The sequence below is a fragment of the Pseudomonas sp. LBUM1676 genome (genome assembly GCF_059695605.1).
Genome location: NZ_CP166777.1, coordinates 2697590 through 3158962, shown reverse-complemented (window position 1 = coordinate 3158962; position 461373 = coordinate 2697590). Strand labels below are relative to the sequence as shown.

The 461373-nt window shown below is 60.7% G+C and carries 402 protein-coding genes and 9 pseudogenes (2 of these 411 only partly in view); 228 read left to right on the top strand and 183 right to left on the bottom strand.

What is annotated here, in order from left to right; translation table 11 throughout:
• On the top strand, positions 1 to 66 hold the 3' portion of the coding sequence (locus tag ACA041_RS14730; RefSeq protein WP_497441779.1) for an autotransporter domain-containing protein. Its footprint begins 1002 nt before the window's first position; 66 of the gene's 1068 nt are visible here — the last part of the coding sequence; its start codon lies beyond the left edge, outside the window; its stop codon occupies positions 64 to 66.
• A 162-nt stretch (positions 67 to 228) separates the two neighbouring features.
• Here ACA041_RS14730 and glgB read toward each other — a convergent pair whose 3' ends face one another.
• The 3 genes from glgB to ACA041_RS14715 form a co-directional block, all read right to left on the bottom strand.
• The gene (gene glgB / locus ACA041_RS14725) at positions 229 to 2460 is read right to left on the bottom strand and encodes a 1,4-alpha-glucan branching protein GlgB (protein WP_497441778.1); all 2232 of its coding nucleotides are present in this window, start codon (positions 2458 to 2460) and stop codon (positions 229 to 231) included.
• Between the two features lie 2 nt (positions 2461 to 2462).
• Complete coding sequence (gene treS / locus ACA041_RS14720; protein WP_497441777.1) at positions 2463 to 5804, bottom strand: maltose alpha-D-glucosyltransferase; 3342 nt, start codon at positions 5802 to 5804, stop codon at positions 2463 to 2465.
• A gap of 229 nt (positions 5805 to 6033) precedes the next feature.
• On the bottom strand, positions 6034 to 8034 hold the full coding sequence (locus ACA041_RS14715) for an alpha-1,4-glucan--maltose-1-phosphate maltosyltransferase (protein ID WP_497441776.1): 2001 nt from the start codon (positions 8032 to 8034) through the stop codon (positions 6034 to 6036).
• A gap of 218 nt (positions 8035 to 8252) precedes the next feature.
• Between ACA041_RS14715 and ACA041_RS14710 the strand changes: the two genes are divergently transcribed.
• Positions 8253 to 8420, top strand: a complete 168-nt coding sequence (locus ACA041_RS14710) for a hypothetical protein (protein ID WP_497441775.1) — start codon at positions 8253 to 8255, stop codon at positions 8418 to 8420.
• A gap of 54 nt (positions 8421 to 8474) precedes the next feature.
• Here the strand turns inward: ACA041_RS14710 and ACA041_RS14705 are convergent, their stop codons facing one another.
• Positions 8475 to 8984, bottom strand: a complete 510-nt coding sequence (locus ACA041_RS14705) for an MgtC/SapB family protein (RefSeq protein WP_497441774.1) — start codon at positions 8982 to 8984, stop codon at positions 8475 to 8477.
• Positions 8985 to 9113: 129 nt separating this feature from the next.
• On the opposite strand from ACA041_RS14705, the gene ACA041_RS14700 reads away from it, so the two are divergent.
• From ACA041_RS14700 to mapR, 3 genes are all read left to right on the top strand, one after another.
• Complete coding sequence (locus ACA041_RS14700; protein ID WP_497441773.1) at positions 9114 to 9347, top strand: DUF3203 family protein; 234 nt, start codon at positions 9114 to 9116, stop codon at positions 9345 to 9347.
• Positions 9348 to 9542: 195 nt separating this feature from the next.
• Positions 9543 to 10973, top strand: a complete 1431-nt coding sequence (ccoG, locus tag ACA041_RS14695) for a cytochrome c oxidase accessory protein CcoG (protein ID WP_497441772.1) — start codon at positions 9543 to 9545, stop codon at positions 10971 to 10973.
• Between the two features lie 151 nt (positions 10974 to 11124).
• Positions 11125 to 12534, top strand: a complete 1410-nt coding sequence (gene mapR / locus ACA041_RS14690) for a GntR family transcriptional regulator MpaR (RefSeq protein ID WP_497441771.1) — start codon at positions 11125 to 11127, stop codon at positions 12532 to 12534.
• Between the two features lie 134 nt (positions 12535 to 12668).
• On the opposite strand, the gene ACA041_RS14685 is transcribed toward mapR, so the two are convergent.
• The 7 genes from ACA041_RS14685 to tpx form a co-directional block, all read right to left on the bottom strand.
• The gene (locus ACA041_RS14685) at positions 12669 to 13415 is read right to left on the bottom strand and encodes an SDR family oxidoreductase (protein ID WP_497441770.1); all 747 of its coding nucleotides are present in this window, start codon (positions 13413 to 13415) and stop codon (positions 12669 to 12671) included.
• 242 nt (positions 13416 to 13657) lie between these two features.
• A complete protein-coding gene (locus tag ACA041_RS14680; protein ID WP_497441769.1) occupies positions 13658 to 15739 on the bottom strand; it encodes a putative bifunctional diguanylate cyclase/phosphodiesterase in 2082 nt (693 codons plus the stop codon).
• Between the two features lie 143 nt (positions 15740 to 15882).
• Positions 15883 to 17364: an efflux transporter outer membrane subunit gene (locus ACA041_RS14675; protein ID WP_497441768.1), complete on the bottom strand. Its 1482-nt coding sequence runs from the start codon at positions 17362 to 17364 to the stop codon at positions 15883 to 15885.
• Positions 17361 to 20468, bottom strand: a complete 3108-nt coding sequence (locus ACA041_RS14670; RefSeq protein WP_497441767.1) for an efflux RND transporter permease subunit — start codon at positions 20466 to 20468, stop codon at positions 17361 to 17363. The genes ACA041_RS14675 and ACA041_RS14670 overlap by 4 nt, the downstream gene beginning before the upstream one ends.
• A complete protein-coding gene (locus ACA041_RS14665; protein WP_497441766.1) occupies positions 20465 to 23569 on the bottom strand; it encodes an MdtB/MuxB family multidrug efflux RND transporter permease subunit in 3105 nt (1034 codons plus the stop codon). The genes ACA041_RS14670 and ACA041_RS14665 overlap by 4 nt, the downstream gene beginning before the upstream one ends.
• Positions 23566 to 24882: an MdtA/MuxA family multidrug efflux RND transporter periplasmic adaptor subunit gene (locus tag ACA041_RS14660; protein WP_497441765.1), complete on the bottom strand. Its 1317-nt coding sequence runs from the start codon at positions 24880 to 24882 to the stop codon at positions 23566 to 23568. Before ACA041_RS14660 ends, ACA041_RS14665 begins: the two co-directional genes overlap by 4 nt.
• Positions 24883 to 25060: 178 nt before the next feature.
• Positions 25061 to 25561: a thiol peroxidase gene (tpx, locus tag ACA041_RS14655; RefSeq protein WP_497441764.1), complete on the bottom strand. Its 501-nt coding sequence runs from the start codon at positions 25559 to 25561 to the stop codon at positions 25061 to 25063.
• 256 nt (positions 25562 to 25817) lie between these two features.
• Here tpx and ACA041_RS14650 point away from each other — a divergent pair, with 256 nt between their 5' ends.
• The 3 genes from ACA041_RS14650 (at position 25818) to ACA041_RS14640 (ending at position 27434) form a co-directional block, all read left to right on the top strand.
• Positions 25818 to 26243: a YciI family protein gene (locus tag ACA041_RS14650; protein WP_497441763.1), complete on the top strand. Its 426-nt coding sequence runs from the start codon at positions 25818 to 25820 to the stop codon at positions 26241 to 26243.
• A gap of 221 nt (positions 26244 to 26464) precedes the next feature.
• Entirely contained in the window at positions 26465 to 27256 is a 792-nt protein-coding gene (locus tag ACA041_RS14645; protein ID WP_497441762.1) for a hypothetical protein, read from the top strand.
• Positions 27257 to 27266: 10 nt separating this feature from the next.
• A complete protein-coding gene (locus ACA041_RS14640; RefSeq protein ID WP_497442218.1) occupies positions 27267 to 27434 on the top strand; it encodes a hypothetical protein in 168 nt (55 codons plus the stop codon).
• A 178-nt stretch (positions 27435 to 27612) separates the two neighbouring features.
• Here ACA041_RS14640 and ACA041_RS14635 read toward each other — a convergent pair whose 3' ends face one another.
• The 3 genes from ACA041_RS14635 to nirA all read right to left on the bottom strand — a co-directional run bounded on the left by ACA041_RS14635 (position 27613) and on the right by nirA (position 30696).
• Entirely contained in the window at positions 27613 to 28284 is a 672-nt protein-coding gene (locus ACA041_RS14635; RefSeq protein WP_497441761.1) for a DUF3313 domain-containing protein, read from the bottom strand.
• A gap of 262 nt (positions 28285 to 28546) precedes the next feature.
• On the bottom strand, positions 28547 to 29026 hold the full coding sequence (locus ACA041_RS14630; protein WP_497441760.1) for a DUF934 domain-containing protein: 480 nt from the start codon (positions 29024 to 29026) through the stop codon (positions 28547 to 28549).
• Entirely contained in the window at positions 29023 to 30696 is a 1674-nt protein-coding gene (nirA, locus tag ACA041_RS14625; RefSeq protein WP_497441759.1) for a nitrite reductase NirA, read from the bottom strand. Before nirA ends, ACA041_RS14630 begins: the two co-directional genes overlap by 4 nt.
• Positions 30697 to 30961: 265 nt before the next feature.
• On the opposite strand from nirA, the gene ccoN reads away from it, so the two are divergent.
• Positions 30962 to 32389 (top strand): cytochrome-c oxidase, cbb3-type subunit I, encoded by a 1428-nt coding sequence (gene ccoN / locus ACA041_RS14620; protein ID WP_497441758.1) that lies wholly within the window; start codon positions 30962 to 30964, stop codon positions 32387 to 32389.
• An 8-nt stretch (positions 32390 to 32397) separates the two neighbouring features.
• The gene (locus ACA041_RS14615) at positions 32398 to 32619 is read left to right on the top strand and encodes a cbb3-type cytochrome c oxidase subunit 3 (protein ID WP_497441757.1); all 222 of its coding nucleotides are present in this window, start codon (positions 32398 to 32400) and stop codon (positions 32617 to 32619) included.
• A 133-nt stretch (positions 32620 to 32752) separates the two neighbouring features.
• On the opposite strand, the gene ACA041_RS14610 is transcribed toward ACA041_RS14615, so the two are convergent.
• From ACA041_RS14610 to ACA041_RS14595, 4 genes are all read right to left on the bottom strand, one after another.
• Positions 32753 to 33247 carry a hypothetical protein gene (locus tag ACA041_RS14610; protein ID WP_497441756.1) on the bottom strand — a complete coding sequence of 165 codons (495 nt, stop codon included), beginning with the start codon at positions 33245 to 33247 and terminating at the stop codon, positions 32753 to 32755.
• A gap of 165 nt (positions 33248 to 33412) precedes the next feature.
• Positions 33413 to 33934: a GNAT family N-acetyltransferase gene (locus ACA041_RS14605; protein WP_497441755.1), complete on the bottom strand. Its 522-nt coding sequence runs from the start codon at positions 33932 to 33934 to the stop codon at positions 33413 to 33415.
• Positions 33935 to 34131: 197 nt separating this feature from the next.
• Positions 34132 to 35112 (bottom strand): LysR substrate-binding domain-containing protein, encoded by a 981-nt coding sequence (locus ACA041_RS14600; RefSeq protein WP_497441754.1) that lies wholly within the window; start codon positions 35110 to 35112, stop codon positions 34132 to 34134.
• Between the two features lie 75 nt (positions 35113 to 35187).
• The gene (locus tag ACA041_RS14595) at positions 35188 to 35628 is read right to left on the bottom strand and encodes a carboxymuconolactone decarboxylase family protein (protein WP_497441753.1); all 441 of its coding nucleotides are present in this window, start codon (positions 35626 to 35628) and stop codon (positions 35188 to 35190) included.
• A 205-nt stretch (positions 35629 to 35833) separates the two neighbouring features.
• On the opposite strand from ACA041_RS14595, the gene pdxR (ACA041_RS14590) reads away from it, so the two are divergent.
• From pdxR (ACA041_RS14590) to ACA041_RS14575, 4 genes are all read left to right on the top strand, one after another.
• Positions 35834 to 37267: a MocR-like pyridoxine biosynthesis transcription factor PdxR gene (gene pdxR, locus ACA041_RS14590; RefSeq protein ID WP_497441752.1), complete on the top strand. Its 1434-nt coding sequence runs from the start codon at positions 35834 to 35836 to the stop codon at positions 37265 to 37267.
• A 123-nt stretch (positions 37268 to 37390) separates the two neighbouring features.
• Complete coding sequence (locus tag ACA041_RS14585) at positions 37391 to 37684, top strand: antibiotic biosynthesis monooxygenase family protein (RefSeq protein ID WP_497441751.1); 294 nt, start codon at positions 37391 to 37393, stop codon at positions 37682 to 37684.
• A 193-nt stretch (positions 37685 to 37877) separates the two neighbouring features.
• Positions 37878 to 38297, top strand: coding sequence for a cupin domain-containing protein (locus tag ACA041_RS14580; RefSeq protein WP_497441750.1), 420 nt, complete (start codon positions 37878 to 37880; stop codon positions 38295 to 38297).
• Between the two features lie 228 nt (positions 38298 to 38525).
• Positions 38526 to 39236, top strand: a complete 711-nt coding sequence (locus tag ACA041_RS14575; protein ID WP_497441749.1) for an ATPase — start codon at positions 38526 to 38528, stop codon at positions 39234 to 39236.
• 172 nt (positions 39237 to 39408) lie between these two features.
• Here the strand turns inward: ACA041_RS14575 and ACA041_RS14570 are convergent, their stop codons facing one another.
• The gene (locus tag ACA041_RS14570; RefSeq protein ID WP_497441748.1) at positions 39409 to 44310 is read right to left on the bottom strand and encodes an NAD-glutamate dehydrogenase; all 4902 of its coding nucleotides are present in this window, start codon (positions 44308 to 44310) and stop codon (positions 39409 to 39411) included.
• 502 nt (positions 44311 to 44812) lie between these two features.
• Between ACA041_RS14570 and ACA041_RS14565 the strand changes: the two genes are divergently transcribed.
• The 10 genes from ACA041_RS14565 (at position 44813) to ACA041_RS14520 (ending at position 57934) form a co-directional block, all read left to right on the top strand.
• Positions 44813 to 45166, top strand: a complete 354-nt coding sequence (locus ACA041_RS14565) for a hypothetical protein (RefSeq protein WP_497441747.1) — start codon at positions 44813 to 44815, stop codon at positions 45164 to 45166.
• A 285-nt stretch (positions 45167 to 45451) separates the two neighbouring features.
• Positions 45452 to 46411, top strand: coding sequence for an AAA family ATPase (locus ACA041_RS14560; RefSeq protein ID WP_008150800.1), 960 nt, complete (start codon positions 45452 to 45454; stop codon positions 46409 to 46411).
• A 5-nt stretch (positions 46412 to 46416) separates the two neighbouring features.
• Complete coding sequence (locus ACA041_RS14555) at positions 46417 to 47361, top strand: DUF58 domain-containing protein (protein ID WP_497441746.1); 945 nt, start codon at positions 46417 to 46419, stop codon at positions 47359 to 47361.
• Complete coding sequence (locus ACA041_RS14550) at positions 47358 to 47849, top strand: DUF4381 domain-containing protein (protein ID WP_497441745.1); 492 nt, start codon at positions 47358 to 47360, stop codon at positions 47847 to 47849. The genes ACA041_RS14555 and ACA041_RS14550 overlap by 4 nt, the downstream gene beginning before the upstream one ends.
• Positions 47842 to 48921 (top strand): vWA domain-containing protein, encoded by a 1080-nt coding sequence (locus ACA041_RS14545; protein WP_497441744.1) that lies wholly within the window; start codon positions 47842 to 47844, stop codon positions 48919 to 48921. The genes ACA041_RS14550 and ACA041_RS14545 overlap by 8 nt, the downstream gene beginning before the upstream one ends.
• Positions 48918 to 50660, top strand: a complete 1743-nt coding sequence (locus ACA041_RS14540; RefSeq protein ID WP_497441743.1) for a VWA domain-containing protein — start codon at positions 48918 to 48920, stop codon at positions 50658 to 50660. Before ACA041_RS14545 ends, ACA041_RS14540 begins: the two co-directional genes overlap by 4 nt.
• Positions 50657 to 52309 (top strand): BatD family protein, encoded by a 1653-nt coding sequence (locus tag ACA041_RS14535; RefSeq protein WP_497441742.1) that lies wholly within the window; start codon positions 50657 to 50659, stop codon positions 52307 to 52309. Before ACA041_RS14540 ends, ACA041_RS14535 begins: the two co-directional genes overlap by 4 nt.
• A gap of 149 nt (positions 52310 to 52458) precedes the next feature.
• Entirely contained in the window at positions 52459 to 53703 is a 1245-nt protein-coding gene (locus ACA041_RS14530; protein ID WP_497441741.1) for an exonuclease SbcCD subunit D C-terminal domain-containing protein, read from the top strand.
• Positions 53700 to 57341 (top strand): SbcC/MukB-like Walker B domain-containing protein, encoded by a 3642-nt coding sequence (locus ACA041_RS14525; protein ID WP_497441740.1) that lies wholly within the window; start codon positions 53700 to 53702, stop codon positions 57339 to 57341. Before ACA041_RS14530 ends, ACA041_RS14525 begins: the two co-directional genes overlap by 4 nt.
• On the top strand, positions 57338 to 57934 hold the full coding sequence (locus ACA041_RS14520; RefSeq protein WP_497441739.1) for a glutathione S-transferase: 597 nt from the start codon (positions 57338 to 57340) through the stop codon (positions 57932 to 57934). The genes ACA041_RS14525 and ACA041_RS14520 overlap by 4 nt, the downstream gene beginning before the upstream one ends.
• 95 nt (positions 57935 to 58029) lie before the next feature.
• Here the strand turns inward: ACA041_RS14520 and ACA041_RS14515 are convergent, their stop codons facing one another.
• From ACA041_RS14515 to ACA041_RS14480, 8 genes are all read right to left on the bottom strand, one after another.
• On the bottom strand, positions 58030 to 58287 hold the full coding sequence (locus ACA041_RS14515; protein WP_497441738.1) for a hypothetical protein: 258 nt from the start codon (positions 58285 to 58287) through the stop codon (positions 58030 to 58032).
• Entirely contained in the window at positions 58284 to 58496 is a 213-nt protein-coding gene (locus tag ACA041_RS14510) for a hypothetical protein (RefSeq protein WP_497441737.1), read from the bottom strand. The genes ACA041_RS14515 and ACA041_RS14510 overlap by 4 nt, the downstream gene beginning before the upstream one ends.
• Positions 58497 to 58822: 326 nt before the next feature.
• The gene (locus ACA041_RS14505; protein WP_367371740.1) at positions 58823 to 59002 is read right to left on the bottom strand and encodes a hypothetical protein; all 180 of its coding nucleotides are present in this window, start codon (positions 59000 to 59002) and stop codon (positions 58823 to 58825) included.
• A 155-nt stretch (positions 59003 to 59157) separates the two neighbouring features.
• Complete coding sequence (locus ACA041_RS14500) at positions 59158 to 60327, bottom strand: lactonase family protein (protein ID WP_497441736.1); 1170 nt, start codon at positions 60325 to 60327, stop codon at positions 59158 to 59160.
• Positions 60320 to 60616 carry a DUF5629 family protein gene (locus ACA041_RS14495; RefSeq protein ID WP_497441735.1) on the bottom strand — a complete coding sequence of 99 codons (297 nt, stop codon included), beginning with the start codon at positions 60614 to 60616 and terminating at the stop codon, positions 60320 to 60322. Before ACA041_RS14495 ends, ACA041_RS14500 begins: the two co-directional genes overlap by 8 nt.
• Before the next feature lie 248 nt (positions 60617 to 60864).
• Positions 60865 to 62445: an aldehyde dehydrogenase (NADP(+)) gene (locus ACA041_RS14490; protein WP_497441734.1), complete on the bottom strand. Its 1581-nt coding sequence runs from the start codon at positions 62443 to 62445 to the stop codon at positions 60865 to 60867.
• Positions 62446 to 62455: 10 nt separating this feature from the next.
• Positions 62456 to 63448, bottom strand: coding sequence for an AraD1 family protein (gene araD1, locus ACA041_RS14485; protein ID WP_497441733.1), 993 nt, complete (start codon positions 63446 to 63448; stop codon positions 62456 to 62458).
• Positions 63449 to 63599: 151 nt separating this feature from the next.
• Entirely contained in the window at positions 63600 to 64922 is a 1323-nt protein-coding gene (locus tag ACA041_RS14480; RefSeq protein WP_497441732.1) for an MFS transporter, read from the bottom strand.
• 194 nt (positions 64923 to 65116) lie between these two features.
• Between ACA041_RS14480 and ACA041_RS14475 the strand changes: the two genes are divergently transcribed.
• Positions 65117 to 66853, top strand: coding sequence for an IlvD/Edd family dehydratase (locus ACA041_RS14475; protein ID WP_497441731.1), 1737 nt, complete (start codon positions 65117 to 65119; stop codon positions 66851 to 66853).
• A gap of 217 nt (positions 66854 to 67070) precedes the next feature.
• The gene (locus tag ACA041_RS14470; protein ID WP_497441730.1) at positions 67071 to 67790 is read left to right on the top strand and encodes a FadR/GntR family transcriptional regulator; all 720 of its coding nucleotides are present in this window, start codon (positions 67071 to 67073) and stop codon (positions 67788 to 67790) included.
• A 115-nt stretch (positions 67791 to 67905) separates the two neighbouring features.
• Here ACA041_RS14470 and ACA041_RS14465 read toward each other — a convergent pair whose 3' ends face one another.
• The 8 genes from ACA041_RS14465 to ACA041_RS14430 all read right to left on the bottom strand — a co-directional run bounded on the left by ACA041_RS14465 (position 67906) and on the right by ACA041_RS14430 (position 78384).
• Positions 67906 to 70290 (bottom strand): efflux RND transporter permease subunit, encoded by a 2385-nt coding sequence (locus ACA041_RS14465; RefSeq protein ID WP_497441729.1) that lies wholly within the window; start codon positions 70288 to 70290, stop codon positions 67906 to 67908.
• A gap of 28 nt (positions 70291 to 70318) precedes the next feature.
• A complete protein-coding gene (locus ACA041_RS14460; protein ID WP_497441728.1) occupies positions 70319 to 71392 on the bottom strand; it encodes a WD40/YVTN/BNR-like repeat-containing protein in 1074 nt (357 codons plus the stop codon).
• A 477-nt stretch (positions 71393 to 71869) separates the two neighbouring features.
• Positions 71870 to 74527 carry an aminopeptidase N gene (gene pepN / locus ACA041_RS14455; protein WP_497441727.1) on the bottom strand — a complete coding sequence of 886 codons (2658 nt, stop codon included), beginning with the start codon at positions 74525 to 74527 and terminating at the stop codon, positions 71870 to 71872.
• 10 nt (positions 74528 to 74537) lie between these two features.
• Complete coding sequence (locus ACA041_RS14450; protein WP_497441726.1) at positions 74538 to 75368, bottom strand: DUF2797 domain-containing protein; 831 nt, start codon at positions 75366 to 75368, stop codon at positions 74538 to 74540.
• A complete protein-coding gene (locus ACA041_RS14445; RefSeq protein WP_497441725.1) occupies positions 75365 to 75625 on the bottom strand; it encodes a YeaC family protein in 261 nt (86 codons plus the stop codon). Before ACA041_RS14445 ends, ACA041_RS14450 begins: the two co-directional genes overlap by 4 nt.
• Positions 75626 to 75656: 31 nt before the next feature.
• Positions 75657 to 76526, bottom strand: a complete 870-nt coding sequence (locus ACA041_RS14440) for a rhomboid family intramembrane serine protease (RefSeq protein WP_497441724.1) — start codon at positions 76524 to 76526, stop codon at positions 75657 to 75659.
• Positions 76523 to 77497, bottom strand: a complete 975-nt coding sequence (locus ACA041_RS14435) for a metallophosphoesterase (RefSeq protein WP_497442081.1) — start codon at positions 77495 to 77497, stop codon at positions 76523 to 76525. The genes ACA041_RS14440 and ACA041_RS14435 overlap by 4 nt, the downstream gene beginning before the upstream one ends.
• A complete protein-coding gene (locus tag ACA041_RS14430; RefSeq protein ID WP_497441723.1) occupies positions 77494 to 78384 on the bottom strand; it encodes an NAD(+) kinase in 891 nt (296 codons plus the stop codon). Before ACA041_RS14430 ends, ACA041_RS14435 begins: the two co-directional genes overlap by 4 nt.
• Positions 78385 to 78492: 108 nt before the next feature.
• On the opposite strand from ACA041_RS14430, the gene ACA041_RS14425 reads away from it, so the two are divergent.
• On the top strand, positions 78493 to 79443 hold the full coding sequence (locus ACA041_RS14425) for a DUF1853 family protein (RefSeq protein ID WP_497441722.1): 951 nt from the start codon (positions 78493 to 78495) through the stop codon (positions 79441 to 79443).
• A 104-nt stretch (positions 79444 to 79547) separates the two neighbouring features.
• On the opposite strand, the gene ACA041_RS14420 is transcribed toward ACA041_RS14425, so the two are convergent.
• A complete protein-coding gene (locus ACA041_RS14420; protein WP_497441721.1) occupies positions 79548 to 80831 on the bottom strand; it encodes an arsenic transporter in 1284 nt (427 codons plus the stop codon).
• A gap of 136 nt (positions 80832 to 80967) precedes the next feature.
• Complete coding sequence (locus ACA041_RS14415; RefSeq protein ID WP_497441720.1) at positions 80968 to 81528, bottom strand: NADPH-dependent FMN reductase; 561 nt, start codon at positions 81526 to 81528, stop codon at positions 80968 to 80970.
• Positions 81529 to 81703: 175 nt separating this feature from the next.
• Between ACA041_RS14415 and ACA041_RS14410 the strand changes: the two genes are divergently transcribed.
• Positions 81704 to 81964: a hypothetical protein gene (locus ACA041_RS14410; RefSeq protein ID WP_497441719.1), complete on the top strand. Its 261-nt coding sequence runs from the start codon at positions 81704 to 81706 to the stop codon at positions 81962 to 81964.
• A gap of 88 nt (positions 81965 to 82052) precedes the next feature.
• Entirely contained in the window at positions 82053 to 82946 is an 894-nt protein-coding gene (locus tag ACA041_RS14405; protein ID WP_497441718.1) for a LysR family transcriptional regulator, read from the top strand.
• Here ACA041_RS14405 and ACA041_RS14400 read toward each other — a convergent pair.
• The 5 genes from ACA041_RS14400 to ACA041_RS14380 form a co-directional block, all read right to left on the bottom strand.
• Positions 82912 to 83526 carry a GNAT family N-acetyltransferase gene (locus tag ACA041_RS14400; RefSeq protein ID WP_497441717.1) on the bottom strand — a complete coding sequence of 205 codons (615 nt, stop codon included), beginning with the start codon at positions 83524 to 83526 and terminating at the stop codon, positions 82912 to 82914. The two genes, ACA041_RS14405 and ACA041_RS14400, sit on opposite strands and share 35 nt — an antisense overlap.
• 14 nt (positions 83527 to 83540) lie before the next feature.
• Positions 83541 to 85796, bottom strand: coding sequence for an Orn/Lys/Arg family decarboxylase (locus ACA041_RS14395; RefSeq protein WP_497441716.1), 2256 nt, complete (start codon positions 85794 to 85796; stop codon positions 83541 to 83543).
• Positions 85797 to 85931: 135 nt separating this feature from the next.
• Positions 85932 to 86690, bottom strand: coding sequence for a DNA polymerase III subunit epsilon (dnaQ, locus tag ACA041_RS14390; protein WP_497441715.1), 759 nt, complete (start codon positions 86688 to 86690; stop codon positions 85932 to 85934).
• A 231-nt stretch (positions 86691 to 86921) separates the two neighbouring features.
• Positions 86922 to 87374 carry a ribonuclease HI gene (rnhA, locus tag ACA041_RS14385; protein ID WP_497441714.1) on the bottom strand — a complete coding sequence of 151 codons (453 nt, stop codon included), beginning with the start codon at positions 87372 to 87374 and terminating at the stop codon, positions 86922 to 86924.
• 92 nt (positions 87375 to 87466) lie between these two features.
• Positions 87467 to 88225 carry a class I SAM-dependent methyltransferase gene (locus tag ACA041_RS14380; RefSeq protein ID WP_497441713.1) on the bottom strand — a complete coding sequence of 253 codons (759 nt, stop codon included), beginning with the start codon at positions 88223 to 88225 and terminating at the stop codon, positions 87467 to 87469.
• A 66-nt stretch (positions 88226 to 88291) separates the two neighbouring features.
• Between ACA041_RS14380 and gloB the strand changes: the two genes are divergently transcribed.
• From gloB to fabI, 8 genes are all read left to right on the top strand, one after another.
• Positions 88292 to 89059, top strand: a complete 768-nt coding sequence (gene gloB, locus ACA041_RS14375) for a hydroxyacylglutathione hydrolase (protein ID WP_497441712.1) — start codon at positions 88292 to 88294, stop codon at positions 89057 to 89059.
• Between the two features lie 99 nt (positions 89060 to 89158).
• Positions 89159 to 90589 (top strand): transglycosylase SLT domain-containing protein, encoded by a 1431-nt coding sequence (locus ACA041_RS14370; RefSeq protein ID WP_497441711.1) that lies wholly within the window; start codon positions 89159 to 89161, stop codon positions 90587 to 90589.
• A gap of 160 nt (positions 90590 to 90749) precedes the next feature.
• Complete coding sequence (locus ACA041_RS14365; RefSeq protein WP_497441710.1) at positions 90750 to 92582, top strand: extracellular solute-binding protein; 1833 nt, start codon at positions 90750 to 90752, stop codon at positions 92580 to 92582.
• Positions 92579 to 94420, top strand: a complete 1842-nt coding sequence (locus ACA041_RS14360) for an extracellular solute-binding protein (RefSeq protein WP_497441709.1) — start codon at positions 92579 to 92581, stop codon at positions 94418 to 94420. The genes ACA041_RS14365 and ACA041_RS14360 overlap by 4 nt, the downstream gene beginning before the upstream one ends.
• A 4-nt stretch (positions 94421 to 94424) precedes the next feature.
• On the top strand, positions 94425 to 95498 hold the full coding sequence (locus ACA041_RS14355) for a microcin C ABC transporter permease YejB (protein ID WP_064677970.1): 1074 nt from the start codon (positions 94425 to 94427) through the stop codon (positions 95496 to 95498).
• A gap of 1 nt (position 95499) precedes the next feature.
• Positions 95500 to 96519, top strand: a complete 1020-nt coding sequence (locus ACA041_RS14350; protein ID WP_150817216.1) for an ABC transporter permease — start codon at positions 95500 to 95502, stop codon at positions 96517 to 96519.
• 1 nt (position 96520) lies between these two features.
• Complete coding sequence (locus ACA041_RS14345) at positions 96521 to 98131, top strand: ABC transporter ATP-binding protein (RefSeq protein ID WP_497441708.1); 1611 nt, start codon at positions 96521 to 96523, stop codon at positions 98129 to 98131.
• Positions 98132 to 98152: 21 nt separating this feature from the next.
• A complete protein-coding gene (gene fabI, locus ACA041_RS14340; protein ID WP_008152082.1) occupies positions 98153 to 98947 on the top strand; it encodes an enoyl-ACP reductase FabI in 795 nt (264 codons plus the stop codon).
• Between the two features lie 134 nt (positions 98948 to 99081).
• Here fabI and ACA041_RS14335 read toward each other — a convergent pair whose 3' ends face one another.
• Together ACA041_RS14335 and ACA041_RS14330 are read right to left on the bottom strand one after the other, a co-directional pair.
• On the bottom strand, positions 99082 to 99663 hold the full coding sequence (locus ACA041_RS14335; protein WP_497441707.1) for a GGDEF domain-containing protein: 582 nt from the start codon (positions 99661 to 99663) through the stop codon (positions 99082 to 99084).
• Between the two features lie 197 nt (positions 99664 to 99860).
• Positions 99861 to 100706 (bottom strand): oxidoreductase, encoded by an 846-nt coding sequence (locus ACA041_RS14330; protein WP_497441706.1) that lies wholly within the window; start codon positions 100704 to 100706, stop codon positions 99861 to 99863.
• A 114-nt stretch (positions 100707 to 100820) separates the two neighbouring features.
• On the opposite strand from ACA041_RS14330, the gene ACA041_RS14325 reads away from it, so the two are divergent.
• The 3 genes from ACA041_RS14325 to ACA041_RS14315 all read left to right on the top strand — a co-directional run bounded on the left by ACA041_RS14325 (position 100821) and on the right by ACA041_RS14315 (position 103293).
• Positions 100821 to 101741, top strand: a complete 921-nt coding sequence (locus ACA041_RS14325; RefSeq protein ID WP_497441705.1) for a LysR family transcriptional regulator — start codon at positions 100821 to 100823, stop codon at positions 101739 to 101741.
• Positions 101742 to 101920: 179 nt separating this feature from the next.
• Positions 101921 to 102424: a VOC family protein gene (locus ACA041_RS14320; protein ID WP_497441704.1), complete on the top strand. Its 504-nt coding sequence runs from the start codon at positions 101921 to 101923 to the stop codon at positions 102422 to 102424.
• A 35-nt stretch (positions 102425 to 102459) separates the two neighbouring features.
• Entirely contained in the window at positions 102460 to 103293 is an 834-nt protein-coding gene (locus ACA041_RS14315) for a helix-turn-helix transcriptional regulator (RefSeq protein WP_497441703.1), read from the top strand.
• Here ACA041_RS14315 and ACA041_RS14310 read toward each other — a convergent pair.
• Positions 103290 to 103877 carry a LysE family translocator gene (locus tag ACA041_RS14310; protein WP_497441702.1) on the bottom strand — a complete coding sequence of 196 codons (588 nt, stop codon included), beginning with the start codon at positions 103875 to 103877 and terminating at the stop codon, positions 103290 to 103292. The two genes, ACA041_RS14315 and ACA041_RS14310, sit on opposite strands and share 4 nt — an antisense overlap.
• A 168-nt stretch (positions 103878 to 104045) precedes the next feature.
• On the opposite strand from ACA041_RS14310, the gene ACA041_RS14305 reads away from it, so the two are divergent.
• The 4 genes from ACA041_RS14305 to ACA041_RS14290 all read left to right on the top strand — a co-directional run bounded on the left by ACA041_RS14305 (position 104046) and on the right by ACA041_RS14290 (position 107171).
• On the top strand, positions 104046 to 104666 hold the full coding sequence (locus ACA041_RS14305) for a LysE family translocator (RefSeq protein ID WP_497441701.1): 621 nt from the start codon (positions 104046 to 104048) through the stop codon (positions 104664 to 104666).
• 103 nt (positions 104667 to 104769) lie between these two features.
• Positions 104770 to 105852, top strand: a complete 1083-nt coding sequence (locus ACA041_RS14300) for a bifunctional transcriptional activator/DNA repair enzyme AdaA (RefSeq protein WP_497442080.1) — start codon at positions 104770 to 104772, stop codon at positions 105850 to 105852.
• Positions 105853 to 105900: 48 nt separating this feature from the next.
• Positions 105901 to 106518, top strand: coding sequence for a DNA-3-methyladenine glycosylase family protein (locus ACA041_RS14295; RefSeq protein ID WP_497442079.1), 618 nt, complete (start codon positions 105901 to 105903; stop codon positions 106516 to 106518).
• 164 nt (positions 106519 to 106682) lie between these two features.
• Complete coding sequence (locus ACA041_RS14290) at positions 106683 to 107171, top strand: GFA family protein (RefSeq protein ID WP_497441700.1); 489 nt, start codon at positions 106683 to 106685, stop codon at positions 107169 to 107171.
• Positions 107172 to 107225: 54 nt separating this feature from the next.
• On the opposite strand, the gene ACA041_RS14285 is transcribed toward ACA041_RS14290, so the two are convergent.
• Positions 107226 to 107843, bottom strand: coding sequence for a MiaE family protein (locus ACA041_RS14285; protein WP_497441699.1), 618 nt, complete (start codon positions 107841 to 107843; stop codon positions 107226 to 107228).
• Positions 107844 to 108003: 160 nt separating this feature from the next.
• On the opposite strand from ACA041_RS14285, the gene uspL reads away from it, so the two are divergent.
• The gene (gene uspL, locus ACA041_RS14280) at positions 108004 to 108867 is read left to right on the top strand and encodes a universal stress protein UspL (RefSeq protein WP_497441698.1); all 864 of its coding nucleotides are present in this window, start codon (positions 108004 to 108006) and stop codon (positions 108865 to 108867) included.
• Positions 108868 to 108970: 103 nt separating this feature from the next.
• On the opposite strand, the gene ACA041_RS14275 is transcribed toward uspL, so the two are convergent.
• Positions 108971 to 109441, bottom strand: a complete 471-nt coding sequence (locus tag ACA041_RS14275) for a DUF1289 domain-containing protein (RefSeq protein WP_497441697.1) — start codon at positions 109439 to 109441, stop codon at positions 108971 to 108973.
• A gap of 443 nt (positions 109442 to 109884) precedes the next feature.
• On the opposite strand from ACA041_RS14275, the gene acnB reads away from it, so the two are divergent.
• Positions 109885 to 112485, top strand: a complete 2601-nt coding sequence (gene acnB, locus ACA041_RS14270) for a bifunctional aconitate hydratase 2/2-methylisocitrate dehydratase (protein ID WP_497442078.1) — start codon at positions 109885 to 109887, stop codon at positions 112483 to 112485.
• Positions 112486 to 112626: 141 nt separating this feature from the next.
• On the opposite strand, the gene ACA041_RS14265 is transcribed toward acnB, so the two are convergent.
• Both ACA041_RS14265 and ACA041_RS14260 read right to left on the bottom strand, forming a co-directional pair.
• Positions 112627 to 114033, bottom strand: coding sequence for an NAD(P)/FAD-dependent oxidoreductase (locus ACA041_RS14265; protein ID WP_497441696.1), 1407 nt, complete (start codon positions 114031 to 114033; stop codon positions 112627 to 112629).
• 51 nt (positions 114034 to 114084) lie between these two features.
• Positions 114085 to 114900, bottom strand: a complete 816-nt coding sequence (locus tag ACA041_RS14260; RefSeq protein WP_497441695.1) for an AraC family transcriptional regulator — start codon at positions 114898 to 114900, stop codon at positions 114085 to 114087.
• 260 nt (positions 114901 to 115160) lie between these two features.
• On the opposite strand from ACA041_RS14260, the gene ACA041_RS14255 reads away from it, so the two are divergent.
• Entirely contained in the window at positions 115161 to 115436 is a 276-nt protein-coding gene (locus ACA041_RS14255) for a DUF1652 domain-containing protein (protein ID WP_128873417.1), read from the top strand.
• An 88-nt stretch (positions 115437 to 115524) separates the two neighbouring features.
• Here ACA041_RS14255 and ACA041_RS14250 read toward each other — a convergent pair whose 3' ends face one another.
• On the bottom strand, positions 115525 to 117999 hold the full coding sequence (locus tag ACA041_RS14250; protein WP_497441694.1) for a UvrD-helicase domain-containing protein: 2475 nt from the start codon (positions 117997 to 117999) through the stop codon (positions 115525 to 115527).
• A gap of 236 nt (positions 118000 to 118235) precedes the next feature.
• Here ACA041_RS14250 and ACA041_RS14245 point away from each other — a divergent pair, with 236 nt between their 5' ends.
• On the top strand, positions 118236 to 118931 hold the full coding sequence (locus ACA041_RS14245; protein ID WP_497441693.1) for a pirin family protein: 696 nt from the start codon (positions 118236 to 118238) through the stop codon (positions 118929 to 118931).
• A 170-nt stretch (positions 118932 to 119101) separates the two neighbouring features.
• Here ACA041_RS14245 and pgm read toward each other — a convergent pair whose 3' ends face one another.
• The 4 genes from pgm to ACA041_RS14225 form a co-directional block, all read right to left on the bottom strand.
• Positions 119102 to 120748: a phosphoglucomutase (alpha-D-glucose-1,6-bisphosphate-dependent) gene (gene pgm, locus ACA041_RS14240; protein ID WP_497441692.1), complete on the bottom strand. Its 1647-nt coding sequence runs from the start codon at positions 120746 to 120748 to the stop codon at positions 119102 to 119104.
• A gap of 131 nt (positions 120749 to 120879) precedes the next feature.
• On the bottom strand, positions 120880 to 122277 hold the full coding sequence (locus ACA041_RS14235) for an aminotransferase-like domain-containing protein (RefSeq protein WP_497441691.1): 1398 nt from the start codon (positions 122275 to 122277) through the stop codon (positions 120880 to 120882).
• The gene (locus ACA041_RS14230) at positions 122274 to 123725 is read right to left on the bottom strand and encodes a hypothetical protein (protein ID WP_497441690.1); all 1452 of its coding nucleotides are present in this window, start codon (positions 123723 to 123725) and stop codon (positions 122274 to 122276) included. Before ACA041_RS14230 ends, ACA041_RS14235 begins: the two co-directional genes overlap by 4 nt.
• A 567-nt stretch (positions 123726 to 124292) precedes the next feature.
• Positions 124293 to 125315, bottom strand: a complete 1023-nt coding sequence (locus ACA041_RS14225; protein WP_497441689.1) for a zinc-dependent alcohol dehydrogenase family protein — start codon at positions 125313 to 125315, stop codon at positions 124293 to 124295.
• 266 nt (positions 125316 to 125581) lie between these two features.
• Here ACA041_RS14225 and ACA041_RS14220 point away from each other — a divergent pair, with 266 nt between their 5' ends.
• The gene (locus tag ACA041_RS14220) at positions 125582 to 126496 is read left to right on the top strand and encodes a LysR family transcriptional regulator (RefSeq protein WP_497441688.1); all 915 of its coding nucleotides are present in this window, start codon (positions 125582 to 125584) and stop codon (positions 126494 to 126496) included.
• Between the two features lie 8 nt (positions 126497 to 126504).
• A pseudogene (locus ACA041_RS14215) lies at positions 126505 to 126893 on the top strand (integrase arm-type DNA-binding domain-containing protein); the annotation flags it as partial.
• 142 nt (positions 126894 to 127035) lie between these two features.
• Here the strand turns inward: ACA041_RS14215 and ACA041_RS14210 are convergent.
• The 3 genes and pseudogenes from ACA041_RS14210 to ACA041_RS14200 all read right to left on the bottom strand — a co-directional run bounded on the left by ACA041_RS14210 (position 127036) and on the right by ACA041_RS14200 (position 129113).
• Positions 127036 to 128343: an OprD family porin gene (locus tag ACA041_RS14210; RefSeq protein ID WP_497441687.1), complete on the bottom strand. Its 1308-nt coding sequence runs from the start codon at positions 128341 to 128343 to the stop codon at positions 127036 to 127038.
• Between the two features lie 118 nt (positions 128344 to 128461).
• A pseudogene (locus ACA041_RS14205) lies at positions 128462 to 128647 on the bottom strand (hypothetical protein); the annotation flags it as partial.
• Between the two features lie 283 nt (positions 128648 to 128930).
• Positions 128931 to 129113: a hypothetical protein gene (locus ACA041_RS14200; protein ID WP_497441686.1), complete on the bottom strand. Its 183-nt coding sequence runs from the start codon at positions 129111 to 129113 to the stop codon at positions 128931 to 128933.
• Positions 129114 to 129549: 436 nt separating this feature from the next.
• Between ACA041_RS14200 and ACA041_RS14195 the strand changes: the two genes are divergently transcribed.
• The 4 genes from ACA041_RS14195 (at position 129550) to ACA041_RS14180 (ending at position 135925) form a co-directional block, all read left to right on the top strand.
• Entirely contained in the window at positions 129550 to 129792 is a 243-nt protein-coding gene (locus tag ACA041_RS14195) for a hypothetical protein (RefSeq protein WP_497441685.1), read from the top strand.
• Between the two features lie 266 nt (positions 129793 to 130058).
• Positions 130059 to 131312, top strand: a complete 1254-nt coding sequence (gene mexE / locus ACA041_RS14190; RefSeq protein WP_497441684.1) for a multidrug efflux RND transporter periplasmic adaptor subunit MexE — start codon at positions 130059 to 130061, stop codon at positions 131310 to 131312.
• A 12-nt stretch (positions 131313 to 131324) separates the two neighbouring features.
• Complete coding sequence (locus ACA041_RS14185; RefSeq protein ID WP_497441683.1) at positions 131325 to 134507, top strand: efflux RND transporter permease subunit; 3183 nt, start codon at positions 131325 to 131327, stop codon at positions 134505 to 134507.
• Positions 134504 to 135925, top strand: coding sequence for an efflux transporter outer membrane subunit (locus ACA041_RS14180; protein WP_497441682.1), 1422 nt, complete (start codon positions 134504 to 134506; stop codon positions 135923 to 135925). Before ACA041_RS14185 ends, ACA041_RS14180 begins: the two co-directional genes overlap by 4 nt.
• A gap of 122 nt (positions 135926 to 136047) precedes the next feature.
• Here ACA041_RS14180 and ACA041_RS14175 read toward each other — a convergent pair whose 3' ends face one another.
• Genes ACA041_RS14175 through ACA041_RS14165 form a run of 3 tightly spaced genes read right to left on the bottom strand, consistent with a single transcriptional unit; the run spans position 136048 to position 139343 of the window.
• Positions 136048 to 137013, bottom strand: a complete 966-nt coding sequence (locus ACA041_RS14175) for an HlyD family secretion protein (RefSeq protein ID WP_497441681.1) — start codon at positions 137011 to 137013, stop codon at positions 136048 to 136050.
• Positions 137014 to 137017: 4 nt separating this feature from the next.
• A complete protein-coding gene (locus ACA041_RS14170; RefSeq protein WP_219094092.1) occupies positions 137018 to 137218 on the bottom strand; it encodes a DUF1656 domain-containing protein in 201 nt (66 codons plus the stop codon).
• The gene (locus ACA041_RS14165; protein WP_497441680.1) at positions 137208 to 139343 is read right to left on the bottom strand and encodes an FUSC family protein; all 2136 of its coding nucleotides are present in this window, start codon (positions 139341 to 139343) and stop codon (positions 137208 to 137210) included. Before ACA041_RS14165 ends, ACA041_RS14170 begins: the two co-directional genes overlap by 11 nt.
• A 160-nt stretch (positions 139344 to 139503) precedes the next feature.
• Here ACA041_RS14165 and ACA041_RS14160 point away from each other — a divergent pair, with 160 nt between their 5' ends.
• The 3 genes from ACA041_RS14160 to ACA041_RS14150 all read left to right on the top strand — a co-directional run bounded on the left by ACA041_RS14160 (position 139504) and on the right by ACA041_RS14150 (position 144000).
• Positions 139504 to 140559, top strand: a complete 1056-nt coding sequence (locus tag ACA041_RS14160) for a tetratricopeptide repeat protein (protein ID WP_497441679.1) — start codon at positions 139504 to 139506, stop codon at positions 140557 to 140559.
• 271 nt (positions 140560 to 140830) lie between these two features.
• Positions 140831 to 142333 carry an ATPase domain-containing protein gene (locus tag ACA041_RS14155; RefSeq protein ID WP_497441678.1) on the top strand — a complete coding sequence of 501 codons (1503 nt, stop codon included), beginning with the start codon at positions 140831 to 140833 and terminating at the stop codon, positions 142331 to 142333.
• Entirely contained in the window at positions 142330 to 144000 is a 1671-nt protein-coding gene (locus ACA041_RS14150) for a response regulator (protein ID WP_497441677.1), read from the top strand. The genes ACA041_RS14155 and ACA041_RS14150 overlap by 4 nt, the downstream gene beginning before the upstream one ends.
• A gap of 99 nt (positions 144001 to 144099) precedes the next feature.
• Here ACA041_RS14150 and ACA041_RS14145 read toward each other — a convergent pair whose 3' ends face one another.
• The 5 genes from ACA041_RS14145 to ACA041_RS14125 all read right to left on the bottom strand — a co-directional run bounded on the left by ACA041_RS14145 (position 144100) and on the right by ACA041_RS14125 (position 150626).
• A complete protein-coding gene (locus ACA041_RS14145; RefSeq protein WP_497441676.1) occupies positions 144100 to 144477 on the bottom strand; it encodes a response regulator in 378 nt (125 codons plus the stop codon).
• Between the two features lie 77 nt (positions 144478 to 144554).
• Positions 144555 to 145736, bottom strand: coding sequence for a hybrid sensor histidine kinase/response regulator (locus ACA041_RS14140; RefSeq protein ID WP_497441675.1), 1182 nt, complete (start codon positions 145734 to 145736; stop codon positions 144555 to 144557).
• Complete coding sequence (locus ACA041_RS14135; RefSeq protein WP_497441674.1) at positions 145730 to 146323, bottom strand: chemotaxis protein CheB; 594 nt, start codon at positions 146321 to 146323, stop codon at positions 145730 to 145732. The genes ACA041_RS14140 and ACA041_RS14135 overlap by 7 nt, the downstream gene beginning before the upstream one ends.
• Complete coding sequence (locus tag ACA041_RS14130; RefSeq protein WP_497441673.1) at positions 146320 to 147135, bottom strand: CheR family methyltransferase; 816 nt, start codon at positions 147133 to 147135, stop codon at positions 146320 to 146322. The genes ACA041_RS14135 and ACA041_RS14130 overlap by 4 nt, the downstream gene beginning before the upstream one ends.
• On the bottom strand, positions 147135 to 150626 hold the full coding sequence (locus ACA041_RS14125) for a response regulator (protein WP_497441672.1): 3492 nt from the start codon (positions 150624 to 150626) through the stop codon (positions 147135 to 147137). The genes ACA041_RS14130 and ACA041_RS14125 overlap by 1 nt, the downstream gene beginning before the upstream one ends.
• A 260-nt stretch (positions 150627 to 150886) precedes the next feature.
• On the opposite strand from ACA041_RS14125, the gene ACA041_RS14120 reads away from it, so the two are divergent.
• The 10 genes from ACA041_RS14120 to ACA041_RS14075 all read left to right on the top strand — a co-directional run bounded on the left by ACA041_RS14120 (position 150887) and on the right by ACA041_RS14075 (position 162109).
• Positions 150887 to 151252 (top strand): response regulator, encoded by a 366-nt coding sequence (locus ACA041_RS14120; protein ID WP_497441671.1) that lies wholly within the window; start codon positions 150887 to 150889, stop codon positions 151250 to 151252.
• Between the two features lie 89 nt (positions 151253 to 151341).
• Positions 151342 to 152637, top strand: coding sequence for a glycosyltransferase (locus ACA041_RS14115; protein ID WP_497441670.1), 1296 nt, complete (start codon positions 151342 to 151344; stop codon positions 152635 to 152637).
• 110 nt (positions 152638 to 152747) lie between these two features.
• The gene (locus ACA041_RS14110) at positions 152748 to 153653 is read left to right on the top strand and encodes a helix-turn-helix domain-containing protein (protein ID WP_497441669.1); all 906 of its coding nucleotides are present in this window, start codon (positions 152748 to 152750) and stop codon (positions 153651 to 153653) included.
• A gap of 329 nt (positions 153654 to 153982) precedes the next feature.
• On the top strand, positions 153983 to 155299 hold the full coding sequence (locus ACA041_RS14105; protein WP_497441668.1) for an ABC transporter substrate-binding protein: 1317 nt from the start codon (positions 153983 to 153985) through the stop codon (positions 155297 to 155299).
• Positions 155300 to 155457: 158 nt separating this feature from the next.
• Positions 155458 to 156384, top strand: coding sequence for a carbohydrate ABC transporter permease (locus tag ACA041_RS14100; RefSeq protein ID WP_497441667.1), 927 nt, complete (start codon positions 155458 to 155460; stop codon positions 156382 to 156384).
• A 10-nt stretch (positions 156385 to 156394) separates the two neighbouring features.
• On the top strand, positions 156395 to 157225 hold the full coding sequence (locus ACA041_RS14095; RefSeq protein ID WP_497441192.1) for a carbohydrate ABC transporter permease: 831 nt from the start codon (positions 156395 to 156397) through the stop codon (positions 157223 to 157225).
• A gap of 161 nt (positions 157226 to 157386) precedes the next feature.
• On the top strand, positions 157387 to 158490 hold the full coding sequence (locus ACA041_RS14090) for an ABC transporter ATP-binding protein (RefSeq protein WP_497441666.1): 1104 nt from the start codon (positions 157387 to 157389) through the stop codon (positions 158488 to 158490).
• A gap of 16 nt (positions 158491 to 158506) precedes the next feature.
• The gene (locus ACA041_RS14085; protein WP_497441665.1) at positions 158507 to 159979 is read left to right on the top strand and encodes a mannitol dehydrogenase family protein; all 1473 of its coding nucleotides are present in this window, start codon (positions 158507 to 158509) and stop codon (positions 159977 to 159979) included.
• 158 nt (positions 159980 to 160137) lie between these two features.
• A complete protein-coding gene (gene xylB / locus ACA041_RS14080; RefSeq protein ID WP_497441664.1) occupies positions 160138 to 161634 on the top strand; it encodes a xylulokinase in 1497 nt (498 codons plus the stop codon).
• 208 nt (positions 161635 to 161842) lie between these two features.
• Positions 161843 to 162109: a DUF2790 domain-containing protein gene (locus ACA041_RS14075; RefSeq protein ID WP_497441663.1), complete on the top strand. Its 267-nt coding sequence runs from the start codon at positions 161843 to 161845 to the stop codon at positions 162107 to 162109.
• A gap of 299 nt (positions 162110 to 162408) precedes the next feature.
• Here the strand turns inward: ACA041_RS14075 and ACA041_RS14070 are convergent, their stop codons facing one another.
• From ACA041_RS14070 to ACA041_RS14060, 3 genes are all read right to left on the bottom strand, one after another.
• The gene (locus ACA041_RS14070) at positions 162409 to 162678 is read right to left on the bottom strand and encodes a DUF1652 domain-containing protein (protein ID WP_497441662.1); all 270 of its coding nucleotides are present in this window, start codon (positions 162676 to 162678) and stop codon (positions 162409 to 162411) included.
• A 422-nt stretch (positions 162679 to 163100) separates the two neighbouring features.
• Complete coding sequence (locus tag ACA041_RS14065; protein WP_497441661.1) at positions 163101 to 164252, bottom strand: PQQ-dependent sugar dehydrogenase; 1152 nt, start codon at positions 164250 to 164252, stop codon at positions 163101 to 163103.
• Between the two features lie 51 nt (positions 164253 to 164303).
• Positions 164304 to 164657, bottom strand: coding sequence for a hypothetical protein (locus ACA041_RS14060; RefSeq protein ID WP_497441660.1), 354 nt, complete (start codon positions 164655 to 164657; stop codon positions 164304 to 164306).
• Positions 164658 to 164860: 203 nt separating this feature from the next.
• Between ACA041_RS14060 and ku the strand changes: the two genes are divergently transcribed.
• On the top strand, positions 164861 to 165745 hold the full coding sequence (gene ku / locus ACA041_RS14055) for a non-homologous end joining protein Ku (protein WP_497441659.1): 885 nt from the start codon (positions 164861 to 164863) through the stop codon (positions 165743 to 165745).
• 176 nt (positions 165746 to 165921) lie between these two features.
• Here the strand turns inward: ku and lpxO are convergent, their stop codons facing one another.
• Complete coding sequence (gene lpxO, locus ACA041_RS14050; RefSeq protein WP_497441658.1) at positions 165922 to 166821, bottom strand: lipid A hydroxylase LpxO; 900 nt, start codon at positions 166819 to 166821, stop codon at positions 165922 to 165924.
• Positions 166822 to 167310: 489 nt separating this feature from the next.
• Here lpxO and ACA041_RS14045 point away from each other — a divergent pair, with 489 nt between their 5' ends.
• Positions 167311 to 168900, top strand: a complete 1590-nt coding sequence (locus ACA041_RS14045) for an ABC-F family ATPase (protein WP_497441657.1) — start codon at positions 167311 to 167313, stop codon at positions 168898 to 168900.
• A gap of 261 nt (positions 168901 to 169161) precedes the next feature.
• Positions 169162 to 170349: an MFS transporter gene (locus tag ACA041_RS14040; protein ID WP_497441656.1), complete on the top strand. Its 1188-nt coding sequence runs from the start codon at positions 169162 to 169164 to the stop codon at positions 170347 to 170349.
• A 126-nt stretch (positions 170350 to 170475) separates the two neighbouring features.
• On the opposite strand, the gene ACA041_RS14035 is transcribed toward ACA041_RS14040, so the two are convergent.
• The 4 genes from ACA041_RS14035 to ACA041_RS14020 all read right to left on the bottom strand — a co-directional run bounded on the left by ACA041_RS14035 (position 170476) and on the right by ACA041_RS14020 (position 175126).
• Positions 170476 to 171513 carry an alpha/beta hydrolase family protein gene (locus ACA041_RS14035; RefSeq protein WP_497441655.1) on the bottom strand — a complete coding sequence of 346 codons (1038 nt, stop codon included), beginning with the start codon at positions 171511 to 171513 and terminating at the stop codon, positions 170476 to 170478.
• 166 nt (positions 171514 to 171679) lie between these two features.
• A complete protein-coding gene (locus tag ACA041_RS14030; protein ID WP_497441654.1) occupies positions 171680 to 172291 on the bottom strand; it encodes an FMN-dependent NADH-azoreductase in 612 nt (203 codons plus the stop codon).
• 228 nt (positions 172292 to 172519) lie between these two features.
• Positions 172520 to 173428 (bottom strand): carbohydrate kinase family protein, encoded by a 909-nt coding sequence (locus tag ACA041_RS14025; RefSeq protein WP_497442077.1) that lies wholly within the window; start codon positions 173426 to 173428, stop codon positions 172520 to 172522.
• Positions 173429 to 173560: 132 nt separating this feature from the next.
• A complete protein-coding gene (locus tag ACA041_RS14020; protein ID WP_497441653.1) occupies positions 173561 to 175126 on the bottom strand; it encodes a carbohydrate porin in 1566 nt (521 codons plus the stop codon).
• Positions 175127 to 175295: 169 nt separating this feature from the next.
• On the opposite strand from ACA041_RS14020, the gene ACA041_RS14015 reads away from it, so the two are divergent.
• The 8 genes from ACA041_RS14015 (at position 175296) to ACA041_RS13980 (ending at position 183533) form a co-directional block, all read left to right on the top strand.
• Positions 175296 to 176570: an ABC transporter substrate-binding protein gene (locus tag ACA041_RS14015; protein ID WP_497441652.1), complete on the top strand. Its 1275-nt coding sequence runs from the start codon at positions 175296 to 175298 to the stop codon at positions 176568 to 176570.
• Between the two features lie 21 nt (positions 176571 to 176591).
• Positions 176592 to 177554, top strand: a complete 963-nt coding sequence (locus ACA041_RS14010) for a carbohydrate ABC transporter permease (RefSeq protein WP_497441651.1) — start codon at positions 176592 to 176594, stop codon at positions 177552 to 177554.
• On the top strand, positions 177551 to 178393 hold the full coding sequence (locus ACA041_RS14005; protein ID WP_497441650.1) for a carbohydrate ABC transporter permease: 843 nt from the start codon (positions 177551 to 177553) through the stop codon (positions 178391 to 178393). Before ACA041_RS14010 ends, ACA041_RS14005 begins: the two co-directional genes overlap by 4 nt.
• 27 nt (positions 178394 to 178420) lie before the next feature.
• Entirely contained in the window at positions 178421 to 179566 is a 1146-nt protein-coding gene (locus tag ACA041_RS14000; protein WP_497441649.1) for an ABC transporter ATP-binding protein, read from the top strand.
• Positions 179563 to 181065, top strand: a complete 1503-nt coding sequence (locus tag ACA041_RS13995) for a glycoside hydrolase family 32 protein (RefSeq protein ID WP_497441648.1) — start codon at positions 179563 to 179565, stop codon at positions 181063 to 181065. Before ACA041_RS14000 ends, ACA041_RS13995 begins: the two co-directional genes overlap by 4 nt.
• Positions 181066 to 181140: 75 nt before the next feature.
• Complete coding sequence (locus ACA041_RS13990; RefSeq protein WP_497441647.1) at positions 181141 to 182133, top strand: LacI family DNA-binding transcriptional regulator; 993 nt, start codon at positions 181141 to 181143, stop codon at positions 182131 to 182133.
• Between the two features lie 114 nt (positions 182134 to 182247).
• Complete coding sequence (locus ACA041_RS13985; protein ID WP_497441646.1) at positions 182248 to 183177, top strand: LysR substrate-binding domain-containing protein; 930 nt, start codon at positions 182248 to 182250, stop codon at positions 183175 to 183177.
• On the top strand, positions 183174 to 183533 hold the full coding sequence (locus ACA041_RS13980) for an MmcQ/YjbR family DNA-binding protein (protein WP_497441645.1): 360 nt from the start codon (positions 183174 to 183176) through the stop codon (positions 183531 to 183533). The genes ACA041_RS13985 and ACA041_RS13980 overlap by 4 nt, the downstream gene beginning before the upstream one ends.
• Here the strand turns inward: ACA041_RS13980 and ACA041_RS13975 are convergent.
• Positions 183530 to 183958: a DUF1294 domain-containing protein gene (locus ACA041_RS13975; RefSeq protein WP_497441644.1), complete on the bottom strand. Its 429-nt coding sequence runs from the start codon at positions 183956 to 183958 to the stop codon at positions 183530 to 183532. The genes ACA041_RS13980 and ACA041_RS13975 overlap by 4 nt on opposite strands.
• Positions 183955 to 184785: an undecaprenyl-diphosphate phosphatase gene (locus ACA041_RS13970; protein ID WP_497441643.1), complete on the bottom strand. Its 831-nt coding sequence runs from the start codon at positions 184783 to 184785 to the stop codon at positions 183955 to 183957. The genes ACA041_RS13975 and ACA041_RS13970 overlap by 4 nt, the downstream gene beginning before the upstream one ends.
• A gap of 293 nt (positions 184786 to 185078) precedes the next feature.
• On the opposite strand from ACA041_RS13970, the gene ACA041_RS13965 reads away from it, so the two are divergent.
• The 9 genes from ACA041_RS13965 (at position 185079) to fapF (ending at position 193409) form a co-directional block, all read left to right on the top strand.
• Positions 185079 to 186713, top strand: coding sequence for a methyl-accepting chemotaxis protein (locus tag ACA041_RS13965; RefSeq protein WP_497441642.1), 1635 nt, complete (start codon positions 185079 to 185081; stop codon positions 186711 to 186713).
• A gap of 235 nt (positions 186714 to 186948) precedes the next feature.
• Positions 186949 to 187512, top strand: coding sequence for a nicotinamide riboside transporter PnuC (pnuC, locus tag ACA041_RS13960; RefSeq protein ID WP_497441641.1), 564 nt, complete (start codon positions 186949 to 186951; stop codon positions 187510 to 187512).
• Positions 187509 to 188033, top strand: coding sequence for an AAA family ATPase (locus ACA041_RS13955; protein ID WP_497442076.1), 525 nt, complete (start codon positions 187509 to 187511; stop codon positions 188031 to 188033). Before pnuC ends, ACA041_RS13955 begins: the two co-directional genes overlap by 4 nt.
• A gap of 354 nt (positions 188034 to 188387) precedes the next feature.
• Positions 188388 to 188840, top strand: a complete 453-nt coding sequence (gene fapA / locus ACA041_RS13950) for a functional amyloid chaperone FapA (RefSeq protein WP_497441640.1) — start codon at positions 188388 to 188390, stop codon at positions 188838 to 188840.
• A gap of 1 nt (position 188841) precedes the next feature.
• On the top strand, positions 188842 to 189420 hold the full coding sequence (gene fapB, locus ACA041_RS13945; protein WP_497441639.1) for a fibril amyloid subunit FapB: 579 nt from the start codon (positions 188842 to 188844) through the stop codon (positions 189418 to 189420).
• A gap of 63 nt (positions 189421 to 189483) precedes the next feature.
• The gene (gene fapC / locus ACA041_RS13940; RefSeq protein ID WP_497441638.1) at positions 189484 to 190524 is read left to right on the top strand and encodes an amyloid-like fimbrin subunit FapC; all 1041 of its coding nucleotides are present in this window, start codon (positions 189484 to 189486) and stop codon (positions 190522 to 190524) included.
• A 63-nt stretch (positions 190525 to 190587) separates the two neighbouring features.
• Entirely contained in the window at positions 190588 to 191268 is a 681-nt protein-coding gene (gene fapD / locus ACA041_RS13935; RefSeq protein ID WP_497441637.1) for a fibril amyloid maturation endopeptidase FapD, read from the top strand.
• A gap of 43 nt (positions 191269 to 191311) precedes the next feature.
• Positions 191312 to 192055 carry a fibril amyloid subunit FapE gene (gene fapE / locus ACA041_RS13930; protein ID WP_497441636.1) on the top strand — a complete coding sequence of 248 codons (744 nt, stop codon included), beginning with the start codon at positions 191312 to 191314 and terminating at the stop codon, positions 192053 to 192055.
• Positions 192056 to 192101: 46 nt separating this feature from the next.
• Entirely contained in the window at positions 192102 to 193409 is a 1308-nt protein-coding gene (gene fapF, locus ACA041_RS13925) for a fibril amyloid transporter FapF (protein WP_497441635.1), read from the top strand.
• Positions 193410 to 193670: 261 nt separating this feature from the next.
• On the opposite strand, the gene ACA041_RS13920 is transcribed toward fapF, so the two are convergent.
• Complete coding sequence (locus ACA041_RS13920; RefSeq protein WP_497441634.1) at positions 193671 to 194996, bottom strand: sigma-54 dependent transcriptional regulator; 1326 nt, start codon at positions 194994 to 194996, stop codon at positions 193671 to 193673.
• Between the two features lie 343 nt (positions 194997 to 195339).
• On the opposite strand from ACA041_RS13920, the gene ACA041_RS13915 reads away from it, so the two are divergent.
• The 3 genes from ACA041_RS13915 to nhaB all read left to right on the top strand — a co-directional run bounded on the left by ACA041_RS13915 (position 195340) and on the right by nhaB (position 198761).
• Positions 195340 to 195606 (top strand): hypothetical protein, encoded by a 267-nt coding sequence (locus ACA041_RS13915; RefSeq protein ID WP_497441633.1) that lies wholly within the window; start codon positions 195340 to 195342, stop codon positions 195604 to 195606.
• A 284-nt stretch (positions 195607 to 195890) separates the two neighbouring features.
• Positions 195891 to 197180: a hypothetical protein gene (locus tag ACA041_RS13910; protein ID WP_497441632.1), complete on the top strand. Its 1290-nt coding sequence runs from the start codon at positions 195891 to 195893 to the stop codon at positions 197178 to 197180.
• Between the two features lie 78 nt (positions 197181 to 197258).
• Complete coding sequence (nhaB, locus tag ACA041_RS13905; protein WP_497441631.1) at positions 197259 to 198761, top strand: sodium/proton antiporter NhaB; 1503 nt, start codon at positions 197259 to 197261, stop codon at positions 198759 to 198761.
• A 114-nt stretch (positions 198762 to 198875) separates the two neighbouring features.
• Here the strand turns inward: nhaB and ACA041_RS13900 are convergent, their stop codons facing one another.
• The 3 genes from ACA041_RS13900 to gnd are packed head-to-tail and all read right to left on the bottom strand — an operon-like array spanning position 198876 to position 202194.
• Complete coding sequence (locus tag ACA041_RS13900) at positions 198876 to 199697, bottom strand: HAD family hydrolase (protein WP_497441630.1); 822 nt, start codon at positions 199695 to 199697, stop codon at positions 198876 to 198878.
• Positions 199694 to 201217, bottom strand: coding sequence for a glucose-6-phosphate dehydrogenase (zwf, locus tag ACA041_RS13895; protein ID WP_497441629.1), 1524 nt, complete (start codon positions 201215 to 201217; stop codon positions 199694 to 199696). Before zwf ends, ACA041_RS13900 begins: the two co-directional genes overlap by 4 nt.
• Positions 201214 to 202194, bottom strand: coding sequence for a phosphogluconate dehydrogenase (NAD(+)-dependent, decarboxylating) (gnd, locus tag ACA041_RS13890; protein WP_497441628.1), 981 nt, complete (start codon positions 202192 to 202194; stop codon positions 201214 to 201216). The genes zwf and gnd overlap by 4 nt, the downstream gene beginning before the upstream one ends.
• Before the next feature lie 270 nt (positions 202195 to 202464).
• Between gnd and ACA041_RS13885 the strand changes: the two genes are divergently transcribed.
• The 4 genes from ACA041_RS13885 (at position 202465) to ACA041_RS13870 (ending at position 207329) form a co-directional block, all read left to right on the top strand.
• A complete protein-coding gene (locus ACA041_RS13885) occupies positions 202465 to 202647 on the top strand; it encodes a DUF6026 family protein (RefSeq protein ID WP_497441627.1) in 183 nt (60 codons plus the stop codon).
• 197 nt (positions 202648 to 202844) lie between these two features.
• Positions 202845 to 204590 (top strand): phosphoethanolamine transferase CptA, encoded by a 1746-nt coding sequence (locus ACA041_RS13880; protein WP_497441626.1) that lies wholly within the window; start codon positions 202845 to 202847, stop codon positions 204588 to 204590.
• A 196-nt stretch (positions 204591 to 204786) separates the two neighbouring features.
• Positions 204787 to 207024 (top strand): TonB-dependent siderophore receptor, encoded by a 2238-nt coding sequence (locus tag ACA041_RS13875; protein ID WP_497441625.1) that lies wholly within the window; start codon positions 204787 to 204789, stop codon positions 207022 to 207024.
• Between the two features lie 101 nt (positions 207025 to 207125).
• Positions 207126 to 207329 (top strand): hypothetical protein, encoded by a 204-nt coding sequence (locus ACA041_RS13870; protein ID WP_497441624.1) that lies wholly within the window; start codon positions 207126 to 207128, stop codon positions 207327 to 207329.
• 184 nt (positions 207330 to 207513) lie between these two features.
• Here the strand turns inward: ACA041_RS13870 and ACA041_RS13865 are convergent, their stop codons facing one another.
• Both ACA041_RS13865 and zapE read right to left on the bottom strand, forming a co-directional pair.
• A complete protein-coding gene (locus ACA041_RS13865) occupies positions 207514 to 208095 on the bottom strand; it encodes a DinB family protein (protein WP_497441623.1) in 582 nt (193 codons plus the stop codon).
• Positions 208096 to 208111: 16 nt separating this feature from the next.
• Complete coding sequence (gene zapE / locus ACA041_RS13860) at positions 208112 to 209230, bottom strand: cell division protein ZapE (protein ID WP_497442075.1); 1119 nt, start codon at positions 209228 to 209230, stop codon at positions 208112 to 208114.
• Positions 209231 to 209389: 159 nt separating this feature from the next.
• Here zapE and ACA041_RS13855 point away from each other — a divergent pair, with 159 nt between their 5' ends.
• Complete coding sequence (locus ACA041_RS13855; RefSeq protein ID WP_497441622.1) at positions 209390 to 210442, top strand: aldo/keto reductase; 1053 nt, start codon at positions 209390 to 209392, stop codon at positions 210440 to 210442.
• A gap of 129 nt (positions 210443 to 210571) precedes the next feature.
• On the opposite strand, the gene speB is transcribed toward ACA041_RS13855, so the two are convergent.
• Both speB and ACA041_RS13845 read right to left on the bottom strand, forming a co-directional pair.
• Entirely contained in the window at positions 210572 to 211531 is a 960-nt protein-coding gene (speB, locus tag ACA041_RS13850) for an agmatinase (protein WP_497441621.1), read from the bottom strand.
• An 11-nt stretch (positions 211532 to 211542) separates the two neighbouring features.
• Positions 211543 to 212637 (bottom strand): polyamine ABC transporter substrate-binding protein, encoded by a 1095-nt coding sequence (locus tag ACA041_RS13845; protein WP_497441620.1) that lies wholly within the window; start codon positions 212635 to 212637, stop codon positions 211543 to 211545.
• A 101-nt stretch (positions 212638 to 212738) separates the two neighbouring features.
• Here ACA041_RS13845 and ACA041_RS13840 point away from each other — a divergent pair, with 101 nt between their 5' ends.
• The 4 genes from ACA041_RS13840 (at position 212739) to ACA041_RS13825 (ending at position 216389) form a co-directional block, all read left to right on the top strand.
• Complete coding sequence (locus ACA041_RS13840; protein ID WP_497441619.1) at positions 212739 to 213632, top strand: LysR family transcriptional regulator; 894 nt, start codon at positions 212739 to 212741, stop codon at positions 213630 to 213632.
• Between the two features lie 115 nt (positions 213633 to 213747).
• Positions 213748 to 215196, top strand: a complete 1449-nt coding sequence (locus ACA041_RS13835; RefSeq protein ID WP_497441618.1) for a nucleobase:cation symporter-2 family protein — start codon at positions 213748 to 213750, stop codon at positions 215194 to 215196.
• Between the two features lie 125 nt (positions 215197 to 215321).
• Positions 215322 to 215795 (top strand): LEA/WHy family protein, encoded by a 474-nt coding sequence (locus ACA041_RS13830; RefSeq protein WP_497441617.1) that lies wholly within the window; start codon positions 215322 to 215324, stop codon positions 215793 to 215795.
• 51 nt (positions 215796 to 215846) lie between these two features.
• Complete coding sequence (locus ACA041_RS13825; protein WP_497441616.1) at positions 215847 to 216389, top strand: GNAT family N-acetyltransferase; 543 nt, start codon at positions 215847 to 215849, stop codon at positions 216387 to 216389.
• A 116-nt stretch (positions 216390 to 216505) separates the two neighbouring features.
• Here ACA041_RS13825 and ACA041_RS13820 read toward each other — a convergent pair whose 3' ends face one another.
• Positions 216506 to 217429, bottom strand: coding sequence for a carbon-nitrogen hydrolase family protein (locus ACA041_RS13820; protein WP_497441615.1), 924 nt, complete (start codon positions 217427 to 217429; stop codon positions 216506 to 216508).
• Between the two features lie 85 nt (positions 217430 to 217514).
• Between ACA041_RS13820 and ACA041_RS13815 the strand changes: the two genes are divergently transcribed.
• On the top strand, positions 217515 to 218432 hold the full coding sequence (locus ACA041_RS13815; protein WP_497441614.1) for a LysR family transcriptional regulator: 918 nt from the start codon (positions 217515 to 217517) through the stop codon (positions 218430 to 218432).
• A 28-nt stretch (positions 218433 to 218460) separates the two neighbouring features.
• Here the strand turns inward: ACA041_RS13815 and ACA041_RS13810 are convergent, their stop codons facing one another.
• Positions 218461 to 218712, bottom strand: coding sequence for a hypothetical protein (locus tag ACA041_RS13810; RefSeq protein ID WP_150748514.1), 252 nt, complete (start codon positions 218710 to 218712; stop codon positions 218461 to 218463).
• Positions 218713 to 218877: 165 nt separating this feature from the next.
• Here ACA041_RS13810 and ACA041_RS13805 point away from each other — a divergent pair, with 165 nt between their 5' ends.
• Positions 218878 to 219195 carry an ElaB/YgaM/YqjD family protein gene (locus tag ACA041_RS13805; RefSeq protein ID WP_497441613.1) on the top strand — a complete coding sequence of 106 codons (318 nt, stop codon included), beginning with the start codon at positions 218878 to 218880 and terminating at the stop codon, positions 219193 to 219195.
• 120 nt (positions 219196 to 219315) lie between these two features.
• Here the strand turns inward: ACA041_RS13805 and ACA041_RS13800 are convergent, their stop codons facing one another.
• A complete protein-coding gene (locus tag ACA041_RS13800) occupies positions 219316 to 220356 on the bottom strand; it encodes an Ldh family oxidoreductase (protein WP_497441612.1) in 1041 nt (346 codons plus the stop codon).
• Between the two features lie 236 nt (positions 220357 to 220592).
• Between ACA041_RS13800 and ACA041_RS13795 the strand changes: the two genes are divergently transcribed.
• Both ACA041_RS13795 and ACA041_RS13790 read left to right on the top strand, forming a co-directional pair.
• On the top strand, positions 220593 to 225419 hold the full coding sequence (locus tag ACA041_RS13795) for a dermonecrotic toxin domain-containing protein (RefSeq protein ID WP_497441611.1): 4827 nt from the start codon (positions 220593 to 220595) through the stop codon (positions 225417 to 225419).
• A gap of 171 nt (positions 225420 to 225590) precedes the next feature.
• Positions 225591 to 226592 carry a FecR family protein gene (locus ACA041_RS13790; protein ID WP_497441610.1) on the top strand — a complete coding sequence of 334 codons (1002 nt, stop codon included), beginning with the start codon at positions 225591 to 225593 and terminating at the stop codon, positions 226590 to 226592.
• 55 nt (positions 226593 to 226647) lie between these two features.
• Here ACA041_RS13790 and pvdQ read toward each other — a convergent pair whose 3' ends face one another.
• Positions 226648 to 228993 carry a bifunctional acylase PvdQ gene (pvdQ, locus tag ACA041_RS13785; protein WP_497441609.1) on the bottom strand — a complete coding sequence of 782 codons (2346 nt, stop codon included), beginning with the start codon at positions 228991 to 228993 and terminating at the stop codon, positions 226648 to 226650.
• A gap of 251 nt (positions 228994 to 229244) precedes the next feature.
• On the opposite strand from pvdQ, the gene ACA041_RS13780 reads away from it, so the two are divergent.
• Entirely contained in the window at positions 229245 to 229616 is a 372-nt protein-coding gene (locus ACA041_RS13780; protein ID WP_497441608.1) for a fe2+ zn2+ uptake regulation protein, read from the top strand.
• A 19-nt stretch (positions 229617 to 229635) separates the two neighbouring features.
• On the opposite strand, the gene ACA041_RS13775 is transcribed toward ACA041_RS13780, so the two are convergent.
• Positions 229636 to 229824 carry a hypothetical protein gene (locus ACA041_RS13775; RefSeq protein WP_064677543.1) on the bottom strand — a complete coding sequence of 63 codons (189 nt, stop codon included), beginning with the start codon at positions 229822 to 229824 and terminating at the stop codon, positions 229636 to 229638.
• Between the two features lie 262 nt (positions 229825 to 230086).
• Here ACA041_RS13775 and ACA041_RS13770 point away from each other — a divergent pair, with 262 nt between their 5' ends.
• The 8 genes and pseudogenes from ACA041_RS13770 to ACA041_RS13735 all read left to right on the top strand — a co-directional run bounded on the left by ACA041_RS13770 (position 230087) and on the right by ACA041_RS13735 (position 235359).
• Entirely contained in the window at positions 230087 to 230533 is a 447-nt protein-coding gene (locus tag ACA041_RS13770; RefSeq protein ID WP_497441607.1) for a DUF411 domain-containing protein, read from the top strand.
• Positions 230533 to 230967, top strand: a complete 435-nt coding sequence (locus ACA041_RS13765; RefSeq protein WP_497441606.1) for a YqaA family protein — start codon at positions 230533 to 230535, stop codon at positions 230965 to 230967. Before ACA041_RS13770 ends, ACA041_RS13765 begins: the two co-directional genes overlap by 1 nt.
• Positions 230968 to 231052: 85 nt before the next feature.
• A complete protein-coding gene (locus tag ACA041_RS13760; RefSeq protein ID WP_497441605.1) occupies positions 231053 to 232078 on the top strand; it encodes an alpha/beta fold hydrolase in 1026 nt (341 codons plus the stop codon).
• Positions 232079 to 232091: 13 nt separating this feature from the next.
• Positions 232092 to 233045 (top strand): D-2-hydroxyacid dehydrogenase family protein, encoded by a 954-nt coding sequence (locus ACA041_RS13755; RefSeq protein WP_497441604.1) that lies wholly within the window; start codon positions 232092 to 232094, stop codon positions 233043 to 233045.
• Positions 233009 to 233482: pseudogene (locus ACA041_RS13750) on the top strand (cytochrome b). Before ACA041_RS13755 ends, ACA041_RS13750 begins: the two are co-directional and overlap by 37 nt.
• Before the next feature lie 27 nt (positions 233483 to 233509).
• Positions 233510 to 234043, top strand: coding sequence for a tetratricopeptide repeat protein (locus tag ACA041_RS13745; protein ID WP_497441603.1), 534 nt, complete (start codon positions 233510 to 233512; stop codon positions 234041 to 234043).
• Positions 234044 to 234097: 54 nt separating this feature from the next.
• The gene (locus ACA041_RS13740; RefSeq protein WP_497441602.1) at positions 234098 to 234595 is read left to right on the top strand and encodes an RNA polymerase sigma factor; all 498 of its coding nucleotides are present in this window, start codon (positions 234098 to 234100) and stop codon (positions 234593 to 234595) included.
• Positions 234592 to 235359, top strand: a complete 768-nt coding sequence (locus ACA041_RS13735) for an anti-sigma factor (RefSeq protein WP_497441601.1) — start codon at positions 234592 to 234594, stop codon at positions 235357 to 235359. Before ACA041_RS13740 ends, ACA041_RS13735 begins: the two co-directional genes overlap by 4 nt.
• A gap of 12 nt (positions 235360 to 235371) precedes the next feature.
• On the opposite strand, the gene ACA041_RS13730 is transcribed toward ACA041_RS13735, so the two are convergent.
• On the bottom strand, positions 235372 to 235686 hold the full coding sequence (locus tag ACA041_RS13730) for a hypothetical protein (protein WP_497441600.1): 315 nt from the start codon (positions 235684 to 235686) through the stop codon (positions 235372 to 235374).
• Positions 235687 to 236146: 460 nt separating this feature from the next.
• Here ACA041_RS13730 and ACA041_RS13725 point away from each other — a divergent pair, with 460 nt between their 5' ends.
• Both ACA041_RS13725 and ACA041_RS13720 read left to right on the top strand, forming a co-directional pair.
• The gene (locus ACA041_RS13725) at positions 236147 to 236431 is read left to right on the top strand and encodes a DUF3077 domain-containing protein (RefSeq protein ID WP_497441599.1); all 285 of its coding nucleotides are present in this window, start codon (positions 236147 to 236149) and stop codon (positions 236429 to 236431) included.
• Positions 236428 to 236556: a hypothetical protein gene (locus ACA041_RS13720; protein WP_497441598.1), complete on the top strand. Its 129-nt coding sequence runs from the start codon at positions 236428 to 236430 to the stop codon at positions 236554 to 236556. The genes ACA041_RS13725 and ACA041_RS13720 overlap by 4 nt, the downstream gene beginning before the upstream one ends.
• A 186-nt stretch (positions 236557 to 236742) precedes the next feature.
• Here ACA041_RS13720 and ACA041_RS13715 read toward each other — a convergent pair whose 3' ends face one another.
• Complete coding sequence (locus ACA041_RS13715) at positions 236743 to 237219, bottom strand: MEKHLA domain-containing protein (RefSeq protein WP_497441597.1); 477 nt, start codon at positions 237217 to 237219, stop codon at positions 236743 to 236745.
• 202 nt (positions 237220 to 237421) lie between these two features.
• Here ACA041_RS13715 and ACA041_RS13710 point away from each other — a divergent pair, with 202 nt between their 5' ends.
• A complete protein-coding gene (locus ACA041_RS13710; protein ID WP_497441596.1) occupies positions 237422 to 238453 on the top strand; it encodes a D-cysteine desulfhydrase family protein in 1032 nt (343 codons plus the stop codon).
• A gap of 3 nt (positions 238454 to 238456) precedes the next feature.
• Here the strand turns inward: ACA041_RS13710 and ACA041_RS13705 are convergent, their stop codons facing one another.
• Complete coding sequence (locus ACA041_RS13705; protein ID WP_497441595.1) at positions 238457 to 238795, bottom strand: FKBP-type peptidyl-prolyl cis-trans isomerase; 339 nt, start codon at positions 238793 to 238795, stop codon at positions 238457 to 238459.
• 146 nt (positions 238796 to 238941) lie between these two features.
• On the opposite strand from ACA041_RS13705, the gene ACA041_RS13700 reads away from it, so the two are divergent.
• The 4 genes from ACA041_RS13700 to ACA041_RS13685 all read left to right on the top strand — a co-directional run bounded on the left by ACA041_RS13700 (position 238942) and on the right by ACA041_RS13685 (position 243725).
• Positions 238942 to 240006: a M4 family metallopeptidase gene (locus ACA041_RS13700; protein WP_497441594.1), complete on the top strand. Its 1065-nt coding sequence runs from the start codon at positions 238942 to 238944 to the stop codon at positions 240004 to 240006.
• Entirely contained in the window at positions 240003 to 240326 is a 324-nt protein-coding gene (locus ACA041_RS13695) for a protealysin inhibitor emfourin (RefSeq protein ID WP_497441593.1), read from the top strand. The genes ACA041_RS13700 and ACA041_RS13695 overlap by 4 nt, the downstream gene beginning before the upstream one ends.
• Positions 240327 to 240681: 355 nt before the next feature.
• Positions 240682 to 242490, top strand: a complete 1809-nt coding sequence (locus ACA041_RS13690; RefSeq protein WP_497441592.1) for a monovalent cation:proton antiporter-2 (CPA2) family protein — start codon at positions 240682 to 240684, stop codon at positions 242488 to 242490.
• Positions 242491 to 242624: 134 nt separating this feature from the next.
• Positions 242625 to 243725, top strand: a complete 1101-nt coding sequence (locus tag ACA041_RS13685) for a DNA alkylation repair protein (RefSeq protein ID WP_497441591.1) — start codon at positions 242625 to 242627, stop codon at positions 243723 to 243725.
• Positions 243726 to 243742: 17 nt separating this feature from the next.
• On the opposite strand, the gene ACA041_RS13680 is transcribed toward ACA041_RS13685, so the two are convergent.
• Complete coding sequence (locus ACA041_RS13680; protein ID WP_497441590.1) at positions 243743 to 244639, bottom strand: LysR family transcriptional regulator; 897 nt, start codon at positions 244637 to 244639, stop codon at positions 243743 to 243745.
• A 132-nt stretch (positions 244640 to 244771) separates the two neighbouring features.
• Here ACA041_RS13680 and ACA041_RS13675 point away from each other — a divergent pair, with 132 nt between their 5' ends.
• The 3 genes from ACA041_RS13675 to lldD all read left to right on the top strand — a co-directional run bounded on the left by ACA041_RS13675 (position 244772) and on the right by lldD (position 249511).
• On the top strand, positions 244772 to 246418 hold the full coding sequence (locus ACA041_RS13675; protein WP_497441589.1) for a GMC family oxidoreductase: 1647 nt from the start codon (positions 244772 to 244774) through the stop codon (positions 246416 to 246418).
• Between the two features lie 211 nt (positions 246419 to 246629).
• The gene (locus ACA041_RS13670; RefSeq protein WP_497441588.1) at positions 246630 to 248252 is read left to right on the top strand and encodes an MFS transporter; all 1623 of its coding nucleotides are present in this window, start codon (positions 246630 to 246632) and stop codon (positions 248250 to 248252) included.
• Between the two features lie 101 nt (positions 248253 to 248353).
• Positions 248354 to 249511, top strand: coding sequence for an FMN-dependent L-lactate dehydrogenase LldD (lldD, locus tag ACA041_RS13665; protein WP_497441587.1), 1158 nt, complete (start codon positions 248354 to 248356; stop codon positions 249509 to 249511).
• Between the two features lie 105 nt (positions 249512 to 249616).
• Here the strand turns inward: lldD and ACA041_RS13660 are convergent, their stop codons facing one another.
• Entirely contained in the window at positions 249617 to 249985 is a 369-nt protein-coding gene (locus ACA041_RS13660) for a DUF427 domain-containing protein (RefSeq protein ID WP_497441586.1), read from the bottom strand.
• A gap of 345 nt (positions 249986 to 250330) precedes the next feature.
• On the opposite strand from ACA041_RS13660, the gene ACA041_RS13655 reads away from it, so the two are divergent.
• Positions 250331 to 252280, top strand: a complete 1950-nt coding sequence (locus tag ACA041_RS13655; protein WP_497441585.1) for a DNA topoisomerase III — start codon at positions 250331 to 250333, stop codon at positions 252278 to 252280.
• 27 nt (positions 252281 to 252307) lie between these two features.
• Here the strand turns inward: ACA041_RS13655 and ACA041_RS13650 are convergent, their stop codons facing one another.
• The 18 genes from ACA041_RS13650 to ACA041_RS13565 all read right to left on the bottom strand — a co-directional run bounded on the left by ACA041_RS13650 (position 252308) and on the right by ACA041_RS13565 (position 269221).
• On the bottom strand, positions 252308 to 252655 hold the full coding sequence (locus tag ACA041_RS13650) for a Rieske (2Fe-2S) protein (RefSeq protein ID WP_497441584.1): 348 nt from the start codon (positions 252653 to 252655) through the stop codon (positions 252308 to 252310).
• A gap of 5 nt (positions 252656 to 252660) precedes the next feature.
• Positions 252661 to 252972 (bottom strand): YciI family protein, encoded by a 312-nt coding sequence (locus ACA041_RS13645; RefSeq protein WP_497441583.1) that lies wholly within the window; start codon positions 252970 to 252972, stop codon positions 252661 to 252663.
• 3 nt (positions 252973 to 252975) lie between these two features.
• Positions 252976 to 253848 carry an intradiol ring-cleavage dioxygenase gene (locus tag ACA041_RS13640; protein ID WP_497441582.1) on the bottom strand — a complete coding sequence of 291 codons (873 nt, stop codon included), beginning with the start codon at positions 253846 to 253848 and terminating at the stop codon, positions 252976 to 252978.
• A 77-nt stretch (positions 253849 to 253925) separates the two neighbouring features.
• Positions 253926 to 254993: a maleylacetate reductase gene (locus tag ACA041_RS13635; RefSeq protein ID WP_497441581.1), complete on the bottom strand. Its 1068-nt coding sequence runs from the start codon at positions 254991 to 254993 to the stop codon at positions 253926 to 253928.
• Positions 254994 to 255001: 8 nt separating this feature from the next.
• On the bottom strand, positions 255002 to 256465 hold the full coding sequence (locus ACA041_RS13630; RefSeq protein WP_497441580.1) for an aldehyde dehydrogenase family protein: 1464 nt from the start codon (positions 256463 to 256465) through the stop codon (positions 255002 to 255004).
• A gap of 90 nt (positions 256466 to 256555) precedes the next feature.
• Positions 256556 to 257575 (bottom strand): hydroxyquinol 1,2-dioxygenase, encoded by a 1020-nt coding sequence (locus ACA041_RS13625; protein WP_497441579.1) that lies wholly within the window; start codon positions 257573 to 257575, stop codon positions 256556 to 256558.
• Positions 257576 to 257619: 44 nt separating this feature from the next.
• The gene (locus ACA041_RS13620) at positions 257620 to 258114 is read right to left on the bottom strand and encodes a cupin domain-containing protein (RefSeq protein ID WP_497441578.1); all 495 of its coding nucleotides are present in this window, start codon (positions 258112 to 258114) and stop codon (positions 257620 to 257622) included.
• Positions 258115 to 258241: 127 nt separating this feature from the next.
• The gene (locus ACA041_RS13615; RefSeq protein ID WP_497441577.1) at positions 258242 to 259171 is read right to left on the bottom strand and encodes a LysR family transcriptional regulator; all 930 of its coding nucleotides are present in this window, start codon (positions 259169 to 259171) and stop codon (positions 258242 to 258244) included.
• Between the two features lie 116 nt (positions 259172 to 259287).
• On the bottom strand, positions 259288 to 259749 hold the full coding sequence (locus ACA041_RS13610; protein ID WP_497441576.1) for a nuclear transport factor 2 family protein: 462 nt from the start codon (positions 259747 to 259749) through the stop codon (positions 259288 to 259290).
• 35 nt (positions 259750 to 259784) lie between these two features.
• A complete protein-coding gene (locus tag ACA041_RS13605) occupies positions 259785 to 260171 on the bottom strand; it encodes a c-type cytochrome (protein WP_497441575.1) in 387 nt (128 codons plus the stop codon).
• A gap of 61 nt (positions 260172 to 260232) precedes the next feature.
• Entirely contained in the window at positions 260233 to 261960 is a 1728-nt protein-coding gene (locus ACA041_RS13600) for an FAD-dependent oxidoreductase (RefSeq protein WP_497441574.1), read from the bottom strand.
• 66 nt (positions 261961 to 262026) lie between these two features.
• Positions 262027 to 262944 carry a transporter gene (locus tag ACA041_RS13595; protein WP_497441573.1) on the bottom strand — a complete coding sequence of 306 codons (918 nt, stop codon included), beginning with the start codon at positions 262942 to 262944 and terminating at the stop codon, positions 262027 to 262029.
• 149 nt (positions 262945 to 263093) lie between these two features.
• The gene (locus ACA041_RS13590) at positions 263094 to 264128 is read right to left on the bottom strand and encodes a branched-chain amino acid ABC transporter permease (protein WP_497441572.1); all 1035 of its coding nucleotides are present in this window, start codon (positions 264126 to 264128) and stop codon (positions 263094 to 263096) included.
• Positions 264128 to 264991, bottom strand: coding sequence for a branched-chain amino acid ABC transporter permease (locus ACA041_RS13585; RefSeq protein WP_497441571.1), 864 nt, complete (start codon positions 264989 to 264991; stop codon positions 264128 to 264130). The genes ACA041_RS13590 and ACA041_RS13585 overlap by 1 nt, the downstream gene beginning before the upstream one ends.
• Before the next feature lie 2 nt (positions 264992 to 264993).
• The gene (locus ACA041_RS13580) at positions 264994 to 265686 is read right to left on the bottom strand and encodes an ABC transporter ATP-binding protein (RefSeq protein WP_497442074.1); all 693 of its coding nucleotides are present in this window, start codon (positions 265684 to 265686) and stop codon (positions 264994 to 264996) included.
• A gap of 21 nt (positions 265687 to 265707) precedes the next feature.
• Positions 265708 to 266433 (bottom strand): ABC transporter ATP-binding protein, encoded by a 726-nt coding sequence (locus ACA041_RS13575; RefSeq protein ID WP_497441570.1) that lies wholly within the window; start codon positions 266431 to 266433, stop codon positions 265708 to 265710.
• 26 nt (positions 266434 to 266459) lie between these two features.
• A complete protein-coding gene (locus ACA041_RS13570; RefSeq protein WP_497441569.1) occupies positions 266460 to 267770 on the bottom strand; it encodes an ABC transporter substrate-binding protein in 1311 nt (436 codons plus the stop codon).
• 104 nt (positions 267771 to 267874) lie between these two features.
• On the bottom strand, positions 267875 to 269221 hold the full coding sequence (locus ACA041_RS13565; protein ID WP_497441568.1) for an outer membrane beta-barrel protein: 1347 nt from the start codon (positions 269219 to 269221) through the stop codon (positions 267875 to 267877).
• Between the two features lie 283 nt (positions 269222 to 269504).
• Here ACA041_RS13565 and ACA041_RS13560 point away from each other — a divergent pair, with 283 nt between their 5' ends.
• From ACA041_RS13560 to ACA041_RS13545, 4 genes are all read left to right on the top strand, one after another.
• The gene (locus tag ACA041_RS13560) at positions 269505 to 270008 is read left to right on the top strand and encodes a GNAT family N-acetyltransferase (RefSeq protein ID WP_497441567.1); all 504 of its coding nucleotides are present in this window, start codon (positions 269505 to 269507) and stop codon (positions 270006 to 270008) included.
• 56 nt (positions 270009 to 270064) lie between these two features.
• The gene (locus tag ACA041_RS13555; protein ID WP_497441566.1) at positions 270065 to 270307 is read left to right on the top strand and encodes a hypothetical protein; all 243 of its coding nucleotides are present in this window, start codon (positions 270065 to 270067) and stop codon (positions 270305 to 270307) included.
• Between the two features lie 222 nt (positions 270308 to 270529).
• Positions 270530 to 270859, top strand: coding sequence for a hypothetical protein (locus tag ACA041_RS13550; RefSeq protein ID WP_042932832.1), 330 nt, complete (start codon positions 270530 to 270532; stop codon positions 270857 to 270859).
• A 142-nt stretch (positions 270860 to 271001) separates the two neighbouring features.
• Positions 271002 to 271304, top strand: a complete 303-nt coding sequence (locus ACA041_RS13545; protein ID WP_497441565.1) for a hypothetical protein — start codon at positions 271002 to 271004, stop codon at positions 271302 to 271304.
• Here the strand turns inward: ACA041_RS13545 and cynR are convergent.
• Entirely contained in the window at positions 271290 to 272195 is a 906-nt protein-coding gene (cynR, locus tag ACA041_RS13540; RefSeq protein WP_497441564.1) for a transcriptional regulator CynR, read from the bottom strand. The two genes, ACA041_RS13545 and cynR, sit on opposite strands and share 15 nt — an antisense overlap.
• A 122-nt stretch (positions 272196 to 272317) precedes the next feature.
• Between cynR and cynS the strand changes: the two genes are divergently transcribed.
• Both cynS and ACA041_RS13530 read left to right on the top strand, forming a co-directional pair.
• Entirely contained in the window at positions 272318 to 272785 is a 468-nt protein-coding gene (cynS, locus tag ACA041_RS13535; RefSeq protein ID WP_497441563.1) for a cyanase, read from the top strand.
• A gap of 60 nt (positions 272786 to 272845) precedes the next feature.
• The gene (locus ACA041_RS13530; protein WP_497441562.1) at positions 272846 to 273505 is read left to right on the top strand and encodes a carbonic anhydrase; all 660 of its coding nucleotides are present in this window, start codon (positions 272846 to 272848) and stop codon (positions 273503 to 273505) included.
• A gap of 49 nt (positions 273506 to 273554) precedes the next feature.
• On the opposite strand, the gene ACA041_RS13525 is transcribed toward ACA041_RS13530, so the two are convergent.
• Together ACA041_RS13525 and ACA041_RS13520 are read right to left on the bottom strand one after the other, a co-directional pair.
• Positions 273555 to 273905: a BON domain-containing protein gene (locus ACA041_RS13525; protein WP_497441561.1), complete on the bottom strand. Its 351-nt coding sequence runs from the start codon at positions 273903 to 273905 to the stop codon at positions 273555 to 273557.
• A 171-nt stretch (positions 273906 to 274076) separates the two neighbouring features.
• The gene (locus tag ACA041_RS13520; protein WP_497441560.1) at positions 274077 to 275579 is read right to left on the bottom strand and encodes an aldehyde dehydrogenase family protein; all 1503 of its coding nucleotides are present in this window, start codon (positions 275577 to 275579) and stop codon (positions 274077 to 274079) included.
• 263 nt (positions 275580 to 275842) lie between these two features.
• On the opposite strand from ACA041_RS13520, the gene ACA041_RS13515 reads away from it, so the two are divergent.
• From ACA041_RS13515 to ACA041_RS13505, 3 genes are read left to right on the top strand one after another with little or no spacing between them, the layout of a single operon-like run.
• Positions 275843 to 276046, top strand: coding sequence for an HvfA family oxazolone/thioamide-modified RiPP metallophore (locus ACA041_RS13515; protein WP_497441559.1), 204 nt, complete (start codon positions 275843 to 275845; stop codon positions 276044 to 276046).
• 57 nt (positions 276047 to 276103) lie between these two features.
• Positions 276104 to 276619, top strand: a complete 516-nt coding sequence (locus ACA041_RS13510) for an HvfX family Cu-binding RiPP maturation protein (RefSeq protein ID WP_497441558.1) — start codon at positions 276104 to 276106, stop codon at positions 276617 to 276619.
• A 55-nt stretch (positions 276620 to 276674) separates the two neighbouring features.
• Entirely contained in the window at positions 276675 to 277373 is a 699-nt protein-coding gene (locus ACA041_RS13505) for a dienelactone hydrolase family protein (protein ID WP_497441557.1), read from the top strand.
• A 138-nt stretch (positions 277374 to 277511) separates the two neighbouring features.
• Here ACA041_RS13505 and ACA041_RS13500 read toward each other — a convergent pair whose 3' ends face one another.
• Entirely contained in the window at positions 277512 to 278480 is a 969-nt protein-coding gene (locus ACA041_RS13500) for a nitrilase-related carbon-nitrogen hydrolase (protein ID WP_497441556.1), read from the bottom strand.
• Positions 278481 to 278659: 179 nt separating this feature from the next.
• Positions 278660 to 279592, bottom strand: coding sequence for a GlxA family transcriptional regulator (locus tag ACA041_RS13495; RefSeq protein WP_497441555.1), 933 nt, complete (start codon positions 279590 to 279592; stop codon positions 278660 to 278662).
• Between the two features lie 124 nt (positions 279593 to 279716).
• On the opposite strand from ACA041_RS13495, the gene ACA041_RS13490 reads away from it, so the two are divergent.
• Entirely contained in the window at positions 279717 to 283199 is a 3483-nt protein-coding gene (locus ACA041_RS13490; protein WP_497441554.1) for a hypothetical protein, read from the top strand.
• Here the strand turns inward: ACA041_RS13490 and ACA041_RS13485 are convergent.
• Complete coding sequence (locus ACA041_RS13485; RefSeq protein WP_497441553.1) at positions 283196 to 283396, bottom strand: YbdD/YjiX family protein; 201 nt, start codon at positions 283394 to 283396, stop codon at positions 283196 to 283198. The genes ACA041_RS13490 and ACA041_RS13485 overlap by 4 nt on opposite strands.
• 154 nt (positions 283397 to 283550) lie before the next feature.
• Between ACA041_RS13485 and ACA041_RS13480 the strand changes: the two genes are divergently transcribed.
• Both ACA041_RS13480 and ahr read left to right on the top strand, forming a co-directional pair.
• Positions 283551 to 284036: an adenosine-specific kinase gene (locus ACA041_RS13480; RefSeq protein WP_497441552.1), complete on the top strand. Its 486-nt coding sequence runs from the start codon at positions 283551 to 283553 to the stop codon at positions 284034 to 284036.
• Between the two features lie 110 nt (positions 284037 to 284146).
• Positions 284147 to 285178, top strand: a complete 1032-nt coding sequence (gene ahr / locus ACA041_RS13475; RefSeq protein ID WP_497441551.1) for an NADPH-dependent aldehyde reductase Ahr — start codon at positions 284147 to 284149, stop codon at positions 285176 to 285178.
• 28 nt (positions 285179 to 285206) lie between these two features.
• Here the strand turns inward: ahr and ACA041_RS13470 are convergent, their stop codons facing one another.
• Entirely contained in the window at positions 285207 to 285827 is a 621-nt protein-coding gene (locus ACA041_RS13470; RefSeq protein WP_497442073.1) for a cell wall hydrolase, read from the bottom strand.
• A 141-nt stretch (positions 285828 to 285968) separates the two neighbouring features.
• Here ACA041_RS13470 and ACA041_RS13465 point away from each other — a divergent pair, with 141 nt between their 5' ends.
• The 9 genes and pseudogenes from ACA041_RS13465 to ACA041_RS13425 all read left to right on the top strand — a co-directional run bounded on the left by ACA041_RS13465 (position 285969) and on the right by ACA041_RS13425 (position 294489).
• A complete protein-coding gene (locus ACA041_RS13465; RefSeq protein ID WP_497441550.1) occupies positions 285969 to 286820 on the top strand; it encodes a CAP domain-containing protein in 852 nt (283 codons plus the stop codon).
• Positions 286821 to 286951: 131 nt separating this feature from the next.
• Positions 286952 to 287044 (top strand): annotated as a pseudogene (locus ACA041_RS13460) (bestrophin family protein); the annotation flags it as partial.
• 482 nt (positions 287045 to 287526) lie between these two features.
• The gene (locus ACA041_RS13455) at positions 287527 to 289974 is read left to right on the top strand and encodes a hypothetical protein (RefSeq protein ID WP_497441549.1); all 2448 of its coding nucleotides are present in this window, start codon (positions 287527 to 287529) and stop codon (positions 289972 to 289974) included.
• Positions 289958 to 290269, top strand: a pseudogene (locus tag ACA041_RS13450) (cation:dicarboxylate symporter family transporter); the annotation flags it as partial. The gene ACA041_RS13455 and the pseudogene ACA041_RS13450, both read left to right, overlap by 17 nt.
• Before the next feature lie 155 nt (positions 290270 to 290424).
• Complete coding sequence (gene napE, locus ACA041_RS13445; protein ID WP_064677494.1) at positions 290425 to 290592, top strand: periplasmic nitrate reductase, NapE protein; 168 nt, start codon at positions 290425 to 290427, stop codon at positions 290590 to 290592.
• A gap of 32 nt (positions 290593 to 290624) precedes the next feature.
• A complete protein-coding gene (locus tag ACA041_RS13440) occupies positions 290625 to 290885 on the top strand; it encodes a chaperone NapD (protein ID WP_497441548.1) in 261 nt (86 codons plus the stop codon).
• Positions 290882 to 293386 carry a nitrate reductase catalytic subunit NapA gene (gene napA / locus ACA041_RS13435; RefSeq protein ID WP_497441547.1) on the top strand — a complete coding sequence of 835 codons (2505 nt, stop codon included), beginning with the start codon at positions 290882 to 290884 and terminating at the stop codon, positions 293384 to 293386. Before ACA041_RS13440 ends, napA begins: the two co-directional genes overlap by 4 nt.
• An 11-nt stretch (positions 293387 to 293397) precedes the next feature.
• Entirely contained in the window at positions 293398 to 293883 is a 486-nt protein-coding gene (locus tag ACA041_RS13430) for a nitrate reductase cytochrome c-type subunit (RefSeq protein WP_497441546.1), read from the top strand.
• 9 nt (positions 293884 to 293892) lie between these two features.
• Positions 293893 to 294489, top strand: coding sequence for a cytochrome c3 family protein (locus tag ACA041_RS13425; protein WP_497441545.1), 597 nt, complete (start codon positions 293893 to 293895; stop codon positions 294487 to 294489).
• Between the two features lie 136 nt (positions 294490 to 294625).
• Here ACA041_RS13425 and ydiJ read toward each other — a convergent pair.
• Positions 294626 to 297660, bottom strand: a pseudogene (ydiJ, locus tag ACA041_RS13420) (D-2-hydroxyglutarate dehydrogenase YdiJ).
• A 158-nt stretch (positions 297661 to 297818) separates the two neighbouring features.
• On the opposite strand from ydiJ, the gene ACA041_RS13415 reads away from it, so the two are divergent.
• The gene (locus ACA041_RS13415; protein ID WP_497441544.1) at positions 297819 to 298703 is read left to right on the top strand and encodes a LysR substrate-binding domain-containing protein; all 885 of its coding nucleotides are present in this window, start codon (positions 297819 to 297821) and stop codon (positions 298701 to 298703) included.
• 19 nt (positions 298704 to 298722) lie between these two features.
• Here ACA041_RS13415 and ACA041_RS13410 read toward each other — a convergent pair whose 3' ends face one another.
• Genes ACA041_RS13410 through ACA041_RS13395 form a run of 4 tightly spaced genes read right to left on the bottom strand, consistent with a single transcriptional unit; the run spans position 298723 to position 302710 of the window.
• Positions 298723 to 299811 (bottom strand): ABC transporter ATP-binding protein, encoded by a 1089-nt coding sequence (locus tag ACA041_RS13410; RefSeq protein WP_497441543.1) that lies wholly within the window; start codon positions 299809 to 299811, stop codon positions 298723 to 298725.
• Between the two features lie 36 nt (positions 299812 to 299847).
• Entirely contained in the window at positions 299848 to 300645 is a 798-nt protein-coding gene (locus tag ACA041_RS13405; protein WP_497441542.1) for an ABC transporter permease, read from the bottom strand.
• Positions 300642 to 301559: an ABC transporter permease gene (locus tag ACA041_RS13400; RefSeq protein ID WP_497441541.1), complete on the bottom strand. Its 918-nt coding sequence runs from the start codon at positions 301557 to 301559 to the stop codon at positions 300642 to 300644. The genes ACA041_RS13405 and ACA041_RS13400 overlap by 4 nt, the downstream gene beginning before the upstream one ends.
• Before the next feature lie 23 nt (positions 301560 to 301582).
• Entirely contained in the window at positions 301583 to 302710 is a 1128-nt protein-coding gene (locus tag ACA041_RS13395; protein ID WP_497441540.1) for an extracellular solute-binding protein, read from the bottom strand.
• 368 nt (positions 302711 to 303078) lie between these two features.
• On the opposite strand from ACA041_RS13395, the gene ACA041_RS13390 reads away from it, so the two are divergent.
• From ACA041_RS13390 to cahR, 3 genes are all read left to right on the top strand, one after another.
• A complete protein-coding gene (locus ACA041_RS13390; protein WP_497441539.1) occupies positions 303079 to 303861 on the top strand; it encodes a creatininase in 783 nt (260 codons plus the stop codon).
• A 77-nt stretch (positions 303862 to 303938) separates the two neighbouring features.
• Positions 303939 to 305318, top strand: coding sequence for a GABA permease (gabP, locus tag ACA041_RS13385; RefSeq protein WP_497441538.1), 1380 nt, complete (start codon positions 303939 to 303941; stop codon positions 305316 to 305318).
• 296 nt (positions 305319 to 305614) lie between these two features.
• Positions 305615 to 306631 (top strand): transcriptional regulator CahA, encoded by a 1017-nt coding sequence (gene cahR / locus ACA041_RS13380; protein WP_497441537.1) that lies wholly within the window; start codon positions 305615 to 305617, stop codon positions 306629 to 306631.
• Between the two features lie 216 nt (positions 306632 to 306847).
• Here the strand turns inward: cahR and ACA041_RS13375 are convergent, their stop codons facing one another.
• The 3 genes from ACA041_RS13375 to ACA041_RS13365 all read right to left on the bottom strand — a co-directional run bounded on the left by ACA041_RS13375 (position 306848) and on the right by ACA041_RS13365 (position 311016).
• A complete protein-coding gene (locus tag ACA041_RS13375) occupies positions 306848 to 308188 on the bottom strand; it encodes an MFS transporter (RefSeq protein WP_497441536.1) in 1341 nt (446 codons plus the stop codon).
• Positions 308189 to 308536: 348 nt separating this feature from the next.
• On the bottom strand, positions 308537 to 309748 hold the full coding sequence (creA, locus tag ACA041_RS13370) for a creatinase (protein ID WP_497441535.1): 1212 nt from the start codon (positions 309746 to 309748) through the stop codon (positions 308537 to 308539).
• Between the two features lie 251 nt (positions 309749 to 309999).
• Positions 310000 to 311016 (bottom strand): GlxA family transcriptional regulator, encoded by a 1017-nt coding sequence (locus ACA041_RS13365; protein WP_497441534.1) that lies wholly within the window; start codon positions 311014 to 311016, stop codon positions 310000 to 310002.
• Positions 311017 to 311216: 200 nt separating this feature from the next.
• On the opposite strand from ACA041_RS13365, the gene ACA041_RS13360 reads away from it, so the two are divergent.
• Positions 311217 to 311498, top strand: a complete 282-nt coding sequence (locus tag ACA041_RS13360) for a hypothetical protein (protein WP_497441533.1) — start codon at positions 311217 to 311219, stop codon at positions 311496 to 311498.
• Positions 311499 to 311508: 10 nt separating this feature from the next.
• On the opposite strand, the gene ACA041_RS13355 is transcribed toward ACA041_RS13360, so the two are convergent.
• The 7 genes and pseudogenes from ACA041_RS13355 to ACA041_RS13325 form a co-directional block, all read right to left on the bottom strand.
• Positions 311509 to 311931: an HD domain-containing protein gene (locus tag ACA041_RS13355; RefSeq protein WP_339502850.1), complete on the bottom strand. Its 423-nt coding sequence runs from the start codon at positions 311929 to 311931 to the stop codon at positions 311509 to 311511.
• A gap of 74 nt (positions 311932 to 312005) precedes the next feature.
• The gene (locus ACA041_RS13350) at positions 312006 to 312677 is read right to left on the bottom strand and encodes a DUF2268 domain-containing putative Zn-dependent protease (RefSeq protein WP_497441532.1); all 672 of its coding nucleotides are present in this window, start codon (positions 312675 to 312677) and stop codon (positions 312006 to 312008) included.
• A 545-nt stretch (positions 312678 to 313222) separates the two neighbouring features.
• Positions 313223 to 313658 (bottom strand): annotated as a pseudogene (locus ACA041_RS13345) (hypothetical protein); the annotation flags it as partial.
• 307 nt (positions 313659 to 313965) lie between these two features.
• On the bottom strand, positions 313966 to 314340 hold the full coding sequence (locus tag ACA041_RS13340) for a hypothetical protein (RefSeq protein WP_497441531.1): 375 nt from the start codon (positions 314338 to 314340) through the stop codon (positions 313966 to 313968).
• Between the two features lie 523 nt (positions 314341 to 314863).
• Positions 314864 to 316083, bottom strand: a protein-coding gene (locus tag ACA041_RS13335) for an IS3 family transposase (RefSeq protein WP_497434342.1) whose coding sequence is annotated in 2 segments (ribosomal slippage) — positions 314864 to 315738 and positions 315738 to 316083 — 1221 coding nt in all. Because the reading frame shifts where the segments join, the coding sequence is not laid out codon by codon here.
• Between the two features lie 23 nt (positions 316084 to 316106).
• Positions 316107 to 316646 (bottom strand): hypothetical protein, encoded by a 540-nt coding sequence (locus ACA041_RS13330; protein WP_497441530.1) that lies wholly within the window; start codon positions 316644 to 316646, stop codon positions 316107 to 316109.
• A gap of 7 nt (positions 316647 to 316653) precedes the next feature.
• Positions 316654 to 317142: an Hcp family type VI secretion system effector gene (locus tag ACA041_RS13325; RefSeq protein WP_497441529.1), complete on the bottom strand. Its 489-nt coding sequence runs from the start codon at positions 317140 to 317142 to the stop codon at positions 316654 to 316656.
• A gap of 230 nt (positions 317143 to 317372) precedes the next feature.
• Between ACA041_RS13325 and ACA041_RS13320 the strand changes: the two genes are divergently transcribed.
• On the top strand, positions 317373 to 317591 hold the full coding sequence (locus ACA041_RS13320) for a PLD nuclease N-terminal domain-containing protein (protein ID WP_497441528.1): 219 nt from the start codon (positions 317373 to 317375) through the stop codon (positions 317589 to 317591).
• 218 nt (positions 317592 to 317809) lie between these two features.
• Here ACA041_RS13320 and ACA041_RS13315 read toward each other — a convergent pair whose 3' ends face one another.
• Complete coding sequence (locus ACA041_RS13315; protein WP_497441527.1) at positions 317810 to 318970, bottom strand: PDDEXK-like family protein; 1161 nt, start codon at positions 318968 to 318970, stop codon at positions 317810 to 317812.
• Between the two features lie 691 nt (positions 318971 to 319661).
• On the opposite strand from ACA041_RS13315, the gene ACA041_RS13310 reads away from it, so the two are divergent.
• The 3 genes from ACA041_RS13310 (at position 319662) to ACA041_RS13300 (ending at position 321235) form a co-directional block, all read left to right on the top strand.
• Positions 319662 to 319955 (top strand): fructose-bisphosphate aldolase, encoded by a 294-nt coding sequence (locus ACA041_RS13310; protein WP_497441526.1) that lies wholly within the window; start codon positions 319662 to 319664, stop codon positions 319953 to 319955.
• A 196-nt stretch (positions 319956 to 320151) separates the two neighbouring features.
• Positions 320152 to 320514 carry a hypothetical protein gene (locus tag ACA041_RS13305; RefSeq protein WP_497441525.1) on the top strand — a complete coding sequence of 121 codons (363 nt, stop codon included), beginning with the start codon at positions 320152 to 320154 and terminating at the stop codon, positions 320512 to 320514.
• 7 nt (positions 320515 to 320521) lie between these two features.
• On the top strand, positions 320522 to 321235 hold the full coding sequence (locus ACA041_RS13300; protein WP_497442072.1) for an ATPase: 714 nt from the start codon (positions 320522 to 320524) through the stop codon (positions 321233 to 321235).
• Between the two features lie 191 nt (positions 321236 to 321426).
• Here the strand turns inward: ACA041_RS13300 and ACA041_RS13295 are convergent, their stop codons facing one another.
• The 5 genes from ACA041_RS13295 to ACA041_RS13275 form a co-directional block, all read right to left on the bottom strand.
• Positions 321427 to 326190, bottom strand: coding sequence for a DUF3320 domain-containing protein (locus ACA041_RS13295; RefSeq protein ID WP_497441524.1), 4764 nt, complete (start codon positions 326188 to 326190; stop codon positions 321427 to 321429).
• Between the two features lie 105 nt (positions 326191 to 326295).
• Positions 326296 to 326844, bottom strand: a complete 549-nt coding sequence (locus ACA041_RS13290; RefSeq protein WP_028623608.1) for a cupin domain-containing protein — start codon at positions 326842 to 326844, stop codon at positions 326296 to 326298.
• Between the two features lie 380 nt (positions 326845 to 327224).
• Positions 327225 to 328508 (bottom strand): NAD(P)/FAD-dependent oxidoreductase, encoded by a 1284-nt coding sequence (locus ACA041_RS13285; protein ID WP_497442071.1) that lies wholly within the window; start codon positions 328506 to 328508, stop codon positions 327225 to 327227.
• Between the two features lie 67 nt (positions 328509 to 328575).
• Positions 328576 to 330066, bottom strand: coding sequence for an aldehyde dehydrogenase (locus ACA041_RS13280; RefSeq protein WP_497441523.1), 1491 nt, complete (start codon positions 330064 to 330066; stop codon positions 328576 to 328578).
• A 216-nt stretch (positions 330067 to 330282) separates the two neighbouring features.
• Entirely contained in the window at positions 330283 to 331659 is a 1377-nt protein-coding gene (locus ACA041_RS13275; protein ID WP_497441522.1) for a glutamine synthetase family protein, read from the bottom strand.
• A gap of 280 nt (positions 331660 to 331939) precedes the next feature.
• Between ACA041_RS13275 and ACA041_RS13270 the strand changes: the two genes are divergently transcribed.
• The 5 genes from ACA041_RS13270 (at position 331940) to ACA041_RS13250 (ending at position 337239) form a co-directional block, all read left to right on the top strand.
• Positions 331940 to 332701, top strand: coding sequence for a gamma-glutamyl-gamma-aminobutyrate hydrolase family protein (locus tag ACA041_RS13270; RefSeq protein ID WP_497441521.1), 762 nt, complete (start codon positions 331940 to 331942; stop codon positions 332699 to 332701).
• A gap of 368 nt (positions 332702 to 333069) precedes the next feature.
• Positions 333070 to 334212 (top strand): polyamine ABC transporter ATP-binding protein, encoded by a 1143-nt coding sequence (gene potA / locus ACA041_RS13265; protein WP_497441520.1) that lies wholly within the window; start codon positions 333070 to 333072, stop codon positions 334210 to 334212.
• A gap of 29 nt (positions 334213 to 334241) precedes the next feature.
• Positions 334242 to 335123 carry an ABC transporter permease subunit gene (locus ACA041_RS13260; protein ID WP_497442070.1) on the top strand — a complete coding sequence of 294 codons (882 nt, stop codon included), beginning with the start codon at positions 334242 to 334244 and terminating at the stop codon, positions 335121 to 335123.
• Entirely contained in the window at positions 335120 to 336004 is an 885-nt protein-coding gene (locus ACA041_RS13255) for an ABC transporter permease subunit (RefSeq protein ID WP_497441519.1), read from the top strand. Before ACA041_RS13260 ends, ACA041_RS13255 begins: the two co-directional genes overlap by 4 nt.
• Before the next feature lie 137 nt (positions 336005 to 336141).
• The gene (locus tag ACA041_RS13250) at positions 336142 to 337239 is read left to right on the top strand and encodes a polyamine ABC transporter substrate-binding protein (RefSeq protein ID WP_497441518.1); all 1098 of its coding nucleotides are present in this window, start codon (positions 336142 to 336144) and stop codon (positions 337237 to 337239) included.
• A gap of 191 nt (positions 337240 to 337430) precedes the next feature.
• Here the strand turns inward: ACA041_RS13250 and thpR are convergent, their stop codons facing one another.
• Positions 337431 to 337970 carry an RNA 2',3'-cyclic phosphodiesterase gene (gene thpR / locus ACA041_RS13245; RefSeq protein ID WP_497441517.1) on the bottom strand — a complete coding sequence of 180 codons (540 nt, stop codon included), beginning with the start codon at positions 337968 to 337970 and terminating at the stop codon, positions 337431 to 337433.
• A gap of 60 nt (positions 337971 to 338030) precedes the next feature.
• Between thpR and ACA041_RS13240 the strand changes: the two genes are divergently transcribed.
• Entirely contained in the window at positions 338031 to 338225 is a 195-nt protein-coding gene (locus tag ACA041_RS13240) for a hypothetical protein (RefSeq protein WP_497441516.1), read from the top strand.
• Between the two features lie 14 nt (positions 338226 to 338239).
• Here the strand turns inward: ACA041_RS13240 and ACA041_RS13235 are convergent, their stop codons facing one another.
• Positions 338240 to 338593 (bottom strand): DUF1428 domain-containing protein, encoded by a 354-nt coding sequence (locus tag ACA041_RS13235; protein WP_497441515.1) that lies wholly within the window; start codon positions 338591 to 338593, stop codon positions 338240 to 338242.
• Positions 338594 to 338608: 15 nt separating this feature from the next.
• The gene (locus ACA041_RS13230; RefSeq protein WP_497441514.1) at positions 338609 to 339673 is read right to left on the bottom strand and encodes a hypothetical protein; all 1065 of its coding nucleotides are present in this window, start codon (positions 339671 to 339673) and stop codon (positions 338609 to 338611) included.
• A 443-nt stretch (positions 339674 to 340116) separates the two neighbouring features.
• Here ACA041_RS13230 and ACA041_RS13225 point away from each other — a divergent pair, with 443 nt between their 5' ends.
• Positions 340117 to 340368, top strand: a complete 252-nt coding sequence (locus tag ACA041_RS13225; RefSeq protein WP_497441513.1) for a hypothetical protein — start codon at positions 340117 to 340119, stop codon at positions 340366 to 340368.
• Here ACA041_RS13225 and ACA041_RS13220 read toward each other — a convergent pair.
• The 6 genes from ACA041_RS13220 to ACA041_RS13195 all read right to left on the bottom strand — a co-directional run bounded on the left by ACA041_RS13220 (position 340365) and on the right by ACA041_RS13195 (position 349810).
• The gene (locus tag ACA041_RS13220) at positions 340365 to 343565 is read right to left on the bottom strand and encodes a glycogen debranching N-terminal domain-containing protein (protein ID WP_497441512.1); all 3201 of its coding nucleotides are present in this window, start codon (positions 343563 to 343565) and stop codon (positions 340365 to 340367) included. The two genes, ACA041_RS13225 and ACA041_RS13220, sit on opposite strands and share 4 nt — an antisense overlap.
• Before the next feature lie 190 nt (positions 343566 to 343755).
• Complete coding sequence (locus ACA041_RS13215) at positions 343756 to 344868, bottom strand: HlyD family secretion protein (protein WP_497441511.1); 1113 nt, start codon at positions 344866 to 344868, stop codon at positions 343756 to 343758.
• 6 nt (positions 344869 to 344874) lie between these two features.
• Entirely contained in the window at positions 344875 to 345723 is an 849-nt protein-coding gene (locus tag ACA041_RS13210; RefSeq protein ID WP_497441510.1) for a hypothetical protein, read from the bottom strand.
• Between the two features lies 1 nt (position 345724).
• Complete coding sequence (locus tag ACA041_RS13205) at positions 345725 to 347053, bottom strand: glycosyltransferase family 2 protein (RefSeq protein ID WP_497441509.1); 1329 nt, start codon at positions 347051 to 347053, stop codon at positions 345725 to 345727.
• Positions 347050 to 348396, bottom strand: a complete 1347-nt coding sequence (locus ACA041_RS13200) for a TackOD1 domain-containing metal-binding protein (protein WP_497441508.1) — start codon at positions 348394 to 348396, stop codon at positions 347050 to 347052. Before ACA041_RS13200 ends, ACA041_RS13205 begins: the two co-directional genes overlap by 4 nt.
• Before the next feature lie 508 nt (positions 348397 to 348904).
• On the bottom strand, positions 348905 to 349810 hold the full coding sequence (locus ACA041_RS13195) for a LysR family transcriptional regulator (protein ID WP_497441507.1): 906 nt from the start codon (positions 349808 to 349810) through the stop codon (positions 348905 to 348907).
• A gap of 126 nt (positions 349811 to 349936) precedes the next feature.
• On the opposite strand from ACA041_RS13195, the gene ACA041_RS13190 reads away from it, so the two are divergent.
• A complete protein-coding gene (locus ACA041_RS13190) occupies positions 349937 to 351352 on the top strand; it encodes an MFS transporter (protein ID WP_497441506.1) in 1416 nt (471 codons plus the stop codon).
• 91 nt (positions 351353 to 351443) lie between these two features.
• On the opposite strand, the gene ACA041_RS13185 is transcribed toward ACA041_RS13190, so the two are convergent.
• Positions 351444 to 351761: a carboxymuconolactone decarboxylase family protein gene (locus ACA041_RS13185; RefSeq protein WP_497441505.1), complete on the bottom strand. Its 318-nt coding sequence runs from the start codon at positions 351759 to 351761 to the stop codon at positions 351444 to 351446.
• 195 nt (positions 351762 to 351956) lie between these two features.
• Between ACA041_RS13185 and ACA041_RS13180 the strand changes: the two genes are divergently transcribed.
• From ACA041_RS13180 to ACA041_RS13165, 4 genes are all read left to right on the top strand, one after another.
• The gene (locus ACA041_RS13180) at positions 351957 to 353330 is read left to right on the top strand and encodes a glutamine synthetase family protein (RefSeq protein ID WP_497441504.1); all 1374 of its coding nucleotides are present in this window, start codon (positions 351957 to 351959) and stop codon (positions 353328 to 353330) included.
• 7 nt (positions 353331 to 353337) lie between these two features.
• Positions 353338 to 354729: an aldehyde dehydrogenase family protein gene (locus ACA041_RS13175; protein WP_497441503.1), complete on the top strand. Its 1392-nt coding sequence runs from the start codon at positions 353338 to 353340 to the stop codon at positions 354727 to 354729.
• 17 nt (positions 354730 to 354746) lie between these two features.
• A complete protein-coding gene (locus ACA041_RS13170) occupies positions 354747 to 355907 on the top strand; it encodes an iron-containing alcohol dehydrogenase (RefSeq protein ID WP_497441502.1) in 1161 nt (386 codons plus the stop codon).
• Between the two features lie 154 nt (positions 355908 to 356061).
• Complete coding sequence (locus ACA041_RS13165; protein ID WP_497441501.1) at positions 356062 to 357627, top strand: amino acid permease; 1566 nt, start codon at positions 356062 to 356064, stop codon at positions 357625 to 357627.
• A 151-nt stretch (positions 357628 to 357778) separates the two neighbouring features.
• Here the strand turns inward: ACA041_RS13165 and ACA041_RS13160 are convergent, their stop codons facing one another.
• Complete coding sequence (locus ACA041_RS13160; protein WP_497441500.1) at positions 357779 to 358015, bottom strand: hypothetical protein; 237 nt, start codon at positions 358013 to 358015, stop codon at positions 357779 to 357781.
• Positions 358016 to 358184: 169 nt separating this feature from the next.
• Here ACA041_RS13160 and ACA041_RS13155 point away from each other — a divergent pair, with 169 nt between their 5' ends.
• Positions 358185 to 359948 carry an L-lactate permease gene (locus ACA041_RS13155; protein ID WP_497441499.1) on the top strand — a complete coding sequence of 588 codons (1764 nt, stop codon included), beginning with the start codon at positions 358185 to 358187 and terminating at the stop codon, positions 359946 to 359948.
• A 240-nt stretch (positions 359949 to 360188) separates the two neighbouring features.
• Here ACA041_RS13155 and ACA041_RS13150 read toward each other — a convergent pair whose 3' ends face one another.
• Positions 360189 to 360740: an OprD family outer membrane porin gene (locus ACA041_RS13150; protein WP_497441498.1), complete on the bottom strand. Its 552-nt coding sequence runs from the start codon at positions 360738 to 360740 to the stop codon at positions 360189 to 360191.
• Positions 360740 to 361507, bottom strand: a complete 768-nt coding sequence (gene glcC, locus ACA041_RS13145) for a transcriptional regulator GlcC (protein WP_497441497.1) — start codon at positions 361505 to 361507, stop codon at positions 360740 to 360742. Before glcC ends, ACA041_RS13150 begins: the two co-directional genes overlap by 1 nt.
• A 234-nt stretch (positions 361508 to 361741) precedes the next feature.
• Here glcC and glcD point away from each other — a divergent pair, with 234 nt between their 5' ends.
• The 6 genes from glcD to yghX all read left to right on the top strand — a co-directional run bounded on the left by glcD (position 361742) and on the right by yghX (position 369493).
• The gene (gene glcD, locus ACA041_RS13140; RefSeq protein ID WP_497441496.1) at positions 361742 to 363241 is read left to right on the top strand and encodes a glycolate oxidase subunit GlcD; all 1500 of its coding nucleotides are present in this window, start codon (positions 361742 to 361744) and stop codon (positions 363239 to 363241) included.
• Complete coding sequence (glcE, locus tag ACA041_RS13135; RefSeq protein WP_497441495.1) at positions 363241 to 364305, top strand: glycolate oxidase subunit GlcE; 1065 nt, start codon at positions 363241 to 363243, stop codon at positions 364303 to 364305. Before glcD ends, glcE begins: the two co-directional genes overlap by 1 nt.
• Before the next feature lie 3 nt (positions 364306 to 364308).
• A complete protein-coding gene (gene glcF / locus ACA041_RS13130; protein WP_497441494.1) occupies positions 364309 to 365526 on the top strand; it encodes a glycolate oxidase subunit GlcF in 1218 nt (405 codons plus the stop codon).
• Positions 365527 to 365548: 22 nt separating this feature from the next.
• Entirely contained in the window at positions 365549 to 365950 is a 402-nt protein-coding gene (locus ACA041_RS13125) for a heme-binding protein (RefSeq protein WP_064678201.1), read from the top strand.
• Positions 365951 to 365999: 49 nt separating this feature from the next.
• Positions 366000 to 368174, top strand: a complete 2175-nt coding sequence (locus tag ACA041_RS13120) for a malate synthase G (protein WP_497441493.1) — start codon at positions 366000 to 366002, stop codon at positions 368172 to 368174.
• Between the two features lie 425 nt (positions 368175 to 368599).
• Positions 368600 to 369493: a YghX family hydrolase gene (gene yghX / locus ACA041_RS13115; protein WP_497441492.1), complete on the top strand. Its 894-nt coding sequence runs from the start codon at positions 368600 to 368602 to the stop codon at positions 369491 to 369493.
• 11 nt (positions 369494 to 369504) lie between these two features.
• Here yghX and ACA041_RS13110 read toward each other — a convergent pair whose 3' ends face one another.
• Entirely contained in the window at positions 369505 to 370662 is a 1158-nt protein-coding gene (locus tag ACA041_RS13110; RefSeq protein ID WP_497441491.1) for a carboxylate-amine ligase, read from the bottom strand.
• A 34-nt stretch (positions 370663 to 370696) separates the two neighbouring features.
• Complete coding sequence (locus tag ACA041_RS13105) at positions 370697 to 370945, bottom strand: hypothetical protein (RefSeq protein WP_497441490.1); 249 nt, start codon at positions 370943 to 370945, stop codon at positions 370697 to 370699.
• 167 nt (positions 370946 to 371112) lie between these two features.
• Between ACA041_RS13105 and ACA041_RS13100 the strand changes: the two genes are divergently transcribed.
• The 4 genes from ACA041_RS13100 to ACA041_RS13085 all read left to right on the top strand — a co-directional run bounded on the left by ACA041_RS13100 (position 371113) and on the right by ACA041_RS13085 (position 375620).
• Positions 371113 to 371352 (top strand): hypothetical protein, encoded by a 240-nt coding sequence (locus ACA041_RS13100; RefSeq protein WP_497441489.1) that lies wholly within the window; start codon positions 371113 to 371115, stop codon positions 371350 to 371352.
• A 252-nt stretch (positions 371353 to 371604) separates the two neighbouring features.
• Positions 371605 to 372111: a sigma-70 family RNA polymerase sigma factor gene (locus tag ACA041_RS13095; protein WP_497441488.1), complete on the top strand. Its 507-nt coding sequence runs from the start codon at positions 371605 to 371607 to the stop codon at positions 372109 to 372111.
• A complete protein-coding gene (locus tag ACA041_RS13090; RefSeq protein WP_497441487.1) occupies positions 372108 to 373076 on the top strand; it encodes a FecR domain-containing protein in 969 nt (322 codons plus the stop codon). The genes ACA041_RS13095 and ACA041_RS13090 overlap by 4 nt, the downstream gene beginning before the upstream one ends.
• A 102-nt stretch (positions 373077 to 373178) precedes the next feature.
• Positions 373179 to 375620 carry a TonB-dependent siderophore receptor gene (locus ACA041_RS13085; RefSeq protein ID WP_497441486.1) on the top strand — a complete coding sequence of 814 codons (2442 nt, stop codon included), beginning with the start codon at positions 373179 to 373181 and terminating at the stop codon, positions 375618 to 375620.
• A 153-nt stretch (positions 375621 to 375773) separates the two neighbouring features.
• Here ACA041_RS13085 and ACA041_RS13080 read toward each other — a convergent pair whose 3' ends face one another.
• Both ACA041_RS13080 and ACA041_RS13075 read right to left on the bottom strand, forming a co-directional pair.
• On the bottom strand, positions 375774 to 376874 hold the full coding sequence (locus tag ACA041_RS13080) for a polyamine ABC transporter substrate-binding protein (protein ID WP_497441485.1): 1101 nt from the start codon (positions 376872 to 376874) through the stop codon (positions 375774 to 375776).
• A 222-nt stretch (positions 376875 to 377096) separates the two neighbouring features.
• Positions 377097 to 377231: pseudogene (locus ACA041_RS13075) on the bottom strand (DUF1801 domain-containing protein); the annotation flags it as partial.
• A 261-nt stretch (positions 377232 to 377492) separates the two neighbouring features.
• Between ACA041_RS13075 and ACA041_RS13070 the strand changes: the two are divergent.
• From ACA041_RS13070 to ACA041_RS13040, 7 genes are all read left to right on the top strand, one after another.
• Positions 377493 to 378869, top strand: a complete 1377-nt coding sequence (locus ACA041_RS13070) for a pyridoxal-phosphate dependent enzyme (protein WP_497441484.1) — start codon at positions 377493 to 377495, stop codon at positions 378867 to 378869.
• Positions 378866 to 380044: a cystathionine gamma-synthase gene (locus ACA041_RS13065; RefSeq protein WP_497441483.1), complete on the top strand. Its 1179-nt coding sequence runs from the start codon at positions 378866 to 378868 to the stop codon at positions 380042 to 380044. The genes ACA041_RS13070 and ACA041_RS13065 overlap by 4 nt, the downstream gene beginning before the upstream one ends.
• Before the next feature lie 188 nt (positions 380045 to 380232).
• Entirely contained in the window at positions 380233 to 381234 is a 1002-nt protein-coding gene (locus tag ACA041_RS13060; protein WP_497441482.1) for a TerC family protein, read from the top strand.
• Between the two features lie 250 nt (positions 381235 to 381484).
• Positions 381485 to 382783, top strand: a complete 1299-nt coding sequence (locus tag ACA041_RS13055) for a sialidase family protein (protein ID WP_497442069.1) — start codon at positions 381485 to 381487, stop codon at positions 382781 to 382783.
• Positions 382780 to 383373, top strand: coding sequence for a hypothetical protein (locus tag ACA041_RS13050; RefSeq protein ID WP_497441481.1), 594 nt, complete (start codon positions 382780 to 382782; stop codon positions 383371 to 383373). The genes ACA041_RS13055 and ACA041_RS13050 overlap by 4 nt, the downstream gene beginning before the upstream one ends.
• A gap of 48 nt (positions 383374 to 383421) precedes the next feature.
• Complete coding sequence (locus ACA041_RS13045; protein WP_497441480.1) at positions 383422 to 385458, top strand: LTA synthase family protein; 2037 nt, start codon at positions 383422 to 383424, stop codon at positions 385456 to 385458.
• A 159-nt stretch (positions 385459 to 385617) separates the two neighbouring features.
• Positions 385618 to 386889 carry an epoxide hydrolase family protein gene (locus ACA041_RS13040; RefSeq protein WP_497441479.1) on the top strand — a complete coding sequence of 424 codons (1272 nt, stop codon included), beginning with the start codon at positions 385618 to 385620 and terminating at the stop codon, positions 386887 to 386889.
• Positions 386890 to 386945: 56 nt separating this feature from the next.
• Here ACA041_RS13040 and ACA041_RS13035 read toward each other — a convergent pair whose 3' ends face one another.
• From ACA041_RS13035 to ACA041_RS13010, 6 genes are all read right to left on the bottom strand, one after another.
• Positions 386946 to 387155 (bottom strand): hypothetical protein, encoded by a 210-nt coding sequence (locus ACA041_RS13035; protein ID WP_497441478.1) that lies wholly within the window; start codon positions 387153 to 387155, stop codon positions 386946 to 386948.
• Between the two features lie 137 nt (positions 387156 to 387292).
• Positions 387293 to 388339 carry an NAD(P)H-dependent flavin oxidoreductase gene (locus ACA041_RS13030; RefSeq protein ID WP_497441477.1) on the bottom strand — a complete coding sequence of 349 codons (1047 nt, stop codon included), beginning with the start codon at positions 388337 to 388339 and terminating at the stop codon, positions 387293 to 387295.
• Between the two features lie 52 nt (positions 388340 to 388391).
• A complete protein-coding gene (locus ACA041_RS13025; protein ID WP_497441476.1) occupies positions 388392 to 388781 on the bottom strand; it encodes a tautomerase family protein in 390 nt (129 codons plus the stop codon).
• A 127-nt stretch (positions 388782 to 388908) separates the two neighbouring features.
• The gene (locus ACA041_RS13020) at positions 388909 to 390426 is read right to left on the bottom strand and encodes a CoA-acylating methylmalonate-semialdehyde dehydrogenase (protein WP_497441475.1); all 1518 of its coding nucleotides are present in this window, start codon (positions 390424 to 390426) and stop codon (positions 388909 to 388911) included.
• A 717-nt stretch (positions 390427 to 391143) separates the two neighbouring features.
• Positions 391144 to 392052 carry a hypothetical protein gene (locus ACA041_RS13015; RefSeq protein WP_497441474.1) on the bottom strand — a complete coding sequence of 303 codons (909 nt, stop codon included), beginning with the start codon at positions 392050 to 392052 and terminating at the stop codon, positions 391144 to 391146.
• 53 nt (positions 392053 to 392105) lie between these two features.
• A complete protein-coding gene (locus tag ACA041_RS13010) occupies positions 392106 to 392621 on the bottom strand; it encodes an Hcp family type VI secretion system effector (protein WP_497441473.1) in 516 nt (171 codons plus the stop codon).
• A 723-nt stretch (positions 392622 to 393344) separates the two neighbouring features.
• Between ACA041_RS13010 and ACA041_RS13005 the strand changes: the two genes are divergently transcribed.
• Entirely contained in the window at positions 393345 to 393704 is a 360-nt protein-coding gene (locus tag ACA041_RS13005) for a DUF6124 family protein (protein ID WP_497441472.1), read from the top strand.
• A gap of 340 nt (positions 393705 to 394044) precedes the next feature.
• On the opposite strand, the gene ACA041_RS13000 is transcribed toward ACA041_RS13005, so the two are convergent.
• Positions 394045 to 394779, bottom strand: coding sequence for an MOSC domain-containing protein (locus tag ACA041_RS13000; protein ID WP_497441471.1), 735 nt, complete (start codon positions 394777 to 394779; stop codon positions 394045 to 394047).
• Between the two features lie 115 nt (positions 394780 to 394894).
• On the opposite strand from ACA041_RS13000, the gene ACA041_RS12995 reads away from it, so the two are divergent.
• Positions 394895 to 395782 (top strand): LysR family transcriptional regulator, encoded by an 888-nt coding sequence (locus ACA041_RS12995; RefSeq protein ID WP_497441470.1) that lies wholly within the window; start codon positions 394895 to 394897, stop codon positions 395780 to 395782.
• Positions 395783 to 396005: 223 nt separating this feature from the next.
• Here ACA041_RS12995 and ACA041_RS12990 read toward each other — a convergent pair whose 3' ends face one another.
• The 4 genes from ACA041_RS12990 to ACA041_RS12975 are packed head-to-tail and all read right to left on the bottom strand — an operon-like array spanning position 396006 to position 399609.
• Complete coding sequence (locus ACA041_RS12990) at positions 396006 to 397010, bottom strand: NAD(P)H-dependent flavin oxidoreductase (RefSeq protein WP_497441469.1); 1005 nt, start codon at positions 397008 to 397010, stop codon at positions 396006 to 396008.
• Between the two features lie 3 nt (positions 397011 to 397013).
• Complete coding sequence (locus tag ACA041_RS12985) at positions 397014 to 397568, bottom strand: cytochrome b (protein WP_497441468.1); 555 nt, start codon at positions 397566 to 397568, stop codon at positions 397014 to 397016.
• 56 nt (positions 397569 to 397624) lie between these two features.
• Complete coding sequence (gene actP / locus ACA041_RS12980) at positions 397625 to 399298, bottom strand: cation/acetate symporter ActP (protein ID WP_497441467.1); 1674 nt, start codon at positions 399296 to 399298, stop codon at positions 397625 to 397627.
• Entirely contained in the window at positions 399295 to 399609 is a 315-nt protein-coding gene (locus tag ACA041_RS12975; protein ID WP_497441466.1) for a DUF485 domain-containing protein, read from the bottom strand. Before ACA041_RS12975 ends, actP begins: the two co-directional genes overlap by 4 nt.
• Positions 399610 to 399882: 273 nt before the next feature.
• Here ACA041_RS12975 and ACA041_RS12970 point away from each other — a divergent pair, with 273 nt between their 5' ends.
• Positions 399883 to 400782, top strand: a complete 900-nt coding sequence (locus tag ACA041_RS12970; RefSeq protein WP_497441465.1) for a LysR substrate-binding domain-containing protein — start codon at positions 399883 to 399885, stop codon at positions 400780 to 400782.
• Here the strand turns inward: ACA041_RS12970 and ACA041_RS12965 are convergent.
• The 3 genes from ACA041_RS12965 to ACA041_RS12955 all read right to left on the bottom strand — a co-directional run bounded on the left by ACA041_RS12965 (position 400777) and on the right by ACA041_RS12955 (position 403884).
• Positions 400777 to 402012: an MFS transporter gene (locus ACA041_RS12965; protein ID WP_497442068.1), complete on the bottom strand. Its 1236-nt coding sequence runs from the start codon at positions 402010 to 402012 to the stop codon at positions 400777 to 400779. The two genes, ACA041_RS12970 and ACA041_RS12965, sit on opposite strands and share 6 nt — an antisense overlap.
• A 16-nt stretch (positions 402013 to 402028) precedes the next feature.
• Positions 402029 to 403237: a YbfB/YjiJ family MFS transporter gene (locus ACA041_RS12960; protein ID WP_497441464.1), complete on the bottom strand. Its 1209-nt coding sequence runs from the start codon at positions 403235 to 403237 to the stop codon at positions 402029 to 402031.
• A gap of 131 nt (positions 403238 to 403368) precedes the next feature.
• Positions 403369 to 403884 (bottom strand): winged helix-turn-helix transcriptional regulator, encoded by a 516-nt coding sequence (locus ACA041_RS12955; protein ID WP_497441463.1) that lies wholly within the window; start codon positions 403882 to 403884, stop codon positions 403369 to 403371.
• A gap of 96 nt (positions 403885 to 403980) precedes the next feature.
• Here ACA041_RS12955 and ACA041_RS12950 point away from each other — a divergent pair, with 96 nt between their 5' ends.
• From ACA041_RS12950 to abaF, 17 genes are all read left to right on the top strand, one after another.
• Positions 403981 to 404604: a cysteine hydrolase family protein gene (locus ACA041_RS12950; RefSeq protein ID WP_497441462.1), complete on the top strand. Its 624-nt coding sequence runs from the start codon at positions 403981 to 403983 to the stop codon at positions 404602 to 404604.
• A 10-nt stretch (positions 404605 to 404614) separates the two neighbouring features.
• Positions 404615 to 406183 (top strand): aldehyde dehydrogenase (NADP(+)), encoded by a 1569-nt coding sequence (locus tag ACA041_RS12945; protein ID WP_497441461.1) that lies wholly within the window; start codon positions 404615 to 404617, stop codon positions 406181 to 406183.
• A 149-nt stretch (positions 406184 to 406332) separates the two neighbouring features.
• Positions 406333 to 407826: a M15 family metallopeptidase gene (locus ACA041_RS12940; protein ID WP_497441460.1), complete on the top strand. Its 1494-nt coding sequence runs from the start codon at positions 406333 to 406335 to the stop codon at positions 407824 to 407826.
• Between the two features lie 72 nt (positions 407827 to 407898).
• Entirely contained in the window at positions 407899 to 408570 is a 672-nt protein-coding gene (locus ACA041_RS12935) for a GntR family transcriptional regulator (protein WP_497441459.1), read from the top strand.
• Between the two features lie 114 nt (positions 408571 to 408684).
• The gene (locus ACA041_RS12930; protein ID WP_497441458.1) at positions 408685 to 409617 is read left to right on the top strand and encodes a 4-hydroxyproline epimerase; all 933 of its coding nucleotides are present in this window, start codon (positions 408685 to 408687) and stop codon (positions 409615 to 409617) included.
• On the top strand, positions 409614 to 410729 hold the full coding sequence (locus tag ACA041_RS12925; protein ID WP_497441457.1) for an NAD(P)/FAD-dependent oxidoreductase: 1116 nt from the start codon (positions 409614 to 409616) through the stop codon (positions 410727 to 410729). Before ACA041_RS12930 ends, ACA041_RS12925 begins: the two co-directional genes overlap by 4 nt.
• Complete coding sequence (locus ACA041_RS12920; protein WP_497441456.1) at positions 410722 to 410958, top strand: (2Fe-2S)-binding protein; 237 nt, start codon at positions 410722 to 410724, stop codon at positions 410956 to 410958. Before ACA041_RS12925 ends, ACA041_RS12920 begins: the two co-directional genes overlap by 8 nt.
• Complete coding sequence (locus ACA041_RS12915; RefSeq protein WP_497441455.1) at positions 410955 to 412211, top strand: FAD-dependent oxidoreductase; 1257 nt, start codon at positions 410955 to 410957, stop codon at positions 412209 to 412211. Before ACA041_RS12920 ends, ACA041_RS12915 begins: the two co-directional genes overlap by 4 nt.
• Positions 412212 to 412285: 74 nt before the next feature.
• On the top strand, positions 412286 to 413035 hold the full coding sequence (locus ACA041_RS12910) for an AraC family transcriptional regulator (protein ID WP_497442067.1): 750 nt from the start codon (positions 412286 to 412288) through the stop codon (positions 413033 to 413035).
• 236 nt (positions 413036 to 413271) lie between these two features.
• Entirely contained in the window at positions 413272 to 414090 is an 819-nt protein-coding gene (locus ACA041_RS12905; RefSeq protein ID WP_497441454.1) for an ABC transporter substrate-binding protein, read from the top strand.
• A 10-nt stretch (positions 414091 to 414100) separates the two neighbouring features.
• On the top strand, positions 414101 to 415879 hold the full coding sequence (lhpI, locus tag ACA041_RS12900) for a cis-3-hydroxy-L-proline dehydratase (RefSeq protein ID WP_497441453.1): 1779 nt from the start codon (positions 414101 to 414103) through the stop codon (positions 415877 to 415879).
• Positions 415872 to 416537 carry an amino acid ABC transporter permease gene (locus ACA041_RS12895; protein ID WP_497441452.1) on the top strand — a complete coding sequence of 222 codons (666 nt, stop codon included), beginning with the start codon at positions 415872 to 415874 and terminating at the stop codon, positions 416535 to 416537. The genes lhpI and ACA041_RS12895 overlap by 8 nt, the downstream gene beginning before the upstream one ends.
• Positions 416538 to 416547: 10 nt before the next feature.
• Positions 416548 to 417198 carry an amino acid ABC transporter permease gene (locus ACA041_RS12890; RefSeq protein ID WP_497441451.1) on the top strand — a complete coding sequence of 217 codons (651 nt, stop codon included), beginning with the start codon at positions 416548 to 416550 and terminating at the stop codon, positions 417196 to 417198.
• Positions 417191 to 417913: an amino acid ABC transporter ATP-binding protein gene (locus ACA041_RS12885; protein ID WP_497441450.1), complete on the top strand. Its 723-nt coding sequence runs from the start codon at positions 417191 to 417193 to the stop codon at positions 417911 to 417913. The genes ACA041_RS12890 and ACA041_RS12885 overlap by 8 nt, the downstream gene beginning before the upstream one ends.
• 134 nt (positions 417914 to 418047) lie before the next feature.
• Positions 418048 to 419076, top strand: a complete 1029-nt coding sequence (locus ACA041_RS12880) for a trans-3-hydroxy-L-proline dehydratase (RefSeq protein WP_497441449.1) — start codon at positions 418048 to 418050, stop codon at positions 419074 to 419076.
• 114 nt (positions 419077 to 419190) lie between these two features.
• Positions 419191 to 420108 (top strand): dihydrodipicolinate synthase family protein, encoded by a 918-nt coding sequence (locus ACA041_RS12875; RefSeq protein WP_497441448.1) that lies wholly within the window; start codon positions 419191 to 419193, stop codon positions 420106 to 420108.
• A 71-nt stretch (positions 420109 to 420179) separates the two neighbouring features.
• Entirely contained in the window at positions 420180 to 421577 is a 1398-nt protein-coding gene (gene abaF / locus ACA041_RS12870; protein WP_497441447.1) for a fosfomycin efflux MFS transporter AbaF, read from the top strand.
• A 250-nt stretch (positions 421578 to 421827) separates the two neighbouring features.
• On the opposite strand, the gene ACA041_RS12865 is transcribed toward abaF, so the two are convergent.
• Positions 421828 to 422835, bottom strand: coding sequence for an Ldh family oxidoreductase (locus ACA041_RS12865; protein WP_497441446.1), 1008 nt, complete (start codon positions 422833 to 422835; stop codon positions 421828 to 421830).
• Here ACA041_RS12865 and ACA041_RS12860 point away from each other — a divergent pair.
• The 3 genes from ACA041_RS12860 (at position 422834) to ACA041_RS12850 (ending at position 424070) form a co-directional block, all read left to right on the top strand.
• Entirely contained in the window at positions 422834 to 422992 is a 159-nt protein-coding gene (locus tag ACA041_RS12860; RefSeq protein ID WP_497441445.1) for a hypothetical protein, read from the top strand. The genes ACA041_RS12865 and ACA041_RS12860 overlap by 2 nt on opposite strands.
• A gap of 90 nt (positions 422993 to 423082) precedes the next feature.
• Positions 423083 to 423520, top strand: a complete 438-nt coding sequence (locus ACA041_RS12855; RefSeq protein ID WP_497441444.1) for an Ohr family peroxiredoxin — start codon at positions 423083 to 423085, stop codon at positions 423518 to 423520.
• A 109-nt stretch (positions 423521 to 423629) separates the two neighbouring features.
• A complete protein-coding gene (locus ACA041_RS12850; RefSeq protein ID WP_497441443.1) occupies positions 423630 to 424070 on the top strand; it encodes an Ohr family peroxiredoxin in 441 nt (146 codons plus the stop codon).
• Between the two features lie 51 nt (positions 424071 to 424121).
• Here ACA041_RS12850 and ACA041_RS12845 read toward each other — a convergent pair whose 3' ends face one another.
• Complete coding sequence (locus ACA041_RS12845; protein ID WP_497441442.1) at positions 424122 to 425066, bottom strand: aldo/keto reductase; 945 nt, start codon at positions 425064 to 425066, stop codon at positions 424122 to 424124.
• Positions 425053 to 426339 carry an NTP/NDP exchange transporter gene (locus tag ACA041_RS12840; RefSeq protein WP_497441441.1) on the bottom strand — a complete coding sequence of 429 codons (1287 nt, stop codon included), beginning with the start codon at positions 426337 to 426339 and terminating at the stop codon, positions 425053 to 425055. The genes ACA041_RS12845 and ACA041_RS12840 overlap by 14 nt, the downstream gene beginning before the upstream one ends.
• A gap of 85 nt (positions 426340 to 426424) precedes the next feature.
• On the opposite strand from ACA041_RS12840, the gene ACA041_RS12835 reads away from it, so the two are divergent.
• The 8 genes from ACA041_RS12835 to ACA041_RS12800 all read left to right on the top strand — a co-directional run bounded on the left by ACA041_RS12835 (position 426425) and on the right by ACA041_RS12800 (position 438366).
• Complete coding sequence (locus tag ACA041_RS12835) at positions 426425 to 427213, top strand: alpha/beta hydrolase (RefSeq protein WP_497441440.1); 789 nt, start codon at positions 426425 to 426427, stop codon at positions 427211 to 427213.
• Between the two features lie 534 nt (positions 427214 to 427747).
• A complete protein-coding gene (wecB, locus tag ACA041_RS12830) occupies positions 427748 to 428953 on the top strand; it encodes a non-hydrolyzing UDP-N-acetylglucosamine 2-epimerase (protein WP_497442066.1) in 1206 nt (401 codons plus the stop codon).
• 39 nt (positions 428954 to 428992) lie between these two features.
• On the top strand, positions 428993 to 431206 hold the full coding sequence (locus ACA041_RS12825) for a hypothetical protein (RefSeq protein WP_497441439.1): 2214 nt from the start codon (positions 428993 to 428995) through the stop codon (positions 431204 to 431206).
• 12 nt (positions 431207 to 431218) lie between these two features.
• Positions 431219 to 433333: a glycosyl transferase family protein gene (locus ACA041_RS12820; RefSeq protein ID WP_497441438.1), complete on the top strand. Its 2115-nt coding sequence runs from the start codon at positions 431219 to 431221 to the stop codon at positions 433331 to 433333.
• Positions 433330 to 435873, top strand: a complete 2544-nt coding sequence (locus ACA041_RS12815) for an NfrA family protein (protein ID WP_497441437.1) — start codon at positions 433330 to 433332, stop codon at positions 435871 to 435873. Before ACA041_RS12820 ends, ACA041_RS12815 begins: the two co-directional genes overlap by 4 nt.
• A gap of 8 nt (positions 435874 to 435881) precedes the next feature.
• The gene (locus ACA041_RS12810) at positions 435882 to 436535 is read left to right on the top strand and encodes an alginate O-acetyltransferase AlgF (protein ID WP_497441436.1); all 654 of its coding nucleotides are present in this window, start codon (positions 435882 to 435884) and stop codon (positions 436533 to 436535) included.
• The gene (locus tag ACA041_RS12805) at positions 436532 to 437506 is read left to right on the top strand and encodes an alginate O-acetyltransferase AlgX-related protein (RefSeq protein WP_497441435.1); all 975 of its coding nucleotides are present in this window, start codon (positions 436532 to 436534) and stop codon (positions 437504 to 437506) included. Before ACA041_RS12810 ends, ACA041_RS12805 begins: the two co-directional genes overlap by 4 nt.
• Positions 437503 to 438366 carry an alpha-amylase family protein gene (locus ACA041_RS12800; RefSeq protein ID WP_497441434.1) on the top strand — a complete coding sequence of 288 codons (864 nt, stop codon included), beginning with the start codon at positions 437503 to 437505 and terminating at the stop codon, positions 438364 to 438366. The genes ACA041_RS12805 and ACA041_RS12800 overlap by 4 nt, the downstream gene beginning before the upstream one ends.
• Before the next feature lie 9 nt (positions 438367 to 438375).
• On the opposite strand, the gene ACA041_RS12795 is transcribed toward ACA041_RS12800, so the two are convergent.
• Together ACA041_RS12795 and ACA041_RS12790 are read right to left on the bottom strand one after the other, a co-directional pair.
• Positions 438376 to 438696 (bottom strand): DMT family transporter, encoded by a 321-nt coding sequence (locus ACA041_RS12795; protein WP_497441433.1) that lies wholly within the window; start codon positions 438694 to 438696, stop codon positions 438376 to 438378.
• 95 nt (positions 438697 to 438791) lie between these two features.
• Positions 438792 to 439247, bottom strand: a complete 456-nt coding sequence (locus ACA041_RS12790) for a carboxymuconolactone decarboxylase family protein (protein WP_497441432.1) — start codon at positions 439245 to 439247, stop codon at positions 438792 to 438794.
• A gap of 215 nt (positions 439248 to 439462) precedes the next feature.
• On the opposite strand from ACA041_RS12790, the gene ACA041_RS12785 reads away from it, so the two are divergent.
• Entirely contained in the window at positions 439463 to 440071 is a 609-nt protein-coding gene (locus tag ACA041_RS12785; protein WP_497441431.1) for an FMN-dependent NADH-azoreductase, read from the top strand.
• 16 nt (positions 440072 to 440087) lie between these two features.
• Positions 440088 to 440927, top strand: a complete 840-nt coding sequence (locus ACA041_RS12780) for an alpha/beta fold hydrolase (RefSeq protein ID WP_497441430.1) — start codon at positions 440088 to 440090, stop codon at positions 440925 to 440927.
• Positions 440928 to 440958: 31 nt separating this feature from the next.
• Here the strand turns inward: ACA041_RS12780 and ACA041_RS12775 are convergent, their stop codons facing one another.
• On the bottom strand, positions 440959 to 442152 hold the full coding sequence (locus ACA041_RS12775; RefSeq protein WP_497441429.1) for a patatin-like phospholipase family protein: 1194 nt from the start codon (positions 442150 to 442152) through the stop codon (positions 440959 to 440961).
• A 229-nt stretch (positions 442153 to 442381) separates the two neighbouring features.
• Here ACA041_RS12775 and pdxR (ACA041_RS12770) point away from each other — a divergent pair, with 229 nt between their 5' ends.
• Positions 442382 to 443800 carry a MocR-like pyridoxine biosynthesis transcription factor PdxR gene (gene pdxR / locus ACA041_RS12770; RefSeq protein WP_497442065.1) on the top strand — a complete coding sequence of 473 codons (1419 nt, stop codon included), beginning with the start codon at positions 442382 to 442384 and terminating at the stop codon, positions 443798 to 443800.
• Positions 443801 to 443901: 101 nt separating this feature from the next.
• Positions 443902 to 444507 (top strand): LOG family protein, encoded by a 606-nt coding sequence (locus tag ACA041_RS12765; RefSeq protein ID WP_497441428.1) that lies wholly within the window; start codon positions 443902 to 443904, stop codon positions 444505 to 444507.
• Positions 444508 to 444653: 146 nt separating this feature from the next.
• On the opposite strand, the gene ACA041_RS12760 is transcribed toward ACA041_RS12765, so the two are convergent.
• The 3 genes from ACA041_RS12760 to ACA041_RS12750 form a co-directional block, all read right to left on the bottom strand.
• Positions 444654 to 445088: a cupin domain-containing protein gene (locus tag ACA041_RS12760; protein WP_497441427.1), complete on the bottom strand. Its 435-nt coding sequence runs from the start codon at positions 445086 to 445088 to the stop codon at positions 444654 to 444656.
• 242 nt (positions 445089 to 445330) lie between these two features.
• The gene (locus ACA041_RS12755; RefSeq protein ID WP_497441426.1) at positions 445331 to 445747 is read right to left on the bottom strand and encodes an organic hydroperoxide resistance protein; all 417 of its coding nucleotides are present in this window, start codon (positions 445745 to 445747) and stop codon (positions 445331 to 445333) included.
• Between the two features lie 454 nt (positions 445748 to 446201).
• Entirely contained in the window at positions 446202 to 446573 is a 372-nt protein-coding gene (locus ACA041_RS12750; RefSeq protein ID WP_497441425.1) for a hypothetical protein, read from the bottom strand.
• Between the two features lie 195 nt (positions 446574 to 446768).
• Between ACA041_RS12750 and ACA041_RS12745 the strand changes: the two are divergent.
• A pseudogene (locus tag ACA041_RS12745) lies at positions 446769 to 447011 on the top strand (hypothetical protein); the annotation flags it as partial.
• A 227-nt stretch (positions 447012 to 447238) separates the two neighbouring features.
• Entirely contained in the window at positions 447239 to 447547 is a 309-nt protein-coding gene (locus ACA041_RS12740; RefSeq protein ID WP_497441424.1) for a DUF7693 family protein, read from the top strand.
• A 54-nt stretch (positions 447548 to 447601) separates the two neighbouring features.
• Here ACA041_RS12740 and ACA041_RS12735 read toward each other — a convergent pair whose 3' ends face one another.
• Complete coding sequence (locus ACA041_RS12735; RefSeq protein ID WP_497441423.1) at positions 447602 to 448642, bottom strand: GGDEF domain-containing protein; 1041 nt, start codon at positions 448640 to 448642, stop codon at positions 447602 to 447604.
• A 72-nt stretch (positions 448643 to 448714) separates the two neighbouring features.
• Positions 448715 to 449617, bottom strand: coding sequence for a LysR family transcriptional regulator (locus ACA041_RS12730; protein ID WP_497441422.1), 903 nt, complete (start codon positions 449615 to 449617; stop codon positions 448715 to 448717).
• Between the two features lie 91 nt (positions 449618 to 449708).
• Between ACA041_RS12730 and ACA041_RS12725 the strand changes: the two genes are divergently transcribed.
• The 6 genes from ACA041_RS12725 (at position 449709) to ACA041_RS12700 (ending at position 456689) form a co-directional block, all read left to right on the top strand.
• Positions 449709 to 451151 carry an aldehyde dehydrogenase family protein gene (locus ACA041_RS12725; RefSeq protein ID WP_497441421.1) on the top strand — a complete coding sequence of 481 codons (1443 nt, stop codon included), beginning with the start codon at positions 449709 to 449711 and terminating at the stop codon, positions 451149 to 451151.
• 13 nt (positions 451152 to 451164) lie between these two features.
• Positions 451165 to 452151 carry a dipeptidase gene (locus ACA041_RS12720; RefSeq protein ID WP_497441420.1) on the top strand — a complete coding sequence of 329 codons (987 nt, stop codon included), beginning with the start codon at positions 451165 to 451167 and terminating at the stop codon, positions 452149 to 452151.
• A gap of 106 nt (positions 452152 to 452257) precedes the next feature.
• Positions 452258 to 453811, top strand: a complete 1554-nt coding sequence (locus ACA041_RS12715; protein ID WP_497441419.1) for a BCCT family transporter — start codon at positions 452258 to 452260, stop codon at positions 453809 to 453811.
• A 26-nt stretch (positions 453812 to 453837) separates the two neighbouring features.
• On the top strand, positions 453838 to 455556 hold the full coding sequence (locus tag ACA041_RS12710) for a hypothetical protein (RefSeq protein WP_497442064.1): 1719 nt from the start codon (positions 453838 to 453840) through the stop codon (positions 455554 to 455556).
• 1 nt (position 455557) lies between these two features.
• Complete coding sequence (locus ACA041_RS12705; RefSeq protein ID WP_497441418.1) at positions 455558 to 456283, top strand: DUF3726 domain-containing protein; 726 nt, start codon at positions 455558 to 455560, stop codon at positions 456281 to 456283.
• Between the two features lie 31 nt (positions 456284 to 456314).
• On the top strand, positions 456315 to 456689 hold the full coding sequence (locus tag ACA041_RS12700; RefSeq protein WP_497441417.1) for a RidA family protein: 375 nt from the start codon (positions 456315 to 456317) through the stop codon (positions 456687 to 456689).
• Between the two features lie 17 nt (positions 456690 to 456706).
• Here ACA041_RS12700 and ACA041_RS12695 read toward each other — a convergent pair whose 3' ends face one another.
• Together ACA041_RS12695 and ACA041_RS12690 are read right to left on the bottom strand one after the other, a co-directional pair.
• The gene (locus tag ACA041_RS12695) at positions 456707 to 457339 is read right to left on the bottom strand and encodes a Vgb family protein (RefSeq protein ID WP_497441416.1); all 633 of its coding nucleotides are present in this window, start codon (positions 457337 to 457339) and stop codon (positions 456707 to 456709) included.
• 34 nt (positions 457340 to 457373) lie between these two features.
• Entirely contained in the window at positions 457374 to 458594 is a 1221-nt protein-coding gene (locus ACA041_RS12690; RefSeq protein ID WP_497441415.1) for a helix-turn-helix domain-containing protein, read from the bottom strand.
• Positions 458595 to 459045: 451 nt separating this feature from the next.
• Here ACA041_RS12690 and ACA041_RS12685 point away from each other — a divergent pair, with 451 nt between their 5' ends.
• Positions 459046 to 460005, top strand: coding sequence for an EamA family transporter (locus ACA041_RS12685; RefSeq protein ID WP_497441414.1), 960 nt, complete (start codon positions 459046 to 459048; stop codon positions 460003 to 460005).
• Between the two features lie 451 nt (positions 460006 to 460456).
• Positions 460457 to 461373, top strand: the start of a protein-coding gene (katG, locus tag ACA041_RS12680; protein ID WP_497441413.1) for a catalase/peroxidase HPI. 1351 nt of this gene lie beyond the right edge of the window; only the first 917 of its 2268 coding nucleotides appear in the window; the start codon lies at positions 460457 to 460459; its stop codon lies off the right edge, out of view.

Below are 461373 nucleotides of genomic sequence, written 5' to 3'. Positions count from 1 at the left end.
AGTGATGTGGATGACAATGATCTGAACGGGTTGATCGGGAGTCTGGGGGTGCGGATGCGGTGGTGAGTGTTTGACCCGAGGGAATGCAGTGTTTGAGCTGACGCCTTCGTCGGAACGCCGCCCGGAGCAAGCCCGCTCCCACATTGGTTTTGTGTACGACATCAATCCAATGTGAGAGCGGGCTTGCTCCGGGCGGCGTTCCGACGAAGGGCGCGACGCGGTGTTAGATCAACCCTCCGGCCGCAACATCAGCACCGCCAACGGTGGCAAGTTCAGCACCAGCGACAATGCCTGCCCATGGCTTGGCTCTTCGTCGGTAAACGCCCCGCCGCTATTGCCATAGTTGGAGCCGGCATAAGTCGCCGCATCGCTGTTGATCACCTCGGTCCAGCGCCCGGCAAACGGCACACCGATGCGATAAGCCTCGCGCGGCACCGGCGTGAAGTTGGCCACCACCAGCACCGGCCGCCCGTCCTTGCTCCAGCGCATGAAAGCGTAGACGCTGTTGACCGCGTCATCCCCGATCAACCACTGGAAGCCTTGCGGTGCATCGTCCTGGTCATGCAGCGCCGGCTCCTCGCGATACAGCCGATTGAGATCGCCGACCAGTTTCTGCACGCCCTTGTGTTCCGAGTACTGCAGCAGGTACCAATCCAGCTGCTGGTCGTGGTTCCACTCGCGCCACTGGCCGAACTCGCAGCCCATGAACAGCAGCTTCTTGCCCGGATGCGCCCACATGAAACTCAGGTACGCCCGCAGGTTGGCGAATTTCTGCCAGCGGTCACCGGGCATCTTGTCGATCAGCGAATGCTTGCCATGCACTACCTCATCGTGGGAGATCGGCAGGATGAAGCGTTCGGACCAGGCATACACCAGGCCGAAACTCAGTTCGTTGTGGTGATGGGCGCGGTACACCGGGTCCTGCTGGATGTAATGCAGCGAATCGTGCATCCAGCCCATGTTCCATTTGTAGTCGAAACCCAGTCCGCCCTGTTGGGTGGTCTGGCTGACACCGGGCCACGCTGTGGATTCTTCGGCGATCACCAGGGCACCGGGGGCTTCGAGGTCGACCACATCATTGAGATGACGCAGGAAGTCGATGGCTTCGAGATTTTCCCGGCCGCCATGGCGGTTAGGTACCCACTCGCCAGCCTTGCGCGAGTAATCGCGATACAGCATCGAAGCCACGGCATCGACCCGCAGGCCATCGACGTGGAAATGCTTGAGCCAGTGCAGCGCCGAAGCCAGCATGTAGCCGTGCACTTCGGTGCGGCCCAGGTTGTAGATCAGCGTGTCCCAATCCTGGTGGAACCCTTCCTGCGGGTTGCCGTATTCGTACAGCGCGGTGCCGTCGAACTGCGCCAGGCCGTGGGTATCGGTCGGGAAATGCGCTGGCACCCAGTCCAGGATCACGCCGATCTCCGCCTGGTGACAGGCATTGACGAACGCGGCGAAATCTTCCGGCGAGCCGTATCGGGCGCTCGGGGCGAACTGCGACAGCAGTTGATAACCCCATGAGCCACCGAACGGATGCTCCATGATCGGCATCAGTTCGATATGCGTGAAGCCCAGTTCCTTCACATACGGAATCAGGCGCTCGGCCAATTCGTGCCAGGTGTATTGGCGGGCGACTTCGCCCAGATCATCCAGCTCGCACTGCCAGGAACCGACGTGTAGTTCGTAGATCGACAGCGGCGCACTCGGCCGATGACGGTCGCCACGCGATTGCATCCAGTCGTGATCCTGCCAGTCGACATTCAGCGGTGAAGCGACTTTTGAGGCGGTGTCCGGAGGCAGCGAGGTGGCCAGGGCCATCGGGTCGGCCTTGAGCGGCAGAATGCCTTGGCTGCCAAGGATTTCGTATTTGTAGGCCTCCCCCGCTTGCATGCGCGGGATGAAGACTTCCCAGACGCCGGTGGGATGACGCAGACGCATCGGATGCCGGCGACCGTCCCAGTTGTTGAAGTCACCGACCACCGACACCCGCTTGGCATTCGGTGCCCACACGGCGAAGCGCACGCCGTCGACGCCGTCGACGGTTTTCAGTTGCGCCCCCAGGCAAGCGCTGAGGTCGCGGTGGTTACCCTCGGCGAACAGGTACAAGTCCATCTCGCCGAGCAACGGGCCAAAGCTGTAAGGGTCTTCGGACAGTTGTTCGCCGCCGGCCCAACGGGTTCGCAGCAGGTACGGTTGCGCCCGATCGAAGTGCCCGACAAACAACCCGGGCGTCTGAGTGGCCTCGAGGTTGCCGAGTTCCTCCCCGGAGTCCTTGGCCACTACCTGCACGCTCAAGGCGTCCGGCAGATAGGCCCGAATGAATTGCCCACCGGCGCCATCGCCGTGGGGGCCGAGAATTGCAAAGGGGTCATGATGCTCGGCACGTACCAGAGCATCGATATCCCGTGCCTTGGGCAACAGCGCTTCTTTAGCGTGACCCTGTTCCCTGTTCGAGAAACTCATGACTACTCTCCATCAAAATCGGAAAAGGGTTTAAGCCCACTCAATAGCCCATACAAACCGTGCAACGGCACGGGCAACCATGTGGGGCGATTTTCAGCCTCATACGCCACCTCATAAGCCGCCTTCTCCAGACCGAACAACGCCAGCGCGGCGTCCTCGCCTTCCGGATCTTGCCATGCATGAGCAAGACTAGCTGCCGCCAGCCGATAAGCGTCGACAAATGCTTGTCGCGCTTCATTTAAATAGCGCTCGGCGACGCGCTGGCGAGCGGCTTGGGCCACCTCGGTGTTGTCGACGTTATGCACGTTGATCGTCATCGCCGCAGCGTAGTCGAAAGAACGCAACACTCCGCTGACGTCTTTATAGGGGCTGTGCTTGCCACGACGTTCGTGCAGCGGCCGCGCCGGCTCGCCTTCGAAGTCGATCAGGTACGCGTCCCCCTTGATCACCAGCACTTGCCCAAGATGCAAGTCACCGTGAACGCGGATCCGCAAGCCACCGACGGCCTTTTTGCCCAATTCCTGGACGTGGCTGAGAATGGCTTTTTGGTTGTCCAGTAAGCGGCTGACCAGGGTTTTGTCCGCCGAGTTCAGTTCGCCTTGATGCTGCTTGAGCAACTTCAGGGCGTTTTCCAGTTGCGCCGCCACATCCTTGGCCGACGCCAGCGCCTCCTTCTGGGTGGTGACTTGCGGCGCAAAGTCCGGATTGTCGGTCGGTGCCGCCAGCACCTTGTGCATTTCCCCCAGACGCTGGCCGAGCATGCCTGCGAAGTCCCTCAGCTCGCCGAGGGCGTTGTAATGCTGCTCCTGCTCGGACATGGCGTCGGCCAGTTCATCGCGCAACGCCCGTTCCAGGTTGTTCTGCGTCCATTCCCAGGCATCGCCCTGATTGCTCAGGTAACCCTGGGCGATCATCAACAGATTGTCTTCGCCCGCCGAATCGCGGCGAATCACCGCGCCCAGCAGTGGCGAAATATTGGCGAAACCGGCTTCGGTCAGGTACGCGCTCATTTCCAGTTCCGGGTGCACACCCGAGGCGACTTTGCGGATCAGCTTGAGCACCATGCTGCTGCCGACCACCACCGAGCTGTTGGACTGCTCGGCGGACAGGTAGCGCACCTCCGGCTCAGCCGTGAGGCCCAGCTTGGCCAATTCGTCGGTGGCTTCGAAACGGATCTCGCCGCCATCCGAAGGCAGCAGGGTGTTGTTCTGCATGCCCTGCAACACCGCCCGGATGAAGTTTTCCAGCGCGAACGCATCAGTGATCAAACCGACCTGAGGTCCACGTCGTACCCGGGACAGTGCCAGTTGCTGCGGCAACGCGGGCCCGACATGATCATCGGCAATGAAGCCGAACGGCAATTGGTAACGGCTGGTCTGTCCGCCACTGGTGACTTCGATTTCACTCAGCAGCACGGGATGCTGCGCATCACCGAAGCGTACACCGTAAGCCAGGTGGACCTTCTCGATGGCCGCATCCTTGCCCGCGAACCAGCGGCGGTTTTGCAACCAGTTTGGCAAAATGCCCTGCTCCAGCGTGCCACGGGACGGCGCTTCGAGCAGTTCTTCCAGGCGTTTCTTCAACACCAGCGTCGTGAAGTCCGGGAGGCTTTGCGCCGGTTCTACGTGCCAGCTGGGCATTTGATTCTCCGCTGCGAGTCCGAACCAATAAAAACCGTAAGGCGCCAGGGTCAGCAGGAAATTCAACTGACCGATCGGCGGGAAGGCGTTACCACCAAGCATCTCCACCGGCACCATGCCGGCGTAGGCGGACAGGTCCAGTTCAGCCGCTTGTGCACTGCGCGATACGTTGGCGACACACAGGATGATTTCGTACTTGCCATCGGGCCCGGTGTATTCACGGGTGTACGCCAGAATCCGGCGGTTGCTCGGCGAGAGCATTTTCAGCGTGCCGCGACCGAAGGCCTTGGATTGCTTGCGCACGGCGAGCATGCGCCGCGTCCAGTTCAGCAGCGAATGCGGGTCACCGGCCTGGGTTTCCACATTGACCGACAGGTAACCGTACAGCGGGTCCATGATCGGCGGCAGCACCAGGCTCGCCGGATCGGCCCGGGAGAAACCGCCGTTACGGTCGATGGACCACTGCATCGGCGTGCGCACGCCGTCGCGGTCGCCGAGGTAGATGTTGTCACCCATGCCGATTTCATCGCCGTAATACAGGGTCGGCGTGCCAGGCATCGACAACAGCAGACTGTTGAGCAATTCGACACGGCGGCGGTCGCGCTCCATCAATGGCGCCAGGCGGCGGCGGATGCCCAGGTTGATCCGAGCCCGACGGTCGGCCGCGTAGTAATTCCACAGGTAATCGCGTTCCTTGTCAGTGACCATTTCCAGCGTCAGTTCATCGTGGTTGCGCAGGAAAATCGCCCACTGGCAGTTGGCCGGAATTTCCGGGGTCTGACGCAGGATGTCGGTGATCGGGAACCGGTCTTCCTGGGCCAGCGCCATGTACATGCGCGGCATCAGCGGGAAGTGGAACGCCATGTGGCACTCATCGCCATTCAAGCCCTTGGCGTCGGTGTCGCCGAAGTACAGCTGGGTGTCTTCGGGCCATTGGTTGGCCTCGGCCAGCAGCATGCGGTCCGGGTAGTTGGCGTCGATTTCGGCACGGATCTGCTTGAGGACGTCGTGGGTCTCGGGCAGGTTTTCGTTGTTGGTGCCGTCACGTTCGATCAGGTACGGAATCGCATCCAGGCGCAAACCATCGATACCCATGTCGAGCCAGTAACGCATGACCGACAGCACGGCCTTCATGACTTGCGGATTATCGAAGTTCAGATCCGGCTGGTGAGAGTAGAACCGGTGCCAGAAGTACTGGCCGGCCACGGGATCCCAGGTCCAGTTGGACTTCTCGGTGTCGAGAAAAATGATGCGGGTGCCGTCGTACTTATGATCGTCATCGGACCAGACGTAGAAATCCCGCGCCGCCGAACCTTTCTTCGCCTTGCGCGCACGCTGGAACCAGGCGTGCTGATCCGAGGTGTGGTTGATGACCAGCTCGGTAATGACCCGCAGGCCACGCTTGTGCGCTTCTGCAATGAACCGCTTGGCATCGGCCATGGTGCCGTAATCGGAATGCACGCCACGGTATTCGGCAATGTCGTAGCCGTCGTCGCGCCGTGGTGAGGGATAGAAGGGCAACAGCCAGATGGTATTGACGCCCAGATCGGCAATGTAATCGAGTTTGGCGATAAGCCCGGGAAAGTCGCCGATACCGTCATTGTTGGAGTCGAAAAACGATTTGACGTGAACCTGGTAGATCACTGCATCCTTGTACCACAGCGGATCCTTGATAAAGGTGGCAGCCTTGGGTTTCTTCGCCATTTGAAACTCCTGTTGAATACAAAATAACCACTGAGCCGGGCGCCAATCCGAGGAGTGGTCGTTGCCTGTGGCGAGGGAGCTTGCTCCCGTCGGCCGATCCGCGCCCGGGCGAAGCAGTCGTAGAATCTGTCAATCGGGTGCAGCTGAAGAAAACAGGGCCGCTGCGCGCCTCAGCGGGAGCAAGCTCCCTCGCCACAAAAGCTCGTCTCCCTCTGAAGCGCAGTGCACCTCAAACAGTGGTCGTGAATCGCCAGATCCCGAACGGCAGATGCGCCGGGTCGATGCGCATGAACTGGTACTTGCCGTGCCAGGTCCAGCGATGGCCGCTCATCAGGTCTTCGCCCTGGCTGCTGGCGTCGTCGGGCAAGCCCATTTCCCACAGCGGCAGTTCGAAATTCGCTTCCTGGACGTTATGCGGATCAAGGCTCACCGCCACCAGAATGAAATTGCTGCCGTCGGCACTGCGTTTGCCGAAATACAGAATGTTGTCATTCCAGGCGTTGTAGACCTTCAGCCCCAGATGCGTTTGCAACGCCGGGTTCTGCCGGCGAATCCGGTTGAGCTGGGCGATCTCGGCAATGATGTTGCCCGGCGCATTGAAATCCCGTGGACGGATTTCATATTTCTCGGAGTTGAGGTATTCCTCCTTGCCCGGCACCGGTGCCGACTCACAGAGCTCGAACCCCGAATACATGCCCCACAGCCCCGAACCCATGGTCGCCAGCGCCGCACGGATCAGAAAACCGGCGCGTCCGGACTCATGCAGGAACGCCGGGTTGATGTCCGGGGTATTGACGAAGAAATTCGGGCGGTAGCACTCGCGCCATGGCGATTCGTTGAGTTCGGTGAAATAGGCCGCCAGTTCAGCCTTGGTATTACGCCAGGTGAAATAGGTGTAGCTCTGGGTGTAACCGACCTTGCCCAGGCGCGCCATCATCGCCGGGGTGGTAAAGGCTTCGGCGAGGAAGATCACTTCCGGGTGCAACGCCCGCACATCGGCGATCAGCCATTGCCAGAACGGCAATGGTTTGGTGTGAGGGTTGTCGACGCGAAAGATCTTCACGCCCTCCTCGACCCAGCCGACCACGATGTCGCGCAATTCGACCCACAGGCTGGGAATCGCATCGGTGGCATAGAAGTCAACGTTGACGATGTCCTGGTATTTCTTCGGCGGGTTTTCAGCGTATTTGATCGTGCCGTCCGGCCGCCAGTTGAACCAGCCCGGGTGCTGTTCAAGCCACGGGTGGTCCTGGGAACACTGGATGGCGAAGTCCAAGGCAATTTCCAGCCCATGATCAGCCGCTGCCGCCACCAGCCGGCGGAAGTCTTCGCGGGTGCCCAGTTCCGAATGAATAGCCTCATGCCCGCCCTCTTCGCTGCCGATGGCATAAGGGCTGCCCGGATCATTCGGCCCGGCGGTAAGGGAATTGTTCGGCCCCTTGCGGTAACTGCGACCGATCGGGTGGATCGGCGGGAAGTACAGCACGTCGAAGCCCATGTCCTGAATCATCGGCAGCCGCGAATGCACATCATTGAAGGTGCCGTGGCGGGCCGGGTCATCGGTGATCGAGCGTGGAAACAATTCATACCAGCTGGCGAATTGCGCCAGTTGGCGCTCGACGTCCAGTGGATACTCGGGACTGAGGCTCAGGTAGGCGCGGTGATCGGCCTGGGCCATCAACTCGGCACTGCGCTGGTGCATGAACAGTGCGACCTGCTCGATTTCGAGCAGCCCGGACAACGCATGGTGCAGCGCCGCCAGGTCTTCGCTCAACTGGCCTTCCGAGCGCTCCGCCGCTTGCTGGACCTGATTGCGCCCTTCCTGCAATTCAAGGCTGATGGGCACGCCCGCCAGATGCTTTTTCTCAAGCTCATAGCGGAAACTGGCGAACTGATCGATCCAGGCTTCGATGCAAAACACATAACGGCCCTGCTCCACCACGTGGAACTGGCCCTGCCAGCCATTATTGCCCAGGCTGACCATGACCTCGCTCTGCCAGATCTCCTCGCCATCGGCACGCCAGCGCACCCGCACGGCCAGTTGATCGTGGCCATCGGCAAATACTTTGCTGGTCACCACCACGTCCTGCCCCGCCACGGCTTTGACGGCAAACTGCCCGCCATCGAGGGTCGGCATGGTGTTTTCGATCGCGATGCGCGGCAGCAGTAGCGCCTGCGACAGCGGCATATGCGGGTTGTAGTTGAGCTCTGTCGGTTTTTCGGCAGTCATCGAGCATCTCTCCTTTACGCCCCATGGACGCTCTTGTGCTGGGTCGCCATTCGCGCAAGGCCGTCGGCCCCGGAATGAACTCGCTTAGGTTCCGAGCGACGGGCGCGGGTAAAAGTTCACGGGGATTTGCCTGAGTCTTCGGGGGAATCAATTCCTGCGTGCGACGGTCAACCTACTTAAGCACGTCCTACGCCATGTGCCACAAGGAGGCTTCAAAGATGGTTATTCCCGTCCCGGCCAAAACACCCGATCCGAACATCGATAACCCGACCATTCCGCCCACCGAGCCGCAACCGGTGCCTGAGCAGGAGCCACCGGGCACCACCCCGCCGCCGCGGGAAGACCCACCGGAGACGATGCCGCCGGTGATTGTCACGCCCGAGTAAAAGCCCGGCGCATTGATCGTTCCCACGCGAGTGGCGAGGGAACGATCTGCTGCGCTAGGGCTTATCCTCGTCACCGTTTTTATCAAGCAGGTTCACGATCTTCGGCATCACACCCAGGATTATCAAGGCCAGCAAGGTACTGAGCACCGCCGTCGCCTCGCGCCCCATCCCGGCTGAAACCCCGATGGCCGCGGTCATCCACAAGCCGGCGGCGGTGGTCAGGCCCCTGACGTGGCCTTCCTCGCCCTCCTGGTTTTTCAAGATGGTCCCGGCGCCAAGAAAGCCGATCCCGGCGATGACGCCCTGCACCACCCGGCTCATGGCGTCGGCCTGGGAGCCGGACATCTGCGGCACCAGCACAAACAGCGCCGCCCCCAGCGCCACCAGCATGTGGGTGCGCACCCCGGCGGCCTTGCCTTTCTGTTCGCGCTCGAAACCGAGAATCCCCCCCAACAGCGCAGCCATCAGCAGGCGCACGGTGATGCGGGTCAGCTGCGACGCATCCGTGATGTCGGCAAACTCTGCTTGCAGGGTCACCCAAACCTCATGCCACCAGGCGTTCATGCGCAGTCCTTGTAGTGATTGAGTTGCTCGATAGTGGATGGACCGCGGCGACCATTAATCGGTTGCACAGAACGATGTCCGCCCAAAACGTCCTAACAGTTTAGAACCCGCCAAAAAAGGACACCCGACATGACGGTACGCATCGAAAACCAGACCTGCTTCTTTACTACCGAGAACGGCGAAGAAATTCGTCTGTGTCCCGACGTCACCATCATTACTGACCCTGAGAAGGCCATGTCGGCGGTGGACATCAATGGTCAGCACATCTACATCACCGAAGCAGAAGCTGATGCATTGACCGTAGCAGGTGCCGTGGACGGACGTAGGCATTTGAAGGCCACTGACAGTGATTCGGTGATTTGACTGACCCGTATCAACAACAGCGTCCGGCGCCTGATATAGGCGCCAGCATCGCGCTGCGACAGGTGCTTCAACTTGTCGCAGTCCGGGGCTTGCAGCCCATCTGATCCGCTTTTTATTGCAATAGCTGAGTCTGTTATGCAAAAAGATCGGCGCTCATAGTGCTCACGCCTGATGGAGGCTGATGAGCGAAAGACCATGAGCGATAGAATCCCCGTCCGAACCCTGGAAAGCGTCCCGCCAGTACAAAGCTACGAGCCTTCGCGTCCAAAGACGAAGGCCAGGTCCAGCGACAACCTGATCCACACCCGCAGTTTCACCGGCCTGTTTCGCACGTTGCGCATGAGCGGCGCAGGGTTTCTGTTTCTGCTGTTCTTCGGCACCGTATGGTTGAACTGGGGTGGTCGCCAGGCCGTGCTCTGGGACCTTTCCGAAAGCAAGTTCCACATCTTCGGCGCGACCTTCTGGCCGCAGGATTTCATTTTGCTGTCGGCACTGCTGATCATCGCCGCCTTCGGTCTGTTTGCGATCACGGTGTTCGCCGGCAGAGTCTGGTGCGGTTACACCTGCCCCCAGAGCTCCTGGACCTGGATCTTCATGTGGTGCGAGAAGATCACCGAGGGCGAACGCAACCAGCGGATCAAGTTGCAGGCAGCACCCTGGGGCATGAACAAGCTACTGCGGCGCTCGGCCAAACACGGCTTGTGGCTGGCCATCAGCCTGCTGACCGGCCTGACCTTCGTCGGTTATTTCACGCCAATCCGGCCGCTGGCCGAAGAGTTGCTGACCTGGCAAATGGGCGGCGTCAGCCTGTTCTGGGTGTTGTTTTTCACCGGCGCCACTTACATCAACGCCGGCTGGCTGCGTGAAGCGGTGTGCATGCACATGTGCCCCTATGCGCGATTCCAGAGCGTGATGTTCGACAAGGACACCCTGACCATTTCCTACGACGTCGCCCGTGGCGAAAACCGTGGCCCGCGCAAACGTGAGGTAGCTCCGGCACAAGTCGGCCTCGGTGACTGCATCGACTGCCAGCTCTGCGTGCAGGTCTGCCCGACCGGGATCGACATCCGCGATGGTTTGCAAATGGAATGCATCGGATGTGCGGCGTGTATCGATGCCTGCGATTCGATCATGGACAAAATGGGCTATGCCCGAGGGCTGATCAGCTATACCTCGGAGCATGAGTTGCAGGGCGGCAAGACCCGGCTGCTGCGACCACGACTGATCGGTTACACCTCGGTGCTGCTGGTGATGATCGGCGCCCTCGCCCTGGCGTTGGTGGAGCGGCCGATGGTCTCGCTGGACGTGAGCAAGGACCGCGGCCTGTTCCGCGAGAACAGTCAGGGGCAGATTGAAAACATCTATAGCCTGAAGGTCATCAACAAGACCCAGCAACGTCAGGACTACCGCTTGACCCTGGTCGATGGCGAGGGCTTCCAGCTGCAAGGCAAGACCGCGCTGAGCCTGGCACCCGGCGAGATTGTCGATGTGCCGGTGTCGGTAGCGATGACCAGCGAACGTCCGGGCAGCGGCTCGCAGAGCATCAGTTTCAAGATTGTCGACAGTGATGAACCTGAAATATATAGCGTGGCCAAGAGCCGGTTTGTTGCGCCGATGAACCGGTGATCCCTTAGACTGCGGTGTTCTGTGGCGAGGGAGATTGCTCCCGCTGGGGTGCGAAGCGCCCCTGAAATTTTACGACTGCTGCGCAGCCGAGCGGGAGCAAGCTCCCTCGCCACAACAGCGTATCTCCTGAATACTTCAATCCAGGCACCCGATGAAACGCTACGAAAAATTCGCCGACGACATCGCTGAACTGATCCGCTCCGGCGTCCTCGGCCCCGGCCAGCGCGTCCCTTCGGTCCGTTACGCCAGCCAGACCTACGGCGTCAGCCCGTCCACGGTGTTCCAGGCCTATTACCTGCTCGAACGCCGCGGGCTGATCCGCGCCCGGCCGCGATCCGGCTACTTCGTCAATGCCCATGCACCGAGTCCGTTTTCCGAACCGGTGATCAGCAGCCAGGTCAGCGAATCCACCGAAGTCGACGTCAGCGAACTGGTGTTCTCGGTGCTCGACTCGATCAAGGACCCGAACACCGTGCCCTTCGGTTCGGCCTTCCCCAGCCCCGCCCTGTTCCCGTTGCAGCGCCTGTCGCGGTCCCTGGCCAGTGCCGCCCGGGACATGGACCCGCGCATGGTGGTCACCGACATGTCGCCGGGCAACCCGCAACTGCGTCGACAAATCGCCCTGCGCTACATGGTCGGCGGCCTGATGCTGCCCATGGAAGAGCTGCTGATCACCAACGGCGCGCTGGAGGCCTTGAACCTGTGCCTGCAAGCCGTCACCGAGCCCGGTGATCTGGTGGCTATCGAAGCGCCGGCGTTCTACGCCTGCCTGCAAGTGCTCGAACGCCTGAAGCTCAAGGCCGTGGAAATCCCCGTGCACCCGCGCGACGGCGTCGACCTTGGCGTATTGGCGCAAACCCTGGAGCGCCACCCGATCAAGGCTTGCTGGTGCATGACCAGTTTCCAGAATCCCATGGGCGCGACCATGCCCGAAGCCAAGAAACGCGAACTGGTGGAGCTGTTGCGCAGCCATCAGGTGCCGCTGATCGAGGACGACGTCTACGCCGAGCTCTATTTCGGCCAGCAAGCGCCAAAACCGGCCAAGGCTTTCGACACTGAAGGGCTGGTCATGCATTGCGGTTCCTTCGCCAAGAGCCTGGCCCCTGGCTACCGCATCGGCTGGGTCGCCGCCGGGCGCTACGCGCAGAAGATCGAACGGCTGAAACTCATGACCTCGCTCTGCGCTTCGATGCCGGCCCAGGCAGCCATTGCCGATTACCTGCAACACGGTGGCTATGACCGGCATCTGCGCAAATTGCGATATGCGCTGGAAGAACAGCAGAGCGCGATGCTCGCGGCCATCGCTCGCTATTTCCCGGCGCAAACCCGGGTCAGCCAGCCGGCCGGCGGCTACTTTTTGTGGCTGGAACTGCCGCCGCAGATGGATTCGTTGAAATTGTTCCAGATGGCATTGGCACAGGGGATCAGCATCGCGCCGGGACCGATCTTCTCACCGACCCAGCGCTTCAGGAATTGTATACGGTTGAATTATGGGAGCCCGTGGGATGAGGCTGCGGAAAAGGCGATGGAGACCTTGGGCAGGATTGTCAGGTCATTCTGAAAGCTTGATGTCGGTTGAACTGTCGTCTTCGCCGGCAAGCCGGTCTCGCTCCCACAGGGGTATGTGGTCAACTGTGGGAGCGAGACCGGCTTGCCGGCGAAGGGCGTCGGATCAGACCACGCTAATCTGAAACCTTAACGCCCACCTCCAAGATCGACAAAAGTCCCGGTCGCATACGACGCCTTATCCGACAACAGCCACACGATCGCCTCCGCCACTTCATCCGGCCGGCCGCCCCGCGCCATGGGGATCGCCGATTCCAGCTTGCTGACCCGGTCCGGATCGCCGCTCAGCGCATGGAAGTCGGTGTAGATGAATCCCGGGCGTACGGCGTTGACACGTATCCCCTCGCCCGCCACTTCCTTGGACAGGCCGATGGTAAAGCTGTCCAGCGCACCTTTGGACGCCGCGTAGTCCACGTACTCGTTGGGTGATCCCAGGCGCGAGGCGACCGAGGACACATTGACGATGCTGCCGCCCTGTCCGCCATGTTTGGGCGACATGCGCAGCAGCGCGTGCTTGGCGCAGAGGATCGGCGCCAGGACGTTGGTCTTGAGGGTTTTGAGGATGCGGAATTCGGACATTTCCTCGACCCGGGACTTTTGCCCTACCGTGCCGGCGTTGTTCACCAGCGCCGTGACCCTGCCCAGTTCGCTGTCCACCCGATGAAACAGGGCGATCACTTCGTCTTCGATGCTGACGTCGGCGCGTACCGCAATGGCTTGTGCACCGAGGGCACGGACTTGCTCCAGCACCGTTTGCGCAGCTTCTTCGTCGGCCTGATAGTTGATGCAGATCCGATAGCCCTGTCCGGCGGCCAACAAGGCAGTGGCGGCGCCTATGCCGCGGCTGCCGCCGGTGATGACGATGACTTTATCCATGCTGGCTTTCCCCCGTTTCACGCGTTAGCAGTCGGAGCCAAGAATAACCGCCATTCCCGGTTTCTGCATGAAATCCGAGGTGTGACCTGTGGCGAGGGAGCTTGCTCCCGCTGGAGTGCGAAGCGCTCCCATACTCAACCACAGCGGTCTGTCGGCAAGCCTGGCTAACGTGCTACGACTGCTTCGCAGCCGAACGGGAGCGAGCTCCCTCGCCACAAAAAGCTCCCTAACCTCAGAAGGCGTCAACCGGCGGCCAGTTGTTCCCCACGCAGAATATCCGCCATGAAGCGCTCCGCCGGCAGCGGATGGCCAAGCAGATAGCCTTGCAACGAGTCGCAGCCGAGTTTCGTCAGGAAGTCCTGTTGCACGCCGGTTTCCACGCCTTCGGCAACGATGCGCAAACCCAGCGCCTGGCCGAGGGCGACGATGGCCGAAACAATGGCGGCGTCGTCGCTGTCATGTTCCAGATCGCGGACAAACCCGCGGTCGATCTTCAGCTCATTGGCCGGCAGGCGCTTGAGGTACATCAAGCTCGAATAACCGGTGCCAAAGTCATCGATGGATAAATCGACGCCCATTTCCGACAATTGCTGAAGCACCGCCATGCTCACATCGGCGTCGTACATGGCCGTGGTTTCGGTGATTTCCAGGGTCAGGCTGTTGGCCGGCAACTGGTGCATGGCCAGGGCTCTGGCAACGCTCTGCACCAGCCCGACGTGGCAGAACTGCAAGGCCGACAGATTCACCGCGATGCGCCAGTCGGTGTAACCGAGCAGATACCACTCGCGCATTTGCCGGCAGGCTTCGTTGAGCACCCACTCGCCGATCGGAATGATCAGCCCGGTCTTCTCCGCCAGGTCGATGAATTTGTCCGGCGCCAACATGCCCTGGGTCGGGTGCTCCCAGCGCAGCAACGCTTCGGCGCCGATCGGGCGGCCATGGGCGGCATCGAACTTGGGCTGGTAATAGAGGCTGAACTGTTGTTGTTCCAGTGCATTGCGCAAGTCTTGCAACAGCTGCAGCTGCTTGCGCGCATTGCTGTTCATCGAGGCATCGAAGAAGCTGTAGCCGTTTTTGCCGGTGCCCTTGGCGTGGTACATCGCCGCGTCGGCGTTCATCAGCAACTCCTCGGCGGTCTTGCCATTGCCCGGATAGACGGCGATACCGACACTCGCGGAGATCTGCAGGTCATGGTCGGCAACCCGGAACGCGCGCGCAATCAATCCGACCTGGCGCGCCGCCAGGTTCAACACGTCATTCTCCTCGTTCAACTGGACCAGCAGCACGAACTCGTCACCACCGATCCGTGCCAGGGTGTCCTGGCTACGCAAATCCTCGCGCAACCGCAGGCCGACCGCTCGCAGCAACTGGTCGCCCATGTGATGGCCGAAGGCATCGTTGACCGGTTTGAAACCGTCCAGATCGATGAACATCAACGCAAAACACCCGCCCTGTTCCTGCACCCTCGACATCGCCTGATCAATGCGGTCAGCCAGCAATACCCGATTCGGCAGGCCGGTCAGGGTGTCATGCAGGGCCAACTGGGTCAGCTCGCGATTGGCTTCGGTCAGCGAGTGCGCAAGGCTGGCGGTGCGTGCCTCCATGCGGGCATCAAGCACCGACGTCAGCAAGGCAATGGTCAATATCGCCAGGGTGGTGATCAACACCAGATTGTCCAGGCCCTTGCCGTTCAGACCGTCGATCGCCGCGCCACAGAAACTGCCGTCGGCGAAGCGCGCCGCGGCCATGCCGGTGTAGTGCATGCCGACGATGGCGATCCCCATGATGACCGCCGCACCCCCACGGATCAGGATGACATAGGGGCTGTGCTGGCGCAGGCGGAAGGCGATCCATAACGCGACGCCGGACGCGCCGACCGCAATGAGCAGCGATGCGCCGAACAGCGTCGGGTCGTAATCGATGCCCGGCTGCATGCGCATGGCAGCCATGCCGGTGTAATGCATGGCACTGATCCCGGCGCCCATGACCAGCGCACCGAATGCCAGTTGCCAGCCAGGTAACCGCGCCTGACTGACCAGCCACAAGGCAAAGCCGCAGGACAGGATGCCGATCAGCAGCGACAGCAAGGTGAGTGTCACGTCGTAACCGAGATCGATGGGCAGCTTGAACGCGAGCATGCCGATAAAGTGCATCGACCATACGCCGATGCCCATGGCAAAGGCGCCGCCGGCGGTCCATAAATGTACGGCGCGACCTTTGGCGGTAGCGATGCGCTCGGTGAGGTCGAGCGCGGTGTAGGACGCGAGAATCGCTACACAGAGCGAGATGATAACCAGCGTGGGGGAATAGCTACCGATGAGCATGGGACTTCTCGCGACCGCCCCGTCGTATTGCTTCCATTCTCGAGGGGGCAAATCCGGCGATTGTACTGATTGCGCAACAGAACGCACTGACAAAATTAGCAAAAGGCCATCAAGCCGATGAAACGCTTGTTTGATTGCTTGCGCTACTCTTTCTCGCTCACCTGCAACGCCCCATCCCACCCGCCACCCAGCGCCGCAATCAACTGCACGCTGGCAATCAATCGACTCTGCATCAAGTCCAGCATGTTGCGTTCATTATTCAGCGTCGTAGCCTGGACCACCACTACATCCAGATACGCAATCAATCCGGCCTTGTATTGATTCTGGATCAGACGCAGTGACTCACGTGCTGCATCCAGTGCCTGTTGGCGCACGACAGATTCATTTTCCAGGACCTTGAGTTGCACCAGGTAGTTTTCCACTTCCCGGAAACCATCCAGCACCGTCTGGCGGTAGTTGGCCACGGTTTCGTCGTACGCGGCCTCACTGCGATCGACTTCCGCCGAGCGCTGGCCGCCGTCGAACAAGGTCATCGCCAGTTGCGGCCCGACCGACCAGAAGCGGTTAGGCACGCTGATCCAGTTGTTGGAGGTGCTGCTGCTGTAACCACCGTTCAAGCTCAGTGTCAGGTCCGGGTAATACGCGGCCTTGGCCACGCCGATGTTGGCATTGGCCGCCATCACCGAGCGTTCGGCGGAAGCAATGTCCGGACGGCGCTCGAGCAATTGCGACGGCAAGTTCAACGGCACGTCAGGCAATAGCGGTATGTCTGGGGTTTCCGCCAGGCTGAACTCGGCCGGTGGCAGCCCGATCAATACGGCAATGGCGTTCTCGAACTGGGCACGCTGCCAGATCAGGTCGATCATCTCGGCTTCGGTACTCTTGAGCTGAGTGGTGGCTTGCGCCACCGCGTCCTTGCCGGAAACACCGGCGCGGTATTGGTTTTCGGTCATCTTCAGCGAGCGCTGATACGCCTCGACCGTCGCTTGCAGCAAACGTCTCTGCTCATCGATCACCCGCAATTGCAGATAGTTCTGCACCAGTTCCGACTGCTGGCTCAGGCGCATCGCCGCCAGATCGGCAAAACTTGCCTCGGCGTTGGCGGTGTCGGCCTCCAGGCCCCGGCGCAATTTGCCCCAGACATCGGCTTCCCAACTGACCCCGGCCTGGGCGGTATAGGTGTCGCGAATGCCGCTGGAAGAGCTGGTCAGGCTCGAACTGCTGCTGCCGGTACCCTGGCTCGAGCGGTTCTTGCCGACTGTCAGGTCCACGGTGGGGAAAAACGCCCCACGGGCAGTGCGCACCAGGGCCTGGGCCTGACGGTATTGGGCCTCGGACTGCGCAACCGTCTGGTTGGCGCTGTTGAGTTTTTCGATCAGGCCATTGAGCTGCCGATCGCCATACAACTCCCACCAGGCACCCCGCGCCAGGGCATCACTCGGATTGGCCTGACGCCAGCCGGCCGCTTCCTTGTATTGCACCGGCGCCGCGGCTGCCGGGCGCTGGTAATCCGGGCCGATGGCGCAGGCACTGAGCAGCGCCACGCACAGCGACAGGCTGAGTAATCGCGAACCGCGGGCCGTGACCATGGGTGCAACCAGATTGAAAAGCGAGCGGTCAGTCATAGCGGAGTTTCCAGAGCAGCATCGGTACGCACCCCACGCCAGTGATTGAAGCGATGGCGCAGTTTGTCGAGATAGAGGTAAACCACCGGGGTGGTGTAAAGGGTCAGCACCTGGCTGAAGATCAGCCCGCCGATGATGGTCAGGCCCAGGGGCTGACGCATTTCCGCACCTTCGGCGCGACTCAGCAGCAACGGCAACGCACCGAGGATAGCCGCCAGCGTGGTCATCAGGATCGGTCGCAAACGTTGCAGGCAGGCGCTGCGGATGGATTCCAGCGGTTCCAGGCCCTGATGCCGTTCCAGCTGCAAGGCCAGATCGATCATCAGGATGGCGTTTTTCTTCACCACGCCGATCAACAGGAACAGGCCCAGCAACGAAATCAGGCTGAACTCACCGCCCAGCGCGTAGATGGACAGCAGTGCGCCCACCCCGGCCGACGGCAAGGTCGACAGAATGGTCAGCGGATGGATGTAGCTTTCATACAGCACCCCCAGCACCAGGTACACCGCCACCAGCGCACCGAGAATCATCCACGGCTGGCTCTTCTGGGTGGCGGCGAACGCATCGGCGGTGCCGGACATCTTCGCGATCACGCCTTCGGGCAAACCAACCTTGGCAATCGCCCGCTCGATGGCGGCCGTGCCCTGCTCCACCGTCACGCCTTCGGCCATGTCGAAGGAAATGCTCTCGGAGGCGAACTGGCCTTCGTGGCTGACCCGATCGTCTTCCAGGCTGTTCTCATAATGGGCGATGGTCGACAACGGAATCCGCGCACCGTCGGCGGTGATTACCTGGACTTGCTTGAGGGTGATCGGATCCTGGGCGTATTTCGGGTTGACCTCCATCACCACTTGATACTGGTTGAGGCTGTCGTAAATCGTCGAAATCTGCCGCTGGCTGTAGGCGTTGTTGAGCACCGAGGTGACCATGTTCATGTCCACGCCCAGGCGTTTGGCCTGATCGCGATCGACAATCAGCGTGACTTGCTGGGCGCCACGGCCTTCACGGGCGTCAATGGCCGTCAGCTCCGGCAACGCCTTGAGCGCTGTCACCACTTTCGGGTACCACTCGCGCAGCGCACCCAGATCGCCGCTTTGCAGGATGTAGGAATACTGCGAGGTGGTCTGTTCACGACCGCCACCGAATTGCAGGTCCTGGTCGGCCATCAGCATCAGTTGCGCGCCGGCGACCTTGGGCATTTCCTTGCGCAAACGTTCAATGACTTTCTGCGCCGACAGGTTACGTTCCTTGATCGGTTTCAGGCGCACCAGCATGAAGGCGTTGTTGGTGCCGTTGGTGCCGCCGATGAAGCCGGCAACGCTTTCCACCGCCGGATCCTTGAGCACTTCACGCCGGAAAATTTCCATTTTCGGCTGCATCACGCTGAACGACAGCCCATCGTCGCCGCGCACGAAACCGATCAGCTGGCCGGTATCTTGCTGAGGCATAAATGTTTTTGGAACAACGACATACAGCGCAATGTTAACGCCAACTGTAACGAATAGACTGAGCAAGGTAAGAAAACGGTGGCGCAACACCCAATCGAGGCTGGTGGCATATTTGCCGACCATCCATGCATTGGCCCGCTGACTCCAGCGCTGCAGACGGTTCTCCTGACCCGGTGTGTGCGGCTTGAGCCATCGGGCGCAAAGCATTGGCGTCAGCGTCAGCGAGACCACCAGCGACACCACGATGGACGCCGCCAGGGTGATGGAAAACTCGCGGAACAGGCTTTCGACTATCCCGCCCATGAACAGGATCGACAGGAACACCGCCACCAGCGAGACGTTCATCGACAGCAGGGTGAAACCGACTTCCTGGGCCCCAAGGTACGCCGCCTTCATTGGCGGCACGCCTTTGTCGATGTGCCGGGAGATGTTTTCCAGCACCACGATGGCATCGTCCACCACCAACCCGGTGGCCAGGATCAGCGCCATCAGCGACAGGTTGTTCAGCGAGAATCCGTAGAGGTACATCACCGCGAACGTACCGACCAGCGACACCGGCACCGCCAGGGTCGGGATCAACGAAGCGCGGAAGTTACCGAGAAACAGGAACACCACCAGGATCACCAGCGCCACGGCGATCAGCAGGGTCATTTCCGCTTCGTGCAGTGTTGCCTTGATCACCGGCGAGCGGTCCATGGCCAGGTTCAACTTGACGCTTGCCGGCAACACGGCTTGCAAGGCCGGGAGCTGGGCCTTGATCTCGTTGACCGTCTCGATGATGTTGGCCCCGGCCTGGCGGTTGATCACCAGCAATACCGCCGCGTCGTCGTTGAAGAAACCACTGTTGTAGCGGTCCTCGACGCCGTCGCTGACCTTGGCCACATCCTTCAGGCGCAGGGCCGCGCCATCCGCGTAATGGATGATCAGCGACTCGTAATCCTTGGCTTTTTCAAGTTGATCGTTGGCCTGCACCTGCCACAACCGCTGGCCGTCTTCGACCGAACCCTTGGGGCGGCGCACGTTGGCATTGGCGATGGTGTTGCGCACGTCGTCCAGGGCCACGCCGTACTGGTTGAGCGCCTGGGGTTCGAGTTCGATGCGCACCGCAGGCAAGGAGCTGCCGCCGATCTGTACTTCGCCGACACCCTGCACCTGGGACAGGCTCTGGGACAGGATCGTCGAGGCCAGGTCGTAGAGCTGGCCTTTTTCCAGCACGTCAGAGGTCAATGACAGCACCATGATCGGTGCCTGGGACGGATTGACCTTCTTGTAGGTCGGCATACTGCGCATCCCGCTGGGCAGCAGGTTGCGCGAGGCGTTGATCGCCGCCTGCACTTCCCGCGCCGCGCCGTTGATGTCGCGGTCCAGGTCGAATTGCAGGATCACCCGGGTCGAGCCCTGGCTGGAACGGCTGCTCATGGTGTTCACACCGGCAATCGCACCAAAGGAGCGCTCCAGCGGCGTGGCCACGGTCGACGCCATCACCTCCGGGCTCGCGCCCGGCAGGCTGGCCTGGACCACGATCACCGGGAAGTCCATTTGCGGCAGCGGTGACACGGGCAACAGGCCGAAGCTCACGCCGCCCAGCAGCATGATCGCCAGGCTCAGCAGCATGGTGGCCACCGGGCGCTTGATGAAAGGTCCGGAGAGATTCATGGCTGCTCGACCACTTCCACGGACTCTGCTTTGCGGCCCCAGCGACGACCGAGACGGTCGAAGTACAGGTAAATCACCGGGGTGGTGAAGAGCGTCAATACCTGACTCACCAGCAAACCGCCGACCATCACCAGCCCCAGGGGCTGGCGCAACTCGGCGCCGGAACCAGTGGCCAGCATCAACGGCACCGCGCCGAACAAGGCGGCCAGGGTGGTCATCAGGATCGGCCGGAAGCGCAACAGCGCCGCCTGATAGATTGCCGTCTCCGGGTCCAGGCCCTGATTGCGTTCAGCGTCGAGGGCGAAGTCGATCATCATGATCGCGTTCTTTTTCACGATACCGATCAGCAGGATGATGCCGATGATCGCGATCATCCCCAGGTCGTTGCCGCTCAACAACAACGCCAGCAAGGCGCCAACCGCCGCCGAGGGCAAGGTCGAGAGGATGGTGATCGGGTGGATGTAGCTCTCGTACAGCACGCCCAGCACGATGTACATGGTCACCACCGCCGCCAGGATCAGCAGCAAGGTGCTCGACAACGAGGCCTGGAAGGCTTCGGCCGCGCCCTGGAACTGGGTCTGCACGCCGATCGGCATGCCGATGTCCTGCTGCACCTGCTCGATGATCTCCACTGCATGCCCCAGAGCCACGCCGGGGGCCAGGTTGAACGACATCATCACCGCCGGGAACTGGCCGATGTGGGTGATCGCCAACTGCGCCTGACGCTCTTCCATGCGCGCCAGGCTGGACAGGCGCACTTGACCGCCATCGGTGGTCTTGACGTGAATCTGATTCAGCGCGTCCGGGCCGATTTTCTCGCCGGACTGTGATTGCAGGACCACGCGGTACTGGCTGGCCTGGGTGTAAATGGTAGAAATCTGTCGCTGGCCAAAGGCGTCGTACAGCGCGTCGGTGATGTTCGACACGGAAACGCCGACCCGCGATGCCGCATCACGATCGATCACCAGATAGACCTGCAAGCCCTTGTCCTGCAAGTCGCTGGCGACGTCGGTCAACTCCGGCCGTTGGCCCAGCGCTTCCACCAGGCGGCCACTCCACAGGCTCAACAACTCCGAATCCGGTGAAGACATGCTGAATTGGTACTGGGTGCGACTGACCCGGTCTTCAATGGTCAGGTCCTGCACCGGCTGCATGAACAGGCGGATGCCGATCAGTTTGTCCAGTTCGGGTTGCAACCGGGCAATCACTTCGGTCGCGCTCAGGTCACGGTTGCCGTGGGACTTGAGGTTGATCAGCAGTCGGCCGCTATTGAGCGTCGAGTTGTCACCGTCCACGCCGATGTAGGACGACAGGCTCTCGACCGCCGGATCGGCAAGGATCACCTTGGCCAGTTCCTGCTGGCGCTCGCTCATTGCCGCAAAGGAGATCGACTGCGGCGCTTCGGAGATACCCTGGATAACCCCGGTGTCCTGCACCGGGAAGAAGCCCTTGGGCACCACCATGTACAGGAATACGGTCAGTGCCAGGGTGCCGATGGCCACCAGCAGCGTCAGCGGTTGATGCTTGAGAACCCACTTTAACTTGCGCCCGTAAGCCGCGATCATCCAATCAATTGTTGCGCCGCTGGCCCTGTAGAATCGGCCTTGTTCTTCCTCCTTGGGTTCACGCTTGAGCAGCCGCGCGCACATCATCGGCGTCAGGGTCAGGGACACCACCAGGGAAATCAGGATGGCCACCGCCAGGGTGATCGCAAACTCGCGGAACAGGCGCCCCACCACGTCTGCCATGAACAGCAGCGGAATCAGCACCGCGATCAGCGACAGGGTCAGGGAAATCAGGGTGAAACCAATCTGTTTGGCGCCCTTGAGCGCCGCATTCATCGGGCTGTCGCCCTCCTCGATGTAGCGGGAAATGTTCTCCAGCATCACGATCGCATCGTCCACCACGAAACCGGTGGCGATGGTCAGGGCCATCAGGGTCAGGTTATTGACCGAGAAGCCGGCCAGGTACATCACGCCGAAGGTACCGATCAGCGACAGCGGCACGGCCACCGACGGAATGATTGTGGCGCTGGCGCGGCGCAGGAACAGGAAGGTCACCATCACCACCAGGGCGATGGCGATCAGCAATTCGTGCTGCACGTCGGTGACGGAAGCGCGGATGGTCTGGGTGCGGTCGGTGAGCACCACCACATCGAGACCGGCCGGCAGGTTGTCGGTGATGCTTGGCAGCAAGGCCTTGATCCGGTCGACCACTTCGATCACGTTGGCGCCAGGCTGACGCTGGATGTTCAGCAACACCGCCTGGTTTTCATTGGCCCATGCCGCCAGCCGTTCATTCTCGGCGCCATCGACGATCTCTGCCACGTCCTTGAGCCGCAACGGCGCGCCGTTGGCGTAGGCCAGGATCAGGTTGGCGTAATCCTTGGGCGAGGTCAGTTGATCGTTGGCATCGAGCATCGAGACCCGGGTCGGGCCGTCGAAGTTGCCCTTGGGCTGGTTGACGTTGGAGGCACCGATCAACGTGCGCACGTCAGACAGGTTCAGGCCGTTGGCCGCCAGGGCCTCGGGGTTGACCTTGATCCGCACGGCCTGGCGCTGGCCGCCAGCGATGCTGACCATGCCGACCCCGCTGATCTGGGCGATTTTCTGCGCCATGCGGGTGTCGACCAGATCATTGAGCTTGGGCAACAACATGGTCTTGGAGGTGATGGCCAGGGTCAGCACCGGGGTGTCCGCCGGGTTGACCTTGTTGTACACCGGCGGCGCGGGCAGGTCCGTGGGCAGCAGATTGGTCGCGGCGTTGATCGCCGCCTGCACCTGTTGCTCGGCCACGTCCATGTTGATGTCGAGGCTGAAACGCAGGGTCAGCACCGAAGCGCCGCCGGAACTGGTCGAGGCCATCTGGGTCAGGCCCGGCATTTGCCCGAACTGACGCTCCAGGGGCGCGGTCACGGCGCTGGTCATCACGTCCGGGCTGGCGCCGGGGTACAGCGTCATGACGCGGATGGTCGGGTAATCGACCTGGGGCAAGGCCGACACCGGCAGCAGCCGATAAGCGATCACGCCGGCCAGGATAATCGCCAGCATGCTCAGGGTCGTGGCGACCGGGCGAAGGATGAACAGCCGCGAGATGTTCATGCGCCGCCCTTTTTCGCCTTGTCGCTGACGGTCGCGTCAGGCGCGGTGGCGGCGGACTTGCCTTGCAGATGTTCGGTCGGGGTGGTCGGTACATCCTTGCTGTCGTTGACCACTTCCACTTCGCTGCCTTCTTTGAGGCGGTCGGTGCCTTCCAGGACCACCCGGTCTCCGGCAGCCAGGCCCTCGGTGATCACGGTGTTGTCGCCGTCACTGGCGCCGACTTTCAACTGGCGGATCGTGACCTTCTTGTCGCCGTCCATCGCGTAAACAAAGGTGCCGTTGGTGCCGAACTGAATCGCCGCCGAGGGTGCGAGCACGACGTCCTTGAGCGTGTCGGCCAACAGGTGGACGTTGACGAACTGGTTGGGGAACAACGCCTGATCACGGTTCTCGTAGCGCGCCTTGAATTTCAGGGTGCCGGTGGTGACGTCGATCTGGTTGTCCAGGCTCTGCAACACGCCAGTGGCCTGCAGCTTGGTGTCGCCGCGGTCCCAGGCTTCGGCGGGCAGCTTGGCGCCGGTGCGATAGCGGGCCAGCACGATGTCCAGGTTGTTTTCCGGCAAGGTGAAGGCCACGCTGATCGGTTGGGTCTGGGTGATGATCGCCAGCGCCGTGGTGTCGTTGGCGGCAACCAGGTTGCCGACGTCCAGCTGGCGCAGGCCCACGCGACCGGTAATCGGCGCGCGAATCCGGGTGAATTCCAGATTGAGCCTGGCGTCGTTGACGGCGGCCTGGTTGGTCTTGACCGTGCCCTGATACTGCCCCACCAACGCTTCGGCGGTGTCCAGGGTCTGCTTGGCGATACTGTCTTCGCGATACAGGCCGCGGTAGCGTTCGACATCGACCTGGGCGTTCTTCAGCTGCGCCTGATTCTGCAGCAGGGTGCCTTCGGCCTGCAGCAAGGCGTTCTGGTAAGGGCGCGGATCGATCTCGGCCAGTAAATCGCCCGCCTTGACCATCTGCCCTTCCTCGAAGGCAATCTTGATCAGTTCGCCACCCACGCGGCTGCGAACATTAATGGTGTTCAGCGCCGTCACGGTACCGAGGGCCTTGTAATACAGCGGGAAGTCGCCCTTCACCGCCGACGCCACCCGCACCGGTACCGGCCCGGCCGCCCCGCCAAAGCCCGGACGCATTCCCCCGGACCGACCGGTGTGCCCGGCCACGGCTTTTTGCCCCGCGCCTTCTTTTGGCGCAGCCCCGCCGGGCCAGAATTTCCAGCACAGGACGGCGATGACCAACAGCACAAGCAGGCCGAACAGCCAGCGACGGGAACTACGGGAAGCGGAGGATTGCATTGAATGATCAACCATTGGGCGCGTGGGCTTCTTCTACGGGAGGCTGAACGATAAGCACTGGAGGGGTTTTAGCAAAGCGCCTTTACCGGCAATTTACCTTTGGCTTACGTAACAGGAGGTTTGTCTAAGACACTGAAGCACAAATGAAAACGGCCTGGACAGGGCCAGGCCGTTAACAATTGTAAACGTTTGCTTATTTCAGAACGGCAAGTGCCGCATCGTAGTTAGGTTCCTGAGCGATTTCCTTGACCAGTTCGCTGTGCAGGACGTTGTCGTTTTCGTCCAGCACCACGACGGCACGGGCAGCCAGGCCTTTGAGCGGGCCATCGGCAATCGCCACGCCGTAGTTCTCGATGAACTCGGCACCGCGCAGGGTCGACAGGTTCTGCACGTTGTCCAGGCCTTCGGCACCACAGAAACGGGCCTGGGCGAACGGCAGGTCAGCCGAGATGCACAGCACCACGGTGTTGGCGAGGTCGCTGGCCTGGGCGTTGAACTTGCGAACCGAGGTAGCGCAGGTCGGGGTGTCGACGCTTGGGAAGATGTTCAGCACTTTGCGCTTGCCGGCGAAGTTCGCCAGGGTCACGTCAGACAGATTACCGGCCACCAGGGAAAAGGCTGGTGCCTTGGAACCGGCTTGTGGCAGTTGACCGTTGACTTGCACCGGGTTGCCTTTAAGAGTGACTTGAGCCATGAACGGAGTCCTTCTGATCGTTGATGTGGAGATTTTTGACGAGGCCGAAGTTAACCACGAAACGGGCTGACGACCTATGGTCAGATACAAATCGTGATATGTCGCGCAAAAGCCGATAAAAAACCCCGCGTTTCATCTGCTCCCACCATCCCCGGGGTATCAGAAATTTTCAGCGATGTTTCGTCAGCAGCGTTGTCGATTCAGGTAAGGGTCATTCGACTAGAGGTGAATCACCCAACCCAGCGGAGACAAAACCATGCGATTCATGATTTTTGTGAAAGCCAGCCCGGATTCCGAAGCCGGCATTCTGCCCAGCGAAGAACTGATGACCGCGATGGGCAACTTCAACGAGGAACTGGTCAAGGCCGGCATCCTTGTCGATTGCGACGGCCTGCAACCCAGCAGCAAGGGCGCCCGAGTGCGTTTCTCGGGGGACCAGCGCACGGTGATCGACGGTCCGTTCGCGGAAACCAGGGAGTTGGTCGCCGGCTACTGGCTATGGGAGGTGGAGACGAAAGAGGAAGCGATCGAGTGGGTCAAGCGCTGCCCCAACCCGATGCCGGGCACCGACGCCGAGATCGAGATTCGCCCGGTGTACGAGGTGCAGGATCTGGGTGCCGAGTTCACACCGCAACTGCGCGAGCAGGAAGATCGACTGCGTGAGCAGATGAAGAAGCGTTAAGTATCGCAGGACTGCCCGGTATGCAGCCGATGCTCATGCCGGGTGAACTGGGTACTGGAAAATTTCTACTCCCCGAACCCTAGCCCCCCTTTCACTGGCGAACCCGCAACCAGCTGCTAAGTTCAACAGACGCGTCTACAGGCCTGACAGGAAAGAGATTTCGCAGTAACGGCCGTCAAATTTTAACTCGTCCGCTGAGCCACCAGGGAATCGGGGGAATCATGTCGAAACATCCAGGCGCGAGCGCCCTGCTGTTGGCGGCTTCACTGGCGTCAGCCTTTTGTGCACACGCCGACAACGCCGACACCGCCAATAAAAGCAACAACCCGCTGAACCTCGCGCAGGGTATGAACCTGCAGGACTATTACACCCCGAGATACTACGACTCCAATATCCATACCCACGACCTGCAGGTGCGCGGCACGCTGCCGATTGTGCCCAACGATTTCATAGGGGTCCCGCAACTGCTGCGCGCCAGTGCGCCGATCAGCACTCGGCCCGATCCCAATGGCGGCTACAGCACGGGTGAAGGTGATCTGAACCTGATCGATATTTTCCTGCTCAAGACCGATGGTGTGCAGCTGGGCATCGGCCCGCAGATCACCGCCCCCATCGCCGACCAGGACGAACTCGGTACCGGTAAATGGCAGGCCGGCCTGGCCGCCATCGCGATCGATTCGTCGCCCCGGGGTTTGCTCGGTGCAATGGTGCAATACCAGAATTCGTTTGCCGGCGACGGCGATCGCGAGCATGTTGAATCGGCGACCCTGCAACCCTTCTTCATTCACAACCTGGACAGAGGGTGGTACCTGCGCTCCACCGCGACCTGGACGTTCGACCTGAAGCACGACACTTATTACATCCCTGTCGGGTTCGGCGCCGGCAAGGTGTGGAAGTCCGCCAGCAATATTCTTAACGTGTTCGTCGAACCGCAGTGGACCGTGGAGCGCAAGGGCGTTGGCCTGCCGCAATTCACGCTGTTCGCCGGGCTCAATGTCACCTTTGGCCAATGAGGACTTTGATATGAACCATTTAATTCGCGCAGCGGGCTTCAGCCTGATGACCATGTTCGTCAGTTGTGGCGTCGGTGCCCGGGACCTGGATAAACCGATCGGAATAGAGTTTTATCGGGCGAGTCTGCACGCCTGTGACGGTGACCGGGATGCCTGGTCAGGAATATCCGCGAGGTGATGCGCGGGGATGGAGGGAATCCGTATATCCGGTGGTTGTCGGGGAGTGAATATGGCTGCCGGTGGAACCGCATTCGCGAGCAGGCTCGCTCCCACATTTGATCTGCGGTGTACACAGATCCACTGGGGGAGCGAGCCTGCTCGCGAAGAGGCCCTCAGCCCCAGCACATCATTGAAACCTACTTGGACTTGAGCTTCAGATACGACTGATGCAAATCCGAAGCCCAACCATCGACCACCCCTTTCACATCATCGGCCTTCATCACCTGGGACTCGTTTTCCAGCGGTTTGCCGGTGCCTTTGCGCACCACCTGGGCCACAACCTTGTTGTTGCCGCCATCGAGAAACACCGCTTCAGTGGCCAGGTCGGTTTCCTGGTCGCGAATGCCGCTGGCCGTGCTTACCGCCGCCGCCACCAGAACAATCGGAAGCACTTCATAAGGCTGCAGACCTTTGGTCTTGCTGCTCACGGCAGTGATCGCCGCTCGTAACACAAGCACACCGGGGCCCGGACCTGCCGCCAGAGGCAAGGATCTGCCAACTTCACGCTTGAGCGCCTGATCGTAGTAACTGGTGATGCCGTTGAGGGTGGACTGCGGAATCTTCGCGGTCGGTTGAGGTTTGGGATAGAGCTGGGTCGGTTCGATGTAAATGCTGGAATATTTGTTGATATCGAGGTTGGGATCCACCCAGCGCATCACCGTGGCACCCGAGGGCGACTTGGCTTCCTTGAGCTGGCTGTAGTCCTTGAGAAACCCCGAATATTGGTCCGGGTCAACTACTTTACTGGAGCAGCCCACTACTCCGATCGAGGCAATGCACAGAGTGCTCATCATTAACGCAAGCTTCATGCTGTAACTCCTGTAAGCAGGTCGACAACGGGACGAACAAAGGTGTTACAGGTATAGCTAATACAATGCATTTTGCTTTGAAAATCGCAATATTCATCTATCCCGCGCGTCCAGATCACAGCCGAATTCATGCCGGATCACTGCACCTGGTGCAGGATCGCAGCATTCCTCGCAGCGAATGAACACATTCATTCGAATTCCAATGATATCGCTAGGCTATCGCCGTCCTTCCCCAGAATGCACCGTCGTCGTCGACAATCGACTACCGCCGCCTGAACAACGGCCGCGGTTCAATCACCGAGCGACCATACAACACACTCATCCCCGCCAATCCCTTGAGCGCATCTTCAGCGGACTTGTCTTCACGCACCGCAAAACTGTCAAACCCGCATTGCCGCATATGGCTGAGCTGATCGCGCAATACATCGCCAATTGCGCGTAACTCCCCCGTCCAGCCCAATCGCGTGCGCAGCAGGTACGCCTGGCTGTAGCCACGACCGTCACGGAAACTCGGAAAGTCCAGGGCAATCAACGGCAGTTGTGCCAACCACGGCTTGAGGCTTTCCACTTCATCGTCCGGCCCCAGCCACACGCCGTGGTGTTGTGGATCAGCTAGCCAACAGGCCAGCGGCACAATCAACGGACCCGCGGGCCAGCCAGCCTCGAGATCGCTGACCAGGGCCCACGGATCGTCGCCATCGATCCGCGCCACGCCCTCCTTCAGTCTTAGCAGATTGTTCATGCCGACATCTCCAGCAGCTTGGGATAAACCGCTTCCTTGTAGGGCTCCAGGCCGATGCGCTGCAAGGTGTCGACGAACAGTTCTTCGCTCTCGCGGTAACGCACGAAGGTGGCGACGATCCGCTCGATCACGTCCGGCACTTGGGCGACGCTGAAGGACGGGCCGATGACTTTACCCAACGCGCTGTGCTTGCCCTGTGCGCCACCGAGGGTGATCTGGTACCACTCGTTGCCGTTCTTATCGACCCCGAGAATGCCGATATTGCCGATGTGGTGGTGGCCGCAGGCGTTCATGCAGCCGGAGATGTTGAGGCTGATGTCACCCATGTCGTGCAGATAGTCGAGGTCTTCGAAACGGCCCTGGATCGCCTGGGCGATGGGGATGGACTTGGCGTTGGCCAGCGCGCAGAAATCACCGCCGGGGCAGGCGATGATGTCGGTCAGCAGACCGATATTGGCGCTGCCCAGCCCCTGCTCGCAGGCCAGTTGCCAGAGCGCGAACAGCTTCGACTTCGGGACATCCGGCAGGACGATGTTCTGTTCATGGGCAATGCGGATTTCACCAAAACCGAATTGCTCGGACCAGGCGGCGACCGCGTCCATCTGTTCACCGGTGACGTCACCCGGCGGCGAAGCGCTGCCCGGTTTGGTCGACAGCACCACGCTGGCGTAGCCCGGCACCTTGTGCGGCTGGACGTTGCGCGCCACCCAACGGGCGAAGAGCGGGTTCTCGGCCAGGCGGGTGCCGAAGTCGAGATCAGTATCGGACAGTGAACGGTAATCGGGTGCCACAAAGGCACTGGCGACGCGCTCGTATTCGACCTCGGTCAATTGCGCCGGACCGTCCTTGAGGTACTGCCACTCCTCCTCCACTTCCCTGGCAAAGGCTTCGATGCCCAGTGCCTTGACCAGAATCTTGATCCGCGCCTTGTACTTGTTGTCGCGCCGTCCGTGGCGGTTGTAGACCCGCAACACCGCTTCGACATACGACAGCAAATGCTGCCACGGCAAGCCTTCGCGAATCTGCAGGCCGAGGATCGGCGTACGTCCCAAACCACCGCCGACGATCACCCGCAGCAGCATTTGCCCGTCAGCACCGGGATAAAGGTAGAGGCCGATGTCATGCATCATGATCGCCGCGCGGTCCTGCTCCGCCGAGCAGATGGCGATCTTGAACTTGCGTGGCAGGAACAGGAATTCCGGATTGATGGTCGACCATTGCCGCAGGATTTCCGCCAGCGGCCGCGGGTCGATCAACTCGTCGGCAGCGACCCCGGCGAAGGCTTCGGTGGTGATGTTGCGCACACAGTTGCCCGAAGTCTGGATCGCGTGCATCTGCACCTGTGCCAGGCGTTCCAGGATGTCCGGGACCTGGGCCAGTTCGATCCAGTTGAATTGCATGTTCTGCCGGGTGGTGAAATGGCCATAACCGCGATCGTAGTCCCGGGCAATGCTGGCCAGCGTGCGCATCTGTTGCGCGCTCAAGGTGCCATAGGGAATCGCCACGCGCAGCATATAGGCGTGCTTTTGCATATAAAGGCCGTTCTGCAGGCGCAACGGCAGAAATTCCTCTTCGCTCAACTCGCCGGCCATGAAGCGTTCGACCTGATCGCGAAACTGCGCGACCCGCTCGAAGACCAGCGCCCGGTCATAGTCGTCGTACTGATACATGTGGCTACCTCATCAGGATTGATCGGGCTCTGCGGCTCGTTTTCGAGGTAGTGACTATGGACCTGCGGCGCAGCGCGTTACAGACTCACCTGAATGCTAAAAAACCGTATCAGCACGCGGCAGATAGCAGCGGACTGGCCCCCGTATCTGATCCGTATAAATGATTTTTTCCTGAGCCTGTTTTGTTTCCTCCACGGTTTCTACAGTGCATGACCTGCCAGACCGGGTGGCCTGGCACTACTTTGCAACCGTGGAAGCATTGACCATGAGTACAGCAACAATCAGACAGGCCTATAACTACAAGGTCGTGCGCCAATTCGTCGTGGCGACCATTGTCTGGGGCGTCGTGGGGATGGCGATGGGCGTGTGGATCGCCTCGCAGCTGGTGTGGCCCGAGATGAATCTCGACCTGCCATGGACCACCTTCGGCCGCTTGCGCCCGCTGCACACCAGTCTGGTGATTTTCGGCTTCGCCGGCAGCGCGCAATTTGCCGCCAGTTACTACGCGGTGCAACGCACCTGCCAGGTACGACTCTATTCGGACAGGCTCGCCGCCTTCACCTTTTGGGGCTGGCAGTCGGTGATCGTGGTGATGTTGGTCACGTTACCGCTGGGCTACACGACCACCAAGGAATACGCCGAGATCGAGTTCTCCGGCGCGGTGTGGATGACCGTTGTGTGGGTCGCTTACGCGATCGTGTTCTTCACCACTGTGGTACAGCGCAAGACCAGACATATCTATGTCGGCAACTGGTTCTTCGGTGCGTTCATCGTGGTGATCGCGATGCTGCACGTGGTCAATCACCTGGCGATTCCGGTGGACTGGTTCAAGTCCTACCCGGTGTACTCCGGGGCCACCGACGCCATGGTCCAGTGGTGGTACGGCCACAACGCCGTGGGTTTCTTTTTGACCACGGGCTTTCTCGGGATGATGTATTACTTCGTGCCGAAACAGGTCGGGCGGCCGGTGTATTCCTATCGGTTGTCGATCGTGCATTTCTGGGCGCTGATCACCCTGTACATCTGGGCCGGCCCGCACCATTTGCACTACACCGCATTGCCGGACTGGGCGCAGTCGCTGGGCATGGCAATGTCGCTGATCCTGCTGGCACCGAGTTGGGGCGGGATGATCAACGGCATGATGACGTTGTCCGGGGCCTGGCATAAGTTGCGCACCGATCCGATTTTGCGCTTCCTGGTGCTGTCCCTGGCGTTCTATGGCATGTCGACCTTCGAAGGGCCGATGATGGCGATTAAGACCGTCAACGCCCTCTCGCACTACACCGACTGGACCATCGGCCACGTCCACGCCGGCGCCCTCGGCTGGGTGGCGATGATCACCTTCGGCTCGCTGTACCACATGATCCCGAAAGTCTTCGGCCGCGAGCAGATGTTCAGCACCCCATTGATCAACCTGCACTTCTGGCTGGCGACCATCGGCACCGTGCTCTACATCGCCTCGATGTGGGTCAACGGCATCACCCAGGGCCTGATGTGGCGCGCGATCAACGACGACGGCACGCTGACCTACTCCTTCGTCGAAGCCCTGCAGGCCAGCCATCCGGGGTTTGTCGTGCGCTTTGCCGGCGGCGTTTTCTTTCTCAGCGGGATGTTGCTGATGGCCTACAACACCTGGCGCACGGTGCGGGTGGCGGATGTGGCGATGGCCGAGCGTGAAGCGCAAATTGCCTGAGGTTTGAGATGATCGAGGTTTTGCTGAATACAGTGGGTGTGGTGGCGCTTTGGCTGGCGGTTGAATACTGCCTGAAGCACCAGACGGCGCAGAGCCTGGAGGATGCGAGCCTGATTCCGTTTGCCGATGACCCGGAGGTGGCGCGGCGGGTGGAGTTGGCGACCGGGAAGAGGGTGAAGGCCGTGGCGCCGCATGAGATAAAACCGGGCTGGGGCAACCTCGACCTCTGATGCGCCACCCATCCAACCTGTAGGAGCGAAGCTTGCTCGCGAAAGCGGTGGGTCAGGCAACATCAATATTGAATGTGCCACCGCCTTCGCGAGCAGGCTCGCTCCCACAGGGATAGGGTGTCAGGCCAGAGGTTCAGCCGCGTTCGCGGGGAATCAGGCTCTGCAGCTGCTGCGCCAGAAAGTTCGCATCGAAGGCAAAGGTGTCCGGATCTTTCAGGCCATTGGTCTTGCGCCACTGCCAGCTGTTCGAGGGCGGCAGGCACACCAGGGAAATGCTGCCATACCGCGCGGCGGTCAAGCCCATCACTGCCAACGAAATCTGTCCGCCGGTGCCCATCACATCCGGCACGAACTCCACCGGTTTGCCGGCAATCACGATGCTCAGCTTTTCCGTCTTGAAGGTCGAGGTCTCGAGCGGAACGCTCGGGCCCGAGGCAACATAGGCCTCACGGCCCACTTCCAGCAGGTTCGGCGCCTTGACCGGTTCCAGCCACTGCTGAATCTGATCGAACAGCTCCCCAATGCGCGTCGCCCACACGGTCGATTGCGACTCAAACAGTTGTTTCTTGTGCGCTTCGCTTTCTGCGTAGTGGCGAAGCATCTCACCCAGTTGCTGTACGTCGTCCATCGCGGTGTTCCTTTGGTTGAAGCAGTACTGCGGACATTGAGCATGGCAGATGCGCGCCGGCGACGTACGAATAAAAGCGTGAGCGGTAGTGGCGGCGGCGTGGCGTGCTCGACACCACCGAGCTGCATGCGCAGGCGGCGGTGGCGTTTGCTTTAGGGGAGTGATTCAGCTGGCCTTGGGCGGGCAACGCAGGCGCGCCATGCTCAAGGTATCGACCCAGACGCCGTCACGCACGGCGTAGTCGCGAAACAGACCTTCGGTTTCGAAGCCGAATTTGCTATACAGCCCGATGGCGGCTTCGTTGTCGGCGTACACCGAAAGCTCGAGCCTGTGCAGGTTCATCCAGTTGTCGGCGGTATCCAGCGCCGCCGCCAGCAACGTCGAGCCGACGCCTTTGCCTTGCCATGCCACCGCAACACACATGCTAAGGTTGTCGGCATGGCTGCGCCGGATCCGCGAATACTGCTCCAGACCGATGTTGCCGATGACCATTCCCTGATGCAGCGCCACCAGCTGCAAATGTCGTTCGTTGCCCGGATCCAGGCTTTTGCGCCAGACTTCGGTGGACTGAAACGGCATTTGCAGCACCTGCCGGGTAATGGCCGGGTCGTTGTAGAGCGCGGTGATGCCGTCGATGTGGGATTCGTTGAAGCGTTCGAGGGTGATGACAGCGTCATTGGCGCTCATGGGTGATTCATCCTTGATACAGACATGGCCGTCTACTCTATAACGCATTCTTGCGGTATGGCGAGACCCATGCAGGAGCAAGCTTGCTCCGGGCGGCGTTCCGAAGATGGACGTCAACGATAACGCACGGCATCTGACAGCACGCGCCGCCCCTGCGTTTTTCGCGAGCAAGCTCGCTCCTACAGCTTCAAGCGCGTTCAGCCTTCGAACCACTCCCGCCGCTCTTCGAAGGTGTTGTGAATTAACTCGACGATCATCCGCACGCCCGCCTCGTCCCGGGAATCGGCGTTGACCGCCATCCACACCTGGCGCTGCATCGGCTGGCTGAACACCCCCGGCAACGCCACCAACCCGCGGTCGAACCGGCTCATATAGTGCGGCAGCAGGCCAATGCACGCGCTGCAACGGATCATCTCCAGCATCAGTTCATGGGAATGCAACTGCACCACCCCCGCCAGACGCTGATCGACCACGTCGTTCCATGGCCGGAAACTCTCGACCTGACGATCGTGCTGCCATTGCACCAGCATGAAATCGGCCAGATCATCGAGGCTTTCCGGGCGAGCCGCAACCCGCGAATAGCGTTTGGCAATGTGCGGCAGGTAGTCCAGGCGTGCCAGCCTGCGGGGTTCGCTGGTGGCAAAACTCGGGCCAGGCAGCGGCGACTCGGTGCCGGCCAGCCACACCACCACATCGGCGCTGATGGCTTGCAGGGACAGTTCGCTGTCCAGGGAGATGATATCCAGGCGCACACTGGCGTTGCGTCGCAACAGCGAGACCAGGTCGCGACCGAGTATGTCGTGCAGGATGGTTTCGCTGACAGCCAGGCGTATCAACGGCTGCTCAATCACTGGCAACTCGCGTTCATGGGCCAGTGCGATCAACTGCGCCTGCAGCTGCAACCCGTCACGGCTGAGGGTAAAACCATTGTCGCCGGGGGTGAACAGCGAACACTGCAGTTGCGTTTCAAGCTGCGCCAATTGCTTGCGCAGCCGGGTCGCCTTGATGTTGAGGCTGCGGGCCGCCTGCATGAAACAGCCGCACCGCGCACTGACCCGGAACGACTGCGCCAGCTCCGGATCGATTGCCGCCGCCAGGGTGCGCCAGGACGCGGATTTTTCTACCGGCGCGCGATACCCGGCACTACTTTGACGGCCAGAAGTTTCCATAAATGCCATCAATGACTCCTTGTCGATCCGTTTCTCATGCCTCTCATCCTGAGCACCCTTCATGAATCTGGTGTGACAGTTGGCTCAGTCGCTGGGGGTTTGGCGAAAGCTCACCGCCAGCCGGTTCCAGCTGTTGATGGTGGTTACGGCGATGGTCAAATCAACCATTTCGCTTTCGCTGAACTGCTCCCGGGCCTGGGCGTAGACGTCGTCCGGCACATGGCTTTCGGAGAGCAAGGTCACCGCTTCGGTCCAGGCCAGCGCCGCGCGCTCGCGGGCGTTGAAAAAGCCGCTGTCGCGCCAGACCACGATCGAGTACAGCCGGCGGTCAGTCTCGCCGAGGCGCCGGGCATCCACCGAGTGCATATCGGTACAGAAGGCGCAGCCATTGAGTTGCGAGGCGCGGATCTTGATCAGGTGCAGCAAGGCCGGCTCGATGCTGAGGTTGCTGGTCAAGGCCTCCATGGCAATCATGGCTTTCATCGCCTTGGGTGAGGCGCTGTAGTAATCCAGGCGGGTGTTCATGGCGTGTCTCGTGGATCGATGGATTCACTTCACGTTAGGCGTTGATGCGCAGACGTTACAGAGCCAATTCTACGAAATACCCGTGGACCAGTCGGGCACCAGACCAATCGGAGGTTTTTCGCCTGCGCAACTTCTGCGCAGCCACTCATGCGGGTAATCTGGCGCGACGCACACGCGCCTCAACCGCCCCAGGAGCCTCGCCGGTATGGAACTTCATGTTGTCATCAACGGCCGCAAGGACCTGGCGGGCCAGTTGTACCAGCAACTGCGCAGCGCCATCGAATCCGGCCGCCTGGCAGCCGGGACGCAGCTTCCGCCCAGCCGGTTACTGGCCGAACAGCTGGGCATCTCGCGCAAGACCATTTCCGACACCTATGCCCAGCTGACCTATGAAAACTTCCTGACGGGGGTGATCGGCAAAGGCACCTACGTCAACGCCCGGGCCGCGAAAATCACCCGTAAACAGAGCCATTCAGAGCTAGCCAGTTTTGAGGTCATCGAGACCTGGCGCAACCTGCCAGTATTTTTGCGCCACCCGACCCTGGAAGGTTCGTTACGCTACGACTTCATCGGCGGCGCCACCAGCAAGGGCCAGTTTCCCCAGGATGACTGGCGGCGCTGCACTTCCCACGCCTTGCGCCAGATCGCCGGCTCAAAAGGTCTCTACAGCCTGCCCGAAGGCCTGCCGGCGTTGCGCAATGCGATTGCCCGGCACATCGCGTTTTCCCGCGGGGTCAACTGCCACGATGAGGACGTGGTGGTGTGCAACGGTGCGCAACAGGCGCTGGACCTGATTTCCCGGGTGTTGACCCGCCCGGGCAGCCTGGTGGCCATGGAAGACCCCGGGTACCCACCGGCGCGCTTGTTGTTCGGCACCCACGGTGCCACCGTGGTCGGGGTGCCGGTGGATGGCGAAGGCATACAGGTCGACAAAATCCCCGATGGCACCCGGATGATCTACGTCACCCCGTCCCACCAGTTTCCCCTGGGCATGCCCATGAGCCAGGAGCGTCGGGTGGCGCTACTGGAGCGGGCCTACGCCCTGGGCGCGATCATCATCGAGGACGATTACGACAGCGAATTCCGCTACGAAGGCCGGCCCACCGACTCCTTGCAGAGCATGGATGAGCGCGGGATCGTCGCTTATGTCGGCACCTTCTCCAAAACCCTGCTGCCGGAGTTGCGGCTGGGTTATGCGATCCTGCCGCCGGCCATTCTCGAAGCGGTGATCCGCGCCAAGCAACTCACCGACCTGCACACCTCCACCCTGCCCCAATGGGCGCTGGCCAAATTCATTGCCGAGGGTTGCCTGCTCAAGCACATTCGGCGCTGCCATACGATCTACGCCGGGCGCCGGGAACGGATCCTCGCGCGCGTGGCCGGTGACCTCGCCCCCTGGCTTGAGCCGGTGCCGACCACGGCCGGGTTCCACATGGTGGTTATATGCAAAGTGCCTATGGATATTCCATTGGTGATCGAACTGGCCAAGAAGGTCGAAGTCGGTCTTTACGCCATCGACAGCTTTTTCTACCAGCAGGCGCCACGGGCCGGGTTCTTCCTGGGTTTTGGCGCCATCGAAACCCTGGACATCGACATCGCCCTGGACCGGCTGCGGGACATCTTGCAACAAGTCGCCTGACGCATTGGTCTGGGTTTTTATCCGGTGATTGGCTATTGGTGGTCCGAAGGGCCAGGCCTATCCTGAATGGGCGTTATCTCTCAATGAGCAGGATTCGTCCGGCCTGATTCAGGAGTGTGAGTAATGTCTTACGAAGTGATCAATACCGTAAAGGTACAGGCTGCGGCCGGCCGCTCGGAAGAACTGGGCAGGCAACTGCAGAAAATTGTCGAAACCCTGCGTGAACTGCCGGGCTGCGACACCTATATGGTCGACCGCTGCCCCGAGGACGACACCCGCTGGACGGTCAGCGCCCGCTGGCAATCGGAAGCCGCCATGCAGATGCATTTCACCTGCCCTGAAGTACAAGGCTTTATCGGCCTGATCGACAGCCGCCTGGCCAACGCCGTCGACTTCAACAGTTTCCCTATCGTTTAAAGAGTTAGATCGCAGTCTTCGACCACTCCTACAGGGCAATGGGTACCCCTGCAGGAGCGGCCGGAGGCTGCGGTCTTTGGGTTTTTATTACAGGCTGATTGGTCCCCTCGCCTTCCCGAAAATTGGCTGTTTGATTGCCCCGACCAGCAAATTACTGTGGTCCCTGACGACTAACCACCGCAGGTGATAAACCATGAAAGCTTTGCGTTTCTGTGCAACCTCCCTCGCCGCCCTGGCGCTGACCCTATCAACCTCGGCATTCGCCCATGAATCCACAGACCCGTCGGAAAAAGTGACGGTGCTGCAGGACCAGATGCTGAAAAATGTGCCGGGCAAAAAGGCGATGATGATCGAGGTCGATTACAAGCCCGGTCAATCCTCCATCGCCCACAAACATGAGGGCACGGCCATGGCCTACGTGCTTTCCGGAGCCGTCACTTCCCAGGTAAAGGGTGAAAAGACAATCACCTACAAGACCGGCGAATACTGGTACGAGCCTGCTGGATCGGAACACCTGGTATCGAAAAATGCCAGCGCTACCGAGCCCGCCAAGTTGTTGGTGTTCATGGTGTTGTCGCCGGACGAAAAAGTATTGATCCCATTGAAAAACTGATAGCTGTTACCGCAACTATAAATAAACAGGCGTGAATAGCGATTTCGCGCCTGTTTATTTCCTACAGTAATTAACCACCCACTTTTAAACCAAACTAAACTATTGGCCACCCGACAAGTGCAGTTATTGGCTATTTCATTCAACAAGGACAGGTTTAGTCTGGAATCACCGCCGCCTCGCTCCGGCCAATCACACTTCCAACTTACGTTGTTTCACTGGAGAAACACCATGAAACTTGCGCTTGTCAGTACCTTGACGATCACGGCTGTCCTGACCGGCTGTTCAATACCTACGGCACCCACCGCCGTTTCGTCCCTTGACGGCCTCTTTGCGCAGCCGGTCGGGCGCAGCAGCGCCACCCATGTCGCCAGCGGTAGGGACGTTTCCCTGGGTATCGTCTACAGCCGCAACACCCAGGCCAACCGTGCCTACCTGCAGGACTACCAGGCCAACGCCGGCACCGGTTTTGGCCAGAGCTTGCTGTTGCAATCGATCCATGATGCCTATGTCGCCACCTCAAAACCCGACCTGGCGGTGGACTGGGTCAAGGCCTCCTTGCAACGTCAGTTCGGATCGGTGACGGTGTATCCGGAAATGCACAGCCTCAGGGCGGCGAAACCCGATGTTGTCGCCGTTGTCGATACCCGCAGCCAGTTGATGACGTCGCGCAGTTCCGACATCGAGGCGGATGTCCGTGCGATGTTCTATGACTCGAACTTCAACTACATCGGCACAGCACAAGGGTATGACGCCAAGGCGCTTAGTCCGCTGTGGGCGGACTATAAGCGCAGTGAAGAGATAGTTGCGGACATTAACGAACAACAGAATGTGCAAGTGCGGGCGCTGCAGAAGTTTGACCAGTCGCTCAGTAATTTATTGACTGGGCCGACAGATAAAGTGTCGATGATTGATAATAAAACGGGCGGGAAGTTGTATTGAGGCAAATGGCCCCTTCGCTGGCAAGCCAGCTCCTACAGGGGTTTGCGTCGACCGACATAAACTCCTGTAGGAGCTGGCTTGCCAGCGAAGAGGCCCGCCCAGACACCAAAAACCTCGAACAAAAAAAAGCCCCGCATCTCTCGATGCGGGGCTTTTTCATTCAACGCCTGATTCAGGCAGCCGGTTCCAGCACCTTGCTGACCGGAGCAGCGGCAGGCACTACCGCTTGCCCGCTCAACGCCAGGTCCAGCAGTTCACGGTTGGCGACCGCGTACATGGCGTAGTCCGTGCCGCTGGCGGCACGCAGTTCCACCAGCATGGCGCGCCAGCGCTCGATCATGCCTTCGTGCTGCTCCATCCACAGCTCCAGACGTGTTTCCACGTCCTGGGAGCCGTCGCCCTGCTGCAGGACCGAGATGGTGATCGCACGTTGTTGCCAGTCGACGTCATCACGGAATGCTTCACGGGCCAGGGCCTGCCAGTTGTTTTCAACCGGCAGGGCACTGATCTGTTGCAGGTACCAGGTGATGTCCAGCGCGCTGCCCACGGCAAAGTACGCCTTGGCCACGTCTGCGGCATTCTGCCCGGTCACATCCGATGCTTCGATGATCGGCAGCAAGGTGTACAGGTGAGTGGTGCCTGCAACCATGCGCGCCAGCAACTCAGGGACGCCAGCCGCGACGTAAGCCTGGTAGCGGCTCTGCCAACCTTCGCGGGTCGGACCTTCCAGCAGTTCGTCGAGCTTGAGACCCAGCGCCGCCAGATGTGGACCGAAGTGCGCGACGTCACGGGCAGCGTTCTGCTCGTTGCGACGGCTGCGCAGGAACCAGCGCGTAGCGCGACGGCCCAGGCGCATCAGTTCATCCATCAGCTCCAGTTGCACGTCAGCGGAAACCTGATAGTCCAGGGCTTCGATCTGGCGGAACCAGTGCGGGAGATGGAAGATGTCCCGCACGATCACGTACGCCCCGGCCACATTCGCCGGGCTCATGCCGGTCGACTCTTTGAGTCGTTGCACGAAGGTGATGCCCATGTGGTTCACCAGATCGTTGGCGATCTGGGTGCTGACGATTTCACGCTTCAGACGGTGGCGGCGCATGGCGGCGGAGAACTTGCTCACCAGGCTTGGCGGGAAAGCGGTTTCCATGTCGCGGGTCAGGTAGTCGTCGTCCGGCACCTGGGAGTTGAGCAGCGCTTCCTTGAGGTCGATCTTGCTGTAGGAGATCAGCACCGAGAGCTCGGCGCGGGTCAGGCCGTGGCCATCGGCGATGCGCTCGTTGATCGCCTCTTCGGCCGGCAGGAACTCGATGGCGCGATCCAGCTTGCCACGGCTTTCCAGATCGTTCATCAGGCGCTTGTATTCGGCAATCCGCACGTAGGCACGCCGGGCCGCCAGGGACAACGCCTGAGTCTGCTTGTAGTTGTTGCCAAGCACCAGGTTACCGACTTCGTCGGTCATGCTGCCCAGCAACTGGTTACGTTGCTTCTCGGTCATGTCGCCGGCATGAACCACTTCGTTCAGCAGGATCTTGATGTTCACTTCGTGGTCGGAGCAGTCCACGCCACCGGCGTTGTCGATGAAGTCGGTGTTGGAACCGCCGCCATTGAGACCGAACTCCACACGACCCAGCTGGGTCATGCCGAGGTTACCGCCCTCGCCCACGACTTTGCAGCGCAGTTCGTTGCCGTTCACGCGCAGTGCATCGTTGGCCTTGTCGCCGACATCGGCGTGGCTTTCGCTGCTGGCCTTGACGTAGGTACCGATGCCGCCGTTCCACAACAGGTCTACCGGTGCCTTGAGCAAGGCATTGAGCAGTTCGGTCGGGGTCAGCTTGTCGGCCTGGATGTCGAAGCGTTCTTTCATCTGCGGGGAAATCGCGATGCTTTTCGCGCTACGGGAGAAGATCCCGCCGCCTTCGGACATGATGCTGGTGTCGTAGTCCGACCAGGCCGAACGCGGCAGGTCGAACAGGCGCTGACGCTCGGCGAAGCTGTTGGCAGGCTCCGGGTTCGGGTCGATGAAGATATGCAGGTGGTTGAATGCGGCGACCAGTTGCAGCTTGTCGGACATCAACAGGCCATTACCGAACACGTCACCGGCCATGTCGCCGACGCCGACCACTGTGATGCTGTCTTCCTGGACATTGATGCCGCGTTCGCGGAAGTGGCGCTGTACGCCGACCCACGCGCCCTTGGCGGTGATGCCCATTTTCTTGTGGTCGTAACCGGCCGAACCACCGGAGGCAAACGCGTCACCCAGCCAGAAGCCGTAGTCGATGGCGATACCGTTGGCGATGTCGGAGAAGGTCGCAGTGCCCTTGTCCGCGGCGACGACCAGGTACGGGTCATCGTCGTCATGGCGCACGACGTTGACCGGCGGCACCAGCGCGCCGTCTTTCAGGTTGTCGGTAATGTCCAGCAAGCCCGAAATGAAGATGCGGTAGCAGGCGATGCCCTCGGCCGCGATCTCGTCACGGCTGCCGCCCAGTGGCAGGCGACGCGGCAGGAAGCCGCCCTTGGCACCCACCGGCACGATGACCGAGTTTTTCACTTGCTGGGCTTTTACCAGGCCCAGGACTTCGGTGCGGTAGTCTTCTTCACGGTCGGACCAGCGCAGGCCGCCACGAGCGACGTTGCCGAAGCGCAGGTGTACGCCTTCGACACGCGGCGAGTAAACGAAGATTTCGAACTTCGGCACCGGCTTGGGCAGTTCCGGAATCTGGTGCGGGTTGAACTTGAAGCTGAAATACGACTTGTTCTGACCACGGGCATCGGTCTGGTAGAAGTTGGTCCGCAGGGTGGCCTTGATCAGGTCCAGGTAGCGCCGCAGGATCCGGTCTTCGTTCAGCACCTGGACGTCGTCCAGAGCGGTCAGGATCGCGTGTTCCAGGCGTTGCTGCTTGTCTTCCAGGTCGTCGCTGGTGAGCTTGCGCGCCAGGTAGAAACGGGTCTTGAACAACCGGGTCAACTCGCGAGCGATGTCGGTGTGGTTGGTCAGGGTGCTGGCGATGTAGCCCAGGTCGAAGCCCAGACGGATCTGCTTCATGTAACGTGCGTAGGCACGCAGCAGCGCAACGTCGCGCCACGGCAGGCCGGCGGTCAGTACCAGGCGGTTGAAGGCATCGTTCTCGGCATCGCCACGCACAATGTGCACGAACGCATCTTGCAGCGTGTCGTTGAGCTGCTGGATATCGAGTTCCAGGCCTTCGGCAGCGGTGAAGGCGAAATCGTGAATCCAGAACTCGCGGCCACTGTTATGACGCAGGCGATACGGAAACTCGCCCAGCACGCGCAGGCCGAGGTTTTCCAGGATCGGCAAGACGTCGGACAACGCCAGCGGCGTATCGGCGTGATACAGCTTGCAGTGCAGCATGCGCTGACCGGACACCTGGGCCAGGGGCTGATAGAAGCTCATCACCAGCGGGTTTTTTTCGCTCAGGCTCAGCAGGTGCTGCATGTCGACCACGGCCGAGTGCGCGGCAAAACGCTCGCGGTAACCGGCCGGGAAGCCTTTCGGGAAGTCGGCCAGCACGTTGGTGCCACTGGCTTCACCGAAGCTTTCAATCGTCAGGCTGGCGTAGTCGTCCTGCCAGCTGCGGCAGGCTTGCACCACTTCTTTTTCCAGCAGGACCGGGTCGATGTCCAGGCGGTTCTTCGGATCGACCCGCAGAATCAGCTGCACACGGGCCAGAACGGACTCGGAGAAGAAGGTCCAGAACTCGCAATCGGAGGCTTTCAGGCGATCCATCAGCACTTGCTGGATCTTCTGCCGCACTTCGGTGGAGTAGATATCACGCGGCACGTAGGCCAGGCAGTAGCAGAAGCGGCCGTACGGGTCTTTACGCAGGAAGACGCGGATCTTGTTGCGTTCCTGGATCTGCACGATCGACATCACGGTGCTGAACAGCTCGTCGACCGGGGTCTGGAACAGGTCGTCGCGGGGCAGCACTTCCACCACCTGCGCCAGTTCCTTGCCCAGGTGAGCCTTGGCCTGGAAGCCGGAACGACGTTCGATTTCCTCGACCTTGCGGCGGATGTACGGGATGACCCGCACGCTCTCGCCATACACCGAGGAGGTGTACAGGCCCATGAAACGGCATTCCTTGATGACCTTGCCGTCGGCATCGATTTCACGGATCGACACATAGTCCGGGTAAGCCGGACGGTGCACACGGCTTGGGTGCGCGGCCTTGGCGAACGACAACAGGGTCGGTTCGCGCAGGTAGTTCACGGCGTAGTCTTCGATGCGCAGGTCATCGTAGGTCAGGCCGGTGCGCAGCAGTTTGGTCAGGCCGAGGAAGGAATTCTGGTCGTAGACGATGTGGCCGCCGTCGGCTTCATCGCGAACCACGAACTCTTCGTAGCCGAGGAAGGTGAAGTGGTTGCCCACCAGCCATTCCAGGAAGCTTTTGATTTCGGCTTTTTCTTCTGGATCAACCTTGAACTGGCTGTTGTCCAGGCCGGTCAGGATTTCCTGGACCTTGGCTTTCATCGGTTCGAAATCGGCGACCGCGACGCGGACTTCACCGAGAACCTGCTCCAGCTCTTTGCTCAGCACATTCAATTCGGCCGAGTTGGCGCAGCGGTCGATTTCCAGGTACATCAGGGATTCTTGCAGGATCCCTTCGCCCTGGGTGCCCTTGGGCAGGACTTCCAGCAACTCGCCCTTGCTGCCGCGACGCACGCTCAGCACAGTGGTTTGCAAGGTGTGGATGCTGTAGCCGCGGCGGTTCAGCTCGGTACGCACCGAGTCGACCAAAAACGGCAGGTCATGGTGCAGCACTTCGACCGCGGTGTGGGTCGACTGCCAGCCGTGGCGTTCGTAATCAGGGTTGTAGACGCGCACTTGCGGCTGCGCGTGATCGAAGCGCTCAAGCAGGCGCCACGCGGAAAGGGTGCAGCCGGCGAGGTCGGACAACCGACGCTGGGTCAGCTCGTCCAGGGAAATGATGCCGAAGAATTGTTCAGCGAACAGCGCCACTTGTGGCAGTGCCTGTTCACTGATGTGCTGCGCCAGTGCCGCTTGCAGTTGGTGCTGGAAGTCGGCTTTGCTGGCTGCGGTGAAGAACGCCATCTGTGGTACTCCGCTTGGGCTTGTTATTGATGGAAGCGTCGCGTGCAACACCCCTTTCGGGGTGATCCGTCACCCTGCTCCTGATTCTCGGGCAGAGGAAACAGGGGGACAGGTGGGTGAAGCTGGACGAGACACTCAGGTCACATTCACCTTCCATGAATGGGCATCTGCAAAAACGACTCTGCGATCAACTGCACAATGTCTTTACAGGTATCCATTCGATGCGCAGCTTAACCAGTGCGGCAAGGCCCGTGCTTGCGGCGCTGCGACATATTCGGTCATCGGTACGCAGTGCATGGCCGATGCCTCGAACAACACTAGCAGGCGCACAGGAAACCGGGCGTTATATGCCCGGATTTACGGCGCTCGCGTACTAAAAATGACCAGCAACACTCCAGATGACCACGACACAGACTCTGACACTCAGCCGAGCAGAAATTCCCGCGGGCTGGCAGAATTGGTTTTTTTGCGTTCACAACGCTCGCCGAGCCAGGATTATCCCATGCAAATGACCACCCCCCTCTTGATCGTCAACCCGTGCGACGACGAAGAAGACAACATGGCCATGCTCTGCTGCCATAGCGAACAGGGCGAAATGTTCCTGATGACCCGCTACCCGGACGAGGACGAACTGGAAATCACTCTGGATGGCGAGCCTTCGACCCTGGATGGGGTGAAAGTCACCTTGAGCCCTACCCGCCTGCTGATCGAAATCGCGGCAGCGGATGCCGATGCGTTGAATGGGGATGATTCGCTGGAGATCATCCACAGCACCGATGCGGGGGATTTGGCGGAGGTGGAAGAAACCTTGCAGAACATTCTTAAAGGCACCGGCACATATATTAGCGACCTCTGATTTCAGGCGCCTGTGCCGGCCTCATCGCGAGCAAGCTCGCTCCCACAAGTGACCGCGAACTTTCAGAAACATGCGGTCCACTGTGGGAGCGAGCTTGCTCGCGATGAGGCCCGAAAGAACACCTCCAGCCATGGAACCTCACAAATCTCCAACATTTCCCCCAACCATTTCCCACACTTTGCGCAAATGCCGTTAGTCGCCACCCCCCGCGATGCTTTAAAGTAACGCCCCCAGCCCTGGCGTTAGCGGAACGTCTGCGGTCACCCTTTCCAGGAACAGTCATCGATGGAACATCGTGAAGCGCTGCTAGCGCTGCGAACCTTTCTTTCAACGCAGATTCTCGGCCAGGAAAAACTCATCGAGCGCTTGCTCATCGCCTTGCTTGCCGACGGCCACATGCTGGTCGAAGGCGCCCCCGGCCTGGCCAAGACCAAGGCCATCAAAGAACTCGCCGAAGGCATCGAAGCCCAGTTCCACCGTATCCAGTTCACCCCCGACCTGCTGCCGGCCGACATCACCGGCACGGAAATCTATCGCCCGGAAACCGGCAGTTTCGTGTTCCAGCAGGGCCCGATCTTCCACAACCTGGTGCTGGCGGACGAAATCAACCGTGCCCCGGCCAAGGTCCAGTCGGCGCTGCTCGAAGCCATGGGCGAGCGTCAGGTCAGTGTCGGGCGCAGCACCTATGAACTGTCGCCGTTGTTCCTGGTGATGGCCACGCAAAATCCGATCGAACAGGAAGGCACCTACCCGCTGCCCGAAGCCCAGCTCGACCGGTTCCTGATGCACGTGAAGATCGGCTTTCCGGACGCCGCCGTCGAACGCCGCATCCTGCAACAGGCCCGTGGCGAAGCCCTCAATGGCGAAACCAAACCCGAACGCCGTGTCAGCCAGCAGGCGATCTTTGCCGCACGCAAGGAGATTCTCGGCCTGTACATGGCCGATGCCGTGGAGGAATATCTGGTGCAACTGGTCATGGCCACGCGCACGCCCGCCAAGTTCGACCCGGAGATGGCCGAATGGATCGCCTACGGCGCCAGCCCCCGCGGTTCGATTGCCCTGGACCGTTGCGCCCGGGCACACGCCTGGCTGGCCGGTCGTGACTTCGTCAGCCCCGAAGACATTCAAGCGGTGTTGTTCGACGTACTGCGTCACCGCATCATTCTCTCCTTTGAAGCCGAAGCCGCCGGTATCGATCAGGACCGGGTGGTCCAGCGGATTCTCGACGTCGTAGCCGTCGCTTGACCCCGATGAACGCCATCCTGCCGCCCGAGCCGGGCATCCGCGTCAGCCTCGCCGAACTGATCGAGATGCGCCATCGCGTGCGTGAAGTGCAATTGTTCTCCACCCCGAGCCAGCGCAGCCCGCTGATCGGCCTGCACCACTCGAAACTGCGTGGGCGTGGCGTGGATTTCGATCAGGTGCGGGTCTATCAGGCCGGCGACGACGTGCGCAGCATCGACTGGCGCGTCACCGCCCGCACTCAGGAACCGCACACCAAGCTGTTCCACGAAGAACGCGAACGGCCGATTTTCATCATGGTCGAGCAGAGCCGTCGGTTGTTCTTCAGCTCGGGGCTGATGTTCAAATCGGTGCTGGCCGCCCAGGCGGCGAGCCTCATCGGCTGGGCCGCGCTGGGTCACAACGACCGGGTCGGCGGCCTGGTGTTCGGCGACAACGAGCACTACGAGATCAAGCCACGGCGCAGCAAGCAGAGCCTGCTGCAGTTGCTCAACCGCCTGGTGCGGGTCAATCAGTCCTTGCACACCGAAAGCGAGACGGACCGCGACGCCTTCAACATCGCCCTGCGCCGTGCCAGGGAAGTCCTGCGTCCCGGCAGCCTGGTGATCGTGATCTGCGACGAACGCGCCCTGACCGAGGGGGCCGAACAACAACTCAGCCTGCTGTCGCGCCATTGCGACCTGTTGCTGCTGCCGGTGTCCGACCCGCTTGATCATGCCCTGCCCGCCGCCGGGCTGTTGCGCTTTGCCGAGCGCGGTGCACAGCTGGAACTCGACACCCTCAATTTCGACCTGCGCCAGGCTTACCGCGCCCAGGCCGAGGCGCGCATTGCCCGTTGGGAACTGCTGGCGCAAAAACTGCGGGTGTTGCTGATGCCGTTAAGCACACAGAGCGAGATGGTCGAGCAACTGCGCGAATACCTGAACCCGGAACGTCCGGGGAAAAGCCGATGAGCAACCTGGAACAACTGCAACCACTGATTTCGCCGCCACCGATCGAATTCTGGCCACCGGCGCCGGGTTGGTGGCTCCTGCTGTTATTGCTGCCGCTGCTCGGTTTTGGCCTGTGGCAGTTGCGCCGGTTACTGCCCAAACGCCCCGTCGTGCGCGCCGAACAGCCGCTGGACCCGGTGCGCGTCGCGGCCCTGGCCGAACTGGCGCAGATGCCCAAGCCCTACGACGGCGCGCCGGCCGGTGCCTGGTTGCAGCAGCTCAATGGGTTGCTCAAGCGCCTGTGCCGCAACCATTACCCCTACAGCCAGAGCCACACCCTCAACGGGCGCAAATGGCTGGCCTTCCTCGACAACCGTTGCCCGGCCGCAGGACTGACCCGCTGGATGGTGCTGGTCGAAGGGGCCTACAAACCCGAATGCAAGCTTGACGACAAGGCCATCGCCGGCCTGACTCAAGCGGTCGAGACCTGGATTCGCAAGCATGTTTGAGTTCGCCTGGCCGTGGATCTTCGCCCTGCTGCCGCTGCCCTGGCTGCTGCGCATCGTGCTGCCGGTGGCGGACAGTGGCGAACCGGCACTCAAGGTCAGTTTCCTCAGCGACCTCGAAGGCCTCGCCCGGCGCCGCGCACGCGCCAACCTGCCGGCCTGGCGCCAACAAGCTCCATTCATCCTGCTGTGGTTGTTGCTACTGATCGCCGCGGCGCGCCCGCAATGGCTCGGCGAACCGCTGCCGATTGCCGCCAGCGGCCGGGATCTGCTGGTGGCGGTGGACGTCTCCGGATCGATGGATTTCCCCGACATGCGTTGGCAGGACGACGAGGTCAGCCGCCTGGCATTGGTCCAGCATCTGCTTGGCGACTTCCTCGAGCATCGTGAAGGCGATCGGGTCGGCCTGATCCTGTTTGGCAGTCGGGCTTACCTGCAGGCGCCGCTGACGTTTGACCGACGCACCGTTCGGGTCTGGCTCGACGAAGCGCGAATCGGTATCGCTGGCAAGAACACGGCAATAGGCGATGCCGTTGGCCTGGCAATCAAGCGGCTGCGCATGCGCCCGGCGCAAAGTCGCGTGCTGATCCTGGTCACCGACGGCGCCAACAACGGCGGCGAGATCGATCCGCTGACAGCCGCGCGGCTGGCGGCCACAGAGGGGGTAAAAATCTACCCCATCGGCATCGGTGCCGATCCGGAGGAAAGCGGCACCCTGGGCTTTCTCGGCGTAAACCCGAGCCTGGACCTCGACGAGCCGACCTTGACGGCCATTGCCGAAGCGACAGGCGGCCAGTATTTCCGCGCCCGCGACGGCAAGGAACTGCAAGCGATCAAGGACATTCTCGATAAACTCGAGCCGGTGACCCAGCAACCCACCCAGGCGCGTCCGGCCCAGGCCTTGTATCACTGGCCACTGGCACTGGCGTTATGGCTGAGCATGTTGTTGGTCATCCATGAGCGCTGGCCGGACAACCCCTTGCAGCGCCTGTTTACCAAGGATCTGTTTTTGCAGACGCAACTGCCCGAATGGCGTCAGCGGCTCAAACGGCTGCGCCTGCGGAGGCGCCGATGAGCGCGCTCTGGCCCTACTGGTTCCGCCCCTGGTGGCTGCTGCTGTTGCCGGTACTCGGCTGGCTGTTGTGGCAACTCTGGCACCGCCAGAAACGTGCCGGGCGCTGGCAGATGATTCTGCCGCCGGCCTTTCATGCGGCATTGCTCAGTGGTGGCAGCGGTCGCGACAGTAAATTGCCGTGGGTCGCCCTGGGTCTGGCGTGGGTGCTGACTATTCTCGCGCTGCTGGGACCGAGTTGGGACCGTGTCGAGCAAGCCAGTCAAAAACCGGCCGACCCGCTGGTGGTGATACTGGAACTGACCCCGGAAATGCTCGCCACCGATATTACGCCCAACCGCCTGGAACACGCCCGGCGCAAGTTGTTCGACTTGCTGCAATACCGCAGCGACGCCCAGACTGCCATTGTCGTCTACGCGGGCAGCGCTCACACCTTGGTGCCGCTGACGGATGACCTGTCCACCAGCCGCAATCTGCTAGACGCGCTCAAGCCGTCGCTGATGCCCCAGGCCGGCCACCGCGCCGATCTGGCGGTGACCAAGGCCCTTGCCTTGCTGAATCAGGGTGCCCTCGGCGAGGGTCGGATCCTGTTCATCGGCTCGACCCTGACCGAAGAGGAACGCCAGGGGATTCGTCAGGCGCTGGATGGCCAGTCGACGCAGTTCCTGATGCTCGGTATCGGCACCGCCGAAGGCGCGCCGATCACGCAAGAGGACGGCAGCTTTCTCAAGGACGATCAGGGCGCGATTCTGGTGCCGCATCTGGACGAACCCAGCCTGAAAGCCTTTGCCAATGCACTGGACGGCCGCTACCGCCACGCGCGCCTGGACGATGGCGATCTGCGGGCATTAGGCCTGCTCGACGGCCCGCGCACACTGCGTAACGACGGCCAGACCGTGCGCCTCGATACCTGGGCCGACCAGGGTTACTGGCTATTACTGCCACTCTTGCTGCTGGCGGCCTGCGCCGGGCGCCGCGGCTGGCTGTTCTGCCTGCCGCTGCTGTTGCTGATGCCGCAGTCGAGCCATGCCTTCGAATTCGAAGACCTGTGGCTGCGGCCCGATCAGCAGGGTGTGCGGCTGCTCAAGCAAAAGCGCCCGGCGCAGGCCGCCGAGCGTTTCGCCGACCCGCAATGGCAAGGTGTGGCGCTCTATGAGGCCGGCGACTACAGTGGCGCCGCTCAGCGGTTCGCTGCGGGCAACGACGCTCACGCCCACTACAATCGAGGCAACGCCCTGGCCAGGAGCGGTGAGCTGGAAGCGGCGCTGGATGCCTACGAACAGGCGCTGGAACGTCAGCCTGATTTGCGCCCGGCACTGACCAACAAGGCGCTGGTGGAAGATTTGCTCAAGCAGAAAAACACCGCGCAGCCTCTGGAGCCGGACCAAGACCCGGGCGAGGAAAAACAGGCCGACAAGCAAGAACCGCCGCCCGGCGCTGCCACTCAGTCGCCGGGCAACGGTGAACCGCAGACCGAAACCGGGCAGAGCACTGCCGCGGACTCCGAGCAGCCATCCACCGCGCCGCCGAAACCGGGGGCCAACGAAGTCCCCGGCAGTGAGCTGGGGGATGAACAACACACCACGCCGCCCTTGCGCCCGGCCAATGCCAGCATCGATGGCGAACAGCGCCAGGCACTGGAGCAATGGCTGCGCAAGATCCCGGATGACCCGGGTGAATTGCTCAGGCGCAAATTCTGGTACGAACAGCAACAACATCAGGATCAGGGAAAAACTCGATGACCCGCTTCACCCTCTCCAGGTTCGCCCTGCTGCCCGCCCTGATGCTCTGCACCCTTCAGGCCCAGGCGGCGGAGCTGGTCGCCAGTGTCGATCGCAGTCGCCTGAACTCCGGCGAGACCGTCGAGCTGACCCTGGAATCCACTGATGTCACGCAGTTCGGCAAGCCCGACCTGACGCCGCTGGAGCCACTGTTCGAGGTGCGCGGCACCCGTCAGGTCAACCAGTTGAACACCCTGAACGGCGACAACCGGGCGACCACCCGCTGGATAATCACCCTGTTGCCACGGCAGAACGGTAGCGTGGAAATTCCGTTGCTGCACCTGGGGGATGCGCAGAGCCAGCCGATCACCCTGCAAGTGCTCGAGAGTGAAACCCAGGACAGCAGCAACAAACTGGCCCCGGTGTTCATCGACGCCAGCCTCGATCAAGACAGCGTGTACGTCCAGGCCCAGGCGATCCTGACCCTGCGCATCTACCATTCGGTGTCGCTGTACGATGACAGCAGCCTGCCACCCTTGCAGATCGCCGATGTACGCATCGAGCAACTGGGCGAGTCGCGCACCTACGAAAAAGACATCAATGGCCTGCGTCACGGCGTGATCGAAATGCGCTATGCGATCTACCCGCAACACAGTGGGGAATTGATCATTCCGGCGCAGATCTTCAATGCCGCCCTGGTGGACGCCAAGCCGCCCCAGGACGCCACCTCCCAGGTACCCAAATCCGGCAAACTGATGCGCGTCAGCTCCTCGGAGATACGGCTGACGGTCAAGGCCAAACCGGGCGCCTACCCGGCTGATGTGCCCTGGCTGCCGGCCCGCAGCCTGAGTCTGAGCGAAAGCTGGAACCCGGAACCGGATCACGCCCAGGTCGGCGATTCGCTGACCCGCCGCCTGACCGTGAAGGCCGAGGGCCTGGCCAGCTCGCAATTGCCGCCGCTGCCTGCGACCGATGTCAACGGCTTGCGACGCTACCCGGATCAACCGATGCTGGGCAACCAGAACAGCGATCGCGGCCTGATCGGCAGTCGCGAAGACCGCGAAGCCCTGGTGCCAACCCGTAGCGGCGCCATCGAGTTGCCCGCGGTGGAAGTGACTTGGTGGAACACCTTCGAGGATCACCTGGAACACACCAGCCTGCCGGCCCAGACCCTGCAAGTGGCGAACAATCCGAGCCTGATGGTCGACACCCCGGCGGGCACGACGCCGGTCATTTCCGCGGCAGACAGCCAAACGCTCTGGCGCTGGAAACTCAGCAGCCTGATCCTGGCCTGCACCACCCTGCTGGGCTTCGGCCTCTGGTGGCGCGCCCGCTGGCAACCGGCGATCCTGCGGACCGCGCAGACCGGCCCGAGCCCGCGCACCGTGCTCGACGACCTCAAGCGCGCCTGCCAGGCCAACGACCCCAGCGCCACCCGCCAGGCCCTCGACGCCTGGGCCCGGCAACAACCGGAAACCCTGGCCGACATGGCCGCCCGCTTCGTCCCGCTGTCCGACGCCCTCGACGGACTGAACGGCGCGCTCTACAGCGAAACCGGCCAGCACTGGCAAGGCGAGGAACTGTGGCGGGCGATCAAGGTGATTCCGATTGCCGAGCGCACACATGACCCTGTAGGCGACAGTGGGTTGCCGCCGCTTTATCCCAAATAAGCCTGCGCTAGCTCCGACAGGAGTGTGCGCCATTGCATTGCAGGGGTTGCCGAAGGCTGCGATCTTTTTGCTGTTTGCCAGTAAACTCTCTCCCTTTCGCCGTCATCATTTCCCACGCGGCCATCACCTTATTTCCTACGGAGTTCGCCTTGCGTCTGTTTCACACCTCCGACTGGCACCTCGGGCAGAACCTGCACGGCCAGGACCGCGATTTCGAGCACGGTTGTTTCCTCGACTGGCTGCTGCGCCAGCTCAAGCTGGATCAGCCCGATGTACTGCTGATCGCCGGCGATATCTTTGACACGGTCAACCCGCCGGTCAAAGCCCAGGAACGCCTTTACGATTTCATCGTCAGCGCCCACGAGCAGCAGCCGAAGCTGACGATCGTGATGATCGCCGGCAATCACGATTCCGGCTCGCGCATTGAATTGCCCGCGCCGTTGATGCGCCGTTTGCGCACGCATGCCCTTGGTCGGGTGCTGTGGCTGGACGATGGTCAACTCGACGCCGAGCGGCTGCTGTTGCCATTACCGGATGCCAAGGGCAAAACCGTCGCCTGGTGCCTGGCGCTGCCGTTCCTGCGTCCGGCGGAAGTTACCGGCGCGCACCTGGGTGACAACTACCTGCGCGGTATCGGACAGGTTCACGAATGGCTGATCGAAGCCGCCAATGCCAAGCGCAAACCGGGCCAGGCGCTGATCGCCATCAGTCACGCGCACATGGCCGGCGGTTCGGTGTCGGAAGACTCCGAGCGCAGCCTGATCATCGGCAATGCCGAAGCCCTGCCCGCCAGCCTGTTCGGGCCGAGCATCAGCTACGTCGCCCTGGGGCATTTGCACAAGCCGCAGAAGGTCAACGCGCAAGAACGCATTCGCTACAGCGGCTCGCCGATTCCTCTGTCGTTTTCCGAGATCGGTTATCAGCATCAGATCCTCGACGTCACACTCGACGGCGAAACCCTGGTCAGCGTCGAGCCGAAGCTGATTCCCCGCGCGGTGAATCTGCAGCGCATCGGACCGGCGCCGTTGGCCGACATCTTGCTGCAACTGGCCGACCTGCCGGACATCGACCTGCTGGCCGACATTCAGCGTCAGCCTTGGCTGGAAGTCCGGGTGCGCCTGGATGAGCCGCAACCGGATCTGCGCCATCAAGTCGAAAGCGCCCTGCATGGCAAAGCCGTGCGCCTGGTGCGCATCGCCGCGGAATACGTCGGCAACGGCAGCCGCGATGGCGTCGATGACGGCACGACGCTGGTTGAGCTGGACCAGCTCACCCCGCAGGAACTGTTCAGCCGCGCGTGGCAGGACAGCTATGGCAGCGAGGTCGATGAGCAAACGCTGAAGGACTTTGCGCAGTTGTTGCAGGACGTGCAGATGGAGAGCGAACAACCATGAAGATCCTCGCGATCCGCCTGAAGAACCTCGCCTCGCTGGCCGGTCCGTTTGAGATCGACTTCACCGCTGAACCGCTGGCCAGCGCCGGGCTGTTCGCGATTACCGGCCCCACCGGCGCGGGCAAAAGTACCCTGCTCGATGCGTTGTGCCTCGCATTGTTCGGCGCTGTGCCGCGCTTGAGCAATGCGCAGACGTCGGCCAAGGCACCGGACGCCGATGGCGAAATCGGCACCGGCGACCCGCGCACCTTGCTGCGTCGAGGCACCGGTGAAGGTTATGCCGAAGTGGATTTCGTCGGCATTGACGGCCGCCGTTACCGTGCACGCTGGGAAGCCAATCGCGCCCGGGAAAAGGCTGGCGGCAAACTGCAAGCCAGTCGCCAGAGCTTGCGCGACATCGATCAGGATCAGCTGCTAGCCAGCCAGAAAGTCGAGTTCAAAATCCAGCTGGAATCGGTGCTGGGCCTGAATTTCGAGCAGTTCACCCGAGCGGTGCTGCTCGCCCAAAGCGAGTTCAGTGCCTTCCTCAAGGCGAACGACAACGAACGCAGCGAGCTCCTGGAAAAACTCACCGACACCGCGCTCTATACCCGTCTGGGTCGCCGCGCCTTTGACAAGACCAAGGAAGCCCGCGAAACCCACAAGCTGTTGCAGGACCAGGCCAGCGGCGTCACGCCGCTGTCACCTGAAGCCCGGGCCGAACTCGATGAGCGCTTCAACCAGGCTCAGCAACAACTCAAGACGCAACAGGCGCAACTCAAACAGCTTGAGCTGCAACACACCTGGCTCAAGGACCTGCGCCTGTTGCAGGACGCGCAACAAAGCGCCACCGAACAACTGACCGGCGCCCAACGGCATTGGGACAGTCTGGCGGGCGAACGTGTGCAATTGACCCGGCTGGAGCAACTGGCGCCGCAACGGCACCAGTTCGCGCGCAAGGCCGAACTCAGCGCCCGGCTCACGCCGCTGACCGCGCAGATCGAGCAGTCCACCCGCCAGCAAGCCGAGTTGAACGAGCGTCAGGCGCAACTCGAACTCAGCCTTGGCGCGGCGCAGACCGCGCTGATCGACGCCCAACGCCAGCACACCAGCTGTGCACCGCTGCTGCGCCAGGCGTTTGAAGAGCAAAGCACCCTCGCCCGCCTGAATCTGGAAGTCGGTCGCAGTGCCGAACTCAAGCAACAGGCAGAATTGGCCTGCACTCAAGGGCAGCAAAGGATCCAGGGACTGCTTGAGCAGCAAGCGCACGTGGCCGCACGTCTGCAGCGAATCGCCGGGGAGCTTGAGCAAAGCACCCATCTGGCGCCGCTGAGCGATGCCTGGAACGCCTATCGTGATCGGCTGCAGCAACTGATGCTGGTGGGTAATCGCCTGAACAAGGGCCAGGCTGAACTGGCTGCCCTTGAACTAAGCGCTACCCGCGCCGCTGAAGAATTGGCGGCGCAAAAGAACCATCTGGAAGTGCTCTACAAAGAAGCGGGTGCCGAGCCGGAAGCCGTGGCCGAGCGGATTCAGCTGCTCGGCAACCTGCTGCAGGACAACCGCAAACAACTGCGCGCGTTCGAAGAGCTGACGCGGCTGTGGGCCAGCCAGCAGGATCTCGACAAGCGCACCGCCGAGCTGCAACAGCGCCAGCTCACTGCGCAGCAGGAACGTGATCGCCTGACCCAGGACGGCGTGCAGACCAAAAACCAACTGACCGTTGCCGAACAGACCCTGAAAGTCACCCGCGAACTGCTGGAACGCCAGCGTCTGGCCCGCAGCGCCAGCGTCGAAGAATTGCGCGAGCAGCTGCAGGACGATCAACCCTGCCCGGTGTGCGGCAGTCCTGATCATCCTTACCATCGGCCAGAAGCCTTGTTGCAAAGCCTCGGCCGCCACGATGAAAGTGAACAGGCGAAGGCCCAGCAGGCCGTCGACCTGCTCAAGGAAAAACTCACCGATCTGCGCGCGGAAGTCGGCGGCCTGATCGCTCAACAAAGGGAATTTCTGCAGCAGCAGGAGCAACTCGCCGCGCAGCAACAGGGCCTGACACCCAGCCTCGAAGCGCATCCGCTTGCGACCCAGTTGCTCAAGCAGGACAGGCCCAAACGCGATGCCTGGCTGGCCCAGCAGAACAGTCAGTTGAACCAGAGCATCAGCCAGGACGAACAGCGCCAATCCGCCCTGCTCACCTTGCAACAGGATGCCGCGCGCCTTCAACAGCAGCTGCGCAGCGCCGAAGCGGCGAGCCAGCAAGCGTCCCAGCACCTCGCCAACCAGCAACGTGAATTGAACAGTGATCGTCAGCGCCTGGACGAAGAGCTGACGGCATTCGGCGCTCTGCTCCCGGCCGACACGCTGCAAGCCTTGCGCAACGAACCTGCCGCCACCTTCATGCAGCTCGACCGACAGATCGCCCAGCGTCTGGAGCAACTCGACCAGCAACGCGATGAGTTCAACGAACAGCAACAGCGCCAGCAGACGCTGGAGAAAGAACAGGATCGGCAACAGACCCTCGCCCAGCAACTGGAAACGGCCCGCCAGCAGTTCGCCGCCCTCGCCGAACAGCAACAGGCTTGCCAGCACACACTCGCGCAATTGCTTGGCGAACACGCCAGTGCCGAACAGTGGCAACAGCAGCTGGATCAAGCCGTCGAGCAGGCGCGCACTGCCGAAGCGACGGCCAACATGGAACTGCAAAGTGTGCGCACGCACCTGGTCAAACTGGCCGCCGAACTCAAGGCGCAGCAAGAGCGCCTGATCGCGCTGGAAAGTGAAAATAACCAGCTCGGCGGCAAGATTGCCGACTGGCGAACCTTGCATCCGGAACTGGATGACGCGGGTCTGCAAGCGCTGCTGAGCGTCGACGATCAACACGTCAGCGAACTGCGCCAGCGACTGCAGCAAAGCGAAAAAGCCATCGAACAGGCCAAGGTATTGCTGCAGGAGCGCGACCAGCGGCTGCTCGATCATCAGGCCCGGCACACTGGCAACCTGGATGCCGAGCAGCTCGCAACCGCGCTCACCGACCTGCAATCGCTGTCCGCCACCAGCGAACACCGCTGCGCCGAACTGCGAGCCGAACAGGCCGAGGATCAACGCCGACAGAATGCCAATCAGGCCCTGGCGCAGCAGATTGCCGACGCCTACACCGAATATCAACGCTGGGCCCGCTTGAATGCACTGATCGGCTCGGCCACCGGCGACACCTTCCGCAAGATCGCCCAGGCCTACAACCTCGACCTGCTGGTGCATCACGCCAACGTTCAATTGCGCCAACTGGTGCGCCGCTATCGCCTGAAGCGTGGCGGCAGCATGCTCGGGTTGCTGGTGATGGACACCGAGATGGGCGACGAACTGCGTTCGGTGCATTCATTGTCCGGTGGCGAGACCTTCCTGGTCTCGCTGGCACTGGCATTGGGCCTGGCATCGATGGCATCGAGCACGCTGAAAATCGAATCGCTGTTCATCGATGAAGGCTTCGGCAGTCTCGATCCGGAATCCCTGCAACTGGCCATGGACGCCCTCGATGGCTTGCAGGCCCAGGGGCGCAAGGTCGCGGTGATTTCCCACGTCCAGGAAATGCATGAGCGCATCCCGGTGCAGATTCAGGTCCGCCGTCAGGGCAACGGCCTGAGCACACTGGAGGTGAAATGAATACCTTGTATTCGTTCCGCCGCTGCCCCTATGCCATGCGGGCGCGCATGGCCCTGCGTTACTCGGGGGTTGCCGTGGACATTGTCGAGGTCAGCCTGAAGGCCAAACCCGCCGAGATGCTGGCGCTGTCGAGCAAAGGCACGGTGCCGGTGCTGAGCGTCGATGGCCAGGTGATCGATGAAAGCCTGTCGATCATGCACTGGGCCCTGGCGCAGAACGATCCGCAGGATTGGTTGCTCAAGGACGATCCGCTCGGACAGCAACGCATCGCCGAGCTGATCGAAGCGAACGATCAGGTGTTCAAGCTGCACCTGGATCGCTACAAATACGCCGAGCGTTATCCCCAGCAACCGATGGAAGTCTATCGCGCCGAAGGTGAGGTATTTTTACGCAGGCTCGATGAGCTGCTGGAAGGGCGCGATTATTTGCTGGCAGTGCATCCAAGCCTGGCGGATGTGGCGCTGATGCCGTTCGTGCGGCAATTCGCCCATGTCGATCGCGAGTGGTTCGGGCAGACGCGCTACTTGCGCTTGCAGGCCTGGTTGCAGCGGTTTATCGAGTCAGACCTGTTCACATCAATCATGAAGAAATAACCAATCCCCTGTTGCCCGCGAAGCTTTTGGCGATATTGAAGGCCTCTTCGCGGGCAAGCCTCGCTCCTACAGGGGGTGGGTTGTGGCGGGGAAAATCAGGCCAGCACCGAGCACATCTTCAACGCCGAGCAATCCACGTGAAACGGCCCGAAAAATTCACCCTGGCGCTTGATCGGCGGATTACCCGCCAACAGCCCCAGGGCCTTCGCGGTTTCGATGTTGCGTGCAAGGTTGTGATTGGCTTCGATGGTCCGTGCCACCGAGCCCGCCGAGGCTTGTCCGATCCCCAGCAGGGATGATCCGTTGGTCATGAACGCCAGGAAGGCGATGACCCAAAGTCTGTACCCTTTCATGCTCCGGCGATCCCCGCGATACGAGCCTGATCGACCGTCACGTTTTGCGAACGGTGTTCAAACTGGATGCCGGGATGAGCGACCTGAATCGGCGCTTCAAGGGTTTGACGCGACTGCGGTGAAAGGCTGAAAACCAGGACCATGGCCAGGTAAAGACCGATCGCCACATAGGCGCCGCGTTTGGCAGAAGTGAGGATGGTGCTGGCCATGATGTTCTCCGCAGGCATGTTTCGATGACCACAGAGTCGATCAAAAAAGTCGTCACAACCACTCAGGGTTATCCATAGTAAACATCAGCTTCGTTGATCATTAAGTCCGTCTATGTCGGTCTTTGATAAAACCTATCAAGCGCCCGCGGGCAGCTTGCAGCGCTTCTCGATGGCTGGTCAGGCGGAAGAATGGGGGGATGGAAAAATCGAAAATGATGCTGCCGTAAACGCGTTATGCAGGAGCGACATCACTTCATGGCCTCTCGACGCGGACGGTCGATCGGCAAGTGACTTCGCTCCTGCATAAAGTGTGCAGGGTTCAATGTTCAGTGTTGGCTTTTGTGATCCAGCGCGGCGTAGAAGTTGGCGCTCTGCTGCAGGTATTTCTGGGTGTAGCTCTGGGTGTGGGATTTTTTGTCGCTGATTTCAACGTTGGCATTGGCAGGCAGCGCCACGGTGGCCGAGATGGCGGAGGCGGCGATAACGGAGAAGAGATTGAAGTTCATGGCGGTAGTCCTCGAAGTCAGTTGGCTTGCTTGCCCGGTGGGGCCGTGGAGCAAACTTAACCTTCGAGGTTGGCACCTTGAAATCTTTTGTAGCATTAGCAGATATCAGCGTCATTAATAGAAGGATGCAGGCCCCGTCAACCGGGGCCTGCGGCTTATTGACGCACCAGGAACTTGAGATCGCTCGGGGCATCCATCGGCAATTTCTGCACGGTTTTACCCAGCAGACCGGTGTTGGCATCGCGCTCGACGACCACGATCTGGTTGCTTTTCTGATTGGCGATCAACAGGAACTTGCCACTGGGATCGAGGCTGAATTCGCGCGGATGGTCACCTTCCACGGAGCGGCGCTGCAGCTCCTTGAGATGGCCCGTCGCAGGATCAATGGCGAATACCAGCAACTGATTGGCCGTGCCACGGTTGCTGACGTAGAGGAACTTGCCATCGGCCGAAGCATGCAATGCCGCCGCGGCCTTGTCCGACACGGGCTGGCCCGCCGCCAGGTCGACCATTTGCGTCTGCTCGAGCTGGCCGTCGCGGTATTCGAACACCGCGACCTGCGCGCTCATTTCCATGGTCAGCCACGCGTGCTTGCCATCGGCGCTGAACAACAGGTGCCGTGGCCCGCTGCCGGCTGGCAACTGGACCGAGGCCGGTTGGGCCGCGGTCAATGGCAGGTCCGGGTTGGTCTTGGGGTCGAAGCGATAGACAAAGATCCGGTCCGCCCCCAGGTCATTGGAAAACACGTAGCGGCCGTCCGGCGATGAGACCGTCGAGTGCACATGGGCCGACATCTGCCGCTCGGGATTGACCCGGCTGGCGGGATGACTGCTCATTTGCACCACGGACTGGAGCTTGCCGTCGGTACCCAGCGGCAATACCGCCAGCGTGCCGCCGGGATCCTCGGCCACCGAGTAGTTGCTGACCAACAGGTGACTGGCATCAGCGCTGAGACTCGAATGTGTCGGCTCGTTGCCAAGGCTTTGCACTTGATTGATCAGGCTCAGCTCACGGGTCTTGGGATCGATCGCATAACTGCTGACGCGCCCTACCGGATCCGCCTGCCCCGGGCCGTTTTCGTTGACGACGAACAGGTGCCGCTGATCCCTGGACAGGGTCAGCCAGGACGGGTTTTCGCTGTTGACCACTTGCAGTGCCCTGGCATCGAGCTGCCCGGTTGCGGCGTCGAAGTTCAGGCGATAAATCCCCTGGCTCTGGCCGGCGGTGTACGACCCCACCAACAACTGGTAACTGTCAGCCGATGCAGCCTGCACGCCCATGGCGCCGACACTGCCTGCGATCAATAGTGGCCAGAGATTACGCATCCGCATTCGTTTCGTCCTCGTCGTCACCACCACCGAAAGCCTCCATCAGGACCAGACGATGCTCGCCGGAATCACCGGTGATGAGCCAGCTTTGCAGGGTCGGATCGAAGGTCGCAGCGTTGATCTGGGCCATGCTGAACGCCCAGCGTTTCGCCGCTCGGCCGTCCATGCATTCGATGTGCAGGTTGTCGTCTTCATCGAGGGAGAAATCGAAGGCGTGCAGCCCGTCGATTTCCAGCATGTCGCAGTGTTCGAGGGCGTTGAGCAAGGTGTCGGTTACGGCAGTCATGGCAGTCAATCTTTGAATGGAAAGACGCAATGATAGCTCAATGTGGGGGTGGGTCTGTGCGGGCCCCAAAACTTGCTGGCGACACTGGACCCTGTCGGACATCGGGGTGTACACAAGTCCCGAGCCGGGCACAGATCCAGTGTGGGAGCGAGCCTGCTCGCGAAGGCGGTGTGACAGTCAAGGAACATGTCGACTGACACTCCGCATTCGCGAGCAGGCTCGCTCCCACAGGGATTGGTGTTTAGCTGTTAGAGGGCGTCGCGGGACGGCTGGCCGTCCACCAGGCGCTGGATTCTCAGTGGATTGGCATTTTTCAACGCCTCCGGCAACAAGCTGTCCGGATAGTTCTGGAAACACACCGGTCGCAGGAAACGATCGATCGCCAAGGTGCCGACTGACGTTCCGCGCGCATCGGAGGTCGCCGGATACGGCCCGCCGTGGACCATCGAATCACAGACTTCCACGCCCGTCGGATACCCATTGAGCAGGATCCGCCCGACCTTCTGCTCCAGCAACGCCGTCAGCTCGTCGAACTGTTCGAAATCCGCTGGTTCGCCGATGATGGTCGCCGTCAGCTGCCCATGCAATCCGTTCAACGCGGCACTCAGTTGCGCCTGGTCCGCGACTTCGACAAACACCGTGGTCGGACCAAACACTTCCTCTTGCAGCACTTCATCGCCATCAATCAGCAAGCTGGCATCCGCCTTGAACAGCTGCGGCTGCGCCTGAATGCCTTGTTGCGGGCTGCCGGCCAGGTGTTCGATGCGCGGATGCGCGAGCAGCTTCTGCAGACCCTGGCCATAACTGCTCAAGGTGCCGACGTTGAGCATGGTCTGCGCCGGCTGATCGCCCATCAGTGCGGCGACCTGCTGCATGAACGCGCTGAACTGCGGCGAACGAATCCCGATCACCAGCCCAGGATTGGTGCAGAACTGGCCGCAGCCCTGCACCACCGACGCGGTCAGGTCACGGGCCACGCTTTGTGCGCGAACGTCCAGGGCCTGGGGCAACACGATCACCGGGTTGATGCTCGACATCTCGGCAAACACCGGGATTGGCTGCGCACGCGCGGCGGCCATGTCGCACAACGCCCGGCCGCCCTTGAGCGAGCCGGTAAAGCCCACCGCCTGAATCGCCGGATGCTTGACCAGCGCTTCGCCCACCCCGCCACCGTAGATCATGTTGAACACGCCGGCCGGCATGCCGGTTTTTTCCGCGGCGCGGACGATGGCATCGGCGACCTGCTCGGCCGTGGCCATGTGCCCGCCATGAGCCTTGAAGACTACCGGGCAGCCGGCGGCCAATGCCGAAGCGGTGTCGCCGCCGGCCGTGGAAAACGCCAACGGGAAGTTACTCGCACCAAACACGGCCACCGGGCCGAGACCGATGCGGTACTGGCGCAGGTCCGGACGCGGCAACGGCTTGCGTTCCGGCAAAGCCTGATCGATGCGTGCGCCGTAGAAATCACCGCGACGCAGCACCTTGGCGAACAGGCGCATCTGACCGCTGGTGCGCCCGCGTTCGCCTTGAATTCGTACGGCGGGCAACGCGGTTTCGCGGCGGACCACGGCGACGAACTCATCGCCCAAGGCATCCAGTTCATCGGCAATCGCATCAAGAAACTGCGCCCGGCGCTCGGCCCTCAGGCTGCGATACGCCGGGTAAGCGGCGGCGGCAGCCTTGGCCGCAGCGTCGACTTCCTCCCCGGTGGCCTGGTAGAAATCGTGGGGCAAGGCTTCGCCGGTACTGGCATCCACGCTCTGGAGTTTGCGCTGGCCGGCGGCGCTGCGTTGGCCGCCGATGTAGTTGTGGCCGAGGATCTGGGTCATGGATATCTCCTTAAAGACTGCCGACGGTGCCGGGTTCGAACGCCGCTTCGACGGTTTCGATGCCGTTGATCAACGGCGCGCCGAACTCGGCCTGGCTGATCTCGAACACATCACCCGGCCGGGTGCGGATGCCGTCGGCGAAAGACAGAGTCGCGGTGCCGAAGAAGTGAATGTGCACATCCCCCGGACGCAGGAACTGGCTGTATTTGAAATGGTGGTACTCAAGGTTCTCGAGGCTGTGGCACATGTTGGCTTCGCCACTGAGAAACTCGTTCTGCCACAGCACCTCGCCGTCGCGCAGAATGCGGCTGGTGCCTGCCAGGTGTTGGGGTAGTTCTCCGACCCGAAGTTCCGGCCCGTAACTGCAACTGCGCAATTTCGAATGGGCCAGGTACAGATAGTTCTTGCGCTCCATCACGTGATCGGAGAACTCGTTGCCCACGGCAAACCCGAGGCGCCAGGGTTTGCCGTCGTGGCCGATGACATACAGGCCACTGAGTTCAGGTTCTTCCCCGGCGTCTTCGGCAAAGGGCGGCAGCGGGAACGGCTGGCCCGGACGCACGACAATGCTGCCGTCACCCTTGTAGAACCATTCCGGTTGCACACCGGCCTGCCCCGCCGCGGGTTTACCATCCTCCACGCCCCACTTGAAGATACGCATGGTGTCGGTCATCGCGGCTTCGTCGCCAGCCTGCTGATGCATCTTGTCCCGCGCCGAAGCGCTGCCCAGGTGGGTCAGACCGGTGCCGCTGACCAGCATGTGCGCCGGGTCCGGGTGATCCAGCGGCGGCAGGATGCGCAGCGTGGCCAGCAGCTCGGCATAGTCGTGGCCGATGCCCAGGCCCAGGGTGCTCACCTGCTGCTCAAGATTGACGCCGGCCTCGATCGCCGCCAACGCCAGATCACGCACCGTGCGCGCGTCCTGTACCTCACGCACCAGACCATCCTCGACCACGCCGACCCGGCGCTCACCGTTACTCAATTCGAACTGAACCAAACGCATGGTTTTCTCCTGTATTCAAATCTCAAATCCGACGCTGGCCCCCAGTGGGAGCGAGCTTGCTCGCGATAGCGGTCTATCTTTCAACATTGATGGAGACTGACACTCCGTCATCGCGAGCAAGCTCGCTCCCACAGGGGATCTATGTGATGTCTCAAGTACGGCTTGCAACCCGCGCACTGGCCGCAAACTGGTCCGCCGGCAACACATGCTTGCGCTCCAGCACGCGATAAACCACGCCAGTCAGGAGCAGCCCGAACACCATCACACCGGACAGAAAGTACAAGCCCGAAGCCAGATTGCCGGTGTATTCCTTCAGCGCACCGATCACGAACGGCCCGATGTAGCCACCCAGGTTGCCCACCGAGTTGATCAAGGCGATCCCGGCCGCCGCACTGGCGCCGGCAAAGAAACGACCCGGCAAGGTCCAGAACACCGCGGTGCAGGAAAACAGCGCGAACGCCACCAGGCACAGCGCGGCCAATTGCAGCACCGGCACTGTCAGCCAGGCGCTGAAGAACAGACCGATGGCGCCCAGTACGTAAAGCACGGCCAGGTGGCCATAACGGTCGTTCAGGCGATCGGAACTGCGCGGAATGATCAGCAAACCGATGATCCCGAAGATGTAGGGCACCGATGATACGAAGCCGGTCACCAGATCGGTCCCGCCGAATTGCTTGATCAAGGTCGGCAGCCACAAACCCAGGCCATAGATGCTCAGGGTTACCGGCAGGTAAAACAGCGCCAGCAGCAACACGCGTTTGTCCTTGAGCGCATGCAGCGGATTGCCGTGGCGGGTCTGGCCGTATTCCTCAAGATCCTTTTTCAGCTCGCCGGTCAGCCAGTCCTTCTCGGCCTGATCCATCCATTTCACTTGCTTGGGGCCATCGGGCAGCCAGCGCAGCACCGGCCAGGTCAACAGGATTGCTGGGGTGCCGATGACGATGAACAGCCACTGCCAGCCGTGCAAGCCGAGGATCCCGTCCATGCCCAGTAGGCCCCCGGATACCGGACCGGTGATCAGCATGGCGATAGGCTGGGAAAGGATGAACAGCCCGAGGATTTTGCCGCGATGGCGCACCGGGAACCACTGGGTGATGTAGTAGAGCACGCCCGGGAAGAACCCGGCTTCGGCGGCACCGAGCAGAAAGCGCATCACATAGAAGCTGTGCGGGCCCTGGACGAAGGCCATGCCGATGGTGATGGCACCCCAGGTGACCATGATCCGCGCGAACCAGCGTCGCGCGCCGAAGCGTTCCAGCATCAGGTTGCTGGGGATTTCCAGCAGGAAGTAACCAATGAAGAACAGCCCGGCACCCAGGCCGTAGGCGGCGTCACCGATGCCGATATCGGCACCCATGTGCAGCTTGGCGAAGCCTACGGCGGAGCGATCCACATAGGCGATCAGGTACAGCAAGATCAGGAAGGGAATCAGTTTCAGTGTGATGCGACGAATAAGCCGCAGTTCCTGGCTCATGAGATCGGTCTCCGATTGTTGTTGTTATAGAAACTCGGGGGATGCCTCTCGCGGAAAACCGCCAGGGCCAATCCCTCAGTTGAAAGCGACTATATAGTAATACTATTTAACCAACAACACTTCCAAACACAGCAATTTGCGCTTATGTTAGGCATCAGCTCGAACAATATAGTCATACAATAAGAGAATCGATCATGTCTGATAAGAAACCCACCCTGCGCTCCGCCCAATGGTTTGGCACCGCCGACAAGAACGGCTTCATGTACCGCAGCTGGATGAAGAATCAGGGCATCGCCGACCACCAGTTCCATGGCAAGCCGATCATCGGCATCTGCAACACCTGGTCGGAACTGACCCCCTGCAACGCGCATTTCCGCCAGATCGCGGAGCACGTCAAACGCGGCGTGATTGAGGCCGGGGGTTTTCCGGTGGAATTTCCGGTGTTCTCCAACGGCGAATCGAACCTGCGCCCGACCGCCATGCTCACCCGCAACCTGGCGAGCATGGACGTCGAGGAAGCGATTCGCGGCAACCCGATCGATGGTGTCGTACTGCTGACCGGTTGCGACAAAACCACCCCGGCACTGCTGATGGGCGCGGCCAGTTGCGACGTGCCGGCGATCGTCGTCACCGGCGGGCCGATGCTCAACGGCAAGCACAAGGGCCAGGACATCGGCTCGGGCACGGTGGTCTGGCAGCTCAGCGAGCAAGTGAAAGCCGGCACTATCACCATTGACGATTTCCTTGCAGCCGAGGGCGGCATGTCGCGCTCGGCCGGTACCTGCAACACCATGGGCACGGCCTCGACCATGGCCTGCATGGCCGAAGCCCTCGGCACTTCCCTGCCCCACAACGCGGCCATTCCAGCCGTCGATGCGCGTCGCTATGTGTTGGCGCACATGTCCGGCATGCGCGCGGTGGAAATGGTCCGCGAAGATTTGCGTCTGTCGAAAATCCTCACCAAAGAAGCGTTTGAAAACGCCATCCGCGTCAACGCCGCCATCGGTGGTTCGACCAACGCGGTGATCCACTTGAAAGCCATCGCCGGGCGCATCGGTGTGGAACTGGACCTGGACGACTGGACCCGCATCGGTCGCGGCATGCCGACCATCGTCGACCTGCAACCGTCCGGACGCTTCCTGATGGAAGAGTTCTACTACGCCGGCGGCTTGCCTGCGGTGCTGCGTCGCCTCGGCGAAGCCAATCTGATCCCGAACCCCGACGCCTTGACCGTCAACGGCAAGTCGATTGGCGAAAACACCAAAGACGCGCCGATCTATGGCCAGGACGAAGTGATCCGCACCCTCGATAACCCGATCCGCGCCGACGGCGGCATCTGCGTATTACGCGGCAACCTGGCCCCTCTCGGTGCCGTGCTCAAGCCGTCCGCCGCCAGTGCCGAACTGATGCAGCACCGCGGTCGTGCGGTGGTGTTCGAGAACTTCGACATGTACAAGGCGCGGATCAACGATCCGGAACTGGACGTCGATGCCAATTCGATCCTGGTGATGAAAAACTGCGGACCCAAGGGTTATCCGGGCATGGCTGAAGTCGGCAACATGGGCTTGCCGGCCAAGCTGCTGGCCCAGGGCGTGACCGACATGGTGCGCATTTCCGACGCGCGCATGAGCGGCACCGCGTACGGTACGGTGGTCTTGCATGTGGCACCGGAAGCAGCGGCTGGCGGGCCTTTGGCGACAGTGAAGGAAGGCGACTGGATCGAGCTCGATTGCGCCAACGGCCGTCTGCACCTGGACATCCCGGATGCCGAACTGGCGGCGCGCATGGCGGATCTGCAACCACCGCAGCAACTGATCGTGGGCGGTTATCGTCAGCTGTACATCGACCATGTGCTGCAGGCGGATCAGGGCTGCGATTTCGACTTCCTGGTCGGTTGCCGCGGGTCCGAAGTCCCCCGCCACTCCCACTAACCCCACCACTCCCTGTGGGAGCGAGCCTGCTCGCGATTGCGGATTCACATTCAACACTTCTGTTGACTGACACCCCGCTATCGTCGGAACGCCGCCCGGAGCAAGCTCGCTCCCACATTTGATACCCATCGTTTTCAAGACTCGCGCAAGCGACCATCATCCGCCGCGCCTGTTATCATGCGCCGCACCTCCATCGCTCAGGATCGCGCCGCTCCCCATGGATTACCGCAAACCCTCCGACCGCAAAAGCATGCACTCGCGCATCGTCCAGGAACTGGGCATGCAGATCGTCTCGGGACGCTTCAAACCGGACGACAAACTGCCCGCCGAAGCCCTGTTGTGCGAAGAGTACGCGGTCAGTCGGCCGGTGCTGCGCGAAGCCACCCGGGTGCTGGTCGCCAAGGGCCTGGTGTATTCCCGCCCGCGGGTCGGCACCGTGGTCAAACAGCGCAAGGAATGGCACATGCTCGATCCGGACGTGCTGCACTGGTTGATGCAAAGCAGCCCGCAGAATCAATTCTTCGATCTGCTGACCAGCGTGCGCAGCATTATCGAACCGGCCGCCGCCGCCCTCGCTGCGCAGCACGCCACGGACGAAGACATCGCCGCCATCGGCGAGGCCTACCAACGCATGGAAACCGCACCGACTCCCGAAGCCTTGTTGCAACCGGACCTGGACTTCCACAGCCGAATCGCCGATGCCACGCACAACGATTTACTGGCGAACCTGTGCAACATGCTCTCGGTAGCGATCGCCGAAGCGTTGAAGCACTCCAACCAGCGACCGAATCTGCATGAGCTGGCGCTGCCGCGGCACAAGGCGATCCTCACGGCGATCGAGAATCGTGATGCGCTGGGTGCGCGGCATGCAACGCTGGTGCAACTGGATGATGCGCGTAGTGCGCTGAATGTGGTGTTAGGCACCGTCCCCTCCTGATCACCTCGGATCAAAATGTGGGAGCAGGCTTGCTCGCTCCCACAGGGCCCAGCGTCAATCCACAGATATAAAAAAGCCGCAACCCTGGTTGCGGCTTTTCATTTTCAGCTACCGATCAGTGAGCAAACAACGAATTGCCCTTCTGCCCCGCCAGTTTCTCCGGCTTTATCAAAAACCGCGCCAGTGCCGGCAGCAGCCACAGTGCACCAAACATGTTCCAGAGCAACATGAAGGTCAGCATCAGGCCCATGTCGGCCTGGAACTTGATCGCCGAGAAGATCCAGGTGCACACGCCGATCGCCAGGCACAGACCGGTGAACAGCACGGCTTTACCGGTGGACTTCAGCGTCTGGTAGTACGCCTCTTGCAGTGGCAGACCGGCACGCAGGAAGCTTTCGAGGCGGCTGTAGATGTAGATCCCGTAGTCCACGCCAATCCCCACCCCGAGCGCCACGACCGGCAGGGTCGCGACTTTCACGCCGATGCCCATGAACGCCATCAGCGCGTTACCCAGAACCGAGGTCAGAACCAGCGGCAGCACGATGCACAAGGTCGCCGCCCAGGAACGGAAGGTGATCATGCACATGGTTGCGACGCAGATATAGACCAGGATCAGGATGGTCAGCTCGGACTCCTTGATCACCTCGTTGGTGGCCGCCTCGATCCCGGCGTTACCCGCTGCGAGGATGAATTCCAGGCCGTCCTTGTTGTTCTCCTTGGCGAATTCCTGCACCGCATGCACCGCGCGATCCAGTGTTTCCGCCTTGTGGTCGTTGAGGAACACCAGCACCGGCGCCAGTGAGCAGCTGTTGTTGTACAGGCCGTCGGCCCGGGCGATGGAGTTGTTCAGCACGTCCGGGTTGCGCGACAGGGTTTCCCATTTCAGGTTGCCCTCGTTCATGCCCTTGATCATCTGCTTGGACACGGTCACCAGCGAGATCGCCGACTGCACGCCCTCGGTGTTCTGCATCTTCCACATCAGCTCGTCGATCGGCGCCATGGCTTCATAGCGCGAGCAGCCTTCGGATTTGGTCTTGACCATCACCACCAGCACGTCGGAACTGGTGGAGTAGTTGCTGATGATGAAGTTGTTGTCCTGGTTGTAGCGCGAGTCCGGACGCAGCTCCGGCGCGCCCTGGTCGAGGTCGCCGATCTTCAGGTTCTGGCTGTACCAGAGGCCGCCGCCGAAGGCGATCAGCGCCAGTGCGATGGAGACCGGTGCGACTTTCGGGCTGGCGAAATTCGACAACAGGCGCCAGAACGGGTGTTCGCGGTGTGCGTCTTTCTTGCTGCGTTCGACCGCGCGTTTGCTGATGCCAACGTAGGAAATGGCCACCGGCAACAGGATCAGGTTGGTGAACACGATCACCGCCACGCCGATGGACGCGCCGATCGCCAGTTCACGAATCACCCCGATATCGATGATCAGCAGCGTGATGAAACCCACCGCATCGGCGAGGATTGCGATCATGCCCGGCAGGAACAGCTGGCGGAAGGTGCGCCGCGCGGCCGTCAGTGCGTTGTCCGCCTCGCTGGACTGCAAGGCGATCCCGTTGATCTTCTGCACGCCGTGGGAAATACCGATGGCGAAGATCAGGAATGGCACCAGCATCGAGTACGGATCCAGCCCGAAGCCGAAAAAGTGCATCAACCCCAGTTGCCAGATCACCGCCACCAGCGTGGTACTCAATACCGCCACGGTGCTGCGCATGCAGTTAGTGAACCAGTAGAGCAGGATCAGGGTGATGACGAAGGCCACGCCGAAGAACATCACCACCATGACCAGGCCATCGATCAGGTCGCCGACCTTCTTGGCGAAACCGACGATGTGGATCTGTACGTTGGGGTTCTGGGCTTCGAACTTGTCGCGAATCTTTTCTTCAAGTTCATGGGAGAACTTGCGGTAGTCCAGCGCCAGCAACGTGCCCTGGTCCTGCGGGTCCGGGTAGGACTCCAGCAGCGGGATGTCGACGATGCTCGACTTGAAGTCGTTGGCCACCAGACGCCCGACCTGACCGGACTTGAGCACGTTGTTGCGCAGCAGGTCGAGGCTTTGCTGGGAGCCGTTGTAGCTCTGCGGGATCACTTCACCACCGGCGAAGCCCTCCTCCGTCACCTCGGTCCAGCGCACGCTCGGACTCCACAGCGACTTCAGCCCGGAGCGGTCGACGCCGGAAATGTAGAACACCTCGTCGTTGATCTGGCGCAGGGTCTCCATGTACTCCTTGGAGAAAATATCGCCATCGGTGGCTTCAACCGAAATCCGCACGGTGTTGCCCAGGTTCGCCAGATCGTTGCGGTGTTCCATCATCTTTTGAATGAACGGATGATCGAGCGGGATCATTTTTTCGAAACTGGTGGACGGCCGGATCAGCGTCGCCTGCCAGAACAGGAAAATACTCACCAGCAGGCAGATGACGATCACTGCCGGGCGGTTGTTGAAGATCAGGCGTTCGAGAAACGTCGCCTTGTCTTGATGATGACTGCTCAAGGATGTCATAGACCCGCCTTCTTATTATGTGCCCGGCTCATTTGGACGACCCGTTTTTTCCATTCTCTGCGCCGGCGCCGGTTGGCGAGGTGAGGCGAACGCCGCCCTGTCCTGCCAGAATCAGATTGCCGTTACCCGCCGCAGTGACTGCCGAAACGGAGATGCGGTCGGGGCGATTGAACACGCTGAAGGTTTCGCCGTTGTCGTTGCTGCGAATCACCGAACCGCCATTGCCGACGATCACGATGGAACCGTCGTCGAGCAACGTTGCGCCAGACAGACCAAACTCCAGGGTGCCACGGGCGGCTTGCAACTCGACCGGCTCCCAGGTGCTGCCGAAATCGGTGGAGCGAAACAGATTGCCCCGCAGTCCATAGGCCAGCAGCGTGTTGGCCTGAGCCGTGCCGATCACGCCGAACAGCGAGCCTTCATAAGGCCCTTCAAGCTTCTCCCAGGTCTGCCCCCCATCGGCGGAGCGGAACATGCTGCCCTGCTCGCCGACGATGAACAGTCCGGCATCCTTGACTGACGCAATACCATTGAGGTGGTACTGGTCTTCGTTATCGAGGCGATCGCCGACATCTTCCCAGTGTTTGCCACCGTCGGTGGTTGCCATCAATGCGCCGTAAGCGCCCACGGCAAAGCCGCTGTTGACGTCCTGGAACCAGACATCGAGCAGCGGCGATTCACGTGTGAGGTCTTCAAATTGTTTGGTCCAACTGACGCCGCCGTCCTCGCTGGCGAGGATCTGTGCGTCATGGCCGACAGCCCAGCCGTGGCGGTCATCGACGAAAAATACCGACGTCAGCAATTGCCGGGTCGGCACCTTGGCCTGGACCCAGGTCGCGCCCTGGTCATCGGAATACAGGATATGCCCGCGATCACCGACTGCCACCAGGCGAGAGCCTGCGTGCACGACGTCGAGCATCAGGCTTTTGCTGGCCTTGGCCGATTCTACGGAATAAACCACATCGGACGCCGGCGCCGCAGCGGCCAGCGCAGGTGCCGACAGCGCGGCACAGCCCAACAGCGAGAGCGCTGTAGCCAGCAACGCGAATTTGCGTAATGCCGGCGGGCGGCAGATACCCACACCCATGACAGGCTCACTCATAGACCTTCCCCCATTATTATTGTTAGGTCGTTCAACCTTTCTGGGCGCCATAAGGGGTGCTCCTTGCAATTGCCTGTTCTGGAGCATAGTCCTGAAATGCGCAATCTAGAGCCCCTTCGGAAGCTGGCTTATCCTATCGGGGTTTGGAAAGGTCTGACAATCGACGCCACGTTATGTTTTGTTAACCTGGGGGGTATGGGGGGAGGATGAATGATGGGGTATCAGGTGGGGTGATCGGGTTTGCCGGGGTGCCCTATCGCAAGTGATCACAAGTTTTGTGTCCGACCTATCAACCTTGTGGGAGCGAGACCGGCTTGCCGGCGAAGGCGGCAGCACATTCAAAAGGAATGTTGACTGACAGACCGCTTTCGCCGGCAAGCCGGTCTCGCTCCCACAATGGTTTCGGATACATCCGCAAGAGACAGGTTGCCTGTCAGGGCGCCTTCGCCGGCAAGTCGGATCGCCGCACCGCAGTTCCTACGCCAGGCTCTTGCTGACCACTTCAAACACATCGCTGGACAGCTGACCCGAAGCACGAATGCGCTCCAGTTCACCCTTCATCAACGCCTGGCGCGCATCGTCATATTTGCGCCAGCGAGTCAGCGGCGCCAGTTGCCGGGAAGCGATCTGTGGGTTGAACCCGTCCAGCTCGATCACCAGATCCGTCAGGAACCGATACCCGGAACCGTCCGCCGCATGGAAGTTGACCAGGTTCTGCCCGGCAAACGCGCCGACCAGCGCCCGCACCTTGTTCGGGTTCTTGATGTTGAACGCAGGATGCTGCATCAACTGACGAACCCGCTCCAGACCACCCGGCAAGGTGCTGCCGGCCTGCACGCTGAACCATTGATCCATGACCAGCGGATTGTCCTTGAAGTGCTCGGCAAAACTCGCCAGGGCCGTAGCCTTCTGCTCCTCGAATGGCGAATTCACCAGCACCGCCAACGCCGTCAGGCGCTCGGTCATGTTGTCGCTGGTCTCGAACTGCTCGAGCGTCGCCGCCAATACTTCCGGCTTGCCACTCAACATCAGGTACGACAGCGCAATGTTCTGCAGCGCGCGACGAGCGAAGTGCTCGGCCTCGGCCACATAGGGGGTCTGCTTCGAAAGATCGCGGTTGGCCTGATAACGCAGCCACAGGGCTTCGAACAGACCTTCAGCCAACTGTTTACGAGCAAACTCGCGAGCGATGTGGATGGCGTCAACGTCAGCCACTTCACTGATTTCGGTCAGATAGGCTTCGCCCGGCAGCGAGAGCATTTCGGCGACCATGGCCTGGTCCAGCGTCTCGTCCGACAGCACCGTGCGCAAGGCAGAAATCAAGCGCTGGTCGAGGACCAGTTTCTCGCCTTTCTGATGATCGGCAATCAGCTCTTGCAGCACTTGCACCGACAATTGCTGACCGGCATCCCAGCGGTTGAAGCCGTCGCTGTCGTGCTGCATCAAAAACATAAGCTGGTCGCGGTCGTACGGGAAGCTCAGCTTCACCGGCGCCGAGAAGCCGCGCAGCAATGAAGGCAGTGGTTTTTCAGCGATGTCGACAAAGGTGAAGGTCTGTTCGGCTTCGGTCACCGAAACCACCCGCGAAGTGCCTTGAGCGGCGGCTTCACCAGTAAGACGCAAGGCTATCTCCCCGCCCTTGCTGTCCAGCAGGCCCAATTCGACCGGGATCACGAACGGCAGTTTTTCAACCTTGTCCGGGGTCGCCGGGCAGCTCTGGCGGAAGGTCAAGCTGTAGGTCCTGGCCGCGGCATCATAGGACTCACTCACCGCCAACCGTGGAGTACCCGCCTGGCTGTACCAGCGCTTGAACTGGGTCAGGTCGACACCATTGGCGTCTTCCATGGCCTTGATGAAATCGTCGCAGGTCACCGCCTGGCCATCGTGACGCTCGAAGTACAGGTCGCTGCCTTTGCGGAAGCCTGCGGCGCCAAGCAAGGTGTGGATCATGCCGACCACTTCCGAGCCCTTTTCATACACGGTCAGGGTATAGAAGTTGGAGATCTCGATGAAACTGTCCGGGCGCACGGCGTGGGCCATGGGACCGGCGTCTTCGGCGAACTGGTGGGTGCGCAGGTACGCCACGTCCTGGATGCGCTTGACCGTCGCCGAGTTCATGTCGGCGGAGAAGCCCGAGTCGCGGAACACGGTGAAGCCTTCCTTGAGCGACAGCTGGAACCAGTCGCGGCAGGTCACGCGGTTGCCTGACCAGTTGTGGAAATATTCATGGGCGACGATCGCTTCGACCCGCTGGTGCGCGGCGTCGGTGGCGGTTTCGGCCTTCGCCAGCACGGCGCTGGAGTTGAAGATATTGAGGCCCTTGTTCTCCATGGCGCCCATGTTGAAGTCGTTCACGGCGACGATCATGAATATATCCAGGTCGTACTCGCGACCATAGACTTCTTCGTCCCAGCGCATGGACTTCTTCAGGCTGTTCATGGCGTGCTGGCACTTGTCGATGTTTTCCGGCTCGACGTAGATGCGCAGCGCCACGGAACGCTCGGTCATGGTGGTGAAGGTGTCTTCGACGCACCACAGGTCACCGGCCACCAGCGCGAACAGGTACGCCGGTTTCTTGAACGGGTCTTCCCAGGTCGCCCAGTGCCGGCCGTCTTCGCCGGGACCCGAGGCAATCGGGTTGCCGTTGGACAGCAGCACCGGATAGCTGTGCTGTTCGGCGACCACAGTGGTAGTGAACGTGCTCATCACGTCCGGGCGGTCGAGGTAGTAGGTGATCTTGCGGAAGCCTTCGGCCTCGCACTGGGTGCAGAACATCGTGCCGGATTTGTACAGGCCTTCCAGCGCGGTGTTGGTTTCCGGGTGGATCCTGACGCTGGTGTCGACCGTGAAGGTGGTGCTGGTCGGCTGCAGGGTCAGGTGATTTTCCGTCAGTTGGTAGTCGGCAATGCTCAGCTCGCGATCGGCCAACGTCACCGACAACAGTTCCAGTTGCTGGCCGTCCAGCACCAGCGGCGGCAGGCCGGGGCCGCGTTCAGGGTTGCGGCGCATCACCAGTTGCGCATGGACCAGGCTGTGGTCCTCGAACAACTCGAAGGTCAGGTGCGTCTCGTCGATCAGGTACTCGGGGGCCTGATAGTCCTTCAGGTAGATCATCTTCGGTTGTTCGGTGCGCATGCTGGAGTCCTTACTGATGCACGGCGAGCTGATAAGCCGTGTACTTACGAATATTGATCACGCCGGTGTCGAAGATCAGGTACTGGCCCTTGATCCCCAGCAGCGTGCCTTCGGCAATCGGGTTCTTGTCCAGGTTGAAGCTGACGATCTTGGTCGGGTACTGCTCGACCGGAAAACGGATCTCCAGCGGTTCGACATCGGCAATGGTCTGGATCGCCTGCAGGCCGAATCGTTCCTGCAGACCTTGCAACCCTTCGGCGCAGCTTTCAAACAGCTGATCGCGAACCTGAGCCAGGTCTACCGCAATCGCATCGCCCTTGAGTAAAGCACGCCAATTGGTCTTGTCCGCCACCTGGCTGCGAAACAGGTCCTCGACGAAACCCGACTGCTGACGGGTCGCGACGCGCATGATCGGCAGAGCCTGACTGGCGCCCTGATCGATCCAGCGAGTCGGCAGCTGGGTGGCACGGGTAATACCGACCTTGACCCCCGACGAGTTGGACAGGTACACGACGTGATCGGTCATGCAGAACTGCTCGCCCCACGCCGGCTCCCGGCAGGTGCCGGCGTCATAGTGGCAACGCTCCGGGCTCATGATGCACAGGTCGCACTGCGCCAGTTTGGTCATGCACGGGTAGCAGTAACCCTGGCTGAAGCTGGTTTTGGTCTTGCGTCCACAATGGGTGCAAAAGATCGCCCCCAGGTATTCCAGGCGCACCGTGGTGCCGATCAATGGATTGACCGGGACCTCGACGTCATCCAGACGAAACGCGTATTGCACGTTCGGCCCGTCAAGGCGCGCCGACATTTTGCTGATTGCACCGCGGCCAATCTCGATCAATGGACGGCATCCGACTTGAACAGGATATTGGGAACGGTGATCGACTTCGAACCACATTCCTGCACGCCCATGTAACCAGTGCGCTGGTCCTCGGGCAGGTTCTGGATTTCCCAGGCGATCATCGCTTGCAGCGACAGTTCCCGTTGTTCGGCGGTGAGTTTGCCACCGTCGGACCATTTGCCGATTTCCACCGCCAGTTTCAGGCTCTGGTAGATATCGGGGGTGATGTTGTTGATCATTTCATTAAAAGAGGACATCTAGGTCTCCGCTCTTCAATACAGAACTAATTCAGGCAGCCAGTTTACGGCGGTTGTACAAACCACCCAACAGGCCGGTCAAGCATCCGATGAGTAACCCGCTGACGTGGGCCGCGTTGGCGATTTCTCCAAAGCCGATCATCGAGACCAGCCCGGACAGGCACAGCAGCAGCCACACCAGCATCATCACCAGCACACCACGCGGCAGGCGATAAGCCGGGTTCGGCGACAGCAGCTGGAAAATCCAGCAATGCCCGAGCAGGCCGTACAGCACCCCGGACAACCCGCCAAACAGGCTCGGGCCACTGAAAATGAACTGGGTATAGTTGGACACCAGGCTGAACAGCAAGGTCAGGCCGATCAGGTTGATACTGCCCTGGCGCGACTCGATGCGCCGCCCCAGCTCCCAGTACCACATGCCGTTCATGGCCAGGTGCAGGATGCCGAAATGGATCAGCATCGGCGTCACCAGGCGCCACCACTGCCCCGCCGCCAGGCTGTCGGCCAACGGCACGAAATGGATGTATTCGCCGACGATGCGAAAATCGAGGAAGGTCAGCCAGCGCATCGTCTCGAAGTTTTCGCCCAGCAGCGTCACTGCGCCGACGAGCAGGCTCAGCACCAGCACCAGTGCCGTGGCCCTGGCGTGGCGCAGTTGCTCGACGAAACCGGGGCGGCGAGTGGTCGGTGCCGCCGGGATGTCCAGCTGTTGGTCGGGGTCACCGGCGGGAAAACGTTCGTACAACGAGCGCACGTCTTCACTGATGTTCGCCGGCACCCACAGCACTTGCTCGCCCGCCTCTTCACTGACCCGATGCGGCACCTGCATGCGTTGCAGCAGCTTGACGAAGCCACTCAGGTCCACCGCCAGGGGCAGGCGCAATACCGCAACGGTACTCATTGCAGCACCTCCGGACGCTCGACATCGACCCAGACGAACTTGTGCGGATCGAGACGGGTTTCCTGATCCAGGCGATAGGCAACCAGTTTGCCGTACAGCACCGCGCTGTAGTCCAGGCAGGCCAGGTTCGAACGGATCGGTGCCGGTTTGCCGCTGCGCCAGTAATGGCCGACGAACAACAAGGGTTCATCGGCGCCATAGCGCAGCAAGGTGTTTTTCTCGGTGGACGACAATGGCGTTTGCGCCACGGGCTCTGGCAATGCATCAGGCTGGAACACAATGTCTCCGTAGGTTTGCGGATCGTCTTCCCAGAACTTGGTGCGGAAAAACGAACGTGTCAGGCCGTCGCCGCTGGTCATGGTCAGCCCGTGGGGCAAACGCATGTCGGTGCCGCGCAGCAAGCGATCGAACACGGTGCAGGCGAAACTGCCGGGCACCGCCGAGGCCTGGAGGAAATGCTCATCGACGCAACCGTTGGGGAACAGCGCCCGCAACGGCTCGATCAGGCCGGCATCCCAGCAGGCGTGCACCACCCGGAAGCGTCCGGCATCGACGAACAAGGGCAATTCATAGAACCATTGCAGGAAATCGTGCCAGTCCGCCGGATGGTGTTCGAACTGGGTCAGGGTTTCGTTGAGCAGACGGGCATGGCGCGGCGTGTGTTCCCGGACGAATTGCTTGCCGCTGCCTGGAAGCGCCGGGGTGCTCCAGCCGAGTGCGTTGAACTCATGGTTGCCCATGATGCACAGCGCCTGGCCGGCCTCGACCATGTCGTGGACGATGTGCAGCGCCTCGCGAATTCGCGGGCCGCGGTCGATGATGTCGCCGACGAACACCGCCATGCGCGATGGATGTCGCCAGACGCCACCCTGTTTTTGATAACCGAGCCGGTCGAGCAAGTGCTCAAGGGTCAGGGCGCAACCGTGCACGTCACCGATCAGGTCGTAACTTCGCGCGGGATCGAGCATCAGTCGCCTCCACCACCCAATCGACTGCCCCAACCGAGCTTGGTCCGGCAGACTTCATAGTAGTTGTGGTCGAGCGGGTGGATCAGCCGCAACTTCTGCGCTTTCTTGTTGATGGTAATGGTATCGCCGGGCGCGCAGGTGAAGTGGTTCTGCCCGTCACAGGAGACTTGCGGGTAGATCTGCATATCCTTGGACACGACGATTTTCAGCTCGCTGTTGCCATCGACCACGATCGGCCTGCCCGACAAGGTATGGGGGTACATCGGCACAATCACAATGGCGTCGAGCTTGGGATGCATGATCGGTCCGCCCGCCGACAGCGCATAGGCCGTCGAACCGGTGGGCGTCGCGACGATCAGGCCGTCGGCCTTCTGGCTGCAGACGAACTGGCCGTCGATGTACAGCTCGAACTCGATCATCCGCGTCGATTTGCCGGGGTGCAGCACCACGTCGTTCAGCGCATCGCCCTGGCCGATGGCCTCGGCGTGGCGGCGGACTTCGGCCTGCAGCAGGAAGCGGTTTTCCACCAGGTAGTGGCCGTCGAGCACCTCGGCAACTTTCACTTCCAGTTCATCGGGACGAATATCGGTCAGGAAACCCAGGCTGCCGCGGTTGATGCCCAGCACCGGGATATTGTGTCGGGCCAACGCTCGGGCGGCACCCAACAGGCTGCCGTCACCGCCGACCACAATCACCATGTCACAGACTTCGCCGAGCATCTTGCGGGACGAGGTTTGCAGGCCATGCCCCGGCAGGACTTCGGCGATGGTGTCTTCGAGGATCACGTGCATGTGACGATCGAGCAGAAACCGTTTCAGTCGGCGGACGGTATCCAGCACCTGCGAACTGCCCAGGCGACCGATGATGCCGATATTACGAAATTGCTCCATGGGGTTCCTGCAAGGACGGCGAAAAACACGATTATGGGCGAAAGCGCAGGATAGACAAAATCCTTTCAGCCACAACGGTGTACTCACGATTGAGGCTATGCTCGCAAGATGATCCTATTTCCCGATTTGCTGCAGTTACCCCACCAGTTGCGCCATCCCGAAGTGCGCGACCTGGCGTGGGTCATCCTCGCGCCACCGATGCTCGACGTCACCCCGTGGCCGCAGCGTCACCCGCTGGCCGGCAGTGACTGGGTGCAGGCGCCGGAACGGCTGGAACGCTGGCTGCGGCAACTCGATCGCGACAGTTATGACTTGCTGCACTGGCTGGCCCAGGCCCGGACCCGGCGCCTGGGCCTGTACTACGAACGCCTCTGGCAGTACGCCGTGCGCCACGCGCCGGGTATCGATCTGATTGCCGCCAACATGCCGATCCGCCGCGAAGGTCACACCCTGGGCGAATTGGACATGCTGCTGCGTGATCGCGACGGCGTGCATCACCTGGAACTGGCGATCAAACTCTACCTCGGCCCGCAGAATGGCGATGGACAGGACACGGCGCAGTGGCTCGGCCCGGGCTGCCACGATCGGCTGGACCGCAAACTGGCACACCTGAGCCAGCATCAATTGCCGATTTCCGCGAGACCGGAGAGCCGTGAAGTGCTGGCGGCGCTGGATATCCAGCAGTTCAGCGCGCATTTATGGCTGGGGGGCTATTTGTTGTACCCATGGCCTGGTCGGTCGGCGTCGCCGAGTGGCGCGCATCCGCAACATTTGCGTGGCAGCTGGTTGCATCAAAAGGACTGGGCGGAATTTGTCGTGCAGCGTCCGTACGGCCGCTGGCAACCCCTGCCCCGCCACGCCTGGCTGGCGCCGGCGCATTATCCCGTGGACCAGACCTGGAGTACCGCGCAACTGGAGGCGTGGCTCGGCGATCTTGACCCCCAGGCCCCGGCGCAGTTGTTGGTGCGACTGACCGAGAATGCCGATGGGGATTGGGAGGAAGCGGAGCGGTTGTTTCTGGTGGCGGATCTTTGGCCAAATGTGCCGGGCAGTGGTTGAGTTTTGCGGCGCCTGGGCCGGCCTCTTCGCGAGCAGGCTCGCTCCCACATTTGAAACGCATTCCCCTGTGGGAGCGAGCCTGCTCGCGAACGGGCCGACGCGGTCTAGATGGACAACCGCAAAGCCAACGCCGCCAACGTCGCCAACAGCACCGGCACCGTCAACACAATCCCGACCTTGAAGTAATACCCCCAGCCAATCCGGATGTTCTTGCGCTGCAGCACATGCAGCCACAATAACGTCGCCAGACTGCCGATCGGTGTAATTTTCGGCCCCAGATCACTGCCGATGACGTTGGCGTAGATCATCGCTTCCTTCACCACCCCCGTCGCCTGGCTGGCATCGATCGACAGCAAGCCGATCAACACCGTCGGCAGGTTATTCATCATCGACGCCAGCAGCGCCGTCAGCACACCGGTGCCCATGGCCGCGCCCCAGATGCCGTAATGGGCAAAGCCATCCAGCCAGCCGGCCAGATACCCGGTGAGCCCGGCGTTGCGCAGGCCGTAGACCACCAGGTACATGCCCAGGGAAAAAATCACGATCTGCCACGGGGCTTCTTTCATCACCTTGCGCGTGGAAATCTTGTGACCACGGGCAGCGATGGCCAATAGCAAGGCTGCGCAGACCGCCGAGATGGCACTGATCGGAATCCCCAACGGCTCCAGGGCGAAGCAGCCGAGCAACAGAATCACCAATACCGCCCAACCGGCAAAAAAAGTCGCCTTGTCATGGATGGCCGACGCCGGATGCTCCAGCTGCTCGGGGTCGTAAGCCTTGGGGATGTCGCGACGGAAGAACCACATCAGCATCGCCAGGGTCGCCGCGACACTCACCAGGTTGACCGGAATCATCACCGCCGCGTAACGGTTGAAACCGATGTTGAAGAAGTCCGCGGACACGATGTTCACCAGGTTTGACACCACCAGCGGCAGGCTGGCCGTGTCGGCGATAAAGCCGGCGCCCATGACGAATGCCAGGGTCGCCGCCGGAGAAAAACGCAAGGCCAGCAGCATGGAAATCACGATGGGCGTGAGGATCAGCGCCGCCCCGTCATTGGCGAACAACGCCGAGACCAGCGCCCCGAGCAGCACCATGTAGGCAAACAGCTTGCGCCCGCTGCCCCGGCCCCAACGCGCTACATGCAGCGCCGCCCAGGCAAAGAACCCGGCCTCATCCAGCAACAGGCTGATGATGATCAGCGCGACAAAGGTACCAGTGGCGTTCCAGATGATCTGCCACACCAGCGGGATGTCGCCCAAGTACACCACGCCGAAAATCAGCGCCAGCACCGCGCCCAATACCGCGCTCCAACCAACGCCGAGGCCTTTGGGTTGCCAGATCACCAAGGTGATGGTCAGCAGGAAAATCAGGGAAGCGATGAGCATGCAAAACAGCCTTCAACAGGGGGCAGGGCAGGAAATTGGAGTGAAGGCTATAGAAGACTCACTGCCTCTGTCGATGATCTGTGAGCAAGCGTCAGGATTTTGTAGGAGCAGCCGGTCGACGCTCCTACAGAGGTGTTCACAATTTCTTGTGCTGTTCGACCCATTGGCCATAGGCATTGATGAATTTCTGCAGGAACGGCTTGACCGTCTCCGACAGCTTGCCCGCCTCGTCGAACGCCGAACCCGCGCCGTTCAGGTAGGCTTCGGGTTGCTGCATGCAGGGGACGTCGAGAAACACCATGGACTGGCGCAGGTGATGGTTGGCGCCGAATCCGCCCACCGCCCCCGGTGAAACGCTGATCACCGCCCCCGGCTTGCCGCCCCAGGCGCTCTGGCCATAGGGCCGCGAACCGACGTCGATTGCGTTCTTCAAGGGCGCCGGCACCGAACGGTTGTATTCGGGGGTCACGAACAGCAACGCGTCGGATGAGCTCACTTGTTGTCGGAAAGTACTGTAGGCTGCCGGCGGTGAAGCGCCATCGATGTCTTCGTTGTAGAGCGGCAGATCGCCAATTTCGATGATGTTCAGCTTGAGATTTGCCGGTGCGAGGTCGGCCAGGGCCAGTGCGACCTTGCGATTGATCGATTCCTTTCTCAAGCTGCCGACCAGTACGGCGATCGTGTAGACGTTGCTCATGGAAAATTCTCGACTGTCCGATGGAATGAGCTAGTAGTTATAGATGACGATACAAACAGTGGGCGACTGAAACACGCCGCCCCTGACTATTTTTTTCCTGTAGGAAAACTTACCTCGCCCAACCACGGTCTACAGCCCGCAAATTGAGTGATTTATCTCCAGAGGTTCTAAGCAGATGGCAGCAGTACTCGTCGGTCAGTTCCATGCAAGAGACGCGGAAGGCCGCGTTTATTCCGTGCATGAGTTCCAGGAATCCACCCCGTCGGCAGACGGTCTTGCCGGCTCGGTGCCTGTCACCACCTACAAGCTGGCCATTGGCGATCGAGTAAAAAAGCTCGATGACAACCAGTTTCTGCTGATCCAGTCGGACGTCACTATCGTTCGCGAACCCGACACCTATGTTGGCCAGCGGCCGGAACCTAACGTCGCCTCATAACCCGCTGTTATGAGCAGAAGTCATATGGGCGCACTTGGGTTAGGATTCGGATACTGACTCCTCCACCTGCCGAACATGGACTTCACGCATGCGTTTACGTCATATCGAAGTGATCCAGGCGCTGTTGCAGACCGGTCACCTCGGCACCGCCGCCGAATGGCTGGAGTTACCGGTGGCCGAGGTTGAACGCCTGCTGCGCGATGCCGAGGATCAGTTGGGGTTCATGCTGTTTTCCAGCGTGCGTGGACGCTTGCAGGCCACGTGCGAGGCGCGGGCGCTGCAGGTCGAAATCGCCCACGTCTATGACGCGCTCGAGCCGGTCCAGCGCCTGGCCAGTAGCCTCAAGCAATACCAGGCCCCGCCCCTGCGCATTATCTGCACCCCGCCCTTGGCCCAACAGTTGTTGCCACAGAGCATCGCGACCTTGCGCCGACGTCTGCCCGACGCACCTTGCACCCTGCTGAGCCAATCCACCCGCGAGATCGTCAAGAGCCTGCTGCTGCGCGAAAGCGATCTGGGGCTGAGCCTGCACGACCCCGATCACACCGACATCCATTGCCAAGTGATTGCCCAGGGCAAACTGCAACTGCTCGCACCCCACGGCTGGTTGCAACCCAAGCAGAAGTACATTTCGCTGCAAGACCTGGCGGGTCAATCGATGCTGGGGCTGGAAGGTCATGATCCGTTGAGCCCGGCGCTCGAACACAAACTGCACGCGCTACGCCCGGCCCCGGTGATCCATACCCGGGTTCAGACTCATCAGATGATGCGAAGCATGGTCGAGGCCGGCGAAGGCCTGGCGATCGTCGACCCGTTCACTGCCCTCGGGGCCCGGTCGACCGGGCTGGACGCTTGTCCGCTAGCGCCCGCGGTGCCGATCAGCCTGTATGCCCTGACCCTGAAGAACGGCGAACCCTCGCTGGCCGCTCAGGCATTACTGGACATCGTCACGGAACAAGCCGCGGCGATGCTGTCGAACTGAACGGATTTTCCAGCGGGTTATCGAACAATCGATACCAGAACAGCGCCACTTCGGCGGTGCTCGGATCAATACCGCGATAGCGCAGATGATCGATGCCGCCCACCACGAACCCGCACCGCTCATAGAGCCGACAGGCGCCCAGGTTGTTGTTCTGGGTCTCGAGCATGATGCCCGGCAGTTTTTTCTTGCGACTCCAGAACTGCGCCACATCCAGCAGCGCCTTGGCCACGCCATGTCGTCGAGCCGGTGCGTGCACCGCCAGTTCATCGATATGGGCAAAGCCATTCCAGTTGGTGCTGACCACCAGGTGACCCACCGGCTCATCATCCAGATAAGCCATGAAAATCTCGCTGTCAGCCGCCTTGCGGTAACTGCTGAATTCCTCGGGATCAATCCCGTAGCACTTGCGGTAAGGGGTGATGGGCGTCACCGGCCAGCGCTCCACCGGCTTGCCGATTTGCGCGGCGCCATAGGCGGCGACTTCAAAACTGAAATCACTGCCCCAGATATAAGCGGCGAAACCATCGTCGGCAACGCGCACCGACAGCCCTGGGTATTGCGGATTCATGACCGGTTGCATACTGGGAAAGGTCCTCATTCCTTGATGCAATCGACGGTGTAAAGCCGTCCATTGCCCTCGTCTTCGTGTTGCAAGCCGTGCACATCCGCGACAAAGCCCGGGAAGCTGCTGTCGAACGTACGGGCAAACGCCAGGTAATCGTTGATCGAGCGCGTCGACTCGGTAAAGCGCTCGCCGGGCATGATCAACGGAATCCCCGGCGGGTATGGCACCAGCATCACGGCAGCGATCCGCCCGTCCAGGGCATCGATGGACACCGCTTCAACTTCGCCACGCACCAACTGATCATAGGCGTCGGATGGCTTCATGGCGACTTCCGGCAAAACGGTGTACATGCGCTTGAGGTGTTTGGCCGTGGCGTTGCTGCGGTAGCAGGCGTGCAATTGGTCGCAAAGGTCGCGCAGCCCCATGCCCTGATAGCGCGCGAGATTCTCCTGCGCCACGCACGGCAGGCAAGTGGCGAGACTGACGTTGGCATCGTAGCTGCGCTTGAATTCCAGCAGCTCGGTCAGCAGCGTGCTCCATTTGCCCTTGGTGATGCCCATGGAGAACAGCACCAGGAATGAATATAGCCCGGTTTTCTCGACCACCAGTCCACGCTCCCAGAGGAACTTGCTGACCACCGCCGCCGGAATCCCGCGCTCGCTGAGGGCGCCGCCTGCGGTCAGGCCGGGCATCACCAGGGTGACCTTGATCGGATCGAGCAGTACGTAGTCATCGGTCACGCCGCCGAAGCCGTGCCAATCGGCGTCGGGTTGCAGCAGCCAGTCTTCGGTGACAACACGCTCGATGCCTTCCACCGAGGGCGGCTGCCAGATGGAAAACCACCAGTCATCCGCGGCAATGTGCTGCCGCAGATTAGCCAGGGCGCGCCGGAAACTCAGGGCCTCGTCGAACATTTCCTGCAACAGCGAACGTCCTGCCGGACCTTCCATCATGGCCGACGCCACGTCCAGCGAGGCGATGATGCTGTACTGCGGCGAGGTGGAGATGTGCATCATGAACGCTTCGTTGAAGCGATCCCGGTCCAGCTGCCGCGCGCCGCCGTCCTGGACATGAATCATTGAGGCCTGGCTGAACGCCGCCAACAGTTTGTGGGTGGAATGGGTGGTGAACACCAGCGGGCTGTCCTCACTGCGGGACGTGCCCATGCCGTAACGCCCGGCGAAAAACTCATGGAACGCCGCATAGGCGTACCAGGCCTCGTCGAAATGCAACACCTCGACGCTGTTGCCCAGATGCTGCTTGATCAGCTCGGCGTTGTAACAGAGGCCGTCATAGGTCGAGTTGGTGACCACCGCAAGTTTGACCTTGGGCGCCCGGCCCTTGGTCAGCGGGCTGGCGTCGATCTTGGCCTGGATCGATTCGCGACTGAATTCGCTCAACGGAATCGGCCCGATGATCCCCAGCTCATTGCGCTCCGGGCACAGGTACAGCGGGATGGCGCCGGTCATGATGATCGAATGCAGCACCGACTTGTGACAGTTGCGATCCACCAGCACCAGGTCGTCCCGGGCGACCATCGAATGCCAGACGATCTTGTTGGCGGTCGACGTGCCATTGATGACGAAAAAGGTGTGATCGGCGCCGAAGTTGCGCGCGGCACGGGCCTCCGCGGCGGCCAGGGGGCCGGTGTGATCGAGCAGCGAACCCAGTTCCGGCACCGACACCGACAGGTCCGAGCGCAGGGTGTTTTCCCCGAAGAACTGGTGGAACGCCTGCCCCACCGGACTCTTGTGGTACGCCACGCCACCGCCATGACCGGGGGTGTGCCAGGAGTAATTGGAGTCGGCGGTGTGTTGCACCAGGGCTTTGAAGAACGGTGGCAGCAGGCCATCGAGGTACTTGCGCGCGGCGCGGGCCACCTGTCGGGCGAGGAAGGGCACGGTGTCTTCGAACAGGTACAGAATGCCGCGCAGCTGATTGAGTTCAGCCATGGCATCGGCCGGGGCGTTTTCCAGGGTCACCTGTTCGCCCAGGGCGAAGATCGGCAGGTCCGGCGCACGAACCCGCGCCAGGCCGATCAGCTCGGCCATGTTATGCAGCAGATGCGAGTGGGCGCTGGCGTCTTCGGCGGCAATCAACATGCACGAGAGGCCGTGATGGGTCGAGGCGACCAGGCGCCCCTCGGTGTAATTGACCGCCGAAACAATGCTGAAGCCTTCCTGCTCAAGTTCCCGGGCGATGCCACGCACACGGTCACCGGCGACGGTGTCGGCCTTGATGTCGCGGTGGACGATCAGGACCGGGAATTTCAGATCTTTATACATGAGGCTCAGTGTCCTGAGGCGGCGGGCCGTGGCCTGCCAATCACCTCAGGGTAGAGGGTTGGAGCGCATGTGGCGAGTGCCGTGCCCTGAAATGGGTCATTGGGCGCGGTACGCGTTATCAAGATCTTTAAAGATTCACGCCTGGGCCTTGGCCTCGGCCAGTTGTTGCCACAGCGATGGCGCGCCGGCGGACTTGGCGATGGCTTCCAGGCGGGCAATGTGTTGGGCCAGGTCATCTTCGCTGGCGCGGATGATTCGTGTCGGTTGACGGTCGGCGGGCAAGCGGCGGATTTCCGTGGCCGAGTTGTCCGCGCCTTCACCGGAACCGTTGCCATCGGAAGCGTTACCGGCCAGGGACAGGCTGGTCTGGCCGCCGGTCATGGTCAGGTAGACGTCGGCCAAGATCTCGGAGTCGAGCAAGGCGCCGTGGAGTTCGCGGCCGGAGTTATCGACGCCATAGCGTTTGCACAAGGCATCGAGGCTGTTGCGCTGCCCGGGGTGACGCTCCCGGGCCATCATCAGGGTATCGAGGATCGTGCAATGTTGGGTGATGTCGGCGCGGTCGTGCAGGCCCATCAGCGCGAATTCGTTGTTGATGAAGCCAACGTCGAACGCCGCGTTATGGATGATCAGCTGCGCGCCCTTGATGAACTCGAAGAACTCTTCGGCCACTTCGGTGAAACGCGGTTTGCCCACCAGGAATTCGTTGGTGATGCCGTGGACGCCGATGGCGCCTTCATCACTCTCGCGATCCGGTTGCAGGTAAACGTGAAAATGCCGGCCCGTCAGGCGCCGACCGATCAACTCGACACAACCGATTTCGATAATCCGGTGGCCATCGGTCACCGGCATGCCGGTGGTTTCGGTATCGAGTACAACGGATCTGGTGGCCATCAGTGCTCAGCTCTCAGCGGGTCATTCTTGCAAAAGCGGCGATGTTAACATGCTCGCGGGATCCGGCGCGCCACGCCAAGTGACGCAAACGCCGTGGATTTTCAGCAAAATTGCGTCACCGTTCATCGCGAGCAAGCTCGCTCCCACAGGGGATTTGCGCCCAATAGAGATCCAATGTGGGAGCGAGCTTGCTCGCGATGGCCGCGACGCGGTGCATTGGCAGAAACTCAATCAGGCCTGCTTGTACCCGCGCACTTCATCCACGCCACGGTTGGCCAGCTGGTCGGCCCGTTCGTTGCCGTGATGGCCGATGTGCCCGCGCACCCACTTCCAGGTGACGTTGTGCCGGTTGACCTGCTCATCCAGTAGCTTCCACAGATCGGCATTTTTTACCGGTTCCTTCGCCGCAGTCTTCCAGCCGCGCTTCTTCCAGTTGTCCATCCACTCGTTGATGCCTTTCATCACGTACTGGGAGTCGGTCACCAGCAGCACGTCGCAGGAGCGCTTGAGCTCTTCCAGACCGCGGATCGCGCCCTTCAGCTCCATGCGGTTGTTGGTGGTGTTGGCTTCGCCGCCCCAGAGTTCTTTTTCAACGCCCTTGCACACCAGCAATGCGCCCCAGCCGCCAGGGCCAGGATTGCCTTTGCAGGCGCCGTCGGTGAAGAGTTCTACGCTATCGCTCATGCCAATCTATCCAGAAAATGCGGTGGCTCGCCGATCCCGGGACCGACGATGCCCGAGGCCGGGACAAACCCGGCCGGGAATATGAATGTGTATTACGGTTCGAGGCGGCGACGATTGACCTTGGCCATCGGCAACGGAATCAACTTGCCCATCGGCTCGCGTCGCTCCTGACGCACCGGCCGCAGCCCCACCACGATCTTGCGCGCCACCAATAAATAGAAGCCGCCACCCGACAGTTGCCAGTCACCGGCCTTGCGCTCCCAACCGGCCAGACGGGCTTGCCAGGCAGGTGACGCAAGCGGCGGACGATAGCACCCGAAGCGGCGTTTCTCCAGCGCAAAACCCAGCAGGTTCAGCCAGTCGCCGACCCTGGAGGGGGAAATGCAGCGCGCCTTGCGCATGGCATCGTGAGCGAACATATGGCGCAAGCCCCAGGTGCTCCAGGGGTTGATCCCGATGATCAGCAAATGACCGCCGGGCCGCACGCTGCTGGCCGCTTCGCGCAGCAAACCGTGGGGCGACAGGCAGAAATCCAGCCCGTGCTGCAACACCACCACATCGGCGGCATGCTCGCTCAACGGCCACGCCTGCTCTTCACAGACGATCTCGACCCCCGGCAACGGCGCGCCGAGCCGTACATTGCGCTGCACCTGCGGCGCTGACGGCGGTGTCTGTGCCGAAGGACCGTAATGCACCAGGTAGCCACCAAAGAACCGGCCCAACTCGTCTTCGAGCATGCGCCGTTCTTCGTCCAGCAGAAATTGCCCGATCGGGCCGGACAGCCATTCACGGGCCGCGCTGATCAACGTCAGCCACTCAGGATCGGCCTGAGCGAACGCTTTATCGGTCATTGCATTTCTCCAACGCGCCAGGAAGTTCTAAGATGCGCCATTGTTTTCCGCTTGGCGAATCCGACGATGATACAGATCACTGCCCTGCCCGCCTTCACCGACAACTACATCTGGTTGTTACAAGACCACCACACCCGGCGCTGTGCAGTCGTCGATCCGGGGGATGCCGCGCCCGTCCAGGCCTGGCTCGCGGCGCACCCGGAATGGGTGCTGAGCGATATTCTGATCACTCACCATCATCATGACCATGTGGGCGGCGTCGAGCAGCTGAAGAAAGCGACAGACGCCACCGTCTATGGCCCGGCCAGTGAAACCATCCCGGCGCGGGATATCGCGCTCAAGGACAGCGACCGCTTTCGCGTCCTGGACTGCGACTTCGAGGTCATCGAAGTCCCCGGCCATACACTCGGCCACATTGCCCTTTATCACCAGGGCCTGCTGTTCTGCGGCGACACCCTGTTTGCCGCCGGTTGCGGACGCCTCTTCGAAGGCACGCCCGAACAGATGCACAGCTCGCTGAGCCGCCTTGCCGCCCTTCCCGAGGATACGCTGGTCTACTGCGCCCATGAATACACCCTGAGCAATCTGCGCTTTGCCGCCGCGGTCGAACCGGGTAACCCCGACATCGCCGAGCGGCTGGCCAACGTCACGCGTCAACGGGACGCCGGGATCATCACCCTGCCGTCGACGCTGGCCCTGGAAAAGCTCACAAATCCGTTTTTGCGCACCGGCGAAACATCCGTTAAAGAAAAAGTGGACGAACGGGATGGAACTCATAACCGGGCTCCGAGTGCGGTCTTTGCTGCTCTTCGTGCCTGGAAAGATAAGTTCTAAGCAGCCTCGCCGATGGTACAAAAATTCTGAATGGTTGACCTGGGGGGGTGCGCTTTCTAGAATCCCCCGACATTTTTGCCCGGAACTTACTTCCAGCCAATGTCGTCATCCATACGTAAAGCCATCAATACAGACGCATTGACCCGCCTGGCTCAAGCCATCGCGGTGGCTGTGTCCGCCACCCTGGCGGGCTGTTCCAGCCATGTGCCGCAGACCGAAGCGACACACACTCCGAATATCGCCGCTCGAGCCAAGCCAAAGCCTGTGCTGCTCAGCGTAAAACCGACGCCGCAAATACCCCAGGATGTCTGGGAGCGCATGCGCCAGGGCTTCCAGCTGCAGGACACCGTCGGCGTCAACCCGCGCATCGAGCAACAGCGCCTGTGGTTCGCCAGCAACCCGTCCTTTCTCGAAAGCGCCGGCGAGCGCGGCAGCCTGTACATTCATTACATCGTCGAACGCCTTGAAGAACGCAACATGCCACTGGAGCTGGCGCTGCTGCCGGTGATTGAAAGCGCCTACAACCCGATGGCCTATTCCCGGGCCAACGCGGTGGGCCTGTGGCAATTCATCCCTTCCACCGGTCGCTACTTCAACCTGCGTCAGACCCGCTTCTACGATGGCCGTCGCGACATCACCGCCTCGACCACGGCGGCGATGGATTACCTGACCCGCCTGCATGACATGTTCAACGGCGACTGGTTGCTGGCCCTGGCGGCCTACAACGCGGGCGAAGGCACAGTCAGCCGAGCCATCGAGCGTAACGAGAAGCTCGGCCTGCCGACCGATTACTGGAACCTGCCGCTACCGGCCGAAACCCAGGCCTACGTGCCGAAGCTGCTGGCGCTGTCGCAAGTGGTACTGGCACCCGACGCCTACGGCGTGAACCTCAACCCGATCGCCAACGAACCCTACTTCCAGGTCGTCGAAATCAACCAGCGCATGGACCTGTCCAAGGTTGCCGCGGTGGCCAACATCGACGAAGACGAACTGTTCCAGCTCAATCCGGCGTTCAAACAGCGCACCACCATTGATGGCCCCCAGCATTTGCTGGTGCCGACGTCCAAGGCGCAGTTGCTGACCACCAGCCTGTCGACCATGCGCCCCGACGAGTTGATCAGCAAAAAGCCACTCAAGCCTGTCTTCGAAGGCGCCGACAGCCCTGCAATCGCCGGCGTCAAGCGTTCCTACCGGGTCAAGCGCGGCGACAACCTGGGCACCATTGCCAAAGCGAACAAGGTCGACGTCAAGGACCTGCAGCGCTGGAACAAACTGACCGGCAAGAATCTCAAGGCCGGCCAGACCCTGGTCATGCAGGACACCACCAAGCGCGGTTCCGGGCGCGTCAACACCGTGGTCGCGGCCAGCAACAAGAAGCAGCAGACCCAGTACAAGGTCAAGCAAGGCGACTCGCTGTACATGGTGGCCAAGCGTTTCAACGTGGAAATGCAACACCTCAAGCGCTGGAACCCGCGGGTGGGCAAGGCGCTGAAACCGGGGCAGATGTTGACGGTTGCTTCGCCGCATTAAAACGAGCCCCTGATTCAGGGGCTTTTTTTTGCCTGTTGTTTCAAGAATGGCCTTTCTTCTCAGCAATTAACCCCGCACTAAAACCCCGTCTTTTTCCTGTCCATACAAGCTGTTACTGTACGACCCACAAAGCCCAAGCCGCCTGGATCGGATCTCTGACTTGAAGCGTCCCCTCCTCCTGTTCCTGATCAGCCTGGCCTTGAGCTCCCCCGCAAGCGCGACAATCAGCGAAAGCCATGGTTATGCGCAGTTCGGCACGCTCAAGTACCCGGCCAGATTTACCCACTTCGACTGGGTCAACCCGCAAGCGCCCAAGGGCGGTACATTGCGGGTGATGGCATTTGGCACCTTCGATACGCTCAACCCTTACACGTTCAAGGGGTCGAGCCCGGTTTCCACGCCCAATTTCCTGCAGTACGGCATCAACGAGCTCAACGAAACACTGATGGTCGGCACCGGCCAGTACGCGCCGTCCGGCGACGAGCCGACGTCCAGTTATGGCCTGATCGCGCAATCGGTGGAATACAGCGAGGACCGCAGCTGGGTGGTGTTCAACCTGCGTCCGCAAGCGCGGTTCCACGATGGCTCGCCGATCACCGCGTACGACGTCGCGTTTTCCTACCGCCTGCTGCTCAAGGAAGGTCATCCGCAGTACCGCACCCATCTGCAGGAAGTGCTGCGAGTCGACATCCTCAACCCGCAGCGCATCCGCTTCGTCTTCAAGCGCGCCGGCAATCCGTTGCTGATCCTGCGCCTGGGCGAATTGCCGGTACTGCCGCAGCATTACTGGAAAAGACGGGACTTCAAGGCCACCACCTTCGAGCCGCCCCTGGGCAGCGGACCGTATCGCATCACCTCGGTCACCCCAGGACGCCAGATCGTTTTCGAACGGGTCAAGGATTACTGGGGCGCGGATCTGCCGGTCAATCGCGGCAAGTACAACGTCGACCGCATGGAAGTCGAGTTCTACCGTGACAGCGACGTCGCGTTCGAAGCCTTCAAGGCCGGCGAGTTCGACATCTACATCGAACACCAGGCAAAAAACTGGGAAAACGGCTACAAGTTCCCGGCGGTGCGCCGCGGCGAAGTGATCAAGGCGCAGATCCCGCACCAGATCCCGACCCAGACCCAGGGCCTGTTCATGAACAGCCGGCGCCCGACCTTTTCCGAGGCCAGGGTCCGGGAAGCATTGGGGATGATGTTCGACTTTGAATGGACCAACCGCACACTGTTCGGCGGCGCCTACCAGCGCGCCCTGAGTTACTACCCCAACAGCGAGTTTTCGGCCACCGGCCTGCCCGTTGGCCACGAGTGGCTGATGCTCAAGCCCTATCGTGAGCAACTGCCCGCCAAACTGCTCACCGAACCGTTCAGCTTGCCGCAGACCCAAGGCCGCGGCATCCCCCGGGAAACCCTGCGCAAGGCCCTGGGCCTGCTGGCCGAGGCTGGGTGGAAGCTCAATGGCCAGCGCCTCCAGAACGCCGCCGGGCAACCGTTGCGCCTGGAGATCCTGCTGGTCAACCCGAACCTGGAACGCATCCTCCAGCCTTACGCCGAGAACCTCGCCAGCATCGGCATCGACGCGCGCCTGCGCACGGTGGATCGCGCCCAGTATAAACAGCGCCTCGACCAGTTCGATTTCGACATGATCCTGATGACCCTCAATCAGACCCTCAGCCCGGGCCTTGAGCAATGGCAGTACTTTCATTCCAGCCAGGTCGGGGTCAAGGGCAGCAAAAACTACGCAGGCATCGCCAACCCGGTGGTCGACCACTTGCTCGAACAATTGCTCGCCGCCAAGACCCGCGACGAACAGGTCGCCGCCGGCAAGGCGCTGGACCGGGTGCTGCTGTGGCAGCACTACATCATTCCCAACTGGTACCTCAATTATCACCGCCTGGCCTACCGCAACCGGTTCGCCTTTGTCACCACGCCGCCCTACACCCTGGGCCTGAGCGCATGGTGGCTGAAATCTTCGGAGAAGGATCGATGAAACCCGTACGTGCCCTGCTGTTGCACGCCAGCGGCCTGTTGTTCGCCGGGCTGGCCTGCGCCGCCCCGCAACATGCCCTGACCTTGTACAACGAGCCGCCGAAGTACCCGGCGGGCTTCCAGCATTTCGATTACGTGAACCCCGATGCACCCAAGGGCGGGATTTTCCGCCAGGCCGGGTTTGGCGGCTTCGACAGCCTCAACCCGTTCATCAGCAAGGGCGTACCGGCCGACGACATCGGCCTGATTTACGACACCCTGGCCAAACAGGGCCTGGACGAGCCGTTCACCGAGTACGGGCTGGTCGCCGGCCAGATCGAGAAAGCCCCGGACAACAGTTGGGTGCGTTTTTACCTGCGCCCCGAAGCACACTTCCATGACGGCCATCCGATCCGTGCCGAAGACGTGGTGTTCAGCTTCGAGACCCTGACCAGAGACGGCGCTCCGCTCTACCGCGGCTACTACAGCGACGTCGCCGAAGTGATTGCCGAAGACCCGCTCAAAGTGCTGTTCAAATTCAAGCACAGCAACAACCGCGAATTGCCGCTGATCCTCGGCCAGTTGCCGGTGCTGCCCAAACACTGGTGGGCCAGCCGCGATTTCAACAAGGGCAACCTGGAAATGCCCTTGGGCAGCGGTCCCTACAAGGTCAGCGAAGTGAAGGCCGGGCGTTCGGTGCGCTATGAACGGGTGAAGGACTACTGGGGCAAGGACCTGCCGGTCAACCGAGGGTTCTACAACTTCGATGTGATGACCACCGACTATTACCGCGACAACACCGTGGCCCTGGAAGCGCTCAAGGCCGGGCAGTTCGATTACTGGCTGGAGATGGCGGCGAAGAACTGGGCCAACGCCTACAACATCGCGGCCGTCACCGAGGGCCGATTGATCAAGGAACAGATCCCCAACGGCAACCCCACCGGCATGCAAGGCTTCGTGTTCAACCTGCGCCGTGCGCTGTTCCAGGACGTACGGGTGCGCCAGGCCCTGACCCTGATGCTGGACTTCGAATGGACCAACAAGCAACTGTTCAACGGCGCCTACGCGCGCACCCGCAGCTATTTCGAGAATTCGGAAATGGCCGCCAGCGGCCTGCCGGACGCCGATCAGCTGGCGATTCTCGACCCCTTCCGCGGCAAGATCCCCGAGCAGGTGTTCACCGAGACCTTCCAGAACCCGGTCACCGATGGCAGCGGCATGATCCGCACCCAGCAACGCAAGGCCTATCAACTGTTGCAGGAGGCCGGCTGGCGCATCGTCGACGACAAGATGGTCGACGCCACCGGCAAACCGGTGAGCCTCGAGTTCCTGCTGGCCCAGACCGAATTCGAGCGCGTGCTGCTGCCGTTCAAGCGCAACCTGAGCGACTTGGGCATCGAGCTGGTGATCCGCCGGGTCGACGTCTCGCAGTACATCAACCGCGTACGCTCGCGGGACTTCGACATGATCGTCGGCAGCTTCCCGCAGTCCAACTCGCCAGGTAACGAACAGCGCGAATTCTGGATGTCCGCCGCCGCCGACAAACCCGGCAGCCGCAACTCCATGGGGCTCAAAGACCCGGTGGTGGATCAACTGGTCGAGCAATTGATCAACGCTGACTCGCGCAAAAGCCTGGTGGCCCATGCCCGGGCACTGGACCGGGTGCTGCAATGGGGCTACTACGTGATCCCCAACTGGCACATCAAGACCTGGCGCGTGGCCTACTGGAACCACATCGGCCACCCGGACATCTCACCCAAGTACGACGTCGGCATCAACACCTGGTGGATCAAGCCCGACGCTACACCTGCGGTAGAAGTCGAAACCAAACTGCAAGCCGACCCTGCGGGCACGGAGTAACCAGATGCTGGCGTATATTTTTCGGCGATTGCTGCTGATCATCCCGACCTTGCTCGGCATTTTGCTGATCAACTTCGTGATCATCCAGGCCGCCCCCGGCGGGCCGGTGGAACAGATGATCGCCAAGCTCGAAGGCTTCGAAGGCGCCACCAGCCGCATCGCCGGCGGTGGTGCCGAAGTGTCCGTGGCCGGCTCGGCCTACCGCGGCGCCCAGGGCCTGGACCCGGCGCTGGTGAAGGAAATCGAGCACATGTACGGCTTCGACAAATCGGCGCCGGAACGCTTGTGGATCATGATCAAGAACTACGCGACCCTGGATTTCGGCGACAGCTTCTTCCGCGATGCCAAGGTCATCGACCTGATCAAGGAAAAGATGCCGGTGTCGATCTCCCTCGGGCTGTGGAGCACGCTGATCATGTACCTGGTCTCGATCCCCCTGGGGATCGCCAAGGCCACGCGTCACGGCAGCCACTTCGACGTCTGGACCAGTTCGCTGATCATCGTCGGCTACGCGATCCCGGCGTTCCTGTTCGCCATCCTGCTGATCGTGCTGTTTGCCGGCGGCAGTTATCTTGACTGGTTCCCGTTGCGCGGCCTGACCTCGAACAACTTCGACGAGCTGAGCATGGGCGGCAAGATCCTCGACTATTTCTGGCACCTGGCGTTGCCGGTGACGGCGCTGGTGATCGGCAACTTCGCAACCATGACCCTGCTGACCAAGAACAGCTTCCTCGACGAGATCAACAAGCAATACGTGGTCACCGCCAAGGCCAAGGGCCTGACCAACCACCGCGTGCTCTATGGCCATGTGTTCCGCAATGCCATGCTGTTGGTGATCGCCGGGTTCCCGTCGGCGTTCATCGGCATCTTCTTCACCGGCTCGTTGCTGGTGGAGGTGATCTTCTCCCTCGATGGCCTCGGGCTGATGAGTTTCGAGGCGGCGATCAACCGCGATTACCCGGTGGTGTTCGGCACGCTGTTCATTTTCACCCTGCTGGGTCTGGTGGTGAAACTGATCGGCGACCTCACCTACACCTTTGTCGATCCGCGCATCGACTTCGAAAGCCGGGAGCATTGAGATGAACCTGTCCCCTCTCAATCGCCGACGTTTCGAACTGTTCAAGGCCAACAAGCGTGGCTGGTGGTCGCTGTGGCTGTTCCTGCTGCTGTTCGGCCTGAGCCTCGGCGCCGAGCTGATTGCCAACGACAAGCCGCTGGTGGTGCACTACGACAACGGCTGGTACTTCCCGGCGCTCAAGCGCTACCCGGAAACCGCCTTCGGCGGCGAATTCCCGCTGGAAGCCAACTACAAGAGCCCGTACATCCGCGAACTGCTCAAGGCCAAGGACGCCTGGGTGCTGTGGGCGCCAATTCCCTACAGTTACCAGAGCATCAACTACGACCTGAAAGTCCCCGCCCCCGCGCCGCCTTCGACGGACAACCTGCTCGGCACCGATGATCAGGGGCGCGACGTGTTGGCACGGGTGATCTATGGCTTCCGGATTTCGGTGCTGTTTGCCCTGACCCTGACCATTCTCAGCTCGATCATCGGCGTCATCGCCGGAGCCTTGCAGGGTTTCTACGGCGGTTGGGTCGACCTGGCCGGGCAGCGCTTCCTGGAGATCTGGTCCGGGTTGCCGGTGCTGTACCTGCTGATCATCCTCGCCAGTTTCGTCCAGCCCAACTTCTGGTGGTTGCTGGGGATCATGCTGCTGTTTTCCTGGATGAGCCTGGTGGATGTGGTCCGCGCCGAGTTCCTGCGTGGGCGCAACCTGGAATACGTGCGCGCGGCCCGGGCGCTGGGCATGCAGAATGGTGCGATCATGTTCCGCCACATCCTGCCCAACGCCATGGTCTCGACCATGACCTTCATGCCGTTCATCCTGACCGGCGCCATCGGCACCCTGACCGCCCTCGACTTCCTGGGCTTCGGTCTGCCGCCGGGCGCGCCGTCCCTGGGTGAACTGGTGGCCCAGGGCAAATCCAACCTGCAGGCGCCGTGGCTGGGCATGAGCGCGTTTGCGGTGCTGGCGCTGATGTTGAGTCTGCTGGTGTTCATCGGCGAGTCCGCTCGCGATGCCTTCGACCCGAGGAAGTGAAATGAATCAGGACAATCTGATCGAAGTGCGCGACCTGGCCGTCGAATTTGTCGTCGGCCAGCGCGTTCAGCGGGTGGTCGAAGGCGTGAGCTTCGACATCAGGCGCGGCGAAACCCTGGCCCTGGTGGGTGAAAGCGGCTCCGGCAAATCGGTGACCGCGCACTCGATCCTGCGCCTGCTGCCCTACCCGCTGGCCCGGCATCCGTCCGGCACCATCGAGTATTCCGGGCAAAACCTGCTGAGCCTGAAAGAAAAAACCATTCGCCACATCCGCGGCAACCGGATCGCGATGATTTTCCAGGAACCGATGACCTCGCTCAATCCGCTGCACTCGATCGAGAAGCAGATCAACGAGGTGTTGAGCATCCACAAAGGCCTGATCGGCAAAGTCGCGACCAAACGCACATTGGAATTGCTGGAGATGGTCGGCATCCCCGAGCCGGAGAAGCGCCTCAAGGCCCTGCCCCACGAATTGTCCGGTGGTCAACGCCAACGGGTGATGATCGCCATGGCCCTGGCCAACGAGCCGGAACTGCTGATCGCCGACGAACCGACCACCGCGCTGGATGTGACCGTCCAGCTGAAAATACTCGAATTGCTCAAGGAACTGCAGGCCCGCCTGGGCATGGCGCTGCTGCTGATCAGCCACGATTTGAACCTGGTACGAAGAATTGCGCATCGCGTATGTGTCATGCAGCGCGGTTGCATCGTCGAACAGGCATCGTGCGAAGAGTTGTTCCGCGCGCCGCAGCATCCGTACACTCGGGAACTGCTGGCAGCGGAGCCCGACGGGACGCCGGCGACCAACGTCATCGGCCCGCCGTTGTTGCAAGTCGAGGACCTGAAAGTCTGGTTCCCGATCAAGAAAGGCTTGCTGAAGAAGACCGTGGATCACATCAAGGCGGTCGACGGCATCAATTTCAGCCTGCCCCAGGGCCAGACCTTGGGGATCGTGGGAGAAAGCGGGTCGGGAAAATCGACCCTCGGCCTGGCGATTTTGCGGCTGATCGGCAGTCAGGGCAGCATCCGTTTTGAAGGCAAGCAGCTAGACTGCCTGTCGCAGCAACAGGTTCGGCCGCTGCGCCGGGAGATGCAGGTGGTGTTTCAGGACCCTTTCGGCAGCCTGAGCCCGCGGATGTGCGTGAGCCAGATCGTCGGCGAGGGCCTGCGGATCCACAAGATGGGCACCGAGGCGGAACAGGAACAAGCGATTATTGCGGCACTCGAGGAAGTAGGCCTGGACCCGGAAACCCGGAACCGCTACCCCCACGAATTTTCCGGCGGGCAACGGCAGAGAATCGCCATCGCCCGGGCATTGGTGTTAAAACCGGCGTTGATTCTGCTGGACGAGCCGACTTCGGCCCTCGACCGGACAGTGCAACGCCAAGTGGTGGAGCTTTTGCGTTCACTGCAAACCAAGTACAACCTGACGTATCTGTTTATCAGCCATGACCTGGCTGTCGTCAAAGCGCTAAGCCACCAGCTGATGGTGGTCAAGCATGGCCAAGTGGTCGAACAGGGAGACGCGCAAAGTATTTTTGCCGCCCCCCGACATCCGTATACACAGCAGTTGCTGGAAGCCGCTTTCCTGGCTCCCGCCACTGCGCAATAACCTGAAAGAGAGGAGCAACACATGGGTTTTCTCGCCGGTAAGCGCGTACTGATCGTCGGTGTCGCCAGCAAGCTGTCCATCGCATCCGGCATCGCTGCCGCCATGCATCGCGAGGGCGCTGAGCTTGCCTTCACTTATCAGAACGACAAACTCAAGGGTCGTGTCGAAGAGTTCGCACAGAGCTGGGGTTCCAACCCTGACCTGTGCTTCCCGTGCGACGTGGCCAGCGATGAAGAAATCGCCAAGGTTTTCGTTGAACTGGGCAAGAAGTGGGACGGCCTGGATTGCATCGTGCACTCCGTCGGCTTCGCCCCGGGCGACCAACTGGACGGCGACTTCACCGAAGCCACCACCCGTGAAGGTTTCCGCATCGCTCACGACATCAGCGCCTACAGCTTCGTGGCCCTGGCCAAAGCCGGTCGCGAAATGATGAAAGGCCGCAACGGCAGCCTGCTGACCCTGTCGTACCTGGGCGCCGAGCGCACCATGCCGAACTACAACGTGATGGGCATGGCCAAGGCTTCCCTGGAAGCGGGCGTGCGTTACCTGGCCGGTTCCCTGGGCCCGGACGGTACTCGCGTCAACTGCGTATCGGCAGGCCCGATCCGCACCCTCGCCGCTTCCGGCATCAAGAACTTCCGCAAGATGCTGGCCGCCAACGAAGCGCAAACCCCGCTACGTCGCAACGTCACCATCGACGAAGTCGGCAACGCCGGCGCCTTCCTGTGCTCGGACCTGGCGTCGGGCATCAGCGGCGAAATCATGTACGTGGACGGTGGTTTCAACACCACGGCCATGGGTAGCCTCGAAGAGTAATCTTCGGCTGACCCAATAAAAAACCCGCCTCTTCAGGCGGGTTTTTTGTGCCCGACATTCAGCACAGACTCGGTCAAATGTGGGAGCGAGCCTGCTCGCGAAGAGGCCGGAACAGACAGCGCGGCAACACCTGCCTACCGGTGCAACGCCCTTTCGGCCTCAACCAGCAGTTCCTCGACGCCATGGTGAAGATCGGCGTCGAACTCGATCTGCCCGATACTGAAACGAATGTCATAACCGCGATGCACCGTGGCATTGCGCTCGTCGAGCATTTCTTCGAGACGCGCCTTGATCGGGGGGATGTCCACCCAGCCCGAGCCGGTCAACAGCGCGACAAATTCATCATCGCCAAGGCGGCCGATCACGTCGTTTTCGCGAAACGCGATACGCAGCACATCGGCGAAGGTTTTCAGGGCGTCGTCGCCCTCGGCACGGCCATACAGTTCATTGATGTGCTTGAAGTCATCGAGGTCGAAAAACAGCAGGGTCACTGGTCGCCCCAGCTGCTGACAGGCGTCCAGCCCCATCTGGGCAAGCGCTGTGAAACCGTGGCGATTGGAGAGTAGCGTCAATTCATCCATGCTCGACATCTGCACGCCCATAAGCGCTTGCTCGGCCTTGCGGGCCAGTTCACGCAGCAATTCGCGCTCTTGCAGCGGCGTGCGCACGGGGTCTGCGAAAGCACTGTGTTTGACCGGTTTGCCTGGGATCAGCATTGCACACTCCATTGGCGGTTATGTCCTTTAGAGTCGTCCATACCCGGTATGACTCCCTGTTAACGGACCGCCGGTCAACTTCCCTCCTGTGGGCAGGGTCGTTCCGCCTGCGCCCACAGCTTGAATTGGCTGACAAAAATGTCGTGCAGCACCCCAAAGGCCGCCTCCATGGGCGGCCTTGTTATACGGGTTGGGGCTTAAAAGTCGGTGGACACCGACAGCTCACGCCAGGCCTGCAACTCGCCAGCGACGAAGCTGTTCTTGGCTTCGATCGCCGCGACACAGTCACTGCCCAGCGGCAAGCGCAGCGGGGCTTTTTCTGCTTGCACCAACGTGATCATGGCCTGGGCCAGTTTGTCCGGATCGCCAGGCTGATTCAGGGTGACTGCCTTGGCAACTCTGCGCACCTCACCCGCCGTGCTCTCGTAGTCGGCAATCGAGGCCGGGGATTCGACCAGGGAATTGCCTTCGAGGAATTCGGTACGGAAGTAACCGGGCTCGACAACGGTCACTTTCACCCCCAGCGGGGCCAGTTCGGCGTGCAGCGCTTCGCTCAAACCTTCGACGGCAAATTTGGTGGAGCAGTAGACGCCGAAGCCCGGCCCCGACGCGTAACCGCCCACCGAGGAGAGGTTGATCACATGGCCACTGCGCGCGGCGCGCATGTACGGCAGGACGGCGCGAGTGACATTCAGCAAGCCGAAGACGTTGGTTTCGTACAGGCGCCGTACTTCATCGGCGCTGGCTTCTTCCACTGCGCCGAGCAGGCCGAAACCGGCGTTATTGACCAGCACGTCGATGCGCCCGAAGTGGTCGATGGCCGCCTGGGCAACCGCAACGCCTTGCGCTTCGTGGGTAACATCCAGGGCGACGGCGAGCAAGCCAGGCTGCGCACCGAAGCGTTGAGTGATGGTGCTTGCGTCGCGGGCGGTCGCCACCACGGCATCGCCATTGGCCAGTGCGGCGGCAGCGATCTTTGCGCCGATACCGCGAGAAGCGCCAGTGATGAGCCAGACACGTTTGAAGTTGTGGGAAGTGGTCATGATCGCGAATCCTTGTTTGCAGTGGGGGTGAGCACAAGGTACGCAGGAAGATTGATCGGAAAAATGCCCTCGTGTTACAAGCACTATGAAACGCTCTTTCATAATGGCGCCGACATGAATCATGATCCTTTCGATGGCTTGACCGAGTTTCTCGCGGTGGCCGAGCATAAAAGCTTCACCCTCGCCGCAACCCGCCTGGCCGTTACACCGACCGCGATCAGCCATGCGATCAGACTGCTGGAACGGCGCACCGGCGTGCTGTTGTTCCAGCGCACCACACGCCGGGTGGCACTGACCGAAGCCGGCGCCAGCCTGTTTGCCCGTTTGCGTCCGGCGGCCAGTGAAATCGATGAAGCGCTGGCGGTGCTCAGCAGTTTTCGTGATCAGCCGATGGGCACGCTGCGGCTGACGGCACCACGCCTGTCCGGCACCCTGTTGATGGAGCCGCTGATTGCACTGTTCCGCCAGGCCTACCCGCAAGTTACGCTCGATATTTCCCTGGATGACGCCACGGTCGACCTGATGGCCGGCGGCTTCGATGCCGGGATTCGTCTGGGCGAGTCCATCGAAAAAGACATGATCGCGGTGCGCCTGACCCCCGATCTGCAATGGTCGGTGGTGGGTTCGCCAGATTATTTTGCCAGGGTCGGCACGCCATTGAGCCCTGAAGAACTGACGCGACATGACTGCATCGGCTTTCGCTTTTCGACGTCGGGCAGTGCCCATCGTTGGGAGTTTCGCCGCGAGGGACGGGACTTTACCGTCGGTGTCGAGGGCGGCGTGATCGTCAATGACCGCAGGTTGCTGGTGGCCGCCGCGCGAAGCGGTACGGGCCTGGCCTACGCCTGTGACCTGGAGATCGCCGACGAGCTGGCGGATGGGCGCCTGGAACGGGTGTTGCAACCCTTTGTGCCGCTCAGTACGGCGTTGTACCTGTACTTCCCCAGCCGTACCCAGACGCAGCCGAAACTGCGGGCGTTCATCGATCTGGCCACTCGCTGGATCGCCGACCAGGGTGGGCTTGGTCGTCGCTGAAACGCCTTCTTCAGGCCACTGCGCCCACCAGGCGTTTGCCCAGGCGATGTTGCGCCAGTCATATCGGCTCCATTGCACTCAGTCTGAAAGGAGCGTTTTGTCGATCTACGGTACGGTTGGACGACCATTGGCTGACTACGCTGAAATTCAGCATCAGCCACCCGTGGAGGAGCACTGCCATGCAACGCTTCCAGAAAATCACGCCCTGCCTGTGGTTCGACGATCAGGCTGAAGAGGCGGCGAAGTTTTACTGCTCGGTGTTCGATCATTCGAGAATCACCGCCACCACCCATTACGGTCACGCTGGCTTCGAGTTCCATGGCCGACCAGAAGGTTCGGTGATGACGGTCAGCTTCGAGCTCGACGGACACAGTTTCACTGGCCTTAACGGCGGTCCCGTTTTCAAGTTCAGCGAGGCTATCTCGCTCCAGGTCAACTGCCAGAATCAGGAAGAAGTCGACCACTTCTGGGGTACGCTTGGCGCCGGCGGCGTGCCCCAGGCCCAGCAATGCGGCTGGCTGAAGGACAAGTACGGGTTGTCCTGGCAAATCGTGCCGGTGGCCATGCTGGAGATGCTCAAGGACCCCGACACCAGGAAGTCCCAGCGCGCCATGGAGGCGATGCTGGGCATGAAAAAACTCGACATCGTCGCGCTGCAACGAGCCTTCGACGGCGCGAGCTAATACACTGCGAAGCTCACAGGCCGAGGACGCTGACCATGAAGCACACCATCGCCAAAGATGCTGACAAGGCCCCGCGTTTCTGGCGCGATGACGCCCTGCCCTTCATCGAAGCCCGTTCCATCGCCGACGGTCGCGAGGTCTGCTACACCCGCCACGCTCACGAGCACTTTTCCATCGGTGCGATCACCGCCGGATGCAGTACCTATGTCCACGAGCAATCGCAATGGCAGGTCGATGCGGGGACCGTGGTGCTGATGAATCCCGGCGATGTCCATGCCTGCAACCCCGTCGATAATCAGCCCTGGTCATACCTGATGCTGTACGTCGACACACCGTGGCTCACCGATTTGCAGCACCAGCTCGGATTCAGTCATGACCTGGCGTATAGACGGTTTGCCATCACCCATAACCACGACGCCGTGCTGTTTGCCGGCTTGAAGACGCTGTACCACGTGTTGATCGATCACCAGCAGGACGTACTGCGCAAACACAGCGCGGCCGTGGAGTTTTTCACCGAGGTACAGCTGCGACTGAATCCGGTCGACCCTCCGCTGCGCGAGCTCAATTTCAAACTGGAGCGGGCCGCCGACTATATCCGCGACAACTGCACGCAAATGCTCAAGCTCGAAGACATCTGTGAGGCCGCGCAATTGTCGCCGTCTTACCTGATCCGCGCGTTCAAGCAGCATTACGGCATGACGCCCCATGCGTTCCTGGTCAACCGGCGCATCCAGTTCGCCCGGGATCGACTGCGCAGCGGCAAATTGATCGCCGACGTCGCGCTGGAAGCGGGGTTCGCCGATCAGGCGCATTTTCAACGGGCGTTCAAGCAGCACCTGGCAGCGACACCGGGCCAGTATCGCGGCTAGGGCAACATCAGGTACACCGCACTCACCGCCAGCAACGACGCCATGATCCGGTTGAACCAGCGCATACCCGCCGGATTGTGCAAATAGCCGCGCAAAAAGGTCCCGGCATAGGCCCAGCAGCCGACGGACAGGTAGCAGATCACCAGGTACACCGCGGCAAACTGCCAGACCAGCCGCGCTTCGCCGTCGGCGACAAAGGCGCCCATGCCTGCTACGCAAGCCAGCCATGCCTTGGGATTGAGCCATTGCATCACGGCGCCGTAGAGCATCGAGGGCGCCCGGGCCGACGCATTCGCCTCAAGATGCCCCTGGTCGGCGGCCAGCTTGAAAGCCATATAGAGCAGGAACGCCACCCCCGCCCATTGCACCCCTCGCGTCAATCCCGGCCACAGCTGCAACAACTCATGCAGGCCCAACCCCATCAGCACCAGCAGCAAGACAAAGCCCAGGGTCGCACCGGCCACATGCCGTTGACTGGCGCGAAAACCGAAACGCGCCCCCGAACTCAACGCCACGATATTCACCGGCCCCGGCGTAATCGACGCCGCCAGGGCAAACGCCGCCATGGAAATTATCAGACTCATCGCACCTATCTTCCCTTCAATTGAACCAGGCCCCAAGGTAGAGGGCGCCTTAAGGGCTGTATTGAACAAAACTCCCCTCACCTGTACCGCGACTGGCGTTCGCCACTGTACGGGTCGCGCCTTGCATGCCTGTGCTAAAAATATCGCTCTTGCTTCAGGAGCGCCGCCATGGACCTTGCCACCCTCTCGCTGTTTCTCCCCGCCTGCTTCGCCTTGAACATGGCCCCGGGCCCGAACAACCTACTGTCGGTCAGCAACTCGACCCGCTACGGTTACCGCACGGCGTGTGTCGCCGGGATTGGCCGGCTGCTGGCCTTTGCCGGAATGATCGCCCTCGCGTCGGCGGGGCTGGCGGTGGTGCTGCGAACGTCGGAACTGCTGTTCTACGGGATCAAGATTCTTGGCGCGGCCTATCTGTTCTATCTCGCCTGGCAGTTGTGGCGGGCCGATCCGGGAACACAAGCCACTGACGCGGCAGCCCCCGTGGGCATGCTGAGACTGGCGCGGCAGGAGTTTCTGGTGGCGGCCGGCAATCCGAAAGCGATCCTGATCTTCACCGCGTTTCTGCCCCAGTTCGTCGACCCGACCCAGGCCATCACCCCGCAATTTGCCGTGTTGGGCGTGTTGTTCCTGTTGCTGGAATGGATCGCCATCGCGGCCTATGCCTACATGGGCCTGCACATGCGCCGCTGGTTCGCCCAGCCCCGGGGCAAGCGACTGTTCAATCGGTGCTGCGCGGGGTTGTTGTCGGCGGCGGCTTCGGTGTTGTTGATGGCGCGGCGGGCCTGAACAACCCACATTGGTCTGCGGTGTTCTGATGGATAGTCAGACGCTGGAATTCCCTGTCGATTTTCCGGTGGAGCTGCCCGACGACGCGTCTTATGCTCGGCCCATGAACCTACAAAACACATTACTTCCGCCCCACGCCGAGATGGTTCGCGCCATGCTCGAACGCGACACCGCCTACGAGGGGGTGTTCTTTACCGCGGTCAAAACCACCGGCATTTTCTGCCGCCCCGGCTGCACCGCGCGCAAGCCGAAGCCGGAGAACGTCGAGTTCTTCGCCCATGCCGACGAGTGCCTGTCGGCGGGCTACCGCGCCTGCCTGCGCTGCAAACCGCTGGACGCGGCGGCGATCGCTCCGGATTGGGTGCAGACACTCCTCGCGGCGGTGGACGCCGATCCCGACCTGCGCTGGAGCGATGCGCAGTTGATGGCCGAAGGCATCGAGCCGTTGAAACTGCGGCGCTGGTTCAAGCAGCATTTCGGCATGACCTTCCACGCCTGGCTGCGCACTCGCCGCCTAGGCATGGCGTTGGGCGGCATCAAACAAGGCGACTCCATCGACCATGCTGCGTTCGATTCGGGCTACGAATCCCTCAGCGGTTTCCGCGATGCGTTTCAAAAGTCCTTCCACATCACCCCGGGTCGCGCCTCCCACAGCGAGCCGCTGCTGTTCACACGCCTGACCACTCCCCTGGGGCCGATGATCGCCATGGCCGAACGCCGCGGGCTGGTGCTGCTGGAGTTTCTTGACCGGCCGGCCCTGACCCGGGAAGTCGAGGCACTCCAGAACCGCTACGGCTATGCCGTGGCGCCCGGGCACAACGGCCATTTGCGCCAGATCGAAGAGGAGCTGACGCAGTATTTCGCCGGCAAACTGAGCGAATTCAATGTGCCGCTGCACATGCCAGGCAGCGAATTCTCGCGCCAGGTGTGGGCCGAACTGGCAAAGATCCCCTACGGGCAGACCAGCACCTACGGCACCATCGCCGCGAAACTGGGCAAGCCTGGCGCGAGCCGTGCCGTGGGCCTGGCCAACGGGCACAACCGCCTTTCGATTGTATTGCCCTGCCACCGGGTGATCGGTGCAGATGGCTCGTTGACGGGCTATGGTGGAGGACAACCGCGCAAGGCGTTTCTGCTCAGGCTGGAAAAAGCCGCGGTGCAGCTCACCGAACACCTTGCGTTCTGATCATGCCCGCCGTTCATGAACATCATCAGCAAGGAACAGCCGACTGCCATGCCCGATCCGTATTTACCCGCCACCGAGTATCTGGCGTCCATCGATCACGACTGGTGCCGCCACATCGCCGCCATCGGCCCCTGCCTGCACCAACCCCATGCGGCCCGCGATCCTTATGAATCGCTGGTGCGGGCGATTGCCTATCAGCAACTGCACGCCAAGGCCGGGGATGCGATTGTCGGGCGGTTGCTGGCATTGTTTCCTGCGCAAGCATTCCCCAGGCCCGAACAGATAGTCGCAACGCCGTTTGACCAGTTACGCGGTTGCGGGTTTTCGGCCAGCAAGATCGCGACCATCCAGGGCATTGCCCAAGCGGCGCTGGACGGTGTGGTGCCGGATTACGCCACGGCGTTGGCCATGGAGGACGAGGCGTTGATCGAACGCTTGATCACCTTGCGCGGGGTGGGCCGCTGGACAGTGGAGATGCTGCTGATCTACAGCCTGCAACGAGCGGATATCCTGCCGGCCGATGATTTTGGCGTGCGCGAGGGCTATCGCCGGCTCAAGGGGCTGGAGGTGCAGCCGAGTCGCAAGCAGATGATCGAGATCGGACTGGCCTGGAGTCCGTATCGGACCGCGGCCGCGTGGTATTTGTGGCGGGTGTCTGGCCGATAGACCGCGTTACCGTTCTTCGCGAGCAGGCTCGCTCCCACATTGGCGTTGCGGCGTTCACATAACCCCTGTGGGAGCGAGCCTGCTCGCGAAGGCGTCAGCACAGGCACCGCACATTTCCCGGTCTAGGCTATGTGAAAAGAGTCCGACTCTGAGGGAGATCCACCATGCATTTAGAAGGCTCCTGCCATTGCGGCGCGGTCTCGTTCAGTTTGACCAGCGCCCATCCCTACCCGTATCAGCGTTGTTACTGCTCGATCTGCCGCAAGACCCAGGGCGGGGGCGGTTATTCGATCAATATTGCGGGTGACGCCGCCAGCCTGAAAGTGCGTGGCCGCAAACACATTGCGATTTACCACGCGCGACTCAAGGAAGAAGGCGCCAAGCGAGCCCACCGCAGCACTGCCGAACGGCATTTCTGCTCCCTGTGCAGCTCAGGCTTGTGGCTGTTCAGCCCCGAATGGCCGGAATTGATCCACCCATTCGCATCAGCCATCGACACCCCGATGCCGGTGCCACCGGAACACACTCACCTGTTGCTCGATTCCAGGGCGCCGTGGGTGGAAGTCGAACTGCGTCCTGGCGATAAGCAGTTCGACGTCTATCCCGAAGAGTCCATCGCCGAGTGGCATGAACGCCTGGGTTTGAGCCGCTGAAGCGCGTGTGACTCGCTACGGTGTGAGCGATAACAGGGTTTACTGCCCTGTATCTCAGGCAGCTGCCACCGACGTTGGCACACCACTGTGGAAACGGAACTCCACATCCGGCGACTCGATCAACGCCTGCTCGGCGGCACGAACCCGGTCGATCACCTGGGCGATATCCTTGGCGTCGCCATACTGGTAGGCCAGCTTCAGGTACCCCTGGAAATGCCGCGCCTCGCTTTTCAGCAGGCCGAAGTAGAATTTGCCCAGCTCTTCATCCAGATGCGGCACCAGCGCCTCGAAACGCTCACAGCTGCGGGCCTCGATAAATGCACCGACCACCAGGGTGTCCACCAGCTTCACCGGTTCATGACTGCGCACCACTTTGCGCAGGCCCGAGGCGTAACGCCCGGCTGACAGCTGACGCAGCTCGACCTTGCGCTTTTTCATCAGGCGCATCACCTGCTCGTGGTGCACCAGTTCTTCCCGGGCCAGGCGCGACATCAGGTTGATCAGATCGACATGGGAGTGATACTTGGCAATCAGGCTCAACGCCGTGCTGGCGGCCTTGAATTCGCAGTTCTTGTGATCGATCAGCAGGGTTTCCTGATCGGCCAGCGCGGCCTGGACCCAGCCGTCGGGAGTACGGCAGCCGAGGAACTCGTGAATTTCGGGAAGGATCATGGGGCTCACGGATAAAAAGGGTTAAAACGAAGGGCGCCGATTATACCGGCCTGCCGGCAGACCACCAGCCACGACCGTTGATATGCATCAAGTCCCGAATGTCCGGCCAGCAACTATAGTTGTCCAACGCAGTATTTTTACCTTCCTGGAGATCCCGATCATGCAAGCCATTCGCAGCATCCTGGTGGTCATCGAACCCGAACACTCGGAAAGCCTGGCGCTCAAACGGGCGAAACTGATTGCCGGTGTGACCCAGGCCCATCTGCACCTGCTGGTCTGCGATCGCAAGCACGACCATAGCGCCATGTTGGGCGTACTCAAGGCCGCGTTGCTCGAGGACGGTTACAGTGTCACCACCGAACAGGCCTGGAACGAGAGCCTGCACGAGACCATCGTCGACGTGCAGCAGGCGGAGGGCTGCGGGCTGGTGGTCAAACAGCATTATCCCGACAGCCCGTTGAAAAAGGCCCTGCTGACCCCGGCGGACTGGAAACTGCTGCGCTACTGCCCGACGCCGGTGCTGTTGGTCAAAACCTCGAAACCCTGGACCGGCGGGGTCATTCTGGCGGCGATCGACGTCGGCAATACCGATGGCGAACACCGCACCTTGCACGCCACCATCGTCGACCATGGCTATGACATCGCCAGCCTGGCCAAGGCCCATCTGCATGTGGTCAGTGCCCATCCGTCGCCGATGCTGTCGGCCGCCGACCCGACGCTGCAGCTCAGCGAAACCATCGAGGCGCGCTATCGCGAACAGTGCAAGGCGTTCCAGGCCGAGTTCGACATCGATGACGAGCACCTGCATATCGCCGAAGGCCCGGCGGATGTGCTGATTCCGTACATGGCGCACAAGCTGGGGGCCTCGGTGACGGTGATTGGCACCGTGGCGCGGTCCGGGTTATCGGGGGCATTGATCGGCAATACGGCGGAAGTGGTGCTGGATGCGCTGGAGAGCGATGTGCTGGTGCTGAAGCCGGATACGATCATGGATCATCTGGAGGAGATCGTAACCCAGCATTGAGATGTGCGGTGGTGGTTAGATCGCCTTCGCGAGCAGGCTCGCTCCCACATTGGTTTGTGTTGTTCACCAGTTCCCTGTGGGAGCGAGCCTGCTCGCGAAGCTCTTAGCCGCCAAATGCGTCTCTCAAGAAGCCCGGCGCAATGTAGCGCTGGTAATGCGCCTCGGAGAGCAAAAAGAATTCCCGATCAATGGCATCGCGCAATTCCGGCAGGTTCCAGTCGCGAAACTCCGGCAGCAGTACCATCCCGTAGGCTTCCAGGTTGTTGATCACTCGCGCGCCACGGGCGATCAGCTGGTAAGCCCAGCAATATTCGGACTGATGCGGCACAAAGCGGATCTTGCGCTGCTCCAGTTGCAGGCGCAGGCGCTGGGGATCGAAAACCTCCACCTTGGCGGCCATTACCTGGGACAACAGCTGCTCCAGACGCAGCCACACCGCGCGTTTCTCCTCCTCGTTGTAACCGTTCCAGTTGATCACTTCGTGGTGGAAACGCTTGCAGCCACGGCACACCAGATCACCGTAAACAGTGGAGCAAAGGCCGACGCAGGGGGTCTTGATGGTCTGATTGGGCATAGGTAGGGAGAACACGGGAAAGCAGGACAGGTGGGCATGTTAGCCCTTTGTCTAACATTCATCACCCCTCAAAGTTCAGGGCACACAACGCGACTCGCCACCAAAGTCCAATAGGCCCTCACTTACCTTTAATTTTTTTTTGCCGTAGAATCAGCCAGCCTTTTAAGGCGCCAATGTCCGTTAGAAGCTGTTTTCAAAGCGTCACGAGCACAGTCGTTCCTTCAGAGCGGTGTTGGCGAGGGGTTTTTCCAGCGGGGAAAAATCCAGCGCCAACCCTCATCAGCTCCCCGTTCTGCAGGCGTAAAACTTTGAAAGCAGCTTCTGTAAGGAGTGGTCGGTAATTCTGGCTAAGCGGCCCACAACGCCACGCAGCGCATGAGTACGGCCATTTCGGGATGAGCGTCCCGGACACCCATTTGGGACCACTGATGAGGGTAATAACTGTGCTTGAAGCCTACCGCAAACATATCGAAGAGCGTGCAGCACTGGGTATCGTTCCCCAGCCGCTTAACGCCGAACAAACTGCAGGCCTGGTCGAGCTGCTGAAGAATCCCCCGGCTGGCGAAGAAGCTTTCCTCGTTGACCTGATCACCAATCGCGTTCCACCAGGCGTGGACGAAGCAGCCTATGTCAAGGCCGGTTTCCTCTCCGCCCTGGCCAAAGGCGAAGCCACCTCCCCCCTGCTCGACAAGAAGCGCGCTGTTGAACTGCTCGGCACCATGCAGGGCGGCTACAACATCGTGACCCTGGTCAACCTGCTGGACGATGCCGAACTGGCACCGGTCGCAGCCAAAGAACTCAAGCACACCCTGCTGATGTTCGATGCGTTCCACGACGTGGCGGAAAAAGCCAAGAACGGTAACGTTCACGCCAAAGGCGTGTTGCAGTCCTGGGCTGATGGCGAGTGGTTCAAGAATCGCCCTGTACTGGCCGACAAGATCAGCCTGCGCGTGTTCAAGGTCACCGGCGAAACCAACACCGATGACCTGTCCCCTGCCCCTGATGCCTGGTCCCGCCCGGACATCCCGCTGCACGCCCTGGCCATGTTGAAAATGGCCCGCGACGGCATCGTGCCGGACGTGCAAGGCTCCATCGGCCCGATGAAACAGATCGAAGAGATGCGCAACTCCGGCTTCCCGATCGCCTACGTCGGCGACGTGGTAGGTACCGGTTCTTCGCGTAAATCGGCCACCAACTCGGTGCTGTGGTTCTTCGGCGACGACGTTCCCTACGTGCCGAACAAGCGTGCCGGCGGTTTCTGCTTCGGCAGCAAGATCGCTCCGATCTTCTACAACACCATGGAAGATGCCGGCGCACTGCCAATCGAATTCGACGTCACCAACATGAACATGGGCGACGTGATCGACCTGTACCCGCATGCTGGCAAAGTCTGCAAACACGGCACCGACGAAGTCCTGACCACCTTCGAAATGAAAACCCCGGTGCTGTTGGACGAAGTCCGTGCCGGCGGTCGTATTCCGCTGATCATCGGCCGTGGCCTGACCGAGAAGGCTCGCGCCGAACTGGGTCTGCCTGCGTTCGACCTGTTCAAGAAACCGGATGCCCCGATCGAAAGCACCAAGGGTTTCACCCTGGCGCAGAAAATGGTCGGCAAGGCGTGCGGCGTAGCCGGTGTGCGTCCAGGCACCTACTGCGAACCGAAAATGACCACCGTCGGTTCCCAGGACACCACTGGCCCGATGACCCGCGACGAACTGAAAGACCTGGCGTGCCTGGGCTTCTCGGCCGATCTGGTGATGCAGTCGTTCTGCCACACTGCGGCGTATCCAAAGCCGATCGACGTGACCACCCACCACACCCTGCCTGACTTCATCATGACCCGCGGCGGCGTTTCCCTGCGTCCGGGCGACGGCATCATCCACAGCTGGCTGAACCGCATGCTGCTGCCGGACACCGTCGGCACCGGTGGCGACTCCCACACCCGTTTCCCGATGGGCATTTCGTTCCCGGCCGGTTCCGGTCTGGTCGCCTTCGCCGCAGCCACAGGCGTCATGCCGTTGGACATGCCGGAATCGATCCTGGTGCGCTTCAAAGGCAAGATGCAACCGGGCGTCACCCTGCGTGACCTGGTTCATGCCATTCCTTACTTCGCGATTCAGGCCGGCCTGCTGACCGTCGAGAAGAAAGGCAAGAAGAACGCCTTCTCCGGCCGCATCCTGGAAATCGAGGGTCTGGACAACCTGAGCATCGAACAGGCTTTCGAGCTGTCCGACGCCTCCGCTGAACGTTCGGCTGCCGGTTGCACCATCAAGCTGTCGAAAGAGTCGATCACCGAATACCTGCAATCGAACATCACCCTGCTGCGCTGGATGATCGGTGAAGGCTACGGCGATGTGCGTACCCTGGAACGTCGTGCGCAAGCGATGGAAGCCTGGATCGCCAACCCTGAGCTGATGGTTGCCGATGCCGACGCCGAATACGCTGAAATCATCGAAATCGACCTGGCCGACATCAAGGAGCCTGTGCTCTGCGCGCCGAACGATCCGGACGACGCCCGTCTACTCTCCAGCGTTGCTGGCGAGAAGATCGACGAAGTGTTCATCGGTTCGTGCATGACCAACATCGGTCACTTCCGCGCCGCCGGCAAGTTGCTGGAACAGGTCAAGGGTCAGCTGCCAACCCGTCTGTGGCTGTCGCCGCCGACCAAGATGGACGCTCACCAGTTGACCGAAGAAGGCTACTACGGCATCTACGGCAAGGCTGGCGCTCGCATGGAAATGCCGGGTTGCTCGCTGTGCATGGGTAACCAGGCACGTGTAGAGCCGAACTCGACTGTCGTGTCGACTTCGACCCGTAACTTCCCGAACCGTCTGGGTGACGGCGCGAACGTCTACCTGGCTTCGGCTGAGCTGGCGTCGGTGGCTTCCATCCTGGGTCGCCTGCCGACCGTTGAGGAGTACATGGAATACGCGGGCAAGATCGACAGCATGGCGGCTGATGTTTACCGCTACCTGTCGTTTGACCAGATTGCCGAGTTCCGTGAAGCGGCTGCGAACGCCAATATTCCGGTGGTTCAGGCTTAAGGCTTTCACGTTGTAAGCTGTAAGCTGTAGAAGACGCCGCGTGTCGTGAGATGCGCGGCGTTTTTTTGCGCTTTTTTTTGGGGAGTGAACACCGGCCTACCGGCCGGCATGGCTCTCAGATCCGCAGGCAAATCCCACTGTCTACTGCATGAAACCTTCCATGAACCCCGCCACACCGCTGGCCAGTTTGCGTCGCCACGGTGCGGTGGCCGGGTTGGCCAGGGTCTGATCTTCGTGGACGAAGCTGCGGATGATCGCGTTGTAGCCGAGCCAGCGGCAGGGCTCCGGTTCCCAAGCCTTGAGCGCGTCCAGGCCGCCTTGGGGGATGACCCATGGCTGGCGCACCAGCTCGCTGTCGCGCTGCAGAATCAGGTCGGCCAGCGTTCGCCCGCCCAGGTTGCTGGCACCCACGCCCTCCCCGCCATAGCCGCCGGACAAGGCAACACCGCTGGTGCGGTCACAGAGCATGTGCGGCTTGAAACGCCGGGACATGCCCAGGTTGCCGCCCCAGGCGTGAGTGATGCGCACTTGTTTGAGTTGCGGGAAGAGTTCGCCGAACAGATAGCGCCGCAGTTCCACCTCGCTTCGGGTCAGGTCAAAGTCATGGCGCAGCTTGCCGGCGAATTGATAACCGCCGCGCGCGCCAAACACCAGGCGGTTGTCCGCCGTGCGCTGGCCGTAGGTGACCTGCCGGCTGCTTTCACTGAAAGCCTGGCCTCGACTGAGGCCGATTTCGTCCCAGGTGGCGGCAGACAGCGGCTCGGTGGCCACGATCAAGCTTTGTACCGGCAGCTGATAGCGTCCCAAGGGCGGCAAGGTCACCGCGTAACCTTCTACCGCCGGCACGATCCAGCGGCAGCGTACCCCGACGTCAGCAGTGCGCAGGCCACCGGCCTGCCAATGGGTGACCGGACTGTTCTCGTAAATTGCGACACCCATGCGTTCGACTGTCCGCGCCAGACCCCGCACCAGCTTCGCCGGGTGAATGGTCGCAACGTGGGGAGCGTAGATACCGCCATAAGGTTTGGCGATTCGGATCTGTTGCGCCAGTTCCTCGGGACTGAGCCAGCGGTAATCGCTTTCGGTCAGGCCCTGGCGGTAGAGTTGGTCCATGTAATGCCGCAGGCTGGTTTCCTGCTCAGGGTAGCGTGCAGCGCAATACAACGCCCCACCCTTGCGATAATCACAATCGATACCTTCACGTTCGAGGACTATCCCCACCTCGTCGGGAATCCCGTGCAGCAAATCGAAAGAAGCCCGGCGCTGTTCGGGCGACAGGTCGGCGAGCAATCGATCCTCGCCCAGCATATTGCCCATCAGCCAGCCGCCATTGCGTCCCGAGGCGCCAAAACCGGCGGTCTGCGCATCAATGATGGCGATGTTCAGCCCGGGAGCCTGGCGTTTGAGGTAATACGCGGTCCAAAGGCCGGTGTACCCGGCACCGATGATCGCCACGTCGACGTCCAGGTCCCGTTCCAGTGCCGGACGCGCCAACAAAGGCTCATCCAGTTGATCCATCCACAAACTGATAGTGCGCCACGCCGGCATGCAAGAATCCGCCACTCAAAACTTCGATGGCATCGATCCTAATGCGTGGGCTCAGAGGCTGTCTTGCGCGCGTGCACGCAAAGAAATCTGTTTGGCGTAGGCCTTCGGCGAGAGCCCGGTGTGTTGGCGGAAACAGCTATAGAACGCCGACAGGGAATTGAAGCCGGCGGCGAATGCCAATTCGTCTATACGCAGTGGCGGCGTGGCGGTATCCAGCGCCGCCAGCAAATGCCGCAACCGCGCCTGGTTGACGTAGCGGTAGAAGCTCTGGCCAAGCACCTGGTTGAGCAGATAGGACATCTGGTTGCGGCTGTACCCGCACTCCATGGCCACCCGTTGCAGGTCGAGTTCGGGATCCAGGTAAGGCTGCCGGTCCTGGAAGTACTGTTGCAGGTCGTGCGCCATGAAACCCAGCTGACGCGGTGACAGACCAAGCCGGCTGACCGCCGGGCGCGAATTGCCGGCGGTTTTGCGGGTGGGCTGCTCATGCACCAGGGACGCGTATTCGTTGACCTGCCAGATCAGTCCGTCGCGTACGGTAATCGCCTCGCTGGCCCGGAACGACACCAGGCCTTCGCCGCCGCGCAGGGTGATGCGGTATTGAATGAACGCGGTGTCGCCGTCCAGCCGAATACGGTCGCAATGCTCCAGGGCTTCATCCGGATCCCGGGGCATGCTGTTGCGCACGTAATCGCGCAATTCGTCCAGCCCCATCACCTGGTTCTGAAAAAAGTCGTTGTATTGGATCTCGGGGTGATACAGCGCCATGACACCGTCCAGATCCCGGTGTTTCCAGCGCAGGTGGTAGCGCATCACCGTCTCGCCCGTGGCCTGGGTTTGCAACGGACCATCATCATCGGCGTGCATGGGGAACTCGACAAAAAAAGCGAGCTTGCCCAAGTTCCGCCCCGGCTTCAATGGCCAATCGGTGCTGATCCCTGGCCGAAAAATGGCTTCAGTGTGACTTGCATCAAAAAAAACTGAACCAATCGCCAAACGACCTGAAGATTCCACATTATTTTCACACGCAGATGCTACTTTTAAAGGCGTCACCGGTTGAGCCAATGAAGGCTCTTCCCTCCTAACATGAGCTAACGGAAGCGCTCGATGAAGAAGGCGGGCAACACATGAATAAAGGGTTCAATAACAAAGTCACCTTTCCAAACGCCTGCCAGCTGATGCGCTGGCATTTTCATCCCATGGGTTTCGAGGCGAGCATGGATGCGCCGGGCAGCATGATTGCCCGTCTGTTTGACCGTGCCAGTGGCGAGACCATGATCGCCATCGCCGGCATTCCCTGCGCGACGGTCATGAATGCGGCGGATGTAGAACGAATTATCGAAGCGGTGGAGGACGAGCTCGAGGCTTTCATTCCACCCATGGCCCTGAGGAGCTATGCCTGAAGGCCCAATCACCCGCAACAAGCCCACGTCATGTGGGCTTTTTTGTGCGGGCAAGATCAAAAGTTCACAGGCTGCGATCTTTTTTAGTTCACGCCGATGCCTTGCCCTGGCGCTGATCGGCGAAGAACGCCTTGCCCTTTCCGATCCGGTCGGAAGCCTTGGGCATGTTAACCGCCTGGGTGTCCTGACCGTCGACATACCAGTAGCAATGGCTCACCGCCCGGGTGATGCCGACGTAAGCCAGGCGCAGGATCTCGTCCTTCTGGGCATTGTCATAAGCCTCGTTATCGCCAGCCTTGCCCAATCCCGCCATGCGATAGACCTGGTTCTTGTAGGGCGAACTGGTCAGGTGCTGACAATCTCCCAGCAAAAACACCGCGTCCGCCTGCAAGCCCTTGGCGCTGTGATAGGTCAGTTGCTTCAACCGCCGCGCTTCGTACGGCAAACTGGAATCTACATTAACTACAGACTGAATATGCTGCTCTATCAATAACTTATCGCTACTTTTTCGATACAGCATCAAGATTGAATCACCCTTTCCATAGTGCTCCATCAAGCGCTTAGCCATGCCCTGGTCATCCCGATCCAGCACATTCACCGGCTGCAATGCCTTTGGCTCGCCACTGGCCCTGGCTTTCTTGCCCGCGATCGCAGGCGCGGCCCGCACGATATGCTCGGCGGCATCGATGATGTGCTGGTGACTGCGGTAATTGTCGCTGAGCATGACCCGGGTCGTGCCCGGCGACGGAAATTCCTTGTTGAACTCCATGAAATAGGTCGGTGAACTGCCGCGCCAGCCGTAGATCGACTGCCAGTCATCGCCTACACAGAGCAACGACGAACGTTGCGCACCGCGTCCGACGTGCATGGCCGGGCCGCGGCGGCGAACTTCGGCCAGACTGGCACGTATCCAGGAGACGATCTGCGGTGAAACATCCTGGAATTCGTCGATCATCAAATGCGACATCGGCCGTAACAGCTCATCGCTCAGCAGCTTCAGGTTTTCCGGTGAATGTTCGCTGAACAAGGCGAACATCCGGTTATAGGTCATGACCGGCGGTTTCTGATCGAGCAGATGATCTTCCAGGGCGCGCCAATACAGGCTCAAGGCCTCGAAGAAAAACCGGTCCGGGTCGTCCTGGGCAAAACTCATCTGGCCTACTGCTGTAGGAACGTCGAGGCCCAGATTCTCGATAAACCCTGCGGCGGCGACAAAACAGTCCAGTAGCGGCGCCGAGGCGAGCTCGCCCTTGACCTTGTAATCGAACCCCGGCCCGGCGCTGGCATCGCCTGCCAGCGACGCCAATACACGTCGGGAAGATTCGTAACTTTCCAGCCAAATCAGTGGCTTACGACAGAAAGCTTGAAACAGGGTGCGCTTGACCGCCCATTCCGCACGCACGGACAGCTTGGCGCCAGGACGATTGAGCTGCGGATTTTCCCGGGGATCGAATCCCAACACCACCCATGCGTCAAGGCTCGGAATATAGCCGTGACAATGGAAGGTAGCGCCGTTGATATCAAATGTCTGGCGGTTGGGTTCGATGCCCTTGATCGGCCAGGCACCTGCGCGAAACCACAGGTCTTCAATGGCATCGCACAGCTCTTCATCACGCTTGGCCGCCAGTTCGGTCACCGCCATGCGCTTTTGCACGTCCGGGTGATCGCGCTCCAACTCCTTGAGCTGCAAGGCGTGCCGGGATAATGGCCTGATCAGCTCGCGAAAACGCTCATCGTGGGTGTGCAGGCGGTGATAACAGGCGTTAAGTTGCTGACGTTGGGCATCGTTGATGCGCAGGTCGAACGGATTGCTGTCGGCTTCCTCACCGCCGTTCTGTACACGGTGGCTGAGGTTTTCAAAGGCTTGCAGCCGCTCGAAGCCCGGCAGGCTGCGAACCATGGGCAGGATGCGCGAGTGAAAGGTGCGCACCAGATCCCGTGCCTCATTGACACTGAGTGCGCGCCCCCAGAGCGTAAACAGTTCAACCAGCTTGTTGATGAAGTCCTTGCGCGACTCGCGGGTAAAGGTGACCACCGTCATCGAGCTCAGTTCGAAGCCCAGGTAGTGGTTCAGCAGTAAAATCCGCAGCACCAGCGTGGTCGACTTGCCCGCCCCCGCGCCGGCGATCACCGAGGTCGAGGGCGTGTCGCTGAAGATCATTTTCCACTGCGCGACACTGGGCTGAGCCTGGGGTGGCAGCAACCGGGCAACGTCAGCCTTCATGCGTTTCTTCAACTCGGCAGTCAACGGCAGGCGCCAGTCGTCGAACAGATTGGCGTCGACATTGGGCGGCCGGTGTTCGGTGCAGCGCGAGTCACGGATCAGCAGCACCTGCCGACCTTCTTCCAGCCCTTCGAGTTTGCCCTCTTTATAGCCGTAATCCACGCCGGCACTGTGACCGCTGCGAAAGCCGTCGGCCTGGCCGTGCAACCAGGACGCGCGATGTTGCGCGCGCAGACGGGTCAGGCCATGGCCAAAGAAACGGGCGGCCAGACGCTTGAGCAATGGCATCTCGGCCAAGGGGCGAAGTTCAGGAGGAAGATCGGGGGTGTGTTGCGGCACGCGGGCTGACTCCAGGGTGTGAGGCTGTTGAGGTCTATGGTGTCTGCATTTGCCGTTGAGTTCTAGTCAAATGCTTACAGGTCATTGGCTTATGCGATGAAGTGAAGGCGGGATGAGAATATCTGGAGAGGATATATATCGGATTATTCGATCTTATTGAGGCATTTTTTACGCTTTTTATCGATGAGTTCCTGACAGATGATGCTGCTCATCAACTACCCCTTGCGGAGACGATCATGCTCGAACTCAGACCCTTCAACTCCCTGGGCGGCGCCCACCATGGCTGGCTGGATGCCCATCACCACTTCTCGTTCGCCGAGTACCATGACCCCAAACGCATGAACTGGGGCAACCTGCGCGTCTGGAACGATGATGTGATCGCCCCCGGAACCGGTTTCCCGCAACACCCACACCGGGACATGGAAATCATCACTTACGTGCGTGAAGGTGCAATTACCCACCAGGACAACCTGGGCAACAAGGGTCGTACCGAAGCCGGCGACGTTCAGGTCATGAGCGCCGGTACCGGGATCGCCCACAGCGAGTACAACCTGGAAACCACCGACACCAGGATTTTCCAGATTTGGATCATCCCGAACGAATCCGGTCTGGCCCCGTCCTGGGGTGCCAAGCCTTTCCCCAAGGGCCAGCGCGAAGGTTTCGTTACCCTGGCCAGTGGCAAGTCTGGTGACGATCAAAGTTTGCGGATTCGTGCCGATGCGCGGTTGGTGGCGGCAAATCTGAAAGCCGGGGAATCGGCCGAGTATCGCCTGGACAACGGCCGTCGCGCCTACCTGGTGCCGGCGACCGGTGTCATAGAAGTCAATGGCTTGCGTGCACAAGCTCGAGACGGTGTGGCGATTGCCGATGAGCAGGTGTTGCGGGTGACGGCGGTCGAGGACAGTGAAATCGTGTTGGTGGATCTGGCTTGAATGTGTCAATGCAGGACAAAAAAATGGGGCGACCGTAATGATCGCCCCATTTTTTATACAACCCATTGTGGCGAGGGAGCTTGCTCCCGCTGGGGCGCGAAGCGGCCCCCCCGATTGGCGAGTGCTTCGCAGCCGGGCGGGAGCAAGCTCCCTCGCCACAGGGCCCTCAATCACTTCGCAGAAATAGCGCCATCCACCAGCGTTTGAGCCTCAGCTACCAACTGCTTGAGGTGCTCGTCACTGACAAAGCTTTCAGCGTAGATCTTGTAGATGTCTTCCGTCCCCGACGGACGCGCCGCGAACCAGCCATTCTCGGTCATGACTTTCAAGCCGCCGATGGCCTGGTCGTTACCCGGTGCGTGGCTGAGGATGCTCTGAATGGCTTCGCCAGCCAGTTGGGTCGAGGTGACCTGATCCGGCGACAACTTGCTCAGCAAGGCTTTCTGCTCCGGATTGGCCTTGGCATCGACCCGAACCGAGAACGGCTCACCCAGTTCATCGGTCAAGGCGCGATAAGCCTGGCCTGGATCGCGACCGGTGCGCGCGGTCATCTCCGCCGCCAACAGGGCCGGGATCAAACCGTCCTTGTCGGTGCACCAGACGCTGCCGTCCTTGCGCAGGAAGGACGCGCCCGCGCTTTCTTCGCCGCCAAAGCCCAGTGAGCCGTCGAACAGACCGTCGGCAAACCATTTGAAGCCGACCGGCACTTCATACAGGCGACGGCCCAGGCGCTTGGCCACGCGATCGATCAAGCCGCTGCTGACCACGGTTTTGCCCACGGCGGCATCGGCGCGCCACTGCGGGCGATTCTGGAACAGGTAATCGATGGTGACCGCCAGATAGTTGTTCGGCGCCAGCAGGCCGCCGGACGGGGTCACGATGCCGTGGCGGTCGTGATCGGGGTCGCAGGCAAACGCCACATCGAAACGTTCCTTGAGGCCGATCAGACCTTGCATCGCATAAGGCGACGACGGGTCCATGCGGATCTGGCCATCCCAGTCGACCGTCATGAAACGGAAGGTCGGGTCGACCTGTTTGTTCACCACTTCCAGGTCCAGCTTGTAATGCTCGGCAATTGCCGACCAGTAGCGCACCCCTGCTCCGCCCAGCGGATCGACACCCAAATGCAACTTGGCATCGCGAATCGCATCGAAGTCGATCACGTTGATCAGGTCCGCAACATAGGTATTGAGGTAATCGTGACGATGGGTGGTACCGGCCTTCAGCGCCTGCTCGTAACTGATGCGCTTGACACCGGCAAGCTTGTTGCCGAGCAGTTCGTTGGCCTTGGCTTCGATCCACTTGGTAATGTGGGTATCAGCCGGGCCACCGTTGGTGGGGTTGTATTTATAGCCGCCGCTTTGCGGCGGGTTGTGGGACGGCGTGATCACGATGCCGTCCGCCAGGCCCGAAGTGCGCCCGCGGTTGTAGCAGAGAATGGCGTGGGAGATGGCCGGCGTCGGGGTGTACTCGTCACCTTCGGCGATCATCACCGTCACGCCGTTGGCAGCCAATACTTCGAGGGCGCTGGCGCCGGCCGGAGTGGACAGCGCATGGGTGTCAATGCCGACGAACAGCGGACCATCGATGCCCTGGGCTTCGCGGTACAGGCAGATGGCCTGGCTGATTGCCAGCACATGCCATTCGTTGAAACTCAAGTCGAACGAGCTGCCCCTGTGCCCGGACGTGCCGAAGGCTACACGCTGGGTGGAGATGGCGGCATCAGGCTGGCCGGTATAATAGGCCGTTACCAGTCGCGGGATATCGACCAACAGTTCTGCCGGTGCCGGTTTGCCCGCAAAAGGACTGAGTGTCATTGCAAAACCTCTGGATAGAGTGGGTCAGGAATAGAGACGCAGTTTACTGGCAGTTTGACCGCAGCGCGATGGTATCGATCCCGGGCGCGCCGTTATAAATCCCGACGGGCCCAGGTTGTCAGCGCCACTGTTCAGTCGATCGATTCCAGACGCAACGCATCCCCCAGTAACCCCAGTACGGCGGCAAGATCATGGTCGCCGCCGAAGGTATGACTCAGGCGCAAATGTTGCGAGTGTAACCCCTGAAGACTGAACAGCTCCCCCGGCGCGATCACCACCTGGTGCTTGAGCAGTCGCTGGAACACCCGATGCACGTCGACCTGGCGCAGCGAACGGGCCCAGATCGTCGCACCGCCCTGGGGATCGACGAACTGCAAGGCATCGCCCAGCCGCTCCTGCAACAGCTGGGTCATCTGCACTTTGCGATCTTTGAGCAACCGACGCAGTACCTGCAGATGGTGGTCGATACGACCATTGCCGTACAACCGGGCGATGGCCTTCTGACGAATCGGTGACAGGCGGAACGAGCGCAACAGGAACTGTCGTTGCAGCTCAACCCGCAGATGTCGCGAAAGCAGATAGCCGTAGGGTGCCTCCGGCCCGATGACCTTTTCGAAGGTGGAAAACACGAGCAGCCGGTCAGGGTCCAGCAGATCGCGAAACCGCAGACCGTCCGGTTCGAATCCGAGTTCGCCGTAGCAGTCGTTTTCAAGGACCCAAGTCCCGTGCTGCGCCAGCAACTGCGCGATAGTGTGCCGGTTGTCGTCAGGCGCCAGGCTGCCGCGCGGCATGTTCACCCCGGATGAAAGCATGACCAGACGCACCGTCGCGGTTTCCAGCAGTGCCTTGAGCCGCTCGAAGTCCAGGCCGCCGCAGGCTTGCAGCGGCAGCTCGATCACTTGCACGTCCGCGGCCTGCAACAGGCGCAGAATCACCCAGTCGCACGGCGCCTCGACTACCACTGTGGCGTCCTTGAGACACAACACGGCGATCAGGATTTCCAGCATCCCGCGCAGGTCTGCGCCGATGTACACGTCATCGGCGTGCCAGCAGCGCATGGGCGACGAGGTATAGCGCGCAGCCAGGGCCGTACGCAGTTCCAGCTCGCCGCACGGCTGCGAAGACGATTGCGGCTGGCGCGGGTACTGGCGCAGCAGTTCTCTCTCCAGCAGCAACGGCCGGTCCAATGGTTGCAACAGTGCCGGCTCATCGGCGCTCAAGACCAGCATGCCGGGACGCCTGGCATTGACGTAGACCGTTTCGAGCAGGTCATGGCCACTGCCCAGCGCAGTGATCGAAGACACGGGCAAGGCGTAATAACCGGACTTGGCGACCGAATACACGCGCCCTTCCTTCTCCAACAGCGAGTAGGCGTACTGAATGGTAGAGATCGACACACTCAGCCGGTCCGCCAATTGGCGCAACGATGGCAGGCGCACGCGCGTGTCGCTTGCCGGCTCGTCGATCAGGTTGGTCAGGTAACGGTACACCGCCTGATAGGCGAAGGCGGTTTCTCTTGGACCTTTCACTGTCCCGCCGACCATCCGCCCCCTATGGCGGTGTCATCGTCATATAAGGTCGCCGGCATTGGCAAAGCCTGGGCAGGCACCGGAGCCATGCGATACAGCGTGCCGAGCAGACTGACCGGCAGGCCGCTGACGTCAACCATCCATTGCATGATTTGCTCCGGTACCGGATGGCCCTGCATGGCCCGGTGCAAGTCCGGCAACGCCACGATCATGCCGGGGTGGCACTGACGCACAAAGCGCTCAAGGGCTGCGCCGTTGTCGCTAAATGGTGCGAACAGCAAACACACCAGTTGAGCCTCGCTCAAACCAAGATTTTTCTGTGCTTCGGCCGCTGCCCTTGCACGCTGCTCGGCGCTGGTTGCCGGGTTGCCGAACGCTTGCACCGCCTGCTCACCCAGGCGCTGGGGAAGTTGCCTGCGGCGCATCATTACCAGAGCCCATTGCAGGTAGTCGGCAACACCCGATTCGTAGCGGTGACCGTGCACGAAACACGCTTGCAACCCCTGAAGGTGCGCGCAGATAGACAGGCTGACGTAATCGTTGTCGCGCAGCTGAGCCGACAACTCGTCCGGCTGGAACCCGAGAAACTCGGTCAGCAGCGGCCAGCGCTCTTCCAGATTGCTGACCAGCAGGTCGTGAATGTCGATGTAGGTGGTGCGACGGCAGGCTTCAAATCGCTCGGCGGGACGCCATGCAGCCCGGTCGTCCTCAGGGTACAACCGGCGATAGCTGTCGCTGCCCAGTTCATCGAGCAGCGCAAACAGCCCTTCGTAGCCGGGTGCGTGATTCGAGGCACTGAGCCCGGCTTTCGCCGCCGCACGCCTCAAGCCCTCGATAAAGCGCTTTTGCGCGCGAGGCCCGTCGCTGCTGATCAGTGCATCGACGCCGTTGTCCCAGCGGGCGATTTGCCCATAAAACTCGCCGGTGGCCAGATACCCGTCGTCCCACAGCTCAAGCGGCCCGTTCCAGGTTCGGCGATGCCCGATCAGCAGCAGGTTGAGTCGATTGAATTCCCGGCCGGCCTCGGAGATCGGTGCCAGGTGATTGAATGGCAGGACCTCCCGATTATCGACCATCAGGACCTCGACCCGTGGATCGTCATAGAGAAACAAGGCACTGTGGGTGCGGTGGATGTTTTCCAGGGCCGAAGCGCTGTCGCCGTTCAAGCGCAGGGTCGCGACACGTAACTGAAACGTCGCGGGCGCGCGGCCGGCGATGCTCAGTTGTGCAGCACGCAGCAGCGCCAGGGTGTAGCAACTGTCCCGTGACCCGGACTGGATCGCCAGTACCTTGTGTTGGCCAATGCGCTCCATGCCCCCGGCGGCCACTACCAGGCGTTGAATCATCAGCTGCAATGCCGTGCGTTCGGCTCGAGAAAAGAAACCCATCAATCGTTGCAGTACTTGTTGATAGACGTAGGTCATCGCTTGATCATGGATATTGGTCATGTGTATTTACCTGGTACGCGTAAGTTCGATAGTGCGCAAACAAAGAGTTGCACCGTGCAATGGATCGTCGGGTCCATGCCTGAAGTGCCGGACTTTGTTGCAAAATGCTAACACTTAAATTTTCGGAAATTATTTGGAGTCAGTGGCGACTGCCTGAGCCTTGGACAAGGACAGACTGCCGCGCCGCCAGATACGGCGTCACGCGATGCCGTCGGCCGTCCTAGGAAATGTCCGACAGCGTCCCACAGACATTTAGTACAAGAATTAAAGAAAGAAGTTACCCATGTTTTTTTGGCAACGGCTTTACGACCCACTAATGGCCGAACATATAACAACAATGTGTATTGACAAGTATCAGCCTGAGAGGCGGCCATGACTCATTCCTTGAGATGAAAGTAATCATTCAATTATCAGGGCTTGTAAGCTGATTAGAAGATACAGATTGAGAGCAAAAACCAGCTCAGTTGCTGAGCTGATCCACCGTCAGGGCAACGGGAGGTCTCGTTTTTCAAAAGGGCGGATGGCAGAAACGAAAAGTCCGTGCAGGCACGGACTCTTTCGGGGAGGTTACGCAGGCTCGACCTGGAGGGCGACCCGTTCGCGACATGGGCATTCGTCCATATAGCGATGGGCTTCGACAAACTCGTCAAACGGGAAGACCCGGGTCTTGAGCGGCAGCAGCACACGGTCTGCGGTCAGCTGGTTGATGTCGCGCAAGGCCCGTTGCAGTGCAACCTGGTCCTGAATGATGCCCAGCTCCGGCTTGCCGGTGAAGTTGCCGATGCAGTGCACAAAGAACTGAATGTTCTTCTGGAACGCCGCGCAGGCCGGGAATGGCGTCTGGTTGCCACCTTGCAAGCCGTACAGCACCAGGCTGCCACGAGGTGCCAGCACATCGCCGAGCAACGACATCTGTGGGCCGCCGAGACCGTCGAACACCACGTCCACGCCACGGTTTTCGGTGATTTTGTTGATCTGCATCAGCAGATCCTGTTCTTCGGTGACGATGACTTTCTCGGCGCCGAGGGACAGCAGGTATTCACGTTCGTCCGCCGTCTTGGTTGCGGCAATCACCCGCACACCCAGGGCTTTACCCAACTGGACGAACGAAGGGCCGGCGCAGTGACTGGCGTCGGTGACCAGCGCAAATTGCCCCGGCTTGACCCGTGCCAGTTCGACGTAGGCGAAATAGGCGATCAACAGCGGCGTGTAATGCACACTGGCTTCGATCGGGCTCAGTACATCCGGGTAGCGGGTCAGCGCCGAGCGCGGCAGCACGATCTGCTCGCCGTAGACCGGGTAGTCGTTGGGGCTCTCGGCCGGGAAGCTGGCGACCTTGTCACCGACTTCCAGGTCATCGACACCCTCGCCCAGCGCCGTGACCACGCCGGACATTTCATGGCCCAGCCCGGAAGGCAGGCGAGCGTGGGACGACGCCAGGTTCTGGCGCCAGAGAATATCGTACCAGCTGATGCCAATCGCCTCGACGCGCACCTGCACTTCGCCCGGCGCAGGCAGAGCGGCCGCATGCTCTTCGCATTTGAGCACCTCGGCTGGACCAAACTTGTGAAAACGAATCGTGCGTGACATCGCAAACCTCGTCAAAGAAACCTCTAATGCCCTGAACTCTATCCGGGCTTTGTACCCAAGACTATCAGTGGCTATTAATAGTCGACATGCCTGTCATTGATTCCGCAGCATCGACGGGATCAACGGTTGCCGTAAAAGCTGCGGTGGCCGTCCCACGAAAACTGAATTATTCGGTGCACAGTAGCAGCCTTTCCCCTTAATATTCATGCCGGCCATTGTTCTCATATGGCCGCTCTCGTCAAGCCCAGACTCTGCCAGGACTCCAGATGAATCGTAATGACCTGCGTCGTGTCGACCTGAACCTGTTGATCGTTTTCGAAACGTTGATGCACGAACGCAGCGTGACTCGCGCTGCGGAGAAACTGTTCCTCGGTCAGCCGGCCATCAGTGCGGCACTCTCGCGCCTGCGCGGGCTGTTCGATGACCCCTTGTTCGTGCGCACCGGGCGCAGCATGGAACCGTCCGCCCGGGCGGTGGAGATCTTCGCCCTGCTCTCTCCGGCCCTGGATTCGATTTCCACCGCCGTCAGCCGCGCCGCTGAATTCGACCCGGCTACCAGCACCGCGGTGTTCCGCATCGGCCTGTCCGACGACGTCGAATTCGCCCTGCTGCCGATGCTGCTCAAGCGCCTGCGCGCCGAATCACCGGGGATCGTGCTGGTGGTGCGGCGGGTCAACTACATCCTGATGCCGGGATTGTTGGCTTCCGGCGAAATCTCCATCGGCGTCAGCTATACCACCGACCTGCCGGCGAATGCCAAGCGCAAGGTGCTGCGCCGCAGCCTGCCGAAACTGTTGCGCGCCGACACCGTGCCGGGGCCGTTGAGCCTGGATGATTTCTGCGCGCGGCCCCATGCGCTGGTGTCGTTCGCCGGTGACCTCAGCGGCTTTATCGACGAGGAGCTGGAAAAGCTCGGGCGTAAACGCCATGTGGTGCTCGCGGTACCGCAGTTCAACGGCCTGAGCACACTGCTCAGCGGCACCGACATTGTCGCGACCGTGCCTGACTACACGGCTGAAGCATTGACGGCGGCTGGCGGCGTGCGGGCTGAAGACCCGCCATTGCCGACCCGCAGTTTTGAGCTGCATATGGCTTGGCGCGGGTCCCAGGACAATGATCCCGGTGAGCGCTGGTTGAGGTCGCGGATTCAGATGTTCTTTGGGGATCCGGATAGTCTTTGAGTGAACCGAGGCTTAAGTATCGCCTGCATGGCAAGGAGAACCTGTTTGCCGTCGGCCGCTATCCCGACATCAGTCTCAAGGAAGCCCGCGACATCGCCCGCGCGGCGCGACGCGACGCGACGTGGCCAATCACATCGCCCCGCTCAAGGCCAAGACCGCCAAGATCGAGGCGCAGCTGCTCAGCGAGGTGCGCACCTTCAGGTACGTGGCCGAGCAATGGCTGAACTTTAAGTCCGCAAAACTGATAACCAAACCCCTCTCTGGTTTTCGAGGCGCACTGGACAATCCTGTTCTGCCAGCCATCGGCCATAAGCCGGTCAGCGAGATCACGCTGGAACACATCACCGAGATCGTCACCGAGCTACGCCGCAAGCGCACCATCATCCGCGCAGCCAGATCGAACGACGCACGCATGATTACAAACGCCATGGTACCGCCAGTCTGTATGCCGCTTTTGACATCACATGCAAGTCAAGCGCTGCGGGCGTCGCGCGGTCGATCTGAAAATAAGTTATTGAATTAACCGCTCATGACACAAGTTAGAGAAGCGGAATGCTATAGCTTACAAAAACTCGATTCTGATCTACGTTTCGAGACGCTTCGCTGTTGGACTTGCCGTTACGCCAGCCGAACCCGACGCCTTTGAGCGCTCCGGACTGAAGGACGTAGTCCAGGCTAATGTCTCTTTCCCATTCCTTTTGGTTGTCGCCTGACGTAGTTTTAATATTATCGCCGGAGAGGTACATGACCGAGCCTTTCAGGCCAGGGACACCCAGAGCGGCGAAGTCGTAAGCATACTGACCGAAAGCTGTGCGCTCGCCTGCGCGGGTGAAAGTTTGGATCAGGCGGTCTGTATACAGATACAGGCTTGCTCCACCGGCGCCCTTGTCTACCAGGCTACCCTGACTGAGTTGAGTGAAGTTGCTGCCATCCGACACACTTTGGTACCCCGCAGTAATCGCGTGGCCACCCAGTGTGTAAATCAACGCGGCACTCCAGGTACGGTTGTCGATCTCTCCACCACCGTTTTTGGTGTAGCCACTAATTCTGTAGCCTGGCGTACCGGAGCTATTTGCACCTGACGAGTCAGTTTTGAAGTAGCGCAGGTCGGTTTTAAGGGACTGATTGTCCGAGAGGGCAAGGGTGTGAATTAATCCCAAAAAATGCTGCGTATAGTAGTTATCGAGGCTGGCGTAGTAGTACTGAGCTGTCAGATCCTTGGTGACGTTCCAATCGCCCCCGGCGAAGTCAAACTGATTGCTTTCACGCGTACCACCAGCAACGGCCAACCCCGTCTGATCGCTCGAACCACGTCCTGTCGCATGTTCGATCCGACCTCCAGTCAAGGTCAGCCCCTTGAACTCGCTCGAGGTGATTTGACCGCCCTCGAAAGTTTGTGGAAGCACGCGCCCATCGTTGGCGACCAGAATTGGGAGTTTCGGTATCAAGGTGCCATAGCGAAGTTCAGTTTTCGACATTTTGACTTTTCCGGTCAGCCCCAGCCGGCTCCACTCGTCGACGGCACGGTTGTCACTGTCAGAAGGCATCATGGTGCTGCCGACATGCCGTCCTTTGCCGCTGTCCAGGGTAACCCCCAGCAACCCCAGGCCATCGACACCAAAGCCAACCATGCCATCGGTATAGCCCGACTTGAAGTCCAACATGAAACCCTGCGCCCATTCTTCAGTTTTGGAAGGGGCGGCAATGCCATCGCGGTTGTCGTTATTGAAGTAGAAGTTTCTCATTCCCAAGGTGGCTTTACTATCACTTAGGAAGTCAGCATGCGCCTGGGCACTCAGGGTGATACTAAGAAACACCGAACTTGCAGCAATTTTTTTTCTGCTCACTTATATAGCGCTCCATTTGTTATTTTCAAGTAATAGAAGCAACGCAAAATCTTCCAGGTCAACGCAATGCACAGGAAGGAACGGTATATAGTTAATTTTAACTAGCGCGATAAATGGCACCTTTCATCAGCAGCGCTTTGGAAAAGTCCACCAAGGTGATCCGTGCATGAGCGTGTCCAGGAGGGATCGCAGCGTCATCGGCATAGCAGCCGAGGCCGCGCAACAATGCGGCGTCCTCGACCCGGGTCTGACGGGCGCCGATATGGCCGGTCTGGCTTTCGGTAGCAGATGGGAAACTAGTCATTTTTTCGCGGCTCTTGTTGTTATGCAGCGCACTAGCGTTAGAGCCGAGTGTGTGAGAAAGGCACAGGGAGCGCCTTGCCAGGGGAGATGGAGTTCTGCGTTGGGGTCTGAAAACTTACCTTATCGTCTGATTTTCAGGACTGGGACGCGACACAATTGCCGGTCAGGGACGGGGAAGCGGGATGGTTCGCGGGCCTGCTTGGTCTTTTAGACTCAGCCCCGAAACAGTGGGTCAATATCTTCAGAAAACTGGTGTTACCAGTTAGTTGCGTGTCGTGAAGCCGTTAGATACTGCCGGGGCAGCACTCTTGATCTATCTGATCAAGAGAATCAACGTCATCATCTTCTTCGCCTTCTTCGTCAAAAATTGCTTGAGCGTCTTCTTCGCCCCATGGTTCGTCATCATGGAATTCGTGATCGAGCAGGTGGTCGTGCTCGGGCTCGGGAATATCTCGTTCTTCGCTCATGACTTATCGAACCAAAAATAAAAGAACTGACTGTATATGCAGATCCCTTTAGAAGTCTTCAAGTTTTTTGCCAGACTTCAGCAGCTGATACCTCGCCGGGCCGAGCACCTCCAGCTTGCGGGCATCCAACTGACAGTTGTATGAGCAACCGCAACTACAGATAAATGCCAACATCTATGCCTCCCTCGGCATAGGCCCTGACCCTTCGCTAGATCCCAATACGGAGTACACTGAGCGCCAGGTTTTTCCATCCCGCCCTTCTGTCTGTGGCCGAAACCAGCGTTCTAGAGCCATGTCCAAATGTTCTTTGGCGATCCGGACAGCCTCGAGCAGCCGGGGCATTAGCGCCAGGTAGCCCGGCAAACGCAGGACTCAGGCACTGCGAATACCACCGTGAATCAAAAGAGGCTGGGGCACTGCGCAAAGAGGGACCGCGATGAACATCATCAGAAAAGCCCTGGCGGGCGTTGATTGGATGGAGTGGCCGGGCCGTGGGGCGCAGCTCGCGTTCGCCGTGCTGGCAGTGTGCGGGTACTACGGCTGGGCCCAGCAGGAGAGCCGCAAACAGGAGGCTCTGTGTGACGTGGCGCAGTCGCATGCGCAAGTGGTCGAAGAGCGGGCACCGCGATCAGCGGAACTCAAGGCCGCCAGGGAGGCAGTCCGTGACGCCTGCGATTGACCCGATTACTAAGTGAGCAAGTAATGCGGCGACCCGGACTGCCCGCGAAAGCCGCCACTCGGTCCAACGCGTGTTCTTTACATTCCCCGCAACACTGATTTGTCATCATTCCAATTGATAGCCCCCTAACGAAAGGCGCAGACTAGAGGGCTCACACCACGCTTATATCATTCCGAATGATAGTTACCTTTGCTTCATTCGATTCGTGAGATACCACCCGCCCCGAGCATCATTCGCCCATTCTCAATACATTGGCGGATGCATCCATGGAACAATCACTCAAACATTTGCGCTTCCCCTTGGCCCTGTTGGCCGTGCTGGTGATGAGCGCCTGCGGCAAGGCTCCGGAGACGGCCGCCACTTTGCCCGCAGCCAAGGTCAGCGTGGCCAAGGTGCTGGAACAACCGGTCAATGAGTGGGACGAATTCACCGGGCGCCTCGAAGCGCCGGAAACCGTAGAGATCCGTCCTCGGGTCTCCGGGCAGATCGATGAAGTGGCTTTCACTGAAGGCGCCCTGGTCAAGAAAGGCGATCTGTTGTTCCAGATCGACCCGCGTCCGTTCCAGGCTGAGGTCCGCCGCCTCGAAGCCCTGGTTGCCCAATCCCGCGCCAACGCCAACCGCAGTGAAAACGAAGCCCAGCGCGGTGAACGCCTGCGTACCAGCAATGCGATCTCCGCCGAGCTGGCCGATTCGCGCACCAGCGCTGCTCAGGAAGCCCGGGCCGCAGTCGGCGCCCTCCAGGCGCAGCTTGATCTGGCAAAATTGAACCTGAGCTTTACCCGCGTCACCGCGCCGATCAGCGGTCGCGTCAGCCGCGCGCAAATCACCGCCGGCAACCTGGTGACCGCCGATACCACCGCACTGACCAGCGTCGTTTCCACCGACAAGGTCTACGCCTACTTCGACGCCGACGAGCGTGTGTTCCTCAAATACACCGCCCTCGCCCGCCAGGGCAAACGCGGTGCCACCACTCCGGTTTACCTCGGCCTGTCCAACGAAGACGGCAACCCGCACCAGGGTGTGATGAACTTCGTCGACAACCAGGTCAACCCGAAAACCGGCACCATCCGCGGCCGCGCGGTGTTCGATAACACCGACGGCACCTACACCCCGGGCCTCTACGCACGTCTGAAACTGGTCGGCAGCGGGACCTACTCCGCCGTGCTGATCAACGACGAAGCGGTCGGTACTGACCTGGGCAAGAAGTTCGTGCTGGTGATGGATGCCGACAACAAGACGGCGTATCGCTCGGTCGAGCTGGGGCCGAAGATCGAAGGCCTGCGCATCGTGCGCAACGGCCTGAACAAGGATGACACCGTCATCGTCAAGGGCCTGCAACGTGTACGCCCTGGTTCGCCGGTCACGCCTGAAGTGATCCCGATGGCCAGCCAGGAAACCCTCGCCGCTCTGGCTCAACAACGACAAGCGCTGGAAGCCAGCAACCTGCCCCAAGTCGCACCTGCCAAGGTTGCGTCGGGTGTGGTTGTGAAAGTGGCTGCTGCGACACCACGCGGTTAAGGGATCTCTACGATGAATTTTTCCCAATTCTTCATTTCACGGCCGATCTTCGCAGCGGTGCTGTCGCTGCTGATCCTGATCGCCGGTGCCATCTCGCTGTTCCAGTTGCCGATCAGCGAATACCCGGAAGTGGTGCCGCCGACCGTGGTGGTTCGTGCCAACTTCCCGGGTGCCAACCCTAAAGTCATCGGTGAAACCGTGGCCGCTCCCCTTGAGCAAGCCATCACCGGCGTCGAGAACATGCTGTACATGTCCTCGCAGTCCACCGCCGACGGCAAGATCACCCTGACCATCACCTTCGCCCTGGGCACTGACCTGGACAACGCGCAGGTTCAAGTGCAAAACCGTGTGACCCGTACCGAGCCCAAGCTTCCTGAAGAAGTGACGCGCATCGGTATCACTGTGGACAAGGCATCGCCCGACCTGACGATGGTGGTGCACTTGACCTCGCCGGACAAACGCTACGACATGCTCTACCTGTCCAACTACGCCCTGCTCAACATCAAGGACGAGCTGGCGCGGTTGGGCGGTGTCGGTGATGTGCAGTTGTTCGGCATGGGCGATTACTCGCTGCGGGTCTGGCTCGATCCGAACAAGACCGCTTCACGCAACCTGACAGCCACCGACGTGGTGAGCGCGATTCGTGAACAGAACCGTCAGGTGGCGGCCGGTGCACTGGGCGCTCCGCCTGCGCCGAACGCCACTGCATTCCAGCTCTCGGTCAACACCCAGGGCCGTCTGGTGTCCGAGGAAGAGTTCGAGAACATCATCATCCGCTCCGGCGACAACGGTGAAATCACTCGTCTCAAAGACATCGCTCGCATTGAGCTGGGCTCCAGCCAATACGCCCTGCGTTCCTTGCTCAATAACCAGCCGGCGGTGGCGATTCCGATCTTCCAGCGCCCCGGTTCCAACGCGATAGAGATTTCCAACGAAGTGCGCGACAAGATGGCCGAGCTGAAGAAGAGCTTCCCGGAGGGCATGGACTTCAGCATCGTCTATGACCCGACGATCTTCGTGCGCGGCTCCATCGAAGCGGTGGTCCACACCCTGTTCGAAGCACTGATCCTCGTGGTGTTGGTGGTGATCCTGTTCCTGCAAACCTGGCGCGCCTCGATCATTCCGTTGGTGGCGGTGCCGGTGTCGCTGATCGGTACCTTTGCCGTGATGCACCTGTTCGGCTTCTCGCTGAACGCCTTGTCATTGTTCGGGCTGGTATTGGCGATCGGTATCGTGGTCGACGACGCCATCGTGGTGGTGGAGAACGTCGAACGTAACATCGGACTGGGGCTGACACCGGTCGAAGCAACCAAGCGGGCCATGCGTGAAGTGACCGGGCCGATCATTGCGACCGCGCTGGTGTTGTGTGCGGTGTTTATCCCGGCGGCCTTCATCTCCGGGCTCACCGGGCAGTTCTACAAGCAGTTCGCCCTGACCATTGCGATCTCGACTGTGATCTCGGCGTTTAACTCACTGACCCTGTCGCCTGCCCTGGCTGCTGTGTTGCTCAAAAGCCATGACGCGCCGAAGGACCGTTTCTCCAAGGTCCTCGACAAGATCTTTGGTGGCTGGCTGTTCCGTCCGTTCAACCGTTTCTTTGACAAGGCCAGCCACAGTTATGTCGGCACGGTAGGCCGGGTGATCCGCAGCAGCGGCATCGCCCTGCTGGTGTACGCCGGCCTGATGGTGCTGACGTTCTTCGGTTTCTCCAGCACCCCGACCGGTTTCGTACCTGGCCAGGACAAGCAATACCTGGTGGCCTTCGCGCAACTGCCGGACGCCTCGAGCCTGGACCGCACCGAAGACGTGATCAAGCGCATGTCCGACCTGGCGCTGAAACAGCCTGGCGTGGAAAGTGCGGTGGCCTTCCCTGGCTTGTCGATCAACGGCTTCACCAACAGCCCTAACGCCGGCATCGTGTTCGTGACCCTCAAACCGTTCGACGAGCGCAAAGACCCGAGCATGTCCGCCGGTGCGATTGCCGGTGCATTGAACGGTCAGTTCGCCGGGATCCAGGAAGCCTACATGGCGATCTTCCCGCCGCCGCCGGTACAAGGCCTGGGCACCATCGGTGGTTTCCGCCTGCAGATCGAAGACCGGGGCAACCTGGGCTACGACGAGCTGTACAAAGAAACCATGAACATCATCAACAAAAGCCACAACGTGCCGGAACTGGCTGCCCTGTTCACCAGCTACACGGTGAACGTGCCCCAGGTCGATGCCGCCATCGACCGGGAAAAAGCCAAGACCCACGGCGTGGCCGTCAGCGACATCTTCGACACCCTGCAGATCTACCTGGGTTCGCTGTATGCCAACGACTTCAACCGCTTTGGCCGTACCTATCAAGTCAACGTGCAGGCCGAGCAGCAATTCCGTCTCGAGCCGGACCAGATCGGTCAGCTGAAAGTGCGCAACAACAAAGGCGAGATGATCCCGCTGGCAACCTTCATCAAGGTCAGCGACACCTCGGGGCCGGACCGCGTGATGCACTACAACGGCTTCATCACCGCTGAAATCAACGGTGCCGCAGCGCCCGGCTACAGCTCCGGCCAGGCCGAGAAAGCCATCGAGAAACTGCTCAAGGAAGAACTTCCGAACGGCATGACCTACGAATGGACCGACCTGACCTACCAGCAGATCCTGTCCGGCAACACCGCGCTGTTCGTGTTCCCGCTCTGCGTCCTGCTGGCGTTCCTGGTACTTGCCGCGCAGTACGAAAGCTGGAGCCTGCCATTGGCGGTGATCCTGATCGTGCCGATGACCCTGCTGTCGGCCATCACCGGTGTGATTGCCTCGGGGGGCGACAACAACATCTTCACCCAGATCGGCTTGATCGTACTGGTGGGGCTTGCCTGCAAGAACGCGATCCTGATCGTCGAATTCGCCAAGGATAAACAGCAGGACGAAGGCATGAGCCCGCTGGCGGCAGTGCTCGAAGCGTGCCGTCTGCGTTTGCGGCCGATCCTGATGACGTCCTTCGCGTTCATCATGGGTGTGGTGCCACTGGTGTTCTCCAGCGGTGCCGGTGCCGAGATGCGTCATGCCATGGGTGTCGCGGTGTTCTCCGGGATGCTTGGGGTGACCTTCTTCGGGCTGTTGCTGACGCCGGTGTTCTACGTACTGATTCGCAACTTTGTCGAGCGCGGTGAAAAGCGCAAAGCGGCCAAAGCCCTGAAACTGGAGGCGCAACAATGAGTCTGAAAGCCTTCCTGCCGAGCCTGCTGGTACTGGCCCTGAGTGCCTGTGCCGTCGGCCCGGACTACCAGACCCCGGCCACCGAACCGGCTAACATCACCCACGCCACCGACGGCGCGGCCGGGCAGAAAAACTTCGACCGCGCACGGTTCGAAGGCATCTGGTGGCAGCAATTCGAAGACCCGGCCCTCAACCAGTTGGTGACCCGATCGCTGCAAGGCAACCGTGATCTGCGCGTGGCCTTCGCCCGCTGGAAAGCCGCCCGGGCGATTCGCGACGACGCCAGCAATGACGCCATGCCGACCATCACCAGCCGCGCCAGCAGTAACCTGGGCAAAGGACAGATTCCTGGCCAGACCACCGACCGGGTCAACAGTGAACGCTACGACCTGGGGCTGGACATGGCCTGGGAACTGGACCTGTTCGGACGCATCCAGCGCAATCTGGAATCCAGCGACGCCGAACAGCAGGCTGCCGAAGCCGATCTGTACCAGCTGCAAGTCAGCATGATTGCCGAACTGGTGGACGCCTACGGTCAACTGCGCGGTGCGCAACTGCGGGAAAAGATCGCCCTGGCCAACCTGAACAACCAGCAGGAATCGCGCAAGATCACCGAAAGCCTGCGCGATGCCGGTGTCGGCGATCAGCTGGACGTGGAACGCGCCGATGCACGCCTGGCGTCTGTCGAAGCCAGCGTGCCGCAACTGCAGGCCGAACAGGTCCGGCAGAAAAACCGCATCGCCACCCTGCTGGGTGAACGGCCGGACAAACTGACCGTCGACCTGAGTCCGAAGGACCTGCCGGCGATCGCGAAAGCGCTGCCGATCGGTGATCCGGGTGAACTGCTGCAACGTCGCCCTGACATCCTTAGCGCCGAACGCAAACTGGCCTCCGCCACGGCGCGCATCGGCGTGGCCAAGGCTGATTTGTTCCCTCGGGTCAGCCTCAGCGGCTTCCTCGGCTTCACCGCCGGGCGCGGTTCACAGATCGGCTCCTCGGCGGCCAACGCCTGGGCACTGGGCCCGAGCATCACCTGGGCGGCGTTTGACCTGGGCAGCGTGCGTGCGCGTTTGCGCGGTGCCGATGCCGAAGCCGAAGGCGCCCTGGCGACCTACGAGCAGCAAGTGTTGCTGGCCCTGGAAGAATCGGAAAACGCCTTCAGCGACTACGGCAAACGCCAGCAACGGCTGATTTCGCTGATTCGCCAGAGTGAATCCAGCCGCAAGGCCGCTGATCTGGCGCAGATTCGCTACCGCGAAGGCACGGCGGACTTCCTTGTCCTGCTCGATGCCCAGCGTGAGCGCCTGGCGGCCGAGGATACCCAGGCCCAGGCCGAAGTCGATTTGTATCGCGGCATTGTCGCAATCTACAAGGCACTGGGCGGTGGCTGGCAACCGGACACCGTCGCCAGCAAGTAACGTTTCAACGAGCTCTTTTGGTTGGCCGCAACCAACCAGATCTTTTGCCCCGCGCCGCATTCGGTCGCGGGGTTTTTTTTGCCTGCTCACCCTGCTGAATGCACCGCAATCCCCTGTGGTGTTTAGCGTTGGTCTTGAGCCTTGCGGTCTTCCAGGACTGTCACGGTAGCCGTGGTCCCGGCCCGCAGTCGGTTCTTGCCGGCATAGTCGGCATCAATCCGTATCCGCACCGGCACCCGTTGCGCCAGTTTGACCCAGGTGTAGCTGGGGTTGATGTTAGCCAGCAGGCGACTGCCCGGCACGTTTTCGCGGTCGGCGATGGCGAAGGCAATGCTTTGCACCGTGCCACCGAAAGTCTCGCCGCTCATCAATTCGATCCTGACGCGGTCACCCTCCTCTATCCGCGGCAGCTTGGTTTCTTCAAAGTAGCCGCTGACATGGAACGAGTCGCTGTCCACCAACGCCAACAGGGCGCCACCGGCAGTGGCATAGTCGCCCTGACGGGTGAGCAGGTTGGTGACATAACCACTCACGGGCGCTGCGACCCGGGTGCGCTGCAAGTCGAGTTCAGCCTGGGTCAAGGCCGCAATGGCCAGGTGCACGTTGGCCTGGGCCAGCCCCAGATTGGCCTGGTTGCGCAGCAATTCGGCCTGCGCCACGGCCACGTCCGTGCTGGATTTCTCCCACTCCTCGCCAGAGATGACGGCGCGGTCCTTGAGGGTGCGGCGTCGGCGCTCTTCACTCTGACGCTGGCGCAACAATGCTGAGCTGGCGACAATTGTCGCTTCGGATTGACCGAGGGTGGCTTTGGACACTTCGACCGAGCGCCTGGCGTGTTCCACCGCCAGCACATAGCGCGCCGGGTCGATCTCCAGCAGCAGTTGGCCCTTGTCCACGTACTGGTTGTCCTGCACGCCAAGGCTGACGATGCGTCCCGAGACATCGGCGGACAAGGTCACCACATCGGCACGCACCCGTGCATCCCGCGTCCAGGGCGCGCGGGTGTAATGCTCCCAGGCGAACCAGCCGAGCACGAAGGCCAGCAGTACCACCGCCACCGTCACGAGTCGGGCAAGGATCTTTTTCACTGCATCAGGCTCCCATCACCAATATCAGTGTCGCGCAGACGCAGGCGTACAACGCGCCTTCGAACAAGGCTTCATGCCAGACGAACCGCAGCACACCCAGGCGGCGCAGGATCCAGTCCAGCAGCAAAAAAATCGGCAAGGCCAGCAGCAGGGCCTGGGCGATCGGTGGCAAGTACACGCCACCCACTTCCAGATCAATGGGCAAGGGCCGGTTCTCCTTCCACGACTGCAGGTTGAAAATGCTCGCGATGGCGCTCCAGAAACGACACCACGATCAGCAGCGCCACGCGCATGCGAAACACCGTCCACAGCTGTTGATGGACGCCCGAATGCAGCGCATCCAGTTCATCACCCAAGGTGCGCAGGCTGCCGAGCACCTGGTCCCATTCAACACCGGGCCGTCCGGCGACCAGCCTGCCGGTGTCACGCACTGTTGCGAACAAACGGCTTTGTACTTCTGAACTGAGCAATGTGTTGCTCTGGCCCTGTTGTCTAAGCTGGTTCAACGCCACGCCCAGCGCCATGTACCCCAGGCTGACGTCGAATAGCGCTCTGGCCTGTTTGTCGCTGATGGCCGGCAACAATCCCAACATCATGGTCAGGCGGTCGACCATGCGGCTTTCAAAGGCAAACTGGTGCTCATCGGTGGCGGGGGTCTTGAGCAACCCGTAGAGCTGTTCACCGTTCTCCTTGAACAGCCGACGGATCCGCAAGACAGGCCTGAAGGGAAAGATCAACGCGTAGACACTCAACGCCAGCGTGGCGGCATAGACATAGGCGCCCGCAAATTCGAACCACTGAATCGCGGTGTTCTGGCCAATGCCAACGTTCTGCGGTCCGAGCAACAGAAACGTCAACAACCCAAGACCAATGCCCGTGCCGGTGGTTGGCGGACTGGCCAGGCCAACGGCCACGGCGTACAACAACGGAGCCAAGAGCAAGGCCAGCAGCTCGAAGTCACTGATCATCGGCACCAGCATGAACTGATAGAACGCCGAGACCACCAGTGCCAGCGCCAGCCCCCTGGCAAAACTCTGGGCGGCCAGCAGCGGTCGCGGGAACGTCGCCATCAAGGAGCACAGAACCCCCACCACGATCATCCCGCCACGGGCCCCGTCCCAGGCGGTCTCGATCCAGATCAGGCCGGCCACCACCAATGCGCTGAAAGCACGGATGGCATTCATCGCCGCCAGTGTGAAGTCCAGATGCAACGGATTGTCCCGGCCGCGGAAAACACTACTGGCGGCACGCTCTTGCTGGATCGCGTCGCTCAGCTCCAGTATCTGCCCCAGTTGCTCCAGCAACCGCGCCTGCTCCCAACGCAGCGACCAGGCCAGTGAGCGCAACGTGGCGGGCATCGCCTCGGTCAGTTGTTCAGCCCGGTACGCCAGTTCATCGAAGCGCTGTTGCAGCGCCGCGAATGGGCGCCTGGCTTCAGTCGACATCGAGCGCCCCTGCCGGGCCACTTCATCGAGGAACACCACTTCTTCGGCGAGCAAACGCTGTGAATCCAGGGGCAGTTCGCCTTTCCAGCGCTCGGTCAGCAGTTGCCGCTGGTGGCGCAGCGCGGCCAGCCGTGAAGTCAGCAGCACCAACTGATTGCCGAGCAACTGCACCAGGTCGTCGGCGCTGCGCAGACGTGGCGCATCGTAGTACAGGTGCCGACGTACTCCCTCAAGGGCGCTGATCTCGCCGATCAGTTTCATTTGCCGCTGTAGAAAATCGCTTTCGCTTTCCTCGGTACGAATCACGGCTGCCGCGTGGGTCGCGAGCAGCTTGATCACTTGATCGATCCTGGCGAAGTAGTCCCGGGCCACGGTTTCCGGGCGCGCGGTCAGCAGGCTGACGACGCACACGCAGGCAACGGCCAATAGCGTTTCGGTCACGCGGGTCACGGCCAGCAGGAAGGTGCCCGCCTGATCGGGCACCGCCAGCAGGGCGACGATCACCGCCGTGTAGCCGCTCAACACAAACGCCTGGGAACTGGTGTAGCGAAACAAAGTGCCGCCGGCGGTACACAGCGCCAGCCACAGGGCCAGGGTGACGACGAAAGGCAGCGGCGCCTGGGGAAATATCGCCATGATCACCACCGCCGCCACCGCCCCGAGCGTGGTGCCGATGACCTGGCCGAAACTGCGGGCCAGCGCCATGCCACCCAGTGGCTGACTGACGATGACCACCGCCATGATCGACCACTTGGGCTGGTCGAGGTCGAACAGGAAGGCCAGGTAGAGGGTCAACAGCCCGGCCGCGATGGTTCTCAGGGCGAACAACAGCACCCCAGGCCCGGGGTTGAGCATCGCCTTGAAGTACTGGAGAAACGGTTGCATGGAAACGCTCGTCGAGTCCTCTGCAGCAAGCGTAGTCACTGCTGCGACGCCTGGACAGGTTTCCATGTCGAGGGGGTGAACCGAGTCCGGGTTTGACTCAGGGCCCTGCCTGACCGAAGCTGACAGCTTTGCAAAAGCTTGCCAGCTCCCGGATCCCTGCATGCCCCAGTCCCGCCGCTACCTGATCATCAGCCTCTGCGTCCTGTTTGCCATCGGCCTTGCCTGGGTGTTCCTGCGCAGTACAACCCCCGTGGTACCCGAAGCGATCAAGCGCGGTTACACCGAAGCCCTCAACCGGGCCCGCGCAGGACAACCGGGCGCGGCGCGGGTGCTCTACCAGCAATTGGCGCGCCCGGACCTTTCGCCGAAACGTCGCGTCTGGCTGCATGCCGAACTGCCCAACTACCCCAGCTCCGTAGCCCTGAAACTGGCGGATGCGGACTTGCAGCATGAATCCCCCGATGTACGCATTGCGGCGATCAACAGCATCAGCGGCCTGGTCCCCAACGGGCAGCGCAGTCTGCTGCTTGGTCCGCTGCTCGATGACAGCGAACAGCGTGTACGTTATGCCGCGGTGAATGCCCTGCTGGGACTTTCGCCGGACGATCTCGGCTTGTATTTCGGCGCGCTGCAGCATGCCATCGACGCCTGGGAACAGGACTTGAAAAGCCAGCCTGAAAGCGCCGACAACCACTACCAACTGGCTCGGCTGCATCTGCACAATGCCGAGTTGAAAGAAGCGCAAGCGGCACTGGAGAACACTTTGCGTCTTGCGCCCGGCAACCTGCCCGCGCTGGTGATGCAAATCGAAGTGCTGGACAAACAGGGCCAAAGCGAAGCCGCCCGACTGCTGTTGGCCAAACAGTTGAAGGCTCAGCCCGATTCCGCCTACCTGCAACACGCACTGGGGCTCTGGCTGCTGCATCACGGGCAAAGTGAATTCGCCCTGCTCGGCCTTTCCAAGGCGGTGGAGCTGGAGCCGGACAACAAGGATTACCGCTACGACCTGGCCACCACGCTGCACGGCGAACTGGAGCTGGAAGCGGCACAGAAACAGCTGCAGGAAATCGTCCAGCGCCACCCGGCCGACCGCAGGGCCCGGGTGTTGTTGATCAATTACTGGAAGGAAAGCGGACAACTGCAGAACGTGCAGATTCTGTTGGCGCAACTGGAACAGCTCAACCCTGATGACCCGGCGTTGCAGCAAGGGCTTTGAAGGGTACACAAACCCCGTGTCCGACTGCGATCCCTGTGGGAGCGAGCCTGCTCGCGAAGGCGGGCTGACATTCGGCAGCGATGTTGACTGACACGGCCTCTTCGCGAGCAGGCTCGCTCCCACCAGGAATCGGGGTCGTAAACAGATCCCATGATCACACCCAGCAAAAAGTGTTGAACGCTCATCGCGGCCAAAGGTCAAGTGATCAGGCAGTCCATTCAGGCACTTCAGGCCTGCTGCCTCGTTTCCCCTGATCTTGAGAGGGCATTTTTTGTCTACATCTAACGAGTTGTTCAGTGCAAAAGCCGCCACCGGCATCGACGGTCTGGATGACATCCTGGCCGGTGGATTGTCCCGCGGACATGTGTTTTTGCTGGAAGGTGAACCCGGTACCGGCAAGACCACCGTCGCCTTGCATTTCCTGTTGGCCGGCGCACGAACCGGCGAGCGCTCGTTGTACATCACCCTGTCGGAAACCGAACGCGAGTTGCGCCAGGGCGCCCTGTCCCATGGCTGGGAGCTTGACGAGAACATCCACATCTTCGAGCTGACGCCACCGGAAAGCCTGCTCAATGCCGAGCACCAGCAGAGCCTGCTGTACTCCTCGGACCTCGAACTGGGCGAAGCCACCAAGCAGATCTTCGAAGTGGTCGAGCGGGTCAAGCCAACCCGCGTGGTACTCGACAGTCTGTCCGAGATCCGGCTGCTGGCCCAAAGCTCCCTGCGCTACCGGCGCCAGATCCTCGCGATCAAGCACTACTTCGTGCGCTACGACGCCACGGTGGTGCTGCTTGACGACCTGACCACCGAATCCCTCGACAAGACCGTGCACAGCGTCGCCCACGGGGTGATCCGCCTGGAAGAGCTGACCCCCAACTATGGTGCCGAGCGCCGGCGGATCCGCGTGGTGAAATATCGCGGCCAGAAATACCGTGGCGGCTATCACGATTTCACCATCATGGGCGACGGCGTGCACGTGTTCCCACGGCTGGTAGCCGCCGAACATCGCGGGGTGTATGTCCGTCAGCAGTTGACCAGCGGCATCAAGGAAATGGATGCCCTGCTCGGCGGCGGCATCGAGACCGGGTCCAGCACCCTGATCCTCGGTCCGGCCGGTACCGGCAAATCGCTGATCTCGATGATTTTCGCCGCCGCGGCCGTGGCCCGGGGCGAGAAAGCCGCGTTGTTCATTTTCGATGAAGAACTGGGCTTGCTGTTCGAACGCATGAAAAACATGGGCATTGATTTGAAAGCCCTGCAAGACACCGGCAACTTGCTGATCGAACAAGTGGATGCAGCCGAATTGTCCCCGGGCGAGTTTTCCCACCGGGTTCGTCGTTGCGTCGACCAGCGCGACATCAAGACCGTGGTGATCGATAGCATCAACGGTTATCAGGCCGCCATGCCTGAAGAGAACGCCCTGGTGCTGCACATGCACGAGTTGCTGCTGTACCTCAATCGCCGGGGTGCCGCGACCTTCATGACCGTTGCCCAGCACGGACTGGTCGGCGACATGCAGGCTCCCGTGGACATCACCTACCTGGCCGATACGGTCATCCTGCTGCGTTACTTCGAGGCCCTGGGCAAGGTGCGCCGGGCGATCTCGATCATCAAGAAACGCACCGGCAGCCATGAATCGACGATCCGTGAATACCGCATCAGCGGCCAGGGTATGACCATCGGTGAACCGCTGGACGCGTTCCAGGGCGTGTTGCGCGGCGTCCCGACTTATATGGGCGCGAGCAATCCATTGCTCGGGGATGAGAGCCCGTGACGGTCATGGAAGCGATGTCCGAGCGCGCGATCATTCTCGCGCCGCTGGGACGTGACAGCCAGCTTGCACTGATGATGCTCAACGAAGCCGGTTACGACGGCGTCATCACCCGCGATATGGTGGGGCTTTGCAGCGAATTAACCCGGGGCGCAGGCTTGTTGCTGATCTCTTCCGAGGCGCTGCTGGGCGGTGATCTCGAACCGTTGCTGAGCCTGATCGAGCAACAGCCGGCCTGGTCGGACTTGCCGATTGTGTTGCTGACCTATCATGGCGGCCCGGAACAGAACCCCGCGTCGCGGTTCGGTCCGCAACTGGGCAATGTCACCTTCCTCGAGCGCCCTTTTCATCCGGTGACCCTGATCAGCCTGGTGACCACCGCGTTGCGTGGAAGACGACGACAGTATGAAGCCAGGGATCGGCTGGTCGATCTGAGCCAAAGCGAACTGCGGCTGCAGACTACCCTGGAAACCCTCGAACAGCAGGTCGAGGAACGCACCGCCCAACTGCGAAACAACGAAGAAGCACTGCGCCAGTCACAGAAAATGGAAGCGGTCGGCCAACTCACCGGCGGCATCGCCCATGACTTCAACAACATGCTGACCGGCATCATCGGCAGCCTGGAGCTGTTGCGTCGACGCCTGGCCCGTGGCCGCACCGAAGATCTGGACAGCCTGATCGACCTGGGGGTGACCTCGGCCAACCGCGCGGCCGGCCTGACCCATCGCCTGCTGGCCTTCTCCCGGCGCCAGTCGCTGGATTCAAAACCAGTGGAGATGAACACCCTGGTGGTTTCCATGGGCGAGTTGCTGCAGCGCAGCATCAACGAAAGCATTCAGCTGGACATGCAGCTGAGCGAGCCGTTGTGGGTGGCCGAGGCCGACCCCAATCAACTGGAAAGTGCCCTGCTCAACCTGGTGATCAATGCCCGCGATGCGATGCCCGGTGGCGGCCAACTGACCGTGAAGACCAGCAATCAGCATCTGGACCCGGGCTTTACCCAGGCCCACAGCAACCTCGACCCTGGCGACTATGTGGTGCTGAGCGTCACGGACACCGGCTGTGGCATGGCGCAAAACACCATCAACCGGGCCTTCGACCCCTTCTTTACCACCAAGCCGATCGGCCAGGGCACGGGCCTCGGGTTGTCGATGATTTATGGATTCAGCAAACAATCGCGCGGTCATGTCGCCATCCAAAGCGAAGTCGGCAATGGCACCACCGTGAGTCTGTACCTGCCGCGCTTCGGTGGTGCTCTGCCCAGGGACAAGCCGGTGGACACCCCGCACGCGCCGTTCGCGCAACTGGGCGAAACGGTGCTGATCGTCGAGGACGACCCGGCGGTGCGGGTGTTGGTCAGTACGGTGTTGAGCGACCTGGGTTATGCCTTCGTCGAAGCCGCTGATGCCGACAGTGCGGTGCCGATTCTGAATTCGGCGCAACGAATCGACCTGATGATCAGCGATGTCGGCTTACCCGGCATGAATGGCCGGCAGCTGGCAGAAATCGGCCGGCAATATCGGCCTGAACTCAAGGTGTTGTTCATCACCGGCTACGCCGAACACGCCGCGGTACGCGGTGGCTTCCTTGACCCTGGCATGCAGATGATCACCAAACCATTCACTTTCGACCTGTTGACGGCGAAGGTGCGGGAGATGATCCAGATCTGAAGCCCCCCTGTAGGAGCGAGCTTGCTCGCGATGGAGTGTCAGCCAGGTCGTGCTAACTGACACACCATCGTCGGAACGCCGCCCGGAGCAAGCTTGCTCCTACGAAAGCATCTGCTGCATCAAGTCCTGAAGCACATTCAGGTCGAACGGCTTGCCCAGGATCGGCGCTTTACGCGTGATCGGGCTGTCGGTCTCGCGGATTTCCTGGGGATAGCCGCTGATGAAAATCACCTTGAGCTCCGGTCGCAGTTTCACGGCGGGTTCGGCGATCTGCACCCCGGAGATCCCGCCCGGCAGGCGGAAGTCCGTGATCATCATGTCCAGATGCGGCTTGCTCGCCAGGATTTCGAAGGCCTGCTCGCCGTTTTCGGCCTGCAATACCCGGTAGCCCTCACCCGACAGATAGGCCGATAGCACCATCAATATCGAGGGGTCATCTTCGACGATCAGTACGACGTCTTGTGCATCTTCACTCATGGGAAGCCTTTGTTCGGTCAATAGCTGCTGATACGACCGTGGGGTCGATCAGAGGTTGCGTTTAACTGGCTGTTTTCCTACAGCGGCAGACAAACGCGAAACAAGGCGCCTTCGCCAATCCGGCTCTCGACGGTAATGGAACCGCCATGGGCGGTCACAATCTGTTCTGAAATAAACAACCCCAGGCCCAGCCCGGCGACGGCGTGTTTTGCCGAAACCCGTTCGAACTGCAGGAAGATGCGTTTCTGGTTTTCTTCACCAATGCCGATCCCCAGATCGCGCACTTCCACCCGCGCCTGATCGCCCTCACTGTACACCTTCACGGTGATCGGACTCTTGGCGCCGTAACGTAAAGCGTTGGTTAACAAGTTCGAGATGACCTGTTCGATGCGGAACTCATCCCAGCTGCCCACCACGGGTTGCTCGGCCTGCAGGGTGACCGAGGACTCGGCGGCTTCGATCTGCGGGGCAAAGTTCTGTAACAAATCCCTGACCAAAACCGACAGATCGAAGCGTGTCGGTCGGATCGACAGCTTGCCTGTGCGGATCCGCGATACATCGAGCATGTCTTCGATCAGACGGATCAGGCTTTTGATCTGCCGTTCGTCGCGATCGACCATCGCGTGCATCTTGTCCAGGGTGAACGCCGCCGCGTTATCCCGGGCCAGGTGCATCTTGCGCAGCTGGGTTTCGAGAATCAGGCCGTTGAGCGGCGTGCGGACTTCGTGGGCGACGATCGACATGAAGTCATCGCGCATGCGCACCGCTTGCTCCAGTTCGAGCTGGGTACTCTGCACCTGCTGGAGCAGCGCTTCCTGCTCGCGCCGACTTTGCTCCAGCTGTTCGACCTGCTGTTTCATCGCCTTGCTCTGGCGGAACAGATCGACGAACACGTTGACCTTACTCTTGACCGCGTGGATATCCAGCGGCTTGTAGAGGAAGTCCACGGCACCGCTTTCATAGCCCTTGAAGGCGTAATTCAGCTCGCGGCCGGCCGCACTGACGAAGACGATGGGAATGTTGCGGGTCTTTTCCGTGCCTCGCATCAGCTCGGCCAGTTCGAAGCCGTTCATGCCGGGCATCTGTACGTCGAGGATGGCCATGGCGAATTCGTGTTGCAGCAGCAGGGACAACGCTTCGTCGGCGGACAAGGCTTTATAGACGAGGCGGTCTTCGCGCTTGATCAGCGCTTCCAGCGCGAGCAGGTTTTCCGGCAGATCGTCGACGATCAGCAGTTTGGCTTGGATGTTACTTAGCATGCTATTCGTTCCAGCTCGACAAGCATACGGCCGATGCCGCGTATAGAGAGAATGTGGTCCGGCTGGTGGGTAGCCAGCGCCGCCAGGGGCATGGTCGCGACCTGGGCTTCGTCCGGGTCCTGCACGATGGTCAGGCCGCCACGATCCTTGACCTGGGCCAGGCCGCGCGCGCCGTCGCGGTTGGCGCCGGTCAGCAATACCGCGGCCAGCGTCGGGCCATAAGCATCGGCAGCCGACTCGAACAGGTAATCAATGGCGGGACGCGAGTAATGCACGCGGTCTTCCAGGCTCAAGGAAAAGCTGCGGTCCTGCTCCACCGACAGGTGATACCCAGGCCCGGCGAAATACAGGGTTCCGGCTTCGATCGCAATTTTGTCGCGGGCTTCCAGCACCGGCAGCGACACTCTTCGCGCGAATACCTCGGCGAGTTGACTGCGACCCGCTTCGGGCAGGTGCAGCACCACAATGATCGGCAGGACAAAGCCTTTGCGCAGCGGGCCCAGGAGCGTCAGCAACGCCTCCACGCCGCCCGCCGAGGCGCCGATCACGATAGCTTCTACACATGGCAATTCCTTTGCACTGTTCATGATTTGCGGTAGATCCGTTCCTGTTTGACCAAGGGTTCGAACTGGTTGCCGTAAGCCGAAAAGTCCGGGGTTTCCTTGCTGCCCAGCACCAGGAATCCTCGATGGCAAAGGGAGTCATGAAACAAACCGAACGCTCGACCCTGGAGCTTTTTATTGAAATAAATCAACACATTACGACATGAAATTAATTGAGTTTCGGAAAACACACTGTCGGTCGCCAGGCTGTGGTCGGCAAAGGTCACGTTGTCGCACAGGCTCTTGTCGAAAATGGCGTAGCCGTAGGCCGCCGTATAGTAGTCGGCAAACGACTGCTGGCCACCTGCCTGCTGGTAGTTGTGAGTGTAGGCGCGGACATTCTCCATGGAGAAAATCCCTTGCTTGGCCTTGTCCAGCGAACGCGGGTTGATGTCGGTGGCGTAGATGATGGTGCGATCGAGCAAGCCTTCTTCGCGCAGCAGAATCGCCATCGAATAGACCTCTTCCCCGGTGCTGCACCCGGCGATCCAGATTTTGATCGAGGGGTAGGTCTTGAGCAACGGCACCACTTCCCGGCGGATCGCCAGGAAATGCGAGGGGTCGCGAAACATTTCACTGACCGGAATCGTCAGCAATTGCAGCAACTGCATGAACGCCGTCGGGTCGTGGAGCACCTTCTCTTGCAAGGCCGAAATGGTGGCGCACTCGAACTGGCTCAACGCGTGGTGGACGCGCCGCTTGATCGACGCACCGGAGTAGTCGCGAAAGTCGTAGCTGTATTTGAGGTAAATCGCCTCGATCAAAAGGCGCAATTCGATTTCGCTATTGGCTTGCACTAAATACGTTCCATCTTCGGTAACCAAACGCGAATCAGCGAGAACAGGCGATCCAGGTCGATAGGCTTGGCCAGGTAATCGTTGGAGCCGGCCGCAAGGCAGCGCTCCTGATCGTCCTTCATGGCCTTGGCCGTGACCGCAATGATCGGCAGCTTGCGCCAGCGCGGGTCCTTGCGGATCAAGGTGGTGGCTTCGAAACCATCCATCTCCGGCATCATCACATCCATCAACACCAGATCAATGTCCTCGACTTCATTCAATCGTTCGATCGCCTCACGGCCGTTACGGCCAATGACCACGACCGCCCCCTTGTGCTCCAGCGCACTGGTCAGGGCGAAAATGTTGCGCACATCGTCGTCCACCAGCAGCACCTTGCGGCCCTCGAAGACCTTGTCGCGGCTGCGCGCGGTCTTGAGCATCCGCTGCCGTTCATGGGACAACCCGGATTCGACTTTGTGCAGAAAGAGTGTGACCTCATCCAGCAGGCGCTCGGGCGAGCGCGCGCCCTTGATGATGATCGAACGCGAATACTTGCGCAGCTCGGCCTCTTCATCCCGGGTCAGGTTGCGCCCGGTGTAGACGATCACCGGCGGGAACGAACAGATATCCTCGGTGGACATGCGCTTGAGCAGCTCGTTGCCCAGCATGTCCGGAAGCTTCAGGTCGATGATCATGCAGTCGAACATCGTCGTGCGCAGCAGGTCCAGCGCCTCCTGCGCCAGGCCAACGGCAGTGATCTCGATGTCATCGTCGCCGATCAGCCGGGCAATGCTGTCGCGCTGGACATCGTCGTCTTCGACCAGCAGGACGCGTTTGACCTTCTGGGTCAGCTTCGCTTCGAGGCGGGCAAACACGTCCTTGAGTTCTTCGCGGGTGGTCGGCTTGACCGCATAGCCGATGGCGCCCATGTGCATGGCCGCTTCGACGCGATCTTCCACAGAAATGACGTGCACCGGAATGTGCCGGGTTTCGGCGTGCTCCTTCAGGCGTTGCAACACGGTCAGTCCGGAATGGTCCGGCAGACGCATGTCCAACAGAATCGCATCCGGGATGAACTCCCTGGCCAGGTCGTAGCCTTCGTCGGCCCCATGGGCCACCAGGCACTGATAACCCAGTTCATGGGCCAGGTCGTAGAGGATGTGCGCAAAGTTCGGCTCATCTTCCACCACCAGGATACAGCGGGTGGCGAATGGCGCCTTGGAGCGATCGTCGTCGAAACGCGGGATATCGACGGCGGCCATCAGCGGCACCGGCGCGGCGGGTGCGGCGCGTGGAGTCATGGCAATCGGCGAGGCCTTCATTGGCTCCACCGGCGCTTCGCCCAGTTCGACGTATTGCTGCGGCAAGACCAGGGTGAATACGCTGCCCTGCCCTGGCTCGCTGATGACGCTGATGGAACCGCCGAGCAGTGCCGCCAGGTCGCGGGAAATCGACAGCCCCAGGCCGGTGCCACCGTAACGGCGGTTGGTGGTGCCATCGGCCTGGCGGAAGGCTTCAAAAATACTTTCCCGCTGATCCGCGGCAATGCCGATCCCGGAGTCGCGCACGACAAAGGCGATACTGTCGCCGGGCTGGCTGGCCACCGTCAGGCTGACCGTGCCTTTTTCGGTGAATTTCACCGCGTTGGAGAGCAGGTTCTTGATGACCTGTTCCAGGCGCTGGCGGTCGGTATAAATCATCAACGGCGCGCCCGACTGCAAGTCGACCTGGAAATCCAGCTGCTTGTCCGCGGCCAATGGCTGGAACATCCCGCGCAAACCGTCCACCAGACGCGCGACGCTGGTGTGCTCCGGGCGCATCTCGAGCTTGCCGGCCTCGACCTTGGAGATGTCGAGAATATCGTTGATCAGGTTGAGCAAGTCATTACCGGCGGAGTAGATCGATTCGGCGAATTTGACCTGCTCGGCGCTGAGGTTTTCCTTGGGGTTTTCCGCCAGCAACTTGGCCAGGATCAACGAGCTGTTGAGCGGCGTGCGCAACTCATGGGACATGTTGGCTAGGAATTCGGACTTGTACTTGCTCGAGCGCTGCAACTCTTCGGCGCGCTCTTCGAGCTGGACCTGCACCTGGTTGAGTTCAGTGTTCTTCTGGTCCATGGCGTCGCGCTGGTCAGCCAGGATCTGCGCCTGCTCGGCGAGTTGTTCGTTGGTCTGTTCCAGCTCGACCTGCTGGGTTTCCAGGTGTGCCTGGGACTCCTTGAGAATCCGCGATTGCTCTTCCAGTTCCTCGTTGGCGGTCTTGAGCTCTTCCTGCTGAACCTGCAGCTCTTCGTTGAGCTGTTGGGTTTCGGCCAGCACTTCCTGCAGGCGTTGGCGATAGCGCGCGGCTTCGATGGAGGTGCCGATGTTGCCGGCGATCAGCTCCAGCAGCTCGACATCGCGCTCGCTGAGCGGGCGCAGGAAGCCCAGCTCGATGACACCGTTGACCCGTTCGTCATCGCTGGTCGGCACCACCAGCACGCTATGGGGCAAGCCTTGGCCGAGGCCGGAGTTGACCTTGAAGTAGTCACGCGGCACGTCGTTGAGGCGGATCAGGCGAGCCTGTTGCGCGACCTGGCCGACAATGCCTTCGCCGCTGTGGATCTGTTGTTCGAGCGCTTCCTGTTCGCGGGAAAAACCATAAGACGCAACACGCTTGAGGCCACCGTGTTCTTCACGGACATAAATAGCCGCCACGGCCGTACCGAGGTACTGCGCGCAAAACTGCAGGATGTTGCGCCCCAGCACATTGAGTGACAGCTGCCCCAGCACTTGCTCGGCCAGTTCGGTCTGGCCATTGCGCAGCCAGGCCTGTCGTTCCAGGCGCTGGGCGCTGGCCTGTTGCGCGGCGAGGTTGGCGCTGTAGTCTTGCGAAAGGTTGAGCAAATCCCGACGGCCGATGTAGGCCAGCAAAGCGCTGATGCCGGCGATGAACAACAGGTAAAGGCCGATGCTCCACAGGGTGGTACGGCGCACTTCTTCGTTGCGCGCGGTGCGCAACTGCTGCTCCATGTCGATCACGTCTTCGAATTGCTTGCGGATCTCGTCGGTCAGGCGCTTACCCTGCCCGGCCTTTACCACACCTTGATAGTCACCGCGGGAGCGCTTCAGATCGATCGTTGTCTTGGCGTAAGCGGTCCATTCTTCCTGCAAGGCCTGCAGCCGGTGCAAGCGGTCGGTCTGCACCGGGTTATCCGCGGTCAGTTCGAGCAAGGTCTTGAGGGCGACCGCGATTCGTGGCTTGGCCGTTTCGTAGGGTTCGAGGAATTGCTCGTCGCCAGTGAGCAGGAAGCCCCGCATCCCGGTTTCCAGATCGACGGTCAGTTTTATCGATTCATTGGCGTTATTGATCACCCGGTCGGTGTGTTCGACCCACTGGATCACCGATAGCAGATAGGCGATCAGTGAAACGAAGAACACTGCACTGATGACGCCCACACCCAATGGCAGACTGATGTTGCGGCTCAGGAGTTTACGAAATCGTTGCTCGTCAACCGAAGACGCGGAGGTCATGGGGAAGCCTTGTCGATTTATTGAAAACCACGGAGTTTGCCCCAAAAGCGCTACTGTGATCCAACTTTCTGACACGTTTTCGCGCTAAATCCTACATTCAGCTGCTCCAGCGCAAAGGAGCGGTTATCCTTGCCGGCTTTGTGTAGCTATCCTTTTTTTAAACACGCCGGGAACTTGTCGGGATCCGCCACTTACTCATGCAAGAGCCCGGCAATTTCGATTGGCCGGCCACCACCTTTTCAACCTTCGGGAACCCCACTATGTCCTCCAATGCATCCATCATCCTTGTCGTCGAAGACGATGCCATCGTCCGCATGCTGATTGCCGATGTGCTGGAGGAACTGGAGTTCAAGGTGCTCGAGGCCGATGGCAGCGAACAGGCGCTGGAATTTCTCAACGATGAGGATCAGTCCATCGACCTGATGATGACCGACGTCGGCCTGCCGGTGATGGATGGCCGGGAACTGGCCACCCAGGCGCGGATGTTGCGTCCTGAGCTGCCCATCCTGTTCGCCAGCGGTTACGCCGAGAGCATCGAGGTACCTGAAGGCATGCAGGTGATCGGCAAGCCGTTTTCCATCGATCAGTTGCGCGACAAGGTCAAAACCATGCTTGCCAACGCCTAGCCTGCGCAGAAGCGAACTCAGGGTCTGCCATCGCCTGTGTTTTAATCACCCCCGATTTTCCCCTGCCCTGTTTCAAGGAATGTCCATTCATGAGTCAGTCCCACGCAACCAAAGTCCTGGTGATTGGTTACGTCTGGCCCGAGCCCCGCTCTTCGGCGGCTGGCGGGCATATGATGCAAATCCTCGAGACATTCCTGGAGCAAGGCTGGGACATCACTTTCAGCAGCCCGGCCGGTACTGGCGAACATCGGGCAGACCTGACGGCCCTGGGCATTGGCGAAGTGCCGATCGAATTGAACAACAGCAGCTTCGACACATTCATCAGCCAACTGGCCCCGGATGTCGTGTTGTTCGACCGGTTCATGATGGAAGAACAATTCGGCTGGCGCGTTGAAAAACACTGTCCCGATGCCTTGCGCGTGCTGGAAACCTCCGATCTGCAGAGCCTGCGCGATGCCCGCCAGCAACGCCTCAAGGAACGCCTCAAGACCCGCGACGACGCCAATGATTTCAGCGAGTTGTTCGCGCCGGCACTGCGCGCAGAGTTTGAGTTCATGGCCGAGACCGATCTGGCTAAACGGGAAATCGCCGCGATTTATCGTTGTGACTTGAATCTGATGATCTCCGACGTGGAAATCGAGTTGCTGGTCGAACAATTCAAGGTGCCGCGCACTCTGCTGCACTGGTGCCCGCTGATGGTCGATCTGCCGAGCGCGCCGCCAGCGCCCTTCGAGCAGCGGGCGCACTTCCTCAGCATTGGCAACTTTCGCCATGCGCCGAACTGGGATGCGGTGCTCTGGATGAAAACCACCCTCTGGCCGTTGATTCGTCAACAGTTGCCCAGCGCCCAGTTACACATCTACGGGGCTTACACGCCGCCCAAAGCCACTGCGTTGCACAATGCCGCCCAGGGCTTTCATGTGATGAACTGGGCGGAAGATGCCTTGCAAGTCATGTCGGCGGCACGGGTGTGCCTGGCGCCGTTGCGTTTTGGCGCGGGGATCAAAGGTAAAATCGTCGACGCAATGATTTGCGGCACGCCGAATGTCACCACGCCGATCGGCGCGGAAGCCATGCACGACGAGGAGCCATGGCCGGGGGCGGTGACCCGGACGGCCGAGGCGTTCGCCGAGAGTGCGGTGCAACTCTACACTGACAAAACCCGATGGCTGAAGGCCCAGGCGCAAGGACTGGAGCTGTTGGCGAAGCGCTACCAGCAGACCCTTCACGGTCCCGCATTGATCGCCCGAATCAACGACTGCCGCCAACACCTGCCGTCTATCAGAAGGGATAACTTCACCGGCAGCATGCTGCGCCATCATCAGCACAAGAGCACGCAGTACATGTCTCAATGGATTGAAGCGAAGAACCGTCAGAACGCCTGATTTTTCCCGGTGGGTTGGCCCGGGTGGCAAGCCTCGACGAACTGCCGGGTAGCATTGACGGGCCGGAGCGAGGCATGATCGCAGTGCGATAACAAAAAAAGCGCCCTGATATGACTCGCACGACCAGAGTGACCGACCCTTCCTACGAACTGATGGACGACCACAACGGGCTGTCCATCATCTATCGCCAGCACGGCTTCCCCTGCCCGCTGGTACGCTGGCATTTCCACAAGGAATACGAACTGCACCTGATCGTCGCCAGTTCCGGCAAGGTCTTCATCGGCGATTACATCGGCAACTTCTACCCCGAATCACTGTTCCTCACCGGCCCCAACCTGCCCCACAACTGGATCAGCCAGGTCGCCGAAGACGAAGTGGTGCCAAAGCGCGACATGCTGGTCAACTTTACCGACGAATTGTTCGACAGCGGCCATCAGGTGTTTACCGAACTCAAGACCCTGGCGCCGCTGCTGGAGCGTGCGCAGTACGGCATCGAGTTCCGCTGCAAGCGCACCATCCGCCAGGCGATGAGCCTGATGCAGCGCATCGCCGATACGCAGGGCGTCACCCGACTCGGGCACTTTTTCATTCTGTTGGAACTGCTGGCAGCCTGCGACGATTACCAGGTGTTGTCCGGTGCCACGACGCCGCAATTGGCCGACGAGCACAACATCGACCGCACCAACCGCGCGGTGGATTACATCTTCGCCCACTACGCCCGGGAATTGCCGCTGGAGGAGGTGGCCGAGCACCTGGGCATGAAGCCGACCTACTTCAGCCGGGTGTTCAAGCAAGCCACCGGGCGTTGCTTCATCGAGTTCGTCAACCGCCTGCGCATCAGCAAATCCTGCGAACTGCTGGCCGATGGTGATAAACCGGTGACCGACGTGTGTTTCGAATCGGGCTTTAACAATATTTCCAATTTCAATCGGCGTTTTCAGCAGCTCAAGGGCATGACGCCGTCGCATTACCGCAAGTTGGCGGTGCAGCGGTTGACTGAGCAGAATCTGGGTTGAAGGCGTTGGTCATGTGGTGATCATCAGACCGCCTTCGCGGGCAAGCCTCGCTCCTACAGGGTTACGTCTCCCCCTGTAGGAGCGAGGCTTGCCCGCGAAGGGGCCCTCAAAACCTGTACAAACTCGATGACAGATAACCGCTGTGAAGCCTGTCTTAGCATCTCCCTCCCCTGACACCAGTGCAAAATAGTATCAATTGAAGTGTGACCGATGATTTGTCACGCCATCAATTGAACGCTGTAATCAGTGCACATTCTTCCTGCCCTCGGAAGACACAAAAACAATAACCGTCCTTCTGCAACCCGCCGGGTGCAGAAAAGGAGTGCACGATGCAACCTTCTGTAAAAGCTCTGCTAGCCCTCACCTGCATGACCCTCAGCAGCGTCAGCCTCGGCGCCCAGACCCAGACCCTGACCATCGCCACCGTCAACAACAGCGACATGATCCGCATGCAAAAGCTCTCGAAAACGTTCGAGGCCGAGCACCCGGACATCAAGCTCAACTGGGTGGTACTGGAAGAAAACGTCCTGCGCCAGCGCCTGACCACCGACATCGCCACCCAGGGCGGCCAGTTCGACGTCCTGACCATCGGCATGTACGAAGCCGCACTCTGGGGTGCCAAGGGCTGGCTGGAGCCAATGAAGGATTTGCCCGCCAGCTACGCCCTCGACGATGTGTTCCCTTCGGTGCGCGAAGGCCTCTCGGTCAAGGGTTCGCTTTATGCCTTGCCGTTCTACGCCGAAAGCTCCATCACCTATTACCGCACCGACCTGTTCAAGGACGCCGGGTTGACCATGCCCGAACGCCCCACCTGGACCCAGATCGGCGAATTCGCCAGCAAGCTCACCCACAAGGATAAAGAACAGTACGGCATCTGCCTGCGCGGCAAGGCCGGCTGGGGCGAGAACATGGCGCTGATCAGCACCGTTGCCAATGCCTATGGCGCGCGCTGGTTCGATGAGCAGTGGAAGCCGGAATTCACCGGGCCGGAATGGAAAAACGCGCTGAATTTCTATGTCGACACCATGAAGCAATCCGGTCCGCCGGGTGCTTCGAGTAACGGTTTCAACGAAAACCTGGCGTTGTTCAACAGCGGCAAGTGCGCGATCTGGGTCGATGCCAGCGTTGCCGGCTCCTTTGTCACCGACAAGACCCAGAGCAAGGTCAGCGAGCATGTCGGCTTTACCTTCGCGCCGCACGAAACCACCGACAAGGGTTCGGCCTGGATGTATTCCTGGGCGCTGGCGATCCCGACCAGCTCCAAGGCCAAGGACGCCGCCAAAACCTTCAGCGCTTGGGCCACTTCCAAGGAATACGGGGCGTTGGTCGCCGAGAAAGATGGCATCGCCAACGTGCCGCCGGGCACCCGGGCCTCGACTTACAGTGAGGCTTACATGAGCGCCGCGCCGTTCGCCAAGGTGACGCTGGAGTCGTTGAAAGTGGCGGACCCGAGCAAGCCGAGCGCCAAACCGGTGCCCTACATCGGCATTCAATTGGTGACCATTCCTGAATTCCAGGCGGTGGGCACCCAGGTCGGCAAATTGTTCTCGGCGGCGCTGATCGGCCAGACCACGGTCGACCAGGCACTGACAGCTGCCCAGTCAACCACCGAACGTGAGATGAAGCGCGCCGGGTATCCCAAATAAACCCGTCCCGTCCTCCACGCAATCCATGTGGGAGCGAGCCTGCTCGCGAAGGCGGTGTTCCAGCCGCAGAAGATGTATCGGATGTACCGACCTCTTCGCGAGCAGGCTCGCTCCCACAGTTTGATCTTCACAGGTCTGCATTAATCGGTGCTATCGCCATGACTACTTCAACCGCCAAAGCTCACATCGACATCCCCCAACCCGTGCGTAAAAGCCGCCTGGCCAACCCCGGCTGGTTCCTGGTCAGCCCGTCGGTGGCGTTGTTGCTGCTGTGGATGATCGTGCCGCTGGGCATGACCGTCTACTTTTCGCTGATCCGCTACAACCTGCTGTACCCCGGGGAAAACCAGTTCGTGGGCCTGGAAAACTTCAGCTACTTCCTCAGCGATTCCGGCTTCATGCCCGGCGCCACCAACACCCTGTTGCTGGTGGGCAGCGTGCTGCTGATCAGCGTGGTGTTCGGCGTGCTGATCAGTGCCTTGCTCGAGGCCAGTGAGTTTCTCGGCCGCGGCCTGGTGCGGGTGCTGCTGATCTCGCCGTTCTTCATCATGCCCACCGTCGGTGCGCTGATCTGGAAGAACCTGATTTTCCACCCGGTGTCGGGGATTCTCGCCTACGTCTGGAAACTGTTCGGCGCGCAGCCGGTGGACTGGCTGGCGCATTACCCGCTGCTGTCGATCATCATCATTGTCTCCTGGCAATGGCTGCCGTTCGCGATCCTGATCCTGATGACCGCCATGCAGTCCCTCGACCAGGAACAGAAGGAAGCCGCGCGCCTGGATGGCGCCGGGCCCATCGCGATCTTCTGGCACCTGACCCTGCCGCACCTGGCCCGGCCGATCGCGGTGGTGGTGATGATCGAAACCATCTTCCTGCTCTCGGTGTTCGCCGAAATCTTCACCACCACCAACGGCGGCCCCGGCTACGCCTCGACCAACCTCGCCTACCTGATCTACAACCAGGCGCTGGTGCAGTTCGACGTCGGCATGGCGTCCGCCGGCGGCCTGATCGCGGTGCTGATCGCCAACATCGCGGCCATCGTCCTGGTGCGGATGATCGGCAAAAACCTGACCGACAAAGCCTGAGGCCTGCGCCATGACCCTTCAACAATCCCGTCGTCTGCAAAGCCTGCTGCTGGGCACCCTGGCCTGGGCCATCGCGATCCTGATCTTCTTCCCGATCTTCTGGATGGTGCTGACCAGTTTCAAGAGCGAAATCGACGCGTTCGCCACGCCGCCGCAGTTCATCTTCACGCCCACGCTTGAGAACTACCTGCACATCAACGAGCGCAGCGACTACGTAAGCTTCGCCTGGAACTCGGTGGTGATCTCCTTCAGCGCCACCGCCCTGTGCCTGCTGATCGCGGTGCCGGCGGCCTACTCGATGGCGTTCTACGAAACCCAACGGACCAAGGGCACGCTGCTGTGGATGCTCTCGACCAAGATGCTGCCGCCGGTGGGCGTGCTGATGCCGATCTACCTGCTGGCCAAGAGCTTCGGCCTGCTCGACACGCGCATCGCGCTGATCGTGATCTACACCCTGATCAACCTGCCGATCGTGGTCTGGATGATTTACACCTACTTCAAGGACATCCCCAAGGACATCCTCGAAGCCGCGCGCCTGGACGGCGCCACCCTGTGGCAGGAAATGCTCCGGGTGCTGCTGCCGATCGCCAAGGGCGGCCTGGCGTCCACCGTGCTGCTGTCGTTGATCCTGTGCTGGAACGAAGCCTTCTGGTCGCTGAACCTGACCTCGTCCCAGGCCGCGCCGCTGACCGCGCTGATCGCCTCGTACTCCAGCCCCGAAGGCTTGTTCTGGGCCAAGTTGTCGGCGGTCTCGACCCTGGCCTGCGCGCCAATCCTGATCTTCGGCTGGATCAGCCAGAAACAACTGGTGCGCGGCCTGTCGTTTGGCGCGGTGAAATGAAGAGCGCCCCCTGTGGGAGCGAGCCTGCTCGCGATGGACGTGAACGATGACGCGTGCTGCCTGGATAAACGCGGCGCCTGGAGGTTTTTCGCGAGCAAGCTCGCTCCTACAAAAAAGCCCACCGGGCTCAATTGAATAACAACAATCGGAGGCCCACCATCATGGCCAACCTGAAAATCAAGAACCTGCAAAAAGGCTTCGAAGGCTTCTCCATCATCAAGGGCATCGACCTGGAAGTGCGGGACAAGGAATTCGTGGTCTTCGTCGGCCCCTCGGGCTGCGGCAAATCCACCCTGCTGCGGCTGATCGCCGGCCTGGAAGAGGTCAGCGGCGGCAGCATCGAACTCGACGGCCGCGACATCACCGAAGTCAGCCCGGCCAAGCGCGACCTGGCGATGGTGTTCCAGACCTACGCCCTGTACCCGCACATGAGCGTGCGCAAGAACATGTCCTTCGCCCTCGACCTGGCTGGCGTGGCCAAAGCCGAAGTCGAGAAAAAGGTCAACGACGCCGCGCGCATCCTCGAACTCGGCCCGATGCTCGAGCGCAAACCCAAGCAACTCTCCGGCGGCCAGCGCCAGCGCGTGGCCATCGGCCGGGCGATCGTGCGCAACCCGAAAATATTCCTCTTCGACGAACCGCTGTCCAACCTCGACGCCGCCCTGCGGGTGCAGATGCGCCTGGAACTGTTGCGCCTGCACAAGGAACTGCAAGCCACCATGATCTACGTCACCCACGACCAGGTCGAAGCCATGACCATGGCCGACAAGGTGGTGGTGCTCAATGGCGGCAAGGTCGAACAGGTCGGCTCGCCGCTGGACCTGTATCACCAGCCGGCCAACCTGTTTGTCGCCGGCTTCCTCGGCACGCCGAAGATGGGTTTCCTCAAGGGTAAAGTCACCCGCGTCGAACGCCAGAGCTGCGAAGTGCTGCTCGACGCCGGCACCCGCATCAGCCTGCCATTGAGCGGCGCCACCCTCAGCGTGGGCGGCGCCGTCACCCTGGGCATCCGCCCGGAACACCTCAACCTCGCGCAACCCGGCGACTGCACGTTGCAGGTCACCGCCGACGTCAGCGAGCGCCTGGGCAGCGACACCTTCTGCCACGTGATCACCGCCTCCGGCGAAGCCCTGACCCTGCGCGTACGCGGCGACCTGGCCAGCCGTTACGGCGAAACCCTGAGCCTGCACCTGGACGCCGCACACTGCCATTTATTCGATGCCGACGGCGTGGCGCTGACCCGTCCGCTGCGCGTTGCCGCCTGACTCCAGAGAGCCTGTGATGAAACTCAATAAACAGAATCTGCACCACCTCGCCCCCGAGGTGGTCCTGCCTGCCTACGCCCTGAGCGACACTCGCCAGGGCATCGCGCACATCGGCGTCGGCGGCTTTCACCGTGCTCATCAGGCGTATTACACAGACGCCTTGATGAACACCGGCAGGGACTTGGACTGGGCCATTTGCGGCATCGGCCTGCGCGCCGAAGACCGTCGCGCCCGGGATGATCTGAAGGCGCAGGATAACCTGTTCACCCTGCTTGAGCTGGGCGACACCGACGACACCGAAGTGCGGGTGATCGCAGCGATCCGCGACATGCTGCTGGCCGAAGACGGTGCCCAGACGCTGATCGACAAACTGGCGAGCCCCGAGATTCGCATCGTCTCGCTGACCATCACCGAGGGCGGCTATTGCATCGACGACAGCAACGGCGAATTCATGGCCCACTTGCCGCCGATCCAGCACGACCTGGCCCATCCGGAGGCACCGAAAACCGTGTTCGGCTTCCTCTGCGCGGCGCTGGCCAAGCGCCGTGCGGCCGGCACGCCAGCCTTTACCTTGATGTCGTGCGATAACCTGCCGCACAACGGCGCGGTCACCCGCAAGGCGCTCCTGGCTTTCGCCGCCCTGCGCGACGCCGACCTGCGCGACTGGATCGAGCGCAACGTCAGTTTTCCCAACGCCATGGTCGACCGCATCACCCCCATGACCAGCACCGAACATCGCCTGCAACTGGTGGACAAACATGGCGTCGACGATGCCTGGCCGGTGGTCTGCGAACCCTTTACGCAATGGGTGCTGGAGGACAAGTTCGTCAACGGCCGTCCGGCCTGGGAACAGGTCGGCGTGCAGTTCACCGACGACGTCACGCCCTACGAGGAAATGAAGATCAAGCTGCTCAACGGCAGTCACCTGGCCCTGACGTATCTGGGGTTCCTGAAGGGTTACCGTTTCGTCCACGAGGCCATGAACGACCCGTTATTCGTGCGCTACATGCGTGCCTACATGGACCTGGACGTGACCCCGCAGCTGTCGCCAGTGCCGGGAATCGACCTGACCGAGTACAAGAACACCCTGGTGGAGCGCTTCTCCAACCAGGCGATTGCCGATCAGCTGGAGCGCGTGTGCTCGGACGGGTCGTCGAAGTTTCCCAAATTCACTGTCCCGACCATCAATGGGCTGATTGCCGGTGGCCGCGAGACCAAGCGTGCGGCCTTGGTGGTGGCGGCCTGGGCCTTGTATTTGAAGGGCGTGGATGAGCATGGCGATACCTACTCGATTCCCGATCCGCGCGCGGCATTTTGTCAGGCACTGGTGGCCGATGATGCGCTGATCACCCAGCGGTTGTTGGCGGTCGAGGAAATTTTCGGCGCGCAGATCCCGCACTCGGCGGAGTTTGTGGCGGCGTTCGAGTGGTGCTGTAACAGCTTGCGGGAGGTGGGGGTGACGCGAACCCTGGAGAGGGTTCTGACGTAAAAAAAGTGGTGAATCTGCTACCGTCTTCGCGAGCAGGCTCGCTCCCACATTGGATCGTTGTTGAACACAAAATCCGTGTTCTGTGAAATCTCCTGTGGGAGCGAGCCTGCTCGCGAATGGCTTCTCCGAGATCGACCAGATACACCAAGGAGCCTTTTATGGCAAACCAACAACTCTTCCTCGGCATCGACTGCGGCACCCAAGGCACCAAGGCGATTGTCCTCGACGCGAGCAGCGGCGAAGTCCTCGGTCAAGGCGCCGCCGCGCACAGCCTGATCAGCGGCGCCAATGGCCGTCGCGAGCAGGACACTTCGCAATGGCTGCAAGCGTTCACTTCGGCCACCCGCCAAGCGTTGATCGCGGCCAACGTGGACGGCCAGGACATCCTCGGCATCGGCGTTTCCGGCCAGCAACACGGCCTGGTCCTGCTCGACGACCAGGGCCAGGTACTGCGCCCGGCCAAACTCTGGTGCGACACCGAATCCACCCCGCAGAACGACTATCTGCTAAAACATCTGGGCGGCGAAGCAGGTTCACTGGAACGCCTCGGCGTGGTCATCGCACCGGGCTACACCGTATCCAAGCTGCTCTGGACCAAAGAGCAGCACCCGCAAACGTTTTGCCGGATCGCCCGCATCCTGCTGCCCCACGACTACCTCAACTACTGGCTCACCGGCCGCAGCTGCAGCGAATATGGCGATGCCTCGGGCACTGGCTATTTCAATGTCCGCACCCGCCAGTGGGACTTGCAGCTATTGCGCGACATCGATCCCACCGGACGCCTGCAAGCCGCACTGCCAGAGCTGATCGACGCCCAACAAGCGGTCGGCACCCTGCTGCCGGGCATCGCCGAGCACCTGGGCATCAACCCGCGGGCGCTGGTGTCCAGCGGCGGTGGCGACAATATGATGGGCGCCATCGGCACCGGTAACATCAAGCCGGGCGCCATCACCATGAGCCTTGGTTCCTCGGGCACGGTCTACGCCTATGCCGACCAGCCGAATGTCAGTCCGGACGCATCGGTCGCGACCTTCTGTTCATCCAGCGGAGGCTGGCTGCCGCTGATCTGCACCATGAACCTGACCAATGTCACCGGGGTGATTCGCGAGTTGTTCGAGCTCGATATCGAGCGCTTCAACGAGCTGGTCACGCAAGCGCCGATCGGCGCCGACGGCGTGTGCATGCTGCCCTTCTTCAATGGTGAACGGGTGCCTGCCCTGCCCCATGCCACTGGCCGCCTGCTGGGGTTGACCATGACCAACCTGACCCAGGCCAACCTGTGTCGCGCCGTGGTAGAGGGCACGACCTTCGGTTTGCGTTATGGACTGGACCTGTTGCGCCGCAATGGCTTGCAAAGCCGCAGCATCTGCCTGATCGGTGGCGGATCGAAAAGCCCGGTGTGGCGGCAGATGGTCGCGGACATCATGAATACGCCAGTGATCTGCACCGAGCAAAGCGAAGCCGCGGCGCTCGGCGCGGCGATTCAGGCGGCCTGGTGCAAGTCATGGGCAAACGGCCATGAACACAGCCTGGCGCAATTGTGCGAGCGCTGCGTGAAGCTCGATCCGGCCAGCGAAACCCCGCCGATCGCAGACAATGTGGCGGCCTGCCAGCAGGCCTATGAACGCTATCAACAGCACGTCGCCACGCTTTAAAGAGTAAAAACCCTATATCTGATGTAAGGCGAACCTACAGGTTGGTGAAGGTAATCGCCGACAGGTGGCATTCAGGCGGGTTAACCATCTCTTAACGCCGCGGTCCAAGACTTTACTGGACCGCACGCCCGCAGATCTCTCTGACGCCCAGTGCGGCAGGTTCGACGCCCATGTCGAGCTGACTTTTCGCCCGCACCGGAGATCGTTCATGAACACGCGCACATTGCTGCTGACAACCGCCCTCGGCTGCACCGCCTTTGCCGGTCTTGCCCAGGCCAACGACACATCGTCCACCCAGGCCCCTCTGTATCATTATGGAATGCCGTTGCACGTGGCCAAGGTCATCGCCCTGACTGAGCCCTCGACTTTGGAATGCGAAGTCATAACGGCTCAAATGAAGTACATCGATACGTCAGGCAAACCTGCACAAATCAGTTACCGAAAACTGTCCGACGCTTGCAGCCTGCAAAACTGACCCGCGGGCGGATCCACACCTCGCGCACTGTTTGTGAGGGTTCTGGCGTCTTGCTCTGGCGCCGACCCTCACTGCAGCAATTGACCATAAAGTTACGGTTCGAAAGTTGTCGAAGTTTCACCGCCACGCTATTTTCACTAATAGCGATTGCTTGATCGGTTTTTGTCCAGTTAAAACTTAACTTCGGCGAATAGCTCGCTGGCCGTGCCGGTCCTTTAACTAGTCGTAATGGTTGAATGGGCGCCAGGCCTGGTTTTTCTCCAGACCCAGCGCGTGTCGAAGGAACTCGAAACGTTGGGTTAGAGGGCTTTCTTGTCTGGATGCAGCGTGTGCACACTGGCCTTGTTTTGCATGTCGGAGCGCAATTCCGCAATCAGGTCATTGATTTCCCGGCACCCATTCAGTTGTTTGGCATTGATTCCAGTCACCATCAGGTCGAGGTGATCGGTTTCACGATCGGAATACACTTTTACGGTCATCGAAAGATCCGGCGACAGCGTGCATTGACAACGTTTCGGAAGGAAACTGCTTTCAATGATGTTTCGAAGTTCCAAGGCAGAAAGAAACATGGCGACCCTCTCCTTAATATGAGACTGCCAATCAAAAATCTACGTCGATCAGTGCCGAATCCCCGCTCAAGTTTCTTGCAGGCTTTTTCAAGTCCTCATCTGACGGTTTTCTGGTTGATCGCTGACTCAAATTAAATGCCGGTCAGCTCAAGATCAGCTAGAGCATAAAACATGCCGCGAATTTCGCCGTGCAGCTCATCGGTTAATCAATGACATAGGTGCACTGCCCGCGGAACTTCTCATGCAAAGTGCAACAAAAGCCCGGTGCAGCCCTGCAATTTGCAACCTCCTTCGGTGGGTCGTCTCTGCAAAAAAAATTGTAACAACCCTGATTCAGTATCCGCCGACCCCACCCACACACAAGCACGCATCACGGGCTCATTGACCTGTATCACTACCGTCGGGCTGATTATTCTCGTCTTTTATTTCAAGCCGACCTTGTACAGCACCCCGTCATCCTCATCGGTCAACACATATAAATAGCCGTCCGGCCCCTGCCGCACATCGCGAATACGCTGGTTCAATTCCCCCATCAGCCGTTCTTCATGGACCACCCTGTCACCGTCGAACTGCAGGCGGATCAGTTCCTGAGTGACCAGCGCGCCAATAAAAACGTTGTGCTGCCAGAGTTTGAAGCGATCAGCGTCGTAGAACGCCATGCCGCTCAGCCCGGGGGATTTTTCCCAGACGTGGTGCGGGGCGACGGTGCCTTCGGCGGTCTTGCCATTGGCTTCCGGTATCGGCTGGCCGGAATAGTTGATGCCGTGGGTTGCCATCGGCCAGCCGTAGTTCTTGCCACGCTCGATAATGTTGATCTCGTCGCCGCCCCGGGGGCCGTGTTCGTTTTCCCAAAGCACGCCGGTCCAGGGGTTGAGTGCCGCGCCTTGTGGATTGCGCTGGCCATAGGACCAGATTTCAGGGCGCACGCCAGACTGACCGACAAAGGGGTTGTCGTCCGGCACTTTGCCGTCGGGGTAGATGCGTACGACCTTGCCCTGCAGCTTGTCGAGGTCCTGGGCGGTCGGCCGGTCATTGTTCTCGCCGAGGGTGATGAACAGATAGCCGTCGCGGTCGAATACCAGGCGTGAGCCAAAGTGGTTGCCGACCGAAAGCTTGGGCTCCTGGCGGAAAATGACCTTGAAATCCCTGAGGGTCTTCAGGTCTTCGGACAAACGTCCACGGCCGACCGCCGTCCCGGCCTTGTCGCCCTTGCCGCCACCTTCGGCATAAGACAGGTACACCGTGCGGTCTTGCTTGAAGTCGGGCGACAGCACCACATCCAGCAAGCCGCCCTGGCCTTTGGCCCAGACCTTCGGCACACCGTCGAGCGGCGCCGAAAGTTTACCGTCGGCACTGACCACCCGCAGGTTGCCGGGGCGTTCGGTGACCAGCATCCCCTGGCGATCGGGCAGAAAGGCCAGCGCCCAGGGATGCTCCAGGCCCTGGACGATCGTGGTGACCTCCAGGGTGCCTTGCTCGCTTTTCAATTCCTGGGTGGGCGCAGCGAATACAGACGCGGCTGTGGTGATCAATGCGCTGGCGCAGAGTGTGGCCAGGAGGGTTTTACGCAACATGCACGATTCCTTTTGTCGTCAGAATGGCTGGCAGGACTGGCGCCTTGCCGCTCAACGGTTGCTGGTGCCCGAGTCTCGGTGAGGTGGATTGGGGATGAATGTCGGGCGGCTGGGCGCAGCCGGTCGATCCTGGGGATAACGGTTACCAATGCCGCCGTTGTCCAGGGTCGGCGGTCGCGGCACGGGCACGGTGTTCGGCCCTCGAATGACCGGAGCGCTCGGCTGGGTGCCCTGCATGCTGTTGGGATTGGCTCGGCGAATCGGACTGTTATAAGGATTGCTTGAATTGCCCGTCGGGCTCTGCGCCAGCAGCCATGATGAAGACGGGGACGGGTCGGCCTGGGCCAGACTGCTCAGCACGCCACTCAATGCCAGCGCGGTGAGGCCAAGCATCAATCTGTTCATCGGGAGCCTCTCGACATCTGCGTGGATAGAGTCTTCGATAGCACGCTACGCCTGGGGTTCGCATTTGTTAATCAAAACCTCCCCGACAAGATGTAACACCCTTTGACCGTACCGCTGATCCGCCCAAGGTACGCGGCCCAAAGCGGCTGAAACTTTTGCGCCAGGCCACAGGTCACCTGAACATCACTTGGGAGAAGACGACGATGGCACGGGCAATCTGGAAAGGCGCAATCAGTTTCGGGCTGGTGCATATCCCTGTCGCGCTGGTCTCGGCGACGTCTTCCCAGGGGGTGGATTTCGACTGGCTCGACAGCCGCAGCATGGAGCCGGTCGGTTATAAGCGCGTGAACAAGGTCACCGGCAAGGAAGTCACCAAAGAGCACATCGTCAAGGGTGTGCAGTACGAAAAGGGTCGTTATGTGGTGCTCAGTGAAGAGGAGATCAAGTCGGCGCATCCGCTGTCCACACAAACCATCGACATCTTCGCCTTTGTCGACAGTGAACAGATTCCCCTGCAAAACATCGACACCCCCTATTACCTCGCGCCGGATAAACGCGGCGGCAAGGTGTATGCGCTGCTGCGCGAAACCCTGAGCAAAACCAACAAGGTTGCCCTCGCCCACGTGGTCTTGCACACCCGCCAACACCTGGCTGCGTTAATGCCGCTGGACTCGGCGATGGTGCTGGTGATGCTGCGCTGGCCGGCTGAAGTACGCAGCCTGGACACGCTCGAACTGGGCAGCGAAGTCACCAGTCCTACCCTGGCCAAGGGGGAGCTGGACATGGCCAAACGGCTGGTTGAAGACATGAGCGCCGAGTGGAGCCCTGAGGATTATCGCGACAGCTTCGAAGACAAGATCATGGCGCTGGTCGAGAAGAAGGCCCATGAAGGGAAGATTGAGGACGTCGAATCGGCGACGGGCGAAGAAGAGCGCAAGACTGCGGATGTGATTGATTTGACCGAGTTGCTTAAGCGTAGCCTGGGTGGCAAGAGTACCGGGAAAACGACTGGCAAACCGGCATCTAAAGCCAAAGCCGCCGATAAACCGGCTCCGGCGAAGAAGGCTACAAAGCGTTCCAGTGGCTGACCGATAAGAAGGCCTTCGAGAAGGATGCGGTGCAAGTGCTGGCCTCTTCGCGAGCAGGCTCGCTCCCACAGGGTTTAGTGTCAGCTCGATAAGTGGCGGCGAACGCGCAACCTTGTGGGAGCGGGCTTGCTCCGGGCGGCGTTCCGACGAAGGCGTCAGCCGCCCCGTCGCTGGACTCAGATCAGCACAAACACCGCCAGCAACCCACCCAGAATCGCCCACTTCTCCAGATAATAAAGCTTGCGGTTGCGCTTCTTGAGCGCCTTGCCCCGCAGGCGAATCTTGTAGATTCTGGCAAACAGGCGGTTGATCCCGCCGGTCTTGTCGCCCACGGCGTTCGGCGCCCCCGCTGCCGACATCACATTGCGGCTGAACCAGCCATTGAACGCCGCCGCCCAGCGATATTTCATCGGCCGCTCAATGTCGCAGAACAGAATGATGCGATTTTGTCCGGTGGTGTTTTCGGCGTAATGAATGAAGGTCTCGTCGAACATCACCGCTTCACCGTCGCGCCAGTGGTAGTTCTGGCCATCGACGTTGATGTAGCAACCGGCATCGTTCGGCGTGTCCAGGCCCAAGTGATAACGATAGGAACCGGCATACGGATCGCGATGACGGACCAGTCTGGATCCCGGTGGCAGCTCGGCAAACATCGCGGCCTTGATCGAGCCGATGCCCTGCACCAGTTCAGTGGTGCGCGGGCACAGTTTCATGGCGGAAGGGTGGCTGTCGCCGTACCACTTCAGGTAAAAGCGTTTCCAGCCCGTCTTGAAAAACGAGTTGAAGCCAACATCGTCATACTGGTTCGAGCGCTTGATCTCACCGGCCCTGAGCAGGGCCTGGCCTTCAGCGCGAATGTCTTGCCAATGGGTCTGCAACGGACTCAAGTCAGGAAAATCAGCCGGGTCGAGATAAGGCCGGTTGGGAATCTTTGAAAACAGGTAAAGGAAGCAGTTGATCGGGGCCAGGAACGACGAGTGATCACTCAACTGGCGGCCCAGTTTGTGACGCACATGCCCGCGCAGATGAACGTAGGTGATCGATACAACATAAATAACAGCAATGATGAGTTTCACGGAAATCACACGTCAGAAGTGAACCAGCTGCTTCCCCTGCAGGCCTTGGCCAAGGGTCTTGTGCAGCGTCTGAATCGGAACAGCGGTCCCGGTGGCGCATCCCTGAGCGCATGCCGATGGTCGGCTTCAAGAAGAAAGATGGCATTTTAGCCACCTTTTGTAACCAGTTGTTAGCATTCAAGGGTGAATATCTGTCCACTGACGCCGTCAAAGCAGCCGTACGGCCTCAACGCCCTATCGTTTAAAGTGCCAGACCAGTACAATCGCCGCCAAACATTATGCGCCCCCCTTGGTTGATGACGGGAATGAAGCCCGCCTCAGCGCACTTCGACTCGGGCCAAGCGCTCCTTATGCTGCTGTCCACTTATTGCCAGATGGACCTTCCGCTTCTGACCGGGATGAATGTCCCGTGGTTCTGATACCGGAAACGGGTACTGAATCGGTACTGCCGCAACCCTTGCTACTCTGAATGCTTCGCAGGAAAAACCTTTGATCTCTACAGCTAACATCACGATGCAGTTCGGCGCCAAGCCGCTATTCGAAAACGTTTCGGTGAAATTCGGCGCGGGCAACCGCTATGGCCTGATCGGCGCCAACGGTTGCGGCAAGTCGACTTTCATGAAAATCCTCGGTGGCGACCTTGAGCCGTCGGGTGGCCAGGTCATGCTCGAGCCGAACGTGCGCCTGGGTAAATTGCGCCAGGACCAGTTCGCCTACGAAGAATTCACCGTGATCGATACCGTGATCATGGGCCACGAGGAGCTGTGGAAGGTCAAGGCCGAGCGCGACCGCATCTATTCGCTGCCGGAAATGACCGAAGAAGACGGCATGGCCGTGGCCGAGCTGGAAACCGAATTCGCCGAAATGGACGGCTACACCGCCGAATCCCGTGCTGGCGAATTGTTGCTGGGCCTGGGTATCGGCATCGAGCAGCACTTCGGCCCGATGAGCGAAGTGTCTCCGGGCTGGAAACTGCGGGTATTGCTGGCCCAGGCGCTGTTCTCCGATCCTGAAGTGCTGTTGCTCGACGAACCGACCAACCACCTGGACATCAACACCATCCGCTGGCTGGAAAACGTGCTGACCCAGCGCTCCAGCCTGATGATCATCATCTCCCACGACCGTCACTTCCTGAACAGCGTGTGCACCCACATGGCTGACCTGGATTACGGCGAGCTGCGCCTGTTCCCGGGCAACTACGACGAGTACATGACCGTGGCGACCCAGTCCCGCGAGCAGCTGCTGTCGGACAACGCCAAGAAGAAAGCGCAGATCTCGGAGCTGCAGTCCTTCGTCAGCCGCTTCTCGGCCAACGCCTCGAAAGCCAAGCAGGCCACTTCCCGCGCCAAGGCGATCGACAAGATCCAGCTGGCCGAGGTCAAGCCTTCGAGCCGCGTGAGCCCGTTCATCCGTTTCGAACAAACCAAGAAGCTGCACCGTCAGGCGGTCATCGTCGAGCGCATGGCCAAAGGCTTCGACGGCAAGACACTGTTCAAGGACTTCAGCTTCCAGGTTGAAGCTGGTGAGCGCGTGGCGATCATCGGCCCGAACGGTATCGGTAAAACCACCCTGCTGCGCACCCTGGTCAACGAACTGACCCCGGATGCCGGTACCGTGAAGTGGACCGACGCCGCGGAACTGGGCTACTACGCCCAGGACCACGCCCACGACTTCGAAGACGACTGCAACCTGTTCGACTGGATGGGCCAATGGACTCAGGGCGGCGAGCAAATCGTTCGCGGCACCCTCGGTCGCATGCTGTTCTCCAACGACGAGATCCTCAAGTCGGTCAAGGTGATCTCCGGTGGTGAGCAAGGTCGCATGCTGTTCGGCAAGCTGATCCTGCAAAAGCCGAACGTGCTGATCATGGACGAACCGACCAACCACCTGGACATGGAATCGATCGAGGCGCTGAACCTGGCCCTGGAGAACTACCCGGGCACGCTGATCTTCGTCAGCCATGACCGTGAGTTCGTATCGTCCCTGGCCACCCGCATCATCGAGTTGAGCGCCAGCGGCGTGATCGACTTCAGCGGGACCTATGACGATTACCTGCGTAGCCAAGGTGTGGTGTTCTAAGCTTCGGTTGAAACTGAAAAGCCCTGTCCTTGTGACGGGGCTTTTTGTATTTCAGGGCCAAGGGATGCTTTGGTGCCAGGACCTTCGCGAGCAGGCTCGCTCCCACAGTGGACCGCGATCAAATGTGGGAGCGAACCTGCTCGCGAAGAGGCCCTCAATAACACCGCATAATTCGAAGACCCATATAGTTAGCCTGCTTCCTTTTATCCCCCACCCGCGCCATGATGCAATTCTCCCACCGCCGCCCGCGAACGAGCCCTCATGTCTGTGCAGCAGTTGCCTCGGCAAAGCTCCATGGCGATCACTCTGCAGATCGTCTCCATCGTCTTCTATACCTTCATTGCCTTCCTGTGCATCGGCCTGCCGATCGCCGTGTTGCCGGGTTATGTCCACGAACAGCTGGGCTTCAGCGCCGTCGTGGCGGGATTGACCATTGGCTGTCAGTACCTCGCTACCCTGCTCAGTCGACCCATGGCCGGGCGCATGTCAGACAGCATCGGCACCAAGAAAGCGATTGTCTACGGGCTATCGGGGATCGTGCTGAGCGGCGTGCTGACATTGATTTCCACGCTGCTGCAAAGTTTCCCGCTGACGAGCCTGCTGATCCTGATTGCCGGCCGTTTGTTGCTGGGGATCGCCCAGGGTCTGATCGGGGTCGGCACCATCAGCTGGTGCATGGGCCAGGTCGGCGCTGAGCACACCGCACGCTCGATTTCCTGGAACGGCATTGCGTCCTACGGTGCCATCGCCATCGGTGCGCCGCTGGGGGTGGTGATGGTCGGCGAGCTGGGGTTCGCCAGCCTGGGCATCGCCCTGTCGCTGCTGGCGCTGGCGGGATTGCTGCTGATCCGCAACAAACCCTCGGTGCCGGTGATTCGCGGCGAGCGTTTACCGTTCCGGGCGGTGTTCGGGCGCATTGCGCCCTTCGGTGCAAGCCTGAGCCTGGCTTCCATCGGCTATGGAACCCTGACCACTTTTATCACCCTGTACTACGTCAGCCGCGGCTGGGTCGGTGCGGCTTACTGCCTGACGGTGTTCGGCATCTGTTTCATTCTGGCGCGGCTGTTGTTCATTTCCAGCATCAGCCGCTTCGGCGGATTCACCAGCGCCATCGCCTGCATGAGCATTGAAACCCTGGGCCTGGTGCTGCTGTGGCTCGCACCCTCGACCGTTTATGCATTGATCGGCTCAGGGCTGGCCGGCGTCGGCTTGTCGCTGGTGTACCCGGCACTGGGGGTCGAGGCGATCAAGCAGGTACCCAGTTCCAGTCGCGGCGCGGGGTTGAGTGCCTATGCGGTGTTTTTCGATCTGGCGCTGGCGATTGCCGGGCCGTTGATGGGCGCAATTGCGTTGAACCTGGGGTATTCGTGGATCTTCTTTTTCGCGGCGCTGTTGTCGGTGAGCGGACTGGGTCTGACCCTGTTACTGAAACGCCGCGCAATGGCCTGAAAGCCCACGCCTACTGTAGGAGCTGGCTTGCCAGCGAATGATCTTCAGTCTGGCGGTGAGTCAAAGGACGCCTTCGCTGCGGTGCGGCGATCCGACAAGCCCGCTCCTACAGGGGCGACGTGAACCTTATTGATCGGCGGTTTGCATGCCCGCCCTATTCGAGTTGCCCAAGGCACGGGAGAAGAACCGCCCCGCTTCGGAAATCATCGTGCGGTGGATGTCTTTGCGATCAACCCCATCGGCATCGGTGCACAACGCCGGCATCGCGGCAATCTGCTCTTCATTGCAAGGCGCCATGAACACGAAATGCCCGGCCCCGGCCAGCAACTTGAAGTCCGGCGCGATCGGCAGTTTGCGCGCCAGCGCTGCGGCGTTCTTGTCGAATGCCACCAGTTTGTCGCCGTCGCCGCTATACAGCAGCACCGGCACGTGCACGTCGGCCAGGGTATGGCGGCCGAACTTCAGGCTCAGCGGTGCCATCAGCAGCAAGGCATGAACCCGTGGGTCCGCCACCGGGCGCAGATCATCCCGATCAACGATCAATTCACCTTGGGTGTTGCAGGCATCGCGGTCATCCGGACGCTCCCGGCAGTAGCGGCGCAGACGGTCCAGGTCGGGCGTTGCACCGGACAGGATCAGCGCCGTCTCCCCGCCCGCCGAATAACCGATCACGCCGACCTGGTTGGCGTTGACGAAGGGCGCGAGCATGCGGTCGCCCAGGGTTGCGGTGATGGCTTGGGAAATCTGGATCGGCCGGCCGTAAAGGTTGCTCAAGGTCCCCAGGCGGCTGTGATCCCTGGAGTTATCGCCGGGATGGATCACCGCCACCACGACAAAGCCTTTGCGCGCCAGCGAGGTGGCGAGATCGTGCAAGGCCAGCGGGGTTCCGGTGTTGCCATGGGACAGCATCACCAACGGGAAACGGCCGATGGCGACCCGGGTGTCTTCGCCGGCTTCGACGGCATAGCCCTCAAGTATGCTGGTGTGTTCCTTGTCGCTGGAAGGATAGAAGGCGATGGCGCGCATCGGCTGCAGATCCAGCGGGTCGAGAAAGCTCATCTCATGGAAGCCGACGCTCCAGTGAGTGGGCGGCGCAGGGGCGGCGTGCGCTGAATTGAAGCTGCCGAGCAGACACATCAGTAAGCTTGCACAAAGACGCACCATGGATGCCCCACCTTGTTACTTGACCGCAGACGGTAACTCTCGACTGCAAACCTGGGCCAGAACTAGCAACAACCAGAAACAAAAAAATCTGCATCTGGCACTTGCGTGACCAGAATACAGAGTTTTTTGGGTGTTGCCTGAGCTGTTTAATGTCTTTACGCAAACATTACGCGGCGACGAACAACTGCTCACTGATGTGCGCTTGCGCGTCGCTCATGGCTTTGGTCCGCACTTCATCACCGTAAGCCAGGCCATGGGCGCGGACGAACTCGATGTCGGTGATACCGAAGAAGCCGAACATCACCTTCAAATACTCTTCGTGAGCGACGCCCGTGGCCTGGCCGACATGCAGACCGCCGGAAGTCGACACAATCACCACCTTCTTATTGCCGCACAGGCCTTCAGGGCCGGCTTCGGTGTAGCGGAAGGTCTGACCGGCAACGGCAATGCGGTCGATCCAGGCCTTGAGTTGGGTCGGGATGGTGAAGTTGTACATCGGGGCGGCAATCACCACGGCATCGGCAGCGAGGAATTCGGCCAGCGCCTGGGCACTCAGCTCGGCTTCGTGCTGTTGTGCGGCATCGCGCAGTTCAGCGGTGGTGCCGGCGGCCACCAGGGTGGCGGCGGAGAAATGGCTGATGGCATCGGCAGCCAGGTCGCGGTAAGTCACCACGGCACCCGGTTCGGCGGCTTGCCAGGCGTTGACGACTTCGCTGCTCAGCTGACGGGAAGCCGAGTTGTCACCAAGAATGCTCGAATCGATATGCAGCAATTTCATATGGGATCTCCAGGTAGAGGACCGCTCTCGCGATCTGATGGAGACCATCCTACAGGCGAAACCAATAGCTGATTAGATGGCTATAATGCGATAGTTCGTCCCACTGATAGAACAATCGAGCGAACACCATGCAAGACCTCATGCCAGTCCCCTCGAACTTCGTCGAGCAGCCGGCGCAGTTTGTGTATCTTGAACTTGGCTTCAAGCTTGCTGCGTCGGCAACCACGGTCAGGTACGTATTGGCAGCTTCAGTAAACCTTCTACATCAGCTAGCGCAGGAGCATGGGCTCCGGCATGGCGGCACGATATGGCTGCGCAAGCTGCTGAAAATTGCAGGCGTTCTCTCAAGTCTGCGATCCCCAGCAACTCCGCACCCAGCCAACCCGCCATACAAGCGTCTCCTGCTCCAACCGTGTCTTGGACTTTCACGGCAATAGCCGGCTGATAGAGTTGGTTGTCCGGGGTGTGGAGAATCATCCCGTGTTCCCCTCGGGTAAAAAGGATCTGCGCCTGAGAATTAAGAGCGCGAAGCTCATCCATTGCCTGGTGTTCGGACAGCCCTGGATAAATGTGCCTAAGGTCTTCGTCGGACAGCTTGATCATGTCAGCAAGGGTGGTCATCGCAGGGAAGGTTTGCTCCCGATATTGGCTATCCATTAAATTGCGCCAATTCGGATCATAGCTAATTCGTTTACCGGCTCCTTTGGCCTCCTGAGCAATTTTAACCAGCCTGTCAGCGAGTGGTTGTCGAGCCAAACTGATGCAGCTGAAATGACACAGCTCTACTTGGTTGATCCATCCTTCGGGCATCTGATCTGGATCAAAAAAAAGATCGGCATCTCCAGCAAAAAAATAGCTTGGAGGGCGGCTCGATGGAACGATGGCGACCAAAGGATCTCGATCTACCCGTTGGATAAAGTTCATATCAAGCCCTGCTGCTTTCGACTGCGAGACTATCTCGTCGCCCATTGCATCTATGCTCACCGCCCCAGCAAAAGCGCTGCTGACACCCAAGCGACTTAGCGCTCGTGCAACGTTCCAAGGAGCACCACCGGGGTAGCCCTTCCACTGTCCAGGAGCGCCTTGGACAAGGTCGGTCAGGGCTTCGCCAAATACTACTGCGCGAGGCAATACCATCGTCATTTCCTCAATTTTTTGTCGTAGGGATAGCTGCACGCTGATCAGCTTGATCGGCAAACAATGACTCAATACGCTTGGTGAAAAGCAGGGATCGATGAGTGAAGTCGTGTTGGCCGACGCGTTCAAATACTAAAACCAGGTTTCCATTTGTATCCCGTATTGCCATACGCCTCCGGCGTTGAAGTCCGTCTTGCCGAAGGTGTCTGTGGAACTGTATCTGTCCAGATCCGAAGACCAGTTCATGAAGCTCGCGAACACTCGCAATTCGGGACGTGTGAGCAGGTCTCCAACGTCAGGCTTGAATGTAGGGGCTACAGTGAACTTCCAAAAGTTACCGTCTACCCCATTACGTTGTAGATAGCCCTTGGGGTCGAGGTTCATGGTTTGCCAGCTCATTTCGTAGGCCATCTCGAAATTGCTGTTGATTTCATTGGCCAAACGCAGGTTCAGGGTCATCCAGCGGTAGTCGTCCCCCTTGACGTACCTGTCCTTGCTTTGTTCGGCCAGCAAACTGGGGCCGATGCGCCAGCCGGGTGCAATCGGTGTCTCGCCGTAAAGCGCCAGACGCAGAGCGCGGGCATCGTCGATCAGTTCACCATCCGAGCCGACGTTCTTGACCTCAGCCCCCAGACCTTGCCCATAGAGCAGCGCTGTTTTGAAGAAGCCTTCCCGGCCGAAAAAGTTTTTCTGGTGATTGGCCAGCATGCTGTGCAAGCCGGAATCCGCAGGCGTCAGACCCGCTTCATTGCTGCGTGTGCCAATGTCGTTTTTCTTTGAGCCAATGGCGTTGAACATCCACTGCCACTGACCACTGTCGAAGAACTGGTTAGAGGTCAGGATGTAGCTTTCCACATCGGCGTTGATACCGCCTTCACTGAAATCCCCGTAGTTACGCCCGATCAAGGAGTAATTCGAGCGCCAATTGTTGTTCATCTGCACATCGTAGATTCCCCCCCCGGTGCCAGCCAGATAGACGACGTCCGAGTCCAGCCAGTGGATGTCGAAATTATCTCTGTCGAATCGCTTGCCTGCCCAGAGGGTGGCGTTCTCAAACACTGAGTTGCCCTTGAAGGCGGCGAGATGATCGAGCTCGGTAAATACCTGTCGCACGTTCAGGTTGCTCTCGTCGGCCGTCCAGTCATTGGAACTCTCCACACCGTCGGCAATGGACACCGTGAATTTGGACCGGGTGCCGTTCTGCGCGTAGATTTCTTTCGAGAGGTCTATGCGCATGTAGGTGTCGTCTTCGTTGCCGAGTCGCCCGATTGCTCCCCCGACTGAACCGGCAGGAGTTGTGTAAGGACCGCCACGACCACCACCCAGCCCATCATTCATAAGCAATCCGGAACGCGCATAGCCCTTGAAGCTGAAGCCGTCAGTGAGGTGTCCGCTGCTGCCCTGCTTTTCCATGCTTTGCTGACGGGCTTCGAGTTTTGCCAGTCGAGTGTCCAAAGTGGGCGCCGCAATGGCTGCTGCAGTAGACGCAGCCGGCTGCAAGGCGGGAGTAGCAAGTTTGATGTGCTGCAATTCTCTGGCAAGTGCCTGGGTTTGCTGTTCAGCTGCGGCTGCGCGTTTTTCCGCTGCGCTGGCACGGGCTTCAAACGCGGCCATGCGTTCTTCCAGAGTCGCGGCCTGAGAGGTCGCCGCCGAGGTGCCGAGCACACCTGCGAGTAGCCAGCTTGATGCTTTCTGCATGTGGATTCCCTGTTTTGTTTTTATTGTTTAGTTCCTGCGACCGGCCTTTTTTTCGTGAGTTGAAAAATTGTGGCAATCGACGAAAAAAAGGGTGCCTCATCGCAAATACGCTGCTACATTTGGCGATGTTAACGTTAACTTTTTTAAAAACAAAAATAAAGGGTGCTCAATGAAACATCTGAAATCTCTCCTGCCAGCAGCACTAATCACCCTCTGTGCCGGACTTCCATCCGTCTCGAGCGCAGCCGATTTGACGATCTCGTGCGGTGCGGTGGGTGCGGAGTTACAACTGTGCAAGGAGGCTGTCGAGGCGTGGTCGAAACAGACCGGCAACGACGTCGAAGTGGTTTCCACGCCTAACTCGGCGACCGAGAGGTTGTCGTTTTACCAACAGATCCTCAGTGCTCAGTCCAGCGACATCGACATCATTCAAATTGATATGGTGTGGCCGGGGATGTTGGCCAAACATCTGATGGATCTGCGCGAGGTGCTGCCCGCCAACGCGACCCAAGGCTACTTCCAGGCACAGGTGGATAACGCCACGGTGAATGGACGGCTGGTGACGATGCCGTGGTTCACCGACTCGGGCCTGCTGTACTACCGCAAGGACTTGCTCGAGAAGTACAACAAGCAGGTTCCCCAGACCTGGGAGGACATGACTGCTACCGCCAGGGATGTGCAACAGGCAGAGCGCACTGCCGGGAACCCCAATGCATGGGGTTACATCTTTCAGGGACGCGCTTACGAGGGGCTGACGTGTAATGCGCTGGAGTGGATCAGCAGCCAACCGGAAGGCGGACTGGTCAATCCACGAGGCGACATCGTGGTCAACAGTCAGGCCTCGAGAACTGCTTTGACCCTGGCGAAAAGCTGGGTAGGAGACATCTCCCCACGTGGCGTACTCAACTACACCGAGGAAGAAGGACGTGGCGTATTCCAGTCGGGAAATGCGTTGTTCATGCGTAACTGGCCTTATGTCTGGGCCCTGGTGCAAAGCCAGGACAGTGCCGTAAAAGATAAGGTTGGCGTCGCGCCCCTGCCCCGCGGCGGCAAGACCGGCACCCATGCCTCCACCCTCGGAGGCTGGGGCCTGGCGGTATCGCGTTACAGCGCCCATCCAAAACTTGCCGCAGAGCTGGTGAGCTACCTGACCAGTGCCCAACAGCAAAAACATCGTGCTCTGACTGCCGCCTATAACCCGGTGATCGAGTCGCTGTATCAAGATCCCGAACTGCTCGCGGCAATGCCTTATTACAGTCAGCTCCACAGCATTCTCAACGACGGGGTCATGCGCCCCGCCTCAATAACCGCCGATCGCTATCCAAGGGTCTCCAATGCGTTCTTCGATCGAGTGCATGGCGTGCTGGCGGGCGAGTTGCCTGTCGACCAGGCACTGGCCGAACTGGAAAGCGAACTCACGCGCATCAAACGTCGGAACTGGTAAGCCACAAGGAAGGAAATCACCATGTCTGTCTCTACTACCCATGTCCCCTGTGACGAGCTCCTGCTCACCAGGGAAACGCCTGTACAGCGTCGCCGAGTACGCGCCGCCTGGCTGTTTCTGACACCGATGTTGCTGTGTCTGGCCCTGGTGGCGGCCTGGCCGCTACTGCGGACATTCTGGTTCAGCCTGACCGATGCCAACCTGGCGGACACCGGTGGCGGATCCTTCATAGGCTTGAGCAATTATCTGTTCCACAACGGTTCCAGCTGGTCGGGCATCCTGGTCGATCCACAATGGTGGAACGCTGTGCGCAACACGTTGCATTTCACCGTGGTATCGGTGGGACTGGAAGTCGTACTGGGACTGCTGGTGGCGTTGCTGCTCAACATCAAGTTCACCGGCCGTTCCCTGGTGCGTGCGTTGATTCTGATTCCCTGGGCGATTCCTACCATCGTCTCGGCGAAGATCTGGTCATGGATGCTTAACGACCAGTTCGGCATCATCAATCACATGATGCTGAGCGTCGGTCTGATTGATGCCCCCTTGGCCTGGACAGCAGATGCGGATCTGTCGATGTGGGCGGTCATCATCGTCGACGTCTGGAAGACCGTACCTTTTGTCACGCTACTGATGCTGGCGGCCTTGCAGATGTTGCCGAGCGATTGCTACGAAGCCGCCAGGGTTGATGGCATTCATCCGCTGAGAGTGTTCTGGCGTGTCACGCTTCCACTGCTGATGCCTGCATTGTTGGTGGCGGCGATCTTCCGCATCCTAGATTCCCTGCGGGTATTCGACGTCATCTATGTCCTGACCTCGAACTCTTCGAGCACCATGAGTATGTCGGTCTATGCCCGCCAACACCTGGTGGAGTTTCAGGATGTTGGCTATGGCAGCGCGGCCTCGACCCTGCTGTTTCTGGTCGTTGCGGTAATTGCCATGCTTTATCTCTACCTCGGACGCCGTCAAATGGAGGTTCGGTCATGAGCCCACGCCTACTCAAAAAAGCGCTGTTACGTCTTGGTTTCTGGTGCCTGATCGGGGTTTTGCTGCTGTATGCGGTCTTCCCTTTCTACTACGCGATCGTGACTTCGCTGAAGTCATCCAGCGCCTTGTTCGAGGTGAGCTACTGGATCGATAACCCCGACTTCTCCAATTACGCGGCAGTGCTCAATCAAGCCTCATTCCTGCTGGCCATCGGCAACTCGCTGGTGGTGGCGCTGTGCGTGGTCACGCTGGCGCTGTTCCTCAGCCTGACCGCCGCCTACGCCTTGGGCCGGGTGAAGTTTCGTGGGCGTGGCACGGTCTTGATGATGGTCCTTGGCGTGTCGATGTTTCCCCAGGTCGCGGTGCTGTCGGGGCTGTTCGAAGTGATCCGCGCCCTGGGCCTATACAACACGTCCTGGGCGTTGATCCTGAGCTACACGATTTTCACCCTGCCCTTCACCGTCTGGGTGCTGACCACGTTCATGGGGCAACTGCCCCATGAACTGGAAGAAGCGGCAATCATGGATGGCGCGACCCCCTGGATCACGCTGACCCGGGTGCTGTTGCCGCTGCTCTGGCCCGCACTGGTCACCACAGGCTTATTGGCCTTCATCGCCGCGTGGAACGAGTTCCTGTTTGCCCTGACCTTCACCCTCACCGACACGCAACGCACGGTGCCGGTCGCCATCGCCTTGATTTCCGGCGGTAGCCCCCATGAGCTGCCGTGGGGGCTGCTGATGGCCGCATCAGTGCTGGTCACCGTCCCACTGGTGATTCTGGTGCTGATCTTCCAGCGCCGAATCGTTTCCGGTCTCACTGCCGGCGCGTTAAAGGGTTGATGCCCAACAAACACAAGGAACAGCATCGTGATCAAATTGAAACTGGACAACGTGAACAAACAATTGGGCGGCGTGCGGATTCTTCGCGACGTCAGCCTGGAGATCGCGGCGGGTGAATTCGTGGTGTTCGTCGGCCCTTCGGGCTGCGGAAAATCGACCCTGCTGCGACTGATTGCAGGACTGGATTCGATCTGCGGCGGCGACCTGCTGATCGACGGACGACGGGTCAACGACCTGGAACCGCGCGAGCGTGGTGTCGGCATGGTGTTTCAGTCTTATGCGCTGTACCCGCACATGAGCGTCTACGACAACATCAGCTTTGGCCTCAAACTGGCCAAGACTGAAAAGACCAGCCTGCGCGAGCGCGTGCTGAAAACGGCGCAAATCCTGCAATTGGACAAACTGCTGCAGCGCAAGCCAAAGGAACTGTCTGGCGGGCAGCGTCAGCGTGTGGCCATGGGCAGAGCCATGGCGCGGGAACCGGACATTTTGTTGTTCGATGAACCGCTTTCCAACCTGGATGCATCCTTGCGGGTGCAGATGCGCAACGAAATCGCCCGCCTGCATGCTCGACTGGGCTCGACCATGATCTACGTCACCCACGATCAGGTGGAAGCGATGACCCTGGCCGACAAAATTGTCGTGCTCAATGGCGGTCGCGTAGAGCAGATCGGTTCACCGCGCGAACTCTATGAACGCCCAGTGAGCCGCTTTGTCGCCGGTTTTCTCGGTTCACCAAAAATGAACTTTCTGGCGGCGCGCCTGCATGCCCCGGGCGAAATCAGCCTGGTCGACACTCCCGTTCTGGGTATGACCTCCCTGCCCTTCGACAGCTCGAACCTGGCGGCGAACACGCAGCTGAGCCTGGGGATTCGCCCGGAGCACATTTCGCTCAAAGCGGCGGAGGGAACCGTCGGGATCGTCGTGACCGGGGTCGAATACCTTGGCAGCGAAACCTATGTGCACCTCGAAACAGGTCAGGACGAGCCACTGATCTGTCGTTGTGAGGTCAACGCCGGATGGCAAGCGGGTGATCGGGTAGAACTGCAGCTGGACATCGACAACCTGCACCTGTTCGACGACGACGGCACGGCCTTGGAGCGCCACCCACACGCCATTGAAAACCTGCCGAATGACGTCTCTCTGCGCTCAGTCCGAGCACGGGCCCTATGACTTTGTCTTCGAATAACATGAGCGATCCAATGTCTTCTTCCCTTGACCTTGCGCAGTGTGCGCTGAGTGACGGCCTGTCTCGCGTCATCGATGATTATCGACCCGGTTATCATATTGCTCCCCCGGCAGGCTGGATGAACGACCCTAACGGGGTGGTGTACTTCCGTGGCGAATATCACGTTTTCTATCAACACTACCCCTTCGAAGCGAAGTGGGGCCCGATGTATTGGGGGCACGCCAAGAGTGCCGATCTGGTTCATTGGCAGCACCTGCCCATTGCGCTGGCACCCGGCGATGACTTCGACCGCGACGGTTGTTTTTCCGGTAGCGCGGTGGTGTGCGGAGATACCCTGGCGCTGATCTACACCGGGCACACCTGGCTCGGAGACGTGGGTGACGAGCGCTCGATCCGTCAAGTCCAGTGCCTGGCCACCAGTACAGACGGCATCCAGTTCGTCAAGCATGGCGCAGTCATCGAGACAGCGCCGCAAGACACGATCATGCACTTTCGTGACCCTAAGGTATGGAAGGAGGATGACTGTTGGTACCTGATTGTCGGCGCACGTCTGGGCGATGTGCCGCTGCTCCCGCTGTACCGTTCCACGGATCTGCACACCTGGGAGTTCCTCGACTATGTGGCCAGCGGCAGCGAGGGCGATGGCTATATGTGGGAGTGCCCGGATCTGTTTCGACTGAACGGACGCGATGTGCTGCTGTACTCCCCCCAAGGCATGTCACCCCAAGGTTACGAACGGCTCAACAAGTACCAGACCGGTTATCGAGTGGGCCGACTCGACAGCGACTGGCACTTCACCGGCGGGCCTTTTATCGAGCTGGATAACGGCCACGATTTCTATGCCGCGCAAACGCTCCTGGCCGCCGATGGCAGGCGCCTTGTGTGGGCGTGGCTCGACATGTGGGAAAGCCCGATGCCGAGCCAGGCCCATCACTGGTGCGGCATGCTCGGTTTGCCGCGCGAACTTGAACTGTGCGCCGATCGCCTTTGCGTGTATCCGGCACGGGAGCTTACCGCTTTGCGCAAGGCGCCATTGCCGGGCACGCCCTGGTGGGAAGAGTCGGGAACCCGGTGGGTGCCGGAAGTGAATGGCGACATGCTCGAAATTCATGTGCATCTGGATTTGCGCGGCTGCACCGACGGCCACCTCGGAATCGCCTTGCGCTGCAGCGACGATGGCCAGGAAGAAACCCTGCTCTACTACGATGCGTCGCTGCAGCGCCTGGTGCTTGACCGCAGCCGCTCGGGCGCGCAAGTCACCGGTCAGCGCAGCGTGTCGATAGACCCGATGCAAGAACAACTGGAACTGCGCGTATTTCTCGATCGCTCCTCCATCGAGGTGTTCGACGAAAACGGGGGCTTCAGCCTCAGCAGCCGCCTCTATCCCCGGCCCGACAGTCTGGGGGTCAAGCTTCTGGCAAGCGGGAGTGGCGGGCGTGTCTCCATTCCCAAGGCATGGCCTCTGGCATCAGGGTGGCTGTGAGCGCTGTCATTCGAGTCGCGAAAAGGCCGGGCCCTGTGTCATGATCCTGCGTCAACCTGACCGGCCTCACCTCGCATGACTTCAGTGAAAGACGTTGCACAGCTGGCCGGCGTGTCCCTGATGACGGTTTCTCGAGCGCTCAACAATCCGGAAAAACTGAGCCCCGAAACCCTTCAGCGGGTGCGTCGCGCCATTGACGAACTGCAATTCGTACCGAGCCTGTCGGCGCGCAGGATGCGTGGCGACAATCTCCAGGCACGAACCATCGGTGTGTTCGCACTGGACACCGCGACCACCCCGTACGCGGTCGAGCTGCTGCTGTCCATCGAACAGACCGCGCAGCAAGCCGGCTGGAATGTATTTATCCTCAACCTGCTAAGTAACCCGCCCACCGACCAGAATATCGACCTGATGCTATCGCACCGTCCCGACGGACTGATCTTCAGCGCCATGGGGTTGCGCCAGGTGTGCATTCCCGAGCGATTGAAGAGCAAACCCTTGGTACTCGCCAATTGCCTGGCGGACGACAGTCGCCTGGTCAGTTATGTGCCAGACGACGAAATGGGGCAGTATCGGGCCGTACACCACGCGTTGAACCACGGCTATAAGCGCCCTCTGTGTATCAATCTGCCAAAACAGAGTCTGGCATGGGGTCTGCGACAAAAAGGCATGCAGCGCGCCTGTCAGGCATTCGGACTGGCGCCTGACGCGCTCCTGCAATACGACCTTTCCGATCATGACGCCTATGGCGAAACCGCAGCCATCCTCGATCGGCACATCATTGATGGTCGTCCCCAATTCGACATTCTGATCTGTGGCAACGACCGCATTGCCTTTTGTGCCTATCAGCTATTGCTGGGACGTGGCCTGAAAATTCCCGACGATGTCGCCGTGCTCGGTTACGACAACATGATCGGTATTGCTGAGCTGTTCATCCCGCCGCTGACCACGGTGCAACTGCCGTACTACGAAATCGGTCGCAAGGCTGCCCGGCACCTGATCGAGACCCTCGAGGAATCGGGAGCCCAGCCAGTTGATTGTCCATTGGTGGTCAGGGCATCACTATAAGAATCAGGTGATAGCACACCCGCTTGCTTTCGATTTGCCACTAGCCTGTCACGCACCAGAAGTGTTCCGCCGCCACCAGGACGGGATTAATACATTGAAAATGCGAGTTTTTTTATGACATTGACGGAGGGTACCGCCAGGAATCTGTCCGATCTCTACTATTTCGTCAAGGTGGTCGAAGCCGGTGGCTTCGCGGCGGCCGGGCGTGCGCTCGGGATTCCCAAGTCGCGGTTGTCGCGGCGGATCGCAGAGCTCGAAGAGCGCCTGGGCGCGCGCCTGCTGCAACGCACCACCCGCCAGCTCAAGCTGACGGCCGTGGGCGAGCGTTACCTGCGACACTGCCAGGCCATGCTGCTGGAAGCCGAGATGGCCGATGAGGTGGTGGCCAGCATGTCCAGCGAGCCCCGCGGGCGGTTGCGCGTATCCTGCCCTGTGGGCCTGGCTCACGAAATTCTACCGGGCGTGATCAGCGATTTCCTTGAGAAGTTTCCTCAGGTTCAACTTGAGGTCATGCTGCTCAATCGCCGGGTCGACTTGGTGACCGAGGGCGTCGACGTCGCCCTGCGCGTACGGGAGTTGGGCGACGAAGACCCGTTGCTGGTCACCCGCCGCCTGCGCCAGGCGCAGATGGCGTTGGTCGCCAGCCCGGCGTTCTTGCATGGGCGAGAGATCAATCACCCCGACGATCTGAAAAACCTGCCGGTACTTGGCGCGCTGGAAGCCGATCGCATGGTGCACATCCGCATGCTCGATCAACAGGGCAAAAGCGTTGACCTGACCCTCGAGGCGCGATTGGGTATCGACGATTTCATCGTGCGCAAGGCCTGCACCCTGGCGGGCCAGGGTTTTACCATGTTGCCGATGATGTATTGCGAGCAGGCGCTGCAAGACGGCTCACTGGTGCAGTTGCTGCCTGACTGGTCATTGCCTGGCGGCTGGTTGCAAGCGGTCTACCCTCATCGTCGCGGGGTGATGCCGGCGGTGCGCGCCTGGATCGACCATCTGATCGAGTCATTCAACGCCTGTGGAGAACGATTGCTATGAAGGCCGCACGCATGAGCGAAGAGGACGTCGCGACATTCTGCCTGGCACTGCCCGGTGCTCGGGAAGACTACAAGTGGGGAGGCGTGCGAGTGTTTTCGATTGCCGGGAACAAGATGTTCGCCCTGCAAAACCTGCGTGGCGAATCCTTGGCGTTCAAGGTCGACAAGGATCTTTTTCTCGGCCATTGCGACCGCCCCGGAATTCATCCGGCGCCTTATCTGGCGCGGGCGCAGTGGATCATCATGGCATCGCCCTACCCGCTCGGCGCCGAAGAGCTGCAAAACTTACTGCAGCGCTCCCATCAATTGGTGGTGCGCAAGTTGCCCAAGCGCACCCAGGTCGGACTGCTTCTTTAAAACAGCGCGAACAGATGTGCGCCAAGAAACAACTGATCGATCCAGAACACCTGGTGCAGCAGCACGATGATCCAGAACAGCAGCTGAAACGAAAGCTTGCGCGTCTTGTGCCGAAACACCTGCTGGGCCAGCAAGGCGCCTGGCCAGCCCCCGGCGAGTTCCACCGCATGCAGCACGTTCTCGGGGGTGCGCCAGGTATCGAGGCGCGCCTTGCGCTTGTCGCTCCAGTACAGCAGGAACGCCAGCACGCTGACGATGCCGTAGGCCGCCAGCGGAACCAGCGAAATGCCCCCCAGCCACATCGACAGCGAACCCGACAGCGGCAGCGCGCACAGGATCGTAAACACCAGCAGTTTCAGCCGAAGATTGCGAATCTCGCCCCCGGACCCGCGTCCGGGGTTGTTGCGCGCGCTGGCGTCATTCATGGCGTGACAGCAGTCCAGTCAACCCAGCCGAACTGCCAGGTGGCGAGGATGAACAGGCCGAACACGATGCGATACCAGGCGAACGCCGCGTAGCTGTGAGAGCCGATGAACACCAACAGGCCGCGCACGGCAATCATCGCGAAGATGAACGCAGTGACGAAGCCGATGGCGAATACCGGAAAATCAGCCGGCACGAACAGGTCGCGGTATTTGTAGCCCGAGTACACCGCCGCGCCGACCATGGTCGGCATCGCCAGGAAGAACGAGAACTCGGTGGCGGTCTTGCGCGACAGGCCGAACAGCAGGCCACCGATGATCGTCGAACCGGAGCGCGAAGTGCCCGGAATCATTGCCAGGCACTGGGCGAAGCCGATTTTCAGGGCGTCTTTCCAGGTGATTTCGTCGACGGTATGGGCATGCACTTCATGCTGACGCCGTTCAGCCCACAACATGACGACACCGCCCACGACCAACGCCGTGGCGACCGTGATCGGGTTGAACAGGTAGTGGTGGATCAGGTCGGCGAAAATCACCCCCAATACCACGGCCGGCATAAAGGCGATCAGCAGGTTCGCGGTAAAGCGCCGAGCACCTGGCTGGGTCGGCAAGCCGATGACCACGTCGAAAATCTTGCGGCGAAACTCCCACACCACCGCCAGGATCGCCCCGAGCTGGATGATGATGTTGAAGGCCATGGCGCGCTCACCCCCGAAGTTGAGCAGGTCGGCCACGATAATCTGGTGCCCGGTACTGGAGATGGGCAAAAACTCCGTCAATCCCTCTACAACGCCCAGTATCAATGCCTGAAAGGCGGTCCAAAGATCCATCAATCCCCCAAGAAGCGATGCGCCACGGCATGCCCCGTTAATATTTTCCAGAACGCCACTGTGATCAGTGCAGATGAAGTCCCGCGCGCACAAGCTCCCCACAAAACCATAAAAATTCCGTGAAAAATCAACTTGGACTCAGGTTTTTCCGCGCGGGGCCGAAATCCTATCAGACAAGCCCGATCAACGCTGCCGCGTTTATGGACTTACAGTCTTCCAGGCCCGTCCGGCAACATGCGGTTGGAGGCTGACGATCATCTATTACAAGAACAAGAAACCGGAGTGACAGCGTTATGAACAGCTTGCGCAATATGTCGATCAGTCGACGTTTGTGGCTCATCTTGATCGTGGCCATCCTGATGCTGATGACGTTGGGCACCTTGATGCTCAAACAGATTCACCAAGACCTGTATCAGGCCAAGGCGCAGAAAACCCAGCACGTGGTGCAGACCGCCAGCGGTATTCTGGGCTACTACCATGGCCTGGAAACCGCTGGCACGCTGACCCGGGAAGCTGCGCAGACGCAGGCGCTGACGGCCGTTCGCGGCCTGCGTTATGACCAGAACGATTACTTCTGGATCAACGACCTTACTCCCGTCATGGTAATGCACCCGACCAACCCGAAACTCGATGGCCAGAACCTCTCGGCGATCCGCGATCCGGACGGGTTCGCGCTGTTCAACGAGATGGTCGCCGTGGCCAAATCCAAGGGTGCCGGGACAATCGACTACCGCTGGCCGAAACCGGGCGCCAGTGCCCCGGTCGAGAAAACCTCCTACGTCAAACTGTTCGAACCCTGGGGCTGGGTCATCGGTTCGGGCGTGTACATCGATGACATGCAGGACGAATTTTACGCCCAGATGTGGAAGGCCTCGTTCATGGGCCTGGTGATTGCCCTGATCATGGCGCTGCTGGTGATCCTGATTGCCCGCAGCATCGTGCGTCCGCTCCAGGAAACCGTGAACGCCATGGCCAACATCGCCAGCGGTGACAGCGACCTGACCCGCAGCCTCGACACCAATGGCCAGGATGAAGTCACGCAACTGGCGCACCACTTCAATGCCTTCACCGCCAAACTGCGCCAGGTGATCAGCGAACTGCAGGCCTCTGCCAGCGCCCTGGGCCAGTCTTCCAGTGACTTGGGCAACGACGCCGCCCAGGCCCAGCAACGCAGCCAGCAGCAGTCCCAGCAGATGGAACTGGTAGCAACGGCCATCAACGAAGTAACCTATGGCGTGCAGGATGTGGCCAAGAATGCCGAGCATGCCGCCAGCGAAATGCGCGACGCCGAATCCCAGGCGCAGCAAGGCCAGGTCAATATCGATGGCAGCCTGCAACAGATCGACAAGCTGTCGTCCACCATCGATCAGGCCGTGGAAGTGATTCGTACCCTGGCCGCCGAAAGCACGCAGATCGGCAGCGTCCTGGAAGTGATCCGCTCCATCGCCGAGCAAACCAACCTGCTGGCCCTCAACGCCGCCATCGAAGCGGCCAGGGCTGGCGAGCAAGGGCGCGGTTTTGCGGTGGTGGCCGATGAAGTCCGGTTGCTGGCCCAGCGCACCCAGAAGTCCACGGCGCAAATCCAGTCTATGATCGAGCGCCTGCAAAGCCATTCCGAAGCGGCGGTCAAGGTGATCGGTGACAGCAGCCGTGCTTCGCAGTTGACCATCGAACAGGCCGGACTGGCCGGTGCGAGCCTCAACGCCATCGGCCAGGCGCTGCGCAACCTCAACGGGCTGAACGCCTCCATCGCCAGCGCGACCTTGCAACAGGCCCATGTGGTCGAGGACATTAACCAGAACGTTACCCAGGCGGCCGGTTTATCCCACAGCACGGCGCTGGCGGCGGAACAATCGAGCCTGGCCAGCGTGCGGCTCAAGGAGTTGAGTCAGCAGTTGAACGGGTTACTGCGGCAATTCCGGGTGTAACCGCCAAGCGGGCAAAAACATATCTCGGTGGCGAGGGAGCTTGCTCCCGCTGGGGCGCGAAGCGCCCCTCAACTCGGCTAAACGAGTCAGCCGTCCTGGCGGCTGCTGCGCACCCGAGCGGGAGCAAGCTCCCTCGCCACAGTATCCACCAGCCGACTCAGGGCGAGGCCGCTAACGCCTCACCTGACTCTCTGGGTACAATCCGCTCCCCTCTTCGACTCCCCAAGGAATCCCCATGTCCGGGCTTGAACTGTTTGCCGCCACCCTCGGTGTCATTGCCGTCTGGTTGACGGTCAAACAGAATCCCTGGTGCTGGCCGATCGGACTGGTCATGGTGCTGCTCTACAGCTGGATCTTTTTTGAAGTGAAGCTGTATTCGGACATGCTCCTGCAGGTGATCTATGCCGGTTTGCAGTTGTATGGCTGGTGGCAATGGACGCGTGCGGGCGAAACCCGCCAGGGGCGGCGGGTCAGCCAGCTCGATGGCAAATCGATCACCGTCAATCTTGCCCTCGGCGCGATCGGCAGTCTGTTGCTCGGCGCCGCCATGGCCCACTGGACCGATGCCGCCCAACCCTGGCTGGATGCGGCGCTCACCGGTTTCAGCCTGGTGGCGCAAGTGTGGATGGCGCAGAAACGTGTGCAATGCTGGCCACTGTGGATCACCCTGGACGTGGTTTTCGTCGGGCTGTTCATCTACAAAGGCATGTACCTGACTGCCGGCCTGTACACGCTGTTCGCCCTGATTGCCGTGCAAGGCTGGCGGGAATGGCGCGTCGACCCGGTATTGCGCACATGAAAGTCCTGGTGCTCACCGGTCCCGAATCCAGTGGCAAGAGCTGGCTGGCGGCCGAACTGCAAGCGCAGTTTGGTGGCGTTCTGGTAGACGAGTATGTCCGCTGGTTCATCGAGCAGAACCCACGCGACACTTGCCTGGCCGACATTTCGCACATCGCCCGCGGCCAACTGCAATGGGAGGACGAGGCCCGCGCCCGGCAGCCGCGATTACTGCTTCTCGACACCCACCTGCTGAGCAACATCCTCTGGAGCCAGACCCTGTTTGGCGATTGCCCGCAGTGGATCGAACAGGCATTGCTGGCCAGACAGTATGATTTGCACTTGCTGCTGTCTCCCGAAGATGTCGCCTGGACGGATGACGGCCAGCGTTGCCAGCCCGAATTGCATCAGCGCCGGGCATTCTTCGATCAGACCCGCGCCTGGCTGGAACGCCATCGACAACCGGTTCAGGTGCTTCAGGGCGACTGGGCAGCGCGCCGCATCCTAGCCTTCAACGCCGTCCAACAGCTGCTCGATACCTGACTGTTTTTACGAATCAGATACCCGCTTTTCCCCTGTTTTGGGGGAAAACTGTCCGTTTTTGAAACACCCTCCTGAGCGCAAACTGGCTATTTGAAAGGGTTCATAATCTTTACACCCCGGCTGTTAAGCCCGTGATACACATCGCCGTCAACCCCCGATTTAGAGCATTGCAACCGCTTTAACCCAATGCAGGCACTTTGGACTGTCTCAAGCCTGAAACAGTGCCAACACGGCCCTCTGACGCATAATTCGCAAGCTATTGAATTACCACGACAATCAAAAAGCGGCACAGCTTTCGCTCTCTCCTTCATAACGCTGACTAGGGCCAGCCCACAAGAAGAAGGAATTGCCGCTGTGGGGACTTTCAATAAAGGGTTTACCCGCTTACTGCTGATCGGATGCGCCGCCAGCTCGCTGCTCAGCATTAATGCTCAAGCCGAAGGCAACGGTGTCATCGTACTGCAACGTGACGTTCAACCGGTTCATTTCGGACGTGACGGTGGCAAGGATCCGTATCCGAGCACCGTCAACGCCAACCCCTCGACTCGTATCCAGTCAACCCTCAACAGCACCGAGTTGAGCGATGGCGACTTCGCCAATATCGCCAGCGGCTCCTCCATCAGCGTCAACAACATCAACCTGAACAACCCCGGCATGCAAGGCCTCAACGTGGTCACCAATCCCAACGGCATGCCTGGCATGAATGCGGGTCACGGCGGCGGCAGTGGCGGCGCGATCTCGGGCACCATCAACCGCGCCATGAGTTCCGGCCTCGCCCCTCTGGGCAGACTGGCTGGAGGCCAATGACATGACTCGCTCGTTGATATTCCTCGCCCTGCTCGGTTGCACCAGCGCCATGGCCGACTCCAACGTGAGCACGGTGAACAGCGCCAGAATCCAGGATTCCGGCACCCAGTACAAAGGCAACTTCAACGTCAACCAGGCTGCCGGCGACCAACAGCAACAGACCAACGTGCGTGCGATCGCCATTGGCACCGAAAGCGCCGCGACCACCCGGGTCAACCAGAAAATCAATACGCCCGCCAACCCGTCGATGAATGCGACGGCCACCATCGGCGGCACCTCTTTCAGTAATGGCAACGGCGTACTGGGCGTCAACCAGGGCGCCGGGGCCAACAACCAGATGGCCAACGCCATGCGTATCAGCATCAGTGCTGCGCCGCAGAGCGTCGACGATAGCGCCCTTTCTCAACAGAACGTGGCGTTGCAACCAAGCTCAGGAGCAACTGGTACCTCAATCGGCAGTCGCCAGGTCGTGATCAGCGACCAGGCCTTCACCGGCAGTCGAGGGGTAATCCAGGTGAACCAGAGTGCCGGGGTGGGGAACCGAATGGCTAACACCCTGAGCATCCGGGTCGCTGACTGACCCAAACGCAGTGCGATTGGAAAGTACCAACACTTAACCAACTAATAAGCACGGAGAAACACCATGAAACCTACAATGGCTCTCAAACCACTGGTTTTCGCTCTGGCAGCAGTGATGGCAATCGCGGCACAGGCAGGCGGTCGTGATAACGATCATGGCAATGGCCACGGCAATGGTCACGGCAACGGGCATGGCAATGGCAATGGTCCTCGTGGCCCAAGCCTGGAACAGATCCTGGCACTCAGTGCCGGTGCAGGCGCCATCGTCGTAGACCAGCAAACCAGCGGCGGCAACGGCGTGATCAACCAAGGCACCAAAAATGGCGCTGCACTGGACAATTCTCTGAATGGTTCCAACGGCAACATGGGCGCCAACGTTGCAGCCGGCGACGGCAACCAACAAGACAACGCCGCGGCCCTGGCCACTGCTGACGAAAGCTTCATCTTCGGCACCGCGGTAGCTGCTTCCAGCGCCACTCAACTCAATGGCAACAACACCGTTGTCAACTCCTCCAACACCAACGCCGCAGCCCTCAACAATGGCGGCAACAATGGTTCCGGCAACATCGGCATCAACGTGGCCTCCGGGAACTTCAACCAACAGAAAAACAACCTGGCCATCGCCGTATCGGGCGGCCGTGTAGCACAAGCTTCTGCTGCGGCTAACCAAACCTCCACCGGCCTGTCGGTTACCAACGGCGCGACTCAAGCCTTCACCAAAGAAACTCTGGTGGGGACCTTCAACGCGGCTGGCGTGTTCGTGGCTGCGGGCACCGCGACTACCGAAGGTAACGACAACGGCGGTTGGGGCAACAAAGGCGGCGGTTATGGCGGCGGCCACGGTGGCGGCCATGGCGGCGGTCACGGCGGCAATGGCGACACCACCTCTGACTTCGTTGCGGTCGGTGTATTCGGTCTGGCCGGTGTGACCACTAAACAGGAAATGACTCCAAACGGCTGGAAAAACCCTGTAACCAACACTGCTACCATGACTAACTCGATGAACGGCTTCTCCGGCAACGGCGGCGCCAACGTATCGTCTGGTGTAGGTAACCAACAAAGCAACTCGCTGTCCATCGCTGCCGGCTGCAGTGCCTGCCTGTAATCGCGATCGAAATGAAAGCCCCGGCAACGGGGCTTTTCCACAGTCCGCAAAGGCGTATCGATCATGCGTAAGACTGCCCTTCTCGCTCTTCTGTGCCTGTCTGGCCTGACTCAGGCCGCACAGATGCCGGTTGCCGCGCTACCTGGCGGCGTACTGGTCTACAAGGATGTCCAGAGTCTGCGTGAGCGCAAGTTCAGCGACATCGTCGAACAGAAAACCGACTTCAGTTGTGGCGCTGCCGCACTGGCGACGGTGTTACGCCAGGCCTATTGGCTCGACGTCGATGAGGAGCACATCATCAAAGGCATGCTGGTCAACGCTGACCAGGACCTTGTTCGTACTCAAGGTTTTTCCATGCTGGACATGAAGCGCTACATAGAAAGTATCGGCATGCGCGCCCGGGGCTACAAGATTCCCACCGAAAAACTGGATGCAGTCACGATCCCGGTGGTGGTACTGATGGACATTCGCGGCTACAAGCACTTCGTGGTGTTGCAGCGGGCAGACAAGAACTGGGTCTATATCGGCGACCCGGTCCTCGGCCACAAACGCTACTCCCATGATGACTTTGTCAAAGGCTGGAACGGCATTGTCTTCGCTATCGTAGGTCCCGGTTATGACAAAACCAATGCACTACGCAGTCCACCGGAACCGCTGACGGCCAAGAACAAGCTGGATAACTTCAATCCTGTCAAAGATGCTGAGTTGATGGATTTTGGTTTCATACAGAGCGACTTCTTTTAATCGCCCAAGATGATAGTGGGGCAGGACGCTCCGGGAGCAGCAGATGAAAACCTCATACTGGCTGGCCGCTGCCTGTCTGGCAGCGAGCGCTTCAGGCTATGCCAACGGATTCAAACCCATCGAAATCAATGACCATGATCTCGGCGAGCTACGTGGCCGTTATGTCATGCCGGGACGGATCATCAGTTTCGGTATTGTCATGAGCAGTACCTGGCGTAATGCCAGTGGAGATATGATCGGGGCAGCCACTTCGATGCAGATTCAGGCAGCCACCGTAAAACCCGAATTCTACGTTTCAACCTTCAGCCAGTCCGGTGACGGCAGTACGCCGGGACAAGGCACCGGCAACGTCATTGGCGGCGCTGGCTTGAACAGCGCGCAAGGGATCACCCAAAGCGTACGCGCCGCGGGCGATGGCAATACCGCGTACAACAACGTCGCGATCGACGTCAAGGAGGCCAGTCAGGCCCCGGCCCTCAACCCGGGCCAAGGCCAGGTGTTGATGAGCGGACAAACCATTACCGGCAGCAATGCGGCGGGCAGCGTTGCCGTCTCCGCCACCGGCGGCGGGGTCCAGATGGCCATCCAGGCCAATAACAACCAGGGCACGGCCATGCAGCAAGTCGCCCAGGGTGGGCTGTTGCAAAACACGCGGTTACTGGGCAGCAGCAATATGGTCAATAACCTGACTCAGCTTAATGTAGTGCTGAACAATAATGGCCCGAGCACAGGTGCACTGGACTGCAACCTGACTCAACTTAACGCACTACGCAGTCTGGGATATTGAACTACGCTGAGTCTCGATCATTGGGCATAAAGGGACGGCTTATTTCATGTATCGATCAGTATCACTGCGCGCAGTTGTTTGTTTAAGCACTCTCTTCCCGGCGGCGATGCTGCAAGCAGCACCCGCTTCGGATGTAGAAATTCTGAAACAGGAGCTTCTGGAGCTCAAGCAACGATACGAAGTACAACAAAAAGCACTGGCGATCCTCGAGCAACGGGTCCGTCAGGTCGAAGAACAACCGGCAACTCCACAACCCAAGCGTCTGGCCAAGTCGCCAGCCGACCTCAAAGGCAATTCACAAGTCGCGACCGGTACCGGTGCCGCGGCAGCTTCAGGGGGAGCGGCCGGGGGCGGCGGCAGTTCCTATGGGCAATCGCTGGCCGATGACTCACAGCCGGCACAAAGCGTTTCCAACCTGTACGACGAGGCCAGCGGGTTCTTCGGCGGTGGCAAGTTCAGCCTGGAAACCGGGCTGACCTATTCCCGTTACGACACCCGGCAACTGATTCTCAACGGCTTCCTCGCGCTGGACTCGATCTTCCTGGGCAACATCAACCTGGACCGGATCAAGGCCGATACCTGGACACTCGACCTCACCGGCCGCTACAACTTCGATAACCGTTGGCAGTTCGACCTGAACGTGCCAGTGATCTACCGTGAGTCGACCTATCAGTCCGGCGGCGGTAACGAGGGCTCTGCCGGCGTGACCACCGAAGATACCGTGACCAAGGACCCAACCATTGGCGACGTCAACTTCGGCATCGCCTACAAGTTCCTGGACGAGTCGATCAATACCCCGGACGCCGTGGTCACCTTGCGAGTCAAGGCGCCTACCGGCAAGGATCCCTTCGGCATCAAGTTGCGCCAGTCCGACGCCAACACCAACCTGTTCGTGCCTGACACCCTGCCGACCGGCAATGGCGTCTGGTCGATCACGCCGGGCATCTCGCTGGTCAAGACCTTCGACCCGGCGGTGTTGTTCGGTAGCCTTTCCTATACGCACAACTTCGAGGAAGACTTCGACGACATCAGTTCCACCGTCAACCAGGAAACCCCGGGCAAGGTGCGTATCGGCGACAGCTTCCAGATCGGTGCCGGTATCGCGTTTGCGCTGAACGAAAAGATGAGTATGTCGTTCTCGGTGTCTGACCTGGTACAGCGTAAAAGCAAGATCAGGGAAGATGGCGGGGATTGGCAATCGGTTACTTCCAGCGATGCCAACGCTGGCTACTTCAACATCGGCATGACCATTGCGGCCACCGACAACCTGACCATCGTGCCCAACCTGTCCATCGGCATGACGGACGATGCCCCGGACTTTACCTTCAGCCTGAAATTCCCGTACTACTTCTGATCCACTCCCACAAAACCCCGCTGCGACTTCAATCGCCGCGGGGTTTTGTGGTTATAGCCAAAAGCCAAAGTGAGGCGGCCTCCCAACCGGCCTGGTCGGACAGGGATTTGTGTACGACCCCGATTACCTGTGGGAGCGAGCCTGCTCGCGAAGAGGCCGTGTCAGTCGACATCGATGCCGAATGTCAGTCCGCCTTCGCGAGCAGGCTCGCTCCCACACGGGTTCTTTACCAAAACTCGGGATTTGTGTACGACTCGATCGCTAGCGGATCTGATGCTTGTGCAGCAGTCGGTAAAAAGTCGGCCGCGACACGCCCAATACCCTGGCAGCCACGCTGAGATTGTCGCTGTGGCGGTTCAACACATCGCACAGCGCCTGGCGCTCGGCGCGGGTTTTGTAGTCTTCGAGGGTGCCCATCGGTGCGGCGATCGCCTGCTGGCTGATCAATCCCAGGTCGCGCGCCTCGATCTGCCGTCCTTCCGCCAGCACCAGCCCGCGGCGCACCCGGTTGGCCAATTCACGGACATTACCTGGCCAGTCATGCTTGCCCATGGCGATCAGGGCGTCTTCGCTGAAACTGCGAGGACGGCGACCGGTTTCGTGACTGTAGAAATGGGAAAAGTGATTGGCCAGCATCGACAGGTCGCCGTGTCGCTCGCGCAAGGGTGCGGTGACGACTTGCAATACGTTCAGCCGGTAGTACAAATCTTCGCGAAAACGTTTTTTCTCGATGGCCGCCTCGAGGTCGACGTGGGTCGCCGCCAATACCCGAACATCCACTGGAATCGGTTTGCTGCCGCCGACACGCTCGATGTGTTTTTCCTGCAGGAAACGCAGCAGGTTGGCTTGCAGTTCCAGGGGCAGGTCACCGATTTCGTCAAGAAACAGCGTTCCACCGTGGGCGGCTTCGATCCGTCCGACCTTGCGTTGATGGGCCCCGGTAAATGCCCCCTTCTCGTGGCCAAACAGTTCGGACTGAATCAAGTGTTCGGGAATGGCGCCGCAGTTGATGGCGACGAAGGGTTTGCTGTGGCGCTGGGACTGCCGGTGCAGCGTGCGGGCGACCAGCTCTTTACCGGTGCCGCTTTCGCCTCGAATCAATACCGGAGACTCGGTGGGTGCCAGTTTGCTCAGCAGCTTGCGCAGTTCGCGAATCGGCTTGCTGTCGCCGAGCAACTCATGCTCGGGCTGATCAATGTGAACCGTGCCCTGTCCGCGCAGGCGCGCCATGCCAAATGCCCGGCCCAGCGTCACCTGAACCCGGGACACATCGAACGGCAAGGTATGGAAATCGAAAAACCATTCGCAGACGAAGTCGCCGACATTCTGCAGGCGCAGGACTTCCTGGTTGAGTACGGCGATCCATTCGGTGCCGCTGCGGCTGATCAGCTCCTTGACCGCGTCCGGTCGTTCCAGGTGAAAAGGCTGCAATCGCAACAGGCCGACGTCACAGGTTTTGTCCGCGGCGTTTTCCAGGGTACAGCTGTCAACATCCCAACCCACGGAGCGTAAACCGGGCAATAGCCGATGGCAGTCATCGCAGGGATCCACTACTAATAGACGTCGTAAGGCAGGCGCTTCGCTCATGACTGTTCCTTGGCGCCAAATAATAGGAAATATTATGAAAAACAGTCATTTGGCGGACTTGGCTGTAACATTAGCAAGATTTTGACGGGGGCTTGTACCGTTTGACTATAGATACGTTGTGTAAATAGTTATAAGAAGCTGTTTTGTTAGTTACCTAACGACTCAGATCTTTCAGTCAGCTTTCAAAATCCGTCCAAACCGTGCCCCCATGAAAGAAAGTTGAAATTTCTTTAAATTGTATGTGACCCACCCCCCGGTTGCGGGCATCAGTACAAGTAACGAGCCGAACGGTAAGCCCAACCGACGGCACATCACTTGATTGGGCATACAGAGAGACAATCCCATGAACGCCCCGCTCCGTATCAACGAAGCACTCTTGATTGCCGACCGCGCATTCCAACCCTTTCAATGCGTGGCCTGGGCCCCACAGGACGGTAATGGCGAACTCAGCCTGAGCGTTATCGACCGCACCAACACCCGCATCGGGCGCAAGCAGATCCCGAGCAGTGCCTATACCGATCCCGCGCAACTTGAAAGCCTCCTTAATCAGGCACGTGCCGAGTTGAGCAAGGAAGGCTACGCCCTGCAATCGTGGTCGATGCCACACTAAGCTGGTTTGCGGGTTACTTCAAAGTAACCCGCCCCTTCCCCGATCATTAATAGCGCACTTCCCACGCCCCTCCGCACTTCGCGATGTTCTATTTCGAACCTGCGCGCGTCCATTTAATTGGCAGGCTTGCCAGTGGTTCGAAAAGACACTGTTCTGGCACAAAACGACCCTCCGCCTGTTAGTTCTCACTGTTGTGCATCTTTGCATTCAGGGATTGAATGACTTCCCTGATAAAGTCGCCAGCCAACTTTCTGGATGAGGACGACTCGCAAGGAGATGCGTGAATGTCACTCCAGACCGCCTTGATCTTGACTCCAACACTAAACGACGCCGGAGCACTGGATTTGTCCTTTGCCGGTACAGGCACGACCCAAGTGTATTTCGCCGGCAGCACCTCAAGCATGGCCAACGGGGTGGCGATTGATTCACAGGGCCGATTGTTGGTGGCGGCCAAGGTCGGAACGCCGGGCGGTAGCCGCTTCGGCCTGGCACGCCTGCTGGAAGATGGCTCGGCCGATCTGCTTTTCGGTCATCAAGGCAGCGTCATCGGGCAATTCGAACACGGCTTCGAGGCGATGGGTGGAAAAGTCCACGTCCTGCCCGATGGGCACATTCTGCTGGCCGGCCTGCACTACGAGAATCCACACCGGACTCTACCCGCCCTCGCACTCTTCGATCAGCAAGGCCGCCCGGTACCAGGCTTTGGCGACAACGGTCGCTGCGTGGTGCGCCTGCCGGGCAATCTTTCCATGGGCGCCCGCGGTGCCTGGCTGCCCCCTGGGGTGCCTGGCAGCGAAGTCTGTGATGCCTGCGTGCAGGAGGACGGTCGCATCCTGCTGCTGGCCAATCATCACTTCGAAGTGGCCGATCATGTCGGCATGCTCATGCGGCTCGACCCCGACGGTTCGCTCGACAGCACGTTCAATGGTCGTGGTTTCGTGATGGTCAGGCATTTGTTGATGAATACCTGGATCAACAGCCTGATGCTTCAACGAGACGGTCGGATTCTGGTGGGCGGCTCGATCAATTTCCCCCAAGAAGGCCTGTTGGCCCGTTATCACAGCGATGGCCGGCTCGACGAATCTTTCGCCGTGGACGGTTTCATGAGCTTCAAGGCCCAAGAGCGCAGCGCTCAGATAAGCCAGATCATCCAGCACGACAATGGCGACTTGCAGTGTTTTGGCAGCAGCCGCGACCCGATGCACTGCCTGGCGTTGAAAATACACAGCAACGGCCGTCCCGACAGCCATTGCAACGGCGGCCACCCGCAACTGCTGGAAATCGGCCACAGCGGCAGCCAGTGGAGCGCCGCCCAGGCATTGCCGGACGGCTGCGTACTGACGGCAGGCGCAACCCTCGGTGGCGTCGAAGGTGATTTCCTTCTGGCCCGCTACATGCCCGACGGCGAGCTCGATTGTCGCTTTGGCAAGGGTACCGGCTGGGTTCGCACACGCCAGGGTCGCAGCCTGGATACGGCCACTTCATTGGCCGTGCACCCGAACGCCAACATAGTCGTCGCGGGCTACACACTGGACGGCAACTATCGAGCCGTCGTCGCGCGCTATCTGGGTTAATCCTCAGGATTTTTCCTACACTTGATCTTCCGTTGTACTTACGGCAAGTTGCGCGCTTCTTAATACAAGGAGTAGCCAATGTCCGGTTCGATGGCCCAGGCGTTTGCGCACAATTTTCTCGGGCATTCCCCCCGCTGGTACAAGGCGAGCATTGTCGGCTTCCTGATACTCAACGCCCTGGTGTTGTGGACGGTAGGCCCGGTGGTGGCAGGTTGGCTGCTGGTGCTGGAGTTCATCTTCACCCTGGCCATGGCGCTCAAGTGTTATCCGTTGATGCCCGGCGGCCTGCTGCTGGTTGAAGCGCTGCTGCTGAAGATGACCACGCCCCAGGCACTCTATGACGAACTGGTCCACAACTTCCCGGTCATCCTGCTGCTGATGTTCATGGTAGCCGGCATTTATTTCATGAAAGACCTGTTGTTGTTCCTGTTCTCGCGCCTGTTGCTCGGGGTCCGCTCCAAAGCCATGCTGGCGCTGATGTTCTGCTTTCTTTCGGCGTTTCTTTCGGCGTTCCTCGATGCGCTGACCGTGACGGCCGTGATCATCAGTGCAGCGGTAGGGTTCTACTCGGTGTATCACCGCGTCGCCTCGGGCAGCGATCCGCGGCAGGACACCCCGTTCGCTGACGACCGCCACCTGCCGACACTGCATCACGCGGACCTCGAACAATTCCGCGCCTTTCTGCGCAGCCTGCTGATGCACGGCGCCGTGGGCACTGCACTGGGTGGTGTCTGCACCTTGGTCGGCGAGCCGCAGAACCTGCTGATCGGCCATGAGATGGGTTGGCACTTCGCCGAGTTTTTCCTGAAGGTCGCCCCGGTATCGTTGCCCGTACTGGTGGCAGGCCTGGTGACCTGCGTGTTGCTGGAGAAACTGCGCTGGTTCGGTTATGGCACGCTGCTGCCGGACAACGTGCGCACGGTGCTGGCCGACTACGCCAGCGAAGACAACGCCGAACGTACCGCACGCCAACGCGCGGCATTGATCGTACAGGGGCTGGCGGCGCTGATCCTGATTGCCGGGCTGGCGTTTCACATCGCCGAGGTCGGCCTGATCGGCCTGATGGTGATCGTGCTGATCACCTCATTCACCGGCATCACCGACGAGCACCGCATCGGCAATGCATTCAAGGATGCCATGCCGTTCACGGCGCTGCTGGTGGTGTTCTTCGCGGTGGTGGCGGTGATTCACGACCAGCAACTGTTCACCCCGCTGATCCAGTGGGTGCTAGCGCTGCCGGCGGAGCAACAGCCGGGCATGCTGTTTATTGCCAACGGTTTGCTGTCGGCCATCAGCGACAATGTGTTCGTCGCGACCATCTACATCACAGAGGTGAAACGGGCCTTCCTCTCCGGCCACATGAGCCGCGAGCATTTCGAGACCTTGGCGATTGCGATCAACACCGGCACCAACCTGCCGAGCGTGGCCACGCCCAATGGTCAGGCGGCGTTTCTGTTCCTGCTGACGTCGGCGATTGCACCGCTGATTCGGCTGTCGTATGGGCGGATGGTGTGGATGGCGTTGCCGTATACGGTGGTGATGGGTGTGTTGGGATGGTACGCCGTGAGTTTCTGGCTGTAACCACAAAACCCTGTGGGAGCGAGCTTGCTCGCGATGAGGCCATGTCATTCAGCATCGTTGGTGAATGACACACCGCAATCGCGAGCAAGCTCGCTCCCACAGGGGTTGTGGTTGTTAGCGAGGGAGGATGTAGCGCTCGATGGCTTGCGCCGCACCCTCTTCGGTATTGGCCCCCGTCACCACATCCGCCTGGCGCTTCACCGCCTCTTCCGCCTGCCCCATGGCGATCGACAACCCGGCGCGATGAAACATCGCCGGGTCATTGCCGCCATCGCCCAGGGCCGCCGTCTGCGCCAGCGGCACACCGAGGAATTCGGCCAGTGTCGCCAGCGCTTCGCCCTTGTTCGCTTTCATCGCCGTCACGTCCAGGTACACCGGTTGCGACCGCGAGACTTGCGCCTGGTCCTCGACCTTGGGCAGCAACTGCGCCTCCAGTTCGATCAGCAATTGTGCGTTGAGACTGGCCGCGACAATCTTGTCGATCTGCTGCAGGTACGGCTCGAAACTCTCCACCACCACCGGCGGATACCCCAGGCCATGCTGCTCGCGCGGCACCATGGGGCCATTGGCGTCTTTCACCAGCCAGTCACCGCCACTGAACACCCAGACCTCGATGTCCGGCAGATCGGCAAACAGCGTCAAGGTGGTCAACGCGGCCGTGGCCGGCAAGTAATGCGCGACCAGTAAACTGCCGTCGGGATTGACGAGGGTGCCGCCATTGAACGCCGCCGTCGGCAGATCGACACCCAGGGCTTCGATCTGCTGCAACATGGCTTTGGGCGGTCGGCCGGTGGCCAGGCTGAACAGGACGCCGGCCTCGCGCAACGCACGGACCGCATCGATCGTGCGCTGGCTGAGGCTGTGGTCGGGCAGCAGCAAGGTGCCGTCCATGTCACTGAGCAGAAAACGGATCGGCTGTTGCGTCGGTTCACTCATCCGAGGCCGTGCCAGACGCGACCGTCGCGGGTCAGCAGATCTTGCGCGGCCTGTGGCCCGTCTTCACCGGCGGCATAGCTCTGCACGCTCGCGTCCTGCTGCCAGGCATCGAGGAACGGCTGCACGGCGCGCCAGCCATTCTCGATGTTGTCGGCGCGCTGGAACAGCGTCTGATCGCCCGTCAGGCAATCGTAGATCAGGGTCTCGTAGCCGGTGGACGGCTGCATCTCAAAGAAATCCTTGTAGGCAAACCCCAGTTCGATATTAGCCATCTTCAGCGCCGGTCCGGGCCGCTTGGCCAGCAGGTCGAACCACATGCCTTCGTTGGGCTGGATCTGGATCCGCAGATAGGTCGGCTGCAACTCATCGACTTCGGTATCGCGGAACTGCGCGTACGGCGCCGGCTTGAAACAGATGACGATCTCGGTGTCGCGCACGCTCATGCGCTTGCCGGTGCGCAGGTAGAACGGCACGCCGACCCAGCGCCAGTTGTCGATCATGACCTTGAGTGCAACGTAGGTTTCGGTGTTGCTGTCGGGGGCCACGTTGTTTTCCTGGCGATAACCCGGCAACGGCTTGCCGTCGACTTCACCGGGCCCATATTGCCCGCGGACCGAGTTGGCCCGTGCCTCCTCGACCGACCAGGGGCGGATCGCGCCGACCACCTTGGCTTTCTCGCCGCGAACCGCATCGGCGCCAAAAGCGGCCGGCGGCTCCATGGCCACCATCGCCAGCAACTGGAACAGGTGATTGGGCACCATGTCCCGCAGGGCGCCGGTGTGCTCATAAAAACTGCCACGGGTTTCCACGCCGACGGTTTCGGCGGCGGTGATCTGGACGTGGTCGATGTAGTGATTGTTCCAGAACGCTTCGAACAGGCTGTTGGAGAACCGGCTGATCAGAATGTTCTGTACGGTTTCCTTGCCCAGGTAGTGGTCGATCCGGTAGATCTGGTTTTCCGTCATCACCTTGAGCAGGCAGGCGTTCAAGGCTTCGGCGGTCGGCAGGTCGGAACCGAAGGGCTTTTCGATGACCACCCTTCTGAATGCCTCGGGGGTTTCCTGCAGCAAGGCGGCAGCACCAAGTCGGCGCACCACTTCACTGAAGAAACGTGGCGCGGTGGCCAGGTAGAACACCGCATTGCCAGTGCCACTGGCGGCGATTTTTGCCGCCAGCGCTTGATAGGTGCCGTTGTCCAGGAAGTCGCCCTGGACGTAGCTGATGCCTTTGGCGAGTTTGGCCCACAAGTCTGGATCAAGTACGTGATCCCCCTTGCCGACCTTGGAGGCCACCTCGGCGCGAATGAAGTCTTCGAGTTTTTTCGCGAAGGCTTCGTCGCTGATGGCGTTATGGTCAACGCCGATGATCCGCAATCCATCCCCGAGCAGACCGTCGCGACTGAGGTTGTACAGCGCCGGCATCAGCAGACGCTTGACCAGGTCACCATGGGCACCGAACAAAAACAGCGTGGTCGGTGGTGCGGGTTCTGCCTTGGATTTATTGCGGATCAAACCGGTCATTTTTTCGCAGTCTCCACATGGCCGCCGAAGCCGAAGCGCTGGGCCGAGAGTATCTTGTCGCCAAAGGTGCCTTGCCCGCGCGAACGGTAGCGCGAGAACAGCGAGTTCGACAGCACCGGTACGGGCACCGATTGCTCCATGGCCGCCTCGATGGTCCAGCGACCTTCACCGCTGTCAGCTACCGAGCCTGAATAACCGTCAAGTTTCGGGTCGCTGGCCAGCGCATCGGCGGTCAGGTCGAGCAACCAGGACGACACCACGCTGCCACGACGCCAGACTTCGGCGATATCGGCAACGTTGAGGTCGAAACGCTGATCTTCCGGCAGGTTGGTGCTGGACTTGGTCTTGAGGATGTCGAAGCCTTCGGCGAAGGCCTGCATCATTCCGTATTCGATGCCGTTATGGATCATCTTGACGAAATGGCCTGAACCGGCGGGACCGGCGTGGATATAACCCCGTTCGGCGCGATCGTCATCGGACGTGCGGTCCTTGGTCCGGGGAATGTCGCCCAGGCCTGGCGCCAGGCTTTCGAACAGCGGGTCGAGACGCTTAACGGTCTCAGCATCGCCGCCGATCATCATGCAGTAACCGCGCTCCAGGCCCCAGACGCCGCCCGAGGTGCCGACGTCGATGTAGTGCAGGCCTTTTTCCGACAGGGTTTTCGCCCGGCGGATGTCGTCCTTATAGAAGGTGTTGCCGCCGTCGATGATGGTGTCGCCGGCTTCGAGCAAGGTGCTCAGGGTGTCGATGGTGTCTTCGGTCGGTGCGCCGGCCGGCAACATGACCCAGACCGCCCGTGGCTTGGCCAGGCCGGCAACCAGGGCTGGCAGGTCGGCAACGCCGGTGGCGCCCTCCTCGCTCAGGTTTCCGACGAAGGCGGTATTGCGGTCGTAAACGACGGTGGTGTGCCCGTTGAGCATCAGGCGCCGCGCAATATTGCCGCCCATGCGGCCCAGTCCGATAATCCCGAGTTGCATGTGCTGATGCTCCCTACTACAAATAAAGTGTGTCAAAGGTTATAGCCCAACGCGACTAATGTGGTTTAGTCCAGAGCGCAGGGATGAAGTTTCCGGGCATTGTGCCCGATCCAGACTGATAACGTCAGAAATCGTGCCGAAGACACAACGACCATGAAAAATAAAAAAGTTCCCTTCCGGGGCAAAAGAAATCAAAATCGACGCCGATAGTAAGTCAGCACCGATGTCGGAGCGGATTTACAGTTGAATCAGCCATTTGCGAGGTGAGCAATGGGCACATTACTAGCAGCACGGCCAGCACAAACCCTTTACGTCACGATCCGTCGCGATGAATTGCGTCAGTTGAAAGACGAGCGCGACCAGTTGAGGCAGGAAGTCGCGCAACTGCGCCTGCTCACACAAGATGCTCAGGCTCAGTCCTGGCCCATCACGCAGCGTGCTCCCCACGCCTGATCCCTTCGCTTGATCCGGAAGCGGCTTGCTGCTGCTTCCCATACGCTCCTTGCTCTGCCTGTCCGGCAATCACAATTTTTTCACACCCAGATATTGATACTCCGGCTCATTGTGGCCGCTCGGTATCCATGCGGCCCCCGTTCGTCGGTGATATTCACGTCCCGGCGAAGGCAGTGATGATCAGGTTGGAGCGTTGAATGGCTTTGTTTAAACGCAGCACTACGTCTGCGACAGGTTTCGATTGGGCAGGATTTCTCTGGCTGTTTCTGTTCTTCTGGTATTTTTCCGGCATTACCCAGCTACTGATCCAGCTGACGGGCACCTCCGGTTTCGCCGGGTTCCGCCAGGCGTTCATCATGAGTGCCATCTGGCTGGCGCCGATGCTGCTGTTCCCGAAACAGACCCGGGTATTGGCCGCGCTGATCGGCGTGGTGCTGTGGGCCTGCTCCATGGCGAGCCTGGGCTACTTCTTCATTTACCAACAGGAATTCTCCCAGAGCGTCATCTTCATCATGTTCGAGTCGAACATCTCTGAAGCGGGCGAGTACATGACCCAATACTTTGCCTGGTGGATGGTGGCGGCGTTCCTCGCCCACACGCTGTTCGCCTGGTTCCTGTGGACGCGTTTGCGCCCGGTGTACATGCCCCGCGGGCGGGCACTGGTCGCTGCAACCGCGATTCTGGTGGCCGTGATCGGTTATCCGCTGATCAAGCAGACCCTGCGCACCGGTAACTTTGCTGACGGTTTCGAGAAGTTCGAAACCCGCATCGAACCCGCCGTGCCCTGGCAGATGGCCGTGGCCTATCACCGCTACCTCGATACCCTGGCCGGCATGCAGGACATGCTCACCAGCGCGAGCAAGGTCGCGCCGTTGCACAACCTCAAGGACTCGGCGGCCGACCAGCCGTCAACGCTGGTGCTGGTGATCGGTGAATCCACCAACCGTCAGCGCATGAGCCTGTACGGTTACCCTCGGGACACCACGCCGGAGCTGGACAAGCTCAAGGATCAGCTGGCGGTCTTCGATAACGTCATCACCCCGCGCCCCTACACCATCGAGGCGTTGCAGCAGGTGCTGACCTTCGCCGACGAAGACAACCCGGACCTGTATCTGTCGACCCCGTCGCTGGTGAGCATGATGAAACAGGCGGGCTACAAGACCTTCTGGATCACCAACCAGCAGACCATGACCAAGCGCAACACCATGTTGACGACCTTCTCCCAGCAGGCCGATGAGCAGGTGTACCTGAACAACAACCGCAACCAGAACGCCGCCCAGTACGATGGCGATGTGATCGAGCCGTTCAACAAGGCCCTGACCGACGCTGCGCCGCGCAAGCTGATCGTGGTGCATCTGCTCGGCACGCACATGAGCTACCAATACCGCTACCCGTCGACCTTCGACAAATTCAAGGACCGCCAGGGTGTTCCGGCCGGCGTGCGCGACGATCAGTTGCCGACCTACAACAGCTACGACAATGCGGTGCTGTACAACGACTTCGTGGTCTCGAGCCTGATCAAGGACTACGCCAAGTCCGATCCGAACGGGTTCCTGCTGTACCTGTCCGACCACGGTGAAGATGTGTTCGATTCCCCTGGCCATAGCACCCTGGGGCGCAACGAGAGCAAACCGACGGCGCCGATGTACACCATTCCGTTCATGGCCTGGGCCTCGCCGAAATGGCGAGAAAACCATGACTGGAACTTTGCCGGCGATCTGGGGCGACCGTACAGCAGCTCGCACCTGATCCATACCTGGGCAGACCTGGCAGGGCTGAGCTTCGATGAACTCGACCACAGCAAGAGCCTGGTCAGCGACAGCTTCAAGCCCCGGCCCTTGATGATCGGTAACCCTTATGAGCGTCAACAGCGTCCATTGATCGACTTCAGCCTGATCAAGCCCAAGGCGTTGCCGGCTGCGCCGGAAGTCGTGCAGAAGTAACACTTCTCAACCTGTGGGAGCGAGCAGGCTCGCTCCCACAGGGTTTCTTCCCCCACAAGAATTCTATTTCCGCAGGGATTCTTCTGGCAGCAAATTCTTAAAATAATAATTATTCTCGTTTAAAGCTAAATCCCCACCCTCCCCTTCGTCTTTGAGCAAACGGATATTTTCCCTCGAAGACAAGGAGTCGGCTGCGATGTTCGCGCCTATCACCCGTTCCATGACCTTTACCCTGGGCCTGTGCACTGTCGCCCTGTGCCCCGATCTGCTGGCTGAAACCGGTTCTGACCAAGAGCCCGGCAGCACCCTCGAACTGGGCGCCACCAATGTGACCGCCATGGGGTTGGCCAGCACCACCGAACATACCGAGTCGTACACCACCGGTGCCATGAGCACTGCCACCCGCCTGAACCTGTCGATCAAGGAAACCCCGCAATCGGTGTCCGTGGTCACCCGTCAGCAGATGGACGACTTCAAGCTGGGCTCGTTGTCCGAAGCCATGGGCCAGACCACCGGCGTGGTGGTCCAGCACAATGACTCGGACCGGGTCAGCTATTCCTCTCGCGGCTACTCGATCAGCAATTTCCAGGTCGATGGCATGCTCAATACCTTCAGTTACATGAAGTCCGATTCCGACACCATCATCTACGACCGAATCGAGGTGGTGCGCGGTGCGACCGGCCTGACCACGGGCGCGGGTGACCCGTCGGCCACCATCAACATGGTGCGCAAACGGCCCACGGCACAGTGGCAAGTCCAGACCGGAGCCAGTGGCGGCAGCCATGACGACTACTACAGCTATCTGGATGTCGGCGGCCCGCTGGCGTTTGATGGCCGACTGCGCGGGCGCAGCGTGCTGGCCTATCGCGACGCCGATTCGTTCCGCGACAAGTACCAGCAACAGAGAGAAGTCGGTTACGGCATTCTCGAAGCCGACCTGACCGACGACACCGTGCTGGCCGTGGGTTACGACTATCAGAACAAACACGTTCAGGGCTCCTCCTATGGCACCTTGCCGTACTGGAACTCCGACGGAGGCAAAGCAAACCTGGGACGCTCCACCAATATGGCCACGTCCTGGAGTTCCTGGCCGATCAAGGACAAGACAGCATTCGCCACGCTGAAGCAACAACTCGGCGCCGGCTGGCATTTCAAAGCGGCCTACACCCACCGCGAAAGCGATACCGACGGCAAATTGTATTACGGCGGTGGCGGCTTCCCGAACGAGGACCGCAGCGGCATGACCGCTTACATTGGTCACATGCTCGGGACGCAGAAAATGAAGGCTTATGACTTCAACGTGGCGGGCCCCTACTCACTGTTCGGACGCGAGCACGAAATGATGCTCGGGTATGGCGAAGCCGAGCGCAGCGAAGAAAGCCCCTACCTGGTCGAAGGCGCAATGCCGCCGGACTATTTGAGCATCCCCGACTGGAAATACATGGGCAACATCGCCAGGTATCCCGACACCGTCACCCACCTTTCAGGTGCAAAAGACAGTACCCGCCAGAAGGCTGGCTACCTGGCCACTCGCCTGAGCCTGACGGATGAGCTGCACGCGGTGCTCGGCAGTCGCTATGGCAGCTGGAAAGCGTCGAACCAGACCAACAGCTACGACGATAACCTGCAGCTGAGCAACGTCGACGCCACCCGCCAGCAACACAACGACATCTGGACGCCTTACGCCGGTCTGCTTTATGACCTCACCCCCGAATACACCCTGTACATCAGCTACACCGACATCTTCAAACCGCAGTCCAATCGCGACAGCAATCGCAAATACCTCGAGCCGGTGGTCGGCAGCAACTATGAGCTGGGGCTCAAGGGCAGCCTCCTGGAAGACCGCCTCAACCTGGCCACCGCGCTGTTCTGGAGCAAACAGGATAACGTCGCGGAACTCGACGATTCGGTGCCTCCGGACCCGGTGACCGGCGAGGAATTCTTCAAGTCAGGCGGTAAAGGCAACAAGGTGCAGGGCTTCGAAGCCGAGGTTTCAGGCGAAGTTTCGACAGGTTGGAACATGACGGCCGGCTACACCTACACCCATTCGGTCAATGGGGAAAAGAAGCGGACCATGACCAACCAGCCATTGAACATGTTCCGGCTGTCCACGGCCTATCGCCTTCCGGGTGATTGGCAGGCGCTGACGGTGGGGGGCGCAGTGAACTGGCAGAGTGACGTGTTCGGCAACTCCAGGCGTCCGGTCGGGCGCGACGCCGCTGGCGAGATCATCACCGCAAGCGCAAAAATCCGCCAGGAGGCCTACACCGTGGTCAAGCTGATGTCACGGTATGAGTTCGACCGGCACCTGTCGGCGTCCCTGAACGTCGATAACCTGCTCGACACAAAGTATTACGACAACGTCGGCTTCTATAACGGCGTGTTCTGGGGCGACCCGCGCACCGTCACCCTGAGTCTGGACTGGAAGCTTTAGAATTTTAACGCCCACTTAACGGAATCGGCGGATAATTGGCCTTCGACATTGCACTGGATCATGGACGAAAGGCACCCGACATTCCTGATGGGAGGCACACCATGAAACGTACAGCCCTGATCATCGCCGGCCTGATGATATTCGTCTCGGCCGGCGCATTGGCCGAAGGTGGGGCAGAACGGATGCGGTACTACTTCGACAGCCTGCGGTTCAATCAACAGCAGGCCCAGGAGCGCACCGGTTCCGAAGTCCGGGTTCCGGACGATCAAACCGCGCAGATGACCGAGTCCTATAAGCCGAAATGACCGATGGACGTCCGATGGCCACATCGGACCTGTAGGAGCCGGCTTGCTGGCGAAGGCGGTTTGGCAGCCAACACCTTTACCGAATGTGCCGCCGTCTTCGCCAGCAAGTCGGCTCCTACGCGAGATAGGTGGCGTTCAGCGATTTCGTATCCACTGAAGAACCCTGAGCAGCGATCTTTTGCCTTTAATGCCCCCAGATCAAAGCCTCGGTCCACCCGAGCTCGGCGAAATCCGCAGCCCGCAAACCCGCCTCACCGGCACAGAAGAATTCGTCCAGTTGCGGCGGCTCGATGCTGGTACCGCTGAGCATCGAGTGAACCTGCCCCCGGTGATGAATCTGGTGCTCGAACAGGTGGGACAGCAGGCGCAAACGGCTGTCATGTTGTGGCGTGTCCCGGGCGATGGTCACGATCTTGCTCAGGTCGGCGTCGCGCATCTGCTCGCAGTAGGCGATCAGGCGCCTGTCCACCAGGGTTTGCTCGCGCTTGAGGTCGACAGCCGATGAACACGGCTCGTCCTCCTTGAAAAACACATAGCAATCGGGATGCGGGTCGTCGCCGCGCAACTCCCGCTCCAGCGCGTCCACATAAAACCAGTCGCAGGTCAGGATGTGATTGAGGGTCGCGTTCAGGCTGGGGAAGAAACTGACCCGGGGCGCCGCCAGCTCATCCGGACTCAAACGGCCCCAGGCCCCGGCGAGTCGATGATTGGCCCAGGCGTTCTGATAGGCCATGGTCAGCAAATGGTGAGACAGTGGCTGATTCATCTTCTCCTCGCGAATATCAAGCGTCGGCGAAACGTTGCAACTGCATTTCCTGTAGACGGCTGAGGGTACGGCGAAACGGAAATTCCAGATAACCCTCGGTGTAGAGCGATTCCATCGGCACTTGCGCTTCGAGGTACAGCGGCACTTTGCGGTCGTAGCATTCGTCCACCAGGGCGATGAACCGCCGTACGCCGTCGTCGTGCACCGACAACTGTGGCAACTCGCGATCCCCTGCCACCACGCGCTCGACGCCGTCTTCAGTGCCGCGAGCGATGCGTGCGGCGCGTTTCTGCGCGCTGAGGTTGGGCACCTCACTCAAAAGGATAGCGCTGAAGGTGTCGCACAGCGCCATGAAATCCATGGCGGCCAAGGGCTGCTCGCAAAGATCGGCATAGCGGCTCCAGAGCACGGTTTTACTGGCCTGCACCACATCGAGCGAACGGTAACCGACCTTGATCGGATCACTGCAAACAGACTGTCCGACCGTCAGTGCCTTGAACACCTCATCCAGTGCCCCGGGCTGCCCGGGTGCGGCCACCCAATACCGTTGCAGGCCTGTGCCCGGGTGCAGGCGATGATCTTCGCTGCCATCCACCGCAATCACCTGCATGTGCCGCTTGATCGCCTCGATGGCCGGCACGAACCGGTCGCGATTGAAACCATCAGCATAGAGCTGGTCCGGTGGCTGATTGGAGGTGCAGACCACCACCACGCCCTGCTCGAACATCACCTGGAACAGGCGCCCGAGGATGATCGCGTCACCGATGTCGTTGACGAACAGCTCATCGAAGCACAACACGCGCACTTCCTGACTCAGTTCGTGGGCCAGGGCCTGCAGCGGGTCGGCGGTGCCGGTCAGCTGGAACGAACGCTGATGCACCCAGCCCATAAAGTGATGGAAGTGCTGGCGCCGCGCCGGAACCCGCAAGCTCTGGTAGAACTGATCCATCAACCAGGTCTTGCCGCGCCCGACCGGGCCCCACAGGTACACGCCGGTGATCGGCGTGCGCCCTTCATGCAGCGCTTCATGGCATTTTTGCAGCGCCCACACGGCATGTTCCTGGGCTTCGTCCTGGACGAAGCCTTTGTGTTCGATGGCGTGCTGCCAGGCGCTGAGGGGGGAGTCGAGCTTCATGCGCGGCAGTATGCCATGTCCGCCACAGGAGATATCCAGCCGGACACATTCCCGGTCATTCGAAAACGTCTTGACGAAATATATTTCCAGCATCATATTAAATACATGTCGAGCATCATTTATATTTGAACCCAGCGTTTTCCTTCAAGGAGCCACCCCATGCATTACAAAGTCTTCGGCCGCAAAACCGGCTTGCGGGTCTCGGAACTGGCGCTGGGCGCCGGCAATTTCGGCACCGGCTGGGGGCATGGCGCCGAGCGCGATGAAGCCCGACGGATTTTCGATGGCTACCTGGAGGCTGGCGGCAACTTCATCGACACCGCCAACGGCTATCAGGCCGGTCAGTCGGAAGCGATACTCGGCGAGTTCATCGCCGCGGAACGGGATCGCCTGGTCATTGCTACCAAGTACAGCATGGGGACTACACCGGCTGCGGGCATTTCCCACACCGGCAACAACCGCAAGAATATGGTGCGCGCCGTGGAAGAAAGCCTGACCCGGCTCAAGACTGATCACATCGACCTGTTCTGGGCGCACATCAGCGATGGTGTGACGCCGATGGAAGAAATCCTGCGCGGCTTCGACGATTTGGTGCGCGCCGGCAAGATTCATTACGCCGGGCTGTCGAACTTCCCGGCGTGGCGAATCGCGCGGGCCGATCTGCTGGCCGAGGTTCGCGGCTTTGCCCCGATTGCGGCGATCCAGGTGGAATACAGCCTCGCCGAACGCACGGCCGAACGTGAGCAGCTGCCGATGGCCGAAGCCCTGGGCCTGGCGGCGACCTTGTGGTCGCCACTGGGTGGCGGGTTCCTCACCGGCAAATACCGCAGCAACGATGGTGACAACCGCGCCGCCAAACTCGGCATGCTGATTCACGCTGAGAAAGGCGCCCGTGAAACCGCCCTGCTCGACACTTTGCTGACCGTCGCCGCGGAACTGGCAGCCAGCCCGACTCATGTGGCCATTGCCTGGCTGCGGGAGAAAGCCAGGCGTTCGACTGCAACCCTGATTCCGATTCTGGGATCGCGGACTCGTGAGCAACTGGATGCGACCTTGGGTGCGCTGGATGTGCAGTTGAGTGCAGACCAACTGTCGAGACTCGATGGCGTCAGCGGTGTGGCAATGGGTGTGCCCCATGAATCCATTGCCGGATCGATGGCACGGTTTACCGGGGTTGAAACCCTGGATCTGCCAATCATTCCAGTGGCCTGAATACAGATCAAAATGTGGGAGCGAGCCTGCTCGCGAAGAGGCCCTTTCAGTCAATATGAATATTGAATGTCAGACCGCTTTCGTCGGAACGCCGCCCGGAGCAGGCTCGCTCCCACATTGGCCTGTGTGTTACCGGTCGACCTTATGCCTGGCCGCATACAGACACAGCATCTCCATCGCCAACGTCGCCGCAGCCAACGAGGTGATGTCCGCACTGTCATAGGCCGGCGCCACTTCCACCACGTCCATCCCCACCAGATTGATCCCGCGCAGTCCGCCGAGGATTTCCAGCGCCTGCACCGTGCTCAAGCCGCCACACACCGGCGTTCCGGTGCCCGGCGCAAAGGCCGGGTCGAGGCAGTCGATGTCGAACGTCAGGTACACCGGGTGATCCCCGACCCGTGCCCGGATCGCCTCGACAATCGCATCAACCCCGCGCCGATGCACCTGTCGCGCATCCAGTACCGCAAAGCCCTGATGATCGTCATTGGTGGTGCGCAACCCGATCTGCACCGAACGCGAAGGATCTACCAGCCCTTCCCTGGCCGCATGCCAGAACATGGTGCCGTGGTCGATGCGCTTGCCGCTTTCGTCCGGCCAGGTATCGCTGTGGGCGTCGAAGTGGATCAGCGACAGCGCGCCATGTTTGCGCGCATGTGCCTTGAGCAGCGGATAGGTGATGAAGTGATCACCGCCGAACGTCAGCATCGCGCTGCCCGCATCGAGGATGTGCCCGGCATGGGCCTCGATGCTTTCCGGCCCGGACTGCGGAGTACCGTAATCGAAATCGCAATCGCCGTAGTCGATCACGGCCAGGTGGTCGAAGGGATCGAAGGTCCAGGGCCAGTGACGTTCCCAGGCAATCCCGGTGGACGCGGCGCGGATGGCGCGCGGCCCGAAACGTGCGCCCGGGCGGTTGCTGGTGGCGGTGTCGAACGGCACACCGCTGACGGCTACGTCGACGCCGCGCAAGTCGCGACTGTAGCGACGACGCATGAAGCTGGTGATGCCGGCGTAGGTGCTCTCGGCGGCGGTGCCATAAAGACTGTCACGGGTGATGGCTTGATCGTTCTGCACTGGGACGTCCATTGAAGGGATCCTTACTGTTGGCGGCTACGGAAAGTGGTCCACAGGCGGGTGCGCTGGCGCATGTCCTTGAGGCTCATGCTGCGGTCGGCGTACAGCCGCTCGCGCACACCTGCAGGTGGGTAGATGTCCGGATCGGTGCGCACCGCTTCATCCACCAGCGGCGTCGCGGCCTGGTTGGCGGTGGCGAAGAACAGCGTGTTGGTCAGTGCCGCGACGGATTCGGGGCGCAACATGAACTCGATGAACCGGCGGGCTGCTTCGGGGTGAGGCGCATCCTTGGGGATCGCCAGGTTGTCCTGCCACACCAGCGTGCCTTCGCGCGGAATCCGGTACGCCACTTCGAACGGCTTGTTGGCCTTGCGTGCCTGATCGGCGGCCATGCTGGCGTCACCGTTGTAAGTCAGTGCCAGGCAGACGCTGCCGTTGGCCAGGTCGTTGATCTGCCGGCCGCTGGCGACGTACAGCACCGAAGGCTGCAATTGATGCAACAACGCCTGCGCCGCTTCAAGATCACGCGTGTCTCGGCTATAGGGATCCTTGCCCAGGTAGTGCAACGCCAGACCGATCACTTCCTGCGGCGAGTCGATGATCGCAATGCCGCAGTCCTTCAGTTTGCTGGCGTATTCGGGTTTGAACAGCAGGTCCAGGCTGTTGAGCGGCACGTCCGGCAAGCGCTTTTGCACCGCCTGGACATTCATCCCGAGCCCCAGCGTGCCCCAAGTATAGGGCACACCGTAGCGGTTGCCCGGATCGACCGCCGCGAGTTTTTGCAACAGATCAGGGTCAAGGTTGGCGTAGCCATTGAGCCCTTCCCGGGGAATGGCCAGTAGTGCGCCGGCCGCCAGGCCACGGGCCAGGACACTGGACGACGGCACCACCACGTCATAACCGCTGCCACCGGTGAGCAGTTTGGTTTCGAGCACTTCCGGCGCATCGAACGTGTCGTAACGCACGTGAATACCGGTTTCCTGTTCGAAACGCTGCAAGGTCTCGGGGGCGACGTAATCGGCCCAACTGTAGAGATTGACGACTTGTTCCTCGGCCTGGGCGCAGACAGCCACGGCGAAAAACAGCGCGGGGAAACACAGCTTGGATAAAGGAGCCATGACGAACACCTGACCGGAGGAAGTGGCTGCAGGATGCGACGTCGGATACATTGATAAAATACCAAGTCAATTATCCTGACATTATCCAGGAGTAATGTTTGATGCTCGGCCAACTCCACGACCTCGACCTTCAGCTGCTGCGCCTGTTCGTCAGCGTGGTGGAGTGTGGCGGTTTCAGTGCGGCCCAGGGTGAACTGGGCCTGAGTCAGTCGAGCATCAGCCAGCAAATGGCCAGGCTCGAGACCCGGCTCGGCTATCGCCTGTGCAGTCGCGGCAAGGGCGGATTCAGGGTCACCCCCAAGGGCGAACAACTGCTCACCGCGACCCGCGGCTTGTTCCAGTCCATCGAGGCGTTTCGTCATCAATCCAACGGCGTGGCCGGCCGCTTGATCGGCGAAGTGCGCCTGGGGTTGTCCGAGGCGCTCGATCAATCGGTGCTGCAACGGGTGGCCGAGGCTATCCGGCGCTTTCGCGAGCGGGACGAATCGGTGCGCATCGAATTGATCAGCGCCATGCCGGGGGAGATGGAACGACTGCTGCTGCAACAGCGGCTGGACCTGGCAATCGGCTATTTCTCACAGGTGCAAAGCGCGTTTGACTACCGCGAACTGTTCAGTGAGACCCAGCACTTGTACTGCGCACCGGGGCATCCGCTGTTCACCGATGATGCACCGGACGATGACGCCCTCCAGGCTTGCGATCGGGTCGATCACCCTTACCGTTTTCTGCGCAGCGATGAGCCGTTCCAGGGCAAGCTGTGTTCGGCGCGCTCGGAACAGGTCGAAGGCACCCTCGCCTTCATTCTTTCCGGCAAGCACGTCGGGTATTTGCCCAGCCACTTTGCCAGGAGCTGGGAGGACAAGGGCTTGCTCAGGAGCGTGCGTCGAGAGGACATGAGTTTTGACGTGGCATTCCATCTGGCCCGTCATCGCGCGCAGGTGCCGGGGGATGCGCAGAAGGCCTTTGAAGAGGATTTGCTCGCGGCGTTTGCCTGAAGTCCTGCGACGAACTTGTGGGAGCCATCGGACTCATCGCTCGCCTCAAAATGGTGTTTCTGGCATCCTGCGCCTCCATTTTTTGACCGGCCCGCCTTCTGGCACGCACACCACCATGACCGCCTCTGAAAAAGCCCCTGCCCCGCGCCACAACGACCTGATCTACGGCCTCGACGACCGCCCGCACCTGACCGCCACCGTCTTCGCCGCCCTGCAACACGTATTGGCGAGTTTCGTCGGCATCATCACCCCGACCTTGATCATGGGCAGTGCCCTGGGCCTGCAGAGCGAAGTGCCGTACCTGATCAGCATGGCGCTGTTCGTCTCGGGCCTGGGCACGTTCGTCCAGGCGCGGCGCTTCGGTCCGGTCGGTTCGGGTCTGCTGTGTCTGCAAGGCACCAGTTTCTCGTTTATCAGCGTGATTCTCAGTGCCGGGTTCATGGTCAAGGCCCGGGGTGGCGGCACCGACGAAATCCTCTCGACGATCTTTGGCGTGTGTTTTTTTGCCGCGTTCATCGAAGTGGTGTTGAGCCAGTTCATCGGCAAACTGCGCATGCTCATCACTCCGGTGGTGACCGGGACCATCATCACCCTCATGGGCCTGTCGCTGATCAAGGTCGCCATGACCGACATCGCCGGCGGTTTCGGCGCGGTGGACCTGGGCGCCGCCAGTCACCTGGGGTTGGCGGCCCTGGTCCTCGGCACCATTGTCGTGTTGAACCGGGTCGATGTGCCGTTTTTGCGCCTCGGGGCGATTGTCATCGGCTTGACGCTCGGCTACGTCGTGGCCTGGTGGATGGGTGACGTCAATTTCGCCAGCCTGCCCGACGTGCCACTGATGAGCGTGCCGGTGCCGTTCAAGTACGGTTTCTCCTTCGACTGGGTGGCGTTCGTGCCAGTGGCGGTGATTTTCCTGGTGTCGCCGCTGGAAGCTGCCGGCGACCTGACCGCCAACTCGATGATTTCCCGGCAGCCGGTCAAGGGCCCGATCTACATCCGCCGGATCAAGTCCGGTTTGCTCGCCGACGGTCTCAACTCGGCCATGGCCGCGGTATTCAACAGTATGCCGATGGTGACCTTCGCCCAGAACAACGGGGTGATTCAGCTCACCGGCGTGGCCAGCCGCTACGTGGCGTTCTTCATTGCCGGCCTGTTGGTGGTGCTGGGGTTGTTCCCGATGATCGGCGCGGTACTGCAGCTGATGCCCAAACCCGTACTCGGCGGCGCCGAACTGGTGATGTTCGGCACTGTCGCCGTGGCCGGGATCAAGATCCTCGCCGAAGCCGGCCTGCACCGGCGCAACATGCTGATCGTAGCGATTTCCATCGGCATGGGCCTGGGGGTGGCGGCCGTGCCGCAAGTGCTGCGTGAATTGCCCCAGGCGCTGCACAATATCTTCGAATCGCCGATCACCGTCGGTGCCTTGTGCGCGATCGTGCTCAATATCTTTCTGCCCGAGGAGTTCATCGAGCTGGAAGAAGATGATTTCGATCCGGAAGCCTCGATCCTGCAGGTCATGGAGAATCCACCGGGCCCTGAAGCTGCCGCTGGCCGCAACCGCTGAAGGCAACAAGTGACAGCCCGCAGCGAACCCCTCACAGTGAACGTGGTCGCACAGGTTGAACCGCTGAATGAGCTCAAGGATCGAGCCAGCGTGGTTCGATCCCCTTTTCTGTCGAGAGCCCCTTCATGCGCAGACTCCTCGCTTTACCCCTCTCGTTGCTGTTGCTCTCCCTGAGCGCCTGCGCCCTGCTGCCCAATCGTGATCCGCTGAACGTCAACGTCGTCGGTTTCGAGCCGCTGCCGAGCCAGGACATGGAAGTGCGTTTTGCCGTGAAGATCCGCGTACAAAACCCCAACGAAACCGCCATCGACTACAACGGCGTGGCCCTGGACCTGGAGGTCAACGGCCAGGCACTTGCCTCGGGGGTCAGTGATCAGGCGGGCACCATTGCGCGTTTTTCCGACACCGTGCTGACCGTGCCGGTGAGCGTTTCGGCGTTCTCGGTGCTGCGCCAGACATGGGGCCTGAGCCAGACGCAGTCGCTGAACAACGTGCCTTACGTGCTGCGCGGCAAACTGGCCGGCGGCTTGTTTGGCACCCTGCGTTTTGTCGACAGTGGCAAACTCAGTCTGCCGGGACCGAATGCCACACCCCGGTAAATCCGGCGCTGGCGATTACGTTCAATACGGATAGACAAGGAGGCAACACCCATGGACATTCCCACGCTCTACACCGAACGCCTGATCCTGCGCCCGCTGGATCTGGCCGATGCCGAGGCGATCCAGCAACAGTTCCCGCACTGGGAGGTGGTGCGCTATCTGAACGCCCTGGTGCCCTGGCCTTATCCCGCCGACGGCGCGCTGATTTATCTGCGGGACATCGCCCTGCCAGCGATGGCCCGCGCCGAGCAATGGCACTGGTCGATCCGCTTGAAGTCGGCACCCGGGCAACTGATCGGCAATGTCAGCCTGATGAATGAGCAGGACAACAACCGCGGCTTCTGGCTCGCTCCGCAATGGCAAGGCCAGGGCTTGATGAGCGAAGCCAGTGCCGCCGTGACCGGATACTGGTTCGAAACGCTCGGCCGTTCCGTGCTGCGCGTACCGAAAGCGGCGCCCAACATCGGCTCGCGTAAACTGTCGCAACGCACGGGTATGCGCCTGATCCGCACCGACGAGGGCGACTTCGTCAGCGGTCGATTGGCGAGGGAAATATGGGAAATCACCCGTGAAGAGTGGCTGAAGCTGCGCTGAAGATCCCACGTGGGAGCGGGCTTTCTCCGGGCGGCGTTCCGACGAAAGCGGTCTGTCAGTCAACATATCCACTGAATGTGCCACCGCCTTCGCCAGCAAGCCGGCTCCCACAGGGGTCATGCGGTGAAGCGGACGCCGGGTTTGGCTCTCTCGTCCACCACCAGCTCGAACACATCCGGGCGCGCGTAGTGCCCGACCACGTCGAAGTCGTAACGGGCGCGAATCAGGTCGTCGGTGTCGATTTCGGCGCTGAGCAAACCGGCACCACCGCGCAGGGGCCCAGCCAGCACGTCTCCCATCGGCCCGATGATCACACTGCCACCGGCAATCAGCGCCCGGTCCGCCGGCCAGTTGGCGATCGCCATGCCCAGGGCTTGCGGTGAGTCCTGGACCTGGCAGGCGCTGATCACGAAGCAACGCCCTTCATGGGCGATATGACGCATGCTCACCTGCCACATGTCCCGCTCGTCCACCGTTGGCGCGCACCAGACCTCCACGCCCTTGGCGTACATCGCGGTGCGCAGCAGCGGCATCATGTTTTCCCAGCACACCAGCGCACCGATCCGCCCCACTTGGCTGTCGATCACCGGCAGGGTCGAACCATCGCCCTTGCCCCAGATTAGCCGTTCGGTACCCGTCGGCATCAGCTTGCGGTGTTTGGCCACCAACCCGTCCTGGGGATCGAAGTACAACGCGGTGCAGTACAAAGTGCTGCCGGCGCATTCGATGACACCGATCACCAGATTGGCCCCGGTGCGCGCCGACAACCCGGCCAACGCCTCGGTTTCCACGCCGGGCACGTCGATGGCGTTGGCGAAATACCGGGCAAAGGCTTCACGACCTTCCGGCAGTCGATAGCCCAGTTGCGTGCCGAAGCCCTCGCCCTTGGGGTAACCGCCGAGCAGCGCTTCGGGCATGACCACCAGCGCGGCGCCGGATTCAATAATAGCGTTCTCGTACGAGAGGATCTGTTCCAGGGTCTCGGCCTTGCCGCCGGGCAAGGCGCCGATTTGCAGGGCAGCGACGATTGACTTGGGCATGGAGGTCTCCGAAAGTTGATGAGGTGGTTGCTCATTCTCAGTCGTCGATGGATCATGAATAAAGACCGATTCACTGCTGAATGATATGAACCCGATGAATATCGCCTCCGTCGATCTCAACTTGCTTAAAGTCTTCGAAGCCTTGCACGAGGAGTCGGGCGCCAGTCGTGCCGCATTGCGTCTGGGCGTCACGCAATCGGCGGTCAGCGCCGCATTGCGCCGTCTACGGGAGCTGTATGGCGATCAATTGTTCGTGCGCACTGGCCGCGGCCTGGCGCCGACACTCAAGGCCAATCAACTGAAACCGGTGGTCAGCGAGGCGCTGAACAAATGTCGGCAGAGCCTGGCGATGGTGGACCCGAGCGCCAATCATTACGAGGGGCGCTCGGTCACTATTGGCCTGTCGGATGATTTCGAGATCGCTTATGGGCGACGGTTGATCGAGGAGATTGCCCGCCGCGCACCCAAGCTGCGACTGATCTTTCGCCAGACCCACAGCCAGATCGTCGCCCGGGCATTGATGGAACGCAGCGTGGATCTGGCCATTACCGCTGGCGGTTTTGCCGAGCGGTTGCTCAGTCGTCAGGTGCTCGGTGAGGGCAGCTATCGCTGCCTGGTCGACCCATCGAGCCTGGCCGAGGGACAACACAGTATCAGTCTCGAGGAATTCGTCGCCCGCGAGCATATCCTGGTGTCCTCCGGCGGCTTTATCGGGATCACCGACGAAGGGTTGGCGGCGCTCGGCTTGAGTCGGCGGGTGTGTGCCTCGACCACCCACTTTGCGGCGTTACCGCACTTGCTCAAGGGCAGCCAGGCGGTGGCGACGATTCCAGCCCACGCCGCCCAAAGTATCGCCGCGCTCAGCGGCCTGGCGTTGCTGCCCTGCCCGCTGGACTTGCCGCATTACCCGATCGAACTGGGCTGGCGCACCGGCAACCAGCTCGATCCGCTGGTAGTGATCGTGCGTGAAGCGATTGTGGCGAGCTTTTCGCGCACCCAATAACCGTCCTGATGTTGCACGTGGGCCCGGGTTATTTGGCAGCCATCAGCCGATTGACCTCACTGCGCACCATGTTCGCGAATTCCGGTGGCGACATGCCGTCGAGTTCCGCACGGACCCACTCGGCCCATTTGCCTTTGCGCTTGGCGCGTTCGCCGAACAACCGTGCCGCCTCGCCCTTGGCTTTGCCCAGATTGTTCTGCCAGAGTTCGAACAGACGGGATTTCTCATCTTCAAGCGCAGCGCGCTCGGTAAGGGGCCTGTCGGCCAGATTGAAGCTCATGGGAGGTACCTGCTGCGTAAAATTGGCGACATCTTACACCGTAGAAAGCAATCTCCTGCGCAGGATTTAGTATCCGCATGACGTCAACAGGTAAATTCGCTGCAACTTTTTCCACGGCGACAGACTCCATTGTTCACTGTCCATTCATCTGCAAGGAGTACCTCAATGGCCCGGAAAACCGCCGCACAAGTCGCCGAAGATCAAATAAAGGATCAGGCCTTCAGCGAGCTGCAATCTCTGATCGAAGAGTCGGAAAAGCTGCTCAAGAGCAGTGCCACACTGGTCGGTGAGGAAGCGGACACCCTCCGTGGGCAAATCGCCCAGAAGCTCCAGCAGGCCCGGGACTCGGTGACCAGTGTCCGTGACCGCACGCTGCCGGCGGTCGAAGCCACCGAAACCTACATCGGTGGTCATCCGTGGCAAACCGTGGCCATCTCCGCCGGTTTCGGCCTGGTGGTCGGGTTACTGCTGGGTCGCCGGTAGGCTGCTGTAGGAGCAAGCTTGCTCGCGATGGACGTTAACGATAACGCGTTTTTCTGAATAAACGCGTCGCCCTTGAGGCCATCGCGAGCAAGCTCGCTCCTACAGTGAAATCGATTCGCCTTAAAGACCTGCTAATTCCCGCAAGTTCGCCAGCGTCTGGGCATCGAGTTCAATACCCTTGGCACAGGCCTTGGCCCGTTGCTGGTGGCGTCGATCTCCCGGCAAACGCTTGAGCCCCACGCCATGCATCTGCCGCACCAGTTCCTGGCTGCGCTCGGCAAAGCTCTGCCCGGCCGCCTTGGTCGGATCGATGACGATCAGTAACTGGCCCGTCCAGGGCGTCTTGGCACCCGGATGGTTCGACCAGTCGAACTCGAAGGAAAAATTGCCCCCGGTCAACGCCGCTGCCAGCAGCTCCACCATCATCGATAACGCCGAACCCTTGTGGCCGCCGAACGGCAGCAACGCGCCCCCTTCCAGAATCGCTTTCGGGTCCTGGGTCGGCTGGCCGAGGCTGTCCACGCCCATGCCCGCGGGCAAGCGTTCGCCCTTGCGCGCGGCGATCTGCACATCACCGTGGGCAATGGCACTGGTGGCCAGGTCGAAGACAATCGGCTCGCCATCGGCCCGCGGCGCGGCGAACGCAATCGGGTTGGTCCCGAACAGCGGTCGATCGGCACCGTGCGGCACCACGCAGGTCATGCTGTTGACCACACTCAGCGCCACCAGCCCTTCGTAGGCGAATGGTTCGACATCCGGCCACAAGGCGGCGAAGTGGTGAGAGTTACGTATCGCCAGCACTGCAATGCCGGCACTGCGGGCTTTTTCCACCAGCAGCGCACGTGCCGCGGCCAGGGCCGGTTGGGCGAAACCGTTGCCGGCGTCAACCCGGACGAAACCCGAAGCCACGTCCTCGACCACCGGCACGGCCTGGCCATTGACCCAGCCGCTTTGCAGCGTCGACACATAACCGGGCATGCGGAATACGCCATGGCTGTGGGCGCCATCGCGCTCGGCGCCGGCGCAGTTTTGCGCCAGCACGCGAGCGACGTCGGCCGACGTACCGTGACGCAGGAAGATCTTCTCAAGCAAACCCGTCAGCGCTTCGCAGGACAGGTTTTGCGAGACAGCATTAGACACTTGATCGTGTGGCGCAGACATCTGAAGCTCCAGACTAATTATTGGAGGGGGCAACAGCGTACGAGAGTTAAGCAAAGCGATTAACAACGCGACCCGAGCCGGCTGTCAATCTTTCGATTGAATGCCGCTCAACCGGCTCAATGTAAACGACCTGGCACGGCACACTGCGATAACTATTTACCACCTTGCCCGCGCAGGCATCACCTAGGTTGGAGGCTCATTCATTGTTCGCCATGTGGCGATCCTATCGAGACTCCATGACCACTTCTCCTTCCCCATTGTTTTTTCCGCAAATACTGGATGAGCCGGGTTTACACGAAGAACTCGGAAAAACCCACTCCCTGTCAGACAAGGACTTTTCCTGGCTCAGCCATATCGAGTTGGCGAGCGATGAACTTCGACAAAAGCAGACGCCCCCCATGTCTGCCGAACAACTGTTTTTTACGGTTAAGGGCAAGACGCCGGTGCCCTTGGCTGGATGTTTCATGTTGTCGTCCACGCCCGACGATAAGGCGGCGATTCTGTACACACCTTACGGCGGCATCGAAAAGTTCGACGACGTCAAATCCCTCAAGGACAAGCTGATCGAGAGACTGGAAACGACCGATCAGAATCAGCTATTGCATTTTGTCTCTATAGACCAACGAACGGCATTGGACGGCGAGGCGATCGCCGAGCTGACGAACGAGATCATTGACGGTGAGGTATTCAAGGACCAGGAAACGCTCATCAAGCACAATCAGCAACAGAATGCACAACGGTTATTGGCGGAGTTGATCCAACTGCCGTCCCTATCGAGCCTGTTGAATGAGATTTTTGCCGATTTGCTGCGTAGCTCCTTTCCAGGACTGGACCAAAACCATTCCCGGGTCAATTTCCTCACCCAATCAGAATCGAACCCGATATTGGAAGAGTCCCTGCCGCTCGGCGATGCCTTTTTGCTTTACTACCGTCACCAATGTTGGCCGTCGTACAGGACCATCGAATTCGTCAACCCAAAACGTACGCTGATACCCGACGACCTCGACCAGAAGCGCGACAAACAGTTATGGCAAAACGCAGTCAAGACCGCCTCCGCCGGGCTGATCCGGTTGCTCGGCGAAAAACTTCGGGCGTATTGGAATCATGTACTGCCGGACGGGCAGACCCGTCGCAAGCTTTTCATTCAGGCCATCAGCGACAAGGCTCGGGCAGACATCCTGTTCAAGCGACAGGACAAGATCATCAGCCCTAAACAAAGCCGGGCACTGGAAATTTTATTCGACCGCAGTACCACTGGAACCGCGCAATTGCCGCTGGTTCCCGAAACTGTGCGCCTGTGGGAATACGCAGCGAATTTCGTCGAGCTGGCGGGCTCATTCATGATTGCTCATCCGGACGCCTATCTCTTTACCCCCGTCAATGGTTTGCAGCTCCTTAAAGACCCTGAGGATTTACAGCGAACCGTGCGAGCCAAGGCCGTCGCCAAAGGGCATGACGATGAACTGTACGAATTACTGGCGCAGGAGGAGCGCCACCGCTTTCTCGGCTTCCAGGAACATCAGGTTTGCGGCGAAGCGATTGCAGGCTCAGTGTTCGAATCGCTGTTTGACTTAATCATCGACAAACAGCGGCAAAACGTCGATTACGCACTGGGTGTATTCCGTCACAGCGACGGTGAAGTGAATATTGCGGCGCTGTTCGACAAGGCACTGGACGTGCGAAGCATGATCGACGATCAGTTGTTGAAATTACCGACACAGGATCGCTGGAGCACAAGCCAGGTCATTACCGGCCAAGCGCGTCCGTCCATTGTTCTGGCCGACAAGGCAACGACCATGTCTAAAACCTTTGATAGCGTGAGATCAGCTATCGAGGTGGAGTGGCTGGCGCAACCTGACGAAACGAATGCGCAGCAGAGAACGTATCTGGAAGGGATGAAATCCAGACTGGCCCATGCCATGTCGGTGGGTATTCGCGGCGAGGCCAACCTTCGTCGGCTCAACCGCACATTGTCTGAAGTCGATAGCACTATTGTCGATACGGTACTCGACCCGGATCGCCCCATCCGCCGCCAGCGTAAAGCGCTGAATGGATTTCGCCCGGATGCCTACTGGTTCAGCCTTGAAACCGAGGGCCATACATCGTCGCTGGCCCTGGCCCATTGTTTCATGCTCACCGAACGCGGCGGCCTGGACGTACGACGTTCAGGCAGGGCGATTCTCTGGACCCCAGCGCTGGGGCTGGAGGTCTTTGAGTCAGTCGCCACGGCCAGGACCGAGCTGCAACGACGCCTGCTTGACCCTATCAAGCGACTGACGCTGCTTGAAAATCTCCTGCCTGCCGAGCGAATGTTCCATAAAACGTACGAATTGGGTAATTTTCGGCCAATCGAGAACAATGTGCTGATCCATCGTCAGCAGGCGGCCATCGAGCATTTTCTGGCGGTTTGCGATCACGTTCGCACGCTGAAACTTACAGATACGGAACAAACAAAAGCCTTGGGCGTACTCAAGCGCCAACCAGCCTTCACCAATCTGCAGCGAGCCAAGGATATCGGCGAGGCCATCGCCACCCAGCAGACCTTGCCGGCCTGGCTGGGGATGGCATCACTCGAAGAACAGCAAAAACATGTCGAAATAATGGAGCAACACCGCCATAGCCTGCCGGAAGGTAAAGACTATCTGCATGGCATAAAAACCCTGGCGGTCTATGTGCACGAGCAGCTGGTGTCCCTGCAAAAAACGCGCTTCCAAGGCACATTCATTGACCCTGACCATGTCAACGTCACCCCTGCCTTAGCCATCGCTGGCCCCGCACAAACGTTGACCGAATTTGCGCTGAATCACGTCAATGTGCTCCAGGGAACAAGTTTCTCCATAGCTTCGACCACCTCAAAGCCACTGCCGAAAGGGATGGATGCCACGGCTGTCAAGCAATTGCTGTTGCTGCTGAACATCAAGTCCGTGTATGAGCAGTTGCTCTCGGAGCAATTGTCGGGCGATAGCGACGAAGCCAAAGCGCGAAAACTACGCTACTTCCAGCAGTTGCCCTGGCACCTGTTGCAAGAGGCCCACGCGCTCAAACTGCAAGAGCAACTGTCGGAGAAAGCGTTCGATGCGATCCAGCAGCTGCTGGACATGCCCAATGCCACGGCCCGGGCCGCGGTGAAAGGTGCAGACGCTATCATCCGCCCACTTGAACTGGTCTCCACAGCCGGCGCCACAGCCATCAAGACCCTGGGAATGTACCTGGTAAGCCCGGGCAAAAGCGTGACCGGTCCGCAGGTGCTCTACGCGCCCTATTTTGTCGGGCCACCCTTCACCGAGTTCGAGACCGAGACCGACCTGCTTACCGCACTCAATACCCCAGGGCCGTTGCAGGACCTGTTGATCCGGCGCCTGCCTGAGTCGTCTCGGGCGACGTTTGAAAACCTGCTCAAATCCACCGTGGGCGAAACCACGGAAATCACCCTCGCTTCAAACCCCATTACTGGCAATGTGCTGGAGCGTCTATTCCAGGACAACATCCTGCTGCTCAAGCAGATGCTGGGCAGTCAATCCACGGTTACCGCGCGAGCCGATTGGGAAAAAGCCAAGGAGCTATTCAGTTCCGGCATCAAGCTGGTGTCTGGATTCCTGCCTGGCAAATTGTCCTGTGGTCTGTTTCTGTGGCAAGCCTACAAGGATTTCAAGGACTCTGCAGAGGCACTGCAAAACCAGCATTGGAAGAACGCATTCAAAGCCTTTATGAACGGTGCGGCGCAGATGATCACCTTGGGGCGGATGATGCAGGGAAATCCGGCCTCTACCCCTGTGCCAGTCATCCCGACAGCCCCCCCCGCAGAACAGCCTGTCGATGCGCCGCAGTGGTCAGCCATCAACACCACCTCCGCGAGCCGGACAACAACGCAATCGTACGAAGCGCCGACTGTCGAGCTGGAAAAGTTTAAGAAAGATGCAACAGAGGGTACTTATCGCGACCCTGCGACAACGCACCACTACGCGCCTGTTGCAGGCAAAGTCTATCGCGTCGCAAAACACGGCGGGGCCTGGCGCATGATGAACGAAACGCAAAAGGGCCCCTTTCTGGAAAAAGCCCCAGGTCCTCATCTGGTACTCGCTGCCGACCCGCAATCCATTCACTATGGCAAGGCGATATCCCGTTTCGCGAACAATGCCACAACCCGAATCATTGCATCGATAGGGTTCAACATCGAAGCACAGGGGATGGATGAAATACGTCGTAAATACCCCGACAAGGCCCGAACAATCGTGCAGGCGATGGATATCGCCAGGTACTACGCCATTAATTGCCTCCACAACTTTTTACAGTTGCGTACCGCCGCTCCAGGCACTCGACTTGACACCTTTTTGAAAACGTTTTTTGGCGTGAACGCTATCGACGCGCCGATTCTGGACAAAATCAAAAAAGTTATCGTGCCAATCTGCCAGGCGCTGGTGGACCCTGGGCTGGACGAACTCGATACCAACAGGTTCGTCGTTGGTTCCAATACTTCACCGGATGCCAATGTGATTGCATTTGCCGTTCAAGCCGACATGCAAAAAAGAGTGTACTTCTCAGAATCTTTTTTCAATCCGGATCTCGATGACTACAAGTTTTTTGTGCCGCTGCAATTCGAGGTGGATGCTCATGCCCAGGCAGTGACGTTTATCCATGAGTTTTCCCACCATTACGCCAAGACGATCGACATCGCCTATCTGGAGGCAAGATTTCCATTCACCGATCTCATCAACACTGCCACGCAAGCTGGAGCGAAATTGAAAGCCAAATCTGAGCGAGTCCAGCGTAAAGCCTTGTCGATGACAACGCCCCGTGATGAGTTGTTTGCCCGAAAGAACTATGTCACGAGGTCGTGGGAAAGCATGGATTCCATTCCCGAAACCGCTCATATCGCCAGGCAAATCATAAAAATCACCGGCACCAAAACATTGAACGAAGCCCGAACCGCCTTTCTGGACCGTGTGAATCCGCAGTTACGGATCGATACGATTCTGAGCAATGCGGACTCGGTAGCGATGCTCATCTGTGAAATGGGCCGGCAGCTGGACACCGCTCCGGCTACACCGGCAGTCTCGCCCTGAGCGCCGAGGGCTTTTGATTATTTTTTCACTCGTTTTCCGGATACTGCATGGCAGCTACCGATTTTTCAGGATGTTTAAATGAAAAACATTGCTCTTTGATGGGTAATTGCCATGACGGTTGTTCTCGCCGACTTCGCTCAAGGTTAGAATGCAGGAAATCAGGATGAGTCAATGACCGACAGCCCTCTCTCGCAAGCCCAACATGACGCCATCACCGATGCCGCTGCGCACTGGTGCATGCGGTTGCACGCCATCGACTGCACCCGGGAAGAGCGGTTGGCGTTCGAGCAATGGCGTGATGCTCATCCGCTGCACGCGTTCGAGTACGAGGCCATGCTGGAAATCTGGGAGGTCGCGGGGGATTTGCCTCGTCCCGAAGCCGTAGTGCCGACTGCCCGGATCAAACCTGCAACGCCTTGGCGAACGGTCGGTATCGCTGCCGCCGTTTGTGCCCTGGCGTTGCCACTGGCCGCCTACAGCGGCTGGAACCTCGGCTGGCTGCCCGATTCCTACCAGCACTTCGAAGCCGGCGAGACGGTCCGTCAAGTGACCCTGAGCGATGGCAGCCAGGTGGAGCTGAACCTGGGCAGCGAGCTGACGTTCAGCAACTACAAGGACCATCGCCGCGTCACGCTGACAAAGGGCGAAGCTTTTTTCAGCGTCAGTCACGACACCGCACACCCGTTTATCGTCAAGGCCGCGGACGGCAGGATTCGGGTAACCGGAACCCGATTCAACGTCTGGATGTATGAGGATCAGGTACGCGTCAACCTGATTGAAGGTTCGGTGCTGGTGAGCAGCAACGATGATCTTGCGGGCGATGGCTTGCGTCTCGGGCCGGCGATGCAGGCCCGTTATAAACACGGCGACTACACACCGCAGATCAGCCAGACCTACGCCAACGACAATTCATTGGCCTGGCGCAGTGGCAAACTGGTGCTGGACGATCTGGCGCTGTCCGACGCCCTGCCCCTGATCAATCGCTACCTGGGCAAGCCGGTCATGTTGGCCGACCACAGTACCGGCGCGATCCGCCTCGGTGGCATCTACAACATCAAGGAACTCAACAGCCTGGTGGCGTCGCTGCCCAAGGTGCTGCCGGTCTACGTGACCCGCAACAAGGATGGCAACCCGGTCCTCAACGCTATTCCGCAACAGCCCCCGAAAAGCTGAAGGCCGCAGCCCTTGCGGGGTGCGGCCTCCATTGCTGCTTAGAACATCCTGCGCTTTATTGCCTGGCCACCTTCCCGGCTTTTTCATCCTGCTCGCGAAGGGTCATGGCCTGATACTGCGGGTCGGCCGTGATCTGCTGTTCGGTGAACGGCAACACACTCAACTGCTTCTTCGAAAAGGCCAGGGTCTGGTCCCGGGCGTACTTCGACTCCGGGTCGCTGGACAGCGAGAAGGCCAGCAGCCCCTGGGCCTGCGGTCCCTTGTCGTCAAAGGTCACCACTTGCAGATAACTGGTGCCGCTGACGACTTCGCGCTTGCCGTCGGCTCTCGGCACGCTCTGGATGGCGTTATATACCCCAAGGGTGCCCGGACCGCCGTGAATCGGCGTTTGCTGGCCACCGCTGCTGACCACCTGGATATCACCCCAACGGCTGTCAGCCTTCAAACCTGATTTTTTAATCTGCTCCACCGAGGCCAGCATTGCTTCGCGGATGGCCTTCGCCACTGGCGGACGATCCACGGCCAGGCCAAGCGGCGTATGCTGCGGGTCTTTCGGATCGAACTCGACGCGCCACACATCAGGCGTTTCCTGCAGCGCCTCCATGACGTTCTGGAAATGCACGAACCCCAAACCACTGTCCAGATTCGCACTGCGGTCCCAGGCCTTGAGGCTGGCACACACTGGCGCCAGCGTCGGCGCATCGCCCCCCAGGTCTGCCGCACAGAATTGCAGCAGGTCCGGCATCACTTGCATGGCCTGGTACACCTGGTCGTCCAGCACCATGCGCTGCAGGTCCGTTGCCTTGATCGGGCCGGCCTTGCCCAGGGTATCCAGGCGATCCAGGGCAAAGCGCGAGCGCAGCCCCAAAGGCTGGCTGTCCTGGCTGATCAGCGGCGAGAAGCCGGTGAGCGGTTGTGCCGGGTTGGCCATCCATGCCGAATCGTTGGAGTGCTGCACGAAGTCCTGGCGCAACAATTGCGGCAACCGCTCTGCCGCATAAATACCTTTTTGCGCCGCCTGCGGATCGATGTCCCAGGCGCACGCGCTGTTGGAACCGTCGAGTACGATCATCTGCAGCCCGGCCCGCGGATCGCTGCAGCGGGCCAGTTTGTCGGCACTCACGTTCGGCACCACCGACAGGTTCATGTACAGCGTCTGCCCCTGATCGTCCGCCGCCAGGGTATTGACCCAGGGGATGCCCTGGATGTCATGCACCGAGGCCTGAAACGCCTTGAGGCTGGTAGCACGGTTCATCGCGTACCACTGCTGCAGCACCCGATCGTTGTCCAGGTTGGCATCGCGCAGGCTGTAGGCAAACCGGTTGTCCCAGTCGAGCTTTCCCGGCCACTGCACGATCGGGCCGAATTGCGAACTGTAGACCTCACGGGACACCGCCCGGGTCTGCCCATCCGGTTGTTTTACCTGCACGGTCACCGTCTGTCGCTTCATCGGCAATGACTGGCCGTCGAGCAGGTAGCGGGTCGGATCCTTGGGGTCGAGTTGCAGGCGATACAGGGTGAAATGTTTGGACGAGTCCACGGTGTGGGTCCAGGCCAGGTGCTGGTTGAAACCGATGTTGATCAGCGGCAGGCCGGGCAACGCGGCGCCCATGACGTCAAGCTTGCCGGGAATGGTCAGGTGCATCTGATAGAAACGCATGCCGCCGACCCACGGAAAATGCGGATTGGCCAGCAACATGCCGCGGCCATTGAAGGAGCGCTCGCTACCCACCGCCACTGCGTTGCTGCCCCGATCCAGGGCAAAGCGCTGCAAGCGCGTATCGGCGAGCTGGAACGATGCCGGGGCAGCGGCTGTTTGAGTTACCGCTTTGGGAGGGGTGGCACCGGCCAAGGCTTCGGCGAACTGCCCCACGCCGCCTTCGACCAGCAGACGACGGGTCAACTTGACCAGGTCCTGAGGCGTGATCTCACGCACCCAGTCGCCCTGGCACTGCTGTGGCAAACCCTGGGTCCGCCGCTCTTTCAGGGAACGGTTATAGCCGGCCACGTAACCTTCCATGAGCTGGCGGATCTGCGGGGTTTGCGCCTGCCAGAAAGCATCGACCGCCTGGGGGGTGTTCAACCAGGTGAAAAACACATCGCTGACCCGGTTTTCCCGCTCTTCGACGGTGAATTGATCCGGGCCGAAATAGCGTGAGCGTTCGCCATTCACCGTGGTGATCTCATTGGCCAGCAGGCACAGGTTGTCCTGGGCGTAGGCATAGCCGATGCCATAGCCGAGGCCGCGTTCATTTTCGGCGCGAATATGCGGCACGCCGAAACTGGTGCGACGGATATCGGCAGTCGCCTGCTCCGGCTGGCTGCGTGCGTTTGCCGCAAGACTCAAGCCCACCAACATGGCGGCAAGGCTCAACCTGGTTAACTGCCTGGAAATAATCACGCTCGCTCCTGATCGTATAAACGAAGGTCACACCCTGCGATTTGCCCGCAATGTGCCTCCCCCTAAGGACGAAGCGAACGAAAAAAAATTTAGGGCGTTGGCCCCCGCCATTGCGGCGTCTGACGTGGCGCTGACGCGATGGTGACAAAATTTCTACATTTGAGCCTTCATGATTTGCCCGGCTCATACGTCTTATTGAATGAGAGCACCCATCACATTTTCCGGTTCAGGCTCTGATAAGGAGTTTTTGCATGTACAACTCGCAACTGCCAACGGACGGTAGCACTGCGCCAAAGAGCTCCTCGATGGGCTCCGGCGTTTTCGATCAACGTACCGAGCGCAACGGCAACGAGCGGATCAGATACCTGCTCAAGAGCTTTGGCCTGCGCACCAGTCTGATTCGCCTGAAAGTCATCGACGCCTTGCTGACCGCCGCCGAAAGCGAGCGCAGCCTGGGGGTGCGCGGCGTGCACAGTCACTTGCTGGACCTGGATATCCCGCTGTCATTTCTCAGTGTGCGCGAAGTATTGAAGCGCTTGTGCGGCGAAGGCGTGATCACCCTCAATCCGGACAAAAGCTACAGCCTGCATCCACAGGCCGCCGCCGTTCTTCACCACGACTAACCAGGCCGATGGGCGCCGCTCAGGGCTTGACCTTGCGGCGCATCACGCCATTGATCACCACCACCAGCACCGCCACGCCAATCGCAATGTACTGGAACAGTTTTTCGTCGATGACGCCGGTGTTCTGCAGATAAGAAAGGCCGAACATGATTCCCAGCACCACCAGGGAGATCAGAATCGAGTATTTCAAACGTTGCGACTGGGTCATTGCCATTTCCTGAATGTGAGTCTGAAGCTGAAATATGTATAGGCGAATGCATGCCAGGCCCCTACCGTTTTTCAGGGATGGGCGGCTGCACACGGGGTCTCATGTTACAGCCGATGAAGCGTTTTGGCTTCTCGCGCTGATAATCGCGGGATTTTCCAGTGTTGCGGGAATCCAGAATCACTTCGAAACACTCTCCCGCCTCGTGGTTGTCTAGAATGGTCAGAATGCAGTTTTTCTGGCCGTAACCGAAACGAGATCCCCCATGCGAACCCATCTGCGTCTGGCCGCCCTGAGCGCCCTGTTCATCTCCTCCCTGGCCCAGGCCGCCGACTTGATCCCGATCGAAGTCCATCGCGACGCCAACTGCGGCTGCTGCAAAAAATGGATCAGTCACCTGGAAGCCAACGGCTTCAAGGTCGAGGATCGCGTAGAAACCAACATGAGCGAATTCAAGCAGCAGCACGGCGTGCCGCCGCGTCTGTCGTCGTGCCACACCGGTCTGATCAACGGCAAATTCGTGGAAGGCCATGTGCCGGCCGATCAGGTACTGGCCCTGAGCAAGCGCGACGATCTGCTGGGTGTCGCCGCCCCCGGCATGCCCATGGGTTCGCCCGGCATGGAAATGGACGGCATGAGCGATGCCTATCAAGTGATCGGCCTCAAGAAGGACGGCACTGACGTGGTGGTGGCGGACTACCCTGCCCATTGATGTCCGGCGCCTATATCGGTCTGTTCTTTGCCGCGTTCGGTGCTGCGACCCTGTTGCCGTTGCAGTCCGAAGCGCTGCTGGTGGGATTGCTGCTCAGCGACCGGTACTGGCTCTGGCTTTTGCTGGCCGTGGCGACGCTGGGCAATGTCTTGGGGTCGCTGGTCAACTGGTGGCTGGGCCGTGGCATCGAGCGTTTCCACGATCGGCGCTGGTTTCCGGTCAGTCCGCGCCATCTGGAAAAAGCCCGCGTTCACTATCAGCGCTACGGTCACTGGTCCTTGCTGCTCAGTTGGGTGCCGGTCATCGGTGATCCGCTGACCCTGATGGCCGGTGTGATGCGCGAGCCGCTGGGGCGATTCCTGCTGATTGTGACCCTCGCCAAAGGCGCACGTTACGGCGTACTGGCCCTTGCCACCCTGGGCTGGATGGGTTGAACGATCTTTTGCCGCGGTTGCCTGTGTTTAATGTCGCCCTAATCATGCCGATCCAGCATCGGCGGATTTCCTATGGAGTTCACCCATGTCCCAGACACGCTCGCGCTGGCTGCCCAGCCTGCTGCTGACCGCCGCACTGCCGGTCATCGCTCACGCCGAAGGCCCGGAATATGGCCCGCAACTGCAAGGCTTCGAATACCCCTACACGGTCAAGCATTTCGACTTCCAGTCCCAGGGCAAGTCCCTGCAAATGGGCTACATGGACGTCGCCGCCAACGGCAAGGCCAACGGGCGCAGCGTGGTATTGCTGCACGGCAAGAATTTCTGCGGCGCGACCTGGGACACCTCGATCAAGGCCCTGAGCGACGCCGGTTACCGGGTGATCGCCCCGGACCAGATCGGTTTCTGCACCTCCAGCAAACCGGACAACTATCAGTACAGCTTCCAGCAATTGGCCACCAACACCCAGCAACTGCTCAAGGCCCTGGGCATCCAGAAGGCCACCTTGCTCGGGCACTCCACCGGCGGCATGCTCGCCACGCGCTATGCGCTGCAGTATCCCGATCAGGTCGAACAGCTGGCACTGGTCAACCCTATCGGCCTGGAAGACTGGAAAGCCCTCGGCGTGCCCTATCGCACCGTGGATCAATGGTATGAGCGCGAACTCAAGGTCACCGCGCAAGGCATCCGCGACTACGAGCGCAGCACCTATTACGACGGCCGCTGGAAGCCCGAGTACGACCGCTGGGTGGACATGCTCGCTGGCCTGAGCAAAGGCCCGGGCAAGACGCAGGTGGCGTGGAATTCGGCGTTGATCTACGACATGATCTTCACCCAACCGGTGTACTACGAGTTCAAGGACTTGAAGATGCCGACGCTATTGCTGATCGGCACTTCCGACACCACGGCCATCGGCAAGGACATTGCGCCCCCCGAGGTCAAGGCGAAGATCGGTCACTACGAGGTACTCGGCAAACAGGTGGCGAAACTGATTCCCCGGTCGACCCTGGTCGAGTTCCCCGGCATGGGCCACGCGCCGCAGATGGAAGAACCGGCGAAATTCCATCAGGCGCTGCTGGCCTGGCTGAACAAGACCAATCCCGTTCCTTGATGAGGTAAGGCTGATGGCGGTGCAGATTGCGGTAATCGATGACTGGCAGGACGTGGCCCGGGACGTGGTGGACTGGTCGGCGCTGGACGCCATTGGCCAGGTGAGTTTTGTCCATGACTACCCTGCCGACAACGCCACCCTGGCAGCGCGCCTGGGTGAGTTTGAAGTGATCTGCGTGATGCGCGAGCGCACCCGGTTCGACGAGGACCTGTTGCGACAGTTGCCGAAACTCAAACTGCTGGTCACCGGCGGCATGCGCAACGCCGCCCTGGACCTGAAAGCCGCGGCTGCGCTGGGCATCCAGGTTTGCGGCAGCGACAGCTACAAACACGCCGCGCCGGAATTGACCTGGGCGCTGATCATGGCGGCAACCCGCAACCTGGTGGTTGAAGCCAATGCCCTGCGCGCAGGCAAATGGCAGCAGGGGCTGGGCGGCGACCTGAACGGCAAAACCCTGGGCATTCTTGGTTTGGGCAGCATCGGCCAGCGTGTTGCCCAATTTGGCCAGGTGTTCGGCATGCGGGTGATCGCCTGGAGTGAAAACCTGACCGCCGAGCGCGCGGGCGAAGCCGGCGTGACTTACGTCAGCAAACAGGAACTGTTCGAACAGGCCGATGTGCTGTCGGTGCATCTGGTGCTCAGCGAGCGCAGCCGGGGAATGGTCGACGCCCAGGCATTGGACTGGATGAAGCCCACTGCGCTGCTGGTCAACACCGCCCGCGGGCCGATCGTCGATGAACCGGCGCTGATCAAGGCCCTGCAGAAACAACGCCTGGCCGGCGCTGCGCTGGACGTGTTCGAGCAGGAGCCGTTGCCCGCGCATCATCCGTTCCGGACGCTGGAGAATGTGCTGGCCACGCCGCATGTCGGGTATGTCAGTCGGCAGAACTATCAGCAGTTCTTTTCGCAGATGATCGAAGATATTCAGGCCTGGTCGGCCGGGGACCCGATTCGGGTACTGAGCTGATACCGAATCATCGTTCTCAGGAATTGCAGGCGTTGCACATTTCCTGCGGCATTCTGCTGACCGTGATCGTCATCGGCCGGCTGCTCTGGCGCCTGACCCGGGGCCGTCGATTGCCGCCTGCCAATCAGGGCATCATGAACATTCTGGCGAAAACCGCGCACCTGGCGCTCTATGTCTTGTTGCTGAGCCAGATCCTGTTGGGTTTTCTGTTGCGCTGGGCCCAGGCAGAACCTTTCAACTTTTTCGGGCTGTTCGCTGTCCCAACCCTGATCACCTTCGATAAAAGCATGAAGTCCGTGTTTGGCGGCCTGCATGAGTAAGTGGCCTGGTCCATCGTGATCCTGGCTGGGCTGCATGCGTTAATGGCGCTGGTTCATCATTACGGCCTGCGGGACAATACCTTGCGCCGCATGCTGCCGGGCCGTGGTTCGAACTGAAACGCATCAATCTGTGGAGCACTGTCCATGAACATCCGTTTTGCTGCTTTCACTACCCCGCTGCTGCTGGCCTTCGCGCTGTCGGGTTCACTTGCATTCGCCGAGGGTGATGAAGAGGAACCTGTCAAAAAACCCAACTGCCCCAAAGGTCAGGTCTGGGATAGCAAACAGCAGAAATGCCTGATGCAGGACAGCCGCCTGGTCCCGGACGCCGACCGTACCGATTACGCCTATCGCCTGGCCAGGGACGGGCGCTACGAAGAAGCCCTCGCGATGCTCGATACACTCCAACAGCCAAACACCGCCAAGGCCTTGAACTATCGCGGTTATGCCACGCGTAAACTGGGGCGCACCGACGAAGGCATCGGTTATTACCTGCAAGCGGTAAAACTCGACCCGCAGTACGCGCAAGTGCGTGAGTACCTGGGCGAAGCCTATGTGGTCAAAGGTCGGATGGACCTGGCGCAGGAGCAGTTGCAGCAGATCAAATCGATCTGTGGCAGCACCTGCGAGGAGTATCAGGACCTGGCCGCTGCCATCAACGACTCGTCGAAAACCTGACACCCCGAGCGGACGGAGGTCGCCATCGCCAGCGATCAGGCAGTACGGGCCGAATTGGGCCAGCATCTGGGGCGTCTATGGCGCTACGGCCTGCTGCTGTCCCGGCAACGGCAGGTCGCCGAAGACCTGGTCCAGGCGACCTGCGTGCGGGCGCTCGAACGTGCCGGGCAGTTTGTCCCGGGCACCCGCATGGACCTTTGGCTGCTGAGCATTGTGCATTCGATCTGGCGCAACGAAGTCCGCTCGCGCCGGGTGCGTCAGGGCCAGGGGCTGTTGGATGCCGGCAACGCCTTGTCGTTCGAGGGTGAACACGCGGCGCCCACCCATGTCCTTGCCGCCCAGGTGATCCGCCGTGTCGATGCGCTGCCCGAAGCCCAGCGTACAACGGTATTTCTCGCCTACGTCGAGGGCTTGTCCTACCCCGAGGTCGCCGAGGTCCTGCAAGTACCGATCGGCACCGTCATGAGCCGCCTGGCCGTCGCACGGGTGAAGCTCGCCGAGTACCCGCCGTTGCATGCCGTGCCGAACCCCTCCACAGGGGAGCGTCGATGAACGATCGCGCGATCCCTTCGGACGAGCAACTGGTGGCCTACCTCGACGACCAGCTCGACAGCGAACAGCGCGGCCGCATCGACGCCGCCATCGCCGAAGACTCGCTGCTCAACCTGCGCCTGCAATGGCTGGCCCGCAGCAGCCTGCCGTTCAAGGACGCCTACGATGAAGTGGGTCGGCAAGCGCCCACGGAACGCTTGCAGTCCATGCTCGACACCTTGCCCAACCCCGAGCACCCGGCGATGAATCGGCGCTGGTTCCTGGCAGCGGCCGCCGCGTTGGTGGCCAGCGGCGTGGTGGCGGACCGGCTGTTTCTCGGCTGGCAATCGAACCAGCAGGAAAACAACTGGCGCGCACTGGTCGCGGACGCCATGGCGCTCTACGTGCCGCAAACCCTGGACCATCTGCCCAGCGACGAAGCCACCCAGCGTGCGCAACTGCGCACCCTCGACGCGCGCCTGGGCCTCAAGCTGCTGCCAGCCAAATTGAACTTGCCGCGCGTGCAATTCAAGCGCGCGCAAATCCTCGAATACGACGGAGTGCCCATCGCCCAGATGACCTGGCTGGACCCGACGCACGGTCCGCTGGCGCTGTGCATTACCCGCGCCAGCAGCGGCAATCGACCCTTTGCGCACGAGCGTCGACGGGGGCTCAATGTGGTGTATTGGGCAGACATGGAACACGCGTGGATGTTGATCGGGCATAACCCGGCAGTGGAACTGGAGGAGATGGCCAAATTATTGCGAAGCCGACTCGGTGCTTGAGTGCAATGGCGGCTATGCACGGTTGTTGCGGATCGGCTGGCAGTACTCATCGACAATGGCATCGCGATGGTTTGCGGATTTCATCAGGTCACTGGCCCTGGGTGGTTCTCCGGCCGCCCCCTGGATCAATGTGTATTCCACTTCGTCCCCGACGGAAAAACAGACCTCGCCTTCAGCCGTGCAATTGGCGCCTATCCGGACTGCCAACCTGCAAGAGCAACCTTCGGTAGTGACCATGGCAAAGGTCGTCGGGATCGCTCCGACCTCGACCACGGTCAAAGCGCTGATCGTCCCCATTCTGATTATTGGAGTGACCGGTTCTCTCATTTCTGCTCTCCCTGCAGCCGTTCATGCCACCTCGGCTTGATGGCAGGGAGACATTGAAACGCGCAAGTGATGGCAGTGACTACTGTCAGGTTTGACAGTACGGCCCGGGAACGAAGAGCAAACGCTACCGCTTGTCGATTTTGCGCAGTCGCAAAATAATCACCTGAGCTGAAAGGGCTTTTGTGCCGGTTGACTGCCTAAGCCTCACTCCCTATCCTCGCGCCTGTCACGACTCATTCGTGATCGGGTTTGACGGCCCGTTATCTTCACGACGCGCATAGCCTATCTCTGCTCGAGCACTTTCGTGCCCGCAGCATTGCATTATGGCGACTGTGCGTGGGGCACCTCAGGGTGCGCCGGGTTTCCGTGAAGACCGGTCCGTCAACCTGCGCACAGTTGCCACCTTATTCGTTTGACGGCGATTCGTGGCAGCGCTTCTGAACTTCACGGAGCTACACCAATGACCGAACCAACCACAAAATCCACCCCCTTCGCCCGCTGCGACCACGTCGACCATCACCTGTTCGCCGTTCAGCCCGATATCCCGTTACTCGACGCCCTCGAACACGCCTCGGTCTACCTCAGCTGCGCCGAAGACCTGGCCCACCAGGCCCCTAATGCCACCCGTCCCGAACACGCGGCTTCATTACGCTGGGCCAGTCGCCAGATGCTCGGCACGGCACGCTCATTGGTCCAGGCTTCAATCGACGGCCTGCACGCCGCTCAAGCGCAAGGTGATGCATGAACCCGCCCATCACACGAGCCAATGGTGCCAACGTGCAACAGATCGCTCATGCCGCGGCGATGCTGCTGCGTGATGGCTGTGATGTGATGGAGGTGTTGGGCCGGCAGACTAGTGCGCAGCACTGAAATGCTACTTCACTCCCCTGCCTGGCAATGACCTGTGGGAACGGGCTTGCTCGCGATGGCGGCGAATCAGTCAATACTGATTTGAGGATCAACCGCTATCGCGAGCAAGCTCGCTCCCACAGGTTCCGCTCCTTGACTGACAAATATTCAGGCCCCATTGCGAGGCGAAGCGGTCCCACCCGTTCCTCACTCCACCCGGCCGATACGCAGTTCATCCGGCCAGAACAGCGCCGCCTGGCCCCGATGTTCACCGCGCTGATCGATCAGCGTCCAGACTTTGCCCTCGTGAATCATGAATGCGTTGCCATCCTTGTCCACCCGATAGCCACTGTAGCCATGGGCAATGCCGTTAGCCGTGACCTGGTCCAGCAGCGATTGCCGCATGGCGCGATCCAGCGGCGAAGCGCTGAACCGTGATGGCATGCCCAGGAACGCTGAGCGCGGGTATTTGAAGCAGGCCAGCGCCTGTTCATTGGCGTAGAAGAAACAAGGGTCGTCCTCAGTGCCATGGGCCAGCAGGCCGTAAGGCGCATGCGCGTGCAACCAGTGCAAGCGTTCAATTCCTGTCAGCGCCCAGGGAGCCGGCAGGCTATCACCGGTCCAGTGGCGATAAGCGTCGTCCAGCAGTTGCACATAAGCGATGTATTCATTGATTGGCGACACTCACCCTTCACTGCAAAAGCATTGATTATCCGACGCAGCGTAGCCTATCGAAACCTGCTGGAAAAATCCGCCTCCACAGCGGTCGAGCCATGCGCCATTATGTACATCATGTAACAAGAGTAATAACTGGCGAAGGGGTTATCACGGGGAGCCCTTGTTCATACAGTCCCATGAATAAACTGCGAACAACGAGGCCCTATTGATGCAAACCCTACTGGACAAGTCACTGAGTTCTTTTGCGCGAGCAAACCTGTTGCAAGGGCCCACTCCGATTCAGCGGGCCGAACGCCTGGAACAGCTATTGGGCCTGAAGTCCCGGGGCATCGGCCTGTTTCTCAAGCGCGACGATCACATGTTGATTGGCGGTGGCGGCAACAAGCTGCGCAAGCTCGAATTCCATATCGGAGCGGCGCTGGAAGCGGGGATCGACACGGTCATAACCGTGGGTGGCCTGCAATCGAACCATGCGCGCCTGACCGCCGCCGTGTGTGCTCGCCTGGGCATCACCTGCGAATTGATCCTGACCCGGTCGGTTCCCAAGGCCGATGTGGATTACGAACTCAACGGCAACGTCCTGCTCGATCAGTTGTTCGGCGCACACTTGCAGGTACTGGCCGGGGGCAGCGACTCGGTCGCCAAGGCCGAAATACGCGCCGCGCAACTTCGGGATTCCGGGCGCAAGGTACTGGTGATTCCTACGGGCGGTTCCACGCCCCTGGGCAGTCTCGGTTATGCGCGCTGCGCGGCGGAGATCGCACAGCAGGAGACCGAGCTGGGCCAGCGCTTCAACCAGGTCGTGGTGCCCAACGGCAGCGCCGGGACCCATGCCGGGCTCGCGACCGGCTTCCAGTTGCTGGATCGCGGCGCATCGATCGTCAAATCCTATTCGGTATTATCCGATCGAGACACCTCGGCAGCCCGGACCCTGCAATTGACCCGGGACGCCCTGACGTTGCTGGGCAGCAGCGCCCTCGTGCAGCCTGAAGAGATTGTCATCGACGGCAGTCAGTTGGGTGACGGTTACGGCCTGCCGACCCAGGCCATGCAAGACGCCGTACGCCTGATGGCCCAGGCCGAAGGCTTGTTGATCGACCCGGTGTATTCCGGGAAAGCCTTCGCCGGGCTGCTGGCCGATCTAAAGCAAGAGCGCTTGCGTTCCGGGGACAACGTATTGTTCGTGATGACCGGCGGCACACCGGGCCTCTACGCCTACCGGGACACCTTTGTGTTCTGAGGATCAATCATCCCGGGTCAACACTTCCAGCAACTCGATCTCGAAGATCAGATTCGAATTCGGCGGGATCTTGCCCATTGTCCGCTCGCCATAGGCCAGATGCGCCGGCACCCGCAACTTGCGCCTGCCGCCCACTTGCATGCCGATGATGCCCTGGTCCCAGCCCTTGATCACCCGTCCGGTGCCGATCACGCACTGGAATGGCTTGCCGCGGCAGTAGGAAGAATCGAATTCGCTGCCGTCTTCCAGCCAGCCGCGGTATTGCGTGGTGATCAGCGCGCCCTTGACGGCGGCCTTGCCGTCGCCCGGCTGCAGGTCGATGATTTGCAATTCGTCGTTCATACTTATTACTCGTTCGTTGTCGCCCGGGTCATGGGGGCGCGGACGCAGGTTTTCGCAGAATCCGGCGCTGTTGGCAATCCATGGAACCGAAACGCCGCCTGCGGCTCACATAGGTATCGACTTCGTACTCAGGAAAGGATGCTCTGATGACCGACTCACGATCACTGTGCAGTTTTATCCCGCCCTACATCCTCAACCGCATTATTGCCCACGGCTCCGAGCGGCAGCGTTCCAGTGCGTTGATCACCCTGAGCCATGTGCGCACCCTTCGGCATACGCCGCTGCCACCGGTGCGTTCAGCTGCGGCGACGATCCTGCCGCCCGCCGCTCAACCCGGTCAGGTCCAGCGCAGCATTTATGACGCCCAAGGGAAAATGCTCTTGCCGGGAATGCCCGCCCGCCTCGAAGGCCAGCCGGCGACAGGCGACCCGGCGGTCGATGAAGCCTACGATGCGTTGGGCGCCAGTCATGAGTTCTTCTGGAAGGTGCTCGGCCGCGACTCCATCGACAACAAGGGTTTTGCGCTGATTGGCAGCGTGCATTACGGCCAGGACTACGAGAATGCGTTCTGGAACGGTGCGCAGATGGTGTTCGGTGACGGTGATGGCGAAATTTTCGAACGCTTTACCCGTTCGCTGGACGTGATCGGGCACGAGTTGAGCCACGGCGTGATCGAGAGCGAAGCCGGCCTGGTCTACGCCAATCAGTCCGGGGCCTTGAATGAATCGATATCGGACGTGTTCGGGGTACTGATCAAGCAATATGTCCTGGGCCAGACCGCCGACGAGGCTGACTGGCTGATCGGCGCCGATTTGCTGACACCGCGGATAAAAGGCGTCGGTTTGCGCTCGATGTCTCATCCCGGCACCGCTTATGACGACCCGCTGCTGGGCAAGGACCCGCAACCGGATCACATGCGCAAGTTCGTGATCACCCAGGAGGACAACGGTGGCGTGCACATCAATTCCGGCATCCCCAATCGGGCGTTTTATCTGGCCGCCAAGACGTTCGGCGGATTTGCCTGGGAGAAAGCCGGCCGCATCTGGTATGACACGCTGTGCGACCGGCGCTTGAGCACCGAGGCATCATTCAATGACTTCGCTGCCCTGACCCTCGAACATGCCCGGCAACGTTATGGCGCCGATGGAACTCAGGTGGTGCAGCATGCCTGGTCTGAAACCGGTGTCGTGCCGACTCAGGAGAAATCATGAAAACCCTGCCAACACTGGGCGATGATGCCGTGGTACGTCTTTCCCGCCAGGGCGGCGTCGCGGCTATCCATGCCTTGACCCGTCCGCGCAGCATCGAGTTCGCGCAATGCGACATCGATCAGCGCACTCGAATTTGTTCGGTGCTGGAAGGTTGCCTGCCCTTCGCAGATCCGGCCTCGGGTCGGGGTGATCAGCGTTTTTATGAAATTGAAGTGTGCTATCGGGTTGGTGAGCAGGATGATCGGATGGTGATGAAAGTGCCTGAAGATCGGGCCCCGGGGGAATTGGTGCATTTGTGGGACAAAGGTGAGGTGTTATGAGTTTGCCGTTCTCGGACGGCTTGAACCCGCCACCCAGATAGCCATCGCAAGCAGGCTCGCTGCCGCCGGGAATCGCTATACATCAAAAATTTACGGCTTAACGCAGCTCTCTTGTGGGAGCGAGCCTGCTCGCGAAGGCGGTGGGTCAGTCGACACTGATATTGCCTGGTGCACCGCTTTCGCGAGCAGGCTCGCTCCCACAAGGAATAAGTGTGCACCCGAATTTTTCGGCGCACCCCACTCTGGATCATTGGCAGGCGCAGCATTGCGCCAACTCAATGTGGATTGATGGCTGACGCGTTTCGCCTCAGCCTTTATCCTTGTCGCCCCCCGCCGTAGAGCTCTGGAGTAAGCCATGCCCCATGAAGGCAACCTGTTGCAAGCCGCCGTCGTGTTCCTGTTCGCGGCGGTGCTCACAGTGCCCCTGGCCAAGCGCCTGCAATTGGGGGCGGTGCTGGGGTATCTGTTTGCCGGCGTGATCATCGGGCCGTCGGTCCTGGGCTTGATCGGCAATCCACAAAGCGTCAGCCACATTTCCGAACTCGGGGTGGTGTTGCTGCTGTTCATCATCGGCCTGGAACTGTCGCCGCGACGGCTGTGGGTGATGCGCAAAGCGGTGTTCGGCGTCGGCCTGGCGCAGGTGCTGCTGACGGGGTCGGTGATTGGCGTGTTCGCCCTGTTTGTGTTCGGGCAATCGTTGAACAGCGCCATTGTCCTCGGGCTTGGACTGGCGCTGTCGTCCACCGCGTTTGGCCTGCAAAGCCTGGCTGAACGCAAGGAGCTGACCAGCCCCCACGGGCGGCTAGCCTTTGCGATCCTGCTGTTCCAGGACATCGCCGCGATCCCGCTGATCGCCATGGTGCCGTTGCTGGCCGGCGGCGATCACACCACCACCGCCGCAGAAGATCTGAACCACGGCTTGCGGGTGCTGGGCAGCATCGCGGTGGTGGTGATCGGCGGGCGCTATCTGCTGCGTCCGGTATTCCGGGTGGTGGCCAAGACCGGTTTGCCGGAGGTCTCTACCGCCACCGCGTTGCTGGTGGTGATCGGCACGGCGTGGCTGATGGACCTGGTCGGCGTATCGATGGCCCTTGGCGCCTTCCTCGCCGGACTGCTGCTGGCGGACTCCGAATACCGCCACGAACTGGAAGCCCAGATAGAACCGTTCAAAGGCTTGCTGCTGGGGCTGTTTTTCATCAGCGTCGGCATGGGTGCCAACCTGAGTCTGCTGCTGAGTGCACCGATCGTGGTGCTGGGCCTGACCTTGCTGCTGATCGCCATCAAACTGCCGCTGCTGTTTGTCGTCGGCCGGTTGGCCGGTGGCCTTGGCAAGGTCAGTGCGATTCGCCTTGGCATTGTGCTGGCAGCGGGCGGTGAATTTGCCTTTGTGGTGTTCAAGATCGGTCGCGACCAGGGCTTGTTCGAGCCGCGCCTGTACGACTTGCTGGTGCTGACCATCACCTTGTCCATGGCCGTTACCCCGTTGCTGCTGCTGTTGTGCGCGCGGCTGGTCAGCCCCAAGGTGCAACCGGTGGCGGTGCCGGAGAAATTCCGCGAGATCGATACCGATGCGCCGCGCGTGGTGATCGCCGGCATGGGCCGCATGGGGCAGATCGTGGCGCGGATTCTGCGGGCGCAGAACATCAAGTTCGTGGCGCTGGACACTTCGGTGGAAACCATCGAACTGTCCCGCAGCTTCGGCGGCGTGCCGGTGTTCTACGGCGACCCGATGCGCCCGGAGATCCTCAGCGCGGCCAAGGTCGAGCAGGCGGAGTATTTCGTGATCGCCACCGATGACCCGGATACCAACATCAAGACCGCCGAACTGGTGCACAGGCTCTATCCACACATGAAAATCATCGCCCGGGCCCGTAACCGTCAGCACGTGCATCGCCTGGTGGACATTGGCGCCGAGGCCATTCGCGAGACTTATTATTCGAGCCTGGAAATGAGCCGGCGCACGCTGGTCGGGCTGGGGTTGAGCCAGGCCCAGGCGGATGCGCGGATCAAGCGCTTCAAGCATCATGATGAACAGGTGCTCGAGGCCCAGCATGCGGTGTATGACGATGCGGCCAAGGTGCTGCAGACGGCGCAGGAAGCCCGGGCGGAACTGGCGCGGTTGTTTGAGTCGGATCAGTTGGAAGAGCAATCGGCTAAAAATTGAGGTGAATGTAAGGGCCTCTTCGCGGGCAAGCCTCGCTCCTACAGGAGTAGTCCTAAATCTGTAGGAGCGAGGCTTGCCCGCGAAGAACGATAACGCGATGCATCGGACAAACAATGACTGCTAAGGAATCCACAATGGCTGCAGACACATCCTCCCCCGCGCTCAAGGAAATCTTCAACACCGAGCGCCTGCAGCACATCGCCACCGAAATGACCGCCATCTACCCCGAATTCAACGCCAAGGCCTTCCTCAAGATGGCCAACGACGGACTTGCCCAATTGTCGATCATGCAGCGCATGGCACGGGTCAGCGAGTGCCTGCATGCGGTGCTGCCGCTGAGCTATGAACAGACGCTCGAAGTGCTTTACGCCCTCGCCCCTCGGCTAAACAGCGGTTTCGTCAGCATCTCGTTGCCGCACTACGTCGCGACCTACGGTGCCGACCAGTTCGAGCTGTCCATGGACGCGCTCAAATACTTCACCGCATTCGGTTCATCGGAGTTCGCCATCCGGCATTTTCTGCGCCGCGATATCAAGCCCACGCTGGCCCTGATGCACGACTGGTCGCTGGATGCCAACGAACATGTCCGGCGCCTCGCCAGTGAAGGCAGCCGACCGCGCCTGCCGTGGTCGTTTCGCCTGGAGCAGATCCAGAGCGACCCGACCCTCGCCGCCACCATCCTCGACAACCTCAAGGCCGACGACAGCCTGTATGTGCGCAAGTCGGTAGCCAACCACCTCAACGACATCACCAAGGACCATCCCGAGTGGGTGCTGGACCTGATCGAGAGTTGGTCATTGGAAAACAAACACACGGCATGGATCGCCAGACATGCCCTGCGCAGCTTGATCAAGCAGGGCAACCCGCGAGCGCTGGCGATCATTGGCGCGGGTGGCAAACCTGAGGTCGAGATCATCGGGGTCAAGGTGGAGCCGGCAGTGATTGGACTCGGCGAGAAGATCACCCTCTCCTTTGCCATCAAATCCACGGTCGAGGACAGCCAGCGCCTGGTGATCGACTATGCCATCGATTACGTCAAAGCCAACGGCAGCACTGCGGCGAAGGTGTTCAAGCTCAAGGCCCTGACGCTGCCGGGCAAAGGCACCGAGTCCATCACCCGTGGCCAGCACATCAAGGAACTCACCACCCGCCGGCATTACGCCGGCAGGCACGCCGTGCACATTCTGGTGAACGGCGAGCGCCTGGCCAGCACCGCGTTCGAAATCCTCCCCTGAACCCTGACCACCCGCTCCTACAGAGGATCGGGGCCGAGCAATAGATGCTGTTCGCGTTCGCAGAGCTGCACTACGTAATCCCACAACACCCGCAGCCGTACGGACTTGTGCAATTCCCGTCGCGTGCTGATCCAGTAGCTGCGCAGGATGCTTTCTTCCGGCAACAACGGCACCAGCCCGGGATCGGCGCTGGCCATGTAGCACGGCAACACGGCGATTCCCAACCCCGAGCGCGCGGCCTGTTGCTGGGCGATGACGCTGGTGCTGTGGAACACCACCTGCGGGTTGCGGCAGAAGCTGTTGAGGAACATCAATTCCTGGCTGAACAGCAAGTCGTCGACATAACCGATCCAGGCATGGCGGCCAAGGTCTTCACGGCTGTGCAGCGCTGGCGAGCGGTCCAGATAGTCCTGGCTGGCATAGAGCGCCAGGCGATAGTCGGTGAGTTTGCGCGTGACCAGCATGTCGGCGGCCGGGCGCTCGAGGTGGATGCTGATCTCGGCCTCGCGGTTGAGGATGCTGACGAAGCGCGGCACCGCCACCAGTTCCACTTCCAACCCTGGGTAACGCTCGAACAGGCCGTTCATGCGACTGGCGAGGAACATGATGCCCAGGCCTTCCGTGATCCCGACCCGGATCTTGCCCAGCGGCGCCGTGGATTGAGTGATCTCTTCCTGTGCCAGCAAGGCGACGTTTTCCATGGCTTCGGCGTGCTTGAGCAGCGCTTCGCCGGCCGGCGTTAGCTCGTAGCCCTGGGCGTGCTGGACGAACAGCGCGGTGCCCAGGCTCCTTTCGATGGCCTCGATGTGCCGGGCCACCGTGGCGTGGGTGGTGTTCAAACGCCGCGCAGCAGTGAGCAAACGCCCGCTGCGCTGCAATTCGAGAAAAAACCGCAGGTCATTCCAGTCGAACATGAATCATCCTTGAGGCTTCGCTGTAAAGGCGCTGTCTAAAAACGCACAGCGGCTGCGCAAAAACTAACATTCTTTTGACGAAAGCTAACAACTAGGATGACCGACAACAAGAACAACACTACGAGGTCAGGGATGCAGACTTCCCATGATGAATACGACTACGTCGTGGTCGGGGCCGGGCCGGCCGGTTGTTTGCTGGCCAATCGGCTGTCGGCTGACCCGCAACACCGGGTGCTGCTGCTCGAAGCCGGCGGCCGCGACAACTATGCGTGGATTCACATCCCGGTGGGTTACCTGTTCTGCATCGGCAACCCGCGCACCGACTGGTGCTTCAAGACGGAAGCCCAACCCGGTCTGCAAGGTCGCGCCTTGAGCTATCCGCGGGGCAAGGTGCTCGGTGGCTGCTCCTCGATCAACGGCATGATCTACATGCGCGGCCAGGCCCGCGACTACGATGGCTGGGCCGCCGACGGCAATCCCGGCTGGAGCTGGAACGATGTGCTGGCGCTGTTCAAGAAAAGCGAAAACCACTTCGCCGGCGACTCTGAGTTTCATGGCGCCGCAGGCGAGTGGCGGATCGAACGCCAACGGCTGTCATGGCCGATTCTCGATGCCTTCCAAAAGGCCGCCGGGCAAAGCGGTATCGCCAGCATCGATGACTTCAACCAGGGCGACAACGAAGGCTGTGGCTACTTCCAGGTCAATCAGAAGGCCGGGATCCGCTGGAATGCCGCCAAAGCCTTTCTCAAACCGATTCGCAATCGCCCCAACCTCACCGTGTTGACCGGCGTCGAAGTCGACCGCGTGCTGCTGGAAAACGGCCGCGCTTCGGCCGTCAGCGCACGTTGGCAAGGCCAGGCGAAAACATTCAAGGCGCGCAAGGAGATCGTGCTGTGCGCCGGCTCCGTCGGCTCACCGAGCATCCTGCAACGCTCCGGGATCGGCCCGCGCCCGCTGCTGCAACGCCTGGGCATCGGCGTCGCCCATGAGCTGCCCGGTGTCGGCGGCAACCTGCAGGATCACCTGCAACTGCGGATGATCTACAAACTGGAAAACGCCCGCACCCTGAACCAGATTGCCGGCAGCCTGTGGGGCAAGATGGGCATGGGCCTGCGTTACCTGTATGACCGCAGCGGCCCGCTGTCCATGGCGCCAAGCCAACTCGGCGCTTTTGCCCGGTCGGGGCCGGAACAGACTTCGGCCAATCTTGAATACCATGTGCAGCCGCTGTCCCTGGAGCGCTTCGGCGAGCCTTTGCACGCCTTCCCTGCGTTCACTGCATCGGTCTGCGATCTGCGGCCGCAAAGCCGGGGACGGGTGGAAATCCGCTCCGCCGACCCGCAGCAAGCACCGCTGATTCAACCCAATTATTTAAGCCATCCGCAAGATCTGCGAGTCGCGGCCGATGCCATTCGCCTGACCCGGCGCATCGTCGCCGCGCCAGCCCTGCAAGCCTTCAAACCGGTCGAATACCTGCCCGGCGACAGCTTGCAGAGCGAAGAAGAGTTGCATGAAGCCGCCGCGCGAATTGGCACCACCATCTTCCATCCGGTCGGCACCTGCCGCATGGGCAATGACGCCCACGCCGTGGTCGACGCCGAACTGCGCGTCCACGGCATTCCCGGCCTGCGCATCGCCGACGCCTCGATCATGCCGCGCATCACCTCGGGCAACACCTGTTCGCCTACGCTGATGATTGCCGAAAAAGCCGCGCAACTGATCCTCAACCCCAACGCAAGGAGCATCACCCCACCAAAGGAACTGGTCACACACCCATAAATTCGACACGAACACTGTAGGAGCGAGCTCGCTCGCGAAAAACCCGAGAACACCTCGGGCCGTCAGGCTTCGCGTTATCGCTGACGACCTTCGCGAGCAAGCTTGCTCCGACAGAAGCAAGCACACCCGATACATCGAAGTAGCGGCACCCGCCCACAAGGCCGGCGCCGACAGTGGAACAACAAAAACAATCACTGTGAGGGATACCGATATGTCAGAACATGTTCAGCCACTGGAAGCCGTACGCAGTGCGGGGACCAGCCGCGAGACCCAGAAAGTCATCTTTGCCTCATCGCTCGGGACGGTGTTCGAGTGGTACGACTTTTTCCTCTACGGCGCCCTCGCGGCCGTCATCAGCAAACAGTTTTTCGCCGGGGTCAACGACACCACCGCGTTCATCTTCGCCCTCATGGCGTTCGCCGCCGGCTTCATCGTGCGGCCTTTCGGCGCATTGGTGTTCGGCCGGCTCGGGGACATGATCGGGCGTAAGTACACCTTCCTCGCCACCATCATCCTCATGGGCGTGGCGACCTTCTGCGTCGGGCTGTTGCCGACCTACGCCAGCATCGGCATCGCCGCGCCCATCATTCTGGTGGTGCTGCGCATGCTCCAGGGCCTGGCCCTGGGCGGTGAATACGGCGGTGCTGCGACCTACGTCGCGGAACACGCGCCGATGGGCAAACGCGGCTTCCATACCAGCTGGATCCAGTCCACGGCCACCCTCGGTCTGCTGCTGTCACTGCTGGTGGTGCTCGCTTGCCGCCATTTCACCGGTGACCAGTTCGAAGTCTGGGGCTGGCGGATTCCGTTTCTGTTTTCGATCATCCTGCTGGGCATCTCGACCTGGATCCGCATGAGCCTGCACGAGTCGCCGGCCTTCGTGAAAATGAAAGAGGAAGGCAAACTCTGCAAGTCGCCGCTGCGTGATTCCTTCGGCAAATGGGAAAACCTAAAAGTCGTCCTGATCGCCCTGTTCAGCATCAACGCCGGGCAAGCGGTGACCTTCTACGCCGCGCAGTTCTACGTGCTGTTCTTCCTCACCCAGTTCCTGAAAATGGACCCGGCCCTGGCCAACAGCCTGTTGATCGTCAGCGTGATCATTGGCGCGCCGTTCTTCATCTTCTTCGGCTGGCTGTCGGACAAGGTCGGGCGCAAGCCGATACTGATGATCGGCCTGCTGCTGGCCACCGCGCTGTACTTCCCGATCTTCAAATCCATCGCGCACTACGCCAACCCGGCGATCGACCAGGCCAGTAGCCAGGCACCGATCACCGTGCTGGCCGACCCGGCCACCTGCACCTTCCAGTTCGACCCGGTGGGCAAGGCCAAATTCGATAGCCCTTGCGACAAGGTCAAGACCTTCCTGGTCAAGCAGGGCCTGCCCTACACCAGCGCAGCGGCCCCGGCCGGCAGCGGCGTGCAGGTGAGCATCGGCGACGTGAAAATCGACGGTTACGACGAAGCGGCCCTGCGTGGTGCAGTGACCCTGGCCGGCTATCCGTCACAAGCCGACACCCAATTGATCAACAAACCAATGATCGTGGCGCTGATCGTCGCACTGATCATCATCTCGGCCATGTGCTACGGCCCGCTGGCGGCGCTGATGGTCGAACTGTTCCCGACCCGCATCCGCTACACCTCGATGTCCCTGCCCTACCACATCGGCAACGGCTGGTTCGGCGGCTTCCTGCCGACGGTGTCATTTGCCCTGGTGGTGTACACCGGGGATATCTTCTATGGGCTGTGGTACCCGGTGCTGATTACCGGGGTCAGCCTGGTGGTGGGAATGATCTGTCTGCGCGAGACCAAAAACGTGGATCTGGACACCAACTGACAACCAGAGCAAAAAAACGCCCCGCAAAGCGGGGCGTTTTCGTTAATCTGATCCAATGTTCGACGCCCCCATAGCCCCGCCACTCTCCAGAACGAGGCATCATGATCATTTCATCCGCATCCGACTATCGCGAGGCAGCCCGTCGCAAACTCCCGCGTTTCTTATTCGACTACATCGATGGCGGCGCCTATGCGGAGCATACGCTGCGGGCCAATAGCGCCGACCTGGCCGATATCAGCCTGCGTCAGCGCATCCTGAAAAACGTCGAAACTCTGAGCCTTGAAACCACCCTCTTCAACCAACCGCTGGCCATGCCGATCATTCTGGCGCCGGTCGGCCTGACGGGCATGTTCGCCCGTCGTGGTGAAGTGCAGGCCGCAAAAGCAGCACAAAACAAAGGCATCCCGCTGTGCCTGTCGACGGTTTCGGTGTGTTCGATCGAGGAAGTCTCGAGTCAAAGCCAGCAACCCCTCTGGTTTCAACTGTACGTGTTGAAAGACCGCGGGTTCATGAAAAACGCACTGGAGCGGGCAAAGGCCGCCGGCGTGCAGACCCTGGTGTTTACCGTAGACATGCCCACGCCCGGCGCCCGATACCGGGACGCACACTCGGGCATGTCCGGGCCTTTCGCCGCCTCGCGGCGAATTTTCCAGGCCATGACCCGACCTGCCTGGGCCTTCGACGTAGGCCTCATGGGCCGTCCCCACGACCTGGGCAATGTGTCGAAGTACCTTGGCAAAGCCGTAACGCTGGAAGACTACATGGGTTGGCTGGCGAAGAACTTCGACCCGTCGATCAGCTGGAGCGACCTGGAGTGGATTCGCGAGTTCTGGAAAGGCCCGATGATCATCAAAGGCATTCTCGACCCCCAGGATGCCAGGGATGCGGTCAGCTTTGGCGCGGATGGAATCGTCGTGTCGAACCATGGCGGGAGGCAGCTGGACGGCGTGCTGTCCACGACCAAGGCATTACCGCCCATCATGCAGGCCATCGGCAATGATCTGACGGTGCTGGTCGACTCGGGAGTCCGCTCGGGGCTTGATGTGGTACGGATGCTGGCGCTGGGGGCAAAAGGCGTACTGCTGGGGCGTTCCATGGCTTATGCACTGGCTGTCGACGGTCAACGGGGTGTGGAAAATATGCTGGATATCTTTGCCAAGGAAATGCGGGTGGCGATGACCTTGACCGGGGTGACCTCGATTAATCAGATTGATGAATCCACGCTGGTTGATGCAGTGCGACGAATTGCCCCCATCTGATCGCTGCCGCTAGAAGAAGGCAGCCTCATAGCCGCCCCGTCTCCCACGCAGGAGCGAGGCTTGCCCGCGAAGGCGGCCAGGCTGGCACATCCCGGTAAACGCCAATCACTCGACGTTCTTCAGAATCTCGAACGTTACTTGATCGGGATAAAACGCCACATAGTCGCGAATCTGCTCGACCGACACTTTGGGAGCTTCGTAGCTCCACACCGCATTGGCGCCTTCATGCCCAGGGATCTGCAGGCTGAAATAGCTGGCGTCGCCCTTATAGGGGCAATAGCTGGTGTGGTCGGTGCGGGCGAAATACTGTTCGGCGATGTCCTCCCGGGGCACGTAGTACACCGGAGGATAGTTGGCCTCCAGCAGCACCAGCGCCCGTGTGGACGCGGCCACCTGGATGCCGTGAAACTTCACCAGGAGGCAGCCTGGCTGTTCCGCAATGGTGATGACAGGACTGGGACCGGAGCTTTTCATCACTTTCTCCTGGAGCGTGGGAAGGAGGCATTCCTGTGGCGAGAGAGCTTAACCCCCGCTGGGCTACCGCAGCCCTGGAACCTGCCACCGTGATGTAACAGGTATACCTCATGTTTCGCCATGGCGACTGCTGCGCAGCCGAACGGGAGCAATCTCTCTTCGGCATTTGGTGAGCACAGCCGCCCGTATCGGAACACTCATGACTGAACCCGCAGACATCCCAAAAGAGTACCAGTGCAACCAGAAGCAACGTATAAACTGTACATCCATACAGATAAAGATTGCCCCGGCGCTCATCTCCCTCCATTCTGTGCACCTCCAGAACACTGATCGACGACGGTGGCCATGCAGCTGTACCTCTGTGAAAAACCTTCCCAGGCCAAAGACATTGCGGCCGTGCTCGGCGCCAGGCGTCGTGGCGACGGCTGCTGGCTGGGAACCGGTGTCACAGTGACCTGGTGCATCGGCCATCTGCTGGAAACCGCGCCGCCGGACGCCTATGACGCGCGCTACAAGCGCTGGGTGCTGGCGGATCTGCCGATCATTCCAGAGAAGTGGAAGATGACCGTCAAGCCACGTACCGCCAGCCAGTACAAGGCAGTCAAGCGGCTACTGGGTGAGGCAACCGAACTGGTGATCGCGACCGACGCCGACCGTGAGGGCGAGATGATTGCCCGGGAACTGGTGGAGCATTGCCGTTATCGCGGGCCGATCCGGCGCCTGTGGCTGTCGGCGCTGGACGACGCGTCGATCCGCAAGGCGCTGGCAGCACTCAAGCCCGGGGCCGAGACGTTCAGTCTCTATCATTCGGCGCTGGGGCGCTCCCGGGCCGACTGGCTGATCGGGATGAACATGAGCCGGCTGTTCACGCTGTTGGGCCGTCAGTCCGGTTATCAGGGGGTATTGCCGGTCGGTCGGGTGCAGACGCCGACCCTGCGCCTGGTGGTGGATCGCGACCGCAGCATTGCCGATTTCGTCCCGGTCGCCTATTGGGCGATCGATGTGCAACTGCTGCACGATGGCACCGCGTTCACCGCGCAGTGGCGTGCAGCCTCCGAGCTTTGCGACGATCAGGACCGCTGCCTGAATCAGGCGCTGGCACAAAAAGCGGCGGCGGCGCTCGGCAGTGCGGCGAGCGCCCGGGTGATCAAGCTGCGCACCGAGCGGATGCGCGAAGTCGCGCCGCTGCCGTTCGACCTGGGTACCTTGCAGGAAGTCTGCTCGAAGAAGCTCGGCCTCGGCGCCCAGGAAACCCTCGATATCGCCCAGGCGCTCTACGAAACCCACAAGGTCATCACCTACCCGCGCAGCGACTGCGGCTACCTGCCACTGAGTCAGCACAGCGAAGCGCCAGGCATCCTGGCGGCGCTGAAGCAGGCCGACCCGACGCTGAACGCCTTGAACGATCACCTGCAGCCTCAGCGGCGCTCACGGGCCTGGAACGATGCCAAGGTCAGCGCGCACCACGGCATCATTCCCACCGCGGCGGCGAAAAACCTCGAGCGCCTGGTGGGCAAGCAGCGGGCGGTGTACACGCTGATTCGCGCGCGTTACCTGGCGCAATTTCTGCCCAACCACGAATACGACCGCACCCAGGCCGACTTCGACTGTGCCGGTGAAGCCTTGCGCGCCGTGGGCAAGCAGATCGTCGAGCCCGGCTGGAAACGCGCCCTGCCCGAGGCCCTTGCCCCGGCCAAGGGCCGCGAAGCACCCGCCCCGCAAACCCTGCCGGCCTTGGCCGAAGGGCGCGATTGCGCGGTGGCCGAGGTGAAGCTCAAGGACCTCTGGACACAACCGCCCAAGCCGTTCACCGAAGGCGATCTGATCAAGGCGATGAAAAACGTCGCCAAACTGGTGGAAGATCCGCTGCTCAAGCAAAAGCTCAAGGACACCACCGGCATCGGCACCGAAGCGACCCGCGCCTCGATCATCCAGGGTCTGCTCGACCGCGGTTACCTGATCAAGAACGGCAAGGCCCTGGCCGCAACCCCGGCCGCGTTCAGCCTGATCGATGCGGTGCCGCGCGCCATTGCCGATCCCGGGACCACGGCGATCTGGGAACAGGCGCTGGACATGGTGCAGAGCGGTGAAATGAGCCTGGAAGAATTCGTCACCAAGCAGGCGGCGTGGATGAGCAAGCAAGTCGCCCGTTGCGCCGGCCTGAGCCTGACCATCAGCGGCCCGGCAAGCCCGGCCGGACGCGGCGCCACGCCGTGGAAAAACAAACGCAAACCTGCCAAGCGCAAGCCGTCCACAGGCAGCAAACGCGTGGCAAAACCGGCGAGCAAGGTGTAGGCCTGAAACGGTCCCATGTCCCGTCACTCACTCCGCGTCCGCGACCTGCATGACCAAGCGGTCTTCGACCCACCGCACCGGCACCGACTCCAATTGCGCCCCCTTGCAGGGCCCGTCGATGCAGTGTCCGTCCTCGAAACGAAACACCGCGCTGTGATGCGCGCACATCAGCACCTTGCCACGATAGGTGCAGAATTCTTGCGGGCGATAGTCCAAGGGTACCGAGAAATGCGGGCAGCGGTTGATGTAGACCCATACCTGCTCGCCTTGACGCACCGCCACCAGCCCGGCGGGATGCAATTGCCGGTGTTCGGGCAAACCCAGGGCGCCACCGTCAGGGATGTCATCCAGTTGGCACAACGTAATGGTGGTCATGGTGATCAGCCGCGCAATTCCGGGTTGCCGAGGCTCCAGTGCCAGGGGCGGATCTGGATACTGGCGAACAGTCCGGCCTGAACATATGGGTCGTCCTGGATGAACGCTTCCACCTCCGGCAGGCTGCCCGCCTCAATCACCAGCAAGGTGCCATTCATTGCCGCCCCGGCCTCATCGAGCGTCGGCCCGCCGAGGCGGACGATGACCCGATGCTTCTCGGTCGCTCGCAGGTGCGCTTGATGACTGGGTCGCAAGCGCTGACGCAAGGCCACAGAGCCCGGGTGATCGGTAGCGAATACCGCAAAAAACAGTCCCATGATTCACTCTGCTTCCATGACGAATTCGTAACACGCACGCTTGAACGGCAGGTCCATACCCAGTCTGGCGGACAAGTCATCGTGGGCGATCCGGTCCTCATAGATCACCTGCAACGACTGTTTGACGCCAAATACCGCGTCGGACTCCAGGTACGGATCATCGTGATTGAACAGGTGGGTGACCAGTTTGCGATAGCCCGGCGCATCGATCATGAAATGCAGGTGCGCAGGCCGCCACGGGTGCCGGTTGGCGGCATTGAGCATGCGCCCGACCGGACCGTCGGTGGGGATCGGATAGCACACCGGGACAATCGTGCGAATCGCAAAATAGCCGTCTGGATCGGTACGATAGCGACCGCGCAGGTTACCGAAGGGCTGTTCGCTGTCCTGACCTGAATACTGGCCGTTTTCGGCGGTTTGCCAGACGTCCAGTACGGCACCGGCCAGCGGATTGCCCTGGGTATCGACTACGCGACCGCGCACCAGCGCCGTCTCGCCTGGGGTAAATGCCATGTTTTCACCGAACTCACGCTCCGGCATGCCTTCGATGAAAAACGGTCCGAACACGGTGGTCTCGGTGGCGTTGGCGCTGTGCCGGTGGTTGATCGCATCGACCAGCATCGACACGCCCAGGGTATCGGACAGCAGGATGAATTCCTGGCGCACCAGGCCATCGCACTTATGGCCGGTCTCGGTCAGAAAGCGGATGCCTTCAAACCACTCCTGTTCGGTCAGTTCGACGTCACTGACAAACGCGTGCAGGTGACGAACCAGGCTTTGCATGATCTGCCTGTAGCGTGCATCGGGAGCGGCGCTGAAGCTGTTGACCGCCTGCTCGGAGATCAGTGTTTCGACGGCTTTATCTTGATCGGTCATTGTTGTTATTTCGACGAGGATGAGTGTTCCGGCCAACCCCGGATGCCGGGGGCAATAGCGCCCCGGCGCGGGGTCGATCAGGCTGGCGCCAGGCCTTTCATGGCACGGGTCAGCAGCGCTTGGATCGGGCCCTGTTCAAACGGCCGCGGGTTGTAATAGGGACTGGCGCAGGCGATTTGCGCAGCGTCGGCCGGTCCGTTTTCGGGCAGCCCGATATCCGCCAGGGCCAGTGGAATGCCCAGTTTCTGGTTCAGTGCATACAACAATGCACCGACCTCGCCGGCCTCACTGCCACCCAAGGCGCGAGCGGCACGTTGCAACGGCCCTGCTGCAGCTTCGCGGTTGTAATGCGCAGCGTGGGGCAAAACGATCGCATGGGCTTGGGCGTGAGGCAAATTGAACGTACCGCCCAATGTGTGGCAGAGCTTGTGGTGCAAGGCCATCCCCACTGAACCGAGGCAAATGCCCGCCAGCCACGCGCCATACAACGCCTGACTGCGTGCTTCAGGGTCTTCGGGATCGTTAACCACGCCCGGCAGAGCCAAGGCCAGTGAGCGAATCGACTCTTCGGCCATGAAACCGATGATCGGGTTGGCGTCCTGGGCGTACAACGCTTCCACCGCATGCGCCATGGCGTTCATGCCCGAGCAGGCGGAAATCTGCGCCGGCAAGGTCAGCGTCAATTGTGGATCGTAGATCACGGTTTTCGGTAAAACCCGGGGATCGCGCCCGGTCTTCTTCAGACGGTTTTCGGTCAGCCCGTAGATCGGGGTCATTTCCGATCCGGCGTAAGTGGTCGGAATCGCCACGATCGGCAGCCCCGAATCCATGGCGATCGCCTTGCCCAGGCCGATGGTCGAACCACCGCCTATGGCGACACAGCAATCGGCATCGAGACGGGCCGCCTCCACACGAGCCGCTTGCGCCACTTCCAGCGGCACATGCATCACCGCCTTGGGATAGACGCCCGCGGCGCGATCACCGAGCAAGGCCGCGACCTGTTCGCCCAGAACCTGTTGTTCCGGCGTGGTGAGGATCAGTGCCCGCCTGGCGCCCAGGCGCTCGATCTCCTCAGCCAGCGCCGAGAGCTTGCCCCAACCGAACACCACACGGGTCGGCAGGCTTTGGTAAACAAAAGGATTCATGGCAGGCCTCAGCGTTTGAAGTGCGCAGGGATTTTGGCGTCGACGTTGACCCACACCGAACGGGCTTCGGTGTAGTCATGGATGGCTTCAAAACCCATCTCACGACCGTAGCCCGATTGACCGACGCCACCAAACGGGCTGCCGGGGCTGACGCGTTTGTAGCAGTTGACCCAGCACATACCGGCGTGAATGGCCTCGGCCATTTTGTGCGCGCGGGCCAGGTTCTGCGTCCACAGGCCACTGCCGAGACCGTATTCAGTGCTGTTGGCGATAGCCAGGGCTTCTTCGTCGGTGCTGAACCGCACGACGGTGACGAAGGGGCCGAAGACTTCTTCCTGGCACACACGATCCTCGGGGGATGCCTCGACGACGGTCGGTTCGACATAAAAACCATTGGCCAATCTTTCATCGTCAGGGGCTTTGCCACCGGCGAGGATTCTGCCGCCCTGCTCTTTGGCGATCTCGATGTAGGCCAGTACGCGATCGCGATGCAACGCCGACGTCAGTGGGCCCATTTCGGTTTCAGGGTCCATCGGATCGCCAAGGCGAATGGATTTGGCCAGGGCGATGAAACGCTCAAGGAATCGGTCGGCGATGTCTTTATGCAGAATCAACCGCGAACCGGCGATGCAGGCTTGCCCCTGGTTGTGAAAGATCGCCCAGGCTGCGCCATTGACCGCCGCTTCCAGATTGGCGTCTTCGAACACAATATTGGCGCCCTTCCCACCCAACTCCAGCTGGATGCGCTTGAGGTTGCCTTTCGACGCTTCAACGATCCGCCGACCGGTCGCCGTCGAGCCGGTAAAGGCGATCTTGCCCACATCAAGGTGCTCGGCCAGCGCCTGGCCCGCGGTATGCCCGTAACCCGGCACGACGTTGACCACGCCTTTGGGGAAGCCGACTTCGGTCATCAGTTCGACAATGCGCAATGTCGACAGCGGTGTGATTTCCGAGGGTTTGATGACGATGGTGTTACCCGCGGCCAGTGCCGGGCCCATTTTCCAACTGGTGAACATCAGCGGGAAATTCCAGGGCACGATCTGCCCGACCACACCGATCGGCTTGCGCTGTACGTAATTGAGGAACCCGGCTTCGACCGGGATCACCGAACCTTCGATCTTGTCGGCCATGCCGCCGAAGTAACGGAAACAGGCCGCCGTACGCGGAACGTCGAGGCCGCGGGAATCACGGATCGGGTGCCCGGTGTTCAGGGATTCGAGCTGCGCCAGTTCTTCGCCACACGCTTCAATCTTGTCCGCCAGCTTGAGCAACAAGCGCCCGCGTTCGGCGGCGCCCAGGGCAGACCAGGCCGGAAACGCACGTTTGGCGGCGGCAACGGCAAGCTCGATGTCCGCGGCTTCGGCGGCGGCGACGCGGGTGATCAACGAGCCGTCATGGGGCGACACGACGTCGATGGTGCCGCCAGCGACCGCATCGACGAATCGGCCATCGATATACAGCTGATTTTGCATAATATTTTCCTCCCACCCCGCCCATGGCGCAGTGTCTGGCGACTTGATTCTCGAAAGTGGCCCGGCACGACGCCGGGCAAGACCAGGGTCTTAGAACTCGATCGGGTACGGCTTGAGTTCACCGCTTTCGTAGCGTTGCGGCAGGTTTGGCGTGGCGTTTTCCCACACCAGCAGCATCGAGCGCTTGGTCGAATAGCCCTGGTGGCGAATGTCCGCCGGCATGGCGCAGATGTCGCCGGCACGCATGGTGATGCGCGCCCGCGGGTTGCCGTCGTCCTTGTCGCCGACGTCCCAGATGATTTCATCGGACATCTGCAGGAACCACTCGACCCGGTCATTGCCATGGAACACCGGCAAGATGAATTCTTCAGTGGTCGGGCAGAACAGGCTGGTCTTGCACACCGAAGTCACCGACGGGTTCCAGGTCACGTCGGAGCGCGACAGGTACTTGAACAGGCTGAAGGCATGCAGCTCACCCTCGAAACCTTCGGATGCGTGAACTTCAGGTTCATCCTGATCAACGTCGATGAACTGGCGATTGACCGGCAAATCGTTACGCAGCGGCGAATCGTCTTTCAAGCCAGGCATGCGTTTAGTGGCGATGCGGAAACGCTCGATGGCTTCGATGTTGTCGCCGTTCTTGCGCCCAAATGCCGAGCCGGTTTCTTCCGGCGCCGCGAACGGGTCGAAGGTGGCGTTGGTCCAGTCCCGCAGGATGGCCTTGAAGGTCGCCATGATCAGCGGCGTTTCAAAGTTTTCGGTGTAGTTGACGCCTGCGGCCTTGAGCGTGCCGTTGAAGGTGCCGGCGTACAGGTCGACGTTGCCGTAGTAATTGCGAGTGCCAATGACGTGGTCGAAGTTGACCCAGCCATAGAAGAAGCCCCAGGCCACGTCGCGCATCATGGCGCGCAGGAAGGCATCGACCGGAATCAGGTGCGAGCGGGTCTGACCTTTGGCCGGCCAGGTGATACGGGCAAAATACTCGTCGCGCGACAGTTCGAAGGCGCCGAGTTTGAAGGAGCAATAGCCGGTGACGGCATGGGGCGCGCTGGCCTGGACTTCGTCGTCGGCAAAGGAGGTGTTATCGGCAGCGGTTTCAAGCATGGCCATGACGCAATTCCTCGTTGTTGCTTTTGTTGGATGGGAGGCGGTGATCACTTGAAGCAGATGTCTGCCCACTTCTCGACCGACAACGGTCCTTTAATGGTCTGCTGCAGGATCACGCCGGGACGGCCGGCTTCGAAGCGATACGCAGTGCCGGTTGGCAGCAGGCACTGGTGACCGCGTTTGAGCAACACGTAGCCCATCGGTTTGCCCGCAGGCATTTCACCCGCCAGGCGCGTACCCTCGCCATCTTTCAAAGGCGCATCAAGCTTGAGGAAATCCACCCTTACCTCACCGTCCATGACGATGGCGAACTCGTCGTGCGCTGCTGTGTACCAAGGCGACTGACCTTCGGCGCGCAGGGTTTCAATGACGTAACCGAGATTGAGACCGACAACGACTTTTTCATAAGGAAGGGATTTTTCCGCCACTTCGAAAATGTTCGAAAAGGCGTAATGACTGGCCTGGCCGCTGATGATTTCAACCGACCCTTTGCTGTAGTTGTCCAGCGAGCCGAAGACCGTTTCGATTGCCGCGCTACTCATGGTTTTCACCGTTTTGTTGTTGTAGTAACAGTGCGCCAACAGTACGTCGCGCCTCGTGCCGGGACAATTAGAGAGCCGGCGACAACAGTGTTCGCGAAACGCAAACACTGGCCCCGCGAACGTACCCTCAGCGGACCCAGCCGCGCTCCAGCAAGGGCTTGTCCCAGCAGGGTTCGTCGCCGAAGTTTTCCACCAGGAAGTCGATCAGCGTGCGCACTTTCAAGGCGCGGCGCTGGGTCGCCGGGTACACCGCGGAAAAATTGAAGGATGACAGCGTGTACTCGGGCAGGACCGGTATCAGCCGCCCGCTGAGCAGGTCGTCACTGGCCACCAGTGTCGGCAGGCAGACAATGCAGACCCCGGTCGACGCGTAGTCGCGCAGCAAATGCACCGAATTCGATCGCACCTGGCCTGGCAGGCTCAGTTCCACCTGCTCGTCAGCGCCGGTAAAGATCCAGCGGTTGCGCGACGGATAGCCCTCGTACAAGGCAATCTTGTGTTGCAGCAATTCCTGCGGGTGCGTGGGTGCGCCGAACTCGGCGGCATAATCGGGTGACATGCAGAACAATCGGCGAACGCTGAACAGCTTGCGCTCGATCAGGGTTTCGGCCATCGGCGGGAACATCTGGAACGCCACATCAAAGCCCTCCTCGATCGGGTCCACGACCCGGTCATTGACGATGACGTCGACCTCGATGTCGGGGTACAGCCGCGTGAACTCGGCCAGCATCCTGCCGAAGTGACCGATGGCAAAGCCGGGCAGCATCTGCACCCGCAACTTGCCGGTGGGCTTGGCACGCAACTCGCGCATGTGCTCGGTCAGCGAATTGAAACTGGCGACCATGTCCGCGCATTCCTTGTAATACGTCTCCCCCACGTCGGAGAGCCGGACATGCCGCGTACTGCGATGGAACAGCGGCGCATTGATGAACTGTTCCAGCTGTTGAATGCGATGGGTGATCACCGAGCGGGTCACACCCAATTGCTGGGCCGCCTTGGCAAAATTGCCGGTTTCGGCCACTCGCACAAAGGCTTCGACACTGAGTAAACGATCCATGGGGCAGGCTCTCTGGATGTCTTTGTTCTTATAGGAACACCGAGGTTAGCCTGTCGGCCCGTCGCACTCCACATCCCTGTGCCGGCCGTATCCCGGGCAAGCGCGTCTACCGAAGATCAGCGATTCAGCCAAGGATAGCGCGCGGTGTCCTGGTTGCCGTAATCAGGGTCCAGGTAAATGAAGCAGCGCTGAATCTTGAAATCGCGGATTTCAAATACGTCGGCCCAGTAACCGGCACCGGCCGGTGTGGGCACGCCTGCGCGCCAGTGGCCGTCGACGTGCTCGCCGAAACTGGTGCCTTCACAGACCAGCGTGTCGGTGCCCGTGAGAATCCAGTTGAAATGCGCGTAGTCGTGGGTAATCGACTTCAAGCGGCCGCCCAGGTCAGTGAACATCTGACCGATCTGCTCGCGGCCGGTGGCCAGTCCCCACTTGGGAAAAAGCACCTGGGCGTCGTCGGCGAACAGGTCGAGAATGCTGCCGCCGGTGGAGGTGATACCACCGTTGTCGAAGGCCTTGAGGTATTCCAGGGCGATGGATTTGCGTTGCTCGTCGGTCATTGTCAGGGTGCTGATCATGGTTGTCTGCGTCTTGTGTTTGGGGAGGATGGTTGTCAGTGCAGCGACTTGAGGTACGCGATGATTTTCTGCCGTTTGGTCGGGTCGTCCTGGGCATACACCATGGCACTGCCCGGCGCGACGGCCTGGGCATCTGTCAGCCAGGCATCGAGCAGTTGTTCATCCCAGACCTTGCCGGACATGGTTTTGCTGTAGCCGTCGCTGTAGGTGAAGTTCGACTCGCTTGCGGCCTTGCGACCGATCAGCCCGAACAGGTTCGGCCCCTGCCCCGGCGGTCCGTCCTTGTCGAAGGTGTGACAGACCGCGCAGTGGTTGGTCGCCAGTTTCTGCGCGAGCGCCAGATCGTCAGCCTGAACGATGCCCGTCAGGCCCATGCTTGCCGCCAGCAACAGGGCCGGGGCGCGTAGGAGCAAATGCGTCATGTCGTTGTTCTCATGCAATCACGGTGATGGGAGCCGCGAGTGATCGCAGCTCGGGCTTGATTCAGCTTCGGGTCGGTTCTTTGTGGGCCTGGTTGGCCGCGCGATAGGCGAAGGCTATGATTGGGCCAAGCGTCGCACCGCCGGCCCAATAGGCGCGACCGGAGGCCGACGCCACGCAATTGCCGACACCGTAAAGCCCGGGGATCGGCGCGTCGGCGTGATTGAGTACCTGGCCGAGGGAATTGGTTTTCGGACCGCCCTTGGTGTCAAGGTTGCCGCCGGTGATCAACGCCGCGTAGTACGGGCCTTTTGCGGCCAACGGGTACATCGTCAGGTTGCCGGTGCGGTCGGGTTTGACCGGGCCGGTGAAGACACCCTGGATCACCAGCTCGCCACGCTGCAAGTCGAGGTCCTTGCCCTTCCTCGCCAGTTCGTTGAAACGCTTGAGCGTGGCTTTGAGGTTGGTATCGAATTGCGGGCTGAGCTGCATGCCACCAATGTCGCTGGCATGTTTGTCGAGCCGTGCGGCAATGTTCCTGGACAGCTCTTCCAGGGTTTCGCCACGGACCACATGCCGATCGTTGCCGCCTTTGGGCACGATCGGCGAGCCGTATTCGTCACTGCTGCAGTAGTCCTGGGCGCGCTGGTCCCAGATCGAAAACATCACCAGGTTCGGGTATTCGGCTTTATCTCCGTCCCACTGGAAGAAGGTGGGGACCATTTCGTTGTAAACGGTTTTTTCGTTGACGACACGCTTGCCGTACTTGTTCACCATCAGCATCGAATCGCCGTTCATGGTGAAAATGCCCGACATCGAACCGTCCTTGGCCAAGGCTTTTTCCAACAGAATCGGGCACGACCATGCGTAGTTCATGTTGCGCAATTGCACCCCCAGTTCGCTGGAAATGCGGATGAAATCGCCTTCATTGGTCAGGGCCGCGCAGCCGCCGTACACCGGAGCGTTGAGGAAGTTGCGGCGCAGTTCCGGATCGTGGGTAAAACCGCCGGTGGCGAAAATTACCGCCTTGCGCGCCTTGACCCGCTGACGCGTACCCTCTTCGGTTTCGACCTCGACGCCAACCGCTTCGCCTTTGCTGTTGAGGATCACTTTCACCACGCGCTCGCCGGTGCGGATCTGCACGCCGTCACGCTTGGCTGCCGCGGTCAGCGTGCGGATCGCCACCCGACCGCCGTCCGACATGCTCGGTCGGGCGTCCTTGGGCAGCAATACCCGGCCTTTCTTGGCTTTGTCTTCGGACAATTCAGACCAGTAGTCCGGCACATCCGGGCAATGGCGGTAAGGCAGCGCGTCGCGTTCGGCCAACAGTTCGGCGGCGGGCGAGGCGCTGTCATAGATGGCTTCGCACATCTCGTATTCCCAGTCCGACAGACCGAGTTTGGGCAACGATGCATCGTAGGATTGCGGGCGTGTCAGACGGGCGACATAGCGCAGGTAATCCGGTTTTTCATCGACCAGGCCGGCGTCACGCATCGGCTTGTTGTTCGGCACCCAGTACCAGAACGCCGCCTTGGCCGCGGTGCCGCCAGGGCTGCCGGCCTTTTCCAGGATGACCACGTCGTTACCCAGCCAGCGGGAGAACAAGGCGGTTGGCAACCCGCTGCCACCCCCGCCGACGACGACAATGTCGTGCTCTCGGTCGAACGGCAGCTCATCGCTGCCCATCGCCCCTCCAGCCACACCCGACAGCGCGGCGACCGCCGTACCGGCGGCACCGGCCTTGATAAAGCTGCGGCGAGACAGGGCAAGTTTTTGCTTTTCATCATTCATTTTTATTCTCCGAAACACATAGCGGTCACAACGGCCAATCACAGGACGCCGCCAGGCGTCGATGACTCACCAGTAATGCCAGAGCTGCACAAACAAGCCGTCCGTGACGGTGGTGTTGCGCCCTTCCACGCCTTTGGAATAGTGGATGGAGACCTGGTCCCACATTTTCTGGGCGAACACCTTCTGCACGCCGGGCTTGAGCTGGAACAGCACACCGGCGCCGAGCGCGGTTTCGTTGGATTCGGAGAACGCGATGGTGTTGTTGTCGCGATCATCGGAGCTGAAGGTTTTCTGGTAATCGGCACTGATGAAGGGCGTGACCTGGTACGTCGGGCGATCGACGATGTTGTATCCCAGGCGCAGGTTCGCGTGACCGGTGTCGCCGGGGTCGGTGTCGTGCGGGCCTTTGCCACGAATGATCGCGCCCACCAGCAGGTCGATATTCACCTTGCCCAGCCATTCGTTGTAGAACAGTGAAGGCCACAAAGCGTAGGTGTCGCTGCTGACCGAGTCCGCCCCGGTCGGCAGCTGCACGTAGGCTTGCATACCGAGGGTGCGCAACGGTGTCGGGTTGTACCAGACCAGGCCGCCGACCAGAGGATCGCCGAACCCGCTGACCCGCGTGCCATTGCCGCGAACCGCGATCTCCGGGAGGGTGATGCTGGCGATGAAGCCGGTATTGGGCAGGCCGTCCATCTTCCAGTAGTGCAGCAACGACGTCAGGCCAACGAAGGTGTCGGTATTGCTGCCGTCGACCTTGTTGCCATGATCGTCAAAGCGTTTGCGGTCGTCGTTGTATTCAAACTCCTGGCCGACCGAGTTATAGGCTTCTGTGAAGTCGGAACTGAATTGGAAACTTTGCGGCCTGTTGCTGGCAAAAGGAATGCCCGACGCTTGTGCCTTGGCCCCCGGATAAATGGAAGTACCCAAAACACACAGCCCAAGACCTGCCATGTTCATCGCGAGACTGAATCCAGCTCTCATCGACATTCTCCAGTTATTGTTATTGTTGTTTGTGTTCAATGCCCGGCGCAGTCATTGCGCAGCGGACGATAAGCGCGGCGCCGCCTGCCAACAATTGCAATGTCAGCGACTTCTGTGTTCGTGAATTGCAAACAGTGTGGGTGGCGCGTCTATTGGTCGGTGTGGACCGACAACCGCCGCTGCATCGGGAAAACCTGCCAGCCGAAACGCTCGCTGATCAGCCCCCACACCCCTTGCGGAGCCTTGAGCATCATCACCACCGCGACCACGCCGAGGATGATCATGTACACCGCGCCGAACTGCGCCAGGCAGCCGCGCAACAGGAAGTAGATCAGCGTGCCGATCAAGGGCCCCTCCAGCGTGCCGATGCCGCCGATGATCACGATAAAGATCACCACCGCCGTCCAGTCCTGCAGGCTGAACGCGGCATCCGGGGAGATACGCAGTTTTTGCAGGAAGATCAGCGCACCGACCACGCCCGTGCAACCGGCCGCCAGCACGTACACCATCAGTTTGGTGCGGAAGGTATTGACACCCAGGCTGCCGGACGCCGGCTCGGAGTCACGAATCGAAGCCAACGCCAGGCCCTGTCGCGAACGCAGGACAAAGAACACCACCGCCACGGTGGCAATGGCGATGGCCAATGCGGTGAAGTAGATGAGCATCTCGCGCTCGTCGCGGTCGTTGCCGATCTGTCGCACGATCGCCGCTGGCAGGCTCTGCCCGGAACCGCCGCCGAGGCTGCTCATCTGCGCCAGGCCCAGGCGAAAGACTTCGGCCACGACCCAGGTGCCGATCGCGAAGTAGGCACCGCGCAGCCGAAATACGATCAACGCCGTGGGAATCGCCAGTAACGCGACCAGCACGCCGCAGAGCAAAACCGCAAACAATGGCGGCACACCAAAGCGGGTGGCCAGCATGAATAAAAGATATCCACCCAGACCGACGAACGCCTGCTGCCCGACCGAAACCATGCCGGCATAACCGGCCAGCAGGTTCCACATCTGCGCCAGCGCCAGGTAATAGGCGAATTCCACCACCAGCCGCAGGCTTGAACGATCGGCCCAGAATGGCGCACTGATCAACAGCAACACACACAGACCCAGCAACGACAGGCCGACCATGCTGCTGGTGGTCGTGCGTTGTACGCGATAGCCGAGCGCGGGATTATTCAGGGCATTCATCAGTCGACACTCCGAGGGAACAGGCCACGCGGGCGCACGACCAGGATCAGCAGGAACACAAGATGACCGGCGAGGATTTGCCAGCCAGGATCGATTTTTGCGCCCAACGCCTGGGCCACACCGAGGATCACTCCACCGGCCAGGGTGCCCCACAGGCTGCCCAACCCGCCGATGATCACGGCCTCGAATCCGTACAACAGACGCGCCGGCCCCACTGTCGGGTCGAAGCTGGTGCGAATCGCCAGGAACACTCCGGCAATCGACACCACGGCCATCGCCAGCGCCATGGCCAGGCCGAAGATATGTGCGTTGTTGACGCCCATCAGCCGTGCGGTTTGCTGGTCATCGGAGGTGGCGCGAAACGCCCGGCCCAGTGCGGTTTTGTAGAACAGCAATTGCAGGCCCCCGATGATCAGCAGCGCGCTGCAAAACACGATCAGCGGCATGACGCCCACACTCAGGCCGCCGAAGCCGACACTGGCCACTTCGAGGTCGCCCTGGGACAGCTTCTGGCTGTCGGCGCTGAAAAATTCCAGCAGCACGTTCTGCACGATGATCGACAGGCCAAAGGTCACCAGCAGTGGCGGCAGAATGTCCTGGCCCAGCGTTCGGTTGAGCAACAACCGTTGCAGCAGATAGCCGAAACAGAACATCAGCGGCACCACCACCAGCAGACTCACCAGTGGGCTGAACCCCAGGTGATTGACCACCATCAATGCCAGATAAGATGCCAGCACGATGAAGTCGCCATGGGCGATGTTGACCAGGCGCATGATGCCGAACATCAGCGACAGCCCCACCGCGAACATCGCGTAGAGGCCACCCAGCAACATGCCTTGAAGCAAAGTATTGAGCCATTCCATCACTAGATCCCGAAATACGCGGCTTTGATTTGCGCTTTGTCAGCGTCCCCGGGCCGGCCAGTCAGGGACACGCGCCCTTCCTGGAAGCAATAGAAACGGTCGCAGACACTCAGCGCCTGATTGATGTCCTGCTCGACGAGAATCACCGTCGTGCCGTCAGCCTTTATCGACGGCAGTGCGGCGTAGATGTCCTTGATCGTCGTCGGCGCCAGGCCCAGGCTGATCTCGTCGCACAACAGCAGTTGCGGGTTGGCCATCAGGCCCCGGCCAATCGCGACCATTTGCTGCTGGCCACCGGACAGTGCGGTGCCGGGACGCTTGCGTAGTTTTTCCAGCACCGGAAACAGTTGATAAATCCGCGCCAGCGTCCAGGGACCGGGGCGTTTGCTGTAGGCGCCGATCAGCAGGTTTTCCTCGACACTCAGCGAGGGAAACAGCTTGCGGCCTTCCGGCACCAGGGCGATGCCGCGCTCCAGCACCTGATTCGCCGCGAGATCGCCAATGGCCTGGCCCTTGAAGGTGATGGCTGCGGGCTGGTTCCTGATCAGCCCCGCCAGAGAGCGCAGGAACGTCGATTTGCCCGCACCGTTGGAACCGATGATCGCCACGGTTTCGCCCGCCTCAAGGGTCAGGCTGATATCGAACAGCGCTTGAAAGTCGCCGTAGCCGGCACAGAGTTTTTCGATCGACAACAGGTTTTCATTGGTTGACATGCTTCAGCTCCCGATGCCCATGTAGATGTCCTGGACCCGAGGATCGGCCATCACGCTGCGCGGCTCCCCTTCGGCCAATTTGGCGCCGAAGTTGATCACCGTCAGGCGGCTGACCACCGCCAGCAAGGCATGCACGATGTGTTCGATCCAGATGATGGCGACGCCAGCCCTGTGGATGCCCTGAATGGTTTCCACCAGCGCCAGGCATTCCGGTTCGGTGAGTCCCCCGGCGATTTCATCCAGCAACAACAGGCGCGGCCGGGTCGACAAGGCGCGGGCCATTTCCAGGCGCTTGCGATCGAGCAGTGTCAGCGAGCCGGCCAGGACATTGGCCTTGCGCATCAGGCCCGTCAGCTCCAGGGTCTGCGCGCACCACTGATTGGCCTCCTTGTCGCGCAATCGCGCACCGAACGTAGCGCCGACCAGCAAGTTCTCGAACACGGTCATTTTTACGAACGGATGCGGGATCTGGTGGGAGCGGCCAATGCCTTGTTGGCACCGCTTGAACACCGGTTCGCGGGTGACGTTGCGGCCTTCGAAATGGATCGTGCCGCTGTCGGCCGCCACGCCCCCGGCGATCAGATTGAACAGCGTACTTTTACCCGCGCCGTTGGGACCGATGATGCCCAGGGCTTCGCCCGATTGCAGGGTCAGGCTCATCGCGTCCGTGACCTTCACCGCACCGTAGCTTTTGTGCACATCGTTCATTTGCAGAAGTGGCTGTTGCATGGATGCACCCGTGTCTTTTCGCGCAATCAATAGGTAATGGCCTGCATCTCGCCGCCCAGTGGAATGGCGGGGGCGGTGGCATTGCTGGTCACGATCAGGTCGTATTTGCTGTCATTGCCCAGTCGCCATTGCCCGCTGACCAGCGGCGTCTTCGCGACGTTCTTCACCGGTCCGTTGTTCCAGTTGATCGGCCCGACCACGGTGTTGAGGTGGGTCTTGAGCAAGGCGTCGCGGACTGCGTGCGGGTTGCCGATTTCTTCGGTGCGCTTGAGGATGTCCACCGCCAGCTCGAACAGGGCATGCACGAAACCCAGCGGTTGCGTCCACTGCTTGCCGGTGGTCTGGGTGAAACCCTGGGCCAGTTGCCCGGCACTGGCGCCGGTCAATGACGAGCTGAACGGGTGAGTCGGGCTCCACCAGATTTCGGTCGAGAGGTTATTGCCGGCCTTGCCCAGCGCTTCGACCGCCGTGGGAAACAGCAACGCCTTGCCGACCGATACCGCCTTGGGCTTGAAACCCTGCTGACGAGCCTGGGTCCAGAAAGTGCTCAGGTCCGGTGGAATGACCACGCCGGTGACGATCTCGACTTCGGCCTTTTTGAACGCGGCGATCTGCGCCGAGAAATCATCGGTCAGGCTTTGAAAACGACCGGGGTCGACCAGTTGGAAACCCTTTTGTGCCAACACCGGTGGAAAGCCGAGTTTCGCATCGCCCCAGGCATTGCCGTCGCCATCGTTGGGGAACAGACCGCCGACCACCTTGTTCGACGGCATGGCGCCCCACATGGAACTGTAGGTGCCGATCACATCCTCCAGGCCCCAGAAGAAGTGATAGGTCCACTCGAATCCCTGGTCCGGCTTGCCGCCGCGGGTGAAGAACCATGGCTGCCACGGCGCGACGGTGGAAATGCACGGAATCTCGTTGATCTCACATTGGTCGGAGACCGGGTTGGTGGTTTCCGGCGTTGATGACACCAGCATCAGGTCGACCTGATCGGACAGAATCAGCTCGCTCGCCACTTCCGCCGCGCGGTTGGGGTTGGACTGGCTGTCCTTGACGATGATTTCCAGGCGGTACGCCTTGCCGGCCACGCTGATCGAGTTCTTCAACACTTGCTGGAGCGATTCGATGATGTAGTGATCGGCCGCCGCAAAGGGTGCCAGGGGCCCGGTCTGCGGGCTGACATAACCGAGCTTGATCACCCGCTCACTGCCCAGGGCAAAATTGAACGGCAAACTCGCCAGCGCCACGCCACCGGCAGCCACACCGGTGCTACGCAGGAAATCACGGCGCGAGAAGTCGCGGCCAAACAGGTTTTTATCGTTGTTGTCGGTCATGTAGTACTCCAGGGCGGCTGCAGGTCGGCAAAGTCCGGACGAACACATTCGCAGCGTGGCGACGGGGGCCATCACGCAGGGTCAGGGGTAACGAAAAGGTCGGTCTAGAAGAAGAAGCTGACGTCGAACGATGCGACCAGTTGCGAGTCCTTTTGCCCATCGGCGTAGGCATCGCGACCGGGCCCCGAATGGATGTCGTAACGCAATTCCGGTCGCAGGCGCACGTTGGGCGTCGGCATCCAGGCCAGGTTGGTGGTCACGCCGTAGAAACTGCCCCAGGTCGGATCGGGAATCCCGGTGTGTGGATCGATATTGGCCATCAACACGTGCACCGGTGCATCGGTGTAGAACCACTCGGCGCGGCTGTTCCACATCAGATTTTCGCTGATTCGGTGATACCAGTTGATGTCCGTACCGTACCAGGTGGCATCGTTTTTATTGGCAAACCCGGCGAAAGCGCCCTGCTCCTGCTTGCCGTAGTTCAACTCCAGGGCCACGCGGTTGTTCGGGTCGAGCACCTGCGACAGGGTCAGGTAAGAGGCCAGGCGCTTGTAGTTGTCATCCTTGGTGCCGGCCGGCAATGGCGAGCCACAACTGCAGTCGGCGAAGCTGTCACCGCCACCGTTGCCGTAGATGTTTTCCCAATCGATCCAGGTCGTGAAATCCGCCGAGCGCCAGCGCACGTTGGCGATGACATCCGGATCACCGTTGGGGTCCTGCAGGTTGTTCCAGCCCTGCACCACGCCCAGCTCGAAACCCAGCATGCTTTCCCCGGGCGCCGAGGGCAGCTTGAACGAGTACAGCGCACCGGCGTGCTTGGCCGGGCCGTGCATGAAGGAATAGGTGTGTGAGTAGAAGTCGCTCGGCGCCGGGGATGGCAAGGCGAAGCCGATTTCATTTTCCAGCGGCGTGTGGAAAATCCCGATCATCAGGTCTGAACCGCCGAGTACCGGGAAGTAGAAGTCGACATAGGCTTGAGCGATGGTGAACGCTTCGTCTTCGGCCTTGTTGTCGCGGTTGACGCTCAGGTCCTCGTCCCAGCCGTAGGTCTTGAAGAATCGCGCATCCTTGCCGTACAGCGCCGTGACGTTGAAGCCCCAGTCAGCCTCTTGCGGCATGGGGCCGGGAAACGGTCCGACACGGCCGATTACATTGCCCTTGGGTTTCTTTTCCACGGCCAGGGCGAACTGGTTGAGGTTCACGCCTTCGTCGGAGGTGAAGAAGCTCTGTTTGCTGACGTCATCCGTGCCGTTATTGTTGTAGCTCACGCCTGCCTGGCCCCAACCGTAGACCTTGATGCCATGCTCACGCTCAAGACTATCGCCGAAAACCCCGCGCACCAGCGAGCCCATCGGGTCGTCTGCGGCCAAAGCCATCGCCGGAAATAATATGCCGGCACCCAAAACGGGGGCGAACAGGGTTGCTGCACATGCCCATGCACGAATACTCATACCTGCCTTCCTTATTGTTATCAGGAGCCAACCCCCTGAGGGGGAAAAGTCCGAAAGCAAGGTATGACGTGAAGGCGTCTGACTTGATGGGCCCTGGCCTGGGCTCCACTCGATCCTCGGCAGATCGTAGTGTTCGGCGTAATGAAGGCTACAAGCCCGTCAGTGCACCAACAATTCCATTCTCGGCGACTTCAGTGTTTGCGTATTCAGAACAATCTGGCTTGAAAACCCGTTGCGCACGATGGTCTAGTGTTCCTGTAGCCCACCGTCTGGAGCCACCCCCATGCCGTCGATAGCACTGCACGCCGCCCAGCGCGACGACCTGGAAACGATTGAAAACCTGATGCAGTTCTACCTGCATGACTTCAGCGAGTGGCTGCCGCTGAAACTCGGCGGGCATGGCTTCTTCAACTTCCAGCCCCTGGTGGATTACTGGCGCAACCCCGCGACCCGGCCATTTTTGATCAAGGTCGACGGTGAACTGGCCGGTTTCGTGACCGTGGATGACGTCACCCATCTTCCCGGCGCCGACTACAACATCGGCTACTTTTTCGTCAGTCGGCGTTTTCGTGGCCAAGGCGTCGCGAAGTTTGTCGTGTCCACCCTCTTGAGCCAGTTCCCCGGCCAATGGCAGATTTTCCACATCGATGCGAACCAGCCGGCGCGGGCGTTCTGGGCCAGAGTGATGCCCGGACTCACCGGTGGCGAGTTCACCCTGCATCAACGGCCGGTAGACGGTTACCCCTGTACCTTTTACCGCTTCCAGCGCTCGCAGCCATCGCCCTGAATGACGCTTTCCCATCTCCCTTCCTAATTCCAAACGGCTTTGTCCGACAATATGTAGTGAACAAAAATAATCACTACAAAACCGTTGACGCCTCCGGTTTGCCCTTGCATGATGCAGATGTCTCCCCGATCGGGAGTACAGGCAACACGTTTGAGCAAGCTCGTCTGACCGCCGAGCTGTTTTTCCCGGATACGCGCTGCCCACAAGGCAGATTGAAGAAGCTGACCTGGCCGGAACGTCCAGTACAAGGGCGAGAAGCGCTGGCGATCAATCCTCATGAAGCTTGTGGCCGACCTTGAAAACGTCGGATATGGCCTGAAGGTTTTCGCCGCTTCTCTTCGTTGTGACGCTATTGCGTAGCAGTTATTCAACACGACTACATGCAACAGACGCGGACCCCGTCATTTTTGTCGGTCGACCGCTGACGTCCTGGTTTCGGTGCCAGGGATCAACTAACCGATGGGCTACCTGTTTTAGCGAATCAACTTTGAAAGATCACCAAATGGTCAAGGGGCTTTATTATGAATCTGAACAATCAACCCACTATCGATGAACTGGCTCGTATCTTCGCTGCGCAAAAAGACAGCCACGACAGCCATATCCTGTGGATCAGCAAGTCGGGCCAGGTGCATATCGACTGCCTGTCGCCGCATGCCCATGAAGCCGAGTTCGACCAGAACAACCAGAACCTGCTCGCCCGACTGAAAATGTACCGTCGCGGCCAGGGTTATGTCGGCAAGAAAGCCGCGGCCGACAAGGACTTCATCGGTAATGTCCTGCAAACGCTGAAACAGGCGTGGGCCTCGATGCAGAACCAGAATGAAGTTCGGGTGATTGACCGGTTCTACTGATTGCCTTCCTCGGGCTTATTTCACAGCCCACCCATGAAAAAGGCCCCGCTCGTCTATCGAGCGGGGCCTTTTTGTTTGTCTCGTGCGCGGCAAAATAAAGCTATCGTTAACCCCATGCTCTGTTGGCCCCGGGAGACTTGCGATGAAAAAAATCCTGACAGGGATACTGTTACTGGTGACGGCAAACGCTGTCCAGGCCAACAGCGTCCCCGGCGTGCCCTCCTTCATGGTGGAGTGCCCCGGAAAAGTCCTCGTCCAGGCGGATCAGGACGGGCCGGTGATGGTCAACAACAAGGAAGCCGAAACCAAAGCCGTCAATGATCGCCGCTTCGAGGCCAAGGGTTCGGGCATCACGTTGTCGATCATGCTCGCCGATGACGATTCGGTGAGCGTGTCCTCCACCGGCAAGGCACCCAACGGCGTATGCCAGTCAGTGGATGATTGACCTCCTCGACTCATCCGCCACCGCCTCCAACACCAGTTCCATAAAGGCCACCGACGCCGCACTGTGATAATTGTTCTTGCGCCGCAGCAGCGCGGCCCCTCGCTTGGGCGCCTCCCCCTGCAATGGAATTTTGCGCAAGGCGCGGTCCTGGGTGGCGATGGGTTCCGGAAGGATGGTAGCGATGGCCGTGTGCCGAATGACTTCCAGCAAGGTGCTCACCGAATTGACCTCGATCACCACCTTCGGTGTGATCCGCTCCAGGGCAAAGTACTCATCGATACGGCTGCGGGTGACGAAGTCCGTGGTCAACAACGCAAACGCCAGCTGCGCTACCTGCTCGGCAGTCAACGGATCCTGGCTGTCGTACAAGGGATGATTGCGTCCCACCATCACCCCCAGGGTTTCGGTAAACGCCGGGATCGACTCGATATCGGCGTTCCTGACCTGGGTAAACGCAATGGCGATATCCAGTGAGTCATCCACCAGCCCGGTCTCGATGTCGTCCATCGACAACTCGGAAATCTGCAGATGGATATTTGGATAGCGCGCCCCGTAATCGCGCACCAACGGACCGACCAGGTACGCCATGAAGGTCGGCGTCATCGCCAGGCGCAAGGTGCCACGGGACAAATCCTTCACGTCATGCAGCGCCCGTTTGCCCGCCTCCAGCTCGACCAATACCCGACGTGCGCTCTCGATGTAGGCCTGCCCGGCATCGGTCGGCTTGACCGTGCGCGAGGTCCGGTCGAACAGGCTGACGCCCAGGGTTTCTTCCAGTTGCCGGATCTGTTGGGACAGCGTCGGCTGGGAGACATGCAACACCTCGGCGGCGCGGGTGAAGCCGCCGTAGTCGGCGACTGCCAGTAAATAGCGCAGATGTCGCAGCAGCATGGGGATTCCTATCTATAGGTGTTACTTATGCATTGCATTGTATATCGGTCTTGGACGCTATGGATCAATCAGCCGAAGATTGCTCCATACCCAAGCAACACAACGCCGACAGGAGTAACCCCATGCAACAGTCCCACGCCTACAACGACCCAAGCCTGGCCCTGACCACCTCGATCCTCGATGCCAAGGCGCGCAAAAACCTGTCCTGGCAGGATCTGACTGACGGCACCGGCCTTGGCCTGGCCTACGTCACCGCCGCCCTGCTCGGTCAGCACCCGCTGCCGGAAAGCGCCGCCAAGGTGATCGGCGAAAAACTTGGCCTGGACGCCGACGCCGTGGCCCGCCTGCAGATCATTCCACTGCGCGGCAGCCTTGCGGGTGTCCCGACCGACCCGACCATCTACCGCTTCTACGAAATGATCCAGATCTACGGCACCACGTTGAAAGCCCTGGTGCATGAGCAATTCGGCGACGGCATCATCAGTGCGATCAATTTCAAGCTCGACATGAAGAAGGTGGAAGACCCGGAAGGCGGTTCCCGCGCGGTGATCACTCTCGACGGCAAGTTCCTGCCGCTGCGTCCTTTCTAAGTGAATACCGGCCCGCATCGATGTGCGGGCCAAACCCGAGCCACGCAGGAGAACAGCACCATGAAAGCGCTCATCGAAGGTTTTTTGAAGTTCCAGAACGAGGTTTTTCCGCAACGGACCGACCTGTTCAAACACCTGGCCACCACCCAGCATCCGGGCACCTTGTTCATCACCTGTTCCGACAGCCGAGTGGTGCCGGAACTGCTGACCCAACAAGAGCCCGGTGAGCTGTTCGTGATCCGCAACGCCGGCAACATCGTGCCCTCCTACAGCCCGCATCCAGGCGGTGTGTCGGCCACGGTCGAATATGCGGTCGCGGTGCTGGGCGTCACTGACATCGTGATCTGCGGCCACTCGGATTGCGGCGCCATGACCGCCGTTGCCAAGTGCACATGCATGGATCACCTGCCCGCCGTCAGCGGCTGGTTGCAACATGCCGAATCGGCGAAAGTCATCAACGAATCCCGTCCTCACGCCAGTGAAGCGGCAAAAGTCAGTTCGATGGTGCGGGAGAATGTCATTGCCCAACTGGCCAATATCCAGACGCACCCAAGCGTACGCCTGGCCCAGGAAAAAGGCCTGCTGAACCTGCATGGTTGGGTCTACGACATCGAAACAGGTTCGATTGATGCCCTGGAGGGGAGCAGCCGCACGTTCGTATCGCTGGCCGAGCATCCGACTGTCTGTGCCGTTTATGGCAAAGCGGCGCAAGCGGCTTGAGTGAACAGGCAGCGCCCCCGACTCACGGGAGCGCTGCACTCACAGGCGGTCATTTGTCGTCGGTCTTCCTTGACGAAGGTGGCCGATACTCAGCGCTCTCTTCGGCGTTGGGCGCGCCTGGCACACTTCCCGGTGTGAACACGTGAGTCTGCAAGCCGCTGGCATCGATGTCGACGACACCATTGACCGAACGGGCCAGAGCAACAGCCTGCTCACATTCCCTATGGGTGTCGACGCGGCCGCTCAACACTACCGTGCCCGCCAGGGTCTTGACATGGATGTGCAGGCCCAGGGCTGGCTTGGCCATTGCCAGCGCCGATTTCACCCGAGTGGTAATCCACGCGTCGTGAGCGACCATTTCCAGGTTGTGAGAGTAATGCTCAAAGGAATGACGTTTCATGGTGCAACCCTCCTTTACGCAATCAGAAGCCTGTCCGTCTCACTGGCTGTGCTGCCCTCTTTCTCTCAGACGAGCGTTACGGACAGTTGATTGATTTTGGAGTGCTCGTCACGCCAACACAGACCCAAGGTTAATTATAGTGCGGCCGTGGCCTGCGGTCGCAGGCCTGTCTCAGCGTTTGACTGACAGATCGGTCTGCGTCATGCGACTGCGAATGGTGAATACCCCATCGCCCGAGAGAATCGCACTGCGAGCAAACAGACGACCGCTCTCCCAGTTCGAAAGGCCCAGTTCCGGCTTGTTCAGTGCGTACTGTCCATCGACCCAGCGGGTAATGCCGTTGCCGACAAAAGGTGCGTTGACCGCGTTATAGAAGCGTTCCTGAGCCTCGGCCTGTTCACTGACCAAGGACACGGTGAACTGCGGGCTGTAGCGGTTGAACAAGGCGATGGACTGGTCCAGGTCGTCGACGATCTTCAGGCTGACTTCCGGGGTCTCTTCCCATTCCCACTCGCGACCCAGCTGGTCCTCGGGCAGCGGTTCGGCCAAGGGTTCGGATTGATAACCTTCGGCGCGATACACCTCGACGCTCGTCGTCAGCCAATCGCTCGGCAAGTACGCCTCGCTCCCCTCGACGATGTGCAGCTTGCAGCCCTGGCCCCGTGCGGCACCGGCCTTCTGCAGCGCGTCGAGAAACAGCGGCACCAGCTCAAGGGCGCGGTCGCGGTGGATCAGGCAAACGTTCAGGGTGTTGCAGACTTTGCGGTCCAGGGAGTTGCGCACCACGGCGGCAAATCGCCCTGCTTCGGCATTCTTGTCCGCGATCAGCCAGGCGCCGCCGGTGCCGTGGAGGCTGACAGCCGTGCCGGCCTGTTGCGCGATGCTGCCCAACTGGCTGACCGCCCGCCCCGACCCACGCGCCACGGCCAGCGACAGGCGTCGGTCGGCGAACATCGCCCAACCGGCGGCATGATTGACGCTCTCCACCAGCGACACCGCGCCATTCGGCAACCCGGCGTCGCTCAGTGCCGGGTTCAGTGCATGGGCGACGATGGCCTGGGCGGTGCCCAACGCATCGCTGCCGATGCGCAGTACCGCGGTATTACCGGTGCGCAACACGCCCGCCGCGTCGGCGAAGACGTTCGGACGTCCCTCGAACACAAAGGCGACGATGCCCAGGGGCGAAACCACTTGCTCGACTTTCCAGCCGTCGTGCTCGACGCAGCTGACCACTTTGCCCCGGGTGGCGGGTGCATCGCGCCAGGCCCTGAGGCCGGCGATCATATCGCGGCGCATGCGCTCATCGGCCAGCAGGCGCGTGGTGGATCGTCCGCGCGCCTTGGCCCGCTCGATGTCCGCCAGGTTGGCGGTTTCGATCAAGGCCCAGCATTGCGGGGTTTCGAGGCGTTGGGCGAACAGATCGAAGAACTTGCTGATCGCCTGATCCGATACCGCGGACATCGCCTTGAAGGCCGCTTGAGCACGCTCGATGGCGACCGCCGCCGCTTGCTGGTCCGCCACCGGAATCAGCAACAATTCGCCACTGACCTGCTCCACCAGCAAGTGGTCGCCGGGCTGGAAGCGCGCTGCCAGTTCGGGGCTGACCACCGTGACACGGTTACCGGCGAAAGGGATCGGGGTACCAGCGACTAGACGTTCGAGCGCGAGAGACATGAAGCGGATTCACCATGCAATGGGCGGTCGGAAAATGTATAGCAAAATTCGCGGAGCGTCATCAGCGATGCCTAAACCCCTACCCCCCCTTTGTGTTGTATTGCCTGTGTATCAGTGTGTGTACAACCCCCTTCCCGACACACCCCGCCGCTAAACCCGCCACCGACGACACACCGCAGATACACCCGCTTGATGAAATGTGCCTGTCGATCGGCCCCGCCGGTCATGAACGCTCAACTCACTCAATGCAATGGAGTATCCCCATGTTCAAGCTCTCGACTTCTTCCCTGACCCTCGGCCTGATCATCGCCGGTGGCCTGGCCCTGTCCAACGTGGCACAGGCCTGCGAGTCGGAAACGTTCAGCATGAAGCAACTGGCCCACGGCTACAGCCAGGCCCAGGCCGACACCGCGGAAAAACCGGCGGAAGGCAAATGTGGCGAGGGCAAGTGCGGCGCCGACGAGTAACCCCTGGCGTGGGGCATGCCGTTGCCCCACATTCCTGACTGAACGGAGATCACGTCCATGAACACCTCACTTTCTTCGGCCGTCAAAGGCCTGCACCTGAACCTTGACCGTGCCGGTAGCTGGATCGCGCCCCTGACCCTGCGGGTGTTCCTCGCCTGGGAGTTCTTCGAGTCGGGCCTGGAAAAATTCAATGGCCAGAACTGGTTCGCCGATATCCAGGACCGCTTCCCCTTTCCGTTCAACCACGTGCCGGCCACGTTGAACTGGGAACTGTCGATGTGGGCCGAATTGATTTGCGCCCTCGCCCTGTTGATCGGCCTGGGGACGCGGGTCTCGGCATTTATTCTGATCGTGGTGACCGTCGTCGCGACTGCTGCCGTTCATTGGCCGGCCGATTGGTCTACATTGGGTGAGCTTGCCCAGGGTTACGCCATCAGCAATAAGGGGCACGGCAACTTCAAGCTGCCGCTGATCTACCTGGTGGCCTTTATGCCGCTGTTGCTCTCTGGTGCCGGCAAGCTGAGCGTCGATGCACTGCTGGCCCGTTTCTTCTGGCGTCACAACTCTCGGTGAAATGTTAACGTGGCAAGCTTCACTTCCCACCTAACTTGTGTAGACAGGAGCCATCATGAGCGTGACCACCCAATGGATCGAGATCGACAGCGCCGACGGTAAGTTCGGCGCTTACCTGGCCATCCCGCATACCCGCAAGGGCCCGGGGATCGTGCTGATCCAGGAGATCTTCGGCGTGAATGAACACATCCGCTCGGTCGCTGAGCAATACGCCGCCGACGGCTACCTGGTGATCGCACCGGATCTGTTCTGGCGCAGCGGCGAGCGCATCGAGTTGAGCTATGACGAAGCCGGCTGGAAACGCGCCGTCGAGTTGATGAACGCCACAGACGTCGGCAAGGCGCAGACCGACATCGAACTGGCCATCGACGCATTGAAAGCCCAACCAGGCCTGGACGGCGGGATCGCCTCCGTCGGCTACTGCTTCGGCGGCCTGCTGTCCTACCACACCGCCGCCAACGGGCTTGTGGACGTGGCCATTGCCTATTATGGCGGCGGGATCCAGAACCAGCTGGAGCGCGCCGATGACATCGAAGTGCCGCTGCTGATGCATTTCGGTGAACAGGACAGCCACATTCCGCTTGAGGCCGTGGAAAAAATCGCCGAACGTTTCGACAACAACGACAACGTGGAAATCGTCGTCTATCCGGAAGCCGAACATGGCTTCAACTGCTCGCATCGTGACAGCTACAACCAGCGCGCGGCGGCCGAGGCCCATGGCAATACGCTGATCTTTCTGGCCCAGGAACTGTAAGGCGGGCAGGCGGATTGATTTTGCAGGCGCAGGGCTTGCCGGCGATGGCACCCGTTAAATCGCCATCGCAGGCAAGCCAGCTCCTACAGGGAGTCGGTATATCTGCAGGATCAGGCCGCCTTCACCAGCCAGTGCTGATCACACCTCCTCCAGTTGCTGAGTGGCGGCCAGTTGCGGATGCGCACGGCGCTCATGCACATGCGCCGTCGGCGTACGGTCTATCAGCAGGCTCAGCAGTTCCGGCCGGCTGTAGTGCCCGCGGGAATCCATCATGCGTTTGCGATTGTCGATCAGTTTCATATCAAGGTCGATGATCACTTCGCCTTCACCTTCAGTCAGCGAACCCAGCACCACGCCATCCGGGCTGACGATCGCGCTGAAGCAGCCACCGGAAATCGGACCGAGGGGGCAACCGGTGTCGGCCATGATCTGCGCCTGTTGCTCAGGGTTCAGCCAAGCCGTGGAATTGACCACGAAACACGCCGATTCCAGCGCATGCTGGCGGATGTTGACTTCCATTTGCGAGGTGAACAGCGGCCCTGCAAACGACCCCGGATACATGGAGGCATGGATCTGTTCGCCATCGGCCATCAAGGCGTATCGGGCCAGCGGGTTGTAATGCTCCCAGCACGCCAATTGGCCGATGCGCCCTACCGCGCTGTCGGTGGCGCGCAGGCCGGAACCGTCGCCCATGCCCCAGATCATGCGCTCGTGATAGGTTGGGGAAATCTTGCGTCGATGCTGGATCAGGCTGCCGTCGGCATCGAACAGCAATTGCGCGTTGTACAGGGTACCGCCGTCACGTTCGTTGACGCCGATCGATACCACCATGCCGGCCTGTCTGGCGGCGGCACCGATGGCTTCGGTAGCGGCCGACGGTACAGTCACGGCCTGATCCAGCAGCTTCAGATGTTCAGCAGCCATCTGGAACGGCGACTGCACGAACGAAAAGTACGGGTAGTAAGGCACGATGGTTTCCGGAAACACGGCAAACTGCACGCCCTGCTCACCGAGTTCGAGGATCTTGTGCACCACTTTGTCGACGGTGCCTTCGCGGCTGTATAGAACGGGGCTGATTTGTACGGCGGCGGCTTTTACCAGGGTCATGGCGGTGATCTCATTGAGGAAGTGGACTCCAACGAGATTAAAATTACGCTAATAATATTCAGGCTTAAATGTCATACACACCGCCTTTCAGGACACCACGCACCCTGTAGGAGCCCGGCTTGCTGGCGAAGGCGATTCCGAAGACGCCAACACCGGCAGCCGTGCTCCTACAAGTGTGATCACCCGCGATTGGCCCGCTGAATGACCTGCGGCGGTTGCCCGAAAGCCCGGATAAACGCCCGCCGCATCCGCTCCCGATCGCCAAAGCCGGTATCCGTCGCCACCACGTCGATAGAGTGCCGCCCGGTCTCCATCATCAAGCGCGCCGCTTCCACCCGCAGGTTCTCGATGGCCTTGGCCGGCGATTGCCCGGTTTCGGCATGGAACACGCGACTGAACTGCCGAGGGCTGAGATTGGCCGCGCCGGCCAGCTCCTCGACTGACAACGCGGACTTCAGGTTCTGCCTGGCGTAGGTCAGCGCCGCCTGAATGCGGTCCGTCTTGGGCTCCAGTTCCAGCAACACCGAAAACTGCGACTGCCCGCCCGCGCGGCGGTGATACACCACCAGCTGCCGAGCCACACGCCGGGCGACTTGCGCGCCCAGGTCCTTTTCCACCAGGGCCAGGGCCAGATCGACACAGGCGCTCATCCCCGCGGCCGTCCAGACATGGCCGTCATTGATGAAGATCCGGTCTTCTTCGACCTTCACCTTGGGGTACGCCTTCTGCAGCGCCGGGGCATGACACCAGTGCGTGGTCGCGCGCCGGCCATCGAGCAAACCGGCTTCGGCCAGTGCGATCGCGCCGGTGCAGATCGATCCCAGACGTCGGGTGGTCTGGCTGGCACTGCGCAGGAATTGCACCATGCCGGCTGAAACCGGACGGATCAGGTTATCGCCCAGCACCAGGAGCGTATCGAACGCGCGCTGGTCGAACGCCGTGGTTTCCACGCCAAACCCGGCGGAGGTCTGCACCGTGCCGCCGTGCTCGGACAGCAGGGAAATACTGTAGACCGGTTCGTCGGTGGCCATATTGGCCAACTCGAAGGTGGCGCACATGGCCAGGCCGAGTACCTGGAATCCGGGGTAGACGATGAGTCCGATGTGAAGCATGGCGATGTCCTATGACCTTAAACGTGGCACCACCAGCTTTCCGGCCACCCGCCTTTCACTGTACGCCCCTAATCGGGTCTATACCTAACTGTTATCAGTTGGCCGAAAACAAGAGGCACAGGCCATGGACAACAAGGGTTCCGGCATCAATCTGGCTTTCTGGCTGCCAGGCAGTGCGGTCATCCTCAGTCTGGTGGTGTCGATGTTCGCCCTCAACCGCGAGCCCTTCCTTGAACCGCGCCCCGTCGGCGCGCAGTTCCAGGCCCAACTGCCCATCGAAGCGCGGCTATGGCAGGACCCGTTCGATGCGGTCGAGCGTTACCGCAAGAAACTCACCGACAGCAGGAACCCGGATGCCGAGATCGTCTGCAGCCCCGACATGTCGCCGCTGTCCGGCGCAAAACCTGTCCCCGACATCATGGTGGCGCTGGTCGAAGGCGGCCCTTACGCCGACGAAGTCGAACGTCGGCGGCGCATGCGTTACGCCCTGCTGGCTGGGTTCAAGAACTCCCACCGGGTGCCGGACCAGGAACAGTACATCCATTGCCTGCGACTGGCCGCCAACCTGTCGCCTGATGCCCCGCCCAAATCCGGTTTCGTCGACCTGCCCTATGAAATATTCGTCTCCAATCCATTTGATCCGCCAACGGCACTCGAAGGCGCGCCACCGCCGCCTGATCGAACGATCGTGTTCTGGTTGAAACAGGACGCGCTCGGGTCAACACCGCTGCAGCAACTGGAGAAACTACGCGAGACCCTGACCCACAAAATCAGCACAGCCTGCACCCCTGATCAATGCTCCGAACCCTCCACCAATACCGTCCTGAAGGTCATCGGCCCTTCTACCTCTACCGTCCTGCGCGACATGTTCCAGGATCAGGACATTGGCAAGGCCACCTCCACCGTGGAAATCTACTCACCCTTGGCCACCGCCGATAACGAAACCCTGGACCGCGGTTACCGGAAACTGTCGCCAGCGCTGGAAAACCGGGTCCCCATGAAGTTGCTGCGCACCGTCAGCGATGACGGCACCATGACCCAACTGATGCTCGAGGAGCTGAAACTGCGCCGTGTCGACCCGGCCACCGGCGTGCGCTGCAGCCAAGGCACACTGCGGCGAAACGGCTCGCCGTGCACCCGCGACCTTCGCCGTAGCGGCAATCGCATTGCCTTGATTGCCGAGTGGGACAGTTTTTACAGCCGCGCCCTGATCGAAAGCTTCAAGGCGCAGGTCGCCAACGATGCGCGCTTGGGCAGTGACGAAAAGAACCACCGGGACGTGGTCGATCAGTGGATTTTGCGCTTCAGCTATTTGCGCGGCCTGGACGGACGTCTGCCGGAGGAGTCCGCGAGCAATGACAAGAATGTCGCTACCGACTCCGGTAAAAATAAAGACCCCGGCCAACTTGATCTCAGCCCGCTGGAAAAATCCGACGGCAACTCCCAACTCGATTACCTGCGGCGCCTCGCCGACCACATCGCCCGCGAGGACGAAGCCTACCGACGCAACGGCGAAAGCGGCATCGGCGCGATCGGTGTGCTGGGCGTCGACGCCTACGACAAGCTGCTGGTGTTGCAGGCGCTCAAGAGCCGGATGCCGTACAAACTGTACTTTTCCACCGACCTCGATGCCCGCATGCTGCAACGGGGCCAGGCGCAGACCACGCGCAACCTGATACTCGCCGCGCCTTATGGCCTGACGCTGACCCGCGCCTTGCAACAGGACGTGCCGCCGTTTCGCGACAGCCTGCAAAGCGCGGTGTTCATCTCGGTGCTGGCCGCGCTGGCGCCGCAATCCTTCGATGCCAAGCGCGCGAAGTTCGATTATTCGAAATCGGAACTGCTCTCGCCGGGCATCTACGAAGTGGGCATCAGCGGCTTCATTCCCCTGGCCAGCCGGCTCACCGCGTCGCGCCCGGCAACCTGCGAAGCGCCGGCACAATCGCAGTCCGATCGCGGGGTCCGGCCCCACGACCTGATGGCCCTGCGTTGCCTGCAGGACCGATCGCCGCCGCCCTACCCCGAGCCTGGTCAATCCATCCGCGAGCGCTTCAAGCAGACCCAGTCTTTCTTCTGGGCCGGACCGCTGACGCTCACCCTGCTGTTGCTCGGCGGATTTATCGTCTGGTGGCGGATCGAGGGCCCATACGAAAACCACGACACACGGCTGGCCTGGGTCCGCGGCGTGCCGATCACGCTGTTCATGGTGGCGGCGATCTGCGCCTTTATCGCCACACGGTTCTGGCACGCGGAGTTCCTCTGGTTCACCTTCGTCCTGATCCTGCTGGGGATCGTCTCGTCGAACCTGACCCGGCGCTCGGCCAGGCAACTGGCGTTGGCCCAGGACTCCAGCTCAAGCACGGATTTATACAACGCCCGGGCCTGGTACATCGTGGTCCCCCTGGTGATGTTTATCCTCGCGCTGATGCTGGCGTATCAAATGCGCGCCACCTTGACCGACAACGGCCTCGGTGAACCGATGTTCCTGTTCGAAGGCATCAGTGCCTGGCCCACCGTGGCGTTGCGCCTGCTGGCGGTGCTGATCTCCCTCTCGGCGCTGGCATGGGGCTGGCGCAACCTGCGCATCAACCGGGCCGAGATCGAAGCCGCGTACCATTTGCACCTGCACATGCGCCAATACGAGATGACCTTGTGGGGCCAGACCCGACGCTTGATTCGCCAAGGCAAAGACTGGAAGTGGCGACGCTGGAGCAACGAATTGGGACATTACCTGATGCTGATTTTCTTCCCGTTGCTGAGCGCGAGCGAGCAATGGTCGAAGGCCTGCGCACCGGCACAGGCCGCCTGCACCGACGGGCGCAAGATGATCGACATTGCCCGCTTCTGGGGTGAGCATTGCGTTTGCGGGTCCTTTGGTGCGCGGATGCTGCGGGCGATGCTCGCGACCTGGGCGTATGTCGTGGTCACCAGCGTGCTGTTTGTCGTCTGGCCCATGCAGGGCATGCCCGTGCGGGGTGACTCGGTGTGGTGGATGATGAGTTGGCTGATCCCCACCCTGGTGTTCCAGCTCCTGGTGTTCTGGGTGGTGGACGCCAATCTGCTGCTGACGCGCTTCATCCGCCATCTCAGCGAACATCATGCGATCTGGCCCGGCACCTTGCAGCTGCAGCACAAGAAAACCTTTGGCCTGCTCAAGCATCCGTGCATCGACGAATGGGTGGATGTGCAACTGATCGCCAAACGCACCTCGGCCGTCAGCCGCCTCATCTATGCGCCGACGGTGGTCCTGTTGATCCTGCTGGCCTCGCGCAGCAGCCTGTTCGATAACTGGCCGACACCGCCCAGCCTGATCATTTCCTACCTGCTGACGGCGCTGATTCTGCTGGTCTCCGCTCTGTCGCTACGCCGTGCCGCGGAAAAGTCCCGCACCCTGGCCTTGCAACGACTGGACACCTACCTGCTGGAAACACCTGAATCGACGCCTTGCTACGCCAAGTTCAAGATGATCCGCGAGCGGGTCGCCACGCTCGCCACCGGCTCGTTCTCACGCTACGCCGAAGATCCGCTGATCAGGGCGCTGCTGCTGTCGCTGACCGGGATCGGTGGCTCGGCCATTGTCGATGCGTTGAACTATGCGAAGTTCTAGCAGCACCGGGTATTGCATTTGCTACGGCCGAAGCGGGCTTCCTGACGCTCGCGAAAAAACGCCGAGTAGGTCATGACCGGTTCGCCGGGATGATTGATCGCCATTTGCGCGACGTAGTTGTCGTAATCGGGCACCCCGACCATCAAGCGCGCGCTCTGGCTGAACAATTTGGTGACTTGCTGCAGTTTGCGGAACATGGCAAATCTCTCTATGCAGTGTGGGACGGCCCCATGAAACCGCAGTTTTGTATCTGTAATGTGTCCGCCTGAGTGGCCTTTGTATGTTCAAGTATCCAAACGCTATGCTTGATGGACAGCCGCTGTAACACCCTCGTGAAAGGAGGCGTCCCAGATGCAACTCATCACAGTGAAAATCGACAAGCCGGAAGCGACCAACTTCATTTTCGGCCAGACCCACTTCATCAAGTCCGTCGAGGACATCCACGAAGCCCTGGTCAACACCGTACCCGGCATCCAGTTTGGCCTGGCCTTTTGCGAAGCCTCAGGCAAATGCCTGGTACGCTGGTCCGGCACCGATCCCGCCATGATCGAACTGGCCCAGCGCAATGCCCAGGCCATCGCCGCCGGCCACAGCTTCATCCTTTTCCTTGGTGACGGCTTCTATCCATTGAACGTACTGAACACACTCAAAATGGTGCCCGAGGTGTGCCGGATTTTTTGTGCGACAGCCAACCCGACTGAAGTGATTCTGGCCGAGACGGACCAGGGACGCGCGATTCTGGGCGTCGTCGACGGCTTTTGTGCCAATGGCATTGAAGGCGAGGAAGACATCCTGTGGCGCAAGAACCTGTTGCGGCAGATCGGCTACAAACTTTGAGCACCTCAGATATCCACAACCGAGACGACGGCAAACGATACGCTACACTTCAGGGCTGCGCCGCGGCACCTGAGGTGCCGAATCCCTGTCTCCTGATCTGGAGGTATCCAATGAGCGATGGCACCGAACTCACGACTTTCACCGGCTGGGCCGCAACGGCGGCCGGCGCTTCACTGGAGCGCTATAGCTACGATCCCGGTCCATTGGGGGAAGAAGAGGTGGAAGTCGCCGTGGAGTATTGCGGCGTCTGCCATTCCGACCAGTCGCTGATCGATAACGACTGGGGCATTAGCCGCTACCCCTTTATCCCTGGTCACGAGGTGGTTGGCAGTATCGTGCGAGTGGGCACGCAGGTACGCGGTCTCGAAGTGGGACAAAGGGTGGGCATTGGTTGGTACAAGGGCAGTTGCATGCATTGCTCTTCGTGTATCGGAGGCTCCCATCACCTCTGTGGCACAGCCCAACCCACCATCATCGGCAGTAACGGCGGTTTCGCCGACCGCGTGCGTTCGCACTGGGCCTGGGCTCTTGCGATACCGGATGGACTCGACCCGGCTTTGGCCGGACCACTGTTCTGCGCGGGGTCGACGGTGTTCAACCCGCTTGTGGAATTCGACGTCAAGCCCACCGACCGGGTCGGTGTGGTGGGCATCGGTGGCCTCGGTCATCTGGCGCTACGCATGCTCAACGCCTGGGGCTGCGAAGTCACCGCCTTTACTTCGTCGTTGAGCAAGCAGGACGAAGCCAGGCGCCTGGGCGCGCATAACGTAGTCGCCTCGACCGACAGTAACGCGCTCAAATCCATTGCCGGCACCCTTGATTTTCTCCTGGTCACCGCCAACGCCGACCTTGACTGGCCGGCCATGCTCGCAACCCTGCGCGGCAAGGGGCGCTTGCATTTTGTTGGCATAGTGCCCTCCGCGATCCCCGTGCACGTGTTCGACCTGATTCCCCAACAAAAGAGCTTGTCCGCCTCGCCGGTCGGCTCGCCAAATACTACGGCGACCATGCTGGAATTCTGCGCACGTCATCAGATCCTGCCGCAGGTCGAGCACTTTCCCATGAGCCGGGTCAACGAAGCCCTCGACCACCTGCGCAGTGGCAAGGCGCGTTACCGCATCGTGCTGGACGCCAGCAAATGACAACTGGCGCGTCGGGTAACGGAGGCGGCTACTTCGCGTCTCCACCATGGGGTTTGTAAAACCGGAACAAGCCGATATCCGCCGTCCTGATGTACTCCCGCGCCCAATTTGGCTTCACCGTGCGGTCGTGGAAATACAGGGCGCCGCGGGTGCGATCCGGCAGTTGCTTGTTCAACGCCTTGCGCGCGATTTCCTTGGCGAGCGCGTAAGGCACCTCTTCCTGGACCGAATCGGGGCGCCCGTCGCACCACCATGAGAACTGGCAGCTCCTGGTTTCGGAGCCCTGCTTGACCACACCGCACACCGTATCAGGAAAACCCCCGTGGCCCAGTCGATTCATCACGACATTGGCCACCGCTTCCATGTCGGCGGAATTCTTGCCTTTGGCTTCCCAATAAATGGAACGGGCCAGACAGGTGATCGCATCGTCCAGCGGCGCGGCGCCGGCAGGGTCTACGGCCTGGACTTCTGACTGGGTAATGGCTTCGGCCTTGGGCGCCGGCGCGGGGCTGCTGTTCTCTGCGGCTTTTTGCTCAAGCACTTCGGCCTTGTTCTCGGCCGCTTGTTGTTTTTGCTGTTGATCCGCGGCGATGGCAGGACCGGCAAGCATCATCATGGCAAGGCAGGTGGCTATCCAGTGGAGGCACATGATCGAATGACTCGGTGGGCAGTATCGCTTCAGTGTAGTAGTGAAATGATAGCTATTACGCCACGGCACTCTGAAAAATCCGTTGCCTTGGAGGGGGCAACTTCGCGCATTATGGCCGCATTCCGTCCAAGGGGGATTTTCATGCGCGTCCTATCATCCGTCAGCTGTCTTGCCACGTTAACACTGGGTCTGTTGTGCGCCGTGAATGCGCTGGCGGCCGACGAGAAACAACTGATCGATTCGATCAACGCCTACCGCAACCAATCGCAGCCTTGCGCGGGCCAGGCCTCACCGGAGTTGCCACCGCTGGCGGGCGATCCACGGTTGGCCCTGTCCGCCACCAGCATCGGCAATCTACAGCAGGCCTTGGCAACGGCGGGTTATCCGATGGTCAATGTGCAGGCGATCAGCCTGTCCGGCCCCCGTGATGCGCAGTCGGCCATGACGGCGATTCGCGAGAGTTTCTGCCAGGTGGTGCTGGACCCGCAGTTCGTCGATATCGGCGTGAGCCGCCAGGACCGAGAATGGCGCATCGTGCTCGCCCGTCCACTGTTGAGCGCACGCCTGGGCGACTGGCAGGCGGAAGGCCAGAAGTTGCTGGCCGAACTCAACGTCGCCCGCAGCCGGCCACGCCAGTGCGGCACGCAATCCTTCGCCGCCACCACGCCACTGACCTGGAACCCGACGCTGGCGACGGCGGCCGAGACTCACTCGCGCTCGATGGCCAACAACAACTACTTCGATCACAAGGACCGCGATGGCCGCACGCCCGGGGATCGGGCTGAACTGGCGGGTTATGGCGGCCAGCAGATCGGCGAGAACATCGCCGCCGGGCAAGACACCGTGCGCAAGGTGGTGGATGGCTGGGTGTCCAGCCCCGGTCACTGCGCGAACCTGATGAACCCCGGCTTCCAGGAGTTGGGCGCGGCCTATGCGGTCGATCCGAAGAGTGATTCGGGGATCTACTGGACGGCGATGTTCGGCACGCCATAAACACCCGGATACTCAAAAACCCACACCCGTCTATGTGGGAGCGGGTCAGTTTGCACAACCATAGCCCGTCATAGATCCCGTCGATCATCTGGTCATAACTACTGATTTGACGCTCTGCCATGCTGCACCTCATGGTGCGCAACATCGAACGGGAAGTTTCGGCGGCGCTGGGGGCGATGCAACTGCCCCCGGTTCTGGAGCCGGTTGATTATGTGTTACGCTGATGTCAATCAACCCCAGTCATCAATTCTGTCGATCATTCAAATCATGAAGGCGAATTTTTTATTCTTCCCCGCGCCGGGCAAAATGCTGCCAATTCGACAATCGCGGAAGCACGCTTCATGAATCTCAACTTTGCATTTGCCTGCATGATCGTGGTCTCGTTTGCCATTGCATTGGGTAACGGCTAATGGGCTGCGCCAGCTGAACAAACTGCGTTAAAACGCTTGCGCAATGCTCTGCCTCGAGCCAACCCATCAGCGATGCGCGGAACGGGCCGTTCGTCTTATCGGGTTTGCGCTGTCCATCTTTCGCTACCTTACTGCTAGGGTGGCACGCCAGCATCGGGATTTCGGCGCCCCAGTACAGACGGCCGTGCACAAAAACGTGGTGGTTCGATTTTCCGTGCATCGAGAAAGATCGGCATGGCAGTCGCGTTCTGCGGTCAAGGCTGTGAAAGCAAGCGCCGTGTCTGCCGGAGAACGCCATGCGCCCGTACGCAATCCTGACACTGCTTGTTGCACTGTGGGCCTTGTGTCACTTCTCGCTTGTGGTTCTTGGCAAATTTCGACCCAAGGCGCTCGATCGTCCAGAAGGAATGACGCGTACAGGCAGCCTGACAGTGCTCAAGCGCCTGCGACATCTATCGTGGGTAGGCGCCATCTTCATTGGCTGCGTGATCCTGCTCATCCAGGCATGCCGCTTCCTAGCCTCGAGCGCCCACGTCGCACCCCAAGCGGTCATTGACCCGGCACAGTGGGTCCACGGGGTGATCAGGGAAATCGGCAGCCAATACGGCACGCTGTTGGGCATCCTCGGTTTATTCGGCGTCGGCCTTTCGTTGTATTTTGCGGCGCGCCAGACACGCATGCTTTCCAGCGGACAATCGGGCACAGACCAAGGCAGGGTGAGAAAACCTCTGCCTTATGTCACCACCGCGCTGCTCATTCTTTCCCTGATTGGCTGGAGCGCCGAACCACTGGCCCACAGCATGCAGCTGATGATCAACAACCTTCGGATGAATGCGGCAGATCAACAAGCGCAACGGGAAATGGACGAAGCACTGTCCGCCATCCCCCCGCTAAAGAAATCCAACGCCGCCCCCGTCGATCCAGGTAAGGCCGTCCCCGCCGTCCAGGCCGCCACCCGGCTTTTCGTACGGGCGGCCCTCAGCGATATGATCCGCAGCACTGCCTTTGAGCAGTGGGTGCAGGTCACGCGTTCAAACCGCAGCGAGTCCGAATTCGTCCGCGCTGCCTTGACCGGTCGGCGCATCGAAGTTTCTGCCTCTGCCGACAACGCGACGAAAGCCCGGCGAGAGGTCGCCGCGACGCTTGGCGATGTCATCGAGGACAAGGCAGGCATTGTCAAAGCACAACAACAGATCGAGCAGGCAATAGCGCCCTCCGTCGCTCGCCTTGAACAGCAAAACCCGACTCTCTTCGCACAACTGACCGCAGTGCTCGAACAGCGCTATGGCACCCCGCTCGCCCCCTTGGATGCCCAGGGAAAACTGATTGCACAAGTGCTGGACCAGGCCTATGGGGCAGTCGACGCCAGACCCACGACAGAATTGGGCAGACAAGCTCAAACACTGGTTAAAGACCTGGGCCGGGATGCCGTCAGAACCTGGACGCAAACCTGGGCCAGGAACTGGGTGACCGAAGCACTCCTGAGTTCCGCCCGGCCCGGTGTGCTGGCCGTGGCGGCGCGCCAGGCCTCCTTTGAAGCCACAGACGACGCTCGCAACCTGGTCCGGTCGCTGATGGCGGCCGAAGGCCAGGGCTGGACGTCAAGCCCCGAAACCCTGCGAGAAGCAAAATTCGCCGAGGCCGTCAGCACCAAGGTCGCCGAGTTTCACCCGCCCCCGATGAAAGCGGCAGTGCAGGAACGTCTGGGTGGCTATGATCAACTGTTCCCTGGGGCCATTGACTTCGAAGTGGCTTCAAGTGGCTGGCGCGTCCGGGAAGTATGGATCGGCCAGGACACTGACCCTGAAGGGATTGATGCCAACCGGATCCGCTGGACCCTGCAACCGGCAACAGGCGCCACAACCACCAAAGTCAGCCTGGAGATCATGTCGAATGGTCAATGGGTAAATCTTGGCGTCCATGATGCGGCCATCGTCAACCAGGCACTGCGCTACGCAGCGGATGGTCGAGTGGTGGCTGTGACGAGTGCGCCCGGTGACGGCAAGTTGATCAGCCGTGTGACTTACACTCATCCCGTGCTGACCGATACGCCGCTGGGCTGCAGAGTGGCAGAGGCAGATCGGCTGCTCGCCACGTTCACCGCCGCCTACGCTCGCCCTGGCAACATGACCGCTGTATCGGGTCCAGGCCTGCTGGGGCAGTACCGGCTTGCTGAAGAACACACACCACAGTTTCGCGAGCGTCGAGTCTCGGCAGGGCCCGACTGGACATGGATGAAACGCTCCCCTGACCATCTTGGAAATATCGACCTTTGGGTCCACACGACCTATTCACTCAGGCGCGGGCAGGATCCCGAAAAGCTGACCGGCGAAGCAAGCGCCACTGCCATGGAGCTCCCTGCGCGGGGACTCCAGCCATTGCGCCAGCGAGTTTCGAACCGTCTGCCAGGTTACTTGAAAGCCCAATTGAACAGTCCTTCCTACGACGACTTCATGGCGCCGCTGGAAGACTTCGTGCTATTGCAGCGCTTCTTTCGTACCGCGTTGGCAGGGGGCCTTGGACAAGACTTCCCGGTGATTGAGCTGATAACTCTGGAGCACGCCACACGCAACTACGTCCCCTACCAGCCAACAATCCGCTGGGAAGAAGTCCCTGAAGCCAGGCTGATGGAAGTCCTACAACAGGCAGATCCCGAAGCACAGGAAAGTTACAAGCGTTGGTATCAGGACTATTTTTTCCGTTTGGCGACCCGGCAGGCAGTGTGTGATCGCGTGTCGAGATGACCGCGGTGCATCCAGGCCCAAGTCCCGCTGGTATGGCCAGCTGTATGTGCAGGTGCTGATCGGTATCGTGATCGGCGCCATTTTCGGTTACCTTGTGCCCGACATGGGGGCCAAGCTGCAACCCTTCGCCGACGGCTTTATCAAGCTGATCAAAATGCTCCTGGCGCCCATCATCTTCGGCACGGTGGTGGTCGGGATTGCCAAGATGGGCAGCATCAAGGAAGTCGGGCGGATCGGTGTCAAGGCGCTGATCTACTTCGAGGTCCTTTCCACCATCGCGCTGGTCATCGGGCTGCATCGGTAACCAAACGAAGTAATGGTTGCAACCGTTATAGCGCTTGTCACTCCACAGCATGGCTGGTGCACCGTCGGTCGTTAAACGCCCCTGCCAGCAAACCCGCGAAAACTTCGTGATCTAGTCTGAGTGCAAGTTCGGCTGGAGATTGCTCAATGCCATTGGCTGAAGAACGCAAACCCGAGCGCCGCAAGGAAACCCGGCTGTTCCTCTTTCTTGTCGTCTGTCTCTTCCCGCTGCTGTCGGTCGCCATCGTGGGCGGCTACGGCTTTCTCGTCTGGTTTTTCCAGATGCTCTACGGACCACCGGGCCCTCCCAACTAATAGCCTTGCTCAAGGCCTATTGGAGCCAGCACATGGACGAAGCGCTGCATATCGCCAGTCTTGTCGTACTCGCCCGACCTGAATTGTTCGACGCCGTCAAAGCCAACCTTCGCCTGTTGGACGGCCTGGAACTGCATCAGGAAAGTGCTGCCGGAAAACTGGTGGTGGTCCTCGAGGCCGTACACGAAAGCCAAATACTTCAACGCATCGAACAGATCAACAACCTGCCGGGCGTGCTCAACGCCGCGTTGATCTATCACGAACTCCTCGAACCCGAAGGAGATACCCAATGAGCATGTCCCGCCGAGCATTCGTCAAGGCCCAGGCCGCCGCCATCGCCGCCGCCGCTGCCGGCCTGCCGATTGTGACCTCCGCCAGTAACCTGGTGACCGAAGCGGACATGGTCACCCTGGACTGGAACAAGGCGCCCTGCCGTTTCTGCGGCACCGGGTGCAGCGTGATGGTCGCGACCCGGGACAACCGGGTGGTCGCCACCCATGGCGACGTCAAGGCCGAGGTCAACCGCGGCCTGAACTGCGTGAAGGGCTATTTTCTTTCCAAGATCATGTATGGCGTTGATCGCCTGACCCAACCGCTGTTGCGCATGAGCAATGGCCAGTACGACAAGCAGGGCGAATTCCAGCCGATCAGCTGGGAGAAGGCCTTCGACATCATGGAACTGAAGTTCAAGGAAGCCTTGAAGAGCAAGGGCCCCGGATCGGTCGGCATGTTCGGGTCCGGGCAATGGACGGTGTGGGAAGGCTACGCCGCCAACAAGTTGATGAAGGCCGGCTTTCGCAGCAACAACATCGACCCCAACGCCCGGCACTGCATGGCCTCGGCGGTGATGGGCTTCATGCGCACCTTTGGCATGGATGAGCCGATGGGCTGCTATGACGACATCGAAGCCACCGATGCCTTCGTGCTCTGGGGCTCGAACATGGCCGAGATGCACCCGGTGCTCTGGAGCCGGGTCACCGACCGCCGCCTGAGCCAGCCCCACGTGAAAGTGGCCGTGCTCTCCACCTTCGAGCACCGCAGCTTCGAGCTGGCCGACATCCCCATGGTGTTCAAGCCGCAAACCGACCTGATGATCCTCAACTACATCGCCAACCACATCATTGAAAGCGGTGCGGTGAACCAGGATTTCATCAGCAAGCACACCCGCTTTGCCCAAGGCGCTGAAGATATCGGCTACGGCCTGCGCCCAGACGATCCACGGGAAATGAAAGCGAAGAATGCCGCCAAGGCCAACACCTGGACGGATATCTCCTTCGAACAGTACGCCGCGTTCGTCAAACCCTACACGCTGGAGCGAACCGCCAGGGAGACCGGTGTCCCGGCTGAACGCCTGAAAAACCTCGCCGAGTTGTATGCCGACCCCAAACGCAAGGTCGTGTCGTTCTGGACCATGGGTTTCAACCAGCACACTCGCGGCGTCTGGGCCAACAACCTGATTTACAACATCCACCTGCTCACGGGCAAGATCAGCGAGCCGGGCAACAGCCCTTTCTCCTTGACCGGTCAACCTTCGGCCTGTGGCACGGCACGCGAGGTCGGAACGTTCTCCCACCGCTTGCCCGCCGACCTGGTCGTGACCAATCCCAAGCACCGTGCCATCGCCGAAAAAATCTGGAAGCTGCCCGCCGGCACCATTCAGGAAAAACCCGGTTTTCACGCAGTAGAACAGAGCCGCATGCTCAAGGACGGCGTGCTCAACGTCTACTGGACCCAGGCCAGCAACAACATGCACGCCGGGCCGAACATCATGCAGGAAGTCCTGCCGGGTTGGCGTAACCCGGACAACTTCGTGATTGTCTCCGATGTCTACCCCACCGTATCCGCCCAGGCCGCCGATCTGATCCTGCCCAGCGCCATGTGGGTGGAAAAGGAAGGTGCGTTTGGCAACGCCGAACGGCGGACGCAATTCTGGCATCAACTGGTGACCGCACCCGGGGACGCCAAGTCCGACCTGTGGCAGTTGCTGGAGTTTTCCAAGCGGTTCACCACCGACGAAACCTGGCCCGCCGAGCTGCTGGCCAAGGCCCCCGAGTACAAGGGCAAGACCCTGTTCGAGGTGCTGTTCAAAAATGGCCAGGTCGACCAGTTCCCGGTCGAGCAACTGGAAGCCGGCTACAAGAACGATGAAGCCAAGGCCTTCGGTTTCTACCTGCAAAAAGGTTTGTTCGAAGAGTACGCCCAGTTCGGCCGCGGTCACGGCCATGACCTTGCCACGTTCGACCGCTACCACAACGAGCGAGGCCTGCGCTGGCCGGTGGTCGACGGCAAGGAAACCCGCTGGCGCTATCGCGAGGGCCTGGACCCTTACGTGGAGAAAGGCAGCGAGGTGCAGTTCTACGGCTACCCGGACAAGAAGGCGATCATCTTCGCCCTCCCCTACGAACCGCCGGCCGAAGCCCCGGACGCCGATTACCCGTTCTGGCTGAGCACCGGGCGCGTGCTCGAACACTGGCATACCGGCACCATGACCCAACGCGTCGAGGAGCTGTACAAAGCGGTGCCGGACGCGCTGGTCTACATGCACCCCGACGACGCCAAGGCGCTGAAGGCACGGCGTGGCAGTGAAGTGAAGTTGATCAGCCGGCGCGGTGAAATCCGCGCGCGCATCGAAACCCGCGGGCGCAACAAACCCCCTCAGGGGCTGGTGTTCGTGCCGTTTTTCGATGCCAACAAGCTGATCAACAAGGTCACGCTCGACGCCACCGACCCGATCTCCAAGCAAACCGACTACAAGAAATGTGCGATACGCATCGAGTTGGTCAGCGTGGCCTGAGGAGAACCGTCATGCCTTTTCGAATCCTGCCGTTGCTTCTGCTCGCCGCGATTGGCGTGGTGATCGCTGCGGAAGTCGACTACCCGCTCGATGCGTCAGGGCCGGACGGGCGGCGGCCCGGCGGCACCCTGACCCAGAGCATGCCCGCCCCGCCCATCGCCGACGAAGAAAACAAGGACCTCAAGCGCGAACGCAATTACCCGGACCAACCGCCCACCATTCCCCACAGCATTCGCGGTTATCAAATCGACATGAACGGCAACAAGTGCCTGTCGTGTCACAGCCGGGCCAACAGCGCGCGCAGCCAGGCGACGATGATCAGCATCACCCATTACATGGACCGCGACGGCCAGGCACTGGCGGCGGTATCACCGCGTCGCTACTTCTGCAACCAATGCCACGTGCCGCAAACGGACGTGCTACCCCTGGTGAACAACAACTTCGAGACCATCGACAAAATACTGCAAGACGACGCCAACGCCGCGCAGAAACCCTGAGGAGGCAACATGAAAGCACTGTTCGCCCTGCTCAAGGACTACTGGGGCATCCTGCGTCGCCCGAGCCTCTACTACAGCCTGGGCTTTCTGACGCTGGGGGGGTTTATCGCCGGGATCATTTTCTGGGGCGGTTTCAACACGGCGCTTGAGCTGAGCAATACCGAGAAATTCTGCATCTCCTGCCATGAAATGCGCGACAACGTGTTCGTCGAGCTCAAGGACACGATCCACTACACCAACCGTTCCGGTGTGCGCGCCAGTTGCCCGGACTGCCACGTGCCCCACGAATGGACCCATAAAATCGCACGCAAGATGCAGGCTTCGAAGGAGGTCTGGGGCAAAATTTTCGGCACCATCGATACCCGCGACAAATTTCTCGTCCTGCGGCGCGAGCTGGCCGAACATGAGTGGGCCAGGCTCAAGGCCAACGACTCGCGCGAATGCCGCAACTGTCACAACTTCGAGTTCATGGACTTTACCCGCCAGGGCAAACGCGCCGCGGCCATGCACTCGACGTCCCTGACCAAGGGCGAAGCCACCTGCATCGACTGCCACAAGGGGATTGCCCACAAGCTGCCGGATATGAGCGGGGTCAAGGGCTGGTAGATTTCCCGGCCCCGTAACGCCGCGTCCCTGTAGGAGCGAGCTTGCTCGCGAAGGACGTTAACGATGACGCGTGCTGTCTGGATGAACACGCCGCCCTCGGGTTTTTCGCGAGCAAGCTCGCTCCTACAGGGGGGTTTCAGCGCCGATAGACTTCCAGCAGTGCCTGCAACGGATGGCGCAGGGTTTGCTCGGACAGACGCTTGACCTGGCTGCGGCAGGAATAACCTGTGGCCAGCGCCTCACCCTGCTCGGCCGGTGCCGACACCTGACTGGCCCACGACTGCTCGAAAATCGTCACCGACGTGGCCTTGTTGCGCGCTTCATGGCCGTAAGTGCCCGACATCCCGCAGCACCCCGTCGCCTGGGTCTTCAACCGCAACCCCGCGCGCTCGAACACCTGCTCCCACTGCCGGGTGCTGGCGGGCGCGTTGGTCTTCTCGGTGCAGTGGGCCAACAGGCGAAAATCAACCGCCGTCGTCCGCACTGGCCGTTCCGGCAAGACGGTCAGCAGCCATTCCTGAAGCAGCGCCACCTCGGGACATTGCTCCAGACCCGGCACCTTGAGGTACTCCTGGCGGTAGACCAGGGTCATCGCCGGATCCAGCCCCACCAGCGGTATGTCGAAGCGCGCAAGGTCGCGCAACTGATCGGCATTGCGCACCGCGGCGCGATTGAACGCGGACAGGAAACCCTGCACATGCAGCGGTTTGCCATTGGGGCTGAACGGCGCCAGATACACCTGGTAACCCAGCCGGGAGATCAGCTCGATCAGATCGACCAGCAAGGGCGTCTCGAAGTAACGGGTGAAGGCGTCCTGGACCAGGATGACGCTGCGGGCGCGCTGTTGCGCACTGAGTGCCGACAGGATTTGCGTCGTCGCCGGTCGCGCCTGCCAATGCCGCACCGCCCTTTGGAAATCGAAGCGACTGAGCAACGGACTGTCCACCATCCCGACGTGCCGCTCCAGCAATCGACTGCTGAACCCCGCCCCCATCAGCGCATTGTACAGACGCGGAACACGAGCCAGGTAAGGCACGGTGTATTCAAGCGAAGCAATCAGATAATCGCGCACCGGGCGCAGATAACGTGAGTGATAAAGCTCCAGGAACCGCGACCGGAACTCCGGCACATTGACCTTCACCGGGCATTGTCCCGCGCAGGATTTACACGCCAGGCAACCGGCCATGGCGTCATACACCTCATGGGAAAAGTCCTGCGCGCCGCTGCGTTGCGCCCGGCTGTTGCGCCAGCGCCGGGCAAGCCCGCTGAAAAACGCGGGCCGGCGGCAGGCATCCGACAGCACATCGATCCCCGCCTCGCCTTGCAGACGCAACCATTCGCGAATCAACGAAGCCCGGCCCTTGGGCGAATGCACGCGCTGGCGGGTGGCTTTCCACGACGGGCACATGGCGTCATCGGGGTCGAAGTTATAGCAGGCGCCATTACCATTGCAGTGCATCGCCGTGCCATAACTGTTCCAGACGCGCTCGTCGATCTGCCGATCCAGCTCGCCGCGCAAGGGTACTTCGTCGACTTTCAACAGCCTTGCCGTGCGGGTATCCGGCGTGGCGATCTTGCCGGGGTTGAGTTGATTGCAAGGATCGAACGCCGCCTTGAGCGCCTGCAGCGAAGCGTAGAGCTCACCAAAAAAGGCCGGCGCGTATTCCGAGCGCAGGCCCTTGCCATGCTCGCCCCACAGCAAGCCGCCATAGCGTTGGGTCAACGCGGCCACGCCATCGGAAATCGGCCGCACCAGCGCAGCCTGCACAGGGTCCTTCATGTCGAGGATGGGCCGCACGTGCAACACGCCGGCATCGACGTGGCCGAACATGCCGTACTGCAAGCCATGGCTGTCCAGCAAGTCGCGAAACTCGGCAATGTAATCGGCCAGCCGCTGCGGGGGCACGGCGGTATCTTCGACAAAGGGCTGCGGCCGCGCTTCACCCGCCACATTGCCGAGCAACCCGACGGCCTTCTTGCGCATGCCGTACACCCTGGTCACCGCCGCATGGCCGACGGCCAGGGTATGCCCCAGGCGTTCAACGCCCGTGTCGACGGCCAGATGCTCGATAAAGGCGGCGACCCGACCCTGCAGCTCTTCGAGGTCATCGCCACAGAATTCCACCAGGTTGATCCCCAGTGTCGGCCGCTCGGCCTGGGTCGGAAAATACTCGGCCACGCCATGCCAGACGATGTCCTGCATCGCCAGCAACAGCACCTTGGAGTCGACGGTCTCGATCGACAGCGGCTTGAGCGTGAGCAGCGCCCGGGCATCGCGCAACGCGTCCATGAACCCGGCGTATCGAATGTTCACCAGCATGGTATGGCGGGGATCGGCAGCACATTCAACTTCGCCTCGACCACAAACCCCAGCGAGCCTTCAGCCCCGCACAGCACACTGTTGAGGTTGAAGCGGTTATCGGCCCCGCGCAAATGCGCCAGGTCGTACCCGGTCAGGCAGCGGTCGAGGTCCGGAAAGCGCGCCTTGATCAGCTCGCCCTGCTCGTCGATGATCCGCCGCGCGCAACGATACACCTCACCGACACGGTCCCCACGGGCGCATTCGCGTTCGAGCTCGGCTTCATCCAGAGGACGGCCATGCAGGTATTCGCCGCCGCGCAGGAGCGTCTTGAGTTCAAGCACATGGTCACGGGTCTTGCCGTAAGTGCAACTGCCTTGGCCGCTGGCATCGGTACTGATCATGCCGCCGATCGTCGCGCGGTTGGACGTGGACAGTTCCGGGGCGAAGAACAACCCGGAGGCCTTAAGTGCCTTGTTCAGCTGGTCCTTGACCACCCCGGCCTGAACCCGCACCCAACGCTCCTCGACATTGATCTCCAGAATGCGGTTCATGTGCCGCGAGATATCGACCACGATGCCATCGGTCAACGACTGGCCATTGGTGCCGGTACCTCCGCCGCGCGGGGTGACGGCCACTTGCTCGAATTCAGGCCGGGCGATCAACCGGGCAATGCGCGCCACGTCGTCGGCGTCCACCGGGAACACTGCCGCCTGGGGCAAACGCTGGTAGATCGAGTTGTCGGTGGCCAGCACCACGCGGCTGGCGTATCGGTCGCTGATCTCACCTTTGAAACCGCTGGCGGCCAGTTCCGAAAGGAACTGACGATAGCTGGATGTCAATGCAGTGGCAGGCGAAAGCTGAGCGATCATCGGGGTCGGGTCTCGGGTCGAAATCAGGTCAATCAACGAAGTACACTTGTAGGGAGCGAATGATTACGCCAGTCTTCTTCGTCACACAGTGCCAATGTTCATTGGATAGGCTGCTCGGCACAAACGAATATTCCACTCGACATTGATGACTTTTACGAATGAATCCCAGACTGCTGACCCCTTCCATGTCGCTGCTGCTGGCCTTCGATGCCGCCGCGCGCCATGAAAGCTATACCCGTGCCGCCCAGGAGCTGTCCCTGACCCAGAGTGCGGTCAGTCGCCAGGTGCAAATCCTCGAGAAGCTGTTGGGCATGCGCCTGTTCAGCCGCGAAGGCCGGCGGGTCATCCTCACCGACGTTGGCCGTCTGTATCAGCGCGAGTTGAGCGAAGCGCTGGGACAGATCCGCAGCGCCACCCTGCAGGTCATGGCGTTCCAGTCCGGCATTCACAGCCTGCGCCTGGCCACCTTGCCGACCTTCGGCTCGAAATGGCTGTTGCCGCGCTTGAAGGATTTCTACACCGCCCATCCGGGCATGACCGTGCACCTGCACTCCCGGATCGAGGCCATCGACTTCGACAGCAGCGAAATCGATGCCGCGATCTGCGTCGGCAGCGGCGACTGGCCGGGCCTGACCGCACATCGCCTGCACACCGAAGAACTGGTGGTCATCGCCAGCCCGCAACTGACCCCGGCGCAGCGACGCGAGGCCGAACAGCACATCACCGACCAACTGCTGCTCAACGTCAGCAGTAACGCGCAAGCGTGGGCCGAATGGTTCTCCCATCATGCACTGCCCCATCGGGCGATGCGCATCGGCCCGAGCTTCGAAATGACCTCGCATCTGATCCAGGCGGTGCGGGTCGGCATCGGCATCGGCCTGGTGCCGCGCATCCTGGTGGAGGACGAGTTGCTCAGCGGTGAACTGGCGTGCCTGGGCGAGCCGATCATCAGCCGCCGCAGTTATTACCTGGTGTATCCAAGGCGCAATGAAAACCTGCCTTCCTTGAAAGCTTTCAGAGACTGGCTGATGCAAACCCTATGACTTTCGCCAACCCGAGCACTCAGTCACCTCGCAAAATCAACGCATGCACACCGTCCCATTCGGCGAAAATGTCCTGCCCGCAGTTCACCCCAAGCCGGTTGTATTCGGCATGCGGTTTCTGCACCTGCAGCTCAAGCCCATCCCTGGTTTCGAGATAGATGTTGACCATCGAACCGATGAACTCTTCACCGACCACGGTGCAGGCCAGTCGGTTGTGCAGCACCGGTTGCGCCGACAAGTCGATATGCTCGGCGCTGATGCAGACCGTCACCTCCTGACCGGGGACGACCGATTTACTCTCCGGTAGCCGCGCCTGGAATTGGCCGTGCGTCGAATCGACACGAACCAGTCCGGCATCGTCGAAGCCGGCGACCGTGCCGCTCAGGATGTTCTTGCCACCGACGAACTCGGCGACGAAACGGTTATGCGGCTCAAGGAACACCTCCTGCGGCGAGCCGATCTGTTCAACCCGGCCGCGACTCATGATCACTACGCGATCGGCCATGGCAAAGGCTTCGGATTGACTGTGGGTGACGTAGACGAACGTGATGCCCAGGTCCTTCTGCAGCCCGGTCAGCACGCCTTGCATGCGCACGCTCAAATGGGCATCGAGCGCGCTCAGTGGTTCGTCGAGCAGCAGGATCGGCGGCTCGGTGACCAACGAACGGGCCAGCGCCACCCGCTGCCGCTGACCACCGGAAAGCAGGCTGATATCGCGGGTGGCGAATTCCCCCAGGTCCAGCCGTTCAAGCCAGTGCAGCGCCTTTTTGCGCCGCTCGGCCTTGGCCATGCCCCTCATGCGCAGGCCGAACTCGACATTCTCCAGGACGTTGAGAAACGGGAACAGGGCCAGGTTTTGCCAGACCAGCGGCGTCTCCCGTTCCCAGGAGCAGAGGTCATTGATTCGCTCTCCATTGAGACGAATTTCGCCCTCGCTGGGTTTATCGAGGCCCGCGAGCATGCGCAGCGTAGTGGTCTTGCCACATCCGCTGGAGCCCATGATCGCGACGAACTCGCCTTTGTAGATTTCCAGGTTCATGCGTTCGACGGCCTGGTAGCTGCCGAAATGCTTGACCACGTTGTCGAATACCACCAGCGGTTGAGTCATGGCTGAATCCTTCGGGTTCGGATGATTGAGGTGGTATCAGGCAGTCGCGGGCTTGCGCCGGCGCATCAACAGCAGCTGCGCGAGGATCACCAGGGTCATGGTCGTGATGAAGACGATCGTACCGATCGCATTGATGGTCGGGCTCACCTGCCCTTGCAAGGTGTTGAGGATGCGCACCGGGACCGTCTCGTTTAGACCCGAGACGAACCAGGCGACGGCAAACTCATCGAAGGACACCGCCATGGTCACGAACAGCGCGGCGAAAATGCTCGGTGCCGTGAACGGCAGGATCACATAACGCATGGCCTTCCATTGGTTGGCTCCCAGGTTCCAGGCGGCGGCCTCGATGTTCGGATCCATCTGCGCCAGGCGCATCCTGATCACCGCCATGGCGAACGGCGCACACATCACGATGTGGCTGATCATCACCGCGTACACCTCGCCGGACAGCCCGACGCGCGACAGGAAGGCCAGCATGGCCAGGCCCATGATCACCACCGGAATGGTCGGCGGCAGCAGCGCCAGCGCCATGTAGATCGACTTGCCGAAGAACTGGTAACGGAAGTCGGTATAGGCCGCGGTGAACCCGAGCAGGGTCGAGACCAGCGACACCACCACACCCACTTTCAGGCTGTTGCCGAAGGCCTGCCAGACCGCCGGATCGGCCGCAATCGCTTCGTACCAGTGCAGGCTGAAACCGCCCAGGGGCAACGACGGAAAACGGTCGATGTTGAACGAGAACACGAAGCTGCCGGCAATGGGCGTAAAGATGAAGATGAACACCAGTACGACAAAGCTGCGCAGCAGGAAGTTGATCAGTCGATGCTCGTTCATGGGCGTCTCCGGTAAGCGAAGCGAACCGCAGCAAAAGCCGTGATCAGCAGCGTCAGGATCATCATCGTGGCGATCACCGCCGCCCGTGGCCATTGCTGACCGGACTTGGTGGTGTCAGTGATCAGGGTGCTCAGGGTCGGTGGCTGACCGCCACCCAGGTACAGCGGGCTGACGAAATCGCCGAAGGTCAGGATGAAGCAGAACAGCGCCGCCACCACGATGCCGATCCGTGCCGACGGCACCACCACCAGCCACACCGTACGCAGTCGTCCGCAGCCGAGATTGTGCGCGGCCTCGATCAACGAGCGATCGATGTACATCAGGCTGAACAGTTGCAGCAACACCACCAGTGGCAGGCACAGCGTGAAGTAGCCGACATAGGTACCGAACGTCGTGTTCAGCATCGCCAACGGCTCAAGCCCCAGCAGGCCGAGCGCGGCATTGAAGATGCCGTTGTCGCTGAGGAACACCTGCCATGAATAGGTGCGCACCAGGTAGCTGGTAAAGAACGGCGTGATCAGCAGCAATACCAGCAACTGTTTGGTCGACTCGCGAAACTTGAAGGCGATCGCGTAAGCGCAGGGAAAAGCCACCAGGCTCACCAGCACGGTGGCGCCGGCCGCCATGGCCAGGGTATGCAGGTAGGCATCCCAGAAGAAGCCGCGGCTGAACATGTAGCTCCAGTTCAGCCACTCGAACGTCGGCACCATGCGGAAGTTGCGCACCAGCCAGAAGCTGATCGCCACCAGGAATGCCAGCGGGAACACAAAGAAGATCAACTGCCAGATCAGGATCGGCAGCGAAAAGCTGAGGCCGTACCAAGGCAGGCGCACGGTGCGTTTGTGGCTCCGCCGGCGGCTCAGCGCGTTGTCGGTCAGCACCGGCGGTGAAGTCTTGAGTTTGTCTGAAATCATTGCGACCACCTCCTCGCGCCTCGTCAGGCACCCTTGTATTGCGACCAGAAGTCGTTCCACTCATCCAGGCTCTGCCGGACCGGGAGTTCGCGATACTTGATGCGACCGTCGCGGATATCGTCCATGACGTTGCGCTGGCCGAGCAGCATGCCCTGGCGCTTGGCTTCGGCGGGATCGGTCTGGTTGAGCAGCTCCCAGCCTTTTTTGCTCGGGATCAGCGCCGGGTAGGCGGCCATCTTCGCCGACTTGACCTGGCCCTGGGGTGAGGTGATGTACTGGATGAACTTCTTCGCCAGGTCCGGACTGTGGGCCTTTCTGGCGATGCAGTAGGACTCCGTCCATTGCAACCCGCCCTCTTCCGGCAACACGGTTTTCACCGGGGCGCCGGCGCGCTGCAAGACCCCGGTGATCCAGTCGCCGATCCCGCACATGGCATGGACCTGACCGTTTTTCAGGGACGAGAAAGTGCCACCGTAATCGAAGAAGCCACCGATCTGCGGGCGCAGGCTCATCATCTTCTGCTGGACGGTTTTCCACTGCGCGGCATCGATGTCGTAAGGCCGCGCATTGCCATTGAGCAAACTGATCTGCCCCAGGTTCGGCAGGTGCCAGTCGAAGTGGCCGACCTTGCCCTTGAGGCTCTCGTCCCAGAACACATCGTAGGTGCGTACCTTGGATTCGGGCACGAGCTGGGTGTTGTAGGCGATGCCGAGGAAGCCGAAGCGGATCAGCACCGAATAGAGCTTGTCGCCTTGCCAGTGACCGGGAAAGTGCTGGAACTCGGGGTAGAAGTCGTCGAAGGGGTAGTCAGCCGGGTCGAGTTGCTCGATGTATTCGGCGGCATTGAGTTGCTGTACGTATTCGGCGTCGGACAGGATCAGGTCGAAAGTGCCGGGCGGCGATTGCGAGATCAGCCCCAGCATGTTGTCGCCGCCGGTGTAGTACTTGGCCCTGACCTTGACCCCATACTGGCGTTCGAAATCGGCGACGATGTCCGGTTCGGCGTGTCCGGCCCAGGCCAGGATCACCAGTTCTTTTTCCGCGGCGGCAAAGCTTCTCATCGGCAGCAAACCGGACAACGCCGCGGTGCCTGCCAGGATGCCGGTGGTCTTGAGGAAGGTACGGCGCGAAAGGTCGATGCGGTTATTCATTATTGTCTCTCCCGGGTGATGGAAAGTGGCGTCTGTCCTTCTCGTCCTTGTGGTCTTGCCGCTTGCTGGTGGATCTGCCCGCCACACGCATCATTGGCTGGCAAGAAGCATTGCAGCAGATCGCCATCACCCATTTTTGTACGCGTCCGACCTGAAGTTTGTCAGATCCGACCCATTGCCAGCGCTTGCCCAACCCCGCCCTGTCAGAAAAGTCTAATCAGAGGGTGTTCTGTCAATTACGGGTCGGATTTGGACAAATCGCTTGCCTGCCGATCTGATCGAATCATTCCATGCGCCACTTTCGATATCTGCCGTCCAACAGGTCGGTCAGAGGAAAGGCAAGGTCCATCACTTAAGAGAGTGTGTAGATGAATAACAGTGTCGTTATTGGCGAACTCACCTGGCCAGAGTATGCAGAGAAGGTCGCCACCGGCTGCCCGATCTTTCTGCCGGTGGGCGCCCTGGAACAGCATGGCCATCACATGTGCATGGAAGTCGATGTGCTGCTGCCGACTGCGATATGCAAGGCGGTCGCGCAAAATGTCAGCGGCCTGGTGTTGCCGGCCCTGGCCTACGGCTACAAATCCCAGCAGAAATCGGGGGGCGGCAACCACTTCCCCGGAACCACCAGTCTCGATGGCGCCACGCTGACCCATACCGTGCAGGACATCATTCGCGAACTGGCACGTCATGGCGCCCGCAAACTGGTGATGATGAACGGTCACTATGAGAACTCGATGTTCATTGTCGAGGGCATTGACCTGGCACTTCGAGAACTTCGTTATGGCGGCATCGATGACTTCAAAGTTGTCGTGTTGTCTTATTGGGACTTCGTTAACGATCCCGCAGTTATCGAAAAGCTATATCCCGACGGTTTCCTCGGCTGGGATATAGAACATGGTGGTGTCTTTGAAACTTCGCTGATGCTCGCGCTCCATCCGGACAAGGTCGACCTGAGCCGCGCCGTTGACCATCCACCGGCCCGTTTTCCGCCTTATGACGTGTTCCCCATCATCCCCGAGCGCACCCCGGCGTGCGGCACATTGTCTTCCCCCAAAGGCTCCAGTCGCGAGAAAGGCGAGTTGATCCTGGACGTCTGTGTATCCGGTATCAGCGCTGCTGTAAGGGAGGCCTTTGATTTAGCAACTTGAAAGCACAAGGGCGTGCGCCAACAAGAAACCACAGTTAACGCTGCACCCTCCAAAGCATAATAAAAAGGGTACGTCTCATGTCCAGCACCTCCACTTTGGCCCCAGGGCTCAAGCAGCGTCACGTCACCATGCTCTCCATTGCCGGCGCCATCGGTGCCGGCCTGTTCATCGGCTCGGGACATGCCATCGCCTCCGCGGGCCCGGCAGCGATCCTGGCGTACATCATGTCCGGCACCCTGGTCGTGCTGGTCATGCGCATGCTCGGCGAAATGGCCGTCGCCTCGCCGGACACCGGATCGTTTTCGACCTATGCCGAGCGCGCAATGGGCCGCAGCGCCGGCTTTACCATCGGTTGGCTGTACTGGTGGTTCTGGGTGCTGGTGATTCCCATCGAAGCCATTGCCGCCGCGGCCATCCTGAACGCCTGGTTCCCCTCCATCCAGACCTGGGAGTTCGCGATAGCGGTCACCGGCCTGCTGACGCTGACGAACCTGTTCAGTGTCGCCCGTTACGGCGAGTTCGAATTCTGGTTCGCCATGCTCAAGGTGATTGCGGTACTGGGCTTTATTGCACTGGGCGCGCTGGCACTGGTTGGCGGGCTGCCTGATACGACCGTCAGCGGTGTGGTTCAACTAAGCCATGAATTCGGTGGCTTCATGCCCAACGGCATGACCGCCGTTGTCGGGGCGATGCTCACCACGGTGTTCAGCTTCATGGGCACGGAAATCGTCACGATTGCAGCCGCTGAATCGCAGAACCCGTCCAAGCAGATTACCCGCGCGACCAACTCCGTGGTCTGGCGCATGGGGATTTTCTACATCGTCTCGGTGTTCCTCATCGTCTCCATCGTTCCCTGGAACGACCCGATGCTGGTGCAAGTCGGCTCTTACCAGCGGGCGCTGGAGTTGATGAACATTCCCTACGCGAAAATGATCGTCGATATCGTGGTGTTGATCGCCGTGGCCAGTTGCCTGAACTCAGCCATTTACACCGCCTCGCGCATGGTCTTCTCCTTGAGCAAACGAGGCGATGGCCCTCGGGTACTGCAAAAGACTTCAGCGTCAGGGGTGCCTTATTTTGCGGTGCTGGCCAGCACAGCCGTGGGTTTCCTGACCACGGCGCTGAACTATTTTGCGCCCAACGAAGTGTTTTCCTTCCTGTTGGCCACCTCTGGCGCCGTTGCACTGCTGGTCTATCTGGCCATTGCTGTTTCCCAGTTGATACTGCGCAGAAAGATGAATGCTTCGGGTCAGCCGATCGCCTTCAAGATGTGGTTTTACCCTTGGCTCAGTTACCTGGTGATCGTCAGCATCGTGAGCATTCTGGTGGTGATGTTGATCTTGCCGCAGCACCGCATGGAAGTGATTGCTACCGGTGCACTGACGCTCTCCATTATCTGTATGGGTGCAATCTTCAACGCCAGGAAGACCCCGGTGCAGAAAGCCGAGTTGGCGTGAACAAAGAAACGCTCGATCACTTGTTTAAAGACCGCCTGACCGATTGACCTTTCACCTCTTTGCGGCCCGCTTACCACCACGGAGCGGGCCGTTTTTTTCGCTTTGCGCTTCCCCGCCTGCCTCACCCCTCCTGAACACCTGTAACCCGTCTCGATATGCCTATTGATCAGGCACTGGGTGTAATATCCAGTAACCCCGAATGCAGGGTTAATCACCATAAAATCGAGATGACGTTGCCACCTGTCGGCAGCTTGCTCCAGAGCGCGTCACTATTACACAGTTGAGGAGCGGTAGAGATGGCGAAACTCCAGGTGGCGAAACCCGCTACAGGACGTTCGGCTAAAGAACAACGGCCGGTGAAAACCGTGGGTTTCCTGGTCATCCCCAACTTCACCACCATCGGCTTCGCCTCCGCCGTGGAGACTTTGCGCATGGCCAACATGGCGGCGCGCGAACCGATGTTCCGCACGGTCATCATCGCTGCCAGCCTGGACCCGGTCACGGCCAGCAACGGCATGCGGATCCTGCCCGACTACGCCATTACCGATGCACCCAAGCTCGACATCCTGTTTGTGGTCGGGTCCAACCCGATCGTCTCCAACCACAGCAGCCGACCTTTGCTCAATTGGCTGCGCAAGCTGGCGCATGATCAGGTGCCGCTGGGAGGGATTTGCACCGGGAGTCACTTGTTGGCGCGTGCCGATCTGCTCAAGGGTTATCGCTGTACGATTCACTGGGAAGACATCGAAGCGCTGAAGGAGCGTTTCCCGGGGATCATTATTTCCAACCAGCTGTTCGAACTCGATCGCGATCGCTACACCTGCTCCGGCGGCGTCGCCTCGATGGACATGACGCTGCAGTTGATTGCCCGGGAACCGGGCGGCCGGGACATCGCCGCCCATGCGGCCGAGTTGCTGTTGTGTGATCGGGTGCGTGGCGCGAGGGAGCAACAGCGTGTGCCGTTGCGGCAGAAGCTGGGCACTTCGCAGCCCAAGCTGAGCCAGATGGTGGCGATCATGGAGGCCAATCTCGAAGAGCCGGTGGGCCTTGAAGAACTGGCGCGGTTGAACGAAGTGTCGGTGCGGCAACTGGAGCGCCTGTTCCACAAGCACCTGCAACGCACGCCGAGCCAGTACTACCTGGAGCTGCGGCTGTCACGGGCGCGACAGTTGTTGCTGCGCAGCGAGTCGCAAGTGCGCGATATCGCCTTGGCATGCGGCTTCGTCTCCCCGGCGCACTTCTCCAAATGCTACAGCCGGTTTTTCGGCGTATCGCCTATTGGAGAGCGCAAGCAGGTGGCTGCGGTGCATTGATTGGGTGGGGACGGGTTTGCTGGCAATGGCTGGCGTGTATCCAAGATGGATGCTGGCTGCAATGGCCTCTTCGCGAGCAAGCCCGCTCCCACAGGTTCCAGTGTCGTACACAAGACCTCTGCACGACACCAATCCACTGTGGGAGCGAGCCTGCTCGCGAAGGCGTCCGTGAGATCGCCATCGCAGGCAAGCCGTGTTCACTGTCGGCAGTGCGACTCAGTCCTGCAAAGCCTTATGCGCCGTTTCCCGACTCGCCAGCATGGCCACCAGTGCCACCGCCGCGGCCGCCAGCAGATACCAGGCCGGGGCCATTTTGTTGCCGGTCAGCTGGATCAGCCAGGTCGCGATAAAAGGTGCAGTACCGCCAAACACCGCATTGGCGATATTGAAGCTGAAGGCAAAACCACTGAAGCGCACCCGGGTCGGGAAGATCTCGGCGAGGAAGCACGGCAAGGTGCCGTCGTTCATCGCCAGGATCGCGCCGAAGGCGATCTGGATCATCAGAATCACCACCAGCGGCTGGTTTTCCAGCATCCCGAACAGCGGAAAAGTCAGCGCCAGGAACAATACCGAAGCCGTCAGCAACATGGTCTTGCGCCCGAACCGGTCCGACAGCCTGCCCATCAGGAAAATCAGCCCGATATAGGTCGCCAGCGACACCGTTGAGGCCAGGAACGAATCACTCTCGCTCATGCCCATTTCGGTGGACAGGTAGGTCGGCATGTAGCTGAGCAACAGGTAGAACGCCACCGCGTTCAGGCAGGTCACGCCGATCCCGATGATCACGCTGCGCCGATGCACGGTGAGTAATTCGCGAACCGGCGAATGGGTCGCGCATTCCTTGGCTTCCAGGCGTTTTTCCATTTCCAGGAACTTGGGCGTGTCCTGCAGACTGATGCGGATATAGCGCCCCACCAGACCGAACGGCGCCGCCAACAGAAACGGCAGGCGCCAGCCCCAGCTGTGCAGATCCTCGACACTCATCCAGGCATGCAGACCGGCTACAAACACCGCGCCGAACAACAACCCGGCCGCCGTACTCGCCGGGACAATGCTGGTGTACAAGCCGCGCTTGCCCTCGGGCGCATACTCGGCGAGAAAGGCCGAAGCACCGGCGTATTCGCCGGAAGCGGAAAAGCCCTGGAACAGGCGGATCACCAACAACAGGGCCGGCGCCCACAGGCCGATATGATTGTAAGTGGGCAGAATACCGATGCAGAAAGTCGACACCGACATGATCAGGATCGACCAGGACAACGCACTGCGCCGCCCGTATTTGTCACCGAAGTGACCCCAGACCAGCCCGCCCAGCGGACGGACGATAAACGACAGCGCGAACACCGCAAAGGTCGCCAGCAGCGCTGTCGCCTTGTCGGTCTGCGGAAAAAACGTCAGGGCGATGACAGTTGCCAGGTAGCCATAGGCTGCATAGTCGAACCACTCGACAAAGTTGCCCATAAAACTGGCACTGGCCGCACGGCGCAAGGCTTTGCGCTCTGACGTCTGTTCACGTTGCTGTTCCAGGGTGGGTGTCAGGCTGGCGCTTTGGGTGCTCATTGCGCACCTCCGGTGGTAGAGGTGTGAGCGGGATGAAAAGTCGGGACGTGGATCATGGCAAAACCCCTCTATTGTTTTACTTGGCAGGGTTAAGGGTTTGTAGAGGCTGAGCGCTCTGGGGCGCGCATGCATCAGTTGCAAGAAAATCCTGAGGCGAGCATGAACCTGTGGCGAGGGAGCTTGCTCGCGCTGGGCTGCGAAGCGGCCCCAATCAAGGCTCTGCGCAATGTCAGAAGACACTTGGCCGCCCCTTTCAGGGCTGCTGCGCAGCCCAGCGCGAGCAAGCTCCCTCGCCACAATGGCCTCAACAAAAAACGCCGCACAGGCTTCACTGTGCGGCGTGCGGTCTTACTTCTTGATGATGTTGTGTTCCGGGCCATACGGGAAATGAGTGATGTTTTCCCCGCCCTGCTCGTTGACGATCAGGATGTCGTGTTCACGATAGCCGCCAGCGCCCGGCAACCCTTCAGGCAGCATGATCATCGGCTCGATGGACACCACCATCCCCGGCTCCAGGACGGTGTCGATGTCTTCACGCAGTTCCAGCCCGGCTTCGCGACCGTAGTAATGGCTCAGTGTGCCGAACGAATGCCCGTAGCCGAAGGTGCGGTACTGCAGCAGGTCGTGCTCGAGGAAAATCTCGTTCAGTTGCAGCGCGATGTCGCAGCAGCGCATGCCCGGCTTGATCAGCTTCAGACCGGCCTCGTGCACCTTGACGTTGACCTCCCACAAGCGCAGATGCTCGTCGGAACAGTGATCCAGGAACAGGGTACGTTCCAGGGCGGTGTAGTACCCGGCAATCATCGGGAAGCAATTGAGGCTGAGGATGTCGCCCTTGTTGACCTTGCGCGTGGTCACCGGGTTATGCGCACCGTCGGTGTTGATGCCGGACTGGAACCAGGTCCAGGTGTCCATCAGTTCGGAGTCGGGGAAGGTGCGGGCAATTTCGCGCACCATCGCCTGGGTCGCATGCAGCGCCACTTCATATTCCGGCACCTGATCGCGCAAGGCTTCGACAATCGCCGCACCACCGATGTCCGCTACGCGCGCACCGTGGCGAATGATCGCGTGTTCTTCGGCGGACTTGATCATACGCATGCGCATGCAGGGTGCCGCGATGTCCACCAGCTCGGCCTGGGGGTAACGGATGGCGAGCTTGTCGCGATTGAGCAGGTTCAGGTGGTCGGACTCGATGCCGATCCGCCCGGCTTTCGGCAAGGCTTGCTGGATCGCGACGAAGTAGTTGTCACGCTGCCAGTCGGTGTAAACGATGTTTTCAGTGCCCATGGTCCGGCGCCAAGGCTGGCCGCCATCGATATTGGCGCTGATGGTGACGGCGCTGTCCTGGGTCACCACCAGTGCGTACTGGCGGCCGAAGGAGCAATACAGGAAATCGCTGTAGTAGTTGATGTTGTGATAGGACGTGAAGACCGCTGCGTCGATATTGTTCTGCGCCAGGTACGCCCGCAATTTGGCCTGGCGATTGGCATATTCCTGAGCCGAGAAGGTTGGAGTCACTTTTTCGCCGTTCTTGATCTGGATTGTTTTCGGCATTTGCATGTCATTTATCCTTGTCAGTGATTGCATCGGAAAGCGCCACTGTGGCGGGCCGCTGAAGATCATTCGAACAGATGCAAAGCGAGGTTTTTTGTGCGAATCCGACCTGTAGTTGGTCAGATCCGCTCTTGGGCAAGCGGGCCCCCGTATCCATCCGCCAAAAACAACAATGCCCCCGTCGAACGGAGGCATTGAGGCAGAACTTCACACGATCACTGTAGGAGCGAAGCTTGCTCGCGAAGGCGGACTGGCATTCAACATCGATGTCGGCTGGGCTGGCCCCCACCCACATGCTCCCGCGGATGCGCACCAAAGTACTGGCGATAGCAACGAGCAAAATGTTGCAGCGAGACAAATCCGCACTCACGGGCAACTTCCCCCATCAACCGTTCACCAGCCTGCAGTAACTGACGTGCCCGCTGCAGGCGCAAGTCCAGGTAATGCCGCGACGGCGAACACCCCAGGCTGCGCTTGAACAACCGTTCCAAATGGCGGCGAGACATGCCCATCGCCTCGGCCAATTCGTCGATACCCAAGGTGCGATTCAAATGATCCCCCATCAACGCCAGCGCCGCTTGCAGCCGTGCCGGTGCGTTATGCACGGTTTGTAGCGGCCTGGCCTGGCGCGCGGCCTGGTTTTCCAGGCGCAGCACCAGGCCACGACCATGGGTCCGGGCGAGCAACTCGTGCATCAACCCCTGTACGGCCTGCGGCCCGACGCAGGTCAGGCGTTGGCGATCGACGCAAAACGGCGCGGCCACCGGGTTCAACTCATTGAAGGCGGCCTGGGACTCAGCTGCGTCGGGCTCTGGCAAGCTGCAGCGATAGCCGTCCAGCGCCCCGCTCTGCGCCAGCAGCCAACCCGCCTGGCCCAAGGCCCCCAGACTGATCGGCTGCAAGGCCCAGTGACACAGCTGTTGGCGAACGTCCGGCTGATCCACACCGGCGTGCAAGCTATCGCCACCACAGAGGATCAACACATCCAGTGCCCGGGCCTGATCCAGCAGCACCGTGGCGGTAGCGATGCCGTTGCTGGCATTCAGTTGCCCTCCTTGCAGACTGAGCATTTGCCATTGGCACAGCGTGCGCCCGGCCACCTGGTTGGCCAGCCGCAGTGGCTCCAGCGCATTGGCCAGGGTGTACAAATCGAAGGCTTCCATCAGCCAGAACCCGATGCGCAGCGGCGGTGGTTGCGGCCGGTCAGATTCGCCAGGATGGGAGATGAAGGCATCCTCTCCTGGCTTGAACTCGTCAAAAACACTGCTAACCATGGTTGATCCCCGCGCGCCGCTTTCAAGGTTGTTGCACCCAGGCGAATTGTCGGCGTCAGTGATCATCGAGACGTGTCAGATTTCGACCTCAAAGTGTTCGTCAGTACCGCTCTTGCAGTTGGCAAGCTATCGGGGAGCGGGTCGAAGCTGAGCGGATGCGTCACAATAAGTGGCGGTCATTTGAAATAATGGACATTATCGTGCGCAAGCCTGCCGAACCGCGACGAACCCTCCTATGGAGTCAAACTGTGAAAAGGATTTGTTTTGCTGCTGACGAAAATCTTGCGCAGGCCTATGGAAAGTCATTCTCTGCAAAGGAGTTGTCCTCGCTCGCGGCTGAAGGTCGCGCATCGAAATACATGGGCAAAGTGAAAGCACAGCAAGCCACTATCGGTGGCGAGATGCAGGCGAACTCAAAACCCATCCTGATCGCTCTGGTCACCGAGGCACTCAAGGCGACTCTGGCCAAGCACGCCTTGTAATCGCGTGACGTTACGAGCGCAATACGCCAATCGCCCGCCGATACTTTTCAATGCGCTCCAGATCGTCCCAGGACGGCTGTTCAATCCGCGATAAATCGCTGTTCTCTTCAAGGTCCGCCAGTTTGACTACGCGGCCGACCGGGTTCAGCGCCGCGCGTTCGACGAATGCCTCATAGGTCTCTCCCGGCACTTTGGTCACCGACGCGATAGCCTCCAACACCGTTTCGCTGAAGCCTTCCTGGCGCAGGTCATCCAGGCTGATGCCGCAGTCTTCGACCACGTCATGCAGCACCGCAACGATGCGCTCTTCGAGGGTGCTGACCCGCAGCATGACCTTCAGCGGATGCAGGATGTAAGGCGATCCGCCTTTGTCGACTTGCCCTTCATGGGCGTTGGCAGCGATGGCAATGGCGCGTTCCAGTGTTTGAGTCATCTCGCGGTTCCCCGGTTTGAATGCCTGAATGAAGCGGAGGTCGTTTGACCCTTTCCAGACTTGATCAGATTGACTCAGGGCTTGAGCACCACCAAGCCTTCCTCAAGCGCCGAGGCGATAATGTCAGCGGCGGGTACGTTGATCCAGGTGGCCGCATCGATGTCGCCAACTGATGCCAGCCAGCTTCCGACCATTTGATAACCGAGCGCATAACCCAGCCATTTGGGGTGAGCGCCGGACCCGAAGAACCACTCGCTGTGGTTGTAGTACTCCGACTCAAGCGCCTGCTGATTTACCGGATCGCACAGAAGCTCGGCACTACTGACGGCATTTTCCCAAGGCTCTGGGTCGCTGCCGAGCAAATGCCGGACAAACTGCCCGGCCAGTCCCTCGCTGACCAGGGCTTCACCCAGGGTCCAGCCATAACCCGGACCCGCCATGCGCAAACAATGATGGACCTCATGCACGATCTGCCGATGCAACGCGCCGCTGCGCAGGCTGGGCAACCAATTCGGGTTATCCGGATCGATGGTCATCGAAAACATGGTGCTTCGATACGCTCGCCCCATCAGCCCCATCTCGGGGATGGTCTCGCAGGGCAGGCGCTGAATCAGCACATCAAGTCGCGGTGGGGTGAGCAATCGCGCGACCGTCTTGCAGGCGGCGTCGAATTCGCCGATCACCTCGGCGCGATATTCATCAAGGGTCCCTGAGGCTTCCAGCCAGTGCAGCGTCCATCTCTCCATTATCAGCTCAACCCAACCATAAGTTTCGAAGTCGCCGCGAGCATATACGCGGGTCCCAAGCCTCTGCATCAGTTATTTATACCCAAATGCCAGCTTGATAATATTTCACCGATACCAGGGTGATCACTACTCTGCAAATCCCCTGTAGGAGCGAGCTTGCTCGCGAAAAACCCAAGAACGCCGCGCGGTGTCATGCTAGAAAAACACACCATCGGCTACGTGCCATCCGAAGATCGCCATGGCAAGACCCTCAGGCCAACTCAATCTAACTACCCCCCCCAACCCCTTGTGGAGCGCGCTTGATCGCGAAGAGGCAGTGACATTCGCCATCAACACTGATTGCCACACGTCTCGCGAGCCCCCGCTATGTTGCGCCCACATGCCGCCACGAAACCTGAAAATCCAAGACCGACGCCTAAACACTGAAATTTTCTGGGCTTTTGCTGTTCCTTACCGATTCGCCAACCAAGGAAGCAGCATAGGGGAACAAACTCAATCCTAGGCGACAAAGTGCTCCAGATATTTTATGTACCCACCAAATATCATCAAGGCAACAAAAAACATAAAACCCATCCCCCACGACACAAACAAACCAGCGCCCCAGGGCCTCCAGTAGCAATGCCCAGCGCTAGTATGCAACCGTAAGTTGCTGAAAAGCCCCTAAAGACCCAAATACAGCACTTCCTCCCAAGCTCCCAGCTAATGAAAAACCTTCCACATATTTGGCCCTCGTGCATTCCTCCTCCCGCCCCAGCGCACACGCGTTCCTGATCGCAAGCCCGGACGAAGCTACCGTCAGCGCCGTGCCAATATAGGTTCCGCTCTTGATCAATTTCGCAGCCTTGGCAACGCCATCAACTTTTTCCGCATACCCAACGATTTACCCGTATGCAGATAGCTCTTGGTAGAGATCCCAAGCATTCTTTTTATCGAACCCTGGTGACGAAGCCCAGAGCCATAAGAGGCCGCCCTTGCAAGCTGCCCTCTAGCTTGCTGTCCCGCGAAGCCGGAAATGTCAAATAAAAATGAACCCTGCCCACCAGCGCGCGCCTAACTGACACAACTATCATTGCGTGATTTCTTCATATAGGAACTCACCCAGGATTTTGCCCTTGCATCCAGCACGTTTCCACCCACCCAGCCGCCTACCACGCCGCAAAACAGCGCACCGGGCGTCCGCTGGCTATTCCAACGACAACAAGGGTTCCGATCGTTGCAATATAAACGTCTAAGGATCTTCTGGAGACTCCTTCATGGAAGTAACAAACACCATCTAAACACCCACCACTCATTCTATATACTGCAAGTAACCTCCAAACACTATCAGAATCACACAAAACAAAAAATTCAACCCCCAAGACACAACCAACATCCGCTTTAGCCCACTAGGAAAATTTTTTACTTCGACTACGTCTACAAGACCTCTCTTGGCTGTCAGGACGGGGGTAAGTAACACTATAGTAAGAAAGCCGTTACGCACAGACTTCCCCAAAATACCCGCATTAGAGAAAGTTTTTTTATTAGCCTCTACGAAGCTACTGTTAGGCATTAAAGCTTCCGCTTTTTCAGTGTAGACGTGCACCATATATGTCAACCAAATCACTACGAACATCATCGGAATACCAATAACCAATCCGATCAGACCTAGGGGCACTTGACTCATTGTATGATTTCTCCGTACAAGTATTCGCCGACTTTTTCGCCCATGCTGCTACCCATTGATCCACCCGCCCATCCTCCTATTGCACCGCCTGCGACGCTACACATAAGTGCCCCGGGACCTCCGGTAATCGCGCCGAGTACAACTATGCAACCATATGTTGCTGCATAACCGCCTAGGTATCCCAATGTGGCCCCTCCCCCTAATCCAAGGACCATTGAAGCACCCTCCACATACTTGGCCCTCGTACACTGATCTTCCCGTCCTAGCGCACACGCATTCCTGATCGCAAGCCCGGACGAAGCAACCGTCAGCGCCGTACCTATATACGTACCGCTCTTGATCAACTTCGCAGCCTTGGCAACGCCATCAACTTTTTCCGCATACCCAACGATCTCACCCGCATGCAGATAGCTCTTGGTAGATATCCCAAGCATTCTTTTTATCGAACCTTGATGACGAAGCCCAGAGCCGTAAGAGGTTGCCTTTTGGACTTGCCCCTACAAAACCGGACACCAACTCCCCATTAAATGGATGCCGCTGCCAAGCGCCTGAACTCTCTCGGTGAGCGATAGTTCAAAGCGCTGTGCGGATGCTGCTCGTTGTAATGCTCAAAGGCAATTGCCAGGTTACGCAGCGCCGTTTCTCGATCCGGCTTGGGCATGTGCGCCACATAATCCCGCTTGATCGTCTTCACGAAGCTCTCGGCCATGCCGTTGCTCTGCGGGCTGCGCACTGGGGTGGTCACCGGCTGCAAACCGATCTGCCGAGCAAATAGGCGCGTCTGTTCGGCGGTGTACGCCGAGCCGTTGTCGCTTAGCCACTGCACCGGCATGGCGGGCAGTTGATCACCGAAACGCTTCTCCACACTTTCCAGCATCAAGTCGCGGATATCATCGCCGCTGTACCCGGTCGGGCTCGCGACCCAGCCGATGGCTTCGCGATCACAGCAGTCCAGGGCGAAGGTCACGCTCAGTTTGGCGCCGTCCTCGCAACGGAACTCAAAGCCGTCCGAGCACCAACGTGTATCGCTGGTTTCCACCGCAATTCGGCCTTCGTGCCGACGCGGCACGCCGGGCTGTTTGATTCGGCGCTCAAGCAGCAAGTTGTGATCACGCATGACCCGGTAAACCCGCTTCACGTTGATCGCGGGCAGCAACTGGGTTTCACGGGCGCGACGCAGCAATCCCCAGACACGACGGTAGCCATAGCTGGGCAATTCGCTGACCTGTTGCTGGATTTCGGCCACCAACTCCGCGTCGTTCACAGGCCTGCTTCGCCGTACTTTGGGCGATACCGATTGCTTGATTCGAACCGTTAATTGCGAGCGCGCCACACCGAGACATTCGCTGACCAGCTTCACTGGTCGTCCCCCGGCAACAAGGGTGAGTGCGCAATCCATTTTCGCGACCGGGCGATCTCCACGGCCTCTTTGAGGATTTCTGCTTCCATCGTCTTCTTGCCCAGCATCCGTTGCAGTTCACGGATCTGCTTGAGTGCATCGCTCAGCTCAGAGGCCGGCACCACGGCTTCACCCGCGCTGACCGCCGACAGGCTGCCGTCCTGATAGAGCTTGCGCCACAGGAACAACTGGTTGGCATTGATGCCGTTGCGCCGAGCGACCACCGACACACTTTGTCCTGGCTCAAGGCTCTCGCGAACCATGGCCAGCTTTTGCTCCGGGCTCCAGCGGCGCCGCCGCTCCTGACCCAAAAGCTCCCCACTCTTATCGTTGCTGTTAGTCATAAACATAACCGTTTGCCTATCCCTTATCGTAAGGGGGAAACGGTGTCCTGTCTTTCATGGGGCTCGTACACCTTTGCAAGCTGCCCCTCCAGCTTGCTGAACAAGATGGCACGTTCGGCTAAAAACTTTTTTCTGGCGGTTTCTGTTCCCGTGCGCAGAAATTCCTTATGCAGCTGCTCGATCTCTTCCAGGGTTTTACCGATCGCAGCCATGTGCTTGCTCCACCCGTCACTGACAACACCTGCGCCAATAGAGCTGTAGGTGAGCACCTCCTTCAGCAGGTCGAAGTTGTCCAGGAAAAAGTCATCAGCGTCGACCTGGTTTGTCAACAAGCCAATATGAATGTCACGTGCCTTGATCATCAAGTAGGCCTCTTGGCTAGTACTGGATGAGGTCGAGACGTCACCGATGATCACCAGCTCACCGGCCAGCACCACCGTGTTGGCGATGTGGCCGTTGAGCGCATCGAACTTGCTTTTGGAGACACCCGTCAGACCCAATTGAGCCTTGAGCGACTCGTAAGTCTGGGTTCGAGTATTGATGAACGCTAGAGGCTCTGCCATTTCAGCCTCACGAATATTTTTTGTTGCTGATGCGATCCCAGCCGCCCGCGATATTGCCGCCACCGGCACCATCGCTGCGCTTTTGCTGGGTGTAGATGGTTTTGATGCGGCCATAATTCAACTGCACGATTTCCACCGGAATGCCGGCGGAAGCGTTTTGTGCGTAGTCGGAAATGATGACCTCTTCGAGAATAATCTCAAAGTATTTGAGCTTCTCACCACCCGCTCGGCTCAGTACCAGGCTGACCTCTTTCAGATGCTCGCCAGCGCAGCTGGCTTCCATCAGCTTGCAGCTGGATTTGTCCAATACTTTGGTGAACGTGAAGTTGCTCAGCGTCGTGCGCCCCGAGCTCGCGCCGCCATTGGAACTGGCCGTTGCCGAGGTGCTTTGATGAGTGCCGAAACTGTATCCACTGACCTCGATCCAGTCGCGGTACTGTTCATCCAGGGCCTCGCCGGGAATGCCTTCGATTCTGATAAATGCATCAAATGCCATGCGTTCTTTCCCAGGTGATGAAATCGCTTTCCTATTTTTCAGGGGTGAATGTACGGCGCTTTAACTCAGTCATCGCCAGCTAAAATATCGTCAGAATGCAGAATCAGACCCGTCCTATTCTGTTCCAGCCTTGAGCTGTAGGACATTTCCCGCGAAGCCGAAAATACCCAATAAAAATGAACCCTGCCCGCCAGCGCGCACCTAACTGAATGACTATCAGGAGGTGACTAATGCCAATCGAAACAATGTGGATCGTGCTCGCGGCAGTGCTTTTACTGGTCGAGTTGTGGGCGATCAACCGGGTGCGTAAAGCCCAAGGCAAATCGAGCAACAAGCTCTTGTGGATCGTGTTTATCGTGTTTGTGCCGCTGCTTGGGGTGCTGGCGTGGGCATTGGCCGGGCCGAAACATACTGAACACAATCCCCATTCACCGCAGGCTCGGCAATGATGATGGGGATGGGCGGTAAGGATCTTGGAACCACGTAATTTCAAAGCGCCGAGCCCTGATGATCCAGGGCTTTGGTGGGCGGCGCCAGTTTTGAAACACCCCCGTTTGTCGCGGCATCGACAATTTTCTGATGACTTCTCAATTGCCGGCACCGGTCGAAGGTGTGTCGATACCGCTATCAGTGCGACCAGAAGTTGAGCAGAAACCACCTTATCCGTTCAAGCCGTGGCTTCCAATGCCCGATTGATCTCGTCAATGCAATCGTGAACTTTAGTCAGTGCATCATTGAGATTGCGTTCACCTGCCTTGTCACCGTGGGCGATTACACAGCGATCATCCTTGATCAGGAAGCGAGTAGAAGCAAAGTAAAGATCAGTCCAATCCGGGACGGCGCGGGGAGGCTGAGTAAATGAAGGAAGACGCTGCATAAGAGCGTCCCGATCACCGCCACGGAAAAAAGGAAACACCCCAAGCCAAGTGTGCTTGTAGACTTTAACCCACACCCCATGCGGCCAAGTCCGCAAACGGACATCCAAGTCGTACTGTCGCTTCTCCGCTCTCGCAGAGAGCCTTGTCTCCATCACGTCAGCCCACTCGGCGAACAAACTATCCCGAGCCAATCGCTCCTGTAGCCTGGAAAAGAGCTCATCCATCTTGCGCGCCTTGCAGTATTCGTGGTGTTTAACGAGGTGTTCGTAGGCCTCCTCGTTCTGTTCGAATATGCCCCAACACAGTTGATTCAACTCCGTGTTACCAGACATGGTCTTCTCAACATGGAAGATGAACTGATCGATGAAATGTGCGGCAGGAGGATTGTTCTCGGGCTGATATTGACGCAGCAGTGCCGCCAATTGCCCGTAGGATTGATAGTAGACCGGAACACCGGAGTCGGGATCAAGGGTCGGGGATTCGCGACCAGTTGGAGTCAAGTACACAAGCGCACGAGATTCATAATGAGGGTAAAGCTCGCACAGTGCCTGTTGGTAGCGTGCGACCTGTTCACGCTGATCTGCAGCCCAAATTTTGTTTTCGATTGCAATGACGAGGCGCAGAGACGGGAAATCCAACAACACATCAATGTGCGCTAGCTCTCGTGAGACCTTTGCCTTGGCACCGATAGTACTTTCCAGCACTTCCTGTGACAGCGACGGCCCGGTGCTCGGGCATTGAAAGAGGGAAGCCACGTAAGCATCCCTGAACAAGGCACCCAGGCCATGCGCCTCGTGCTCATTCATGAACGCTGCCAGGATATTGGAGTGAACCAGTTCCTTAGTGCTGACACCCATTACTTTGAACAGATCAAACACATTAGTATAGCGGATCAGTGAGGTGAAATCAGCACTAGTGCTTAAGGCTTCAAGCTGCGCGGAGGCGTCCATACCGTGGATCCGTTAGAGCGCCCGAAATGGTCGCAACGTGCGGATGGTAGTGGTCGAGAAGGCAGAATGCCATAATCTAGAAAAAGGGCTGACGCACAACCCGCATTCACCGCAGGTCAGACAATGACGTCGGATAGCACGCGGTAACCATCTGCGAACAGCACAACTTCAAAGTCTAAAGCCCCAATTCGGGGCTTTGTCGTTTCTGGCAGCCTGTTTTTATAAACTTGACGTCCGAAAATCGCGTAGGAATTTTCCCTTTGTGGCGAGGGGGCTTGCCCCCGTTGGGTCGCGAAGCGGCCCCAAAACCTGCCTCCCATTTCTGACGGCACCCCGCACCACCCGGAATACCGCAAGAAGCCCATAAACGGTGGCAATCCGCCTTGCCTAAGCGCACGCAAAAGCGTCCTACAACCCGGTTGTGAGCAGCAAAATGGCCGAATACATTCGACCTGTCGCTGACCATAATTGGCGATAGGGTTTCGCAGCCCTACTGAAGTAGATCTACACCGTCGAATGAGACTCTGGCAGACTTCGCCCGCGTTTCATTTCATGGCGGTTGTGCGCGGGAGACTTTCGGGTCTGCCGGGTGTAGGTCTCTTCTCGGTCTGCGAACCCGCGTACAGCCGCCACCCCATTGTTTCGCAGCAAAAAGGTGGCACTACTATTTTCTTTAATAGAGACCATCCATATGACAATGAACAATCCGCCCCGCCGCTTCACCCCCATGTCCCAATTCGCCACCGACTACCCCGTTCTCCTCATCGACAGTGACGCCCCACTCCGCGAACTCCACAACTGCGTGAGCGAACGCCTGAACGCCGTCCTCCCCTACCTCCAGCTCATGGGCTGTACCAACCTCCCCGACTACGCCGAAAACGACATCAACACCGTTGCCAATATCGCCAGGATCTTGCTGCAGGATGTGAGCGATGTATTTCGAGTGATTGAGCAGCGTGGGTTTGAGACGCCCAGGGGGAGCTGACCCGTTTTAAGCCGCAGCTACACGCGTTGCTGCGGTTTTTTGTCACTTGAACACATGCCGTAATGGTCATTCGCTTTTCAGTGAACAAGATGCAGGGGATCGTTACAGATACCCTTCGGGCAGCAGCAACACCCATTTCCGACTTGGAAAATCCCTTTGCCAAGTATTCAAGGCGTACACTACAGAGGAAATTGATATGGACCTGATGACGTTCGAAAGCCCGGTTACTGCTGTATTATCCGGGCATGAAGCACCAGAGTGCTCGCTAAAGCGGAGAATCTCGATGACTGCAAAAACCAAAAAGCTTTCGGATGAGGAATTAGACGCGCTGGAGCGCCGGGTACCTGATCTCGCTGAAATAGCTACCAAAGCGGCATATGCTCGCGCACTGTTGGTGAGCGATAGCGTACTGCGTGTCGATTCGGGCGATTTGGTACGTATGTCACTTGACGGCAGCAGGACAGTTGTAGCCCAAGCAAAGCCGCGCCGAAAAGTCAAAGTAGGCGAGGTAATCACAGTGCGTCGTATCGAAGATCAATCGGCTGCCGGTCGTGCCTAGGTTTCGAATATTTGCGGGACCTAATGGGTCGGGCAAGAGCACTATCAAGGAAGAAATTGATCCAGCCCTTATCAAGACGTACGTGAATGCCGATGATCTCGAGAAGGAAGCCAAAGCTACCGGGTTCATCGACTTGGCTACCTTTGAAGTCACCACGACATTATTCGAGTTGCGCACGTTCCATGCCGAACACTATCTGATCAGAAACAGAGGGCTTAGCGGTCAGGCCGAGCAGATTGGATTGCTGGGCACCAAAGTTGACTATCGAAAAGTCGACGTCAATTCCTATCTCGCCTCCGTGATATCGGACTTCCTTCGCCAGCGCCTGCTGGAAAAAGGCGTGAGTTTTACCTTCGAGACGGTTATGTCACATCGCAGCAAGGTCGACTTCATGAGAGAGGCCCAAGCTCGCGGTTATCGGATATACCTTTACTTCGTTTCGACTGAAAACCCGGCAATCAACATAGACCGCGTAGAAATCAGAGTACGCGAAGGTGGACATCCCGTTGAACCTGAAAAAGTGCGCGAACGGTACTACAAGTCTCTGGGCCTTCTGCCGGACGCCATCGCAGTCAGCAACCGGGCGTACATCTTCGATAACTCCGCCGAGAGGACGGTTCTTCTGGCGGAGATTACCGATGGGGTAAGTCTTGAATTTCGCACGGACGAAATCCCGGACTGGTTCTCCGAGTCTTATATCGATAAAGTAGAAAATACTTAAGAACTTAGAAAACGAAGGACTCATGCAAAATGGCAAAAACGATGGCCATGTCTCGCGACCCAGGCATCGTCGTTCGACAGAACAACTAGTGGCCTATCGCGCACCAAACTAACAACCACGCGCCCCGCCACTATTGCCACCCTAACTACTTGCATCAGGCGCCAGCCGGTCCGTTGCGACGGCATCCCGGATCAGGCACACACCACCAATCGACCCTCCCTCAACTCCAACCGCCTATCACTGATCAACTGATCAATTCTCTCTTCCAACACCGCTGTCACCTTGGCAGTGGCACGACCAAACCCCAGCAATCTCAAAGCGCCAGAGATCGCATCGTCATGACTCATGGAAAATCCCGAGATGATGATGTCTATCAAAGCCCGGTCGAGTTCTTCAGGCGCGACCCACTCCAACTTACGCTCGGAAGACTCCCAATGCGCCCGGCTGCGGATGACGACGGGGCGGTTATCGGTCAAGTGAAGAAATTCGCCACGACGCGAGAAGTGCCTCTGCTTAATGCCAATACCAATGGCTTGTTCCACAGCGGCAGTGATCCTTGATCCTTGCCGTGTCACTCCGAATGCATCCATGAGGCGTCGGGTGACCTCGACCGAATGCACCGGAGATTCAACATCAACCACTGTCCGGATCAGCTGCAGCAGCTGTTCAGGTTGATGTTGATGCAATTCCAGCTGATTGGTTACCGCAGCGAGCCGCGCTTTCTCATAGGGCGCACTGGCGACCGGCTCGACTTCATCAACAGATTCATCCCGGAGAATTTCATGCAGGGGCTCGACCAAGGTCTCTGCAACCGGAACGTTACGACGGTTGGCAATACGTTCGCGCGCCGCTTCGATCGCCGTCACTGTCCGGCTGATTTCCTGCTCGGGATTGCGGAACCAATCGGTGCTCCAGATACGATGGAAATTCCATCCCAGCCCCTCAAGCACACCTTGGCGCAACCGATCGCGATCACGCGCCGAGCGCGAGCTATGGTAGGCCGCGCCATCGCATTCAATGGCCAGCATGTAGCGGCCCGGGAACTCCGGGTCTTTCACGGCGAGGTCAATGAAGTAACCGGCGGTGCCGACTTGGGGCTCTATCTGGTAGCCGAGATCACGCAAGGCCCGGATAACTTCGTTCTCAAAAGGTGAGTCTGGAGCCTTACCGGTTTCTTTGGCGACTTCCAGTTCGCCTGTTTCCGCGTACTTGAGGAAATTTTTCAAGGCCCGTACGCCGTGTTTAGCAGTGGCATCAATGTCCAGCTCATCACCACGGAAGTTACAGAACACGCGCATCGCCAATTTAGCCCGCGTGATCAAAACGTTAAGTCGACGATGCCCGCCATCTTTATTGAGCGGACCAAATTCACGGGCGATACGACCGGATTCATTTCGGCCGTAACCAATGCTGATGAAGATCACGTCGCGCTCATCACCTTGAATGTTTTCGAGGTTTTTTACGAAGAACGGCTCGCTGCCCTGTGCGGTGAAAAACACTTCGGCCTGAGGTGTCCTGCGCCGCAATAACTCGACCTCGACACTGATCAAATCCCGCTGGGGGACACTAAACGCAGCAACCCCCAAGGAAAGTTCCGGCGTCTCCAGCGCATGTTTCATCACCGCTTGGGCGACCGCCTTGGCTTCTTCCTTGTTGGTGCGAGTGCGACCACGGTCATACAGCGCGTGGGGCAGATAATCGAAGCTCACACCCTTGGCGTGGGGATGCTGTCCCGCAGAGGGAAACACCACCAGCTTGCTGTCGTAGAACTCGACGTTGGAGACCGCGATAAGTGATTCGTGCCGGCTGCGGTAATGCCAGCGCAGGTAGCGCTCCTGGCTACCCGCCGCCTTGAACAGACTGAGGATGCTTTCGATATCTGCGGTGGCATCGTTCTCGTCATCGGGGGCGATGTCGCGACTGAACAGATCGCTGGGCGGCATCTGCCGTGTGTCACCCACTACCACCACTTGCTTGCCGCGCAATATCGCGCCAAACGCATCAACGGCCTTGACTTGAGACGCTTCGTCGAACACCACTACGTCGAATGCCAGCTTCCCCGGAGGCAGGAAATTGGCGATCGACATGGGGCTCATCATGAATACCGGCTTGATTTGCTGAATCGCCCGACCAGCCTTGTCGATCAGCTGGCGAATCGGAATATGCCGCCGCTTCTTGTTCAGCTCTGCACGCAGCGTTGCCATTTCGCCCGGTTGGTTCACATTGGGCATCTGCTCCCACACCTGGCGCGCCAACCAGGTTTGAGCATGGTTCAACGACGCAGCATCAAGTGCCTTGAACCTGGCAATTTGATGTTCGTGCTTGATGCGGTCAAATTGCTGTAGCGCTGGTTTCTCCGCGTAGGCCTTTTGCACAAGCCCCGAATACCAGGAAAAGTCGAGGATGGCGGGAATCTGATCCGGCGTTTCACTGCCCAGGGCAATGTCCAACAATTCGCCCAGTTGTGCCTGATGCATCTCGTCCGCCAACACATTGAGACGCGCCATCTGGTAAAGCGCGCTCAGGCTGGCCTGCCATAGCTGCAAGCGCGCGCCTAGGGCAGACAGATCCAGGTTGCGCAGCGTTTGCGCAGTGTCATCCTGCATACCGATGACTTCCAGACCAGCCAGTAATGCCTGGTCAAGGCCAGCGAGATGGCCCTCGATGTGACTGACCGTTTCCCCAAGCCCGCTGACGTCCGTGTGTCCGGCGAGAAACGCAATGATCCCTTCGGGTAAATGGCCATTACCGAGGTCTTCGTAGAGCTGGACTACCCAGGTACTGACGCGATCGAGTGCCGCCCAGTCGGACTGCTGACGCTGCCATTGAGCACCGAACAGGGCACTTCCCAGGCCCTCGTGCTGGTCGTAAACCTTCCGGCTTTGTTGATAGGTCAGAACCGAATCGACCATACCGAGCTGTTCGGCATTGCTGCCTGGCAGCACACCCTGTGCAAGCCCTTGCAAACGAGCCTTTGAAGCGCGATAGCGCCCCGAAAATACCTTCCACCATTTGTCACCGTAGGCCAGTAGATTCTGCCGGACTTCCAACAGATCCTGATCCCACGCGGCCTCGATCAACCGGGCGCCATGCTTGGCTTTGCACAGGCTCATGCGCTGGCCCGCATCCAGCAATTCACGAATGGCATCGCGGCGTAGCTGCCAGTCGCCCGTGCTCAGTTCTATACCGTGCAAACGAGGCGCTTCGGCCGCCCGCCTCGCGCCGCGGCAGATGACAACTACGTCCGCGAGCGTGGCGGGCTGAGTCAGCATCAGCCGAGTCGACAGCGCCTTGGCGGCTGCATCCAAAGCGGCCAAGTGCGCACTTGCCTGTTGCAATGCGTCGCTGGCATTGTCCTTTTCAATTGGGGAGAAGAAGGTTCGTTTGCTTCCCCAGAACGGGTTTTGGTCCGCACGGCCCATTTCCTTGAGATGAAGCGTCAATTCTTCAACCAGCTCGCGGCGTTTCAGCTGATCAGCCTGGGTCCACGACGCCATGGGTGCGAACGCAATCGCAGGTAACACACCGTCGCGGTGCTTGAGTTTGAGGTAGCGCCCCAGCACCTCGACAAAGTCCATGCCGCTGGCCCCCACAGGCGCACTCACTGCGGAGCAATACCGGTTCAGGTTAGCTTGCAGTTCCGCCAGATTGGCCAGATCGTCTTCGCCCACCTTGGTCAGTGGCCGGCCTTGTTCCAGTGTACGTCCGAGCTCTTTGAGCACCGACGTTTTAGTCGACTTGTGGCTGTGCAACTCAAGCACTGCATCACCCAGATGGCATTCATCGAGTCGACGCTTGACCACTTCAAGGGCGGCCATCTTTTCGGCCACGAACAACACCGTTTTTTTCTGGGCAATCAGTTCCGCGATGATGTTTGTGATGGTCTGCGACTTACCGGTACCCGGTGGCCCCTGGATAACCAGGTTGGCGCCCTCACGCACTTCGAGGATCGCTTCGGTCTGGCTACTGTCTGCATCTTTGACGAATCGCACTTCCCCAGGTTGGAGCACCGAGTCGATGTTCACATCCTCGGCATAGGCGGGATGCTGGTCACCGAAACCTGACGCAAGGAGCCGGTTGATGACCGGGTGGGCATCGGGCTGCTGGTCTTGCGGCCAGCTCTTCGGATCCAGATCCTTGAACATCAGGAACTTGCCGAAGGAAAAGAACCCGAGGGCAATCTCGTTTGTTGAAACTTTCCAGCGGGTTTGCTTGCTGATCAGGTCCGTGACTTCGGCGTAGAAACTGTCGAGACTGCCTTGCGCAGCATCGAAGCGATCGTCACTGAACTCACAGGCGGCAAGGTCGAGACCGAAATCGGTCTTGAGCTTGGCAATCAACGACAAATTAGGCATCAACTCGTCGCCGGAATACCTCAATTTGAAGGCGTCCTTGGCGCCGCTGCGTTCAAGGGTCACCGGCAATAACATCAAGGGAGCCTTGCGAAGGGTCTCTGAGTTGTCCGCTTCGTACCAATGAAGAAAGCCCAACGCCAGGAACAGGGTGTTTACGCCCTGCTCTTCGATGAAGGCTCGCGCCTCAGTGTGAATTCTCAACAGCTGCAGGAACAAGCGCTCCTCATCCAGTGCTGTCTGCAGGCGCGCATCCGTATGCCGACGCGCTCGACCCGACTCGTCCAGTTCATCGTCCACAAAACCTGATTCGCCTAAACTGTCGAGCTCTTGCAACAGCAACTCATCAGTTGCTGCAGCCTGCGCGTCTTCACCATCGATCTGAGGGGGACTCGCCAACGCCGCCAATTTCTGGCGCGCCATTGGCGCAAAGCTCATGGCCTTCTCTTGCCGATAAAGCAGGTGGAACACCGACTCTGAAAGTTCATCAACGACAGCCAGTGTCTTGGCTGACGCGCGGAAGTTCAGCATGGTGTTGCGAAGGCCGATATCGAGCAGTTCCTTGCGGCTACCCTGCAGTTTTTGACTAATCCCTGAACTCATGAGAACTCTCTTGAAACGTGGTAGAGGCTGGAAACGATGGAAAACACGTTCAAAATTTTCAGAACTCTGCATCCAATACAGGGAAACACTGAAGCACTTTACTCATTAGAAGTTTGCTGGCGTATTCGCACTAATAATCTCCGCCTCATCCTGCCCAATATTCCGAAACCGATGCGGCAGCGTCGTCGGAAAGTAATACCCATCGCCGGCGTTCAGCACACTGATCTGCCCATCAACGGTGAGCTCAACCGTGCCACGGGTGACAAGCCCACACTCCTCCCCTTCCGAATGCACAATCGGCTCTTCCCCTGAACTCGCCCCAGGTGCGTACTGCTCGCGCAACAAGCGCATCTGCCGGCTCGGCACCGAAGCGCCAATCAGCAACAACCGCAGCCCATGACGGCCGAGATCCGGCTGTTCATTGGCGCGGAACACGTACTGATGTTCACGTGGTGGCTGGTCAAAGGTGAAGAAGTCCGCCAAAGACATCGGTATGCCTTCGAGCAGTTTTTTCAGGGAGCTGACGGAGGGGCTGACGCGATTTTGTTCGATCAGGGAAATGGTGGCATTGGTAACGCCGCTACGCCGGGCCAGCTCGCGCTGGGAGAGTTTGTAGCTTTCGCGTACTAGTTTGAGTCGTGAGCCCGTGTCCATGACAGCCTTATGCGAAGAATACTTAAGGGTTATGGGGGTGGATGGCGGGCGACTTTTGGCCGCGAAGGTACCGCTTCCCTGTCCCGAAAATGTGAAAGGCGGGTATTAAATCACGTTTGGGGGTGTTGCTCAGCAGGTTCGATGAATGGGTGGGCAAAAAGCGTTTGGGGGGTGGGTCAGGCGGCATTGAGGGTGGCTGGTATGGCCTCATCGCGAGCAAGCTCGCTCCCACAGTTTAATCCGGGTTGCCCATGGATTTTGTGCCCACCATAGATCTCTGTGGGAGCGAGCTTGCTCGCGATAGTGGTGGGTCTGTCAACATTATGCTGAATGGACTGCCGTCATCGCGAGCAAGCTCGCTCCCACAGGGATTGCGCCGCTTAGATGCCGAAACGATCGCGCAGCGCGTAGTACGCGGCGCCCATGGCGGTCAGCGGGGCCTGGAAGGTGCGGCCGCCGAGCATGGGCATGTGCGGTAGCGACGCGAAAGCATCGAAGCGTTCGGCGTCGCCGCGGATCATTTCCGAGATCAGTTTGCCGGCCAGGTGCGAGCAGGTGACGCCGTGGCCGCTGTAGCCTTGCATGTAGTAGGCGTTTTTCTCGATGCGGCCGAATTGCGGCATGCGCGACATGGTCAGCAGGAAGTTGCCGGTCCAGCGGTAGTCGATCTTGACGTCCTTGAGTTGCGGGAAGGTCTTGAGGATTTTCGGTTTGATCAGTTGCTCGATGTCGTCCGGCTCACGGGCGCCGTAGACCACGCCGCCGCCGTACAGCAGGCGATTGTCGGCGGTGAGGCGGTAGTAGTCGAGCAGGTAGTTGCAGTCTTCGACGCAGTAGTTGTTTTTGATCAGGCTGCGGGCGACTTTTTCCGATAACGGTTCAGTGACGACGATTTGCGAGCCGCAGGGCATGCTTTTACGCGTGACGCGGTTGTCGAGGTCTTGCGGCAGGTAGGCGTTGCCGGCGATCAGCAGGTATTTGGCGCGGACCACGCCTTTGGCCGTGCGCACGGTGATGGGTTCGCCGTAGGTGATTTCCACCGCCGCCGATTGCTCGTAGATCTTGCCACCCAGGCCGATGATGGCCGAGGCTTCGCCCAGGGCCAGGTTCAGCGGGTGGATGTGGCCGCCCTGCATGTCGAGCAGGCCGCCGACGTAGTTGTCGCAGCCGACTTCGCGCTTGATGTCGGCGGCGTCGAACATTTTCAGGTTTTTGTTGCCGTAGCGTTCCCAGCTGCTCTTTTGCTCGGCCAGGCCTTTGAGTTGCTTCTTGTTCAGCGCGGCGAAGATGCCGCCCGGTTTGTAGTCGCACTGGATGTCGTAGTGTTGTATGCGCTGACGGATGATGTCGGCGCCTTCGAAGATCATGCTGCCGAGGACCTCGGCGGTCTTGTCGCCGTAGCGTTCTTCGATGACGTCGACGTCGCGGCTGTAGGAGTTGACCAGTTGGCCGCCGTTGCGACCGCTGGCGCCGAAACCGACTTTGGCGGCTTCGAGCACGGTCACGCTGTAGCCGGCTTCGGCGAGGAACAGGGCCGAGGACAGGCCGGTGTAGCCGGCGCCGATTACGCAGACGTCGCAGTCGACCGCTTGTTCGAGTACCGGGAAGTCGCCGGTGAAGTTGCGGGTGGCGGCGTAGTAGCTGTTTACATGCTTTTGTTTAATAGAATCTTGTTTCATAGGTTTCTCCGAAGGCCGTCGACACCTGCCGACGACCGCCGTTGTAGAAGTATTAGAGCTTGATCCAGGTCGCTTTGAGTTCGGTGTATTTGTCGAACGCGTGCAGCGATTTGTCCCGACCGTTACCCGACTGCTTGAACCCGCCGAACGGCGCGGTCATGTCGCCGCCGTCGTATTGGTTGACCCAGACGCTGCCGGCGCGCAAGCCGCGGGAGAAGGTGTGGGCCTTGCTCAGGTTGCTGGTCCAGACGCCGGCGGCCAGGCCGAAGATGCTGTCGTTGGCAATCGCCAGGGCTTCATCAAAGGTGTCGAAGGTGATCAGCGACAGCACCGGGCCGAAGATTTCTTCCCGGGCGATGGTCATGGCGTTGGTCACGCCGTCGAAAATCGCCGGTTCCACATACAGGCCGCCGGTGGCTTCGAGGGTGCGGCTGCCGCCGGCGATCAGTTGCGCGCCCTGGTCTTTGCCGACCTGGATGTAGCGCAGCACGTTGTCCAGTTGGCGTTGATCGACGACTGCGCCGACGGTGGTTTGCGGATCCAGGGCGTGGCCTGGTTTCCAGGCTTGCAGGGCTTCCACCAGCAGCGGGATGAACTGGTCGCGGATCGAGCGCTCCACCAGCAAACGCGAACCGGCGGTGCAGACTTCGCCCTGGTTGAAGGCGATGGCGCCGGCGGCGGCTTGGGCTGCTGCGCGCAGGTCCGGGGCGTCGGCGAACACCACGTTCGGGCTTTTGCCCCCGGCTTCGAGCCAGACGCGTTTCATGTTGCTTTGCCCGGCGTAGATCAGCAGTTGCTTGGCGATGGCGGTGGATCCGGTGAAGGCCAGCACGTCGACGTCCATGTGCAATGCCAGCGCCTTGCCGACGGTGTGGCCGTAGCCGGGCAGGACGTTGAACACGCCTTTGGGGATGCCGGCGTCGAGCGCCAGTTGCGCGATGCGGATCGCGGTCAGTGGCGACTTTTCCGAAGGCTTGAGGATGAACGAGTTGCCGGCTGCCAGGGCTGGGGCGAATTTCCAGCTGGCCATGATCAGCGGGAAGTTCCACGGCACGATGGCGGCCACCACACCTGCAGGTTCGCGAGTGATGAGGCCGAGTTGGTCGTGGGGGGTGGCGGCGACTTCATCGTAGATCTTGTCGATGGCTTCGGCGCTCCAGCGGATCGCGTTGGCGGTCGCCGGGATGTCGATGTTCATCGAGTCGCTGATCGGCTTGCCCATGTCGAGGGTTTCGAGCAGGGCCAGTTCTTGCTGGTTGGCCAGGATCAGGTCGGCGAAGCGGATCAGGATGCGCTTGCGTTCGGCCGGTGCCAATCGCGCCCAGATGCCGGATTCGAAGGTCTGGCGTGCGACCGCGACTGCCGCGTTGGCGTCGGCTTCGTCGGTGCTGGCGACGTTGGCCAGGAAGCGACCGTCGACCGGGCTGATGCATTCGAAGGTGTCGCCGCTGAGGGCCGGGCGGTATTGGCCGTCGATGAAGGCGCGGCTTTCTATTGTTAGGGACTGGAAGCGTTGTTCCCAGTCGCTGCGAGTGTTTGTCATGGTTGTGACTCGACGCAGAGGAATAAGTGATCGTCAGTTAAAACTTGAAATGCAATCCCCTTGTGGGAGCGAGCTTGCTCGCGATAGGGCCATAAAATTCAACATTGATGTTGGCTGTTCCACCGCTATCGCGAGCAAGCTCGCTCCCACAGGGTTTGGCGGTGCACACCTGTTTTGTGTACACCCCCTCATCCTTGACTGACAGGTTTTGGCCAATCAGACGGTGTGCAGATACCAGTTGTACTCAAGGTCCGAGATGGAGTTTTCGAACTCGGCCAGTTCGCTTTCCTTGCAGGCCACGAACACGTCGATGTACAGCGGGTCGATGTAGCGCGACATGACTTCGCTGTCGGCCAGCTCACGCAGTGCATCGCGCAGGTTGTTCGGCAGGCTCTGCTCGTTCTGTTCGTAGCTGTTGCCTTCAACCGGTGCGCCCGGCTCGATTTCGTTGGTCAGGCCGTGGTGGATGCCGGCCAGGACCGACGCCATCAGCAGGTACGGGTTGGCATCGGCGCCGGCGACACGGTGCTCGATGCGCACTGCGTCCGCGGAACCGGTCGGCACCCGTACCGCTACGGTGCGGTTGTCGATGCCCCAGCTCGGCGAGTTCGGCACATAGAACTGTGCGCCGAAACGACGGTACGAGTTGACGTTCGGGCAAAGGAAGGCCATCTGCGCCGGCAGGGTCTCGAGCACACCGCCGATCGCGTGTCGCAGCGCGGCGTTCTGCTCGGGATCCTCGCTGGCAAAGATGTTGTTGCCTTCTTTGTCGAGAATCGAAATGTGCACGTGCAAACCATTGCCCGCCTGGCCCGGGTACGGTTTGGCCATGAAGGTGGTGTCCATCTCGTGGTCGTAGGCGATGTTCTTCACCAGACGCTTGAGCAACACCGCGTAGTCGCAGGCCTTGATCGGGTCGTTGACGTGGTGCAGGTTCACTTCGAACTGCGCCGGGGCGCTTTCCTTGACGATGGCGTCGGCAGGAATGCCCTGCTCTTTCGCGCCTTCGAGGATGTCTTGCAGGCAGTCGACGTATTCGTCGAGGTCATCGATCAAATACACCTGGGTCGAGATCGGACGTTTGCCGGACACCGGCGAGCGTGGCGATTGCGGACGACCGTTCACGTTGTCCTGGTCGATCAGATAGAACTCGAGTTCGAACGCGGCGCAGATGGTCAGGCCCATGTCATCGAACTTGCTCACCACCTGACGCAGCACTTCGCGCGGGTCAGCGAAGAACGGCTGGCCTTCGAGTTCGTGCATGGTCATCAGCAGTTGCGCGGTCGGGCGCTTCTGCCAGGGCTCGATGCTGAGGGTATTGGGGATGGGGAAGCAGATCCGGTCCGAGTCGCCGATGTCCAGACCCAGGCCGGTGCTTTCCACCGTGGAGCCATTGATGTCCAAGGCGAAGAGTGATGCCGGGAGGTTGATGCCTTTTTCGTAGACCTTATGAAGACTGGTGCGCTCGATGCGCTTGCCGCGCACCACACCGTTCATATCCGCAATCAGAAGGTCGACGTACAAAACCTCAGGATATTTCTTAAGGAATGCGTTTGCTTCGTTGAGTTGAACGGTACGCAGGGGGACCGACATGATGCACCTATTAGCTGTTAATTATTATGTTCACTACCTTGTCACGAGCCCAGTCAACCCGAACGGCAAAGTGAAGTCAATAGCGAACACTTGGCCTTTCAACCTTTATTTTCGGGCCTCTTACGGGCACGCGAGTGCCAAATCAGTCCTGCAAACCGCGTAAATCCTGAAGATCGGCCGTGCGGCGTTTAGAATTTTTTACATGAGAGTTGTTAATTAAAATCAACAAGGCTAAGCTCCGGAAAAGCTCGTTCAAGTGTGAAACTTCGAGGTGATAAAAATGGCACTCAAGCCATTGATCGGCGTTACTGCGTGCATCAAACAGATTGGCCCGCACCCCTACCACGTCAGCGGCGACAAGTACTTGCGTGCTGTCAGCGTCGCGGCCTTGGGGCTGCCTGTGGTCATTCCTTCCCTTGGCGACCTGACCGAAATCGAAGACCTGCTCGCGCAGCTCGACGGTCTGTTGCTGACCGGCTCGCCGTCGAATGTGGAGCCCTTCCACTATCAAGGCCCGGCTAGCGCCCCCGGCACGGATCACGATCCGGCGCGGGACGCCACCACCCTTCCTTTATTACGTGCGGCGATTGCGGCGGGCGTGCCGGTGCTCGGCATCTGCCGCGGCTTTCAGGAAATGAACGTGGCATTCGGCGGCAGCCTGCATCAGAAGGTGCATGAACTGCCGGGCATGCTCGATCACCGGGAAGCGGACAGTCCGCAGCTGGCGGTGCAGTACGCACCGGCCCATGGGGTGACGGTGCAACCGGGTGGCGTGTTTGCAGCGCTGGATCTGCCGCAGGTATTCCAGGTCAATTCGATCCACAGTCAGGGCATTGATCGACTCGCTCCGGGCCTACGTTCGGAAGCGGTTGCGCCGGACGGTTTGATCGAGGCGATTTCTGTCGAGCACAGCAAGGCCTTCGCCGTGGGTGTGCAATGGCATCCGGAATGGCAGGTGCTGGCGAATCCGCCCTATTTGAGTATTTTCCAGGCGTTTGGCGATGCGTGTCGGCAACGGGCCGCGTTGCGAAACACCCGCTGACTTAAAGAACCAACACCCGATTTACTGCCCCCGCGAGTCTGGCGGGTGCGCCTTTGCGCATCCGTGACTTGCGAAAACAACACACTGCAATAACAACAAGTACGAACAGGCAGCCAGGACGGCGGTGCCGAATAAGCCCGCTCAGTGTGGGCCAGAGAGTCAAACGCAAATCCCTGTGGGAGCGAGCTTGCTCGCGATGAGGGCGGCCCAGTCAACATTGATGTCGACTGACACACCGCCATCGCGAGCAAGCTCGCTCCCACAGGGGATCACTGCTGGATTCACTGGCATCACCGGGCTCGGGCTTGCAATCCACTCTTAAGTCAGGCCGCGTTGGCCCGACGACTGAAACCTGTTGGGAGTTTCACATGGCAAACGCCTCCAGCATCTACAGGAAGGCTCTTGAAGGTCACCAGGCACCGAAAAAGGTGCTGGTGAAAGTCGACCGCGTCACCAAGAAATTCGACGAAACCACCGCAGTGGACGATGTCTCCCTTGAGATCCATCAAGGGGAAATCTTCGCCCTGCTCGGCGGTTCCGGCTCCGGCAAATCGACCCTGCTGCGCATGCTCGCCGGCTTCGAGCGCCCGACCGAAGGGCGGATTCTGCTCGACGGTGTCGACATCACCGACATGCCGCCGTATGAACGGCCGATCAACATGATGTTCCAGTCCTACGCGCTGTTCCCGCACATGACGGTGGCGCAGAACATCGCCTTCGGCCTCAAGCAGGACCGTTTGCCCGCCAGCGAAATCGACGCCCGCGTTGAAGAGATGCTGCGCCTGGTGCACATGACTCAGTACGCCAAACGCAAACCCCATCAACTGTCCGGCGGTCAGCGTCAGCGCGTGGCCCTGGCCCGCTCCCTGGCCAAGCGTCCGAAGCTGTTGCTGCTCGACGAACCGATGGGCGCGCTGGATAAAAAACTGCGTTCGCAGATGCAACTGGAGCTGGTGGAGATCATCGAGCGGGTCGGCGTGACCTGCGTGATGGTGACCCACGACCAGGAAGAGGCCATGACCATGGCCCAGCGCATCGCAATCATGCACCTGGGCTGGATCGCGCAGATCGGCAGCCCGGTGGACATCTATGAAGCGCCGGTCAGCCGCATGGTCTGCGAATTCATCGGCAACGTGAACGCCTTCGATGGCACGGTTGTGGAAGACCTTGAAGGTCACGCGATCATTCACAGCCCAGACCTGGAGCAGAAGATCTACGTCGGTCACGGCGTCAGCACTTCAGTGCAGGACAAGTCGATCACCTACGCCATCCGCCCGGAAAAACTGCTGGTCAGCACCACCCAACCCGAGGCCCGCTACAACTGGTCCCAGGGCAAGGTGCATGACATCGCCTACCTCGGCGGTCACTCGGTGTTTTACGTCGAGCTGCCCGGGGGCAAGGTCGTGCAGTCGTTCATGGCCAACGCCGAACGCCGTGGCGCCCGTCCGACCTGGGACGACAAGGTCTACGTGTGGTGGGAAGACGACAGCGGCGTGGTACTGCGCTCATGAACACACTCAATCAGCAGTTCCTGCGGCTGATGCCGAGTGGTCGCAAGCTCGTCATCGGGATTCCTTTTCTGTGGCTGTGCCTGTTTTTCCTGTTGCCGTTCTTCCTGGTGATGAAGATCAGCTTCTCGGAAGCCGCGCTGGCCATTCCTCCCTACTCCGAGATCTACACCTTCGCCGAGCAGAAATTCGAGCTGCTGCTGAACCTCGGCAACTACTCGCTGCTGACCCAGGACGAGTTGTACATCTCGGCTTACTTCGGCTCGTTGAAGGTCGCGTTTTTCAGCACGCTGATGTGCCTGGTGCTCGGCTTCCCGATGGCTTACGCGATCACCAAGGCCAGCAAGGAAACGCAAAACGTCTTGCTGTTGCTGATCATGATGCCGACCTGGACCGCGATCCTGATCCGCGTTTATGCGTGGATGGGCATCCTCAGCAACAACGGTTTGCTCAACGGGTTCCTGATGTGGACCGGGCTGACCTCGCACCCGATCGAGATCCTCAACACCAACACCGCCGTGTACATCGGGGTGGTTTACGCCTACTTGCCGTTCATGGTGCTGCCGCTGTACGCCAACCTGGTCAAGCACGATCAAAGCCTGTTGGAAGCCGCCTCGGACCTGGGCTCGAGCAGCTTCAACAATTTCTGGAAAATCACCGTGCCGTTGGCCAAGAACGGGATCATTGCCGGCTGCATGCTGGTGTTCATTCCGGTGGTCGGCGAGTTCGTGATTCCGGAACTGCTGGGTGGCCCCGAGACCTTGATGATCGGCCGAGTGCTGTGGCAGGAGTTCTTCAACAACCGCGACTGGCCGGTGGCGTCTGCCCTGGCGGTGGTGATGCTGTTGATCCTGATTGTGCCGATCCTGTTGTTCAACCGTAGCCAGGCCAAAGAGATGGAGGGTCGGGGATGAAACGCTTCGGATTTTCAAAGTTCATGCTGATTTTCGGCCTGTCGTTTATCTACCTGCCGATGCTGATCCTGGTGATCTACTCGTTCAACGCCTCGAAGCTGGTGACGGTGTGGGGCGGCTGGTCGGTGAAGTGGTACGTCGGCCTGCTCGACAACTCGCAACTGATGGGCTCGGTGCTGCGCTCGCTGGAAATCGCCTGCTACACCGCGATTGCCGCTGTGGCGCTGGGGACTCTGGCGGCGTTTGTGCTGACTCGCGTGACGCGCTTCAAGGGTCGTACCTTGTTCGGCGGTCTGGTGACGGCGCCATTGGTGATGCCGGAAGTGATCACCGGCCTGTCGCTGTTGCTGCTGTTCGTGGCCATGGCGCAGTTGATCGGCTGGCCGATGGAGCGTGGCATCGTCACCATCTGGATCGCCCACACCACCTTTTGTGCCGCTTATGTGGCGGTGGTAGTCTCCGCCCGCCTGCGTGAGCTGGACCTGTCCATCGAGGAAGCGGCAATGGATCTGGGGGCGAAGCCGTTCAAGGTGTTTTTCCTGATCACCATTCCGATGATCGCGCCGTCACTGGCGGCCGGCGGCATGATGTCGTTTGCCTTGTCGCTGGATGATCTGGTGTTGGCGAGCTTCGTATCGGGGCCGGGTTCGACGACCCTGCCGATGGAAGTGTTCTCGGCGGTGCGTCTAGGGGTCAAACCCGAGATCAACGCCGTGGCCAGCCTGATCCTGCTCGCCGTCTCGATCGTGACCTTCATGGTCTGGTACTTCAGCCGCCGCGCCGAAGCCACCCGCAAACGGGCGATCCAGGAAGCGATGGACCAGACCGCCAGCGAATCCTGGCAGCAACCGAAAAAGCAGATGGCAGGAGCGACGGCTTAATGCCGTGTGGCGAGGGAGCTTGCTCCCGCTGGCCGCGAAGCGGCCCCAATAATTGTGAGTGCTGCGCACTCAAGCGCGAGCAAGCTCGCTCGCCACAGGTTTTGTGTTCTATAAAAAAGAGAATTGGAGTTGTACCGATGAAAATGTTTGGCAGGACTCTGCTGACACTGTCCTTATTGGGCGCAATAGCTACCGGCGCCCAGGCCAATGACAAGGTACTGCGCGTCTACAACTGGTCGGATTACATCGCCCCGGACACCGTCAAGAAGTTCGAAGACGAGACCGGCATCAGCGTGACCTACGATGTGTTCGACAGTAACGAAACCCTTGAAGCCCGGCTGCTCGCCGGCAAGTCCGGCTACGACATCGTCGTGCCGTCCAACAGTTTCCTGGCCAAGCAGATCAAGGCCGGGGTCTATCAGGAACTGGACAAGTCGAAGCTGCCGAACTGGAAAAACCTCAACCCGGTCCTGCTGAAAAACGCGTCCGCCAGCGACCCGGAGAACGGTCATGCCTTCCCGTACATGTGGGGCTCGATCGGCATCGGTTTCAACCCGGACAAGGTCAAGGAAGTGTTGGGTGCCAATGCCCCCACCAACTCCTGGGATTTGCTGTTCAAACCGGAAAACGCGGAAAAACTGAAAGCCTGCGGTATCAGCTTCCTCGACTCGCCAACCGAGATGCTCCCGGCCGCCCTGCACTACCTGGGCTACCCGGTGAACTCCCAGGACAAGGCCCAGATCGCCGAAGCCGAAGCGCTGTTCATGAAGATCCGCCCGTCGGTGGCTTACTTCCACTCGTCGAAGTACATCTCGGACCTGGCCAACGGCAACATCTGCGTCGCCGTCGGTTACTCCGGCGACGTGCTGCAAGCCAAGGCCCGCGCCCAGGAAGCCGGCGACAAGGTGAAAATCGACTACAGCATTCCAAAGGAAGGCGCCGGCAGTTTCTACGACATGGTCGCCATTCCACGGGACGCGGCGAACGTGGAAAACGCCTACCTGTTCATGAACTTCCTGATGCGCCCGGACATCATCGCCGAGATCACCAATAACATCGGCTACAGCAACGCCAACGCGGCGGCGACGCCATTGGTGGATGAAGCGATTCGCGATGATCCGGGGTCGTATCCGTCGCTGGCGGTAATGGCGACCTTGTATGCGATTCCGGATATGCCGATTGGCGTGCAGCGGGTGATGACCCGGGGATGGACTCGGGTGAAGCTGGGTAAGTAATTCCCCCAATGCTCCTGTGCCGGACACACATTTTGTGATCACCACAGATCAACTGTGGGAGCGGCGGTGCTCTCTCTTTTTCCGTTCACGCAGCGCCTTACCACCGCTGCCCTCCTCTCTGACGAACGGCCTCACCTGGCTTCCTCGGTTCAGGTGAAGTTTGGCGCCCTCGGGCGCCTTTTTTTGTGGGGTCAGGACGGCCCCAGCGGCCATTGCGCCACTGCCCGATAGCGTCCTTTATGGGATTCGAACAAGGTGAAGTGTTCGGCGCGCAGGAAGAACTCAGGCGGGATAGGGGCTTCAGGCACCGGCTCTCGGTAGTCGCGCATCAACGTCAGGTGCGGGCGGAATTCCTTGGGTGCGTCTTCAAACCCGAACGGCAACATCGCCTGTTCCAGCGCATAAACCAGACGCAACAACTCCGGCGGTGCCTGGTCGGGCGCCAGCACCAGCACCCCTGCCCGGCGCCAGACATCCAGGCGATCCAGCACAACCTTCATCGGCACACCCGGCCTTCGAATCTTCGCCGCAGCCGTACAGATTTCTGCCATCCGCGCCACGCCGACCGCGCCCAGAAACAACAGCGTCAGGTGAAAATTTTCCGCCGGCACCGGGCGTCCGCTCCTGAGCTGAAGATCACTGCGCCACTGGGCAATCGCCTTGCGTTGGGCGGGCGCGCAGTTCAAGGCAAAAAACAGGCGTTTCAACGGCTCGTGGGATTCGTCGCTCATACGTGGCACCTCCTGACATCCAAGTTATAGTTCATCCAAACGATTCAACTGGAGGGGGCCATGCGCGAAATCATCAGCAAAGAGCCTTGGTGGGCCGTGCCACCGAAGCCCGGTCAGGATGAGTCTGAACTGGAATGGGGCTGGCTGGTTCACTACAACGAAGGCGAGCCGCGCTTCGAGTTCGTCAAGGAGCGACCGTCGGACAGCGAGATCCGCAATCGCAAGAGTTGCAGGATCACCCCGACACCGGAGTGACCCTGGCGCTGGTTTCACGCCTTCACGATCATATCGAAACCGCCGAAGATCATGCGCTGGCCATCGAACGGCATCGGATTGAGGTCCGGCTGTATCCGCGGATCGGCCATGACCTTTTCCATGCCCTGGTCACGGGTGGCCTTGTCGGGCCAGACGATCCAGGAAAACACCACGGTTTCGTCGTCTTTGAGCTTCACGGCCATGGGGAATGACGTCACCTTGCCATCAGGCACGTCGTCACCCCAGCATTCGGCGAGACTGAGCGCACCGTACTCCATGAAAATGGCCGCGGCGGACTCGGCGTGTTTTCTGAACATTTCGCGATTGGCGGTGGGTACGGCAATGACAAATCCGTCTACGTAGGACATGTTCGTTCTCCTTGGTTATGGGGCCAACTGCTGGTTAGTCGACTCGGCCGCCGTCCAATCGACAGTCCCGCCGTCCAGCCCGACCGACGGCTCCACGCTGCTCGCCAGATTGCCTTCGATTTGCCCGGCCATGTACAGCGTGCCGGCCATCACTCCGCTGGTCGGGTTTTGCACCAGCTTGGTCCAGGCCTTGTCGAACGTGTTGCCCAGGCTGCTGCGGATCAGCGCTTCGCTGTCGGGCCGATCGTTGGCCTGGATGATCGCGCGGATGCCCGCCACCCCCACGGAAATCAAGGCCCCGGCTAGTTTCCCCGCCGCCGCGGCCACGGCACTGGCCGCCCCGCGCGGGGCCATTTCGGCTTCGATCCGTTTGCTGGCGCGCTTGGCTACAGGGGCCATGGCGGTTTCGGTATTCTCCACCCCCTTGTCGCCGCCCGCCTTGTGGATCTTGTCGATCAGCGCCGCATACGCCGGCAAGGTGTTCAGCGGTTGGGTATGCACCACCTGGTAAAGCGAGGCGTTACGTGCCGATGGCGGGCCCAGGGCGATGGCCGGTATTTTCTGGATGCGGCCATTGAGCTGGGCCATCGGTACACCGTGACGCTTGGAGATTTTCTGCAATTCTTCCTGGAGTATGTCCACGTAGAACGCCGTAGACAGGCTGAGAATCTGGTCGGGATCGATCTCCACCGCAACCGGCGCCAGCACGCGCTTCTGGTATTGGTCCAGCAGATAGGCGGCCAGGCGCTTGGCCGAGGCATCCTGCTCACCCTTGGCGCTGAGGCTGTACCAGCTGACCTTCATCGACAGCCATTCCTGGGTCCAGTAGCTGCTGAACCAGGGGATGAAGTTTTCTTCGGTCAGCTGATAGACCCGGGTTCGCCAGTAATCCATGGCCCCGCGCGAGTAGATTTTGGTCTGCTCGGTGGCCGACTGCGAGGCCGCGACAATCTCCCGATCCACTTGCTGCCAAGTGCTCTGGGAAACAATTACCGGCGGGGCTGGAATCGGCGCACGCGCAGGCGTGACGCACCCCGCCAACACCACCAGCACGGCGACGATCAGCGAACACAGGTTCAAGATCGCGGTGTCCTACAGTCTTCCCCCGAACAGGATATTCGGGGGTTGGAAGCCTTCTGATTTGAGTATAGGTGGCAGTGATCTGCCATTCGTCTGGATGTTGTGGCGGGGCTTATGGCCTCATCGCGAACAAGCTCGCTCCCACAGGGGGGCTGTGTCGTACACGAAACAGTGTCCGCCACAAATCCACTTGTGGGAGCGAGCTTGCTCGCGATGAGGCCCTCAAAAACAGCACAAAACCCGACCATCACTCCCATCGATATTCACCATCGCCACGAATGCCTTCCGCTCAAAATCCGTCAGCGTAGGATCAATCTCAACCCAGACACAAAACCCCTATCGGAGGGGCACATCATGATTATCCATCTGCTGACTTGCCTGGCCCTGACCGCCGTCACCCTGAGCATTTTTTCCTGGTATGTCCTGTCCGAGGAGCGCACGTCATGATCCACTCCGTCACCCTGGCCGTGAGCTTTCCGGTCTTCGGCAACAACTACTACTCCCAGCAAGTTGTCTCACGCAAAGAGCTCTCGCTGGTGTTCGACCAGGACTTCGAGGCCTTGCTGATGCCGGCCGCCACTAACCACTTCAGCAACGAAGTGGTCGGGCTCAATGATCAGTTTCGTTTTCTGAACGACGTGCTGGTCGAGCATCTGCTGGACGTCGAATTGACTCGGCATTCGGCCCGCTACTAACTGGTACTCATGATCCGTACACCGCTCTGGCGATTGAGCACTTCGACCATGACGTTCTCACCCGCGCGCCTGAGCATCACATCAGCCGATTGCGCCCCGATGGCCAGACGCCGCAGGGCGATGGTGTCCAGGAACGCCGGCATGACCGGTTCATCAAACAGGATGGTGTGTTTCTTCGGATTGAAGTTCAGGCCCAGGCAGGATTGAATCAGCGACAGCGGCGTCGCTGCGGCCCAAGCCTGGGGCGAACAGGCCACCGGATAAAAGGTCGGACCCTGGTTGCGTTGCCGGCGAAAGCCGCAAAACAGCTCGGGCAGACGACGCAGATCGATGTAGGTGGACGCGGCAAACAGACCTTCGAAAATCCGCGCCGCTTCCTGTCGGTAACCGTATCGGGCAAACCCGGCCGCAATCAGCGCATTGTCATGGGGCCAAACGGAACCGTTGTGATAGCTCATCGGGTTATAGCGGGCTTGCGAGGAGGCCAGCGTGCGCACGCCCCACCCGGTGAAAGACGAACGATCCATCAACGCAGCGACCACTGACGGCGCGCGTTCCGGTAAGGCGATGCCGGCGAACAGGGCATGGCCGGCATTGGAAGTCCGTACCCGGCAAGGCATTTTGTCGCCGTCCAGCGCCAACACATAGGTGCCCAATGCTTCGTCAAAAAACTGCTCATCAAACCGTTGCCGCAGCTGCCGGGCTTTCTCCTTCAGGCCTTGCGCCCGGTCGGGATCGCCCAACCGGCGGGCGATCTGCGCGGCACCGCTCCAGGCGCCATAGACGTAAGCTTGAACCTCGACGATCGCAATCGGGCCCACGGCAAGTCGTCCGTCCGCGTGAAATACCGAGTCGTGGCTGTCTTTCCAGCCCTGATTAATCAACCCTTCACTCGATTGCCGGCCATATTCGACGAAGCCGTCACCATCGCGATCACCGTACTCATCGATCCAGTTCAGCCCGGCCTCGAGGCTCGGCCAGAGCTCGCGCACGGTGCCCAGATCATTGGTTCGCTCCAGGTAGGCCGCGGCCAACATGACGAACAGTGGCGTGGAGTCGATGCTGCCGTAGTAACGCCTGAAGGGCACTTCACCCAGCTCGGCCATTTCCCCCAACCGGACCTCATGCAGGATTTTCCCCGGCTCGGCGTCGGCGACAGGATCGACGCTGGTCGCTTGATTGGCGGCCAGGTACCTCAGCACACCGCGGGCGATCCCGGGATCGACCCAGAGCATCTGCAGCGCGGTGATCAAGGAATCTCGTCCGAATACGGTGCTGAACCAGGGAATGCCCGCGTACGGATACAGGCCATGGGGTGTCTTGCTCATCAGCATGTTCAAGTCCGCGATACTGCGGTTCACCGCTTCGTTGAAAACATCATGGGAGGTGGCGACAGAGGCCGCACCCGCAAAGAACGCCCGCGACTGACGACGGGCGTCGCGCAACGACACGAAAAACCCGTGACGCACCGAATAAGGCGGGTTTTGTACCCCGCAATTGATGTCCATGAAGAACGACTGGATTTGCCCCGGCGCCAACTCCACGTCAAACAGGGCCTGGTCACACGACAGGCTGACCGGCACCGGATCGAAGCGCAATCGGGTGGTGCGCCGCTTGTGGTCGAGGCCGGTGTAAGAAAGCAGCACTTGATCGTTGGCAATTTCCGCCCGGTGCGCTTCTCCACTCTGTGTGCGGCGAGCGCCACGCACTTCGAAGAGGTCCTTGAAGTCGGCCACGAACTGGATGCGCAAATGCAGGCGTTGTGGGTGCTCGTCGAAATTGCGCAGGGTGATGCGTTCGCAGCAGGACCCGTCCCATAAAAAACGCGAGCGGCGCAGGTGAATCAAGTCGTGATGCAGGACCCTGTTGCCCTTGGCATCGAACAGATCCGGATTGGTCAGGTCGCAGGTGAGCATGGTGTTGTCGTCACGCAGGGTCGAACTGAGCAGCAACGGGCGCGCGCCATTGAGCGTCAGGTAGAGCCCCGACAGGTGCCGGGTATCAGTGTGAAACAGTCCCTGCGGGCTGTCCTCCGTCACCATCACATCGCCATTGGGGTCGAACACCCCGAACGTGTCGTTGTGTTTGAGCGTGCGCAGGCGCATTTCCTGCAATGACGCGCTGGCTGGAATATCGAAGGTACTGCCCGGTTGCGCCACGCTGTTGCCCGCCGTCAGATGGCGATACAGGTCCAGATAGTGCTCGGTCATGTGCTCGACCGTGAACCGTTGCTCGAACGCGGCCCGCACCCTGCCCCGGTCCAGCGCTCCCAGGTGCTGGACGGCTTTCAACGCGCCTTCCATGTCGTCAACGATGTAGCCGGACACGCCATCGTCGATCACTTCCGGCACCGCGCCCTGACGAAAGGCAATGACCGGCGTGCCGCAGGCCATGGATTCGATCATGACCAGGCCGAAAGGCTCAGGCCAGTCGATGGGAAACAGCAGGGCCCTGGCGTTACCCAGGAAGTCCGCTTTCTGGCACTCGTCGATTTCGCCGATAAATTCAATGTTGGGGTGACTCGCGATCAACGGCGCGATGACATTGTCCCAATACGCCTGGTCCGCCTTGTCGACCTTGGCCGCGATCTTCAACGGCAGGCCGGCCATCGACGCAATCCTTATCGCCCGGTCCGGACGTTTCTCGGGGGAAATGCGCCCCAGAAAAGCCAGGTAATCACCTTTGGGCTCCGGGTTGAACGCCAGTAGATCGGCCGGAATGCCGTGATAGACATTGCCCACCCAATTGACGTTGCCGATCAGCGGCAGCCGCTGCGCCTTTGATACCGAGACCAGTGGCACCTCGGGAAAGTGACCGTAAAACGACTGATAGTCAGCGACATCCAGTCGTCCGTGCAGCGTGGTCACGCTGTGCCCGGCCAGATGCCGGATCAGCGGGAAATGAAAGATATCGACGTGAAAATGCATGATGTCGAACTGATCAGCCTGCCTGATGACCTGGTCCAGCATCAGCATATGATGAGGGATCGTATCCTTTACCTCCGGATCGAGCCTCAGCGCTTGTCGTGATCCGGACTCCAGGCGCGCCGAGGTTTGCGAATCGCCGCTGGCGAAAAGCGTGACGTCATGTCCCTGTCGCACCAGGTCTTCGGTCAGGTACGACACGATCCGCTCGATGCCACCATATAGACGGGGCGGACAACGCTCGGTGAGCGGTGCAATCTGAGCGATCCTCATGAACAAGCCCTCCCTCAGGTGACTCGCAGGCTATCGGCCCGCCGCGCTTCAGTGTGCCCTCGAATCGCGGACGGAGACCTTTCCCTCGATTGACGGCTACCTCGCGGCATCAGTTCCATCAGGTCGCGGTGTCCACCGCTCGGCGGTCGCACGGCCTCGATCGGTTCGAGGGTGCCATCGGCAACCCTGCTCATTTATTCCCCGATGCGTCGCTGGTGGTTCGATCGGCAATGAACTCGTTCAACTGTTCGATGAGCTCACGGCTGGTACTGAACATCTGTTGCCAATCAGTGGGAAAGCGCACATTCAACGGCAATTGATCGATCCTCCAGCGCGGCGACAACGGTTGATCGAACCGGGCGGCCACCTGCAGACCCATCTCGCTGGCTGCGAACGGCCCACGCAACACCGTCGGCGTACGACCGGCGCTGTCCACGGCCTGGACCACACGTGCCGTCAGCCATTCGCCATCCGGCATGCGCACGCGCAGCGGTTGGCCAACCGCGGCGTAGCTGATGTTCAGCGGTTCCAGATAGATCCACAGCAGCGGCTCTTCCAGTCGTTCAATGCGCATCAGCAAGGTCCCGGCGCCGACGTTTTCACCGGGATTGACCAGGACTTCGGCCACACGGCCGCTCTGTGCCGCATTGATCGACAATGCCGCGAGGCGCGTCTTCAACCACTGTTGCTCGGCGTTCTGTTGACTGATCTCGCGCTCCACGCTCAGCGGTGACTGACGAGCCAATTGCTCGCGGCGCTCGAACGCCAACAGGTCGGCGCGAAACGCATCGAGTTCAGACTCGGCCGCCAGTACTTCACCACGCGAGACGGCGCCTCGATAAACCAGCTCTTCCAGGGTCTGCACCCGTTGTTCGGCCCTGCTCACCCGGGTCCTGAGCAACTGGCGTTCTTTGCCGTCCAGTTGGATGTTGGCGGCGCGCGCCGGGTCTTTTGGCATCGCCGCCAGCTGCATCAGTCGCGCACGCCATTCCGGATTGTCGAGGTGGACCAAGGGTTGATCGGCCCGTACCTGGTCACCGGCCCTGACAAACAGCTGCTCGACCCGACCGGCTTCCCGCGCGCGCACTTCGAGAATCTGCAGGCGCAGCTGCGCCGGTGCATCGATCATCAGCACGCCGTAGGCCAGTTTTGCGCCTAGCCAGATCAAGGGGCTGGCGACCAGAAACAGGATCAAATACCAGCGCACACGAAACGCCGCACGCTTGCTCGGCGCGTAGAGCACGGTCAATCCCTGTTCCTGGGTGGGGTGGAGTTCTTTACGACTGTCGAATCGGATCTTCATGACGGCTCACCGTTTTGGAAAGTCTCGCCAGGCTTGCCAGTCGATACCGGCAATTCCTCGTGGTTGCAGCTGTTCGCGCCAGGCGCTGGTCTGGCGGCGCAACTGTTCGGTCGACGCGCCGGCCCAGGATTCAGTGGCATCCAGTTGCGGCTCCGTGCTTTGCGCCAGGCGAAATTGCAGATCAGGCCAGCGCCTGGCGATCTGCTCGGCCTTGCGCGCACTGTTCTGCGGGTTGCGGGTGTAGATCATCAGGCTGACCCGATGCACGCCCGCGTCGGGAAGCGCGCACGGCACACAGGTCTGGCCGGGCCTGGCCTCGGCGAACCAGCGATGATGACTGGAAATCTCCACCGGCCATGGGCTCTGCCGGGCAGCCGCACGCAAGGTCTCGAGCCAGTTTTTCAAGCGCTGGTCAGGTACCGGCACGCCCAACTGCTCGACTTCCAGATCCAGGTGCAGGCTGGTGAAGGAAAGCCCTTTGAGTTTCGCCAATAAATCGGTGAGCTGATGGCGATGCTGCGGCTCGATCCAGTCGGGATCGCCGAGTAACAGGCTGACTTGCAGCGTCTGGCTGGACGCCTCCTGCAGCAATTGCTCCAACTGGCGGCGGGTGGCGACCAGGTCGTTGATTTGTGCGGCCTTGAGGCCCAGGTAGATCTTGTCCATCCCGGCCTGGCGCAGTGCCGCAAGCTCCGCCCGGCGTTGATCGGGATCGAGCAAGGCTTCACTGTCCCAGACATAGCTGGCCTGAGACCATGTATCCGGTCCCGCTCCCGGTGCCTGATGCGTCAGCGGCAGGGCGAACAGCATCGCAGGCGACAACGACAGCATCAGGACCAGCAGTAACGTGCGCATATCAAAACCTCGTGGCCTGTTTAAGCACCCACCACGGCGCCATCGAGCTTTCTTCATGGCCGCGACGAAACATCTCGTTGAGCATGGCCACTGCACTCCAGCAGCGCAGGAGCAGCATGAACAGCGGAAACACAGGCACCAGTAATCCCAGGGCCAAGTCCTGTCGCGGCCGGTCGGACACCATTAACAGCAGAATGCCGAACAGCAGCACGGTGATCAGCAGGTACAGCAGATAGATCAGGACAAACAGGAACAACAACGTCCTGCCCGGCAGCATGAACAACGCGAGCAAGGTGTAGCTCAAGATGAGGAACGGCAGCACCAACTGAAAAAAAAAGCCGCTGACCAGGATCATCAGGAAGCTCGGCCAGCCCAACAGACTGGGGTTGATGTTGTGGTTGTGTTTTCTGACGTAGAGGAAATACAGGTCGCCATCCCAGCGCAGTCGCTGCATCAGGAACTGGCGCAGGGTGGCCGGTGCATCGGTATGGCCGATCGCTTCCGGCTCGAAGGCGATCCGCAGGTTGTGGCGCTTGAAGTAGCTTTTGATGCGCAATGTCAGGTCCAGATCCTCGGCGGTGTGGGTATTCCAGCCACCGATCTTCACCAGGAAGCTGCGGCGGAAGGCACCGAAGGCCCCCGAGACGTTGTTGACCAGGTTCCATTCGGCCAGGCCGATTTTCGACATATGAATCGACAACACATATTCCAGCGCCTGCATCGCCGTCACCCATGAAGCCCAGGCATTGCGCACCCGCAGGCTGCCGGCGACCGCGGGCACCGAGGGGTCCTCGAAATGGCGCACGATGGCGCTGATCATGTTGTTGTCGAAGGAGGTGTCACCGTCGAGCGCCATCACGATTTCACCGCTGGCCAATGACAGGCCGGCGTTCAACGACGACACCCGCCCGCCCCGCTGCCATTTGGCGATCGGGCGCAAATGGCGCCTGGGGTACAACTGTGGATCCACGTGAAAACGGCGCACGGCGTTGAGCGTCGCCTGGTTCATCGTGGCCCCGTCCACCACGGGAATCATTTCGATGTGGCCGGCGTAGGTTTGTTCACACAGGCTCAGCAACGTGGTTTGAACGTCCATCCCTTCGCTGTAGCAGGTGATGATGCAAGAGACCCTGGGGTGGTAGGCACTGATCTTCGGCACGCCGGTGCGCCGACGGGCAAACCAGCGCAACACCCCCAGCAGCACCATCAGCGTCAAGGGCAATTCAAAGATCAGGAACAAGGGAAACAGCATGTAGAACAAGCGGCTCAAGCCATCCGGCCCCGCAAGTTCGGTGAGCGTGTAAAGGAGCTGCTCCAGTAACGGGCTCATGGCCCATCACCCAGTTCACTGGCCAGACGGGCCAGCAACAGTTCGCCGTCTTCCTGATCGAGCAGGTCCTGGGGTGCGGTGAGGGTGATGACGCGCAGGGAAATATCACTGACCTCCGGCGCGGAAAACAGCTCGGCCACCCGGCTCAGGCGTTGTTTGACGCATTCGAGCCCCTTGCGATCGGTATGCGGCAGCATGATCCAGAAAAACTCTTCGGTGCTGCGCGAACAACGGTCGGTTTCGCGCACGGACTCTTTCAGCCGGTCAGCCAGGCTGTCGATAAAGGCATGGCCGCGTTGTTCGCCAAGCAGTGACAAGGTCCCGGCCAGGTTGACGAAGCGCAGGCCGATCAGTGAGAACTCCGGCAATGGGTAGCGCCGCACGAGCAGGATCTGCCAGCTCAACAGATCGTAGAAGTCCTTGCCGCCGAGCAAGTTCAGTCGCCCGAAGGGCTGAGCCGAGTGATCGCTGAACGCCTGGCGACAACGGAAACGCCCTGCTTCGGCCAGACGGAAATCCCTGACTTCACGTACTCGCAACTTGTCAGGCGTATGAGACAAGCCGCAATCCAGGCAGCGCGCCTGCACCTCGGCATCGACGAAAAACGCCTGGCACGAGCGGCAGCGATAGTTCTCCATCGGCCGATCGTAGTCACTGCCAATGTGGCGCAACCGGTTCAGGCAGTTGGGGCACAGCAGCACCCCGTCCTTGAGGAAGGATTCCTGCGCTCCGACATGACCGCAGGTGAAACAGTGCAGGGACGGCTGGCGCGAAATGTCCAGGGCCTGGCACTCGGTGCATACGTCGATGTAATTGAGCCGGCCCGAACCACAGTCCGGACACAGGCGAATGCGATCGACCAGAACCCCCTCCTCCAGCCAGTCCTGTTGCACCATCAACCCGAGCCAGACAAATGAATTGACCTGCTCGCTGTCAGCCAGGGTATCGAGCAATGGATAACGATAGTGTTGAGCGACTTCAGGGTCGCGCAGGGCGTACACCTGGGCGCCGTCACGCAACCACAACCAGGCGAGCACCCGACTTTCGAAGCGTTCCGGAGTCGAACCCTGCCTGAGTAACCCGAAACGCTGCTGCCACACGCCCCACAGTGCCTTTATTTCGCTGGCTTCGACGGGACAGGCGCCATCACTCAAGGCCTCGCACCAGCCGTCCTGATCGCGGCAACAGTAGATCAGGCGATAACGATAGGGGGGCAGCGAACGCAACTTGCGTAACACTCGCCCGGCATAGGCCCCTGGCATGTCCAGCAGCAATACATCAAACACGGCCACCGCCAGCAGGCTGCCGAGATCGGTAAAGTGTTCCAGCTGCGGAAGGTTCAAACCTGAAACCCTGTTACCCAGTATGGCAATCCGGGGGTGTGGAGTCGGCATGACGCTCGCCTCTACAAATAGATAGGCACATGGTTCGACAGCAAGATAAGCAACACTAGCATTACGTGAAGAAAATGCATCTGTTATTGCGAAGTTGAAACCTGGATTCGACGAACGCGAAAAGGTCAGCACCGCAGTGCAAAGTCCGGTATCGAACACCCCCATTATTTATTGCAATATTAATACTTCAATATCAATAACTTAAAACTTCAAACCCGATCAATCAACAATTATTACGCCTTGCTGGTTATTCGCCACTATCGATAGCAATACGCCATGTTTTATACCTTATTGCAAAAGAGAAAGTTTCACACTTTGAGGGCGACGCATACCTCACACCAACTAATAAGTTCAAACTATTATTATAGCGAAATCGCTTGGCGATATGACTAACCCTACTAAACATCATAATTAGGCGTTACGCGCATTTAACACTAATGAATGTACGTACAGCATGTCAACTTGCTGTTGCCTGCTGCGTACAGATTTCATGAACGCAACTGCGTAACCACCTGTGGGCGGGATCGGCGTCCAGCCGCGGGTGCCACAGCATTGCCACGGTGAACATCGGCAAAACGAAGGGCAACGCAAAGCTGTGCATTCCTTCTCGAAGGCTGGCGGTATGTCGCTCAGGCACACTGGCGATCAGGTCAGTGGTGCGGGCCAGTGCCAGTGCGGTGGAAAACCCTGCAACCAGGGTAACTATTGGCCGTTCAAGCTCAAGCAGTGTCAGGGCCTCATCGATCGGCCCCTTTTCGAGTCCCCGCCTGGAGACGCTGATGTGGCTGCCTGCCGCATACCGGGCGGGCGTCATCTCGCCCTGGCTCAAAGGATGCCCCATTCGCACGACGCCGATGAAACGGTCGCGAAACAACCCCTGTGTCCGCAGCTCCGGGCTGGCGGCCTTGCCCACAACACCGGTCTCCAGATCGACCGTGCCGTCACGCAAAGACGCGCTGTCCTTGTCCGGTTTGTGCATGAAGCGCAGCCGCACCCCGGGCGCCTGCCCGGCAATGCGCGCTATGAGCGCCGCGCCGAAATTCTCGACGAAACCTTCACTGCTGCGCAGGGTGAACGTGCGGCTGAGTTGCGTGAGGTCCGGCTGCTCGGCCGGCCGCAGCACTGCCTCTGCGTCCTGCACCAACTGGCTGACCCGCTCGCGAAGTTCCAGTGCCCGAGGCGTCGGCACCAGGCCACGTCCGGCCCTGACCAGCAGTGGATCGCCCATGGTTTCCCGCAACCTTGCCAGCGCCCGGCTCATCGCCGACGGGCTCAGGCGCAGGCGCTTGGCAGCACCCGCGACGCTGCCTTCGGCGAGCAGCACATCGAGGGTGACTAGCAAGTTGAGATCTGGCGTGGACATCTATCGCTCCCTGGCATGGCGTTCAACGCACTGATTAATTGCAACTGCTGCGTCTTCCGCCATGGTAGGCCCGGACGTACATTTGCGACAGCTCCACTTCGGGAGTGACCAGCAAAGAGGAACGGGATGAAGCCGACCATTGCCGCAGCAGAAACCACACCGCCCACTGCTTCAGTCCGGTGGGCATTGGCCAGCCTGGCGCTGTCGATGCTGCTGTCTTCGCTGGGCACCAGCATCGCCAATGTCGGCCTGCCGACCCTGGCCGAGGTGTTCGACGCGTCGTTCCAGCACGTCCAGTGGATCGTCCTCGCTTATCTGCTCGCGATCACCACCCTGATCGTCAGCGTCGGTCGGCTCGGCGACATCATGGGCCGGCGACGCCTGCTGTTGAGCGGCATCGGCCTGTTCACCCTGGCCTCGGCCCTATGCGCCCTGGCACCGACGCTGTGGTTGCTGATCGGCGCCCGGGCGCTGCAGGGGCTCGGCGCGGCAATCATGATGGCGCTGACCATGGCCTTCGTCGGCGAAACGGTGGCCAAGGAAAAAACCGGCAGCGCCATGGGGTTGCTGGGGACGATGTCGGCGATTGGCACCGCGACGGGACCGTCCCTGGGCGGCATGCTGATCGCCGGTTTCGGCTGGCAGGCGATGTTCCTGATCATCGTGCCGCCGGGATTGCTGACGTGGTGGCTCGCGCAGCGCTACTTGCCAGCCGATCACCACAAAGCCCGACCCGGGCGGCCCCGTTTCGATTCGCTGGGCACGCTACTGTTGGCACTGACGCTTGGGGCATACGCCCTGGCCATGACGCTCGGACACGGCAGTTTCGGACCGTTGAACCTGGTGTTGCTGATGACGGCGGGCGTTGGCGCCGCCCTGTTCTTCTTCGCCCAGTCCCGGGTTGGCTCACCCTTGATTCAGTTGACGCTGTTGCGTGATCCGCCGCTCAGCGCCAGCCTCGCCATGAGTACACTGGTGGCGACCGTGATCATGGCGACGCTGGTGGTGGGGCCGTTCTATCTCTCTCAAACACTCGGGCTGGATGCCGTTATGGTCGGGCTGGTGTTGTCGGTCGGGCCATTTGTGGTGGCGTTGACGGGCGTGCCCGCGGGCCGTATCGCCGACCGCTTTGGCGCCCGACGCATGACCCTTGCCGGGCTGATTGCGATGGCGGCCGGTTGCCTCGCGCTGGCGGTGTTGCCCCAGGCGCTCGGCATCGGCGGCTACCTCGCGTCCATGGTGCTCATCACCCTCGGCTACGCACTGTTCCAGACCGCCAACAACACCGCGGTCATGAGCGATGTATCACCGGAGCAACGGGGCGTCATCTCCGGCCTGCTCAACCTCTCGCGCAATCTCGGTCTCATCACCGGAGCCAGCGCATTGGGCGCGGTGTTTGCGCTGGCATCGGCGGCGGCCGAGATCAGCAGTGCGCACCCCGAGGCGGTTGCCAGCGGCATGCGCTTGACCTTCGCCGTCGCGCTGGGGCTGATCGTCACGGCACTGGCCGTCGCCCTGGCCACGCGCAATGAACCTATTTAGCGTCATCACGGCCAAAGAATTTCGGATCGAGCACCAACTCACGCGCTGGGGCATCAGTCAGAAGTCCCGGCAGGTCTGCCAGCGCGCTCGTTCATTGCTCGAGCACATCCTCCGCCCAGCTGATGGCCGCCACGACGGTGGGGAAACCGATGGTGCTGGTCAGCGCGATCAGGGCATGGCGGATCTGTTCTGCCGTGGCGCCCGCTTCCAGTGCCCGCCTGGCATGACTGTGCACGGCGCCTTCGGAGCGGATGGCCGCCGCGGCGCCAAGCTGGATCAGCTGGACCACTTTGTCATCCAGTGGGCCGGCATGCCGCACCGCCTTACCCAAATCCTGCACCGCGTCCAGAAAATCCGGGTACTGCTTTTTCAGTTGTCGATAGGTGTTGCGCGCTCTCTTCTTGCCCATCTCTGTCTCCTCGCGGGCCTGTTCAGCCCGATTTGTCCGGCTTCGATAGCGAAACTTGCAGATGCCATCATTAAGCTAAGCTAAGAACAGCTCATTGCCCACGATGCTCGCGTCTGCAGGTTTTGGTTTGTTCTGGAGAGCGTCTGCAACAGCTATTTCAGAAAGGCCAAAATCCCTTCACGCAGGACTGACGTGATGACCGAGCCCCTCCTCAGTTTTGACCAACTCAAGCGTGCCGCCGCGTCCGGCGAAATTGATACCGTGCTGGTGTGCATGGTCGATATGCAGGGCCGCCTGGTCGGCAAGCGTTTCCAGGTCGAGTTTTTCATCGACAGCGGCCATGAAGAAACCCACTGCTGCAATTACCTGTTGGCCGACGACATCGACATGGAGCCGGTGCCGGGTTATGCCGCCGCCAGCTGGAGCAAAGGTTATGGCGACTTCGTGCTCAAGCCGGACATGGCCACCTTGCGCCGGGTGCCGTGGCTTGAATGCACGGCGCTGGTGCTCTGCGATGTGCTCGATCATCACCACCGCCAGGACTTGCCGCATAGCCCGCGAGCGATTCTGAAAAAGCAGATCGAGCGCCTGCGCAAGCGCGGTTATACCGGCATGTTCGCCTCGGAACTGGAGTTCTATCTGTTCGACGAGAGCTACGAGGCCATCCACAACCGCAACTACCACAAGCCCAAGACTGCCGGCCATTACATCGAGGATTACAACATCCTGCAGACCACCCGCGAGGAACCGGTGCTGCGGGCAATTCGCAAGCATCTGCAGGCCTCGGGCATTCCCGTGGAGAACTCCAAGGGTGAATGGGGGCCGGGCCAGGAAGAGATCAACATCCGTTACGCCGATGCCCTGACCATGGCTGACCACCACGTCATCATCAAGCACGCCTGCAAAGAGATCGCGCAGCTGCAGGGCAAGGCGATCACCTTCATGGCCAAGTGGCGCTATGACGCCGCCGGTTCCAGCAGCCACATCCACAACTCGTTGTGGGACAAGAACGGCAAGAAGTCGCTGTTCTTCGACGCCAAGGCCGAGTTCGGCATGTCGAAGCTGATGCGTGCCTGGGTCGCCGGGCAGCTCAAGTACGCCAACGACATCACCTGTTTTCTGGCGCCCTACATCAATTCCTATAAGCGTTTCCAGGCCGGTACCTTCGCCCCGACGCGGGCGGTCTGGAGCCGGGACAACCGTACCGCGGGCTTTCGCTTGTGTGCCGAGGACAGCAAGGCGATCCGCATCGAATGTCGCATCGGCGGCGCCGACCTCAACCCGTACCTGGCGTTCGCCGCGTTGATTGCCGCGGGCCTGGCCGGTATCGACGAGAAGCTCGAGCTGGTGCCGCCTTTTGAAGGCGATGCCTACGTCGACGAACACCTGCCTGAAGTGTCCAAGACCCTGCGCGATGCCTGTGCCGCGCTGCAGTCGTCGAGCATGTTGCGCGAGGCGCTCGGCGATGAAGTGATCGACCATTACGTGCACACCGCCGAATGGGAACAGAAAGAGTACGACCGGCGCATTACCGACTGGGAACTGCAGCGCGGCTTCGAGCGCTATTGAGATCACCATGACTTCGACGATTCAGCTCATCTCACCGGTCGATGGCCGGGTCTATGCCGAACGCCGCTGCGCCGATGCGGCGCAGATCGACCAGGCCCTGGCGGCTGCCGAAGCGGCCCAGGCGTTATGGAAACGCCGGCCACTGAGCGAACGCGCCGCCTTGTGCAGCGCCGCAGTGGACGCAATGTTGGCCATGCAGGCTGAGATCGTGCCGGAACTGGCCTGGCAGATGGGCCGACCGGTGCGCTTTGGCGCGGGCGAACTGCGCGGCTTTGAGGAGCGGGCGCGGCACATGATCGCCATTGCGCCTGAAGCGTTGGCAGCGCTTGAGCCGACGCCCGTCGCGGGCTTTCGGCGCTATATAAAACGCGAGCCGCTGGGTACGGTGTTGGTCATCGCCCCCTGGAATTACCCCTATCTGACGGCAGTCAATACCATCATTGCGGCGTTGATGGCCGGCAACAGCGTCATCCTCAAACACGCTTCACAAACGCTGCTGGTCGGCGAGCGGTTTGCCGAGGCCTTTCGCCGCGCCCATCTGCCCGATGGGCTGTTCCAGAACCTGCTGCTCAGTCATGTGTATACCGGGGCGATCATTGCCTCCGGACGCGTGCAGCAGGTGAACTTCACAGGTTCAGTGGAAGCCGGCAAGAACGTGCAACACGCTGCCGTCGCAGGTTTCCTCGGCGTGGGCCTGGAGCTTGGCGGCAAAGACCCGGCTTACGTCCGGGCCGACGCCAACCTCGAGCACGCGGTGGAAAACCTGGTGGACGGCAGCTTCTTCAATTCCGGACAGAGCTGCTGCGCGATCGAACGCATCTATGTCAATGAAAACATCTACCCGGCCTTTGTCGAACGTTTCGTCGCCTTGACTCGCCAGTACGTGCTGGGCAATCCGCTGGACGAAGCCACCACGCTGGGTCCGCTGGTGTCGCCGAGCGCCGCTGATTTCGTTCGTGGACAGATCGCCGAAGCCCTGACCCAAGGCGCCCGGGCGCTGATCGATCCACGGGCCTTTCCTGCGGATGTGCCGGGCAGCGCCTACCTCGCACCGCAGGTACTGGTGGATGTCAGCCATCAGATGTCGGTGATGCGTGAGGAAAGCTTCGGGCCGGTGGTCGGCATCATGCCGGTGGCCAGCGACGATGAAGCCATCGACTTGATGAACGACAGTGAGTTCGGGCTCAGCGCGTCCATCTGGACCCGGGACCTCGCTGCCGCCGAACACCTGGGCAACCAGATCGACACCGGCACGCTTTTCATGAACCGCTGCGATTACCTCGACCCGGCCCTGGCCTGGACCGGGGTCAAGAACAGCGGGCGCGGTGTCACGCTGTCGCGCCTGGGCTATGAACATTTGACCCGCGCGAAGTCCTTCCATTTGCGCCACGAGACTTGAGCCATGAGAGTTGAGCCATGAGCCTGACCGCGAACTGGAACTATCCCACCAGCATCCGCTTCGGCGTCGGCCGCATCGCCGAACTGGCCGAGACCTGCCGCAGCCAGGGCATCGAACGACCGTTGCTGGTCACCGACAGCGGCCTGGCGCGCGCCCCGATCACCATCGCCGCGCTGGACACACTGCGCGCCGCCGGTCTGGGTGTTGCGCTGTTTTGCGACCTCAAGCCCAATCCGGTCGAAGCCAACCTGGCGGGCGGGCTGGATGCCTGGCGCGCCGGCCAGCACGATGGCGTGGTCGCCTTTGGCGGTGGCAGCGGCCTGGACATGGGCAAGCTCATCGCCTTCATGAGCGGCCAGACGCGACCGGTCTGGGACTTCGAAGACATTGGCGACTACTGGACCCGAGCCGACGCAGACCGCATCGCCCCGGTGATCGCGGTGCCGACCACGGCGGGTACCGGTTCGGAAGTGGGCCGGGCGGCGGTGATCATCGACGAGCGCAGCCACACCAAACGCATCATCTTTCACCCGAAAATGATGCCGCGCGTAGTCATCAGCGACCCGGCCCTGACCGTCGGCATGCCGGCCAAGGTCACCGCCGGTACCGGCATGGATGCGTTTTCCCACTGTCTGGAGGCGTACTGCGCCCCGGGTTTCCACCCCATGGCCGATGGCATCGCCGTGGAAGGCATGCGCCTGGTGGCCAACGCCCTGGTGCGGGCCGTGCATATGCCTTCCGACCTCGAGGCACGGGGGCAAATGCTCGCGGCAGCGGCGATGGGCGCCACCGCGTTCCAGAAAGGCCTGGGCGGGATGCACGCCCTCGCGCATCCGATCGGCGCGCTGTACGACACCCATCACGGCATGACCAATGCCGCCTTGATGCCCTACGTCCTGAAGTTCAATCGCCCGGCCATCGAAGAACGCATCACCCGCCTGGCGGCCTGGCTGCGGTTGCCCTCCCCCGGCTTCGACAGCTTCCTGGCCTTCATCCTCAAACTGCGCAAGGACATCGGCGTGCCACACACGTTGTTCGAGCTTGGGGTGGATGATCGACAGGCCGATCTGATCGCCGACATGGCAATCGTCGACCCCTCTGCCGGCGGCAACCCGCTGCCGTTGACCCGGGCCGGCGCGGCCGACATTTTCGACGCGGCTTTTCACGGCCGTCTCTAATGCAATTGACTGCCCAGGGTCGAGGCTTGCACACGGAGCATGGGCAGGTGGTAGCGGTTGAACACAGGAGCAGTACGACAAGGGGTTGAAAGCCAACCCGTCCGGCCACTAGAACCCGGATGGATGCGTATCAAAACCTGAAGGGGCACACGAAATGAACCCAGCAAGCCAGCCCGGCACCAGCACGCCGCCAGACGATGACGTCAAAGTGCTGCACAGCATGGGCTATGCCCAGCAGCTCTCGCGACGAATGGGCGTTTTCTCCAACTTTGCCATTTCCTTTTCGATCATCTGCATCCTCTCGGGGGGCATCAACTCGCTGGCCCAGGGCACCTCGGGTGCGGGCGGCGCGTCGATCGGCATCGGCTGGCCGATCGGCTGCCTGATTTCCGGGGTGTTCGCCATGGCCATGGCGCAGATTTCCTCGGCCTACCCCACCGCCGGCGGCCTGTATCACTGGGGCTCGATTCTCGGTAACCGCTTCACCGGCTGGCTGACGGCCTGGTTCAACCTGCTGGGGCTGGTCACCGTGCTTGGCGCGATCAACGTCGGCACCTATTACTTCTTTTATGGCGCCTTTGGACCGGCACTGGGCATGGAAGATTCGACCACGAACCGGGTGATTTTCCTGGCGATCCTGACCGGCACCCAAGCCCTGTGTAACCACTTTGGCATTGGCCTGACCGCCAAGCTCACCGACTTTTCCGGCTATCTGATCTTCGCGACCGCGATCGCGTTGACTGTCGTCTGCCTGATCGCGGCCCCCAGTTATGAGTTCGTCCGGCTGGTGACCTTCGGCAACTATTCCGGCGAGGCCGGCGGCAGCGTCTGGCCACAGGTTTCCAACGGCTGGATTTTCATGCTCGGCCTGCTCTTGCCGATCTACACCATCACCGGCTATGACGCCTCCGCGCATACCTCCGAGGAGACCCGCAACGCGGCGATGTCGGTGCCGGTCGGCATGGTCATGTCAGTGGTCTGGTCGCTTCTGTTTGGCTGGCTCATGCTCAGCTCGTTCGTGCTGATGCTGCCGAGCATGGACGAAGCGGCGAGCAAGGGCTGGAATGTGTTCTTCTGGGCCATGGACACTCAGGTCAACCCGACCGTCAAGACCGCGCTGTACCTGGCGATTTTCATCTCGCAGTTTCTCTGCGGGCTGGCGACCGTGACCTCGGTCTCACGGATGATTTTTGCCTTCTCCCGCGACGGTGGCCTGCCCTTCTCCAAAGCCCTGGCCAAAGTCTCGCCAACCCACCGCAGCCCCGTGGCGGCGATCTGGACCGGGGCGACGCTGGCGGTGTTGTTCGTCTGGGGGTCGTCGGTGATATCGATCGGCGAGACCCCGGTCTATACCATCGTGGTGTCGTGCACGGTGATCTTCCTGTTCTTCTCCTTCGTCATTCCCATCATCCTCGGTCTGTTCACCTATGGCACCGCGAAGTGGCCGACCATGGGGCCGTGGAACATGGGGCGCTTCTGGTACTCGTTCTTCGCCATCCTTTCGATCCTGTCGATGGTGATCATTTTCGTCATCGGCATCCAGCCGCCGAACGATTGGGCGCTGTACATCACCATCGGGTTCCTGGTTCTGACGGCGATCATCTGGTTCGGTTTTGAAGCGCGACGCTTCCAAGGGCCGCCGGTGGGCGATGTGATCGTCAAGCGCCAGGCGGAAATTGCGGCGGCGGAGGCGGCGTTGAACAAGCAGGCTGGAAGCTGATGCGCGGCACCCTGTAGGAGCGAGCTTGCTCGCGATGGACGTTAACGATAACGCGTTCTTTCTGGATAAACGCGTCGTTCTTCAGACCTTCGCGAGCAAGCTCGCTCCTACAGGGTGCCCGGCATTAGATACCAGTGGATTCAGGCGCGGCTCACAGCGTTCTCTGGCTGTTACCGATGCCCTTGGCGATATCGATGCCCCAGTCCATCGCGGCTTCCATATCCAGCATGTGCGGTTTCGGGTCAGGGTTTTCATCGATGACCGTACCGTCAGGCCGGTAAACACCGATAAACATCCCAAGGGATCCGTCCTTCAGTATCTCGGCTCTAACCTCGATCTTGCATCCGTTGGAAAGCGTTTCCTTGTGCTGTATATGGCGTTCAGTCATAGCTGCATTCCTCCCGTTGACGTGCGAGTAGCGCATTCACCTATTGGCCATGTTAGCTCAGTGCAGCCCGTTCGCAGGGCGGCCAGGACAGCGGCGTAATGCCACCTATACTACAAGCCACCGCCCCTTCGGGGTCTGCATTCCCAACAATAAAAAGCAGAGGTGGAACATGGTCTGGCAGCAAATCTACGATCCGTTCGGCAACCCGGTGTTTTCAACCATCATGGCGGCAGTGCCGGTCGTCGTGATGCTGGCAGCCCTGGCGTTTTTCCATGTCAAGGCGCACCTGGCGGCACTCATGGCGCTGGGTTCGGCCTTGATCATTGCGATCTTCGCCTTCGACATGCCGGCGAACATGGCCGGTTCCGCCGCACTGTACGGCGCCGCCAACGGCTTGCTGCCGATCGGCTGGATCGTCCTCAATATTATCTTCCTGCATCGACTGACGACCGAGAACGGCTCGTTCAAGGTGCTGCAGGATTCGCTGGCACGCATCACCGACGATCGACGATTGCAGTTGCTGCTGATTGCCTTCTGCTTCGGCGCATTCTTCGAAGGGGCTGCCGGGTTCGGCACGCCGGTGGCGGTGACCGGGGCGATCCTGATCGGGCTGGGGTTCTCGCCGCTGGCGGCCTCGGGCCTGGCGTTGATCGCCAACACCGCGCCGGTGGCATTCGGCGCCCTGGGTACGCCGATCATCACCCTGGCCAAGGTCACCGGGCTGGATGAGATGGAGCTGTCGATGATGGTCGGTCGGCAACTGCCGTTTTTCTCGGTGATCGTGCCGTTCTGGCTGATCTGGGCGTTCGCCGGCTGGCGCAAGATGCTGGAGATCTGGCCGGCCATCCTGGTCGCCGGGGTCAGTTTTGCGGTGCCGCAGTTCCTGGTGTCCAACTATCACGGACCGATGCTGGTGGACGTGATCGCCGCGCTGATTTCCATGGCCTGCCTGACCGGTTTCATCAAGGTCTGGAAACCGTCCACCATCCACACCTCGGCAGCGCTGTCAGGACGGGTGGACAACTCCAAGATTGACGATGAGCACGAAGTCGAACCCACGGCGACCGCCACCTTCAACAGCGAAAACCGCTCGGCCGTGATGCGGGCCTGGATGCCCTGGATCGTGCTCACGGTGTTCGTCTTCGCCTGGGGCACCCAGAGTTTCAAAAACATGTTCGATACCCGTGCGGCGATCGATCCGGTCACTAACTCGGCCAAACTCGATCCGCAAGGCAAGCCGATGCGCGAAGCCAATCCGATTTTCGCCCCGACGCTGACCTTCACCACCATTCACCAGCAGATCGAGAAGGTGCCACCGGTGGTGCCCACTCCGAAAACCGAAGAAGCGATCTACAAGTTCAACTGGTTCACCGCCACCGGCAGCGGCATCCTGTTGTCGGCGATCCTCGGCGGGTTGCTGATGGGGTATTCCATCCCGCAACTGATTCACCATTACCTGCGAACGATCTGGCTGGTGCGTTATTCGCTGATCACGATCGTGGCGATGCTCGCCCTCGGCTTTCTCACGCGCTACTCGGGGCTGGATGCCACCATGGGCCTGGCCTTTGCCGCGACGGGTATCTTCTATCCGATGTTCGGCACCCTGCTCGGTTGGCTCGGTGTGGCCTTGACCGGTTCGGATACGGCTTCCAACGTGTTGTTCGGTGGTTTGCAACGGGTGACCGCCGAGCAGTTGGGGCTCAGTCCGGTGTTGATGGCCGCGGCCAACAGTTCCGGCGGGGTCATGGGCAAGATGGTCGATGCGCAGTCGATCGTGGTGGCCTCGACCGCTACGCGCTGGTATGGGCATGAAGGGGAAATTTTGCGTTATGTGTTTTTCCATTCGATCATCCTGGCCATCCTGGTCGGCGGCCTGGTGACGTTGCAGGCTTATGTGGAGCCGTTCAGCAGCATGGTGGTTGGCGGGAAGTGATCGACTCGGCCTTTGAGCCATGCCCGGGTATGGTGGGGTGGGATTGGGATTGGGGTACATATCCATTTCTGCGGTAACGGCCGCTGACGGTTCCGCCCTTACGGCGGGTCACTTGGAAAAGCCCCAAGTAACCAAGGGCTCTTGCCCCTGTCGTTCGGTGCCTCGCTAATGCTCGGCATGCCCTCGCTCCGGTCCTGCTCCGTGGGCCCGCCGCCATCGGCCATCCATGGCCGGGGGCGGCTACCGCGGCATCCTTGCCGCGGTGCCCACTGCGCAGAACCTCCACTCGGCCTCTCGAGGCGGCGTATACCGCAACAGCGACGCGAGGCGGCCTACCGGCCGGCCTGGCTCTCTGGTCCGTATGCAATCCAAACTGTGGGAGCGAGCCTGCTCGCGAAGAGGGCGTGTCAGTCGACATCGATGCCGGATGTCAGTCCGCCTTCGCGAGCAGGCTCGCTCCCACATTGGATCTTTGCCGTACACGAATGTGATGCCCACCACCAAACCCTGTGGGAGCTGGGTTGCCGGATCGCCGCATCGCAGCGAAAGCGGTGTGTCTGTCGACATCGATGTTGACTGTGCTGCCCTCATCGCGGGCAAGTCGGATCTGGTCGTCGGGTCGACCTGGTCACCCTTCACATAATGCAGGTTAAAGGTCAGCCCGAGGATCGCGAGCGCAGCGAAATCGTAGTCATAGCGCATCATCCACGCCCGTTCGCTGGCCCGGGCGATCGTGCCTTCGTCGCAGACCAGGATGAACAGGTGCAAGGACAAGTGATCCAGGTGCTGCATCAGGTCCACCCCTCAAGTCGCAATGTGGCGCGGACCAGCCGTTGCTCTTCGCCTTCGATTTCCTTGAGGTTGTCACAGATGCTCTGGATATGCGCGATGGCCGCCTTGCGCGCCTGCTCCGGCATGCGCCCGGTGACGGCGTTGTAGAGCCGGGCGTGATGGCGGTCGATCTGGCGTTTCTGCGGTTCGCGGTGGTAAAGGTTGTTGACCGAGGCAAAGACGGTGTTGAGCAGCAGGTCCGTCAGCGAGCGCAAGGTCTGCACCAGCACCGGGTTGTGCGAGGCCTCGCAGATGGCCAGGTGAAACGCATGATCGAGCCGGGCGTGTTCGGATGCCTCCAGCGAACGGCTGTGGGCATCGATCAACGCTTGGTAGCTGCGGGTGATGAGGACAAAGTCGGCGTCGGTGCCGCGCAGGGCCGCCAGGCGCGCCGATTCTCCTTCAAGCAGGCTGCGCACTTCGAACAGGTCATAGAGGGTGCGTGGCTGCGAGCTGAACAGGTGCATCAGCGGTGAAACGCCACCGTGACCGGAAAGATCGGCGACGAATGAGCCCTTGCCCTGCTCCGTGCGGATAATGCCGCGGGCACGCAACAGCTTCAGCCCTTCGCGCAAGGCCGTGCGCGAAACGCCGAGTTTCTCGGTCAGGCGCCGCTCCGATGGCAACAACTGCCCGGTCTTGAGTACCCCATCGACGATCAACCGTTCGATACGCTCACAGACCACGTCCGCCACTTGCGGATTACGGCCGGTTCCTGCGCTGTCCATTTATCCTCCAACTGGTATGACCAGCTGTATCCGCACAAACGTGTCGGTGCCATCACAATTATAAGCTCATGTTTAATAAGCTATTTTCTACACAATTCTGAAAATAGCGAATAAAAAACTGGTTCGACCAGTCAAAACACGCATAGACAGTAGACCGCCCCGGGCCAATGATGCAAGTGAGCGTTATCCGTAACCAGGGCTCTAATAAAAACAACCGAGTGCCGTGAACCGCCTATGAACATCCTCTACGATGAACGCGTCGACGGTGTCTTGCCTGATGTCGACCGAACCGCCCTGATCCAGGCATTGCAAACGCGACTGCCGGATCTGGAAATCCTGCAGCAGCGCGAAGAGCTCAAACCGTACGAATGCGACGGACTGTCTGCCTATCGCACCACGCCCATGCTGGTGGTGCTGCCACGTCACCTCGACGAGGTGCAAGGCGTGCTGCGAGTCTGCCATGAGCTGCACGTCCCGGTCGTCGCCCGCGGTGCCGGCACCGGCCTGTCCGGTGGTGCATTGCCCCTGGAAAAAGGCGTGCTGCTGGTGATGGCGCGCTTCAACAATATCCTGCACATCGATCCCGCCGCCCGCACCGCACGGGTCCAGCCGGGGGTGCGCAACCTGGCGATCTCCCAGGCGGCGGCGCCTTTGGGCCTGTACTACGCGCCGGACCCTTCCTCGCAGATCGCCTGTTCCATCGGCGGCAATGTCGCGGAAAACGCCGGTGGCGTGCATTGCCTGAAGTACGGGCTGACCGTGCACAACCTGCTCAAGGTCGACATCCTGACGGTCGATGGCGAGCACCTGAGCCTGGGTTCGAATGCCCTCGACTCGCCGGGGTTCGATCTGCTGGCACTGTTCACCGGCTCCGAAGGCATGCTCGGGGTGATCACCGAAGTCACGGTCAAACTGCTGCCCAAACCACAGACCGCCAAGGTGCTGCTCGCGGCCTTTGATTCGGTGGAAAAAGCCGGGCGCGCGGTGGGCGACATCATTGCCGCCGGCATCATCCCCGGCGGCCTGGAAATGATGGACAACCTGGCCATCCGCGCCGCCGAAGACTTCATCCACGCCGGCTATCCGGTGGACGCCGAAGCGATTCTGCTGTGTGAACTCGATGGCGTCGAAGCCGACGTCCACGATGACTGCGATCGGGTGCGCCAGGTGCTGGAACAGGCCGGCGCCACCGAAGTGCGCCTGGCCAAAGACGAGGCCGAGCGAGTGCGCTTCTGGGCCGGACGCAAGAATGCCTTCCCGGCGGTGGGTCGCCTCTCGCCGGATTACTACTGCATGGACGGCACCATTCCGCGTCGCGAACTGCCCGGCGTGTTGCAGGCCATCGCCGCGTTATCGGCCGAATATGACCTGCGGGTGGCCAACGTCTTCCACGCCGGTGACGGCAACATGCACCCGTTGATTCTGTTCGATGCCAATCAGCCGGGCGAACTCGATCGCGCCGAAGCCCTGGGCGGCAAGATCCTTGAATTGTGCGTGAAGGTCGGTGGCAGCATCACCGGCGAACACGGTGTGGGCCGGGAGAAGATCAATCAGATGTGTGCGCAGTTCAACAGCGATGAGCTGACCCTGTTCCATGCGGTCAAGGCCGCGTTCGATCCGAGCGGGTTGCTCAACCCCGGCAAGAATATTCCGACGCTGCACCGCTGCGCCGAGTTCGGCGCCATGCACGTTCATATGGGGCAGATGCCCTTCCCTGAACTGGAGCGTTTCTGATGCGCAACGAACAGGATATCGATGACAGCGGCGTGTTGCTGGAACAGGTCAACCAGGCGCTGCAAAACGCCACGCCGTTGCGCATTCAGGGTTCCAACAGCAAGGCGTTCCTGGGGCGCATCGTCGCCGGTGAAGTGCTCGACACGCGCTCGCACCGTGGCATCGTCAGCTACGACCCGACCGAACTGGTGATCACCGCCCGTTGCGGCACGCCATTGGCCGAACTCGCGCAAGTGCTGGACGCGGCGCAGCAGATGCTGCCCTGCGAACCGCCGTCCTTCGGTGACGACGCCACCGTCGGCGGCATGATCGCCAGCGGGCTGTCGGGACCACGTCGCCCCTGGTCAGGCTCGGTTCGCGACTTCGTGCTCGGCACCCGGGTCATCACCGGCCACGGCAAGCATTTGCGCTTCGGTGGCGAAGTCATGAAAAACGTCGCCGGCTACGACCTGTCGCGCCTGATGGCGGGCAGCTACGGCGCACTGGGGGTGATCACCGAAGTCTCGCTCAAGGTCCTTCCCAAACCGCGGCAAACCTTAAGCATCAGCCTGGACATGGACAGCGATCGCGCCCTGCTGCGCCTGGCGGAATGGGGCCAGCAACCGCTGCCGATCAGTGCCGCCTGTCATGACGGTCAGCGCCTGCACCTGCGACTCGAGGGTGGCGAAGGTTCGGTGACGGCAGCCCATGACCGCCTGGGCGGCGAGCAGCTGGATTCCTCCTATTGGGCCGACCTCAACGAACACCGCTTGAGTTTCTTCGACGAGGATCAGCCGCTTTGGCGCTTGTCCGTGCCCAACAACACGGCACGCCTGTCCCTGCCCGGCCGACAATTGATCGATTGGGGCGGCGCCCAGCGCTGGCTCAAATCCGATGCCGAAGCCTCGTTCATCCGCTCGATCGTCGAGGAGGTCGGCGGGCATGTGACCTGCTACAGCCACGGCCTGATCGACAGCCCGTTCCAGCCGCTGCCGCCGGCACTGCTGCGCTATCACCGCAGCCTCAAGCAGCAACTCGATCCCCGGGGCATCTTCAACCCCGGTCGCCTGTACGCGGAGCTTTGACCCATGCAGACCACCTTGAGCGAACACGCCCGCCAGTTGCCCCGCGCCGAAGAAGCCGAAAGTATCCTGCGTACCTGCGTGCACTGCGGTTTCTGCAATGCCACCTGCCCGACCTATCAATTGCTCGGCGATGAACTGGATGGCCCACGGGGTCGTATCTACCTGATAAAACAGGTGCTGGAAGGCAACGAGGTCACGCAGAAAACCCAACAGCACCTGGATCGCTGCCTGTCGTGCCGCAATTGCGAAACCACCTGCCCTTCCGGCGTCGACTACCACAACCTGCTGGACATCGGCCGCGCCGTGGTCGATGCGGCCGTGCCGCGCTCGCTCGACCAGCGCTTGTTGCGTGAAGGATTGCGCGGCGTGGTGCCCAATCCACGGCTGTTCAAGGTGCTGGTCAGCAGCGGCCAGGTGTTCCGCGCGTTGCTGCCCACGACCTTGCAGGCCAAGTTGCCGCGCCGCGTTTACCCGGCCAAGCCGCGCCCGGTCACGCGCCACGCCCGGCAGGTGCTGATGCTCGAAGGCTGCGTGCAGCCGAGCCTGTCGCCCAATACCAACGCGGCCACGGCGCGTGTCCTGGATCGACTGGGGATCAGCGTCACCGCCACCCGCGAGGCAGGCTGCTGCGGCGCCGTGGACTATCACCTCGACGCCCAGGCCGCCGGCCTCGATCGCGCCCGGCGCAACATCGATGCCTGGTGGCCGGGCATTGAAAACGGGGCCGAAGCCATCGTGCAGACCGCCAGCGGTTGCGGCGCCTTCATCAAAGATTACGGGCACCTGCTCAGCGCCGACCCGGCCTATGCCGAGAAAGCGAAAAAGGTCAGCGCCCTGGCCAAAGACCTGGTCGAGGTGCTGCGCGACGAGCCGCTGGAAAAGCTCGGCGTACACAGCGACCAGCGCCTGGCGTTTCATTGCCCTTGCACCTTGCAGCACGCACAAAAACTCGGGGGAGCGGTCGAAGCGATCCTGACCCGCCTGGGCTTCAACCTCACGCCCGTGCCCGACAGTCACCTGTGCTGCGGCTCGGCGGGCACCTATTCATTGACCCAGCCCGTACTGTCGCGACAACTGCGCGACAACAAGCTCAATGCGCTCGAGAGTGGCCGGCCGGAAGTCATCGTTACCGCCAATATCGGCTGTCAGTCTCACCTCGACGGTGCCGGCCGAACCCCTGTCAGGCATTGGATCGAACTGGTCGAAGCCGCATTGCCATAACCCAAACACTGGAGATCCCCCCATGAAAAGCAAAGCCGTACTGAGTCAGACCGAAGTCAGCCAGATCCTCGCTGCCGCCCGCACCGAAGCCCAGAACAACCAATGGGCCGTGACCATCGCGATCGTCGACGACGGCGGTCACCCGCTGGCCCTCGAACGCCTCGACGGTTGCGCTCCGATCGGCGCCTACATCGCCACCGAGAAGGCCCGCACTTCGGCCCTGGGTCGGCGCGAGTCCAAGGGCTATGAAGAGATGGTCAACGGTGGGCGCCACGCCTTTTTGTCGGCGCCCCTGCTGACTTCCCTCGAGGGTGGCGTGCCAATCATCGTCGACGGCCAGGTCATCGGTGCGGTCGGGGTGTCCGGGGTCAAGGCCGAGCAGGATGCACAAGTGGCCAAGGCCGGCGCGCAAAGCCTGAAATGAACGGGGCGCGGCTCGCGCCAAAAGAATACTGTGTGATGGAGATGCAAAAGTGACCGATTTCGTGAACTGCCAAGGCCTCAAGGTCGCGCCCGTCCTGCAACGTTTCGTTGAGGTGGACGTGCTGCCGGGCACCGGCCTGGACCCGCAGACATTCTGGGGCGGGTTCGCCGCGCTGGTGCATGAACTGGCGCCGCAGAACCGTGCGCTGCTGGCTGAGCGGGATCGCCTGCAAGCCGAACTGGATACCTGGCACCGCGCCCACCCGGGACCGATCAGCGACATGCCGGCCTATCGCGACTTCCTCAGCGGGATCGGTTATCTGCAACCGCAATCGGCCGACGTCAAGGTCAGCACCGCCAACGTCGATACCGAGATCAGCCTGCAGGCCGGACCGCAACTGGTGGTCCCGGCCGTCAACGCGCGTTACGCACTCAATGCCGCCAATGCGCGCTGGGGCTCGCTGTACGACGCACTTTATGGCACCGACGTGATCCCCCATGACGACGGCGCCGAACCGGGCCGCGCGTACAACCCCGTGCGCGGGTCGAAAGTCATCGCGTTTGCCCGGGCGTTTCTCGACCAGGCTTTCCCCTTGAGCAGCGGCTCCCATGCGGCGGTGACCCGTTACCAGATCGAAGACGGCACCCTGCAGGTTACCTTGAACGATGGCAGCCAGACCGGTCTGGCCATTACCGCGCAGTACATCGGTTTCCAGGGCTCGCTGGCCGACCCGGTCGCCATCCTGCTGAAAAACAACGACCTGCACGTGGAAATCCAGATCGACCGCCAGAGCGTCATCGGTCAGGCCGACGCTGCGGGGGTCAAGGACCTGCTGCTGGAGGCGGCACTCTCGACCATCATCGATTGTGAAGACTCGGTGGCGGCGGTCGATGCCGACGACAAGGTGCAGGTCTACCGCAACTGGCTGGGCCTGATGAAGGGCGACCTGAAAGAAGACCTGGAGAAAAACGGCAAGACCATCACCCGACGGCTGAATCCGGACCGCGAATACACAGCCGCCGATGGCACTGCCTTGAAGCTGCACGGGCGCTCCTTACTGTTCATCCGCAACGTCGGGCACCTGATGACCAACCCGGCCATCCTCGACCAGGGCGGCCTGGAAATCCCGGAAGGCATTCTCGACGGCGTCATCACCAGCCTGATCGCCCTGCATGACCTGCAACGCCGCGGCAACTCCCGCACCGGCAGCGTCTACATCGTCAAACCGAAAATGCACGGCCCCGCCGAGGTGGCGTTCGCCGAGCAATTGTTCAGCCGCATCGAAGACCTGCTGCAGCTGGAACGCCATACCCTGAAAATGGGCATCATGGACGAGGAACGCCGCACCAGCGTCAACCTCAAGGCCTGCATTGGCGCCGCGTCTGCGCGGGTGGCCTTCATCAACACCGGCTTCCTCGACCGCACCGGTGACGAGATGCACAGCGCCATGCAAGCCGGCGCGATGCTGCGCAAGGGCGATATGAAAAGCACGCCGTGGATCGAGTCCTACGAGCGCAGCAACGTACTGGTCGGCCTGGACTGCAACCTGTGCGGCCGGGCCCAGATCGGTAAAGGCATGTGGGCCATGCCGGACCGGATGGCCGACATGCTGAAGCAGAAAATCGCCCACCCGCAAGCCGGCGCGAACACCGCCTGGGTGCCCTCGCCGACCGCCGCAACCCTGCATGCGCTGCATTACCATCAGGTCAAGGTGCGCAGCGTGCAGGAAGCGCTTGAACGCACGGATTTCAATGGCCTCAGCCAGCAGCTGCTGGAAGGTTTGCTCAGCGTACCGGTGGTGACCGAGGCGTCATGGTCGGCGGACGAAATTCGTCAGGAAGTCGAAAACAACGCCCAAGGCTTGCTGGGCTACGTAGTGCGCTGGGTCGAACAAGGCATCGGCTGCTCCAAGGTGCCCGACATCCACAACGTGGGCTTGATGGAAGACCGCGCGACCCTGCGCATTTCCAGCCAGCACATGGCCAACTGGCTGCTGCATGGCGTGATCACTCGGGATCAGGCCCTCGAGATACTGCAGCGCATGGCGCGGGTCGTCGACGAACAGAACGCCGGCGATCCCCTGTACACACCGATGGCGGCTGACTTCGAGCAGTCGGTGGCGTTCCAGGCGGCTTGTGCATTGGTGTTCGAAGGTGTTGCGCAACCCAATGGCTATACCGAACCGTTGCTGCACAAATTCCGGCAGAGGTTCAAACAACGCTGACCCCCCGTAGGAGCCAGGCTTGCCGGCGAAGTTGTCGGCATAGGCGGTACAAGGCTTAAGGCCGCCTTCGCGGGCAAGCCTCGCTCCTACAGGGTCCGCTGCATGCCGTTGGATTGTGGAAAACGCCACCCCCACCGTAGGAGCCAGGCTTGCCGGCGAAGGCGTCTGCATAGGCGGTGCAAGGCTCCAGGCCGCCTTCGCGGGCAAGCCTCGCTCCTACAGGATCTGCTGCATACCGTTGGATTGTGGCAACGCCAAACCCTGTAGGAGCCAGGCTTGCCCGCGAAGGCGTCTGCATGGGTGCGGCAAGGCTTGAGGCCGTCTTCGCCGGCAAGCCAGCTCCTACACGATCAACTACGCTCGATAGTTATCGCTCACATCGTCGAGCCGGCAGGCCCTCGGCTCCCCCAACAGGAAGCGCACAGATGACCCGTCTCACAGCGAAAGACTTTGCCCCGCAATTGCTCGAGCTGTACGACTACTACGCCCACGGCAAGATCAACCGGCGCGAGTTTCTCGATCGTGCGGCGTTGTTCACCCTGGGCGGTTTGACGGCCAGCGCCTTGCTCGCCGCGCTGAGTCCGAACTACGCGCTTGCCCAGCAGGTCGAGTTCACCGACCCGGACATCGTCGCCGAGTACGTCACCTACCCTTCACCCAAGGGCAACGGGCAGGTTCGTGGTTATCTGGTGCGTCCGGCGAAGGCCAGCGGCAAGGTGCCGGCGGTGGTGGTGGTGCATGAGAACCGCGGGCTCAACCCGTACATCGAGGATGTCGCGCGACGCCTGGCCAAAGCCGGTTTCATCGCTCTCGCCCCCGATGGCCTGACATCGGTTGGCGGCTATCCGGGCAACGATGACAAGGGCCGGGAGCTGCAGGCGACAGTCGATCCTGAAAAGCTCATGAATGATTTTTTCGCCGCGATCGAGTGGCTGATGAAGCACGACGCAACGACTGGCAAGGTCGGCATCACCGGATTCTGTTACGGCGGTGGCGTGGTCAATGCCGCGGCCGTGGCTTATCCGGAACTGGGGGCTGGCGTGTCCTTTTATGGCCGCCAGGCAGAGGCCAAGGACGTCCCCCGCATCAAGGCGCCGCTGATGCTGCACTATGGCGAACTGGATACCCGAATCAATGAAGGCTGGCCGGCCTACGAGAAGGCGTTGAAGGCAGCGGGCAAGACTTATGAAGCCTACATTTATCCGGGTGCCAACCACGGTTTTCATAACGACTCCACGCCTCGGTACGATGACGCCGCGGCGAGACTGGCCTGGGACCGGACGCTGGAATGGTTCAAGCGGTATCTGGTTCAGGGTTGAGGCTGGGTGACTCACACGACTCGTTGCAGGTCATCGCTGATGCACGGGACCTGTGCCGTCTCCATCAACAACTGATCCACCACACGCGACAGCGCAATATCAACCTCCCCGGTGCTGCGCAGGACTTGCTCGTAAAGCTGGCGCTGGCGCTCGGCACTGGTGCCTTCGCGCAGAATCCGGCGTGCCTGGGAAAACACCTCCTCCACGCCCATGGCCTGCGCTGCGTCGCCAAAGATCTGCTGCGCCATGAACAGCCACTGCTCGGCAGAGAAAGGCCGGTCGTAGCCCTCGACAATGAAAGAGCCGTGGAGGCCGAAGCGTTTTGCCCGCCAGCGATTCTCCTGGAGTATCCATCGGGACTCTTGCGACCAGGTCGATCCCGGGCGGGGTTGATCGATGGCGCAGGCGACCAGTAATCGAAACAGCGAGGCAATGCACAAGGCATCGTCCAGGCGTGGGCAGGCATCCGTCATCCGTAACTCCAGGGTCGGATACCGCACAGCGGGCCGTACACCCCACCAGCATTCGCTGGCCTCACGGATGGCGCCGGTACGGATTTGCAAGGCGACATAGGCCTCATAGGCGCCTTGATTTTCGAAGTACTCGGGAATGCCCATCCTCGGCCACTCATCACAGGCCGTCTGGCGATAGCTCATGAAACCGCTGTCGGCGCCGTTCCAAAAGGGCGAGGAACTGCTCAGTGCCAACAACAACGGCATCCACGGCAAGACTTCGTTCATCACTTGAATCCGGTCCAGGTGCCCCGGCACTTCAGCATGCACGTGCAAACCCGATAGCAGGCTACGCCGGGCGACGTGCTGGTAGTCTTCGAACAGTTTGAGAAAGTGCGTTTGCTCCGTGGCCTCCTGGGTACGCCATTCAGCCAGGGGGTGACTGCCGGCCGTGAGCAACCCCAGGCCATAAGGTTGCAGCGCGAGCTGCAACCTTTGGCGAGCGTTACTCAGGTACTGCGTGGCTTGCGCAAGGCTGGTGAAGATAGGTGAAGCGACTTCGATCTGGCCCTGGAACATCTCATGGGCAAAACAATCGCCCAGTACCGCCCTGCACGCTTCTATCGCCGCGCCTGGAGGGGTGGCGCACATGCGTCGCGAATCCAGGTCGGTAATGAAGTATTCCTCTTCAATGCCAAACTTCAGGTCTCTGTTCATCCCTGCGCCCCTCTTCGATCGTGCCCAGGCTGCATCAGTGATAGTCCTCGCCGGCGACCGCACGCAGATAGGCCTGATCCGCCTCGATTCGCAGGTCGCGCCACTCTTCCCACGTGACGATCCCCTGGCGATCCATCTCATCCGACTGTCGTAGCAGCTCCTCATGGTAGGCATCCGGAGACTCCATGCGTAGCGCGATGTTCTCCAGCGCTCGATGCCAGCAATCCAATGCACAAAGTCGCTGCTCCTCGGCCTGCGTCAGCAGGTTTCTGAATGAGTTCATGGCCGTGGGATTCCATAGTTATTATGTGAGCGTTGTTTTTTGAATGGAGCTATCGGCTGCGACATAGGTTCATGAGGACCGACAAGAGGTTTGAACGCGCCGGCAAAAAATCTCGAACTCGACCCTTGGTGCTGCATCCAATGAGTAGGCCAACCGAGGTACGCATCATGAATAACGATGACCGTGACAACGAAGTCGAATCACCCGCAACGTCGAACGCCCCACCCACTGATACGTCCGGCAAGCCGGTCAACGTGGTGGAAAGGGATCTTGAGGACAGGGACAGTGACACCAGGGGAGTGGATGAAAGCATTACCCCCTCTTCCACTCGAACCAAAGAGCAGGATGCCGAAGAGCTCAGCAAAAAAATTGCCGAGATAGAACGCAAGGTGGCGGATGGCAACTAGCGAAAAAAAAAGAGGAGTTCACCTCGCCAGCTACGTCAGGGACGAGCTGATTGGGCCGCGACTGGCGAGGCGAACAACTAGACATTAGCCCAAATTTTCAAGATGTCTCATACGCCACCATGGCCGCCGCAACTTTTTATTCTTTTCAGACGAACCACGCACCCGGGCATCGGCAAAGCCGGAGATTGCAGTGATGATCCTCTCACAGGTAGTATTGAGAACGATTCACACTCACATCTGGAAAGCCAACCGGTGCAACCTCCTCCGACCAGCAAGCTGGGCTTCTTTTTCAGCGACCATCATCGCTGGCTGCTGCAGCATATCCAGCGACGCCTGCGCAATCACGCGGACGCCGAGGACACGGCCGCCGATACGTTTTGCCAGATGCTGACAGCCCGCGTCGACCCCGACAGCATCGAACAGCCTCGCGCCTACCTGTCGACCATCGCCCGCCGGCTGATTTTCGATCGGCATCGGCGGCGCAAGCTGGAGTTGGCCTACCTCGAACGCCTCTCCACTGTGCCTGAAGCGCTGGCGCCCTCCCCCGAAGAACAGTTGCAGCTGATTGAAGCGCTGGTCGCCATCGACCGGGCCATCGACGGTTTGCCGATGGTGGTCAAGGCGACCTTCCTCTATAGCCAGCTGGATGGAATGAGTTATGTGGCCATTGGGCAAAAGCTCGGTTTGTCGGAACGCACCGTCAGCCGCTACATGAAACAGGCACTGCGTCAGTGCTACCTGAGTGAGCTGTCACCATGAGCAAGCCGCGTCTGGACCCTGTCAGCGAACAGGCCATCGACTGGATGGTGAGTCTGCGCGCCGGCCAACCCGATGCCGCCCTGCAGGAACGTTTCAACGCCTGGCTGGCGATGGACCCCGCACATGCCCAGGCCTGGGCGAAACTTCAGGAGCGTCTCGGTGGCTCCTTCAACACGGTGCGCGCCCTGGATCGACGCTTGCCCGGTCAGGCCAGCGAAGCGCGCCAAGTGCTGCTGCAGCCCCAGGGCTCGCGGCGCGATGCACTGCGGGTGATCGCTGGCCTTGGGCTGCTCGGTGGCGGTTTGTGGCTGGGTGCGCGCAGCCCGCTGGGTGATTCGCTACTGGCTGACCTGCACACCGGGCGCGGCCAGCGTCAGGACTTCAACCTGGCCGACGGCAGTCGCCTGAGCCTGAACGCCAACAGCTCGGTGGACCTGGACTTCGATGACCGGCAACGGCTGGTGATTCTGCGTCACGGCGAACTGGTGATTCAGGTGGCGGCCGATCCCCGGCGTCCACTGCGGGTGCGCACCGCCGAGGGTGAAATACGCGCCTTGGGCACGCGTTTCCTGGTGGCTCAGGAACCGGACTCCACTCGCGTGGTCGTGCTGCAGCATTCGGTCCAGGCGCGGTTGATCGACGGCACGACGCTGGATCTGCAAGAAGGCCAGTCAGCCCTGATGAGAGCCCGGCACATTACCCCCGTTGTCGGCGACCAGCGCCATCGCGCCGACTGGCTCAGCGGACGGTTGAATGTGCTTGATGAACCACTGGAGCAGGTTGTCGAGGCGCTGCGCCCTTACAGCCGCGGTTTTGTACGGGTTTCACCAGAGGTTCGCCAATTGCGCGTCCAGGGGGTATTCCCGCTCGACGACCCGGACCGGACCTTCACCGCACTGGCCGAAACCCTGCCCATCCGTGTGGATCGCTACAGCCCATGGTTAACGCTGATTCGGGCCAAATAACCCTGATGAGAAATATTTTTTGAAAATCACTCTCATTCGTGTCCGGTTTTCATTTCTCGTCCCACCTATCTCCTGACACTTCCACACCATCAGGAGAATGCTGTGTTCAACCCCTGGCCCCACCCCCTTTGCATCGCCGTTGCCCTGGCAACCCTGGCGAGTCCTGCCCTGGCACAGGCGCAAGAGCTGTCCTTCAACCTGCCGGCCGGCCCCCTCGCCAGCACGCTGAATGCGATCGCCAGCCAGAGCGGACATATCGTTTCACTGGAACCTTCGCTGGTGCAGGGCAAAAGGGCCCCCGCGGTGAGCGGCCAGATGTCCGCCGAGCAGGCGATGCACAAGGCACTCACGGGCAGCGGCCTGCAGCTGCGAGTGACCGGGCAAGGCAACTTCAGCGTCGAGCCGGCCACGGACAGCAATGCCGCGCTGCAACTGGGTGTGACCAACATTATCGAACACAGCGCCGATGCCACCACCGAAGGGTCGGGCTCCTACGCCGCACGGGCGGTGACCATCGGCAAGGGCACCCACACCCTCAAGGAAATTCCGCAGTCGGTCACCGTGATGACCCGCAAGCAAATGGACGACCAGGGCCTGACCGATCTCAAGGACGCAGCCAACCAGACCACCGGCCTGGTGGGCGTCCAGGGCGTGGGCAAAGGCATGATCCTGACCTCGCGCGGCTTCCAGATCGATGACTGGCAGTACGACGGCGTGCCGATCCCGCGCAACACTTACGCACTGGGCAACTGGGCCACCCAGGACCTGATCTTCTTCGATCGCATGGAAGTGCTGCGCGGCGCCTCCGGCTTGCTGCAGGGCACCGGCAGCCCCGGCGGTGCGATCAACCTGGTGCGCAAGCGCGGCCAGTACGCGCCGACCGTGACCCTCACCGGCAAGGCCGGGTCCTGGGATCATTACGGCCTGCAACTGGATGCCGGCGGACCGCTGAACCAGACCGGCACCGTGCGTGGCCGCTTTGTCGCCGACGAAGACCAGAGCCAATCCTTCACCGACTACGAATGGAGCAAGACCCACTCGCTGTACGGCGCGCTGGACTTCGATCTGCGCGAAGACACCACCCTGGGCCTGGCCGTCAGCCACTCCGACGGCGAGTCGCGACCGATGATTCGCGGCCTGCCCCGCTACGCCGACGGCAGCCCGGTCGATCTGTCGCGTTCGACCTACACCGGCGCGCGCTGGAACCATTCGGACATCGATGTCACCACGGTCTACGCCGATCTGGAGCACCGTTTCAACGACGACTGGGCCTTCAAGGTCGGCGCGGTGCGCATGACGGAAGACAACCAGGCGAAAAACCAACGGCTGCAAACCTCCGGCGCCGGCCTCAACGCCGATGGCAGCGGCGTGCAATACGCCGATTTCGTCTCGGACTTCGACGCCACCAAGATCGGTCTGGACATGAACCTCGTCGGGCGCTTTGAAGCCTTGTCGATGCAGCAGGAGATCATGCTGGGCGGCAACTACTCCAAGTTCACCTCGGACGACCGTTTTGCACGGACCTTCAACAACAGCAGCGACACCATCTTCGGCATCGATCATGACCGCCCCGAAATCAGCTACGACGGCCTGCTCAATACGCCCGGTGGCCGTGCGACCCCGAGCAAATACGACATCCGGCAAAAAGGTCTGTATGGCAGCTGGCGGGTCAAGCCGATCGAGCCACTGACCCTGGTGCTCGGCTCCCGGGTCAGTTGGTACGACTACAGCTATACGTCGGCGACCCAGGCCGCGTTCAGCAACGTCGCTATCGATGAGGCGCCCAGCACCACCAACGAAACCGGGGAGTTCACACCCTACGCCGGCATCGTCTACGACCTGAACCGCGAATGGGCGGTCTATGCCAGCTACACCGACGTGTTCGAACCCCAGACCGCACGCACCACGAGCGGCTCGGTGCTCAAGCCGGTGATCGGCAGCAACTACGAAATCGGCCTCAAGGGCGAGCTGATGGATGGCCGGGTCAATACTTCCCTGGCGGTGTTCCGCTACGACCAGGAAAACCGTGCAGTCAACGATGTCGCCTCGGGTTTTGCCTGTGACGGCTGGTACTGCTCGACCGCCTCGGGGAAAGTTCGCAGCCAGGGGATCGAGGCGGAGATCAGCGGTGAAGTGCTCAGCGGCCTGCAATTGTTTGCCGGCTACACCTACAACACCACCAAATACCTCGAAGATCCGGTCGACGAAGGCAGGGTCTTCAGCCAGTGGACGCCCAAACACATGCTGCGGGTCTGGAGCGAGTATCAGTTCAGCGGCGACTGGAGCCGGGTCAGCACCGGCCTGGGCTTCACCACCCAAAGCCACACCCTGGGTTACGAACGCACCTATGAGATACCGGGCTACACCGTATGGAACGCTCGCCTCGGTTATCAGCTGACACCCGAGATCGGCCTGGCATTGAACGCCAATAACCTGTTCGACAAGCATTACTACACGGCGGGCTACAACCAGCTCAATGGCAACAACTACTTTGGCGATCCGCGAAACGTCATGTTCAGCGTGAAATACACGCCAACGTTCTAACCTCGGAAAACCGCGTTCTGTAGGAGCCAGGCTTGCCGGCGAAGGCGTACTCACGGCCCCCTTCGCCGGCAAGGCTGGTTCCTACAGCGAAGGTGCACTCGCGGATGCCTTCGCCGGCAAGCCTGGCTCCTACAGGTTCGGTTCGGCCAAGCCTTATTTATCAGATTTGATACTGGTCCAGACCCGGGTCCGTACCCGTTCAAGCTTCTGCGGAAGCGGTTGCACGACATACAGCGTTTTCAAGGCCTCGCTGGTCGGCGTCAGGTTCGGGTTGCCGGTGATCTCCTTGTTGATCAGCGCAATCGAATCCTTGTTGGCATTGGGGTAGCCAAGGAAGTCACTGATCGGGGCGATGACTTTGGGGTCGAGCAAGGTGTTGAGGAACTCGTGGGCTTCGTCGACGTTTTTCGCGCTCTTGGGAATGGCGAAGGTGTCGAACCAGATCGGCGCGCCCTCTTTGGGCAGGCGCCAATCGACGACCACGCCGTTGCCGGCCTCTTTGGCGCGATTGCCGAACTGGTAGAAGCTGCCGGAGTAGCCGATCGCGACGCAAATGTCGCCATTGGCGATGTCGGTCATGTACTTGGCCGAGTGGAAGTAGGTGACGTAGGGACGGATCTTCAGCATCAGCGCCTTGGCTTTTTCGTAGTCGTCCGGGTTCTGACTGTTGGGGTCCAGCCCCAGATAGTGCAGGGCCAGCGGCAGGATTTCCGAAGGTGAGTCGAGCATTGCCACGCCACAGGACTTGAGCTTCTCCATGTTCTCGGGCTTGAACACCAGGTCCCAGCTGTCCACCGGCGCATTCTCTCCCAACGCTGCCTTGACCTTGTCCGGATTGAAGCCGATCAGCACGGTGCCGTACATGTAAGGCACGCCGTACTGGTTGCCGGGGTCGTTCTTGTCCAGCAGCTTGAGCAGCGCCGGATCCTGGTGCTGCCAGTTCGGCAGTTTCGACTTGTCGAGTTTCTGGAACACGCCCGCCTTGATCTGGGTTTCGATGAACTGGTTGGACGGCACCACCAGGTCGTATCCCGAATTGCCGGTCAGCAGTTTGGCTTCCAGGGACTCATTGGTATCGAAAGTGTCCCAGGTCACTTTGATGCCGGTGTTCTGGGCGAAGTCCTTGGGCACCGATGGCAGGATGTAGTCCGCCCAGTTGTACACCCTCAATTCGCGCTGTTGGGCCTGTACCGCACCGGCTAGCAGCGTCAGCCCGCAAACAGTGGCGCCCAGTATGCGTTTCATCGTGTCCATGGATTTTTCCCCCAGGTGTGGCGTTGGTTTTTATGGTCTGTACACGGCAGCGGCCTGCAACATTCAAGGAGCAGCAAGTGTCTGGTGGTGGTTTCGCTGGCGCGTGTGAATCCGCGCCTGGACCTGATTCTTGCCCAGAGCCCTGGCGGATGACAGTGCGGGGTTGGCCAAAAGAGGATCCAGATGGCCAATATCCGTGTCCGGATGAAGACGCTGGATTGTTCATTTGCCGGGTGTGCTGCGACCGGCTGATCGCTTCGCATGGTTGAGCGCCACGGCGGCGCGAATCAGCGCCTTCAACGCGGCTTCATCCGGACTGTCGCCTTGGCAGATATCGATCGCCCGCCGACTGTGTCCTTGTTCATCGCGCCTCCTTGATGTGGGTCGTTGCCCTCATCAGGGTAGTCGGCACTCGCCGGTCATCTGGGTGTCGCTGACTAACGGCGCTACGGCAAGCCCCGGGATGTCGGCGACGACGCTACCAATTGGCCGTGCGCGGTTGCGAGTGGAGCAATCCCGGCCTATGTTCCAAGCACGCATTTACCTGCGACCGGCGCGCGATGACTCGCCGCGGGTTGCTGTCCCATCCAGTGCAGATTTTTGCAGCGAGGTGACAACATGCCGAACGACTCCCGCCCCGCCGTGCTCGAACTGATTGGCAATACGCCGCTGGTGCGTATCAGCCGCTTCGATACCGGCCCGTGCACCCTGTTCCTGAAACTTGAATCACAGAACCCCGGCGGTTCGATCAAGGACCGCATCGGCCTGGCGATGATCGACGCCGCCGAACGCGATGGCCGTTTACAACCGGGCGGCACCATAGTCGAAGCCACCGCCGGCAACACCGGCCTGGGCCTGGCCCTGGTCGGCCGCGCCAAGGGCTACCGGGTGGTGCTGGTGGTGCCGGACAAGATGTCTACCGAGAAGGTCCTGCACCTCAAGGCCATGGGGGCCGAGGTGCACATCACCCGCTCCGATGTCGGCAAGGGCCATCCCGAGTACTACCAGGACGTTGCCGCGCGCCTGGCGCAGGACATTCCCGATGCCTTCTTCGCCGATCAGTTCAACAACCCGGCCAACCCGCTGGCCCATGAGTGCAGCACCGCGCCGGAGATCTGGGCGCAGACCCAGCATGATCTGGATGCCATCGTCGTCGGCGTCGGCTCCGCCGGCACACTGACCGGACTGACCCGTTTTTTCAGCCGCGTGCAGCCGAACCTGGAGATGGTGCTGGCTGACCCGGTCGGCTCGGTCATGGCCGAGTACAGCCGCAGCGGCACCCTTGGCACGCCCGGCTCATGGGCGGTGGAAGGCATCGGTGAAGACTTCATCCCTTCCATTGCCGACCTGTCCAGTGTGCGCAAGGCCTATTCGATCAGCGACGAAGAAAGCTTTGATCACGCCCGCCAGTTGCTGCGCGCCGAAGGCATTCTCGGCGGTTCTTCGACCGGCACCCTGCTGGCCGCGGCGCTGCGTTACTGCCGCGAGCAAACCGAGCCGAAGCGGGTGGTCAGCTTTGTCTGCGACACCGGTACGCGGTACCTGTCGAAGGTCTACAACGACCAGTGGATGAACGATCAGGGCCTGCTGCAGTACAAGCACTATGACGATCTGCGCGACCTGATCGCGCGGCGCTTCGAGGATGGCCGGGTGATCAGCGTCGGCCCGGACGACACCCTGCTCACCGCGTTCCAGCGCATGCGCCTGGCGGATGTGTCGCAACTGCCGGTGCTGGTGGACGGCCAGCGGCTGGTCGGGGTGATCGACGAGTCCGATATCCTGCTGGGCATGCAGGAAGATCCCTCGCACTTTCGCATGAGCGTGGCCAGCGCGATGACCGACAAGTTGCAAACCCTGCCGCCCGGCGCCAGCCTCGCCGAACTGCAAGCGGAGCTCGACCGCGGACTGGTGGCGATCATCGCCGACGCGTCGGGCTTCCACGGCCTGATTACCCGGGTCGACCTGCTCAATCATTTACGGAGATCCCTGACATGAGTCAGCACGATGACAACCCTGCACCGCGCGCCTTCGCCACCCGGGTGATCCACGCCGGGCAGGTGCCGGACCCCACCACCGGGGCGCTGATGCCGCCGATCTACGCCAACTCCACCTACTTGCAACAGAGCCCCGGCGTGCATAAGGGCTTCGACTACGGACGCTCGCACAACCCGACGCGCTTTGCCCTGGAGCGTTGCGTCGCCGATCTCGAAGGCGGCAGCCAGGCCTTCGCCTTCGCCTCCGGGCTGGCGACGATTTCCACGGTGCTCGAGCTGCTCGACACCGGCGCGCACATCGTTTCCGGCAACGATCTGTACGGCGGCACTTTCCGCCTGTTCGACAAGGTGCGTCGACGCAGCGCCGGGCATCGCTTCAGCTTCGTCGACCTCTCGGACCTGGCCGCCTTCGAAGCGGCGCTGCAGGACGATACGCGCATGGTGATGGTCGAGACGCCGAGCAATCCCTTGCTCAGCCTCACCGACCTGGCGGCGATCGCGCGCATCTGCCGTGACCGGGACATCATCTGCGTGGCCGACAACACCTTCGCCAGCCCGTGGATACAGCGCCCGCTGGAGCTGGGATTCGACATCGTGCTGCACTCGACGACCAAGTACCTGAACGGCCATTCCGACGTGATCGGCGGCATCGCCGTGGTTGGCCAGAATGCCGAACTGGCCGAGCGCCTGGGTTTCCTGCAGAACGCTGTGGGCGCCATCGCCGGGCCGTTCGACGCCTTCCTGACCCTGCGCGGGGTGAAAACCCTGGCGCTGCGCATGGAACGCCACTGCAGCAATGCCCTGGAACTGGCGCAATGGCTGGAGCGTCAGCCGCAGGTAAGCCGCGTCTATTACCCGGGCCTGCCCTCGCATCCGCAGCACGAACTGGCGCGCCAGCAAATGCGCGGTTTCGGCGGGATGATTTCCCTCGACCTGAATAGCGACCTGGCCGGCGCCAGGCGCTTCCTTGAAAGCGTGCAGATATTTGCCCTGGCCGAAAGCCTGGGCGGCGTGGAAAGCCTGATCGAGCACCCGGCGATCATGACCCATGCCACCATCCCCGCCGACACCCGCGCGCAACTCGGCATCGGCGATGCACTGGTGCGTCTGTCGGTGGGGGTCGAGGATGTGGAAGACCTGCGTGCGGACCTGGCCCAGGCGCTGGCGCAGATTTGAGTACACCTGGCTGCTTGTCCATGTGCATGAGATGAAAAAGGAGGCATGGCGTGACGCGACTGGCGGGTCGCTGAGCCGACAACAGTTCGAAAAAAACGAATCATCAGTAAAAAATAAACGATTTTTCCTGATGCGACCTGATCGATAGCATGACCTGCACCTGCCTCGATCAGTTCGGGAAAAATGGCATGTCCCCCATCAACATCGGCGAACCCTGGATGTGGGCCGGCTTCATCGCCTTCATCATCGGCATGCTGGCGCTGGACCTTTTCGTGTTCGGCGGTCGCAAGGCCCATCGCGTTTCCGTCCGGGAGGCGCTGTCCTGGGTCATTGCCTGGAGCGGCCTGGCCCTGCTCTTCGCCGCCCTGCTCTGGTGGTACCTGAACGACAGCTTCGGCGCGCAGCTCGCCCAGCGCAAAACTCTTGAATTCCTCACGGGCTACCTGATCGAGCAATCGCTGTCGATCGACAACATGTTCGTCTTCGTCATGATCTTCGGCTACTTCGCCGTGCCGCCGGAGTTGCAGCGCCGGGTCCTGCTGTATGGCGTGATCGGTGCCATCGTGATGCGCACCGTGATGATTTTCGCCGGGGTCTGGCTGGTGTCGCAATTTGCCTGGCTGTTCTATGTCTTTGGCGCGTTCCTGATGATCACCGGCATCAAGATGCTGATCTTCGCCGACCAGCAGCCCGATCTGGCCAGCAACCCCTTACTGCGCTGGCTGCGAAGTCATTTGCGCGTCACCGACGGCTTTCACGGCGAGCGGTTCTTCGTGGTGCTCAACGGTGTGCGCTGGGCGACGCCGATGTTTCTGGTCATGGTCCTGATCGAGGCCAGCGACCTGATATTCGCGGTCGACAGCATCCCGGCGATCTTCGCCGTCACCACCGACCCCTTCATCGTATTCACCTCCAACATCTTCGCGATCATGGGCTTGCGCGCCCTGTACTTCCTGCTCGCCGACATGGCCGAGCGTTTCCATCTGCTCAAGTACGGGCTGGCCTTCGTGCTGGTCTTCATTGGCGGCAAGATGCTGGTCATGCCGTGGTTCCATGTGCCGATCCAATGGTCGCTGACGCTGGTCGCCGGCATCATTCTGAGCTCGGTGTTGTTGAGTCTGCTGCGGACCAGGGAAAAGCCCCAGGCGCTGGAGAAGAACACTGAACGAGACCCGGGCACGGCTAAGTGATGGCCGCGTCGGCAAGAAACAGACGAAACCCAGTAATGCCTGGCTGCTCAAAGGGTGTTTCAGACTGACGGTCAAATATCGGTTAAACGCCGTAAACACTGGTGCTAAACGGCGCCGCCATTGCCGTTTTCGGTTGATCAGGATCATGAAAATATTTGCTTACAATTTAGTAGCTCGTTAAACATCGCCCAGTCAACTACTAGTGATAGGTTACGGCGCTCGCTCGAGCCATGAGATGCTCTGCCTTATTATGCGCATCAACCTTCCCAGTCTTCCTGCCGTCGGTGTCTACCTTGCCCTTGCCTGCCTGTTCGCGGGCGCCTGGCTCAGTCACCCGGCCCCTGTGCATTCGTCCTTTGCTCTGATGAAACCGGTCATGGCCGTGGCCGATCAAGTGGCCAAGCCCATATATACCAGCCGGTTCGCCTCGTCCGGGCTGGTGGATTTCGTGCATTCCTCGGCGGTCACCGCCTTGCCTGACGGCAGCCTGATGGCGGTCTGGTTCGCCGGCACTCGCGAAGGCGCAGCCGACGTGCAGGTACGCTCTGCGCGCTTCGACGCGAAAACCGGCGAATGGGGTGCCGAACAGGTGCTGGCGACCCGGGATTCGACGCAACAGGGCACTCGAAAATACATTCGCAAGCTGGGCAATCCGGTGGTCGCACTCGCGCCGGACAATCGCCTCTGGCTGTTCTACGTGTCCGTGTCCATGGGCGGCTGGGCCGGCAGTGCGGTCAATGTGATGGTCTCGGATGACTTTGGTCGCCAATGGTCCGAACCGCGCCAGTTGATCACTTCGCCCTTCCTGAACATCAGCACCCTGGTCCGCTCGGCACCGGTGTTTCATGCCGACGGCTCTATCGGTCTGCCGGTTTACCACGAGTTCCTGGGCAAGTTCGCCGAGTACCTGTACCTGAGCGCGGACGGCAATGTGATCGATAAATACCGCATCAGCCACGGCAATAACTCCCTGCAACCTACGGTGGTGCCGCTGGATGGGCAGCGCGGTGTGGCCTTGCTGCGCTACGCCGGCAACACCCACCACCGGGTGCTGGCGACCCGCACCGAAGATGCCGGGCAAACCTGGAGCGAACCCTACCCGCTCAATCCATCGAATCCCAATTCCTCGCTGGCGGCTGTCGCGACCCCTGAACACGGGTTGCTGGTAGCACTCAATGACCTGCAGGAGGGGCGCTTCAAGCTGAGCCTGTACGGGACCGACGCCGAGATGGACGACTGGCGCTCGTTACGCGACCTGGATAAATCGCCCGATCCCTTGGGGGCTCCGTTTTCACCCGAGGCCTACAAGGAAATCATCGGCCAGGAATTTCGCGGTTCCAGTGGCGCACTCCGCCAACCGCTCGAAGCGCAGTTCCTGAGCAACCTCGACACCCGTGTCTGCAAAAGCCAGGGATGCGAATTCGAATATGAGTACCCCTACTTCATCCGCAGTCCCGACGGTCTGTATCACCTGGTGTATTCCTGGAACAACACATTCATCAAGCACGTGACGTTCAACGATGCCTGGCTGTCGGAGCGTGTCCAATGATCAACCTCTGGCAAGCCCATATCAGCTTCGCAATGATCCTGTTCCTGCTCCTGCCTTCCTTTGGCTTGAGCAGGGCCTGGCGTGGCGCGCTGTTGCTCGCCCTGCTGGCCGCCAGCTTCATTCCGCTGGACGGGTTGACGCTGGCCGCGTACTTGCGCAGCCACATCGATGACCTGGCCGTCACCACCCTGGTGTTCATGGCCTGGGGTTGCTTGCGTCGACTGGACTTCCTGGCGCGGGCGCAAGGTCAGACCGGCGTGTTGATCCTCTTTGCCGTGCTTGCCCTGGCGCTGTACCCGGCAACCCTGGGCCTGAGCGACCTGGATCCGTATCGGTTCGGCTTCAGCCCGCGTCCGATGCTGGTGTTCGTCGCACTGCTGACGTTGAGCCTGTTTTACCTGCGCAACTACCTGGCCGTCGTGATGCTGGCCAGCGCGACCCTGGCCTTCATCGTTGGCATCAAGCCATCGCACAATTATTGGGATTACCTGGTTGATCCGCTGCTGGGCCTGTATTGCTGCCTGGCGCTGCTGCTGTTGGCCATGCGCTGGACCTATGCTCGGCTCAGCGCGCTGCGCGGCTCGGCGTGACAACCGCTCATTCAAGATTCAACGACAATTTTTAACAGGGGAACATGGATGGGTTGGCTGCAATCGAGACGTTTGCATTATTGGCTGGGCGCAACAGCGATTGCGTTTGCGCTGTTTGCACTGCTGCGGGTGGTGTTCTTTTTCGGCTTTTCCGGGTTTGACACCAACGCGTTGAGCGCTGAACCGTCCGTGCCGGAAACCCTGGGCATCGGCTTTCGTTTCGATCTGCGCCTGGCCATCCTGGTGATGTTGCCGCTGGCGTTGCTGGCCTGGATCCCGCGCTGGAACCTCACCACCAGCCGCCTGCTGCGCCGGATCGCGCGGGTGTACCTGGCTGCGATCCTGAGCGTCATGCTGCTGATCTACATCATCGATTTCGGCCATTACGCGTACCTGGGCGTGAGAATCAACGCCACCGTGCTGCGCTTTATCGAGGATGCGCAAATCTCCCGGGACATGGTCTGGCAGACCTACCCGGTCATCTGGATTTCACTGGGTTGGCTGGCGACGGTCGCCCTGGTGACCCTGGCCCTGGTGCGCCTGGAGCGCCTGACCCTGGACCGCCCGCGCAAAGTCATCCACCCGCTCGCCGTCACCTGGGGCAGCGCGTTGATGGTGGTGTTGGTATTGCTGGGCATCCTGGGCCGGGTCGAGAACATGAACCTGGAAAACCCTGTGCCGCTGCGCTGGAGCGATGCGTTCTTCTCGGGTAACAACCAGGTCGCCGCACTGGGCCTGAACCCGGTGATCTTCCTTTACGACACGGTCAAGGTCGGCCAGTCGCGTTATGACGAAGCGCAGGTGCGCCAACACTATCCAGTCATGGCCAAGTACCTGGGGGTCGCACAGCCTGACCCGCAACGCCTTGATTTTGTCCGTCACCAGGGGCCACAACCTTACAAAGTACCGGGCAATCGACCACCGAACGTGATGTTCGTCATGCTTGAATCGCTGGGTACCAGTGCCGTCGGTGCCTATGGCAACCCACTCAATCCGACGCCGAACATCGATCGCCTGGCCACGCAGAGCTGGTTCTTCGAGCACTTCTATGTGCCGGTGACCGGGACCGCGAAAACCGTCTGGGCCAGTATCAGCGGCGTGCCTGACGTCACTCGACAGGAAACCGCGACCCGTAATCCGCTGATCACCAAACAGCACACCCTGATCAACGCATTCACCGGCTACGAGAAGCTCTACACCATCGGCGGCAACTCCGGCTGGGCCAACATGAATGCCTTGATCCGGCAGAGCATCGATGGCGTTCGCCTGTTCGAAGAGCGCGACTGGAAGTCCCCGGTGGTGGATGTCTGGGGGATTTCCGATCTGGACCTGTTCAAGGAAACCGACCAGATCCTGCAAGCACTGCCCAAGGACAAACCGTTCTTCGCCTATGTGCAGACGGCCGGTAACCATCGTCCCTTCACGATTCCCAAGACCAATGATGGATTCGAGGTCAAGCACCCTACCCTGGAGCAAGTACAAGCCGCAGGGTCGCGCAGCGTCGAGCAGTACAACGCAGTGCGTTTGCTGGACTTCAACATCGGTCGCTTGATGGAAATCGCCAAGGCAGGCGGCTGGTACGACAACACCATTTTCGTGCTGTTTGGCGACCACAACACCCGCATCGCGCAGATCCCGTTCCTGGCCCCGGCCTACGAGCAGCTGGGCCTGGAAAGCAACGCGGTACCGATGATCATCCACGCACCGGGCTTGCTCGGCACGCGTAACGTCAAGGAAGCGGTCGGCCTGGTGGACTTGCTGCCCACCGTCGCAGGCATGGCCGGCCTCGAGTTCCGTAACAGCGGCATGGGTCGAGACATCCAGCAGCCCGCCCCCGAGGGTGAACGTGTGGTGCCGCTGGTATTGCGCGAAGGCACCTTCCCGTTGATTGCCGGCGTCACTCAGCACTACATGGTGCAGATGGAACACGACGGAAGCTCGCCGACCCTCCACGACCTGGCCTCCCAGACGCCGCTGGACAACGTGGCCGAGAAAAACCCTGACGAGTTCAAGCGCCTGGTTGAGTTGACTCGGGGTATGCATGAGACTTCGCGGTTGATGCTTTATCAGAATGTGCGTGAGTGACTAGAAGTGGTGGCAGAACCCTGACGTGCGGTTCTGCCCATCCACTTGCTGAAGCTGAAAAACGATGCGCACCGTGCACGGTCTGAATGGCCCGTTTTTCGCCTGATGCTATGCTGATCACGAGCGAACTCATCCTGCCCCTCAACCGAGGAAGTGAAGATGAAGCACCTATTCGCAGTCGTTTTTGCTGCCCTCTCGCTTTCCATTTCTTCCCTCGCCAGCACGGCACCTGCCGACGACGCCAACGCCATCCGCCCCTTCCACGTCGCCATTGCGGACAAGGACCTCACTGACCTGCGCAGCCGCCTGCAGGCGACCCGCTGGCCGGACAAGGAAACGGTTGCCGATCGCTCACAGGGCGCGCAGCTGGCGCAGTTGCAGGAGTTGGTTCGCTACTGGGCCACCGATTACGACTGGCGCAAGGTCGAGAAGCAGCTCAATGCCTTGCCGCAGTACGTGACCACCCTCGACGGGGTCGATATCCATTTCATCTGGGTGCGTTCGTCCCATCCGCAGGCGCTGCCGCTGATCATGACCCACGGCTGGCCGGGGTCGGTGCTGGAGTTCATCGAGGTCATCGGTCCGCTCAGCGAGCCGACGGCGCACGGGGGCAAGGCCGCCGATGCATTTGATCTGGTGATCCCGTCCATACCTGGCTACGGCTTTTCCGGTAAACCGGGTGACACCGGTTGGGACCCGGATCGCATCGCGCGGGTCTGGGCGCAACTGATGCAGCGTCTGGGCTACACCCACTACGTGGCCCAGGGTGGCGACTGGGGAGGCCCCATTACCAGCGCGATGGCGCGCCAGGCACCTGCCGGGTTGCGTGGTATTCATCTGAATCTGCCGGCGACGATTCCGCCGGAAGCGGGTGCGGCACTGGCGGTCGGCGGGCCGGCGCCGGCGGGATTCTCCGAGGAGGAGCGCGCGACTTTCGACGCCGTCGCCACCCTCGTCAAACAAGGCAACCTGGCTTACAGCGCAATGATGGCGGCGCGACCGCAGATGATGGGCTATGGCGTGACGGACTCACCGGCCTTCCTCGCGGCGCTCATGCTCGTGCATCCGGGCTTTGCCAAATGGACGTACGGCGCCGACCCACAGCAGTCGCCGACCAGGGATCAGGTGCTGGACAACATCTCGTTGTACTGGCTGACCCAAACTGGCGCCTCGGCAGGACGGCTCTACTGGGAGAACATGGGACGCAGCCCGCTGTCTTCGGCCGCACAGAAAACCACCGAGATCACGCTGCCGGTGGCCGTTACGGTATTTCCGGATGACGTCTATTACCCCCCGCAAAGCTGGGCCAAGCGCGCCTATGGCCACTTGATCTACTTTAACAAGGCAAAACAGGGTGGCCACTTCGCGGCCTGGGAACAGCCGCAGCTGTTTACCGAGGAACTTCGCGTGGCGTTCCGCTCGTTGCGCTGAATGGACTGGCGTGAAGTGTCGCGCCGAAATCGTCCTTGGTCTGAAGATGCAGGATGTCAGAGAGTCGCCGGGCTCAGGGCTGGATCCGGCACATTGAGAAAGGCATTCCACAGCTCATAGGCATCGTGATGTCTTTTGGTCGCATCGTCCCACGCCGGCCCTGAAACACATCGTGATGAAACCAGCACCATCATGCCCATCGTGGCGGCATCCAGTTCGATCAGTAGTGCGTGGGATTGGGTCCTGAAGTCTTCGACCGATATCATTGCGTGTGCCCCGGGCGGAAATCACCGCCATTGAAAAGCCATTGCTGATCAAACGGTCGAGTACGGTCGTGACGAAAAATTCCTCGAACCTGACCGCCGGTACGTTGATGGCGCATCCGGCAAGTGCCGGTCGCGGGTCAGACTGTCATCTGCGCCGCCAGCAACTTGACCAACGCCGCCGCCGGCATCTCGCGGGCCAATGGTGCGCCCTGCCCGGCCCACTGCACGGCAAAATCGGTATTGGCGTGGACGCTTGCCGCCGCGTTGAGCGCCTTGTTGGCGTCATAGGTGAGCGGATAGTCCGGCAGCGTTCCAGTCACCTCCAGGCAGGTGAAGTTGCGATTGACCATGCCCCTGGCCGGACGGCCGGAAATGACGCTGGTGACTTGGGTCTGGTGTGCCCGCGGACCTTTGAGGGCCTCACGATAAGCGCCGTTGGCGGCAGATTCCGGGCAGAGGATAAACGCCGTACCCAACTGCGCGGCACTGGCTCCCAGTTCAATCACCGCATTGATTCCTGCGCCGTCCATGATGCCACCCGCCGCAATCACCGGCAGGCTGCATTCAGCGCTCAACACCCGCACCAGGGCGAAAGTCCCCATTTCAGTGTCCTGCCCTGGCTCGAAGACCCCGCGATGCCCGCCGGCTTCGTAACCTTGAGCCACCAGGGCATGCACCCCGGCGTGCTCGGCCAACCGCGCTTCGGCCAGGTTGGTCACCGAACATAACAGGACGATGCCGGCGGCCTTGAGGGCATCGATCGCCGGTTGCGGGGGCAAGCCGAAATGGAAGCTGACCACCGCCGGCTGCTCCTCCAGCAGCATCTGCAGCATGTCCGGGTCCTCGACGAACGAGGTATAGATCTCACGCAGCGAAGCAGGCGCGGCAGCACCGAACTCGGCAAAAAACGGAGCCAGCACGTTCAGCCATTCCGAGACCCGGACTGCGTCATGAACCGCAGGCTGATGGCAAAACAGATTGACGTTGAAGGGCTTGTCCGTCAGCGCAGCGGTCTCCCGCAGCATGGCCCGCGCCTGGTCGACAGTGCTCGCCCCGATGCCGATGGAGCCCAGCCCTCCGGCATTGGACACCGCGGCCGCAAGCCTGGGAGTGGAAACGCCGACAATGGGCGATTGAATGATCGCCAGTTCGATGTTCAACAGCGACAGCAGAGGATTGGACATGGCAGCACCTGTAAGAAATGTACGCGGATGAGTGCAAGTGGACGGCCAGAGGCTAGAGTTCCCCGGTGAGGAATTGCGCCCGGCCACGGCCGAAGGACCAGTCCGCATCGGCGTTCTCCACCAGCGACACAATCAAGTCGTCCGGGGACAAGCCGCAGTCGGCTTGCAGCTTCTGCGCCAGCAAACGGTAGAACGCGGTTTTCTGTGGCTCCGGACGCGGTCGGGAAATCACCGTCAGCAAGACCACATCGGCCGAGCGCGTGTAACCCAGTCCCGTGTCTTGCAGCACCAATTCCCCGGGACCATGTTGCGTGACGCATTGGTAGCGATCACTGGCAGGCACTTCAAAGGCTTGCACCATGGCCTGATGGGCCACATCCAGCAGCGCCTTGAGCTGTTCATCATTGCGGCCCTGGATGATGTCGAACTTGAGCAGCGGCATAGCGATTCACCTTTGCGAAAAAAACCGGGAGCGAGCCATTCGCTCCCTTGGGAAAAAGGATGGCGTGCAGCCCGTGCCTGCCGCCATCCCACCCGCTCTCCATCCCAAAACCTGTTAAGCGCAATGCCTACTTGGACGTCGGCATGGCAAATTCGGCGCCTTTGGCGATGCTGTTCGGCCAGCGCTGCATGATCGACTTCTGCTTGGTGTAGAAGCGCACGCCCTCCTCGCCATAAGCGTGGGTGTCACCGAACAGCGAGCGCTTCCAGCCGCCGAAACCGTGCCACGCCATGGGCACCGGGATCGGTACGTTGATGCCGACCATGCCGACCTGAATCCGGCTGGCGAATTCCCGCGCGATGTGGCCATCGCGGGTATAGCAAGCGGTGCCATTGCCGAACTCGTGGGCGTTGACCAGGTCGACGGCCTCGGCAAAGTCCTTCACCCGCATGCACGCCAGCACCGGGCCGAAAATCTCTTCCTGGTAGATCTTCATCCCGGCGCTGACATGGTCGAACACCGTACCGCCGAGCCAGAAACCCTGGGCGCAATCGGCGCCGGCTTGCCTGCCGTCGAAGCCACGCCCGTCGACCAGCAACTCAGCCCCTTCTCTGATGCCTTGCTCGATGTAACCGGTGATGCGTTGCAGTGCTGCTTGCGACACGATCGGGCCCATCTCGGCTGCCAGGTTCATGCCCTCGAGCACCTTGAGCGTGCGGGTGCGCTCCACCAGTTTCGGTATCACCTTATCGGCGACTTCACCGACGAACACCGCCACCGAGATCGCCATGCAACGTTCGCCGGCAGAGCCGAAGGCCGCGCCGATCAATGCGTCGACCACCTGGTCGATGTCGGCGTCGGGCATCACCACCATGTGATTCTTCGCCCCGCCCAATGCCTGCACACGCTTGCCGTGGCGGGCGCCCGTCTCGTAGATGTGGTTGGCGATCGGTGTCGATCCAACAAAGCTCACGGCTTTGACGTCGGAGTGATCCAGCAGCGCATCCACCGCCTCCTTGTCGCCCTGTACCACGTTGAACACGCCGTCCGGCAGCCCGGCTTCCTTGAACAGTTCGGCGATCAGCAGCGCAGGCGACGGATCGATCGGGCTGGGCTTGAGCACAAAGGTGTTGCCGCAGGCGATGGCCAGCGGGAACATCCACATCGGCACCATCACCGGGAAGTTGAAGGGCGTGATGCCGGCCACGACGCCCAGAGGCTGGCGCATGGTCCAGTTGTCGATGTTGGTCGAGACCTGCTCGGTGTAGTCGCCCTTGAGCAGTTGCGGGATACCGCAGGCGAACTCGACGACCTCGATGCCCCGCGTCACTTCGCCCTGGGCATCAGTGAAGACTTTGCCGTGCTCGGCGGTGATCATCCGCGCCAGGGTGTCGCGGTGCTCGTTGAGCAACGCCAGGAACTTGAACATGATTCGCGCCCGCCGCAGCGGCGGCAGCGCCGACCACGCTGGAAAAGCGCCGGCTGCCGACTTCACCGCCGCGTCGACGTCCGAGGCGTTGGCGAGCGCCACCTGGCCAATGACCGAACCGGTGGCGGGGTTGGTGACGTTCTGCGTGCGGCTTGAGGTACCTGGTGTCGCGCGGCCGTGAATGTAATGTGCGATCTCTGCTGGCTGGTTGCTCATGGCGGGTGTCCCCTGGTGGTGGATAAGAGCCATCTCTTGTTGTTGTCAGGTAAGTGAAAGGCGGTGTCGGTGTGCCTGTCAGGGCCAAAGTAGGTCAGCCGGTGGATCATGTAAAATGATGATTAATGATCTTATGGATCACAAATTATGAAGTAGACTTTATGACGGTCACGGTGGATGAGCAGGTCACGAGGCTCGCCCGACGTAAAGAAAAGTAAGAATCCAGGCCGGATCAATACATGATTATGAATGAATTAATCAGAGCCGGAAGTTACATCGAACTGGCTTTACAAACTGCTGAAAAAACCCCCGCAAACCATGCGAGGGTTTAATATGAACCGGGAGCAGCGCACTAAATTTTAGAGATAATAACGAGAACCACCATGCAACACAGCAATAGAAGCAAGAAAAAATAATTGACCAATATCATTAGCTTCATATTCCTGGGGAACGCATTAACATCAGGAAGAGCAATTAATTTTCTTTTTTGACTGAGCTTTGGCATCAATAAAACTATTGCTATAGCGTTAAGCCTATAAATAGCCCCTGTCCATCCTGTTTTCAATAGCGTTCTTTTATTACTGCAAATCCAGTTGGACTTGGACAAATGGCCTTCTGCAACCTCTAACTTATAAAGCACCAAATACGCCATATAGATAATATTCAAAATCAACATCGCGAATACTACTCCGACAGTGACGCCTAACTCTATTCGGTTCATTTTCCAAATGTCTCGTAAATGGCGTTACCAAATAGTTCGCCGCCTTCGCCCCCTACATAACCTCCGCCCGCCCCACCCATCGCGCCCCCTATGAACGCACAGGCAAACGCGCCTGGACCTCCACTAGCGATACCTAAAGCAACAATGCATAGGCTTGTGGCGGCGGCTGCACCTATCGTACCTCCTGCTGCTCCAGCCAAGACGCCACCGGTGAGTTTGCTGGTTTCAACATATTTCGCTTTTCGACATTGATCTCCACGGTCACTAGAGCAAGCCTCATTGATAGATACTCCCGCTGCCGCAACATCTAACCCTATGCCGATGTATGTACCTTTTTTTATGAGATTTGAAGCTTTTGCAACGGCTCCAATGGTTTCGGCATAACCTGAAATTACTCCAGAATGTAAAAAACTCTTCGTTGAAATGCCGAGCATGCTCTTGACCGACCCTTGATTTCGCAAACCGGAGCCGTAGCTTGCAAAAGATTTCAGTTGATCATCAAGCTTTTCAAATAGCATCTTTCGCTTTGCGTGAAAAACATTTCGACTCTCAGGCGTACGGCTTCTGAGGTGGTCGGCATGGGCAGCCTCAATTTCTTCAAGTGTTTTCTTGATGCCCTCGAGGTGTTTGCTCCATGCACCGCCCACGCTACCAATGCCAAGTGACGAGTACCCCAGCATTTTTACAAGTAACTCGTGGTTCTCAACCAGAAATCCGTCACCTTGCATGCCGTTTGCCATTAATGCCAGATGGGTATCGAAAGCCATTTTCATATAAAAAGCTTCGTCGGTCGTACAGGTCGGAGTTGAGCCATCCCCGATAATTACTATCTCTCCGGGCAAGACTACAGTATTGACAATATGAGCATTCAATACATCAAACTTTGCGGCTGAGTTTTTTCCCAAGTTGTAGATTCGATTTCAGGTATGAGTAATTTTGGATGTGAGAATTTATGAAGCTAAAGACTTCCGACATGAGTGATGGTCTCAGGAGAATTTTTATTATTGATTCGGTCCCAGCCACCTGCGACGTTACCTCCGCCGCTACCATCACCTCGTTTTTGCTGGGTGTAGATCGTTTTAATACGCCCGTAGTTCAGACTAATAGTTTCAACAGGGACGCCATCACTCGCGCTATGGGAGTAGTCAGAAATAATGACTTCTTCCAACGTAATCTCAAAATACTTGAGTTTTTCACCCCCAGCACGATGCAGCGTCAAAACTACTTCTTTGAGGTGTTCCCCTGCACAGCTGGCTTCTATGAGCTTGCAGCTGGATTTGTCCAGAGTTTTAGTAAACGTAAAGTCACTGACAGTTGTTCGCCCCGATGAAGCGCCGCCTGACGAGCTGGCTGTAGCCGATGTACTTTGATGAGTGCCAAAGCGATATCCCGTAATTTCTATCCAGTCTTTGTGTTGTTCATCAAGGGCTTCGCCGGGTATACCAGTAATTTTCAGGTAAGCGTCAAGTGCCATGTCAGTTCATCCTTGTTTGGTTGTTTCTTGATCAGTAGATTACTTTTATCTCGTGGTGCCACCATGTGCCATCAGCGCGCTTATCAATTCTTCTACCTGCAGCACCTGCGCGCTTGCAAGGTTACTGAAAAAAATTCGACGCCACCGCTCTGGCCGCCAATTTGCCGGATCGGGGGGCCTCTTTTCCGCATGGCTGCGTCTGTCGCCGGTGCAGCGACACAGGGAGATTAGACATAGGTGTGCGGGAAGCACAAGGCGGCACAGCGGATATCCCTAAACTTCAGAAAAGTACTACAGCGTGATACATGGCGGATGAAGGTTGATGAGATTGGGTGGTGGGCCCATGCCCATTGAGTAGCGCCGATTCAACAGCATCGGAGACTGCTTGTTTAAACGCTTTCCAGCTTTCTTCCGGAAAGCTACAAGACCTTGCGCCATTGCCTACGGTTACGCCAGAATCCGCCGGCTTGTGCGCCTCGGGGTCGCTCGGTAACTTGAAACGTGTCACTGCTCATCAGTGATCGGGTTTAGTCGCCCGTGGTTTCACGAGCGTATCTGCATCCAGACAGTCAGGTTTCATGCCTGCACTTCATGGTAGCTGTGCGCAGGGCGCCTTCGGGCGCGCCGGTTTCGTGTCTCCCCGGTCGACTAACCTGCGTACAGCTGCCACCTCTTGTTTAGTCGCAAGTCGATGGTGGCTCCACATTTTTGGAGCACGAAAATATGATTAAGCCTTCACCAAACCCGCCGGACACCAATCCGGTATCACCGTACGAATCCGATTCAAACAAACTCAACGAGGCCGCCGAACGGGCCCTCGACTTTCACTTCCCGTCGACCGCCGACATCAAAGCCATCCCGCGCTCACCGAGCACAATGTTTACCGTGAACCCAGGAACCACTACCGAAACCCTGGTGGTTTATTTGGTCGAGACGCTGGCTTCAGTCGATGTGATGGTCCACCAGTTGGTGGATCATCTGGAGGGTGGATCGCGCAATGCCCTGCTGGGCATTTCCAACAGCATCATGCTGGCGGAGATCACGGCGAACCGAGTGCTGGATCAGATTGATCCGCCTGAGTAGGAGCGGTTCGCTGGGGTGATCGGGGAACTCTCGTTGGGTTGTGCAGCGGTCCCATTTTTTGGGGCCGCTGCGTGGCCCCGCGAGAACCAGCTCTCTCGCCACAGATGGATGTGTTTGATGCTGGATTATTTAGCGGTCGCTGATTTGCCAAGATCAAATGATCGCAGCCTCATTTCACTCGACAGCTCCTACAGGTGATCGAGGCGTACACAAATCCCGAGTCCGGCATAGATCTAGCGTGGGCGCGAGTCTGCTCGCGAATGCGAACTGACATCCGGCATCGAAGTTGACTGACACGGCCTCTTCGCGAGCAGGCTCGCTCCCACATAACCCACCGTTTCTATGCGCGACACCGCGGTGTCGAAGACGGGACGGCGGCTCCCGCTTGGGGCTGTGCAGTTATCTCGGTCCCGAGCGCCTTTTGCAGCCACTTCGCCCGCTCCGACAGCCGCCGCTTCCAGTCCTCGGCCAGGCCATGGGTCGCCGCCAACGCCAGCAGATCATCGATCAAAGGCCGATGCGACAACTGCACCTGCCAGAACTCATCGATGGAGAATCGCTCGGTATGCCTTTCCAGCAGCTCGATCCTGTCCCCCGCCTCGATGAATCCCGGCTGGATGACTCGGTAATACCAACCGGTGATTCGCTCTTTGGCGACGTACATCGACATCCGTTCGGCATCAAAGCGATGATTGATTTTCCAGCACGGACTGCGCGGCTGTGAGACTTGCAGCACGGCACTGCCCATCCGGAACACGTCACCGATATGCACCTCCCGCTCAGAGAGGTGCTGGGCTGATACATTCTCTCCCAGGCTACCCGGAACCAGCTCAGCGGCACTGTGCGCAAACGCCTGCGCCAATCGCTCGTAGTGCTGCGCCGCATATTGATGCACCGCCTTTTCCGGACCGCCGTGAACCCTGGTGTCGCCGTGCTGGTCACCGACAATCCCGTTCAGTTCCACTCGCGCAGGGCCTGAAATTCTCCGTTTGAAAATGCCCGTCCGTTGCCCCTCGGGTTTGAGCAGCCCCAGGCCGCCGGCAAAGACATGGTCAATGTTTGAAGTCAGTATCATCGTCCAGCCACGCTCATCAGCCCATGTTTTGTTCACTTTACTAACTGCCGACAAAGCCAGTAAAATGATGGCTCGTGATGCAATCCATCACTTTTTATGATAGGTGACAACGATCATGGAAATGCGCCAACTGAAGATTTTCTGCGCGGTGGCCGAGCTGGGCAGCTTCACCGCCGCCGCGGTCAACGTGAACACAGTGCAGTCCAATGTCACCATGCGCGTGAAGGAGCTGGAAGCCGAGCTCAACCGCGAGCTGTTCATCCGCAAGAAGTCCGGGGTCGTGCTGACATCGGCGGGCGAAACCTTCCTCGGTTACGCGCGGCGCATCCTGCAACTCACCGAAGAGAGCCGCAGCGCCCTGATGGACACCGGCAGCCCGGCGGGTCTGCTGCGGCTGGGATCGATGGAAACCACGGCCGCCATTCGCTTGCCCCAGGTGCTGACCAAATACCGCGAGAAATTCCCCGACGTGCAGCTCTCGCTCCTCACCGGTACCACGGTCGAGCTGATCAAGGCGATCGAAGCGCATCGACTCGACGGTGCCTTCGTTGGCGGGTTCCACCAGAATTCGGCGCTGGCGCAGGAAGAGGTGTTTCAAGAAGAACTGGTGCTGGTCAGCAGCAGTCATTTCGAATCGCTGGCCGCACTCATCGATAAAATGCCCCAGCAAACCGTGCTCGTATTCCGCACCGGCTGCTTCTATCGCTCGACCCTGGAAAACTGGTTCTACCAGGTCGGGCTGGTGCCCAACCAGATCATGGAACTGGGCACCCTAGACGGGATCTTGTCCTGCGTCGCCGCGGGCATGGGCGTGACCTTGCTGCCCAAGGCCATTGCCGAGAATTGCAGTGTGCGCCACGCCATCCGCTGCCACACCTTGCCGCCCGAGTTCGCCAAGGTTTCAACGGTGTTTATCCGCAGAAACGATTCGATGATCACTTCGGCCATGACAGCGTTCATCGGCCTGGCACAGGAACAGATTGCCCGGCCGGCGAGTTTGTAGATCCGGCCCCGAAGCAGATCGGTGAACGCACACGGCCCCCTGTAGGAGCGAGCTTGCTCCGGGCGGCGTTCCGACGAAGAACCCAAGAGCGACGCGTTTATTCAGGTATTACGCGTTACCGTTAACGTTCATCGCGAGCAAGCTTGCTCCTACAGTTCAGTAACAACGCGTTTATTCAGGTATCACGCGTTATCGTTCACGTCCATCGCGAGCAAGCTTGCTCCTACAGAACGATCCTGCGTTGGGCGGCATAGTTGACGGTGCCGTCCTCCTCTACTTCAAACCGACTGGTTTCAATTGGCAGCCCCAGGGCAAGCTCGGCCATGCGCTGCGCAGCGGGCACGACGCTGTGGATTTTTCCAACGCCCTGGCCCGCGTACAGTGACAACTTGCGCGCCATGCGCGGCTTGTCGATCGCCCGGGCGCCGCCGCCGATCAAACGCAGCAGGTTCCACTTGTCCCGATTGGGAATCACCCGGTGCGGCGTGCCATAGGTCCAGCCGAACGAATAGCCCGTGCGGTACTCGGTGTCATCGGTGCTCGCCTCGACGATCTTCTGCTTGTACAGCGGGTGCGCATTCGATTCATCGGTGGCAATGAAAGCGGTGCCCACCACCACCCCGGACGCACCGAGCGACATCAGGGCGCGGACATCGTCGCGGGTGGTGATGCCGCCGGCCGCCAGGACCGGACGTCCCTGGGCGACGGCAATGATTGAAGGCAACAACGGCATGATGCCGATGGTGCCTCGATTCAGGTGACCGCCGCTCTCACTGCCTTGCGCCACGATAATATCAGCCCCCTCGGCGATGGCTTTTTTCGCCAGCGCCACCGAGCCCACTTGCACCATGACCACCAGCCCGGCGTCTTTTGCCCGGGGAATCATGTCGGCGGAATAGGCTTCGGCATAAAACAACGACAGCAGCCGCGGTTTTTCCTGGAGCACCACCTGAAATTGCGCTTCGAACACATCCGGGCCGCCGAACTGCGGCACCAGGTTCACCCCAAAGGGCCGGTCGGTCAGGGCGCGGGTTTCCTGCAGCCATCGACGCAAGGCCAACGGCGGGAGTCGCAGCCCGCCAATGACGCCCATCCCCCCGGCGTTGGCGACGGCCGCCACCAGTGCCGGGCCGGAAATGGCCGCCATGCCGCCGAGAAAGATCGGGTACTGAACGCCACACAGGCGGGTAATGGCATTACCCGCAAACTCGAATTTGCCTTCGTTCATTGCTCACAACTCCACATGTTTTCCAAGCATCCGCTTGAGCGTGTTGTTCTTCAGGAGAAAGTGATTCTTGACCGCGCCGAAGATATGCAGCGCCAGGCCGGCGAGGAAGGCTGACGCGCCGATATCGAACAGTACATCGACGACCTGTTTCAGCCCTGGGTTGACCGGCAACAGCGCTGGAATCGCCAATCCCCAAGGGAGCGGCGTCGCCTCCCCGGCGGCAGACCTCGAAGCCCAGACCGCGATCGGCAGCAGCACCATCGCCAGGGCGAGCGCCACCGCCACGGAGCGACTGATGATCACCTCTATGGGATTAGGAGTGCCCACGGGCAGAGGATGGTAAGCCGTGACCCTGGCCCAGAACCGATAGATCGATACCAGAAACAGAATCAGGCCGATCAGGTTTTGCAACCTGGTGAACTCCAGCCGCGCCGCCTGATCGGCGGCGTGGGCGATAAAACCCTGCAGGCAGATGATCGACAGCAGCGAAAACGCGACGATCCAGTGCAGCGCAACAGTGATGGGTGAGAATCTCAGGCCATTGTCTCGTAATTGCATGGCTGACTCCTTTTTAAGGACATGGTAAGGACCGGGGTATGCAACGGTGCCGCGCTTTAATGGCTGACGGCCCCGGATGCCCCAAGCCCGGTCTGGGCACGGATCAGCTGATCATCGAAACGCGCTCGTTCAAGCGTGGCCGCGCTGCTGCGGTCGGTGACCGAGCCCAGCCACGTGAACAGGAAGGCCACGTTCATCGAGATGATTGCCGGGTAGTCATAGGGGAAGATCGCATCGGCGTTGCCCAGCACCTTGACCCACACGGCGGGCGAGAGAATGACCAGGCTGACGGCGCTGATCAGGCCGGCAATGCCACCGATCAAGGCACCTCGGGTGGTCAGCCCTTTCCAGTACATCGAAAGCACCAGGATCGGGAAGTTGACCGAGGCCGCCACGCCGAATGTCAGCGCCACCAGGAAGGCAATGTTCTGGTCCTTGAACAAAATACCCAGCACCACCGCGACAATGCCGATGCCCACCGAAGCGATGCGCGACACCCGCCGCTCATCCTTGGCATCGGCCCGGTTTTTCCTGAAGACCATGACATAGAGGTCATGGGAAATCGCCGAGGTACCGGCCATGGTCAGTCCGGACACCACGGCCAGGATCGTCGCAAACGCGACGGCGGAGATGAAGCCGAGCAGGAAGTCGCCACCCACGGCCTTGGCCAGGTGCATCACCGGCATGTTGCCGCCGCCGATGAGCTTGCCACCCAAAATGCCCGACTCGTAGAAGGCCGGGTCTTGCCCGACGATCACGATCGCGGCCAGGCCCAGTACGCCAACGATCAGGTAGAAAAAGCCGATGAAACCGGTGGCCACGAACACCGATTTACGCGCCTGTTTGGCGTCCGCCACGGTAAAGAAGCGCATCAGGATGTGCGGCAATCCCGCGGTGCCAAACACCAGGCCCAGTGCCAACGAGATAAGCGACAGCGGGTCGGCCACCAGTTTGCTTGGCAGCAGTATCCGCTCGCCGTCGTGGTGCGCGGCCACCGCTTGCTCGAACAACAGTTCAAAGGAAAAACCGAACTTGCTCAACGCCAGGAACGCCAGCAAGGTGCCGCCCACCAGCAGCAGCCCGGCCTTGATGATCTGCACCCAGGTGGTGGCGACCATGCCGCCAAAGGTGACGTAGACCGCCATCAACAGACCGACCGCGATCACCGCATAGTTGTAGGGCAGACCGAACAGCAACTGAATCAACTGCCCTGCCCCCACCATCTGCACCACCAGATAAAAGCACACCACGGTCAGTGATCCGAAGGCGGTCAGGGTTCGAATGCGGTTTTGATCGAGGCGAAACGAGGCGATATCGGAGATGGTGATGCGCCCCAGATTCCTGATGCGTTCGGCAAACAGGAACAGCAGCAGGGGCCAGGCGACAAAGAAGCTGATCGAGTACAGCACGCCATCGAAGCCGTTGAAGAAAATCATGCTGGTGACACCCAGCAAAGCCGCGGCGGACATGTAGTCACCGGCCAGGGCCAGGCCGTTCTGAAAACCGGTGATGCCACCCCCGGCGGTGTAGAAATCCTCCATCGATTTGGTTTTGGACGCGGCCCACCAGGTAATGCCCAGTGTCGTCACCACGAAGATCAGGAACATCGAGATCGCGGTGATGTTCAGCGGCTGTTTTTCGACGTGCTGCAACACGTCGCCGGCCGAAGCGCCAGTGGCGACAGCGCCCAGGAGTGCGGGAACAATGAGGTATGCCAGGACAAGTTTCATACGATGGCCCCCTCGCGGATTTCTGCGGTCAGCTCATCGAACTCACCGTTGGCACGCAGGATGTAGACGCCGGTAAACACCCAGGCACCGATGATGAAGGCGACGCCCAGCGGCCAACCGATACTGATCATGCTTGTCGCGCAAAGCTTCGTCGCAAGCAGCTGGGGTGCAAACGCGGCGACGAGGATGAACGTGAAGTAAGGCACAAGGGTGGCGGCTGTCAGGCAAGCGACGAATCTTCGCTGCCGTGAGACCAAATCCTGATACCGGGGATGGTTACGAATTCTGGCTGATTCAGATACGTGATTCACGTTGACTCCGTGATGCAGTGGACAGTTATTGTTGTTCCACAGCCTCGGAGTCGAAGACTCGATCCGCCACTGGCTGCGGTTTGTTTGCCTGATCAACCTATGCCTGGCAAAAGATCATGTAAAACGATCATTAATGATGCATATGATCTGTTTTGATGAACCTGTAATTCATCGATCGCCAGGCTGTGCTTGCCATTTGCACCCCGCGAAACCTAATCTCTGAAACACAACTTTTTGATAACCGGTTATTAGTTTTTGAGATAGGTGAATGCGATGGATGTAACAGATCTCAAGGTGGTGGACGCGGTGGCACGCCATGGCAGCATGAACAAGGCCGCCAACGAGCTGAATACCGTGCAGTCCAACGTGTCCGCGAGGATTCGCTCACTGGAGGACGAGCTCGGTGTGGCGCTTTTCCAGCGCAGCGCCAGGGGTGTCCAGGTCACGCCCGCCGGGCGCCGCCTGCTGCCCTTCGCCGCCCGTCTTTCGAAGCTGTTGCTGGATGCGTCCAGCGCCGCGCGCGACGACGGGCAGCCAAAAGGTGTGCTCGAGATCGGTACCCTCGAAACCACCCTGGCGCTGCGTCTTCCGCAACTGATCGCGAAGTTTGCCAAGGGCTATCCCGAGGTCCGGCCCGTGGTACGCACGGGCACCACCTGCAGCCTGATCCAGGGGGTCATCGACTGTAAGCTGGAGGGCGCCTTCGTCGCAGGCCCGGTCCATCACCCGGAATTGCAAAGTGAGTTGGCGTTCCGTGAAGAACTCGTCCTGATTACCTCCCCGGCCATTCACAGCCTGGAAGCGGTCGCCGCCATCGACACGCTCAAGACCGTGGTGTTTCGTATCGGCTGCTCGTATCGCCAGCGCCTGGATTCCCTGCTGGCCAGCCTGGGCATCCAGGCTCCGGAGCCGCTGGAGTTCGGCTCGATCGAAGCCATCATCGCCTGCGTCTCCGCCGGGGTCGGGGTCACGCTGTTGCCCCGGGGCGTGGTGGCGAACGCGGTGCGCGAGGGGATGGTCGCCATGCATGAAATTGCGCCGGAACTGGCCGCCGTGGAGACGGTGTTTGTCAGGCGCGTCGATGGCTATTTTTCCAGCGCGTTAAGCACCTTTCTGCAGAGCGTGCGCCTGGACGGTGTCGCGGCACCTGCGTCAATCCCCCTGGCGTCATAACCCGACCGTGCATTGGGTTTGCGCCATGAAGCGACGTCGTACCCAGGCGTTGACGCCGGCACACAGTACCAACAGGGCTCCGGTGACCAGGAACACCGCGTTCAAACCCACATGGGCACCGATCTGGCCACCGATCAGCGGTCCGATCACCTGCCCGGAGAACTGCGCCGATTGCAGATAGCCCAGCACTTTTCCAGTGCTGTGCTCTTCGACCGAATGCCGGATCAGCTTGGCGATCGATGGCAGCAACCCGGCCATGGTCATGCCCATTACGCCGCGTAAAACCGCCAGCTGCCACCATTGCGTGACATACGCCTGGGGCACCATGACGATGCCGGTCAACAGCAGACATCCGAGGATGACGTTCCAACTGCCGACCCGGTCTGCCAGCGCCCCCAGTCTGGCCGCAGTCAGGATACTGCCCAGCGCCGAACAGGCCATTACCACGCCCGCCATCCGCGCCTGGTCATCAACAGCAACGCCAAGGTGGCCGATGTAGACGGTGATAATGGGCTCGATCGACATATTGGCCAGCAGCACCATCATCGCGGTCATGAGCAGCGCGCCGATGATTGGCCAATTGGAACGGACACCCTCGGGGCCGGTCCGTGTGTACCGTCGTTTGCCATCCGACTCTCGATCGAAATCCTCCCGAATGAACAGGAGGGTGGTCAGCGCGGCCAGTGCGATCATCCCGCCACCGACGAAAAACGTACCGCGGATCCCGACCAGCTCCGGCAGGAATCCGCCCACCAAGGGCCCGATAAGGTTGCCGGACAACGCGCCGGTGGACAGCACACCCAGCGCCCAACCGGCCTTTTCCCGTGGTACCTGAGACCCGATCATGACGATCGAAGCCGAGGCGTAGCCGCCGATGAGGCCGGCGATCAGGCGCAGTGCAACCAGATCGGTGACGTCGCGGGCCAGGCCGATCATCGACATGACAATGGCCATGCCGATCGCCGCCCTGACCAGCATCGGCTTCCTACCGTAACGATCGGCCAGGCGTCCCCACATCGGCGCAGTGATCGCCGTACCAAAAAACGTCGCGCCGAATGCCACCGCCGACCATTGCACCACGTCGGCCTGAGCCGTGACGCCCAGTTGTTGGACATACAGCGGCAGGAAGGGTAACAACAGGCTCAGGCTGACCAGCGTGGTGAATGAGCCGAACACACAAACGGTCAGGTTGCGACGCCAGTAGGGAAGATTTCGCTCGGCATAAGTCACGGCAACAGAGGCTTGGTCATTGCTCATTGGGCTTCCTCACCGCCACTGTATCGATGACAAAAGCCAGCAGCATCGCCGCAGTGCCGATGATGAACAGCACGCTGTAATTGCCCCCGCTGTACGAGAACAGAAACGACAAGCCATAGGCCGCCACCGCCTGGAACAAGGCGAAACCGACCGTGGCCGTTTGCCAGGCCGAACTCTGTTGGGCGGGATGCTTGGCCAGTAGTTCGTGGACCCGACCCAGCACCAGCGGCACGGTACCGGTGACAAAGGCGCCGACGATGACGCTGGAGATCATCAACCAGGCGTTCCCGAGCCCGAGGGCCGGTACGGCGACGCTGATCGCCTCGATGACGAACGACAGGCGCAAGGCGCGGCCGAAGCCGATCCGGTCGGCCAGAACGCCAGCCAGAAGAGGACCGACCGTGGCGCCAATGCCGAACAGCACCCAGTACTGAGCCCCCACCTGAAGGCCTTGGCCCATGCCGCGAGCCACGAAATCCACGAGGAAAATCATGTGCGGCACCCACCCGGCAGCATTGAGTGCGTACTCGACATACAGCGCCTTGAGTGTGCGGTTGGCCGCCGGACGACGGTGGTGCGTGGGGTTGGCCGCAGGCGCGTGCTCCCTTGGCCATCCGCGCCAGGCAATGGCGGTCAATACCAGGGAAATCAGCCCGAGGCCGAGCCAGGTTTGCCTCAGGCCCTGTTCAAGCAAGAGCGGAACCAGGGTGCCAGAGGCCGCGATGCCGACCCCTACGCCCATGAAAATGACCCCGCCTGCCAGTCCGCGTCGGGACGCGGGCACATGCGCCAACACGGTTGGCGCGGCCAGCACCATCAGCGCACCACCGGACGTGCCTGAGAGAAAGCGCCAGGCGAAGAACCACGCGAAGGACACAGGCCAGGCGCAGGCAAAAAAGACCAGGCTTGCCAGCACCATCATTGCCCTGAGGATAAACACCGTGGACGTTTTGGCCGCCATTGAACGACCGAAAATCGCTCCGGCCAGGTAGCCCGCCAGGTTGGCGGCCCCCAGGTAAGCGGCCCTGGAGGGGTCAAACCATTGCGCGCCGATGATGGCCGGGAGCAGCGGCGTATAGGCAAATCGCGCCAGGCCGATACCCACCAGGCTGGCGGAAAAACCGGCCAGGGTGCTCCACCCCGCAGAGGCTGGCCGCAGCGTGGGTTCTCTGGCAATCGTTGGCTTCACACTGTTCATACCTGCCCTTCTCTTCTTCAGATGGGCAGACAGTACTCGCGCAACAGCAATCTCAAGAAACGAATAAAACTGATCAGAGTTATCTCTGCGAAAGATACCTTGGACAGACTGATCGCTCTACCGTGGGGCATTCAAACCGAGTCAGACCCGCGGGTGCCCTTGAAGGCTTCATACCGTGATTTTCGTTCTGCGGCATAGGCTTCACTGTGTTCGCTGATCAGTTCGCCACGGCGTAAAGGCTCGCCGCAATGCTCGCACAACGGCCCGAGGCCAGCAGGCTTGCCGCAGGTTTGATGGATGTAGCGCACCGCCAGTCCCTCCTCCGGCGACTTGCACCAGGTTTCCCCCCAGGCGCGCAGCGCAAGCACTACCGAGTAGAAGGCTTCGCCTTTGGCGCTGAGGTAATATTCGTAGCGCAGCGGCCGCTCGTTGTAGGGGCGGCGAGTGACCAGGCCGTCAGCCTCCATGTTTTTCAGGCGCGCGGCAACCATCTGCGGGGTCCCCCCCGTCTGCGCCTGAATCTCGTCGAAACGATGACTGCCCATGAACAACTCACGCAGCACCAGCACGGTCCAGCGGTCGCCGACGATGGCCTCGGCCCGGGAAATCGGACACAAGGTGTGCGCAGTACTAGTGTTAACCGACATAAAACTTGCCTCTTTCACAGTCACTATGATTATCATATCTACAAGGTGCCAGAGCAAGCCCGCAGCACCGGTCCCTCAACCCTGGAGACAATCGCCATGTCGAAAGCCCTCTATCCTCTCGACAGAACCGCCTACCTGCTGGTCGACCCCTACAACGATTTCCTGTCGGAAGGCGGCAAGGTCTATCCCTTGATCGAACCGATCGCCAATCAGGTCGGCCTGCTCGACAACCTGCGCGCTCTCGACCGCGCTGTCCGCGCCCTGGATATCCCGGTGGTCATCGTACCGCACCGCCGCTGGGAACAAGGCGACTACGAAAACTGGGATCACCCGAGCCCGACCCAGTGCAAGGTCATGCACATGCATCACTTCGCACGCGGGGAATGGGGTGGCGAATGGCACCCCGATTTCGCGCCCAAAGACGGCGACATCGTGGTCCAGGAGCATTGGGGCTCGAGTGGTTTTGCCAACACCGACCTGGATTTTCGCCTCAAGCAAAAGGGCATCACCCACGTGATCATCGCCGGCCTGCTGGCCAACACCTGCATCGAGGCAACCGCCCGTTACGCCTGCGAGCTGGGCTACCACGTCACCCTCGTGCGCGATGCGACCGCCGCCTTCAAGCCGGAAATGATGCATGCCGCCCATGAACTGAATGGCCCGACATTCGCTCATTCCATCGTGGCCACCGACGAACTCATCGCCGCCCTGGCACAGTAGGAGTAACCCGATGAAATTGACAGGAGCACTACTGATCGGCGCCAAGGATGTCCTGGCCACCGAGGGGACGATGAAGGCGCTCAATCCCGCCACTCACCAATTGATCGAACCGGAGTTCGCCTTGGGTGGCGAGGCGCAGGTCGACCAGGCGGCGACGCTTGCCGACCAGGCGTTTGACCACTACAGCCATACCTCGCTTGCCTCCCGGGCGACTTTCCTCGACAGCATCGCCGACAATCTCGACGCTGTTCGCCCCGAACTGGCCGCACGGGCCGCGCTGGAAACGGGCCTGCCTGCCGCCCAACTTGAGGGCGAGGCGGCAAAAGCCGCGGCCCAGTTCCGCCAGTTCGCCGAGGTCGTGCGCCAGGGCCGCTTCCTCCAGCTGGCCATCGATCCGGCGCAACCTGATCGCCAGCCACGCCCGCGCATGGACCACCGCCTGCAGAAGATCGCGATCGGTCCGGTGGCTGTTTTCGGCGCCAGCAACTTCCCCATTTCATACTCGGTCGCCGGTGGCGATACCGCCTCTGCCCTGGCGGCGGGCGCGACCGTGATCGTCAAGGCGCACAACGCGCATCCCGGCGCCTCGGAAATCCAGGCGCAAGCCATCCGCAAGGCGGTCCGAGACCACGGGCTGCCCGAGGGGGTGTTCTCGATGGTGCGCGGCAGCGGCAATGCGATCGGCGAAGCCCTGGTCGATCATCCCCTGATCAAGGCGGTGACCTTCACCGGTTCGGAGCAAGGCGGGATGGCGCTGTATCGACGTGCGCAGCAACGTCCCGAGCCGATTCCGGTGTTCACTGAGATGACCAGCGTCAACCCCACGTTCATCCTCCCGGATGCACTGGCTGAACGTGGTGCACTGATCGGTGATGGTTTTGTCGAGCGCATGCTGGTCAATGTCGGACAAGCCTGCCTCAAACCCGCCCTGCTGATCGCGATCGAAGGGGCCGGCTTTGCGGCGCTGCGGGCTGCCATGCTCAAGCGCGTGAGCGAAGCATCGGCACGGCCGATGCTGACGCCGGGTATCCACGCTTCCTATGTCCGCGGGCTCGCCGCCTTGGAAAACGCCGGGGCCAGTCGCGTCGCCGAAGGCTATGCGGCGAATGCGCAGCTTGATGGCCGGTCGGCATTGCTCGAGGTCGATGGCGCACACTTCCTCGGCAATCCCGTGCTTGCCGAGGAAGTCTTCGGTCCGGCCGCCCTGCTGGTGAAGGTCAGGGATGAGGACGAACTGTTCGCTGTCGCGCGCTCGCTGCGGGGCCAGCTCAGCGCCGCGATGCATCTGGAGGACAGTGACATCCCGCTGGCCCGGCGCCTGTTGCCGGTGCTGGAACGGCGCACCGGACGCATCGTCGTCAACGCCTTCGCCCATCCGCAGGAGGTGTCGTTTGCGAGCATTCACGGCGGCCCCTTCCCTGCCTCATCGGACAGCCGTTTCACCTCGGTGGGCATGACGTCCATCGAGCGTTTCCTGCGGCCGGTGTGCTATCAGGGGTTTCCTGATGCTTTACTGCCCGAGGCCCTGCGTGAACGTAACCTGTTGCAGCTGCCTCGTAGCGTGGACGGTGGTTTGTAGGAGCGTGCTTGCTCCAGGCGGCGTTCCGACGATGATCTCAAAGGCGACGCGTTTATCTGGAAAAAACGCGTTATCGTTCACGTCCATCGTCGGAACGCCGCCCGGAGCAAGCTTGCTCCTACAGCAGCCCGCATCATCGGAGGCATCGCATGCGTCTTGTGCGCCGAGTCAAATCCGCATCTTTCTCGATGCCGTTTCTGCATCGTCCGGGGAACCTGCGCGCAGGCTCATGGCTGCGCTGGACCCTGTGCCTGAGCGTTTTCGCAGCCGCCATGGCCACTGCGCAATCACGGCCCGAGGACATGGTGTATTTGCGTTCGGTCGATCCGGGCATCGAGCAGGACGTCCGCTACGCCAGCGCGCATAACTTTACCGGGCACCCGCTCGACGGTTACGCCGCGGCGCAGTGCCTGTTGACGCAGGACGCGGCCCAGGCTCTGGCCCGGGTGCAACAGGCACTACGTGCCCAAGGCTACGGCTTGAAGGTATTCGACTGCTATCGACCCGCCCGTGCGGTGGCCGACATGGGTCGCTTCGCTTTGCTGCCGGGTGATCCACGCAAGGCCGAATTCTACCCACGGGTGGACAAGCAGGACTTCTGGCGCCTGGGTTATGTGGCCCGGGTGTCCAATCACTCCAGAGGCTCGACCGTGGACCTGACCCTGACCGGTCCGCAGGCGCTGCCCGCAGCAACCTGGTCGCCGTCGGCCGCGCAAATTGATTGCACGGCGCCCTACGGCCAACGTTGGCGCGACGGCGCACTCGACATGGGTACCGGTTACGACTGCTTCGATGAGCGCGCGCATACCGACAATCCGTCGATCAATGCTGACGCCCGAAAACATCGCCAGCTACTGAGCCGCGCCATGGAGAAAGAAGGGTTTTCCGGATACGACAAGGAGTGGTGGCACTTCACCTACAGTGGCACGGGTCCGCGCAAGGACGTCATGGATTTCCCCATTACCCCACTGGATACAAGCAACGTCCTCGACGCCAGCCATCAGCTGATCGTGGTCACCAGCAAGAACTGGACTGACGTCCAGGGCACCGCCCAGCGTTATGAACGGCATGGGCAGACGTTTCGAAAGTACGGCGAGCCGTTTGCGATTGTGCTCGGCAAGCACGGCTTGGCCTGGGGCAAGGGGCTTGCGCACAGCCATGATCAGCGCGACGGACCAGTCAAGCATGAAGGCGATGGAAAAGCACCTGCCGGGATATTCAAGCTGGGAACGGCGTTCGGCTATGACAGCACGGCCAGCACGCAACTGCCTTACCTGGCGCTGACACCCTCCACCGAATGCGTGGATGACAGTCAATCCGGGCATTACAACCAACTGGTCGATGGCTCGAAAATGGCCCGAGACTGGAATAGTTCGGAGCGCATGCGTCGAGACGATGACATGTACCGCCAAGGCATTTTCATCGAGCACAACACGCCAGCCTCCCCCGCCTCGGGCTCGTGCATTTTCTTTCACATCTGGCGCGGCCCCGGATTGCCGACGCTTGGCTGCACCGCCATGGATCAGGCGGATATTGCCCGTTTGTTCGATTGGCTGGATCCTCGCCAGTCGCCGTTGCTGGTTCAGTTGCCCGAGGCAGAGTACGAATACTTTCGTGCAAGCTGGAACCTGCCCGAGCGTTGACAGGCGCATCCCAAGGAAGCCCAAGGCAAATTCGTATACCCTATCTGCAACTCATTGCGAATGATCACGCCCGTGGCCCTGACAAAACTCAACGCACCCGACCTTGGCAATTCGCCATCGACCTCGGAAATCATCACCCGTCATCTGCGCGATGCCATCGTCGCCGGGCATTTCGCCGAGGACGAACCGATTCGCCAGGACGACATCGCCCGTCAGTTCAACGTCAGCAAGATTCCGGTGCGCGAAGCCCTCAAGCGCCTCGAAGCTGAAGGCCTGGTGATGTTCCAGCGCAATCGCGGGGCGATGGTCACCCGGGTGTCCGACGCGGAACTGGCGCAGATGTTCGAAGTGCGCATGCTGCTCGAAGACAAGGTGCTGCGCCTGGCCATTCCCAACATGACCGAAGACACCTTCGCCCGCGCCGAACGCATCTGCCAGGAGTTCATCGGCGAAGATGACGTCGGGCGCTGGGCCGAGCTCAACTGGGAACTGCACGCCTGTCTCTATGAGCCGGCGCAACGGCCGTTCCTGGTCGGCCTGATCCGTTCGGTCAACGACAAGCTGGAGCGTTATCTGCGCATGCAGATGAGCCTCTCGGCCGGCAAGGATCGCGCCGATCACGAACACCGACAGATCCTCGCGGCCTGTCGCGCTGGCGATGTGGATCTGGCGGTGAAGCTGCTCGATGAGCACATTGCCGGGGTCTGCAAGACGCTGTTCGAGCATTTGCCCCACCATCATTGACCGCTGGCTCGGCTGTGCCGATTTCGTCATCGGTACCGGGTAAAACCATCAAGCCGGCACGTCCCTGCAGAGGCCACTCTTTCGTTCACTCATCTGAACGGACGTGGCCCTCCCATGAAACGCATCACCGTGATCGACTCCCACACCGGCGGCGAACCCACCCGCCTGGTCACCGCCGGTTTTCCTGACCTGGGCCGCGGCAGCATGGCCGAGCGTCGACAGCGGCTGGCCGAACAGCATGACCACTGGCGTGCCGCCTGCGTGCTCGAACCACGGGGCAGTGATGTGCTGGTGGGCGCATTGCTCTGCGAGCCGGTGGACCCGAGTGCCTGTGCCGGGGTGATTTTCTTCAACAACAGCGGTTACCTCGGGATGTGCGGCCACGGCACCATCGGCCTGGTGGCCTCCCTGGCGCACCTGGGCAAGATCGGCCCTGGCGTGCACAGCATCGAGACGCCGGTGGGCACGGTGCAGGCGACGCTGCACGAAGACGGCTCGGTCAGTGTACGCAATGTGCCGGCCTACCGTTACCGCAAGGCGCTGACGCTGCAGGTGCCGGGAGTCGGCGCGGTGGTGGGCGATATCGCCTGGGGCGGTAACTGGTTTTTCCTGATTGCCGGGCATGGCTTGCACATCGGCGGCGATAACCTCGAAGCGCTGACCGCCTACACCTTTGCCGTGCAGCAGGCCCTGGAAGCGCAGGGTATTCGCGGCGAAGACGGCGGGTTGATCGACCATGTAGAGTTGTTTGCCGATGACGCGCAGGCCGACAGCCGCAACTTCGTGCTCTGCCCTGGCAAGGCCTACGACCGCTCGCCCTGCGGCACCGGCACCAGCGCGAAACTGGCGTGCCTGGCGGCCGATGACAAATTGCAGCCCGGACAGATCTGGCGCCAGGCCAGTGTCATCGGCAGTGAATTCGAGGGCTCCTATGAACTGCAGGGTGAGCGTATCGTGCCGACCATTCGCGGTCGCGCCTACATCAGCGCCGAAGCCAGCCTGATCATCGAACAGGACGACCCGTTCGCCTGGGGCATTCGCCCGTGAGCGAGGGCCGGGTAGCCGATGTGATCGTGATCGGCGCCGGTATCATCGGCGCTGCCTGTGCCCAGGCACTGGCCCGGCGCGGCGTGCGCGTGCTGATGCTGGACGCCGGCCTGCCCGGGGCGACGGCGGCGGGCATGGGGCACTTGCTGGTGCTCGATGACAACCCGGCGGAACTGGCGCTCAGTCAATATTCCCTGCAACGCTGGCGCGAACAGGCGCCGGCCTTGCCGGACGACTGCGCCTACCGCAGCAACGGCACGCTCTGGCTGGCGGCCAATCCTGAAGAAATGGCCGTCGCCGTAAGCAAATTTCACAACCTGCAGGACCACGGCGTGGACTGCGAGTTGATCGGCGCCGGTGCCTTGCGCCAGCGCGAACCGCAACTGCGCGAAGGCCTGGAAGGCGGCCTGCTGATCAAGGGCGACGGCATCCTCTATGCGCCGGCGACCGCACGCTGGATGCTCGATTCACCCAACATCCGCCAGCGCCGGGCGCGGGTCAGCGAAGTCGACGGCCATCGCGTGCGCCTCGATGACGGTCAATGGTTGAGCGCCGAAGCGGTGATTCTGGCCAACGGCATCCAGGCCAACCAACTCTGCCCTGAGTTGCCGATCGAGCCGAAGAAAGGCCACCTGCTGATCACCGACCGTTACCCCGGCACAGTCACCCACACCCTGGTGGAACTCGGCTACGTCACCAGCGCCCACAACGCCACCGGCCCGTCGACCGCCTGCAATATCCAACCGCGGCCGACCGGGCAGCTGTTCATCGGCGCGTCACGGCAGTTCGGCACCACCGACCCGCAGGTCGAGGGCTGGATGTTGGCGAAAATGCTCAGGCGTGCGGTCGACTACATGCCGGGGCTGGCCCAGCTCAACGGCATCCGCGCCTGGACCGGTTTTCGTGCCGCCAGCCCCGACGGCTTGCCCCTGGTGGGCCAGCATCCTCAACGCAAAGGCTTGTGGCTGGCGGTCGGCCACGAAGGCCTGGGTGTCACCACGGCGCCCGGCACCGCTGACTTGCTGGTCGCGCAATTGTTCGACGAACCCCCACCGCTGGCCGCTCACCCCTATCTGCCACAACGTTTTCTCAAGGAGCCTGCACATGCCTGAATTGATCCTGGACGGCCGCGCCCTGAGCGTCGCCGAGGGCACCAGTGTCGCAGCGGCATTGGCTCTGGGTGGCGACGGCTGCGCGCGCACCTCGGTCAGTGGTCAGCGACGCGCCCCACTGTGCGGCATGGGCATATGCCAGGAATGCCGGGTGAGCATCGACGGCCGACGACGGCTGGCCTGCCAGACCCTGTGCCGTGACGGCATGCAGGTGGAGACTCAAGGATGAGCGAATTCGCCGATCTGCTGATCATCGGTGCCGGCCCCGCCGGGATGGCTGCGGCGCTCGCCGCGGCGCCCAGCGGTGCGCGCATCGTTTTGCTCGACGACAATCCGCTGCCAGGCGGGCAAATCTGGCGTGACGGTCCTCAGGCCAACTTGCCGAAACCGGCGCGCCGGATGCGCGAGCGACTGCAGGCGTGCAGCAACATCCATCGCCACGCCGGCACTCGGGTGATTGCCTGCGCCGGCCCGAAACAACTCCTGGTTGAAGATGCCGATCATGGCTGGCTGATCGCCTACGACCAACTGATTCTGTGCATCGGCGCCCGGGAGCTGCTGCTGCCCTTCCCCGGCTGGACCTTGCCCGGGGTGACGGGTGCCGGCGGTCTCCAGGCGCTGATCAAGGGTGGTTTGCCCGTGCAGGGAGAACGCCTGGTGATCGCCGGCAGCGGGCCTTTATTGCTGGCCAGTGCCGCGACGGCGAAACATAACGGCGCCCGGGTGCTGAGGATCGCCGAGCAGGCTTCCACCGTCGCCGTCGCCGGTTTTGCCGCGCAACTGCCGCGCTGGCCGAACAAACTGCTGCAGTCGTTCACCTTGTTCGATCCTCATTATCGGAGCGGGACCCATGTGCTGGCCGCTCTGGGCAATCAGCGACTGGAAGGCGTGCGCCTGCAACAACAAGGCAAAGTCATCGAACTGGAATGCGAGCGCCTGGCGTGCGGCTTCGGTCTGATTCCCAACACGCAGCTCGGCCAGGCGTTGGGTTGCGAGCTCGCCGGCCAGGCGCTGGTGGTCGATGCCTGGCAGGCCAGCAGTCGCACCGATCACTACGCAGCGGGCGAATGCACCGGTTTCGGCGGCAGTGAGCTGGCCTTGGTCGAAGGCGCGATCGCGGGGCATGCGGCTGTCGGCGACTTCGAGGCGGCTCGGGCCTTGTGGCCGCGTCGGGCGCGCTGGCAGGGTTTTGCCGATGCCCTGAACAAGGCGTTCAGCCTCGACCCGCGGCTCAAGTCGCTGGCACAGGCCGACACCCTGGTTTGCCGCTGTGAAGACGTGTCCTACGCTGCACTGGCCGGGCACAGCGCCTGGCGCGAAGCCAAGCTGGCCAGCCGCTGCGGCATGGGCGCCTGCCAGGGCCGGGTGTGTGGCGGCGCAGTGCAGCACTTGTTCGGCTGGCAACCCTCGGCGCCACGGCCGCCGTTCAGTCCGGCGCGCATCGAGACCTTGTTGTGCCTGGAGGACACGCCGCCAGCCTGAATGCCGGCGCGGGGCTATCGGCTCCGGCGCCGAGTCTTTATGATCCCGGAGGTCGCCATCAGACCTCCTGCGCCATGTACCCCTCGCTCACCACCTTCCAGCCCTGCGACCTGCCGACCCTGCTGAGCAGCCTGCAACCGATCGCGGCGCTGCTCGACACCCTGTCGGACGTGGTGTTTTTCATCAAGGACAGCGAGGCCCGCTACGCCTTCGTCAACCAGACCCTGGCCCGGCGCTGTGGCTGCAAACACACCGACGAGCTGCTCGGGCAAACCGCCGACAAAGTCTTTCCGGAACGCTTCGGTCCGTTGTACACCGAGCAGGATCGCCGGGTGCTTGCCACCGGCCGCGAGCTCGCCGACCAACTCGAACTGCACCTGTATTTCGGCAACCAGCCGGTCTGGTGCCTGACCCACAAACTTGCGTTGCGCGACCGGCAGGGGCATATCGTCGGCCTGGCCGGGATTTCCCGCGACTTGCAAGCGCCACAGTCGAGCCATCCGGCGTTCCAGAAAATCGCCGCGGTGGACGCGCATATCCGCAGCCACTTCGCCCGCCCCATCAGCCTTGCCGAATTGACCGCGATTGCCGGGTTTTCCGTGGCGCAACTGGAGCGCCACTGCAAGCGGGTGTTCCAGCTCACCCCGCGGCAGATGATTCACAAGGCGCGCCTGGAGGAAGGCTCCCGTCTGTTGCTGCACACCGACCTGCCCATCACCGAGATCGCCTTGCGCTGCGGTTACACCGACCACAGTGCGTTCAGCCGGCAGTTCCGGGCCTTGACCAGCCTGGCGCCGAGTCAGTATCGCGAAAGCCGTCGCTGACCCGGGCGAGTGTTCCTTTTAGGGGCGCCCGGCGTTCCTGCTGCTCCCTTCTGTAACACCTCCCGCGCCCGATCGCCGAGGTCATTTGCTTCTCCCCAGTGTTGCAGGACGCCTGGCTCAAGGCCTGACAAATAATTCTCGCCCCGTCGCGCAAAAAGGCACACTCATTGCTAATCTAATATCGTATACGAAATTCCCAATACGATATCTAACAGCACTACGACCACGAGGCCTCTATGAAAAACCCCGCATTTGCCGTAGCCCTCAGCGCTGTTCTCAGTACCTCTTTCATCGCCACCGCCCAGGCCGACAAGCTCGACGAGATCATCGGTTCGGGTAAATTGCGCTGCGCCGTGACTCTGGACTTCCCGCCCATGGGTTTTCGCGATGAAGGCAACAACCCCGCCGGCTTCGACGTCGACTACTGCCACGACCTGGCAAAAATTCTCGGGGTCGATGCCGAGGTGGTGGAAACGCCCTTCCCGGACCGGATTCCAGCACTGGTCTCGGGGCGTGCCGACGTCATCGTCGCCTCCACTTCCGATACCCTGGAGCGGGCCAAGACCGTTGGCCTGACCGTGCCGTACTTCGCCTTCCAGATGGTGGTGCTGACCCGCGACAACACCGGTATCAACAGCTTCGCCGACATCAAGGGCAAAGCGTTGGGTAACACCAGCGGCACCTATGAAGCCATCGCCCTGGAAAAAGACGTGAAAAGCTGGGGCAGCGGCACCTTCCGCGCCTACCAGTCGCAGAACGACACGCTGCTGGCGGTCGCCCAGGGCCACATCGATGCCACCGTGGTCACCAATACTGTGGCCGCCGCGACCATCAAGTCGGGTAAATACAAGAACCTGAAAATCGCCGGTAACGCGCCGTACACCATCGACTACGTCTCCCTCGGCGCCAAGCGCAGCGAGTATGGCCTGCTCAACTACCTCAATCTGTTCGTCAACCAGCAGGTACGCAGCGGTCGCTACAAGGAGTTGTTCGTCAAATGGGTCGGCACCGAGATCCCGCCGACCAACCTGACCGTGCCACAGGTCTACTACTGAGGTGGCCGGCATGCCCAGGTTCACTGCTCTGACCGGTCGCAGCCTGGTTGCAGGCGCTGCCCAAGGGCCCCTGTTGTTCGCCGAGGTGGGCTTGAGTTTCTGGGGCGGGGTCGACCCGTACAGCGGCGAGATCATCGACCGACACCACCCGCTCAGCGGCGAATACCTGGCCGGTCGGGTGCTGGCCATTCCCAGCGGTCGCGGCTCCTGCACCGGCAGCAGCGTGCTGATGGAACTGATCAGCAACGGTCATGCGCCGGCTGCACTGGTGTTGGCCGAACCCGATGAGATCCTGACCCTGGGCGTGCTCGTGGCACAGACCATCTTCGAGCGATCCCTGCCGGTGCTGTGCATCGGCAGGGAGGCCTTCGCCGCCCTGCGTGGCAAGGCTTTCGCCCGGGTCGATGGCGCCTCGCTGACCCTGTTCGAACTGCCGCCGGGGGATGCCTGGCAGGCACTCGACATCCCAGCGCAAGCCACAGGTACCAGCGCCTCGATCGACCTCACCGACCACGATCGGGCGCTGCTCGACGGCGAGCATGGCAAGGCCGCGCAGGTGGCCATGCAGATCGTCTTGCGCATGGCGCAACTGCAAGGCGCCCGCCAGCTGGTGGACGTCACCCAGGCGCACATCGATGGTTGCATTTATACGGGACCGGCGAGCCTGCGCTTTGCCGAACAACTGGTGCAATGGGGGGCAAAAGTGCGGGTGCCGACCACCCTCAATTCGATCTCCGTCGACCAGCGTCGCTGGCGCGAACTGGGCATCGACCCGGCGCTCGGCGAACCGGCCAGTGCCCTGGGCGATGCCTATATGGCGATGGGTGCGCAGCTCAGTTTCACCTGCGCGCCCTACCTGCTCGACAGCGCGCCGAAAGCCGGCGAGCAAATCGTCTGGGCCGAATCCAACGCGGTGGTCTACGCCAACAGCGTGCTCGGCGCACGCACCCTGAAGTACCCGGACTACCTGGATATCTGCATCGCCCTGACCGGCCGCGCGCCCCTGATCGGCTGTCATCTGGATGCGCAACGCAAGGCGGCGCTGCGCATCGAGTTGCCCGAACTGGGCGAACTGGACGATGCCTTCTGCCCGCTGCTCGGTTACCACATCGGCGCCCTGGCCGGCAGCCGGATTCCGTTGGTGCTGGGACTGCAACAGCGCCAGCCGAGCCTGGACGACCTGAAAGCCTTCGGCGCAGCCTTCGCCACCACCTCCGCCGCGCCGCTGTTCCATATCGCCGGGGTGACGCCGGAGGCACTCGACCCGGCTCAGGTACTGGACCAGGATGATTCGCTGCCGGTGGAAAAAATCCGCCTGCAGGATCTGCTGCTCAGTTGGCGCGAGCTCAACAGCGCCCGCGACAACCGGGTGGACGTGGTGTCCCTGGGCAACCCGCATTTCTCCCTCAGCGAGTTTGCCCACCTGGCGCGGCTGTGCCGGGGTCGGCACAAGCACCCTGATGTGGTCCTCGCCATCACCTGCGGTCGCGCCGTGCTGGAACAGGCTCGCGAGGCCGGGCATATCGGCGTGATCGAAGCCTTCGGCGCGACCCTGGTCACCGATACGTGCTGGTGCATGCTCGGCGAGCCGGTGATCCCGCCGCACGCCACGACCTTGATGACCAACTCCGGCAAATACGCGCACTACGCACCGGGCCTGGTGGGACGCAAGGTGCACTTCGCCAACCTCGCCGAATGCGTCGACGCCGCCTGCAGCGCCAGGGCCAGCGGGCGCCTGCCGGCCTGGCTGCAACCGGCCGCCTCCCTGGAGACTCACGCGCATGTTTGATTACACCTTCCAGTGGCGCGCGACCCTGCGCGCCTTGCCGGACATGCTGGCCGGTGCCTGGGTCACCTTCGAGACCGCCGCGCTGTCGATGATCTTCGGTGTGCTGATCGCCCTGGCCCTGACGGTGATGCGCGAAACCAGAAACCCGCTGCTGCGTGGCATCGGCAACGGCTGGGTATCGATCGCGCGCAACACGCCGTCGCTGTTCCAGATCTACGTCCTGTACTTCGGTCTCGGCTCGCTCGGCTTGCATGTCAGCTCCTGGTTCGCCCTGCTGGCCGGGATCACGTTCAACAATGCCGGTTATCTCGCGGAAAACTTTCGCGGCGGCCTCAAGGCCGTGCCCGACACCCAGGTGCGCGCCGCCCGCTCACTGGGCATGAGTGCCTTCCAGGCCTACCGGATGATCATCGTCCCGCAGCTGTTGCGCATCGTGTTCTACCCGCTGAGCAACCAGATGGTCTGGGCGGTGTTGATGACGTCGCTGGGGGTGATCGTCGGGCTGAACAATGACCTCACCGGCGTGACCCAGGACTACAACGTCAAGACCTTCCGCACCTTCGAGTACTTCGCCATTGCTGCGGTGTTGTATTACCTGATCGCCAAGGCGATCGTCGCGGTAGCCCGGCTGATGGCCTGGCGGCTGTTCCGCTACTGAGGAGGTGAACATGTTGACCACCAGTTTTTCCGGTAATGACCTGTTGTTCCTGCTCAATGGCGCCTGGGTCACCCTGCAACTGACGTTCTGGTCGATCATCCTCGGCTCCTTCGCCGGGCTGCTGTTCGGTCTGCTGCGGGCGCTGTTGCCCCGCGCCAGCCTGCCACTGGCCTGGGTGCTGGACGTGTTTCGCAGCGTGCCGCTGCTGATCCAGTTCGTGTTGTTCAACTCACTGAAAAGCATCGTCGGCCTGAACATCAGCGCCTTCACCGTCGGTTGCATCGTGCTCGGGGTCTACGCCGCGGCGTACTTCACCGAAATCGTGCGCGGCGGCGTGCTCTCGGTGCCCTTCACCCTGCGCCGGGCCAGTCGTTCCCTGGGTTTGAGCTTCCTGCAAGACCTGCGCTGGATCGTCCTGCCGATGGCCACGCGGGTGGCCTTCCCCGGCTGGTTGAACCTGGTGCTCAGCGTGATGAAAGACACCGCGCTGGTGATGTGGATCGGCATCGTCGAATTGCTGCGCGCCTCGCAAACCATCGTCACCCGCATCCAGGAACCGCTGCTGGTGCTGTGCATCGCGGGCCTCATCTACTACGTCATGAGCCTGGTGGTCGCGCGCCTCGGTGCTCGTCTGGAAAGAAGGTGGCAAGAAAATGATTGAGATCGACAACGTACACAAATCCTACGGCGACCTGGAAGTGGTCAAGGGCGTCAGCCTGACGGTGAACAAGGGCGAGGTGGTGTCGATCATCGGCGGCTCCGGCTCGGGCAAATCGACCCTGCTGATGTGCATCAACGGCCTGGAGCCGATCCAGAAAGGCAACATCCGCGTCGATGGCGTCGAGGTCCACCACAGCGCCACCGACCTCAACCGCCTGCGGCAGAAGATCGGCATCGTGTTCCAGCAATGGAACGCCTTCCCGCACCTGACCGTGCTGGAAAACGTGATGCTGGCGCCGCGCAAGGTCCTGGGCAAAAGCAAGGCCGAAGCCGAGGAACTGGCGGTGCGGCAACTGACCCACGTTGGCCTGGGCGACAAGCTCAAGGCGTTCCCCGGCAAGCTATCGGGCGGCCAGCAGCAGCGCATGGCCATCGCCCGCGCCCTGGCCATGTCGCCGGACTACATGCTGTTCGACGAAGCCACCTCGGCCCTCGACCCTCAGCTGGTGGGCGAGGTGCTGGACACCATGCGCATGCTCGCCGAAGACGGCATGACCATGGTCCTGGTGACCCATGAAATCCGCTTTGCCCGGGATGTGTCCGACCGTGTGGCGTTCTTTCGCAATGGGTTGGTGCATGAGATTGGTTCGCCGGATCAGGTGATTGGGAATCCGGTGCAGGCGGAGACTGCGGCGTTTCTCAAATCGGTGAAATAACGGATGGCCCCATCGCGAGCAAGCTCGCTCCCACAGTGGCTTGGGTCGAGCCCCGACTTTATGTAAACCACCAATCCCTGTGGGAGCGAGCTTGCTCGCGATGAGGCCCTGACAGACAACACAAGGAGCAAACCATGCGCTCATCGAAAGTCATCCATATAGTCAGCTGCCACGCCGAAGGCGAAGTCGGCGATGTGATCGTCGGCGGCGTCGCCACTCCCCCCGGGGCCACTGTGTGGGAACAGTCGCGCTGGATCGCCAGGGATGAAACCCTGCGCAACTTCGTCCTCAACGAACCCCGCGGCGGGGTGTTCCGCCACGTCAATCTGCTGGTGCCGGCCAAGGACCCGCGGGCGCAGATGGCCTGGATCATCATGGAACCGGCCGACACGCCTCCGATGTCCGGCTCCAACTCGCTGTGCGTCGCCACCGTGCTGCTCGACAGCGGCATCCTGCCGATGACCGAACCGCAAACTCGCTTGGTACTCGAAGCCCCCGGCGGGCTGATCGAGGCCGTGGCCGATTGCCGTGACGGCAAGGTCGAACGGGTGGAAATCAAGAACGTGCCCTCCTTCGCCGACCGTCTCGATGCCTGGATCGAAGTCGAAGGCGTTGGCTCGTTGCAGGTCGACACCGCGTACGGCGGCGACAGTTTTGTGATTGTCGACGCCAAGACGCTGGGCTTTTCCATTCGTCCTGACGAGGCGGCCGATCTGGTCGAGGTCGGGCTGAAAATCACCCGTGCCGCCAACGAACAGTTGGGCTTCGTCCATCCGCTGAACCCCGACTGGTCGCATATTTCCTTTTGCCAGATCGCCGCGCCCCTCGTCATGGAGAATGGCATCGCCACCGGAGCCAACGCGGTGGTCATTCAACCTGGAAAAATCGACCGCTCCCCCACCGGCACCGGTTGCTCGGCACGCATGGCGGTGTTGCAGTCGAAGGGCTTGATGCAAGTGGGCGAGCGTTTTATCGGCCGTTCTATCATCGGCTCCGAGTTCCACTGCCGCATCGATTCGCTGACAGAAGTCGCGGGACGTCCGGCGATCTATCCGTGCATTTCCGGCCGGGCCTGGATCACCGGCACCCATCAATTGCTGCTCGATCCAAGCGATCCGTGGCCACAGGGTTATCGTCTGTCCGACACCTGGCCCGGCGCCTGAGATTCCCCCAGACAAACGGCTGCTGAATTCCCTGTTTATTTGCAAAAAGCACTAGCCCAGTGTCGTCATTTTAAATATCGTATACGAAATACAATTACTGAACCGGAGGCAATAATGAGCAAGCGCATTAACTGGAGTGGCGTGTTCCCCGCGGTGACCACTCAATTCAACGACGACTTCTCGATCAACTTGGAAAAAACCCACCAGGTGATTTCCAACGTGATCCGTGACGGCGTATCGGGGCTGGTGGTGTGCGGTTCGGTGGGGGAAAACACTTCGCTCAGCGCCGAAGAAAAAATCGCCGTGACCGAAGTTGCGGTCGATGCCTCCCGCGGGCGCGTGCCGGTGATCTGTGGTGTGGCCGAATTCACCAGCCTGCAAGCGGCCAAAGTCGCCAATGCGGTGCGCCGGGTAGGCGTTGACGGGGTGATGCTGATGCCGGCGCTGGTCTACGGCTCCAAGCCGTTCGAGACCGCCGAGCACTACCGCTACGTGGCCAAGCATGCCGACGTGCCGCTGATGGTCTACAACAACCCGCCGATCTACAAAAACGACGTCACCCCGGACATCCTGATTTCCCTGGCCGACTGCGACAACGTGGTGTGCTTCAAGGATTCCTCCGGCGATACCCGGCGCTTCATCGACGTGCGCAATGAAGTGGGCGATCGTTTCGTGCTGTTTGCCGGCCTCGACGACGTGGTGCTGGAGAGTATCGCGGTGGGCGCCGAAGGCTGGGTCTCGGGCATGTCCAACGTGTTCCCCAAAGAAGGCGAAACCATCTTCCGCCTGGCCAAGGCCGGTCGCTTTGCCGAAGCCATGCCGATCTACGAATGGCTGATGCCGATCCTGCACCTCGATGCCCGTGCCGACCTGGTTCAGTGCATCAAGCTGTGCGAAGCCATCGCCGGTCGCGGCAGTGCCCTGACCCGTCCGCCTCGCCTGGCCCTGCCGGAAGCCGATCGGGTATTCGTCGAGCAGATCATGGCCAAGGCCCTGGCCAATCGTCCGCAGCTGCCGGACGTCGGTCTCTGAGTGATTGCCGGGCCGGCCCTTGCGGCCCCGGCCCGGCTGCCTGTCTTTGCGCCTCTACAGGAAACGCCAGCATGTCCAATCCTCTCAGCACTTCCCGCGCAACCAGCCCATCGGGACTGAAACGAGTCGTGGCCGCCGCCATGGCCGGCACCGTCGCCGAATGGTACGAATTCTTCCTCTACGGCACCGCCTCGGCCCTGGTTTTCGGCCAGCTGTTCTTTCGCCAGACCGACAGCCCCATCGACGGCATCATCGCTGCCTTCGCCCTGTACGCGGTCGGCTTTCTCGCCCGGCCGTTGGGTGGCCTGGTGTTCGGTCACTACGGTGACAAATTCGGCCGCAAGCGCCTGCTGCAACTGAGCCTGGTGGTGGTCGGCATCACCACATTCCTGATGGGCTGCCTGCCCGGCTTCGACCAGATCGGCTATGCCGCACCGGTGTTGCTGGTGCTCTTGCGGCTGATCCAGGGCTTCGCGTTCGGCGGTGAGTGGGGGGGTGCGATTCTGCTGGTGTCCGAACACTGTCCGGATAATCGCCGGGGCTTCTGGGCCAGCTGGCCGCAAGCCGGCGTCCCCGCTGGCAACCTGGTGGCAACTGTCGCCCTGCTGTTGTTGTCGTCGAATTTGTCGGAGGAACAATTCCTCGCCTGGGGCTGGCGCGTCGCGTTCTGGTTCTCGGCGGTGGTGGTGCTGATCGGCTACTGGATACGCACCAGCGTCGATGACGCACCGATTTTCAAGGAGGCCCAGGCCCGGCAGGCGCAGAACAAGCAACAGCAACTGGGGGTGGTCGAAGTGCTGCGTCATCACTGGCGCGCCGTGCTGGTCGGCATCGGCGCGCGGTTTGCCGAGAATATCCTCTACTACACCGTGGTGACCTTCTCGATTACTTATCTGAAGCTGGTGGTGCACAAGGACACTTCGGAGATTCTGTTTCTGATGTTCGGCGCGCACCTGCTGCACTTCTTCATGATCCCGCTGATGGGCTACCTGTCCGACCTGGTGGGGCGCAAGCCGGTGTACCTGACCGGCGCGATGCTCACCGCGTTCTGGGGTTTTATCGGCTTCCCGATGATGGACACCGGCAACAATTGGCTGATCATCGGCGCCATCACCCTGGGCCTGGCCATCGAGTCGATGACCTACGCACCCTATTCGGCGCTGATGGCCGAGATGTTCCCGACCCATGTGCGCTACACCGCGCTGTCGCTGTGCTACCAGGTGGCGCCGATCTTCGCCGGTTCCCTCGCGCCGTTGATCGCCATCACCCTGCTCAACAAGTACCACAGCTCGACACCGATCGCCTGGTACCTGGTCGGCGCCGCGCTGATCTCCATCGTTGCCGTCGGCCTGACCCGGGAAACCCGCGGCAAGTCGTTGCACCTGGTGGACAGCGAATCCGCCGCGCGCATCGCCGCCCTGGACAACGCCGAACCTGGCGCTGCACGCCGGGGTGATTCGTTGGCGTGAGCCACCGTATCCCCCTGTTACCTGTGGGAGTGAGGCTTGCCCGCGAAAGCGGCGTATCAGTCAACGAAGATGTTGAAGCTGATGGCCTCTTCGCGAGCAGGCTCGCTCCCATAGGGAATCGCGGCCGTGCACGAATATTGAGCCCAACACAAAACCCTGTAGGAGCGAGGCTTGCCCGCGAAGGCGCTCTCGAGATCGCCATCGCCATCGCCAGCAAGCCGGCGCCTACACAGGCCATGCGCCTTTTCTATCAGCGCAGCAGTGCCTTCAAGTCGTTGTACAAGGCCTGGGGAATCTGCACCCCCTCCACTCGACTGCGCGCCCGCGCCTCGTAGCGCCGTTGCGACGGCAAGCGTGCGCCCTGCGCCTGGATGCTGTCGAACATGACCTCGGCCCGGGCCAGGTGCTGTTCGCTGGCGTCGCCGAGAAAGCGCCGTGGATCGAGGGCGATGATCAATTCGCCATGGTACGGCGACGACTTGCTGCCGGCGTCATAGGCCAGCGACTCGGCACTGGTCAGATCACCGATCAATGGCCCGGCGATCAGCTCCACCATCGCTGCCAACGCCGACCCCTTGTGCCCGCCGAACGTCAGCATCGCGCCAGCGTCGAGCACCACGTTCGCATCGGTGCTCGGCTGCCCGTCAGCATCCACGCCCCAGCCTTCGGGGATCGCCTTGCCGGCACGCCGGTGCAGCTCGATGTCGCCCCGGGCAATCGCACTGGTGGCGAAGTCGAACACAAAGGGATCCTGGCCCGGACGCGGCCAGCCGAATGCGATGGGGTTGGTGCCGAACACCGGCTGACTCCCACCCGTAGGCGCTACCCAGGCATGGCTAGGGTTACAGGCCAACGCCACCAGGCCGGCGGCGGTGAGCTGCTCGATCTCGACCCACAGTGCCGAAAAATGCACACAGTGATTGATCGCCAGTGCCGCAATCCCGTTGGCCCGGGTTTTCTCCTGCAGCAATGGCAGGCCCGCCTGAAATGCCAATTGGGAAAAACCACCGGCGGCATCGACCCGCACGATCGAGGGCGCCTGGTCGATCACCCGCGGCTCGGCATCCGCCAGCACCTTGCCGGCCCTGAGCGAATTCACGCACCCCAGTAGCCGGTACAGGCCGTGGGAAGCGCAACCATCGCGCTCGCCGGCAATCACCGTGTCGCTCACCGCACGGGCGTGGGCAAGGTTGAAACCGTTGTGCAGCAGGATCGATTCGGCCAGCTCGCGAGCCTCGGCCAGGGACAGTCGGATCATGATCAACTCCTGGGTCAGACCGTCCACAGTGGCCTATTCCAGAGCCTGGGGCTTGATCACTTTAGGCCCGACCGATGACGAATTCGGCACACCGTCGAACAGCTCGACCCAGGATTCGCCCAACCACTCGTCGGGAAGCCCACGCCGTATCTATTGACAGCGTTCGACGTCTGCGCGAATATTATTTCCATCGCATGCGACCTAAACGCATACGACACACTAACCACAACCCTTGAGGATTCATCCCATGAGCAAGATCGAAAAAGTACTGGCCACCGGCAAAACCCACACCACCGTCAGCGCTGCTGGCCGTAACGGCAACCTCGACATTCAACTGTCCTCGCCTGGCAACGCCAAACCGGCCCATGTGTTCTCGGCCATCCAGCCGCATCCCACCGCCGAGCAACTGTTCGCCGGCGCCTGGTCGGCCTGCTACACCGCCGCTGTCGGCCTCGTGGCCGGTGAGATGAATGTGGTGCTGCCATCCGATCTGTCCGTCGACATCGAAGTCGATCTGGGCCAGACCGGTCCGGCCTACTTCCTCCAGGCTCGCTTGACCCTGCGTGTGCCTGGCCTGGCGCACGATGTCGCAACCACCCTGGCGCATACCGCCGACCAGATTTGCCCGTACTCCAAGGCGACGCGGGGTAATATTGACGTGGCCCTGAACGTCCTCACGGCTTGAAGTACCGCGCGGCGTTGATATCGATCGGCCTCTTCGATACGGCACATATACCGCATACGCTTTAAGCGTATGCGCATACAAAAACCAGCAAAACGTTAAGGACTCATCCATGAACAAGATCGAAAAAGTCCTGGCAACAGGCAAGACCCACACGACGTTCAGCGACGCCAGCAACTCTTCCCATGGCCTCGACATCCAGCTCTCCTCGCCGGGCAACGCAAAACTGGCCCACGAGTTCAAAGCCATCGTGCCGCACCCCACCGCCGAGCAGCTGTTCGCCGGCGCATGGTCGGCCTGCTACACCGCCGCCGTCGAGCTTGCGGCGAAAAACATGAAGGTGACGCTGCCCTCCAATCTGGCCGTCATCATCGAAGTCGATCTGGGCCAGACCGGTGCGGCGTACTTCCTCCAGGCTCGTTTGACCCTGCGCGTGCCGGGCCTGACACAAGAGGTGGCGACGGAGCTGGCGCACGCCGCCGACCAGATCTGCCCGTACTCGAAAGCGACCCGAGGCAATATCGAGGTGGCCATCAACGCCCTGACGGCGTGATGCATTCCTGTGACCGGTTCGTCTTCACGGACGAACCGGCCCGTGATTGGCCTACCCCACCAGATCGATCAACTGCTCGCGCTGCGCCCCCGTCAACATCGGGCCGAAGCCGGCACCGGCGTTTTGCGCCATGTAGCGCGGATTGCCCGTCCCGGGGATGACGCAGGTCACCGCCGGATGCGCCAGCAGGAACTTGAGCGCCAGTTGCGGCCAACTGCTGACCTCCACTTGCGCGGCCCATCCCGGCAGCGGCTTGCCCTTGAGGCGTGCGATCAAGCCACCACCGCCGAAAGGTCGGTTGCAGATCACCGCCACGCCGCGCTCGCGGCACAGCGGCAGCAGGCGTTTTTCCACGCCGCGATCATCCAGGGCATAGTTGATCTGCAGAAAGTCCAGCTGTTCGGCCTTGAGCACCGCTTCGACCTCGTCATAAGCCGATGCCGTGTAATGGGTGATGCCGATATAGCGAATGCGCCCTTCTTCTTTCCATTTGCGCAAGGTCGGCAAATGGGTTTTCCAGTCCAGCAGGTTGTGGATCTGCATCAGGTCGATGCGGTCGGTCTGTAACAATTTGAAAGACTGTTCCATCTGCGCGATGCCTTCTTCGCGGCCACGGGTCCAGACCTTGGTCGCCAGAAAGGCCGGCGAGCGCGGCCGGTGGATCGACAGCAGTTCACCGGTAGTCTGTTCGGCGCGGCCGTACATCGGCGAGCTGTCGACCACCGTCCCGCCCTTCTGGAACAACGCACTGAGCACCGCCGGCAGATCCTTGTAGGCAGGGTCCGAGGGCGCGACATCGAAACCGCGATAAGTGCCCAGCCCGACGACGGGCAACGGCTCGGTACTGGAAGGGATGGCTCGGGTCAGCATGTTCTTGCCTCCTGTTTCCTTCGACGGCGGGGACGCTGCGAAGGCCGGATCGAAGGTGAAAACCATCGAAGCTCCGGCGGCCAGCGTGAGTAGTTGTCGACGTGTATATCCATCAGTGTGGCTCATGGATTGGCCCTTCCACATGTTTGCTGTCAGCTCTTTGCTGTTGCTGCCTGGCCAGCCACAGGCACAACCCGCCCCATAGCCCGGCAAAGGGCACGATCACCAGCGCTACCAGTCCGAAACCGGCGCCCAGCGCCGTCAAACCCGCAGACAACCAGCCACTGGCGGCATCGCCACCTCGATACACCAGGGTTTCGATAACATTCTTGGCCTTGTACTTTTCTTCGCGGCTGACCACGGTCCACAGCACTTCGCGCGCCGGTCGCACGATAGCGAACTCGACCGCGCGGCGCAGCCCCTGCGCCAGCGCGACGGTGGCCGGCACGGGCGCCAGGGCCATGGCGGTGAACGCCACGATCGTTGCCAGGGGCAAGGCGGCCAACGCCCCGCCGACGCCGATCAGACGAATCAATGGTGCCGTCAGCAACAACTGGAAGATCAAGGTCAATGCCGACACGATCAAATCGACCACGGCGAAAAATTGCGTCCTGCTCGCCACATCAGCATAGCTACCGGCGACGATCCGGCCCTGTTCGAAATACAACAAGGTAGCGGCGCTGGTGTGCAGCAGCATGAACAGCACCAGCCCCAGCAGATAACGCGAGCGCAGGATCAGGGTGATGCCTGCGAGCATGCCGCCCCCCATGCGTCGATTTTCCAGCGAGTGGCTGCCGGACTGCGCCTGCGTATGGGACAACAGCGCCCGATAACAGCGCACCGCGGCTTCCAGCAGCAGCGCCGCCGCGACCGTTAGTGCCACCGGCCCCAGGCTCGTCGCCATGGTCGCGGCCAGCAACGGTCCGATGAACGTGCCCAGGGTGCCACCCGCCGCGATGAAGCCGAACAGGCGCCGCCCCTGTTCATTGGAAAAGCGGTCCACCAGTACGCTCCAGAAGATGCTGACGATGAACAGGTTATAGATACTGATCCAGACGAAAAACACTCGCCCTACCGCCACCGGCGCGACGTGATTGGCGATCAACGCGCCAAACACCAGCATCGACAGGGCGATCAGGCGATAGATCAACGGCACGAAACGAATGGCCGGCAGCCGCGAAACCAGCGCACCGAACAGCGGCACCATCAGCAGCATCACCAGGAAAGTGGCGGTGAACAGCCACTGCAGTTTGTCGGCGCCGCCCTCCAGGCCCAGGGCATCGCGCAACGGGCGTACCAGGTAGTAGCTGGCAAGCACGCAGAAATGAAAGGCAAAACCGAGCATCAGCGCCGTTCTTTCCGATGGCAATACGTTGAGCCACTTCAGAACGATCGGCATGGGCGCCCTCCCGGTGCGCGGGTGATTGATCGACTACACTTTGACCGCTATCAGGCAATAGCAGCCTTCAGGCCCAGAGCAGTCAATGCCGCCCACTAACGTTAGCCGAATGTCGCGCACCCTGGTGTCTCTCGTCGTCATCCTCGCAGCCCTGTACCTGGTGCTCTGCGTGGCGCTGTTCGTGTTCCAGCGCGCACTTATCTACTTCCCGCAACCACGCGCCATCGACACCGCGGCAGCGCTGCTGACCCTGTCGGTCGATGACGCACAGGTGCTGGTCTCCGTGCGCCCGCGCGACGGCGCCAAGGCGTTGATCTATTTCGGCGGCAATGCCGAAGACGTGTCCCGCAACCTGCCCGACTTCGCGCAGGCCTTCCCGGATCATGCGCTCTACCTGATGCACTACCGAGGCTACGGCGGCAGTTCCGGGTCGCCCTCCGAGGAGGCTATCCAGCGCGATGCCGTGGCCCTGTTCGACCAGGTCCATGCCACCCATCCCCATATCGCCGTGGTCGGGCGCAGCCTGGGCTCGGGGGTCGCCGTGCGCCTCGCCAGCCAGCGGCCGGCGGCACGCCTGGTGCTGATTACGCCCTACAACAGCCTGGAAGAACTCGGGGCCCGGCAGTATCCGATATTCCCGGTGAAGTGGCTGCTCAAGGACACCTTTGACTCCTGGAAATACGCCGCTCGCGTCCGGGTACCGACGCTATTGATTGCGGCCGAACACGACGAAGTGATACCGCGCTCCAGCACCGAGCGACTCTACCGACACTTCGCCGATGGCGTGGCATCGTTACGAGTCATTGCGGGGGTCGGGCATAATTCGATTTCCGAAAGTCCCGAGTATCTCAAACTGCTGGAAGGCGGATTGTGAGCAGACTGTTTTTAGATGGAACTTTTAACTTCACTTAAAATAACTTCTAAAACTCTACACACGGGGCATGCCAATATACAGGCGCCATTCTACTGACCCTCCCGCCTCCTCTGACAGGCCTTTGGCGACAAGACTTAACTCTACAAATTCAATAATATCGATGAACGGACCATAAATAAAAAATACCTAAAAAACAGATAATTACCCTATAAACTTGCGGCAACATCTAGAAAAACAAGCCAATAATCCGCGACTCAAATCAGCAGCAAAAGTTTCAGTTATTAAATTAATAAAAAAACTTCATATAACCTTTGCCCTTGCCGCCATTGATGTTAATAATCGCCCCGCCCTCGGACAGCCACGTAACTTGCCGCCAACTTTAATGACCGGCAAGCCTCTCTCATTTTTAATGTCCGGCCCTTACCAATCTCAACTATCGCAAGTTGACCCAAGACAAAAACATACTTGGATCGACTGTTATGCGGCGCACTAGAACTGCGCGAGGAAGGCATCATCGTTCGCCATCATTCACCGATCAGGATTCTCTCGATTTTCGGCACACGTCCGGAAGCCATCAAGATGGCGCCCCTGGTCAAGGCTCTGGCTGCGGAGCCCGGCATTCATTCGCAGATCTGCATCACTGGCCAACACCAGAGCATGCTGAAACAGGTGCTGGATCTGTTCGGCTTGAAGGCCGATTACACACTCGATGTCATGACCCCGCAGCAGACCCTGAACTCGCTGACCGCGGCGTTATACGCAGCGATCGACCCGGTGCTGGAAATGACCCGGCCGGATCGGGTGCTGGTGCATGGCGATACGACGTCGGCCATGGTCGCGGCGATGGCTGCCTTTCACCGACGCATCCCCGTGGGCCACGTCGAAGCCGGCCTGCGTACCGGTGATATCTACAGCCCGTGGCCGGAAGAAATGAACCGGCGCTGCATCGACCTGGGGGCTGATCTGCTGTTCGCACCGACCTGCGAATCCCGCGACAACCTGCTTGGCGAACGCCTGCAAGGGCAGACCCTGGTGACCGGCAATACGGTGATCGACGCCTTGCAAATGACGGCCCGACGCTTTGACCAGGACCCTGGCCTGCGTGACAGCCTGGACCGGCAATTCTCGTTCCTGCAACCCGGGCGCAAGGTGTTGCTGGTGACCGGCCATCGTCGGGAGAACTTCGGCGAAGGCTTCCTGGATATCTGCAAGGCCCTGCGCCATCTGGCGCAGCGCGCGGATATCCAGATCGTCTATCCGGTGCATCTGAATCCCAATGTGCTGGGCCCGGTGACCGAACAACTGGGCGATTTGCCCAACGTGCACTTGATCGCCCCCCTGGACTACCTGGCGTTCGTGCGCCTGATGCAACGTGCGCACGTGATTCTCACCGACTCCGGTGGCGTGCAGGAAGAAGCGCCGTCCCTGGGCAAACCGGTGCTGGTGATGCGAGATGTCACCGAGCGCCCGGAAGCGGTGGCCGCGGGGACTGTGCGGCTGGTCGGGACTTCACCGCAAACGATCATTCGTGGCGTCAATGCGCTGTTCGATGACGATCTGCTATGGCGTCGCGCCGCCCGGGCGGCCAACCCTTACGGCGATGGCAAGGCCAGCGCGCGCATAGTCGATGCGCTGATGGGTCGCCCGGTCGATGAGTTTGTCGCCGGTCGATCACCGAAGTACCTGCAGCGCGTGCCCAGGTTAGCGCAAGCACATCACTCGGTATTCACCTCTCTGTAACCCGTTCGCTCCCCTCTTATCTGCTCGAGATCTGCCTGAATGAAGTCTTCCGTTGCCATCCCTACGGGCGCGCTCAGCGCCCTTGCCTGTGGCGTGAGCCTGCTCGCGCTCATGCCTGCCTTTGCCCTGGCCGCGGACAGCCCGCTCACCCAGGCCATCCAGCGGCTCAACGCCGATACCCGACAGGAGCGTGAAATCCGCTTGAGCGATCTGGGGATCGACGCACCGATCATCCTTGGCTCCACCGACTCCCGACGCGAACTGTACCTGCCAGTGCCTGCCGGTGTGCCACTGACGGACGCCACACTGCATTTCGACGCCAGTTACCTTAATGGCGAAGGTGGCCGCAATACGTTGCTGCTGTCGCTGGACGGCTATCCGGTGCGCGCCGAAGGGCTCAGCGAAGCCCAGGGCGATGCCAGCGCGACGTTGGGCGTGGACAAGCAAGCGCGGGACAGCGGCTCGCTGCGCCTGGGCATTGCCTGGTCGTCGATCGTGTCCAGGGTGCTGTGCGAGGACGAACGCGCCATCGGAAACGTACTGCGTATCGAACCGGACACCCGCCTGAGCTACAGCTACGACGCCAGCCAGTTGCAGGACGTCGGCGCCGCCTGGACCGCATTGCCCGGCAAGCCCGGGATCATGGTCGCGCCGGGCACCTTGTCCGCCGACAGCTACGACGCAGCCTGGCGCCTGGGTGTGGCACTGGAGCGGATTGGCAAGCACAGCCGCATCCTGCCCTTCCCCGCCCTGCAAGACAGCGTCGACCTGAGCGGCCTGCGCATCCCCGCTGAACTGCTGGCGATTCCAGCGTTCGCCGGCCTCAACGGCAAAGGCCCGCACGTGCTGGCGGACCCGGCGCAAATCGGCGCGCTGTTGATGTTGGGGCAGACACCGAACGTCCAGGCGGACCTGGCCGTCAACGATCCGCAACTGCTCAAGGCCGTCAATGAGTCACTGGACGCACTGCAGCGCCAGATCCAGGGCCTCGACGCCACGGCCGCCAACGCCTTCACGCAATGGCGCGAGCGGCATATCAATGCAGGCCTGGCCGCCACCGGTACCGACAACGTACGCCTGGCCTTGCTCGGTACACGACCGGTGCTGATGATCGCGCCCCAGGCCACCGGCAAGGCGCTGGCGCTGTTCGGTTCGGCCTGGAACAAGTTGGCCCGCAGCCGCCAATTGACGGTCAGCGAAGCACAGCTGCCGTTGAGCGTCGACGGCCGCGTGGCCTTGTCGCGCCTGGGCGGCAACCCGGGCGCCATCGACGTGCTGGCCAAATCCGACTGGAGCACCTCGTTCCCCTTGGGCAGCGTGGCCTACGACGGGCGCCTGCCGGTCCAGGCGGTGGTCGACGTGTCTGCCGCACCTGGCGCCTCGGACACCGCGCCGGTGGCCTCGCTGTTTCTCAATGACTATCTGATTGGCGCGCAACAGCTGGTGGCCAACGGGGAAAAGCAGCGCATCGAAGCGCATATCCCGCGTTACACCCTGGGTTCGAAGAACGTGCTGCGTGTGTCGTTCCAGCGCCAGCCGGTCAGCGACCGCTGCCTGGAAACCCCCCAGGCCTTCCCGGTCTCGGTGCTGCCCACCAGCCACATCGTGCTGGAAAAGACCGCGCTGGATAACGACTTCTCCGGCATGGCCGCGCGCTTTGCCATGGACACCCAGATCCTCGTGCCACAGGCCTACCTCGAGCATCCGGCGAGCAGCCTGCCACAAGTGATTTCAGTGGCTGACGCCGCCGGCGTTTCGCCGCTGCGGGCGCAACTGAAAGTCAGTGCCGACCCCAAGGCTTCGGTCACGCCGGACAAGGCCTTCCTCGCCTTCGAGCTGCCGATCAAGGACGGCAAGGAATCGGTGCAGGTCGACGAGCAGGGTCGCCTGCGCATCAATCACAAGGATCAGCTGCTGCTGGACGTACATCCCCTCAACCACCTGGCCTCGTTGCAAGTGGTGGAAGCCGGCGGCCAGCACGGCCTGGTCTATCGCGCCCTGGGCAGCGACGCACCGCGCTTCGCCCGGCAGATCCTGCTGACCCGCGGCGACGTGGCCATCCTCGGTGACAAGGGCGCGCTGAGCACCTTCGACACCCAGGACCCGAGTGGCAGCCAACTGATCGACAACGAAGAACCCAAGGGCCTGGACGCCTGGCGCACGCCGTCGTGGTTGTGGCTGATACCCGGCGGCATCCTGTTGTTCCTCATCCTGTTGCTGGCCGGCCGTAGTGCCCGTCGCAATCGCCAGTAACGGAAACCTTCGATGACGTCGCTTTATTGGCCCTATTGGCTGGCCCACTACTACAGCTTCCTGGAGATCTCGACCATCGTGGTCGCGGTGCTGATCCTGATCTCCAGCCTGGACGATCTGTTCATCGATCTGTGGTACTGGTGTCGCCGTCTGTTTCGCAAATTCACCGCGCAGCGCAAATACCGGCCGCTGACGGCCGAGCAGCTGCTGGCCCGGGACGAGCAGCCACTGGCGATCATGGTTCCGGCCTGGCTGGAATATGACGTGATCGCGCCGATGATCGAGAACATGGTGTCGACCCTGGATTACCAGAACTATGTGGTCTTCGTCGGCACCTACATCAACGACCAGCGCACCATCGATGAAGTGGAACGCATGCGGCGGCGCTACAAGCAGCTGCACCGCGTGGAAGTGCCGCACGCCGGCCCGACCTGCAAGGCCGACTGCCTCAATTGGGTGATCCAGGCCATCTTCCTGCATGAGGAAACCCATGGCATGACCTTCGCCGGCGTGGTGATGCACGACAGCGAAGACGTGCTGCACCCGATGGAATTGCGTCTGTTCAACTACTTGCTGCCGCGCAAGGACATGATCCAGTTGCCGGTGGTGTCACTGGAGCGCGATTGGTACGAGTGGGTGGCCGGCACCTACATGGACGAGTTCGCCGAATGGCACGGCAAGGATCTGGTGGTGCGTGAAAGCATGAGCGACACGGTGCCATCGGCCGGTGTCGGCACCTGTTTTTCCCACCGTGCCCTGCGCATGCTCGCCGGGAAAAACCAGAACCAGCCGTTCAACACCGACAGCCTGACCGAAGATTACGACGTCGCCGCGCGCCTGGCCAAGGTCGGCATGAACGCGATCTTCGTGCGGTTCCCGGTGCAGTTCCGGGTGTTGCGCAAATCGTGGTTCCGCAAGCCGTACGAATCGACCCTGGAAATGCCGTTATGCGTGCGCGAACTGTTCCCTGACACCTTCCGCACCGCGTTCCGCCAGAAAGCTCGCTGGACGCTGGGCATTGGTTTGCAAGGTTGGGAGCAAATGGGTTGGAGCGGTTCACTGGCCAACCGCTATCTGCTGTTTCGTGACCGCAAGGGCTTGGTGACGGCTTTCGTCAGCATCATCGCCTACGTCATTCTGGCGCAGCTGTTGGGCCTGATCATCCTGCGCCAGAGCGGCCTGTGGGACGTGAGTTTCCCGACGCCGTTCGAATCCAACGGGTTTATCGCCTACCTGCTGCTGGCCAACGGCATCGCCCTGGCCTGGCGGATCGCGCACCGCTGCTATTTCACCACCGTGTTGTACGGCTGGCAGCATGGCGTGCTGTCCATCCCGCGGATGGTCGTGGGCAACTTCGTCAACTTCATGGCCGCGTCCCGTGCCTGGCGCATGTTCCTGGTCGGCAAGCTGCTCAATCGCAAGCTGGTGTGGGACAAGACCATGCACGACTTCCCGTCCACCGATCTGGTCGCGGCCGCACCGCGCAAGCTGGGCAGCGTGCTGCTGTCCTGGCAGGCAATCAACGACGCCGATCTGCGAAGCGCCCTGGCCGAACAGAAAACCCGACACATGCCTTTGGGACGGATTTTGCTCAGCAATGGTTGGCTGGACGATGAAACCCTGGCGGAAGCCATCGCCTTCCAGAATGACTTGCCCCGGGTGTTCGACGTGGCCGACAAGGCACGCAATTCACCGCTGATGCTGGACGATGAATTCGCCCTGCGCTGGCGTGTGGTGCCGCTGGGCTTGAATGCCCAGGGGCATGCGCAAATCGCCGTGGCCAACCCGCTGCCGGCCGAGGGTTTGCAACAGGTCAGCGATGAGCTGGGCAGCGTGCCTGTGCAGTTGATTGCCCGGGAAAGCGAAATCGTCGCGCGCTTGCGTCAACTGAAGGTGCGCGACGGTCAGCCGGTCCCGGATGCCCAGGCGCCGCTGTTGGGCGACCTGCTGATCGAGATGGGACTGCTGGATCGTGAGGTGTTCAGCCGCGCCATGCTGCAGTACCGCCCGCAACATCACGGACGCATCGGCGACTACCTGGTCGATACCGGTGTGCTGCCGCGCGCCACCATCGAAAAGGCCGTCGCACGCCAGCACAGCCATTATCCCGAGGAGCTTCCGGCATGAATCGCCCCTTCCTGACCCTCATGGCCACGGGGCTGAGCCTGATGCCCGGATTCGTTCATGGCCAGACGCTGCCGTTGCCGTTGACCGGTCCCGCCTATGTAACCGCCAACGAGGCGTACAGCGCCTACGAACGCAAAGACTACGACCTGGCCATCGTCAAGGCCCGTGAAGCGTTGCGCCAGCGGGCCGATATCACCCGCTTGAACAGGCTGATTGTGCTGGCTCAGCGCGACAAGCAGCTGCGTGATCATCCGAGGCGCTATCCGCAGTCGCGGCAGGCCCCGGGCTTCGGTGCCGCGGCCCGGGCCTTCAAGGCCTATGATCGCGACGACTTCGGCCTCGCTGCCCAGGCGGCACGCCAAGCCATCGCTCAGGCACCCAAGCGCATGGATTACCGGTTGCTGTTGATCGAATCCTTGCAGCGCCAACACAACCTGCCGGCAGCGGATCAAGCCACCACCCAGGCCCTGGCGGTGTTCCCGGACGACGATACGTTGTTGATGCGCCGCGAAGCGATCCGCCGGCAATTGGCCGCACCGCTGGCGGTCCAGGGCTATCGCGCCCTGGAGCAAGGCCAGGCTTCACTGGCCGTGGACCAGGCCAGGAAAGCCGTGGCCTGGGCTCCGGAAATCGGCGCCAATCAGCAACTGCTGATCAGTGCCCTGCTGGCTGCCCGGGATTATCCGGGGGCCGAACAGGCCGCCTCCGGTGCCTTGGCCCAGGACGATGGAGAAATCGCGCCGTGGATTCTGCGCAGCTATGCCCTTGATCGTCAGGGCAACACCCGGGCGGCCGAGGCTGACCTGAAGCGTGCCCTGGCCATCGATGGCCTGCTGGAGGCGGAAGTCCGTGACATCAGCTTCTTCGCCGCTGACGCCGCATTGGCCCATGGCCAGCCGCAACAGGCGCTCGATCATCTGCAGCCACTGGCCGACGATGACAGCGGCGAAGTGGCCCGCCGACGTACCGCTGCCCGAATGGCGCTGCGGCAGAAGAACAACGGCTTGCACGCTGTTGCCCGTTTTCCGGCGCCGACCCTGAACTGTCAGGAAACGGCGTTCGGCCTGGTCTGTGATATCTGGCCGGGCAACCAGCGCGACGGGGGCACCGACATGGCCGCCCAGGCCTACGCGGCCCTGGCTCGCAAAGACCCGGCGACCGCGGTTGCCCTGGCCAATCAAGCCATCGACCGCGCGCCGCAGAACCCGGCATACCGGCGCCTGCTGGTCAGCGCGCTGAGTGACCGCAAACAGGTGCCCCAAGCCATTGCAGCGGCCAGCGACGGCCTCAAGGTCAGTGGCGATGACGCCCGGCTGCTGGCCCAGCGCGGCCGCCTGCATCAGCAAGCGGGGGACGATGTCGAGGCGCGCCAGGACTTCACACGGGCCTTGGCCCTGGGCAGCCTGCCCGCTTACGAAGAAGCCAGCCTGTATGCCGCCATCGGCCAGCGCCGAACTGCGCGCGAACGCCTGCAACAAGCGCGGGACACCGGTGAGCTGGAATCGATGAGCGAGCTGCAGCTGGCCTATTTGTCGGTCCAGGCCGGCGATGATGACGCAGCCCAGGCGTCGTTCCGCAACGCCGACGCCGACACCCGACTCACGCCGACGGCGACCCAGGACGCGGCCTACACCGCCATGCGGGTCAACGACGACGAGCAAGCCGTCAGCTACTTCAAGCGCGTCATCGATGCGCAAGCCTCCGGTGACCTGGACATGCCTGCGCAACAGCTGTTCGACACCCGTCGCGCGGTGGCCGATGTATCGCGCACCTGGGGCCTGACCAGCACGACCAGCTATCGTGGCAACAGCTCCAGCAGTGGCCTGAGCGCAGCCCCGACCAGCGGCAGCAACAGCAATGACAGTCTGCAGAACAGCACCGAACTGTCCTGGCGTCCCCTGGGATATCGCAATGCACGTTTTGTCGAACTTTACGGACGCGTCACCGACACGCTGTGGAGCAAGAACAGCGATTCGGACACCGGATTCGATGCGCTGCAAGGCGCTGTGGGTGTTCGGGTCAAACCCTTCACGGCGCTGAACGTGATGGCCGCCGTCGAGCGCACATTCCCCCTGGGATCATCGGACGTCGATGGCGACTGGCTGGTGCGCCTGGGTTATGGCTCGAGCATCGGCACCGATCTGCGGGTCGATACCTCCAGCTGGTGGACCTCGCAGTTGTTCGCCGAGGCCGGTCATTACATCAATGACTCGCGTGATTACTTCAACAGCGAATGGCAGGTGGGGCGCAGCTACGCCATCGGTGGTACAGGCTCGCGCTGGGTCAGCTTCCCGCATGTCGTGGCCGCGTTCGACTACGACTCCAAGATGCACAGCGAGACCGCTGCCGATGGCAGCACGGACTCATCATCCGGCAAGGCCGGTGGCATCGGTGTCGGTAACAACGTCCGTTACTGGTTCCGCGAAGATGCCTACAACGCCCCCCGCTCCTACGTGGATTTTTCCCTGCAGTACCGCGTGAAAGTGCTGGGCGATGACCGCGCCAAAGGCGTGTTCGCACGCCTGACCTATTCCTATTGAGGACTGACATGAACGTTCGAGTTTTATTGTGGCTGGGTCTTGGCGTGGTCCCGACAGCGGCCCAGGCCGCCCCTGAAATCGCCCAACTGTACGCGCCAAAACTGCCCGAAGGCGCCGCCTGGGTGCGGGTGGTCAACCCCGGCGATACCACTGTGCAGGTCCGCCTGGGTCAAGGCCCGGACCTGGCCCTGTCCGCCCAGGCCGAAGTGGCCAGCCCTTTCCAGGTGGTGGACTCGCGACAGCCGATTCAGGTGACCGTCAATGGTCGCGAGATCAAAGGCCTGAGCGCACCGAAAAGTGCCTGGGTCACGCTGATTCTCGACAGCGACCCGACACGGGCCCCTCGCCTGGTCATCGACCCGCCGTTGCGCGGTAAAGACCTGCGCGCCGAACTCAACCTGTACAACCTGGGCAGCGGTTGCGAACAGGCCGATATCTCACTGGCCAATGGCGCCACTGTATTCAACCGGGTGCCGTTCAACGGGCAAGTCCAGCGCACGATCAACCCTGTGCAAGCGACCTTGGTTGCCCGCTGCCACCCGAACAGCAGCCTGCCGTTGAAGCTGGCGCCCTTCAAGGCCGGCGATCGCTACAGCCTGTTCCTGATCGGCTCCCGCCAGGCACCACGGCTGATCGGCCTCGTCGACCAGACCGCGCCATGACCGTTTCATTCAAACCCCATCGCTTGATCCGCGTCACGCTCGCCGGTCTGCTGTTGAGCCTGGCGGGCACCGGCGTGCAAGCGGCCTCGGCGGTGATCACCGGCAACGGCGGCTGGTTGTTCCCGGCCTGGGAAAGCCTGAGCAAGGTCGATAACCCCGGCACGGCCCGCAACATTGCGCTGGTGAAGCAACTCCAGCAGCAACTGGCACGCCAACACATCGGGCTCGTCGTGCTGGTGGTGCCGATGAAGGCGCCGTTTTATGCCCAGCGCCTGCCCACCGATCAGCCCTTGAGCACGGCCGTCATGCAGCGTTATGACCGCTTGCAGAGCGACCTGGCCAAAGCGGGCCTGATCACGCTGAACATCAAGCCCATCTTGCAACGGACCGAGCAAGGCAAGCAGACCGCGTTTTACCGCGCCGACTATCACTGGACTGCCTGGAGCGCCGAAAACACCGCCGACGCTACGGCACAACTGATTTCCGCGCGTTACCGCCTGCCCGGCGAGCCCGGTGGTGGCGCAGCGCTGGGCCAGTGGTTCGAGCGCCGCGCGTTCGGCGACCTGGCCAGCAATTTCCTGCCAGCGGTCAAGCGCAAAGCCATCGGTCGCGACATCTATACCGTGCGCCATCAGGCAGAAAAAGACTTGCTGATCGATGACGCGCCAGCACCGGTCCAAGTGATCGGCAACAGCTTTGTCCAGCCCTATCTGGGGTATACCCAGAAGCTCTCCAATGCCCTGGACCGCCCCGTCGCGCTGACCTGGAACCCCGGCGATGTCGGTCCGTGGGCTACGCTGCTGCAATACCTGGAGTCGACGGATTTTGCCGGGCACAAGCCGCAAGTGATCGTCTGGCAATTCAATGAGGGCCAGTTCCACCTCGGTCCCGATGCGACAGCCAACTGGAATGCAACAGGCGTCACCTCGCTGAGCCAATGGCATCAGCGCCTCGACAAGGTATTGCCGTGAACATCCTCGGGTACTCCGCCAGTCGCGCGACCGTTACGGCCGTGTTGTTCGCCCTCACCCTCGGTGCCGGTGCCGGCTTGCTCTACGTGACGAGCAACAAGGCACTGGACCCGGGGATTGTCGGCATCGTCTGGCAGCCCGACAACAAGACCGTGGGCATCAGCGGAAACTGGGAAAAACTGGGCGCTCGAGAGCTTCTGGTGCAATGGACCGTCGTCGACGATCAGGCCTTCATTCCCGGCAGCGGCCTGCCCAGCGTCCCGGTCCTGCCCGATTGGGCGCGTATCGCCAAGGCTCCCTGGGCCCAGGATGTCATCCTCGGGCTGGCCGGCTATTTCAGCGAGAACCGTTCCAGGGACAATATCGAGCAACTGGCGGTGGTCTCGGAACGCATTGCCAGGCTGCCGACGCCACTGCACGTGACCGGCTGGTATTTCCCGGCCGAAGTCGATCCCAGCTGGACCCGCGCCAAGGAACTGCCTGCGCTGCTGGCAAAGCTGCCACGACCGTTGTGGATCAGCGTCTACGATGGCGCCAACATCGGCCCCGCGGCCACCGCCGACTGGCTCAAGCAATGGCTGCCGGATGACATCGGCGTGTTCTTTCAGGATGGTGTCGGCGTTTATGCGCGCACGGCACCCGTGGCCCGAACCTATGCCGACGCCTTGGGCGAACGTCTGGGCAAGGCGCGTGTGCGGATCATAGTCGAGGCCTTTCGCCCCAACTTCGGTGGCGGATTCCGCTCCGCGACCGCCGCCGAACTCAAGACGCAACTCGCTGCGTATGACGGCTATCCCCTCTACCTGTTCGACGGTCCGCACTACGTGACACCGCACTTGGTGGAGCAATTGCAGCCATAAGGGCGCCGTTCAATTGGCCGAAACCAGCCTGAGACCGATAACGCCAGCCAGGATGAGCACAATGCACAATATTCTCAGCGCCGTGGTGGCATCCCCCAGCAGCGCCATGCCCAGAATCGCCGTGCCCGCCGCGCCGATACCGGTCCACACCGCATAGGCGGTCCCGACCGGCAGTGTGCGCAACGACATCGAAAGCAGAAAAACGCTCGACAAGCCGGTTGCGGCCGCCAGCAATCCCGGTATCAATCGGGTGAAACCGTCAGAACCTTTCATGTAGAAGGCGAATGCAATTTCGAGAATGCCGGCGATGCCCAATAATGCCCATGCCATGGTGATAGCCCCGCTGATGTAGATCCGTAAGTTGAATCGCCAGGCGTTAGCGCCTGGCGAGACTGGGTGAGCGCGCTACTGACCTATCCGGCAGGTCAAGCCTTGTTGGCAGCAGCGGGTTTCGAACGGAACGTGACGCCGAATCGATTGAAGGCGTTCATCAAACCGATCGCATAAGTCAGATCGGCCAGTTCCTTATCGCTGAACTCGGCCGCCGCTGCCTCGTAATCAGCATCGGGAACGCCGGTTTCAGCGACACGGGTCACGGTCTCCGCCCAGCTCAGGGCAACACGTTCGCGCTGGCTGAAGACTTCACCCGCGTCGTGCCACACCGGTACCAGCACCAGCTTGTCCACACTCACGCCGAGTTTCAGCAAATCGCGCGAATGCATGTCGATGCAGAATGCACAGCCGTTAATTTGCGAAACCCGCAGATAGACCAGGTCGATCAGTTCGTGGGACAGACCACTGTTTTGCAGATAGACGTAGACACCGCCAAATGCCTTGTAACCTTCAGGAGAAGCTTTGGAGTAATCGATACGGTTGCTCATGATGAGTCCTTGTGTTTGCTGGATAAGGGACGCCATCGTGCTGTTTCTTGGTCTATTTGATAAGGTCCATGATCGGTGTTGCGTTCTGGGCCATGATCCTTTTAGCGGCTGGCGTTCATGGCCTAGTCACTTACCTGATTCATGGACCTTTGTGATAGGTCATAAGCTTCATAGAGTGATTCCCTCACATCAGCACTTTGAGCAACGGGTGAATCATGAAAATCCTCCACGTAATCTGCAGTCCTCGCGGGCAAGCTTCCGAGAGCTACCGACTTTCCCAAAACATCATCGGTTTTTTACTCGATGGCGCCCCGACGGCCACCGTCATCAACCGGGTCGTGGCGGGCGATGCCATTTCCCAGGTCGACGAGGATTACGCCAATTCACAACAATCGTCTGCAGACGTCTCGCAGGAAGGTTCTCTCGCCCGCTCGGATGAGTTGATTCAAGAACTGGAAAGCGCCGATGTGGTGGTCATTGGCACACCCATGCATAACTTCACCGTACCGGCCGCGCTGAAAGTCTGGATCGATCACGTCGCTCGCGTTCGTCGCACCTTCAATGTCGGCGCGCAAGGCAAGACCAGCCTGCTGCGCGACCGGCCGGTGTTTGTCGCGGTGGCCTCGGGCGGCAGATTTACCGGGGTGAACCCGCGGCAGCCGGATTTCCTGACGCCCTATTTGAGCGCCGTGCTGGGCATGATCGGGCTGCATGCACTAACGTTCTTCTCGGTTGAAGGCACTGCCTTGGGTCCGGATGCCGTGGCTGAGGCCAGGCGCAAGGCAGACTTGGCACTGCATGCGTATTTTTCTTCGAATCGCTGATCCGATGGAGAGCAACATGAATCGACTCTTGGCTGTCGCTTTACTGTGCACCTCGATTTCGCTCGCCCAGGCTGCCGAGCGCTGGGAGACGCTTCCAGCGACGCCCCAGATCACCACGGCCGCCAAATCCGACTACCTGAACGTCAACGGCGCCAGGCTGTTCTACAGCGTTGTCGGCCAGGGATCGCCCGTCATCCTGTTGCACGGCGGCCTGGCCAATTCCGATTATTGGGGAAACCAGGTCAAGGTACTGGCGCCTCATCACACCGTGGTCTTGCTCGACAGTCGCGGCCATGGGCGCAGTGGCAGGGATACGCAAGCTTATGGCTACGACTTGATGGCGGATGACGTCGTTGCGTTACTGGACCATTTGAAGATACCCAAGGCTGACGTGGTGGGATGGAGTGACGGCGCGATCCTCGGCCTGGATCTGGCGATACGTCACCCTGATCGCGTCGGGAAAATATTCGCCTTCGCCGCCAACTCGACCACCGATGGCGTCATTGCCGGCGTTGAAAAAAACCCGACCTTCGCCGCCTACATCGAGCGTGCCGGGCAGGAATACAAGCAGCTGTCGCCCACGCCGGACAAATTTGACGAGTTCGTCGAGCAAATCAGTCATATGTGGGGCACACAGCCGGCCTGGAGCGATGCCGACCTGAAGAAGATAAAATCACCGGTGCTGATTGCCGACGGCGACCATGATGAGGCGATCAAACGCGATCACACCGAGTACCTGGCAGCGACCATACCCGGTGCCGGCCTGGCCATACTGCCCAATGCCAGTCATTTCGCGTTTATGCAGGCACCCGCTGACTTCAATGCCATCCTGCTGAATTTCCTGGGAGAAAAATAACGAGTAACCCGGCGTTTTATTCGTAGGGAAGTCAGAGCACCGGCCCCGGCGGCAATTTGTGCCATGGGTAGCCTTTTGCACCGAGCTCAAAGGCGTACTCGAACAGGCGCTTCATGTACTCGCCATCGAATTTATGATTGCGGGAAAAGCCGAAGTCGGCGCCGATATAGGCAAGATTGAAGTCGGCCCCATCCTGCTTTGCCATGCGATAGATACGATCCAGATCGCTGACCCCCTGGGTTTGAATCAAGGCACTGATGGCTCGACCACCAATGCTCAATGTACGGCGCTTGGTCCCGGACCACTGCGGTGCCAGCTTCCCGTTGCGAATGACATAGAAATGACGCTCGTTGCGCACAGGTGCGCCCGGGACTTTGTTCATCGCCATCACGGTGCCTGGCGGGTACAGGAACATCTGCGTGATGACGCCGCCATCCACGTGCATTTCCTGGAACTGTTTGCCGTCGACTTCCACATCGATCATGACCGGTGACACGGCGCCGGGAATGCTCATTGACGCGACCATGATGTTGCGAAAGAGCTCGAGCGCTTCCGGCGCCTGGCTGGCGGCGATAGTGCCCATGTTCCAGGTGACGGGCCGCGCCGAATCAAGGTCAGTGGTGCCGATCAACAGTATTCGTCCTTTGGCATATTCCGTCGCGATCTGCGCAAGCACCTCGGGCGTGATGTACCTCGCAATAAGCCGCGACAGTGGCTTGCTGTCGGCTATGCCGTCGCTGGCAAGACGCGCCAGGACATTACGCGAACGGAAAATGTCTTTCGGGCCGACGGCATTGCAGATACGCGCAATGACCTCATCGTACTGCGGCCCCAGGAAAGCGAACGGGGCGACCAGGGCGCCGGCGCTGATGCCGGTGACGATCTTGAACACCGGGCGAGTGCCATGCCGGGTCCACCCCGCTATAAGCCCCGCGGCAAAGGTGCCAGCGTCGCCACCGCCGGAAATGGCCAGCATGCTTGCCAGCGGCAGGATGCTGTCCTGCCTGCCGGTTGCAACGAGCGCCTCATGCTCTCGTTTGTTGGCCGCAATGGCATCGTGGATGAACGGCGTCAGGTCCTGGTCCAGCCAGTAGCGCGCATCGGGAATGCCCGGTATGACGGCTTTTTCCGTTAAAGTCGGGGGTACGGCGTCACGGCGTTGCAGGCATGCCTGAAGCAACATGTTCAGGGTTGAGGCACTGGGTCTGAGCTGGAACGGGTTCAAAACGCCTCCTCCGGCCCCTGCAGTCGACAGAGAACGCGCTCATCGCAGTATTCGGTGAAATGTCCTTGCCGTTGGTGATCGAGATGGCTATATGAAAGCACGCTGCGACACCTGATTCGAACGTCCAGTCGCTTATCTTGCGCCCCTTTGCGAGAGAAAAAAACACGTTGCCCGCGTCCGGCAGGCCTGTACTTCCTGACTAAAAACAATGAGCGCACTGTCCGCAGCCATGACCCATCAAATCAACCACTTTTCACCCCTCGATCCCTCTTCCCCGGAGCCCATCTATCGGCAAATCTACTGGCGGTTCCGCGGTGCGATCACTGATGGCTTGCTCACTCCGGGGGAGCGGATTCCCGCGGCCCGGGCCTTGGCCAAGGAACTCGGGCTGGCGAGGGGGACCATCGACACCGCCTATTCACTGCTGACCGCCGAGGGCTATATCCAGTCTCGTGGCCAGGCCGGCACGGTGGTGGCGCCGGGCATCAACGTCAGCGCGCTGGCGCCCCCCGCAGCGCGATCATCCGGGTCGGCGGCAAGCCCGGCCATCCGGCACAAGGCACCGGTCCTGCCGTTTCAAATGGCCCTGCCCGCGCTGGATGCTTTCCCACGAAAAATATGGTCGCAAATCGGTGCGCGGTGCGTGCGGGCGACCCGGATCCCGGACATGGCCAACCCGTCGGTCTATGGGCTGGAATCGCTGCGCAGCGCGATTGCCACCTACCTGCAGGTGGCACGGGGCATTACCTGCTCTCCCGCCCAGGTGTTCATCACCTCGGGCTACCGCAACACCCTGTCGCTGATCACTCACGCACTGCTCAAACCCGGCGACCGCGTCTTCGTGGAAGACCCTGGCTATTTGCCGACCCGTCAGTTGCTGGAGCATCTGCAGATGGAAGTGGTCCCGGTGGCGGTCGACCGGGATGGCCTGCGGGTCGCGGACGCGTTAAGCGACTCGGCGGGGGCACGTGCGGCGGTGGTTACCCCGGCCCATCAGAGCCCGTTGTGCGTGTCATTGTCGCTGGCGCGACGTCTGCAGCTACTGGAATGGGCGAGTCGCGAGCAAGCCTGGATCGTCGAGGACGATTACGACGGCGAGTACCGCTACATCAGCCGCCCGCTGCCCGCGCTCAAGAGCCTGGACCGTGATGGCCGGGTGCTTTATTGCGGTACGTTCAGCAAGGTGCTGTTCCCCGGGATCCGTCTCGCGTATCTGATTGTGCCGCCCGCGCAGGTCGAACGCTTCGAACAGGTCAGCCAGATATTCCTCGGCGGCTGCCCGGAGCTCACCCAGGCCATCGTCGCAACCTTTGTGACCGAGGGCCATTTTGCCCGGCATATCCAGCGCATGCGCAAACTCTACGGCGAACGCCGGGAGATGACCGCACGGGGGCTCGGCAAAGCCCTGGGCGACAAAATTCACATCGATGCGCAACCGGGCGGCATGCACCTGATCCTGCGACTGCAGGAACACCAGTCCGATCGCTTGCTGGTCGAGCGTCTGCAGCAGGCCGGTATATATGCCGAAGCCCTGAGCGACTGGAGCATCCAGGGCCAGGCCAATTCGGCGCTGCTGCTCGGCTTCGCCAACATCGCCTGCGAAGACAGCGCCGAACAGCTGGGCAAACGCATCCTCGAGTTGATGTAACGCCGCGGATCATGGCCAACTCGAACAGCCGATTCTTGGACCTTTCTCGCCAGCGCGGCGGATCGCATCATGGGTGCTTGCCATCCACCGGGAATCATCCGATGTCCACGCCTGCCCCGCTTCGCAGCATTGCCGTTTTCTCCGGCTCCAACTACGGCTTCGACCCCGCGTATGCCGAAGGGGCCAGGGCCCTTGGGAGGGAGATCGCCAAACGCGGCATCCGCCTGGTCTATGGCGGCACCCACAAGGGTTTGATGGGGGTCATGGCCGATACCGTGCTCGCCGAAGGCGGTGAAGTGACCGGTATCATCACTGGCTTGCTGTTCGACCTCGGGCACCTGCATCCAGGACTGACCCGGCATGAAGTGACGCAAGACATGCGCAGCCGCAAGACACGCATGAGTGAATCGGCCGATGCCTTCATTGCATTGCCTGGCGGCCTGGGGACCTTTGAAGAACTGTTCGAAGCGGCCACCCTGACGCAATTGGGCGAACACCACAAAGCCGTCGCCTGCCTGAATATCGGCGATTTCTTCAACCCGGTACGCAGCCTGCTCGAGCATGCCGTGAAAGAAGGTTTCGTGAAAAGCGAACACAGTGAGATGCTGATCTTCGACACCGATCCGTCTGCGCTGATCGATGCGCTGGAGCAGTGGCAGGCGCCGACGGTCAACAAATGGATTACAGCGTCGCAAGACGTCAATTGAAATGCAGAACCTGTGGGAGCGGGCTTGCTCGCGAAAAGGCCGGTACATTCAACAGTAATGTCGACTGATCCGACGCCTTCGCGAGCAGGCTCGCTCCCACATGGACTGCGCTTGGCTGCCTGTTATTGGTTACCAGGCTGCGCCGCTTACTTCGACAACTCTACCGCCGGCACGCCTTTCTTCACGATATAGGTCGCCAGCTCCGACGCCTTGCCTGTACCGATGTTCTTCGCGACATGCGCAGTGCCAGCGGGGATATACAGGGATTCGCCGGCCTTGAGCGTTACCGGCGGCTGTCCCTCGAGCTGATACTCAAACGTGCCCTCCAGGACGTAGGCGACTTCCACACCGGGGTGAAAATGCTTGGGCGATGACACACCCGGATCAATATCAACAAGCACCTGGATCACCTCCCGCCCGGAAACATCCAGGTCGCGTTTCAACAGATCCGTGCGGTGGATCCCGGTCTGCCAGCTTTTTGCCGGCTCCTGGGCTTGGGAAACGCCTGCAAAGGCAGTGAGCGCCACAGTAGCGGCAACGGCGAACAGGCCGGCGGTGTTGCGGAAGTTGATAGAGGACATCGCATTTCTCCAGGGGATTACACGGCCAGGCCGCGCCAGGTTTGCCGCGGATGCGGTGGCTCTATTGAGCGGCCGCCGTGTATCGCGCAAGTGTCCCCGGACCCATGGTTTTGTATGCGAAGGTAGCTGTCGGGAGGGTGGATACGTACAGATACAAACCGCTGCAGCGTATCGACTGGCCTGCCTATCGATCCACCGCAAGGGTAGAGCGCCGGCTTCACCCTTGCGATGACCGTTCAGGTTCAGGCCAGGTTGATCTCGACCTCGATATTGCCCCGCGTGGCCTTGGAGTACGGACACAGTTGGTGGCCTTTATCCACCAGCTTGCGGGCCGTTTCCGGGTCCAGGCCTGGCAGTTTGATATTGAGGCGAGCCTGGAGCAGGTAACCGCCCGTGTTGGTGCCCAGGTCAACTTCAGCATCGATGCTCACGTCAGGCGGAAGCTTGACCTGCATTTCGCGCGCGGCGACCTGCATCGCACCAATGAAGCAGGCGGACCAACCGGCGGCGAACAACTGCTCCGGATTGGTGCCATCGCCCGGTCCGCCAGGGGACGAATGCTTGACGTCGAGACGGCCGTCATCGCTGCGCGATGCGCCGTCCCGCCCACCGGTGGTGTGGACTTTGGCGGTGTACAGTACTTTTTCGAGCTGGGACATGATGATCTCCTGATGGAAAAGTGTAAAAAAATCGCCCTTAACGCACATCCGCTCAAAGTCGCCTGTGTCGGTGGTGTGTAAAGACGTCGTTTACGCGCACTCAGGTGAATCGCAAAGCTCGCCTGCTCATCCGAACAGGCACGGGTTTACCTCCTTCGTGAGAAGACAGCCGGCACGCTTTGTCTCGTGGAATTGCCGCCCGACCGGGCTTCATCCATAACCCGCAACGCACCGGATCACTCACTATAGTTGCTGTGAGTGCGGCTATCGGGTTGCCGGTCGGCTGCAGGCCCCGATGCAGCCGCAGCCTTTGCGCCTGACACCGTGAAATTGTGGGAGCGGGCTTGCTCGCGAAAGCGGTCTGTCAGTTGATGCGATGTTGAATGTGCCGCCGCATTTTCAGTGTGGGCGCCGAGCCTGGTGGCGATATCTTCAGGCGTTATTTCTGACTCAATTACCCGCGCAGCGGGCGTTTGCGCGCCAGACGCAGCTGCCAGTTCCCGCCGTTGGCGCGCTGACACTCCTCTTCGGAGTAAAACTGCACATGGGCCGAGACCGGACTGACCAGAACCTGCGCTTCGCTTAACGCTTCAGCTGTCAGCTCAATCATGCGCCCACCCTGCCCGCTCGCCAGTACCTGATCCTTTTGCGCCTGAGTCTCGAAGACCCAGACCACCCTCAGGCTGGAAGGAAATTCGGTGTAATCGATCTCATGGGTCAACCAGATGAATCCGACCAGTTCCGCCTTGGCCGTCTCGCAGGCCTCGGTCAGCGTGGCAACCAGTCGCCGTTCGATCTGCGCCTGCTCGCGTTTGCCTATACCCATGGCTGGACTCCTTGTTATCGACAAAAAAAACCATCATACGATACCTGTGAACTCTCTTCGGCCCATATCAACCGGGAGCACAGGTCATCCATTGCCGACGTCGATAGTCACCATCAACCCAATGAAGTTCTCTTAAAAACTCCGCGGCGTAACATCAGCTCCATACCAAACAACTACACCCCGGAGCACACCATCATGAAACGCCAAACCCTCCTCAGCATCGCTTTCTCGGTTTTTGCAGTTAACGCTTTCGCCGCTACCTCTGCTCATCCGGTTGTCGCTGAAGGCGGCTCGGATCGTCTGATTGAACGTCGTGTGGCTGAGGGTGGCTCGGATCGTCTGATCGAGAATCGCGTGGCGGCCGATGGCTCGGATCGTCTGATCGAGAATCGTGTTGCCGAAGGTGGATCGGATCGTTTGATCGAAAGCCGTGCGGCGTAAATGACTGGTTTTACCGCGGCACTCAACGAAAAACCCGGCCTCCTCTGCCGGGTTTTTTTATACCTGCAATAATCCGGTGTTCATGGGGTGGTCGAGCGATCCTTTGATCTTCACGTGAAGGTCTTAACAGCAACACGTTCATTCAGAAAAAACGCGTCATCGTTGACGACCATCGCGAGCAAGCTTGCTCCTACACAGTGCCACCCCATCCATTGGAGACACCCATGACATCGCTTACCGCCCGCGAGGTTTACCAGGTATTGCGCGACGTCGCCCTGGGCATTCGTCCGATGCAGCGCCTAGGCGAACAAACTGATCCTGGCCTGGTGCAGGTCGATATCGAGGGCTGGTGCCTGACCCTCGACGTCGACGGCAACCACCTGCGTCACTGCCAGCGCTGCCAGGGCCCGGACGGCCGCGAGGGCGTGTTCGACGGTTGGCAACGTTACGGCACCGACCCGGTCAGTTTGCTCAGTACCTGGGAACTGGCGCAGATCGAGCGTCTGTTGGCTGAGTTCAAAACCGCGGTTTGACCGCCGTCCAGTCCGGCCATGCGAATCGAGGTTTCCAGCGACCAGAACAGGTCCCTACCGCTGCACCCGATTGCGCCCATTGCGCTTGGCTTGATACAGCGCGTCGTCGGCACGGGTCAAAAGGCTTTCCAGGTTTTCACCAGGTTCAGCGAAGGCGACACCCAAAGACGCCGTGATCGTATCGAGCACCTTGTCGGTACTACGCGCCTTGATCCGCAATGACTGGATCTTCAGCCGCAGTTGCTCGGCAAAGGCGCAGGCGCTTGCCAGTTCCGGGCATTGTTCCAGGATGACGCAGAATTCCTCACCGCCGTAGCGCGCCGCCACCGCGTGGGCTGGCAGCGAGTTGCGCAGGACCTGCCCGACATGTTGCAGCACACGGTCGCCCAAAGGGTGGCCGTACTGATCATTGAAGTGTTTGAAGTGATCGATATCCAGCATGACCAGCGCCACGCCCCCGGCAGGGTTGCTCAGTGCCTGTTCCAGCGAGCGCGCAAAGGCCGTGCGGTTGAGCAGCTCGGTCAGGCCGTCCTGGGTGGCGGCCAACTGTGCGCGCTGCAGCTTGTCGCGCAGGCTCTTGATCTCGTTTTGCGCAGCATGCAGTTGGGACAGGAACCGCTCCTGCTGACGCTGCATGAGCTGGGTGCTCTGTTGCAGTTCATTCAGGATATCCGGCAAGCGCTCGTTCTCGGGCGCTTCGAGCATGTCCAGGCAGCGACCCAGGCTGCTCTGGAAATTGAGGCTGCCCTCGACGCTGCGCGAGACGTCGCGTTCCATGTCTTCAACCAGATTGAAGGCCTGTTGTTGCCCGGCGCGGGCGTCCGCCAAGTCATCATGAATGATGTAGTCGCGAAACAGCTGGGTCGCCGATTCCGCGGGGAAGCTGGCGAACTCCTTGATCACCTTGTCCAGCTGGCGATTGAGTTCTGGTTGCTGACCTTTGCTGTAGGTGTACCAGAGCGCGTAGTGCACCGGGTTGGGCGCAATGTTGTGACGAACCATCAACGGTATGGCTTGCTTGAGCAGCGTCGCTGCCTCGCGGGAGTCTTCCGGATACAGCGTCAGGGTGGTCGCACGCGTCTTTGATTGGCTCATGACATCACTGCCGTTGTGAATGATTAGCAAATGGGAAAGCAGTGCGAGCATAACCATACGCCCGGCAAACGGCTATCCCGACGTAGCCGCCAGGGCAGTGGTTTGCATGTTCGTCCTGAGGAAACTCATCAACTCCGCCGCCGCGGGCGAGAGGCTGTGGCCTTTGCGGCACAGGATACCGATCTGGCGTTCCACTTTCGGCTCTGAAAGGGGCAAGAACACCAACTGTTCATTGCCCTGGGGAAAGGCCAGGGACGGCAACGTCGTGATGCCGATGCCCTGTTCGAGCATCGCGATCAACGAAATCATGTTGGAAACGAACAACAAACTGCTTTCCAGCAGCCCCGCCGCTTCGGTGCCTTCGAGCAAGCGCGAGGTGCCGTTACGCACCAGCGGGTACGCCTGCAGGCTGGACCAGTGCAAGGCACCGCCCGCCGCGACCAGCGGGTGATCATGACGACAGACCACGCCGACCTGATCGCTCAGGATCGGCACAAAATCAATGCTCTCGTCGGGCATCCACACGCTGCTGATCGCAAAATCCACCTGCCCCTGGAGCAACAGTTGCCGCACGCTATCGGCGTTGCCGTCCTGAATGCTGATCTGCAACTTCGGATGCTCGGCGACGAATCCTGCCAGCAAATGCGGCAGCAACCGGCTGGCCACCGACGGCACCGTGGCGATGCTGACCTGACCGATTTCATGCCGGGCGAGCAAACTCACTTCACGGGCGACCCGGTCGTGGTGCGCGAGGAGGTCCTGGAACAGCGGCAGACAGTGCTCGCCAAAGGGCGTCAGCTCGGTTTTGCCAGCTTTTTCGAAGAGTGCCTGGCCGAGCTTCTGCTCCAGTTCACGCACCGCCAACGACAGTGCCGGTTGCGTGCGATAGGCCTGTTTGGCGGCGCCGTGAAAGCTTTTCAGCTGCGCGACCAGTACGAAATAGCGCAATTGGGTGATCTTCAATTCGGGAAGCACGGTAAGTTTTCCTTATCAAATCATATTTATTATTAATTTTTATTTGCAGATTAATACTCTCAAGATGGGGACCACGCAATCGGAGGTTCCCATGGCACTGCAACCCTGCAAAAACTACATCGCCGGACACTGGTGCGAAGGCCCAGGCCTTATCGCCAACTACAGCCCTTCGGATGTCGAAGACATCGTTGGCCATTACCACCAGGCCAGCGCCGGGCAAACCCTGGAAGCCATCGCTGCCGCCGGCGCCGCTCAGCCATTGTGGGCGGCCATCGGCCTGGAACAGCGCCAACAGGTGCTGATGGCCATCGGCAACGAGTTGATGGCGCGCAAGGAGGAGCTGGGTCACCTGCTCTCTCGCGAAGAAGGCAAGCCCCTCGCCGAGGGCATCGGCGAAGTCAATCGCTCGGCCCAGTTCTTCCATTATTACGCCGCCGAAGTGCTGCGCCAGATGGGCGAAACGGCCGCGTCGGTGCGCCCCGGTATCGAGATTGAAGTGCAACGCGAACCGGTCGGCGTGGTGGGCATTATCACTCCGTGGAATTTCCCGATGGCGACCGCGGCCTGGAAGATCGCCCCGGCCCTGGCCTTCGGCAACGCCGTGGTGTTCAAGCCGGCCAATCTGGTGCCGGCCAGCGCCTGGGCACTGACCGAAATCATCAGTCGTCAGGCCTTGCCGCCCGGCACCTTCAACCTGGTCATGGGCAGCGGCAGCGTGGTCGGCGAAAGCCTGATCCAGTCGCCCGATATCGACGCGCTGACCTTCACCGGCTCGCTGCCCACCGGGCGCCGCGTAGCAGTCGCCACCGCCGGCAACCTGGTGCGCTGCCAGCTGGAAATGGGCAGCAAGAATGCGCTGGTGGTGCTGGATGACGCTGACCTGGAGATCGCCGTTGAATGTGCGTTGAACGGCGCGTTCTTCGGTACCGGGCAAAAATGCACCGCCTCCTCGCGCCTGATCGTCTGTGACGGCATCCATGACCGTTTTGTCGACGCACTGATCGCGCGCATGCGTCAGCTCAAGGTCGGCCACGCCCTCGAACAAGGGGTGCAGATCGGCCCGGTGGCTGAAGCGCGGCAACTGGAGCAGAACCTTCAGTACCTGCAACTGGCCGCGGACGAAGGCGCCACGCTGGTCGAAGGCGGAGAACTGCTGGCGCTGCAGCCGGCGGGGCATTACATGCGTCCGGCGTTGTTCATCGACAGCCACAACCACATGCGGATTAATCGCGAAGAAGTCTTCGGGCCGATTGCCTGCGTGATCCGGGTCAGCGACTACGAGCAAGCCCTGGCCGTGCTGAACGACACCGAGTACGGCCTCACCGCCGGGATCATCACCCAGTCGTTGCGCCATGCCAGCGATTTCAAACGTCGCGCCCGCACCGGTTGCGTGATGGTCAACCTGCCCACCGCCGGCACCGATTACCACGTGCCGTTTGGCGGGCGTAAAAACTCGAGTTTCGGTCCCCGCGAGCAAGGGCAATACGCCCGCGATTTCTACACCGTGGTCAAGACCACTTACGTGCGTCCTTGAATCGGAGAGCACCATGCACGACTTATTGATGATCGATGGCTTGCAGTATTCCAACTGGAACGAAGAGATCTTTCGCCAGATGCAGTCCGGCGGCCTGAGCGCAGTCCACGCCACCATCGCCTACCACGAGAACGCCCGGGAAACCCTGTCGCGGATCGGCGAATGGAACCGGCGCTTCGAGACCTGGCCCGAGCTGATTCGCCCGGTGCGCGAAGCGGCGGACATTCGCCTGGCGCATCAGGAAGGCCGCGTCGGGGTTTTCTTCGGCTTCCAGAATTGCTCGCCCATCGAAGACGACATCAGCCTGGTGGAAATCTTCCGCCAGCTGGGCGTGCTGATCATGCAGCTCACCTATAACAACCAGAGCCTGTTGGCCAGCGGTTGTTACGAGACCGAAGACAACGGCATCAGCCGTTTCGGCCGCCAGGTGATCCGCGAGATGAACCGCGTCGGGATGCTGATCGACATGTCCCACAGCGCCGAGCGCAGCACCCTGGAAGCCATCGAGCTGTCGAGCCGGCCGGTGATTGTCTCCCATGCCAACCCGTCGAGCTTCCATGCCGCCAAACGCAACAAGTCCAACGTGGTATTGCGTGGCATCGCCGAGTCCGGCGGCCTGCTCGGCTTCAGCACCTACCCCTTCCACCTCAAGGGTGCGTCGGGCTGCACCCTCGAAACGTTCTGCGACATGGTCGCCAGTACCGCCGAGTTGATGGGAGTGGAGCACATCGGCATCGGTACCGACCTGTGCCAACAGCAACCACTGGGGGTTCTGGAGTGGATGCGCAACGGCCGCTGGAGCAAGGACAAGGATTACGGCGAAGGATCGAAGGACAACGCCAGCTGGCCGTCGCCGCTGCAATGGTTCCGCGACAGCCGGGACTTCCCCGTCATCGCCCGGGGCCTGCAAGCCCGTGGCTTCGCCGATGATGAGGTGCGCAACATCATGGGACTCAACTGGCTGCGCCTGCTGGAAAGCGCCACCACCCCACAAGCCTGACGCCTGATCAACACCGTGAGGACAGCATGAAAAACAACAACAACAGCTTCCCGTTCATCTCCCCAACCGGCGATGGACAGCCTCAAGCGCGTATTTTGGAGGCATCATGAAAACCACCAGCACCTTGCAAGCCGACAGCCAGCCGCTGAACCTGGCCGCGCCGAAAAAAGACATCGACTGGCCGCTGTTTCTCATCAGTGGCGGCTTCCTCGGTGCGTTCCTGATCGCGGCACTGATCGACATCGATGGCGTGTCGATCCTGGTCAATACCCTGTTCGCCTGGTCGACCCGGTTCTTCGGCCTGTACTGGCAGATCCTGATGCTGCTCACTTTCGCGGTCAGCCTGTTCATCTGCTTCAGCAAATGCGGGCGGGTGCGGCTGGGCGGTGTCGAGCAACGTCCCGACACCAGCACCTTCAACTGGATTGCGGTGATCATGTGCGCCCTGCTCGCCGGCGGTGGCGCCTTCTGGGCCGCGGCCGAACCGATGATGCACTTCGCCAGCCCGCCCCCGCTGTTCGCTGGCGTACAACCACACACCGAAGCGGCGGCCCATGCGGCGCTGGCGCAATCCTTCGTGCACTGGGGTTTCCTCGCCTGGGCGGTACTCGGCAGCCTGCTGGCCATCGTGTTGATGCACCTGCATTACGACAAGGGCCTGCCGCTGGCACCGCGAACGCTGCTGTATCCATTGCTCGGCGAGCGCGCGCTCAAAGGCCCGATCGGCACGCTGGCGGACGCCACCTCGATCATCGCCGTGGTCGCCGGCACCATCGGCCCGATCGGCTTTCTCGGCCTGCAAATCAGCAGTGCGTTGCATTCGGTCTGGGGCATCCCCAATGACCTGACGGTGCAGTCGATCACCATTGTCCTGGTCACGGTGCTGTACACCACCTCCTGCCTGGTCGGGCTCAAGGGCATCCGCTTCGTCAGTGAAATCAATGTCTGGCTGATGATCGGCCTGGCGATCTTCATGGTGGCGTTCGGGCCGACGATGTTTATCCTGGGCGGCTTCCCGACGGCGTTCGCCTTGCACCTGGAACAGTTCATCCCGATGACGCTGTTTCGCGCCGATCCGAAATGGCTCGACTGGTGGACGGTGTTCTACTGGGGCTGGTTCATCGGCTATGCACCGATGGTTGCGCTCTACGTGGCCAAGATCTCCCGTGGCCGTACGATCCGCGAAGTGATCATGACCCTGTCGATCATCGCCCCCCTTGTCACCATGTTCTGGTTCACCGTGGTCGGCGGCACCGGCATCGGCCTGGAACTGCAAACACCCGGCATCGTCACCGCCAATGGCGCACAACCCGAAGCCCTGCTGCTGGGGGTGACGCAAAACCTGCCGCTGGGTGGCTTGGTGTCCGCGCTGTTCCTGTTCCTGAGCTTCATCTCGGTCGCCACCAACGGCGATGCCATGGCGTTCACCGTGGCGATGGCCATGTCGAGCAATGACAAACCGAAAAAATGGCTGAGGGCGTTCTGGGCCATCGGCATGGGCCTGGCCGCCGTGGTCTTGATCACCATCGGTTCGGGCGGTGTTACGGCGCTGCAATCCTTTATCGTGATCACCGCGGTGCCGGTGTCGCTGTTGATCCTGCCTTCGCTCTGGGATGCATTGCGCATCGCCCGGCACATGGCCCGCGAACAGGCGGTCTGATGATGAATAGTTCAGGAATCGCAATGATGTCACCCACCCGTTCCGACGCCGCTGTAGAACCGACCCTGCGCCCCGCTGCGCAGGTCATGGACCTGGATCGGCTGGGCAGTCACTTTCAAAGCCGCTTGAGTTTCGTGCGCAGCAGCATGCGGCGGATGATGAATGAGCAGTGGCGCATCCAGCGCACCTGCTTCGAGCTGGATGCCGAGGGCTTTGGCACGGCCATCTACCGTATCGACACGGCCACTGCGCACTATCACTGCGTGATTTTCTCGAATGACCTGCCAGCGGAAAAACGCAGCGACCGGGTGATTGCCGATCAGTGGGACGTCAGCTTCGTCCTGCTTGCCGGTGATGTGGATGAACGACAGCTTGCCGATCTCAGGCGCAACGTGCCCTTGCAGGAAGCCGGGCGCTTCGATGCGCGGGTGCTGGTGCTGTCGCGGGCCAACCGCAGCCTGCGCAACTTCGAGCGTTTCCTCGGGGCGCTGGCCGAGGGCTGCCAGCCAGACCCGCGGCAACTCGCCGAAGTGGGCTACCTGTATCGCACCACCGCCGTGTATGGCAACGGCAAGTTCGGCATCGCCGACTTCAGTTGCCTGCAGGGCAATGCCGACTTCACGCAACCCTTCAGCGCGCAGATGTTTACCGTCTACCTGCTCCGGCATTTCAGCATCGAACAGATCGAACACATGGCCCGGGCACGCAACCCGCAACGGGCGGTCGGGCTGGACATGGCCCTGCAACGCTACCTCGGGGTCGGCAATTCCACGGGACTGGGGATGGCGCCGTTCCTGATCAATCACCCACAACTGGTCAATCAATGGCTGTGGGCCAGGGAAACTGCCCTGGCGCGCGTCGTGGCACAACCGGCCGATCTGCCCCGGGTCCAGCGTTTGCAGGCGCTGATGCAGCGCGCTCGTCAGCACCTGGAGCAAACCACCACCGATGACCCACGCCAAAGCGCCATCGATCAGCAGACCCTCGCCGATCTTGGGCAACTGGCCGAATGGTTCGAGGGGCAGTCGGTCAATAGCGACCTGTGGCCGCGGTTGCAAGCCTGGGCACAGATGCATGGCGGCAACGGTTGCCAGGAATTGCTGGTGAGCCTTCTGCTGGAGCTGTACCCGGAACAGGTCGATGCGCTGGCCGAACAGATGTCGGTCAAGGAAGGCTTTCGACTCAATGCCGATATGCCGCTGGATGAGCTGCGCGAGCTGATGGAAACCCGCTACCGCTGGGCACTCGATTACGACCTGAGCGGCGCCGAGGCCAACCATTTCTTCTGGTATCGCTCGGCGGAAAAGGAAGAACCACGCCTGGGTGAACGCGCCATGGAACCGGGTGCCGAAAAGGAAATGCAGTTGGGCATCGCGCACAATATCCAGCGTTGCCACCGCGCCCTGCTGGCTTACCGGGAACAGCATCGGCAGCAACTGACCGCGCATTTCCTGCTGGCCCAGCCGCAGTTCAAAGGCACCGTCTGCCGCTTGCAAGGCATGGCCCGCTGCGCCTATGGGGAAATCCGCGCCAACCTGATGGACCGCGGCATGCTGCCGATCCACCTGCTGCGCTGCAAGCTGGCGTTCTTCGGTGCCGGCAAGTTCGACCCCAAGTCCAGCCGCTGGGTGCGCATCACCTTGTTCCAGGGCGCGCCCCTGGTCAGCGAAATTGGTCAGCCCTTCGCCGATGACTGGAATTTCGCCGTCATGCCCCCACCGGCATCCGATACCGGAGAACTCTGATATGCGTGTCTCGCTCAATGAAATCCAGGTGATCTGCCGCAAAGCCTTCGAAGGCATCGGCTTTGCCCCGGGTGATTGCGACGACGCCGCCGAGATGATCGCCTGGCTTCAGTTGCAGGGGCTCGACGGCATCGGGGCGCTGAAAAAAGCCCTGGCCTTTCTCCATGACGAAGTCGATCGGCCGTTCGAAACCTGTTACGAAGATGCCGCGCAATTGACCCTCGACGCCCACGGCCAAAGCGTCTTGCGCTGCGCCGCGCAAGCGGTCGAGCTGGGTGTGAGCAAGGCCTTGCGCGGCGGCAGTGCGCTGATCCGGATCCGCCACTGCCACAACCGCATCCTGCTGCTCGGCTACCTGGCGCGCTGCGCCGACCAGGGGCTGAACTTTTGCGTCTATTGGCGCGATGCGCGTCAGGAACTGGTCGCCACCCTCAGCGCCGGACAAAGCACTCCATCCTTGCGGGTGCATGAGTTGCCACAACCGGCCGGCAGCGACGAGCAAAGCATCAATGTGTTGATCTCGCGACATTTCACCCTGCTGCCACGCTGCAGTGCCGAGGACATCGGGCCCGACGCTCGGCCGGCCCTCGCCCGCCAACTCGCCGGCGGCCTGGAGGTCGACGATGAGGTCTGGGTCATGTTGAAAAAACTCGGTGAACAAGTGCTGGTGGAAAGCACGGAAGAATCCCGACGCCGCGGTGCCGGCGAAAGCAGTGACGCTCGCTGAAAATCTTTAAACCCGCTTCAGGAAGCTATCGATGAAATACGCCATCAAGACCGACCTTTTCGCCTCGCGCGCGCCTCTGGAATGGGCGGTTGTCGGCAACGGCACCCTGTACACCGCGCAAATCCCCATCGACCGCCAGGGCCAGGTGGTCGCCGGTGGTATCGAAGCCCAGGCCCGGCAGACCCTGGATAACTTGCGCCATACCCTGGAGGCCGCTGGCAGTTCGCTGGATGCCGTCACCCAGGTGCTGATCTACGTTACCGACCGCAGCTACCTGGCCACCGTGAACGCGCTCTACACCCAGTACTTCCAGGCGCCCTACCCCAACCGCGCCGCGCTAGTAGTCGCCGGTCTGGCCAGGGAGGACATGCTGGTGGAACTGGTGGTGTACGCCTGCATGGACTGAGTCCTTGCGCCGGCGCCTCATTCGGGGCGCCGAACCGCCCGCACCTTGCCGCTGTTGCCACCGCCACAGAAAAACCGCTCGCCGCCATCGGACTCAAGTCCCGACACTCCGACACCGTCCGGCAACCTGATGCTTTGCAGCACCTCGCCGGTTTGCGGATCGACGCGGCGCAATTCACTCTCGTCCCCCTCCCAGGTGCCATGCCACAGCTGCCCCTCGACCCAGGTCACCCCGGTGACGAAGCGGTTGGACTCGATGGTGCGCAAAATCTTCCCGGTCTCGGGATCGATCTGATGTATTTTCCGGTCGCGATAGCTGCCGACCCACAGCGTGCCTTCGGCCCAGGTGAGCCCTGAATCATTACCGCCGCCCGGTGCCGGGATGGTGTTGAGCACCTGCCCGCTCTGCGGGTCGATTTTCTGGATGCGTTGCGCGGCGATCTGGAACAGGTACCGGCCGTCGAACGCCGTACCCGCATCGGCGCTGACGTCGATCGAACGCAGGGTCTTGCCGCTTGCGGGGTCGAGGGCATTGAGTTTTTCGCCACTGGCGAACCAGACCTGCCGGCCGTCCCAGGTGAGGCCATGGATGGTGTCGACACCTGGGAACGGACCATATTCACGCAGTATTTCAGCGGTTGAGCTTTTCATGCCGGGTTCCTCTCGCGAGTTGATGGCGTTCATCCTAGTCACTGGGCAGTGGCGCCGGGAGTAACAAGGTCGTCGCGAAACCCGGTATCGGCGCAGTCATCCAGCGCCGCGCGCGCCCGCGACCGAATGACTGCACCTTGCCGGCCGCCGCCAATGCCTCGAGAGTGCGCTGCACGGTGCGCTGACTGGCACCGAGGGCCAGCGCCAGGGCGGAACTCGACCATGATTCGCCGTCGGCGAGGAAGGCGAACAGCGCGGCAAATTTCTCATCGACCGGTTGCGCCAACACCGCCACGTCGGATGAAACCAAAGGCACCAGGGCAAAACCACGCGGGGTAGCCATCACGCCAGCCAAGGGTTTGAGCGCAGCCCGCAGCCGGCCGATCTCGACGCGCAACCGGGCGCGATGGGATTCATCGGTCAACTTCAAGCGAAAGGCACCGGCGATCAGCGCTTGCCGCGACACGTCGCCGGGCCAGGTCTCGGCCATCATCCTGAGCAATGCGAACAGCACCGGACGTGTGGCGAGTGAAACCGACATGCCGGCACCCCGCACGCTGTAACGGCACGCGTCCACCACCAGTGACGTTGAGCCGAGCAGCGCTTCAACCTCATCGAGCAACAGCGGCCGCTCTTCGCCATGCACGATCAGGCGCGCGGTGGGCGTATCCAGCAGGAGCGCGGCGTTTCCGACCTCGGCGCTCAGCGCCGGTATATCGGCCTGACCGGCAGCATGCCTGGCGCGGGTGAGTGCATTGCGCGCCGCTTGCGATTGCAGGCGGCGGATGGCGATCCCTGCCACCACCAGTTCATGAGCGGCGCGCAATACCGGTGGCAGGGGTGCAGGATCAAGCGCGGCAAGCAGAACTTCAGCCTCGTCGAGCTGCCCGATCAACAGCAAGCGCCGGATCTGCAGATAGCGTGCATGGGCCGCGTTGACCCGATCGCCGTGCGCCTCCAGCGTCACCCGCGCCGCGTCGAGCGCCTTTACCGGCCAGCCCAGATCCCGCGACGCGAGGGCGATCTCGGCTTCGGCGACCGCACACCGCGCCCGGGCCACCCGCTCTTTCGGCCCGAAGGCACGCGCCGCACTTTTCACCAACGCCCTGGCCCGAACCAGATCGCCAAGCTGCGCCATGGCAATGCCGCGCAATGCCAACGCCGGCGCATCGTCGCGCAGCGCAACGCGGTCCAGCGCACCCAGCGGATCACCCGCCGCCAGCGCCCGCGCCGCCGCGGTGATCAACGAGTCCATGTGCAGTTCGCCATAGTGGTCACTCCCGCCGAGCAATATCCGGGTTCAGTCTCGTTCACGGAGTAAAGCATTCGCGGCTGCGGGCTACGTTTTTTATTGTCACTCGATCAACGCGTTGAACGTGCTGCCGCCATCGCAGCAAGCGTGCTCCTACAGTGTTCGGTGCTGTATGTGAAACTTGTATACACCCCCCATCCCCTGTGGGAGCGAGCCTGCTCGCGAAGAGGCCCTACCCATCAACACAACCAAGAAGTCATACGACCTCCCCCCAGGACACCCATTCCCAAAAACCGCCTGCATGCCATAAAACCCAAGCCAAGCGCCACCTCCCCAGCCTTCCCGCCCTTGCCCACCCAAACCAAATGCGGTACAAAACCACCAAGTTGTACGACAACATAATAAATACGCCAAGCCATCGCCGACGATGGCAAACACCCGTCGAGACCCTGCCATGACCCGCTCCACCGCCGTACAAGCCACCCCGGCTCCCTTCCCCCGCCATCTCGCCGTGCTCATCCTGCTGTGCATGGGCTGTGCCTTCGCCGGCAACCATGTGGCCGCCCGGGTGGCATTCGACGACGGCGCCGGGGTGTTGCTGGCGATCCTGATGCGTTCGGGCGGGACCTTGCTGGTACTGGCCACGCTGGTGCTCTGGCAACGCCAGAGTCTGCGCCTGCCGGCGGGAGCCTGGCGTTGGCAGCTGCTGTTGGGCTTGCTGATCACGGTACAAAGCCTGTGTCTGTATTCGGCCGTTGCGCGGGTACCCGTGGCGCTTGCGCTGCTGGTGGCGAATGTCTTTCCCATCCTGCTGGCACTGCTCACCTGGGCGCTGGGCGGACCACGACCATCCGCCCGCACCGCCTCGTTGATGGGGCTGATTCTGTTGGGCCTGGTGTTTGTACTGGATGTGCCGGGACGCCTGTCGGCCAACAGCAGCGTCGGCCCGCAATGGCTGCTCGGCGTTGCCCTCGCCTTCTGCGCCGCCAGCGTGTTTGCCTGCGCGCTGTGGATCACCGATCACAAACTGTCCCAGGTGCGCGGTTCGGTGCGCAGCCTGCTGACCATCTTCATCGTCTTCAGCAGCGTCAACCTTGCGGGCCTGACCGGCGCGCTGCCCGGCGGACTGAGCCTGCCGGCGACCACCACCGGCTGGCTGGCACTCGCCACGCTGGTGGTGCTGTATGGCACCGGGTTTATCGTGCTGTTCATCTCGGTGCCGCGCCTGGACATGCCGCGCAATGCTCCGGTGATGAACATCGAACCGCTGGCGACCTTGCTGATGGGCTGGATCGTGCTGGACCAGATGCTGAGTGCGGGCCAGGTGATGGGGGGTGTGATTGTTGTCACTGGTATTGTTTTGCTGACGTATCGCAAGTCGGTCTCCAAAATCGCAGAGAAGGCACCGGCTTGAGCGCTCTATTGATCATGCGCACGCCTTCGCTGCAGGAGCGAGGCTTGCCCGCGAAGAGGCGATCCGCAATCCCTGTAGGAGCGTGGCTTGCCCGCGAAGAGGCGATCCGCCTCAAACCCAGTCTCAAGCCCGGGCGCAGCTGAAAGATTCTGCCTATCACCCCCGAATACTCCACCTATTAGCTGACTCCCCTACTCGGGTCTAACCTTAATCCAGCGCTGGCATAAGCTGGCCGGTTTAGCGCTGATCAGGAGACAGGAATGAGTCCGAAGCTTGACTAGGGCACCCTTGGGCCACCGCGTTGGCAACTCGATTGCCGCTGTTCAGAATTTTCGTGTGGCCAAGCATCAGACTGCTGCCCCCTGCCTGAGTCATTGATTTCGCTCGTCGCTATTGTGCGCCCATGCCGGGCCGGATAGCCGAATGAATACGACCTAAAGGTAGCTCACACATGGCAAACGAATCGAAATGCCCGTTCAATCACGCCGCTGGCGGTGGTACGACGAACCGCGACTGGTGGCCGAACCAACTGAATCTGAAGATCCTGCACCAGCACTCGTCCCTGACCGACCCCATGGACGAAGGCTTCAACTACGCCGAAGCATTCAAGACCCTGGACTTTGAAGCGCTCAAGCAGGATCTGCGCGCATTGATGACCGATTCGCAAGACTGGTGGCCTGCGGACTTCGGTCATTACGGCCCGCTCTTCATCCGCATGGCCTGGCACAGCGCCGGCACCTATCGCACCGGCGACGGCCGGGGTGGCGCCGGTTCCGGGCAGCAACGCTTTGCTCCGCTCAACAGCTGGCCGGACAACGTCAGCCTCGACAAGGCACGCCGGCTGCTGTGGCCGATCAAGCAAAAATATGGCCGCAAGATTTCCTGGGCCGACCTGATCGTCCTCACCGGCAACGTCGCACTGGAATCCATGGGCTTCAAGACCTTTGGCTTCTCCGGCGGACGGCCGGATGTCTGGGAACCGGACGAAGACGTGTACTGGGGCTCGGAAAACAAATGGCTGGGTGGCGATACCCGCTACGGCAAGGAAAACGAGCCGATGCAGGAGCCCGGCGAAGGCCCGCTCGTGGCCGAGCCAGGGGAAAACGAGGAGAGCCGTACCGACAAGGGCCGCAACCTGGAAAACCCTCTCGCCGCGGTGCAAATGGGCCTGATCTACGTCAACCCGGAAGGCCCGGAAGGCAATCCCGATCCGTTGGCGGCAGCGAAGGACATTCGCGAAACCTTCGGTCGCATGGCGATGAACGATGAAGAAACCGTGGCCCTGATCGCCGGCGGCCACGCCTTCGGCAAAACCCACGGCGCCGGCCCTGCCGACAACGTCGGGGCCGAACCCGAAGCCGCCGACCT

Excerpts from the sequence above, each read along its gene's own strand:
- glgB (WP_497441778.1), bottom strand. The coding sequence starts at position 2,460 with ATGAGTTTCTCGAACAGGGAACAGGGTCACGCTAAAGAAGCGCTGTTG.
- treS (WP_497441777.1), bottom strand. The coding sequence starts at position 5,804 with ATGGCGAAGAAACCCAAGGCTGCCACCTTTATCAAGGATCCGCTGTGG.
- ACA041_RS14715 (WP_497441776.1), bottom strand. The coding sequence starts at position 8,034 with ATGACTGCCGAAAAACCGACAGAGCTCAACTACAACCCGCATATGCCG.
- ACA041_RS14710 (WP_497441775.1), top strand. The coding sequence starts at position 8,253 with ATGGTTATTCCCGTCCCGGCCAAAACACCCGATCCGAACATCGATAAC.
- ACA041_RS14705 (WP_497441774.1), bottom strand. The coding sequence starts at position 8,984 with ATGAACGCCTGGTGGCATGAGGTTTGGGTGACCCTGCAAGCAGAGTTT.
- ACA041_RS14700 (WP_497441773.1), top strand. The coding sequence starts at position 9,114 with ATGACGGTACGCATCGAAAACCAGACCTGCTTCTTTACTACCGAGAAC.
- ccoG (WP_497441772.1), top strand. The coding sequence starts at position 9,543 with ATGAGCGATAGAATCCCCGTCCGAACCCTGGAAAGCGTCCCGCCAGTA.
- mapR (WP_497441771.1), top strand. The coding sequence starts at position 11,125 with ATGAAACGCTACGAAAAATTCGCCGACGACATCGCTGAACTGATCCGC.
- ACA041_RS14685 (WP_497441770.1), bottom strand. The coding sequence starts at position 13,415 with ATGGATAAAGTCATCGTCATCACCGGCGGCAGCCGCGGCATAGGCGCC.
- ACA041_RS14680 (WP_497441769.1), bottom strand. The coding sequence starts at position 15,739 with ATGCTCATCGGTAGCTATTCCCCCACGCTGGTTATCATCTCGCTCTGT.
- ACA041_RS14675 (WP_497441768.1), bottom strand. The coding sequence starts at position 17,364 with ATGACTGACCGCTCGCTTTTCAATCTGGTTGCACCCATGGTCACGGCC.
- ACA041_RS14670 (WP_497441767.1), bottom strand. The coding sequence starts at position 20,468 with ATGAATCTCTCCGGACCTTTCATCAAGCGCCCGGTGGCCACCATGCTG.
- ACA041_RS14665 (WP_497441766.1), bottom strand. The coding sequence starts at position 23,569 with ATGAACATCTCGCGGCTGTTCATCCTTCGCCCGGTCGCCACGACCCTG.
- ACA041_RS14660 (WP_497441765.1), bottom strand. The coding sequence starts at position 24,882 with ATGGTTGATCATTCAATGCAATCCTCCGCTTCCCGTAGTTCCCGTCGC.
- tpx (WP_497441764.1), bottom strand. The coding sequence starts at position 25,561 with ATGGCTCAAGTCACTCTTAAAGGCAACCCGGTGCAAGTCAACGGTCAA.
- ACA041_RS14650 (WP_497441763.1), top strand. The coding sequence starts at position 25,818 with ATGCGATTCATGATTTTTGTGAAAGCCAGCCCGGATTCCGAAGCCGGC.
- ACA041_RS14645 (WP_497441762.1), top strand. The coding sequence starts at position 26,465 with ATGTCGAAACATCCAGGCGCGAGCGCCCTGCTGTTGGCGGCTTCACTG.
- ACA041_RS14640 (WP_497442218.1), top strand. The coding sequence starts at position 27,267 with ATGAACCATTTAATTCGCGCAGCGGGCTTCAGCCTGATGACCATGTTC.
- ACA041_RS14635 (WP_497441761.1), bottom strand. The coding sequence starts at position 28,284 with ATGAAGCTTGCGTTAATGATGAGCACTCTGTGCATTGCCTCGATCGGA.
- ACA041_RS14630 (WP_497441760.1), bottom strand. The coding sequence starts at position 29,026 with ATGAACAATCTGCTAAGACTGAAGGAGGGCGTGGCGCGGATCGATGGC.
- nirA (WP_497441759.1), bottom strand. The coding sequence starts at position 30,696 with ATGTATCAGTACGACGACTATGACCGGGCGCTGGTCTTCGAGCGGGTC.
- ccoN (WP_497441758.1), top strand. The coding sequence starts at position 30,962 with ATGAGTACAGCAACAATCAGACAGGCCTATAACTACAAGGTCGTGCGC.
- ACA041_RS14615 (WP_497441757.1), top strand. The coding sequence starts at position 32,398 with ATGATCGAGGTTTTGCTGAATACAGTGGGTGTGGTGGCGCTTTGGCTG.
- ACA041_RS14610 (WP_497441756.1), bottom strand. The coding sequence starts at position 33,247 with ATGGACGACGTACAGCAACTGGGTGAGATGCTTCGCCACTACGCAGAA.
- ACA041_RS14605 (WP_497441755.1), bottom strand. The coding sequence starts at position 33,934 with ATGAGCGCCAATGACGCTGTCATCACCCTCGAACGCTTCAACGAATCC.
- ACA041_RS14600 (WP_497441754.1), bottom strand. The coding sequence starts at position 35,112 with ATGGCATTTATGGAAACTTCTGGCCGTCAAAGTAGTGCCGGGTATCGC.
- ACA041_RS14595 (WP_497441753.1), bottom strand. The coding sequence starts at position 35,628 with ATGAACACCCGCCTGGATTACTACAGCGCCTCACCCAAGGCGATGAAA.
- pdxR (WP_497441752.1), top strand. The coding sequence starts at position 35,834 with ATGGAACTTCATGTTGTCATCAACGGCCGCAAGGACCTGGCGGGCCAG.
- ACA041_RS14585 (WP_497441751.1), top strand. The coding sequence starts at position 37,391 with ATGTCTTACGAAGTGATCAATACCGTAAAGGTACAGGCTGCGGCCGGC.
- ACA041_RS14580 (WP_497441750.1), top strand. The coding sequence starts at position 37,878 with ATGAAAGCTTTGCGTTTCTGTGCAACCTCCCTCGCCGCCCTGGCGCTG.
- ACA041_RS14575 (WP_497441749.1), top strand. The coding sequence starts at position 38,526 with ATGAAACTTGCGCTTGTCAGTACCTTGACGATCACGGCTGTCCTGACC.
- ACA041_RS14570 (WP_497441748.1), bottom strand. The coding sequence starts at position 44,310 with ATGGCGTTCTTCACCGCAGCCAGCAAAGCCGACTTCCAGCACCAACTG.
- ACA041_RS14565 (WP_497441747.1), top strand. The coding sequence starts at position 44,813 with ATGCAAATGACCACCCCCCTCTTGATCGTCAACCCGTGCGACGACGAA.
- ACA041_RS14560 (WP_008150800.1), top strand. The coding sequence starts at position 45,452 with ATGGAACATCGTGAAGCGCTGCTAGCGCTGCGAACCTTTCTTTCAACG.
- ACA041_RS14555 (WP_497441746.1), top strand. The coding sequence starts at position 46,417 with ATGAACGCCATCCTGCCGCCCGAGCCGGGCATCCGCGTCAGCCTCGCC.
- ACA041_RS14550 (WP_497441745.1), top strand. The coding sequence starts at position 47,358 with ATGAGCAACCTGGAACAACTGCAACCACTGATTTCGCCGCCACCGATC.
- ACA041_RS14545 (WP_497441744.1), top strand. The coding sequence starts at position 47,842 with ATGTTTGAGTTCGCCTGGCCGTGGATCTTCGCCCTGCTGCCGCTGCCC.
- ACA041_RS14540 (WP_497441743.1), top strand. The coding sequence starts at position 48,918 with ATGAGCGCGCTCTGGCCCTACTGGTTCCGCCCCTGGTGGCTGCTGCTG.
- ACA041_RS14535 (WP_497441742.1), top strand. The coding sequence starts at position 50,657 with ATGACCCGCTTCACCCTCTCCAGGTTCGCCCTGCTGCCCGCCCTGATG.
- ACA041_RS14525 (WP_497441740.1), top strand. The coding sequence starts at position 53,700 with ATGAAGATCCTCGCGATCCGCCTGAAGAACCTCGCCTCGCTGGCCGGT.
- ACA041_RS14520 (WP_497441739.1), top strand. The coding sequence starts at position 57,338 with ATGAATACCTTGTATTCGTTCCGCCGCTGCCCCTATGCCATGCGGGCG.
- ACA041_RS14515 (WP_497441738.1), bottom strand. The coding sequence starts at position 58,287 with ATGAAAGGGTACAGACTTTGGGTCATCGCCTTCCTGGCGTTCATGACC.
- ACA041_RS14510 (WP_497441737.1), bottom strand. The coding sequence starts at position 58,496 with ATGGCCAGCACCATCCTCACTTCTGCCAAACGCGGCGCCTATGTGGCG.
- ACA041_RS14505 (WP_367371740.1), bottom strand. The coding sequence starts at position 59,002 with ATGAACTTCAATCTCTTCTCCGTTATCGCCGCCTCCGCCATCTCGGCC.
- ACA041_RS14500 (WP_497441736.1), bottom strand. The coding sequence starts at position 60,327 with ATGCGTAATCTCTGGCCACTATTGATCGCAGGCAGTGTCGGCGCCATG.
- ACA041_RS14495 (WP_497441735.1), bottom strand. The coding sequence starts at position 60,616 with ATGACTGCCGTAACCGACACCTTGCTCAACGCCCTCGAACACTGCGAC.
- ACA041_RS14490 (WP_497441734.1), bottom strand. The coding sequence starts at position 62,445 with ATGACCCAGATCCTCGGCCACAACTACATCGGCGGCCAACGCAGCGCC.
- araD1 (WP_497441733.1), bottom strand. The coding sequence starts at position 63,448 with ATGCGTTTGGTTCAGTTCGAATTGAGTAACGGTGAGCGCCGGGTCGGC.
- ACA041_RS14480 (WP_497441732.1), bottom strand. The coding sequence starts at position 64,922 with ATGAGCCAGGAACTGCGGCTTATTCGTCGCATCACACTGAAACTGATT.
- ACA041_RS14475 (WP_497441731.1), top strand. The coding sequence starts at position 65,117 with ATGTCTGATAAGAAACCCACCCTGCGCTCCGCCCAATGGTTTGGCACC.
- ACA041_RS14470 (WP_497441730.1), top strand. The coding sequence starts at position 67,071 with ATGGATTACCGCAAACCCTCCGACCGCAAAAGCATGCACTCGCGCATC.
- ACA041_RS14465 (WP_497441729.1), bottom strand. The coding sequence starts at position 70,290 with ATGACATCCTTGAGCAGTCATCATCAAGACAAGGCGACGTTTCTCGAA.
- ACA041_RS14460 (WP_497441728.1), bottom strand. The coding sequence starts at position 71,392 with ATGAGTGAGCCTGTCATGGGTGTGGGTATCTGCCGCCCGCCGGCATTA.
- pepN (WP_497441727.1), bottom strand. The coding sequence starts at position 74,527 with ATGCGCACCGAACAACCGAAGATGATCTACCTGAAGGACTATCAGGCC.
- ACA041_RS14445 (WP_497441725.1), bottom strand. The coding sequence starts at position 75,625 with ATGTCCTCTTTTAATGAAATGATCAACAACATCACCCCCGATATCTAC.
- ACA041_RS14440 (WP_497441724.1), bottom strand. The coding sequence starts at position 76,526 with ATGAGTACCGTTGCGGTATTGCGCCTGCCCCTGGCGGTGGACCTGAGT.
- ACA041_RS14430 (WP_497441723.1), bottom strand. The coding sequence starts at position 78,384 with ATGGAGCAATTTCGTAATATCGGCATCATCGGTCGCCTGGGCAGTTCG.
- ACA041_RS14425 (WP_497441722.1), top strand. The coding sequence starts at position 78,493 with ATGATCCTATTTCCCGATTTGCTGCAGTTACCCCACCAGTTGCGCCAT.
- ACA041_RS14420 (WP_497441721.1), bottom strand. The coding sequence starts at position 80,831 with ATGCTCATCGCTTCCCTGATTTTCCTGCTGACCATCACCTTGGTGATC.
- ACA041_RS14415 (WP_497441720.1), bottom strand. The coding sequence starts at position 81,528 with ATGAGCAACGTCTACACGATCGCCGTACTGGTCGGCAGCTTGAGAAAG.
- ACA041_RS14410 (WP_497441719.1), top strand. The coding sequence starts at position 81,704 with ATGGCAGCAGTACTCGTCGGTCAGTTCCATGCAAGAGACGCGGAAGGC.
- ACA041_RS14405 (WP_497441718.1), top strand. The coding sequence starts at position 82,053 with ATGCGTTTACGTCATATCGAAGTGATCCAGGCGCTGTTGCAGACCGGT.
- ACA041_RS14400 (WP_497441717.1), bottom strand. The coding sequence starts at position 83,526 with ATGCAACCGGTCATGAATCCGCAATACCCAGGGCTGTCGGTGCGCGTT.
- ACA041_RS14395 (WP_497441716.1), bottom strand. The coding sequence starts at position 85,796 with ATGTATAAAGATCTGAAATTCCCGGTCCTGATCGTCCACCGCGACATC.
- dnaQ (WP_497441715.1), bottom strand. The coding sequence starts at position 86,690 with ATGGCCACCAGATCCGTTGTACTCGATACCGAAACCACCGGCATGCCG.
- rnhA (WP_497441714.1), bottom strand. The coding sequence starts at position 87,374 with ATGAGCGATAGCGTAGAACTCTTCACCGACGGCGCCTGCAAAGGCAAT.
- ACA041_RS14380 (WP_497441713.1), bottom strand. The coding sequence starts at position 88,225 with ATGACCGATAAAGCGTTCGCTCAGGCCGATCCTGAGTGGCTGACGTTG.
- gloB (WP_497441712.1), top strand. The coding sequence starts at position 88,292 with ATGATACAGATCACTGCCCTGCCCGCCTTCACCGACAACTACATCTGG.
- ACA041_RS14370 (WP_497441711.1), top strand. The coding sequence starts at position 89,159 with ATGTCGTCATCCATACGTAAAGCCATCAATACAGACGCATTGACCCGC.
- ACA041_RS14360 (WP_497441709.1), top strand. The coding sequence starts at position 92,579 with ATGAAACCCGTACGTGCCCTGCTGTTGCACGCCAGCGGCCTGTTGTTC.
- ACA041_RS14355 (WP_064677970.1), top strand. The coding sequence starts at position 94,425 with ATGCTGGCGTATATTTTTCGGCGATTGCTGCTGATCATCCCGACCTTG.
- ACA041_RS14350 (WP_150817216.1), top strand. The coding sequence starts at position 95,500 with ATGAACCTGTCCCCTCTCAATCGCCGACGTTTCGAACTGTTCAAGGCC.
- ACA041_RS14345 (WP_497441708.1), top strand. The coding sequence starts at position 96,521 with ATGAATCAGGACAATCTGATCGAAGTGCGCGACCTGGCCGTCGAATTT.
- fabI (WP_008152082.1), top strand. The coding sequence starts at position 98,153 with ATGGGTTTTCTCGCCGGTAAGCGCGTACTGATCGTCGGTGTCGCCAGC.
- ACA041_RS14335 (WP_497441707.1), bottom strand. The coding sequence starts at position 99,663 with ATGCTGATCCCAGGCAAACCGGTCAAACACAGTGCTTTCGCAGACCCC.
- ACA041_RS14330 (WP_497441706.1), bottom strand. The coding sequence starts at position 100,706 with ATGACCACTTCCCACAACTTCAAACGTGTCTGGCTCATCACTGGCGCT.
- ACA041_RS14325 (WP_497441705.1), top strand. The coding sequence starts at position 100,821 with ATGAATCATGATCCTTTCGATGGCTTGACCGAGTTTCTCGCGGTGGCC.
- ACA041_RS14320 (WP_497441704.1), top strand. The coding sequence starts at position 101,921 with ATGCAACGCTTCCAGAAAATCACGCCCTGCCTGTGGTTCGACGATCAG.
- ACA041_RS14315 (WP_497441703.1), top strand. The coding sequence starts at position 102,460 with ATGAAGCACACCATCGCCAAAGATGCTGACAAGGCCCCGCGTTTCTGG.
- ACA041_RS14310 (WP_497441702.1), bottom strand. The coding sequence starts at position 103,877 with ATGAGTCTGATAATTTCCATGGCGGCGTTTGCCCTGGCGGCGTCGATT.
- ACA041_RS14305 (WP_497441701.1), top strand. The coding sequence starts at position 104,046 with ATGGACCTTGCCACCCTCTCGCTGTTTCTCCCCGCCTGCTTCGCCTTG.
- ACA041_RS14300 (WP_497442080.1), top strand. The coding sequence starts at position 104,770 with ATGAACCTACAAAACACATTACTTCCGCCCCACGCCGAGATGGTTCGC.
- ACA041_RS14295 (WP_497442079.1), top strand. The coding sequence starts at position 105,901 with ATGCCCGATCCGTATTTACCCGCCACCGAGTATCTGGCGTCCATCGAT.
- ACA041_RS14290 (WP_497441700.1), top strand. The coding sequence starts at position 106,683 with ATGCATTTAGAAGGCTCCTGCCATTGCGGCGCGGTCTCGTTCAGTTTG.
- ACA041_RS14285 (WP_497441699.1), bottom strand. The coding sequence starts at position 107,843 with ATGATCCTTCCCGAAATTCACGAGTTCCTCGGCTGCCGTACTCCCGAC.
- uspL (WP_497441698.1), top strand. The coding sequence starts at position 108,004 with ATGCAAGCCATTCGCAGCATCCTGGTGGTCATCGAACCCGAACACTCG.
- ACA041_RS14275 (WP_497441697.1), bottom strand. The coding sequence starts at position 109,441 with ATGCCCAATCAGACCATCAAGACCCCCTGCGTCGGCCTTTGCTCCACT.
- ACA041_RS14265 (WP_497441696.1), bottom strand. The coding sequence starts at position 114,033 with ATGCCGGCGTGGCGCACTATCAGTTTGTGGATGGATCAACTGGATGAG.
- ACA041_RS14260 (WP_497441695.1), bottom strand. The coding sequence starts at position 114,900 with ATGCACGCCGATGATGATGGTCCGTTGCAAACCCAGGCCACGGGCGAG.
- ACA041_RS14255 (WP_128873417.1), top strand. The coding sequence starts at position 115,161 with ATGAATAAAGGGTTCAATAACAAAGTCACCTTTCCAAACGCCTGCCAG.
- ACA041_RS14245 (WP_497441693.1), top strand. The coding sequence starts at position 118,236 with ATGCTCGAACTCAGACCCTTCAACTCCCTGGGCGGCGCCCACCATGGC.
- pgm (WP_497441692.1), bottom strand. The coding sequence starts at position 120,748 with ATGACACTCAGTCCTTTTGCGGGCAAACCGGCACCGGCAGAACTGTTG.
- ACA041_RS14230 (WP_497441690.1), bottom strand. The coding sequence starts at position 123,725 with ATGACCAATATCCATGATCAAGCGATGACCTACGTCTATCAACAAGTA.
- ACA041_RS14225 (WP_497441689.1), bottom strand. The coding sequence starts at position 125,315 with ATGTCACGCACGATTCGTTTTCACAAGTTTGGTCCAGCCGAGGTGCTC.
- ACA041_RS14220 (WP_497441688.1), top strand. The coding sequence starts at position 125,582 with ATGAATCGTAATGACCTGCGTCGTGTCGACCTGAACCTGTTGATCGTT.
- ACA041_RS14200 (WP_497441686.1), bottom strand. The coding sequence starts at position 129,113 with ATGAGCGAAGAACGAGATATTCCCGAGCCCGAGCACGACCACCTGCTC.
- ACA041_RS14195 (WP_497441685.1), top strand. The coding sequence starts at position 129,550 with ATGAACATCATCAGAAAAGCCCTGGCGGGCGTTGATTGGATGGAGTGG.
- mexE (WP_497441684.1), top strand. The coding sequence starts at position 130,059 with ATGGAACAATCACTCAAACATTTGCGCTTCCCCTTGGCCCTGTTGGCC.
- ACA041_RS14185 (WP_497441683.1), top strand. The coding sequence starts at position 131,325 with ATGAATTTTTCCCAATTCTTCATTTCACGGCCGATCTTCGCAGCGGTG.
- ACA041_RS14180 (WP_497441682.1), top strand. The coding sequence starts at position 134,504 with ATGAGTCTGAAAGCCTTCCTGCCGAGCCTGCTGGTACTGGCCCTGAGT.
- ACA041_RS14165 (WP_497441680.1), bottom strand. The coding sequence starts at position 139,343 with ATGCAACCGTTTCTCCAGTACTTCAAGGCGATGCTCAACCCCGGGCCT.
- ACA041_RS14160 (WP_497441679.1), top strand. The coding sequence starts at position 139,504 with ATGCCCCAGTCCCGCCGCTACCTGATCATCAGCCTCTGCGTCCTGTTT.
- ACA041_RS14145 (WP_497441676.1), bottom strand. The coding sequence starts at position 144,477 with ATGAGTGAAGATGCACAAGACGTCGTACTGATCGTCGAAGATGACCCC.
- ACA041_RS14140 (WP_497441675.1), bottom strand. The coding sequence starts at position 145,736 with ATGCTAAGTAACATCCAAGCCAAACTGCTGATCGTCGACGATCTGCCG.
- ACA041_RS14135 (WP_497441674.1), bottom strand. The coding sequence starts at position 146,323 with ATGAACAGTGCAAAGGAATTGCCATGTGTAGAAGCTATCGTGATCGGC.
- ACA041_RS14125 (WP_497441672.1), bottom strand. The coding sequence starts at position 150,626 with ATGACCTCCGCGTCTTCGGTTGACGAGCAACGATTTCGTAAACTCCTG.
- ACA041_RS14120 (WP_497441671.1), top strand. The coding sequence starts at position 150,887 with ATGTCCTCCAATGCATCCATCATCCTTGTCGTCGAAGACGATGCCATC.
- ACA041_RS14115 (WP_497441670.1), top strand. The coding sequence starts at position 151,342 with ATGAGTCAGTCCCACGCAACCAAAGTCCTGGTGATTGGTTACGTCTGG.
- ACA041_RS14110 (WP_497441669.1), top strand. The coding sequence starts at position 152,748 with ATGACTCGCACGACCAGAGTGACCGACCCTTCCTACGAACTGATGGAC.
- ACA041_RS14105 (WP_497441668.1), top strand. The coding sequence starts at position 153,983 with ATGCAACCTTCTGTAAAAGCTCTGCTAGCCCTCACCTGCATGACCCTC.
- ACA041_RS14100 (WP_497441667.1), top strand. The coding sequence starts at position 155,458 with ATGACTACTTCAACCGCCAAAGCTCACATCGACATCCCCCAACCCGTG.
- ACA041_RS14095 (WP_497441192.1), top strand. The coding sequence starts at position 156,395 with ATGACCCTTCAACAATCCCGTCGTCTGCAAAGCCTGCTGCTGGGCACC.
- ACA041_RS14090 (WP_497441666.1), top strand. The coding sequence starts at position 157,387 with ATGGCCAACCTGAAAATCAAGAACCTGCAAAAAGGCTTCGAAGGCTTC.
- ACA041_RS14085 (WP_497441665.1), top strand. The coding sequence starts at position 158,507 with ATGAAACTCAATAAACAGAATCTGCACCACCTCGCCCCCGAGGTGGTC.
- xylB (WP_497441664.1), top strand. The coding sequence starts at position 160,138 with ATGGCAAACCAACAACTCTTCCTCGGCATCGACTGCGGCACCCAAGGC.
- ACA041_RS14075 (WP_497441663.1), top strand. The coding sequence starts at position 161,843 with ATGAACACGCGCACATTGCTGCTGACAACCGCCCTCGGCTGCACCGCC.
- ACA041_RS14070 (WP_497441662.1), bottom strand. The coding sequence starts at position 162,678 with ATGTTTCTTTCTGCCTTGGAACTTCGAAACATCATTGAAAGCAGTTTC.
- ACA041_RS14065 (WP_497441661.1), bottom strand. The coding sequence starts at position 164,252 with ATGTTGCGTAAAACCCTCCTGGCCACACTCTGCGCCAGCGCATTGATC.
- ACA041_RS14060 (WP_497441660.1), bottom strand. The coding sequence starts at position 164,657 with ATGAACAGATTGATGCTTGGCCTCACCGCGCTGGCATTGAGTGGCGTG.
- ku (WP_497441659.1), top strand. The coding sequence starts at position 164,861 with ATGGCACGGGCAATCTGGAAAGGCGCAATCAGTTTCGGGCTGGTGCAT.
- ACA041_RS14040 (WP_497441656.1), top strand. The coding sequence starts at position 169,162 with ATGTCTGTGCAGCAGTTGCCTCGGCAAAGCTCCATGGCGATCACTCTG.
- ACA041_RS14035 (WP_497441655.1), bottom strand. The coding sequence starts at position 171,513 with ATGGTGCGTCTTTGTGCAAGCTTACTGATGTGTCTGCTCGGCAGCTTC.
- ACA041_RS14030 (WP_497441654.1), bottom strand. The coding sequence starts at position 172,291 with ATGAAATTGCTGCATATCGATTCGAGCATTCTTGGTGACAACTCGGCT.
- ACA041_RS14025 (WP_497442077.1), bottom strand. The coding sequence starts at position 173,428 with ATGGTATTGCCTCGCGCAGTAGTATTTGGCGAAGCCCTGACCGACCTT.
- ACA041_RS14020 (WP_497441653.1), bottom strand. The coding sequence starts at position 175,126 with ATGCAGAAAGCATCAAGCTGGCTACTCGCAGGTGTGCTCGGCACCTCG.
- ACA041_RS14015 (WP_497441652.1), top strand. The coding sequence starts at position 175,296 with ATGAAACATCTGAAATCTCTCCTGCCAGCAGCACTAATCACCCTCTGT.
- ACA041_RS14010 (WP_497441651.1), top strand. The coding sequence starts at position 176,592 with ATGTCTGTCTCTACTACCCATGTCCCCTGTGACGAGCTCCTGCTCACC.
- ACA041_RS14005 (WP_497441650.1), top strand. The coding sequence starts at position 177,551 with ATGAGCCCACGCCTACTCAAAAAAGCGCTGTTACGTCTTGGTTTCTGG.
- ACA041_RS13995 (WP_497441648.1), top strand. The coding sequence starts at position 179,563 with ATGACTTTGTCTTCGAATAACATGAGCGATCCAATGTCTTCTTCCCTT.
- ACA041_RS13990 (WP_497441647.1), top strand. The coding sequence starts at position 181,141 with ATGACTTCAGTGAAAGACGTTGCACAGCTGGCCGGCGTGTCCCTGATG.
- ACA041_RS13985 (WP_497441646.1), top strand. The coding sequence starts at position 182,248 with ATGACATTGACGGAGGGTACCGCCAGGAATCTGTCCGATCTCTACTAT.
- ACA041_RS13980 (WP_497441645.1), top strand. The coding sequence starts at position 183,174 with ATGAAGGCCGCACGCATGAGCGAAGAGGACGTCGCGACATTCTGCCTG.
- ACA041_RS13975 (WP_497441644.1), bottom strand. The coding sequence starts at position 183,958 with ATGAATGACGCCAGCGCGCGCAACAACCCCGGACGCGGGTCCGGGGGC.
- ACA041_RS13970 (WP_497441643.1), bottom strand. The coding sequence starts at position 184,785 with ATGGATCTTTGGACCGCCTTTCAGGCATTGATACTGGGCGTTGTAGAG.
- ACA041_RS13965 (WP_497441642.1), top strand. The coding sequence starts at position 185,079 with ATGAACAGCTTGCGCAATATGTCGATCAGTCGACGTTTGTGGCTCATC.
- pnuC (WP_497441641.1), top strand. The coding sequence starts at position 186,949 with ATGTCCGGGCTTGAACTGTTTGCCGCCACCCTCGGTGTCATTGCCGTC.
- ACA041_RS13955 (WP_497442076.1), top strand. The coding sequence starts at position 187,509 with ATGAAAGTCCTGGTGCTCACCGGTCCCGAATCCAGTGGCAAGAGCTGG.
- fapB (WP_497441639.1), top strand. The coding sequence starts at position 188,842 with ATGACTCGCTCGTTGATATTCCTCGCCCTGCTCGGTTGCACCAGCGCC.
- fapC (WP_497441638.1), top strand. The coding sequence starts at position 189,484 with ATGAAACCTACAATGGCTCTCAAACCACTGGTTTTCGCTCTGGCAGCA.
- fapD (WP_497441637.1), top strand. The coding sequence starts at position 190,588 with ATGCGTAAGACTGCCCTTCTCGCTCTTCTGTGCCTGTCTGGCCTGACT.
- fapE (WP_497441636.1), top strand. The coding sequence starts at position 191,312 with ATGAAAACCTCATACTGGCTGGCCGCTGCCTGTCTGGCAGCGAGCGCT.
- fapF (WP_497441635.1), top strand. The coding sequence starts at position 192,102 with ATGTATCGATCAGTATCACTGCGCGCAGTTGTTTGTTTAAGCACTCTC.
- ACA041_RS13920 (WP_497441634.1), bottom strand. The coding sequence starts at position 194,996 with ATGAGCGAAGCGCCTGCCTTACGACGTCTATTAGTAGTGGATCCCTGC.
- ACA041_RS13915 (WP_497441633.1), top strand. The coding sequence starts at position 195,340 with ATGAACGCCCCGCTCCGTATCAACGAAGCACTCTTGATTGCCGACCGC.
- ACA041_RS13910 (WP_497441632.1), top strand. The coding sequence starts at position 195,891 with ATGTCACTCCAGACCGCCTTGATCTTGACTCCAACACTAAACGACGCC.
- nhaB (WP_497441631.1), top strand. The coding sequence starts at position 197,259 with ATGTCCGGTTCGATGGCCCAGGCGTTTGCGCACAATTTTCTCGGGCAT.
- ACA041_RS13900 (WP_497441630.1), bottom strand. The coding sequence starts at position 199,697 with ATGAGTGAACCGACGCAACAGCCGATCCGTTTTCTGCTCAGTGACATG.
- zwf (WP_497441629.1), bottom strand. The coding sequence starts at position 201,217 with ATGACCGGTTTGATCCGCAATAAATCCAAGGCAGAACCCGCACCACCG.
- gnd (WP_497441628.1), bottom strand. The coding sequence starts at position 202,194 with ATGCAACTCGGGATTATCGGACTGGGCCGCATGGGCGGCAATATTGCG.
- ACA041_RS13885 (WP_497441627.1), top strand. The coding sequence starts at position 202,465 with ATGGGCACATTACTAGCAGCACGGCCAGCACAAACCCTTTACGTCACG.
- ACA041_RS13880 (WP_497441626.1), top strand. The coding sequence starts at position 202,845 with ATGGCTTTGTTTAAACGCAGCACTACGTCTGCGACAGGTTTCGATTGG.
- ACA041_RS13875 (WP_497441625.1), top strand. The coding sequence starts at position 204,787 with ATGTTCGCGCCTATCACCCGTTCCATGACCTTTACCCTGGGCCTGTGC.
- ACA041_RS13870 (WP_497441624.1), top strand. The coding sequence starts at position 207,126 with ATGAAACGTACAGCCCTGATCATCGCCGGCCTGATGATATTCGTCTCG.
- ACA041_RS13865 (WP_497441623.1), bottom strand. The coding sequence starts at position 208,095 with ATGAATCAGCCACTGTCTCACCATTTGCTGACCATGGCCTATCAGAAC.
- zapE (WP_497442075.1), bottom strand. The coding sequence starts at position 209,230 with ATGAAGCTCGACTCCCCCCTCAGCGCCTGGCAGCACGCCATCGAACAC.
- ACA041_RS13855 (WP_497441622.1), top strand. The coding sequence starts at position 209,390 with ATGCATTACAAAGTCTTCGGCCGCAAAACCGGCTTGCGGGTCTCGGAA.
- speB (WP_497441621.1), bottom strand. The coding sequence starts at position 211,531 with ATGGACGTCCCAGTGCAGAACGATCAAGCCATCACCCGTGACAGTCTT.
- ACA041_RS13845 (WP_497441620.1), bottom strand. The coding sequence starts at position 212,637 with ATGGCTCCTTTATCCAAGCTGTGTTTCCCCGCGCTGTTTTTCGCCGTG.
- ACA041_RS13840 (WP_497441619.1), top strand. The coding sequence starts at position 212,739 with ATGCTCGGCCAACTCCACGACCTCGACCTTCAGCTGCTGCGCCTGTTC.
- ACA041_RS13835 (WP_497441618.1), top strand. The coding sequence starts at position 213,748 with ATGACCGCCTCTGAAAAAGCCCCTGCCCCGCGCCACAACGACCTGATC.
- ACA041_RS13830 (WP_497441617.1), top strand. The coding sequence starts at position 215,322 with ATGCGCAGACTCCTCGCTTTACCCCTCTCGTTGCTGTTGCTCTCCCTG.
- ACA041_RS13825 (WP_497441616.1), top strand. The coding sequence starts at position 215,847 with ATGGACATTCCCACGCTCTACACCGAACGCCTGATCCTGCGCCCGCTG.
- ACA041_RS13820 (WP_497441615.1), bottom strand. The coding sequence starts at position 217,429 with ATGCCCAAGTCAATCGTCGCTGCCCTGCAAATCGGCGCCTTGCCCGGC.
- ACA041_RS13815 (WP_497441614.1), top strand. The coding sequence starts at position 217,515 with ATGAACCCGATGAATATCGCCTCCGTCGATCTCAACTTGCTTAAAGTC.
- ACA041_RS13810 (WP_150748514.1), bottom strand. The coding sequence starts at position 218,712 with ATGAGCTTCAATCTGGCCGACAGGCCCCTTACCGAGCGCGCTGCGCTT.
- ACA041_RS13805 (WP_497441613.1), top strand. The coding sequence starts at position 218,878 with ATGGCCCGGAAAACCGCCGCACAAGTCGCCGAAGATCAAATAAAGGAT.
- ACA041_RS13800 (WP_497441612.1), bottom strand. The coding sequence starts at position 220,356 with ATGTCTGCGCCACACGATCAAGTGTCTAATGCTGTCTCGCAAAACCTG.
- ACA041_RS13795 (WP_497441611.1), top strand. The coding sequence starts at position 220,593 with ATGACCACTTCTCCTTCCCCATTGTTTTTTCCGCAAATACTGGATGAG.
- ACA041_RS13790 (WP_497441610.1), top strand. The coding sequence starts at position 225,591 with ATGACCGACAGCCCTCTCTCGCAAGCCCAACATGACGCCATCACCGAT.
- ACA041_RS13780 (WP_497441608.1), top strand. The coding sequence starts at position 229,245 with ATGTACAACTCGCAACTGCCAACGGACGGTAGCACTGCGCCAAAGAGC.
- ACA041_RS13775 (WP_064677543.1), bottom strand. The coding sequence starts at position 229,824 with ATGACCCAGTCGCAACGTTTGAAATACTCGATTCTGATCTCCCTGGTG.
- ACA041_RS13770 (WP_497441607.1), top strand. The coding sequence starts at position 230,087 with ATGCGAACCCATCTGCGTCTGGCCGCCCTGAGCGCCCTGTTCATCTCC.
- ACA041_RS13765 (WP_497441606.1), top strand. The coding sequence starts at position 230,533 with ATGTCCGGCGCCTATATCGGTCTGTTCTTTGCCGCGTTCGGTGCTGCG.
- ACA041_RS13760 (WP_497441605.1), top strand. The coding sequence starts at position 231,053 with ATGTCCCAGACACGCTCGCGCTGGCTGCCCAGCCTGCTGCTGACCGCC.
- ACA041_RS13755 (WP_497441604.1), top strand. The coding sequence starts at position 232,092 with ATGGCGGTGCAGATTGCGGTAATCGATGACTGGCAGGACGTGGCCCGG.
- ACA041_RS13745 (WP_497441603.1), top strand. The coding sequence starts at position 233,510 with ATGAACATCCGTTTTGCTGCTTTCACTACCCCGCTGCTGCTGGCCTTC.
- ACA041_RS13735 (WP_497441601.1), top strand. The coding sequence starts at position 234,592 with ATGAACGATCGCGCGATCCCTTCGGACGAGCAACTGGTGGCCTACCTC.
- ACA041_RS13730 (WP_497441600.1), bottom strand. The coding sequence starts at position 235,686 with ATGAGAGAACCGGTCACTCCAATAATCAGAATGGGGACGATCAGCGCT.
- ACA041_RS13725 (WP_497441599.1), top strand. The coding sequence starts at position 236,147 with ATGACCGAACCAACCACAAAATCCACCCCCTTCGCCCGCTGCGACCAC.
- ACA041_RS13720 (WP_497441598.1), top strand. The coding sequence starts at position 236,428 with ATGAACCCGCCCATCACACGAGCCAATGGTGCCAACGTGCAACAGATC.
- ACA041_RS13710 (WP_497441596.1), top strand. The coding sequence starts at position 237,422 with ATGCAAACCCTACTGGACAAGTCACTGAGTTCTTTTGCGCGAGCAAAC.
- ACA041_RS13705 (WP_497441595.1), bottom strand. The coding sequence starts at position 238,795 with ATGAACGACGAATTGCAAATCATCGACCTGCAGCCGGGCGACGGCAAG.
- ACA041_RS13700 (WP_497441594.1), top strand. The coding sequence starts at position 238,942 with ATGACCGACTCACGATCACTGTGCAGTTTTATCCCGCCCTACATCCTC.
- ACA041_RS13695 (WP_497441593.1), top strand. The coding sequence starts at position 240,003 with ATGAAAACCCTGCCAACACTGGGCGATGATGCCGTGGTACGTCTTTCC.
- ACA041_RS13690 (WP_497441592.1), top strand. The coding sequence starts at position 240,682 with ATGCCCCATGAAGGCAACCTGTTGCAAGCCGCCGTCGTGTTCCTGTTC.
- ACA041_RS13685 (WP_497441591.1), top strand. The coding sequence starts at position 242,625 with ATGGCTGCAGACACATCCTCCCCCGCGCTCAAGGAAATCTTCAACACC.
- ACA041_RS13680 (WP_497441590.1), bottom strand. The coding sequence starts at position 244,639 with ATGTTCGACTGGAATGACCTGCGGTTTTTTCTCGAATTGCAGCGCAGC.
- ACA041_RS13675 (WP_497441589.1), top strand. The coding sequence starts at position 244,772 with ATGCAGACTTCCCATGATGAATACGACTACGTCGTGGTCGGGGCCGGG.
- ACA041_RS13670 (WP_497441588.1), top strand. The coding sequence starts at position 246,630 with ATGTCAGAACATGTTCAGCCACTGGAAGCCGTACGCAGTGCGGGGACC.
- lldD (WP_497441587.1), top strand. The coding sequence starts at position 248,354 with ATGATCATTTCATCCGCATCCGACTATCGCGAGGCAGCCCGTCGCAAA.
- ACA041_RS13660 (WP_497441586.1), bottom strand. The coding sequence starts at position 249,985 with ATGAAAAGCTCCGGTCCCAGTCCTGTCATCACCATTGCGGAACAGCCA.
- ACA041_RS13655 (WP_497441585.1), top strand. The coding sequence starts at position 250,331 with ATGCAGCTGTACCTCTGTGAAAAACCTTCCCAGGCCAAAGACATTGCG.
- ACA041_RS13650 (WP_497441584.1), bottom strand. The coding sequence starts at position 252,655 with ATGACCACCATTACGTTGTGCCAACTGGATGACATCCCTGACGGTGGC.
- ACA041_RS13645 (WP_497441583.1), bottom strand. The coding sequence starts at position 252,972 with ATGGGACTGTTTTTTGCGGTATTCGCTACCGATCACCCGGGCTCTGTG.
- ACA041_RS13640 (WP_497441582.1), bottom strand. The coding sequence starts at position 253,848 with ATGACCGATCAAGATAAAGCCGTCGAAACACTGATCTCCGAGCAGGCG.
- ACA041_RS13635 (WP_497441581.1), bottom strand. The coding sequence starts at position 254,993 with ATGAATCCTTTTGTTTACCAAAGCCTGCCGACCCGTGTGGTGTTCGGT.
- ACA041_RS13630 (WP_497441580.1), bottom strand. The coding sequence starts at position 256,465 with ATGCAAAATCAGCTGTATATCGATGGCCGATTCGTCGATGCGGTCGCT.
- ACA041_RS13625 (WP_497441579.1), bottom strand. The coding sequence starts at position 257,575 with ATGGCCATGCTTGAAACCGCTGCCGATAACACCTCCTTTGCCGACGAC.
- ACA041_RS13620 (WP_497441578.1), bottom strand. The coding sequence starts at position 258,114 with ATGAGTAGCGCGGCAATCGAAACGGTCTTCGGCTCGCTGGACAACTAC.
- ACA041_RS13615 (WP_497441577.1), bottom strand. The coding sequence starts at position 259,171 with ATGGATCGTTTACTCAGTGTCGAAGCCTTTGTGCGAGTGGCCGAAACC.
- ACA041_RS13610 (WP_497441576.1), bottom strand. The coding sequence starts at position 259,749 with ATGATCAGCACCCTGACAATGACCGACGAGCAACGCAAATCCATCGCC.
- ACA041_RS13605 (WP_497441575.1), bottom strand. The coding sequence starts at position 260,171 with ATGACGCATTTGCTCCTACGCGCCCCGGCCCTGTTGCTGGCGGCAAGC.
- ACA041_RS13600 (WP_497441574.1), bottom strand. The coding sequence starts at position 261,960 with ATGAATGATGAAAAGCAAAAACTTGCCCTGTCTCGCCGCAGCTTTATC.
- ACA041_RS13595 (WP_497441573.1), bottom strand. The coding sequence starts at position 262,944 with ATGAGAGCTGGATTCAGTCTCGCGATGAACATGGCAGGTCTTGGGCTG.
- ACA041_RS13590 (WP_497441572.1), bottom strand. The coding sequence starts at position 264,128 with ATGAATGCCCTGAATAATCCCGCGCTCGGCTATCGCGTACAACGCACG.
- ACA041_RS13585 (WP_497441571.1), bottom strand. The coding sequence starts at position 264,991 with ATGGAATGGCTCAATACTTTGCTTCAAGGCATGTTGCTGGGTGGCCTC.
- ACA041_RS13575 (WP_497441570.1), bottom strand. The coding sequence starts at position 266,433 with ATGCAACAGCCACTTCTGCAAATGAACGATGTGCACAAAAGCTACGGT.
- ACA041_RS13570 (WP_497441569.1), bottom strand. The coding sequence starts at position 267,770 with ATGACCGACAACAACGATAAAAACCTGTTTGGCCGCGACTTCTCGCGC.
- ACA041_RS13565 (WP_497441568.1), bottom strand. The coding sequence starts at position 269,221 with ATGAGTATTCGTGCATGGGCATGTGCAGCAACCCTGTTCGCCCCCGTT.
- ACA041_RS13560 (WP_497441567.1), top strand. The coding sequence starts at position 269,505 with ATGCCGTCGATAGCACTGCACGCCGCCCAGCGCGACGACCTGGAAACG.
- ACA041_RS13550 (WP_042932832.1), top strand. The coding sequence starts at position 270,530 with ATGAATCTGAACAATCAACCCACTATCGATGAACTGGCTCGTATCTTC.
- ACA041_RS13545 (WP_497441565.1), top strand. The coding sequence starts at position 271,002 with ATGAAAAAAATCCTGACAGGGATACTGTTACTGGTGACGGCAAACGCT.
- cynR (WP_497441564.1), bottom strand. The coding sequence starts at position 272,195 with ATGCTGCTGCGACATCTGCGCTATTTACTGGCAGTCGCCGACTACGGC.
- cynS (WP_497441563.1), top strand. The coding sequence starts at position 272,318 with ATGCAACAGTCCCACGCCTACAACGACCCAAGCCTGGCCCTGACCACC.
- ACA041_RS13530 (WP_497441562.1), top strand. The coding sequence starts at position 272,846 with ATGAAAGCGCTCATCGAAGGTTTTTTGAAGTTCCAGAACGAGGTTTTT.
- ACA041_RS13525 (WP_497441561.1), bottom strand. The coding sequence starts at position 273,905 with ATGAAACGTCATTCCTTTGAGCATTACTCTCACAACCTGGAAATGGTC.
- ACA041_RS13520 (WP_497441560.1), bottom strand. The coding sequence starts at position 275,579 with ATGTCTCTCGCGCTCGAACGTCTAGTCGCTGGTACCCCGATCCCTTTC.
- ACA041_RS13515 (WP_497441559.1), top strand. The coding sequence starts at position 275,843 with ATGTTCAAGCTCTCGACTTCTTCCCTGACCCTCGGCCTGATCATCGCC.
- ACA041_RS13510 (WP_497441558.1), top strand. The coding sequence starts at position 276,104 with ATGAACACCTCACTTTCTTCGGCCGTCAAAGGCCTGCACCTGAACCTT.
- ACA041_RS13505 (WP_497441557.1), top strand. The coding sequence starts at position 276,675 with ATGAGCGTGACCACCCAATGGATCGAGATCGACAGCGCCGACGGTAAG.
- ACA041_RS13500 (WP_497441556.1), bottom strand. The coding sequence starts at position 278,480 with ATGACCCTGGTAAAAGCCGCCGCCGTACAAATCAGCCCCGTTCTATAC.
- ACA041_RS13495 (WP_497441555.1), bottom strand. The coding sequence starts at position 279,592 with ATGCTTCACATCGGACTCATCGTCTACCCCGGATTCCAGGTACTCGGC.
- ACA041_RS13490 (WP_497441554.1), top strand. The coding sequence starts at position 279,717 with ATGGACAACAAGGGTTCCGGCATCAATCTGGCTTTCTGGCTGCCAGGC.
- ACA041_RS13485 (WP_497441553.1), bottom strand. The coding sequence starts at position 283,396 with ATGTTCCGCAAACTGCAGCAAGTCACCAAATTGTTCAGCCAGAGCGCG.
- ACA041_RS13480 (WP_497441552.1), top strand. The coding sequence starts at position 283,551 with ATGCAACTCATCACAGTGAAAATCGACAAGCCGGAAGCGACCAACTTC.
- ahr (WP_497441551.1), top strand. The coding sequence starts at position 284,147 with ATGAGCGATGGCACCGAACTCACGACTTTCACCGGCTGGGCCGCAACG.
- ACA041_RS13470 (WP_497442073.1), bottom strand. The coding sequence starts at position 285,827 with ATGTGCCTCCACTGGATAGCCACCTGCCTTGCCATGATGATGCTTGCC.
- ACA041_RS13465 (WP_497441550.1), top strand. The coding sequence starts at position 285,969 with ATGCGCGTCCTATCATCCGTCAGCTGTCTTGCCACGTTAACACTGGGT.
- ACA041_RS13455 (WP_497441549.1), top strand. The coding sequence starts at position 287,527 with ATGCGCCCGTACGCAATCCTGACACTGCTTGTTGCACTGTGGGCCTTG.
- napE (WP_064677494.1), top strand. The coding sequence starts at position 290,425 with ATGCCATTGGCTGAAGAACGCAAACCCGAGCGCCGCAAGGAAACCCGG.
- ACA041_RS13440 (WP_497441548.1), top strand. The coding sequence starts at position 290,625 with ATGGACGAAGCGCTGCATATCGCCAGTCTTGTCGTACTCGCCCGACCT.
- napA (WP_497441547.1), top strand. The coding sequence starts at position 290,882 with ATGAGCATGTCCCGCCGAGCATTCGTCAAGGCCCAGGCCGCCGCCATC.
- ACA041_RS13430 (WP_497441546.1), top strand. The coding sequence starts at position 293,398 with ATGCCTTTTCGAATCCTGCCGTTGCTTCTGCTCGCCGCGATTGGCGTG.
- ACA041_RS13425 (WP_497441545.1), top strand. The coding sequence starts at position 293,893 with ATGAAAGCACTGTTCGCCCTGCTCAAGGACTACTGGGGCATCCTGCGT.
- ACA041_RS13415 (WP_497441544.1), top strand. The coding sequence starts at position 297,819 with ATGAATCCCAGACTGCTGACCCCTTCCATGTCGCTGCTGCTGGCCTTC.
- ACA041_RS13410 (WP_497441543.1), bottom strand. The coding sequence starts at position 299,811 with ATGACTCAACCGCTGGTGGTATTCGACAACGTGGTCAAGCATTTCGGC.
- ACA041_RS13405 (WP_497441542.1), bottom strand. The coding sequence starts at position 300,645 with ATGAACGAGCATCGACTGATCAACTTCCTGCTGCGCAGCTTTGTCGTA.
- ACA041_RS13400 (WP_497441541.1), bottom strand. The coding sequence starts at position 301,559 with ATGATTTCAGACAAACTCAAGACTTCACCGCCGGTGCTGACCGACAAC.
- ACA041_RS13395 (WP_497441540.1), bottom strand. The coding sequence starts at position 302,710 with ATGAATAACCGCATCGACCTTTCGCGCCGTACCTTCCTCAAGACCACC.
- ACA041_RS13390 (WP_497441539.1), top strand. The coding sequence starts at position 303,079 with ATGAATAACAGTGTCGTTATTGGCGAACTCACCTGGCCAGAGTATGCA.
- gabP (WP_497441538.1), top strand. The coding sequence starts at position 303,939 with ATGTCCAGCACCTCCACTTTGGCCCCAGGGCTCAAGCAGCGTCACGTC.
- cahR (WP_497441537.1), top strand. The coding sequence starts at position 305,615 with ATGGCGAAACTCCAGGTGGCGAAACCCGCTACAGGACGTTCGGCTAAA.
- ACA041_RS13375 (WP_497441536.1), bottom strand. The coding sequence starts at position 308,188 with ATGAGCACCCAAAGCGCCAGCCTGACACCCACCCTGGAACAGCAACGT.
- creA (WP_497441535.1), bottom strand. The coding sequence starts at position 309,748 with ATGCAAATGCCGAAAACAATCCAGATCAAGAACGGCGAAAAAGTGACT.
- ACA041_RS13365 (WP_497441534.1), bottom strand. The coding sequence starts at position 311,016 with ATGGTTAGCAGTGTTTTTGACGAGTTCAAGCCAGGAGAGGATGCCTTC.
- ACA041_RS13355 (WP_339502850.1), bottom strand. The coding sequence starts at position 311,931 with ATGACTCAAACACTGGAACGCGCCATTGCCATCGCTGCCAACGCCCAT.
- ACA041_RS13350 (WP_497441532.1), bottom strand. The coding sequence starts at position 312,677 with ATGGAGAGATGGACGCTGCACTGGCTGGAAGCCTCAGGGACCCTTGAT.
- ACA041_RS13340 (WP_497441531.1), bottom strand. The coding sequence starts at position 314,340 with ATGAGTCAAGTGCCCCTAGGTCTGATCGGATTGGTTATTGGTATTCCG.
- ACA041_RS13330 (WP_497441530.1), bottom strand. The coding sequence starts at position 316,646 with ATGGCAGAGCCTCTAGCGTTCATCAATACTCGAACCCAGACTTACGAG.
- ACA041_RS13325 (WP_497441529.1), bottom strand. The coding sequence starts at position 317,142 with ATGGCATTTGATGCATTTATCAGAATCGAAGGCATTCCCGGCGAGGCC.
- ACA041_RS13320 (WP_497441528.1), top strand. The coding sequence starts at position 317,373 with ATGCCAATCGAAACAATGTGGATCGTGCTCGCGGCAGTGCTTTTACTG.
- ACA041_RS13315 (WP_497441527.1), bottom strand. The coding sequence starts at position 318,970 with ATGGACGCCTCCGCGCAGCTTGAAGCCTTAAGCACTAGTGCTGATTTC.
- ACA041_RS13310 (WP_497441526.1), top strand. The coding sequence starts at position 319,662 with ATGACAATGAACAATCCGCCCCGCCGCTTCACCCCCATGTCCCAATTC.
- ACA041_RS13305 (WP_497441525.1), top strand. The coding sequence starts at position 320,152 with ATGGACCTGATGACGTTCGAAAGCCCGGTTACTGCTGTATTATCCGGG.
- ACA041_RS13295 (WP_497441524.1), bottom strand. The coding sequence starts at position 326,190 with ATGAGTTCAGGGATTAGTCAAAAACTGCAGGGTAGCCGCAAGGAACTG.
- ACA041_RS13290 (WP_028623608.1), bottom strand. The coding sequence starts at position 326,844 with ATGGACACGGGCTCACGACTCAAACTAGTACGCGAAAGCTACAAACTC.
- ACA041_RS13280 (WP_497441523.1), bottom strand. The coding sequence starts at position 330,066 with ATGACAAACACTCGCAGCGACTGGGAACAACGCTTCCAGTCCCTAACA.
- ACA041_RS13275 (WP_497441522.1), bottom strand. The coding sequence starts at position 331,659 with ATGTCGGTCCCCCTGCGTACCGTTCAACTCAACGAAGCAAACGCATTC.
- ACA041_RS13270 (WP_497441521.1), top strand. The coding sequence starts at position 331,940 with ATGGCACTCAAGCCATTGATCGGCGTTACTGCGTGCATCAAACAGATT.
- potA (WP_497441520.1), top strand. The coding sequence starts at position 333,070 with ATGGCAAACGCCTCCAGCATCTACAGGAAGGCTCTTGAAGGTCACCAG.
- ACA041_RS13260 (WP_497442070.1), top strand. The coding sequence starts at position 334,242 with ATGCCGAGTGGTCGCAAGCTCGTCATCGGGATTCCTTTTCTGTGGCTG.
- ACA041_RS13255 (WP_497441519.1), top strand. The coding sequence starts at position 335,120 with ATGAAACGCTTCGGATTTTCAAAGTTCATGCTGATTTTCGGCCTGTCG.
- ACA041_RS13250 (WP_497441518.1), top strand. The coding sequence starts at position 336,142 with ATGAAAATGTTTGGCAGGACTCTGCTGACACTGTCCTTATTGGGCGCA.
- thpR (WP_497441517.1), bottom strand. The coding sequence starts at position 337,970 with ATGAGCGACGAATCCCACGAGCCGTTGAAACGCCTGTTTTTTGCCTTG.
- ACA041_RS13240 (WP_497441516.1), top strand. The coding sequence starts at position 338,031 with ATGCGCGAAATCATCAGCAAAGAGCCTTGGTGGGCCGTGCCACCGAAG.
- ACA041_RS13235 (WP_497441515.1), bottom strand. The coding sequence starts at position 338,593 with ATGTCCTACGTAGACGGATTTGTCATTGCCGTACCCACCGCCAATCGC.
- ACA041_RS13225 (WP_497441513.1), top strand. The coding sequence starts at position 340,117 with ATGATCCACTCCGTCACCCTGGCCGTGAGCTTTCCGGTCTTCGGCAAC.
- ACA041_RS13220 (WP_497441512.1), bottom strand. The coding sequence starts at position 343,565 with ATGAGGATCGCTCAGATTGCACCGCTCACCGAGCGTTGTCCGCCCCGT.
- ACA041_RS13215 (WP_497441511.1), bottom strand. The coding sequence starts at position 344,868 with ATGAAGATCCGATTCGACAGTCGTAAAGAACTCCACCCCACCCAGGAA.
- ACA041_RS13210 (WP_497441510.1), bottom strand. The coding sequence starts at position 345,723 with ATGCGCACGTTACTGCTGGTCCTGATGCTGTCGTTGTCGCCTGCGATG.
- ACA041_RS13205 (WP_497441509.1), bottom strand. The coding sequence starts at position 347,053 with ATGAGCCCGTTACTGGAGCAGCTCCTTTACACGCTCACCGAACTTGCG.
- ACA041_RS13195 (WP_497441507.1), bottom strand. The coding sequence starts at position 349,810 with ATGTCCACGCCAGATCTCAACTTGCTAGTCACCCTCGATGTGCTGCTC.
- ACA041_RS13190 (WP_497441506.1), top strand. The coding sequence starts at position 349,937 with ATGAAGCCGACCATTGCCGCAGCAGAAACCACACCGCCCACTGCTTCA.
- ACA041_RS13185 (WP_497441505.1), bottom strand. The coding sequence starts at position 351,761 with ATGGGCAAGAAGAGAGCGCGCAACACCTATCGACAACTGAAAAAGCAG.
- ACA041_RS13180 (WP_497441504.1), top strand. The coding sequence starts at position 351,957 with ATGACCGAGCCCCTCCTCAGTTTTGACCAACTCAAGCGTGCCGCCGCG.
- ACA041_RS13175 (WP_497441503.1), top strand. The coding sequence starts at position 353,338 with ATGACTTCGACGATTCAGCTCATCTCACCGGTCGATGGCCGGGTCTAT.
- ACA041_RS13170 (WP_497441502.1), top strand. The coding sequence starts at position 354,747 with ATGAGCCTGACCGCGAACTGGAACTATCCCACCAGCATCCGCTTCGGC.
- ACA041_RS13165 (WP_497441501.1), top strand. The coding sequence starts at position 356,062 with ATGAACCCAGCAAGCCAGCCCGGCACCAGCACGCCGCCAGACGATGAC.
- ACA041_RS13160 (WP_497441500.1), bottom strand. The coding sequence starts at position 358,015 with ATGACTGAACGCCATATACAGCACAAGGAAACGCTTTCCAACGGATGC.
- ACA041_RS13155 (WP_497441499.1), top strand. The coding sequence starts at position 358,185 with ATGGTCTGGCAGCAAATCTACGATCCGTTCGGCAACCCGGTGTTTTCA.
- ACA041_RS13150 (WP_497441498.1), bottom strand. The coding sequence starts at position 360,740 with ATGCAGCACCTGGATCACTTGTCCTTGCACCTGTTCATCCTGGTCTGC.
- glcC (WP_497441497.1), bottom strand. The coding sequence starts at position 361,507 with ATGGACAGCGCAGGAACCGGCCGTAATCCGCAAGTGGCGGACGTGGTC.
- glcD (WP_497441496.1), top strand. The coding sequence starts at position 361,742 with ATGAACATCCTCTACGATGAACGCGTCGACGGTGTCTTGCCTGATGTC.
- glcE (WP_497441495.1), top strand. The coding sequence starts at position 363,241 with ATGCGCAACGAACAGGATATCGATGACAGCGGCGTGTTGCTGGAACAG.
- glcF (WP_497441494.1), top strand. The coding sequence starts at position 364,309 with ATGCAGACCACCTTGAGCGAACACGCCCGCCAGTTGCCCCGCGCCGAA.
- ACA041_RS13125 (WP_064678201.1), top strand. The coding sequence starts at position 365,549 with ATGAAAAGCAAAGCCGTACTGAGTCAGACCGAAGTCAGCCAGATCCTC.
- yghX (WP_497441492.1), top strand. The coding sequence starts at position 368,600 with ATGACCCGTCTCACAGCGAAAGACTTTGCCCCGCAATTGCTCGAGCTG.
- ACA041_RS13110 (WP_497441491.1), bottom strand. The coding sequence starts at position 370,662 with ATGAACAGAGACCTGAAGTTTGGCATTGAAGAGGAATACTTCATTACC.
- ACA041_RS13105 (WP_497441490.1), bottom strand. The coding sequence starts at position 370,945 with ATGAACTCATTCAGAAACCTGCTGACGCAGGCCGAGGAGCAGCGACTT.
- ACA041_RS13100 (WP_497441489.1), top strand. The coding sequence starts at position 371,113 with ATGAATAACGATGACCGTGACAACGAAGTCGAATCACCCGCAACGTCG.
- ACA041_RS13090 (WP_497441487.1), top strand. The coding sequence starts at position 372,108 with ATGAGCAAGCCGCGTCTGGACCCTGTCAGCGAACAGGCCATCGACTGG.
- ACA041_RS13080 (WP_497441485.1), bottom strand. The coding sequence starts at position 376,874 with ATGGACACGATGAAACGCATACTGGGCGCCACTGTTTGCGGGCTGACG.
- ACA041_RS13070 (WP_497441484.1), top strand. The coding sequence starts at position 377,493 with ATGCCGAACGACTCCCGCCCCGCCGTGCTCGAACTGATTGGCAATACG.
- ACA041_RS13065 (WP_497441483.1), top strand. The coding sequence starts at position 378,866 with ATGAGTCAGCACGATGACAACCCTGCACCGCGCGCCTTCGCCACCCGG.
- ACA041_RS13060 (WP_497441482.1), top strand. The coding sequence starts at position 380,233 with ATGTCCCCCATCAACATCGGCGAACCCTGGATGTGGGCCGGCTTCATC.
- ACA041_RS13055 (WP_497442069.1), top strand. The coding sequence starts at position 381,485 with ATGCGCATCAACCTTCCCAGTCTTCCTGCCGTCGGTGTCTACCTTGCC.
- ACA041_RS13050 (WP_497441481.1), top strand. The coding sequence starts at position 382,780 with ATGATCAACCTCTGGCAAGCCCATATCAGCTTCGCAATGATCCTGTTC.
- ACA041_RS13045 (WP_497441480.1), top strand. The coding sequence starts at position 383,422 with ATGGGTTGGCTGCAATCGAGACGTTTGCATTATTGGCTGGGCGCAACA.
- ACA041_RS13040 (WP_497441479.1), top strand. The coding sequence starts at position 385,618 with ATGAAGCACCTATTCGCAGTCGTTTTTGCTGCCCTCTCGCTTTCCATT.
- ACA041_RS13035 (WP_497441478.1), bottom strand. The coding sequence starts at position 387,155 with ATGATATCGGTCGAAGACTTCAGGACCCAATCCCACGCACTACTGATC.
- ACA041_RS13030 (WP_497441477.1), bottom strand. The coding sequence starts at position 388,339 with ATGTCCAATCCTCTGCTGTCGCTGTTGAACATCGAACTGGCGATCATT.
- ACA041_RS13025 (WP_497441476.1), bottom strand. The coding sequence starts at position 388,781 with ATGCCGCTGCTCAAGTTCGACATCATCCAGGGCCGCAATGATGAACAG.
- ACA041_RS13020 (WP_497441475.1), bottom strand. The coding sequence starts at position 390,426 with ATGAGCAACCAGCCAGCAGAGATCGCACATTACATTCACGGCCGCGCG.
- ACA041_RS13010 (WP_497441473.1), bottom strand. The coding sequence starts at position 392,621 with ATGGCACTTGACGCTTACCTGAAAATTACTGGTATACCCGGCGAAGCC.
- ACA041_RS13005 (WP_497441472.1), top strand. The coding sequence starts at position 393,345 with ATGATTAAGCCTTCACCAAACCCGCCGGACACCAATCCGGTATCACCG.
- ACA041_RS13000 (WP_497441471.1), bottom strand. The coding sequence starts at position 394,779 with ATGATACTGACTTCAAACATTGACCATGTCTTTGCCGGCGGCCTGGGG.
- ACA041_RS12995 (WP_497441470.1), top strand. The coding sequence starts at position 394,895 with ATGGAAATGCGCCAACTGAAGATTTTCTGCGCGGTGGCCGAGCTGGGC.
- ACA041_RS12990 (WP_497441469.1), bottom strand. The coding sequence starts at position 397,010 with ATGAACGAAGGCAAATTCGAGTTTGCGGGTAATGCCATTACCCGCCTG.
- ACA041_RS12985 (WP_497441468.1), bottom strand. The coding sequence starts at position 397,568 with ATGCAATTACGAGACAATGGCCTGAGATTCTCACCCATCACTGTTGCG.
- actP (WP_497441467.1), bottom strand. The coding sequence starts at position 399,298 with ATGAAACTTGTCCTGGCATACCTCATTGTTCCCGCACTCCTGGGCGCT.
- ACA041_RS12970 (WP_497441465.1), top strand. The coding sequence starts at position 399,883 with ATGGATGTAACAGATCTCAAGGTGGTGGACGCGGTGGCACGCCATGGC.
- ACA041_RS12960 (WP_497441464.1), bottom strand. The coding sequence starts at position 403,237 with ATGAACAGTGTGAAGCCAACGATTGCCAGAGAACCCACGCTGCGGCCA.
- ACA041_RS12955 (WP_497441463.1), bottom strand. The coding sequence starts at position 403,884 with ATGTCGGTTAACACTAGTACTGCGCACACCTTGTGTCCGATTTCCCGG.
- ACA041_RS12950 (WP_497441462.1), top strand. The coding sequence starts at position 403,981 with ATGTCGAAAGCCCTCTATCCTCTCGACAGAACCGCCTACCTGCTGGTC.
- ACA041_RS12945 (WP_497441461.1), top strand. The coding sequence starts at position 404,615 with ATGAAATTGACAGGAGCACTACTGATCGGCGCCAAGGATGTCCTGGCC.
- ACA041_RS12940 (WP_497441460.1), top strand. The coding sequence starts at position 406,333 with ATGCGTCTTGTGCGCCGAGTCAAATCCGCATCTTTCTCGATGCCGTTT.
- ACA041_RS12930 (WP_497441458.1), top strand. The coding sequence starts at position 408,685 with ATGAAACGCATCACCGTGATCGACTCCCACACCGGCGGCGAACCCACC.
- ACA041_RS12920 (WP_497441456.1), top strand. The coding sequence starts at position 410,722 with ATGCCTGAATTGATCCTGGACGGCCGCGCCCTGAGCGTCGCCGAGGGC.
- ACA041_RS12915 (WP_497441455.1), top strand. The coding sequence starts at position 410,955 with ATGAGCGAATTCGCCGATCTGCTGATCATCGGTGCCGGCCCCGCCGGG.
- ACA041_RS12910 (WP_497442067.1), top strand. The coding sequence starts at position 412,286 with ATGTACCCCTCGCTCACCACCTTCCAGCCCTGCGACCTGCCGACCCTG.
- ACA041_RS12905 (WP_497441454.1), top strand. The coding sequence starts at position 413,272 with ATGAAAAACCCCGCATTTGCCGTAGCCCTCAGCGCTGTTCTCAGTACC.
- lhpI (WP_497441453.1), top strand. The coding sequence starts at position 414,101 with ATGCCCAGGTTCACTGCTCTGACCGGTCGCAGCCTGGTTGCAGGCGCT.
- ACA041_RS12895 (WP_497441452.1), top strand. The coding sequence starts at position 415,872 with ATGTTTGATTACACCTTCCAGTGGCGCGCGACCCTGCGCGCCTTGCCG.
- ACA041_RS12890 (WP_497441451.1), top strand. The coding sequence starts at position 416,548 with ATGTTGACCACCAGTTTTTCCGGTAATGACCTGTTGTTCCTGCTCAAT.
- ACA041_RS12885 (WP_497441450.1), top strand. The coding sequence starts at position 417,191 with ATGATTGAGATCGACAACGTACACAAATCCTACGGCGACCTGGAAGTG.
- ACA041_RS12880 (WP_497441449.1), top strand. The coding sequence starts at position 418,048 with ATGCGCTCATCGAAAGTCATCCATATAGTCAGCTGCCACGCCGAAGGC.
- ACA041_RS12875 (WP_497441448.1), top strand. The coding sequence starts at position 419,191 with ATGAGCAAGCGCATTAACTGGAGTGGCGTGTTCCCCGCGGTGACCACT.
- abaF (WP_497441447.1), top strand. The coding sequence starts at position 420,180 with ATGTCCAATCCTCTCAGCACTTCCCGCGCAACCAGCCCATCGGGACTG.
- ACA041_RS12860 (WP_497441445.1), top strand. The coding sequence starts at position 422,834 with ATGATCAACTCCTGGGTCAGACCGTCCACAGTGGCCTATTCCAGAGCC.
- ACA041_RS12865 (WP_497441446.1), bottom strand. The coding sequence starts at position 422,835 with ATGATCCGACTGTCCCTGGCCGAGGCTCGCGAGCTGGCCGAATCGATC.
- ACA041_RS12855 (WP_497441444.1), top strand. The coding sequence starts at position 423,083 with ATGAGCAAGATCGAAAAAGTACTGGCCACCGGCAAAACCCACACCACC.
- ACA041_RS12850 (WP_497441443.1), top strand. The coding sequence starts at position 423,630 with ATGAACAAGATCGAAAAAGTCCTGGCAACAGGCAAGACCCACACGACG.
- ACA041_RS12845 (WP_497441442.1), bottom strand. The coding sequence starts at position 425,066 with ATGAGCCACACTGATGGATATACACGTCGACAACTACTCACGCTGGCC.
- ACA041_RS12840 (WP_497441441.1), bottom strand. The coding sequence starts at position 426,339 with ATGCCGATCGTTCTGAAGTGGCTCAACGTATTGCCATCGGAAAGAACG.
- ACA041_RS12835 (WP_497441440.1), top strand. The coding sequence starts at position 426,425 with ATGCCGCCCACTAACGTTAGCCGAATGTCGCGCACCCTGGTGTCTCTC.
- ACA041_RS12825 (WP_497441439.1), top strand. The coding sequence starts at position 428,993 with ATGAAGTCTTCCGTTGCCATCCCTACGGGCGCGCTCAGCGCCCTTGCC.
- ACA041_RS12820 (WP_497441438.1), top strand. The coding sequence starts at position 431,219 with ATGACGTCGCTTTATTGGCCCTATTGGCTGGCCCACTACTACAGCTTC.
- ACA041_RS12815 (WP_497441437.1), top strand. The coding sequence starts at position 433,330 with ATGAATCGCCCCTTCCTGACCCTCATGGCCACGGGGCTGAGCCTGATG.
- ACA041_RS12810 (WP_497441436.1), top strand. The coding sequence starts at position 435,882 with ATGAACGTTCGAGTTTTATTGTGGCTGGGTCTTGGCGTGGTCCCGACA.
- ACA041_RS12805 (WP_497441435.1), top strand. The coding sequence starts at position 436,532 with ATGACCGTTTCATTCAAACCCCATCGCTTGATCCGCGTCACGCTCGCC.
- ACA041_RS12795 (WP_497441433.1), bottom strand. The coding sequence starts at position 438,696 with ATGGCATGGGCATTATTGGGCATCGCCGGCATTCTCGAAATTGCATTC.
- ACA041_RS12790 (WP_497441432.1), bottom strand. The coding sequence starts at position 439,247 with ATGAGCAACCGTATCGATTACTCCAAAGCTTCTCCTGAAGGTTACAAG.
- ACA041_RS12785 (WP_497441431.1), top strand. The coding sequence starts at position 439,463 with ATGAAAATCCTCCACGTAATCTGCAGTCCTCGCGGGCAAGCTTCCGAG.
- ACA041_RS12780 (WP_497441430.1), top strand. The coding sequence starts at position 440,088 with ATGAATCGACTCTTGGCTGTCGCTTTACTGTGCACCTCGATTTCGCTC.
- pdxR (WP_497442065.1), top strand. The coding sequence starts at position 442,382 with ATGACCCATCAAATCAACCACTTTTCACCCCTCGATCCCTCTTCCCCG.
- ACA041_RS12765 (WP_497441428.1), top strand. The coding sequence starts at position 443,902 with ATGTCCACGCCTGCCCCGCTTCGCAGCATTGCCGTTTTCTCCGGCTCC.
- ACA041_RS12760 (WP_497441427.1), bottom strand. The coding sequence starts at position 445,088 with ATGTCCTCTATCAACTTCCGCAACACCGCCGGCCTGTTCGCCGTTGCC.
- ACA041_RS12755 (WP_497441426.1), bottom strand. The coding sequence starts at position 445,747 with ATGTCCCAGCTCGAAAAAGTACTGTACACCGCCAAAGTCCACACCACC.
- ACA041_RS12750 (WP_497441425.1), bottom strand. The coding sequence starts at position 446,573 with ATGGGTATAGGCAAACGCGAGCAGGCGCAGATCGAACGGCGACTGGTT.
- ACA041_RS12740 (WP_497441424.1), top strand. The coding sequence starts at position 447,239 with ATGACATCGCTTACCGCCCGCGAGGTTTACCAGGTATTGCGCGACGTC.
- ACA041_RS12735 (WP_497441423.1), bottom strand. The coding sequence starts at position 448,642 with ATGAGCCAATCAAAGACGCGTGCGACCACCCTGACGCTGTATCCGGAA.
- ACA041_RS12725 (WP_497441421.1), top strand. The coding sequence starts at position 449,709 with ATGGCACTGCAACCCTGCAAAAACTACATCGCCGGACACTGGTGCGAA.
- ACA041_RS12720 (WP_497441420.1), top strand. The coding sequence starts at position 451,165 with ATGCACGACTTATTGATGATCGATGGCTTGCAGTATTCCAACTGGAAC.
- ACA041_RS12715 (WP_497441419.1), top strand. The coding sequence starts at position 452,258 with ATGAAAACCACCAGCACCTTGCAAGCCGACAGCCAGCCGCTGAACCTG.
- ACA041_RS12710 (WP_497442064.1), top strand. The coding sequence starts at position 453,838 with ATGTCACCCACCCGTTCCGACGCCGCTGTAGAACCGACCCTGCGCCCC.
- ACA041_RS12705 (WP_497441418.1), top strand. The coding sequence starts at position 455,558 with ATGCGTGTCTCGCTCAATGAAATCCAGGTGATCTGCCGCAAAGCCTTC.
- ACA041_RS12700 (WP_497441417.1), top strand. The coding sequence starts at position 456,315 with ATGAAATACGCCATCAAGACCGACCTTTTCGCCTCGCGCGCGCCTCTG.
- ACA041_RS12695 (WP_497441416.1), bottom strand. The coding sequence starts at position 457,339 with ATGAAAAGCTCAACCGCTGAAATACTGCGTGAATATGGTCCGTTCCCA.
- ACA041_RS12690 (WP_497441415.1), bottom strand. The coding sequence starts at position 458,594 with ATGGACTCGTTGATCACCGCGGCGGCGCGGGCGCTGGCGGCGGGTGAT.
- ACA041_RS12685 (WP_497441414.1), top strand. The coding sequence starts at position 459,046 with ATGACCCGCTCCACCGCCGTACAAGCCACCCCGGCTCCCTTCCCCCGC.